This window comes from Martinezella dioscoreae, from assembly GCF_009176305.1.
In the GTDB taxonomy this organism is placed as follows: domain Bacteria; phylum Pseudomonadota; class Alphaproteobacteria; order Rhizobiales; family Rhizobiaceae; genus Rhizobium; species Rhizobium dioscoreae.
Window position 1 is genome coordinate 171,200 of the sequence record NZ_BLAJ01000002.1, and the last position, 453,080, is coordinate 624,279.

At 59.7% G+C, this 453,080-nt stretch carries 434 protein-coding genes and 3 pseudogenes (2 of these 437 running past the window's edge); 181 read left to right on the top strand and 256 right to left on the bottom strand.

The features are described 5' to 3' along the window. Nucleotides 1-229: the beginning of a glutathione S-transferase family protein gene (locus tag GDN47_RS07335; RefSeq protein WP_233788655.1), read on the bottom strand. It extends 395 nt beyond the left edge of the window; the window shows 229 of its 624 coding nt (coding positions 1-229); it begins with the start codon at nt 227-229; its stop codon lies off the left edge, out of view. A 113-nt stretch (nt 230-342) separates the two neighbouring features. Between GDN47_RS07335 and ftrA the strand changes: the two genes are divergently transcribed. Further along, nucleotides 343-1,335, top strand: coding sequence for a transcriptional regulator FtrA (gene ftrA / locus GDN47_RS07340; protein ID WP_152092934.1), 993 nt, complete (start codon nt 343-345; stop codon nt 1,333-1,335). 550 nt (nt 1,336-1,885) lie between these two features. Here the strand turns inward: ftrA and GDN47_RS07350 are convergent. Further along, nucleotides 1,886-2,710, bottom strand: coding sequence for a hypothetical protein (locus GDN47_RS07350; RefSeq protein WP_152092935.1), 825 nt, complete (start codon nt 2,708-2,710; stop codon nt 1,886-1,888). A 231-nt stretch (nt 2,711-2,941) separates the two neighbouring features. After that, nucleotides 2,942-3,964, bottom strand: coding sequence for a LacI family DNA-binding transcriptional regulator (locus GDN47_RS07355; RefSeq protein ID WP_113350972.1), 1,023 nt, complete (start codon nt 3,962-3,964; stop codon nt 2,942-2,944). Between the two features lie 167 nt (nt 3,965-4,131). Between GDN47_RS07355 and ltnD the strand changes: the two genes are divergently transcribed. The 6 genes from ltnD to GDN47_RS07385 all read left to right on the top strand — a co-directional run bounded on the left by ltnD (nt 4,132) and on the right by GDN47_RS07385 (nt 9,688). Next, nucleotides 4,132-5,040 (top strand): L-threonate dehydrogenase, encoded by a 909-nt coding sequence (gene ltnD, locus GDN47_RS07360; protein WP_152092936.1) that lies wholly within the window; start codon nt 4,132-4,134, stop codon nt 5,038-5,040. A 3-nt stretch (nt 5,041-5,043) separates the two neighbouring features. Continuing rightward, on the top strand, nt 5,044-6,318 hold the full coding sequence (gene otnK, locus GDN47_RS07365) for a 3-oxo-tetronate kinase (RefSeq protein ID WP_152092937.1): 1,275 nt from the start codon (nt 5,044-5,046) through the stop codon (nt 6,316-6,318). Then, nucleotides 6,315-6,965, top strand: coding sequence for a 3-oxo-tetronate 4-phosphate decarboxylase (gene otnC, locus GDN47_RS07370; RefSeq protein WP_152092938.1), 651 nt, complete (start codon nt 6,315-6,317; stop codon nt 6,963-6,965). Before otnK ends, otnC begins: the two co-directional genes overlap by 4 nt. Nucleotides 6,966-6,967: 2 nt before the next feature. Further along, complete coding sequence (locus GDN47_RS07375; RefSeq protein ID WP_173002463.1) at nt 6,968-7,732, top strand: hydroxypyruvate isomerase family protein; 765 nt, start codon at nt 6,968-6,970, stop codon at nt 7,730-7,732. Nucleotides 7,733-7,928: 196 nt separating this feature from the next. After that, nucleotides 7,929-8,915, top strand: a complete 987-nt coding sequence (gene denD, locus GDN47_RS07380; protein WP_152092940.1) for a D-erythronate dehydrogenase — start codon at nt 7,929-7,931, stop codon at nt 8,913-8,915. After that, nucleotides 8,912-9,688 carry an SDR family oxidoreductase gene (locus tag GDN47_RS07385; RefSeq protein WP_145319847.1) on the top strand — a complete coding sequence of 259 codons (777 nt, stop codon included), beginning with the start codon at nt 8,912-8,914 and terminating at the stop codon, nt 9,686-9,688. Before denD ends, GDN47_RS07385 begins: the two co-directional genes overlap by 4 nt. A 55-nt stretch (nt 9,689-9,743) precedes the next feature. Here GDN47_RS07385 and GDN47_RS07390 read toward each other — a convergent pair whose 3' ends face one another. Continuing rightward, nucleotides 9,744-10,706 (bottom strand): S1C family serine protease, encoded by a 963-nt coding sequence (locus GDN47_RS07390; protein WP_113329214.1) that lies wholly within the window; start codon nt 10,704-10,706, stop codon nt 9,744-9,746. Between the two features lie 172 nt (nt 10,707-10,878). Continuing rightward, complete coding sequence (locus GDN47_RS07395; RefSeq protein ID WP_233789797.1) at nt 10,879-11,361, bottom strand: MarR family winged helix-turn-helix transcriptional regulator; 483 nt, start codon at nt 11,359-11,361, stop codon at nt 10,879-10,881. 39 nt (nt 11,362-11,400) lie between these two features. Between GDN47_RS07395 and GDN47_RS07400 the strand changes: the two genes are divergently transcribed. Continuing rightward, nucleotides 11,401-12,669, top strand: a complete 1,269-nt coding sequence (locus GDN47_RS07400; protein WP_113350965.1) for an FAD-dependent monooxygenase — start codon at nt 11,401-11,403, stop codon at nt 12,667-12,669. Nucleotides 12,670-12,748: 79 nt separating this feature from the next. On the opposite strand, the gene GDN47_RS07405 is transcribed toward GDN47_RS07400, so the two are convergent. After that, a complete protein-coding gene (locus tag GDN47_RS07405) occupies nt 12,749-13,255 on the bottom strand; it encodes a hypothetical protein (RefSeq protein ID WP_152092941.1) in 507 nt (168 codons plus the stop codon). A gap of 165 nt (nt 13,256-13,420) precedes the next feature. On the opposite strand from GDN47_RS07405, the gene GDN47_RS07410 reads away from it, so the two are divergent. Further along, nucleotides 13,421-14,053, top strand: coding sequence for a lysozyme inhibitor LprI family protein (locus GDN47_RS07410; RefSeq protein WP_152092942.1), 633 nt, complete (start codon nt 13,421-13,423; stop codon nt 14,051-14,053). Nucleotides 14,054-14,203: 150 nt separating this feature from the next. Here the strand turns inward: GDN47_RS07410 and GDN47_RS07415 are convergent, their stop codons facing one another. Beyond that, nucleotides 14,204-14,452 (bottom strand): hypothetical protein, encoded by a 249-nt coding sequence (locus GDN47_RS07415; protein WP_145319839.1) that lies wholly within the window; start codon nt 14,450-14,452, stop codon nt 14,204-14,206. Nucleotides 14,453-14,730: 278 nt separating this feature from the next. On the opposite strand from GDN47_RS07415, the gene GDN47_RS07420 reads away from it, so the two are divergent. Next, nucleotides 14,731-15,954 (top strand): ROK family transcriptional regulator, encoded by a 1,224-nt coding sequence (locus tag GDN47_RS07420; protein WP_152092943.1) that lies wholly within the window; start codon nt 14,731-14,733, stop codon nt 15,952-15,954. A gap of 87 nt (nt 15,955-16,041) precedes the next feature. Here GDN47_RS07420 and GDN47_RS07425 read toward each other — a convergent pair whose 3' ends face one another. The 8 genes from GDN47_RS07425 to GDN47_RS07460 form a co-directional block, all read right to left on the bottom strand. Further along, the gene (locus tag GDN47_RS07425) at nt 16,042-18,069 is read right to left on the bottom strand and encodes a beta-N-acetylhexosaminidase (RefSeq protein WP_173002464.1); all 2,028 of its coding nucleotides are present in this window, start codon (nt 18,067-18,069) and stop codon (nt 16,042-16,044) included. Nucleotides 18,070-18,090: 21 nt separating this feature from the next. Then, on the bottom strand, nt 18,091-18,561 hold the full coding sequence (locus GDN47_RS07430) for a GNAT family N-acetyltransferase (protein WP_152092944.1): 471 nt from the start codon (nt 18,559-18,561) through the stop codon (nt 18,091-18,093). Nucleotides 18,562-18,572: 11 nt separating this feature from the next. Next, nucleotides 18,573-19,499 carry an ABC transporter ATP-binding protein gene (locus tag GDN47_RS07435; protein ID WP_152092945.1) on the bottom strand — a complete coding sequence of 309 codons (927 nt, stop codon included), beginning with the start codon at nt 19,497-19,499 and terminating at the stop codon, nt 18,573-18,575. Beyond that, nucleotides 19,496-20,311, bottom strand: coding sequence for an ABC transporter ATP-binding protein (locus tag GDN47_RS07440; RefSeq protein ID WP_152092946.1), 816 nt, complete (start codon nt 20,309-20,311; stop codon nt 19,496-19,498). The genes GDN47_RS07435 and GDN47_RS07440 overlap by 4 nt, the downstream gene beginning before the upstream one ends. Then, nucleotides 20,308-21,210: an ABC transporter permease gene (locus tag GDN47_RS07445; protein ID WP_152092947.1), complete on the bottom strand. Its 903-nt coding sequence runs from the start codon at nt 21,208-21,210 to the stop codon at nt 20,308-20,310. Before GDN47_RS07445 ends, GDN47_RS07440 begins: the two co-directional genes overlap by 4 nt. Beyond that, a complete protein-coding gene (locus GDN47_RS07450) occupies nt 21,207-22,190 on the bottom strand; it encodes an ABC transporter permease (protein ID WP_152092948.1) in 984 nt (327 codons plus the stop codon). The genes GDN47_RS07445 and GDN47_RS07450 overlap by 4 nt, the downstream gene beginning before the upstream one ends. Nucleotides 22,191-22,212: 22 nt before the next feature. After that, the gene (locus GDN47_RS07455; RefSeq protein ID WP_152092949.1) at nt 22,213-23,904 is read right to left on the bottom strand and encodes an ABC transporter substrate-binding protein; all 1,692 of its coding nucleotides are present in this window, start codon (nt 23,902-23,904) and stop codon (nt 22,213-22,215) included. A 396-nt stretch (nt 23,905-24,300) separates the two neighbouring features. Beyond that, nucleotides 24,301-24,696, bottom strand: a complete 396-nt coding sequence (locus tag GDN47_RS07460) for a RidA family protein (protein ID WP_113329227.1) — start codon at nt 24,694-24,696, stop codon at nt 24,301-24,303. A gap of 354 nt (nt 24,697-25,050) precedes the next feature. Between GDN47_RS07460 and GDN47_RS07465 the strand changes: the two genes are divergently transcribed. Both GDN47_RS07465 and ligD read left to right on the top strand, forming a co-directional pair. After that, nucleotides 25,051-25,845 carry an SDR family NAD(P)-dependent oxidoreductase gene (locus GDN47_RS07465; protein ID WP_113350954.1) on the top strand — a complete coding sequence of 265 codons (795 nt, stop codon included), beginning with the start codon at nt 25,051-25,053 and terminating at the stop codon, nt 25,843-25,845. 89 nt (nt 25,846-25,934) lie between these two features. Then, nucleotides 25,935-26,822: a non-homologous end-joining DNA ligase gene (gene ligD / locus GDN47_RS07470; protein WP_113329783.1), complete on the top strand. Its 888-nt coding sequence runs from the start codon at nt 25,935-25,937 to the stop codon at nt 26,820-26,822. 2 nt (nt 26,823-26,824) lie between these two features. Here the strand turns inward: ligD and GDN47_RS07475 are convergent, their stop codons facing one another. From GDN47_RS07475 to GDN47_RS07495, 5 genes are all read right to left on the bottom strand, one after another. Next, on the bottom strand, nt 26,825-27,391 hold the full coding sequence (locus GDN47_RS07475; protein ID WP_152092950.1) for a methyltransferase family protein: 567 nt from the start codon (nt 27,389-27,391) through the stop codon (nt 26,825-26,827). 3 nt (nt 27,392-27,394) lie between these two features. After that, nucleotides 27,395-28,132 carry a glutathione S-transferase gene (locus GDN47_RS07480; protein WP_113329230.1) on the bottom strand — a complete coding sequence of 246 codons (738 nt, stop codon included), beginning with the start codon at nt 28,130-28,132 and terminating at the stop codon, nt 27,395-27,397. A 193-nt stretch (nt 28,133-28,325) separates the two neighbouring features. Further along, nucleotides 28,326-28,640, bottom strand: a complete 315-nt coding sequence (locus tag GDN47_RS07485; protein WP_113329231.1) for a plasmid stabilization protein — start codon at nt 28,638-28,640, stop codon at nt 28,326-28,328. A gap of 38 nt (nt 28,641-28,678) precedes the next feature. Beyond that, nucleotides 28,679-28,888 (bottom strand): hypothetical protein, encoded by a 210-nt coding sequence (locus GDN47_RS07490; RefSeq protein WP_113329232.1) that lies wholly within the window; start codon nt 28,886-28,888, stop codon nt 28,679-28,681. A gap of 274 nt (nt 28,889-29,162) precedes the next feature. After that, nucleotides 29,163-29,432 carry a DUF2934 domain-containing protein gene (locus tag GDN47_RS07495; protein WP_112721911.1) on the bottom strand — a complete coding sequence of 90 codons (270 nt, stop codon included), beginning with the start codon at nt 29,430-29,432 and terminating at the stop codon, nt 29,163-29,165. Nucleotides 29,433-29,766: 334 nt separating this feature from the next. On the opposite strand from GDN47_RS07495, the gene GDN47_RS07500 reads away from it, so the two are divergent. The 3 genes from GDN47_RS07500 to GDN47_RS07510 all read left to right on the top strand — a co-directional run bounded on the left by GDN47_RS07500 (nt 29,767) and on the right by GDN47_RS07510 (nt 33,097). Then, a complete protein-coding gene (locus GDN47_RS07500; RefSeq protein WP_069609963.1) occupies nt 29,767-31,230 on the top strand; it encodes a phospholipase D-like domain-containing protein in 1,464 nt (487 codons plus the stop codon). A 123-nt stretch (nt 31,231-31,353) separates the two neighbouring features. After that, nucleotides 31,354-32,196 (top strand): endonuclease/exonuclease/phosphatase family protein, encoded by an 843-nt coding sequence (locus tag GDN47_RS07505; protein WP_113329234.1) that lies wholly within the window; start codon nt 31,354-31,356, stop codon nt 32,194-32,196. 103 nt (nt 32,197-32,299) lie between these two features. Continuing rightward, the gene (locus GDN47_RS07510) at nt 32,300-33,097 is read left to right on the top strand and encodes an NAD-dependent epimerase/dehydratase family protein (RefSeq protein ID WP_113329235.1); all 798 of its coding nucleotides are present in this window, start codon (nt 32,300-32,302) and stop codon (nt 33,095-33,097) included. Between the two features lie 3 nt (nt 33,098-33,100). On the opposite strand, the gene GDN47_RS07515 is transcribed toward GDN47_RS07510, so the two are convergent. The 12 genes from GDN47_RS07515 to kdpF form a co-directional block, all read right to left on the bottom strand. Further along, the gene (locus tag GDN47_RS07515) at nt 33,101-34,147 is read right to left on the bottom strand and encodes a sulfate/molybdate ABC transporter ATP-binding protein (protein WP_112721908.1); all 1,047 of its coding nucleotides are present in this window, start codon (nt 34,145-34,147) and stop codon (nt 33,101-33,103) included. An 11-nt stretch (nt 34,148-34,158) separates the two neighbouring features. Next, a complete protein-coding gene (cysW, locus tag GDN47_RS07520; protein WP_113350944.1) occupies nt 34,159-35,031 on the bottom strand; it encodes a sulfate ABC transporter permease subunit CysW in 873 nt (290 codons plus the stop codon). Then, the gene (gene cysT, locus GDN47_RS07525; protein WP_069609968.1) at nt 35,021-35,878 is read right to left on the bottom strand and encodes a sulfate ABC transporter permease subunit CysT; all 858 of its coding nucleotides are present in this window, start codon (nt 35,876-35,878) and stop codon (nt 35,021-35,023) included. Before cysT ends, cysW begins: the two co-directional genes overlap by 11 nt. Nucleotides 35,879-35,884: 6 nt before the next feature. Then, entirely contained in the window at nt 35,885-36,913 is a 1,029-nt protein-coding gene (locus GDN47_RS07530; RefSeq protein ID WP_095437459.1) for a sulfate ABC transporter substrate-binding protein, read from the bottom strand. Nucleotides 36,914-37,074: 161 nt separating this feature from the next. Then, the gene (locus GDN47_RS07535; protein WP_113350942.1) at nt 37,075-37,530 is read right to left on the bottom strand and encodes a PTS sugar transporter subunit IIA; all 456 of its coding nucleotides are present in this window, start codon (nt 37,528-37,530) and stop codon (nt 37,075-37,077) included. 99 nt (nt 37,531-37,629) lie between these two features. After that, nucleotides 37,630-38,322 (bottom strand): response regulator, encoded by a 693-nt coding sequence (locus GDN47_RS07540; protein ID WP_069609971.1) that lies wholly within the window; start codon nt 38,320-38,322, stop codon nt 37,630-37,632. Then, entirely contained in the window at nt 38,319-41,030 is a 2,712-nt protein-coding gene (locus GDN47_RS07545) for a DUF4118 domain-containing protein (RefSeq protein ID WP_152092951.1), read from the bottom strand. Before GDN47_RS07545 ends, GDN47_RS07540 begins: the two co-directional genes overlap by 4 nt. A gap of 59 nt (nt 41,031-41,089) precedes the next feature. Then, nucleotides 41,090-41,695, bottom strand: coding sequence for a K(+)-transporting ATPase subunit C (locus tag GDN47_RS07550; RefSeq protein WP_152092952.1), 606 nt, complete (start codon nt 41,693-41,695; stop codon nt 41,090-41,092). A gap of 12 nt (nt 41,696-41,707) precedes the next feature. Continuing rightward, nucleotides 41,708-43,771 carry a potassium-transporting ATPase subunit KdpB gene (kdpB, locus tag GDN47_RS07555; protein ID WP_152092953.1) on the bottom strand — a complete coding sequence of 688 codons (2,064 nt, stop codon included), beginning with the start codon at nt 43,769-43,771 and terminating at the stop codon, nt 41,708-41,710. Nucleotides 43,772-43,819: 48 nt separating this feature from the next. After that, nucleotides 43,820-43,981 carry a hypothetical protein gene (locus GDN47_RS31920; RefSeq protein WP_156090756.1) on the bottom strand — a complete coding sequence of 54 codons (162 nt, stop codon included), beginning with the start codon at nt 43,979-43,981 and terminating at the stop codon, nt 43,820-43,822. A gap of 12 nt (nt 43,982-43,993) precedes the next feature. Then, nucleotides 43,994-45,697, bottom strand: a complete 1,704-nt coding sequence (kdpA, locus tag GDN47_RS07560; protein ID WP_152092954.1) for a potassium-transporting ATPase subunit KdpA — start codon at nt 45,695-45,697, stop codon at nt 43,994-43,996. A 27-nt stretch (nt 45,698-45,724) separates the two neighbouring features. After that, the gene (gene kdpF, locus GDN47_RS07565) at nt 45,725-45,814 is read right to left on the bottom strand and encodes a K(+)-transporting ATPase subunit F (RefSeq protein WP_041678183.1); all 90 of its coding nucleotides are present in this window, start codon (nt 45,812-45,814) and stop codon (nt 45,725-45,727) included. A gap of 649 nt (nt 45,815-46,463) precedes the next feature. Here kdpF and GDN47_RS07575 point away from each other — a divergent pair. After that, on the top strand, nt 46,464-47,483 hold the full coding sequence (locus GDN47_RS07575; protein ID WP_113329244.1) for a LacI family DNA-binding transcriptional regulator: 1,020 nt from the start codon (nt 46,464-46,466) through the stop codon (nt 47,481-47,483). Nucleotides 47,484-47,496: 13 nt separating this feature from the next. Here the strand turns inward: GDN47_RS07575 and GDN47_RS07580 are convergent, their stop codons facing one another. The 7 genes from GDN47_RS07580 to GDN47_RS07610 form a co-directional block, all read right to left on the bottom strand. Further along, entirely contained in the window at nt 47,497-48,507 is a 1,011-nt protein-coding gene (locus tag GDN47_RS07580) for a zinc-dependent alcohol dehydrogenase family protein (RefSeq protein WP_152092956.1), read from the bottom strand. A gap of 101 nt (nt 48,508-48,608) precedes the next feature. Continuing rightward, on the bottom strand, nt 48,609-49,667 hold the full coding sequence (locus tag GDN47_RS07585; RefSeq protein ID WP_152092957.1) for a carbohydrate kinase family protein: 1,059 nt from the start codon (nt 49,665-49,667) through the stop codon (nt 48,609-48,611). Beyond that, on the bottom strand, nt 49,667-50,338 hold the full coding sequence (locus GDN47_RS07590) for a D-lyxose/D-mannose family sugar isomerase (RefSeq protein ID WP_152092958.1): 672 nt from the start codon (nt 50,336-50,338) through the stop codon (nt 49,667-49,669). The genes GDN47_RS07585 and GDN47_RS07590 overlap by 1 nt, the downstream gene beginning before the upstream one ends. Then, nucleotides 50,335-51,492 (bottom strand): Gfo/Idh/MocA family protein, encoded by a 1,158-nt coding sequence (locus GDN47_RS07595; protein WP_152092959.1) that lies wholly within the window; start codon nt 51,490-51,492, stop codon nt 50,335-50,337. Before GDN47_RS07595 ends, GDN47_RS07590 begins: the two co-directional genes overlap by 4 nt. A gap of 21 nt (nt 51,493-51,513) precedes the next feature. Then, on the bottom strand, nt 51,514-52,338 hold the full coding sequence (locus GDN47_RS07600; RefSeq protein ID WP_069609982.1) for a class I fructose-bisphosphate aldolase: 825 nt from the start codon (nt 52,336-52,338) through the stop codon (nt 51,514-51,516). A 194-nt stretch (nt 52,339-52,532) separates the two neighbouring features. After that, nucleotides 52,533-53,531, bottom strand: coding sequence for a Tim44 domain-containing protein (locus GDN47_RS07605; protein WP_152092960.1), 999 nt, complete (start codon nt 53,529-53,531; stop codon nt 52,533-52,535). A gap of 166 nt (nt 53,532-53,697) precedes the next feature. After that, nucleotides 53,698-53,919 carry a hypothetical protein gene (locus GDN47_RS07610; RefSeq protein WP_095437446.1) on the bottom strand — a complete coding sequence of 74 codons (222 nt, stop codon included), beginning with the start codon at nt 53,917-53,919 and terminating at the stop codon, nt 53,698-53,700. Between the two features lie 352 nt (nt 53,920-54,271). Between GDN47_RS07610 and GDN47_RS07615 the strand changes: the two genes are divergently transcribed. Continuing rightward, nucleotides 54,272-54,550, top strand: a complete 279-nt coding sequence (locus GDN47_RS07615) for an HU family DNA-binding protein (protein ID WP_069609985.1) — start codon at nt 54,272-54,274, stop codon at nt 54,548-54,550. A 110-nt stretch (nt 54,551-54,660) separates the two neighbouring features. Here GDN47_RS07615 and GDN47_RS07620 read toward each other — a convergent pair whose 3' ends face one another. Next, nucleotides 54,661-55,485 carry a glycerophosphodiester phosphodiesterase family protein gene (locus GDN47_RS07620; protein ID WP_152092961.1) on the bottom strand — a complete coding sequence of 275 codons (825 nt, stop codon included), beginning with the start codon at nt 55,483-55,485 and terminating at the stop codon, nt 54,661-54,663. A gap of 568 nt (nt 55,486-56,053) precedes the next feature. After that, complete coding sequence (locus GDN47_RS07625) at nt 56,054-57,199, bottom strand: acyltransferase family protein (RefSeq protein ID WP_152092962.1); 1,146 nt, start codon at nt 57,197-57,199, stop codon at nt 56,054-56,056. Between the two features lie 262 nt (nt 57,200-57,461). On the opposite strand from GDN47_RS07625, the gene GDN47_RS07630 reads away from it, so the two are divergent. The 6 genes from GDN47_RS07630 to GDN47_RS07655 are packed head-to-tail and all read left to right on the top strand — an operon-like array spanning nt 57,462 to nt 64,784. Continuing rightward, entirely contained in the window at nt 57,462-58,475 is a 1,014-nt protein-coding gene (locus GDN47_RS07630) for a LacI family DNA-binding transcriptional regulator (RefSeq protein WP_113350926.1), read from the top strand. A 24-nt stretch (nt 58,476-58,499) separates the two neighbouring features. Next, a complete protein-coding gene (locus GDN47_RS07635) occupies nt 58,500-59,819 on the top strand; it encodes an ABC transporter substrate-binding protein (protein WP_152092963.1) in 1,320 nt (439 codons plus the stop codon). Between the two features lie 51 nt (nt 59,820-59,870). Continuing rightward, entirely contained in the window at nt 59,871-60,716 is an 846-nt protein-coding gene (locus tag GDN47_RS07640; protein WP_112342902.1) for a carbohydrate ABC transporter permease, read from the top strand. After that, complete coding sequence (locus tag GDN47_RS07645) at nt 60,713-61,546, top strand: carbohydrate ABC transporter permease (RefSeq protein WP_152092964.1); 834 nt, start codon at nt 60,713-60,715, stop codon at nt 61,544-61,546. Before GDN47_RS07640 ends, GDN47_RS07645 begins: the two co-directional genes overlap by 4 nt. A gap of 26 nt (nt 61,547-61,572) precedes the next feature. Continuing rightward, complete coding sequence (locus tag GDN47_RS07650; RefSeq protein WP_152092965.1) at nt 61,573-63,681, top strand: ADP-ribosylglycohydrolase family protein; 2,109 nt, start codon at nt 61,573-61,575, stop codon at nt 63,679-63,681. Further along, nucleotides 63,681-64,784, top strand: a complete 1,104-nt coding sequence (locus GDN47_RS07655; protein WP_152092966.1) for an ABC transporter ATP-binding protein — start codon at nt 63,681-63,683, stop codon at nt 64,782-64,784. The genes GDN47_RS07650 and GDN47_RS07655 overlap by 1 nt, the downstream gene beginning before the upstream one ends. Nucleotides 64,785-64,852: 68 nt before the next feature. On the opposite strand, the gene GDN47_RS07660 is transcribed toward GDN47_RS07655, so the two are convergent. Further along, nucleotides 64,853-65,617: a GntR family transcriptional regulator gene (locus GDN47_RS07660; RefSeq protein ID WP_152092967.1), complete on the bottom strand. Its 765-nt coding sequence runs from the start codon at nt 65,615-65,617 to the stop codon at nt 64,853-64,855. Between the two features lie 125 nt (nt 65,618-65,742). On the opposite strand from GDN47_RS07660, the gene GDN47_RS07665 reads away from it, so the two are divergent. Together GDN47_RS07665 and manD are read left to right on the top strand one after the other, a co-directional pair. Then, the gene (locus GDN47_RS07665) at nt 65,743-67,056 is read left to right on the top strand and encodes an MFS transporter (RefSeq protein WP_152092968.1); all 1,314 of its coding nucleotides are present in this window, start codon (nt 65,743-65,745) and stop codon (nt 67,054-67,056) included. A gap of 30 nt (nt 67,057-67,086) precedes the next feature. Then, nucleotides 67,087-68,289 carry a D-mannonate dehydratase ManD gene (gene manD / locus GDN47_RS07670; RefSeq protein WP_113389521.1) on the top strand — a complete coding sequence of 401 codons (1,203 nt, stop codon included), beginning with the start codon at nt 67,087-67,089 and terminating at the stop codon, nt 68,287-68,289. A 20-nt stretch (nt 68,290-68,309) separates the two neighbouring features. On the opposite strand, the gene GDN47_RS07675 is transcribed toward manD, so the two are convergent. The 3 genes from GDN47_RS07675 to GDN47_RS07685 form a co-directional block, all read right to left on the bottom strand. Next, nucleotides 68,310-69,428 carry an FUSC family protein gene (locus GDN47_RS07675; RefSeq protein ID WP_173002465.1) on the bottom strand — a complete coding sequence of 373 codons (1,119 nt, stop codon included), beginning with the start codon at nt 69,426-69,428 and terminating at the stop codon, nt 68,310-68,312. A 217-nt stretch (nt 69,429-69,645) separates the two neighbouring features. Further along, nucleotides 69,646-70,188: a DUF1269 domain-containing protein gene (locus tag GDN47_RS07680; RefSeq protein ID WP_113350918.1), complete on the bottom strand. Its 543-nt coding sequence runs from the start codon at nt 70,186-70,188 to the stop codon at nt 69,646-69,648. 51 nt (nt 70,189-70,239) lie between these two features. After that, the gene (locus GDN47_RS07685; RefSeq protein WP_113329264.1) at nt 70,240-70,530 is read right to left on the bottom strand and encodes a hypothetical protein; all 291 of its coding nucleotides are present in this window, start codon (nt 70,528-70,530) and stop codon (nt 70,240-70,242) included. Nucleotides 70,531-70,804: 274 nt separating this feature from the next. Here GDN47_RS07685 and GDN47_RS07690 point away from each other — a divergent pair, with 274 nt between their 5' ends. Next, nucleotides 70,805-71,071: a hypothetical protein gene (locus GDN47_RS07690; protein WP_145319755.1), complete on the top strand. Its 267-nt coding sequence runs from the start codon at nt 70,805-70,807 to the stop codon at nt 71,069-71,071. Nucleotides 71,072-71,130: 59 nt separating this feature from the next. Then, nucleotides 71,131-71,610, top strand: a complete 480-nt coding sequence (locus GDN47_RS07695) for a pyridoxamine 5'-phosphate oxidase family protein (RefSeq protein ID WP_113350915.1) — start codon at nt 71,131-71,133, stop codon at nt 71,608-71,610. A gap of 72 nt (nt 71,611-71,682) precedes the next feature. Here GDN47_RS07695 and GDN47_RS07700 read toward each other — a convergent pair whose 3' ends face one another. The 3 genes from GDN47_RS07700 to GDN47_RS31925 form a co-directional block, all read right to left on the bottom strand. After that, nucleotides 71,683-71,907, bottom strand: coding sequence for a hypothetical protein (locus tag GDN47_RS07700; protein ID WP_152092971.1), 225 nt, complete (start codon nt 71,905-71,907; stop codon nt 71,683-71,685). A gap of 268 nt (nt 71,908-72,175) precedes the next feature. Next, the gene (gene sfnG / locus GDN47_RS07705) at nt 72,176-73,279 is read right to left on the bottom strand and encodes a dimethylsulfone monooxygenase SfnG (RefSeq protein WP_145319752.1); all 1,104 of its coding nucleotides are present in this window, start codon (nt 73,277-73,279) and stop codon (nt 72,176-72,178) included. 304 nt (nt 73,280-73,583) lie between these two features. Continuing rightward, complete coding sequence (locus tag GDN47_RS31925) at nt 73,584-73,751, bottom strand: hypothetical protein (RefSeq protein WP_173002466.1); 168 nt, start codon at nt 73,749-73,751, stop codon at nt 73,584-73,586. Between the two features lie 28 nt (nt 73,752-73,779). Between GDN47_RS31925 and GDN47_RS07710 the strand changes: the two genes are divergently transcribed. After that, nucleotides 73,780-74,691, top strand: coding sequence for a putative nucleotide-diphospho-sugar transferase (locus GDN47_RS07710; protein ID WP_233789801.1), 912 nt, complete (start codon nt 73,780-73,782; stop codon nt 74,689-74,691). A gap of 40 nt (nt 74,692-74,731) precedes the next feature. Here GDN47_RS07710 and GDN47_RS07715 read toward each other — a convergent pair whose 3' ends face one another. Further along, entirely contained in the window at nt 74,732-75,661 is a 930-nt protein-coding gene (locus tag GDN47_RS07715) for a phytanoyl-CoA dioxygenase family protein (RefSeq protein ID WP_152092972.1), read from the bottom strand. Nucleotides 75,662-75,758: 97 nt separating this feature from the next. Between GDN47_RS07715 and GDN47_RS07720 the strand changes: the two genes are divergently transcribed. After that, a complete protein-coding gene (locus tag GDN47_RS07720) occupies nt 75,759-76,586 on the top strand; it encodes a helix-turn-helix domain-containing protein (RefSeq protein WP_113389520.1) in 828 nt (275 codons plus the stop codon). Nucleotides 76,587-76,624: 38 nt separating this feature from the next. On the opposite strand, the gene GDN47_RS07725 is transcribed toward GDN47_RS07720, so the two are convergent. Continuing rightward, nucleotides 76,625-77,518: a helix-turn-helix domain-containing protein gene (locus GDN47_RS07725; protein WP_152092973.1), complete on the bottom strand. Its 894-nt coding sequence runs from the start codon at nt 77,516-77,518 to the stop codon at nt 76,625-76,627. Nucleotides 77,519-77,613: 95 nt separating this feature from the next. On the opposite strand from GDN47_RS07725, the gene GDN47_RS07730 reads away from it, so the two are divergent. Together GDN47_RS07730 and GDN47_RS07735 are read left to right on the top strand one after the other, a co-directional pair. Next, nucleotides 77,614-79,176, top strand: a complete 1,563-nt coding sequence (locus tag GDN47_RS07730; protein ID WP_113329273.1) for a 4-hydroxyphenylacetate 3-hydroxylase N-terminal domain-containing protein — start codon at nt 77,614-77,616, stop codon at nt 79,174-79,176. Between the two features lie 10 nt (nt 79,177-79,186). Continuing rightward, entirely contained in the window at nt 79,187-79,699 is a 513-nt protein-coding gene (locus tag GDN47_RS07735; RefSeq protein WP_015342805.1) for a flavin reductase, read from the top strand. Between the two features lie 88 nt (nt 79,700-79,787). On the opposite strand, the gene GDN47_RS07740 is transcribed toward GDN47_RS07735, so the two are convergent. Beyond that, the gene (locus tag GDN47_RS07740; RefSeq protein WP_113389518.1) at nt 79,788-81,266 is read right to left on the bottom strand and encodes an aldehyde dehydrogenase; all 1,479 of its coding nucleotides are present in this window, start codon (nt 81,264-81,266) and stop codon (nt 79,788-79,790) included. A gap of 52 nt (nt 81,267-81,318) precedes the next feature. Next, nucleotides 81,319-82,773 (bottom strand): APC family permease, encoded by a 1,455-nt coding sequence (locus tag GDN47_RS07745; protein WP_113329275.1) that lies wholly within the window; start codon nt 82,771-82,773, stop codon nt 81,319-81,321. A gap of 317 nt (nt 82,774-83,090) precedes the next feature. Here GDN47_RS07745 and GDN47_RS07750 point away from each other — a divergent pair, with 317 nt between their 5' ends. From GDN47_RS07750 to GDN47_RS07825, 16 genes are all read left to right on the top strand, one after another. Further along, the gene (locus GDN47_RS07750) at nt 83,091-83,876 is read left to right on the top strand and encodes an IclR family transcriptional regulator (RefSeq protein ID WP_113329276.1); all 786 of its coding nucleotides are present in this window, start codon (nt 83,091-83,093) and stop codon (nt 83,874-83,876) included. Beyond that, nucleotides 83,876-85,129, top strand: a complete 1,254-nt coding sequence (locus GDN47_RS07755; RefSeq protein ID WP_113329277.1) for a Tm-1-like ATP-binding domain-containing protein — start codon at nt 83,876-83,878, stop codon at nt 85,127-85,129. The genes GDN47_RS07750 and GDN47_RS07755 overlap by 1 nt, the downstream gene beginning before the upstream one ends. Beyond that, nucleotides 85,126-85,776 (top strand): HAD-IA family hydrolase, encoded by a 651-nt coding sequence (locus GDN47_RS07760; RefSeq protein ID WP_113329278.1) that lies wholly within the window; start codon nt 85,126-85,128, stop codon nt 85,774-85,776. Before GDN47_RS07755 ends, GDN47_RS07760 begins: the two co-directional genes overlap by 4 nt. 17 nt (nt 85,777-85,793) lie before the next feature. Then, a complete protein-coding gene (locus tag GDN47_RS07765) occupies nt 85,794-87,149 on the top strand; it encodes an aspartate aminotransferase family protein (RefSeq protein ID WP_113329279.1) in 1,356 nt (451 codons plus the stop codon). 2 nt (nt 87,150-87,151) lie between these two features. Further along, nucleotides 87,152-88,435, top strand: a complete 1,284-nt coding sequence (locus GDN47_RS07770; protein ID WP_152092974.1) for an aspartate aminotransferase family protein — start codon at nt 87,152-87,154, stop codon at nt 88,433-88,435. A gap of 6 nt (nt 88,436-88,441) precedes the next feature. Beyond that, nucleotides 88,442-89,461, top strand: a complete 1,020-nt coding sequence (locus tag GDN47_RS07775) for a homoserine kinase (protein WP_152092975.1) — start codon at nt 88,442-88,444, stop codon at nt 89,459-89,461. A gap of 54 nt (nt 89,462-89,515) precedes the next feature. Next, complete coding sequence (locus GDN47_RS07780) at nt 89,516-89,902, top strand: 5-carboxymethyl-2-hydroxymuconate Delta-isomerase (protein WP_152092976.1); 387 nt, start codon at nt 89,516-89,518, stop codon at nt 89,900-89,902. 41 nt (nt 89,903-89,943) lie between these two features. Further along, entirely contained in the window at nt 89,944-91,461 is a 1,518-nt protein-coding gene (gene hpaE / locus GDN47_RS07785; RefSeq protein WP_152092977.1) for a 5-carboxymethyl-2-hydroxymuconate semialdehyde dehydrogenase, read from the top strand. A gap of 39 nt (nt 91,462-91,500) precedes the next feature. Continuing rightward, entirely contained in the window at nt 91,501-92,481 is a 981-nt protein-coding gene (gene hpaD, locus GDN47_RS07790; RefSeq protein WP_152092978.1) for a 3,4-dihydroxyphenylacetate 2,3-dioxygenase, read from the top strand. Nucleotides 92,482-92,550: 69 nt separating this feature from the next. Next, nucleotides 92,551-94,005 (top strand): NADP-dependent succinate-semialdehyde dehydrogenase, encoded by a 1,455-nt coding sequence (gene gabD / locus GDN47_RS07795; protein ID WP_152092979.1) that lies wholly within the window; start codon nt 92,551-92,553, stop codon nt 94,003-94,005. Nucleotides 94,006-94,028: 23 nt separating this feature from the next. Next, nucleotides 94,029-94,901: a fumarylacetoacetate hydrolase family protein gene (locus GDN47_RS07800; RefSeq protein WP_152092980.1), complete on the top strand. Its 873-nt coding sequence runs from the start codon at nt 94,029-94,031 to the stop codon at nt 94,899-94,901. Then, on the top strand, nt 94,901-95,704 hold the full coding sequence (gene hpaH, locus GDN47_RS07805) for a 2-oxo-hept-4-ene-1,7-dioate hydratase (protein WP_152092981.1): 804 nt from the start codon (nt 94,901-94,903) through the stop codon (nt 95,702-95,704). The genes GDN47_RS07800 and hpaH overlap by 1 nt, the downstream gene beginning before the upstream one ends. An 11-nt stretch (nt 95,705-95,715) precedes the next feature. Then, nucleotides 95,716-96,522: a 4-hydroxy-2-oxoheptanedioate aldolase gene (gene hpaI, locus GDN47_RS07810; RefSeq protein WP_152092982.1), complete on the top strand. Its 807-nt coding sequence runs from the start codon at nt 95,716-95,718 to the stop codon at nt 96,520-96,522. 163 nt (nt 96,523-96,685) lie between these two features. Further along, nucleotides 96,686-97,474 (top strand): SDR family NAD(P)-dependent oxidoreductase, encoded by a 789-nt coding sequence (locus GDN47_RS07815; protein ID WP_152092983.1) that lies wholly within the window; start codon nt 96,686-96,688, stop codon nt 97,472-97,474. A gap of 16 nt (nt 97,475-97,490) precedes the next feature. Beyond that, entirely contained in the window at nt 97,491-98,270 is a 780-nt protein-coding gene (locus tag GDN47_RS07820; protein ID WP_152092984.1) for a MoaF C-terminal domain-containing protein, read from the top strand. Between the two features lie 7 nt (nt 98,271-98,277). Then, nucleotides 98,278-98,667: a nuclear transport factor 2 family protein gene (locus tag GDN47_RS07825; protein WP_113329290.1), complete on the top strand. Its 390-nt coding sequence runs from the start codon at nt 98,278-98,280 to the stop codon at nt 98,665-98,667. Nucleotides 98,668-98,707: 40 nt separating this feature from the next. Here the strand turns inward: GDN47_RS07825 and GDN47_RS07830 are convergent, their stop codons facing one another. The 14 genes from GDN47_RS07830 to GDN47_RS07895 all read right to left on the bottom strand — a co-directional run bounded on the left by GDN47_RS07830 (nt 98,708) and on the right by GDN47_RS07895 (nt 111,577). Further along, a complete protein-coding gene (locus tag GDN47_RS07830) occupies nt 98,708-99,652 on the bottom strand; it encodes an AraC-like ligand-binding domain-containing protein (RefSeq protein ID WP_152092985.1) in 945 nt (314 codons plus the stop codon). 11 nt (nt 99,653-99,663) lie between these two features. Continuing rightward, a complete protein-coding gene (locus tag GDN47_RS07835; protein WP_152092986.1) occupies nt 99,664-100,380 on the bottom strand; it encodes an SDR family NAD(P)-dependent oxidoreductase in 717 nt (238 codons plus the stop codon). A 15-nt stretch (nt 100,381-100,395) separates the two neighbouring features. Further along, nucleotides 100,396-101,112 (bottom strand): ABC transporter ATP-binding protein, encoded by a 717-nt coding sequence (locus GDN47_RS07840; protein ID WP_152092987.1) that lies wholly within the window; start codon nt 101,110-101,112, stop codon nt 100,396-100,398. Between the two features lies 1 nt (nt 101,113). Then, nucleotides 101,114-101,818: an ABC transporter ATP-binding protein gene (locus GDN47_RS07845; RefSeq protein WP_152092988.1), complete on the bottom strand. Its 705-nt coding sequence runs from the start codon at nt 101,816-101,818 to the stop codon at nt 101,114-101,116. Beyond that, nucleotides 101,815-102,852 carry a branched-chain amino acid ABC transporter permease gene (locus tag GDN47_RS07850; RefSeq protein ID WP_152092989.1) on the bottom strand — a complete coding sequence of 346 codons (1,038 nt, stop codon included), beginning with the start codon at nt 102,850-102,852 and terminating at the stop codon, nt 101,815-101,817. Before GDN47_RS07850 ends, GDN47_RS07845 begins: the two co-directional genes overlap by 4 nt. Continuing rightward, complete coding sequence (locus GDN47_RS07855) at nt 102,849-103,715, bottom strand: branched-chain amino acid ABC transporter permease (RefSeq protein WP_113329296.1); 867 nt, start codon at nt 103,713-103,715, stop codon at nt 102,849-102,851. The genes GDN47_RS07850 and GDN47_RS07855 overlap by 4 nt, the downstream gene beginning before the upstream one ends. Nucleotides 103,716-103,780: 65 nt before the next feature. Then, entirely contained in the window at nt 103,781-105,034 is a 1,254-nt protein-coding gene (locus tag GDN47_RS07860; RefSeq protein ID WP_152092990.1) for an ABC transporter substrate-binding protein, read from the bottom strand. Between the two features lie 59 nt (nt 105,035-105,093). Continuing rightward, on the bottom strand, nt 105,094-106,689 hold the full coding sequence (locus GDN47_RS07865) for a GMC family oxidoreductase (RefSeq protein WP_152092991.1): 1,596 nt from the start codon (nt 106,687-106,689) through the stop codon (nt 105,094-105,096). 3 nt (nt 106,690-106,692) lie between these two features. Then, entirely contained in the window at nt 106,693-108,099 is a 1,407-nt protein-coding gene (locus tag GDN47_RS07870; protein WP_152092992.1) for an aldehyde dehydrogenase family protein, read from the bottom strand. Between the two features lie 103 nt (nt 108,100-108,202). Beyond that, a complete protein-coding gene (locus GDN47_RS07875; RefSeq protein ID WP_152092993.1) occupies nt 108,203-109,189 on the bottom strand; it encodes a helix-turn-helix domain-containing protein in 987 nt (328 codons plus the stop codon). A 96-nt stretch (nt 109,190-109,285) separates the two neighbouring features. Beyond that, nucleotides 109,286-109,807 carry a homoprotocatechuate degradation operon regulator HpaR gene (hpaR, locus tag GDN47_RS07880; protein WP_113329785.1) on the bottom strand — a complete coding sequence of 174 codons (522 nt, stop codon included), beginning with the start codon at nt 109,805-109,807 and terminating at the stop codon, nt 109,286-109,288. Nucleotides 109,808-109,939: 132 nt separating this feature from the next. Then, nucleotides 109,940-110,647: a GIN domain-containing protein gene (locus tag GDN47_RS07885; protein WP_113329301.1), complete on the bottom strand. Its 708-nt coding sequence runs from the start codon at nt 110,645-110,647 to the stop codon at nt 109,940-109,942. Nucleotides 110,648-110,681: 34 nt separating this feature from the next. Then, nucleotides 110,682-111,254: a DUF1700 domain-containing protein gene (locus tag GDN47_RS07890; protein ID WP_152092994.1), complete on the bottom strand. Its 573-nt coding sequence runs from the start codon at nt 111,252-111,254 to the stop codon at nt 110,682-110,684. Continuing rightward, entirely contained in the window at nt 111,251-111,577 is a 327-nt protein-coding gene (locus GDN47_RS07895) for a PadR family transcriptional regulator (protein ID WP_092707768.1), read from the bottom strand. The genes GDN47_RS07890 and GDN47_RS07895 overlap by 4 nt, the downstream gene beginning before the upstream one ends. Before the next feature lie 180 nt (nt 111,578-111,757). On the opposite strand from GDN47_RS07895, the gene GDN47_RS07900 reads away from it, so the two are divergent. From GDN47_RS07900 to GDN47_RS07910, 3 genes are all read left to right on the top strand, one after another. Continuing rightward, the gene (locus GDN47_RS07900) at nt 111,758-112,741 is read left to right on the top strand and encodes an alpha/beta hydrolase family protein (RefSeq protein ID WP_152092995.1); all 984 of its coding nucleotides are present in this window, start codon (nt 111,758-111,760) and stop codon (nt 112,739-112,741) included. A gap of 91 nt (nt 112,742-112,832) precedes the next feature. Continuing rightward, nucleotides 112,833-113,252, top strand: coding sequence for an NUDIX hydrolase (locus GDN47_RS07905; RefSeq protein ID WP_152092996.1), 420 nt, complete (start codon nt 112,833-112,835; stop codon nt 113,250-113,252). A gap of 265 nt (nt 113,253-113,517) precedes the next feature. Continuing rightward, nucleotides 113,518-113,991, top strand: a complete 474-nt coding sequence (locus GDN47_RS07910) for a Ros/MucR family transcriptional regulator (protein ID WP_113389508.1) — start codon at nt 113,518-113,520, stop codon at nt 113,989-113,991. A gap of 177 nt (nt 113,992-114,168) precedes the next feature. Here the strand turns inward: GDN47_RS07910 and GDN47_RS07915 are convergent, their stop codons facing one another. The 4 genes from GDN47_RS07915 to GDN47_RS07930 form a co-directional block, all read right to left on the bottom strand. Further along, on the bottom strand, nt 114,169-115,440 hold the full coding sequence (locus GDN47_RS07915) for a CynX/NimT family MFS transporter (RefSeq protein WP_113329307.1): 1,272 nt from the start codon (nt 115,438-115,440) through the stop codon (nt 114,169-114,171). Then, complete coding sequence (locus tag GDN47_RS07920; protein WP_112721871.1) at nt 115,437-116,114, bottom strand: FadR/GntR family transcriptional regulator; 678 nt, start codon at nt 116,112-116,114, stop codon at nt 115,437-115,439. The genes GDN47_RS07915 and GDN47_RS07920 overlap by 4 nt, the downstream gene beginning before the upstream one ends. 262 nt (nt 116,115-116,376) lie before the next feature. Beyond that, on the bottom strand, nt 116,377-117,600 hold the full coding sequence (locus GDN47_RS07925) for an MFS transporter (RefSeq protein ID WP_152092997.1): 1,224 nt from the start codon (nt 117,598-117,600) through the stop codon (nt 116,377-116,379). A gap of 232 nt (nt 117,601-117,832) precedes the next feature. After that, entirely contained in the window at nt 117,833-118,525 is a 693-nt protein-coding gene (locus GDN47_RS07930; protein ID WP_113329310.1) for a GntR family transcriptional regulator, read from the bottom strand. Nucleotides 118,526-118,842: 317 nt separating this feature from the next. Here GDN47_RS07930 and GDN47_RS32575 point away from each other — a divergent pair, with 317 nt between their 5' ends. The 6 genes from GDN47_RS32575 to GDN47_RS07955 all read left to right on the top strand — a co-directional run bounded on the left by GDN47_RS32575 (nt 118,843) and on the right by GDN47_RS07955 (nt 125,951). After that, nucleotides 118,843-118,971 (top strand): hypothetical protein, encoded by a 129-nt coding sequence (locus GDN47_RS32575; RefSeq protein ID WP_267904814.1) that lies wholly within the window; start codon nt 118,843-118,845, stop codon nt 118,969-118,971. After that, nucleotides 118,968-120,794: an ABC transporter ATP-binding protein gene (locus GDN47_RS07935; RefSeq protein WP_152092998.1), complete on the top strand. Its 1,827-nt coding sequence runs from the start codon at nt 118,968-118,970 to the stop codon at nt 120,792-120,794. The genes GDN47_RS32575 and GDN47_RS07935 overlap by 4 nt, the downstream gene beginning before the upstream one ends. Nucleotides 120,795-120,838: 44 nt before the next feature. Next, complete coding sequence (locus GDN47_RS07940; protein ID WP_152092999.1) at nt 120,839-122,374, top strand: ABC transporter substrate-binding protein; 1,536 nt, start codon at nt 120,839-120,841, stop codon at nt 122,372-122,374. A gap of 63 nt (nt 122,375-122,437) precedes the next feature. Beyond that, a complete protein-coding gene (locus GDN47_RS07945; RefSeq protein ID WP_152093000.1) occupies nt 122,438-123,361 on the top strand; it encodes an ABC transporter permease in 924 nt (307 codons plus the stop codon). Between the two features lie 5 nt (nt 123,362-123,366). Continuing rightward, nucleotides 123,367-124,215, top strand: a complete 849-nt coding sequence (locus GDN47_RS07950; RefSeq protein WP_113329314.1) for an ABC transporter permease — start codon at nt 123,367-123,369, stop codon at nt 124,213-124,215. 5 nt (nt 124,216-124,220) lie between these two features. Continuing rightward, the gene (locus GDN47_RS07955; protein WP_152093001.1) at nt 124,221-125,951 is read left to right on the top strand and encodes a M14 family metallopeptidase; all 1,731 of its coding nucleotides are present in this window, start codon (nt 124,221-124,223) and stop codon (nt 125,949-125,951) included. On the opposite strand, the gene GDN47_RS07960 is transcribed toward GDN47_RS07955, so the two are convergent. Next, the gene (locus GDN47_RS07960; RefSeq protein ID WP_152093002.1) at nt 125,935-126,819 is read right to left on the bottom strand and encodes a LysR family transcriptional regulator; all 885 of its coding nucleotides are present in this window, start codon (nt 126,817-126,819) and stop codon (nt 125,935-125,937) included. The two genes, GDN47_RS07955 and GDN47_RS07960, sit on opposite strands and share 17 nt — an antisense overlap. A 104-nt stretch (nt 126,820-126,923) precedes the next feature. On the opposite strand from GDN47_RS07960, the gene GDN47_RS07965 reads away from it, so the two are divergent. The 3 genes from GDN47_RS07965 (at nt 126,924) to GDN47_RS07975 (ending at nt 130,004) form a co-directional block, all read left to right on the top strand. Beyond that, a complete protein-coding gene (locus tag GDN47_RS07965; protein WP_145319615.1) occupies nt 126,924-128,162 on the top strand; it encodes a YbfB/YjiJ family MFS transporter in 1,239 nt (412 codons plus the stop codon). Between the two features lie 17 nt (nt 128,163-128,179). Then, a complete protein-coding gene (locus GDN47_RS07970) occupies nt 128,180-128,662 on the top strand; it encodes a YybH family protein (RefSeq protein ID WP_145319612.1) in 483 nt (160 codons plus the stop codon). A 76-nt stretch (nt 128,663-128,738) separates the two neighbouring features. Beyond that, entirely contained in the window at nt 128,739-130,004 is a 1,266-nt protein-coding gene (locus GDN47_RS07975) for a glycoside hydrolase family 5 protein (RefSeq protein WP_152093003.1), read from the top strand. Nucleotides 130,005-130,054: 50 nt separating this feature from the next. On the opposite strand, the gene GDN47_RS07980 is transcribed toward GDN47_RS07975, so the two are convergent. Beyond that, nucleotides 130,055-131,119, bottom strand: a complete 1,065-nt coding sequence (locus GDN47_RS07980; protein ID WP_152093004.1) for a glycosyltransferase — start codon at nt 131,117-131,119, stop codon at nt 130,055-130,057. Nucleotides 131,120-131,362: 243 nt separating this feature from the next. Next, nucleotides 131,363-132,157: an SDR family NAD(P)-dependent oxidoreductase gene (locus GDN47_RS07985; RefSeq protein WP_152093005.1), complete on the bottom strand. Its 795-nt coding sequence runs from the start codon at nt 132,155-132,157 to the stop codon at nt 131,363-131,365. Nucleotides 132,158-132,351: 194 nt separating this feature from the next. Between GDN47_RS07985 and GDN47_RS07990 the strand changes: the two genes are divergently transcribed. Next, nucleotides 132,352-133,290 (top strand): GlxA family transcriptional regulator, encoded by a 939-nt coding sequence (locus tag GDN47_RS07990; protein ID WP_113329321.1) that lies wholly within the window; start codon nt 132,352-132,354, stop codon nt 133,288-133,290. A 507-nt stretch (nt 133,291-133,797) separates the two neighbouring features. Here GDN47_RS07990 and GDN47_RS07995 read toward each other — a convergent pair. The 3 genes and pseudogenes from GDN47_RS07995 to aptA all read right to left on the bottom strand — a co-directional run bounded on the left by GDN47_RS07995 (nt 133,798) and on the right by aptA (nt 136,776). Continuing rightward, nucleotides 133,798-134,403 (bottom strand): hypothetical protein, encoded by a 606-nt coding sequence (locus GDN47_RS07995; protein ID WP_113329322.1) that lies wholly within the window; start codon nt 134,401-134,403, stop codon nt 133,798-133,800. Between the two features lie 467 nt (nt 134,404-134,870). Further along, nucleotides 134,871-135,375, bottom strand: a pseudogene (locus GDN47_RS08000) (MDR/zinc-dependent alcohol dehydrogenase-like family protein); the annotation flags it as partial. 66 nt (nt 135,376-135,441) lie between these two features. After that, on the bottom strand, nt 135,442-136,776 hold the full coding sequence (gene aptA / locus GDN47_RS08005) for an omega-aminotransferase AptA (protein ID WP_113329787.1): 1,335 nt from the start codon (nt 136,774-136,776) through the stop codon (nt 135,442-135,444). Between the two features lie 143 nt (nt 136,777-136,919). Here aptA and GDN47_RS08010 point away from each other — a divergent pair, with 143 nt between their 5' ends. Further along, nucleotides 136,920-137,468: a cupin domain-containing protein gene (locus GDN47_RS08010; protein ID WP_069610031.1), complete on the top strand. Its 549-nt coding sequence runs from the start codon at nt 136,920-136,922 to the stop codon at nt 137,466-137,468. Here GDN47_RS08010 and GDN47_RS08015 read toward each other — a convergent pair. The 3 genes from GDN47_RS08015 to GDN47_RS08025 all read right to left on the bottom strand — a co-directional run bounded on the left by GDN47_RS08015 (nt 137,440) and on the right by GDN47_RS08025 (nt 141,159). After that, nucleotides 137,440-138,096 carry an LLM class flavin-dependent oxidoreductase gene (locus GDN47_RS08015; RefSeq protein WP_233789806.1) on the bottom strand — a complete coding sequence of 219 codons (657 nt, stop codon included), beginning with the start codon at nt 138,094-138,096 and terminating at the stop codon, nt 137,440-137,442. The genes GDN47_RS08010 and GDN47_RS08015 overlap by 29 nt on opposite strands. 269 nt (nt 138,097-138,365) lie before the next feature. Continuing rightward, a complete protein-coding gene (locus GDN47_RS08020) occupies nt 138,366-138,992 on the bottom strand; it encodes a GNAT family N-acetyltransferase (protein ID WP_113350869.1) in 627 nt (208 codons plus the stop codon). A gap of 445 nt (nt 138,993-139,437) precedes the next feature. After that, nucleotides 139,438-141,159, bottom strand: a complete 1,722-nt coding sequence (locus tag GDN47_RS08025) for an IlvD/Edd family dehydratase (RefSeq protein ID WP_152093006.1) — start codon at nt 141,157-141,159, stop codon at nt 139,438-139,440. A gap of 125 nt (nt 141,160-141,284) precedes the next feature. Here GDN47_RS08025 and GDN47_RS08030 point away from each other — a divergent pair, with 125 nt between their 5' ends. Further along, nucleotides 141,285-142,031 carry a FadR/GntR family transcriptional regulator gene (locus GDN47_RS08030; protein WP_113329324.1) on the top strand — a complete coding sequence of 249 codons (747 nt, stop codon included), beginning with the start codon at nt 141,285-141,287 and terminating at the stop codon, nt 142,029-142,031. A 13-nt stretch (nt 142,032-142,044) separates the two neighbouring features. Here GDN47_RS08030 and GDN47_RS08035 read toward each other — a convergent pair whose 3' ends face one another. Together GDN47_RS08035 and GDN47_RS08040 are read right to left on the bottom strand one after the other, a co-directional pair. Next, nucleotides 142,045-142,941, bottom strand: coding sequence for a dihydrodipicolinate synthase family protein (locus GDN47_RS08035; RefSeq protein ID WP_113329325.1), 897 nt, complete (start codon nt 142,939-142,941; stop codon nt 142,045-142,047). Between the two features lie 11 nt (nt 142,942-142,952). Beyond that, nucleotides 142,953-144,248 (bottom strand): MFS transporter, encoded by a 1,296-nt coding sequence (locus tag GDN47_RS08040; protein WP_152093007.1) that lies wholly within the window; start codon nt 144,246-144,248, stop codon nt 142,953-142,955. Between the two features lie 137 nt (nt 144,249-144,385). On the opposite strand from GDN47_RS08040, the gene GDN47_RS08045 reads away from it, so the two are divergent. Together GDN47_RS08045 and GDN47_RS08050 are read left to right on the top strand one after the other, a co-directional pair. Continuing rightward, nucleotides 144,386-145,087: a FadR/GntR family transcriptional regulator gene (locus GDN47_RS08045; RefSeq protein ID WP_113329327.1), complete on the top strand. Its 702-nt coding sequence runs from the start codon at nt 144,386-144,388 to the stop codon at nt 145,085-145,087. A gap of 303 nt (nt 145,088-145,390) precedes the next feature. Next, the gene (locus tag GDN47_RS08050) at nt 145,391-145,936 is read left to right on the top strand and encodes a GNAT family N-acetyltransferase (RefSeq protein ID WP_152093008.1); all 546 of its coding nucleotides are present in this window, start codon (nt 145,391-145,393) and stop codon (nt 145,934-145,936) included. Nucleotides 145,937-145,967: 31 nt separating this feature from the next. Here GDN47_RS08050 and GDN47_RS08055 read toward each other — a convergent pair whose 3' ends face one another. The 9 genes from GDN47_RS08055 to GDN47_RS08095 form a co-directional block, all read right to left on the bottom strand. Continuing rightward, the gene (locus GDN47_RS08055; RefSeq protein ID WP_113389498.1) at nt 145,968-146,912 is read right to left on the bottom strand and encodes an isoaspartyl peptidase/L-asparaginase family protein; all 945 of its coding nucleotides are present in this window, start codon (nt 146,910-146,912) and stop codon (nt 145,968-145,970) included. An 88-nt stretch (nt 146,913-147,000) separates the two neighbouring features. Next, a complete protein-coding gene (locus GDN47_RS08060) occupies nt 147,001-148,539 on the bottom strand; it encodes a hydantoinase/oxoprolinase N-terminal domain-containing protein (protein WP_113350864.1) in 1,539 nt (512 codons plus the stop codon). Continuing rightward, a complete protein-coding gene (locus GDN47_RS08065) occupies nt 148,536-149,612 on the bottom strand; it encodes an S-methyl thiohydantoin desulfurase family protein (protein ID WP_113329331.1) in 1,077 nt (358 codons plus the stop codon). The genes GDN47_RS08060 and GDN47_RS08065 overlap by 4 nt, the downstream gene beginning before the upstream one ends. Nucleotides 149,613-149,680: 68 nt before the next feature. Beyond that, on the bottom strand, nt 149,681-151,276 hold the full coding sequence (locus GDN47_RS08070; RefSeq protein WP_152093009.1) for an ABC transporter substrate-binding protein: 1,596 nt from the start codon (nt 151,274-151,276) through the stop codon (nt 149,681-149,683). 41 nt (nt 151,277-151,317) lie between these two features. Next, nucleotides 151,318-152,451, bottom strand: coding sequence for an S-methyl thiohydantoin desulfurase family protein (locus GDN47_RS08075; protein ID WP_113329333.1), 1,134 nt, complete (start codon nt 152,449-152,451; stop codon nt 151,318-151,320). Continuing rightward, nucleotides 152,444-154,000, bottom strand: a complete 1,557-nt coding sequence (locus tag GDN47_RS08080) for a hydantoinase/oxoprolinase N-terminal domain-containing protein (RefSeq protein ID WP_113329334.1) — start codon at nt 153,998-154,000, stop codon at nt 152,444-152,446. The genes GDN47_RS08075 and GDN47_RS08080 overlap by 8 nt, the downstream gene beginning before the upstream one ends. A gap of 17 nt (nt 154,001-154,017) precedes the next feature. After that, nucleotides 154,018-155,664: an ATP-binding cassette domain-containing protein gene (locus GDN47_RS08085; RefSeq protein WP_113350862.1), complete on the bottom strand. Its 1,647-nt coding sequence runs from the start codon at nt 155,662-155,664 to the stop codon at nt 154,018-154,020. Nucleotides 155,665-155,667: 3 nt separating this feature from the next. Then, nucleotides 155,668-156,549 carry an ABC transporter permease gene (locus GDN47_RS08090; RefSeq protein ID WP_113350861.1) on the bottom strand — a complete coding sequence of 294 codons (882 nt, stop codon included), beginning with the start codon at nt 156,547-156,549 and terminating at the stop codon, nt 155,668-155,670. Further along, nucleotides 156,549-157,577, bottom strand: a complete 1,029-nt coding sequence (locus GDN47_RS08095) for an ABC transporter permease (RefSeq protein WP_152093010.1) — start codon at nt 157,575-157,577, stop codon at nt 156,549-156,551. Before GDN47_RS08095 ends, GDN47_RS08090 begins: the two co-directional genes overlap by 1 nt. A gap of 137 nt (nt 157,578-157,714) precedes the next feature. Between GDN47_RS08095 and GDN47_RS08100 the strand changes: the two genes are divergently transcribed. After that, the gene (locus GDN47_RS08100; RefSeq protein ID WP_152093011.1) at nt 157,715-160,069 is read left to right on the top strand and encodes a helix-turn-helix transcriptional regulator; all 2,355 of its coding nucleotides are present in this window, start codon (nt 157,715-157,717) and stop codon (nt 160,067-160,069) included. 23 nt (nt 160,070-160,092) lie between these two features. On the opposite strand, the gene mnhG is transcribed toward GDN47_RS08100, so the two are convergent. From mnhG to GDN47_RS08130, 6 genes are read right to left on the bottom strand one after another with little or no spacing between them, the layout of a single operon-like run. Beyond that, nucleotides 160,093-160,476 (bottom strand): monovalent cation/H(+) antiporter subunit G, encoded by a 384-nt coding sequence (gene mnhG, locus GDN47_RS08105; RefSeq protein ID WP_113350858.1) that lies wholly within the window; start codon nt 160,474-160,476, stop codon nt 160,093-160,095. Beyond that, nucleotides 160,473-160,754: a K+/H+ antiporter subunit F gene (locus GDN47_RS08110; protein WP_068393522.1), complete on the bottom strand. Its 282-nt coding sequence runs from the start codon at nt 160,752-160,754 to the stop codon at nt 160,473-160,475. The genes mnhG and GDN47_RS08110 overlap by 4 nt, the downstream gene beginning before the upstream one ends. Next, nucleotides 160,751-161,227 (bottom strand): Na+/H+ antiporter subunit E, encoded by a 477-nt coding sequence (locus tag GDN47_RS08115; protein WP_152093012.1) that lies wholly within the window; start codon nt 161,225-161,227, stop codon nt 160,751-160,753. Before GDN47_RS08115 ends, GDN47_RS08110 begins: the two co-directional genes overlap by 4 nt. Further along, nucleotides 161,227-162,837, bottom strand: a complete 1,611-nt coding sequence (locus GDN47_RS08120; protein WP_152093013.1) for a monovalent cation/H+ antiporter subunit D — start codon at nt 162,835-162,837, stop codon at nt 161,227-161,229. The genes GDN47_RS08115 and GDN47_RS08120 overlap by 1 nt, the downstream gene beginning before the upstream one ends. Then, nucleotides 162,834-163,172 (bottom strand): Na+/H+ antiporter subunit C, encoded by a 339-nt coding sequence (locus tag GDN47_RS08125; protein WP_152093014.1) that lies wholly within the window; start codon nt 163,170-163,172, stop codon nt 162,834-162,836. Before GDN47_RS08125 ends, GDN47_RS08120 begins: the two co-directional genes overlap by 4 nt. Beyond that, nucleotides 163,172-166,093: a monovalent cation/H+ antiporter subunit A gene (locus GDN47_RS08130; protein WP_352231154.1), complete on the bottom strand. Its 2,922-nt coding sequence runs from the start codon at nt 166,091-166,093 to the stop codon at nt 163,172-163,174. The genes GDN47_RS08125 and GDN47_RS08130 overlap by 1 nt, the downstream gene beginning before the upstream one ends. 78 nt (nt 166,094-166,171) lie before the next feature. Between GDN47_RS08130 and GDN47_RS08135 the strand changes: the two are divergent. The 5 genes and pseudogenes from GDN47_RS08135 to GDN47_RS08155 all read left to right on the top strand — a co-directional run. Continuing rightward, nucleotides 166,172-166,456, top strand: a pseudogene (locus GDN47_RS08135) (helix-turn-helix transcriptional regulator); the annotation flags it as partial. Nucleotides 166,457-166,765: 309 nt separating this feature from the next. After that, nucleotides 166,766-167,326 (top strand): cytochrome b, encoded by a 561-nt coding sequence (locus GDN47_RS08140; RefSeq protein WP_152093016.1) that lies wholly within the window; start codon nt 166,766-166,768, stop codon nt 167,324-167,326. 403 nt (nt 167,327-167,729) lie between these two features. Beyond that, nucleotides 167,730-168,461: a response regulator gene (locus tag GDN47_RS08145; protein WP_233788651.1), complete on the top strand. Its 732-nt coding sequence runs from the start codon at nt 167,730-167,732 to the stop codon at nt 168,459-168,461. Next, nucleotides 168,458-169,795 carry an ATP-binding protein gene (locus GDN47_RS08150; RefSeq protein WP_113389489.1) on the top strand — a complete coding sequence of 446 codons (1,338 nt, stop codon included), beginning with the start codon at nt 168,458-168,460 and terminating at the stop codon, nt 169,793-169,795. The genes GDN47_RS08145 and GDN47_RS08150 overlap by 4 nt, the downstream gene beginning before the upstream one ends. Before the next feature lie 68 nt (nt 169,796-169,863). After that, complete coding sequence (locus GDN47_RS08155; protein WP_113329348.1) at nt 169,864-170,520, top strand: DUF3313 domain-containing protein; 657 nt, start codon at nt 169,864-169,866, stop codon at nt 170,518-170,520. Nucleotides 170,521-170,611: 91 nt separating this feature from the next. Here GDN47_RS08155 and GDN47_RS08160 read toward each other — a convergent pair whose 3' ends face one another. The 3 genes from GDN47_RS08160 to GDN47_RS08170 all read right to left on the bottom strand — a co-directional run bounded on the left by GDN47_RS08160 (nt 170,612) and on the right by GDN47_RS08170 (nt 172,506). Beyond that, nucleotides 170,612-171,127, bottom strand: a complete 516-nt coding sequence (locus tag GDN47_RS08160) for a hypothetical protein (RefSeq protein WP_233789809.1) — start codon at nt 171,125-171,127, stop codon at nt 170,612-170,614. Between the two features lie 101 nt (nt 171,128-171,228). Continuing rightward, entirely contained in the window at nt 171,229-171,960 is a 732-nt protein-coding gene (locus GDN47_RS08165) for a phosphodiesterase (RefSeq protein WP_113329349.1), read from the bottom strand. Nucleotides 171,961-172,119: 159 nt separating this feature from the next. After that, on the bottom strand, nt 172,120-172,506 hold the full coding sequence (locus GDN47_RS08170) for a VOC family protein (protein ID WP_113329350.1): 387 nt from the start codon (nt 172,504-172,506) through the stop codon (nt 172,120-172,122). Between the two features lie 132 nt (nt 172,507-172,638). On the opposite strand from GDN47_RS08170, the gene GDN47_RS08175 reads away from it, so the two are divergent. From GDN47_RS08175 to GDN47_RS08185, 3 genes are all read left to right on the top strand, one after another. After that, on the top strand, nt 172,639-173,142 hold the full coding sequence (locus GDN47_RS08175) for an NUDIX hydrolase (protein ID WP_113329351.1): 504 nt from the start codon (nt 172,639-172,641) through the stop codon (nt 173,140-173,142). A gap of 106 nt (nt 173,143-173,248) precedes the next feature. Then, nucleotides 173,249-173,764, top strand: coding sequence for a P-loop NTPase family protein (locus tag GDN47_RS08180; protein WP_152093017.1), 516 nt, complete (start codon nt 173,249-173,251; stop codon nt 173,762-173,764). Between the two features lie 227 nt (nt 173,765-173,991). After that, nucleotides 173,992-175,038: an isopenicillin N synthase family dioxygenase gene (locus GDN47_RS08185; protein ID WP_152093018.1), complete on the top strand. Its 1,047-nt coding sequence runs from the start codon at nt 173,992-173,994 to the stop codon at nt 175,036-175,038. A 166-nt stretch (nt 175,039-175,204) separates the two neighbouring features. Here the strand turns inward: GDN47_RS08185 and GDN47_RS08190 are convergent, their stop codons facing one another. Both GDN47_RS08190 and GDN47_RS08195 read right to left on the bottom strand, forming a co-directional pair. Then, a complete protein-coding gene (locus GDN47_RS08190) occupies nt 175,205-175,525 on the bottom strand; it encodes a 2Fe-2S iron-sulfur cluster-binding protein (RefSeq protein ID WP_152093019.1) in 321 nt (106 codons plus the stop codon). 30 nt (nt 175,526-175,555) lie between these two features. Then, nucleotides 175,556-176,788, bottom strand: coding sequence for a cytochrome P450 (locus GDN47_RS08195; RefSeq protein WP_113329790.1), 1,233 nt, complete (start codon nt 176,786-176,788; stop codon nt 175,556-175,558). 123 nt (nt 176,789-176,911) lie between these two features. Here GDN47_RS08195 and GDN47_RS08200 point away from each other — a divergent pair, with 123 nt between their 5' ends. Then, a complete protein-coding gene (locus GDN47_RS08200; RefSeq protein ID WP_233788649.1) occupies nt 176,912-177,793 on the top strand; it encodes a helix-turn-helix transcriptional regulator in 882 nt (293 codons plus the stop codon). Nucleotides 177,794-177,941: 148 nt separating this feature from the next. Continuing rightward, nucleotides 177,942-178,868, top strand: coding sequence for a cation diffusion facilitator family transporter (locus GDN47_RS08205; protein ID WP_113329354.1), 927 nt, complete (start codon nt 177,942-177,944; stop codon nt 178,866-178,868). Nucleotides 178,869-178,875: 7 nt separating this feature from the next. Here GDN47_RS08205 and GDN47_RS08210 read toward each other — a convergent pair whose 3' ends face one another. Further along, complete coding sequence (locus GDN47_RS08210) at nt 178,876-179,778, bottom strand: LysR family transcriptional regulator (RefSeq protein ID WP_113329355.1); 903 nt, start codon at nt 179,776-179,778, stop codon at nt 178,876-178,878. 165 nt (nt 179,779-179,943) lie between these two features. Here GDN47_RS08210 and GDN47_RS08215 point away from each other — a divergent pair, with 165 nt between their 5' ends. After that, nucleotides 179,944-181,893: an FUSC family protein gene (locus GDN47_RS08215; protein ID WP_162746288.1), complete on the top strand. Its 1,950-nt coding sequence runs from the start codon at nt 179,944-179,946 to the stop codon at nt 181,891-181,893. A 5-nt stretch (nt 181,894-181,898) separates the two neighbouring features. Here the strand turns inward: GDN47_RS08215 and GDN47_RS08220 are convergent, their stop codons facing one another. The 3 genes from GDN47_RS08220 to phnF all read right to left on the bottom strand — a co-directional run bounded on the left by GDN47_RS08220 (nt 181,899) and on the right by phnF (nt 184,877). Continuing rightward, complete coding sequence (locus GDN47_RS08220; RefSeq protein ID WP_233789811.1) at nt 181,899-183,065, bottom strand: acyltransferase family protein; 1,167 nt, start codon at nt 183,063-183,065, stop codon at nt 181,899-181,901. 130 nt (nt 183,066-183,195) lie between these two features. After that, on the bottom strand, nt 183,196-184,017 hold the full coding sequence (locus GDN47_RS08225) for a class I SAM-dependent methyltransferase (protein ID WP_152093021.1): 822 nt from the start codon (nt 184,015-184,017) through the stop codon (nt 183,196-183,198). A gap of 101 nt (nt 184,018-184,118) precedes the next feature. Further along, entirely contained in the window at nt 184,119-184,877 is a 759-nt protein-coding gene (phnF, locus tag GDN47_RS08230; RefSeq protein ID WP_152093022.1) for a phosphonate metabolism transcriptional regulator PhnF, read from the bottom strand. A gap of 222 nt (nt 184,878-185,099) precedes the next feature. On the opposite strand from phnF, the gene GDN47_RS08235 reads away from it, so the two are divergent. The 11 genes from GDN47_RS08235 (at nt 185,100) to GDN47_RS08285 (ending at nt 194,759) form a co-directional block, all read left to right on the top strand. After that, entirely contained in the window at nt 185,100-186,347 is a 1,248-nt protein-coding gene (locus GDN47_RS08235) for an extracellular solute-binding protein (protein ID WP_152093023.1), read from the top strand. A 9-nt stretch (nt 186,348-186,356) separates the two neighbouring features. After that, entirely contained in the window at nt 186,357-187,241 is an 885-nt protein-coding gene (locus GDN47_RS32290; RefSeq protein ID WP_113329359.1) for a carbohydrate ABC transporter permease, read from the top strand. Next, nucleotides 187,238-188,077 (top strand): carbohydrate ABC transporter permease, encoded by an 840-nt coding sequence (locus tag GDN47_RS08245; RefSeq protein WP_233788647.1) that lies wholly within the window; start codon nt 187,238-187,240, stop codon nt 188,075-188,077. Before GDN47_RS32290 ends, GDN47_RS08245 begins: the two co-directional genes overlap by 4 nt. Nucleotides 188,078-188,085: 8 nt before the next feature. Beyond that, nucleotides 188,086-188,886: a PfkB family carbohydrate kinase gene (locus GDN47_RS08250; protein WP_173002467.1), complete on the top strand. Its 801-nt coding sequence runs from the start codon at nt 188,086-188,088 to the stop codon at nt 188,884-188,886. 136 nt (nt 188,887-189,022) lie between these two features. After that, nucleotides 189,023-189,481 carry a phosphonate C-P lyase system protein PhnG gene (locus GDN47_RS08255; protein WP_152093025.1) on the top strand — a complete coding sequence of 153 codons (459 nt, stop codon included), beginning with the start codon at nt 189,023-189,025 and terminating at the stop codon, nt 189,479-189,481. Between the two features lie 2 nt (nt 189,482-189,483). Then, nucleotides 189,484-190,029: a phosphonate C-P lyase system protein PhnH gene (gene phnH, locus GDN47_RS08260; RefSeq protein WP_152093026.1), complete on the top strand. Its 546-nt coding sequence runs from the start codon at nt 189,484-189,486 to the stop codon at nt 190,027-190,029. After that, nucleotides 190,029-191,123, top strand: coding sequence for a carbon-phosphorus lyase complex subunit PhnI (locus GDN47_RS08265; RefSeq protein WP_113329362.1), 1,095 nt, complete (start codon nt 190,029-190,031; stop codon nt 191,121-191,123). Before phnH ends, GDN47_RS08265 begins: the two co-directional genes overlap by 1 nt. Continuing rightward, complete coding sequence (locus GDN47_RS08270) at nt 191,120-192,031, top strand: alpha-D-ribose 1-methylphosphonate 5-phosphate C-P-lyase PhnJ (RefSeq protein WP_113329363.1); 912 nt, start codon at nt 191,120-191,122, stop codon at nt 192,029-192,031. The genes GDN47_RS08265 and GDN47_RS08270 overlap by 4 nt, the downstream gene beginning before the upstream one ends. Further along, complete coding sequence (locus GDN47_RS08275; protein ID WP_113350838.1) at nt 192,031-192,858, top strand: ATP-binding cassette domain-containing protein; 828 nt, start codon at nt 192,031-192,033, stop codon at nt 192,856-192,858. Before GDN47_RS08270 ends, GDN47_RS08275 begins: the two co-directional genes overlap by 1 nt. A gap of 13 nt (nt 192,859-192,871) precedes the next feature. Then, nucleotides 192,872-193,618 carry a phosphonate C-P lyase system protein PhnL gene (locus tag GDN47_RS08280; RefSeq protein ID WP_113350837.1) on the top strand — a complete coding sequence of 249 codons (747 nt, stop codon included), beginning with the start codon at nt 192,872-192,874 and terminating at the stop codon, nt 193,616-193,618. Further along, entirely contained in the window at nt 193,605-194,759 is a 1,155-nt protein-coding gene (locus GDN47_RS08285; RefSeq protein ID WP_152093027.1) for an alpha-D-ribose 1-methylphosphonate 5-triphosphate diphosphatase, read from the top strand. The genes GDN47_RS08280 and GDN47_RS08285 overlap by 14 nt, the downstream gene beginning before the upstream one ends. An 88-nt stretch (nt 194,760-194,847) precedes the next feature. On the opposite strand, the gene GDN47_RS08290 is transcribed toward GDN47_RS08285, so the two are convergent. Together GDN47_RS08290 and GDN47_RS08295 are read right to left on the bottom strand one after the other, a co-directional pair. Beyond that, on the bottom strand, nt 194,848-195,657 hold the full coding sequence (locus GDN47_RS08290) for an SDR family oxidoreductase (protein WP_152093028.1): 810 nt from the start codon (nt 195,655-195,657) through the stop codon (nt 194,848-194,850). 6 nt (nt 195,658-195,663) lie between these two features. After that, entirely contained in the window at nt 195,664-196,857 is a 1,194-nt protein-coding gene (locus GDN47_RS08295; protein WP_152093029.1) for a phytanoyl-CoA dioxygenase family protein, read from the bottom strand. A 107-nt stretch (nt 196,858-196,964) separates the two neighbouring features. Here GDN47_RS08295 and GDN47_RS08300 point away from each other — a divergent pair, with 107 nt between their 5' ends. Further along, nucleotides 196,965-197,984, top strand: a complete 1,020-nt coding sequence (locus GDN47_RS08300) for a LacI family DNA-binding transcriptional regulator (RefSeq protein WP_152093030.1) — start codon at nt 196,965-196,967, stop codon at nt 197,982-197,984. A gap of 46 nt (nt 197,985-198,030) precedes the next feature. On the opposite strand, the gene greA is transcribed toward GDN47_RS08300, so the two are convergent. Beyond that, nucleotides 198,031-198,513 carry a transcription elongation factor GreA gene (gene greA / locus GDN47_RS08305; protein ID WP_113329369.1) on the bottom strand — a complete coding sequence of 161 codons (483 nt, stop codon included), beginning with the start codon at nt 198,511-198,513 and terminating at the stop codon, nt 198,031-198,033. 316 nt (nt 198,514-198,829) lie between these two features. On the opposite strand from greA, the gene GDN47_RS08310 reads away from it, so the two are divergent. Then, nucleotides 198,830-199,456 carry a LysE family translocator gene (locus tag GDN47_RS08310; RefSeq protein ID WP_069610069.1) on the top strand — a complete coding sequence of 209 codons (627 nt, stop codon included), beginning with the start codon at nt 198,830-198,832 and terminating at the stop codon, nt 199,454-199,456. Nucleotides 199,457-199,481: 25 nt separating this feature from the next. Here the strand turns inward: GDN47_RS08310 and GDN47_RS08315 are convergent, their stop codons facing one another. Continuing rightward, nucleotides 199,482-200,165: a GNAT family N-acetyltransferase gene (locus tag GDN47_RS08315; protein ID WP_113329797.1), complete on the bottom strand. Its 684-nt coding sequence runs from the start codon at nt 200,163-200,165 to the stop codon at nt 199,482-199,484. Next, nucleotides 200,165-200,656 (bottom strand): MarR family winged helix-turn-helix transcriptional regulator, encoded by a 492-nt coding sequence (locus GDN47_RS08320; RefSeq protein WP_152093031.1) that lies wholly within the window; start codon nt 200,654-200,656, stop codon nt 200,165-200,167. Before GDN47_RS08320 ends, GDN47_RS08315 begins: the two co-directional genes overlap by 1 nt. A gap of 634 nt (nt 200,657-201,290) precedes the next feature. On the opposite strand from GDN47_RS08320, the gene GDN47_RS08325 reads away from it, so the two are divergent. The 3 genes from GDN47_RS08325 (at nt 201,291) to GDN47_RS08335 (ending at nt 204,354) form a co-directional block, all read left to right on the top strand. After that, nucleotides 201,291-202,100 (top strand): WecB/TagA/CpsF family glycosyltransferase, encoded by an 810-nt coding sequence (locus tag GDN47_RS08325; protein ID WP_113329370.1) that lies wholly within the window; start codon nt 201,291-201,293, stop codon nt 202,098-202,100. Continuing rightward, on the top strand, nt 202,097-203,356 hold the full coding sequence (locus GDN47_RS08330) for an FAD-dependent oxidoreductase (protein WP_152093032.1): 1,260 nt from the start codon (nt 202,097-202,099) through the stop codon (nt 203,354-203,356). Before GDN47_RS08325 ends, GDN47_RS08330 begins: the two co-directional genes overlap by 4 nt. Nucleotides 203,357-203,607: 251 nt before the next feature. Next, entirely contained in the window at nt 203,608-204,354 is a 747-nt protein-coding gene (locus GDN47_RS08335) for a GNAT family N-acetyltransferase (RefSeq protein WP_152093033.1), read from the top strand. 70 nt (nt 204,355-204,424) lie between these two features. Here the strand turns inward: GDN47_RS08335 and GDN47_RS08340 are convergent, their stop codons facing one another. Genes GDN47_RS08340 through GDN47_RS08350 form a run of 3 tightly spaced genes read right to left on the bottom strand, consistent with a single transcriptional unit; the run spans nt 204,425 to nt 209,330 of the window. Beyond that, nucleotides 204,425-205,978, bottom strand: a complete 1,554-nt coding sequence (locus GDN47_RS08340; protein ID WP_152093034.1) for a hypothetical protein — start codon at nt 205,976-205,978, stop codon at nt 204,425-204,427. Between the two features lie 59 nt (nt 205,979-206,037). After that, nucleotides 206,038-207,141: a glycoside hydrolase family 5 protein gene (locus GDN47_RS08345; protein WP_233789813.1), complete on the bottom strand. Its 1,104-nt coding sequence runs from the start codon at nt 207,139-207,141 to the stop codon at nt 206,038-206,040. Nucleotides 207,142-207,167: 26 nt separating this feature from the next. Then, nucleotides 207,168-209,330 (bottom strand): GumC family protein, encoded by a 2,163-nt coding sequence (locus GDN47_RS08350; RefSeq protein ID WP_152093036.1) that lies wholly within the window; start codon nt 209,328-209,330, stop codon nt 207,168-207,170. Nucleotides 209,331-209,573: 243 nt separating this feature from the next. On the opposite strand from GDN47_RS08350, the gene GDN47_RS08355 reads away from it, so the two are divergent. Together GDN47_RS08355 and GDN47_RS08360 are read left to right on the top strand one after the other, a co-directional pair. Beyond that, entirely contained in the window at nt 209,574-210,986 is a 1,413-nt protein-coding gene (locus tag GDN47_RS08355) for a lipopolysaccharide biosynthesis protein (RefSeq protein WP_152093037.1), read from the top strand. Next, nucleotides 210,983-212,125: a glycosyltransferase family 4 protein gene (locus GDN47_RS08360; protein WP_152093038.1), complete on the top strand. Its 1,143-nt coding sequence runs from the start codon at nt 210,983-210,985 to the stop codon at nt 212,123-212,125. Before GDN47_RS08355 ends, GDN47_RS08360 begins: the two co-directional genes overlap by 4 nt. Here GDN47_RS08360 and GDN47_RS08365 read toward each other — a convergent pair. The 3 genes from GDN47_RS08365 to GDN47_RS08375 form a co-directional block, all read right to left on the bottom strand. Continuing rightward, on the bottom strand, nt 212,078-213,544 hold the full coding sequence (locus GDN47_RS08365) for a glucosamine inositolphosphorylceramide transferase family protein (protein ID WP_152093039.1): 1,467 nt from the start codon (nt 213,542-213,544) through the stop codon (nt 212,078-212,080). The genes GDN47_RS08360 and GDN47_RS08365 overlap by 48 nt on opposite strands. Before the next feature lie 275 nt (nt 213,545-213,819). Next, nucleotides 213,820-213,963, bottom strand: coding sequence for a hypothetical protein (locus GDN47_RS08370; RefSeq protein WP_371865492.1), 144 nt, complete (start codon nt 213,961-213,963; stop codon nt 213,820-213,822). A 123-nt stretch (nt 213,964-214,086) separates the two neighbouring features. Then, nucleotides 214,087-215,040, bottom strand: coding sequence for a hypothetical protein (locus GDN47_RS08375; protein ID WP_210386760.1), 954 nt, complete (start codon nt 215,038-215,040; stop codon nt 214,087-214,089). Nucleotides 215,041-215,490: 450 nt separating this feature from the next. Between GDN47_RS08375 and GDN47_RS08380 the strand changes: the two genes are divergently transcribed. Beyond that, nucleotides 215,491-217,224 (top strand): winged helix-turn-helix domain-containing protein, encoded by a 1,734-nt coding sequence (locus GDN47_RS08380; protein ID WP_152093040.1) that lies wholly within the window; start codon nt 215,491-215,493, stop codon nt 217,222-217,224. A gap of 228 nt (nt 217,225-217,452) precedes the next feature. Then, the gene (locus tag GDN47_RS08385; RefSeq protein ID WP_113329380.1) at nt 217,453-218,409 is read left to right on the top strand and encodes a pilus assembly protein TadG-related protein; all 957 of its coding nucleotides are present in this window, start codon (nt 217,453-217,455) and stop codon (nt 218,407-218,409) included. Nucleotides 218,410-218,492: 83 nt separating this feature from the next. Here GDN47_RS08385 and GDN47_RS08390 read toward each other — a convergent pair whose 3' ends face one another. The 13 genes from GDN47_RS08390 to GDN47_RS08450 all read right to left on the bottom strand — a co-directional run bounded on the left by GDN47_RS08390 (nt 218,493) and on the right by GDN47_RS08450 (nt 231,087). After that, the gene (locus tag GDN47_RS08390; RefSeq protein ID WP_113329381.1) at nt 218,493-219,329 is read right to left on the bottom strand and encodes a bifunctional allantoicase/(S)-ureidoglycine aminohydrolase; all 837 of its coding nucleotides are present in this window, start codon (nt 219,327-219,329) and stop codon (nt 218,493-218,495) included. A gap of 89 nt (nt 219,330-219,418) precedes the next feature. Then, nucleotides 219,419-220,084 (bottom strand): ankyrin repeat domain-containing protein, encoded by a 666-nt coding sequence (locus GDN47_RS08395; RefSeq protein WP_162746289.1) that lies wholly within the window; start codon nt 220,082-220,084, stop codon nt 219,419-219,421. 148 nt (nt 220,085-220,232) lie between these two features. Beyond that, nucleotides 220,233-221,684 carry a sensor histidine kinase gene (locus GDN47_RS08400; protein ID WP_152093041.1) on the bottom strand — a complete coding sequence of 484 codons (1,452 nt, stop codon included), beginning with the start codon at nt 221,682-221,684 and terminating at the stop codon, nt 220,233-220,235. Continuing rightward, the gene (locus GDN47_RS08405) at nt 221,681-222,355 is read right to left on the bottom strand and encodes a response regulator transcription factor (RefSeq protein WP_152093042.1); all 675 of its coding nucleotides are present in this window, start codon (nt 222,353-222,355) and stop codon (nt 221,681-221,683) included. The genes GDN47_RS08400 and GDN47_RS08405 overlap by 4 nt, the downstream gene beginning before the upstream one ends. A gap of 177 nt (nt 222,356-222,532) precedes the next feature. Beyond that, nucleotides 222,533-222,877, bottom strand: coding sequence for a type II toxin-antitoxin system RelE/ParE family toxin (locus tag GDN47_RS08410; RefSeq protein ID WP_152093043.1), 345 nt, complete (start codon nt 222,875-222,877; stop codon nt 222,533-222,535). Next, on the bottom strand, nt 222,864-223,139 hold the full coding sequence (locus tag GDN47_RS08415; protein ID WP_095437326.1) for a ribbon-helix-helix domain-containing protein: 276 nt from the start codon (nt 223,137-223,139) through the stop codon (nt 222,864-222,866). The genes GDN47_RS08410 and GDN47_RS08415 overlap by 14 nt, the downstream gene beginning before the upstream one ends. A gap of 87 nt (nt 223,140-223,226) precedes the next feature. Continuing rightward, on the bottom strand, nt 223,227-223,883 hold the full coding sequence (locus GDN47_RS08420; RefSeq protein WP_152093426.1) for a class II aldolase/adducin family protein: 657 nt from the start codon (nt 223,881-223,883) through the stop codon (nt 223,227-223,229). Nucleotides 223,884-223,923: 40 nt separating this feature from the next. Beyond that, nucleotides 223,924-225,303 carry an FGGY-family carbohydrate kinase gene (locus GDN47_RS08425; protein ID WP_152093044.1) on the bottom strand — a complete coding sequence of 460 codons (1,380 nt, stop codon included), beginning with the start codon at nt 225,301-225,303 and terminating at the stop codon, nt 223,924-223,926. Beyond that, entirely contained in the window at nt 225,300-226,358 is a 1,059-nt protein-coding gene (locus GDN47_RS08430; RefSeq protein WP_152093045.1) for an ABC transporter permease, read from the bottom strand. Before GDN47_RS08430 ends, GDN47_RS08425 begins: the two co-directional genes overlap by 4 nt. Beyond that, on the bottom strand, nt 226,351-227,385 hold the full coding sequence (locus GDN47_RS08435; protein WP_152093046.1) for an ABC transporter permease: 1,035 nt from the start codon (nt 227,383-227,385) through the stop codon (nt 226,351-226,353). The genes GDN47_RS08430 and GDN47_RS08435 overlap by 8 nt, the downstream gene beginning before the upstream one ends. Beyond that, on the bottom strand, nt 227,378-228,871 hold the full coding sequence (locus GDN47_RS08440; protein ID WP_152093047.1) for a sugar ABC transporter ATP-binding protein: 1,494 nt from the start codon (nt 228,869-228,871) through the stop codon (nt 227,378-227,380). The genes GDN47_RS08435 and GDN47_RS08440 overlap by 8 nt, the downstream gene beginning before the upstream one ends. A 174-nt stretch (nt 228,872-229,045) precedes the next feature. Next, entirely contained in the window at nt 229,046-230,053 is a 1,008-nt protein-coding gene (locus GDN47_RS08445; RefSeq protein WP_145634761.1) for a substrate-binding domain-containing protein, read from the bottom strand. After that, nucleotides 230,017-231,087, bottom strand: a complete 1,071-nt coding sequence (locus tag GDN47_RS08450; RefSeq protein ID WP_145634765.1) for a LacI family DNA-binding transcriptional regulator — start codon at nt 231,085-231,087, stop codon at nt 230,017-230,019. Before GDN47_RS08450 ends, GDN47_RS08445 begins: the two co-directional genes overlap by 37 nt. Before the next feature lie 177 nt (nt 231,088-231,264). Between GDN47_RS08450 and GDN47_RS08455 the strand changes: the two genes are divergently transcribed. Next, on the top strand, nt 231,265-232,161 hold the full coding sequence (locus tag GDN47_RS08455) for a sugar phosphate isomerase/epimerase family protein (RefSeq protein WP_152093048.1): 897 nt from the start codon (nt 231,265-231,267) through the stop codon (nt 232,159-232,161). 58 nt (nt 232,162-232,219) lie between these two features. Here GDN47_RS08455 and GDN47_RS08460 read toward each other — a convergent pair whose 3' ends face one another. The 6 genes from GDN47_RS08460 to GDN47_RS08485 form a co-directional block, all read right to left on the bottom strand. Further along, entirely contained in the window at nt 232,220-232,942 is a 723-nt protein-coding gene (locus GDN47_RS08460; RefSeq protein WP_371864848.1) for a L,D-transpeptidase, read from the bottom strand. A gap of 411 nt (nt 232,943-233,353) precedes the next feature. Continuing rightward, a complete protein-coding gene (locus GDN47_RS08465) occupies nt 233,354-234,694 on the bottom strand; it encodes an SAM-dependent methyltransferase (protein ID WP_152093050.1) in 1,341 nt (446 codons plus the stop codon). A 330-nt stretch (nt 234,695-235,024) separates the two neighbouring features. After that, a complete protein-coding gene (locus GDN47_RS08470; protein ID WP_113350811.1) occupies nt 235,025-235,798 on the bottom strand; it encodes an SDR family NAD(P)-dependent oxidoreductase in 774 nt (257 codons plus the stop codon). An 11-nt stretch (nt 235,799-235,809) separates the two neighbouring features. Further along, the gene (locus GDN47_RS08475) at nt 235,810-236,535 is read right to left on the bottom strand and encodes an SDR family oxidoreductase (protein ID WP_152093051.1); all 726 of its coding nucleotides are present in this window, start codon (nt 236,533-236,535) and stop codon (nt 235,810-235,812) included. A 183-nt stretch (nt 236,536-236,718) separates the two neighbouring features. Next, nucleotides 236,719-237,696, bottom strand: coding sequence for a tagatose kinase (locus tag GDN47_RS08480; protein ID WP_152093052.1), 978 nt, complete (start codon nt 237,694-237,696; stop codon nt 236,719-236,721). Nucleotides 237,697-237,759: 63 nt separating this feature from the next. Beyond that, a complete protein-coding gene (locus GDN47_RS08485) occupies nt 237,760-238,035 on the bottom strand; it encodes a hypothetical protein (RefSeq protein WP_145319391.1) in 276 nt (91 codons plus the stop codon). Nucleotides 238,036-238,100: 65 nt separating this feature from the next. Between GDN47_RS08485 and GDN47_RS08490 the strand changes: the two genes are divergently transcribed. After that, the gene (locus GDN47_RS08490; RefSeq protein ID WP_113329397.1) at nt 238,101-238,826 is read left to right on the top strand and encodes an SDR family oxidoreductase; all 726 of its coding nucleotides are present in this window, start codon (nt 238,101-238,103) and stop codon (nt 238,824-238,826) included. Between the two features lie 108 nt (nt 238,827-238,934). Here the strand turns inward: GDN47_RS08490 and GDN47_RS08495 are convergent, their stop codons facing one another. After that, a complete protein-coding gene (locus GDN47_RS08495) occupies nt 238,935-239,174 on the bottom strand; it encodes a hypothetical protein (RefSeq protein ID WP_113329398.1) in 240 nt (79 codons plus the stop codon). A gap of 186 nt (nt 239,175-239,360) precedes the next feature. Then, nucleotides 239,361-240,131 (bottom strand): hydratase, encoded by a 771-nt coding sequence (locus GDN47_RS08500; RefSeq protein WP_152093053.1) that lies wholly within the window; start codon nt 240,129-240,131, stop codon nt 239,361-239,363. An 801-nt stretch (nt 240,132-240,932) separates the two neighbouring features. Here GDN47_RS08500 and GDN47_RS08505 point away from each other — a divergent pair. The 3 genes from GDN47_RS08505 (at nt 240,933) to GDN47_RS08515 (ending at nt 243,566) form a co-directional block, all read left to right on the top strand. After that, nucleotides 240,933-241,976, top strand: coding sequence for a helix-turn-helix domain-containing protein (locus GDN47_RS08505; protein ID WP_152093054.1), 1,044 nt, complete (start codon nt 240,933-240,935; stop codon nt 241,974-241,976). A 156-nt stretch (nt 241,977-242,132) separates the two neighbouring features. Continuing rightward, the gene (locus GDN47_RS08510) at nt 242,133-242,954 is read left to right on the top strand and encodes a sterol desaturase family protein (protein ID WP_113329400.1); all 822 of its coding nucleotides are present in this window, start codon (nt 242,133-242,135) and stop codon (nt 242,952-242,954) included. 246 nt (nt 242,955-243,200) lie between these two features. Beyond that, nucleotides 243,201-243,566 carry a chemotaxis protein CheW gene (locus GDN47_RS08515; RefSeq protein WP_113329401.1) on the top strand — a complete coding sequence of 122 codons (366 nt, stop codon included), beginning with the start codon at nt 243,201-243,203 and terminating at the stop codon, nt 243,564-243,566. Between the two features lie 285 nt (nt 243,567-243,851). Here the strand turns inward: GDN47_RS08515 and GDN47_RS32295 are convergent, their stop codons facing one another. Then, nucleotides 243,852-244,433, bottom strand: coding sequence for a hypothetical protein (locus GDN47_RS32295; RefSeq protein ID WP_233789815.1), 582 nt, complete (start codon nt 244,431-244,433; stop codon nt 243,852-243,854). Between the two features lie 83 nt (nt 244,434-244,516). On the opposite strand from GDN47_RS32295, the gene GDN47_RS08525 reads away from it, so the two are divergent. Continuing rightward, a complete protein-coding gene (locus tag GDN47_RS08525; protein WP_113329403.1) occupies nt 244,517-244,915 on the top strand; it encodes a DUF1236 domain-containing protein in 399 nt (132 codons plus the stop codon). 395 nt (nt 244,916-245,310) lie between these two features. Here GDN47_RS08525 and GDN47_RS08535 read toward each other — a convergent pair whose 3' ends face one another. Further along, nucleotides 245,311-245,964 carry a hypothetical protein gene (locus GDN47_RS08535; RefSeq protein WP_113329802.1) on the bottom strand — a complete coding sequence of 218 codons (654 nt, stop codon included), beginning with the start codon at nt 245,962-245,964 and terminating at the stop codon, nt 245,311-245,313. A 284-nt stretch (nt 245,965-246,248) separates the two neighbouring features. On the opposite strand from GDN47_RS08535, the gene GDN47_RS08540 reads away from it, so the two are divergent. Then, a complete protein-coding gene (locus GDN47_RS08540; protein WP_152093055.1) occupies nt 246,249-247,682 on the top strand; it encodes a sensor histidine kinase in 1,434 nt (477 codons plus the stop codon). Beyond that, entirely contained in the window at nt 247,679-248,323 is a 645-nt protein-coding gene (locus GDN47_RS08545) for a response regulator (protein ID WP_113350803.1), read from the top strand. The genes GDN47_RS08540 and GDN47_RS08545 overlap by 4 nt, the downstream gene beginning before the upstream one ends. Here the strand turns inward: GDN47_RS08545 and GDN47_RS31930 are convergent. The 10 genes from GDN47_RS31930 to GDN47_RS08595 form a co-directional block, all read right to left on the bottom strand. Continuing rightward, nucleotides 248,317-248,826: a hypothetical protein gene (locus GDN47_RS31930; protein WP_173002455.1), complete on the bottom strand. Its 510-nt coding sequence runs from the start codon at nt 248,824-248,826 to the stop codon at nt 248,317-248,319. The two genes, GDN47_RS08545 and GDN47_RS31930, sit on opposite strands and share 7 nt — an antisense overlap. Before the next feature lie 843 nt (nt 248,827-249,669). Next, entirely contained in the window at nt 249,670-249,816 is a 147-nt protein-coding gene (locus GDN47_RS08560) for a DUF1127 domain-containing protein (RefSeq protein ID WP_083258017.1), read from the bottom strand. A 260-nt stretch (nt 249,817-250,076) separates the two neighbouring features. Further along, nucleotides 250,077-250,547: an MEKHLA domain-containing protein gene (locus GDN47_RS08565; protein WP_069610109.1), complete on the bottom strand. Its 471-nt coding sequence runs from the start codon at nt 250,545-250,547 to the stop codon at nt 250,077-250,079. Nucleotides 250,548-250,762: 215 nt separating this feature from the next. Beyond that, nucleotides 250,763-251,566: a phosphonoacetaldehyde hydrolase gene (gene phnX / locus GDN47_RS08570; protein ID WP_113350800.1), complete on the bottom strand. Its 804-nt coding sequence runs from the start codon at nt 251,564-251,566 to the stop codon at nt 250,763-250,765. A gap of 5 nt (nt 251,567-251,571) precedes the next feature. After that, nucleotides 251,572-252,717, bottom strand: coding sequence for a TIGR03364 family FAD-dependent oxidoreductase (locus GDN47_RS08575; RefSeq protein ID WP_152093057.1), 1,146 nt, complete (start codon nt 252,715-252,717; stop codon nt 251,572-251,574). Nucleotides 252,718-252,845: 128 nt separating this feature from the next. Beyond that, nucleotides 252,846-253,742 (bottom strand): LysR family transcriptional regulator, encoded by an 897-nt coding sequence (locus GDN47_RS08580; protein WP_173002468.1) that lies wholly within the window; start codon nt 253,740-253,742, stop codon nt 252,846-252,848. Nucleotides 253,743-254,036: 294 nt separating this feature from the next. After that, nucleotides 254,037-254,210 (bottom strand): hypothetical protein, encoded by a 174-nt coding sequence (locus GDN47_RS31935; protein ID WP_173002469.1) that lies wholly within the window; start codon nt 254,208-254,210, stop codon nt 254,037-254,039. A gap of 289 nt (nt 254,211-254,499) precedes the next feature. Continuing rightward, complete coding sequence (locus GDN47_RS08585) at nt 254,500-255,099, bottom strand: TetR/AcrR family transcriptional regulator (RefSeq protein WP_233789818.1); 600 nt, start codon at nt 255,097-255,099, stop codon at nt 254,500-254,502. 16 nt (nt 255,100-255,115) lie between these two features. Further along, on the bottom strand, nt 255,116-255,544 hold the full coding sequence (locus tag GDN47_RS08590) for a hypothetical protein (RefSeq protein ID WP_145319344.1): 429 nt from the start codon (nt 255,542-255,544) through the stop codon (nt 255,116-255,118). Continuing rightward, nucleotides 255,541-255,984 (bottom strand): hypothetical protein, encoded by a 444-nt coding sequence (locus GDN47_RS08595; RefSeq protein ID WP_152093059.1) that lies wholly within the window; start codon nt 255,982-255,984, stop codon nt 255,541-255,543. The genes GDN47_RS08590 and GDN47_RS08595 overlap by 4 nt, the downstream gene beginning before the upstream one ends. Nucleotides 255,985-256,608: 624 nt before the next feature. Between GDN47_RS08595 and GDN47_RS08600 the strand changes: the two genes are divergently transcribed. Further along, on the top strand, nt 256,609-257,340 hold the full coding sequence (locus GDN47_RS08600; protein WP_152093060.1) for a helix-turn-helix transcriptional regulator: 732 nt from the start codon (nt 256,609-256,611) through the stop codon (nt 257,338-257,340). Here GDN47_RS08600 and GDN47_RS08605 read toward each other — a convergent pair. Both GDN47_RS08605 and GDN47_RS08610 read right to left on the bottom strand, forming a co-directional pair. Next, a complete protein-coding gene (locus tag GDN47_RS08605; RefSeq protein ID WP_113329415.1) occupies nt 257,330-257,989 on the bottom strand; it encodes an acyl-homoserine-lactone synthase in 660 nt (219 codons plus the stop codon). The two genes, GDN47_RS08600 and GDN47_RS08605, sit on opposite strands and share 11 nt — an antisense overlap. 190 nt (nt 257,990-258,179) lie before the next feature. Then, a complete protein-coding gene (locus GDN47_RS08610; protein WP_113329416.1) occupies nt 258,180-258,419 on the bottom strand; it encodes a 3-hydroxyacyl-CoA dehydrogenase NAD-binding domain-containing protein in 240 nt (79 codons plus the stop codon). A gap of 114 nt (nt 258,420-258,533) precedes the next feature. Here GDN47_RS08610 and paaG point away from each other — a divergent pair, with 114 nt between their 5' ends. From paaG to GDN47_RS08630, 4 genes are all read left to right on the top strand, one after another. Next, nucleotides 258,534-259,322, top strand: coding sequence for a 2-(1,2-epoxy-1,2-dihydrophenyl)acetyl-CoA isomerase PaaG (gene paaG / locus GDN47_RS08615; RefSeq protein WP_113329417.1), 789 nt, complete (start codon nt 258,534-258,536; stop codon nt 259,320-259,322). After that, nucleotides 259,319-259,759: a hydroxyphenylacetyl-CoA thioesterase PaaI gene (gene paaI, locus GDN47_RS08620; RefSeq protein ID WP_113329418.1), complete on the top strand. Its 441-nt coding sequence runs from the start codon at nt 259,319-259,321 to the stop codon at nt 259,757-259,759. The genes paaG and paaI overlap by 4 nt, the downstream gene beginning before the upstream one ends. 104 nt (nt 259,760-259,863) lie before the next feature. Then, nucleotides 259,864-261,174 (top strand): phenylacetate--CoA ligase PaaK, encoded by a 1,311-nt coding sequence (gene paaK, locus GDN47_RS08625; RefSeq protein ID WP_152093061.1) that lies wholly within the window; start codon nt 259,864-259,866, stop codon nt 261,172-261,174. Nucleotides 261,175-261,277: 103 nt separating this feature from the next. Then, a complete protein-coding gene (locus GDN47_RS08630; protein ID WP_113329420.1) occupies nt 261,278-261,874 on the top strand; it encodes a TetR/AcrR family transcriptional regulator in 597 nt (198 codons plus the stop codon). Nucleotides 261,875-261,883: 9 nt separating this feature from the next. Here GDN47_RS08630 and GDN47_RS08635 read toward each other — a convergent pair whose 3' ends face one another. The 11 genes from GDN47_RS08635 to GDN47_RS08685 all read right to left on the bottom strand — a co-directional run bounded on the left by GDN47_RS08635 (nt 261,884) and on the right by GDN47_RS08685 (nt 271,421). Next, the gene (locus tag GDN47_RS08635) at nt 261,884-262,498 is read right to left on the bottom strand and encodes a transferase hexapeptide repeat family protein (protein WP_113329421.1); all 615 of its coding nucleotides are present in this window, start codon (nt 262,496-262,498) and stop codon (nt 261,884-261,886) included. Continuing rightward, nucleotides 262,499-263,017 (bottom strand): acyl-CoA thioesterase, encoded by a 519-nt coding sequence (locus GDN47_RS08640; RefSeq protein ID WP_113329422.1) that lies wholly within the window; start codon nt 263,015-263,017, stop codon nt 262,499-262,501. It lies immediately after the preceding gene. A gap of 4 nt (nt 263,018-263,021) precedes the next feature. Further along, a complete protein-coding gene (paaZ, locus tag GDN47_RS08645) occupies nt 263,022-265,079 on the bottom strand; it encodes a phenylacetic acid degradation bifunctional protein PaaZ (RefSeq protein WP_152093062.1) in 2,058 nt (685 codons plus the stop codon). Continuing rightward, nucleotides 265,076-265,903, bottom strand: a complete 828-nt coding sequence (locus GDN47_RS08650) for a Phenylacetic acid catabolic protein (RefSeq protein ID WP_233789820.1) — start codon at nt 265,901-265,903, stop codon at nt 265,076-265,078. Before GDN47_RS08650 ends, paaZ begins: the two co-directional genes overlap by 4 nt. A gap of 28 nt (nt 265,904-265,931) precedes the next feature. Further along, nucleotides 265,932-267,008: a 1,2-phenylacetyl-CoA epoxidase subunit PaaE gene (gene paaE / locus GDN47_RS08655; protein ID WP_152093063.1), complete on the bottom strand. Its 1,077-nt coding sequence runs from the start codon at nt 267,006-267,008 to the stop codon at nt 265,932-265,934. A 25-nt stretch (nt 267,009-267,033) separates the two neighbouring features. Beyond that, a complete protein-coding gene (gene paaD, locus GDN47_RS08660; RefSeq protein WP_173002470.1) occupies nt 267,034-267,558 on the bottom strand; it encodes a 1,2-phenylacetyl-CoA epoxidase subunit PaaD in 525 nt (174 codons plus the stop codon). Nucleotides 267,559-267,567: 9 nt separating this feature from the next. Then, nucleotides 267,568-268,350, bottom strand: coding sequence for a 1,2-phenylacetyl-CoA epoxidase subunit PaaC (gene paaC, locus GDN47_RS08665; RefSeq protein WP_152093064.1), 783 nt, complete (start codon nt 268,348-268,350; stop codon nt 267,568-267,570). Continuing rightward, complete coding sequence (gene paaB, locus GDN47_RS08670; RefSeq protein ID WP_069061017.1) at nt 268,350-268,634, bottom strand: 1,2-phenylacetyl-CoA epoxidase subunit PaaB; 285 nt, start codon at nt 268,632-268,634, stop codon at nt 268,350-268,352. The genes paaC and paaB overlap by 1 nt, the downstream gene beginning before the upstream one ends. A 30-nt stretch (nt 268,635-268,664) precedes the next feature. Then, nucleotides 268,665-269,669, bottom strand: coding sequence for a 1,2-phenylacetyl-CoA epoxidase subunit PaaA (gene paaA, locus GDN47_RS08675; RefSeq protein ID WP_152093065.1), 1,005 nt, complete (start codon nt 269,667-269,669; stop codon nt 268,665-268,667). A gap of 298 nt (nt 269,670-269,967) precedes the next feature. Beyond that, the gene (gene paaX / locus GDN47_RS08680) at nt 269,968-270,858 is read right to left on the bottom strand and encodes a phenylacetic acid degradation operon negative regulatory protein PaaX (RefSeq protein ID WP_152093066.1); all 891 of its coding nucleotides are present in this window, start codon (nt 270,856-270,858) and stop codon (nt 269,968-269,970) included. Between the two features lie 83 nt (nt 270,859-270,941). Beyond that, nucleotides 270,942-271,421 (bottom strand): Lrp/AsnC family transcriptional regulator, encoded by a 480-nt coding sequence (locus GDN47_RS08685; protein WP_069610127.1) that lies wholly within the window; start codon nt 271,419-271,421, stop codon nt 270,942-270,944. Nucleotides 271,422-271,539: 118 nt separating this feature from the next. Between GDN47_RS08685 and GDN47_RS08690 the strand changes: the two genes are divergently transcribed. The 4 genes from GDN47_RS08690 to GDN47_RS08705 all read left to right on the top strand — a co-directional run bounded on the left by GDN47_RS08690 (nt 271,540) and on the right by GDN47_RS08705 (nt 277,709). After that, nucleotides 271,540-273,618 (top strand): alpha-ketoacid dehydrogenase subunit alpha/beta, encoded by a 2,079-nt coding sequence (locus GDN47_RS08690; protein WP_152093067.1) that lies wholly within the window; start codon nt 271,540-271,542, stop codon nt 273,616-273,618. A gap of 2 nt (nt 273,619-273,620) precedes the next feature. Then, nucleotides 273,621-274,838 (top strand): dihydrolipoamide acetyltransferase family protein, encoded by a 1,218-nt coding sequence (locus tag GDN47_RS08695; protein ID WP_152093068.1) that lies wholly within the window; start codon nt 273,621-273,623, stop codon nt 274,836-274,838. Between the two features lie 17 nt (nt 274,839-274,855). Beyond that, on the top strand, nt 274,856-276,046 hold the full coding sequence (locus GDN47_RS08700; RefSeq protein ID WP_152093069.1) for an aromatic amino acid transaminase: 1,191 nt from the start codon (nt 274,856-274,858) through the stop codon (nt 276,044-276,046). A gap of 337 nt (nt 276,047-276,383) precedes the next feature. Beyond that, entirely contained in the window at nt 276,384-277,709 is a 1,326-nt protein-coding gene (locus tag GDN47_RS08705) for an MFS transporter (protein ID WP_152093070.1), read from the top strand. A gap of 72 nt (nt 277,710-277,781) precedes the next feature. Here GDN47_RS08705 and GDN47_RS08710 read toward each other — a convergent pair whose 3' ends face one another. From GDN47_RS08710 to GDN47_RS08765, 12 genes are all read right to left on the bottom strand, one after another. Beyond that, nucleotides 277,782-279,146 (bottom strand): amidase, encoded by a 1,365-nt coding sequence (locus tag GDN47_RS08710; RefSeq protein WP_152093071.1) that lies wholly within the window; start codon nt 279,144-279,146, stop codon nt 277,782-277,784. A 17-nt stretch (nt 279,147-279,163) separates the two neighbouring features. Then, on the bottom strand, nt 279,164-280,381 hold the full coding sequence (locus GDN47_RS08715) for an ABC transporter substrate-binding protein (protein WP_152093072.1): 1,218 nt from the start codon (nt 280,379-280,381) through the stop codon (nt 279,164-279,166). Between the two features lie 16 nt (nt 280,382-280,397). Then, the gene (locus tag GDN47_RS08720) at nt 280,398-281,447 is read right to left on the bottom strand and encodes a CobW family GTP-binding protein (protein ID WP_152093073.1); all 1,050 of its coding nucleotides are present in this window, start codon (nt 281,445-281,447) and stop codon (nt 280,398-280,400) included. After that, the gene (locus tag GDN47_RS08725) at nt 281,437-281,769 is read right to left on the bottom strand and encodes a hypothetical protein (protein WP_113350773.1); all 333 of its coding nucleotides are present in this window, start codon (nt 281,767-281,769) and stop codon (nt 281,437-281,439) included. Before GDN47_RS08725 ends, GDN47_RS08720 begins: the two co-directional genes overlap by 11 nt. A 45-nt stretch (nt 281,770-281,814) precedes the next feature. After that, entirely contained in the window at nt 281,815-282,696 is an 882-nt protein-coding gene (locus GDN47_RS08730) for a polysaccharide deacetylase family protein (RefSeq protein ID WP_113329438.1), read from the bottom strand. A gap of 32 nt (nt 282,697-282,728) precedes the next feature. Further along, nucleotides 282,729-283,832, bottom strand: coding sequence for an ABC transporter ATP-binding protein (locus tag GDN47_RS08735; protein ID WP_152093074.1), 1,104 nt, complete (start codon nt 283,830-283,832; stop codon nt 282,729-282,731). 77 nt (nt 283,833-283,909) lie between these two features. Then, nucleotides 283,910-285,142 (bottom strand): ABC transporter substrate-binding protein, encoded by a 1,233-nt coding sequence (locus tag GDN47_RS08740; protein WP_113329440.1) that lies wholly within the window; start codon nt 285,140-285,142, stop codon nt 283,910-283,912. Nucleotides 285,143-285,241: 99 nt separating this feature from the next. Next, a complete protein-coding gene (locus GDN47_RS08745; RefSeq protein ID WP_113350770.1) occupies nt 285,242-286,009 on the bottom strand; it encodes an SDR family NAD(P)-dependent oxidoreductase in 768 nt (255 codons plus the stop codon). A gap of 13 nt (nt 286,010-286,022) precedes the next feature. After that, complete coding sequence (locus tag GDN47_RS08750) at nt 286,023-286,775, bottom strand: SDR family NAD(P)-dependent oxidoreductase (RefSeq protein ID WP_113350769.1); 753 nt, start codon at nt 286,773-286,775, stop codon at nt 286,023-286,025. After that, on the bottom strand, nt 286,775-287,620 hold the full coding sequence (locus GDN47_RS08755) for an ABC transporter permease (protein WP_113350768.1): 846 nt from the start codon (nt 287,618-287,620) through the stop codon (nt 286,775-286,777). Before GDN47_RS08755 ends, GDN47_RS08750 begins: the two co-directional genes overlap by 1 nt. Before the next feature lie 2 nt (nt 287,621-287,622). Further along, nucleotides 287,623-288,522 (bottom strand): ABC transporter permease, encoded by a 900-nt coding sequence (locus GDN47_RS08760; protein WP_152093075.1) that lies wholly within the window; start codon nt 288,520-288,522, stop codon nt 287,623-287,625. Between the two features lie 48 nt (nt 288,523-288,570). Continuing rightward, complete coding sequence (locus tag GDN47_RS08765) at nt 288,571-289,644, bottom strand: ABC transporter ATP-binding protein (protein WP_152093076.1); 1,074 nt, start codon at nt 289,642-289,644, stop codon at nt 288,571-288,573. 552 nt (nt 289,645-290,196) lie between these two features. Between GDN47_RS08765 and GDN47_RS08770 the strand changes: the two genes are divergently transcribed. Next, nucleotides 290,197-291,207 carry a GntR family transcriptional regulator gene (locus GDN47_RS08770; RefSeq protein WP_112721749.1) on the top strand — a complete coding sequence of 337 codons (1,011 nt, stop codon included), beginning with the start codon at nt 290,197-290,199 and terminating at the stop codon, nt 291,205-291,207. Nucleotides 291,208-291,282: 75 nt separating this feature from the next. On the opposite strand, the gene GDN47_RS08775 is transcribed toward GDN47_RS08770, so the two are convergent. From GDN47_RS08775 to GDN47_RS08795, 5 genes are read right to left on the bottom strand one after another with little or no spacing between them, the layout of a single operon-like run. Then, nucleotides 291,283-292,254 (bottom strand): 5-oxoprolinase subunit C family protein, encoded by a 972-nt coding sequence (locus tag GDN47_RS08775; RefSeq protein ID WP_152093077.1) that lies wholly within the window; start codon nt 292,252-292,254, stop codon nt 291,283-291,285. Beyond that, the gene (locus GDN47_RS08780; protein ID WP_152093078.1) at nt 292,244-293,119 is read right to left on the bottom strand and encodes a 5-oxoprolinase subunit B family protein; all 876 of its coding nucleotides are present in this window, start codon (nt 293,117-293,119) and stop codon (nt 292,244-292,246) included. The genes GDN47_RS08775 and GDN47_RS08780 overlap by 11 nt, the downstream gene beginning before the upstream one ends. Beyond that, nucleotides 293,119-294,504, bottom strand: coding sequence for an acetyl-CoA carboxylase biotin carboxylase subunit (locus GDN47_RS08785; RefSeq protein ID WP_152093079.1), 1,386 nt, complete (start codon nt 294,502-294,504; stop codon nt 293,119-293,121). The genes GDN47_RS08780 and GDN47_RS08785 overlap by 1 nt, the downstream gene beginning before the upstream one ends. Then, a complete protein-coding gene (locus GDN47_RS08790; protein WP_152093080.1) occupies nt 294,501-294,743 on the bottom strand; it encodes an acetyl-CoA carboxylase in 243 nt (80 codons plus the stop codon). Before GDN47_RS08790 ends, GDN47_RS08785 begins: the two co-directional genes overlap by 4 nt. Next, complete coding sequence (locus tag GDN47_RS08795) at nt 294,730-295,536, bottom strand: 5-oxoprolinase subunit PxpA (RefSeq protein WP_152093081.1); 807 nt, start codon at nt 295,534-295,536, stop codon at nt 294,730-294,732. The genes GDN47_RS08790 and GDN47_RS08795 overlap by 14 nt, the downstream gene beginning before the upstream one ends. Before the next feature lie 259 nt (nt 295,537-295,795). Here GDN47_RS08795 and GDN47_RS08800 point away from each other — a divergent pair, with 259 nt between their 5' ends. After that, the gene (locus GDN47_RS08800) at nt 295,796-296,704 is read left to right on the top strand and encodes a LysR family transcriptional regulator (RefSeq protein WP_113329450.1); all 909 of its coding nucleotides are present in this window, start codon (nt 295,796-295,798) and stop codon (nt 296,702-296,704) included. An 84-nt stretch (nt 296,705-296,788) separates the two neighbouring features. Here GDN47_RS08800 and GDN47_RS08805 read toward each other — a convergent pair whose 3' ends face one another. The 11 genes from GDN47_RS08805 to GDN47_RS08850 all read right to left on the bottom strand — a co-directional run bounded on the left by GDN47_RS08805 (nt 296,789) and on the right by GDN47_RS08850 (nt 310,047). Continuing rightward, nucleotides 296,789-298,525 carry a pilus assembly protein TadG-related protein gene (locus tag GDN47_RS08805; protein WP_152093082.1) on the bottom strand — a complete coding sequence of 579 codons (1,737 nt, stop codon included), beginning with the start codon at nt 298,523-298,525 and terminating at the stop codon, nt 296,789-296,791. Continuing rightward, the gene (locus GDN47_RS08810; RefSeq protein WP_113329452.1) at nt 298,525-298,947 is read right to left on the bottom strand and encodes a TadE/TadG family type IV pilus assembly protein; all 423 of its coding nucleotides are present in this window, start codon (nt 298,945-298,947) and stop codon (nt 298,525-298,527) included. The genes GDN47_RS08805 and GDN47_RS08810 overlap by 1 nt, the downstream gene beginning before the upstream one ends. 161 nt (nt 298,948-299,108) lie before the next feature. After that, a complete protein-coding gene (locus GDN47_RS31940) occupies nt 299,109-299,276 on the bottom strand; it encodes a hypothetical protein (RefSeq protein ID WP_173002471.1) in 168 nt (55 codons plus the stop codon). Beyond that, on the bottom strand, nt 299,277-299,486 hold the full coding sequence (locus GDN47_RS08815; protein WP_095437258.1) for a hypothetical protein: 210 nt from the start codon (nt 299,484-299,486) through the stop codon (nt 299,277-299,279). Between the two features lie 73 nt (nt 299,487-299,559). Beyond that, entirely contained in the window at nt 299,560-300,360 is an 801-nt protein-coding gene (locus tag GDN47_RS08820; protein ID WP_152093083.1) for an ABC transporter permease, read from the bottom strand. Continuing rightward, entirely contained in the window at nt 300,357-301,211 is an 855-nt protein-coding gene (locus tag GDN47_RS08825; RefSeq protein WP_113409443.1) for an ABC transporter permease, read from the bottom strand. The genes GDN47_RS08820 and GDN47_RS08825 overlap by 4 nt, the downstream gene beginning before the upstream one ends. A 95-nt stretch (nt 301,212-301,306) precedes the next feature. Further along, complete coding sequence (locus GDN47_RS08830; RefSeq protein WP_095437255.1) at nt 301,307-302,479, bottom strand: ABC transporter substrate-binding protein; 1,173 nt, start codon at nt 302,477-302,479, stop codon at nt 301,307-301,309. Between the two features lie 48 nt (nt 302,480-302,527). Next, a complete protein-coding gene (locus tag GDN47_RS08835) occupies nt 302,528-303,625 on the bottom strand; it encodes an ABC transporter ATP-binding protein (protein ID WP_095437254.1) in 1,098 nt (365 codons plus the stop codon). 1 nt (nt 303,626) lies between these two features. After that, complete coding sequence (locus tag GDN47_RS08840; protein ID WP_152093084.1) at nt 303,627-305,690, bottom strand: hydantoinase/oxoprolinase family protein; 2,064 nt, start codon at nt 305,688-305,690, stop codon at nt 303,627-303,629. Next, a complete protein-coding gene (locus GDN47_RS08845) occupies nt 305,687-307,381 on the bottom strand; it encodes a hydantoinase B/oxoprolinase family protein (protein ID WP_152093085.1) in 1,695 nt (564 codons plus the stop codon). The genes GDN47_RS08840 and GDN47_RS08845 overlap by 4 nt, the downstream gene beginning before the upstream one ends. A gap of 98 nt (nt 307,382-307,479) precedes the next feature. Next, the gene (locus GDN47_RS08850; protein ID WP_233789822.1) at nt 307,480-310,047 is read right to left on the bottom strand and encodes a winged helix-turn-helix domain-containing protein; all 2,568 of its coding nucleotides are present in this window, start codon (nt 310,045-310,047) and stop codon (nt 307,480-307,482) included. Between the two features lie 439 nt (nt 310,048-310,486). Here GDN47_RS08850 and GDN47_RS08855 point away from each other — a divergent pair, with 439 nt between their 5' ends. After that, a complete protein-coding gene (locus GDN47_RS08855; RefSeq protein WP_173002472.1) occupies nt 310,487-311,815 on the top strand; it encodes a peptidoglycan L,D-endopeptidase MepK in 1,329 nt (442 codons plus the stop codon). Between the two features lie 30 nt (nt 311,816-311,845). On the opposite strand, the gene GDN47_RS08860 is transcribed toward GDN47_RS08855, so the two are convergent. Further along, nucleotides 311,846-312,547, bottom strand: coding sequence for a TetR/AcrR family transcriptional regulator (locus tag GDN47_RS08860; protein ID WP_152093086.1), 702 nt, complete (start codon nt 312,545-312,547; stop codon nt 311,846-311,848). Nucleotides 312,548-312,680: 133 nt separating this feature from the next. On the opposite strand from GDN47_RS08860, the gene GDN47_RS08865 reads away from it, so the two are divergent. The 4 genes from GDN47_RS08865 to GDN47_RS08880 are packed head-to-tail and all read left to right on the top strand — an operon-like array spanning nt 312,681 to nt 317,736. Further along, a complete protein-coding gene (locus GDN47_RS08865) occupies nt 312,681-313,691 on the top strand; it encodes an HlyD family secretion protein (RefSeq protein WP_152093087.1) in 1,011 nt (336 codons plus the stop codon). A 12-nt stretch (nt 313,692-313,703) separates the two neighbouring features. Beyond that, a complete protein-coding gene (locus tag GDN47_RS08870; protein WP_152093088.1) occupies nt 313,704-315,464 on the top strand; it encodes an ATP-binding cassette domain-containing protein in 1,761 nt (586 codons plus the stop codon). Further along, entirely contained in the window at nt 315,461-316,612 is a 1,152-nt protein-coding gene (locus GDN47_RS08875; RefSeq protein ID WP_152093089.1) for an ABC transporter permease, read from the top strand. The genes GDN47_RS08870 and GDN47_RS08875 overlap by 4 nt, the downstream gene beginning before the upstream one ends. A gap of 2 nt (nt 316,613-316,614) precedes the next feature. Next, on the top strand, nt 316,615-317,736 hold the full coding sequence (locus GDN47_RS08880) for an ABC transporter permease (protein WP_152093090.1): 1,122 nt from the start codon (nt 316,615-316,617) through the stop codon (nt 317,734-317,736). A gap of 159 nt (nt 317,737-317,895) precedes the next feature. Here GDN47_RS08880 and GDN47_RS08885 read toward each other — a convergent pair whose 3' ends face one another. Beyond that, entirely contained in the window at nt 317,896-318,990 is a 1,095-nt protein-coding gene (locus tag GDN47_RS08885) for a GGDEF domain-containing protein (protein ID WP_113329465.1), read from the bottom strand. A 215-nt stretch (nt 318,991-319,205) separates the two neighbouring features. On the opposite strand from GDN47_RS08885, the gene GDN47_RS08890 reads away from it, so the two are divergent. From GDN47_RS08890 to copC, 5 genes are all read left to right on the top strand, one after another. Continuing rightward, nucleotides 319,206-319,610, top strand: coding sequence for a hypothetical protein (locus GDN47_RS08890; protein ID WP_173002473.1), 405 nt, complete (start codon nt 319,206-319,208; stop codon nt 319,608-319,610). A gap of 221 nt (nt 319,611-319,831) precedes the next feature. Then, complete coding sequence (locus GDN47_RS08895) at nt 319,832-321,205, top strand: PepSY-associated TM helix domain-containing protein (protein WP_152093092.1); 1,374 nt, start codon at nt 319,832-319,834, stop codon at nt 321,203-321,205. Between the two features lie 64 nt (nt 321,206-321,269). Next, entirely contained in the window at nt 321,270-321,749 is a 480-nt protein-coding gene (locus tag GDN47_RS08900; protein WP_113350747.1) for a copper chaperone PCu(A)C, read from the top strand. Continuing rightward, nucleotides 321,739-322,335, top strand: coding sequence for an SCO family protein (locus GDN47_RS08905; RefSeq protein WP_145319207.1), 597 nt, complete (start codon nt 321,739-321,741; stop codon nt 322,333-322,335). The genes GDN47_RS08900 and GDN47_RS08905 overlap by 11 nt, the downstream gene beginning before the upstream one ends. A gap of 135 nt (nt 322,336-322,470) precedes the next feature. After that, a complete protein-coding gene (copC, locus tag GDN47_RS08910; protein ID WP_152093093.1) occupies nt 322,471-322,839 on the top strand; it encodes a copper homeostasis periplasmic binding protein CopC in 369 nt (122 codons plus the stop codon). A 56-nt stretch (nt 322,840-322,895) separates the two neighbouring features. Here copC and GDN47_RS08915 read toward each other — a convergent pair whose 3' ends face one another. Continuing rightward, nucleotides 322,896-323,552 (bottom strand): TetR/AcrR family transcriptional regulator, encoded by a 657-nt coding sequence (locus GDN47_RS08915; RefSeq protein WP_113329471.1) that lies wholly within the window; start codon nt 323,550-323,552, stop codon nt 322,896-322,898. Between the two features lie 122 nt (nt 323,553-323,674). Between GDN47_RS08915 and GDN47_RS08920 the strand changes: the two genes are divergently transcribed. Further along, nucleotides 323,675-324,874, top strand: a complete 1,200-nt coding sequence (locus GDN47_RS08920) for an HlyD family secretion protein (protein ID WP_152093094.1) — start codon at nt 323,675-323,677, stop codon at nt 324,872-324,874. 17 nt (nt 324,875-324,891) lie between these two features. After that, the gene (locus GDN47_RS08925) at nt 324,892-326,487 is read left to right on the top strand and encodes a DHA2 family efflux MFS transporter permease subunit (protein ID WP_113329473.1); all 1,596 of its coding nucleotides are present in this window, start codon (nt 324,892-324,894) and stop codon (nt 326,485-326,487) included. A 553-nt stretch (nt 326,488-327,040) separates the two neighbouring features. On the opposite strand, the gene GDN47_RS08930 is transcribed toward GDN47_RS08925, so the two are convergent. Together GDN47_RS08930 and GDN47_RS08935 are read right to left on the bottom strand one after the other, a co-directional pair. Next, the gene (locus GDN47_RS08930) at nt 327,041-328,345 is read right to left on the bottom strand and encodes a sigma-54-dependent transcriptional regulator (protein WP_152093095.1); all 1,305 of its coding nucleotides are present in this window, start codon (nt 328,343-328,345) and stop codon (nt 327,041-327,043) included. After that, nucleotides 328,342-330,057, bottom strand: coding sequence for a sensor histidine kinase (locus GDN47_RS08935; RefSeq protein ID WP_233788589.1), 1,716 nt, complete (start codon nt 330,055-330,057; stop codon nt 328,342-328,344). Before GDN47_RS08935 ends, GDN47_RS08930 begins: the two co-directional genes overlap by 4 nt. Nucleotides 330,058-330,448: 391 nt before the next feature. Here GDN47_RS08935 and GDN47_RS08940 point away from each other — a divergent pair, with 391 nt between their 5' ends. Further along, complete coding sequence (locus GDN47_RS08940) at nt 330,449-331,774, top strand: MFS transporter (protein WP_113350739.1); 1,326 nt, start codon at nt 330,449-330,451, stop codon at nt 331,772-331,774. Between the two features lie 131 nt (nt 331,775-331,905). Here the strand turns inward: GDN47_RS08940 and GDN47_RS08945 are convergent, their stop codons facing one another. The 3 genes from GDN47_RS08945 to GDN47_RS08955 form a co-directional block, all read right to left on the bottom strand. Beyond that, nucleotides 331,906-332,187 carry a hypothetical protein gene (locus GDN47_RS08945; protein WP_145319188.1) on the bottom strand — a complete coding sequence of 94 codons (282 nt, stop codon included), beginning with the start codon at nt 332,185-332,187 and terminating at the stop codon, nt 331,906-331,908. A 359-nt stretch (nt 332,188-332,546) separates the two neighbouring features. Further along, on the bottom strand, nt 332,547-333,179 hold the full coding sequence (locus GDN47_RS08950; RefSeq protein WP_113329477.1) for a Vgb family protein: 633 nt from the start codon (nt 333,177-333,179) through the stop codon (nt 332,547-332,549). A 48-nt stretch (nt 333,180-333,227) separates the two neighbouring features. Next, entirely contained in the window at nt 333,228-334,448 is a 1,221-nt protein-coding gene (locus GDN47_RS08955; protein WP_152093097.1) for a helix-turn-helix domain-containing protein, read from the bottom strand. Nucleotides 334,449-334,567: 119 nt separating this feature from the next. Here GDN47_RS08955 and GDN47_RS08960 point away from each other — a divergent pair, with 119 nt between their 5' ends. Both GDN47_RS08960 and GDN47_RS08965 read left to right on the top strand, forming a co-directional pair. Next, nucleotides 334,568-335,365, top strand: coding sequence for a DUF899 domain-containing protein (locus GDN47_RS08960; protein WP_113389447.1), 798 nt, complete (start codon nt 334,568-334,570; stop codon nt 335,363-335,365). After that, the gene (locus tag GDN47_RS08965; RefSeq protein ID WP_152093098.1) at nt 335,365-335,643 is read left to right on the top strand and encodes a hypothetical protein; all 279 of its coding nucleotides are present in this window, start codon (nt 335,365-335,367) and stop codon (nt 335,641-335,643) included. Before GDN47_RS08960 ends, GDN47_RS08965 begins: the two co-directional genes overlap by 1 nt. Before the next feature lie 13 nt (nt 335,644-335,656). Here the strand turns inward: GDN47_RS08965 and GDN47_RS08970 are convergent, their stop codons facing one another. After that, entirely contained in the window at nt 335,657-336,469 is an 813-nt protein-coding gene (locus GDN47_RS08970) for a helix-turn-helix transcriptional regulator (RefSeq protein WP_152093099.1), read from the bottom strand. Between the two features lie 186 nt (nt 336,470-336,655). On the opposite strand from GDN47_RS08970, the gene GDN47_RS08975 reads away from it, so the two are divergent. The 5 genes from GDN47_RS08975 to GDN47_RS08995 all read left to right on the top strand — a co-directional run bounded on the left by GDN47_RS08975 (nt 336,656) and on the right by GDN47_RS08995 (nt 341,473). Then, entirely contained in the window at nt 336,656-337,747 is a 1,092-nt protein-coding gene (locus GDN47_RS08975; protein ID WP_113350733.1) for an ABC transporter ATP-binding protein, read from the top strand. A 22-nt stretch (nt 337,748-337,769) separates the two neighbouring features. Beyond that, nucleotides 337,770-338,933, top strand: a complete 1,164-nt coding sequence (locus GDN47_RS08980; protein WP_152093100.1) for a polyamine ABC transporter substrate-binding protein — start codon at nt 337,770-337,772, stop codon at nt 338,931-338,933. Nucleotides 338,934-339,019: 86 nt separating this feature from the next. Further along, nucleotides 339,020-339,886 (top strand): ABC transporter permease, encoded by an 867-nt coding sequence (locus GDN47_RS08985; protein WP_113350731.1) that lies wholly within the window; start codon nt 339,020-339,022, stop codon nt 339,884-339,886. Further along, nucleotides 339,886-340,698 (top strand): ABC transporter permease, encoded by an 813-nt coding sequence (locus GDN47_RS08990; RefSeq protein WP_152093101.1) that lies wholly within the window; start codon nt 339,886-339,888, stop codon nt 340,696-340,698. The genes GDN47_RS08985 and GDN47_RS08990 overlap by 1 nt, the downstream gene beginning before the upstream one ends. Nucleotides 340,699-340,711: 13 nt before the next feature. Continuing rightward, nucleotides 340,712-341,473, top strand: coding sequence for an SDR family NAD(P)-dependent oxidoreductase (locus GDN47_RS08995; RefSeq protein WP_152093102.1), 762 nt, complete (start codon nt 340,712-340,714; stop codon nt 341,471-341,473). Between the two features lie 46 nt (nt 341,474-341,519). Here GDN47_RS08995 and lhpI read toward each other — a convergent pair whose 3' ends face one another. The 3 genes from lhpI to GDN47_RS31945 form a co-directional block, all read right to left on the bottom strand. Further along, nucleotides 341,520-343,217, bottom strand: coding sequence for a cis-3-hydroxy-L-proline dehydratase (gene lhpI, locus GDN47_RS09000; RefSeq protein ID WP_152093103.1), 1,698 nt, complete (start codon nt 343,215-343,217; stop codon nt 341,520-341,522). Between the two features lie 72 nt (nt 343,218-343,289). Continuing rightward, nucleotides 343,290-344,534, bottom strand: a complete 1,245-nt coding sequence (locus GDN47_RS09005; RefSeq protein ID WP_152093104.1) for an NAD(P)/FAD-dependent oxidoreductase — start codon at nt 344,532-344,534, stop codon at nt 343,290-343,292. Further along, the gene (locus GDN47_RS31945; protein ID WP_156090750.1) at nt 344,534-344,692 is read right to left on the bottom strand and encodes a hypothetical protein; all 159 of its coding nucleotides are present in this window, start codon (nt 344,690-344,692) and stop codon (nt 344,534-344,536) included. The genes GDN47_RS09005 and GDN47_RS31945 overlap by 1 nt, the downstream gene beginning before the upstream one ends. A gap of 301 nt (nt 344,693-344,993) precedes the next feature. On the opposite strand from GDN47_RS31945, the gene GDN47_RS09010 reads away from it, so the two are divergent. Next, nucleotides 344,994-346,031, top strand: a complete 1,038-nt coding sequence (locus GDN47_RS09010; protein ID WP_152093105.1) for an Ldh family oxidoreductase — start codon at nt 344,994-344,996, stop codon at nt 346,029-346,031. 91 nt (nt 346,032-346,122) lie between these two features. On the opposite strand, the gene GDN47_RS09015 is transcribed toward GDN47_RS09010, so the two are convergent. The 3 genes from GDN47_RS09015 to GDN47_RS09025 form a co-directional block, all read right to left on the bottom strand. Then, entirely contained in the window at nt 346,123-347,085 is a 963-nt protein-coding gene (locus tag GDN47_RS09015; protein ID WP_113329489.1) for a dihydrodipicolinate synthase family protein, read from the bottom strand. Between the two features lie 124 nt (nt 347,086-347,209). Continuing rightward, nucleotides 347,210-347,911 carry a GntR family transcriptional regulator gene (locus GDN47_RS09020; RefSeq protein WP_113329490.1) on the bottom strand — a complete coding sequence of 234 codons (702 nt, stop codon included), beginning with the start codon at nt 347,909-347,911 and terminating at the stop codon, nt 347,210-347,212. A 99-nt stretch (nt 347,912-348,010) separates the two neighbouring features. After that, nucleotides 348,011-349,177 carry a GGDEF domain-containing protein gene (locus GDN47_RS09025; RefSeq protein WP_113329491.1) on the bottom strand — a complete coding sequence of 389 codons (1,167 nt, stop codon included), beginning with the start codon at nt 349,175-349,177 and terminating at the stop codon, nt 348,011-348,013. A gap of 268 nt (nt 349,178-349,445) precedes the next feature. Here GDN47_RS09025 and GDN47_RS09030 point away from each other — a divergent pair. From GDN47_RS09030 to GDN47_RS09040, 3 genes and pseudogenes are all read left to right on the top strand, one after another. Further along, a pseudogene (locus GDN47_RS09030) lies at nt 349,446-350,321 on the top strand (ornithine carbamoyltransferase). A gap of 141 nt (nt 350,322-350,462) precedes the next feature. Next, complete coding sequence (locus GDN47_RS09035) at nt 350,463-350,903, top strand: hypothetical protein (RefSeq protein WP_113329492.1); 441 nt, start codon at nt 350,463-350,465, stop codon at nt 350,901-350,903. Between the two features lie 76 nt (nt 350,904-350,979). Beyond that, the gene (locus tag GDN47_RS09040) at nt 350,980-351,405 is read left to right on the top strand and encodes a DoxX family protein (protein WP_113329493.1); all 426 of its coding nucleotides are present in this window, start codon (nt 350,980-350,982) and stop codon (nt 351,403-351,405) included. Nucleotides 351,406-352,304: 899 nt separating this feature from the next. Here GDN47_RS09040 and GDN47_RS09045 read toward each other — a convergent pair. After that, entirely contained in the window at nt 352,305-352,841 is a 537-nt protein-coding gene (locus GDN47_RS09045) for a hypothetical protein (protein WP_152093106.1), read from the bottom strand. 922 nt (nt 352,842-353,763) lie between these two features. On the opposite strand from GDN47_RS09045, the gene GDN47_RS09050 reads away from it, so the two are divergent. From GDN47_RS09050 to repC, 4 genes are all read left to right on the top strand, one after another. Continuing rightward, complete coding sequence (locus GDN47_RS09050; protein ID WP_152093107.1) at nt 353,764-354,240, top strand: ProQ/FINO family protein; 477 nt, start codon at nt 353,764-353,766, stop codon at nt 354,238-354,240. Between the two features lie 467 nt (nt 354,241-354,707). Next, a complete protein-coding gene (gene repA / locus GDN47_RS09055) occupies nt 354,708-355,901 on the top strand; it encodes a plasmid partitioning protein RepA (RefSeq protein ID WP_069610191.1) in 1,194 nt (397 codons plus the stop codon). Nucleotides 355,902-355,905: 4 nt separating this feature from the next. Beyond that, entirely contained in the window at nt 355,906-356,907 is a 1,002-nt protein-coding gene (gene repB / locus GDN47_RS09060) for a plasmid partitioning protein RepB (RefSeq protein ID WP_113329496.1), read from the top strand. 155 nt (nt 356,908-357,062) lie between these two features. Then, complete coding sequence (gene repC / locus GDN47_RS09065) at nt 357,063-358,370, top strand: plasmid replication protein RepC (RefSeq protein WP_152093108.1); 1,308 nt, start codon at nt 357,063-357,065, stop codon at nt 358,368-358,370. A gap of 490 nt (nt 358,371-358,860) precedes the next feature. Here repC and GDN47_RS09070 read toward each other — a convergent pair whose 3' ends face one another. From GDN47_RS09070 to GDN47_RS09105, 8 genes are all read right to left on the bottom strand, one after another. Next, the gene (locus GDN47_RS09070) at nt 358,861-359,868 is read right to left on the bottom strand and encodes a hypothetical protein (protein ID WP_113350719.1); all 1,008 of its coding nucleotides are present in this window, start codon (nt 359,866-359,868) and stop codon (nt 358,861-358,863) included. Nucleotides 359,869-360,215: 347 nt separating this feature from the next. Further along, the gene (locus GDN47_RS09075) at nt 360,216-360,767 is read right to left on the bottom strand and encodes a hypothetical protein (protein WP_152093109.1); all 552 of its coding nucleotides are present in this window, start codon (nt 360,765-360,767) and stop codon (nt 360,216-360,218) included. Nucleotides 360,768-360,927: 160 nt separating this feature from the next. Continuing rightward, on the bottom strand, nt 360,928-361,644 hold the full coding sequence (locus GDN47_RS09080) for a hypothetical protein (RefSeq protein WP_152093110.1): 717 nt from the start codon (nt 361,642-361,644) through the stop codon (nt 360,928-360,930). Nucleotides 361,645-361,819: 175 nt separating this feature from the next. Continuing rightward, nucleotides 361,820-362,449 carry an exopolysaccharide biosynthesis protein gene (locus GDN47_RS09085; RefSeq protein WP_113329501.1) on the bottom strand — a complete coding sequence of 210 codons (630 nt, stop codon included), beginning with the start codon at nt 362,447-362,449 and terminating at the stop codon, nt 361,820-361,822. 48 nt (nt 362,450-362,497) lie between these two features. Next, a complete protein-coding gene (locus GDN47_RS09090) occupies nt 362,498-362,809 on the bottom strand; it encodes a hypothetical protein (protein WP_113350716.1) in 312 nt (103 codons plus the stop codon). A 68-nt stretch (nt 362,810-362,877) separates the two neighbouring features. Further along, a complete protein-coding gene (locus tag GDN47_RS09095; RefSeq protein WP_152093111.1) occupies nt 362,878-363,861 on the bottom strand; it encodes a TerC family protein in 984 nt (327 codons plus the stop codon). Nucleotides 363,862-364,030: 169 nt separating this feature from the next. Next, the gene (locus GDN47_RS09100; protein WP_152093112.1) at nt 364,031-364,747 is read right to left on the bottom strand and encodes an SAM-dependent methyltransferase; all 717 of its coding nucleotides are present in this window, start codon (nt 364,745-364,747) and stop codon (nt 364,031-364,033) included. 132 nt (nt 364,748-364,879) lie between these two features. After that, nucleotides 364,880-365,359 (bottom strand): Lrp/AsnC family transcriptional regulator, encoded by a 480-nt coding sequence (locus GDN47_RS09105; RefSeq protein WP_113329505.1) that lies wholly within the window; start codon nt 365,357-365,359, stop codon nt 364,880-364,882. Between the two features lie 300 nt (nt 365,360-365,659). On the opposite strand from GDN47_RS09105, the gene GDN47_RS09110 reads away from it, so the two are divergent. The 4 genes from GDN47_RS09110 (at nt 365,660) to GDN47_RS09125 (ending at nt 369,933) form a co-directional block, all read left to right on the top strand. Continuing rightward, the gene (locus tag GDN47_RS09110; RefSeq protein ID WP_113329506.1) at nt 365,660-367,414 is read left to right on the top strand and encodes an alkaline phosphatase; all 1,755 of its coding nucleotides are present in this window, start codon (nt 365,660-365,662) and stop codon (nt 367,412-367,414) included. 74 nt (nt 367,415-367,488) lie between these two features. Next, complete coding sequence (locus GDN47_RS09115) at nt 367,489-367,953, top strand: hypothetical protein (RefSeq protein ID WP_152093113.1); 465 nt, start codon at nt 367,489-367,491, stop codon at nt 367,951-367,953. Nucleotides 367,954-367,957: 4 nt separating this feature from the next. After that, nucleotides 367,958-368,644: an ABC transporter ATP-binding protein gene (locus GDN47_RS09120; RefSeq protein WP_152093114.1), complete on the top strand. Its 687-nt coding sequence runs from the start codon at nt 367,958-367,960 to the stop codon at nt 368,642-368,644. Further along, nucleotides 368,641-369,933, top strand: coding sequence for an ABC transporter permease (locus tag GDN47_RS09125; RefSeq protein WP_113329509.1), 1,293 nt, complete (start codon nt 368,641-368,643; stop codon nt 369,931-369,933). Before GDN47_RS09120 ends, GDN47_RS09125 begins: the two co-directional genes overlap by 4 nt. 6 nt (nt 369,934-369,939) lie before the next feature. On the opposite strand, the gene GDN47_RS09130 is transcribed toward GDN47_RS09125, so the two are convergent. After that, entirely contained in the window at nt 369,940-370,497 is a 558-nt protein-coding gene (locus GDN47_RS09130; protein WP_113329510.1) for a winged helix DNA-binding protein, read from the bottom strand. A gap of 111 nt (nt 370,498-370,608) precedes the next feature. Here GDN47_RS09130 and GDN47_RS09135 point away from each other — a divergent pair, with 111 nt between their 5' ends. Next, a complete protein-coding gene (locus GDN47_RS09135; RefSeq protein ID WP_152093115.1) occupies nt 370,609-371,727 on the top strand; it encodes an LLM class flavin-dependent oxidoreductase in 1,119 nt (372 codons plus the stop codon). Nucleotides 371,728-371,792: 65 nt separating this feature from the next. On the opposite strand, the gene GDN47_RS09140 is transcribed toward GDN47_RS09135, so the two are convergent. The 6 genes from GDN47_RS09140 to GDN47_RS09165 form a co-directional block, all read right to left on the bottom strand. Beyond that, nucleotides 371,793-372,860 carry an ABC transporter ATP-binding protein gene (locus GDN47_RS09140; protein WP_152093116.1) on the bottom strand — a complete coding sequence of 356 codons (1,068 nt, stop codon included), beginning with the start codon at nt 372,858-372,860 and terminating at the stop codon, nt 371,793-371,795. Nucleotides 372,861-372,890: 30 nt separating this feature from the next. Next, on the bottom strand, nt 372,891-373,745 hold the full coding sequence (locus GDN47_RS09145; RefSeq protein ID WP_113329513.1) for a carbohydrate ABC transporter permease: 855 nt from the start codon (nt 373,743-373,745) through the stop codon (nt 372,891-372,893). After that, nucleotides 373,735-374,640 (bottom strand): carbohydrate ABC transporter permease, encoded by a 906-nt coding sequence (locus GDN47_RS09150; RefSeq protein ID WP_233789869.1) that lies wholly within the window; start codon nt 374,638-374,640, stop codon nt 373,735-373,737. Before GDN47_RS09150 ends, GDN47_RS09145 begins: the two co-directional genes overlap by 11 nt. 97 nt (nt 374,641-374,737) lie before the next feature. Then, on the bottom strand, nt 374,738-375,952 hold the full coding sequence (locus tag GDN47_RS09155) for an ABC transporter substrate-binding protein (protein ID WP_113329514.1): 1,215 nt from the start codon (nt 375,950-375,952) through the stop codon (nt 374,738-374,740). Between the two features lie 86 nt (nt 375,953-376,038). Next, nucleotides 376,039-376,824, bottom strand: coding sequence for a DUF4037 domain-containing protein (locus GDN47_RS09160; protein WP_113329515.1), 786 nt, complete (start codon nt 376,822-376,824; stop codon nt 376,039-376,041). 35 nt (nt 376,825-376,859) lie between these two features. After that, on the bottom strand, nt 376,860-378,179 hold the full coding sequence (locus tag GDN47_RS09165; protein ID WP_152093117.1) for an alpha-L-fucosidase: 1,320 nt from the start codon (nt 378,177-378,179) through the stop codon (nt 376,860-376,862). 201 nt (nt 378,180-378,380) lie between these two features. Here GDN47_RS09165 and GDN47_RS09170 point away from each other — a divergent pair, with 201 nt between their 5' ends. Further along, nucleotides 378,381-379,388 (top strand): LacI family DNA-binding transcriptional regulator, encoded by a 1,008-nt coding sequence (locus GDN47_RS09170; protein ID WP_069610208.1) that lies wholly within the window; start codon nt 378,381-378,383, stop codon nt 379,386-379,388. Between the two features lie 262 nt (nt 379,389-379,650). Then, on the top strand, nt 379,651-381,855 hold the full coding sequence (locus tag GDN47_RS09175) for a DUF1217 domain-containing protein (protein WP_152093118.1): 2,205 nt from the start codon (nt 379,651-379,653) through the stop codon (nt 381,853-381,855). 17 nt (nt 381,856-381,872) lie between these two features. On the opposite strand, the gene GDN47_RS09180 is transcribed toward GDN47_RS09175, so the two are convergent. Continuing rightward, a complete protein-coding gene (locus GDN47_RS09180; RefSeq protein WP_152093119.1) occupies nt 381,873-382,649 on the bottom strand; it encodes an SDR family oxidoreductase in 777 nt (258 codons plus the stop codon). A 55-nt stretch (nt 382,650-382,704) separates the two neighbouring features. Further along, on the bottom strand, nt 382,705-383,598 hold the full coding sequence (locus GDN47_RS09185; protein ID WP_152093120.1) for an aldose 1-epimerase: 894 nt from the start codon (nt 383,596-383,598) through the stop codon (nt 382,705-382,707). Between the two features lie 379 nt (nt 383,599-383,977). Here GDN47_RS09185 and GDN47_RS09190 point away from each other — a divergent pair, with 379 nt between their 5' ends. From GDN47_RS09190 to GDN47_RS09205, 4 genes are all read left to right on the top strand, one after another. After that, nucleotides 383,978-384,961: an arabinose ABC transporter substrate-binding protein gene (locus GDN47_RS09190; protein ID WP_069610212.1), complete on the top strand. Its 984-nt coding sequence runs from the start codon at nt 383,978-383,980 to the stop codon at nt 384,959-384,961. A gap of 71 nt (nt 384,962-385,032) precedes the next feature. After that, complete coding sequence (gene araG, locus GDN47_RS09195; protein WP_152093121.1) at nt 385,033-386,538, top strand: L-arabinose ABC transporter ATP-binding protein AraG; 1,506 nt, start codon at nt 385,033-385,035, stop codon at nt 386,536-386,538. Between the two features lie 16 nt (nt 386,539-386,554). Continuing rightward, nucleotides 386,555-387,511: an L-arabinose ABC transporter permease AraH gene (gene araH, locus GDN47_RS09200; protein WP_162748756.1), complete on the top strand. Its 957-nt coding sequence runs from the start codon at nt 386,555-386,557 to the stop codon at nt 387,509-387,511. 119 nt (nt 387,512-387,630) lie between these two features. Continuing rightward, on the top strand, nt 387,631-388,407 hold the full coding sequence (locus tag GDN47_RS09205) for a FadR/GntR family transcriptional regulator (protein WP_113329523.1): 777 nt from the start codon (nt 387,631-387,633) through the stop codon (nt 388,405-388,407). 38 nt (nt 388,408-388,445) lie between these two features. Here the strand turns inward: GDN47_RS09205 and GDN47_RS09210 are convergent, their stop codons facing one another. Then, nucleotides 388,446-389,219 (bottom strand): SDR family oxidoreductase, encoded by a 774-nt coding sequence (locus tag GDN47_RS09210; RefSeq protein ID WP_113329524.1) that lies wholly within the window; start codon nt 389,217-389,219, stop codon nt 388,446-388,448. A 134-nt stretch (nt 389,220-389,353) separates the two neighbouring features. Between GDN47_RS09210 and GDN47_RS09215 the strand changes: the two genes are divergently transcribed. Together GDN47_RS09215 and GDN47_RS09220 are read left to right on the top strand one after the other, a co-directional pair. Further along, a complete protein-coding gene (locus GDN47_RS09215; protein WP_152093122.1) occupies nt 389,354-390,274 on the top strand; it encodes a LysR family transcriptional regulator in 921 nt (306 codons plus the stop codon). Between the two features lie 222 nt (nt 390,275-390,496). Then, nucleotides 390,497-390,880 (top strand): YybH family protein, encoded by a 384-nt coding sequence (locus tag GDN47_RS09220; RefSeq protein WP_113350696.1) that lies wholly within the window; start codon nt 390,497-390,499, stop codon nt 390,878-390,880. 38 nt (nt 390,881-390,918) lie between these two features. On the opposite strand, the gene GDN47_RS09225 is transcribed toward GDN47_RS09220, so the two are convergent. Further along, complete coding sequence (locus GDN47_RS09225; RefSeq protein WP_113350695.1) at nt 390,919-392,202, bottom strand: cystathionine gamma-synthase family protein; 1,284 nt, start codon at nt 392,200-392,202, stop codon at nt 390,919-390,921. Nucleotides 392,203-392,538: 336 nt separating this feature from the next. Between GDN47_RS09225 and GDN47_RS09230 the strand changes: the two genes are divergently transcribed. Next, on the top strand, nt 392,539-393,318 hold the full coding sequence (locus GDN47_RS09230; protein WP_152093123.1) for a class I SAM-dependent methyltransferase: 780 nt from the start codon (nt 392,539-392,541) through the stop codon (nt 393,316-393,318). Between the two features lie 103 nt (nt 393,319-393,421). On the opposite strand, the gene ppk2 is transcribed toward GDN47_RS09230, so the two are convergent. Both ppk2 and GDN47_RS09240 read right to left on the bottom strand, forming a co-directional pair. Next, nucleotides 393,422-394,336 carry a polyphosphate kinase 2 gene (gene ppk2, locus GDN47_RS09235; protein WP_113329530.1) on the bottom strand — a complete coding sequence of 305 codons (915 nt, stop codon included), beginning with the start codon at nt 394,334-394,336 and terminating at the stop codon, nt 393,422-393,424. 96 nt (nt 394,337-394,432) lie between these two features. Next, nucleotides 394,433-395,221 (bottom strand): 3-hydroxybutyrate dehydrogenase, encoded by a 789-nt coding sequence (locus GDN47_RS09240; protein ID WP_113329531.1) that lies wholly within the window; start codon nt 395,219-395,221, stop codon nt 394,433-394,435. A 206-nt stretch (nt 395,222-395,427) separates the two neighbouring features. Here GDN47_RS09240 and GDN47_RS09245 point away from each other — a divergent pair, with 206 nt between their 5' ends. Both GDN47_RS09245 and GDN47_RS09250 read left to right on the top strand, forming a co-directional pair. Continuing rightward, a complete protein-coding gene (locus GDN47_RS09245; protein ID WP_113329532.1) occupies nt 395,428-396,174 on the top strand; it encodes an acetoacetate decarboxylase in 747 nt (248 codons plus the stop codon). A gap of 37 nt (nt 396,175-396,211) precedes the next feature. Next, a complete protein-coding gene (locus tag GDN47_RS09250; protein WP_113329533.1) occupies nt 396,212-397,369 on the top strand; it encodes a patatin-like phospholipase family protein in 1,158 nt (385 codons plus the stop codon). Between the two features lie 114 nt (nt 397,370-397,483). On the opposite strand, the gene GDN47_RS09255 is transcribed toward GDN47_RS09250, so the two are convergent. After that, nucleotides 397,484-398,104 (bottom strand): CGNR zinc finger domain-containing protein, encoded by a 621-nt coding sequence (locus GDN47_RS09255; protein WP_152093124.1) that lies wholly within the window; start codon nt 398,102-398,104, stop codon nt 397,484-397,486. Nucleotides 398,105-398,411: 307 nt separating this feature from the next. On the opposite strand from GDN47_RS09255, the gene GDN47_RS09260 reads away from it, so the two are divergent. Both GDN47_RS09260 and GDN47_RS09265 read left to right on the top strand, forming a co-directional pair. After that, nucleotides 398,412-399,254: an alpha/beta fold hydrolase gene (locus GDN47_RS09260; RefSeq protein ID WP_152093125.1), complete on the top strand. Its 843-nt coding sequence runs from the start codon at nt 398,412-398,414 to the stop codon at nt 399,252-399,254. A 356-nt stretch (nt 399,255-399,610) separates the two neighbouring features. Then, nucleotides 399,611-400,435 (top strand): DUF535 family protein, encoded by an 825-nt coding sequence (locus GDN47_RS09265; protein ID WP_233789825.1) that lies wholly within the window; start codon nt 399,611-399,613, stop codon nt 400,433-400,435. A 23-nt stretch (nt 400,436-400,458) separates the two neighbouring features. On the opposite strand, the gene GDN47_RS09270 is transcribed toward GDN47_RS09265, so the two are convergent. Continuing rightward, on the bottom strand, nt 400,459-401,688 hold the full coding sequence (locus GDN47_RS09270; RefSeq protein ID WP_113350689.1) for an ATP-binding protein: 1,230 nt from the start codon (nt 401,686-401,688) through the stop codon (nt 400,459-400,461). Then, nucleotides 401,685-402,377: a response regulator gene (locus tag GDN47_RS09275; protein WP_113329538.1), complete on the bottom strand. Its 693-nt coding sequence runs from the start codon at nt 402,375-402,377 to the stop codon at nt 401,685-401,687. The genes GDN47_RS09270 and GDN47_RS09275 overlap by 4 nt, the downstream gene beginning before the upstream one ends. A 203-nt stretch (nt 402,378-402,580) precedes the next feature. Between GDN47_RS09275 and GDN47_RS09280 the strand changes: the two genes are divergently transcribed. Together GDN47_RS09280 and GDN47_RS31950 are read left to right on the top strand one after the other, a co-directional pair. Then, nucleotides 402,581-403,342, top strand: a complete 762-nt coding sequence (locus GDN47_RS09280; protein WP_113329539.1) for a phosphatase PAP2 family protein — start codon at nt 402,581-402,583, stop codon at nt 403,340-403,342. Nucleotides 403,343-403,596: 254 nt separating this feature from the next. Next, nucleotides 403,597-403,773, top strand: a complete 177-nt coding sequence (locus tag GDN47_RS31950; RefSeq protein ID WP_162748755.1) for a hypothetical protein — start codon at nt 403,597-403,599, stop codon at nt 403,771-403,773. A 109-nt stretch (nt 403,774-403,882) separates the two neighbouring features. Here the strand turns inward: GDN47_RS31950 and GDN47_RS09285 are convergent, their stop codons facing one another. Next, nucleotides 403,883-404,560 (bottom strand): O-methyltransferase, encoded by a 678-nt coding sequence (locus GDN47_RS09285; RefSeq protein ID WP_113350685.1) that lies wholly within the window; start codon nt 404,558-404,560, stop codon nt 403,883-403,885. A 176-nt stretch (nt 404,561-404,736) separates the two neighbouring features. Next, entirely contained in the window at nt 404,737-405,960 is a 1,224-nt protein-coding gene (locus GDN47_RS09290; protein WP_152093127.1) for an adenylate/guanylate cyclase domain-containing protein, read from the bottom strand. Nucleotides 405,961-406,017: 57 nt separating this feature from the next. Between GDN47_RS09290 and GDN47_RS09295 the strand changes: the two genes are divergently transcribed. Both GDN47_RS09295 and GDN47_RS09300 read left to right on the top strand, forming a co-directional pair. After that, the gene (locus GDN47_RS09295; protein ID WP_113351047.1) at nt 406,018-406,650 is read left to right on the top strand and encodes a TetR/AcrR family transcriptional regulator; all 633 of its coding nucleotides are present in this window, start codon (nt 406,018-406,020) and stop codon (nt 406,648-406,650) included. Between the two features lie 188 nt (nt 406,651-406,838). Next, a complete protein-coding gene (locus GDN47_RS09300) occupies nt 406,839-408,026 on the top strand; it encodes an arabinose transporter (protein WP_173002474.1) in 1,188 nt (395 codons plus the stop codon). Nucleotides 408,027-408,102: 76 nt separating this feature from the next. Here the strand turns inward: GDN47_RS09300 and GDN47_RS09305 are convergent, their stop codons facing one another. The 3 genes from GDN47_RS09305 to GDN47_RS09315 all read right to left on the bottom strand — a co-directional run bounded on the left by GDN47_RS09305 (nt 408,103) and on the right by GDN47_RS09315 (nt 409,748). Further along, nucleotides 408,103-408,696 carry a class I SAM-dependent methyltransferase gene (locus tag GDN47_RS09305; RefSeq protein ID WP_152093128.1) on the bottom strand — a complete coding sequence of 198 codons (594 nt, stop codon included), beginning with the start codon at nt 408,694-408,696 and terminating at the stop codon, nt 408,103-408,105. Nucleotides 408,697-408,847: 151 nt separating this feature from the next. Beyond that, nucleotides 408,848-409,426, bottom strand: coding sequence for a flavodoxin (locus tag GDN47_RS09310; RefSeq protein WP_113329543.1), 579 nt, complete (start codon nt 409,424-409,426; stop codon nt 408,848-408,850). A gap of 70 nt (nt 409,427-409,496) precedes the next feature. Then, on the bottom strand, nt 409,497-409,748 hold the full coding sequence (locus GDN47_RS09315; protein ID WP_152093129.1) for a hypothetical protein: 252 nt from the start codon (nt 409,746-409,748) through the stop codon (nt 409,497-409,499). A 584-nt stretch (nt 409,749-410,332) separates the two neighbouring features. On the opposite strand from GDN47_RS09315, the gene GDN47_RS09320 reads away from it, so the two are divergent. Beyond that, nucleotides 410,333-411,058 carry a response regulator gene (locus GDN47_RS09320; protein ID WP_113329545.1) on the top strand — a complete coding sequence of 242 codons (726 nt, stop codon included), beginning with the start codon at nt 410,333-410,335 and terminating at the stop codon, nt 411,056-411,058. Further along, complete coding sequence (locus tag GDN47_RS09325; protein WP_152093130.1) at nt 411,055-412,554, top strand: sensor histidine kinase; 1,500 nt, start codon at nt 411,055-411,057, stop codon at nt 412,552-412,554. Before GDN47_RS09320 ends, GDN47_RS09325 begins: the two co-directional genes overlap by 4 nt. Before the next feature lie 291 nt (nt 412,555-412,845). Here the strand turns inward: GDN47_RS09325 and GDN47_RS09330 are convergent, their stop codons facing one another. The 4 genes from GDN47_RS09330 to GDN47_RS09345 all read right to left on the bottom strand — a co-directional run bounded on the left by GDN47_RS09330 (nt 412,846) and on the right by GDN47_RS09345 (nt 418,124). Further along, entirely contained in the window at nt 412,846-414,195 is a 1,350-nt protein-coding gene (locus GDN47_RS09330; RefSeq protein ID WP_152093131.1) for a c-type cytochrome, read from the bottom strand. 211 nt (nt 414,196-414,406) lie between these two features. Further along, nucleotides 414,407-416,671, bottom strand: a complete 2,265-nt coding sequence (locus GDN47_RS09335) for a xanthine dehydrogenase family protein molybdopterin-binding subunit (protein ID WP_152093132.1) — start codon at nt 416,669-416,671, stop codon at nt 414,407-414,409. Further along, nucleotides 416,668-417,129, bottom strand: a complete 462-nt coding sequence (locus tag GDN47_RS09340; RefSeq protein ID WP_113350675.1) for a (2Fe-2S)-binding protein — start codon at nt 417,127-417,129, stop codon at nt 416,668-416,670. Before GDN47_RS09340 ends, GDN47_RS09335 begins: the two co-directional genes overlap by 4 nt. A gap of 275 nt (nt 417,130-417,404) precedes the next feature. Then, a complete protein-coding gene (locus GDN47_RS09345; RefSeq protein WP_113329550.1) occupies nt 417,405-418,124 on the bottom strand; it encodes a CDP-diacylglycerol diphosphatase in 720 nt (239 codons plus the stop codon). Nucleotides 418,125-418,460: 336 nt separating this feature from the next. Between GDN47_RS09345 and GDN47_RS09350 the strand changes: the two genes are divergently transcribed. Then, a complete protein-coding gene (locus tag GDN47_RS09350; RefSeq protein ID WP_092707204.1) occupies nt 418,461-418,664 on the top strand; it encodes a hypothetical protein in 204 nt (67 codons plus the stop codon). 90 nt (nt 418,665-418,754) lie between these two features. Here the strand turns inward: GDN47_RS09350 and GDN47_RS09355 are convergent, their stop codons facing one another. After that, complete coding sequence (locus tag GDN47_RS09355; RefSeq protein WP_152093133.1) at nt 418,755-419,102, bottom strand: NIPSNAP family protein; 348 nt, start codon at nt 419,100-419,102, stop codon at nt 418,755-418,757. 548 nt (nt 419,103-419,650) lie between these two features. On the opposite strand from GDN47_RS09355, the gene GDN47_RS09360 reads away from it, so the two are divergent. The 4 genes from GDN47_RS09360 (at nt 419,651) to fdxA (ending at nt 423,947) form a co-directional block, all read left to right on the top strand. Then, the gene (locus GDN47_RS09360; protein ID WP_113329552.1) at nt 419,651-420,124 is read left to right on the top strand and encodes a (2Fe-2S)-binding protein; all 474 of its coding nucleotides are present in this window, start codon (nt 419,651-419,653) and stop codon (nt 420,122-420,124) included. Then, nucleotides 420,124-421,107 carry an FAD binding domain-containing protein gene (locus GDN47_RS09365; RefSeq protein ID WP_113329809.1) on the top strand — a complete coding sequence of 328 codons (984 nt, stop codon included), beginning with the start codon at nt 420,124-420,126 and terminating at the stop codon, nt 421,105-421,107. The genes GDN47_RS09360 and GDN47_RS09365 overlap by 1 nt, the downstream gene beginning before the upstream one ends. Beyond that, on the top strand, nt 421,104-423,392 hold the full coding sequence (locus tag GDN47_RS09370) for a xanthine dehydrogenase family protein molybdopterin-binding subunit (RefSeq protein ID WP_152093134.1): 2,289 nt from the start codon (nt 421,104-421,106) through the stop codon (nt 423,390-423,392). The genes GDN47_RS09365 and GDN47_RS09370 overlap by 4 nt, the downstream gene beginning before the upstream one ends. Before the next feature lie 213 nt (nt 423,393-423,605). After that, nucleotides 423,606-423,947, top strand: a complete 342-nt coding sequence (gene fdxA / locus GDN47_RS09375) for a ferredoxin (RefSeq protein ID WP_152093135.1) — start codon at nt 423,606-423,608, stop codon at nt 423,945-423,947. Nucleotides 423,948-424,012: 65 nt separating this feature from the next. Here fdxA and GDN47_RS09380 read toward each other — a convergent pair whose 3' ends face one another. From GDN47_RS09380 to GDN47_RS09420, 9 genes are all read right to left on the bottom strand, one after another. Next, nucleotides 424,013-425,410 (bottom strand): amidohydrolase family protein, encoded by a 1,398-nt coding sequence (locus tag GDN47_RS09380; RefSeq protein ID WP_152093136.1) that lies wholly within the window; start codon nt 425,408-425,410, stop codon nt 424,013-424,015. 7 nt (nt 425,411-425,417) lie between these two features. After that, nucleotides 425,418-426,341, bottom strand: coding sequence for a LysR family transcriptional regulator (locus tag GDN47_RS09385; protein WP_069610244.1), 924 nt, complete (start codon nt 426,339-426,341; stop codon nt 425,418-425,420). Between the two features lie 35 nt (nt 426,342-426,376). Next, entirely contained in the window at nt 426,377-427,153 is a 777-nt protein-coding gene (locus GDN47_RS09390) for an enoyl-CoA hydratase-related protein (protein WP_113389429.1), read from the bottom strand. Further along, complete coding sequence (locus tag GDN47_RS09395) at nt 427,150-428,307, bottom strand: CaiB/BaiF CoA transferase family protein (protein WP_152093137.1); 1,158 nt, start codon at nt 428,305-428,307, stop codon at nt 427,150-427,152. The genes GDN47_RS09390 and GDN47_RS09395 overlap by 4 nt, the downstream gene beginning before the upstream one ends. Then, nucleotides 428,304-429,662: an FAD-dependent oxidoreductase gene (locus GDN47_RS09400; protein ID WP_112723316.1), complete on the bottom strand. Its 1,359-nt coding sequence runs from the start codon at nt 429,660-429,662 to the stop codon at nt 428,304-428,306. The genes GDN47_RS09395 and GDN47_RS09400 overlap by 4 nt, the downstream gene beginning before the upstream one ends. 27 nt (nt 429,663-429,689) lie before the next feature. After that, nucleotides 429,690-430,523 (bottom strand): ABC transporter permease, encoded by an 834-nt coding sequence (locus GDN47_RS09405; protein ID WP_113350666.1) that lies wholly within the window; start codon nt 430,521-430,523, stop codon nt 429,690-429,692. Continuing rightward, entirely contained in the window at nt 430,520-431,335 is an 816-nt protein-coding gene (locus GDN47_RS09410; protein ID WP_113329810.1) for an ABC transporter ATP-binding protein, read from the bottom strand. Before GDN47_RS09410 ends, GDN47_RS09405 begins: the two co-directional genes overlap by 4 nt. Nucleotides 431,336-431,340: 5 nt before the next feature. After that, nucleotides 431,341-432,375, bottom strand: a complete 1,035-nt coding sequence (locus GDN47_RS09415; protein ID WP_113329559.1) for an ABC transporter substrate-binding protein — start codon at nt 432,373-432,375, stop codon at nt 431,341-431,343. Between the two features lie 234 nt (nt 432,376-432,609). Then, a complete protein-coding gene (locus GDN47_RS09420) occupies nt 432,610-433,698 on the bottom strand; it encodes a DJ-1/PfpI family protein (RefSeq protein ID WP_152093138.1) in 1,089 nt (362 codons plus the stop codon). A 62-nt stretch (nt 433,699-433,760) separates the two neighbouring features. Here GDN47_RS09420 and GDN47_RS09425 point away from each other — a divergent pair, with 62 nt between their 5' ends. Next, nucleotides 433,761-434,786, top strand: coding sequence for a GlxA family transcriptional regulator (locus GDN47_RS09425; RefSeq protein ID WP_233789828.1), 1,026 nt, complete (start codon nt 433,761-433,763; stop codon nt 434,784-434,786). A gap of 101 nt (nt 434,787-434,887) precedes the next feature. On the opposite strand, the gene GDN47_RS09430 is transcribed toward GDN47_RS09425, so the two are convergent. The 4 genes from GDN47_RS09430 to GDN47_RS09445 form a co-directional block, all read right to left on the bottom strand. Then, the gene (locus tag GDN47_RS09430; RefSeq protein ID WP_113329561.1) at nt 434,888-436,141 is read right to left on the bottom strand and encodes an LVIVD repeat-containing protein; all 1,254 of its coding nucleotides are present in this window, start codon (nt 436,139-436,141) and stop codon (nt 434,888-434,890) included. 73 nt (nt 436,142-436,214) lie between these two features. Next, nucleotides 436,215-437,258 carry a substrate-binding domain-containing protein gene (locus GDN47_RS09435; RefSeq protein ID WP_113329562.1) on the bottom strand — a complete coding sequence of 348 codons (1,044 nt, stop codon included), beginning with the start codon at nt 437,256-437,258 and terminating at the stop codon, nt 436,215-436,217. A gap of 40 nt (nt 437,259-437,298) precedes the next feature. Further along, a complete protein-coding gene (locus tag GDN47_RS09440; RefSeq protein ID WP_152093139.1) occupies nt 437,299-438,333 on the bottom strand; it encodes an ABC transporter permease in 1,035 nt (344 codons plus the stop codon). Continuing rightward, the gene (locus tag GDN47_RS09445) at nt 438,333-439,814 is read right to left on the bottom strand and encodes a sugar ABC transporter ATP-binding protein (protein WP_152093140.1); all 1,482 of its coding nucleotides are present in this window, start codon (nt 439,812-439,814) and stop codon (nt 438,333-438,335) included. Before GDN47_RS09445 ends, GDN47_RS09440 begins: the two co-directional genes overlap by 1 nt. A 334-nt stretch (nt 439,815-440,148) precedes the next feature. Here GDN47_RS09445 and GDN47_RS31955 point away from each other — a divergent pair, with 334 nt between their 5' ends. After that, nucleotides 440,149-440,298: a hypothetical protein gene (locus GDN47_RS31955; protein ID WP_156090748.1), complete on the top strand. Its 150-nt coding sequence runs from the start codon at nt 440,149-440,151 to the stop codon at nt 440,296-440,298. 82 nt (nt 440,299-440,380) lie between these two features. On the opposite strand, the gene GDN47_RS09450 is transcribed toward GDN47_RS31955, so the two are convergent. Continuing rightward, nucleotides 440,381-442,264, bottom strand: coding sequence for an MFS transporter (locus GDN47_RS09450; protein ID WP_145318994.1), 1,884 nt, complete (start codon nt 442,262-442,264; stop codon nt 440,381-440,383). A gap of 370 nt (nt 442,265-442,634) precedes the next feature. Continuing rightward, entirely contained in the window at nt 442,635-443,834 is a 1,200-nt protein-coding gene (locus GDN47_RS09455) for an MFS transporter (protein WP_113329566.1), read from the bottom strand. A gap of 463 nt (nt 443,835-444,297) precedes the next feature. Here GDN47_RS09455 and GDN47_RS09460 point away from each other — a divergent pair, with 463 nt between their 5' ends. The 6 genes from GDN47_RS09460 to GDN47_RS09485 all read left to right on the top strand — a co-directional run bounded on the left by GDN47_RS09460 (nt 444,298) and on the right by GDN47_RS09485 (nt 450,241). Beyond that, a complete protein-coding gene (locus GDN47_RS09460) occupies nt 444,298-445,857 on the top strand; it encodes a B12-binding domain-containing radical SAM protein (protein ID WP_113350659.1) in 1,560 nt (519 codons plus the stop codon). Nucleotides 445,858-446,310: 453 nt separating this feature from the next. Then, nucleotides 446,311-446,553 carry a DUF1127 domain-containing protein gene (locus GDN47_RS09465; RefSeq protein ID WP_113329568.1) on the top strand — a complete coding sequence of 81 codons (243 nt, stop codon included), beginning with the start codon at nt 446,311-446,313 and terminating at the stop codon, nt 446,551-446,553. A gap of 357 nt (nt 446,554-446,910) precedes the next feature. Beyond that, nucleotides 446,911-447,585: a response regulator transcription factor gene (locus tag GDN47_RS09470; RefSeq protein WP_162749411.1), complete on the top strand. Its 675-nt coding sequence runs from the start codon at nt 446,911-446,913 to the stop codon at nt 447,583-447,585. Continuing rightward, nucleotides 447,582-448,937: a sensor histidine kinase gene (locus GDN47_RS09475; RefSeq protein ID WP_113329570.1), complete on the top strand. Its 1,356-nt coding sequence runs from the start codon at nt 447,582-447,584 to the stop codon at nt 448,935-448,937. The genes GDN47_RS09470 and GDN47_RS09475 overlap by 4 nt, the downstream gene beginning before the upstream one ends. A gap of 96 nt (nt 448,938-449,033) precedes the next feature. Further along, nucleotides 449,034-449,624 carry a class I SAM-dependent methyltransferase gene (locus GDN47_RS09480; RefSeq protein WP_112723326.1) on the top strand — a complete coding sequence of 197 codons (591 nt, stop codon included), beginning with the start codon at nt 449,034-449,036 and terminating at the stop codon, nt 449,622-449,624. Continuing rightward, nucleotides 449,621-450,241, top strand: coding sequence for a DedA family protein (locus GDN47_RS09485; protein ID WP_113329571.1), 621 nt, complete (start codon nt 449,621-449,623; stop codon nt 450,239-450,241). The genes GDN47_RS09480 and GDN47_RS09485 overlap by 4 nt, the downstream gene beginning before the upstream one ends. A 23-nt stretch (nt 450,242-450,264) precedes the next feature. Here the strand turns inward: GDN47_RS09485 and GDN47_RS09490 are convergent, their stop codons facing one another. Beyond that, the gene (locus GDN47_RS09490) at nt 450,265-451,296 is read right to left on the bottom strand and encodes a class I SAM-dependent methyltransferase (protein WP_113329572.1); all 1,032 of its coding nucleotides are present in this window, start codon (nt 451,294-451,296) and stop codon (nt 450,265-450,267) included. A 253-nt stretch (nt 451,297-451,549) separates the two neighbouring features. Between GDN47_RS09490 and GDN47_RS09495 the strand changes: the two genes are divergently transcribed. Next, nucleotides 451,550-453,080, top strand: partial view of a putative bifunctional diguanylate cyclase/phosphodiesterase gene (locus GDN47_RS09495; protein WP_233789830.1) — the 5' portion only. The gene runs 413 nt beyond the window's last position; 1,531 of the gene's 1,944 nt are visible here — the first part of the coding sequence; the start codon lies at nt 451,550-451,552; its stop codon lies off the right edge, out of view.

Consider the following 453,080-nt stretch of genomic DNA (forward strand, 5'->3'; position numbering starts at 1 on the left):
CGATGCGTTCGGCATGCGCAAGTATTAGGCTCGAATCCATCAAGACGGTTCCGTCATCCGTGACAAGCGACGGCGCCTTCACGACGGGATTGATATCGGCAAAAGCCTCGAAAGCGCTGAAAACAGAAAGCGGCTCATGCACGAATGCTATATCGAGTGCGCGCAGCGAGATCGCCACACGCCTGACAAAAGGCGAATCCAGCATTCCGATCAGTCTCATATCCACCATCACCATCTCTTTGCTTGGACAAGCGCAAGGACCGCGCCGCGATCCGATGAGGAATAGTAGCCGGGGGCGGACGGCGATTGCCAGTGGCCGAAAAAGCCATTAGCGCAAGGATCATGCCAAAGAATGCCAACCCGCTTGTCGTCATCGCCGCCTATGACCAGCTCTGCACCTTCGAATTCGGATGCGCCTTCGAAGTGTTCGGATTATCGCGACCGGAAATGGAGCTGGGCTGGTATCGCTGCATGACCGCTGCAGTAGAGCCCGGACCCATTCGAGGTGCCGGCGGCCTGACCGTCAATTCGGACGGTGGCCTCGAGCTGTTCGATCAGGCGGATACGATCGTCATACCGGGTTGGCGAGGGCCGGGCGCCGCGGCTCCCGAGCCGCTTCTCGAAGCGCTACGGAAAGCCCACGCCAAAGGTGTCCGGCTGGTGTCGATCTGCGGAGGCGCCTTCGTGCTGGCTCAGACCGGCCTGTTGTCCGGCAGACGCGCGACGACCCATTGGCATCATGCCGCAAGGCTTGCTTCCGCCTATCCGGAAATCGATATCGAGCCGCACTCCCTCTATGTCGACGAAGGCGACATATTGACATCGGCCGGCAGTGCGGCCGGGCTCGATCTTTGCATTCATGTCGTGCGCAAGGATTTCGGCGCCAAGGCGGCCAATAGCGTAGCCCGGCGGCTTGTCGTCGCCGCCCATCGCGAAGGCGGCCAAATGCAGTTTATCGAGCGCCCGGTCGCGGGGCGCGGTGCCACGCGGCTATCCGCTCTGCTAGATGCGATCCGGAGAGACCTCGCACAACAATGGAGCGTCCAGCGCATGGCGGAAGAAGCATGCGTAAGCGTGCGAAGCCTGCATCGTCACATTCGCGAGGCGATGGGGGTCGCACCGGGGGAATGGCTTCAAAACGAGCGTCTCGCGCGATCACGCGAGCTTCTGGAAGAAACAAGCCTTCCTGTTTCGGTCATCGCAATGCATGTCGGTCTGGGAAGCGCTGCAAACTTCCGTCATCATTTTCGCACAAGCGTCGGATTGTCACCGACAGCCTATCGATCGCGATTCCGCAGCGCCGACGGCGAACAACAATCTCGTGCGTCTAACTGAACAATATCTATCGCGATTTGGAGCCTTTGGAGATGTAGGATCTACCCCCGGCTGTACGGCGAGGACGCGGCGTCGCCCGCGAGAGCCGATCTCCGCGGTGCCAGTCTGTGATTGCCGAATGGACCGATTGGGATAGAAGCATCGCCCCGGCCAGGCAATAGAGCAGGACGATGATGGCTGCCTCGACGATCAGAGGCAGAAATGCAAAGCGAGCGCCCGGGCTTTCCTCCTCTTCCGGGAGCAGATCAGGCAACCCGAGGATCATCGCCGTTAACGGCGAGGCAAGGATAGCAACGAAAGCGACACCATGAATCCAGAGGCGAAATCGAGGCAATTTTCCCGCCACCCAAAAGGCCAGAAGCGGAGCGCCTATATTGCATATCAAGCCAAGTAAAACAGCGATCTCTGTCGGCAGGATCGAATCGTCGTGCATGAATTCCCAATCCCTCAATGCTACCCAGATTAGTGCCATGCACCCTAAAAAACAACTTGATCGTCTGCGCCCACACCCAGCAGAAATGAGGCTTTCACCGCTACAAATGATCGGAAATCATTGCCACCATGGTTCGCGGCGATGCCATTTAAGATCACGCCGGCGGCTCCTTCCCTCAGCCTTCCTGTCACCCTTCAAATGATCCAGATAACCGCCCAGGACACTATTGATGAAAACATGGGTTTTCGTCAGACTTGAGCCGAGCCGCCTGAATCTGGCTTCCTTGTCCTGTTCCATCTGCTGGAGCACCTTCCAGAAGACGAAGCTGTCATGGCTTTCCTTCAGTGTCAGGAAATAGCCGGAGGAATAAGCCCCTTCGAAACGGTCGATGAAGGTCAATATCGCCGGATGACGCAGGTTGTATCCCACCCATCCGCATTCGGGATAGATTCTCCTGTTCAGATAGGCGGCAAGCTGATTTCCACGCGGGGCGATTCCATCGAGAAAACTCTTCGGAATGGGCCTATGGGTCACGGTATCGGCATCAAGCCATATCAGCTGATCGACCGTGTTATGATGGCGCCTGACGGCATCGGCGACCGCAAAGACCTTGTTGGAAAAGCGCACGGCGTCCCACCGGAAATCCCGCACCAGCCCATTGCGTGACGAGATATATCCGTTTGCCTGCGGTTCGCTGCCATAGGCATCGCGAAAGCCGCACAGCCGGGGCAATGTCTCGCAATGATCGAAAACCAGAAGACGGCGGTCCTTCTCCTCGATTTCGACATTCTCGGCATAGATGACCAAAGAGACTTCCTTCGGCCAGCAGGCAAGGAAGGTCTCGATACATTTCTTGCCGTAGTCACGATAACCCTTTTCATGAAAGGTGGTGACAACGATATGGCTCAGCTCTTCCCGTTGCCACGGATTGGTCAGAAACATCGGCAGTCGGACTCCGCAATAAGATAACTCCCCATGCGTCTATCCGATCGTCTTGGCCTGCCGGTTTCCAAATATTTCCGAACTGTGGATTTTCAGGGAAATCTTGTTGCAAAGCTTAGGCTTAAAAGGGCTGGAACCCACATGCAGGCATCGCGGCTCACCTGGTTCAAACGGACCTGTCGCCGACATCAATCTAGGCATGCGTCGGAAGGGAGGAATTATGAAGAGATATCAGGACGCGCCGTCAGCCGCTCCATAACCATCGATTCCCACGATTGTCGGCTTGAAGGCTACGGTTTTCCGCATTGCATCCCCGCCGGTCACGACCGCATGGCGCACCAATTGCGCCGCAACCTCACCAATAGCGCGCCGAGGCGAGCGGGAGGTTGCGATCGGCGCGGGTAGCGAAGCGACCAGATCCAGCCCGTTGAAGCCGGCAATCAGGATCTTCTCAGGAACCGCGACACCCAGCTCCATGCAGGCAAACAAGCCGCCGCTCGCCATGTCGTCGTTGGAATAATAGATGCAATCGAGATCCGGCACCGCTGCAAGCAGCGATGTCGTGAGCCGCTTTCCAAGCGCGATCGAGGAAAAGGCATCTTCTATCCGCTGCTCGGCAAACCCCAGACCATGGGCATGCAGGACGCGTTCGAAGCCGGCCTTGCGCTTGGCCGCGCGCAGATCCTTTACCAGAGCACTGCCGACATAACCGAACCGTCTTCGTCCCGCCGCAATCAGCGCCTCGGCCATATCCTCCCCCGCCGCACTATGAGACAGTCCGACATTGAAATCGATCGGCGTGCCATCGAGATCCATGAGCTGGATAACCGGAATATTGGAGTGGCGGAGCAGCTCCACGGTCTCCTCCGGCTGATCGAGCCCGGTGACGATGATGGCGCAGGGCTGCCAGGAAAGCATGTCGCGGATGATCTCGCGCTCCTTGGCTATATCATAGTCAGATATGCCGAACACGGCCTGCATGCCGGAACCGTCGAGCCCGGCGGAAATACCGGCGAGGACCTCCGGAAAGACGATGTTCGACATGCTGGGAACGACGACGGCGACCAGATTGGTGCGCTGCGAAGACAAGGAGAGCGCCAGCCTGTTGCCGACGTAGTTCATCCGCGTCGCTGCTTCGATCACCCTGTCACGCGTCTCGCTGGAAACGTCGGCGACGCCGCGAAGCGCACGCGATGCCGTCATCTTGCTGACGCCCGCTTCGATCGCGACTTCTTCCAGAGTGGGTTTGCGCATCCCCAAGCAACCCTCGATGAACCATGGCGGCTGGCACGATGCCGCCCCTCTTCATAGAATGTTTCCCGAAAAAGGCAAACATCCTCCTATTGACAAATACCGGGAAATTGAGGCTTGTTATCGATACCGGTACCGGTAACATAGCCGAAAATTGCAGAGGTAGCACGGTGCAGAACACGAAGAAGGCCGCCGTCATCGGCCTGGGGTCCATGGGTTGGGGCGCCGCCCTGTCCCTTCTCAAGGCAGGTTTTGCCGTCAGTGGCTGCGATGTTCGCAGCGAGGTTCTTGCCCGCTTTGCCGAGAACGGCGGCTCGCCCTGCACGACGCCGGCATCAGCGGCCGACGATGTAGACGTGATCCTTGTCTACGTCGTCAACAGCAAGCAGGTCGAAGACGTGCTTTTCGGCCGAGACGGTGCGCTGAAGACCGCACGGCCCTCAACCGTGTTCCTGCTCTGTACGACCATGGCCCCGAGCGCTACGATCGCCATTGCGGAACGACTGGAGGAAGCAGGCATGCTCGTTATCGACGCTCCCGTCTCCGGCGGCCATGTCCGTGCGCTTTCGGGTGAGATTACCGTCATGGCATCTGGCACTCCCGAAGCTTTCGAACGAACCTCCGCGGTGCTCGACGCCATCTCGGCCAAAGTGTTTCGGCTGGGAGATCGTCCTGGCGCCGGCTCGCAGGTCAAGATGATCAACCAGCTGCTGGCCGGCGTGCACATCGCCGCGACAGCCGAGGCCATGACGCTTGCCGCCAAGGCCGGCATCGATCTGAAAACGCTCTATGACGTGATCTGCGTATCTGCCGGCTCGTCCTGGATGTTCGAGAATCGCGGCGAGCACATCGTATGCGGCGATTATACGCCGCGTTCGGCGGTCAACATTTTTGTCAAGGATCTCGGGATCGTCACCTCGGAAGCTGACAAAGCCGGTGCTGTTACTCCACTTGCAGCAACGGCGCTCAACCTCTTTGTAGAAGCATCGGAGGCGGGCCTGGGCCTGGAGGATGACGCAGCCGTTGCCAAGATCCTGGCCGCTAGGAGCGGTGCCAGCCTGCCGGGCGTAAAGGATTAGGCCATGACGCTCCTGCTTGGCTGCATCGCGGATGACTTTACGGGGGCGACCGATCTGGCCGCGCTGCTGGCGCGCAGCGGATTGCCCGTTTCGTTGCGGATCGGCATTCCGCAAGACAAACGCGACCCAAACGAGACGGCGGCCTTCGAGGTCATCGCCCTCAAATGCCGGACATCACCTATCGATACCGCCGTTGATCAGGCACGTCAGGCGCTGGCATGGCTGAAGGACGCCGGTGCTAGCCGCTTCTTCTGGAAATATTGCTCGACATTCGACAGCACCGCCGAAGGCAATATAGGTCCAGTCGCGGATATGCTGATCGCCGAGACCGGCGCGACCCAGACGATCTATTGCCCCGCCTTTCCGGAGAACGGACGCAGCGTCTTCATGGGTTATCTCTTCGTCGGCGAACAGCTTCTGTCGGAAAGCCCGATGAAGGACCATCCGCTGACCCCGATGCGCGATTCAAGCCTCGTGCGACTTTTGACACCCCAGGTGAATGGAGCCGTTGGCCTCGCTAATCGCAATATCGTCTCAAAGGGAGCGGCAGCACTGAAAGCGAGGCTGGAGCAGTTGAGCAACGACGGCATCCGGCATGTGATTGTCGATGCCGTGTCCGACGATGATCTTCGAACGATCGCGGCGGCATCCTTCGACATGCCGCTGCTGACCGGCGGCAGTGCGATTGCAGGCCAGCTTCCGCGATTTTATGTGGAACAGGGCCTCGTCAGCTCCCCCGAACATCGACAGACATTGCCAAAGGTCACCGGCGGCTCGATCGTCCTATCCGGCAGCTGCTCTGCCATGACGCGCCGGCAGGTTGCCGACTATGCCGACAAAGTTGCCAGCCTGCGGCTCGATCCGATCGCGCTTGCGCAAAACGGCGCAAGTGCTGCGCTGGAGTGGTTGCATCAACAATCTCCCGATGCGCCGAAGCTCATCTATGCCACCGCCGAACCCGACGAGGTGCGGCAAGCTCAGGAGCAGCTGGGTAGGGACAAAGCGGGGCGGGTCGTCGAAGATGCTCTTTCGAAGATAGCTCGCGCTGCTTTCGATTACGGCACGCGCCGCTTCGTCGTTGCAGGCGGCGAGACATCCGGCGCGATCACGCAGGCGCTCGGCGCGGCGCATCTGACTATCGGACCAGAAATCGCACCCGGCGTGCCTTGGACTTTCACGACCCTTGGGAATGAAACAGTCGCCCTGGCTCTAAAATCTGGCAATTTCGGCGAGGAAACCTTCTTTACGGACGCTTTCGATAGATTGGGAGCGGCATGAGCGAAGAAGCCGCACTGCGCGAACAGATCTGCACGATGGCCAAATCGCTTTACGATCGTGGCCTGACCGCCGGCTCCTCCGGCAATATTTCGGCGCGGCTCAGCGACGGACGACTGCTGGTGACGCCGACGGGCAGCTCCTTCGGTCGCCTCGACCCCGCCCGCCTCTCGTTTTTCAACAGCGAAGGGCGCCTGATCGGCGGTGACAAGCCGACGAAGGAAATGCCGCTACATGCCGCCTTCTATGAGACCCGGCCGAAAAAGACAGGCGCCGTCGTCCATCTCCACTCCAGCCATTCGGTGGCACTCTCGATCCTGCCCGGCGTCGACGCCGACAACATGCTGCCGCCGCTGACAGCCTATTCGATCATGAAGCTCGGCAAAGTGAAACTCCTGCCCTATTTCATGCCTGGCGATCCGGCCATGGGCGATGCCATCCGCGGCTTGGCCGGCAAGCGCAGCGCCGTGATGCTGGCGGCACATGGTCCTGTCGTTTCGGCGAAGGATCTGGAAGCGGCTGTCTATGCGATGGAAGAACTGGAAGAGACGGCAAAGCTTGCCATTCTGACCCGCGGGGCCAATCCTTCGCTGCTGACGGACGCGCAGATCTCCGATCTCGTCCGCACCTATGATGTGGAATGGGACTGAACATGACGCGCTTTTCGGCCAATCTGGGATTCCTGTGGCAGGAGCTTTCCCTTCCCGACGCCATCCGCGCCGCCAAGGCCGCCGGCTTCGATGCCGTGGAATGCCATTACCCTTACGACACTCCCGCTGAGGCCGTGCGTCAGGCATTGGAGGAAACCGGCCTTCCCATGCTCGGCCTCAACACCGCCCGCGGCAATGTCGCAGCCGGCGACAACGGACTTGCCGCCATTCCGGGCCGCGAGGACGAAGCCCGCCTGCTCATCGATCAGGCGATCGACTATGCAGCCGCCATCGGGGCGCGAAACGTGCATGTGATGGCAGGCAAGGCCGCCGGCGATGACGCACGAACCGCCTTCATTGGCAATCTGCGCTATGCCTGCGAAAACGCCGATAAGGTGGGGGCGACCGTGCTGATCGAGCCGCTCAACTATCGCGATGCGCCAGGCTACTTCCTTCAAACGGCGGATCAGGCACGCGACATCATAGCCGCGGCCGGTGCCGAGAACCTCAAACTGATGTTCGACTGCTATCACATCCAGATCATGCAGGGCGATCTGACCCGCAGGCTGCAGGATCATATGACGGCAATCGGCCATATTCAGATCGCTGCCGTGCCGGATCGGCGCGAACCGGACCATGGGGAGATCGATTATCGTCACATTCTGCAGGTCCTGGAAAAGCTTGGCTATGACAAACTGATCGGCGCGGAATATCGGCCGGCAACCACGACGGATGCAGGACTTGCCTGGCTGCAGGCATTCAAATGAGAGACCGGCTTCGAGAACGACTAACGGCCTTCAAAGAGATTCACTCGGGAAGTGTCCCGAATACTGATGTCAGCTTGGAGCAGTTCGGCTTTTCCTTGAATCCGTGAGCCGCTCCGTCTGTTTGTTTCTCGCAATTCCGGACGGAAAACCGCTACGCACTTTTCCTGGAATTGCTCTATTGGGAGGAAAATCCGATATGCATGTTTTGATCCTGGGTGCCGCAGGCATGGTCGGCCGCAAGCTCGTCAACCGCATCGCCGCCGAGCCGAAAATTCTCGGGCAAGCCATCGATCGCCTGACACTGGTCGACGCCTTCAAGCCGCCAGTGCCGGAAGCGCTTCAATCCGTATCAAAAGCCCTGACGATCGATCTTGCGACGGCTGGTGTTGCGGAAAAGCTCATCGAAGACCGTCCGGATATGATCTTCCATCTGGCCGCCATCGTCTCCGGCGAAGCCGAGGCCGATTTCGACAAAGGATACTCGGTCAATCTCGATGGCACGCGGGCACTCTTCGAAGCCATCCGCCAGCAGGGACTGAAATCCGCCTATGTGCCGCGCGTCATCTTCGCCTCCTCCATTGCCGTATTCGGAACCCCCTTCCCCGACGTCATCGGTGACGAATTCCTGACCGCGCCACTGACGAGTTACGGCACGCAGAAGGCGATCGCGGAGCTCCTGCTTGCCGATTATTCACGCCGTGGCATTTTCGATGGCATCGGCATCCGACTGCCAACCATCTGCGTTCGGCCCGGCGCTCCGAACAAGGCGGCCTCCGGGTTTTTTTCCAACATCCTGCGTGAGCCGCTGGTCGGCAAAGAGGCTGTCCTGCCCGTCAGCGATACGGTGCGCCACTGGTTTGCAAGCCCGCGAGCGGCGGTCGGTTTCTTCGTTCATGCGGCAACGCTCGATACGGCAAAGATCGGGCCGCGGCGCAATCTCACCATGCCGGGGCTTTCGGCGCTCGTTTCCGATGAGATCGATGCGCTGCGCCGTGTCGGCGGCGACAAGGCGGTTGCGCTGATCCGCCGCGAATCCGATCCGGTGATCGAGCGCATCGTTTCCGGCTGGGCGACGCAGTTCGATGCCAAGCGGGCGAGTGATCTCGGCTTCGAGGCAGAACAGAGCTTCGACGAGATCCTGCGGGCGCATATCGAAGACGAACTGGACGGGAGGGTCGCATGACGGAGGCGTCATCGAACGCACAAAGTGCAATCGCGCTGGTGACCGGCGGCGGCACCGGCATCGGCCGAGCTATCGCCAAGGCGCTTGGCTCGGCAGGCTTCAGGGTCGTCATCTCAGGGCGCCGGGCTGATGTTCTCGAAAAAGCTGCTCGTGAGCTTTCGGAGGAGACCAGGGCGGAGTTTCTTGCGGTTGCAGCCGATGTCAGCGACCCCACATCGGTCCGCAGCCTCTTTGATGTGATCGCCGACCGCTATGGCCGCCTCGACCTTCTGGTCAACAATGCCGGCATGGGCCTGCCGGCCGTGCCGATGGAGGAACTGAGCTTCGAGCAATGGAATGCGATTGTCGGAGCCAATCTGACCGGCGCGTTCCTGTGCACGCAGCAGGCCTTCCGCCTGATGAAAGCCCAGGTGCCGCAAGGCGGCCGCATCATCAACAACGGTTCGATCTCGGCAACGACGCCGCGGCCGCATTCCGCACCCTATACGGCCACGAAACACGCAATCACCGGTCTCACGAAATCGACGGCGCTCGATGGCCGTCCCTTCGATATCGCCTGCGGGCAGATCGATATCGGCAATGCCGCCACCGACATGACGGCGAGGATGAGCGCCGGCGTACTGCAGGCAAATGGCGAGACCGCAGCAGAACCGACGATTTCGGCAGAGCATGTCGCCCGCGCCGTCGTCTACATGGCCACGCTGCCGCTCGACGCCAATGTTCTTTCCATGACCGTCATGGCAACGAAGATGCCGCTTGTCGGCAGAGGATAAAAGAGAACGGCAGCACCGAGTGCAATGCTGCCGTTTTTGTGGTTTGCGCTATTCGTTAGATTGCGGGTCGTGCGGAAGGCTTGACCTGCCTTCGCTCAATCAGGCCGGCAACGCTGAAGATCAGGACCTCGATCTCCATGCCGATCTTGTCGCCATCGAGCAACCGGACGACATCGTCTATGCCGGATACAGCCTGGCCATCGATGGCGAGTAGGTAGTCACCCTCCTGCAGTCCGCCCTTTTCGGCCGGGCTATCCTTCTCGACACGACGCAGCCGCACAGCGGTCGAATGCGTGACGCCAGCCTCCAGCGCGATGCGCCGATGCAGCTCGACCGTGTCGGCGGCAATGCCAATATAGGCGCGCCGGACGTGGCCGAAACGCAGGATCTCGGACACAACATGCTTGGCCGTGTTGGAGGCGACCGAGAAAGCGATGCTCTGCGCGCCCTGGATAACGGCAGTATTGACGCCGATGACTTCACCCGCCGAGGAGACCAGCGGACCGCCGGAATTACCTGGGTTGAGGGCGGCATCGGTCTGGATGATGTCTTCCATCAGCCTTCCGCTCGCCGCGCGCATGGAGCGGCCAAGCGCCGAGACGATGCCGGCCGTGACAGTCCATTCGAAACCAAGGGGATTGCCGATGGCGATAGCGATATGACCACGCTTCAGCGATTTGGAATCGCCAAGTCGCGCCCAATTGCCCGGCCAGTCATTGGCGCGAATGAGAGCGAGGTCGGTATCCGGATCGCGCCCCAGCACCCTGCCCTCGACAGTCGCGCCTTCCGGAGTCTTGATGCGCACGGCTTTGGCGTCGTCGACGACATGATTGTTGGTGACGACCAAGCCGTCCGGCGAAATGGCGAAGCCGGAGCCATGTCCGGCGCGGCCGCCCAAACGCTCGATCCGGCTGACGGCCGGCCCGACGAGATCGACGGCACTCGATACCGATTGCGAATAGGCATCCAGCAGCCCGGCATCGGATGACGGCTGGATGTCACGATCAATGAAGCCCATGAAAACTCCTCCGACGCGGACGCGTCGCTACGAGGACCGGCAGCAACTGTTGGGAGGCAGGAGGCTGTCAGTTCGACAGATTGAAGTGGTGACTATTCAAATGAGATGTCACCCTATCGAGTTCAAGAGCCGACCGAACGCACTCTTCCAACCGACCTCACGGCGGCCGAAATCAGCTCTTGTCGTGCTGCAACAGCCGCTCCAGTTCCCGCTCCTGCATCTCGATAGCTTGCGTGACGAAGCGCAAGATCACCTGCTTTTCCGCCTTTGAAAACTGTTTGAGCATCTGCGAGCCGGCCTGCGCGATCGGGCCATAGGCTTCGCGTCCTAGCCTGATCGCCTTCTCGGATGGTGCTACCAGCACGCGACGCCGGTCGTTGGGATCGGGAACGCGGTGAAGAAGACCGCGTGCCGAAAGGCGGTCAATCAAAGCAGTAACGGAAGGAGGCGCAAGGCCGATAGCTTTGGCGACGGCGTTTGCCGGCTGCGGCGTGCGCATGATCACGCTGAGACAGCGGCGCTCGGCGCTATTGAGCCCATGCAGCTTGCCGAAGGTTTCATCGAAGCTCTCCGTCGCCTCTTGCCAGCGCATGCAGGCAAGGCTGATGGCTTCCACGAGGTGATGCTCATCTTCATTTGACTTTTGTTCGATCATCGAATAATTCATTTATCAAACTATTAGAAGGAAGAACCAATGTGCCCCATTGACGATCCTGCTGCAACCATGAATCGAGCAACAAACCCCGAGGTCACGGTCGGCATATGCGGCGCCGGTATCGGCGGGCTTGTGCTCGCGCTCCGGCTGGCAAAGCTCGGCTTTCGTCCGGTGTTGTTCGAAGCCCGCTCAAAGGAAGCCGCCTTGTCCGAAGGGGAGTTTCTGACGCTCGCTTCCAACGGCATGAACGGGCTGCGCACGGTGGACTGCTACGAAGAAGTATTGCGCCAGGGATTGGAGACCCGCGCCATCGAACTCTGCAACGCGCGCGGTAAAAGGCTCGCACTCATCGACCAGAGCGACCATTTGGCGACATTCGGCACGCCCGCCGTCACTATTAAGCGCGGCGTTCTCACAGGCATCCTGATCGAAAAGTGCCAAGCCGAAGGCATCAGCGTGCAATTTGGCTGGCGCGCGACCAAGGTCGACAACCTCCCGCATGCCGTAACGCTCAACTTCTCCGAAGGCGCAGGCCTTGCCGTCGACCTGCTCGTCGCCGCCGACGGACTGCGATCCTTCGTCCGTACGCAAATATTTCCGGATTATCCCCTGCCGCAATTTACCGGCCTGATCGGCACAGGCGGCCTCGTCGATGCCGACATACCAGATATGGATGGCGTGATGCGCATGACCTTCGGAGAGAAGGCCTTCTTCGGCTACATCAAGACGGCATCCCACCCCGTCTACTGGTTCGAGTCCTTCCCCGCCGACACACCCGACGCTGTACGCACACTGGAACCGACGGCACTGGCCGCTCATGTTCGCCAGATGCATGTCGACGATCCCGAACCGAACAGATCGATCCTCCAGGCGGTCGGTCAGATCGAACGCAGCTATCCCATCTTCGACATGCCGCAGCTTCCGGTCTGGTCGAGCGGGCGTGTCGTCTTGCTCGGCGACGCCGCGCATGCCATTGGCCCGCATGCCGGCCAAGGCGCCTCGATGGCTATAGAAGATGCGGTGGTCTTGTCATCTTGCCTGGCGGATACGCTCGATTACGGTGCCGCCTTTGCCCGCTATGAGGCCCTGCGGCGCCCTCGCATTGCCCGCGTGGTGAAGCTCACCCGGCAAAATGCTTCCAGGAAGCGGAAAAACAGTAGGCTCAGCCTGTTTCTGCGCGATTTGCTTCTGCCCTTGCTTATTCCGTTAAGTGTCAGAGCCGGCCGCAGATTGTTTGCATATCGAGTCGATCTCGATCCGCTCAAGGCAAATCCCTCAACCGAAAGCGCTCACAAGGATGCCGCCTGACATTCGGTCGGTCTGCTGAGGCCAATCTAGGAAATCGGAATAGCCGGCGCAATTCCCTATGCCTGCCGGCACGGAGGAGCTATTCGCGCGGCCAAGCCAGCCTGCTCCAATTTGCAATATAGATCACGAATGCGATGAACATTCCCGATCCAATAAGGTCCAGCCGATGGCGGCCGAAAAGGAAGAGGCCGAGAAGCGCCAAGCCGATCGAGGAGGCGATCAGGAAGAGCGAGGGGATTATGCTTGTGATGGGCACCCCCGCCTCGCCTTCGGCTTCGACGCCATCGCCGGTCACGTGACCATTGGAGCCTGGTGATCGGTTACCGAGCCTGACCGTCACCTTGCCGCGCCTGGTGCGGACCCTGCCCCGCACCTTCTTTTTCGAGGTCAGAAGCACGAGCGCCATCGATATCAGCATGCTGCCGAAGCCCCAGGAGAAAACCGTGCATGCTGCCATGGCGGTCGCGTTTGCATAAATCCGATAAAGGTGAAGCGCCAAGGCTCCCATCGCTATGGTGATGGCAAGAAACAGGGAACCGACAATCAGGAATGTGGCCCTGCCGGATAATTGCGTTTCGCCTACCACGTGACCTCCCCATCGACGTCCATCTGCTCAATGCAAATTAGGAGGATGCCGACGATCTTCAAATGCCGGCGCGATATTCGGCCCAGTTCAGCTGCACGCCGGCATGATCTTTACGAAGCAGCGAGCGGCCATAATTAGCTGACGTATCGGGCGATGGAGGTACTCATGAAGATACGAAGATCCCTTTCGGCGATGATCATCATCGGCCTTTCTGCCATTCCTGTCGAAGCTGCGGGGATCGATTGCTCAAAGCCGGGCTCGCCAAGCGATGATATGATCTGTCAGGACAAATCGCTGCTTGCCCGCGATGCGATGGTGAGGGATCTCTATGCCGCCGCTCTGAAACGCGATGATGCGGACAAGATCCGGGAACGGCAGCGCCGCTGGATCACCAAAGTGCAATCCTGCGGCGATGCAGCATGCGCCCGGCAGGCCTATGACGACCAGATTGCGTCTCTCTTGAGGACCAAGGGCGGACAAAGCGCTTCGACGGATTTCCAGTCGAACAGCGCCGATGGCAATGAGGGCCACCTTGCCATCTTCGGACCGGTCGATGGTCTCCTCGCAGTTTCGCTCTCCTCGACCTTCGTCGGCCCGGGCGGAGCAGATGCCGGCGACGTCAACGCCGACGGTCTCGATAGCGTCGTACCGCTGACGAAGGGACACGCTGAACTCTCCAGAGACGCCTGCAAGATCGATCTCGATCGCCTTAACGCAAAGACCTGGCGTGTGTCGCAGGCGGGCGTGTGCGATTTCGCCGCCGGGGTGACCTTGCAGGGTACCTATCGCAAACAGTGACATGGCCTAAACCCGGTTGACTGCCAGGCGAGGAATATCTCGCAATATGCCAACGTCACCGTGCACCAGACCGTCATCGATAACCAGGAATTTTTGTGATCCAGCCGCCACCGGCGGCCGGGTGATTTGAGAAAGACTGAAATCCGGCGCTCAACTGCCAACTGCGTCGGCGGTGCACTTCTTGACGAAACTCGTCTTGGCGGCACCGGCAAGCTTCTTCGATGCGGCCTGAGTATCGCAGGCGCTTGCGGCATCCTTCTCGCATTTCTTTGTAAAGCTCGTCAAAGCGGCGCCCGCCAGCTTCTTGTCGGCGGCCTGGGCCTTGCATGTCGCATCCGCTGCCATCGCACCGCCGGCGATGCAGGTCGAGACAATCGCTATTGCAAGCAGTCTGATCATCGAATTCCTCCGGGCTATCCCGGCAAAAGACCGGGTTAGCGGAGTCTAACGGAATGCCTGCCGGAGTAAAGATATGCGCCAATCATCCACGCAAAAGAAAAAGCCTTCTGTATTATCCCTCAAACGGCACGGCCCTGGCCGACCCCGTCTTGAATCGATCGACAAAAGAATAGAAACTGCCCACATAGGGGCAAGCAATGTCATGCGGCCACCCTCACCTCACGCACTGGCGAAGCGCGACAAGCAGCAACACGAACTGAGTGCTCCACTATCCTCTCATGAAGACTATTTCAGGCACGAATCTCGAACAGGCCAAATCTCACAACCGGCGCGTCGTGATCGAAGCCATTCGCACCAATGGCCCGATGTCGCGGGCCGCCATTGCCCGCATGACGGCGCTGACCACACAGACCGTTTCGAATATCGTGGAGGAACTCGCGCGTTCGCATCTCCTGATCGCGATGGAGGCGCAGAAGATCGCCCGCGGTCAACCGATTACGCCCTATATGATCAATCCGGCTGGCGCCTACTCCATCGGTTTGGAACTCGGGCGCCAGCGTGCGGCCGGCGTGCTCACCGATCTGTCCGGCGCGGTCTGCGCCCGCGTCGAGTGCCATGTCGACAGACCGGGACCGACCGAGGCAATGCCGGTCCTTGCAGAGATCGTCAGGGATCTGCAGGAAGCCTTCTCCTTTGACCGCGACCGGCTGCTCGGCGTCGGTATCGCCTTACCCGGACGCTACGCTGATGGCGGCGTAACCTCGCTCAGTCCGCTCAACCTGCCGGGTTGGCAGGATTTTCCCGTTGCCAGTGAGCTGGAACGCCTGATCGGCCTGCCCGTACTTGTCGAAAACGACGCTACGGCAGCGGCGATCGGCGAGCGGCTCTATGGCGTTGCCCGCGGCCTTGGCAGCTTCGTCTATCTCTTTCTTGCCGGTGATGGCGGCATTGGCGCCGGAATGTTCCTCGACGGCCATCTCTACAAGGGTAGCCGCGCCAATGCCGGCGAAATCGGCCACATCATCGTTGAGCCGCATGGCAGGCTCTGCACTTGCGGCAAGCGCGGCTGCCTCGACCGCTATGTCTCGCCATCCGTCGCTTACGAATGCCTGGGCATCGAGAATGCGCAGGAGCTGGACCCCGACGATCTGGATGCGCTGATCGCGGCAAACGGCCATGGCCTAAAGGCATGGCTGGAACAGGCGGTACAGCCGCTGCGCCAGACGATCGACTTTCTCGAGCTGGCCTTCGATCCGCAGACGATCGTGCTTGGCGGCAGTGCGCCAACATCCTTGATGACGGGGCTGGCCGAAAGCGTCGAACCTCTCCACACCCCAGTCAACCCAACCGAAGAGCGCAGCATTCCGCGGTTAATGATCGGCGCCAGCGGCAAGGATACCGCTATTTTAGGTGCGGCCGCTCTGCCTATCTTTTCCGAAACGAACCCGCAGTTCGATGTCCTGCAGAAGCCGTTGACGCATCGTGCCGTTACTCAGTCTTGAAGGGCCAGCATAGCGCCAGCCTTGCATTATTGATTTAACTCAGGCGCGACCAATGCGGGTCGCGCCTGAAGGCCACGCATCAGGCTGTCACAATTGATGCAGGCCGTATAGCAGCGGCATGGTGCCGGCCAATGCCTTGAAACGTTCCCAGGATTTAGCCGACGGCTTCGTCCAACCCGTCTCGGCAAGTGCCGAGAGGCGCGGAAAGACCAGCCGGTCGAAGATGGCCCGATCGGTCATCGATTCCGACCAGATGCAGGCCTGAATGCCACGAAGCTTTTCCTTCTGGGCGTCCGTCCAACCGCCGATGGGATCGAAGGTGTAGAGTTTCTCCGGATCCGAATGGCCTGCCCAGCTTGCGCCCGGCTCGTCCCAATCCGGGCGCATCGCCATGTCGAGATAATAGACCTGCCCCGGGCAAACGACGATCTCGTATCCGCGACCGGCAAGCTCCGCCGCCACCTCGACGCTACGCCAGCTGCAGAGATAGCTCTTGTCCTTGTCGATCCTGTCGCCATGGGCCGCCTCTTCCCATCCGCCGGTCACGCAACCCTTTGAGGCGAGAAATGCTTGGATGCGCTCCAGGAATTCCGCCTGCAGGAAGGCCGCGCCCGAGCCATGAATATCGTCGGCTCCATGCGTATTGGTGATGACGTTCAATCGCTTGGCATGCGCTTGCGCAACGTCATCACCGGCGATCTCACGCAAGCGTGCCAGCGCCTCCGGCGAGCCGGACCAGGCGCCGAGGGGAACCTCGTCGGCACCGATATGGATCGTCTTGAACGGGAAAAGCTCGATCAGCTCCGAGAGGATTGTCTCGATCACTTCATAGGTCTTTTCACGCGCCGGGTTGATGCAATTATCCGGGAAACCCTGAACAGAATAATAGCTGCCGGCTTCGTTTGGATCGCGCAGCTCCGGAATCGCCTGAAGCATGGCATAGCAATGGCCGGGTATATCGACCTCCGGCAGAACCTCGATGCCAAGACCCTTGGCGTAGGAGACGATGTCGCGCACAACGGCCTTGGTGTAGTAACCACCGGTGCGGGCCGGGCTGGAGCCGAGAAGCGGCGGCACCGGCAGGCCATGGCCGCGCCACGCGCCGATCTCGGTCAGAGCCGGATAGGCATCGATCTCGACACGCCACGCTTCATCATCCGACAAATGCCAATGGAAGCGGTTCAGCTTATTCCAGGCAAGCACTGCCATCAGCTTCTTGATTTCAGCCGAACCGTAGAATTGCCGTGCGACATCGAGGTGTAGGCCGCGCCAGCTCATCGCGGGTTCGTCGACGATCTCGCCGGCCGCAGGGAAATGGAAAGCCTGCGGGTGCAGGCGCGCGGCGCGCCAGATCTGGCCGATGGTGACGAGACCATAGACGAAGCCGGTCTGCGCGCTCGCTTCGACGGTTATGGTTTCGGGCGAAAAGACGATTTTATAGGCCTCGGCGCCTAAACCCTCGACCTCTCGCAATTCCACGGGTACGGCACCCTCCGCTTCGGAGCGGATTAGTCCTTCGGCGGAAAAGAGGTGCTCGACGAGAGCCGTAAAGCTTTCGGCGGCAGCCTGCGCCTCCGGCGCCGTGGCCTTCAAGGCAAAGCCTGCGGGAAGCGGGCGACGGGAGGAGACAGCGACGCGATTCGGCCAGGGAATGATCGCCAGCGGCACCGGCGGATTGGCCGGCACCGGGTAGACCTCCGCGCCGCGCTTCAACGGCGCATTGCTTGACGACGTACGCGTCGGCTCCGTGCCAAGTGAAACCGTAGTGCCATCGGCAAATGCGAGATAAGCGCTGTTGGCACCATCGTTCCAATGTCGGAACTGCCAGCTCAGCGCGCGAACGGTGATCGTCCACGTCCCGCCACCGGCCAGCACGAAGCCCTCGGGCGGCTGGAATTCGGTAAAATTGGACAGCCGCCTGGTAACCGTCGCACCTTCGACAATGCCGGCTGGATCGACACGACCGGGGCCGCTGACACAGAGCGTAAAGCCGGAAAGCGGCTCCGATGACAGGTTCTTCAGCCGCAGCACATAGGAAAATTCCTTTTCGTCGGTTGGCGGGTTCCAGGTGGTTTCAAGCCGCAGAGCCGGGGATCGCGGTGTGGACATGAGCATTCTTTCTTCCTGAAGGATTGTTCAAAGCTTGAGCATGCCGGCATAGATACCGGGTGCGGAATTGGGGATTTGGATCGCGCCGACCGTCTTCTCGTAGAATTCCGAAGGCCCGACATCGCCGATGACGATGTAGGCATAGCCCATGGCTTTTGCGTCATTGAGGCAGGCAAAGAGAAGCGCGCGACCGATGCCAAGACCGCGCACGCTCTCGTCGACGCCGGTCGGGCCGAAGAAGCCGCGCGCCGTCGCTTCGTGGCAGGCAAAGCCGACAAGCTCGCGATTACGGGTAGCGATGAAGCAAGTCGGCGGCTGGCGGGTCATCGCGACCGTCGTCTCGCTCGCCCAGCCCTCACTGAAATGTTTAGCGACCCAGCCGGTGATAACACGCAGTTCCGGCGGCAGAGCGCGCCGGATGGTGACATCAGCCTTCACCATGCGCTCGGGCGATTGCGTGTCGACCGGCAAGGTCGATAGATTGACCAGGTAATCCAAGGGAATTCCTCCTAATTCGATGCGACCAGCGCACGCATGAAATGATTGGGGCCGACCTCCTCGACCACCGTCGAGATCGGACGGCTGAGCGCGCGGATCCTCTCCGCCTGCTCCAAGAAGCGGGCACTGCCACCGGTCACGAACCTGCGGCCGCCGTCCGGCACAGCCGAAAGCAGAAGCTGCGTATAGGGATGCTTCGGATCGGCAAGCACGGCATTGGTCTCGCCCCACTCGACCATCTGGCCGGCAAACATCACGACGATCTCTTCCGCAACATGAGCCGCCGTCGCGATATCATGGGTGATGTAGAGCATGGCGAGATCGTTTTCCCGCTTTACCCGCGCCAGCAGATCGAGAATGTCCTTGCGGATCGAGACATCAAGCATTGAGGTCGGCTCATCCGCCACCAGCACGCTCGGAGAGACCGCTAGCGCACGGGCGATATTGACGCGCTGACGCTGGCCGCCGGAGAGTTCGTGCGGGAATTTCTGACGCGTCACCGAAGGATCGAGCCCGACGCTTTCGAGTAGCTTCGCTATATCCTCGTCCCGCTCGGCCTTCGGCTTGTCCTGACCGTGCAATTGCAGCGGCCTTGCGATGTGATGATTGATGGTAAAGGCCGGGTTGAGCGATGAGAACGGATCCTGGAAGACCATCTGGACGTCCTTACGGTACATCCGCTCTTCCCTGCCCGACCCTCGCGCCGTGCGATCCTGCCCACGAAACTGCAGCCTGCCGGCCGTCGGCTTGTCGAGCCGGGCGATAATGCGGGCGCAGGTGGTCTTGCCGCAGCCGGATTCGCCGACCAATGCCAGCGCCCGTCCCGCAAACAGCGAGAAAGAGACGCTCTTCAATGCGTGTACCGCGCCGAAATGGCGCTGGATATCATCGAGCCGGATGACGGGTTCTGCAGTTACGGCCTGTATCTGCGGTTTCATGCGAAAACTCCGGAGGGGTGGGCGCTGGCCGGAAGCTGCGGGATGGCATTCCAGAGCTTGCGCGTGTACTCATGGATGGGCGACTGACTGACCTGGGCGACATCGCCGACCTCAACCAGTTCGCCTTTCAGCATCACGCCGATGCGATGGCAAAGCTGAGCCATCAGATGCAGGTCATGGGTAATGAAGAGCACCGAGAAACCATAGGTCTGCTGCAGGTCGAGAACCTGTTCCAGAATCTCACGCTGCACGACGACATCGAGCGCCGTCGTCGGTTCATCCATGATGATGAGTTCAGGACGCAGCGCCAGGCAGATGGCGATGACGATGCGCTGACGCATGCCGCCGGAAAACTGGTGCGGATAATCGCCGACGCGATGCGCGGGGATGCCGACCAGTTTGCACATCTCCTCGGCCCGCGCACGCGATTCCTGGCGCGAGCAGCCGGTATGGCGATGCAGCACATCGTGGAACTGCGCCTCTACCCGCATTAGCGGATTGAGCGAATTCATGGCGCTCTGAAACACCATGCCGATGCGCTTCCAGCGGATCTTCTGCAGTTCGCCTTCCGGCATCCTCAGCAGATCCTGCCCGTCAAGCTGGATGCTTCCGCCGCTGATCCAGGCCGGCGCCTTCGATAGCCGCGTGATCGCATAGGCGATCGTGCTCTTGCCGCAGCCGGATTCGCCGGCTAGGCCGAAAATCTCGCCGCGGCCGATATTGAAGGAGACATCCTTCACCGCCCGGAAATCGCTCTTGTCGAGCAGATAGTCGATATTGAGATGTTCGATCTCAAGCAGGTTTTCGCTCATTGCTCGGCCCTCATCATGCGGTTGCGGGCACGCGTCAGGCGGAACCAGCGGGTCAAGGCCGGGCCGGAACGCAATTGCGGATTGGCGATTTCGTCGAAGGTGAAATTGATCAGCGCGAGACCAAGCCCCGTCAGTGCGATACCGATGGCCGGCACGCCGATATCCCACCAGGCGCCGACCATGATGGCCGAGGCATTCTGGGCGTTATAAAGCATGGTGCCCCACGTGACTTTTAGCGGATCGCCGAAGCCGAGATATTCGAGCGTGGTCTGGGCGACGATCGCGTAGATGATACTGCCGACGAGGTTGATGCCGATGAGCGGCGTCAGATTCGGCAGGATTTCGACAAAGATGATGCGCCAGGCCGGTTCGCCAATCATCTTGGCGGCGGTAACGAAATCGCGGTTGCGTAAGGCCATCGTCTGCGAGCGTGTCATGCGTGCGCCCCATGGCCAGGACGTCAGCGCAATGATGGTCATGATTGTCATCGGCCCGACCGTGCCCGCGAAGGAGGCAAGCAGGATCAGGAGCGGCATGTTCGGGATGACTAGCACGGCATTGGTGGCAAGGTCGAGCGCCGCGTCCGTCTTGCCGCCGGTATAGCCGGCGATGAGGCCGATGGCGGTGCCGAGCACGGTAATCGCGATACCTGTGGCGAAGCCGACGGAAAGCGAGCTTCTGGCGCCCCAGACAAATTGTTTGTAGACATCGCGACCCATCTTTGTCGTGCCGAAGACATGTTCGACGGATGGCGGCTGATGCGATCGGCCGACGCGAGCGCCGGGTTCGCCTGGAGCGATGACCGGCGCGAAGATCGCCATCAGGCATAGCGCCGTGACGATGATGAAGCCGACAAGCGCCTTCTTCTGGCTGAAGATGGATCGGAACGAGAAGCTCATCGGCCGCCCTCCCTCAATCGCGGATCGACAAGGCCGTAGATGATGTCGACGAGGAAGTTTGCGCCGAGGGTTGCGAGCGTCATCAGCAGCAATTGCCCCTGGATGACGGGGTAGTCGCGCGCCACGCTGGCGGTAAACAGCGTCAGGCCGAGGCCTGGATAGTTGAAGACGATCTCGGTGACGATCGAGCCGCCGAAAACGGCGCCGAGCATTAGCGCGAGGTTGGTGAGCACAGGCAGAAGCGCATTGCGCGCGCCATAGCCGAACATGACGGCGAGATTGCTCAGCCCCTTGGCCCGCCCCATCGTCACGTAATCCTCGCCGAGCACGACGATCATGGATGAGCGCATTGTCGTCTGAAACTCGCCGATCAGGAAAGGCGATAGCGTCAGAACCGGCAGGATCGCGTGCATGAACACGCTGCCCACAAAGGTGAAATTAAAGCCCGGATCGAGATTGGGATCATAGGCATACCCCACAGGAAACCAGCGCAACGATACGGCAAAGACGAACAAGGTCGTCAGCGCAACGATGACGGGCGGTATCGAGAACAAGATGACGGCAAAGGGCGATACGATCGTATCGAACCGCCCGCCGCGTCTCCAGGCCGCGATGGCGCCGAGCACGACGCCGACGCACAGCGAAAAGATGATCGCCGTGACCACCAGGAAGATGGTCCACAGCGTTGCCCGGCTCAGCACCTGGACCACCGTCTGCGGGTAATATTTGACCGAAACGCCAAGATCGAAGGTGGCAAGGCCTTTGAGATAGTCGAGGAACTGCATCATGATCGGCTGATCGATCTCGCCGAAACGCGCCTTGATCGCCTCCACCGCCGCGGGTGTGGCCCGCGGCCCGAGTTGCGCGACCATGGCATCGACGGGGCTCCCCGGCATAAGCCGGGGAAGAATGAAATTCACGACGATCGCGAAGGCCAAGGCCACCGCATAGACGCCAAGGCGCCGGCTTGAAACACGCATCTCTGCTTCCTTCGCTGTGGTCTTATTGGACCGGCTTCAGACGCAGCAGATGCATGAGACGCATGCGGTTATTGTCGTGGTTTTCCGGGTTCATCACGGGATCCTTGTCCGTGACCCAACCGGTGAAACGCTTGCTGGAATATTGGTACCAGGTCGGGCCGTTGAAGACGGGAACGACCGGGAAGTCATCGGCGATCAGAACCTGAATGTCGTTGAAGATCTTCTTGTGATCCTCATCGGAAGAAGACTTCAGATATTGATCGAAGAGCGCATCAAGCTTCGGGTTGGAATAGCGCGCCGCGGCGACGGTAAGCTTGCCGGCATAGGCCGTCGACAGGCTTTGATAATAGCCCTGGAACGGCGTTGCACTGTCGGCACGCGAGTTCATGACGACATCGAAGCTGCCATCGAGAAGCTGCTTGCGCCACTGCTCGTATTCCGGCGTTGCGACCGAGGCGTTGATGCCGGCGGCGCGCAGCCCTTCGACGGCGATCTGCACTGCGTCGATCCAGTCAGTCCAGCCGTTCGGTACGATGACCGCGAAGGTGATCGGCTTGCCGCTCGGCGTGGTGCGGAAACCATCGGCACCCTTCTTGTAGCCGGCATCGTCGAGGATCTTGTTTGCCTTTTCGGTGTCGAAGCCCATGAAGGCGTCCTTATCGCCCTCGGCAGCCTTGTTGCGCCAGCTCTCGAAGCGCGGCGGCAGGCCGCTGGCATGCAGGTTGACGACCGGATAGCCGAAGCCGGCAATATCGACCATCGACGTGCGGTCCATCGCCAGGCTGAAGGCATGACGGAAGTTGAGGTCCTTGAAAGCTTCGAGATTGCCGGCATTCGTGGATTTGAAGTTCATCTCGAAGGCAACGGTTTCCGCCGGCGGCTGCCAGTAACCATTATGCTGCGGGTCGAGCGCGACGAAGGTCTTGTCGATCTGCGGCAGGAACGAGCCGATCCAATCCACGGTGCCTTCCGGCAGAAGCGCCAGCATTTGGTCGTTGCCCGAGATCTGCGGCAGACGCAGGCAGTCGACATGCAGCGACGCAGCGTCCCAGTAATTCGTGTTGCGGCACTGCTCGTAGACTTGCGGCGTAAAGCGGCGGACCTCGGTCATCGGGCCGGAACCGACGGGCTTCTCGTTCTTGAAGGCGACCGGATCGGCAACGTCTTTCCAGATATGCTCGGGTACGACGGCGAGATCGGCGAGCGATTCCGGGAATTCGGAATTCACAGCCTTGAGATTGATCTTCACCTGCGTCGGCGACGGCGCTTCGACGGAGGCGACCGTCTGACCGACACCGACGGTATCGACGGCCGGGTTCTTCAGCATGAGGTCGATCGTGTATTTCACGTCGGCCGAGGTCAGCGGCTGACCATCCGACCACTTCACGCCCGGGCGCAGCTCATAGGTGATCGACTTGAGATCGTCGGAGAACTTGTAGCTTGTCGCCAGGCGCCAGACGGGCTTGCCGCCATCATTGGCGTTGAAGATGACCAACGGCTCGTAGATGAAATCCATCGTGCTCTGGCGACGACCGGCCAGATCGAACGGATTGAAGTTGCTGACCCAGCTGGTCTGCTCCTCGATATGCATCGTCAGTACGGATTCAGCCGCGGAGGCGATACCCGCACTAAGTGCCAGCGAAGCGCCGAGCGCCGCCGCTGCCAGTGATGTCCGCTGAAATAGATTGCGCAATGACTTTTTCCTCATTCTCATTTCCAGCCCCTCTTGCTGTTTTGGAGTAGTCAATCAAATTGATTTAATCGTGAGTTTTGAAACTCGTCAATCGCTGATTGGAAATCAACAGGCATTGATTTTGAGGTCTGGAGGGTTGCCGCAGATGTCGGCACCCACACCGCCGCTACCGGAAATTGCATGGAGATATCGGGAGCTACGGCGCAGTGGCACGTTTGCAGTTGCGATCATACGGAGCCGCAAGCGCGAAAAAGCGTACGCTTATCCACAATACCGAAACAGGCACCCTGCCGGCTTGTGCATTTAAGAGCAAATATTCGGGAGATTGATCATCTGGACGCGCCATCGCACATGGACGCAGGATTGATTGCGATGCAGTTCTGGCCGCACCGCAATCGAAGCGAAATCAGCGTTTGCTCAGTCGAGCGGCTTGTAGGCGACGACATCCATTTCGACTTTGACATCCACCATCATGGGCGACTGAACGGTCGAGCGGGCTGGCGGATGATCGATAAAATGCTTTTCGAAGACAGCGTTGAAGCTCGAGAAATCGCGAGCGTCATCCAGCCACACATTCACTTTCACCACATGCTCGAGCGTGCAATCGGCAAGGGCAAGGACATCCTTGATATTGGCGATGACCTGCTCGGTCTGAGCGACGATATTGCCGGCAACGATTTCACCGTTGATGGTCGGAACCTGGCCCGAGACGTAGACGAAATCACCTGCCCTGACGGCCTTGGCGAAGGGGCGGCGCTGGCCGCCAGCCTGATTGTCGGCGACGTCGAAACGGATCAGCTTGTTCTTGCTCATGATATCCTCAGTCTTTCCCTGTTGCTGAAAGCCGCGGTCGCCATCGTTTCATCGGAACAGGCGCACGCGTTCGACTCTCCTGGTAGCTTCCTTATCTGTCGCAGCGGCGCCACGCCAGATCGTTTTGTCCGTTTGCGAGATGGGTGTGGAGCAATGCTTCTGCGACTTCGATCGAAACCTTAACTTCAAATGCAAGAAAAACTCTTTTATTTTCCGCAGATTACGGACGCTTCCTCCACGAAATCTCATCTCGTCCTTTTGTCGCGCCTGGCATGATTGCCTTTCTGCCCCGGAGGCTGATAAGACAAAGACATATTTCGTCGTATGATTGGTTGACGTTCAGGAGGAGTCGTCATGACAGAACTCGCGCAATCGCTTGCGTCCATCCGCATTCCCGATCTTGCCGGCAAAAGAGTGCTGATAACGGGCGCCTCAACCGGTATTGGCGCTGCCGTCGCGCGCGCCCTTGCCGCCCAGGGCATGAAGATCGGCCTCCACTTCAATGCAAGCCGCGAACCGGCGGAAAAACTGGCCGATGAAATCAAGGCTGGCGGCGGAACTGTGCATCTCATCCAGGGCGATGTCTCCCGAGATGGCGAGACCGAACGTGTGGTCAAGGACGCAGCCGAAGCTTTGGGAGGCCTCGATGGCCTGATCAATAATGCCGGCGGCATGCTCGGGCGTCTTCCGACCGCCGAAATGACGGATGAGCATTATGAGCGGGTGATGAACCTCAATGCACGCTCCGTGCTTGCGGCGACCCGCGCTGCTCATCCTCACCTGAAAAAACAGGGCGGTTTCGTCATCAACACGACCTCCATTGCCGCACGCAATGGCGGCGGCAACGGCGCGATCCTCTATGCGGCCTCCAAAGGGTTCGTCTCGACCATTACCCATGGCCACGCCAAGGAATTCGTCAACGACAAGATCCGCGTCAACGCCGTCGCACCCGGCGTCATCGCAACGCCTTTCCACGAGCGCTATACCAACGACGAGCAGATGGAGTTGCAGCGCAAGACGATCCCCATGGGATTCGTGGGCACGCCGGAAGATTGCGTTGGCGCCTACCTCTTTCTCGCCTCTCCCACTCTTTCTGGCTACATCACCGGCCAGATCATCGAAGTCAATGGCGGCCAGCTCATGCCGTGAGAAGTGGCCAGCGGTCGCTTTGTGTGGCGGGCAATGCTAGTCTTGCCCGGCACGGCGCCTTCGCGTCGAGGAAGATGGAGCGCATGCAGATGGCAAAGACGCCCATTCATGACGGCACTGAAACGTCGGTGGAATTGACCCATCCGGATCGAGTTTATTGGCCCGGCGATGAGGTCAGCAAGCAAGACCTTCTTGATTACTACGCTTTGGCCTGGCGTAGAATGGCGTCTTTCGTCGTCAACCGTCCCCTCGCCCTCCTGCGGTGTCCGGATGGCATCGATGGACCACGCTTCTTCCAGAAACATGCCTGGAAGGGCATCAATCCGCATATCCAGGAAATTGCCGATCCAGAAGATAAGGACGCTGCGAAGCTTCTGAAGATTGGGGATTTCGATGGCCTAGCAGCCCTTGTCCAATCCGCTGCGCTGGAAATTCACCCCTGGGGCACGACGACTGATCATTGGGAAAAGCCCGACATGATCATCATGGATCTCGACCCCGGGGAGGATGTCGCATGGAGTGAGGTCGTGACTGCAGCGAAGGAGATCAGGGAGCGGTTCGCCACCCTGGGACTAACATCCTTCGTCAAAACGTCAGGCGGCAAGGGATTGCATGTGGTTGCATCCGTCAAGCCGCAGGCGACCTGGCCGCACGTCAAGGATGCCGCCGAGGCAATCGCCCACGCCATGAGTGCCGATAGCCCGGAGACGTATTTGTCGGTCGCCAGCAAGGCGAAGCGGGCGGGCCATATCTTCATCGATTATCTGCGCAACGGCCGCGGCAACACAGCCGTGGCACCCTATTCGACACGCGCCAGAAGGGGCGCTGCCGTTTCGATGCCGGTCAGCTGGGAGGATTTGGACGGCAGGATCGGGCCAGCTTCCTTTACCGTCAAGAATGCAGCATCGCGTCTCGGCCAATCGAGCACGGATCCCTGGGCCGATTTCTTCAAGGCGGCATCGCCTCTCAAGCTCTGACGTTACACCAGAAACGGGACCAGCGCCGGCGTGCTGGCCTTATAATCGGCATAGGCCGAGCCGAACACCTCGTTCATCCAGCTCTCCTCGATTTGCACGCGGCGCAATACGGCATAGAGCACCGCGATGATCGCAAGGACGGCCGCGATGTCACCGCGCGCTATTGCCGAGCCGATAATGGCCAGCATCAGACCGGAATAGATCGGGTGCCGCACAAGCGCATAAGGACCGGAGCGAATGAGCGCGTGATCCTCCTTGAGAGTGATCACCCCGCTCCAGTTGCGCCCAATATGATAGCGAGCCCAGACAGCGAAAACGAGACCGATGAAGGTCAGAACCGCGCCAATCGCATAGGATGTGAGATCCTGTGGGATGAGGCGTAACCGCAAAGGACCTAGCCAGGATGGATTGACGACAAGAAGGAAAGCGCCGATCCAGATCGGCACGGTATTGCCGAGCCGCGACAGAGGGTCCTCCTGTCGCACGCTCCTCTTGACGCTGAATGAAGCGAAAAGCCAGATCAATAGCCAGGCGATCCAGCATGCGGGAATGAATTGATAGATGAGCATCGCTCACGCCATATCTCTGTCCAGTTCCGGATAGTGCCGGAAAATGCCGCTCTCATTGAAGGGAATGCGGCGATCGGACTGAAGATAGCGAGCAATGTTGGGCCGTTTCATGACAGCTCCGTGCAGCGCGGTCAGATGCGGATATCGGCGATCCAGATGCGCCGTCGCGCGGGGGAAGGCATAGCGCAGCCCCTCATAGACCTGAAACAGCGAAAGATCGACATAGGTCAATTCTCCTCCGAAGATATGGCTCGATCCTTCGGGGTTTTGCTGAAGCACTTTCTCGAAATAACCGAGGAACTTGGGAATGCGGTTTTCGATGAATTCTGCAGCCCGCGCCTTGGCCTCTTGCTTCTGATCCTCGTAATATTTCGACGTCGCGATCGGGTGGTGCGTGTCGTGTACCTCGGCGACGAGATCGGTGATCGTCAGCTGCAGGCCGTTCAACGCGTGGCGCCTTCCTTCGTCCCTCGGCGCCAGACCCAGCTTCGGCCCGAGATACATCAGGATATTCGCCACATGCGGAATAATGAGATCACCGTCCTTCAGAAACGGTGGGGCAAATGGGAGACCGAGTTCAGATTTACCCTCCATGATGGCGAACATGGCGGGCATACCCTGCCCCCTGCCTGCAGGAGCACGACAAACATCGACATAGTCTGCACCGGCTTCCTCCAGCGCCAGCCGAACGAATTCGCCGCGCCCCTGAATGCCATCCCAATAGTAGAGTTCATAGGCCATTCGGTTTCATCTCCCCGATATTGAGAGCAATCCGCTGCAATGATCGCCGCAAGACGGCAATTTAGCGTCGACATCGCGAAAGGTAAGAGGCAATCGACGATTACAGGCGCAGGCATATGCACCGGAAACCTTATGAACTTCATAGCGACGGCCGAATGGATCTCGACGATCGCATCCAGTTCTCACCGATAGCCTAGGAATGTGTGTTGTGCTCGTGGCGTTTACGCGTCGCAGCCGCCTTTTTTGCAGAGGCGGAGCGCTCCGCAGCGGGTCGGCTTGCAGCGGCGCGTCCGCCGATCCTGCCGCCCTTTTCGGACGATTCGTGGTTTTCGGAATGGCCGCGACCGGAGCCGGACTTCTTACCGCCGCCGCTTTCCTTGTTTACAGTCGCCCAGGCACGCCGCTCCGCCTCTGCGTGCGAAACGCCGCGGTCTTCGTAGCCTTCCTCGATATGCTCGGCCTTGCGCTTCTGCTTGTTGGTATAGGCGGACTTATCTCCTCGGGGCATGATCTTTCTCCTTGCTGGGAAGGAAGAGCAACCCGTCGTCAGGGAAAAGGTTCCGAGATTTGGCCTGAAGAATTGCGATTGCCGGATAGCAGATTGCTCGGGAGTATCCAGAAGCGCCGACCATGCCGCACAGCGACACGCTGCTTGGCAGAGGCAGGGAAAAAGACGCCGACCGAGCGATCGATGATCAGAATGAGGACCAAGGCCGTCAGAAGATACAGCGCAGCGAGCACGAGGAGTGATGTCATCCCACCAGCTCCAATCTAGCGGCAAGCCACAAAGGCCACTGCGCTGCGACAATCGCCGCAACCGTCATTTCCACATCATCGATATAGCTGCCACACATTGCTGAGCTCCCTTCACAATCTGTAGCATCAATGTGTGACAACTATTTCGCGGATGAGAGCCAAATCACCGAAATTATTGCGAATATTCCGCCAGCTACCATCTCGAAAAGAGAGACGGCCCGATGTTGCCATCGAGCCGCCCTCATCTCCGCCACACTCCTAAAGCTGACGCGTCCTACACCTTCGCGGCTACACCCTTCTTCGATATCTTCTTTGCTGGCTTAGCCAATTTTTCCTCGGCAACAGCCGCCGCGGCGACCGCCGTCTTGCGCTTCGCCTTGGGCTTGATGTCGATCGCGCCGCCGTCTGCTGCCGTTTTCTCAAGCGCGATGCGCTCACTGCTCGCCTGCGCCCAGTGCTCGACGTCGCGACCGGAAGGATGGCCTTCCTCTTCCCATATGGCGTATGCGCGCTTCTTGATCCATTCGTCCCGAGATTCCAACATCTGCTGTTCTCCGTTCGCATCATTGAACAAGGTTTTGATGAACGATGCCCGTTCTTGAAACGCGGGCTTTGACGCCTCCCCCGAGCAGCCAAGACGCTATGGCTAGCGTTCTTCGATCTCGACTGTCGAACCGCAGTGGCGCTTCGAACGAGAAACAGAAGTTACCGTGGGGGACGGTAGCGAAGCAGCCGAAGCAACCTAAGTATGATGCTGGTCAGAACAGGGTTCAATTAAAATTATCTAATAAGATGAAGTTTCGCACCGCTATTGATGACATCTTGACGATCGCCGGCCCACTCATTGCAGCTTTTGCGGGCAAGGATATACTTGCATTATGATCGACCTCGTGGCTGCCCATTGGGGCCAAATTCTCGCCGTCCTGTCAATCGTGATGGGGGCGGCCGCTGCAATCCATGCAGCCATGACCAAAGAAGATGTCCGCGCCGCGATCGGCTGGGTCGGCGTCATCATCCTGTCGCCCATCATCGGTGCCGTCCTCTATGCTGTCGCCGGCATCAATCGCATCCGCCGGGCCTCCCTCAGCTCGCAGCGCGACGCGCTCTTTCGCAAGGATGCGAATGGCGAGCTCTCCAGCTTCGACGCCGATGGCGGCGAGGTGCGCCGGCGGTTCGGCGATCGTTTCGGTTCTATGAAGACGCTCGGCGACCGCGTCGTTCGCTATATGATGAGCACCGGCAACACCATCGAGATGCTGACGAACGGCGACGTTGCCTATGCCGCGATGAAGGCTGCAATCGACGGCGCCGAGCGCAGCATCCTGATGGAAACCTACATCTTCGATCGCGACCCGATCGGCCTCCGCATCGCCGATTCCCTGATTGCTGCGACCAAACGCGGCGTCAGCGTGCGTGTACTCATCGATGCTGTCGGCGCCCGCTACTCCGTGCCGAGCATCATGGGCTATCTGCGCGAAGGAGGCGTGCAGGTCGACGTCTTCAATGGCAACGTCATCATCGGTCTCCGGTTGCCTTATGCCAACCTGCGTACCCACCGAAAGATCCTCAGCATCGATGGGCGAATTGCCTTTACCGGCGGCATGAATATCCGTCAGGGCTTCACGCGTGAATTCGCGCACGAGCACAGCGCTCGCGACATGCATTTCTGCGTGACGGGACCTGCAGTCGCCGATCTCTTCAATACGGCAGCCGAGGATTGGCGCTTCACCACAGGCGAAGTCCTGAATGGCGAGGAATGGCGGATTGCCGCGCCCTCCAACGAGCCTGGAGCGCCCGTTTTCATGCGGGTGGTTGCCTCCGGCCCGGATCGCAGCGTCGAGACCAATCACAAGATGCTCATCGGCGCGCTGTCGGTGGCGCACAAATCCATCCGAATCATGTCGCCCTATTTCCTGCCGGATCGCGAGTTGATCAGTGCGCTGGTGACGGCGGCCCGGCGTGGCGTCGAAGTCGATATCGTCGTGCCGACAGCCAACAATCTGGTACTCGTCGACCGGGCCATGACGGCGCAATTCGACCAGATGCTGAAGAACTATTGCCGCATCTGGCGCGCCGAAGGCGCCTTCAACCATTCCAAGCTTTTGTCCATCGACGGTATCTGGGCCTATGTCGGCTCATCCAATCTCGATCCGCGCTCCCTGCGGCTCAATTTCGAAGTGGATCTCGAGGTACTCGATCGCGGCTTTGCGAGCACGATCGACGATCATATCGGCGCGATCCTGGAAACTGCACATCCGGTAGACCTCGAAAAGCTCAGGGCGCGGCCGTTTGTCGTACGGCTTATCGAAAAGGTGCTCTGGCTTGGCTCACCCTATCTCTGACGACTGCAACGAAAGACTATCTGCCTTTGTCGCAGCCTTTTTACATGACAACGCCAACAATCGCTTCTTATACTCTGTCCCACGTGCCCGACATGATCTGATCAAGGAACGGTCGACGGATAGATGCGAAAAAAGAAAGAAAGTCTCCGTGCGAGCATTCTAGAAAGCCTGAAGAACCGAAAGAAATCGCGCCCCACATCGGCCGGCAGCAAGCCGGACCGCCCGGACGGCACGTTGATCGCTTCCTACAATGTCCACAAATGCGTCGGCGCCGACCGCCGCTTCGATCCGGAAAGAACGAGCCGCGTCATTCATGAAATCGATGCCGATATCATCGGTCTGCAGGAAGCCGATACGCGTTTTGGAGAACGCACGGGCATTCTCGATCTGCGCCGGCTCGAACGCGAGACAGGCCTCATCCCGGTGCCGATTTCCGGCGTCACCAAGGCGCATGGCTGGCACGGCAATGTGGTTCTTTTCAAACAGGGCACGGTTCGCGACGTTCACCAGATCAATCTGCCAGGGCTTGAGCCGCGCGGCGCCTTGATCGCTGAACTGGAATTGGCTCGTGGCGGAAGCCTCAGGATCATCGCGGCGCATCTCGGCCTGCTGCATCGCTCGCGCGCGCAGCAGACGCGTCTGATCGTCGACCTCATGAACGACGGCAGCGAGACGCCGACCATCCTGCTGGGCGATCTCAACGAATGGCGCCTTGGCGACCGCTCATCTCTCAATACCATCCAGAACGCGTTCGGACCGCTACCGCCTGCCGTACCGAGCTTTCCCTCGACACTGCCGCTTCTGGCGCTCGACCGCATCATGGCAAACCGCCGCGGCATGATCTCCGCAGTCGAAGTGCATGACTCGCCGCTGGCACGCGTGGCTTCCGATCACCTGCCCATCAAGGCCGTGGTCAGCCTGGAAGTGCTCGACATCGACGCTCGGACGCATTCACAGACTGCCTAGACGTTATCGACATGCTTCATGTCGATCCCACCGATATATGTGATGACGGGCGGAGGACCATCTTATAGGCTCCCCGCCGAAATGACCGATCCGGGAGACAATCATGCTGAAAACTCTGTTGCTGACCGGCGCCGCCGGCGGTGTTGGCCAGGCAATCCGGCCGCTTCTGTCGCAGATCGCCGAGAACGTCCTTTTGTCAGACCTCGCGCCGATAAGCGACCTGCGCCCGAACGAGCGTTTCGTCGCCTGCGACCTCGCCGACCGCAGCGGCGTCGATGCGATAGTGAAAGGTGTTGATGGTATCATCCATCTCGGGGGGATATCGGTGGAAAAACCCTTCGATCTGATCCTGCAGGGCAATATCCTCGGCCTCTACAATCTCTATGAGGCCGCGCGCGCCGCCGGCAAGCCGCGTATCGTCTTTGCGAGCTCCAATCACACGATCGGCTTCTACCGGCGGGATGAGCGGATCGACAACAAGGTGCCGACCCGGCCGGATTCGCTCTATGGCGTCTCAAAGGTGTTCGGTGAGGCCGTCGCGAGCCTCTACTTCGACAAGTTCGGCCAGGAAACGCTTTCGGTACGCATCGGCTCGTGCTTTCCCGAGCCGCGCAACACGCGCATGCTCGCCACGTGGTTCAGCATCGGGGATTTCGTCTCGCTTTGCGATTGCGCCTTCAACGCCCCGCGCCTCGGCCATACGATCGTCTACGGCGTCTCGGACAATGACGAACAATGGTGGGACAACAGCAACGCTGCCTTTCTTGGCTGGAAGCCGCGCGATAGTGCGGCTCCTTGGCGCGCCGAAATTCTGTCGAAAACACCCGCCGAGGATCCGAATGATCCCGCAATCGTCTATCAGGGCGGCGGCTTTGCTTCTGCCGCTCACCCCGAGGACTGATCGTCAGACACCGTTACGAAAGAGCTTCCAGCGTGTCGGCCTGAAGGCGATGCGGTTGCGATCCAAGGCATCCGCCTTGTTCGGCGGCAGTTCGATCTCGATGGGATCGTGCTCGGCACCGATGTTGATTTCAAGGTGGCGAGTGCCTGCCACGCGCCTGCTGGCAACGAGCAGACCCGCGATCGCGCCGCCATCGCCGTCACGGATTTCGATATCGTGGGGTCGGAAATAGAGATAGGCTTCGCCATCGGGCTCATGCGGCGTGCTGAGTCCCAGCGGCTTGTCATCGAACCAGATCTCGCCGCTGGTGATGCGCACCTTGAGACGATTGGATTGGCCGATGAAGCCATAGACAAAGGGAGAATTCGGCGAGTCGTAGATCTCGTCCGGCGTTCCGACCTGTTCGATCGCGCCCTTGTTGAGTACGACCACGCGGTCGGCGAGCTCCAGCGCCTCTTCCTGGTCATGGGTCACGAAGACGGTGGTATGGCCGGTCCGGTCGTGGATTTCCCGCAGCCACTTGCGCAGGTCCTTGCGGACCTGAGCATCGAGAGCGCCGAAGGGCTCGTCCAGAAGCAGCACGTTCGGCTCGACCGCCATGGCGCGCGCCAGTGCCACGCGCTGGCGCTGGCCGCCGGAAAGCTGGGCCGGATAGCGCTTCTCCAGGCCGTTCAACTGCACCAGTTCCAACAGCTCCAGGGCACGCCGGCGAATTTCATCACGTGGCGGACGACGCGATGCCGAGCGGACTTTCAGGCCGAAAGAGATATTGTCGAGCACCGTCATGTGCCGAAACAGCGCGTAGTGCTGAAACACGAAGCCGATATTGCGCTGCTGCACCGTCTTTCGCGACGCATCCTCTTCGCCGAAGAAGATCTGTCCCTCCGTCGGGGTTTCCAATCCGGCGATCAGGCGCAGCAGCGTGGTCTTGCCGGAGCCCGATGGACCGAGAAGCGCAATCAATTCGCTCGAGCGGATATCCAGCGACACGTCATGCAATGCGGGAAAGCGACCGAATTCCTTACGCAGGTTTTGAACGCGAACTTCCATCAAGAATTCCTTCAGTGACGCCGGCTGGCTGCGATCTCTTCGCTATAGCGCATTTCCAGCAGCGTCTTCAGTATCAATGTGACAAGGGCGAGCAGGGCCAGGAGCGTGGCGACCGCGAATGCCCCCGAAAAATTATATTCGTTATAAAGAATTTCGACCTGCAGGGGCATGGTGTTGGTTTCGCCGCGGATATGACCCGAAACGACCGAAACGGCTCCGAACTCACCCATGGCGCGGGCGTTGCAGAGCAGCACGCCGTAAAGCAGGCCCCATTTGATGTTCGGCAGCGTGACATGCCAGAAGGTCTGCCACCCATTAGCCCCGAGCGAGAGCGCCGCCTCTTCGTCTGCGCTGCCCTGTTCCTGCATTAGCGGGATCAATTCACGCGCGACGAAGGGAAAGGTGACGAACATCGTCGCCAGCACCAGCCCAGGAACCGCAAACAGGATCTGAATGCCATGGCTCTGCAGCCAAGGGCCGAGTGTGCTGTTCGAATTGAACAACAGCACGAAGACCAAGCCCGATATGACCGGCGACACCGAGAAGGGCAGATCGATCAGCGTCGTCAGCAAGGCCTTGCCCTTGAATTCGAATTTGGCGATCGCCCAGGCGGCTGCAATGCCGCAGACGAGGTTCAGCGGCACGCTGATGCCGGCAACGATCAATGTCAGCCGGATCGCCGCGAAGGTTTCCTCGTCAACCAAGGCTTCGAAGAAGGTCTCGATCCCCTTGCGGAAAGCTTCGACGAAAACGGCGGCGAGAGGCAGAAGCACCATCAGCGTCAGGAACGCGAGCGAGATCAGTATGAAGACGATGCGCGCAAGCCGGCTTTCGGTGATGACCGAATGACCGGTTTCGACTGATGCAGAAAGATCATGCGCCATAGCCATATCTCCTTCTGCTCCACGACTGGATGAGATTGATGATCAAAAGCATGGTGAAGGAAATGAACAGCATCACCGTCGCGATCGCCGTCGCTGCGGAATAATTATATTCCTCCAGGCGAATGACGATGAGCAGCGGCGCGATTTCCGAAACATAGGGCTTGTTGCCGGCGATGAAGATGACCGATCCGTATTCTCCCGCCGCACGTGCGAATGCCAGCGCAAAGCCCGTCAGAGCGGCAGGGGCGAGGCCCGGCAGCAGCACGCGGGTTATGGTCTGAAAACGCGAGGCACCAAGGGTCGCCGCCGCCTCCTCGACTTCGCGGTCGATCTCCTCCATGACCGGCTGTGCCGTGCGCACCACGAACGGCAGGCCGACGAAAATCAATGCGATGACGATGCCGACGGGAGTGAACGCGATCTTGATGCCGAGCGGCGTCAGGAACTGACCGATCCAGCCATTCGGCGCGTATAGCGTCGTCAAGGCAATGCCGGCAACCGCCGTCGGCAAGGCGAACGGCAGGTCGACCATCGCATCGAGAATGCGCTTGCCTGGAAAGCGATAGCGCACCAGCACCCAGGCAAGGATAAGCCCGAGCACAGCGTTGACGAGCGCGGCAATGAAGGCGCCGCCGAAGCTCATGCGCAGCGCATAGAGCGTGCGCACGTCAAGCGCGAGGGCCCAGAAATTCTGCCAGCCGAGGGCGCTGCTTTTCCAGAGAAGCCCCGACAGCGGAATGAGTACTATGAAGATGAGCCAAGCCAAGGTAACGCCGAGCGCCAATCCGAATCCCGGAATGACGCTCGGCTGCCGTAACCGCCACCGTTTGCGGGTTATAGAATGCATTCAGTCTTATTGTCCCGGCTTGTAGATCTGATCGAAGACGCCCCCGTCAGCGAAGAATTTCGGCTGAGCTTGAGACCATCCGCCGAAGTCGTCAATAGTGGCGAGCTTCAGGGACGGGAAACGAGCGACATCCTTCGGATCGGCCGCTTCCGGCTTAATCGGCCGGTAATAGTGCTTCGCAGCGATCTTCTGACCTTCATCCGAGTACAGGTAGTTCAGGTAGGCCTCCGCGACCTTGCGCGTACCTTTGGTATCGACATTGCCATCGACAACAGCAACCGGCGGATCGGCGCGGATCGAAACGGACGGCGTGACGATTTCGAATTTATCAGGGCCGAGCTCGTCGAGCGAGAGATAGGCCTCGTTTTCCCAGGCGAGCAGTACGTCACCAAGACCGCGCTGGACGAAAGTGGTCGTCGCGCCACGCGCGCCGGTGTCGAGGACCGGGACATGCTTCAGGAGCTGCGCGACATAGTCCTGCGCCTTGGCATCATCGCCGCCATTGGCCTGCTTCGCCCAGGCCCAGGCAGCGAGAATGTTCCAGCGAGCACCGCCCGACGTCTTCGGATTCGGCGTGATGACTTCGACACCGTCCTTGACCAAATCCGGCCAGTCCTTGATGCCTTTGGGATTGCCCTTGCGCACCAGAAAAACAATGGTCGAGGTGTAGGGAACCGAATTGTTCGGGAACTTGGTCTTCCAGTCGGCCGGGATCTTGTGCGTCGCCTTGGCGATCGCGTCGATATCGCCTTCGAGGGCGAGCGTCACGACGTCGGCATCGAGGCCGTCAATAACCGAGCGAGCCTGCGCGCCGGAACCGCCATGCGAAGCCTTGATATTGATGGTTTCGCCCGTATCCTTCTTCCACTTGGCAGCAAAGGCCGTGTTGAAGTCCTTGTAGAGTTCACGAGTCGGATCATAGGAAACATTGAGAAGCGTCTTGTCCGCCGCCCAGGTCGGCGCGACGGCCGCGATCGAGAAACTGCCGATCAGAATTGCGGTGGCGAGAAGCCGAGAAAGCTTAATCGTCTGCATGGATGCACCCCCTTCGTTTGTCCTTAAACCCTATCAACTTGGTCGTATAAAGTAACGAAGGCAGTTTCCGTTTTCGGTAACTGCGGAGAACAGCATCCCATAGAATCCGGAAAAGTGAAATCACATTCCCGAATGACGCCAGACGTGCAACGAATGCTTCGTCAGCGGATGGTGTCGGACATAAAGACGGAATAGAGTTCGTCGGCGCTCTTTGTCTGCCGCATCGCCGTCAGAACGCCTTCCGTGCGCAAACGCCTCGCGATCGCGGCAAGCACGTTCAGATAGTCGCCCCGGCCGCCCTCCCCGAACAACAGCACGAAGGCCCACTCCGTCGGTATGTCGTCGATGGCTTCGAAATCGACAGGATGTGCAAAATGCACCATCAGGCCCCGAGGCCTCGTCATGCCAGCGATGGCAGCATGCGGAACCGCAACGCCATTGCCGATCCCCGTCGTGCCCAATTTTTCGCGCGTCTCCAGCGCCCGCAGGACCACCGCCTCGTCCAGGCCAAAGCAATGGGCTGCCTTCGACGACAGCATCTGCAATGCCCGCCATTTCGTCGGAGCGGAGACACCGACAAAGACGTGTTCGGGAAGAATGATCGTGGAAAGGTCCATGGTCGCACTCAAGGTCCGGCAATAAATTCTGAAATGGCATTCATCGCCACAAGTCCGAGGCCAAATCACCTCGATCATGGGCTCGAAACTTCCGCCGCCTCAATCAGGCTCGCGCAGCCGGTAGCCGACACCTGTCTCGGTGGTGATATAGTGCGGCTGATCGGGAATCTCTTCGATCTTCTGCCGAAGCTGGCGCACATAGACGCGCAGATACTGCACATCGGCCGCCGGTCCCCAGATCTGCTTCAGCAGGAATTGGTGCGTCAGCACCTTGCCGGCGTGCTGGGCGAGCACGCGCAGGATGTCGTATTCCTTCGGCGACAGCTTGATCTCCTTGCCATCGACCTTGACGATACGCTTGACGAGATCAATGGAAAGACCGCCGGTCTGGAAAATCGCCTTCTCGCCCTGCTGCTGCAGGCGATGACGCAGCGCCACACGGATGCGGGCAGCAAGCTCGTTGACGCCGAAAGGCTTGGTCACATAATCGTCGGCGCCACTTTCGAGCGCCTTGACGATGCCGGCTTCATCGGTCCGGCTTGACAGGATGACCACCGGGATCTGCACCCCATCCTCGCGCCAACCGAGCAACAGATCCTGGCCTGATTTATCCGGCAGGCCGAGATCAAGCACGATCAGATCGGGCTGGTCTTCGTCGATCGACGCCTGGGCTGACGCGGCGCTCTGTGCCTCATTGACGACGTAGCCCTGGGCACCGAGGCCCACGCGCAGCAATTTGCGGATTGGCGGCTCGTCATCGACAACGAGAATCTTGACGGCAGTGGTGTTCATTTCAGTTCATCCAGCTTCGGGACATCGGTTGGTTTCGGCAGGCGGATGGTGAAAACTGCCCCCTGCCGATCCGTTCTGTTGCCGGCGGCGATCGTGCCGCCCATCGCCTCGATGAAGCCGCGGCAGATGGAAAGGCCAAGGCCGGTTCCGGCACGCACTTGGTCGCCCTTACGCACACGGTAGAAGGTATCGAAGACGCGTTCGAGGTCGGCGGGCGGGATGCCTGGTCCCTCGTCCATCACGCGGAAGACGATATTGTCTATATCGGCCCAGGCCTCCAGGCGGATGGCCGACCTTTCCGGCGCATATTTGGCGGCGTTGTCGAGCAGGTTGAACAGCACCTGTTCGAACAGGACCGGATCAACCTTCACCATCGGCAGATCAACGGGCATCCGCACGTCGACGCGATGATGTGCCAGGATTTTTTCCGCCCGCCGCAGCGCACTGCCGACGATATCGCCGCCATAATGCAGAGCATAATTCGGCTCCATTGCACCGGACTCGATCTTGGTCATGTCAAGCAGATTGGCGATGAAGCGGTTGAGGCGTTCGGATTCGTCGATGACGGTCGACAGGAGATCGACGCGATCTTCGTGTGGCAGGGTTTCCAGATAGTCGCGCAAGGTGCCTGACGCCCCAAGGATGGCAGCAAGCGGCGTCTTCAAATCATGCGAAATCGAGGTCAACAGAGCCGACCGCAGCCGGTCGGCCTCCACCGCCAGCTTCGCGCGGTCGACATCGGCTACCAGCTGCACGCGCTCGATGGCAAGAGCCGCCTGATCGGCGAGAGCATCGAGCAGCCGCTGTTGCTCCGGCGTCAGAAGCGGGCCGTCGCGGCGGTCGCTATCGAGGCCGATAACGCCGACGGCGGTTCGGCCGGTGCGGAGCGGAACGTAAAGGCGCTTGGCGCCTGGTAGTGTATCTGCGCCACGGCCGGCGGCATGATTATGCTCCCAGGCCCACCGCGCCGCCGCGATATCGGCGTCGTCGAGCGTGTCGTCAGGCGGATAGCCGGCCTTGACGGCGATCGTGCCATGTTCGGGCAAGAGCAGGACGACGCGCAGCTTGAGCATCGACGCCAGCTGGAAAGCGGTTGCCCATAGAACGTCGTCCAGCGTGCCTGTGCCGGCAAGCTTCTTGGAGAAGAGATAGAGATCTTCCGTCGTTCGCGCCCGTTGCCGCGCCGCCGCCGCCTGGCGCTGCACCGTCGCCGTCAGGTTACTCGCAATGACAGCGACGCCGAGGAAGAAGAAGAAGGCAAGCACGCTTTCGGGATCGCTGATCGTCAGCGTATAGCGCGGCGGCAGGAAGAAGAAGTTGAAGGCAAGAGCACCGAGAAAGCAGGAATAAAGTGCCGGACGCAGGCCCTGGGTCACGGCGCTTACCAGCACCGCCATCAGGAAGACGAGCGCCAGATTGCGGACATCCAGCACCTGATCGAGGATGACGCAGAAGCCCAGCGCGATGGCAACATAGAGCGTTGCCAGAACATAGCCGCGGAGTTGGAAAGGCGGCGATGAAGGCGCCACTTTGACGCCTCGCCTTGCAGCCTCGCCATCCGCTTCGCTGCCGGAAATGACATGGACGCTGATGTCCCCGGCCCTGCGGATGAGATCGTAGGACACCGAACGCCGCGACCAATCACGCCAGGAACCGATTTTCGGCGAACCGATGACGATGTGCGTCACGTTGTTGCTGGCAGAATGGCGCAGCAGCTCCTCCGCCACCTCCCGCCCCGGAAGTGTGATTGCTTCACCACCAAGCTGCTCAGCGAGCCGCAGCGTTGCGGCGATCGTGTCGCGCTGCGCCTCGCTCAAACTGATCGAGCGGTTGGTCTCGACATAGACGGCTGCCCAGGGGGCCCGCAAGCGCGCGGCCATGCGCGCGGCATAGCGGACAAGCGCCGCTGAGCGTGGATGATGATCGATGGAGACAAGTACGCGCTCGCCGGCCGCCCATGGTCCCTGGATCGCGTGCGCCTGCATATGGGTCAGCAGCTGGTCGTCGACGCGCTGGGCGGTGCGTCGCAGCGCGAGCTCCCGCAAGGCCGTCAGGTTGCCTGGCGTGAAATAGTTGGTCAGCGCGCGCTCGGCCGTCTTCGATACGTAGACTTTGCCGTCATGCAGCCGCTTGATGAGATCATCAGGGGTCAGATCGATGATCTCGACATCATCGGCCATGTCGATGATCGAATCCGGCACCGTCTCGCGCACGCGGATGCGGGTAATCTGCGAAACGACGTCATTCAGGCTTTCGACATGCTGGATATTCAACGTCGTGTAGACGTCGATGCCGCGTTCGAGCAACTCCTTGACATCGAGGTAGCGTTTGGGATGCCGGCTGCCATGCGCATTGGTATGAGCAAGTTCGTCGACCAGCACCAGGTCGGGACGGCGCTTTAGAATGGCATCGAGATCCATCTCCTCGAGCGCCCTACCCTTATAGTCGACATTGATGCGCGGTACGATCTCGAATCCTTCGAGCAGGGCCTGTGTCTCTCGGCGGCCATGGGTCTCGACGACACCGACCACGACATCGACGCCGTCGGCAATCTTCGCCCTGCCCGACATCAGCATCTCATAGGTCTTGCCGACGCCCGGTGCCGCTCCGAGGAATATCTTCAACCGACCGCGCGTCTCGGCCCGCGCCTTTTCGAGAAGCGCATCGGGAGAAGGCCTGCTCAACATATCGCGGCTGTCGTCTGCCATTCGCTGGTTGTCTTTCCTGATAAGGTTGAGACGGCACGAACCGTCTCAACCCCTTCAACTTATTGAGTCATAGAAGCATCGAGCGCCCGGTTCAATGCCAGCACATTGACCACAGGTTCCCCGAGAACGCCGAGCTCTCGCGGCTCTATGGCTGCCTCGACGAACGACTTGACCTTGGCCTCATCCATGCCGCGAGCCTTGGCGACACGCGGCACCTGGAAATAGGCGGCTTCGGGCGAGATGTCCGGGTCGAGACCGCTGCCCGAAGTGGTGGCCAGATCGATCGGAACCGGCGTATTCGGGTTCTGCGCCTGCAATGTCGCGGCATCCCCCTTGATACGCGTGATCAGGCTCGAATTGGTCGGGCCAAGATTGGAAGCGCCGGAATTGGCCGCGTTATAGGGTACGGAAACCGATTTGGTCGGATCGTTTGGGTCGGCGCCGGTCGTGGCTGACGGGCGGCCGTGGAAATACTTATCCGCCGTGAAATTCTGGCCGATAAGGCTGGAGCCGATCACCTTGCCGTCCTTCTCCACCAGGCTGCCATTGGCCTGGTGGGGAAAGAGCGCCTGGGCGACACCGGTCATGGCAAGCGGATAGGCAAGGCCGGTCAGGACGGTCGTGGCGACGATCATGACGATCGCTGGTCTGATTTGTTTCAGCATGAGAGAAACTCCTTAGGCGAGGCCGATGGCGGTGATCGCCATATCGATGGCCTTGATGCCGATGAAGGGAACGATGATGCCGCCGAGGCCGTAGATCAGCAGGTTGCGGCTGAGCAGCGCGCCGGCACCGATCGGGCGATAGCGGACACCCTTCAGCGACAGCGGGATCAGTGCGACGATGATGAGCGCGTTGAAGATGATGGCCGAGAGAATGGCGCTTTGCGGCGTTGCCAGTCCCATGACGTTCAGCATTTTCAGCTGCGGGTAGAAGGCGATGAACATGGCCGGGATGATGGCGAAATACTTGGCGATATCGTTGGCGATGGAGAAGGTCGTCAGCGCACCGCGCGTCATTAGCAGCTGCTTGCCGATCTCGACGATCTCGATCAGCTTCGTCGGGTCGCTGTCGAGGTCGACCATGTTGCCGGCTTCGCGAGCGGCCACCGTACCGGTGTTCATGGCAACGCCGACATCGGCCTGGGCGAGTGCCGGCGCATCGTTCGTGCCGTCGCCGCACATGGCGACCAGCTTGCCCTGTGCCTGCTCCTGACGCATCAGCGCCAGCTTCATCTCAGGCGTCGCCTGTGCGAGGAAGTCGTCGACGCCGGCTTCGGCGGCAATGGCGGCAGCCGTCAGCGGATTGTCGCCCGTGATCATCACGGTGCGGATGCCCATGCGGCGCAGCTCCGCAAAACGCTCACGGATGCCGCCCTTGACGATATCCTTGAGATGGATGACGCCGAGCAGACGGCCGTCACGAGCAACGGCAAGCGGCGTACCACCGGCTTTGGCGATCTCGTCGGCGATCACCTGCAGCTCACGCAGCGTTTCACTGGTCGTGCGGGACATAACGGCAGTACCTTCGACATAGGCGATGACAGCGTCAACGGCACCCTTGCGGATCGAGGAGCCATCGAGATCAACGCCGCTCATACGGGTCTGGGCGGTAAAGGGAACGAAGGTCGCCTTCAGGCTCGTCATGTCGCGGCCGCGGATCGCATATTTCTCCTTGGCAAGCACCACGATCGAGCGTCCCTCCGGCGTCTCGTCGGCAAGGGAGGCAAGCTGCGCGGCGTCGGCGAGATCCTGCTCGCTGACACCACGGACGGGGCGGAAGGCGGTCGCCTGACGGTTGCCAAGCGTGATCGTGCCAGTCTTGTCGAGAAGCAGCGTATCGACGTCGCCGGCGGCCTCGACGGCGCGGCCGGACATGGCAAGCACGTTGAAGCGCACCAGACGGTCCATGCCAGCAATGCCGATCGCCGAAAGCAGCGCACCAATCGTGGTCGGGATCAGCGTCACGAAGAGCGCAACGAGCACGACCGTCTGGATCGAACCGCCGGCATAGGCGGCGAAGCTCGGGATGGTGACGGTCGCGAGCACAAAGATCAGCGTCATGCCGGCCAGCAGGATGTTGAGCGCGATTTCGTTGGGCGTCTTCTGTCGTTCGGCACCTTCGACCAGCGCAATCATGCGATCGATGAAGGTCGAACCGGCCGCGGCGGTGATGCGCACGCGGATCTCGTCCGACAGAACCTGCGTACCGCCAGTCACAGCCGAGCGGTCGCCGCCCGATTCACGGATGACGGGCGCCGACTCACCGGTAATCGCGGCTTCATTGACGGAGGCGACGCCTTCGATGACCTCACCATCCGAGGGGATGATATCGCCGGCTTCGACCAGAACGACATCCCCAACCTTGAGGCTGGTGCCGGGCACCATCTTGTAATCGGTGCGGCTGTTGCCGATGAGCAGCTTCGCCTGAGTTTCGGTGCGCGACTTGCGCAGCGAATCCGCCTGCGCCTTGCCGCGGCCTTCGGCAACGGCTTCGGCGAAATTGGCGAACAGCACCGTGAACCAGAGCCAGATATTGATCTGCAGCGAGAAGGCGAGATTGCCACCGCCGGTAACGAGGTCGCGCAGGAAGAGGACGGTCGTCAGCATCGAAACGACGGCGACCACGAACATGACGGGGTTCTTGGCGAGGGTGCGCGGGTTCAGCTTCTTGAACGAAGCGCCGATCGCCGGAACGAGAATGCGAGAATCCAGAATACTCGCTGATTTTAACTGGCTCATAAGAGGCTCCAGCGTGAAGAGGAAAACGTCAGATCGGAACGCCGCCGATCAGCCGATCAAAAATCCGAAGACGACAAGGCCGAGGAACAGGGCAACCATCGCCAGCAAAATGGCGTCGGACGCGCAGGTTGTTCCGGCCGGGCCACGCCCCCTGTCGAAGGGGCGTGGATCGATGACTTTTTTAAGCTTGCCTAGAAGCGGTTGGCTCATGGCCGTCATTCCTTAAAAGGTCTGGCCTGCAATCATCGACAGATGTTCGACGATCGGTCCGAGCGCCAGCGCCGGGAAGAAGGTCAAACCGCCGACGATCAGGATCGTACCAACAAGCAGACCAACGAAGAGCGGACCATCCGTTGGGAAAGTGCCGGCCGAGGCAGGAACCGTCTTCTTGCTGATCAGGGAACCGGCAATCGCAAGGGCCGGAACGATGACCAGGAAACGGCCGATCAGCATGACGATACCGAGCGTGATATTGTACCAGGAGGTATTGCCCGTCAGGCCGCCGAAGGCCGAGCCGTTGTTTGCCGCTGCCGAGCTATAGGCATAAAGGATTTCCGAGAAGCCGTGCGGACCGGCATTGGCGATCGAGGTGACGGCGGAGGGCAATACAACGGAGATCGCGGTGAAGATCAGCATGCCGAAGGGCAGGCAAAGCACGGCAAGCATTGCCATCTTCACTTCCTTGGCCTCGATCTTCTTGCCGAGATATTCCGGCGTGCGCCCGACCATCAGGCCCGCAACGAAGATGGCGATGACGACGAACATCAGGATGCCGTAGAAGCCGGCGCCGACGCCGCCGACGATGACTTCGCCAAGCTGCAGGTTGATGAGCGGGATCAGGCCGCCGATCGCGGTGAAGCTGTCGAGCATGCCGTTGACCGCGCCGCAGGATGCGGCGGTGGTGATGACGGCGAAGAGCGAGGAGGCGGCAATACCGAAGCGGGCTTCCTTGCCTTCCATATTGCCGCCCTGGATACCGAGCGCATGAACAAGCGGATTGCCTGCCGCTTCAGCCCAATAGGTGACGATCACGCCGGCGATGAACAGTGTGCCCATCGCGGCCAGGATCGCCCAGCCCTGACGCTGGCTGCCGACCATACGACCGAAGACATTGGTCAGCGCCGCGCCGATGGCGAAGATCGCCAGCATCTGCAGGAGGTTGGAAATTGCGTCCGGATTTTCGAACGGATGCGCCGAGTTGGCATTGAAGAAGCCACCACCATTCGTGCCGAGCATCTTGATGGCAAGCTGCGAGGCAACGGGGCCAACGGCGATCGTCTGCTGCGCGCCTTCGAGCGTCGTGGCATTGACATAGGGGCCGAGCGTCTGCGGCATACCGAGATAGACGAAAGCAATCGTCAGCACGATGCAGATCGGCAAGAGGACGTAGAGCGTCGCACGGACCATATCGACCCAGAAGTTGCCGATCGCCTTGCCCGAGGCACGTGCGAAAGCACGGATCAGCGCAATGGCAATGGCAATGCCGGTTGCCGCAGACACGAAGTTCTGCACCGTCAGGCCGGCCATCTGCACGAGGTAAGACATCGTGCTCTCGCCGCCGTAATTCTGCCAATTGGTATTGGTGACGAAGCTCGTTGCCGTGTTGAAGGACAGTTCCGGGCCGACTGCGGTCATGCCGGCCGGATTATACGGCAGGCTGCCTTGCAGTCGCTGCAGGGCGTAAAGAACGAGGAAACCCGCGAGGCTGAACAGCAGCATGGAGACAGAATAGGTCGTCCAGTGCTGCTCTTCGCGTTCATCCGTGCCGGCCAAACGATAAAGCCCCCGTTCCACAGGACGGAGGACGAAAGAGAGGAAGGTGCGCTCGCCGGTAAAGACACGCGTCATGTAACCGCCGAGCGGTTTGACGAGCAGGAGAAGGATCCCGATATAAATGAGGATCTGAAGCCATCCGTTGAAGGTCATGGAGGTAACTTTCCCTATCCAGCGCTGTCAGAAGCGCTCGGGGCGAATGAGAGCATAGACCAGGTAGACGGTGAGAAAGATCGTCACGCCGCCACCGAGAATGTAATCGAGAAGCATTGCCGTCTCTCCGACTAGAGGCTGTCGCAGGCCTTGGTATAAGCGACACAGAGGAGGAAGAATAAAACGCCGATCCCGACAAGAATAATGTCCATCATTGATCGCGATTCCTTGATTGTTATTGTTGAATGCAGAAATGATGGAGAGCGCCCTTGCTCAGAGCGCCTCTTTTTCCTGCCGACCTGGAAGATCACTTGGGGAGCATCTTCCAGACGCAATATGCGACCGAACCGCATTAAGGTTCGAGACGGCGGAAAAGCGGAAGATATAAAAATCTTATAAATGCCGGGGCGGATGATGACGGTCTAAAACTATGTTCATACGCGAAGCGGATGCCCGCCCGCATTGCCAAACTCGCTCGAAGAACGAGGCATATTCCATGGGCATGGGGCCGCTATTTTATTGAATTTCCGGAATGATCCGCACAGGACATTTAAGATGCTTCATCGATCTCAGCCACCCTCCATGATTGCATAACATCATATGCGAAAAGACTAATATAGAAGGATTTGGCATAGCCAGATATTAAGACTGCATGGATGGCGCTTGATGCGGCATTCTGGCGGTGATTAAGTCCGAAGCGAGTTGGCCTGCACTCCGACAGTCTTGCTCCCGACCATTCGACCGCAAGCCAAAGAAACGCGCGCAAGTGACGACCAGCATCAGACATATCGCCAAACTTGCGGGAACGTCCGTCTCGTCGGTCTCGCGCGTGCTGAACAACAGTGGCTATGCCTCTCCGGAACTCCGAGAGCGCGTGGAAGCAGCCATTCGCACGCTCAATTACACGCCAAGCAAGGGCGCGAGGATGCTTCGCGGCGCGCCGAGCCGCATGATCGGCCTTATGCTGCCTTCCATCGACGTACCCTTCTTTGGCATCCTTGCCCACGCCATCGAGCAGGAATTGTTCCGGCGCGGCTATCAGACGTTGATCTGCAGCACCGCCGAAAACATGGATCACGAGGCGCGCTATATTTCCATGCTGCTGTCTCAGCGCGTCGACGGCGTCATCGTTGCAAGCGCCTTCGGCAGCACGGAGCATTTCGAGGCGTTGCGTGAGGCCCATATCCCGATCGTCGCCATCGACCGCGAGCTTCCCGGAATAGCCGGCGAGGCCGTCATGGCCGATCACGAGGAGGGCGGGCGATTGATGGCCCGTCACCTGATCGAACTCGGTCATCGCGCAATCGGCATTGTCGGCGCTCCGGCCCATAGCCAGCCTGTCCAGCTTCGCCTTCTCGGCATCACGGCTGAAATGGCTGGAAACGGCATGGCTCCCGCCGCAATAGCCATGGCCGAGGAGCACAGCTTCGCGGCGACCTATCCACTCGCAAGGGAGTTGCTGGCATCTCGGCCCGAACTGACTGCTATCATCGGCACGACGGATATTTCGGCGATTGCCGCAATCCACGCCGTTCAAGATCACGGCTTTTCCGTGCCTCGCGACTATTCGGTGATCGGTTTCGACGATTTGCCGGAGGCGGCCTATGTCTTTCCGCGGCTGACGACCATCGCCCAACCGATCCGCGGCGTCGGCGAGCAGGCGGTCCGGCGATTGGAGGCCCTGATCGATGAAGACCAGGTCGATGGCGAGCCGCGTATGGACAGCCTCATCAAAGTGCCTGTCACCTTGATCCGGCGCGACTCCACCGGCCTCGTTCGCACATGAATGCAAGCAGCGCTCAGGGCCGGACGATGACCTTGATTTCGCCAGCCAACGGAGCGCTGCCGACCACGCTTGCAACATCCTCAAGGCCAATCGTCTTCGTTACAAGCGAATCCAGCTCAAGAATCCCGCTTGCCACCATGGCAGCGGCGCGAGCGTGGGTGAATGGATTGAGATAGGCTGGCCTGATCTCGACTTCATTGACGAGCAGATCGAACGGCAGAACGGGCACTTGGAGGCCAGCAGGCGTCACGCCGAACAGCACGAAGGCACCGCCGCGCCGCACCATCCGGACGCCGGTCTGCAGCGTTTCGGGAACGCCGGCGCATTCTATGACGACATCGACGCCGCCGCCGGTCGCATCCCGCACGGCAGCAACAGCGTCGGTCGCCGTCGGATCGAGGGCCTGTGTTGCACCCAGGCGCAAAGCTGCTTCCCGCCGTGACAGCTGCCTCGTGATCAGGATGATCTGGTCAGCGCCTGCGAGGCGCGCCAGTTGGACCATGAGCAAGCCAATGACACTACCGCCCAATATGGCGACGCTGTCGCCCGGACGGATTTGTGCCTTGTCGATGGCATGGATGCAGCAGGCCAGCGGCTCGCAGAAGGCGCCGTGAACGGGATCGAGATCCGCAGGCAGTATGAACGCCTGTTCGCAGGGAACTACGACATATTCGGCAAAGCCGCCATCGCGCGTCACGCCGATAGCCGTGAGGTTGGCGCAGAGATTTGGCCGCCCGCGCCGACAGGCGGGGCATGTGCCACAAGCGATATTCGGGTCTATGGTTACGAGTTCACCGCCCACGAATGAGGTAACGCCCTCGCCCACCTCCTCGACGAGGCCGCAGAACTCGTGGCCCAAGGTCACGGGGATCGCCGTCGGATATTCGCCCTTGTACATGTGCCGGTCTGACCCGCAGATGCCGGCGGCCAGCACCCGCACGACAATCTCTCCCGGACCGGCGCTCGGCTTCTCGACCATATGCATGGCCATATCGCCGATTGCTTCCAAACGGACTGCCCTCATTCGCCTCCTCCAAGCGTAAAAATTTGATTCGCTCGCTATCGCGCCGCTCCCATCGGCACTATAGCACTCAATGATGCGCGTTGCCGCTCCTCAGCGGTGCGCTAGACATCGGCGAGCTGCATCTCCTTTATATCCTCCAGAAGTGCCGCCATGTGGGGAATGCCATCCGTCGCGGTTGCCCCTCTCAGGCAACGCGCAGCGGCAGCATGTGCAGCAGCGCAGATGCGCTCGACGGGCCAGTCCTCATGCAGACCGTAAAGTACAGCGGCGCAGAAAGCATCACCAGCGCCGACGGTACTGACGATTTCAGCCGGATCAACTGGCCGGGAACGTGAGACAATTGGCTTCACGCCCGGTGCAAACCAGAAACAGATTTCCGGAGCGTGAATGATTGCGCCCTTGGCGACACCTCGCGCCAACAGCTGCTCACCCGCCGTCAACAGTGCGGCCTCGTTCAACTCCCCTTTCGTGTCCCGCACGGTCACGCCGGTTGCCCGCCCTGCTTCGATTTCATTGATGACAAGATAATCGCAATAGGGCAGCGCCGCGCCAACCTTTGCCGCGAATTCCGGATCCTCACTGGAGACGAAATCGACGCAAGTGATCAGGCCGGCATTGCGTGCGGCCTCCAGCAGGCGCGATGCTCCGGATCGGCCATCCGCATCGAGCATGTCGAGACCAGGCAGGAGCATGAGATAGCCGAGATAGAACAGCCGGTAACCGGCGTTGGCAAAGGTCGCGGGCGAGAGGAGCGCGTCCGTCACCGCATCATTGGCACCGCCGTGATAGAAGAAAGTGCGGTTCTGCCCCGGCACGTTCATGACATGCGTATGGGCTGTTGCGCGGTCGGGAAGCTCCCGCAGACCGCTTGCATCGATACCGGCGCTCTGAAGCCGCGCCTTGACGATCCCGCCATCGATATCCGCGCCGATACAGCCGGCGGCGGCAAGCTTCCCGGGAAAGCCGAGGGAGGCGAGATCGGTGACGACATTGGCGGCCCCGCCGCCAACGCCCACATCCTGATGCTGAATATAAGCAAGATTACCCTGCTCGGGCCAGTAGGACAGCGTATGCACACGGTCGACGATGAAGTTTCCCGCGCAGACGATACCTCCCTTGTCCTTCTTTTCGCCGTCGCGAACCTCCTCCCCGGTCCGCATCAGCCACCTGCCTCATTCCATAGAGGCCTGAGCGGCGGCTCGTCCTCCTCGATCGCGGCGAAGCGCCCGATCGGTTTCAGAAAGTAATTGTCGCTATTGTCGTCATTGACCTGGCTGACTTCGCCGAGGAAGACCGGACCGCCGCCTTTGCGGCCGTAAAAGCGATGATAGAGCCCGGTGGGGATCGTCACGCTCCGGCCAGGAGAAAGAACCAACGGCTCCCATGCCGCAAGTTTTTTCGGCAAGCCGTCGACCGGGACGGTCACGTCATCCTGCAGCACATTGCCCTCGGCATCGGTCGCAGCGAATTCAATGACGAGATCGCCGCCGGCCCTGTTGATGATGTCTTCCATCTTCGCCTGGTGACGATGGGTCGGCGTGACCTGCCCTTCCTCAACGAAAAGCAGCTTTTCGGCATAGGTGCGTTCGCCTTCGACACCGACGATGCCGTTGCGCAGGCAGAAGAGCACGAGGCCGCATTCGGCAAAACGGCCCGAGCCGAAATCAGTGACATCCCACCCCAGCTGATGACTACGCAGATAGCGCGCCGCCTCCGGATTTGCAGCGAAGTCCGCCGCGGTCCAATAACCCCACTCTGGCAGCGACCAGCGCCAATGGTCTACGGTTTTGCTTGCGCGCCGCAGCGCTTCGTTGATTTCGGAGCGCTTCATCGTGTGGACACCCCTTCATAGTCGACCGGTACCACGATATTTTCACGGCCGGATTTCAACGCCGCCGTCAGCACCGCATGATGCGCCCGCGCTTCTTCCGGCGTCGCACAGGCAAAGCCATTGGCGTTTCCACCTGCCAATTCATCGACGAAGGCCGCCCACATCTGCTGGATGGCATCGGCGAAGCCGAATTCGAAGATCTTGCCGGTGATAGCCGGGAACAATGAGCCGTATCCGAGGTCCTCGGTACTCCAGGCCTGGGCACCGCCGGTATAATCCATCCATTGCCACTGCCGCGGCGCTTTGGTGGTGAAGAAGGCGCTCTTTTTCATGCCGAGGATGCGAATATACCAGGTATTGGCTTCGCCCGGCGCGATGCGCCAGGTCTTCAGCACCATCGGAAAATCCTGATCTTTTGTCTGCACACGGCTGCTGATCGTCGCATTGTCCCAGGTCGTACACGGCACCATGCCGCCCTTGCCGTCCGGGCGCTCGATGATCTTCTTGACCAGTTGCGCGTGCAGGGTCTGCGGACGCCAGCCGAGCCGCAGGGGCACATGCAGCACATGCATGCCGAGATCGCCCATGCAGCCATAGTCGCCGTTGATGTCGGCCATGCGCTTCCAGTTGATCGGCTTTTGCCTGTCGATGTCGGAAGAATGCAGGAAACCGGCTTCGACTTCGAGGATATCGCCCATCTCGCCGCTTTCGGCGAGCGCGATGACTTTCTGCGCTCCAGGGAAGAAAGGCATTTCCGACGAGCAGCGAACCAGAAGCTTCGGGTTCTCGGCAAGCACCGCCATGATCTCGCGGTTCTGTGCCGCATCCATACCGAACGGCTTTTCGCCCAGTAGATGCTTGCCGGCCTTCAGGATATCGACGTAAAACTGTTTATGCAGCACATGCGGCACGGCGCAATAGACCGCGTCAACATCAGGATTGGCGAGCAGCTCCTTATAGTCGCTAGTGAATTGCCGAACCGACGGCACATTGTCCTTGAACCAGTCGAGCAGCGCCGCATTGGTGTCGCAGACGGCAACGATTTCCGGCCGTGCCCTCGTGTCGGCAAGATGCAGCCAGCGTGCGGCGGCGCTTGCGAATTCACGCCCCATCAGGCCGCAGCCGATGACGCCGAAGCGGAATACCTTCTTCATGTTTCCTCCTCCCAGGATGCGTCAGGCGAGATGCCGCGAGGCATCTTCGACGGAAGCCTCCTCATGGACGATCGCCATCAGGGCGCGCGTCATGCCGGCGGGATTACTGTGCTGGATGACGTTGCGGCCATAGACGATGCCGCGGGCGCCCTGCTCCATCAGCTGTTTCGTACGTGAAAGGATTTCCTGATCCGAGACGCGGCCGCCGCCACGCACCAGTACGGGCAAGCCCTGAGCGATCTCGATGACGCGGTGATATTCCTGCACGTCGTCACAGGGATCGGCCTTGATGATGTCGGCGCCAAGTTCGGCAGCCTGACGTACCAGCGGCAGGATCTTGTCGATCGCCCCATCGACCATGTAGGCGCCCTTGGAATTATCCTGCATGACCAGCGGCTCGACCATCAGAGGCATGCCGTAAATCTCACATTCGCGCTTCAGGCTGTTCACGTTGCGCACGCAGGCGCGATAAACTTCCGGCTGGTCCGGCAGCATCAAAAGATTGACGACCACACAGGCGGCATCGAGTGCGACGGCCTGCTCCACGCCTCGGTCGATCATTTCGGAAAACAGCGCCGATGGCAGCGGATTGCCGTAGATATTGGCGATATCGGTCCGCAGCACCAAAGCCGGACGACTTTTGCCGGGAATAGCCTGCAGAATGGGTGCAGTGCCCGGCGGAAGCTGGATGGCATCGGGCGCGGCATCGGCAATGACCTTGATCGCCGTTCGCATATCCTCGATGCCGGCGAGAAAGGTCCGTTCATTGAACATGCCATGGTCTATGGCGACGTCGAAACAATTTCCGGACACGCCGAACAGGCGGTTGAACCGCGCGGATTTCATCTATTTCCTCCCGATGTGGTAACGTTTCCACACCGGCACATTAGAGGACAGATTTGGCGAGTCAAGGCGGATGCAGCGTCGTCTTCGACAACCGCTCGACGTCTTCAAGTTTAAAGGATGAGAACAATCAGTTTATGGACATGGCCAGCCGCCCGCGATCCCTCGCGAGGCGGCCTCTGCGGAAGCCACACAGATCAGTGCAGCTCCGTTCCCTGGATAGCTGAAAGCGTCCAGTCCGAACCCGGCTTGCGCACGAAGGTCCAGAGTTCCGTTGTTTCCGAAGGGTTGCGATCGTCGCCGTCGACGAGTTTCCCGGTCGCACGATCGACCATCGCGTCGATGCTCGAATAGCGCATGGCAAGCGTCGCATATTCGGCATTGCCCTCGCGCCACGCTTCGGCGATATCGCCTTGCTGCAGCCGGACGTCGGAAACGCTGTTGCGCACGCCGCTGGTCGCATTTTCCCCCAGTTCTTCGGCGAGGTAGGACATCGCCTCCGGCGTGGTCAGCCGGCGCAGCGTGGCATAGTCTTCCTTGCCATAGGCCGACTGGATTTCTGTCAGAAGGTGCTCGAAGCGATCAAGATCGGCCTGCTGCAACCCGATCTCGTCATTGGCTTGGCGCGCCTTCGGCGCGGCCGCCGCTCCACCGCCGATAGACGGAATGGAGAAGGAAGGGCGCGAGGAAACACCTGCGTTGTTCATCGGATTCATATTGTAGGACGTGCCCGATCCCGGTGCTGCATATTCTGTCCGCTGGCGGCTTGCGAAGAAACGCATGGCAAAACTGATCAGCAACACGATCAGACCGATCTGCAGCAGCATGCCGAGGAAGCCGATGCCGCCGCCGAAACCGTGACCGAGCATCATGCCCAGAAGACCACCGGCGATCAGGCCACCGATCATCGACCCACCGAAGCCGCCGAAAAGACCTGGACGCTGCGGCGCGCCGAGCGGCGGCTGCGTCGTCGTTTGCTGCTGCGGCCGCTGCGTCATCGACCGGTCGATCGGGGCCGCCTGCGTAGGCGCCGTCCGCGTTATGGCCGGGGTATCAAAGGTGCGCGTTCCGCGGCTTCCGAAGCCGCTGGATCCAGCTCGGCGTGCATCGGCAGCGTCAAAGGTCGCTAAAGACGACGCGGCGGCAAGGACGACGATGGCTGCGATCTTGGCGAAACGCGGTACTGCACTGAACATTGGCTCTCCTGTCATAGGGCAGAAAGACTAATCCGCCCCTATATGGGGATGCCTGTTCGTGATTGTAAGGCTGCGATTTTAAGTTGGTGCAAGTTTCAGATTTCAATCCAGAGCAAGCCAGCCGCGCGAGCATGCGGATGACTGGCCACACCCTTCGAAGACGATCCTAATCTTCATCCGCTCCTTCGATCAAACCGTCATAGACTTCCATCATCGCATTGGTGATGGCCTGGCCAAGTGCGTTACCGGCCGCGCGGACATCATCCTCCGTGCCGTCCCGTGCGGCTCTTGCCAATTCAAAGCCCTCATCGCTGATGATCTGCTTTGCGACCTCGATGGCCCAAAGCCCGAAATCACCGCGGTTGTCTATCTTGATCTCGTGTTCCATTGTCCGTTCCATCTATTGATCACAGCCAAGCCTCTATAGACCTGCCGGGCAAAAGGCCAGTTTCAATGACTCCATTACCGCTCGCATCCGTATGGTGAAGGGGCCGGAGCTCTGATTCCGGTTCTTTCCGCAGATTCGCAGGCGTCTGCGGATAGCGCTGACCGCTCTCCTATCGACCGGCCTAACAGAGGCCTTGATTGGAAAATCGCTTGCGGAAAGCGTTCGAAATGGCCTCGATGCGTCGGAACCTGTGGAAATACGGGCATTCTAGGCCTTTCCGGCCCGGACTCCAGGTGACAATGGACATCGGCAATGGAAATGATTCCACCGTCATCAATGCGGGGGAAGCCTCATGACCACCACCAATGAAATTGCAGACAAGATTGCTGCAGACCACAAGCTTACCAAAGTCCAGAGCAAGGCGATCGTCGAAGCCGTCTTTGCAGCCATTACCGGAGCCGCAACATCCGGCGCCGAAACCTCGATCCCGGGCTTTGGCAAGTTCAAAGTCAAGGATACGCCGGCGCGCGAAGCACGCAATCCGGGAACGGGCGCAACCATCAAGGTTGCAGCATCGAAGAAGCTCGCCTTCACGCCGGCCAAGGCGCTGAAGGATGCGCTCAACAAGTAATCCGGATCGTTAGGATCCCACAGTTCAACGGCCGGCTCTATTTGTTAGAGCCGGCCGTTTGCGTTTTCAAACGAAGGCGACCGCGCTTGCTGATCGCATCGAAGGGCTGGTCAACGCGAATCGAGATAGATCCTCAGCGCCTCAGCCTCATCCGTCTGGATGGCAGAGACGCCGGCATCGACAAGTCTGCCCCAAATCGCAGCAGGATCCTGCAGGGCGGCAGTATCCGTGAAGCCCGCGCAGGAAACAGAATCGAGGGTATTGACCCACAGGCGCATACCCGCATCCACAAAAAGCGCCTTGCGCGCCGCGAGCTGGTCAAGACTGTCGAAGTAGATTTCACAGAGCAGCGGCTTGAGCTGACGGAGAAGATCAAGCTGGCTCTCGGCATGCACAGAACCGAGGCGTGTTTTCGCCATGAGAAGTACCATCTCCGGCGACACGTTGCTCTGGATCCAGGCGAGATCGTCCGAGGTTTTCAGATCGCTCCAGAAGTCGACCTGCCGATCGACGCCCATCGCTCGGGCGCAGGCGATTACGCCGGGGATCATGTCTCTGCGCTTGACATCGAGATGCAGGAAAATGCGACCGCGCGTGAGATCGAAGACGTCCTTCAGGCTCGGCAGCTTTTCATCGGTCATCCGGTTCGTCTCGCCGCCATCACGATCGCGCAGGTTCAGGTTCGACAATTGCTGCAGCGTCAACCCCTCCGCCTTTCGGGCGAGGCCAGCCGTTCGCTCGAGCGTATCATCATGCAGAAGAAAGAACTCGCCATCGCTGCTGCATCGCACATCGATCTCGACCACATCGTAGCCGGCTGAAATCGCCTGCTCGATCGCAAGCAGGCTGTTTTCCGGCGCGGCGCGCCAGATCCCGCGATGAACGACGATCGCACAATCGCGCGAGGGATCGGCGATATAGTCGGCATAGTCCATGATAGGTCCTCATCTCGCGCGAATCGCCCGGAACCACACGTCTTCAGCGGGCGTATCATGGGATTTTGACAGATCTGCAAAACGCGATGCCGATGGCTGCCACCGACATCTTAGAACGGCAATCGCAGCCTAATAGCTGCGATCGGAAATGATGGATAAATTATCCAGGCGGCGGAAGATGCAATCTTAGAAATTCCAGTCCTCGTCTTCGGCCGGCAACCTCGTCGCCATTACCGATCCGCGCCACAGCCTCGTGCGTATCGTCGATAACCAATCACTGAAGGAAGTCCGCACCATTCCCGTTGAGGGGCAACCCTTTGCAATCGTTGCGGCCGGCGGATCGGGAGCGGTGCATTGAGAGCCTGAGATGTAGAGATTGCGATCCGTCTCAGATCATTGATTGTTGGCAGCCAGTCTCTGACTGCCGCCGCCTATTTGGAGCGCCATGTTTTAAGCGCGATGCCATCGATCGCGACCTGTAGATCATCGCAACGGGAGCCGGTTGCGCGGCCAGCGCCCGACAATTGACGATCGATAAGAATCCGATTTGCCAAGCCCGCCCGTGATATCAGGCAGCGTGCGGGCGAAACATTGCGTTCGCGGCACTCTCCAAACGAAGCTTCAGTTCGTAAGCCACAGCGCAGATTGCCAAAGTCGCAACGGAAATCGGGATAAACGACACGGCGGACAAGAGCCCAATACGATCCAACCCATAGGCGATCAGCAGCATAACGGTCTGGTGGAGAACGTAGTAGGTGAGAACTGCCCTGTTGAGATAGCGGATCACGGCGTTTTCCGATCGGCACCAAATCCTCGCATAGCCGAGAACGGCGACGATCGCGCACCACTGGAACGTACCACCAAGCACCCTCCCTACAGACAGCCGCCACATTTCTGGATTACCGGATGGCAGACTGGGAAACAGGCATACCAAAGCCACCGCGCAAGCGACCGTCAGAATCAATGCCGGCCTCCGCATGTTGACAATAGCATCCCAGCAATCGTCACGCGTTGCCATCACAGCTCCCATAAGGAACGCGGCCATATAAACGGCATGACTGTACCAATCGGTCAAAAACTCCAGTGATGGGGGAAAAATTGGTCTCAAGACAAGCCGCAGTAAGATAAATAGCAAGGCGGGCGCTATCAGTACCCATTTGCCCGTAAGCCAAGGGGCAAGCCGATCTCCCATATAGGGCAACAACGATGGCCACACCGCTACCGTGAGCGTAATGATCACGGTATAACTCCACAGATATAGGAGATACCAAAGATGCTGCATGCCGGCGAGCAGCGTCTGCTCACCGCTCGGCAAGGAAACCGGAGTCAAGGTCAGATAATTCCAGAAGACCTCCAAAAGGCTGATATGCACACCCATCTCAGCGTTCAAAAACACATATATCTGTGGTGGAATCAGAAATACCATGCCCGCCAGAAAAGGCAGCAATAGTTGTCTTGTCCGCGCACTCCTCAATGCGCCTGGAGGACGCTTCACAAGCAGCATGCCCGTCACGGCGCCGGAGATGAAAAACAGCAGCGTCATTCGCCACGGATGCGTCAACAAATGGATTATATCGAAGGCGGGAGAACTGTCCGGCGCCTTCAGCATGAAATTTCTCGAATTATAAATCAGGCTAACGTGGTAGACGATCAGCAGCAAAAATGCTGCCACCCTGATAAAATCCAAATCATGCCGACGTGATGGTCTCTCCATATTTTCGCATTTTAGATTTCAACCATTAATTGATTATGTAGTGAGCTACTCAAAATTTCGCGTTGGAAGGGCAAGCTTCCATGAAGCTCGGCCGAGCAGGCCAGAGCGCCCTGAGGCGAACGCCCATATCGATAAACGGCACCTCTCCAAAGCACGGCAGCCTCTCCGCCAAAAGCATGGGCAGAGGCGATGACGACGCTTGACACTCAGCCTGCGAACTTTTATTGATACGTATAACTAATACGTATAAGCAAAGTGAGTGATGAAAAACGGACGAGCAACGCAAAAGGATGTCGCAAGGGCTGCGGGGGTTTCGCAGGCTACCGTTTCCATGGTGCTGAGCGGCGGCGGAGCATCCATCCCGGCGGAGACATGGGAGCGTATCACCAAGGCGGCAAAGGACCTTGGCTACGTGCCAAACCGTTTTGCACAAGCGCTCAAGACGAGCCGCACGATGACCATCGCCTGCATCGTGCCTGACATCACCAATCCGTTCTATCCGTCTTTGATCCGCGGCATTCAGTCGGTCGCTGACGGCCAGAACTACGATGTGATCACGGTCAACACCGACGGGACGCCCGAGCGGGAACGTCATTTTCTCGATTGGGCCCGACAGGGCCGTGTCGATGGTGTGGTCGGCGTCTTCTTCACGCTGAAGGCCAAGGATTTCAATCCATTGGTCGAAGCCGGCGTTCCCATAGTAAGAATTGAATCATCCAAGAAACGCGGCGGCGAAATCCCGATCGACGACATCTATGTCGACAGCAGGGCGGCGGCGCAGACGGTGACGGAATATCTGCTGGGCCTCGGTCATAAGCGCATCGCGCTCGTCGCCGGGCGCGGCGGTCCGCAGGCACACCGTATCGAGGGTTATCGTAAGGCGCTCGCAGAGTTCGGCCATCCCGACCATGTTGTCATCGATGACGAATTTTCCGAGATGGGCGGCGTCCGCGCGGCCGAGAGCATCCTCAACGGCGATTTCAGACCGACCGCTATCTTCGCCGCAAACGACCTGATGGCGATCGGGGTGATGCAGTCGCTGCGCGAGCGCGGCATCCGCATCCCCGAGGATATCGCTGTCGTCGGTTTCGACGATATTTCCGCCGCCAAGCTCGTCACCCCAACGCTGACGACGGTCGCGCAGTTTCAATGGAAAATGGGAGAACGTGCCGCGCAGACACTGATGGATCGCCTGCGCGGAGAGAAGACCGGTGCTGGAACCGCCGTTGAAATGCCCTTCGATCTCATCGTCAGGGGTTCGACGAGCAACGAATAAAACCAAATCGGGAGGAGAAAACCGATGCACAGACGTACAGTTTTAAAAGCCGGCTTCGGCCTGGCTGCCCTGCCGCTTTTGTCCCGCTTCACCTTCGCGGCGGATCAGAAGCCGGTATCCTTCTGGTACGAATCCGCTTCGCCGGAGAACCAGGATAACCTCAAGAACATTCTGATCGACCCGTTCAATGCGGCACATCCCGAAGACCTCCTGAGTATCGATTTCCGCGGCTCGGATCTCGACAAGCAGCTGCGCGTCGCGATGCTGGCCGGCACAGGCCCCGATGTCGTCTTCACGGCCGGCCCGAGCTATGTCGCGGCAATGGCACAGGCCGGTCAGCTTATGCCGCTTGACGACTACGCCAAGAAATACGGATGGGACGAGCGTCTGCTGCCGCTCTTCCTCGATCTCGGCCGCTACAACGGCAAGCTCTATGCGCTCGCGAAGACATACGAAACGCTCGGCCTCTTTTACAACAAGACCTTGTTCGACCAGAACAAATGGAAGGTGCCAACGACCATATCAGATTTCGAGGCGCTTGCCGACGAGATGAAGGCCAAGGGCCTCACCCCATTCGGTGCCGGCAATGCCGACTGGCGCCCGGCCAACGAGCATTATGTCTCGATCGCCATCAATTCGATTGCCGGACCCGAGAATGTCTACAAGGCACTGACAGGCGCCATTCCGTGGACCGATCCCGCCTTTGTCCACTCGATCGACAAGCTCGCGGAGTGGTGGGACAAGGGATATTTCGGTGACAACTACTTCTCGCTGACGCTGGAACAGGCCTTCGCGCAGATCGCCAGCGGCCAGGCCGGAATGGCACCGACGGGCACGTGGAATTTCACCAACGTCCAGACCTATTTTCCGCAGAACAACGCGGAGCCCGGCTTCGTCGGCTTCCCGAGCGAGAAGGGCGATCCGATCTTCGCACTTGGCATCGGCTCGACGCTGTCAATCAACGCCAAGTCAGGCAATGCCGATGGCGCCGCTGCCGTTCTCGATTACATGTTCACCGACGACTACTACAGCAAGATGAACTCGGTCTGGCAGGGCGAATGGAACCTACCGCTGGCCGATCTCTCCAAGGTCAAGCTCTCCGATAAAGTCCTGCCTCTTTACGAGGACGCCATGAAGCAGCTGGCAGGCGCAGTCGCCGCCGGCAAATACGGTTACACGACCTGGACCTTCCTGCCGCCGGCCACAGACACATACCTGGTCAGCGGCATGGAAGAGGTCTGGCTCAAGAAAACGAAGTCGGCCGACTTCCTGAAGAAGCTTGACGAGACCTTCAAGCAGGAACGCGACGCCGGCAAGGCGCCGGCGGTCCCACCCCGCACCTGACAAGCCGCCGCAGGACGGCGTTGAAAGCGCCGTCCTCGTCCGGAGGATATTATGCACCGACTTTATCTCGTTCCGACGATGATCATTAATATCATCATCGTCCTCGTCCCTGCTTTGCTGACGGTGGCACTCGCCTTCTGCAATTGGGACGGCATTTCCCCGCCCACCTTTGCGGGCCTCGACAATTTCCGCGCGCTTGCCGGTGACCGCGTCTTCTGGCTGGCGCTGGGCAACAACATCATCTGGACCATCGTCTTCCTGACGGTGCCAATCCTCATGGGGCTGCTTGCCGCCTCGATGCTGCTGATCGTGCGCCGCGGCAGCAATTTCTTTCAGGTCGTCTATTTCCTGCCCGTCGTCATCGCGACCGCGATCACGGCCCGCATCTGGCAGGGTATGATCTATAGCCCCGTGACCGGTGTCTTCGGCCTCCTCAAAAAATACGGGCTGCCGATCCCTAATCCGCTGACCCAACCGCCGATCGCGCTGTTCGGCGTCGCGACCGTCGACCTCTGGCACTGGTGGGGCTTTCTCTGCGTCATTTTCTTCGCCGCACTCCGCCAGGTGCCACAGGAACAGATCGAGGCGGCCCGCATCGAGGGCGCGACCTATGTCCAGATGATGCGCTATGTGCTGCTTCCCGGCATCCGGCCGACGATCACGCTGATGATGATCATGACCGTCATCTGGTCGTTCCTCGCCTTCGATTTCGTCTACATCCTCACCCAGGGCGGCCCAGCCTTCTCCAGCGAACTGCTTTCGACACTCGCCTATCGCAAGGCCTTTTATGATCTGAACGTCGGACAAGCGGCCGCCGCAGCCCTCGTCATCAGCCTGTTCGGGCTGATCGGCACCTTCTTCTACGTGCGCATCCAGACCAGGGAGGGCGAACAATGAGGCTCGTGGAAAGCCGCCTGACCCTCTGGATCTGTTATATCCTTCTCGGCATATTCGCCTTCATCGCCCTCTTCCCGATCGCGCTTCTGGTGCTGAACTCACTGAAGCCGGCGGCTCAGATCGTGCAGAATCCGCTCGGCCTGCCGCAGCCGATCCGTTGGCAGAATTTTGCCAATGCCTGGAACCACGCGAAATTCTCGAAGACTTTCGTCAATTCGCTGATCGTCTCCGGCACGACGATCGCGCTCGTCTGCACCACAGCGTCGCTGACGGCCTATGTCATCGCGCGCCGCAAGATCAAAAGCTGGAAGATCTTCACCTTCTATCTGCTGGCGACCACGACCGCACCGATCCAGCTCTATATCTTCCCGCTCTATTTCGGCTTCGCCAAGCTCGGGCTCATCAACAACATCTTCGGCGTGGCGCTGATCTACACCGCGCTCTACAGCCCCTTTGCCGTGATGCTGCTCAGAACCTATTTCCTGGCGGTTCCAAAGGAGCTTGAGGAAGCAGCGATCGTCGACGGCGCTACGCATTGGCAGGTCTTCTGGCGGGTGATGCTGCCGATCGTCTCGCCGGGCATCCTTACCGTGGCGCTGATCATCGGTCTGAACTCCTGGAACGAGTTCCTGATCGCCACGACCTTCCTGCAAAAACAGGAGAACATGACAGCCGTCATCGCCTTCTTCCTGCTGTCCGGCCAGTACAGCTCCGATTGGGGTGAGATCATGGCCGCAGCGCTCATCATCGTCGTGCCTGTCGTCGCGCTTTTCGTCTTCATGCAAAAGCGCTTCATCGAGGGCATGGCTGGCGGCTCCGTCAAAGGCTGAACGAATTTATCGAAATGGAGTAAGCAATGCAGCTTCCGAACGACTATCTCGAACGTGTCTATGCCGGCGTCCTGGGCAAGCTCATCGGCGTCTATCTTGGCCGCCCCTTCGAGGGATGGACCTACCAGAAGATCATGGAGGAACTCGGTCCTATCGAATATTACGTGCATGAACGCCTGAACCAGCCGCTCGTCGTCACCGACGACGATGTGGCCGGCACCTTCACCTTCATCCGCGCGCTGGAAGATTACGGCATCAAGCCGAACCTCTCCGCCGAAGAAATCGGCAAGGCCTGGCTCAATTACATCGTCGAGGAACGCGCGATCCTCTGGTGGGGCGGCAACGGCAACTCCACCGAACACACCGCCTGGCTTAATCTCAAGAAGGGCGTGCCGGCCCCGCAGTCCGGTTCGATCACCACCAATGGCCAGGGCGTTGCCGAGCAGATCGGCGCCCAGATCTTCATCGATGGATGGGCGATGGTTGCCCCCGGTCAGCCGGAACTCGCGGCCAAGCTTGCAGAACAGGCCGGCAAGGTCAGCCATGATGGCGAATCCGTTTATGCCGCCATGCTCTGGGCAGCGATGGAAGCCGAGGCTTTCGTCACCTCCGACATCGACCATCTGATCGATACCGGGCTCAAGCAGATCCCAAGCGATAGCCAGATCGCCCGGCTGATTGCCGACATCAGGGCCTGGCACAAGGCGCATCCCGATTGGCGCGACACACGCCAGAAGATCCAGGACAATTGCGGCTACGACAAATATCCCGGCAACTGCCATATCATGCCCAATCACGCGTTGATGATCATGACGGTGCTCTATGCGCCGCACGATTTCCAGAAGGCGCAGATGATCGTCAATACATCGGGCTGGGATACCGATTGTAACGCCGGCAATGTCGGCTGCCTGCTCGGCATAATGAATGGCCTTGATGGACTTGCCGAAGGCCCCGACTTCCGCGGCCCCATCGCCGACCGCATGCTGATCTCCTCAGCTGACGGCGGCAACTCCATCAACGATGCCGTGCGCCAGGCCTATTTCCTGACAAATCTCGGTCTACAGCTTGCCGGCCATCAATCGCTCGAGGCTCCGAAGAACGGCGCGCAGTTTCATTTCTCGCTTCCCGGCAGCCAGCAAGGCTTCCTCCCACTGACAGGTCTCGGCGCGGCAAGCGGCGTGCGTGTCGGCAATACCGAATTCGAAAGCGGGCGCGCGCTGACGATCGATTACGAAGCCCTCGGGCCGGCGCAAAGCGCCGTGGTGACGACGCCGACCTTCTCGCCGCGCGAAATGCTCGACATGCGCACCTACGACCTGATGGCGACGCCGCTCGTCTATCCCGGCCAGACGGTAAAGGCCCGCGCCAAGGCCGACGCGCAGAACCGCGGCACAATCGAAGCGCGTTTGCGCATCCGGATCTATGATGAACGCGACCAATTGAGCGACATCGACTCGGCGCCGGTTGTCATAGAGCCCGGCTCGGAAGCCATTCTCGAATGGACCCTTCCTGAGACCGACGGCCAGCCGATCGCGGAGATCGGCATCACAGTAACCGGCAGCGGGAGGCGCGCCGATGGCCGCGTGTTCCTGGATTATCTCCGCTGGGACGGCGCGCCCCAACTGACATTGAAGCGCCCGGCTGGCGACGGCGATTTCTGGCGCATGGCCTGGGTGAACGGCGCAAGCTTCTTCTCCAAGCGCTTCCCGGCCGCCTTCCGCATCGCGCAGAACCGAGGCGAAGGCATCATCATTCATGGCACGCGCCAATGGACCGATTACCAGGCCTCAGGCCAGGTTATGATCCATCTCGGCAATTACGGCGGCCTTGCCATCCGCGCTCAGGGCCTGCGCCGATACTACGGCGCGCGCGTGACGCGCGACGGCAAGATGCAGATCGTCAAGGTGCGCGACGAGGAAACCAAGGTTCTTGCCGAAACCGCCTTCAAGACCGAGTTCGACAAACATATCGCCATGAAGGTCTCGGCGCAGGGGGCGCGCATCACCTTCGAGGCCGACGGTGTTTCGGTGACGGCGGAAGATACCGCCGCCGATGCCTTCCGTGACGGCGGTGTCGGCCTTCTCATCCATGAAGGCGCCTTGTCGTCGAACGAGATCCGGATAGGAGGAGTATGATGGCAACGGTCACCATCGATAAGGCACGCAAGGCTTATGGCGCCGTGGAGGTTCTCCACGGCGTCTCGGCCGACATTGCCGACGGCGAATTCGTCGTCCTTGTAGGCCCCTCGGGCTGCGGCAAGTCAACCCTGCTCAGGATGATCGCCGGCCTTGAAGATATTACCGGCGGCACGATCGGCATCGGCGGGCGCGTCGTCAACAACCTGCCGCCCAAGGAACGCGACATATCCATGGTCTTCCAGAATTATGCGCTCTACCCGCATATGACGGTCGCTGAAAACATGGCCTTCTCGCTGACACTTGCCGGAGCCGCGAAGGAAGAAAAGCAAAAGCGCGTGGCACATGCCGCGCAGATTCTCGGCCTCACCGATCTCCTCGGGCGCTATCCCCGCCAGCTCTCCGGCGGCCAGCGCCAGCGCGTCGCCATGGGCCGTTCGATCGTCCGCAATCCGCAAGTCTTTCTGTTCGACGAACCTCTGTCCAATCTGGACGCGAAGCTTCGCGTCGCCATGCGTGCCGAGATCAAGAGCCTGCACCGGCGCCTGGCAACGACGACCGTTTACGTCACCCACGACCAAGTTGAAGCCATGACCATGGCCGACCGCATCGTCGTCATGAACGGCGGCCATATCGAGCAGATCGGTAAGCCGCTAGAGCTTTACGACAACCCGCAAAGCACCTTCGTTGCCGCATTCATCGGCTCGCCAGCCATGAACCTCCTGAATGGACGCTTCGACACTGATGGCGGAAAGCCTGTCTTCAAGACCAATGAGAGCGTCCTGCTGCCCCTGCCCGACAATGCACCCAGGGTTTCCGGCGTGGAAGGCGTCTACGGCATCCGGCCGGAATATTTCACCCTCTCGCCCGCAAATGTCGGCATTCCCGCGCGCGTGGTGGTCGTCGAGCCGCTTGGTTCCGAGACGCATATAACGGCGACGGTGGGCGGGCAGACAATCGTCACCGTCTTCCATGACCGGCTCGATATCGAACCGGAAGAGACGATCTGGCTGCAACCGCGGACGGAACGGATCTGCCTGTTCGATGCTGGCGGGCGCCGGCTGACCGATAAGGCCGTCGAGCGGGACCTGCAACATTCGTGACGCCAAAGCGCCGTCGTAAGGCGGCATTTCAACCCGCGCCATGTCGAATTTGCGGGATACCTGCTCGATCAGTTGATCGGCCCGGCGACACCGGTCCTGACAGCCATATCGGCAAGGCTGACATCGAGTGTTGCCGGATCGATCGACTGGCGCACCTTCAGCAACATATTGCCGAGGTCCTCCATCATCTCGCGTACGAACTTTTCCGTGCGGGCGCGATCTCCCGAAACGATGAAGCGCAGCAGCGATATATGGCTTTCGACAGTCGTCTCCATCGGCGCGCCAGGGCCGAGATAGGTGTGATAGATCCACCCGGTACGGCGATAGAGCGTCTGGAGTGGAATGAGCGTGTTCGCCAGGAGCGGCTCTCCGGATGCCGTCAGGATCGCCCTGTTCAATAGCCGGTCGGTGACATTGAATCGCTCAAGGCTGAGTTCCGCCTTGGAAGCCTCCAGATCGGTAATGAAGGTTCTGAGGATCTTGTGATCCTGAGGCGTCGCCCGCTCGGTCGCAAGCCCGCAGGCAATCGCCTCCATTTCCGTACGCAAGGGAAGCAAGGTCCGCTCCTGCGCCAGATTGACAGGCGCGATCCGTAGGCCCGAGCGCGGGCTGACATGGATAAGCTGATTTGCGGAAAGGCGCTTGACCGCATCATGAACGGGCGTGCGGCCAAGCCCCGCCTGCTGCTGCAACTGCTGGATCGTGTAGCGTGCGCCGGGCATCAGTTCTGTGGAAACGATCATGCTTTCAAGGCGATCATAGGCCTCCTCCGACAGGCTTCGAGACTGCTTTTCCTTCTTAACCATCGCGCTGTCGATCTTTTCCCGTTCCAACTCACCACCGTCCCTCCCGCCCGATTCACGAGGGTCGGCATTGACTTTTGGCTGCTTATATCAAAATCATTGCCTTATGTGAAATTTCAGATTACTAGCGTGATATTTCTTAGAGGGAGGAGTTTATGACAATCGAACACGCATCAGCTGTTGGCGCCATGCGCCGGCCATCCACCAATCGACGCTGGTGGATCGGCGCGCTTCTCGCGCTCGGCGTTCTCGTCAATTATTTCGACCGCGTGAACCTGACGGTCGCTTCGCCGCTCATTCAGGACGATTTTCACATCGGCCCTGCAGAAATGGGCATCCTGTTCAGCGCCTTCGGCTGGACCTACGGTTTCCTGCAAATTCCCGTCGGAATGCTGCTTGACCGTTTCGGCGTAATGCGGGTCATGCGTTGGAGCACATTCTCCTGGGGTGTCGCCTCCGTCATCACGGCCTTTTCGACGGGCATGCAGACGCTTTTTCTTTCCCGCATGCTTCTGGGCGTAGCGGAAACTCCGGGCTTCCCGGCCAATTCGAAGGCGACCGGCTATTGGTTCCCGCGCCATGAACGCGGTCTCGCAACCGCACTCTTCGATGCTGCCGCGAAATTCTCCAATGTCATCGCCATCCCGCTGGTCGCCTTCCTGATGCTGCATTTCGGCTGGCGCGGCGGCTTCCTGGCGACGGCTATCATCAGCTTCGTCTTCTTTGCCATGTTCTGGCTGTTCTACCGCGACCCCAGTGTCGACAGGAACCTTTCCGATGAGGAGCGGGCCTATCTGAAGGCCGGCGGCGCTGCCCAGGAAGGCGAAGCCTCGGCCAATGCCGTCTGCATGCTCGGCTACCTCCTGCGCAATCGCAAGGTCTGGGGCCTTTCGATCGGCTTTGCCGCCTATGGCTATGCTTTCGCCCTCTTCATCTTCTGGCTGCCGGATTATCTGGTCAAGGAGATGCACATGGACATCCTGAAATCGGCAAGCTTCACGACGATCCCATGGATCTTCGCGACGATCTCGGATCTCCTGATCGGCGGCTGGCTGATCGACCATCTCATCCGCAAGGGCCACGACGAATCCAAGGTTCGCAAGTCGATCATCGTTTTCGGCATGCTGATGGGTCTTGCCGTCGTCGGCGCCGGCCTCACGGCCGATCCCTATTGGGCCATCCTCTGGATCACGATTTCGCTGAGCGGCCTTGCCGCTGCCGCACCGGCCGGATGGTCGATCCCCGCGCTGATCGCTCCCAAAGGTGGCGCGGCCACGGTTGGCGGCATCATGAACTTCCTCAACAGCGTCACCGGTATCGCCGCGCCGATCATCACCGGCTTCATCGTCGGCGCCACGCAGTCCTTCAGCCGCGCCTTCCTTCTGGCCGGCGCGATGCTGGCGATCGGCATCGTCTCCTATGTCTTCGTCCTCGGCCGCATCGAACCGATCGCCGATCCGAAGGCATGATTTAGATCCTTAGACCATGAAAGGGTTCCCATGAAAATCACCAATGCGAAGGTCATCGTCTGCTCGCCCGGACGCAACTTTGTCACGCTCAAGATCGAGACGGACGAAGGGATTTACGGCATCGGCGACGCCACGGTGAACGGCCGCGAACTGGCCGTCGCCTCCTATTTGCAGGATCACCTCGTTCCCTGCCTCATCGGCCGCGATGCATCGCAGATCGAGGATATCTGGCAGTATTTCTACAAGGGTGCCTATTGGCGCCGCGGCCCGATCACTATGGCGGCAATCGCCGCCGTCGACGTGGCGCTGTGGGACATCAAGGCCAAGGCGGCCAACATGCCGCTCTATCAACTGCTCGGTGGCGCCAGCCGCACGCATATGCTGGCCTATACCCATGCCAACGGCGAGACGATCGAAGAGACAGGTGACAAGGTCGCCGCCTTCAAGGAACAGGGGTGGAAGGCAATCCGCGTGCAGAGCGCCGTTCCCGGCCTGCCCATCACCTATGGCGTCGAAAAGGTCGGTTCGCTGGCCCAGGCGGAAGACAAGCCACGGGAAACGCTATGGGATACGCCGACCTATCTGCGGTTCCTGCCGAAGCTCCTCGACCATCTGCGCGATCGCTTCGGTTATGATCTCCACCTGCTGCACGACGTCCACCATCGCCTGACGCCGCAGGAAGCGGCAGGGCTTGCGAAGGACGTGGAGCGCCACAGGCTCTTCTGGCTCGAAGACGCAGTTCCAGCCGAAAACCAAGAATCCTTCCGCCTCATCCGCCAGCACTCGACCACGCCGCTCGCACTCGGCGAGGTCTTCAACTCGATCCATGATTGCCGCCAGCTGATCCAGGAACAGCTGATCGACTATATCCGCACGACGCCGCTGCATGCCGGCGGCATCACCCATGTGCGGCGCATCGCCGATCTCGCCGGCCTCTATCACATCCGCACGGCCTGCCATGGCGCGGCCGACATGTCGCCGATCACGATGGGCGCGGCTCTGCACTTCGATCGCTGGGTGCCGAATTTCGGCATTCAGGAATATGCCTTCCATCCGGACGAAGCCAAAAACGTCTTCCCTCACGAATGGCATCTGAAGGACGGCCATCTCTACAGCGGCGAAAAGCCGGGCCACGGCGTCGACTTCGACGAGAAAGCGGCCGAGAAATATCCGTATCGGCAGGCCTATCTCGACGTCGCGCGGCTTTCCGATGGGACCATGTGGAGTTGGTGATTGTTTCAGGGCCGGCCGGCTTACCCGAGCCCGCCGGCCTTTTCATTGACATCGCTTTCGCGGATGCGGTCGGCAAGATCCAAAAAATTCTGCCGCATCCGGCGCAAGGTGAAATCAAGGCCGAATAGACGGCCGGTTTCGCTGAAGCCCATCGATTGGGCCTCTGTCGAATTCTGCAGAGCGCTGAAAGCGGCTTCGAAGGCCTCATCACCGGCGGAGAGCACCTTGGGATCGATCTCGCCGCCTGAACGAAGCGCCCGGCCACATGCTTCCGCGAAGCGGGCCTGTGCCTCGAGCACTTGCCCTGCTTGCGGCCCGATCGCTTCGACGATCGCCGGTGGGAAGGGCGTTTCCACGATATGGCTGACATAGGTCATGTCGTTGCGAATGCGCCAGAGAGAGCGAGGGATGGCCTCAGAAATCCCATGCCTCGTCAACCAGAAGGCGCGCTCGCGCTGGGCGTCGGTCAAAAGCGTTTCCGTTGCCATCAGCGATTGACGCAGCGCGATATTGGCTTCGGAAGCCGAGACCGGCTCTCCTTTTTCGACTGCGGTTGCCAGAGTGCGCAATATCTGCGCCATGACATCGAGGGCCGATCCGAAACGATCGAGCACCATGGTCCGCGAACGCGTCGGCAGGATGAAGAGGCTGGCGAGCACGCCCACGACACCGCCCAACGTGATCTCGGCGATGCGGTCGATGACGAAAATCTCGACGGGAACGGCGGCGGAATGCGTCAGCATGACGATCGCCGCCGTCAACCCTGCATTGCGCAGGCGAGGCACGCGCGCCGACACAAAGCTAGAAAAGCCGACGACACAGATAAGTGCGATCCCGATAGCGAGCGGCTCGTGCGGTGTGACGAACACCGCTGCTCCTCCGAGCATAGCTCCGGCGACGGTCGCCACCAGACGGTCGACAGCCATGCCGGCGGTGGCGCCGACAGATGCCTGCATGACGATCAGCACCGTGAAGACGGCCCAATAGCCTTGCTGAAGTTGCAGAAGCTGGGAGACGGCATAGGTGATCGTGCAGGCGATCATAACACGCAACGCCTGCACCGCCGCGCGCTTGGTCTGGATCAGCGATATCCCGGGCTTTGGCGGGGGCTGGCTTTGAGGCGATACGGGTTCCGTCATCGCGCTACTTTTGGTCTGAAAACGTATGCTGACAATGGCCGTTGGGTCTTGCCCCCTCCCCTGCTGCAACGCCGATCGCGGGATGAACCCGCGAATTACAATGGCAGTGTTCGGCCTGATATGGAAGGAGAGCGAATAATGGCAAATCATCCGATGGCTCGCCGTGTCCTCTGCGGAAGCACGGCTTTGACTGACCGCTACGGATCGGATTTTACGCTCAAACGGTGGCGGACGCCGCAGACGTTGGCGAGGTCTCCTCAACGAGAACTTGTCGCAGCCGTGCTTCCTGTTCCGGTGAAAGCGAGGTGCGCAACAGCCGCGCATGCTCGCCCTTGAATTCGGCGAGGACCTTCTCGGGCTGAACCTTGCGGATCAGCAGGAAGAGCGCGGAACTATGCACCGGAATGGTTTCGGCGAGCTTTTCGATGAGGCCGTCATCGATGCCGTAATCGGCCATCGACCCGGCGAGAGCACCGGAGCCGGCACCGATCGCACCGCCGACCACCAGGCCCGCAAGAGGATTGAGGAAGATCAGGCCAACGAGCGAACCCCACAACGCACCCGAAAGACCGCCGCTTGCGGCACCGGCAGCGGTCAGATTGACGCTCTGCTTGAGACGGACCTTACCGGATTCGTCGCGAATGGCGATAACGGCATCTTCCAGATCGATCAGATATTCCTTCTCGAGCTGAACGAGACGATTAAGGATAGCATCCGCCTTATCGGCATCATCGAAACCAAGCACTATGAGTTCTGACATCGAAATCCTCCGGGTCGTGTTGTCGAGACAAGAAGTAGGGCATCGAGCCGACTAGTGAACGGCCGTGCTGATCAACCGGTAAGGATGAGTAGCATTGAACTGCGAGATCATTGCGACAGCCTGCTGCAGCAATTCTTCCGCTTGTTCGGGATCGTCGCGCGCCAGTTCGTCGGCATGGATGCGGATCGCTTGCGCCATATTGGTGGAAAGCGCCGCAAATTGCTGATTGCCTTCAACGAGAGCCTCGCGTGCGTTGCCCTCGAGCGTCCGGGCAGCATCGATGAGGATTTCCTCGCGCTCTTCGACGCTTAGGTCTTCGATGGTTCTGGTTCTATCTTCCATTTTGGTCACTCCTAACAGACGTGATTGCAGCCGAGCTCATAAAGCCTCGACTGCTACTCACGTAGGAAGACGCAAATTCGGGTTCAAGGTTCCCATCTACCCATCTCGCCGGCCGCAAAACCTTGTCGTCACGTCGCAGCCGATACGGAACAATGCGGCTGCCGTACTGTTTGATTGATATGGCCCGGCCGCCTTTTCACGCGGAAAAGCTCCCGGCCGTGTCGCATTCGACATGACGCGAGATCTTGCGGATCAGACGAACAGGAAAATCGACATGACGGACACGCAACAAGACAAAGGCAATGCAAGGACCGAGCATGACGCTGCGCATCATGGGATTGGATCCGTTCCGGCCGACCAGACCAAAGGCGAGATCGACGCGACGTCGGAGCACGTCAAGGAGCGCACTCCCGACGACCTGCCCAATATCGAAGCGGAGAAGGAGGCCGTGCGCCAGCACGACGATGCCTTCGTCGTAAAGAGCGATCTCGAAGATGCGGATGAGCGTGAGGCTGCACCAGGAACCCGCGAGCAGCCGTAGGCTTCATCGGGATGATTTCACCCGCTCCATCCTTTTGCAATCAAGAACAGGAGACAGCCATGACCGAGACCGACGAAAACGCCCGCGTTTGGGAGCTGGTCGACAAGATCGGCTTTTGCATGTTGACCACGCAAATCTCCGGCAGCCTGCGCGCCCGGCCGATGGCGGCGCATCCGGAGCCAATTGAAAATGCAATCTATTTCCTGACGGATGTTGCGGGCCACAAGGATGAGGAGATCGCCCGCTGGCCGAATGTCTGCCTCGCCTTTGCCGACACCAGGGGTCAGAAATACGTTTCGATATCCGGAACGGCTGAAGTCAGCAACGACCGCGAACGCGTCAGGGATCTCTGGTCCACGGGCGCCAGGGCCTGGTGGGATAGTGCCGATGATCCCTCGATCCGTGTTTTGAAGGTAACGCCCGTCTTCGCCGAATATTGGGATAGCCCCGGCAGCATCATCAGCTACATCAAGATGGCGGCCGCCGCAGTCTCGAATAGAAGGCCCGACATGGGCGACAATGTAAAGGTCGAGCTTTAGCCTTTAGCTGGAGCCATGCCGCGCATAGGTGGCGGCATGGCTTGCCTCAAGCCCTGAGAAGGGCGCGAATTGCTATTCTTCCCATTCCTCGTCATCGGCGGAAAGCAGATCCACCAGCGCGGCCACTTTGCCGGCAGGCAGATGCCGGCCTTCGCCGATCAAAGCCTCATCGCTGTTGACCCAAGCCCATGCCTCGGACAGTTCCGTCGGCGTTGCACCTGTCGCAACGATATCAGCGATAAGGGTCTCGTCTACAGGGCCGAGTACGGAGGTGACGTCTTGTGAAGTCAATATCATGTCCTGCTCCTCTTCCTGTTTGTCAGACCATGAGCATCCCTCGAATATAGAAACTTAGGGATGAACTTCCACCCGTGACCAGGCCGCGCCGGTATGAAATATCTCCATCAATCGATTGAAATATCAGGGAAAAGATCTCACTCACCGGCAAAGGAAAATCTTGCCGGTGAGTGAGGTTGTTTGCATCTCGCTGCCGCGGTTCGCCGAAATATGGGCGCCAGCTTTGAAAAGTGCGAGAGATCAAAGCGATGTTGTGTGGGGGAAGCGCTTACTCAGCAGCCACAGCAACAGCATCCCGAATTTCCTCGAGCGCACGCACTAGCGGAATGACGTGCTTGCCGAAATATTCGACCTCTTCCTGGAAATGCAGGAAGCCGAGAAGGATCAGATCGGCACCCGCCTGCTTCAGAGCGATAATGCGCTCGGCAACCTGCTGCGGCGTGCCGATCAGGTTAGAGCGGAAACCGTCATTATACTGCACCAGATCTTCGAAGCTGGATTTCGCCCAATTGCCCTCACCTTCCGGTGAAGCCTTGCCGGCATTCTTCACCTCGTGCCCGAAGGCCTTGACGGCATCGGGATTGGCTTTCTCGACAATCTCGGCAAGAACCGCCTTGGCTTCCTCTTCCGTCTCGCGCACGATCGCGAAGGCGTTGACGCCGATGCGCACATGATGGCCGTTCGCTTTTGCCTTGGATTGGATATCGTCCACCTGCTTGGCAATCTCCTCGGGCGTGTTGCCATTGGTGAAATACCAGTCGGATACGCGCGAGGCCATGTCGCGGGCCGCACGCGACGAGCCACCCTGGAAAATTTCCGGCTGCGGATCGATCGGCTTCGGCTTCAGCGAATAATCGGTAAACCGATAGAAATCGCCACGGAAAGTGAAGCTGTCTTCGGTCCAGATGCCGCGCAGCGCCCGGATGAACTCCTCCGAGCGGCGGTAGCGCTCGTCATGATCGAGCCAGTGCTCGCCGATGGCCGCGAACTCGCCGCGAAACCAGCCGCTGACGATATTGACGGCGACGCGGCCGTTGGTCAGGTGGTTGATGGTGGCGATCTGCTTCGCTGCCAGCGCCGGCGTCCATGGCCCGGGCAGGATTGCCGCAATGACTTTCAATTTCGTCGTCGATTCCAGCAGGGCATGGCTGAAGGAAACGGATTCATGCTGAAACTCCGCGCCGTAGCCCGCCGTGAAGCGTATCTGGCTCAGCGCATAGTCGAAACCACTCGCCTCGGCGATCTGCGCAAGCTTTCTGTTGTAGTCGATCGTCCAGCTCGTGCGCTGCTCGATGTTCGAGATGACCAACCCGCCCGACACATTCGGCACCCAGTAGGCGAATTTCAAAGCGTCTCTGTTCGCATCGCTCATTGATATCTCCCGGTTTGAATTGTCCTCTGCCGAGTACAAGGATGAAGATTCCAACCCATTGCGATTACATTCTATAGATTCTCTAGATTATCGAACAAACCTATCCCAAGTTTCAGCTGTTTTGCGAAAAAGCTGCGTTGCGAACCTCGCCCGATGGGGACGATGACGTGACAAGGAAGCTTGGGGCCCAAAGGTGAAACGGCCGTCGAAGGCCATAATGCAGCCGCAAAGCGCGCAAATCAAAGCGCCGCCGTCCCCATACCTGATCGGACAATCGACCCGAGATCGCATAGGTCTCGAGCTGTCAGAATGTTGGGCCGGCTCCGCCGTTCTTCAGCGTGAAATAAGCAAAGGCTGCTACGAAAAATGCAATGATGGCCAAAATCGCCAGCAAACGCTTGAGCCAGGGAGGCGTTTGTCTCGGCGGTTTCGGCTTCGGACGGCGTTCAAACTTGATGACATTATCGGACATGACAATCGATTAGCGAAGATCAAATGGTTTGCCAATCCTGTACGAGCGCCAACGATGTGACGTTTCCGCCATCGGCCAGATTAAATGCTCCATTCATCCAAACTCTCAATCTTGTCCGCTACGCTTCGGGGTGGCGGATAGTCGATTGAAGCTCACACATCCCGAAGGTGCCTTCTTGAATATCCTCAATAAAATTCGCCCCTGGAGCCCGCAGCAGCGTGCATTGATCGTCCCCTTCCCGGCAAAACAGGATCTGGCCGAACGTAAATCCGCGGCAACCAGCGCCGACGGCCCGATTGTGGCGTTTTTTACTGAAGGCAGTTTTTACGAGCAGGAAAAGGAGCGCATGGCCCATTCGGCGGAGCGGATCGGGCTGAAGGTACATGCAACGGCAGTGCCCAGCGCCGGCAGCTGGGTACTGAATGCCGGGCTGAAACCCGGCTTCCTGCTTAAGGAAAGGGCGAGGCTGCGCGGGCCTATTCTTTATGTCGACGTCGATGCAGTCTTCCACCGCAATCCCTGGCCGGAGCTTCGTAAACGCGAATGCGATATTGCAGTCTATTATGAGTTCGATGCACGTCTTATCAGCGCGACGATTCTCATCAACGATACGCCCGGCGCGGCGGAGCTCATCGAGCGCTGGCGGGAAGGATGTCTTGCCAAGCCTGACGTGTGGGATCAGGTGGTTCTGGAGGAAATCATCGCCGAGGACGCAGCGAGCGCGAAGCCCCAATTCCGTGTAGCCAGACTGCCTGCGTCATTCTGCTGGATATTCGATCGGGTCGAGAATGGTGCTGTCGGCGAGGTCTTCATCGAACAGCTACAGGCAAGCCGCGAGGCGACCAAGCGCAAACGCTGGTTTGGCCGCATCGGCAAACGGCTGAAGCGCCGTCGTGATCGTGTCGAGGAAATCGAGCGCATCCTAAACGGTGACAATTGAGGCGGGCTTCGAACGAGCCTGCCACACGATCAAATCTGAATCACAGCATGTCGCCGAGCGTCCAATGATTGTTCCATCGCGCATCGATCTCATCCTCGACATTCTGATAGCGAATATCGGTGGAAAGGCGCAGTCTGCGCTGGCTGTCCTGATTGGTGGTGGAAGCGTGGATCATGAATGGTGAATGGAGCATGATGTCGCCCGCCTCATAATCGGCGACCAGCCAGCGCGTGTCGAAGCGCTCAGCCATGCCAGGCAGATCTTTCGAAACCCAGCCACCCTCCGTCATATTGCGGTTGAACGCGCTGACACGCTCTTCGGGGCTGAGATCCCTGTTCTTTTCGCCAAACTCCCGCTCCATCTCTCGGCCGATCGCGTGCGATCCCTCCAGATAGGTCAGCCCGCCCATTTCGATCGGGATATCGCCGATCGGTATCCATGCCGTGACGATCCGGCTGGTGCCGCCCCGAAGATAGACCAGATCATAATGCGCCGGCGTCGCCGTCGCCGTTCCCGGCCGCACATGGCGCATGATCTTGCGCTTATGCAGATAGGAGATGCCTGACAGGAAGTCATCCATGAAGCGCGAAAGACGCGGCTGCGCGCAAAAGCCCTCATAGGCGACCGAGCGCACGAGCGACATCAGGCAACGATCGACCTCCCGGCCTTCCGGCGCCGAAGCGGACGATATTCCATCCCTCGGATCCGTTCCCTCCTCGATCAGCCCCGTCTTCGCCATGTGACCGAAGACCCAGCCGCGAAAATCGATCACGTCCTTGCGCGGCAGAAATCCCTTGAGCCACACATAGCCGTTCTCCTCGTAGAGCGTGCGGATTGCCTCAACACCGATGCACGGATCGGTCGGGGTGAGATAACCGAGCCGATGGGGCGCGGTGGAGAGAACCTTTCCATTGGCAACAAGGTTAAGTGCACTTTTGTCGGAAAGGACGCTCTGCATGGGAATCGACATTTCACTCGCCTACGGTTTGATTTGATTGCCCATTGAATCTAGCAGCCAGCGATGCTTCACTACATGGACGAAAGTGATACTGGACTTTTCGCTCACCATGACATCGACAACACATGCCATCTACCGCTCGCCACTTGCCTCCACCGGAGGACTGGCCGTCACCGGCAGCGGCAGGCAGCATGCCATGCATGCCGTTAAAGCACGGAAGCTGCCGAGCTATGCGGTGGTGCTCGTCGAAAGCGGCCAAGGCTTTCTCGAAACGGATGCCGGCGGCCGCAGAAGCGTGAAAGGCCCGGCGCTCTTTTGGCTCTTCCCGAACCGCCAGCACTCTTATGGTCCCGATGCGCAAGGCTGGAGTGAGCGATGGGCGCTTTTCGAAGGCTCTCTCGTGCGCGACTTCCTGCGACTGCGCCTCATCAGCGAGCAGAATCCGCTTACCACCCTTCGTAATCTCGATAATGTGCAGCGTCTCTTCGGCTCCATCCACGACGACCTTATCGAAGACACCAACCTATCAAGAGCAGCTGCTTCATCCGCTCTTCATCAGATCGTCATTCTGGCTGCACGGCAGGCGAGCCAGATCGCTCCCTCTCCTCGGCAAGGCTCGGATATCGGCGAGATCATCGAGGCTCTTCGCCAAAGAGCAACAGAAGCTCTCGACATGGCGGCTTTTGCAGCTGAATGCGGCATGTCGCCCGCCACGCTGCGCCGAAAAATTTCGGCGGAAGTCGGGTTGCCGCCGAAGGGGTTTCAGCTTCGCGTGCGCATGGACCGTGCAAAGGAGTTGCTGACGATGACGGATGACAAGATCGAGATCATCGCCTCAAAAGTCGGATTCGATGATCCGTTCTACTTCTCCCGGCTGTTCCATGAGCGCGAAAACTGCACGCCGCGCGATTTTCGCGCCCGCTACCGGAGAAGCTGATCGATCAAGATAGGCCGAACACGTCGCAACGGCCCTTGTCAAGCCGCATCATTCCCCGACGGCGCTCGCTCCAAATTCCGGCGCCGCCAGGCCGCCGGTGCCTCCCCCACCCGCTTGCGGAAAAAGCGTGAGAAATAGGCGGGATCTTCAAAGCCTACTTCACGACCAATATCCTCGACGGAGCGGATGGTGAACATCAGCAGACGCTTGGCTTCCAGCAGCCGCCGGTCCAAAAGCATCTCCTTGACACTGTGCCCGAACACCTCGCGCGCCGCCTTATCGAGCAGATGCGGCGTCGTGGCGAGCAGGTCGACATAGGTGCCGACCGGCCAATCGCTCTTGTAATGGCGGTCTATGGCGCTGCGTAGCGCCAAGGCAAGCGTCACGGTCGGTAAAGCTGAAGGCAGCGCCGCGCTGCCGCCAAGCCGGTTCATCAGCGACAGCACGACGCCGATCAGCCCCAGCATGACTTTTTCGCTTTGGCCGCCGCGCTCGCGATATTCGGCGCTGACCATTTGCAGCAGCGTGTCGATCTTTTGCCAGGAAGGATCGCCCGGCCGTGCCGTCAGAAAGGTCGGCACGTCAAGGCTTAGATCCACCTGAGGTACCAAAGCCTTTAAAGTATCGTCCGATATCGAGACGACGATGGCATCGGACTGATCGTCGACATCGAATCCATGAATGATGTTACTCGGCACGAAGCTGATCGTCGGAGCGGAAAAATTCCAAGTCCGATCCTCGATCCGGTAGCGACCGTCGCCCTTGTACCAATAGGTGATCTGCCCCATCAACGGGTGTTTATGAGACGCGACATGCCCAAAATGCAGCGTTTTGCGGTCCATGACCGTTTCCACGTGCAGAAATCCGACGTCAAGCGCCCGGCTCGGCACGCCATAGACAAAGAAATTCGGGATTTCGTTCTTCTGCGACATGCCGGAAAAAGTACCAGCGAATTGCCCCCTTTGTCCATGGTCGCGCCGAGGGTTCGGACGTAGCATTGATCATGATCTCAAGGGAGGAATACGAGATGCGAGCTGAAGATCACCGCAGCGACAAGACCCGTCCGTTTACCGGCGCCGAATATCTGGAAAGCCTGCGCGATGGCCGCGAAGTCTATATCAATGGCGAGCGCATCGCTGATGTGACTGCGCATCCCGCCATGCGCAACTCCGTCCGCTCACTCGCCCGCATGTACGACGCGCTGCATGACGAAAAGACTAAGGAACGTCTGACCTCGCCGACGGATACGGGATCGGGCGGCTATACCCACAAATACTTCCGAGTGGCGAAATCTTCCGCCGAGCTTGTGGCACAGCAGGGCGCCATCGCCGATTGGGCGCGCATGTCCTATGGCTGGATGGGCCGCACCGCAGATTACAAGGCGGCCCTTATGAATACACTCGGCGCTAATGCCGACTGGTACGGCCCGTTCAAGGACAATGCGCTTTCCTGGCATAAGCGCGCGCAGGAATCCGTGCTCTTCATGAACCATGCGATCGTCAATCCGCCGATCGACCGCCACAAGCCCGCCGATGCCGTCAAGGATGTCTTCGTCCACATTACCAAGGAGACCGATGCTGGCATCTATGTCTCCGGTGCCAAGGTGGTGGCGACATCCTCCGCACTGACCCACTATAATTTCCTCGCCCAGAGTTCGGCGACGGTCACGGAAGACCCGTCGCTCTCTGTCATGTTCATCGTTCCGATGAATGCGCCTGGCATTAAGATGTTCTGCCGCGTCTCCTATGAGCAGACCGCCAATACTGTGGGACATCCCTTCGACTATCCGCTGTCGTCACGCTTCGATGAGAACGACGCCATTCTGGTGCTCGACAATGTCTTCGTGCCCTGGGAGGATGTGCTTGTGCTGCGCGACGCGGCAAAGATCCTCTCCTTCCACCCCGCTTCGGGCTTCATGCATGGCTATTGCTTCCAGGGCTGCACGCGTTTCGCCGTGAAGCTCGATTTCATCGCCGGATTGCTGGCTAAGGCGCTGCGCGCGACCGGCGGCGATGCCTTCCGCGGCAATCAGGCGGCACTTGGCGAGGTCATCGCACTTCGCCACATGTTCTGGTCCTTCTCTAATGCCATGGCCTACAATCCGCAGCCCTGGGCGAATGGCGCGGTGCTGCCAAACATGGAAGCGGCCCTCTCCTACCGCACCTTCATGTCAGAGGCCTATCCCCGCGTCATCGAAACGGTCCGCAAAGTCATCGCGTCCGGGCTGATCTATCTGCCTTCCTCGGCCAAGGATTTCGGTAATCCGGAGATCGACCGCTACCTCGCGCAATATGTACGCGGTTCCAACGACATGGGTCATATCGAGCGCATCAAGATCATGAAGCTGCTGTGGGACGCCACCGGCACCGAGTTCGGCGGACGCCACGCGCTTTACGAGCTCAACTATGCCGGCGCGCCGGAGGAAGTCCGCCTGCAGGTGCTGAAGGGTGCCGAGCGCGGCGGTCGGTTGAAGGAAATGGAAGCGCTCGTCGATCAGTGCATGAGCGATTACGACGAGAATGGCTGGACCGGAGATACGTGGTTGCCGCCTTTGGGTGACACCTCCCCCGTCCGCAACGCCGCCGAGTGAGGACGTTGCCATGGAGGAGCAACTCTCGAAAACAGAATTTCGCAACGCCATGGCCAGGGTTTGCGCACCGGTGAATGTCATCACCACCAACGGCCCCGCCGGCCGCGGCGGCTTTACCGCCACCGCCATGTGCAGCGTCACCGACGAACCGCCGACGCTGCTGGTCTGCATGAACAGCCGCTCGGCGCAAACTAGCCTCTTCCTCGATAATCGCCGCTTCTGCGTCAATGTTCTGACGCAGGAGCACAAGGAACTGGCCGGTTATTTCGCCGGCCAACGCGCCGACATGGAAGAGCGCTACGCCGCCGCGGAATGGATCAACTTCCGCTCTGGCAGCCAGGCGCTTTCCGATGCCATCGTCTCCTTCGATTGCCGGCTGACGGAAGCGCGCTTGGTCGGCACGCACCATATCTTTATCGGCGAAGTGATGGATATCCGCAGCCGCAAGGATGGGCACGCGCTGCTCTATTTCGACCGCAACTATGTGCATGTGCCGACCCAGACGGGGAGCTTCGGCGGCTAGGTGCCGCAGGAACAGCTATCGATCTTGGGAGCAAAAAAGGGGTGCCGGCGATAACGCGGCGCCCCTTTTCGCGTAATGAAACAATCCGTCAGAGCTGAATCCAGGCCGTCTTCAGATCGACATATTTGTCGAGCGCATGCAGCGACTTGTCATGACCATTGCCGGATTGTTTGACGCCACCAAGTGGTACGCTGTTATCGGCGCCGCCATAGGTATTGACATGCACCACGCCAGCGCGGATGCCCCGAACCATTCGATGAGCCCGCGACAAGTTCGATGTCCAGACGGCCGAGGCAAGGCCATATTCCGTGGCATTGGCGATCCGCAGGGCCTCTGCTTCACCTTCAAAGGGAATGATCGACAGAATGGGGCCGAAGACCTCCTCTCGCGCCAAGGTCATCGACGGTGTCACGTCGAATACGGTCGGCCGCATGTAATAACCGCCCGTCTCCTCAAGAATACGCGAGCCGCCGGTGCGTAAAGACGCGCCCTCCGACAGCGCCTGCGAGACGTAGCCAAGATCCTTCTTCAGCTGGATCTCGCTGGAAATCGCCCCTGCCTCCGTCGTCAGCTGCAGGGGATCGCCGGCTTTCATGCTTTCGGCGATGCGAGCCACCTTCTCGGAGAAGGCTTCATGAATCGACTTCTCCACAAGCAACCGGGAGCCGGCGACACAGACCTGGCCGGAATTGCGGAAGATGCCATAGGCGGAAACCTTGGCCGCATGATCGATATCGGGCGCATCGGCAAAGACGATGTTCGGCGACTTGCCGCCAAGCTCCAGATAGACGCGCTTCAGGTTAGAACGCGCCGAATATTCCAGGAGCCGCCGTCCAATAGGGCCGGAACCGGTGAAGGCGAGTACATCGACCTCCATGTGCAGCCCCAGCGCCTCGCCGCAGACCGCACCGCGGCCAGTCACGACATTGAGCACGCCTTCGGGCAATCCCGCTTCGGCGCAAATTTCGGCGAGCCTGAGCAGCGTCAGCGACGCGCCCTCGGCCGGCTTCAGCACGACGGAATTGCCTGCGGCAAGTGCAGGCGCGATCTTCCAGGCGCCGATCATCATCGGGAAATTCCACGGTACGATAGCGGCAACGACACCGATGGCTTCGCGGTGGACGAGGCCGAGAATATTCTCCGCCGTCGGCGCAATCTCGCCATAGACCTTGTCGATCGCCTCGGCATAGTAGCGGAACGTGCCGGCGGCGCTGCCAGGCTCGGCCTTCAGCGCCATCGAGATTTCCGTGCCGTTGTCGCGGACACCCAGCACGGCCAGTTCGAGCGCGTTCTTCTCGATCAGTTCGGCAATCTTCAGCAGCACCTTCTTGCGTTCGGCCGGTGCCGCCTTCGACCAGCTGCCCTTTTCGAACGCCTGCCGCGCGGCCTTGATCGCGAGATCGACATCCTCCGTTCCGGCATCGGCAATCGTGGTCAGCTTTGTTCCATCGATCGGCGAAATGACGTCCATGGCGGCTCCGCTGACCGGCTGGCGCCAGGCACCTGCTATGAACAATGCCTGTGGCGAAACGGATAATGTCCGGAGCTGGTCGATCTTGTCCTGCATCTCATTCTCTCGCAAAGAGGGTGGCGGGTCTTCCCGCCACCGCGATTGGAACTCAGGCTTCCTGGCCGGCGCCGAGGCGGGCATAGCCTGCCGCATCCGACGACTTCAGGCGAGCCGCTGCGATGAAGCCGATGATGCCGGCGATCAGCACCAGGCCCGGCAAGACCACCGCAAGTACGCCATTGGCACCGGCAATCGCGCCGAAATTCGCCGAGATATAATAGACGAGCGCCAGAAGGATCAGACCCGTCACGATTGGCAACACCTTGATAGCAAGCACATTGCGCTCAAGCCCCGGATTGCGGCTGAAGAACACCACGATCGAGAAGGCTGTAAACGCCATCAGCAGGATGATCGCCAGCGTCGCAACATTGGTGAGCCAGGAGAAGAGCGCCAGCACCGGATCCTGACCCGTCACCGCAAAGAGCGCGACGACGAGCACGGCAATGACGGTCTGGATGATCGAGCCGACATGCGGGCTCTGGAAGACCGGATGCGTGACGCCGATCGATTTTGGCAGCAAGCCTTCGCGACCGGCAACATACATGTAGCGTGCCACGCCATTGTGAAAGGCGAGGATACCGGCAAACAGGCTGGTGATGAACAGCACGCTCATGACAACGGTTATCCAGTGGCCGACATAGCGTTCAGCGAGGCCGAAGAGAAAGGTCGTGGGATCGGCAAGACCCTGCAGGGTCGGAACGAGCTTGTCGACGCCGGCGCCGGTCACCATCAGCCACGACGTCAGCATATAGAAGAGGCCGATGATGAGAACGGAAATATAGGTCGCGCGCGGCACGGTCTTTTCCGGTTCGCGAGCTTCTTCGCTGTAAATAGTGGTCGCTTCGAAACCGATGAAGGCGGCAAAGCAGAACAGCAAGCCGATTGCCGGCGTTCCGCTCCAGAAGGCAGTCGGTGTGAACGGCGCGGCCGTCAAACCGGCATCGCCACCCTTGATGAAGATCGCAGCATCGATGACGAGCACGACGAGATATTCGAGAATAACGAGCACCGTCAGCACTTTCGCCGACAGATCCACACGGCGGTAGCCGAAGACGGCAACGAACGCGATGCCGATGAAGCTCCAGACCCACCAGGGAAGATCGAGGCCGAGCTGCTCGGCAAAGAAACCTTTGGTCGCCGCACCGAAAAGCCCGAGAACGCCGACCTGCATGGCATTATAGGCGAGGATCGCGATCAGTGCCGCGGCACCGCCCATCAAGCCGCCAAGGCCCTGGGCCGTATAGGCATAGAAGGCGCCGGCATTGCGAATGTGACGCGCCATGGCGACATAGCCGACCGCAAACAGCAGCAGAATACCCGTCACCAGCAGGAAGGTTAGCGGGATGCCCGGCCCGTTGCCGAGCATCATGGATAGCGGCACGCCACCGGCAACAGCCGTCAGCGGTGCGGCAGCCGACACCACGAGGAAGGTCACGGCACCGACGCCGAGACTGTTCTTGCGCAGCTGGTTGTCAGCCGCACCTTGCGAATTTTGCGTGTTCATCTGCGTTCGTTCCCCTTGTTTAAGAACATCCGATCATCGCCGCGATTGCACGCGTGCGACCTCCACCAAAAACCGGACTGACGATCGGGGCCTATGTTTTGTTGATCTTACCGCCGTCAGCGCTTATGGTTCATTATTTGAACCATAGCTTCAAATATAGACTTGCAAACATTGCCGGCCTCTGTCAAGTTATTTCGCATGTTAAGTATCTTGGGTCGCTGCTATCGTGCCGCGGCGCAGGGTCAGCAGGCTGATTTGACGGGAAGCCACGGCTGGACGCGTAGAATCAGACCCTGACCAACCCAAGAGGAGGAATAATGAGCACGATCGGAAAGGCGCTGGCATTGCTGGATACCCTGTCACGGCTGGACAAGGAGGCGGGTCTGACCGACATCGCCCGCCTGTGCGCGCTGGACAAGGCGACGGCACGACGCTTTCTCGTAGAGCTGGAAAAACACGGCTTCGTCGAGCAGGATCCAGAGACACGCCGCTACCGCATCGGCTCGGCGCCAGTTCGCCTCGCCCGTATCCGGGAGGCGCGCTTTCCCCTCCTGCGGGTCGCAATCCCCTTCATCAGGACGCTTGCCGAATCGTCGACCGAGACCGTGCATCTGTCCGAATTTTCGGGCGGGCAGCTTTCTACCATTCATGTTGAAGACTCACCGCGCGCCCACCGCATCATCGTCGATGTCGGAAGCCTCCTTCCCTTTCATGCGACGGCATCAGGCCTCGCCTTTCTGGCCTTCTGCCCACCCGTGGAAATCGACGAAGCGCTTAAAAAGCCGCTGGAAAAGTTTACGGATCACACCGTCACCGATCCCCAATTGCTGCATAAGATGCTCGATGAAACCGCAGCACGGGGCTTTTCCGTCATTGACCAAGGTCTCGAGGCCGGTGTCATCAGCACGGCCGCACCGGTGCGCACGCCGAGCGGCCGCCCGATCGGCTGCGTGGCAATTGCCGCCCCGCTCTCTCGCACCACGAAGGCTGCCATCCAGGAATTCGGCGCGCAGGCCGTCGCCACGGCCAACGCGATCTCAGAAAAATACTACGGGTCGGAAAGACCTACGGGAACCATTGCGAAACTCAGGAGGACGGATTGATGAGCCCGGAGGCTCCCTCACCGCGGATACTCGTCATCGGAACCGGTGACACCAAATGCGACGAACTGCAATTCATGGCGTCCGTCATCAAGCAAGCCGGCGGCCAGCCGGTCATGATGGATGTGAGCATTCTCGGCGACCCACCTTACAGCCCCGATTATTCCAAACATGACATTGCGAAGGCTGCCGCAACGACAATCGAAGCCATTACCGAAAGCGGCGACGAAAACAGCGCCATGGCGGCTATGGCGAAGGGCGCATCGGCCCTGACCCTCCGCCTCTATGATGATGGACTAGTCGACGGCATTATCGTGCTCGGCGGCTCCATGGGCACGGATCTGGCGCTCGATGTCGCCGCCGTCCTGCCGCTCGGCGTGCCGAAATTCGTGGTTTCGACCATCGCCTACTCCCACCTCATACCGCCCGAACGCATCGCGCCCGATCTTATGATGATCCTGTGGGCTGGCGGTCTCTACGGTCTCAACAGCATCTGCCAGTCGGTTCTCTCCCAGGCCTGCGGCGCGGTCGTCGGCGCTGCAAAGCATGGCACCAAGCCCGATCGCGAACGTCCTCTCGTCGGCATGACCTCCCTTGGCTCCTCCTGCCTGAAATATATGAAATATCTGCGGCCCGAGCTGGAAAAGCGCGGCTACGACGTCGCCGTATTCCATTCGACTGGCATGGGCGGACGGGCCTATGAAGCGATCGCCTCGAAGGGTGGCTTTGCCGCCGTCTTCGACTTCTGCATCCAGGAAGTCAGCAATCATCATTATAGCAGCGTCGTCACCTCTGGGCCCGACCGTCTCGAAAACGCCAGTCGCGCCGGCATTCCGCAGATCGTCGCACCCGGCGCGATCGACATGGTCGATCTTCAGGCATGGCAAGCCCTGCCAGAGATCTTTGTGGATCGCCCGTATCACGCCCATAACCGGCTGATCGGGTCGGTAACGACATCGCCGGAAGGGCGGCGTGCGGTAGCCCGTGTGATCGGAGAAAAACTGCGGCGCGCCGAAGCGAATGTCGCCTTCCTCCTGCCGACTGAAGGCTTGCAGGAATGGGACAAGCCGGATGAACCCTTGCATGATCCAGAGGGCCTCGACGCCTTCCTCAACGAAATGCGCCGAGCCGTTCCGCCCAGCGTTACGCTGCAGGAGGTCGATGCGCATATCAACGCGCCGGCCTTCTCGACCGCTGCCCTTGCCATCTTCGATCGATGGGTTGCCGAAGGCGTCATTCCGGAGGGGCGGCCATGAGCCAAGACCGCGCGCTTATCCTCGACTTTGGCGGCGTCGTTACCCGCACCCTGTTCGAAACCCATGACATCACCGAGCGCACGCTCGGCCTTCCCAAGGGATCGCTAACCTGGCTCGGCCCGTTCGACACGACGACGGACCCGCTTTGGGTCGAAATGCAGAACCGCGAGATCACCGAACGCGACTATTGGCTGAAGCGCACGAAGGAAGTCGGCAAGCTGGTCGGCGAAAACTGGACGGACATGCAGACCTTCGTGCGCCGGGCGCGCGGCGCCGAGCCGGAGCTGGTCCTGCGGCCAGAAGCCCGCGACGCCATCCTGCGCACCAAGGAGGCCGGCCTCAAGCTGGCAATCCTGTCGAACGAACTCGACCTTTTCTATGGCGTCGAATTCCGTCAGCGCTTTCCGCTGATCGAGCTTTTCGACGTCATCGTCGATGCCACCTACACGAAGATCCTGAAACCCGATCCCCGCGCCTACGAGCTCGTCCTTGCCGAGCTCAAGCTGCCGCGCGAGGCCTGCGTCTTCGTCGACGACCAGAAGAAGAACATCGAGGGCGCCGAAGCCGTGAACCTCCCTCACGTGCATTTCGACGTGACCCGCCCTGCCGAAAGCTATGCTCGCGCACTTGCGATGCTGGGACTCTGAACCAAGAGGAATTTGACATGCGTGAGACCAATTTCATCATCGAAAACAACGCCCGTCACCTGTGGCATCCGATGGCTCATCCTGCTGAGATGCAGGCCAATCCGCCGCGCATCATCAACTCAGGCGAAGGCGTCGAAATCGTCGATATCCAGGGCAAGAAAGTGCTCGACGCGGTCGGGGGCCTCTGGAATGTCAATCTCGGCTACTCCTGCGAGCCGGTGAAAAAGGCGATCCGCGACCAGCTCGACGAACTGCCTTATTATTCGACCTTCCGCGGCACGACGAACTCACCCCTGATCGAACTGTCCTACGAGCTTGCCGAATGGTTCAAGCCGGACGGCCTCAGCCGTTCCTTCTTCACCTCCGGCGGCTCGGATTCGGTCGAGACCTGTCTGCGGCTGGCGCGCCAGTACCACAAGGTCAATGGTCAGCCCGAACGCACCAAGTTCGTCGCGCTGAAGAAAGGCTATCACGGCACGCATTTTGGCGGCGCCTCCGTCAACGGCAACCAGAACTTCCGCCGCAACTACGAGCCGCTGCTTCCAGGCGTCTTCCACCTGCCGGCACCCTTCACCTACCGCAATCCCTTCAACACCACCGATGGCGCGGAGATCGCGGCTGCTATTGGCAGGCTCTTCGAAGACGAAATCGCTTTCCAGGGTGCCGACACCATTGCGGCCCTGATCGTCGAACCGGTGCTCGGCGCCGGCGGCGTCATCGTTCCGCACGAGACCTTCCTGCCGCTGATGCGCGAGATCTGCGATCGGCACGGCATCCTGCTGATCGCCGACGAAGTGATCACCGCCTTCGGCCGCACCGGCGCCTGGACCGGATCGCGTCTCTGGGGCGTGCAGCCGGACATGATGTCGACGGCCAAAGCGATCACCAACGGCTACTTCCCCTTCGGCGCGGTGATGATCTCCGACAAGGTGGCGCAGGTCTTCGAAGGCAACAAGGGCGCTGTCGGCAGCATCGGCCATGGTTACACCTATTCCGGCCATCCGGTCGGTGCCGCCGCAGCCCTTGCCACCTTGAAGGAAACCAAGCGACTCAATGTCGTCGATAATGCGGCTGCTCGTGGCGAAGAACTGCTCGCCGGCCTGAAAAAGCTGCAGGACAAGCACGAACTGGTGGGCGATGTGCGCGGCAAGGGCCTGATGTGCGCCCTCGAACTCGTCAGCGATCGTGCAAAGAAAAGTGGCGCAGCTAAGGACGTCATTCAGAAGGTGCAGGACGCGACCTATGATGCCGGCGTTCTGGTCCGCACCTCCGGCGCCAATGTCATCATGTCGCCGCCGCTCATCGTGACGGCGGAGAATGTCCAGACCATCCTGACCGCGCTCGACGCAGGTCTCACCGCGGCAAGGGGCTGATCATGTCCGACAATGCAGCCCTCATCGCGCGTCGCGAACGGCTTCTCGGCCGGAACATGTCGCTCTTTTATGACGACCCCGTGCATCTGGTGCGCGGCGAAGGCGTCTGGCTCTGGGATGCCGATGGGAAAAAGTACCTCGATTGCTACAACAATGTGCCGCATGTCGGCCATTGCCACCCGCGCGTGGTGGAAGCGATCGCGCGGCAGGCCTCGACGCTGAACACGCATACGCGCTACCTGCACGAAGGCATACTTGATTATGTCGAGCGGCTGACGGCAACCTTCGATAAGAGCCTCAACGCGGCGATCCTGACCTGCACGGGCAGCGAAGCCAATGACGTGGCGCTGCGCGTGGCACAGGCCATGACCGGCAAAACCGGCGTTATCGCCACCAACCACACCTATCACGGCAACACGGCCGCCGTGTCGCAGCTGTCGACCCGCATGCCGCCGGTTGGCGGCTTCGGCGGCCATGTGCGCCACGTGCCGGCGCCGGACAGCTATCGCCCGCTCGGCGGCGAAGGCGGAGAGGCCTTTGCTATGACCTTTGCGGCCGAAGTGGAGAAAGCGATTGCCTCGCTTCAGGAGAGCCCGCACGGCTTTTCGGCCATCATCATCGATCCGTTCTTCGCCAATGAAGGCTTTCCCGATCTGCCGCCGGGTTTTCTCGACAAAACGGTTGCCGCCGTGCGCAAGGCGGGCGGCCTCGTGATTACCGACGAGGTACAGCCCGGTTTCGGCCGGACCGGCACGCATATGTGGGGTCACCAGCACGCTGGCATCGTTCCCGATATCGTCACGCTCGGCAAGCCGATGGCCAACGGCCATCCGGTCGGCGGCGTCATTGCCAATGTCGATACGATCAACACTTTTCGCAAAGCGTTCCGCTATTTCAACACCTTCGGCGGCAATCCGGTCTCCTGCGCGGCAGCCATGGCGGTTCTCGATGTCATCGAGGATGAGAACCTTATCGAGAATGCCCGCAATGTCGGCGAATATACGCGCGACGCGTTCAAGCGGCTGGCCGAGAAGCACTCGATCATCGGCGACGTGCGCGGCAGTGGCCTCTTCATGGGCACTGAGTTTGTGCTGGACAGGCAGACGAAGGAGCCGGCTACCGCTGAGGCAACCCGGATCATCAACGCCATGCGCGAACGCGGCGTGCTGATGGGCAAGATCGGCATTCACCAATGCGCCACGAAGATCCGACCGCCCATGCCGTTTACCCGGAGCAATGCCGACTACATGTTGTCGATCTTCGACGATGTCCTATCCGGCCTGTGAGGCAATATGGCTGATCAATTGCCTCAGGCCATCCGCGATGCCCTGCAGAGACGTGCGCTGGAGGCCCTCGACCATTGGCCAGTGCAGGCCCATGAACCTCTCCTGATGAAATATCGAGAGAATGCCGTCTTCCGCATCACGCTGGAGGATGGTCAGTTCGCCGCACTGCGGCTCCATCGGCCGGGCTACCATGACGAGACGAGCCTGCGCTCGGAACTGCACTTTATGGCGGCGCTCAAGCTCGGCGGCCTTGATGTGCCGAGTCCCGTTGCGACAAGCAGAAAGCAGAGCCTCGTCCGACTGCCAGCCAACAGGCATTTTGCCGAACAGCATGCCGACGTGGTGAGCTGGATCGACGGCGTGCCACTTGGCCAAAGTGGCGTGCCGCTGTCGCATTCGGCCGAGATGCAGGCCGACATCTTCTTTCGCGTCGGACAGAGCATGGCGACCATGCACGAACTTGCCGATGCTTGGGAGCCTCCGGAGCGTTTTCGCCGCCCAGCATGGAACGTCGAGGGTTTGGTCGGCGAAAAGCCGTTATGGGGTCGCTTCTGGGATTGCCGGGGCCTTTCGTCCGAGAGCACCACTGCGCTCTCGGCATTACGCGACGAACTACGCCGCACCCTTGGAGATGCAGAAGCTCAAGACTTCGATTACGGGCTGATCCATGCCGATCTGGTGCGGGAAAACATCTTTCTGACGGGAGCCGACGGCGATGTCGCCTTCATCGATTTCGACGATGCGGGACATGGTTTCCGCCTGTTCGATCTTGCCACCACCCTACTCAAGAACCGCAGAGAGCCCGCCTATCCTGCAATCGAGCAAGCGCTGATAGCAGGTTATCGCAGCCGGCGATCCCTCTCCGACGCGGCGCTGGCGGCCCTGCCCCTATTCATGGTGCTGAGGAGCCTTACATATATTGGATGGCTCGCGGGACGTCCGGAAATTCCGGGCAGTGTCGAGCGTCTGTCGCGTTACGTCAATGAAAGCCTGAAGATGGCAAGAGAGCTCGACTTTGCCGCTTGACATCTGCGAGATATTTATTAACGTGTTAAGTAATTACGGTCTCGGGAGGACTCAATGCCACATCTCGCCATCGAATATTCGGCCAATCTGGAGGGTCGCGCCGATATCGGTGCGCTCTGCGAGCGGCTGCTGGAAACGGTCCTGGAGACCGGACTTTTCGAGGTCGGGGCTGTGCGCGTGCGCGCCTTTCGCGCCGATCACTATGCCATCGCCGACAGACTGCCCGAAAACGCCTTCGTCGATCTGAACTTCCGCATCGGCAAGGGCCGCACGGAAGGCGAAAAGAAACGCACCGGCGAGGCAATCTTCGCCGTGGCGATCGATGTTCTCGGCCCGCTTTTCGAGACGCCGCATTTCGCCCTTTCGCTTGAGATCCGCGAGATCGATGCGGAGCTCAGCTGGAAGAAGAACGCCATTCATCCGCGGCTTCGCGGCAAGTGACATTCCCTTCGTGGGACGACATAACACCAAAGGAATAGACGATGTCCAAACTGCAGGAAAACATCGCAAAGGCGGAAGACTTTCTCGCCCGTTTCAAGGATCGCGGCATTCTCAACCGCATCAATGGCGAGGATGTCTCGGCCGATGACGGTTCCACTTTCGAAACGATTTCGCCTGTCGATCTGAAGCCGCTCGCTACCGTGGCCCGCGGCAAGGCAGCCGATATCGATCGCGCTGCAAAGGCCGCAAAGGCTGCCTTCGCAGAGTGGGCCGCGATGCCTGGTGAAGCCCGCAAGAAGCTCCTGCATAAGATCGCCGATGCGATCGTCGCGCGCGCCGAAGAAATCGCCTTCGTCGAGTGCATGGATACCGGACAATCCCTGAAATTCATGGCGAAGGCCGCTCTACGCGGTGCGGAAAACTTCCGCTTCTTCGCCGATCGCGCCCCGGAAGCTCGCGACGGCAAGACGTTGCGTGCGGAAGGTCAGGTGAACCTGACAACGCGCGTGCCGATCGGCCCGGTCGGCATCATCACGCCCTGGAACACGCCCTTCATGCTGTCGACCTGGAAGATCGCGCCGGCTCTCGCTGCGGGCTGCACCATCGTCCACAAGCCGGCAGAATTCTCGCCACTCACTGCGCGCCTTCTAGTGGAGATCGCCGAGGAGGCCGGCCTGCCGAAAGGTGTATGGAACCTTGTCAACGGTCTCGGCGAGGATGCCGGTCGCGCATTGACCGAACACCCGCTGATCAAGGCGATCGGCTTCGTCGGCGAAAGCCGCACCGGCTCGATGATCATGAAGCAGGGCGCCGACACGCTGAAGCGCGTGCATTTCGAGCTCGGCGGCAAGAACCCGGTCATCGTCTTTGCCGATGCCGATCTGGAGCGTGCAGCCGACGCTGCCGTCTTCATGATCTATTCTTTGAATGGCGAGCGCTGCACCTCGTCCTCGCGCCTGCTGGTCGAGGAAAGCGTCTACGACAAATTCACCGCGATCGTCGCCGAGAAGGCCAAGCGCATCAAGGTCGGACATCCCCTTGATCCGGAAACGGTTGTCGGCCCGCTCGTCCATCCCGTGCATGAAAAGAAGGTGTTGGAATATATTCAGATCGGCCGTTCGGAAGGTGCGACGCTCGCCGCCGGCGGCGAGAAAGTCAACGGCCCTGGCGGCGGTTGCTATGTCTCGCCCACGCTCTTCACTGGCGCCAACAACCAGATGCGCATCGCTCAGGAAGAAATCTTCGGGCCGGTTCTGACCGCCATCCCCTTCAAGGACGAAGCCGATGCGCTGGCGCTGGCCAATGACGTCCAGTACGGCCTGACCGGTTATCTCTGGACCTCGGACGTCACCCGCGCCTTCCGTTTCACCGATCACCTCGAAGCCGGCATGATCTGGGTGAACTCGGAAAATGTGCGTCACCTGCCCACACCCTTCGGCGGGGTTAAAAGCTCCGGCATTGGCCGCGACGGCGGCGACTGGTCCTTCGATTTCTACATGGAAACCAAGAACATCGCCTTCGCCACCAAGCAGCACGCCATCCAGAAACTCGGCGGCTGAGCCGCTAATATCTATAAGTACGCATAAGAGGAGGAACAAATGCCCCTGCCGAAACCCAATCTCTATCCGCCTTTCAACATCGTGCGTCTCAGCCATGTCGAATTCGGCGTCACCGATCTTGCCAAATCCCGCGCCTTCTATGTCGACACGCTCGGCCTGCAGGTGACGGATGAAACGGCCGATACGATCTATCTCAGGGCAATGGAGGAACGCGGCCACCACTGCATCGTGCTGAAGAAATCCGACAAGGCCGAAGCCCGCGATCTCGGCTTCAAAGTCTTCAGCGACGAGGATCTCGACAAGGCGGCGCACTTCTTCAAGGGCAAGAATCTGCCGGTCGAATGGATCGAGCGCCCCTATCAGGCGCGCACCTTCCGTACCCGCGACCCGCATGGCATACCCCTCGAATTCTATTCTAGGATGGACCGTCTGCCGCCGATCCACCAGAAATACGCCCTCTACAAGGGCGTGAAGCCGCTGCGCATCGACCATTTCAACTGCTTCTCTACCAATGTCGATGAAAGCGTCGCCTTCTATAACGAGCTCGGCTTCCGCGTGACCGAATATACCGAGGATGCGGAAACAGGCCGCCTCTGGGCCGCCTGGACGCATCGCAAGGGCGGCGTCCACGACATCGCCTTCACCAACGGCCGCGGTCCACGCCTGCACCACACCGCCTTCTGGGTGCCGACGCCGCTCAACATCATCGACCTGCTAGACCTGATGGCGACGACCGGCTGGGTCGCCAATATCGAGCGCGGCCCGGGCCGCCACGGCATCTCCAACGCCTTCTTCCTCTATATTCTCGATCCCGATGGCCACCGCATCGAAATCTATTGCTCGGACTATCAGACGGTCGATCCCGATCTGGAACCGATCAAGTGGGACCTCAAGGATCCGCAGCGCCAGACATTGTGGGGCGCACCCGCTCCCAAATCCTGGTTCGAACATGGTAGCCTGTTTGCCGGTGCGGAAGTCGCCGAGCCCGATCTGAAGGCACAGCCGATTATCGCGCCTTAAGCGTTACCCTTGAGAGCGGGTGAAAGACGCCCGCTCCTCATCAACGTTCGAAAGCGCGAGGAGTCCGTCATGAATTTGAAAGACGCAACATTGTTCCGGCAAGCCGCATTGGTCGGCGGCGAGTGGATCGAGGCCGATCCCTCCAACGCGATCAAGGTCGACAACCCCGCAACGGGCGAGATCATCGGCCTCGTTCCCAATCTGGGCGCGGCCGAGACCAAAAAGGCGATTGCCGCAGCCGAAGCCGCGCAGAAGGAATGGGCCGCCCGCACCGCCAAGGAGCGCTCCGGCATCCTCAGGCGCTGGTTCGAGCTGATGATGGAAAACCAGGATGACCTCGGACGCATCCTGACGGCCGAACAGGGCAAGCCGCTGCCTGAAGCCAAGGGCGAAATCGCCTATGGCGCCAGCTTTATCGAATGGTTTGCCGAGGAAGCCCGCCGCGTCTATGGCGACATCATTCCCGGCCACCAGAAGGACAAGCGTATTCTGGTCATGAAGCAGCCGATCGGCGTGGTCGCGGCGATCACCCCCTGGAATTTCCCGAATGCGATGATCACCCGCAAGGCCGGACCGGCCTTTGCCGCCGGCTGCGCCATGGTGCTGAAACCTGCCTCGCAGACGCCGTTCTCGGCCATTGCAATCGCCATTCTTGCCGAGCGCGCCGGCCTGCCCAAGGGCCTCTTCAGCGTCCTGACCGGCTCGGCCCGCGCCATCGGCGGCGAGATGACCGCAAGTCCCGTCGTGCGCAAGCTCACCTTCACCGGCTCGACGGAAGTCGGCGCCGAGCTCTACAAGCAGAGCGCGCCGACCATCAAAAAACTCGGGCTGGAGCTCGGCGGCAATGCACCCTTCATCGTATTTGACGATGCCGATCTCGATGCCGCCGTCGAAGGCGCGATGATCGCCAAATTCCGCAACAATGGCCAGACTTGCGTCTGCGCCAACCGTCTCTACGTGCAGGACGGCGTTTATGATGCCTTTGCCGAAAAACTCTCGAAGGCGGTCAGCTCGCTGAAGACTGGTAACGGCTTCGATGAAGGCATCAATCTCGGCCCGCTGATCGACGAGGCGGCCCTTGCCAAAGTCGAAGAGCATGTCGCCGATGCGCTTTCCAAGGGCGGCCGCGTCGTTGCCGGCGGCCATCGCCACCAGCTCGGTGGACGCTTTTATGAGGCGACGGTACTTGCCGACGTCACGCCTGCCATGGCCGTAGCCAGGGAAGAAACCTTCGGTCCCGTGGCTCCCCTCTTCCGCTTCAAGGATGAGGCCGATGTCATTGCACAGGCCAACGACACCGAGTTCGGCCTTGCCTCCTATTTCTATGCCAAGGATCTCGCTCGCGTCTTCCGCGTCGCCGAAGCCCTGGAGTATGGCATGGTTGGCGTCAATACCGGCTTGATCTCGACAGCCGAAGCGCCGTTCGGCGGCATCAAGCTTTCCGGCCTCGGCCGTGAGGGTTCACGCTACGGAATCGAGGAATTCACCGAAATCAAATATGTCTGCCTCGGCGGCGTCATCTGAGGTCAAGAGAAGGCCATGAAAGCATGACCCATCCCAGATTCCTGTCTTTTTCGAGAAACGGCCGTCATCGCTACGGGCTCGCGGTCGACGGCGGTGTCGTCGACCTCTCGGCCCGCCATGGCGCGACATGGCCGACGCTGCGCGAAGTGATCGAGGCCGGTCGCCTCGTTCAACTCGCCGAGGAAGCCAAGACGTTAAAGCCGGATTTCGCGCTCGACGACATTCGCTTCGAAATTCCCATTCCGTCACCGGAAAAGATCATTTGCGTCGGGGTCAATTTCCCCGATCGCAACGAGGAGTACAAGGATGGGCAGGCCGCTCCCCCCAATCCCTCGCTTTTCATTCGCTTTCCGCGGTCGTTCACCGGGCACGATCAGCCCCTGATCCGCCCGCCGGAAAGCCCGCAGCTCGATTATGAAGGCGAGGTCGTCATCGTCATCGGCAAAGGCGGTCGCCGCATTGCCGAGGCCGATGCCTTCTCGCATATTGCAGCTCTTTCGCTCTGCAATGAGGGCACGATCCGCGACTGGGTGCGGCATGCGAAGTTCAACGTCACCCAGGGCAAGAACTTCGACAATACCGGCTCGATCGGCCCGTGGCTGATCCCCTTCACGGATGCGGCCCAGCTTGAAGACATAGCGCTCGCGACCCGCGTCAATGGCGAGGTGCGCCAGAGCGACCGCACCAGCCGAATGATCTTCTCCTTCCGCAAGATCATCAACTACATCTCCACTTTCACTACGCTCGTTCCCGGCGACGTCATCGTCACGGGCACGCCGACGGGCGCCGGCGCCCGCTTCGATCCGCCGATCTGGCTAAAGCCGGGCGATGTCGTCGAAGTCGAAGCCGATGGCCTCGGCATCCTGAAAAATACCATTGCCGACGAGGTGCGCTGATGCTGTCTCATGACGAAATCCAGGCTGCGGCCGAAAGCCTCGATCAGGCGGAGCGGACGCGCGTCCAGACCGGGCTCCTCTCGCTCAAGCATCCCCAGATGACGATGGACGATTCCTATGCCGTTCAGGGCGCCTGGGTCAAAAAGAAGATTGCGAGCGGCCGCAAGCCGATCGGCTGGAAGATCGGGCTGACGTCGAAGGCAATGCAATATGCCCTGAACATCAACATCCCGGATTCCGGCGTACTCTTCGACGACATGGTGTTCGAAGATGGCGCCACCGTGCCGGCCGACCGCTTTATCCAGCCGCGCATCGAGGCCGAGATCGCCTTTGTCATGAAGGCGCCGCTCAAAGGCCCGAACGTTTCGATCTTCGATGTGCTGAATGCCACCGACTATGTGACGCCGGCTCTTGAGATCCTCGACACGCGCATCCTTCGCGTCGATCCCGATACGAAAAGGGCGCGCACAATCGTCGACACCATCTCCGACAATGCCGCCAATGCCGGCATCGTCACAGGCGGCCGCGCCGTGCGGCCTGATGAGATCGACATGCGCTGGATGGGTGCGATCGTCAGCCGCAATGCCGAAGTGGAAGAAACAGGGCTTGGCGCCGGCGTGCTCAACCAGCCCGCACGTGGCATCGCCTGGCTTGCCAATCGACTGTCGCAATATGGCGATGGCATCGAAGCCGGCCAGATCGTGCTTGCCGGCTCATTCATCCGCCCGATCGAGGCGCGGCATGGCGATACGATCAATGCCGATTTCGGTCCCTACGGATCGGTTAGCCTGTTTTTTGCATGAAGGAGGGAGCCATGCCTGCGCCGAAAAACCTCTTCAAACAGGCCCTGAAGGAAGGGCGGGCGCAGATTGGCCTCTGGCAGGCGCTCGCCAATGCCTACACGGTCGAAATCTGCGCCGGCGCCGGCTACGACTGGCTGCTGCTGGATGCAGAGCATGCCCCGAACGATGTGCCGCTTCTCGTCTCGCAACTCCAGGCGATGAAGGGCACGGCGAGCCATGCTGTGATCCGTCCGCCGGTCGGCGAGACCTGGATCATCAAGCAGATGCTGGATATCGGCGCACAGACCCTGCTGATCCCGATGGTCGACAGCAAGGAAATGGCCGAGGCCATGGTCAAGGCTGTTAGATACCCGCCGCATGGCGTGCGCGGCGTCGGCGCAGCCCTTGCCCGCGCCTCCGCATTCAACCGCATCCCCGACTATCTGCCGACGGCCAATGACGAGATCTGCCTGCTGCTGCAAGTGGAAAGTCGCGCCGGGCTTGCGGCGCTCGACGACATCGCCTCGACGGTAGGCGTCGATGGCGTCTTCATCGGACCGTCCGATCTCGCAGCCGACATGGGCTATCTCGGCAAGCCGGGCGCCCCTGAAGTTCAGGCAGAAGTCGAAAAAGCGCTCACAAAAATCCAGTCGCATGGCAAGGCCGCCGGCATCCTGATCGGCGATCTCTCGCTGGCCAAACGCTATCTCGAACTTGGTGCCACTTTCGTCGCGATCGGCAACGACGTTACCCTGCTTGCCAATGCCACAATCAAGCTCCTTGACGATTTCAAGAAGACGGACGCCGCCAAGCCGCCTCACGACGTCAAGGTCTATTGAGCGCCGACGCGCCTTCCCTGCGTCGCGTGACCTTGCGCCTCATCGCGCAAATTTCGGCATGGGGAAAGCCTTGTGCACGCTCAGTCAAAACGGACTGCACAGCTGGACGCGACGCCTCCGCGAGCATCGGTCATGATGAACCCGAAAGCCAAGAGGAGGAAACATGCGTTTCAAGAACAAGACTGCCCTGATCACCGGCGGCGGCACGGGCATTGGCGCGGCCGTCGCCCGCCGTATTAGGCAGGAAGGCGGCAATGTCGCACTCGTGGGGCGCCGTCCCGAGCCGCTGAGAAGTGTTGCCGATGAAATCGGCGCTACCATCGTCGCGGCCGATGCCGCCGACGGCGCCGCGATGAAGGCTGCCGTCGAGAAGGTCGTCGCAACCCACGGCGGCCTCGATATCCTGATTGCCAATGCCGGCGGCCATGGCGTCGGGCCGACGATCAGCATGTCGGACGAGACCTGGGATCTCGCCGTTCGTCTCAACCTCAACACCGCTTTCGTCAGCGCCCGCGAATCCCTGCCGCATCTCATCAGGAACCAAGGCAACATCGTCGTCCTCGCCTCGATTGCCGGACTCTTTGCCGGGCCGGATGCGGCGGGCTACGTCACCATGAAACATGGCTGCATCGGCCTCGCGAAATCGCTGGCGCGTGACTATGGCCGCAGGGGCGTGCGCACCAATACCGTCTGCCCCGGCTGGGTCACGACCGCCATGGCCGATGAGCAGATGGAATTCATTGTCGAGAAATACAAGCTGAACGGCATCGAGGAGGCCTACGCGCTCGTCACCAAAGACGTGCCGCTCGGCCGGCCGGCAACCGCAGAGGATGTCGCCAATGCTGTCTGCTTCCTGGCTTCAGGCGAGGCATCAATGATCAACGGCGCGGTGCTTACCGTCGACGGCGGCGCCGGCACCGTCGACCTGCCGACGCTGGCTTTTGTAGAATAACGGGGAGGAAATAGAGATGAACCAGAATCCCAAGGACTGGAAAACCTACGACGAATTCGCCTATGGCATCGACACGAACCGTCTGCCCGCCACGGAGGCCCTGACCGGCTCGACGCACAAGATCGCGTTCGACGATGGCCGTAGGTTGGAACTCTCCTTCGCCAAGGGTGAGGTGAAATGGTCGGATGGCAAGGACAGCGGGAACGACTTGTCCGAGGTGATCGAAGTCGCGCCGAAGACTTATTTCGTCGAGATCATCTTTGCCGGCCGCCCCAGGGAAGCCGAGACGCTGATCCTCAACACCGAGACGCGCCGCGTGCTTTCCATTTACTCGGTCGTTCGCGAGCTCAAGGATTCCGTCGGCGAGCCGCAGGTCGCGCAGATCTTCCGGCCAGGTGTTATTGAAGGTGGCGCCGCAAGCGGGTCGGTGCCGCACGAGAGCCGCGACCTGATCGGGCTCAGGGCTCATTTCACCTACAGCCCCAATCATGTCTACGAGCACACCTATCTCTCGTCGCAGCGCTATGCCTGGCAATGCCTTGTCGGTGTGCAGCGCGGCCACGGCGATGTTGATCTCGCGACGACGTATAAGTTTGATGAAAATCTCTACATCTTCACCTTCCGTGAATTCAAAATCGCGGTCGCATCCACATTCTTCTACAATTTCAAGGATATGCGCTCGACAGGCAAGTTCCTCGGCATCACTGGCGACGGGCGCATCCAGAACAGCCCGGCCGGCGCCTTCATCCGCAAGGCCTCGATGACCTATTACCTGCCCGGCCAGGAACCCGTGTGAGGACGCCATGCGCACAGCATTCGATATCGTAAAGGCGCACTACGACGCCAATGACCGCCGCGACATGGATGGCATGCTTGCCGACATCGCCCCCGATTGCCGCTGGACCGAGATGGATGGCTTCCCCTGCGCCGGCACCTATGTCGGCCCGCAGGAGATCTTCAGAAACGTCTTCCAGGCACTCGGAGAGGCCTTCGAAGGCTACACCTTCAATCTCGAACGCCTGCTCGACGCCGGCGACGAGGTCGTTGGCGTAGGAGACTATAGCGGCACCAACAAGCAGACGGGAAAGACCTTCAAAGCCCGGGTCGTGCATGTCTGGGGCGTGGCGGGCGGCAAGATCCGGCGTTTCGAACAGTTCACGGACACGCTGAGAGTGGCTGAATCCATGAAATGAGAAACGAGGCGACCCGGCTCCGGCAGGGCCGCTTCATCAACTAAGACATATTGGCCTTGCGCCATTGCGACGGCGACACACCATATCGAAGGCGGAAGGCGCGCGAGAAATGCGCGCTGGAGGAAAAGCCGAGCGCGAATGCGATCTCGGATATTTCTCCCGCGTAGCCGCCGGCATCTCGCAGCTTTTCCGCAGCCTTTTGGACCCGCAAATCCCAGATGTAATCGGAAGGCGTCAGGCACTCCACTTCGAATGCGCGATAGACGTAACGCACCGAACAGCCCATGCGGCGCGCGATCATGGTTATCGTCAAGTCCGGCCGTTCGAGATTGAGATCGATGAAATCCCTGATCCGCTGCAGCAGTGTGTGAAGGGGGTTTGCGACCGGTATTGCCTGTTGCAGGTCGGCGCCAATCATGGTGCGCACGAGCTCGAGCATGGTCTGGCCGACACTTGCGCGCCTGGCCTCGTCAAGATGATCGATCTCATGAATGGTCGAATCCATCAGCGACAAAAGGATCCGGCACATGCCATCCTTATCAGCATGCGCCGTGAAAGGTTGCGACAACCGTTCTAGGGCCGTCGCTGGCAGGCTATGGCGCGGCAATTGCAGCAACAATTGGCGGACCGGCGTGCTGTTCGTCAGCATATAGGGGCGGCTGGGATCATAGACGACAAGCGCATTCCGCGAGACGGGCGCATGCAATCCGCCCTGCGTCAGCGAAGCGTAGCCCTCAGTCTGCACGATCAGTTTGATCGCATCGGGATCATTCGGCGCTGCCGTCACATGATCGCCGAAGACGACATGCCGGTCCGCCTCCAGCCGCGTCAGTCGGCAAGTACCCAGCATGGCAGAGGTCATGCGGCTCTTTTCCTCATCCGCCGTGCTGAAATCAAGCCGGACATTACCGAAGAGATTGCGCGCCAGCCCTGCGAACGATCGACCGCTGGCGCTATCGACATGCCGGTGAAGTGCTGCGGTCATGATTGCTGCCCTCAGGAGGTGAGATAACCGCCATCGACCGGCAGGCAGGCGCCGGTGATATAGCGCGCGGCATCAGATGATAGAAAGACGATCGCATCGGCGACTTCTTCGGACGCGCCCCAGCGGCCGGCGGGAATACGCCGCAGGATCGGCGTCGATGATCGTTCGTCGGCAAACAGCGCGCGGCTCAATGGCGTGACGATCCAGCCGGGTGCCACCGCATTCACGCGGATATCCGCCTGGGCGTATTCCTGGGCGAGCGATTTCGTCAGCTGCACGATCGCGCCCTTACTGGCCGCATAGGCCGGACGATCGGCGGCGCCGAAGGTCGAATACATCGAGGCTATATTGACGATCGCCGACCCCGCCCGCATGCGCGGACGGGCCAGCCGGCAGCAATCCATGATCGACGTGAGATTGATCGCCATCACCTCGTCGAATGCGCTCTTCTGCCATTCGCCCCGATCCCGGCTAACACCGGTGCAGTTGACGAGAATATCGATTGCCTCGACCGAGGAGAAGAACGCTTCCAGCGCGCCAGGCTTCAGTACATCGAGTTCGCGATACTCGATCTGCCGACTTGTTGGCGCGATCGAGGCACCGAGCCCGAAACTCACCACACGGGCGCCGAGATCGGCAAAGCTCCGCGCGGTCGCTGCCCCTATGCCAGATGTACCACCGGCTATGACGACCGTTCGCCTCGCAAAAAGATCGGCAGAGAATGTCATGAAGGCTCCCTCGCGTCAGCTTGCCAGATAGGCGCCGTGCAGAATGTGCGGCTGGGCCTTGAGCGTCGCCGCGGCGCCGGAAAAGACCAGGCGTCCGCGCTCCAGCACAAGAGCCTGATCGGCAAGATCGAGGGCGAGATTGGCGAACTGCTCGATCAGCAAAACGCCTATGCCGCGCGTGGCGGCGATTTTTAGCGCCTCGGCCAACCGCTTGACGACGGCCGGTGCAAGGCCGAGCGACAGCTCGTCAACGATCATGAAGCGTGGCTTGGCGACGAAGGCCTGCGCCATCGCCACCATCTGCTTCTGGCCGCCGGAAAGATCCGATGCCGATTGACGCCGCCGTTCCGATAGTTCGGGAAAGATCTCATAGGCATGAGCCAGTCCCTCTCGTCGGGCAGCCGCCGATGTCTCCAGCGCTGCCACGAGAATATTATCCTCGACGGAAAGCTGCCCGAGCACGCGATGCCCCTCCGGCACGAGCGCAAGACCAGCGCGGCGAATGCGGTCAGGCGAGAACCCTTCGAGCGCCGCGCCGGCGAGGCATACGGAACCGCCACGCGGCAGGACGCCCGCCATGGCCATAACCGTGCTCGACTTTCCGGCGCCATTGGCCCCAAGCAGTGTCGTGATCTTCCCAGCCGTGACGGAAAACGAAATGTCATGGATGACGCGCTTGCCGCCGCGCTCGACGACGAGATTTTCAACGCTGATTTCCGACGTGGCGTCCATATCAGAACTCCCCTAGATAGGCGCGCCGCACATTGGGATCGGCAAGCACAGTCTGTGTCGGGCCAAGCGCCAGAAGCTTGCCGTAGTCGAGCACCATCGTTTCGCTGCACATGGAGCGGATGAGATCGACATCATGGTCGATAATCAGCACTTGTGCTCTGAATTCCGCTGGGATGCGCAGCACCAGCTCGCGAAAAGCCTTGCCCTCTTCTTCCGTCAGACCCGCTGCCGGTTCATCAAGCAGGATAAGCTTCGGCTCGCCGACAACGCATTTTGCCAGCTCGACGAGACGGCGCTGGAAGAGATTGAGGGATTGGCCGGGCCTCTCGGCGGCATCGGTCAGCCCGACAAAGGCAAGGGCCTGCTCGACCGCACGGGCATGGTGGCCGGTGCCAACGACATGATCGGCGATCGCGGCAATATTGCCGGCAACGGTCAGATCCTCCACCACCTGCTCTGTCTGGAACGAGCGTCGCAGGCCGGCGCGCACGCGCTGCAGGGGCGTCATCGCCAGCAGCGGCCGCTCGCCGAGCGAGACCGATCCCTGGATCGGCCTCACGAAACCGGAGAGCACATTGAGCAACGTGGTTTTGCCTGCGCCGTTCGGGCCGATGAGACCGGCGACGGGCGCTGTCAGCGCCGCGCTCAGCTCATTAATCGGTCGGACACCACCGAACTGGACGATGAGATTGTCGATCTTGATCATCGTGCCCTCCCCGTGGAGAGAACGGCATTCAACCGGGCAATAAGAGCCGATATCTGGCCGGCAATGCCCGTCGGCGCGGTCGCCAGCGCATGGAACAGGGCGACGCCGAAGATCCCGATCGTAACATAGCCATCAATGCCGAGATCCGTGAGCAGGGCCGGCACGGCACGCAGCAACAAACCGGCGATGACGGCGCCGTACCAGTTGAAGACGCCACCGACGATGGCAAGTGCGAAGAGATTGAGGCTCTCGAAGGCGCCGAAGGCACGCCCGTCGAGCTGACCGACATTGCCTGCGAGCAACCCACCCGCAAGACCGGCAAGAAAGCCGCTCAACGCGAAGGCCCAGGCCTTGTAAATGAGCACATTGACGCCGCTTGCAACCGCAACCGTCTCGCCTTTGCGGATCAGCGCCCATGCGCGGCCGGGTCGGGCAAGTTTGTGCCATTGCGCGATCAGCAGGCCGATCGCTGCCACGACACAGACATAGAGGAAATAGGAGACCTCACCATCGGCGACTATTGGTCTTGCGAGCATTGCACGGCCGGAGCCATCGGCGCGCCCCAGGAAGCCGGGACCGCCATCCGGAAAGCCCCAGGCGCTGATGACGATCTGAAAAGCGCCCGCCAGCATCAGCGTTACCAGCGCAAGATAAAGACCGCGCAGGCGCAAGGCGGGCAAGCCGAATACCAGCCCTACGATCGAAGCGACCATACCGCCCGCAAGCAGGCTCAATTCAAAAGGCGGATGAAAGGCATGGCCGACACGAAGCGTCACCCAGCCGCCGACGCCGACAAGCGCGAACTGGCAAAGCGAGACGAGACCAAGCTGACCATAGAGGATGGCAAGCCCCGCAACGGACAGCGACAGAGCAACCGCGGATGTGGCGGCAGAAAGCCAGAAAGAATTGGCGAGCAAAGCGACGACGAGCGAGAAGATCAGCATCGTCACAGGCACGTGAAGAAGCTGCTTCGGCAGGCGCATCATCGATATGCTTCCGGCTGTTGGGGTGATTGTTTGCTCCTGAACGGTCATCGGTCCTTCAACGCGGCCCTGGCCGTGCCTCCGAGAATGGTGACCGCGACAAGCGCGATGATGAAGGGTGCTGCTGCGCGATAGGGCGATATCCAGGCGACAGGCGTCAGCACGGCCTCGGCAATACCGATCAGAATGCCGGCGACGGCCGTTTGCCACAGCGACTGCAACTGACCGAGGATCGCTGCGGCGATCGCCGGGATCACCAGCAAGGTCAGGAAGGTGCCCTGTAGCCGGACGAGATCGGCAAGCAGCAGGCCGGCAAGACCGGCGAAGATGCCAGTCATGATCCAGGCGGCGGTTTCCGTGTAAAGGATGCGCACGCCAAGCATGGCGCTGAGATCGCGATCATTGGCAAGCGCCCTCATATCGAGACCAAGGCGCGTGCGAGTCAGAAGCAGAGTGATGGCAATGACCATGACGACGGCAAGAATGATGGCGATGATACGCGTAAAGGTCAGGCGCACGGCGAAAAGAGAGATGAACATCTGGTCGGTCGGGAATTGCAGGCGGCGCGGCAGCTCGCCCCAGATGACACCCATGATCGCGATCAGGATCAGCGCCGGTGCCAGGGTCCCGACGGCGCGCACGACGATATCGCGATGCGACAGCATGGGCGCGAGGACCCGACCATAAAGAAAACTGATCGTCGTCGAGACGGCAACGGCGGCGAGGATGGCGACGGGGAGCGGCATCTTCCACTCCAACAGTTGCCAGGCGCAATGCGCACCGATCGCGCCGAAGGCACCGAATGCGAAGTTGAGAACGCCAGTCGCCCGAAACAGGACGACCAGGCCGACGCCGGACAGCGCGTAAACGGCGCCGATCCCAAGCCCGGATATGATGAAAGGCAGGATGTTCATAAATCGATCCTTTCGGGTCGTTCGGTTCCGCGGATTTGCCGCGGAACCGAGACAAGCGTCTGGGCTCAGTTGATACCGGCGGACTTTTCAAAAGCACGCACGTCCTTCAGCTCCGGATCGGGCGATGGGGCGCAATCGGAAACGACTTTCCACTTTCCACCCTCGGCGACCGCCATGCGTGTCGTCGAATTGGCATTGTGGCGCGGCTGGCCATCGCCGAAATACCAGGGAGCGCAGAAGATATCGCTCCTGAAGTCCTTGATCTCGCGCACGGCGGCAGAAGCCGTCTCGCGGTCGATCTTGGCAGGGTCAAGCGTCATCAGTGCCTTTTCGGCGATGCGAGCTGCGAGGTAGCCAGCCTGAGCAAAGGTATCGCGCGGATCGGACTTCTGGCCGTACTGATCCATGACGGCGAGCCAGTTCTGATTATCCGGCGTCTGCGCGTTCAGATCGTTGAATTCCATGTTGACATAGAACTTGTCGTCCCAACCCGAACCAATGGTAGCTGGAACCGAGAGATCATAGGCCGAGGCCGCGCTGAGGAAGGTGATCGTCTGGTTGAGCCCCTGTTCTTCGGCAGCCGTCAGCAGTGGCACGGCCACGCCCTTCGACAGGCCAAGCACGATGACATCCGGCTTGCTTGCGGCCGCCTGCAGGATGATCGATGTGGCGTCTGCAGAGCCCGGATCCATAAGGATCGCCTGGGCCGCAAAGCCTTTTTCCTTGGCAAGCAGCATCACGCCGTCACAGGACCAGGTGCCGACATTCGGGATGTTCGGGCCGATACAGACGACGGACTTCGCATTCAGCTTGTCGAGCGCGTAGCCCATGGCGCCGAGCATCGAGACGCGCGGCCCGGCATTGGTCGGCGCATAATTCTCAGCAAAATAGCATTCGCGCGGCACGCCGACGCCGGCGACGACAAGGATGCCGGACTTCTTGTAGAAATCGGCATTGGCGCCGCACTCGACATAACTGGAATTGCCGACCATCAGCACGGCCTTCTCGTCGTTGACGAGCTTGGCGGCGAGCTGCGCGGCGATTTCCGGATTCCACTGATCGTCCTCGACCAGATATTTGACCGGCCGCCCCTTGATGCCGCCATTGGCATTCAGGCAATCAAAATAGGCCTTTGCCGCCTTGGTGGAGTTGGAAAAGTCATCCGGCCCGGTCTTGCCGGTAATGGCACCGATGATGATCGGCTCGCCGGTTGCCGGCTTGCCAGTGTTGTCGCCGCAGGATGCGGCCGCATGCACGCTGAATGCCGATGCGAGCGTCAGAAAAAGGCCGATTGCCAGCCCTCTTAGATTGATAGGCATTGTCTCCTCCAGTTTGTTGTCCCGCTCCCCACGGGCTCTTTTCTTCCCCGACGTCCGGCTCAGCCGGAAATCGCCTTTCCAGTCATGAAAGCCGCAGCCTTGGCCGCGATCATCATCGTCGGTGCATTGGTGTTGCCGGATACCAGTGTCGGCATGATGGAGGCGTCGCAAACGCGCAGACCCTCGATCCCACGGACCTTCAGATCCGGCCCAACGACGGCCATGCGATCGTCCGCCCGGCCCATACGGGCCGTTCCCGCCGGATGGAACACGGTCTTGCAGGACTGGCGAATGTAATCGCGGAGCGCTTCGGGATCTTTCTCGACGCCCGGCTTCGGCAGCACGCGGCGCTTGACCAGCCTGGCAAGCGCCGGCGCGTCGAGGATGCGGATCGCCGTTTCCACACCGCGCACCAGGGTTTCAAGGTCGGCCGGATCGGAAAGCAGGTTGGCATTGAAATCCGTCTGCTCGGTCGGATCGGCGCTCTTCAATCGTATCCAGCCGCGCGAGCGCGGCCGCAGATAGCATGGGCCGATACTCAAGCCGTGGCCTGGTTCCGGTTCACGATCGACGAAACCGATCAGAACAGGCAGGACGTGGAACTGCACATCCGGCTGGCCGGTGCCTGACGTATCGATGAAACCGCCGCATTCGACGACATTGGACGACAGCAGGCCGCGATGCGAAGTCAGATAGCGCAGCATATGGCCGGCGGCCCGCAGCCCCTTGTCATGGCCGAGGATCGAGATCGGTTCACGCGTCTCGCCCTGCACCGGCACCTCGAGATGATCCTGATAATTGGCACCGACACCCGGCAGATCGGCAACGATCTTGATGCCCAGCGAAGAAAGATGCGCGCCGTCGCCGACGCCGGACAGCTGGAGGATCTTCGGTGTTGCGATAGCACCTGCGGTCAGCGCGATCTCCCGGGACGCCCTGAAGACTGTGCCATCGAGCAGCTCGACACCGGCGGCCTTCTGCCCTTCGAACAGGATACGGCCGACCTTGCGCTCCGTCAGCACGGTCAGGTTCGGCCGCTTCTCCGCCTCGCGCAAAAAGGCCTGGGCCGAGCTCCAGCGACGACCGCCATAGGTGGTGCTCTGATAGAAGCCGACACCGGCCTGATCCGCACCGTTGAAATCATCATTATGCGGAATGCCGATTTCGGTCGCCGCCTTGATGAAAGCCTCGCTCAATGGATGGCGATGGCGCGGGTCCGAGACACGCAGACCGCCCTTTTTCCCATGGTACTGGCCGTTCAGCCGCTCATTGTTTTCCAGAGAACGGAAGGCCGGCAGCACATCCTCGTAGGACCAGCCCTGGCAGCCCATCTGCGACCAGGTATCGTAGTCGTTGCGATGACCGCGAATATAGATCATCGCATTCACGGAGCTGCCGCCGCCGAGCACATTACCCTGTGGCACGATGCTCGGACGCCCATTCAGGCCCTTGTCAGGGTTCGAGGCATAGGGATGGATGTCAATGCCCTTGCCCAGCACCTTGAAGAAGGTCGCAGGAATGTGGATCCATGGGTCGGAATCCCGGCGGCCGGACTCGATCAGCAGCACCTTATGCGCCGGATTTTCTGAAAGCCGATTTGCCAGCACGCAACCCGAAGAACCGCCACCGACAATGATATAGTCGTAAGTCGTCATGGCTCAGCTCAATACGGTCTGGATCGTGGTGAATTCCTTCAGCCCTTCCGCGCCGAATTCGACGCCGATGCCGGACTGCTTGACGCCGCCGAAAGGTGCGTTCGGCTGGATCGTGCCATGCTTGTTGATCCAGACCGAGCCGCATTCGAGCTGCATCGCGTAGCGCTTCGCCTTCTCGACATCGGAGGACCAGACGGAGCCGCCAAGCCCAGCAGGATTCTGGTTGGCGCGAGCAACCACTTCGTCGATGTCGCTGTAGCGGATGATCGGCAGGGCCGGACCGAACTGCTCCTCATCGACCAGGCGCACGCCATGATCTACATCTGCGACGAGCGTGATCGGATAGAAATAGCCCGGGCGATCCATCGGTGCGCCGCCGGTCAGGATGCGCCCGCCATTGGCGCGCGCATCCTCGACCAGTTCGCGCACCTTGTTGAACTGCATCTCGTTCTGCACGGGGCCGAGAATGCTTGCCTCGTCCAGCCCGTCGCCGACGGCGATCTTGGAAGCATAGTCCGCAAGACCACGGCACACTTCCTCATAGATGCTGTCATGCACGTAGAGACGCTTCAGCGCCGCGCAGGTCTGGCCATTGTTGATGAAGGCGCCCCAGAAGAGGCCCTCGATAACGGCCTTCGGATCGGCATCAGGTAAAACGACGCCGGCATCGTTGCCGCCAAGTTCCAGCGTGAGGCGTTTGAGGGTCGCAACCGCAGATGCCATGACCTTCTTGCCCGTTTCCGTCGAGCCGGTGAAGGTCATCTTGGCGATGCCGGGATGGGCGGAAAGGGCGGCACCAATCCTGTTTTCGCCGGTGACGACGTTGACGACGCCGGGTGGGAGAACCTCGTTCATGATTTCGACGAGACGGATGGTCGACAGCGGCGTCAAGGGCGACGGCTTGATGACGACGGTATTGCCAGCACGAATAGCCGGAACGATATGCCAGCACGCGATCATCACGGGCCAGTTCCAGGGCGTGATCGAACCGACGACCCCGATCGGCTTGCGATGCAGCTCGACGCGGCCTTCATTATCGTCCTGCAGGATCTCGATTGGCAGATCCAGCTCGGCGGTATGGCGCGTCCATGCCAGCGCGCCACCGATCTCGAAGCGAGAGCCGAGACCGTTGAGCGGCTTGCCCTGTTCGCGCGTGAGCAGCTGGGCCAGCTCCTCGGCGTGCTCGCTGATCTTTTCCGCAACGGCATGGCAGGCCGCCGCACGTTCCCCGCTCGATACCTGCGACCAGCCCTTGAAGGCTTGCGCGGCCGCGGCAACGGCGCGATCGAGATCCGCTTCGCCGGCAAGCGGCATAAAGCCAACCACGTCGCCATTCGACGGGTTTTTAACCGGTGCATGATGGGACGTGGCAACAGGCTCGCCACCGATAAGCAGGGTATACTGCTTCACGACATTTTCCTCCCGTGACTTTCGGGAGGACTATGGCCTTTGCCCCAAAACCCGTCTTGGGGAGAAACGCGCCTCGTCTTGGACTGAAGCGCAGTCTCGCGCTTCAGTCCAATCTATGCGCCGGCTCGGCGGCGCGCAGCAGCTCGCTCGGCGCGCAATCGAACAGCTCCTTGAAGCTGCGATTGAAATAGGAAATGTCATTGAACCCGGCCGAATAGGCGACTTCGGCTATCGTCGTCGGATTGCGCTGCTCCTTGAGCTGCTCGATCTTTTCCCGCGCAAAGCGCAGCCGCTTGTCCCGAATGACCGTCGTGCAGGTCATGCCCATGCCCTGAAAATCCTGCTGCAGAGTACGGATCGAAATGCCGAGCCGTGTCGCCAGCCATTTGGCGCTGAGGTCGCTATCGGTCAGATGCTTGTCGATGAGGATATCGACCATCTGCATGCGCTTGCTGGCACTTTCGTGCAGGGAATTCAGGCTTGCCGTCTGGGCGCCTGTGGAGAGGAATGCCTGGCGGGTCGTGTCGAACATCAGCTGGCGAAGATAGGGCGAAGCTGCTTCATTATCCGGCGTGGTCATCATCTTGGCGATCAATGCACGCAGCATCATTGCCATCGGATCGCTCGCCTCGAGCTTGCGCGCAATATCAAAATCGATCTTGCTCTCGGAATACATCAGCTGCCGGGGCAGATGCAGCGACAGGTGATTGGAAAAGTGCCCGCGGAAATAGAAAGTTGTCGGTCGCGTGGAGTCGACAAGAATGCATTCGCCGACATCGAGGATGTTCTGCTGGCCGGAATGCTCGACGCCGCAGACGCCTTCCAGCTGCAGGATCAGGAACAGGTGCTCATTGGCGTCGCGGCGAATGTCATCCCAATCGCGATGAACATAGTCGAGATCATTGGAAACATGGGCGAATTCCATGCCGCAGACGTCGATGCGGCTGGCCATGCCTATGACGCTATCACCGCGCTGCACCGTGTGCGGATTGAAGTTGCCGCAAATGCTCTGAAGATCGTCAACCCACTGGTCGTAGGGCGTCGGCGACCAGGTCCGGTCGACCAGGCTGCGATTTTGTAGCAGGTCCAACTCCGCCTCCCAACAGTGTCAGCACCGCGGAAGACTGCTACAGATCTCCTGACGCGTCAATCAAATACTTAACACATTAACAAAATCGAAGGGGCCTCATTCCTCGCCGGCCGGGCCGTTCTCCAATTTCAGCGAGGCAAGCTCCTCCAGCATATCGAGCAGCTTCTCCACCCGCTCTTCGCCGAAACGGGCATCGATATCGGCATAGACTTTCTGGCTTTCCGGCATGACGTCCTCGACGATCGCCTGCCCTGCCGGGGTGATCTGCAGCAATACTCTGCGTCCGTCGGCATCATCCTTGTGCTTGGTGATGAAGCCGCGCTCCTCAAGCGAGCGGATCATGCGCGTGAGGCTTGGCGCTAGAATGGATGCCTTGTCGGCCAATTCGGTCGCGTCAAGCTGGCCGCCTTCATAGAGAATGCGAATGACACGCCACTGCTGCTCGGTTACGTCATGCGCCGCCAGGATTGGCCGGAAATGGCTCATGACCGCTTCACGGGCACGCAGAAGTCCGATCGCCAGCGAGCGGCGGCGATCGCGCAGCGGCCGCTTAGCTTGTTTTGCTGCGGTTTCAGGTTCGGGGCGCGGCCTCACGCCACTGTCTGTTCTGTTTTGCATCTTTTGCATGTTCGCTTCGATTACGGCCCTCACTGATTAACATGAGAATCATTCAAAGCAAGGCGATCGCATGATATCGATCAAAGCCGACGGCAAGGATCGTCGCCGCGCGGCGCGCTTTCTCGCAATGGACTACGGCACCTGTACCAGGCGGCCGCTGCCTCTGATTTCGGAACGCCGCAGCACCGGATGTCCGTAGAGTTCGATATTGCCGCTTCCGCTGATCGAGATGTCTGCATCCGCCGCAGCGGCGACTTCCGCATCGCCGCTGCCATGAATTCTGATCTTCACGGATTGAGCGGCCAGGTCCTTGAGACGTGCAGTGCCCGAACCCGATACATCCAGATCGACCGAGCGTGCGCTTCCCGTGGCCGTGACGCTGCCGCTTCCGGAGATCCTCAGGCGCAGATCTGCCTGATCGAGCTGCGACAGAGCGAGATCGCCGCTGCCCCGCACCCTCCAATCAGTGACGAGCGGCCCCGACAGGCTGACATCGAATTTGGAGTTGGACCAACCCGGATTGCAATCCATGCTCAGCCTCCCGCCCTCGAGCCGCACATGATCGAGAAGTGCGGGATCGCCGGTGATGACGGCCTCCGCCTTTCCGCCCGGCTGATAATGAACGGAGGCCGGGATATCGATCGTCAGGCTGCCACTGGAGCTGAAAGGCAGGATAACCTGCTGCCGGCCGGAAGCCGCAGATCCGCAGCTGGATTGCATGCCACCCCACCAATGCGCTGCGTTTGCCCAATCCGGCCCGGAAAGTCCGATGCCGAGCGCAAGAAAGACGAATGCACAAATCAGTCCGGTCGTCGCGACAGTCGCCAGCTTCCCGTTCATTGTCCTTTTCCTCCAACGATGTGCAGTCCGGCGCTCAAGCTCGACCTTCGTCCACTTGCGCCAGGCGGAAATGCAGGCGGGCATATTGCCCGATCATGCGGATACCCAAACTCAAACCCATCAGCAGCAAAGCGCCGCCACCCACGAAGCAGCTCACCAGCCCGGCACCGACAAGCAGGCGGGCCAGCATGCCGACGGAAGGCAGGCCGATATGGAACAACACGGTCGTGACGATGATCTTCAGGCCAACGGCGCCGACGGCCACCAATGCGATCGCAAGGCCGAGCGTGACGAATATTGCCGCAAACAGCAAAGGCAGCAGGAAGAAGATATCGACGATGGCAAGGCCGGCCAGCGCCATCATGGCAGCCAACAGGTTCGGCACGCTCCAATGCGCCTCGAAGCGGCGCAGTCCGACATCCGCACGCAGCTCTCGCGCAATCCTGGCCGGATCGCCGAGAGCGGCGGAAACCTCCTCCTCGCTTCGGCCAGAGGCCTCGGATTCGGAAAAATGGGCGGCATAGTCGGCCACGATATCATCGACCTCGTGAGGAGGCAGGCCTGCAAGTCCCAATCTCAGCGTGCGCAAAAATGCTTCCCTGGTCACGGCAAATCCTCGAGTAGCTTGTCGACGGAGCCTGCTAGCGAGCGCCAGTCGCGGCGATGCGCTTCGAAAATCGAGCGCCCCAGCGGCGTGAGCCGATAATATTTACGCGGCGGCCCGTTGCTCGACTCGACGATGCGGGTCGCAACCAGTCCGTCATTCTGCATCCTGCGCATCAGCGGATAGATCGTTCCTTCGCCCATGCCGACCGCAGCAACCAGCGTACTCGCAATTTCATAGCCGTAGCTTTCGCCCCGCGAGAGCACGGCCAGGACGCAAAGATCGAGCACGCCCTTCCGCAATTGAACTTGGATCGAGTCAGTCATGAACGCCTCAGCTTTACAGAACGAATATAACAAGCTATCTGTTTATGCAAGGTAGCTGGATGGTTTTTCGCAGCCGGCATGCGGCGTCCTCGCGTGGTCGTCTGGCCTACTACGGACCGGCACACCTTGCCGTCTCAGCCATTGCGCAGCGTATATTTCTGTTTAAATGGAGCAGTTGTCATGATCCGCTTTAGCCTTGCCCTCGCGGCCGCGCTCTTTCTTGTCGCGTCATCGGGATATGCGGCAGGTTTGAAATTCATTCGCATCTCAGGTGATGGGGATAATCCGGCGATCGACGCCGCCATATGGTCTCCTTGCACAACCCCTCCCACCGAAGTGAAGATCGGAGCTCTGGCAATACCGGCAACGCCGGATTGTCCAATTGCAGGCAAGGAGCTGCCACTCATCATCGTCTCGCATGGCTATGGCGGCTGGTATCTCGGCCATCACGATACCGCAGAAGCGCTTGCCGACGCTGGCTTCATTGTCGTCGCCATCAATCATCCGCACGCCAATCATGCCGACATGAGCCGGGCAAACGGTCTTGGCGTATTGATCGAGCGACCTGCCGATATCAAGCGGATCGTCGATTTCGTGCTTGGTGCCTCCCCCGATGCTGCGAGGATCGATCCGCAGCGGATCGGCTTCTACGGATTTTCCCAGGGCGGATATACCGGTCTCGTCGTTGCGGGAGCCAATCCGGATTTTACCAAGCTGCCTCCACGCCGTTCAGATCCAAAAGCAGCCGGCTGCCCGCCAGCGGACCATGCTCAGCCTCCGCGGCGACAACCGCTACCACAATCATTGACCCACGACCCCCGTATCAAGGCAGTCGTTGTAGCTGACCCGCTGAGCATCGTCTTCCAGACTGTGGACAGCGTGAAAGATGTCAGAGTTCCGCTTCAGCTTTGGGGCTCGGAACTTGGAGGGGGTGGTGGAGCATCTCCCGAAAATGTCGCGACGCTTGCGCGCCTATTGCCGGAAAAGCCTGATTTTCGGATCGTCCCCAATGCCGTGCATTTGTCGTTTCTGACGCCCTGCCCGGAAATACACCCATCGTCCGATGCCTGCATCGACGCGCCGGGGTTCGATCGCATCGCGTTTCATAGGCAGTTCAACGCCGCGGTCGTCGCATTTTTCCGCCAGCACCTGATGAAACCGTAACAGCGAAGGTGTCCGCGTGTCGAACGCCGTCGAATTATGCGCAGACATTATCAGTGTTGAAACTCGTCCGCGAATCCGATCAGATCAAGACATGACGAAAACGATACGCATTGCGGCGGCTCTGGTGTTGCGCCCGGACGGGAAGACATTGCTCGTGCGCAAGCGCGGTACCGCTGCCTTCATGCAACCCGGCGGCAAGATGGAGCCGCAGGAGACGCCGGAGACGGCGCTGATCAGGGAACTCTTCGAAGAGCTGGGGCTTACCGCAGAGGCTAAGGATCTGATTTTTCTTGGCGGTTTCCAGGCGCCAGCTGCCAACGAGCCAGACCATACCGTCGTTGCAGATATATTCCGGTTGCATGTGGGCGATACGGCAATCACGGCAGCGGCAGAGATCGAAGAGATCCGCTGGGTATCACCCCAAGATCCGGGAGATATCACCATGGCGCCGCTGACCGAACATCATGTCCTGCCATTCCACCCGCAACGGTCACATCCACGATGTGACTGACATCCAACCCAGGCAAGGCGAAAGCCGGCAGGTCCCGCACCGTTCTTGGCAAACAGATATTTGAACGCCGGCGCCTCGCATCTCCTGAAGGCGTGCAATTTGAATATTGTGGTAAAATGAGAATATAACAGTTCTAAACTTCTATCGCCTGATATTTACTATGAAAATAAACCAAGGACAAAGAATATCCAAAGTCACGTCAATTTTTATTGAAAGCAAAAACAACATTGGATACATAAATAAAAAACATTGCGTGAGGCCGAAAATGAAAAGGGAAAATACTGCCAGCCATGAAAGGTATATTGAGCTCACGAGCAAGATTGTCTCTGCCTACGTACTTCGCAATGCGACAACGCCGGAAGACTTACCCAGGCTCATCACGGAGACTTATTCTGCGCTGACAGGCTCTCAGCAGGCGGCCTCATCAACGACGGCGGTGGAAAAGCTGCTGAAGCCGGCCGTGCCGATCAAAAAATCCATAACAGACGACTATCTGATCTGCCTCGAAGACGGCGGAAAATACAAGTCGCTCAAGCGGCACCTGAACAGCAAATACGGTCTGACGCCCGAAGAATATCGAAGGAAATGGGGCTTGCCCGCGGATTATCCGATGGTCTCGGCCTCCTATGCAGCCACAAGATCGACGTTGGCAAAGCAGGCTCTCTTGGGCCATACGAAAAACCTGACCGACATTCCTCCGGCGGTCGAACCACCACGGCGCCAGCGGAAGGCCGGCTAATCCGGATCGTTTCGTCACGCACCATAACCATGCCGCCCGTTTTTCGAACGGGCGGTTTGCTTTTTGCATGAACAAAACTGATCACGGGCTGGGGTATAAATTCAGGACCGCCCCTTGGCAGTGGGCTGGCACCTCATGATTTCGCTCGCCAGCCTGGATGCGATCCGCTCGCAGCTGTTAAGACGTTTCGATCGTCCTGGCATTGACCGTGATGGCGCGGCCGGCGAACCAACCGTTGATCGCGGCACCGAGGCCAAGCAGCAGGAATAGGACGGAGCTCCATGCGAAGCTTCCAGTCCAACCATGGATCATGCCGACCACCAGCGGACCGATCGCAGCAAGCAGGTAACCCACGAATTGCGCCATGCCGGAGAGATGCGCGGCAACATGCGCATCGGGCGATCGCAATACGATGACAGTCAGCGCCACCGCGATCAATCCGCCCTGCCCGATGCCCTGAAGCACGGCCCAGAACCAGACCGTCCAGAGCGGAGCAAAGAGCAGCCCCAGCAAGGCGACGACGGCAATTGTGCAGAGGATGACATTGATCGCGCGCTGATCTCTACCCTTGACGGCGATATGAGGCGCCACCAAGCAGGCGGCCGCCTGCACCATGACCGAGGCAGATACGATGACGCCAGCCGTCACGCCGTCGAGACCACGTTCACGCAGAATGGGCACCAGCCAACCAAAGACGCAATAGGCGAGCGCCGATTGCAGTCCCATGAAAAGCGTTACCTGCCAGGCGATGCGGTCGCTCCACAAACCGGTAACACGAAAGCCGGCGCGCCGCGCCTGGCTGCGCGCACCGATTACCTGCGGCAGCCAGAGAAGTCCGACGGCAAAGGCAGGCAAGGCCCAGACGGCCAGCGCGCCGCCAAGCGAACCGCCGAGAGCATGCTCGACGGGAAGCGTGAAGCCGGCCGCACTTGCAGCTCCCGCGCATAGCGCCATCGTATAGCAACCCGTCATAAGCGCCGCCTTATCGGGAAAATCGCGCTTGACCACGCCCGGCAACAGGACATTGCCGATAGCAATGCAGGCGCCGGCCAATGCGGTGCCCAAGAACAGCAGCGAAATCGAAGAAAAGCCTCGCAGCGCCGTGCCCAGCGCGAGCAGGAGAATGACACCGAGCAGGACGCGCTCGGTCCCCACGCGCTGCGCCAGCCTTGGCGCAAGCGGTGAAAACAGCCCCATGCAAATGACGGGCAAGGTCGTAAGGATACTGGTGCCGAAGGCGGAGAGGCCAAGACCGGTCCGTATCTCCGGCAAGAGCGCCGATGCGCTGGAAAAAACCGGCCGCAGATTGAAAGCGATGAGCACAAGGCTCGCACCCAGCAAAAACCTGCCGATCGGCGACTTGCCTCCATGCGGCAGCGGTGCGGGAACTTCATCAGCCTCGGCATCGATCAATTCGACGGAGGCGAGATTTTGCGAGGACATGGTCATGACATAAGCAACCGATCAAGTGTAGCGACGATGGGGGCCATGAAGCGGCGCACAGCTCTATCGGCCGCTTCGGGGCTGCCGGTTTCGATGGCGTCGACGATAGCGATATGCGCCTGCATATCCGGCTCGGGGATATCCTCGCCGAGCGTCGCCTCGATGGTCTCGGCAATCGATAGAGAGAAGAACTCGTAGATTTCGATCATCGCCCTGTTCTGCGAGGCCGCGACGACAGCCTTGTGGAAGGCAAGGTCACGCTCGATGAACGCCGCCTTGTCGCCGCCGGCATAGTTGCCGCGAGCAACCAGCAAGGCGCGCAATTGCGAAACGGCTTCAGGGGAATGACGTAAGGCTGCAAGCCTTGCTGCCTCGACCTCCAGCGCAAGCCGGGCCTCGAACTGGTCTCTCAATCCGGCGCGGCGGGCCATGTCCAGTGGCCGACCAACATCTGTGTTCGACCGGACATAGGTCCCGGACCCCTGCCGTGTCTCGAGATAGCCCTGAGATACCAGGACCCTCACCGCCTCACGAACCGTGCCGCGGCTGACGGACAGCATGGACGAGAGGGAGGCCTCGTTGGGCAGCTTTTCGCCAACGAGCCAGCGGCGGCTGGTAATCTCGCTGCGAATTGCCTCCACGGCCGTATCCGCAAGCGTCGTTTTGGTCAGAGCGCGCATGGTTGGATTTCATTAAGTCATCGGATGACTTTATCACTTAGTCAATCGATCGTCTTCAGTCAATCGTATTTTCAGCAAGGCGAACAATCGGTTGGCTACGGCGATGTGGCGGCGATGGCGAAACCGAAGGCGGGGATGCAAGTCATAGGCGGATCCGGGATCTGGCAGAGCACCCGAAATCATGGCGAAGGGCTTGCAGCAGATTTGACGCTGGCTGGAGCTTCTCGGAATGAAATAATGCCTGTCCTATGGCATGAAATCCCTATTTGATGGCGCCCGAACGAGCCATGGCCGCCAGGCCGATCGCCGCTACCAGAGAGAATGCCGCCGGGAGGTAGAAAACGTTCGGAAGCCCGAGATAGGCAACGCCGACACCTCCCACACCGCCGCCAAGGGCGCTGGCGAGCGCCGAGGAGCTCATGAAGATCGCCGAAGCCGTCGCGACTGCATTCGGGAGCAATCTTTGAGCAACGATCAGTCCGAGGACCATGTAGAGGCCCCAGACTCCGCCCATCAGAATCTGGCCGGCAAACATGCCCATGGCCGTTGGCCAGGCAGCAAAACAGAGGTTGGCCATGACGCCGCAAATCGCGGCGACACACATCATCCATAAGATGCCGATCCGTCGCGCCAGCACGACACTGAAGGGCATAAGGATGAGTTCGATGAATGGCTGCGTTCCTATCACCGAGCCTTGAATGGAGGGATCAAGCTTGAGCTGGTCCTGCATATAGAGCAGCAGGAATCCGTATTTGATCGGCTCGCCGGCATAGACGAGGACGTAGAGACCTGTAAAGGCCAGCAGCGGCAGCATCTCGGACCAGTCGACGTGACCAATGGCATCGGTCTTCTTGTCGGCTCGCTGCCCCGGACCAACAAGCGCATGTAGTGTTCCGAGCGGCAGGATCTGCGCGAAGAAACAGATCGCCGTTCCCCACAACATGGCGCGAAGCCCGATTTCGACAGCAAACCAGGCGCCAAGAAACGGCCCGATGACCCAGCCCGCGGTCAAAGCCATGCGGATGATGGCCACGACGCTGTCATTCGCACCGGCACCCTTAACTTTGAGATCGTCATGGATGGCGGTGAAGAGCTGCGAGGTGGCAGATCCGGAAAAACCCAGAATGACGGTGCCGATCACGAACGGCATCCATGGTTGCATCGAAAGGGCGATCCCCGCCCAACCAACAGCGCCGGCAACGGCACAAAGCCGAAAAAGACCAAGACGCCTTCCAGTTCTGTCGGAATAGCTGCCAACAAGATAGCCGGCAATCGGTGCGGTGAGACCGGTCAGATAATAGAGCCCCGCCACTGGCAAAGACGTCCCAAGTTCCTTGACGAGGAAAAGAACGATCTGCGGCAGCGAGGCGGATGTTGCAAGCCCGGAGAGAAACAGCGCAAGCGTCGCGCCGCGATACAGCGGCGAAACCCATACCTGCTGGATCGCCGTGGCCCTGCTGGAGGTCGTCGGGGATTGCGCGTCCATAGCCCCATCCGTCTTAACGGTTGTCGAAACGAGTTTGCCGGTTGATCGGCGGGACGCCCTGATCGATTGCAGCAAAAGCGAATTCTGCTGTCCGATGAACCTCACGCCTACGTCCGGGGTGTTGCATATCCTTCGATCAAAGCGGATCGGGAGGCAAATGGTTACATGGAGCTTGGACCCATCTCGCAGAGATTGTCCACACCATTCATCATATCAATTATAGTAACCGGACTCAGCCCGGCATTGCTCTCGAATAGGCTGCCAGAATGAAGCGCTCGGCCTGGAACAGATATTTCTCCAGCGCGTCGGCAGCACTCGCCGGCGCCCCCTCCTCCAGATGCGCAAGAATAGTCGCGTTTTGGCCGACATAGGGAGCATGCAGATATTCGGGATCGCGGATCAGCCCGAAGACAAGGCGCAGTTCAAGCGAGATCTGCGCATAGAAGGCTGAAAGCCGAGGACTATCAGCAAGCTCGACGATCGCGGCATGAAAGGCGATATCAGCGCTGCCGACCTCCAGCCATTCGCCACGATCACGATGCTGCACGGCAGCCTCGATGGCAGCACGCATCTTGTCGACGCTTGGATGGCGGTGATGCGCATTGGCAAGCGCCGAACACTCAATCAGGCGGCGAATATGGAAGATATCCATGATCGTGGAGATGCTCGGAGTGGACACGAAGACGCCGCGATTGGCTTCATGACGCAGCACGCCCTCTTTCGTCAGCAGCCGGAAGACTTCGCGCAGCGTGTTGCGCGAGACCTGTAGCTCCTCGCAAAGAGCTGCTTCGGACAGGTGGCTACCCGGCGATAGCATACCGCTGATCACGCGCTCACGAATGCGGGCAGCTGTCAATTCCGCCAGCGTCTGCCCCGCCTCAGCGACCGATGTCGGCTCGATGCTCGCAAGATTTGTCTGCTTCATTTGCTCTCCCGGCGCCTGCACTCAATCGTCTTCGATGTCCGGCCATATCAGGCGTTTGCTGAGAAGCGTACAGCGTTCTCATGCTTGTCTGCAGCAGTCGCACCACCCCAACGGCAAGTCCGCTGGACGATTTTATGCAGATTTGTCCCCATTTTTGATTGGCAACACGAAAATTGTTGAACAATATAGACCAGATTGTTGTTTGATGCTATCTCATGCCTAACAAATATAATGGGAACGCGGATACAGATGTTCATAAGACGCCTGTTTTGTAGAAAAACATCGCCAGCCTTTGCCAGGCCGCAACGGGTGTCCGCATGAGCATGCTACTATCCGGCTGTGGCGGCGATCCCGGTGAGCGCACCTGCATCATCGACGCAAAGTGTGACACGGCAATCGTCTCCGATGTCATGAACGACCTGCCCAATATCGAGGTAAGCGCATGACGGCTGCTACAGGCGACAACAAACCGCTTCTGTCTGTAGCGGATCTGACTGTGCGGTTCGGCGAAAACCGCGTCGTCGAAGGACTTTCCTTTTCGGTCGAGCCGGGGCGAACGCTCGCCGTCGTCGGCGAATCCGGCTCCGGCAAATCAGTGACCTCGCTTTCGGTCATGCGGCTTGCCGATATGATGGGCGCGCGCTTCGAGACTGGCAGCATCCTCTTCAACGGCAAGGATCTGCTGAAGCTTTCGCAGAAGGAGATGCGCGCAGTTCGCGGCAAGGAGATCGCCATGATCTTCCAGGAGCCCATGACCTCGCTCAACCCTGTCTTCACCGTCGGCGACCAGATCTGCGAGGTCCTTCTCCTTCACGAGAAGATCGGCAAGTCCGCCGCAATGGCGGAAGCGCAGCGCCTGCTGGAGATGGTGCGTCTGCCGGATGCGCAGGCACTGTTGAACCGCTATCCGCATCAGCTTTCCGGCGGCATGCGCCAGCGCGTGATGATCGCCATGGCGCTTGCCTGCCGCCCGAAGCTGCTGATCGCCGACGAGCCGACGACTGCCCTTGACGTGACGATCCAGGCGCAGATCCTCAACATCATGCGGGACCTGCAGAAGGATCTCGGCATGGGCATGATCTTCATCACCCATGACATGGGCGTGGTGGCCGAAATGGCCGACGATGTCGTAGTCATGTGGAAGGGCAAGAAGGTCGAGGAAGGCCCGGTTCGCGAGATATTCGCCAATCCCAGGCACCCTTATACGAAGGCGCTTCTCGCCGCAGTGCCGAAGCTTGGCAGCATGACCGGTCAGGATTTTCCAAAGCGCATGCCGCTGACTGTCCTCGACGGCGGCGAGCCGAAGATTGTCGGTGAGGAACGGGTCCAGAATACTGCCCGCTACGACCAGCAGCCGCTCCTGTCCGTGCGCGACCTCTTCGTGCGCTTCGATATCAAGAAGAATATATTCGGCCAGGTCACGCATCGCTGCAGTGCCGTCCAGAAGGTCGCTTTCGATATTCATCCCGGTGAAACCCTGGCCCTCGTCGGCGAGTCCGGCTCCGGCAAGTCGACGATCGGCCGCACCATCCAGCAATTGCAGAAAGCGCGTTCGGGCGAAATCACCTTCAACGGCAAGAGTTTTGCCGCCATGTCGGCGCTGGAGCGATTCCGCCTGCGGCGCGACGTGCAATATATTTTCCAGGATCCGTTCGCCTCGCTCGACCCGCGCAAGACGGTGGGTTTCTCGATTGCGGAGCCGATCAACACCCATGGCATCATATCCGGATCGAAGGAGGTTCGCCGCCGAGTGGACGAACTTCTTGAGCGCGTCGGACTGACGCCGGCTCATGCCGATCGCTATCCGCACGAGTTTTCCGGCGGGCAGCGCCAGCGCGTCTGTATTGCCCGTGCCCTGGCCTCCGATCCCAAGCTCATCATCGCCGACGAGGCGCTTTCCGCGCTCGACGTGTCGATCCAGGCGCAGATCATCAATCTCTTGATGGATCTCCAGGCGGAACGCGGGCTCGCCTATCTGTTCATCAGCCACGACATGGCCGTCGTGGAAAAGATCAGCCATCGCGTTGCCGTCCTCTATCTCGGCCAGATCATGGAGATCGGCAGCCGCCGCCAGGTCTTCGAAACACCGATGCATGCCTATACGCAACGCCTTCTCTCGGCCGTGCCGATCGCCGATCCAACGCAGGAGCGCAGAACCACCTTGCTGGAGGGCGAGATCCCCAATCCCGTCCGCCGCGTCGGCGACGAGCCGCCGATCCTGGTTCACGAGGAAATCACCTCAGGCCACTTCATCGCCAAGTGCGCCTGAACGACCACCAACCACTGCATCGATCTGAAGAGGAAACAGGTTCAATGAAAACAATAAAATGGGGATTGAAGACCGCTCTGACGGCACTTGTCATGTCAGGCGTCGCGATCAGCGCCGCTCCGGCCTTCGCGGCCGGCAAGCTGACGGTTTCGTCGTCGCAGGATCCCGGCAGCTGGGACCCGATCGACACGTTCCTCGTGGCATGGGCTGCCGTTTCGACCAACATTTTCGACGGCCTTACCTATCGTGGCCCCGATCTCAAGCTGGTACCGGGTCTTGCCGAATCCTGGGAAGAGCTGGATCAGGGCAAGCGTATCCGCTTCAAGCTCCGCCATAACGTGAAATTCCATGACGGCGAGCCCTTCAATGCCGAAGCGGTGAAGTTCACCTTCGACCGCCTGCTCGGCGAACAGGGCGCCAAGGGACCGCAGCGCTCGAACTACACGGCTATCGAAAGCGTTGATATCATCGACGACTACACGGTCGATATGAAGCTGAAAACGCCCGATCCGGTGCTTTTGACGAAGCTTGCCGGCTATGGCGCGATGATCGTGCCGCCGAAATATATCAAGGAAAAGGGGGAGGATTACTTCAACCTCAATCCGGTCGGCACCGGCGCCTTCAAATTCGTTTCCTATACGCCGAAGGTGAACATCAAGCTCGAAGCCAACCCGGATTATTGGGGCGGCGCACCGAAGCTCTCCGAACTGGAATATCGCTTCATCAGCGAGCCGGCGACCGCCGTTGCCGAGCTTCAGGCCGGCCGCGTCGATATCGTCATCCCGCCGACCATCCCGATCGGCATGCTGCCGGTCATTCAGGGTGACTCCAAGCTGGAAATCGCCAGCGTTCCCGGCCCGACGGTCGATGCACTGCGCTTCAACACCCGCGACGGCATCACGGCCGATCCGCGCGTGCGCAAGGCGATCATCATGGCAGTCGACCGCGACACGATTGTCAAGTCGATCCTTGCAGGCCAAGGCACCGAGATCGTCAGCTTCCAGAATTCGCTTTCCTTCGGCTACGATGCCGATCTGAAGCCGCTTCCCTATGATCCGGCAGGCGCCAAGAAGCTGCTCGCCGAAGCCGGTGTGAAGCCGGGCGCGGCATTGCAGATCGACATTCGCGGCAACGACGCGACCATGAACGAGGTGGCGCAGGTCGTGGCAAGCTATCTGCAGATGGTCGGCCTCACCGCCACCATCAAGCCGTATGAAACCAACGTTCTGCTGAACGACATCATCCCGCAGGGCAAGACCGGCGCGATGTTCCAGCAGAAGTGGGGTGGCTGGACCTTCGACTACGACAACACTGCCTATTCCATGTATCACTCCGGCGAAAAGTGGAACCCTTACGAAAAAGATGCCGCTCTGGACAAGCTCTTGGAATCGCAGCGCCCGCTCACCGATCGCGCCGAGCGCGAAAAGGTGCTGAAGGACATCGGCAAATACGTCGCTGATAAGGCGCTCGAACTGCCGCTCTACAACAGCAATGCGATCTACGGCGTCAGCAAGCGCGTCAAGGGCTTCGTGCCCGCTCCGGATACCCGCATCAAGCTGAACGAAGTCACCGTCGACTAATCATCAAGCATGACGCCGCCGGCACGGCCGGCGGCGTCATCCGAAAGCTCTCGGGGTAAGAACGTGGCCGGTTTTCTCATCAAGCGATTGCTGCAGGCGATTTTCGTCGTAATCGCCATCACCCTTCTCGTCTCATTCGCCATCCGCCTCACCGGCGACCCGGCCGTGATGATGTTTCAGGGCGGCGGCAGCATGACCGAAGACGACCTGGCCCGTATCCGCACAGCCCTTGGCACGGATCAACCTTTCCTCGTGCAGTATTTCACCTTCCTGAAGGGGCTGCTGACGCTCAATTTCGGCCGCAGCTTCACCGGCGGTACACCGGTCTCGCAACTGATCGCCAATGCTCTGCCCGCCACGCTGCTGCTCGCCTTCATCTCGATGGTGGTATCGATCGCGCTCTCCATCCCACTCGGCATCAAGGCGGCGACGGCACGCGGCAAGACGGCGGACCAGGTGATCCGCGTTCTCTCGCTCCTCGGCCTCTCCTTCCCGAACTTCTGGCTGGCGCTGATGATGGTGCTATTGTTTTCCATCACGCTCGGCTGGCTGCCGCCGAGTGGCATGGTCGGCATTTCGAGCTACGTCATGCCGGCCGTGACGATGGGCGTCATCCTGACGGCGACCAATGTGCGCCTGGTGCGGACCGCCATGCTGGAGACGCTGCAATCGCAATATATCATGGTCGCGCGCGCCAAGGGCCTTAGCGAAAGCAAGGTGCTCTACAAGCATGCGCTGCGCAATTGCGCGATACCGCTCATCACCTATTTCGGCATTCAGTTCGGCGGGCTGCTCGGCGGCATCGTCGTCATCGAGCGCGTCTTCAACTGGCCCGGCCTCGGCACGCTGGCATTCGACGCCGTCGGCGCCCGTGACTACCCGGTCTTGCAGGGCGTAATCACCGTGCTGGCGCTCTTCATCATCGGCGTCAATCTCCTCGTCGACATCGCCTATGGCCTCGTCGATCCCCGTATCCGCACGGAGTAACGCTGATGGCCGCCACAGTTTCTCACCGTTCGCGCTTCTACAGCTTCGAATTCATATTCGGTGTATTGCTCACGGCTGTCATTTGCCTTGCCGTGCTGCTCTCTGACGTGCTTTTTCCAGGCGGCGCGGAAAAGATCGATCTGATGGCAAGGCTTGCAAGGCCCTTCGCCAGCCTCGCCCATCCTTTTGGCACTGATCCCCTCGGCCGCGATGTGCTAGCCCGCGTTGTCGCAGGCGGCAAGATATCGCTGACCGTCGGCCTGACTTCGGTCCTTGGCGGCGTTGTGCTTGGCGTGCTTGTGGGGCTTGCCGCAGGCTACTATCGTGGCATCTGGGATATGCTGCTGATGCGCTTTGCCGACGTCCAGCTTGCCATGCCCTTCATCCTGCTGGCGATCACCTTCATCGCCATTGTCGGCGGCAGTCTCACCAACACGATCATCCTGCTGATCGTATCGCAATGGGTGCAATATGCGCGCCTCGTGCGCGGTTCCGTGCTCAGCCTACGCGAGCGGGAATTCATCCTCTCGGCACGCGCGATCGGCGTCAAAGACTGGCGCATCATCTTCCAGCACCTGCTGCCGAACCTCATCGGACCGGTGATCGTATTGATGACGCTGAACATCGCCACCAACATTCTCCTGGAAAGCAGCCTGACCTTCCTCGGACTGGGCGTCGACCCGACAATTCCGAGCTGGGGCGGCATGCTGGCCGATGGCCGCACCTATCTGCAGACGGCGTGGTGGGTGAGCCTTTTCCCGGGCGTCGCAATCCTTTTGACCGTGCTCGGTCTCAATCTCCTCGGCGATTGGCTGCGCGACAGCCTCGACCCAACAGGCAGAACGACAAGGTAGATATCATGACCGTGATTTTCGAGAGACGTTTTGAGCGCACGCTATCGCGCCTTGTTGCCGATGCGAAGCCTGGCCAGAACTTCGAGGCATGGACTTTCGATGATCGTCAGAGCCGCCAGCAGGCTGAGCGTACGCTCGCGGAAAAAGGCATAAAGGCTCGCATTCGCAGCGCCTACAAGCCGCTGGTCAATGCCTTCATCGAGGAAATCGACCTGCATGATGTGAATGCGATCGAGATCCGCTATCCAGTTCACCCTAACGCACCGGAAAACCGCTTCCGCCTGGAAGCCTATCCGCTGGCGGCGATGGTCGGAAATCGCAAGATCACCTTCGGTGCGCGAACCGACAGCGATTTTCACTATAACGTCCTGCTGAAGAGCAATGCCGGCCAGGAACGCCAATTGAAGGTGCTGGCGCCGAATCGCGTCCATATCGATGCCGCCGGCGAAACGAGCGTTTCTCCAACCGGCTGGCTCGTGCCGGACGGCAATGCGACGGGCAACCGGCTCGCCACCGATTATGAACAACTCTTCGAGGAGACCGTTGCCGCGGTCACACGCTTCGACTGGGGCGCAAGCGAACCCTATTTCGAGGAACTGAACATTCGCGTTGCCCTGCCGGCGCTGGACGAGGCCTTGCCTGTCGGCGACGAAGTCATGAGCCTTCGCGAGGCGCTGCATGAAGACTTCTATTTCTCGCTGCTCGAATTCTTCCAGAAGAAATCCGGCCGCCCCCTCGGCGACCGTGGCTTGAAGCCGGGGCAGATCGTTCCGCAAATCCTGCAGTCCTCTGGCCAGATTTCCGTCCAAGTGGAAACGCAACCACTGACGTCTCGCTATTCGGATGGCCCGGAACAGCAGATCGAGATGGCAACGGAACCACTTGCTGTGCAGCAGATCGAGGCCGAGCTTGACAAGATCGGAGGCGAAGCATTCGAGGCCGTCACACGCTCTGGCCGCACAGTTCGAGCGCGCTACATCAAGGGCAGCGACGCGGCCGTGATGATCAGCGGCGGGCAGCACGCCAACGAGACGACTGGCGGCGCGGGCGCGCTGCGGGCAGCGCGGCGGCTGGCAGGGGTCGAAGGCGCGCATTTCACCATCTCGCCGCTGGAAAATCCGGATGGCTACGCCCTTCATCAGCGTCTGCGCCAAGACAGCCCGCGCCACATGTATCATGCCGCCCGCTACACCGCGCTTGGCGACGATCTCGAATATCGGACCGAAGAGACTGCCGGCCCCTATCTCTTCGAAAAGAAAATCCGCTTCCAGGCGGAAAGGCTGAGCGGCGCGCGGCTGCACGTCAACCTGCATGGCTATCCGGCGCATGAATGGACGCGGCCGCTCTCCGGTTATGTCCCACGCAACTTCGCCATGTGGACGCTGCCGAAGGGCTTTTTCCTGATTGCCCGTTATCATTCCGGCTGGGCGGCTCAGGCAGAGCACCTTCTGGACAAGGTCACCAGGCACCTCGGCGCCATCCCGGGGCTGCTGGATTATAACGACCGCCAGATCGCACTCTATGAAATCCATGCCGGCGAAACCGGCTTCCGCATCATAAACGGCTTCCCGTGCCTCGCCAGTATCGACGACCGCCACACGGTGCCCATGACCTTGATCACCGAATATCCGGACGAGACCATTTACGGCGACGCATTCATCGCCGGCCATACCGCGCAGATGGAAACCGTGCTTTCGGCCTATCGCGCCTGGCAGGAGATCATGGCTTCAAGTTAGTCGGACGGGTTGATCGGATCATATCGAGAAGCGCGGTCATCGCACTGGACGTATAGGCGTCCTTCCGGCGCATGAAGAGCGTATCCACCAGCGACCGCTCCGGCGGGAGCTCGTGGATTGCAACCCTGCCCTCCCGGACAGCGGCAGCGACGACGCCTTTCGGAAGGAGAGTGATGCCGACGCCGGCCGACACACAGCTGACGATCGTATCGAGAGAGCCGAACTCCAGCGGCTTCGAGGTCACGATACCCATATCGGCAAGAAGCGACTCCAGCCGCTGCCGATAGGAACATCCGATCTGGAAGACGATGGTCTTGAGATCGACAATGCCGGCCAAATCTTCCATGCCGCGAATGGCGGGCGATGTCACGAGAACAAGCTCTTCCTGAAAGATCACCTCCTGATCGAGATCGGGATGGCTGACGGGACCTGCCACGAAGGCACCCTCGACCCGACATGAAACGACATCGTCGATCAGTCGGCGGGTCGTACCGGTCGCGACGACGAGGCGCACCTGTGGATAGGTCTTGGCGAATTGGCCGAGGAGCGGCGACAATCGCAGCGCCGTGGTCGTCTCCAGGCTGCCGAGGGAAAGCGTCCCGGCCGGCTCGCCATCATCCCTGGCGGCGGTGCGGGCATCGGCCAGAAGCTTGGTGATGCGGCCGACAAATGGCAGAATTCGCTGTCCGGCCGGCGTGGTCGACACGCCCCTGGCATGCCGCTGGAACAGGCTGACGCCCAGCTCTTCTTCCAATGCCCGGATCCGCGCTGTCACATTCGATTGAACGGTATGCAGCTCCTGTGCTGCCCGGTTCATGCTGCCGTGCCGCGATACTGCTTCGAATACCCTAAGATCGGATAGGTCCATCTTCCTCTTATCTCCAATAGAGATAACTGCTCTCATAATAATTCATTTTTTATGATATAATGCACGGCGTATTCTCTCAAGTACAGATAGTTGAGAGAGTTCCCATGACCGAAACCGCCACGCACGAAACCGACAGGAACCATCATGATGCTCATATGGCATGGCGTGCCATCCTGTCGGCATTCTGCGCTTGCCTGATCGGTATCGGCCTTGCCCGTTTCGCCTATACGCCACTCCTGCCCGCCATCGTCGATAACAATTGGTTCGAAGCCCCGGCGGCTGCCTATCTCGGTGCCGCAAATCTTTCCGGTTATCTGCTCGGCGCGTTGCTCGGGCGGACGATCGCAGCGCGTACTTCCACGGTCCTGACGCTCAGGATCATGATGCTTGCCGCAACGGCAGCCTTCTTCGCCTGCGCCTTTCCTATCAGCTTTCCATGGTTCTTTGCGTGGCGTTTTGCAGCCGGCCTTGCCGGCGGCGCCCTGATGGTTCTGGCAGCGCCGACCGTCCTGCCGCTGATCGCACCGTCTCGCCGAGGGCTTGCCAGCGGTATAATCTTCATGGGCATCGGCGCTGGCGTCGCACTATCGGGCACATTGGTGCCCCTGCTGCTGCGACAGGGCTTGCGTGAGACATGGCTCAGCCTCGGCGCCTTATCGCTGCTGCTTACGATTATCGCGTGGGTCGGATGGCCGCGCGAAATCGCTGCCCACACCGCCACAAGCCATCATGCCACGCATATCCCGAAACAGTGGACGCTGCGCGCGCTCTACATCGAATATGCTTTGAATGCCGCCGGCTGGGTTCCGCATATGATCTTCCTCGTGGATTTTGTTGCCCGCGGCTTGGGAGAGGGCTTGCAGATCGGCGCGGAATACTGGGTGCTGTTTGGCCTCGGCGCGACCATCGGCCCCATCCTCGCCGGCCATTTGGCCGATCGCACGGGTTTTGCCGCAGCGCTGCGGTTCGCCTTCCTTCTCGAGGCCATCGCAGTCGCCATTCCCACCTTTGGTCTCGGGCAGGCTTGGCTCATCGCCTCAAGCCTGATCGTCGGCGCCTTCGTAACCGGTACGGTTCCCCTGATACTCGGGAGGATCGCGGAATTGCTGCCGCACCATCCGGCGCAGCAGAAGGTCGCATGGAGCCTGGCAACCGTATTCTTTGCCCTGTTTCAGGCGGCCGCGGCTTATGGACTTTCCTTCATCTTCGCCCGAACCGGCGGAAACTACAGGGTCCTCTTCTTGATCGGAGCCGGCGCAATGGTTCTCGCTTTGGCGATCGACCTCACCATTGCGGTGTTGGTCCGCGCTCCTCAGGAGAATGCCCAAGGTCCCGACGCCTAACAATAGGAGAACATGACATGATAAAGCTTTTGACTGAAATTACCGGCAGCGAAAACATGATGGGGAATGGTGGTGCGCTCGATGCGCTCATCGGCTTCTATCGCGCCTTCAATGCCGGCGACCTGGACGCACTCGCCGCCAACTGGGCCGATGGCGACAAGCCAAGCATGGACAATCCGATCGGAGGCATCCGGCGTGGATGGCCGTCGATCCGTGAAGGCTATGCGAAGCTGTTTGGTGGAAAGGCGAGAGTCCAAGTCGCATTCCATGATTTTACCAGCCAGGGCGGCGATGACTGGCATCTATTCGTTGGCCGGGAGCGGGGAAGTTGCGTCACCGCCGACAGGAATATCGAGCTTCGCATCCGCACGACACGCTGGTTCACCCGGATCGACGGCGTCTGGCATCAGCTCCACCATCATGGCTCCATTGAGGAACCTGCCTTGCTTGCTGCCTATCAGGAAATCATCTTCGGCGCGCCATTGGAGCGACCGGCCTAGATGCTGTCACGAGATTTTGGCCCTCTGCGCGCTACCTTGCCCACATGGCGCCAAAGTTTCACGCGAGTTGGGATTCATGAGGCATTTTCTGCTGCTGTTCGCCAGCCTGTCCATTCTCTGCCTGGGGTCTTTTGCACCGCCGGCACAGGCCGAGGGTTTCGTTCGCGCCGATCATCAGCGGATCGTCGACGGCAAGGGCAATCCCCTCATCCTGCGCGGTCTCGGCCTCGGCGGCTGGATGGTGCAAGAGGGCTATATGATGGGGCTTTCCAATCTGAAGGCGCAGCACATCATTCGCCGCCGCATTTCCGAAGTCATCGGCGAGAAAAGGACCGAGCAATTCTATCGATCCTGGCGCGAGAATGCGGTAACGAAAGCCGATATCGACGCGATGGGCAAATGGGGCTTCAACAGCGTACGCCTGCCGATGCACTGGAAGCTGTTCATCAAGGACAAGCACGGCAAGAACACGTCCAAGAACATTGTCTGGAACGAGGAGGGCTTTCGGCGGATCGACCTTTTGATCCGCTGGCTGAAAGCCAATGACATGTACCTGATCCTCGATCTGCATGCGGCACCCGGCGGCCAGGGTCACGACATCGCCATTTCCGATCGCAATCCGAATAAGCCGTCGCTCTGGCACAGCGATGAGAACCAGGCAATGATGATCGCGCTGTGGAGCGAAATCGCGCGCCGCTACAAGGACGAGCCGACGATCGCGGGCTATGATCTGCTCAACGAGCCGAACTGGGGTTTTCAGGACAAGAAAGACAAGGGCGGCTGCCGCGAGACCGAAAACCGGCCGCTACGTGACATCTATCAGCGCACCATCCACGCCATCCGCGCGATCGATACCAACCATATGCTTATTATCGAGGGCAATTGCTGGGGCAACAATTATGCAGGCGTGCTGCCAATCGACGATCGCAATATGGCTCTTAGCTTCCACAAATACTGGACACCGACGACACAGGAATCGATAGAGCCTTTCCTGAAGCTTCGCGAGCAATATGACATGCCGCTCTGGAACGGCGAGTCCGGTGAGAACAATAATGATTGGTATGCCCGCGCCGTCGCATTGCAGGAAAGAAACGGCATTGGCTGGTCGTGGTGGCCATTGAAGAAGATAGGCGCCGGCAATCCGCTGGAGATCAAGACGAATGCAAATTATCGCCGGCTGATTGCCTATCTCCGCGGCGAGGGCAAGAAACCTTCCGCCAAAAGCGCCTTTGCCGGCTTGATGCAGCTTGCAACCGACAGCCGCTATGACAGGAATATCCATCATCAAGCCGTGGTCGACGCCTTGATGGAACCTTCGCGCAAATCAGGCAAGGCCGAATAGATCACGGTCGATCCATTGGCGCGAGATGCTCCATGCCTCCAGGAATCCACCTATCCCATTGCATGCCTGATGGTCTTCGAGAGGCGCAGCAGAAATGGAGGCCGGGACGAGGCCACGAGCTTCCACGAGAGGATGGTCTTTGCCATATCCCGAGGCAGGACACCGATCGAAAGAAACCATCCGGCCAGCATCAGGCGACGCTTTCGTGATGCATTCATCTTGAAACTAGCAACCGCGCCGGCCATAGCAAGAAAGAGCCTGGAATCATTCGCAACAGGATGTTGGTCCCTGTCGATACAAAGTGATGCCAGACGCTCCTCCAGATGGACGGGATCGCGCAGGCCGGCATCATCGGGGATGTCCAATCCGATTTCCGTTGCCTGATCCGACAGGGCCTCCAACCGGCGGAAATCATGCGCTATGCGCCAGCGCGCGCGCTGACCGAGCTTTTCGGCAAAGACGGAATGATTGGCGCCATGTATGCGATAGGCGCCGAGGCAATCTTCGATGGAGGTCACTTCGCCATGGAGCGGCGCAACCGTGGCAAGATATCCATCGGCGCCCTGGCGAAACTCCGGTTCCGGGACCGGCATGACCTTGTCCAGCACCGAACGCTTGAATGCCAGACCGCTGGTGACCGTCGTCTGATAGCGGCCTTTCCGCAGCAATTCCGGAGTGACATCGCCGGAATCGAAGGGCAATTCGACAGGCGGAAATACATCCTTTACATGCATCTGTTCATCAACGATATGCAGCCTGAACTGCACCTGGGCTGTCTTCTCTTCGAAGGCTTCAACAACCTCTGATACAGCATTCGGATAGAGATAATCATCCGCATCGAGAAACAGCACGATCTCGCCGTGGCTGGATGCGAAGCCGGTGTTGAATGCTGCAGCATGTCCACCGTTCACCTCACGCAGACATGTCTTTATTCGAGAGCCATAGGAGGCGATGACGTCAACCGTCGCATCTGTCGATGCATCATCGACTACAATGACCTCGGCATCGTCGTAATCCTGATCCAACGCGCTGTCGATACTGCGCCTCAGAAAATGCGCGTAGTTGTAGTTCGCAATGACGATGGAGACGGGAGTGCGGTCTTGGATGGAATACATCGCATTGAACCTCGCAGATCTGCTTTGGTCGCGGCGAACCTTCTCATTCAGGTCCTAATGAATGACGTCGATACTGGCTGGGATAGATCCTGACGCATAAGTGGTATTACGTGATATCCTATGCAGCCGATGCTTGGATCCTGTTGATCCGTCTTGCCTTTCCGAGCCTCACCAGTTTTATGGCTTTTGAATGACCGGCCGGCATGATGTGAATGCCGGCCACGCTATTCATTCGATAGATTCTTACTTCACTTGATAACGTCGAGCTGCGGTAGAGCGCGAAAGATTGGGCTTCAAGGCCTGCCGTGCATCTTCATAAGCCTTCTGCAAATCGACGTCTTCGAGAGCAGGGATCGTCGCAAGCTCGCCCCGATCAAAGCCAACCAGCGCTGCATCGACCATATCCTCGGTCGACATGACGATCTCCGATGGCAGGTGTTCAACGGGGACGCCGGCGACCGCCCAGAATTCCGTTGCAGTCGCGCCGGGCAGAACTGCCTGTACGCGAATATTCTTGTCCGCCAGCTCGTGCTTCAGGGACTGGCTGAAGGCAAGGACGAAGGCTTTCGTGCCGCCATAAACGCCATTCAGCAATTCCGGCGCGATTGCGACGATCGACGCGATATTGATAAGGGAGCCGCCACCACGCTGAACAAAGCCTGGCACCGCTGCATAGGTCAGCCGCATGAGCGCCGTGACATTCAGATCGATCATCTGCTGCATCTTGTCGACATCGGCCTCCAGCAAGGGTGCCGCCCCGCCAAAGCCGGCATTATTGACGAGAAGCGTGATCGCTTCATCCGTCTTCAGCACATGCTCGATACGCCGCAGCCCATTCGGCGAGCCGAGATCTGCGGCGATCACTTCGACCTTGCGCCCCGTCTCTGTACGCAGCCGATCCGCAATCGCCGAAAGCCGGTCTTCATTGCGCGCCACTAGAATAAGGTCGTAGCCCCGGTGGGCGAGCCGGTGCGCGTAGACGGCGCCAATGCCCGAAGAAGCGCCCGTTACCAATGCCTTGCCCGATGAATTTGTCATTGTTTCCATTCCTTGTCCTGCGGCGTCACTATCCCGCTGCGATAACAATACGCGCGAATGCCGATGACCCAAATGTCATATTCACCACGTTTTCAGACATTCAGAACGGTAAATAATGGCTCGAATCGTGGAAAATTGATGCCGTTTGCGACCGATAAATGCTATAAGCACCTTTTCCAGCCGTGAGCTTTGCCATGCATTCCATCGGATTTCTCGTCTTCCCCGGCTTTCAGGTCATGGGATTTACCGCAGTGACCGCCTTCGAGGTTGCAAATCTGGCGAGTGAGAGGGAGCTCTATCGTGTAACGCTGCTATCGGAAACAGGAGGGCCTGTACGCTCATCGGCGGGGTTCTGTGTCGAAACGGAGGCATTTGGCGACGCTGCCTTTGATTCTCTTTTCATAGGCGCGGCGACGGAAGTTTCATCGACATCTCCGGCGATCCTCGACTATATCCGTCGGGCAGCAAAATCCGCCCGGCGCGTCGCGGCTCCATGCACCGGCGCCTTTGCTCTGGCTGAAGCCGGCCTGCTCGATGGTCGCCGCGCAACGACACATTGGGTCTTTGCGCGAGAGCTGCGGGATCGCTTCCCCGCGCTGAAGGTCGATGAAGACAAAATCTTCATCATCGATGGGTCCATCTGGACATCGGCGGGCATGACCGCCACCATCGACCTCGCCCTTGCGATGATCGAGAAGGATCACGGCGAGGAGCTGGCACGAGCAGTGGCCCGAAAGCTCGTCGTCTATCACCGCCGCGCCGGCGGGCAATCGCAATTTTCCACGCTTCTCGAGCTGGAGCCGAAGTCCGACCGTGTTCAACGCGCGCTCGACTTTGCCGGACGAAATCTGCGCAAAATCGTATCGGTCGAGGAGCTGGCAGAGGCGGCAAGCCTCAGCCCGCGCCAGTTCAACCGCGTCTTCCGCAGCGAGACCGGCCAATCCCCCGCCAAGGCGATCGAGAACATGCGGGTGGAGGCTGCGAGACTGATGATCGAAGACGGTCGCCATTCGATGGACGAAATCGCCACCGAAGTCGGCTTTGCCGATCGCGAGCGCATGCGTCGCGCATTCCTGCGCGTGCTGGGCCAGCCGCCGCAGACGATCCGCCGCAACGTACGCGCTTTCGGGTAGATGTAGCCGGCGAAGGACGAAGTCGCGACCGCCATCAAGGCCCAAGCGAGAAGAGGTGAGATCGACCGAAAGAGGCGGCTTGTACCCGCTCCTTTCGGATTGCTGCATGGAATGGAATGAACCTTCTCCGAGCGGAGCGTCATTGCCCACTCGCCACGATCGCTCAGCTCAAGGAGAAGTCCTGCTCAACACATTTGCCCGTAGCGATCTTATGCCGCTGCCTCGAAGCATTCACTACAACGATTGCTGCATGGTCTGTCGGCCACATCACCGACCATCGGCAGGTTGATCCGATGCGCTAGGAGCTCCAATCAATATGTCAGCACCAATAGCCGCATAGTCCCTCATTGAGCGCGCGTCTCTCTTCCGGTTCAGTTTAACTCCTGGGGCCGGCAATGTCGAAGATACATCCGCCATGATGCTTGTTCGATGGCGCAACTACACACCCTCGATGACATCAGCATATCTCAGGCAAGAAAAAGCCCGCATGAAGCGGGCTTCTTAGTCTTATTCTGCCGCGCCTGCAGCTTTCGTCTTGCGCGTGCGCTTCGGCTTTGCTGCCTCGGCAGCAGCCGGTGCGGGAGCAGCAACCGAAGCAGCCTTTGTCCGGGTAGCTTTAGGTGCCGCAGCTTTTGGTGCTGCCTTGGTAGCAGCAGGCTTGGCGGCGGCCGACTTTACCGTTGCCGCGGGCTTGGCAGCCTTCGCCTTCGTCTTCGAAGCCGTTGCCTTGCCTCCAGTCTTTGCCGCGTTCAGGAGTGCGACGCGACGTTGGCGGTTCTGCTCGAGAGCCTGCTGGAAGCCGACATCATTCTCCGCATGAAAGGCCAGATCATCGAGAAACTCAGCCACGTCCTTGACCGTGTCGACAACGACGTAGCTCAATCCACGACCGGCATTGATGGAATCGCGGCCGACCGTCACGCCAAAGCCACCGGGAACACGCTGGAACCAAGTGGAGCGCCACTTCTTGAAGCCTGCAGCGTCTCGCTCGTATTCCTCCAGATATGCCTTCTGTTCCGCTACTCGAGCACGAAATGTATCGACAACATTGCGTGCGCCAGCCTTCGGCTTATCAGCCTTTTTTGAAGTCCATTTCTCAAGAAAGTTTGCCATTGATCCGATCTCTTCAGTTAGCGTTCTTTGTCAAGCCGCCGTTGCTTAGGAAGCGATGACGAAGCTCCTCCGCATGGATGCCCGCATATATGTAAAGGATAGATGTATAATGGCAACATAATACGTCATTATTGTCGACAATCTGGCCTTTGCAGCCGCCTTTGGAGAGCAAAGGCGCTTAATTTTCGCAAATTTTCCGACCCGATTGGCCATTTCCGGACATGATCTGAAAACTTCGGCAAGGCGTGCTGCCGTGCATCCTTGCTTGGAAATGCTCTATGGCGGCGCATAAACCTTGCGGGCGTGTCGACGGGTAGTTGATGCCGTCTCTGGCTCTTGCCGCCACTTTGTTGTCCGGCAAACTCCTATGCGTTCGCCTCTACGAGACCGAGGCCCGAGATAGCAACCTCTGCGCTCGATCCGTATCCACCTCGAGATCACTCCATGATCCTGTGAGTTCTTCCTCTCTACACCGCCTTCGTCAGCTCGCCATACGGATCCAGCACGAACTTCGTTGCAGCACCTTGATTGAAACTCTCATATCCTTGTGCAGCATCTTCGAGCGAAATGATCCTGGAGTTGACAATATCTGCAATCGGCAGCCTGTCCTGCAGGATCGCCCGCTTGAGCTGGCGATTGTATTTCAACACCGGCGTCTGTCCCGTATGAAAGGATAGTACCTTTGCCCTGCCGAGACCGAAGCGCAGAGACAGACCGCCCTGTTTCGCGGCACTGTCTACGGCACCGGGACCTTCCGTTACATACAGCCGGGGAATACCGATCGAACCGGCGGCTCGTATCGTCTCCATCATTTGATTGAGCATGATCACCGGCCGCTCGCGGCTGAATGACCAGGCGCCTCGAAGCCGACTGCATCGATCGCACTATCCACCTTATGGGTGCCGATGACTTCAGCGATCATATCGCCCAGACGATCGCTCCTGGAAAGATCGATGGTTCGAAGCCAACCTTGCATGTGCAGGGCGATCCTTGTCGAGCCTGACCGACGCTGTCCGCGCCGGTCAGGTCCAGAAATTATCAGGCCGCCCGCTTCAACGCATCGCCAAGCATGGAGACGATCGTTTCGATCTCTGCGCGCTCGATGATGAGCGGCGGAGAAAGAGCGATAATATCGCCGGTTACGCGGATCAACAGGCCCTTCTGGAAGCAATCGACGAAGACGTCGTAGGCCCGCGTGCCCGGGGCGCCATCACGCGGCGCGAGTTCTACGGCGCCGACTAGGCCGAGATTGCGGATATCGACTACATGCGGCAGGCCCCTCAGTGAATGCAGCGCATTCTGCCAGTCCTCGGCCAGTTCGGCTGCACGCGTCAGCAGGCCTTCCTCCTCGTAGATTTCCATGGTCGCAAGCCCGGCGGCGCAGGCGACCGGATGGCCGGAATAGGTATAGCCGTGGAAGAGCTCGATCTGGTTTTCCGGGCCGGTCATCAGGCCATCATAGATCTTGCGGCTGGCAAAAACGGCGCCCATCGGTATCGTGCCGTTGGTGATGCCTTTTGCCGTCGTGACAAGATCGGGAACAACGCCGAAATATTCGGTTGCAAACGGGGTGCCCAAGCGGCCGAAGCCGGTGATCACTTCATCGAAAATCAGCAGGATGCCATATTTGTCGGCGATGGCGCGCAGCCGCTCCAGATAGCCCTTCGGCGGCAGAACGACGCCGGCAGAACCGGACATCGGCTCGACAATGACAGCGGCGATCATTTCAGCCCCGTGCAACGCGACCAGCCGTTCGAGGTCTTCCGCAAGCTCGATGCCATGGGCCGGCAGGCCCTTGCTGAAGGCATTGCGCTCGATATCGAGAGTGTGACGCATATGATCGGCAGGGATCTGCGGGAAGACGCGGCGGTTGTTGACGAGGCCGCCGACGGAAATTCCACCGAAGCCGACGCCGTGATAGCCCTTTTCGCGGCCGATGATGCGGGTGCGCGTGCCCTGGCCGATAGCGCGCTGATAAGCGATGGCGATCTTCAGCGCGGTGTCGACCGACTCGGATCCGGAGCCTGTGAAGAAGACGCGGTCGAGCCCGGCCTCCGGACCGCCCGGCGCATGCGCAGCGAGCTTTGCCGCGAAGTCGAAGGCGATCGGGTGGCCCATCTGGAAGGTCGGCGCATAGTCCATGGTGGAGAGCTGGCGCTCGACCGCCTGTGCGATCTTCCTGCGGCCATGGCCGGCATTGACGCACCAGAGGCCTGCCGTCCCATCAAGCACCTTCTTGCCGTCGACATCGGTGTAATACATGCCGTCGGCGGCTGCGAGCAGGCGCGGAGCCGCCTTGAACTGCCGGTTTGCCGTGAACGGCATCCAGAAATTTTCGAGAACAGGGGTGTTGGAATGCGTGATCTTGTCCATGGTCGCCTCCATTGCGTTATCCCTGACATCAGCGATTTTCCTGTTTCGAACAAGACCTTTTCTTGCTGAATTTAACCCATTGATTTTGCTTATATCACATGAGATGTTTTCGATATTTCGAACATCTGAAACCCGAGACCGTCATGTCCGTCGATATCGGCAATCGCCTGCGTCATCTGCGCCTTGCGCACAATCTTTCTCAACGCGAACTCGCCAAGCGCGCGGGCGTTACCAATTCGACGGTCTCGCTGATCGAATCCAATTCGGCTAATCCATCCGTCGGTGCGCTGAAACGCATCCTCGACGGCATCCCGATCGGCCTTGCCGAATTCTTCGCCTTCGAACCGGAAGCACCGAAAAAGGCTTTCTACGCGGCTGAGGAGTTGGTCGAAATCGGCAAAGGCCCGATTTCCTATCGGCAGATCGGCGAAAACCTCTTCGGCCGCAGCCTTCAGATCTTGAAGGAGTGCTATCAGCCGGGCGCCGATACCGGCAAGGTACCACTGGTGCACGAGGGAGAGGAAGGCGGCATCGTGCTCACCGGCCGCCTGGAGGTGACAGTGGATGACGAACGCCGCATTCTCGGCCCGGGCGATGCCTACTATTTCGAAAGTCGCCGCCCGCATCGCTTCCGCTGTGTCGGGCCATATCCCTGTGAAGTCATCAGCGCCTGCACGCCGCCAAGCTTCTAGTGGACGGGTAGGCCGGATGGCCTGGCTTACGATCGGCATCGATCACGACGTCGGCTACGAACGCCCGCACCCTGTTCTTGTCCGCAGTACCGATCGTCCTGATGAGATTGGCGATATCCAGGCGATCTGGATGGAGGAAGACAACATCGGCAGCCGAGGCCACGGATGGGTTCTCACCATGACGATACGCTGTCGCGACCACGGGCGGTCCCTGCGGCGGGCGCGGCGTGATCGACGGACCGAGAACTTGAAAGCCACTGCCCTTGAAATTGATGTAATGCAGCTTCGAGCCATCCAGAAAGCGCTGACTTTCCTTATCTCGAATGACCGCTCCATCTTCCCAGCTGTCCCATAACCCCCGCACGACATCGACGACATCAAGCGCGTCCTGACGCAAGGCGGCGCTTTCCGCTGCAGGAAAGCCATTGAGGGCGCCAATAGCTTGCCGGGCATGCACGGCTCTCGATCCATCATAATGCTGAACCAGAAAACCCGCCCTGCCCTCGCTTACGAAATCCAGCGTCGCGATGGCGGTCGAGACATGAAACGGCTCGAGGAAATTGACCGCTGCGCCGGGGATGATTCCGATATTGCTGCTGCTCGCGGCAAGCCAGTTTGCAAGCAGCACGGCATCCAGCCGTCGCCGTCAGGACGGGCAAAGCCGTCTTCCAGCGTCACAAAATCGACCACCGTGTCGAAACGCGCAACAAGCGCCCGCCAGAATTTCTTCTGAGCGTCGCGCGAATTGCGGTTTGCGCGGCAATATCTAATCCGATGCCGACCCTGAGACCATTTGGATGCGTCATGTGAAGTCCCGTTTCGCGATATTGTGGAACTCGAAGGCAGATCCGATTTCTTGTCAGGATCTGCCGATAGCCATCGGAGACGTCATGCCCGTCACGCAGCGGAGGTTTCGTGAGCCGCCAGGCGGGCGATAATCTGCTGCTCCTGCCCGGCCTTCAGCGCAGTCACGCGCGCCGTAGCCTCCTCAAAGGAGGCGGCAGGCGGATAGATCGGTGTCAGACCGGGTGCTCCCGCCTTTTTACCGATATGCTTTTCGAACGGCAGAGAGCGATAGAGGCTCGGGTCGACGGTCGGGTCGAAAAGAGGGCGATAGCCGAGCGACAGATAGAAGGCCACGGCCTCCGGTTGGCGAAAGCCGGTGCTAAGGTAGGCCCTGTTATAGCCGAGTTGCCCGGCACTCTCCTCGAGCGCGATCATGATGCGGCGTGCCAGTCCCTGACGCCGGAGATCCGGATGCGCCCATATCCGCTTGAACTCAGCGGTTTCGTCGTCGTGGCTCATGAAGGCGCCGCCGGCAATGGTCTGACCGTCGCGCTGCAGCAGGAGAAAATCGCCAAGCGGCGGGGCGAACAGCGCACTCGGATAACGCATGATTTCCGCGCGCGCGCCGCCCGGGCGGCTGACGGCGCCATATCTGCTATCATACTCGCTGGCAAGACCATCGATCAGCGGTTCCGCCGCCGGGTCCAGCAATGACGACCGGACTATGATATCGTTCATGCATATGCCTCCAAACAATGTTCTGAAGGCTGCCCGGGAACGGTCGTGAGGATCGCCGATCTTGCCGACCACTCTGCAAACTCCGCTCAGCGCTTCGTAGGCAAAGCATGCATGATCGATGGTGCGCTTCGCACGGCACGATCTTTTATTGTGCGGTCGATGATTGAAACATCGTTGCCCAATTCTTTTGTCTATTAAAATTATAGATTATATCATCAAATTTACGCAACCAAAGGGCCGCACAAGCGCACCAGCTCACCGCCCTGTTTCGCGGCATACAAGAGAACATCGGGAGATCGAGCCACAGACGCCTGGATATTCGCGACCCGTTTATTCGCACCAAACCTAGTCAGCAGAAGATTGCTCCGCACCTCGAAAATGAAGTAACCGATGAAGAATAGCGATGCCCAGGAACGTAGGCATATTCGCTCTGGATGAAATGGAGTTAGTGGCTCTCGCGCGGAACCTTGGCGCCGCGTCCGCCGACCAGGAAATCGAGATCGGCGCCGGTATTGGCCTGCATGACCGTTCGAATGTAAAGGCCTTGGTATCCTGAGGTCATTTCCGGCACCGGTTCCTTCCAGGCCGCGCGCCGCCGGGCAAGCTCATGGTCCGGAACGTCGAGAACCAATGTGCGGGCCTCGACGTCGAGTGCGATGAAATCCCCTTGCTCGACGAGTGCCAGCGGACCGCCGGCGGCGGCTTCCGGCGATACATGCAGCACCACGGTTCCGTAGGCCGTGCCGCTCATGCGGCCATCGGAAACGCGCACCATGTCGCGTACGCCTTTCTCCAGCAGTTTGCTTGGCAAAGCCATGTTGCCGACCTCGGCCATGCCGGGATAGCCGCGCGGACCGGCCCCCTTCAGCACGAGAACGGAATTCTCATCGACATCGAGGTTCGGATCGTCGATCCTGGCATGGAAATCCTCGATAGTCTCGAAGACGACGGCGCGGCCGCGATGACGCATCAGATGCGGCGATGCGGCCGATGGTTTGAGCACCGCCCCATCAGGCGCAAGATTGCCCTTGAGGACGGCAATTCCCCCGCTGTCGACGAGCGGATTTGACCGGCTGCGGATGACGTCCGGATTGTGGTTGACGACATCGGCAATATTATCTCCGACGCTCCCCCCCGATACGGTGAGTGCATCGAGATGGAGGAGGTCGGAAATTTCCTTCATCACGGCGGGAATGCCGCCGGCATAACAGAAATCCTCCATGAGGTATTTGCCCGACGGCATGAGGTCGACGATCGTCGGCACGTCGCGCCCGAGCCTGTCCCAATCCTCCAGCGACAGGTCGACGCCGATGCGCCCGGCGATGGCGAGCAGATGAACGACGGCATTGGTCGATCCGCCGATCGCGCCATTGATCTTGATGGCATTCTCGAACGCCTGCCTCGTGAGAACCTTCGAAAGCCGTATGTCTTCCTTGACCATCGCGACGGCGCGGCGCCCGGTCATCCGGGCAAGCCGCGCCCGTCGAGCATCGACGGCAGGCCATGCAGCATTGGTCGGCAGGGCAACGCCGAGGGATTCGACCATCGACGCCATGGTCGAGGCCGTTCCCATTGTCATGCAGTGGCCGGGCGAGCGTGACATGGCACTTTCCGCATGCATGAACTCCTGCCGGCTCATGGTGCCTGCCCTTACTTCCTCGGAGAATTTCCAGACATCCGTGCCTGAGCCGATCGACTTGCCGCGAAAATTACCGTTCAACATCGGCCCGCCTGAAATGACGATCGTCGGCAGATCGCAGCTTGCCGCACCCATCAGCAGCGATGGCGTGGTCTTGTCGCAGCCGGCCATCAGGATGACGCCGTCCATGGGATTGCCGCGGATCGCCTCTTCGACATCCATGGAAGCGAGATTCCTGAAGAGCATCGCAGTCGGCCGCAGATTGGACTCGCCGCAGGAGAAGACCGGAAATTCAAGCGGCAATCCGCCGGCTTCCAGGACGCCAGCCTTGATATGCGTGACCAGTTCGCGGAAATGCGCGTTGCACGGCGTAAATTCCGAAAACGTATTGCAGATGCCGATGACGGGGCGGCCGTCGAACACATCATCGGGCAGGCCACCATTCTTCATCCACGAGCGATGGATGAAGCCATCCTTGTCCACTCCGCCGAACCACGCCTGCGACCGCCGCTTTGGATCCTTGGTCATGATGGCCTCTTTTGTATTATAATTTATTTTTTTGTTATATAAATAAGCCATGGCGGTCAAGCGCGGTAGCGCTTGTGACCACAGGCTGAAGACGCTAGACATGTCTCGATTTTTGGGAAAGGCAGATGGCCGGGATGACTTCGGACGCCGATGATGCAAGCCTCGGCACCAACAAGAGATACCACGACGCGATCGTGCATGCGCTGGGTGAGCGGATCGTCGGTGGCGCGCTTGCGGCCGGAGCCTCCATCGGAACGGAACAGGAGCTCTGCGATCATTTCGGGACATCGCGTACCGTCATCCGGGAAGCCATCAAGATCCTGTCGGCCAAGGGCCTTCTCGAAAGCCGCCCGAGAAGCGGCACCAGAGTGACCGATCACTCGGAATGGCTGCTGCTTGACCCGCAGGTCCTCGCATGGAGGCTCGGCGCGGAAAACGGCAGCGAGAGGGCACGTATCGATCTCTATGAACTCAGGCAATCCTTCGAGCCGGCCGCGGCGGAGCTTGCCGCCGCGCGCGCGACGCCGCAGACGCTGCAGAAAATGAAACATGCCTTGCTCGGCATGACCCTCGCGTCGACCGCGGACGAAAAGATCGAGCACGATCTCGCATTTCACACCGCCATTTTGGCAGCGACCGGCAATGCCTTCTATCTGGCATTGGGGTCGCTGATCTCAGTGGGGCTGAAGCATGTGTTCAAGGCGGGGCTGCAACGGACTGCAAAGGAGGACGAACGCTGGATACGCCGTCACCAGAATGTCTATGAAGCCATTGCCGGCGCCGATGGTCCGGGCGCTGCCGAGCAGATGAAGAACCTCCTGCGCGAGGCGCTGGAGGTCCAGAAGCTGGAATTGCCGCAATCCGAAAATTAGAAGCAGATCGGTTTCAGAAAGATCCGAGCCTCTTAGCATGCAAGGCGACAAGTTCCTCGCCGAACGGTGTCGGACGCATGGCAGGCGCGCGATCGCGAACCGTGAGCCCCGCCCGCTCGGCAAACAGCCGCTTGCCGTAGCACATCAGGTGCTCGATCCCCTGCATGACGGCAACGGCGGATGGGAGCATGGCACGATAGATTTCCTCGGCACGGACCTCATTCCCAGCGCGAAAGGCGGTGTATGCGTCGACCGCATAGTCGATGAGATCGGGAGCGAGAATGTAGCCGGCACAGCCTGCCCGCAGCCCGTCAAGCAATTCCAGGCCACCTCGACCGTTGAAAACAGGCACGTCCTCGCCGATCGCCTTCATCAACGCCTTGATCTCGATGGCCGAGCCCTCCGCCTTCAACACCTTTACATTGGGATGGGCAGCGCGCAATGCCGCGAGATCCGGTCCCGTCAGGCCGCGTCCGAGAAAGGCAGGGGCATTCTGGATCGCCACCGGCAGGTTCGTCGCATCCGCGACGCGGCCGAAGAAGCCAATATATTCGCCCGCGCCGAAAGTGCCGACCGGTGGCGGCTGGAGGATCACCCAGTCAGCGCCAACGGCTTCGGCGTGCCGCACCTGCTCGACCTGCTCGGCAACCGAAGTGCCGAAGATGGTGAAGGCGAGCGGCAGGCGGCCGGCATTGTCCTCGGCAAGCCATTCCATCACGGTCCGGCGCTCGGCGGCCGTCAATTTGAAGACCTCCGTAGCAAGGCCGAGCGCGGCAAGCCCATGCACGCCTGCCGCCACGCAAATCTCGGTCTGCCGCTTCATCGCCGACCTGTCGAGCTTTTCCTCCTTATCGAAGAGCGCGTAGAGGATCGCATGAATACCGTGCAGTTTCTCAGGTTCGAACGCCATCTCGTTTCGCCTTATTGTTTAGAAAGCCGAAGGGCCGGCGCACCTTTGCGGACGATTGCGATGCCGAGGAGGCCACCCGCGATCAACGCGGCAGCCACCAGCGTCAGCGCCACATCATAGCTTCCTGTCGAATCCTTGATCCAGCCGGTCACCGGCGGCAGGGCGAGGCCTGCGACATTCGCCAGCGCATTGATGAGCGCGATCGATACGGCCGCCGCAATCCCCGAGACGAACTCGGTGGTGACAGCCCAGAAGATCGGAATAACCGCCCAGTTGAGTGCCACCGAAAGGACGAGCAGCAAGTAGGACAGCCGTGGATCGCCGGCATGGGTCGCACCGAGAAGGCAGACACCGGCCAGGGCGAGCGGAAGCCCGAGATGAAACGCGCGCTCGCCGGTTCGATCGGAATGCCTGCCATTGAAGAACATGAAGGTACAGGCAGCCAGAAACGGCACCGCCGAAAGCAGGCTTACCGCCAGATTGCCGCCGCCGGACAGGCTCTTGACGATCAGCGGCATGAAAAGCGTGATGCCGATCGTCCCGAAGGCCTGAAGCAGCCAAAAGACGGCAAGCATCCAGACGCGAGTGTTGGAAAAGGCGGCACTCCAGGATGCATGATGCGGGACAGGCGCCTTCTCCTCCTCGGCGGCGATGGTTCGCTCGAGGCCATCCTGCTGCTTGGTCGTGAGCCAGGCCGCGTCTCGCGGGCGATCGGGCAGGAACTTCAACACGACGAAGCCCAACAGGATGGCGGGAATGCCTTCGATCAGAAACACCCAGCGCCATCCCGATAGGCCGAGAATACCGTGCGCATTGAGCAGCAGGCCGGAGAGCGGCAAGCCGATGACCGATGCGAGCGCTGCGCCGATATAGAAGAAGGACATGGCGTTCGCCCTGTCGCGCGACGGATACCATTTCGCGAGATAGTAGATGATGCCCGGCGTGAAGCCGGCCTCGGCCGCCCCGAGAAGGAGGCGCATTCCATAGAGCTGATAGGCGCTGGAAATGAATGCCATGCCGGCAGCAATGATGCCCCAGCTGATCATGATGCGGGCAATCCAGCGGCGTGCGCCGAACCGGGCCAGCAGCATATTGCTCGGTATTTCGAAGACGATATAGGTCGCGAAGAATATGCCGGCCGCCAGCCCGTACATCTGGCTCGTCAGGCCCAGCTCCTCGTTCATTCCGAGCGCGGCGACGGAGATATTCGACCGGTCGATGTAAGCGACGAGATAAAGCAGCATCAGGAACGGCAAGATGCGCAGATTGATGCGCCGGACCGCCTCTGCATTGGTATCGAAATTCATTTCCCCCTCCACGACACTCATCGGCACCTTACAAACATCATACCTTTAACATATGATGTTTGTGGTGCAACAAGCTATTTGCTTTTGTCACCGCATTCTGGTTGGTCTCGTTGGCGATGGAGGCGAAGGACCGACGCATGACGAAGACAAAGCCGAACAGGACGACAGCCCTCGTGGAGGCACTCGGCATCCGCATCGCGTCCGGACAGATCCTCCCCGGCGCCTATCTTCCCTCGGAAGGCGAACTGGAGCAGGAATTCGGCGTCAGTCGCACGGTCGTACGTGAAGCGGCGAAGATATTGTCGGCCAAGGGTCTCGTGACCGTCAGGCAGCGCACGGGCACGCGAGTAGAACCGCGAGAGCGATGGCAATGGCTCGATGGGGAATTGATCGCATGGCTGTCGCGCGGACGGATCTCGCACGATGAGCTTATGGCTTTTGCCGAAGCCCGCCAGATCATCGAGCCCGGAGCCGCCGCACTGGCGGCATTGCGGGCAACCGACCTGGAACGTCAGGCGATCCTCGACATCCATCGCCGCATGGAACGGGACCAGAAGGACCCGATCGCAGCCGTCGCCGCCGACAAGGCCTTTCACATGTCGATCCTTGCAGCAACGCATAATCCGGTGCTGCAAAGCCTGCGCCAGGCGATCGAATCCATTCTCGATGCCGTTTTCCCGCATACGGTCGGTGCATTTGCGGCCAATCTCGAAAACCACGCCGCAGTTGCCGAGGCAATCGCCGCAGGCGACAGTATCGCCGCCAGACACGCGATGGAGGCTGTTCTCGACCAGACGTCAAGCTTCCTTGGGCACGCGCGGGAGCGGGCGGCATCATAGCCATCAAGATTTGCTCGCCAAAGCGAGGACTGTGAGGACATGGATGACGGGGGAAGGACCGGACCGCGAAAGGGGGTTCGCCCCTCGTAAACGGAACGCTCTCACGGCCGGCCCCATATTTCCTGCAGGCTAGGCCCGCAAGAGGCGGCGCTTTTGCGCGCCCATTGCGGCAATATATTGTCTAACGCTAAAAAATGGAGACCAGACAAAATCGGGCGATATCGGTTCCCATTATCACCTCGTGCGTAGATAGTGGCCTCGGGCGCCGCCCCTCGATATCCCTCACTCGGCAAGAGCCCTCATATGATGACCGCAAGATCGATCCATCGCTCCTCCATCGAGACAGCACGCCTCCGCCTGCGTCCGACATCGGCCGCCGATACCAAACGCGCATCCGAAATTCAGAGCGATTGGGCTGTGACGCGCATGCTGAGCAACGCCTCATACCCGCCGAACGAAAACGATATCAGAGATTGGTTTTCCAGTCATGAGCGCGAATGGGCCGAAGGCTCCGCCTATCGCTTCGCCATCGAACAAGCCGAAAGAATGATCGGTGTCGCCGATGTCGATGGCATTGCTGACAGCAAGGGCAGCCTTGGCTATTGGCTGGAAAGGCAAGCCTGGGGAAAGGGCTATGCCTTCGAGGCGGCGCAGGCACTGATCGGCTTCATCTTCCACGAAGTCGGTCTCTTCAGCCTCGAATCCGGTCACGCATCCGACAACCCGGCCTCTGGACGGGTGCTGACCAAACTTGGCTTCCGCCAAGTCGGCAGCAGGGAGCTTTTCTCGCGGGCGCGCAGCGAAACCATCGTTCAATGTTGCTATGTGCTCGAGCGACAAATGCCGTGAACCCACAGCGCGGTGCTAAGCCGCAGCGTCCTTAGAGCTCGATTTCGTAGACCCGCTCATGCGTCGCGACGAAACCCTTGCCTTCCGGCGTCACCCAGCCACGAAACATTCCCGGCGTATTGTAGGGCGCGACGGCAATACCCTGAGCATCTATAGCCACCAGCCCGGCGCCGATCTGATGCGGCGCCAGATCGTGGTTGATCAACCCCTCGGTCGCGGTCGCGATATCCTGCTTCAGATAGGCCATGCGGGAGGCAATCTCGTGTCCAACCACATAGCGGATGAAGAACTCGCCCTTACCCGTTCCAGACACCGCGCAGACGCCGTCGCGTGCATAGGTGCCCGCACCGATGACTGGGCTGTCGCCCACGCGCCCGTCAGGCTTGTTGTTGTAGCCGCCCGTCGAGGTGGCGGCGGCAAGATGGCCGGCGGCATCGAGCGCCACCGCCCCGACCGTACCATGCTTTTCGTTCTCGGTTCCTTCGGTGCCGTCAGCGGCATGGCGCTTCATCGCCTCCAGCGCCTCGACCCGCTTCAGTGTGGTAAAATAGGATTGCGGCTCGATCTGCAGCCCCTTGGCTTCGGCAAAACGATCGGCAGCCGGGCCGGTCAGATAGACGGCACGGCCGTCTTCCATCAATGTGCGGGCAGCCTTGATCGGGTTGCGGATCGCGCGAGAGGCACTGATGGCGCCCGCCTCCAGCGTCGTCCCATCCATGATCGAGGCATCGAGCTCGTGCACGCCGTTTTCGTTGAGCGCTGCGCCATGGCCAGCGTTGAAATGCTGGCTGTCTTCCATGACCACGACGGCGGCCTCGACGGCATCGACCGCACTGTCACCGGCCTGCAGCCGTGTATAGCCTGCACGCAAAGCGGCAGCCAGGTCGCGGCGCGCGCCCTCCCATTCCTCTGGCGTCATGCTGCCTTCGGGCATGACACCGCAGCCACCATGAATTGCCAGCGCAATCTTCGTCATTTTCCACTCCGATCCGGCGCCGGTGCAATCTCTATGCCCAACACCGCTCTCCTCACCAACGCCCGATCAGCCTGATCGGGACGTCATTTCAGTTGAAGGCGATATCGCCGATGACCCTTACTCTTACGCGGCGCGCTCCGCCGGGAAGATAGGCGATCGGAATATCCTCGACTTCGAGCGTCTTCACGCTTTCCTGGCTCGCACCGGAAGCAACGGCTGCATCCTGCGCCTCCGCTTCTGCCTTGGCGATGGCTTCGTCGCGGCTCAACCCCGAAAACACCTGGTCGACTTCGCCCGACACCTGCGCCATCGCGGCGCCGAGCGCATTGGCAACGCCTGCATTTTCGACACGAAGAACTTCGGAAGCTCCCGCGATCTTTTCCGGGATCAGGAAGGCGCCGCCGCCGACGGCGATCAGCGGTACGTCCTCTGCCGACGTCTTCATCTGGTCGAAGCTGTCCGTCACCATATCGCGGATTCGTTCAAGGCTTGCCTTAACGAAGGCCGGATCGAGATCGCGAACGCGATCCCTGTCTCCCATCTCGATCAGACCGGCGGCGACGGCGACGTCCGAGGTGGTCAGGGTGTTCCCGCCAAAGACGCGTGCCTCCGTCAGGATGCGATAGCCGACCGAACGCGGGCCGATCTTGCCAGTTTCCGGATCGATGATCGTTCCGCCGCCAAGGGCGATCGGCAGAAGATCGGGCATGCGGAATAGGGTGCGCACGCCGCCGATGTGGACGATATTGTTGGCCTCGCGCGGAAAGCCGCCGACGAGGCAGCCGATATCCGAAGTGGTACCGCCGACATCGACCACCATGGCGTCGCTCAAGCCGGTCAGGAAGGCGGCACCCCGCATCGAATTCGTCGGACCGGAGGCAAAGCTGTGAACCGGATTGGCGGCCGCGACATCTGCCAGCGCCACCGTACCGTCGTTCTGCGTCAGGTAAAAGGGTGCGGCAACACCTGCTTCGCGCAGCGCGTCCGAAAACGCCTGCACCGTGGTCCTGCCGAGCGACTGCAGCGCCGCATTGAGAAGTGCAACATTCTCGCGCTCGAGCAGACCGATCCGACCGAGAGTATGAGACAGCGTGATCCTCGCATCCGGGATCACCGACCGAACGATCTCAGCCGCCTTGACCTCGCATTCGGTGGTCAGCGGCGAGAAGGTCGCGGATATCGCGATCGACGTGATGCCGGCATCGCGGATCTGCATCGCGGCTTCGCGGATCTCGTCGGGGATCATCGGCACGAGCGGGCTGCCGTCATATTCATGACCGCCATGAACCATGAAGATGAGCGGATCGACTGCCGCGCGCAGGTCGTTTGGCCAATCGCACATCGGCGGCAGGGAAGCGCCGGTCGGGAGTGCAATGCGGATCGCAGCCACCCTTTCCAGTCGCGCCCGTTCGACAACCGCGTTGGTAAAGTGCGTGGTGCCGATCATGACGGCATCGATCGGCCGGCTGGACGCGCCGGCATGGCCGGCGACATGGCTCAAGGCCGACTTCACGCCTGACATGACGTCCTGCGTGGTGGGAACCTTGATGGAAGCGATGATCGTCTCACCGTCGATCAGAACGGCATCCGTATTAGTGCCGCCAACGTCAATACCGATGCGTTTCATGCGAATACCGATCTGAATTCAATGTCGTAACCGAAGGCACGAGGACCGACCGCAGCGATCCCGGCAGGCGAGGTCAGGAGTTCGGGTGCCGGAAGAGCCACCACGGTCACGCGCTGGCCGTAACGCACGGATTCCGTGCCGATGGCACTGCCGGAAATCGTGTCGAGCAGGCAAAGGAGATCCGGCGTCATTGCCACCGGCTCGCCATCGCGGAAAGCGACCGCCCATTCATTCTGGAAAGCGAGCTCCATTCGGGAGCCCTTGTCGGTGTCAATGCCCTCGATCACGGTTCGCCCACGAAGGAAGCCGCCTGTGGTTTCGCGCGCCACGTCGATCACCTTGCCGCGAAACAATTGCTTGCCGCCCTCATGATCGAGAACTGCCTTTACCGGATCGTCATGACGGGCACGCGCCTCGATGACGGCGCGGCCAAGCTCTGTAGCCTTCGTTATGGTGTAATGAATGCCCCATTCCTTCACCTCGCGGCCGGTGCGCGGCGCCTTGCAGGTGGCGGCAGTCGAGCCAACCTCCGTGCAGACCTTGCGCGAAATTCGCTCCATCCATTTCCAGGATGCGGCCTTCGTGACGATAACCTCATTCTCGCGTACGTCGACGAGGGAAAGCGGATACATTGGCAGATTGCCAATGGCGAAGGAGGTCATCTGCGCCTCGGGATAGGCGCGTCCCATCGCATCGGCATTGACGACCGGCCGGCCCAGCATCGCGGCGGCGAGAAAAGAGGAGAGCGCATTCGAACCACCGATCTCCACGCTCATGATCGCGCGAAAGGGCTTGCCGAGATAATCCTCCATGACCTCGACGGCGCGCGCCAGATGCACGGGATCGCTGAGACGCTCCTGCCCGACCAGCGGCGCGCCCATCTTCGAGACGACCGCAACCATATCGTCGTCATCGAGCGCCATCGGATCCATCACCTGCACGCGACGCCCCTCGGCATAGAGTCTTCGAAGGTTAAGAGTCGAGATATAGGGATTGCCACCGCCGCCGGTTCCCAGAATCCAGGCTCCCGTTGCGAGCGGCTCGATATTGTCTTCGGAAAATTCCTGAAGCATGTTTCACCTTCGGCAGTAGCTCCCCCGACCCCGAATGGGGCCGGGTCTATGTCATGTGCAGGCGAAGGTCAGTTCGCCTTGCAGTCCCAATGAAAGTTCGAGAAGTTCAGATCCCAGCTCTGCATGGGAATGAACTCATAGCCCTGAAGGCACTTGTTCGCCGCATAGCGCCGGTTTGGCGACACCGCCCATACGTCGGGTTGCAGCTCGGCGAGCTTGACCTGCAGCTCCTTGTAGGTCGCGTTCTGCTCCTTGATATCGGTGGTCGACCTCGCCTTGTCGATCAGCGCATCGACCTCGGGATTCTGCAGCCATTCCATCGACATCCACGTGCCGGAAGCCTTGGAATGATACTGATTATAAAAAATCGCATCCGGCGACGGGTAGTTGGGCGAGATGTTGACCTGTGTCGAGGCCGGCGTGGTCTCGGGTTTGGAGGAGAGCTCGACGATGCGGTTCCAAGGCTCGGGCTTGATGTCGAGCGTGATGCCGATCTGTTCGAGATTGGCCTGCATCAGCAGCGCCACTTCGGATTCGAAAGCGAGCGAGGCGACATAGCTGTTAACCAGCGTGATCTTCTGACCGGCATATTTGGATTTGGCGAGCTCTTCCTTCGCCTTTTCGAGGTCGAAGACGCCGGGCTGGATATCGTCGTTGTGCGCATCCTTGAACACGGTCGAGAGCGGGCCGGTCATGTCGAAGCCCGGATAGATCGCTTCCTGAATGGTCTTGTAGTCGGTGGCATAGGCGATTGCCCGGCGCACATGCACGTCGTCGGTCGGATAGACCTTGCTGTTCAGCTTGATGACGAAGCCGCCGGCCGTCGTCGACTGGAGCAGCTTGTAGCTCGGCATCTTGCCGATGGTTTCATAGGTGTCGTTGCCGAGACCATGCGAAGAAAGTCCGAGCTCACCCTTTTCGGCAAGCGCCTTGACGGTGGCGTCATCGCTCGTCTGGACGAAGCGCACCTCGTCGATCGGCGTTCCCTTGGTCCAGCCTAGGAAGTAATCGGGATTGCGCGCGATCACCATATCGGCGGAGCGATTGTAGCTAACAAGCTTGTAGGGACCCGAGCCCGCAGAATGCTCGCCCACATAGGCTTCGCCCCATTTGTCATCCGGCTTGGAATTGGTTTCGATCAGCTTCTCGTTCAGCGCCATCATCAGCGGCGTCACAGCCATGAACGGCGAGAACTGGCGATCGAGCTTGACGACGACGGTCTTGTCATCAGGCGCGGTGACATTGTCGGGCTGCACGAGGCCGACGATGAGGTTCGAGGGACCCTTGTTGATGCCGATCAGGCGCCGGATCGACCAGACGAAATCGGAAGCCTTGACGGGCGTGCCATCCTGGAACTTGGCGTCATCGCGAATATGGAAGGTGTAGGTCAGCCCATCCTCGGAGATATCCCAGGATTTTGCCAGATGGGGCACGATCTCGCCCGAAGGGCCGACAGTCGTCAGCGCGTCATACATGTTCACGATCGCCATATAGCCCGTGTAGTCTGTGACCTTGGCCGGATCGAGCGAGCTGAAAATCTGCATCGTGTTGACGGCAATCGACACCTTGTCGGCCGCCGATGCGGCAACCGAAGTTAGCGGCAACGCCAAGGCGCTCGCAAGCAGAAGCGCTGAAAGACGCAGATTTCTGGAACCCATCTTCATTCTAGTTCTCCTCTTTGATGCGGGAACTGCCCCGCTTATGGTTAGGCTGCCTTCCGGCCCGGAGCCGGCAGCGGCGAATAGGTGATGTCCGGATAGCCGAAGGCGGCAGGACCGACGACCTCAAGCGCGCGAGCGCTGCGCAGCAGCTCGTGGCAGGGAATGGCGACGACGGCGACGCGCTGGCCGTAGCGCAGCATTTCGGTTGTGATCGGATAGCCGGTATCGACATCGAGCAGCACGATCAGATCCGGCACGCAGACCTCGATCACACCATCGCGGCGGAAGACCAGAAATTCGTTCTGGATCGCCACGTTCGCCGTCTGGCCGTTGCAATCATCGAAGCCGGCGAGCTCCATGTCGCCGACGACGAAGCCGCCGCGCAGATGGCGTTTGAGATCAGTGATCTTGCCGTTGAACACCCGCCGTCCGCCTTCCAGCGCGCAGACGGCGGCAATGGGATCTTCCTGCGCCTTGCGGGCACGGATCACGGCTTCGCCCAGCGCGATCGCCTTGGTGAAGCTTTTTGGAATACCATACTGATGGACATAGTGAGCCTGCATCGGCGCAGTTGCCAGCATGGCGGCGCCACCCTGCGCGACCACGCAGGCGCGCGCCATGCGCTCATGCCAGACTTCCGATACGGCATGGCTGAAAATCACCGCATTGCCATGCAGGTCGCACATGACGGAAGGCGTCGAGCTGTGACCATAGATCGAAAAGGTCGTCATCTGCATTTCGGGGAATGCCCGACCCATGCCGTCGCAATCGAGGATGGGAAGACCGCCGAGCGCCGCCGTCACAAGCGGGTTCATCGCATTTGCACCGCCAATCTCCTCGCAGACGATCGCGTCGATCGGCGTGCGGATGAGTTCTTCCATGGCACGCAGGCAGCGCAGCCCTTCGCGTCCCTCACGGATGCGCTCGACGCCGACGACCGGTGCGCCGATACCGCCGATCGACATGCAGAGCGCGTCCGTTTCGATGGCGTCGGTCGCCAGAACCTTCATCTCGTAACCGGCCTTCATCGCCTCCAGAGCCAGAAGCTTGCCCTGATAGGGATTGCCGCCGCCGCCGGTGCCTAGGATGCCCGCTCCGATTTCCAAAGCATCGAGATCCTCTGATGTCAGCCGGCGCAGAGCGGCATCATCATATTTCTGCTTGCGCGTCTCAGGCATGATGGCCTCCCATTTCACCGACGACTTTGACGTGGATGCGCGTGGCGTTGCCTGGCAGATAGGCAAGAGGCGTATCCTCACGCTCGATAACTTCCAGGGTTTCCGCGAGAGCGCCGGCTGCGATCGCCTTTTCGCGCGCCTCCGCTTCGGCTTCCGCAAGCGCGCTCTCGCGCGTGCGGCCATTGACGAGCGAGAAGACGCGATCCGTTTCACCGCTGATCTGGGCGATGGCGGCGCCGACCGCGTTTGCGACGGCAAAATTCTGGGGAAGGATCACCTCCAGATCGCCGATACGGTCGGGCATGAGAATTGAACCGCCACCAACAGCGATGACCGGCACCGGCGTCGAGGAAATTCGACTGCGTTCGACGCAGGCTTCGAGCATGGCGTTGATCTTTGCCACAGCCGCATCGACCAGACCCTTGTCGAGATTGGCAACCAAGGCGCAGTCACCGACGTCGGCCTTGCCGGAGGCAACCGCGATGTCGGTTGCGGTCAATGTCGATCCGCCGAAGCAGAGCGCCTCCTTGCGCACGCGATAGCCGACCGACTTCGGCCCGATTGTAATGCCCGCTTCACCCCTGACGACGAGGGAACCGCCGCCGAGGCCGATCGAAAAGACATCGGGCATGCGGAAATTGGTGCGAACTCCGCCGATATCGACGGTCGTGGAAGCCTGGCGTGGAAAGCCGTGCGAGAGAGCCCCGACATCCGAAGTCGTGCCGCCGACATCGACGACGACGGCGTCCTTGAGCCCGGTCAGAAACGCGGCGCCGCGCATGGAATTGGTCGGGCCAGAGGCAAAGGTCAGCACCGGAAAGGCACGCACGACATCGGCGGCCATCAGCGTGCCGTCGTTCTGGGTGATGTAGAACGGGCATGGTATACCAGCCGCCGTTAGCGCCTTGCCGAAGGCTGCGACGGTGCGATCCGCCAGCGACAGCAGGCTCGCATTCATGATCGCCGCACTTTCCCGCGCCAGCAGGCCGTGACGGCCGATGTCCTTCGACATCACCACAGGCAGGCCGGGGCAATGCTGCTGCAGGATTTCCTTGGCCCGCACCTCCATGGCATCGTTGATGCCGCTGAAGACGCAGGTCACGGCGGCGGCCTTTAAACCCTTTGCACGGATTTCGCCTGCGATACGCACGATGGCGTCTTCATCGAGCGGCGAAAGCTCGCGCCCATCGAACTCGTAGCCGCCTTTGATCTGATAGCCGTGATTGCCGACGATCTCGCGCAGATCGTCGGGCCAATCGACCATCGGCGGCAGACCGGCGCCAGAGGGCAGGCTCAAGCGGATGGCCGCGACCTCATCCATGTGGCGGCGCTCGATGACCGCATTGGTGAAATGCGTCGTGCCGATCATGACAGCGGCAATACGGGCCCGATCGATGCCCGAGGCATCGATAACCTTCTCCAGCGCCTCGATCACGCCCGAAGTCACATCTTCGGTCGTCGAGGCCTTGACCCCAGCAAGAACGGTCTTTCCCTCCAGGACGACGGCATCCGTATTGGTGCCGCCGACGTCAATTCCAACGCGATACACGTCAGGCTCCTCTTCGATCAGTCTGTGGTTTTGACGAGGAAGCGCATGCGCTCCTCCTCGGTCACGACGGGCTTCAGGCGTTCCTCCTCGTCGGTAACGACGGGGATCGCCGCGATCAGCGCGCGCGTGTATGGATGATTGGGGGCGGCGAAGACCTCTGGCGTCGGCCCTTCCTCGACGATCTCGCCGCGCAGCATGATGGCGATGCGCGAGCAGAAATTGCGTATCAGCGAAAGGTCATGCGAGATCATCAGATAGGTGAGACCCAGTTCCTCGCGCAACTGCAGCAACAGCTCGATCACGGTTTTCTGCACCGACACGTCGAGCGCCGCAGTCGGTTCGTCGAGGATCAGGATCTTCGGCTCGGCCGCGAGCGCGCGCGCAATCGCCACACGCTGCTTCTGACCGCCGGAAAGCTCGTGCGGATACTTTGCCAGATAGGATTGCGGCAGCCGCACGAGATCCATCAGTTGCTTCATCCGTGCCTCGCGGGCTGGCCCATCCATACCTATGGATCTCAGGGGCAAGGCAAGAGTCTGCTGGACATTGCGCTTCGGATTGAGCGATGTGCCGGGGTTCTGGTAGACGATCTGCGTCAGCCGTCTGCCACGCCCTGGTGCCGGCGCGTCGATGGTGACGCTGCCTGAGGTCGGACGTGACAGGTCCATGATGATGCGTGCAACCGAGGTCTTGCCTGAGCCGGACTCGCCGGCCAATCCGAAGATTTCGCCCTGACGCAACGTGAGGTTCACGTCGCGAACGGCATGAAAGCCTGGCTTCCGGCCATAGATCTTGTTCAGGCCCTCGACCCTGACGATAGGCGCGCGGTCGCTCTGCGACAGATCGATCACGCGTTCGCCGTAAAGCGGCGGCACGGCGTCGAGGAGCGCCTTCGTATAGGGTTGATGCGGGGCAGTGAGTATCTCGCGGCAAGGTCCCGCCTCGACGATATCGCCGTGATGCATGACCACCACCCGGTCGGCAACTTTGCGCACGACACCGAGATTGTGGGTGATCATCAGAAGAGCCATGTTCTCCTCGATCACCAACTGATTGATCAGATTGAGAATCTCATCCTGGGTCGTCACGTCGAGCGCAGTGCCCGGCTCATCGGCGATCAGAAGCTTCGGCTGGTGCAACAGCGCAAGCCCGATCAGAACGCGCTGACGCATGCCGCCCGAAAGCTCGGACGGATAGGCGTTCATCACTCTCTCAGCGTCAGCAAGCTGCACCCTCCGCAAGACCGCGGCAATTCGCGTCCGCCGCTCGGCCTTCGACGAGCGAATGCCATCACGCTTGTCCGCAAAACGCATGATATCATCGAGATGCGTGCCGATCTTGAAGACCGGGTTGAAGGACGAGAGCGGGTCCTGCATGATCAGGGAAAAGGCGGTGCCTTTCAGCGCCTCGCGTTCCCTTCGCTGCATTTTCAGAACGTCACGTCCTGCGACGGAAATGACGCCGGAGTTGATGGCGGCATTCTTCGGCAAGGTGCCGATGATTGCCTTTGCTGTCACGGACTTGCCCGACCCCGTCTCGCCAATCAGTGCGACGCGCTCCCCAGCAGCGACGGTGAGGGAAATGTCACGGAGCACCTGCCGGGTGCGGCCGTAGGTCGTGAACGAGACGTTCAGAGCCTCGATCTTGAGAAGCGGCTCGCTCATCGCTTAGCTCTCCACATCAAACATGTCACGCAAGCCGTCGCCCAGGAGATTGAAGCCGAGCGTCACGTAGAAGACCGCAGCACCAGGGCATACGACCTCCCACCAGTAATCGGGCATGAACTGGCGACCGTCGGCGACCATGGAGCCAAGATCCGGAATGGGTGGCTTCACACCGAAGCCGAGGAAGCTGAGCGTGGCGCCGAACAGGATGACGAAGGCCGCATCCAGCGTTGTCTTGACGGAGATGACCGCCACGCAATTCGGCAGGATTTCGCGAAACAGGATGTGCATCGGCCCGGCGCCGGCAAGGCGGGCGGCCTCGATATAGTCTTCCGACGCGATAGACTTGGAAACGGAGTAGATCAGCCGCGCATGCCAGGTCCACCAAAGCAGCGTGATGGCGATCATCGCGTTTATCAGGTTCGGCTCGAGCAGGTTCGACACGGCAAGCGCCATGACCAGCGGCGGCATTGCCAGCATCACATTTGTCAGGCCGGTTATGATTTTTTCGACCCAACCGCCGAAGTAGCCGGCGATAAGGCCGAGCACGGTACCGATCGGCACCGAAATGCCAAGCACGCCGATGACCAGAAGCAGTGAAACGCGCATGCCGAAGACCGTGCGGGAAAAGATATCCCGACCGACTTTGTCGGTTCCGAACCAATGAGCGGCATCCGGCGACACGTGCCGAGCGCGGAAATCGACCACGGCGCCGACATGTTTCGGATAGGGAGTAAGCCACGGTGCGAACACAGCCAGCACAAAGACCGAAATCAGGATCAGCGTGCCGATTACCGCGGCCGGATTGCGGCTGAAGCGATACCACATCATGTAACCGGTGCTCAGCGCGCGATCGGATGCATCCAGCATCTTCATATCGGCCATCAGCGTGCCTCCTTGCGGCGTTGGCGCGGGTCGATCATCGAGATCAGGACATCCACCACCAGGTTCGCAACGATGAAAAACAGGCCGGCGACCAGCACCACGGCGGTCACGGCATTGAGGTCCTTTTGCAGGATGGCGTTCAGCCCGTAGGAGGCGAAGCCGCCCCATGCGAACACCATCTCGATGACGAAGGCATTGCCGATCAGCGACGCGAATTCGAGGCCCATGATCGTCAACGGCGCGATCGACGACAGCTTGAGAAGGTAGCGGAAAATGATGACCCGCTCCGGCACACCGAAACTCTGCAGGGTCAGAACGTGATCCTTGCGCTGGTTCTCCAGCATGGAGGAACGAGTGATGCGGGTAATCTGGCCGATGCCGGCCATGGCAAGCGCGAAAGCCGGCAGCACAAGATGCTGAAGCGCATCGACAAACACATCCAGACGTCCCGCCAGCAGGCCGTCGATCAACAGAAATCCGGTCGGTCCGGGCTGAAAGCTCAGAGAATGATCAAGCCGGCCGATGATCGGCCAATTCGGCAGACAGCGCGCGGCAAGCAATTGCAGGCTTATCGCAAACAGGAAACTCGGAATGGTCACACCGGTCAAGGACAGGATGCGGCCGATATGATCCAGCGCACGATCCCTAAAATGTGCGGTGACGACACCGAGCGGAATGGCCACCACGAACATGAAGACCACGGAGACGAGAACCAGTTCCACGGTGGCGGGCACCGTCTGTTCCAGATCGGTCGTGACGGGACGTTGCGAGACCAGCGACATGCCCAGATCGCCTTGCAGCGCCTTGCCGACATAGTCGACGTATTGAACCAGAAGCGGCTTGTCCAACCCCATCTGCACACGCAGCGCATCGACCTGCTCCTGCATTGCCGCCGGGCCGAGAGCCATGCGCGCGGGGTCTCCTGGCACGACGCGCGCCAGAGCGAAAATCATGATGGAAAGCGCGATCATGACCAGAACGAAGATGCCAAGCCGCGTCAGGATCGCGACCAACGGATGTTGCTGCATCGACGGGAGTTTCCTTGTTCGTCAGCTAACTGACAAACAACAGTCCTCATCTGCGGACGATGGACAACCGGCTGGAGGTATAGTTTTTCAGCCTTATGGTATAGGTTATTTTTCAATACTCGCTTACAAACCCCCGCATGCACAGACTGATTGCCCGACCTCATCTTTGCCATCGCATCGCGACGGAACACGCCGGCGTCATCTTCCTGCGTGCCCCCGCGGGCGCCGGAAAGAGCACAGTTCTGTCCATGGCTGCAAAGGCGATAGGCAAGGAGGTTTGCAACCTGCAGCAACCGCGCATGAGCGACGTGAGGGATGGATGGCTCTTATGGGATATACCGGTTTCCGCTCGATCGGCTCGTCTTTCCGCTCAGCTCATAGAGACCGTCGAGGTTCTGGTCATCGCCTGCCGTCCCGATCAGCGCATCAGCGGGCTGGCGCGGCTCATCCTGCATCGAGGTGCGGTGACGCTCGACGCCGGCGATCTAACATTTTCCGTTGAGGAATTGGGGGAACTGCCAGTCGAAGAAGCCAGCCGGTTAGTCAGGGATTATGCCGGCTGGCCGGTTTTCCTGCCGCTGACACGCCAAAAGGATCCTCGCCTATCCATCGACTATCTGCGCGAGAATTTCCTCGGCCACCTTTCGCCGGGACAGACCGCGCTGCTTTCCATCTGGCTCGAAACGCGATCTCCTGTCACCGTCGAGGAGTGGACGGGCCTTTTGCCACCACGCCTGATCGAGGCACCGGACGAACATCAGGAACTGCTGACACTCTTGACGGGCGCCGTCAGCGAACGCCTGGCAACCTTCGAAACCACCGTCGCCGTGATCGAGGTAGCCTCCGCTTACGAGCAGGCGGGACGTGCGCTTGCCGCCATGTCGCTGCTCCTCGACCATGGGCACGAGGCCCATGCGGCGCAGATTCTGGAGCGTGCCCGGGGTCTGGAGCTGATCTATCGAAACAGCCTCGGGACCTTTCGCGATATCATCATGCGCTTTTCCCACGAGATGATCGCGACCAATGAAGTCGTGCTTTTTGCCATGGCTCGCACGCTCCTGAAGCTCGGAGAATTGCAGCGCGTGCGGCACCTCGTCGGCAAACATCTGGGTTCGGACTATCTCGATCCGCTGAAGGTCCTGCTGCGCGGATCGCGCTTTTCCTTCGCGGCGCGAACGTTCCGGCTCAACCTGATGATTTCCGAGGACCTGATGCCGACGGACGCAATGATTACCCGCCTCGGCGAGTTCATGGCGGATTATCCGATGGGCGATTACGGCAAGTGGGCCGCCTACTACAACGCGCTGCTGGAATTCGAGATTCGCCGCAGGAATTTCCGCGAAGCGGAAGCCGCCGCAGCCCGCGCCTTGATCTATCTCGGCCATATGGGCGGCCAGCCGCTGCTGGAATTCTTCATCCATCTGCATCAGACAGTGCTTCGACTGATGAGCGGCGATGCCCTTTTCGCGCGTCGTGCCGCCCAGGAAGCACGGCAGAAACTGGAACAGGTGCCGCACGCAGCAGAGGCTGAATTCCGTATGCTGCGGCTCGCCGAAGCCTGTATCTCCTACGAAGCCGGCCAGCCGCGCGATCTTCTCCAATTCGTTCAAAACGAATTCGATGATTTTGCCGCCGCAGAAATCTGGCCGAGCCTGATGCAATTCGCTCTCCACTACGCATCACAGGTGCTGGCCGACCATTTTCCGATGGTGATCAGGCCCGGCTTTCTCGACGGACTCTGGATTCATCTGTCCGAGGGCCTGCAGTTTCACGCGATGATGGAGATCCGCACCGCCATCGCCTACCAGAATGCCAATCGCTGGAGCGACGCGGCGGCAACGCTGTCCGCCGTCCGAATGCGTATCGGCCGTAACTGGGTGGAAAGCGCCAACGAGGAGCTGACGCGCCTGACCCGCCGGGACGAAATTTCCTATGCCATGGCATGGCTACGCGACAGCGTGCGCCTCTCGACGCCGCGGCCCTATCTGTCACGCCAGATCGACGCGCTGATCGCAAACCCGAAAGTCACCAACCGCGAGAAAGTCGCCCTGCAGCTATGGCAAAGCTATACCGCTTACCAGCGTCGCGACAATGCTGCGACGCGCGCGCATCTTCTATCCGCGCTTGAAGGCGCAACGCGCCTTGGCTGCAACGGCGTGCTCTCCGAGGAGCGGATCTTTCTCTCGCCGCTTCTCAAGAACCAGCGCATTCGCAGCTTCATCGAAACCTCATCCGAGGTCCGCACCGCACTTTCGCTCTTTGCAAGCTCCGTGAACTCGCCACAGGCGAAAGCCCTCCAGGGCGGTCTCTCGCAGCGCGAGGTCCAGATGATTCAGCTGATCGCGAGCGGCATGTCGAACAAGCGCATTGCTCATACCCTTAATGTCTCCGAGGTGACGGTGAAGTTTCACCTCGGAAATCTGTTCCGCAAGCTGGGCTGTCATCGCCGCGCCGAAGCAATCCGGGCGGCAACCGCACTCGGCTGGCTGTGAGCATCGAGCGGATGGGTTGAACGTTACGACGGGCGCCTTTCGACCGATGTCTCCTCGGGCGGCTGCTTGGGCGGAACGTTGCCGTTCTGCTCGGCGCGATCGCGATGCAGCGCGGCGCGGGCGAGGAGCATGAAGGTGATCGGCGTCGTCACCGTGATGAAAATACCGATCAGCAATTCATGAATGACGAGCGTCCGTGTCGCGGTCGAAAAGAAGATCATCGACGCGATCATGATTGCCCCGATGCCGCCGCTCGTTCCCAATGTCGGCGCATGAATGCGCTCGTAGAATGTTCCAAGCCTTAGAAAACCGATGGCGCCGATGAGCGTCAGGAAAGCGCCGATCATGAGAAGCGCACCGACGGGGATAGCGGCCCACAGAGGTATGTTTTCAAACGGCGTGCTCATTCGATCACCTCTCCGCGCATCAGGAATTTCGCCAATGCAACGGTTGCAACGAAGCCAAGCATGCCGATGACGAGCGCCGCCTCGAAATAGACGACGCGACCTGTGCCTATGCCGAAGGTCAACAACAACAGCATCGCATTCACATAAAGCGTGTCGAGCGCGATGATGCGATCCTGCGCGCGCGGGCCGCGAAACATGCGGATGGAAGCGATCGCCATGGCCGCCACGATCATCAGCTGCGCGGCCGCCACGGATATCTGGATGATCATGGCGCTCATGCGAATATCTCCATCAGCAGGCTCTCGTAGCGATTGGCGACCGTATCGCGCCATTGCGCCTCGTTTTCGAGATCGAGGACATGAAGCAGCACGGTGTTGTCGTTGGAATCATATTCCAGCCACGCGGACCCCGGCGTGCTGGTCAGGATAACCGCAAGCAGCGCCAGCGGGATCTGATCCCGCACCCTGAGCTCAAGGACAACGAAGCCCGGCGTCGTCTTGCGCGAGCGTCCCCTCAGGATGATCCAGGCCACCTGGGCATTCGATTTCAAGACGTCGAAAACGACTCGGAAGAAGAGCTTGGGCAGCAAATACCATTTCCGCAGCCTCGGTTTTTCGGGCCGCAGCGATGCCATGCCCCAGGAGGCGAAAACCGCGACGATGATGCCGAGGATAAGCTGACCAAGCGTGAAGCCGTTCAGCAGCAGCCACATCAGGATCAGGCTCAACGCCAGGAGCGGATAAGGCAGCATCACAGGCCTCCCGCTTGTACGGGCGCAACGACCGCATTGCGAACCGCACCGACATAGATATTGGGGTCGCTGAGCGTGCGAATGGTCGCGTCCATATATTGCATGACGGGGCCTGCCCAAATGGTCAATGCGAGCGTCAAGGCGAGCAGGCCCATGACCGGGACTATCTCGATGACGAGCACACGGGGAACCGTGCCCTCCAGCGAACTCCAGAATGTGCGTATGCCGGCCCTTGTCATGGCAATCAGCGCGGCTATGCCGGAGAGAATGACGAGCAGGATCAACGTCCAGACGGCGGCACTTGGCGGAATGCCGATCGCGCCGGTTCCCATCATGGCCGAGAGCATGGCGAACTTGGAGACGAAGCCGGAAAGAGGCGGCAGGCCGGCGAGCAGAATGCCGCAGGCGGCAAAGCAGATGCCGAGCATTGCCATGGTGCCGGGCATGGTCACGCCATCGCCTTCGGCCGGTTCCTTCTCCTCGGCATCGCCATAGGCCTCCATCGTGACGGCGAGTACGCTGGCGCCGGCATCCTGCCCGCGCTCGACGAGCTCGATCAGCATGAAGAAGGCGCTGATCGTCAGCGTCGAGCTGACGAGATACATCAGCGCGCCGGACGAAATGGAGCCGTCATTGATGCCGATCACCATCAGCAGCGTGCCGGATGAGACCAGCACCGAGAAGCCGGCAAGCCGGCCAAGCGCCTGCGACGCCAGGACACCGACCGTTCCGAAGATCAGAGTTGCCATCCCGCCATAGAGAAGCACGGTCGCGCCGAAGCCCGCGGAGGGGCCGGCGCTGAACAGCAGCATGGTCAACCGCAGGATGACGTAGATGCCAAGCTTGCTGAGGATCGCGAATATGCCCGCAACTGGCGCAGATGCCGCGCTATAGGCTGTCGGCAGCCAGAAGCAGAGCGGCCACATGCCGGCCTTGATGAGGAATGCGATGCCGAGCACGCCGGCGCCCGCCTGCATCAGCATGCGGCGGTCGGCCGACATTTCCGGAATGCGCACGGCAAGATCCGCCATGTTCAGCGTTCCCGCCGTGCCATAGATCAGGCTGACGCCGATGAGGAAGAGCAGCGCCGCCGCGAGGTTGACGGCTATGTAGTGCATGCCGGCCTTGACGCGCAGCGGCCCGGAGCCATGCAGCAGAAGGCCGTAGGACGCGGCCAGCATGACCTCGAAGAAGACGAAGAGGTTGAAGAGATCGCCGGTCAGGAACGCGCCGTTGACACCCATCAGCAGCAACTGGAACATGGTGTGGAAATGCGCACCGACTGCATGCCACCGCGCCAGCGAGAATATCAGCGCGGCGACGGCAACGATGGATGTCAGCAGCAGCATGAGCGCCGACAAGCCGTCGAGCACGAGCACGATGCCGAAAGGCGCGCTCCAGTTTCCCAGCAGATAGGCGCGCTCCAGCCCCGGCGATCCGCCCTCCGCGCGGAAGAGCGCAAGTGCAATGCCTGCCAGCAGGAGCGTAGCCGCCAGACTAATGAATGCCTTCAGCGTGCGCGAACGCTCGTCGATGAACACGAGCAGCGCGCCCGCAATCAGCGGAACGAGGATCGGCGCGATGATGAGATGATGCAACCAGCCCGTCATTTCCGATCGCTCCTTCCATCGACATGGTCCGTGCCGGTCAAGCCGCGCGAGGCAAGCAGCACGACGAGGAACAGGGCCGTCGTCGCAAAACCGATAACAATCGCCGTCAGCACCAGGGCCTGGGGAACCGGATCGGCCAAGGTGCGCGTTGCCGTGCCATCACCAAGCAGCGGCGGCACGTTCGTCTTCACGCCGCCGACGCCAAAGATGAAGAGATTGACGGCATAGGAGAGCAGCGACAGCCCGATGATGATCTGATAGGTGCGTGGACGCAGGATCAGCCAGACGCCGCAGGCTGTCATCACACCGATCGCAATGGACAAGATGAGTTCCATCAATCCCCCTTTGCCTTGTCGGCATCAAGCGCACGCAAGCGGTTGATACGGATCGACTGGTGCGCAAGCGCGACGAGGATCAGAACCGTGGATCCCACGACAAGCAGGAAAACGCCGAGATCGAAGAGCAGTGCGCTTGCCGCCGGAACCTTGCCGATCAACGGCACGTCGAGATACTGGAAATGCGAGGTGAGGAACGGATAGCCGAAGAACCAGGCGCCGATACCCGTCGCCGTTGCGATCAGAAGCCCGGCGCCCATCCACCGCAGCGGCAGGATGCGAATGCGATCCTCCGCCCAGCGCGTACCGCCGGCCAGATATTGCAGCAGGAAGGCGATCGAGAGCGTCAAGCCGGCCGAGAAGCCGCCCCCTGGCGCATCATGCCCCCGCATGAAGATATAGACCGACAGGGCGATCACGAAAGGGAACATCCACTGCATGATGACGGAGGGCACCAGCAAATAGTCGCGCACGGTATCGCCGGCTGAACGCTCTGGCCGTTCCTCGTCGAAACGGTTCTGGATTCGCTGCTGCTCCGGCATTTCCATGCTGTCGGGCGCCGGTCGGAAACGACGCATCAGCGCATAGACCGTCAAGGCGACGACGCCGAGAACGGCGATTTCGCCCAACGTATCAAAGCCTCGGAAATCCACGAGGATGACGTTGACGACGTTGCGCCCGCCACCCTTCGAATAGGCGTTTTCGAGGAAATAATTCGCGATGGCATCGGGCACGGGCATGGTCATGACGGCGTAGGAAATGAACATCATGCCGACGCCGCAGATGACGGCAAGTGCCAGATCGCGGAAGCGGCGGAAACGGGCGCGCAAATCGACCGTATCGTCGATCCCTTCCGTCCGCTTCGGCAGCCAGCGCAAACCCAGCAGGATGAGAACCGTCGTGACGATCTCAACGAGAAGCTGGGTAATCGCAAGGTCCGGTGCCGACAGCCATATGAACGTCATGCAGACGATCAACCCGACACCGCCCAGCATCACCAAAGCGGCAAGCCGATGATATTTGGCAAAGAAGGCGGTGCCGATCGCCAGACAAATACCGATCGCCCAGACCGCGGCGAAGACCGGATCAGCACCCAGAAAGGAAAAATGCTTCGCTTCGAAACCGGACAGGTAAAGCGGCAGCAGGCCGGCAGCAAACCCTGTCACGACGACCCAGCGAAGCTGCGGCTGGAGCTTGCGCGTGCCGATCCGCTTTTCGGCCGTTCTCGCCCAATGCCAGGAGACTTCGACCAGCACCCGCTCGAAAATTCGCTGCCCTTTCAGGCGGCGGAAGATGGGTGGGCCGTCATCACATCGCGACAGATAATCCTTGAAGGCGAAATAGAACACCGTGCCGCCAACCAATGCGACAATGCTCATGATAACGGGCAGATTGAAGCCGTGCCAGAGCGAGAGGCTGTATTGCGGCGTATCGGCGTTGAGGACGCTGACAACGGCCGCATGCAGGAAGGGTGCCACCGAAAGCGCCGGAACGATGCCGACGACCAAGCATACCACGACCAGAAGCTCGATCGGGAAGCGCATCCAGCGCGGCGGCTCGTGCGGCTTGGCGATCGGCAGATCGGTCGGCGCGGGGCCAAAGAACACCGTCTGAATGAAGCGCAGCGAATAGGCAACGCTGAAGGCGCTCGCCAGCGTCGCCACATAGGGAAGCATGCGATCGAGGATGGAATCGGCATGGGTCTCGATCGCTTCGGCGAAGAACATTTCCTTCGACAGGAAGCCATTGAGCAGCGGAACACCGGCCATGGCGGCACTCGCAACGATCGCAAGCGCGCCGGTGAACGGCATATAGCGGAACAGGCCGCTCAAGCGGCGCATGTCGCGTGTGCCGGTCTCGTGATCGATGATGCCGGCCGCCATGAACAGGGAGGCCTTGAAAGTCGCGTGATTCAGCATGTGGAAGATGGCGGCGACCGTCGCAAGCGGGCTGCCGAGGCTGAGCAAGGTGGTGATGAGACCGAGATGACTGATCGTCGAATAAGCGAGCAGCCCTTTGAGATCCTGCTGGAACATTGCGAAATAGGCGCCGAGCAGCAGCGTGATGATACCGGCGGCCCCGACGATGTAGAACCACTCGTTAGTGCCGGCGAGAACGGGCCAGAAGCGTGCCAGCAGGAAGACGCCGGCCTTCACCAGCGTCGCCGAATGCAGATAGGCGGAGACGGGAGTCGGCGCCGCCATTGCGTTCGGAAGCCAGAAATGGAAGGGAAACTGCGCGCTCTTCGTCAGCGCGCCGAGCAGGATCAGTATCAGCGCAGGCAGATAGAGCGGATGGTTACGGATGATATCGCCCGATGCCAGGATCTTGTCCAGATCGTAGCTGCCGACGATATGGCCGAGCAGGATCAGCCCGATCAGCAGGCAGAACCCACCGATCCCCGTGATCGTCAGCGCCATGCGGGCGCCGTCGCGGGCGGCGGCGGTGTTGTGCCAATAGCTGATCAGCAGGAAGGAGAAGATGCTGGTCAGCTCCCAGAAGATCGAGAGCAGAATGACATTGCCCGAAAGCACGATGCCAAGCATCGCCCCCATGAAGGCGAGCAGGAAAGAGAAGAAGCGAGGAACCGGGTCCTCTTCCGACATGTAGTAGCGGGCATAGACGATGACGAGAAAGCCGATGGCGGTGATGACAAGCGAAAACAGCCAGGCAAAACCATCCAGCCTGAGGCTGAAATCAAGCCCGAGCTGCGGCAGCCATTCTATGCTATAGCGGACGACGCCGCCGTCCTTGACGGCAGGATAGAAGCTTACGGAAATCAAGAGCGCCAGAAATGTGACAGTCCCGGCGATCCAGGCCGGGCCACGCCGCGACTGTGTGCGCAAGAGGCATACGGAAAGAAGACTTCCGATAAACGGCAGAGCTAAAAGTGCTAGAATAAAAACAGGCTCGCCAGTTATCCCAAAACGCCATTCCTTCGCTTGGCCGGATCACGCCAGACTGCCACGACGGCAAAACCCCTAGAAATCCGGTGTATTATGTCCTATATGATAGATATCGCCCAATATGGGCAGCTTCGAACCCTGCGTCAAGGTAAGATGGCGATGATTTTGACACCAGCGCTCTGCCGGGCAGCCCGCGGCTTCCTCGATTGGACGCAGACGGATCTTGCCGACCGCTCCGGCGTATCGCGCAGCACGATCCGTGACTATGAAGGCAATCGCCATAGCTTGCATCGGGCGACGGAGGCGCAGTTGCGCCTGGCGCTCGAGACCGGAGGAATCGCCTTCTTCCGGATCGAAGGACATGAGATCGGCATTTGTACGAAGGCCCTGGTCGCCGAAGCGCCAGCGCCGACGCATACGGAAAGCTGCGAGATCCTTTCCAGCGCCGGCGAAAGAAACCGGACGCCGCCTAAGCCGGAACAATAGTGCCGGATAGCGCTGGACGCGGCCGGCACAACTTCCGACCATAAAGTCGCTTATGCAAGCCGAAGCCTTTCGCCGGCGTTACCTCGCGCGTAGCCGATAGAAGTCCGCTCGCGAGAAGGTGAACAGAAAGGTCCTCAATTCAGCCATATTCCAACCGATTACCGCATCCGCGCCGTACCCCCAAGACGACCGGAGAAACCCATGCCCAATACGACAGCGACCACAGCAGAAACATCCACCGCCCGCTACCGATCGTCGCAACGGCTCCTGCATTGGCTCATGGCCATCGTCATCATTTCAGCACTCGTCATCGGCCTTTATTGTTCCTACCTCACCCCGGGCATACCCCTGCGTCGCGCCCTCCTCGACATACACAAGTCCCTCGGCATGACGGCGCTTTTTCTCATCGCCATCCGCCTGCCGCTCAGACTTTCGCTGGGTGAACCTGCCTATCAACGGCCGCTTGGCGTCTTCAATCGCTATGCTGCCCGCGGCGCGCATATCTTGCTCTACATCTTGATGATCCTGATGCCGCTTGCAGGCTACGCCACATCTGCTGCCGGCGGTCATGATCTGCCATGGTTCGGCCTCTTCCAATGGCCCAACCTGCTGCCACACGACAAGGGCCTAGAGCGAGCCGCCGCCGAGATCCACGAATATGGTGCCTATTGCCTGTATGCTATCGTCAGTCTGCATATCCTTGCAGCGCTCTGGCACCATTTCGTCCGCAAGGATGAGGTCCTGAAGAGAATGTTGTTCTGAATCGATCTTTGTAACGCAAGCAGCGCGCCGGCTTTGCAGTAGATGGCTCAGATCTTCGCCGTCCCCACCATATGCGGTTTTTATGCAGTTTCCGCAGCCTTCGGTTTGTCAGTGATGGCATTCCGACTGCTGATGCTCGCAAGACCCGCCAATCGCCTTAAAAGGCAGTTCTGCGCAGCAGCGACGGGGAACCGCCTGCAACATATTGTAATATTTTCTAACACGCCGCTATAATTCCTTCTGCTATGGACGGCCGAGGATATGATCTGCGAGATTTTCCTTCGAAAGTCATCGATCGCTGGTTGCTCTCGGCCCATCTTTCAGCCCTTTCAGGCAGCGTAAGGTTTACTCCGGCACGCGGATAACGGGCGAAGGATCAGGATCTACAAACATGGTTGCGCGCATGAGGACGGTTGAGCCTTCACATCATATTCTCGTCGTCGAAGACGATAACGAGATTGCAACCATGTTAGTCGAGCTGATCAAGGATCATGGCTTGCGCGCTTCGCCCGTGCGAAGCGGCGCGGAGATGGACAGGATATTGCAAAGGCACCCGTTCGATCTCATCATTCTCGACGCCATGCTGCCCGGAGAAGATGGGTTCAGCATCTGCCGGCGCCTGAGATCGGCTGGAACGATCCCGATCCTGATGCTGACCGCGCTCACGGAGGATATCGACCGCATCATCGGCCTTGAGCTTGGGGCAGACGACTATGTCACCAAGCCGTTCAACCCGCGGGAACTCGTCGCCAGGATCAAAGCGCTTCTTCGCAGAGCTTCGTATGGTGCGGAGACATCGGAGCGGAAGCCGCTTACGAAGATGACCTTTTCAGGCTGGATGATCGACCCAAGAAGCAGGCGGATCGTGGACCCCGAGGGGGCCGAGGTGCTGATGACAACATCCGAATTCGATCTGCTGCTTGCCTTCTGTCACAATCCGAACCAGATCCTGACCCGTGAACAGCTGCTGTCGATGACACATGCGGGAACGGCCGGGCCGGTCGAGCGCAGCGTTGACGCGCAAATCAGCCGTCTTCGGCAGAAGATAGAACCAAATCTGAAGGAGCCGATCTTCATCAAGACCGTGCGGCTTGGGGGCTATCTTTTCGCCGCGAATGTCGAGTATCTGCCGTGAAGTGGCTATCCCGATCATCAGTCCGCACCCAGATCGCCATTCTCACCATTTTGCTCGCTACCATCGTCACGACCATAACGGCCGGCACCGAACCATTCGTTCGCGGCCGGTTCGACAAAGGTGTCGAAGTCGGACTTTTTGCAGGCCGCATCGAAACCATCGCGAAGGAGTTCGCGCTTTCGGCAGATGAAGCGCAAGGAGACGCCATCCTTTCAAGGTTCAGGGCGCAAGGCGTCAATGTCTGGAGGGCGACCGGTGAACAGACCGAAGGTTTGCCAATCACGACACAGGATATCGCCGCCGCCGTGCGCCGGCTGCTCGATTACAATCTCTTTCTCGATCCTTATGGCTTCATGGGCTGGAACAATCCGAAGACTTTGACGGTCAAAGCCGGAGATGGCAGCCTGGTATTTGCCTTGCCAGAATTTTCCACGACACGATGGGTCCTCCCCGCCGTGGTTGGCAATCTTGTGCTGATCGTTGCCCCCGCAGCCATTCTGGCAATCCTGACCGCATGGCTGATCGGAAGACCAATCGTCAATCTGGCAAAGGCAGCCGAAGGTGTGCGCTCCGATGACGAGCTTGACGAAGCTTTCGACGTTCGTGGCTCGGCCGAGCTGCGGAGTCTCGCAACCTCGCTCAACCTCATGCGCAAACGCATCCGCGAACTGGTGGCTGGGCGCACCCGCATGCTGACATCCATTAGCCACGACCTGCGCACACCGTTGACGCGGCTGAGAATGCGCACCGAGCGTTGCGAGCAAGCGGATTTGCGGCAACAAATGTTGAGAGACATCGATGTGCTTTCCGGCATGATCAACGAAAGCCTCGCTTATCTCGGCGGCGAGCTTGAGGCTTTGAAGAAAGTCGAGCTGTCCAGCCTTCTGCAAACCGTGACCGATGACTTTGCCGATACCGGCATCGAGGTCACTTTCGCCGGACCGCGGCGCTTGCCCTATATCTGCCGGCCGCGGGCGCTATCGAGAGCCATATCGAACCTGATCGACAACGCTTCCCGCCATGCCGGCCGCATCAATCTCACGCTTGCCGAGGACGAAGACGGTTCGGTCGTCATCACGGTTGCCGATGATGGCCCCGGCATCGCCGACGACTTGAAGCCGAAGGTCCTGGAGCCCTTCTTCAAGGCCGACAAGGCGCGTTCGCCGAGCGGGAATGGCGGTGGTTTCGGCCTCGGGCTTTCCATTGCACATGGAATCATCACCATCGGCCATCGAGGCAGTTTCGAATTGCGCGACAGCAAGCCGAGCGGCTTGGCCGTCGTGATACGCCTGCCTGCCAATTCCGGCATCGGCAATGCCGCAACATTTTCATAAAAATCCGAACACAACCCAACAAGGGCAAACTTTACAAGGAGATCGCAAAAACACTCCAGGAGCTCTCCATGAAGTCCCTTCCCGCATGCCTTGCATTGGCGGCCATTTCCCTTGCTGCAGCAGGCTGCGCCACTTCCGAACCCATGGTCTATCAAGGCCTCGCATCAGCGGCGCAATTGAGACCTGATCCGAGCGACAGTTCCGGCCGGGCACCGTTCAGCTACAAGGTGGTCGTGAACTGGAACCATTATGACAAGATCATCGTCGAGCCTGTCTCCATCTATAGAGGCAAGGACAGCCAGTTCGCAAACATGCCCGAAGAGGACAAGCAGAACCTCGCGCGCTATATGCATGACAAGTTCAGCAGTGTACTTGCCCAACGCTATTCGATGACCGCCATTCCTGGCCCTAGCACGCTGCGTCTGCGCTTGACGCTTGCCGGTGCGGAGGCGACCAATACCGTGCTCGGCCCAGCCTCTCATCTCGATATCGCCGGCGGCGTCTACAATACCGTCCAGGCGGCGCGCGGAAAACAGGGATCGATGACCGGCTCGGCGACCTATGCGGTCGAGATCTTTGATTCGACATCCAACCGCCTGTTGCTTGCCTATGTCTCCAAGCAATATCCGGGCGCGCTCAATCTTGGAGCGTCGTTCGGAAGTCTGAAGGCCTCCTATGTTGCAATAGACAAGGGCGCTGCAGATCTTCTGACCCGAACGAGGTAGATGGATGCAGGGTCGCAGGATGCGTATGATCCAATGAGATAGGAGCGAAAGGCAATGCATCTGCACTGCCTTTCGCCCGTCATAGACGTCCTCAGCCGCGGTCGTGAACCACGCCGACGATCTCGCCGGAACGCGAAACGCTCACCAGCAAGTCGTCTCCGTCTCTCCATGCTCGAACCAGATAGCGTGGTCCGACGTCTTGCACATCCTTGACCCGATATCCCCGACGCACCAGGAGACGAATGACATCAGACGGGCCGAAATCGTCGGAGTTCTGCCCCCATTCGCGACGTTCTTCGTGGCGGCGGTTCCATCGCTGCAGAAAATCGGCTTCCGGCTGACCTTCTCCCCGAGAATAGGTTGGCGATTGGTCCTCATAGAATACGACCTGGGCATAACAGGAGCTGACAGTTCCAATGGCAGCCGCCGATGCGGCCATCATTGTCAGTGCCGCGTAGTAGATCTTCATTGCTTGATCCTCTTGCTTCGCCGCCGCAAGCACAACGCCATGCAAGCCTCCTGCGAACGACCTCGCCAGTATGGCCAGTTCCAGTTTCGGCGGTGCATTTTTTTGTTGAGAAATATTGCGGCCGGCCAAACGGGCCATCGCATCGCTTGGCCGGCCGACCGCCGCGCCATTGCAGATGCCACCACGGCGCCACAGGCGCCTGGGAACTGGTCTATATCGGCCTCAAGGATGAATTTGCCTCAGACCGAAACATGACTGCTGACGAGATGACCATGTCTCAGATCATGAATCATCAAGGCGGGAGGGTCCGCTGCTTGCGGCACGCGAGATGCGTCGAGCATCAGCGGATTGGCGGGGCATATGGAACCGCATGTATAGGCCGGAATGCCCGCAAACAGGCTCGACATGCTCCGATGAACATGGCCGCTACAAATGGCGGCCGGCGGTCTAATGCCGCTCTTCAGCAGACCCGCCAAGGCTTGCGTACCCTTGCACATGACTGCATCCAACGGGGGAATACCGCAAGGGAACACGTGATGATGGGTGAAAAGCAACGCAGTGCCATTCGGGCTACCCGCCAATGCCCGCCGCAACCAGGAAAGATGTTGCGTGACGTCGCCATAGGCTTCGCCATCCACGCAGGTATCGACCCCGATTATGACAGACCCGCCGCAGGGTTCGATAAAATGCATTGCCGGCCGGTCGTGCCAATAATCCGGTTGCGGCATGATCGTCCGCATGACGGCCCGATCGTCCGAATTGCCCGGAAGGATCAATGAGCGACAGGCAAGGCGATGGAGCGATGTCGATATAAGGCCGTAGCCTTCGAGCCATTTCCCATCAACCAGGTCGCCGGAGACCACCAGCAAATCTGGCTGGAGGACCGCTAACCAGGATACGGCACGGTCAAGCCGCGCCATGCTATCATTCGTCGGGCTGGCGTGAATGTCGCTAATCTGGGCGATAAGCATGAGATCCGTTTCATGATGATGTGATATGTCAAACAACGATCGGTGCGACGCAGACCATACATTCCCTTGACTTCGCGTGCAGCCAAACCGGCTCGCATTGAAGAACATGCTGCGATCGCATTTCCATTCTCCGTCGCTTCAGGTTAACGGCAGCAAGAATCAACCGGCCTTCAGGTCCGGCTGCGGTTCGCCGATCTCCACCGCATGACCGTCAGGATCATAGAAGCGGAATACGCGCTGCCCCCATTCCTGCCTTTCGATGGGATGAATGAGATTGACATGCGGCGCTATCGCCTCGAAGGCAGCATCCACGTCCTCATGTTCGAAATAGAGAAGGATGTTTCGCCGCCCATAGGGTTCGGATGTTTCGCTGCTTTCCCTCCAGACCGTTTGCTCCAGCGATTTTCCATCATGAATCGCAAAGCCGGTTTCAAACAGCACGAAGCTGCCAAAGTCATTCAAAGCCCTGAGGCCCAACAGCTCACAGTAGAACGCCTTCGAACGCTCGATATCGCTGACGAAGGGGATTGGATTTACGAAACGCATCGCCAGGACCTGCTCGATTAGGGGAAACGAAGCAAACGAAAAACAACCTTCAAACTGCTTCACTATATCTGAGAACCGGATGCTGGTATCTGGCAAATGATTTCCACCTCGTCTCGCAATCGGAGGCCGCCCATGGCAGAAACCGCACGAACCATGATCGTCATGGATTCGGGAGAATCCCGCTTTCAATTGCGCGCCGGAGCAATGATCCGCCAGGGCGATCATATCCTTATTCACCGCGCACTCACGGACAACTTCTGGTCTTTGCCCGGCGGCCGGGTGGAGTTTCATGAGGCAGGCGCCGAGACACTTGCCCGCGAGATCGAAGAGGAAATCGGCTGCAAGGCGACCATCGGACCTTTACGCTTCATCATCGAAAATTTCTTCGAATTTGCCGGACGACGTGTTCACGAAGTTAGCGTCTATTACGAGGCGGAGCTGCTGCAGCCATTTCCGTTTCACGAAACGGAAATCGTCCATCGGGTGAAGGATGGCAATGCCGACCTCGAATTTCGCTGGGCACCTTCCACGCTGGTCGGGCTCGACCGGTTCGACCTGGTGCCAACTCCCATACGCAACCTCATCGTCACCAATCCCGCTGGCATTCAGCATTTCGTGCGGCGCGACGCAGCCTGAGTCTCCTGCCGTCTGCATCAATTGCAACAACAAGGAAATAACTTCATAAAAGCTCCGGCATGTTTGCCGAGTTTCCGATAGGCTCGAATCGTCAGGTCGTCATCCAATGTCGCGCATCGCCATTTTGGGAAATGCAGGCGGTGGGAAATCCACCCTCGCCCGCAAATTGAGCGAGCGCCACGCGATTCCCCATTTCGAGATCGACAGGCTGCTTTGGCAGGAAGGCTGGATTCCCACACCGATCGAGACTTATACCGAGCAGCATGAAAGGATCCTATCGGGTGAGAATTGGGTCATCGATGGCCTGGGGCACAAGAATTCGATCCCGGCACGGATAAATCGCGTGACCGAGATCATCCTCATCGATATGCCGCTCTGGATGCATTTCTGGCTCGCGGCCGAGCGGCAGATCGCCTGGCAGTCGGGCACGATCGAAAACGCGCCCGGCGGACTTTCGGCCATGCCACCGACGCGAGATCTGTTCCGGACCATATGGGAAATCGAGCAAGACTGGATGCCCGGCATTCGCCGCCTGTGCACGGAAGCGCAAAATGCCGGCAAGGCGCTGACACGGATAGGCAGTGTCGATGAGCTGGATGCGCTTACGAAGGAATTGGGGTGAACTGCGGCCTTGATGACTATTCAGATAAGCGGCAGTCGCGAGAACGACGACCGTAAAACCATTCCAAAAGATCCGCGATCTTTGAGATTATCTTCTTTGCTTTGATAACAAAGGGCTTTTAGCCTTGCCTAAACCCATAAGAACCATTTGCATCACCAAGGCTCGGACACGGCAGGCGATGGCATTGCGGTCCGAAAACAAAGACGAGCTTCGAAGAGGAAACCTCATTGCCCCGCCATACCACGCCGACTGGCTCCGATGCATCGCTTCCAACGCTTGATCTGTCGCGCCTCTATGCTTCGCCGGCAGAACATCAGGCCTTCATCGCAGAGCTTCGCACGGTGCTCTACGATCACGGCTTCTTCTATCTGACGGGGCACGGCGTCGATCCCCAGCTGATTGCCGATGTGGTCGCAACGGCCAAGCGTTTCTTCGCGCTGCCCATGGAAGAAAAGCTCAAGATCGAGATGGTCAAGTCACCGCACTTCCGCGGCTACAATCGCGCCGGCCAGGAGCGTACCCGCGGCGAACAGGATTGGCGCGAGCAGCTCGACATCAACACCGAAAGTACACCCTTCGAGATCGGTCCGGACACGCCGGCTTGGCGGCGCCTCCAGGGACCGAACCAGTGGCCGGAGGCGTTGCCGGAACTCAAGCCTCTGCTGCTTACCTATCAGGCCGAGGTGACGCGCATCGGCATCGACGTGCTGAAGGCGATCGCCGCAGCTCTCGGCCAGCAGGAAAACGTCTTCGCCGATATTTATGAGCCGCAGGCCTCGCAGCTTCTGAAGATCATCCGCTATCCCGGCCGGGACGTCGCCGAAACGGATCAGGGCGTCGGCGCTCACAAGGATGGCGGCTTCGTCACCGTGCTGCTCCAGGACACCACGCCCGGCCTGCGCGTGCGCACGGAAGACGGCGTCTGGATCGACGCACCGCCGGTGCCGGGCACCTTCGTCATCAATACCGGCGAGTTGCTTGAGCTTGCGACGAACGGCTTCGTGCGCGCCGACGTGCATGACGTCATCGCACCGCCTGCCGGCGTCGAACGTTTCTCCGTCGCCTTCTTCCTCGGTTCCCGACCGGATGCGACGATCCCCGTCATCGAGTTGCCGGAAGAGCTGAAACGATCGGAGCGCGGCATCTCGGTCGACCCCTTGAACCCGATCTTCCGCGAAGTTGGTCAGAACCAGCTGAAGAGCCGCTTGCGTTCCCACCCGGATGTCGCTCGCGCCCATTATGCCGATCTCCTGGCATCGGAACAGTCGGTTTAGGCCGGATACTCTGAAAATTCGAACGAGGTCGCTAGCTCAGACATCTCGTCTGAAGGCCAGCTCCGAGAGCAATTCCAGGAAAAGTGCGCAGCGGTTTTCCGTCCGGAATTGCGCGAAACCAAAGAGATAGAGCGGTTCAGAGATTCCGTGAAAAACTGAACCGTCCCTAGTGCTGACTATCCGGCACGACGACACGCATGCCGTCGATGACGCTGCTTGCGAGAATCTGACAGCTCAAGCGGCTGTTCGGCGCCGGCTCCATCACGAATTCGATCATCGTCGCCTCTTCTTCGGAAGGCGGCGGCAGAAGATCGAGATGAGGTTGCTCGATGTAGCAATGACAGGTACCGCAGGCCAAGGCGCCGCCGCATTGTGCCACGATGCCATCGATGCCGCTCCTGACGGCCACAGCCATCAGCGTTTCACCCTCCTGCGCCTTAACACGCGTCTCACGACCAGCGGAATCGATGAACACGATTTCACACATTGCATTCTCCATATTTTTCGGTAAGCCCGTTCACGCGGCAATAAGACGAACATCCAGACGTTGCGGACCGCGCACCGAGAGCCCGCGCTTGTAGGCGGGACTGTCATCCAGCAGTTCTATCGCGCGGGTGCGTCGCAGGAGCGTCGAGAAAATGATCTCCATGTCCAGCCGCGCGAGATGATTGCCGAGACAGAAATGCGCGCCGCCGCCGAAGGCCAAATGGCGGTTGGGGGTGCGCTCGACATTGAACACATCGGGTGAGTCAAATTGCTCCGGATCACGATTGGCAGCGCCATAGAGCAGGCCGATCTTCGTGCCCTTAGGCAGTGGCGTGCCGGCAATCGTCTTTTCTTCCGTCAGGTAGCGATGAAAGAATGGCAGCGGTGACTCGAAGCGGAACATTTCCTGGATGGCAGTCGGCATCACGGCCTGGGTTTCCCGCAGCTTGCTCAGAGCATCGGGATATTGCATCAAAGCATGCATGCCGCTACCCAACACATCGATGGTCGAGCCATGTCCGGCCATGAGGATCAGCATGCAGGTGGACACGAGTTCGTCTTCGGTCAGCTCGCCGGCAACATGCGCCTCGGTCAGCCGACAGAGAAGATCGTCGCGCGGATTGCGTACACGCTCGGCGATGAGTTCCTTGAGGAGTTCGTAGAATTCCGTCGTCGCGCGTTCGGCGATCGCCTTGCGCTCGGCGCTGCGATCGACATCGAAATACTGCACGACCTCTTCCGACCACTTGCGCAGCTGCCCGGCATATTCCTCGGGCACGCCCAACACGGAGCCGATGATGTGCCCGGGAACCTGCGAGGCGAGATCTTCCACGAAATCGATCGTACCTGCCTGCAGGAGACGGTCGAGCAGGCGGTCGACGAAATCCTGTATCATGCCGCGCTGGCGCGCAACGAGTGCCGGGGTAAATTCACGGAACACCTTGCGGCGCAGCCGGTCATGGGTTTCACCATCGGAATCCAGAAGGCTGAATTGCACGAAGCGCGAATGGTTCGGCATGTCGTGCCAATTCTGCCGAACCTTCTGCTCCTGTATCTCCTCCGGGGAAAGAAAGAATTCGAGCGAGCGCACGAGCGTCTTGTCAGCGGCGGCAACGGCCACATCCTGATAGCGCGACAGCAGCCATATGTCGAAATGCTCGTAATAGACGGGACCGGGAGTGGCGCGCAGCTCACGGTAGGCGGCATAGGGATCGTCAGTGAACGCTTGGCTGAGCGGATCGAATGCTGGGGTTGCCGTCGGCATAATCAGGACCTTTGTCCATTCTGGTTTATCACCGTAGAATACAGCGGCACGGCATGAAAAGACATGGATGCCAACCGCAGCCATATGGATAAAACTCTCATTCCCCAATAGGGTTAGGTCGCCATGACCGATAAAGCGACTTCACCAGCAACCCTCCCCCTTGACGACGTCTTCTTTCAGACTCCGGGCAAGTTGTCCCGCGCCTTTCCCTACACGCTTCTCGCCGCCGGACGCCGGATCTGTACGCCAGCGGAAATGCCGATAGCCCACCGCTTCAACCATCACACCTTGATCCTTACTCTCGGCGGAAAAGGCCTGTTGCAGGTCAACGGAGTCTCCAGCCAGCTGCATGAAGGGACGATCGCTTGGCTGGACTCCTCAATGTTGTATTCGCATCGCTGCGAGCCACGCCATGCGCACTGGTCCTATCTATGGGTGGGCTTCGTCGGATACGGGCTCGATACCCTGTTTGACAGCCTTGGCGTGGTCGCCAATCCGGTTTTCGACATGAAGGCTGTGCACAATCTACAAGGCATCTTTGAGGGAATCCTCGGTGAAGTGGAAGGAAGAGGCTTCTTTGCAGAGAGCCAGTGCTTCGCCTTGCTCGCCCAGTTGATCTCTTCATTGGTATCGGAGCGGGCCTACAATAGTGACGTTGGCGGCGCCGTTCAGCGCCTGCAGCGGGTCATGGAGACGGTTCGAGCCGATCTGTCACGCGCCTGGACGGTGGCAGAGCTCGCGCCCGCCGCCAATCTGAGCCAAGCCCAACTGTTCCGACGCTTCCGTCAGAGAACGGGAACGACGCCTATCGACTGGCTACGGCACGAGCGCGTAAACGCCGCCAAGCGGTTGCTGGTGATAACGGATGAGCAGATCGGCAAGATCGCCGCCAGATGCGGCTACCCCGATCCATTCCACTTTGCCCGTGACTTCAAGAAGCTGGTGGGCGTCACGCCGAGCGAGTTTAGACGGCAGGGCGAAAACGACAGACCACGCCGATCCTGAGGCGATTGAGTGCCTCTCAGCTTACGCTTGAAGAGGTATTTCATGACTGAACCATCTCGATTGGCTTGGGACATATGACGCGATAGAAGTCTGTCGTGCATGCCAGATTATTCGAAATGCATGCCGCGCTTTAGCTGGGGATTAAGAAGTGACGACCGAACAAAGCGTCCTGCGCATTTCCATCATCGTGACATTCGTTCTGGCCATCGCCGGTATCGTCTTCGGCATTCTCTCCGGCTCCTATGCGATCGTCTTTGACGGCGTCTACGCGCTAACCGATGCGAGTATGACGATCGTGGCGCTGATCGTTTCCAATCTGATCATATCCTCCGCGACGAACACGACACCCGCCGGCAAATTCGCCAAGCATTTCACCATGGGCTTCTGGCACCTCGAGCCGATGGTGCTTGGCCTCAATGGCGTCCTCCTGACGGGAGCCGCCGTCTATGCCCTGATCAACGCCATCGGCAGCATCATGGCCGGCGGCCGTCATCTCTCTTTCGATCAAGCCATCATCTACGCGGTGCTGACCATGATCATCGCCTTCCTGATGGCGGCCTATGGCAACCGCGCGAACAAGACGCTCAGATCCAATTTCATCGCACTGGACGCCAAGGCCTGGATCATGACCGGCAGCCTCAGCGGCGCATTGCTCCTCGCCTTCATCTTCGGCTTTTTCATTCAGGGAACGAAGCTGCAGTGGATGTCGCCCTATGTCGATCCGGTCGCTCTGGCTCTCGTCTGCCTCATCGTCATTCCCATGCCGATCGGAACGATCAAGCAGGCATTCGCCGACATCCTGCTCGTGACACCTGCGGATCTTCGGGAGCATGTCGATCGCGTCGCGACCGACATAGTTCGACGCTACAATTTCTTATCCTACCGCTCCTATGTCGCGCGGGTCGGCCGCGGCAAGCAGATCGAACTCTACTTCATCGTTCCACCGGATGGACCGGCGAAGAAGCTGGAGGAATGGGACCATATCCGCGACGAAATCGGTGAAGCGATCGGCGACGAAGGGCCGGACCGCTGGCTGACGATCGCTTTTACGACGGATCCGGAATGGGCGGATTGAGCAGCCGCTACCCCCGCCAATCCTTGAACACTTCGGCGAGAAAATCGACGAAACTGCGCACCTTTCGATCCGACGTAGCGCGTCTTGGAAAGAGTGCGTTGAGCTCGATATCATCGGCTCGCTGCCATTGCGGGAGAACCGCTTCGAGTTCGCCGCGCGCAAAGTGCTGCGCGGCCAGTTGAGGCGATACCAGCGCTATGCCTGCACCGGCAACGGCCTGGCGGATGATGGTGGTTACCTCGTTCGACATCAGTATCGGCTTGACGATGACCTCGGCCACATTGCTGGCTTCGTCGAGCAAGCGCACCGTCGCCAAAGATGTGCCGGCGCCCATCATCATCACGGCATGCTCTCTGAGATCCTGTGGACGTTCCGGTCGGCCGAACCTGTCGAGATAGGCGGGGCTTGCGGCTAGGTGGGCGCGAGACCGACCGAGCGTGCGCACAGAATAGCCGGAATCGGAGAGCGGTCCCGTTCGCAATGCCACGTCGAAGCCGTGCTCGATGAGGTCGAGGGGATAGTTATCGTAAGTCAGGGCCAGCTGCACCTTTTGATAGTTCTGCCGAAACTCGCCCAGTCTTGGCTCCACGACACTCAGGCCGAGCGTATAGGGCATGAGGACGCGCAACATACCCTGCGGCTCGATGCGCACAGCGCGTGCTGTCTGGTCCGCCTCCTCCAGGATCTCCTCTGCCCTGATGCAGCGCTCGTAATAGTCGCGCCCGGCATCCGTGACCGATACACGCCGGGTCGTGCGATACAACAATTGAACGCCGAGATCGTCCTCGAGCTGTTTTACGCGGCGGCTAACGCTCGTCAAAGGCAGCCGCAGTTGTGTCGCGGCGGCGGTGAAACTGCCGCGTTCCGCAACGCGCAGAAAAATCCGAATGCTCTCGAGGTCCCTGGCCATATTCTACCGTTTTCAGCAATAATATATCCTGAATTTACGCCATTATCCTTATTCGTCCATACCGTTATGGCTACGCGCATGACCGTGGCACCTCTCAACTCAGCACGACTATTCAGCTCCTTGGCACATGGGCTTGCGTTGCCACCGTGGTTGACGCGACCGGCAGTGGGTTTCGCGCTACGAACGACCGCAGCCTCGCTCGTAGCGCTCTACATCGCCTTCCTGCTCAATCTCGACGATCCGAAATGGGCGCCGATGACGGTCTGGATCGTTGCTCAATCCAACCGCGGCATGAGCCTTTCAAAAGGCCAATACAGAATTTTGGGCACGATCATCGGGGCCGTCGCCGCGGTGACCATGGTCGCGCTTTTCATGCAGGCGCCGGAGCTGTTCATTCTGTCGCTCGCCCTATGGCTGGGACTGTGCACGGCGCTCGCCACCGGCTTGCGCAATTTTCGCGCCTACGGTGCCGTGTTGGCAGGATACACCGCGGCTATCGTCGCATTCGATTCCATCGGTTCGCCGCTGGAGGTCTTCGACATTGCGGTGGCACGGGTGATCTACATCGCCCTGGGGATCATGACGGAAGCGGTTTTCACCACCGTCTTCGCGCCTGGCACGCCGCTGCAGGAGACCCAGAACCGACTGACAACATATCTCCGCCAGGTCTCCGATCTCTGCGCGCGCGCATTGCGCGGCCGGAGCAACACTTCGGGTTTCCAAGGGCTAATGACGGGCGCGTTGGAGCTGGATGCCGCTGCAGAATATGCCGCCGCAAGCTCCCGTTCCGTACGCAGCCGTTTGGGCCATCTACGCGGCGCCGCAGTCGCAATGCTGACCCAGATGGCGATCGCCCAGTCTCTGCGCGAGCATCTCGCGGAGCGACCGGATCTCGATGAACCTCTCGTCGAGAAAGCAGCTATGGCACTCGACGCTATCGGCTCCGCATCACCGGTCGCTCCCAATATCATTGCCGCATTGCGGGCAGATGTTCGGATTGCACTCTCCGAAACTGCTGTTGACTCCGATCATGCGATCCCGCCTCGGCTTCTGATCCTGGATCACCTCGATAGGCTGCTTGAAGCCGCCCATGGCGCACTCACGCGCCAGGCCCTGTTCTCGGACGAGAAAGCCCCCTCCTCAAGGCTAAGGCTCTCCTTCCACGTCGATCATCGCGACGCAGTTCAAAACGGTATTCGCACCTTCGTCGCCATCGTCATCGGATCCTGGTTCTGGATCGCAACCGCCTGGCCATCCGGCCCGAGCTTCATTGTCATTCTCGGTGTCATCTGCGCCCTGTTTGCCACCCGGCCCAATCCGGTGGTCGGCGGAATGGGTTTCCTCAAGGGCGGGCTCGTCGCGGTGATTGCGGCAGCGATCTGCAATTTCGCCATCCTGCCGATGCTGTCGGACTTTACCGAACTGGCCATGGTCATCGGCATCATCATGTTTGCAACCGGGCTTGCCATGCGCAACGTCCGCACTGCCGCCCTGGCAACGAGCTTTGCCTTTCTGTTTCTGGATCTGGTCGGCCCAGATAATACCAGCCGTGCCGATGCGGCTTCTTTCATGAACGGTGCCCTAGCGCTGATCCTTGGTGTGGGATCGGGCGTACTCGTCTTCACGCTGCTCTTTCCATCCAACCTGCCGGCAAAGCGGCAGCGCCTGCAACGCGCCACGCTGCGCGATCTGGCGGATATCGGCCGGTCTCCGGGCCATTGGACGAGAGAGCATTGGCTGAGCAGGACGGCCGACCGCCTGGCGGGCGAGGCCGCGGCGAATGCCGGCGTTCCCGAGAAACAGGCGGAAGACGACCTAAGGGGAATGCTTGCCGCGCTTGCGATCGGCGAGGCTGCGATCACGCTCGCCGAACTGGCAAGAGAGCACCCTCATCTTGCCAAACCACTGAACGTCGTGCTGCGTCAGCTCGGTCGCGGCGATCCGGCTCGTCTTGCAAAAGTCTCGCGCGCGACCGCCCAACATCTTTCCTACTGGATCAGCAAGCCCGACATCTCGACCCGCCACACGCTGATCCGTGCTGCGACCCAGCTCGACACGATCGCCTCGGCGGCATTGAACCACGTCGATTATCTTCGCCAAAAGCGAACCGCCTGAAAGCGTCAGGCACTCTCGGTATCCGCTGCCGGGAGCACCCCAGCCGATATCCGCTTGCGCCGTGCCGAGCCGAGCACGACGCTCTGCACGCGGCGCGTAAGCGGCTTCTCGATACCTCTGAAGAGCGCCAGGGCAAGCAGGGCAGCAGCGAGCGTCGAGAAGCCAGCGAACAGACCAAGCGGCAGAGCCCCTCCGATCACTTTCGCCCAAATGGCTCGCATGGGTCGCAGGATAAAGGGATGGGCGAGGTAGAGGCTATAGGAGGCATCTCCCAAAGCGACACTCCAGAGTACAGGTCTCTTATGAGGCAAAACAGGACCGATTGCGGCCGCAAGAACGAACAGAGCCGCAGGCAAACCGCTTCGCAGGAATTGCGGCAAGGCCGCATCGTTCCAAAGCGTGGAGACATGAACGAAGCCAAGAAGCCCTATGGCCACGAGCCCGAACGCAATACCCTTGCCGATCCTCACGCCGCTGCGGAAAATCAGAGCGACATAGACGCCAAACAGGAACTCCAGAATGATCGGGCTCGTCCAGAATGCTATCTGGACATGGCTGGGGTCAACGAGATTTCCGACGAGCGCCATGCCGACCATGAGCACCGACAGCCAGACGACCCCCAGCCTTATCGGCAAAAGGAGCGCCAGTGCGAAGAACACATAGAACAGCATCTCGTAATTCAGGGTCCAGCCAAGCGCGAGTACAGGCCTGATCTCCCCCACGCCACGCCCGGACGGAATGAAGAAATAGGAGGCGAGAACATGGGATATGGAGCCGACGGGAACGACGAGAAGCGAGGGTGCCGCGAGCGCGCCAAGCAGCATGATACTCGTCAAAAGCCAATAGAGGGGGACGACGCGAGCGCAACGCCGCAGAAAAAAATGCAGCGGAGCGCCGCTCTTGCCGAACTCCGATGCCGCAGTGTGGGTCATGATGAAGCCGGAAAGAACGAAGAAGATGTCGACGCCGAAACCGAGATTCCAGGCAGAGCCATCGACCGCTGCACGTCCTGTCGCTGCTGCAAGGATCTCTGTTTCGTGCAGAGCATGGGCGATGACCACGGAAGAGGCTGCGAGCGCGCGCAGCACCTGAAGGTTCAAGAGCATATGAGCGGATTTGCCGGCGTCGCCGCCCGCATCTCGTCCCTCAGGTATTTCCTTATGAAACCTCACCGGAAAGCTCAGCGAATATTGCCCTGGATCTCCATTTGGTATCCGCGACAATATAACAACTCGTCGCCGCATGCATAAATCGGCAACCCTGCTTTAGATTATAGTTATTCTTCAGTTAATATTTCAGACATTAGGCAGGATAAGCCGTCGCTAGGATGATATGTGCCTGAATTTTAGCAGCAACCTCGCCGCTACCGTGTCGGGCTTCGATTGCGGCGGCGACATAGTCGGTCGCAGCCTGCAGCTTCTCCGCTTCTCTGGCTTCGATTTCGTTACGAAGCAGAGTTCCCTGACAATAAGCGACGGCCGGAAGACGCGGCGAAGATGCCCGGCTTTGCTCGGCCCTCGTTTCAATCGCAATTTCGGAGAAACCAGCGTTCTCGAGATCGCCGCGAATCCGATCCACATCGTGATAGCCATGCGGAGTGCGCGCCAGAAAGCGTGGCGGATCGTTGGGAAAAATCCGGGCAAGCGCGTTCGTGACATCATCCGCGAACATGTTCTCTTCGATGCGGTCCCAGACGTTGAAGAGGAAATGCCCACCGGGCTTCAGAACGCGCTTTGCCTGGCGGTAGGCCGAGATACGGTCCGGAAAAAACATGGCGCCGAACTGGCAAAAGACGAGATCGAAGGATGCATTTTCGAAGGGCAACGACTGGGCATCCGCCTGCTGCCATGTGATGCGGCTGTCGGGAGCCTGCCGCGAAGCGGCGTAATCGAGCATCGGCTGGTTGAGGTCGGTGACGACGTAGTTTGCACCGGGGGATAATTTCGGCGCCAATGCGCGGGTGACAACGCCGGTGCCTGCAGCGATTTCCAACACTGCGTCGGGCCGCAAGGACGCTGCTCGCTGGGCTATATCTGCCGCGTAAGGCTCGAAAATCAACGGCACCATATGGCGGTCGTAATTTTCCGGAATCGAGCCAGCGAATAGCTTGTCTGCCTCCAACATCGCATCACCCGCTGCGCGCCTGAGAAAGCCCGATACTAGCATATCGTAGCAGACGCGTCATTCAGGCTCTGAAGAGACCCAATCGCGCAGAACCGGTCTATTCAGCCCGCGTCACCGCGCGCAAGCACGTCCAGAAGCTGGCTGGTGTTGTCGATGGAGAATTGCACGCGCTCGCCCGGCCAGACGGATTCCGAATAGGAAATCGGCGTGCCCTTGAGATCGACGTCCACCTTTCTCGACACAGCCACCGGCTGAGACATGGACTGGCAGAGCTGTTTCGCCTCTTCGCTTGTCGGCAGACGGACGACGATATCCGTGCGCAGGCGGATATAGTCGGGGATACCGTATTCGGCCAGAATGACGGTGACGCTTCGCCCGCTGCGCCGCGCCTCGTCGAAACCTGGAAAACGGCGCACCGGATAGTAAGCATGCGAATAGTTGATCGGCTCCTCGTCGGCAAAGCCGCGGCGGACAATATGATAAACCGGCTCATCAAGTGGAAGCCGCAAAGCCTCTGCGATCAATTCCGAAGCCGGGACAACCTCCTCATGAATGGCCTGACCGAGCGGTTCTCTGCCTTGATCGAGCAGGTTCTGGGAAAAGCGCGTGCGTTCGGACAGGCGATAATCGAGGCGACTATCCCTGACGAAGGTTCCGCGCCCCTGCTCGACCAGCACGAGCCCCCGGCTTTCGAGACGGGAAATGGCGCGCCGTATGGTGTGCCGTCCGACGCCGAAACGTTCCATCAGGTCGGATTCCGTCGGAAGCTGCGCCTTTGGTGACAGGCGACCGGTCAGGATATCCTCCGCAATATCGCTCTCGACCTGTTGCCATTGCCCGTGCAGCAATTTCTTCTCCATGCCTGCCTTCCGAATTCAACCATGTCATTCGAATGTCATATATCGGCTACAGCATCGATTTTCAATCTGTGCCCGATATCGGAAATCCAACAAATAGCAGCCAAAGTCAATTTTACCCTCGAGCTTTAGCTCTTAGCCACGCTTTCCTTCATATGGGTGTCACTCGCCATCGTTAGGTAAATATCCGAATGTTTTATTAATCATTCGGATATTGAGGATAAGATGGTAAGACTTGATCGTCGTCAATTTATCGCGGGCACGACCGCAGTCATCGGCACATCGATCGCTTTGACCGGCAAGGCCCGGTCCGCCGACGCGGCTATCGAGATTTCGAGCACCTGGGGCTCCGACAAGCCGTTCCAGAAGATTGTCGACGCTTTCAATGCCAAGCAGCTCGGCATAACCGTTACCAACCGTTTCGACGGCGACTATGAGGCCGTGACCGCCAAGGCGGTCGCGAGCGTCGCCGCTGGCCGTCCGCCGGCCATGATGATCACCGGCTGGAAGTTCGGCTATTTCGCCAAGCGCACGCTCGGCGCCCGCGACCTTCGCGAGATCAATTCCGCAAAGGCAGAGGCAATCCTCGCCAATTTCCGCCCGTCGGTCCTACCACTGGTCACCATCGACGGCGCCGTCATCGGTCTTCCCTGGGCGATGTCGACGCCGATAACCTATATCAACAGCGACATGTGGAAGGCTGCCGGCCTCGATCCCAATCTACCGGAAACGCCTGATACCAAGTGGCTCTACGAAAGCGCCCGCAAGCTTGATGCGGCCCTGAAAGGCAAGCATCCGACCTATCGCTCGCCGATCTCCCTCTCCAACAACGAATGGACGAGCCAGTCCTTCATCCAGAATGCCGGCGGCTTCATCATCGATCCCGACGGCAAGTTGGCCCTAAACAGCGCGGAAGCCATCGCCGGCATGACCGAATATTGCGCCCCGGCCCATGAAGGGCTTTGGCTGCCCGTCAGCGACAAGGAGCAGACGGCCGCGTTCCAGTCCGGCGCACTTGCGATTTGCACGACCAGCTCGACCGCCGCCGTCACCTTCCCCTTCGGTGCGGCAAAGGCTGTCACGGCCAAATTCCCGGGGCTTCCGGGACATCAGCGCAAGATGAACAGCGGCGGCAATTTCCTTGCCATTTACACGCGCAACAAGGAACAGGCGGAGGCGGCTCTAGCCTTCCTCGAATTCTGTGCATCGAAGGAAGGCCAGACGCTTTGGTCTCAGACCGGCTACCTCAACACGTCGACGCACGACATTCCGCTCATCAACGAGTTCATGAAGCCGGCGGCGGCTCAGCTCGGCGATGGCCTGACCGCAGAGACGATCTGGCCCGGCAAGCGCGGCCTCGAAGGACAGGCCGTGTGGCGCAAGTGGGTCTCGCGTATGCTGCTCAAGGAAACGACGGTTGCCGACGGTATCAAGGGCGCTCATGACGAGCTTGCTGGGCTGATTTCGGCATAGGTTCGCATCATGCCATTTCGTCTTCGATCGCTGGCCCCCTACCTCTTCGTGGGGCCAGCCGTTTTTTCCGTGGCGATATTCCTCTATGGCCCGCTGATAGCGTCGATGTTGTTATCGGTGGTCGACTGGAATCTGCTGTCGGCAGACATCCGCTTTGTCGGCGTCGATAACTACGCGTCCATCTTCGACAATTCAGATTTCCGCATGGCGGCCTGGAATACGCTGCTTTACTGCGTCGTTCTCATCCCGGCCGAGATCGTCATCCCACTAATCTTTGCGGTCATGCTGCATTCGGTGCGCAAGAATCCGCTGCAAGGGCTTTATCGCGGCAGCCTGTTCCTGCCGACGATCGTCGCCTATTCAGTGGCAGGCGTTGCCTGGTCCTGGCTTTTCAATCCGGTCAACGGTCTCTTCAACGAGGTGCTCGGCCATTTCGGCTTTCCGCCATCGCGCTGGCATACGGATCCGAACCTTGCGCTCCTCTGTGTCAGCCTCGTCACCTTCTGGAAGACCTTCGGCCTCAACATGCTTTTGTGGCTGGCAGCGCTCGCGAACCTGCCGCATCAGCTGCGTGAGGCGTCTGAGCTCGACGGTGCAGGTTTGACGCGGCATTTCTTCGACATAAGCCTGCCGCTGATGACGCCGACGGCCTTTTTCATCAGTGTCACGACCTTCTTCCATGTGCTTGACGACATTGTCGGCGTCATCGATGTGCTGACCCATGGCGGACCGGCGGGCAGAAGCTCGAGCCTTCTCTATTTCCTGTGGCAGCAGGGTCTGTTGTTCTTCCAGTTCGGGCCGGCAAGCGCCGTTGCCGTCATCATCATCATTCTCGTGCTCGCCATCACCTGGCTGCAGTTCCGCGTCAGCGAGAAGCGGGTGCACTACAGATGAGCGATATCGGTCACAAGCTTCACAGGTTGCTGCTCCATGTCGTGCTCATGGCAATCTGCATCGTCACCGTGTTTCCGCTCGTCTGGATGGTGACGGCGGCCTTCACGCCAAACGACATGATCATGGCGAGAGCCGTGCGTTTCTGGCCGGAAAATCCGACGCTTTCGAATTTCGCCATCGCCGCAAGCCGTCATCCGATCTGGATGTGGCTTTGGAATTCCATGCTGACCGCCACCCTGATCACCGCCGGAAAGCTCGCTCTCTCCGTGCCGGCCGGCTTTGCCTTCGGGCGACTCGAATTCAAGGGGAGGCAGCCGCTGTTCTGGTTCGTTATCGCCACCATGTCCTTTCCAAACGTGCTGGCGATCATTCCGACCTATATCGCCGTGGTGAAACTCCAGGCCTTCAACACCTATGGCGCGATGATCATCCCATCGATCCCCTATATCGGCTTCTATGTCTTCTACATGCGGCAGGCTTTCCGGTCGCTTCCCGCTTCGATATTCGAGGCGGCACGCATGGATGGAAGCGGATTGTGGCGGCAATTCATCGAGATCGGCATCCCCAATGTCATTCCGGCAATATCCGCCCTTTCGGTGATTTCCTTCATGGGGGCCTGGAACATCTATCTCTGGGGTCAGCTTGTACTCGATGATGCCTTCAAGAAGACGCTGACGACGGGCATTGCCGCATTCGCCGATTTGGAGGGCGCCGAGCGGGCCTGGGGACCACTGATGGCAACAAGCCTGTTGTCGATCGTCCCCGTTCTCTTGATCTTCCTGCTGGCGCAGCGTTTCATCGTCGATGCGCTGGCACCAGGCATTGATGACAGATAGGCGGATGCATGCCCCGAGTAATCGTAATCGGATCGGTAAACCACGATCGCATATGGCAGCTGGATGCACCGCTGGTTCCTGGCGGACGCATACAATTTTCGTCCCGGACGACCCGCCTCGGCGGCGGCGCCTTTTATACCGGCCTGCAATTGCTGGAATTGGGAGCGGACGTCGCGATCGTTTCGAGGCTGATGCAGGACGAACAAGGGCAAACCGCATTGCGATCCCTTTCCTCGGCCGGCTTCCATACCGACTACATCATGATGGCGCCCGGAGAGACGGCACCGCTGGAAATCTTCCTCGAACCGAATGGAGAGCGGACGATCCTCGCACCGACCGGGCGATCTCAGCCGCTAACGGCAGCCGGCAAACTGTCGGGTGCAGGCGTCTATATCAACGCACTCGCGCTCGACGAAAGCCTCGTCGAACAGATCAGTGCGCAGCCGCTCGTCCTCTCGCAATTTCCGTTGCGCCCGGCAACGCCGCGACCGGCAGACTATGTCATCTCCTCGCGCGACGATATTCCGGATGATCTCAATCTCGCCTGGCAGAGGGCCGGCCAAATCGCCGGTTCGCGCCTGAAGATGCTCGTGCTCACCGACGGCACGCGCCCGATTACGCTGTTTGACGGCTTGCAGGCGGTAGAAGTCGAACCGGCTACAAAGGTCGACACGACCGATACCATTGGTGCCGGCGACCGTTTCGCCGGTTCTTTCCTGTTCGCCTTGCTGCAGGGGCAGGCACCGGCGGCCGCTGCACGGGAAGCAAGCCGCATCACGGCGGAATGGCTGCGCCGGCGCAGCGCCTAGGGAATTCGCGGCACCCCGAAAATCTCTTCGAGCAAGACAAAATGCCATAGACAATTCATTCGAATGACTATAGTAATCATTCGAATATTTTAGAGCCCCATTCCCCGAACAAATCCTGATGCCCGAGGAAAAGATGATGACTGAGGAGAAGACTGGTAACCCGGTCAACGCATCCTATACGCATGCGCAGGCACTGGACATTCTCGCCGCAAGCCGCCCGGCGCACATCAAGGCTGCGGCCGAAAAGGTGCTCGACACCCTCGGCGAGGTCGATGTCGTCGTGAATCGTACCGGTCTTGCCATGCTGCCGCTGATCGATACCGTTCGCAGCACCGCCTTCCATCTCGGCGAAGTTCTGGTGTCCGAAGCGTATATCCGCGTGCCGGATCGCGCCGTGGAAGGCTATGGCGCCGTGGTCGGCCGGGATCTCGAACACGCCATGGGAATGGCTGTGATCGATGCCGCGATCGCTGCCAATCATCAGGCCGCTCTCATCCTTGAGCTCCTGAATGCCGAACGACGCCATCAGGAAGAGGAAGACCGGCAGCTCCTGCAAAAAGTCGAGGCGACCCGCGTGCAGATGGAGACATTCTGACCATGGCCAACAATCTCCTGCCCACCCTCGACGATACCCGCACCAACGCCACCTTCGAAGAACTCATGTGGGCGCTGAGCCGACCCGGTCAGCCGCGTGAACTACCCACTGAAGGCTTCTGGCCGCTTGCCGAAAGCCTGCTCGATCGCGAATGCAGCTTCCATGTGACAAGCGATCCGTTGCTGGACTTAAAGATGACCGCAACCGGTGCGAGACGAATGCCGCTTGCCGATGCGGATTATGTCTTTACTGCTATCGGCTCCTCCGAAGCTGTCGAAGCCTTGTCGACATTGCGCATCGGCAGCCTACTGTATCCCGATGACGCCGCAACGCTGTTTGCCCCCGCGCAATTTGGCTCCGGACAGCGACTGCGTCTCACCGGCCCCGGCATCAAGGACAGCGTGACGATCGAGATCGACGGTATCGATCCCGCCTTCTGGCACATGCGTGCCAAAGCAATCCGTTACCCGCTCGGCTGGGATCTCTATCTCGTCGACGGCAAACGCATGCTTGGTGTTCCGCGTTCCACGACAATCGAGGTGCTCTGATGGCCTATGTAGCAACCCGCGGCGGCGAATACGCCATCGAACAGGCGGAACGGCTTTTCCGCGCCGATCTCGGCCCGATCACGCGCGAGCGCGTCGAGGCGGTTCGAAACGGCCTTCCCTATCTCATCGACCGGCTGATGGGCGAAGCCTCGCTTTATGAGCCAGACCTTGCGGCGCTGGCGCTCGCCCAGGCCGGCGGCGATCTCTACGAAGCGATCCTGCTGCTACGCGCCTACCGCACGACGCAGCCGCGCATCGCCGTCGCCGAACCCGTCAATCAGCCGGATCTTCTGACGGTACGCCGCATCTCAGCCGCCTTCAAGGATATTCCAGGCGGCCAGATATTGGGGCCGACGCTGGACTACTCCCACCGCCTGCTTCAGGTCGACGTGTTGCAGGGCAATGATTATGTCCCGGAACCGGTGATCCCGGCTGCCAAGCCGGCGCCGGCGACGCAACCGTCGCTCACCAGCTGGCAGAAAGCGCAAGGGCTTATTCCGGACCATCCGGTCGAAACCGTCGCGCCTGAGGAAATCCCCGATCTGACGCGCGAGCCGCTGCTGTTCCCGGCAGCGCGCGCCCACAAACTCCAGAGCTTGGCCCGCGCCGACACCGGCGGCACGCTGGCGCTCGGCTATGCCACCATGCGCGGCTACAGCGCTGTGCATCCGACCGTCAACGAGCTGCGTCTGACCTATGCGCCAGTTCGCCTGCGCCATCCCTCGGGTACAATCTTCAGCGCCGGCCGCGTTCGTGTGAGCCAGACCGAAGTCATTTCCAAGGCGAAGGAATTGCAGCTGGGCTTTTCGGCGACCTTTGGCTGGAACGAGGTAAAGGTGATCGCGGCGGCAACGCTCGACCTTGCCTCCAACCAGCCCGACCCGCACCCGGCTGCCAACGAGGAATTCGTACTCTATCACACCGAGCCGGTCGAAAGCTCCGGCTTCTGCATTCACTTCAAGCTTCCGCATTACGTTACGTTCCAATCGACCCTCGACGCGCTGCGCCGCGTCAAGACGGACAAAGACGCTGCCGCCGCAAAGCCAGCCGTGACAGAAAAGCTCGCCCCGCAACAGGAGGAGGCTGCGCTATGAAACTTCAGGAATTGACCAAGCCCTGGATGGCCTTCAACTACGGTTTCCTCGATGAATCCGCCAAGCGCGAAATGCGCCGCCGCATCCTGAAGGCGATTGCCGTTCCCGGCTACCAGGTGCCCTATGCGAGCCGCGAAGTGCCGATCGCCCGCGGCTGGGGAACCGGCGGACTGCAGGTGACGCTGACGCTGCTCAAGCCCACATCCGTCGTTAAAGTCATCGACCAGGGATCAGACGATTCAGTGAATGCGAGCAGCATCCGCAAGTTCGTGGCGCGGGTCGGTGGTGCCGTCGAGACGGAAGACACGATGGCCGCAACCATCATCCAGTCCCGCCACCGCATTCCGGAGGAAAAGCTGCGCGAGGATCAGGTCCTGGTGCTGCAGGTTCCGAACCCGGAACCACTGCGCCCCGTTCAGCCGGATATGTCCGTCGCCCGCGAAATGCATGGCGATGCCGATTATGGGCAGCTGTGGCTGGTGCTCTACGAACAGCTCGTCAAATCGGGACGGATCATGCAAGGGTCCAGCTATCCAAGCATGGTCAACGGCCGGCATGTGATGACGCCATCGCCGATCCCGCGCTGGGACGTGCCCAAGCTCAATCAGGCCGACCACCTGACAATCCTGTCCGCCGGCCGGGAGAAGCGCATTTTCGCCGTGCCGCCCTATACGCGCGTCGAGCCGCTCGTTTTCGATGACGTGCCGTACCGCGTCGAAGATCACCAGGACAAGACTTGCTACCGCAGCAATGTCACCGGCTTCTTCATGAACGAGCTTCCGCAGGAAGACGGTTCCTCGCAATACGAACTGTCCGACAGCCATTTCGGCGTGAAGCATATCCGCAAATCCGAAGCGGAAGCGGTCGAGATCGGCGAGACCTGGTACAAGAATGGAAGGATGGACTGATGGCCGCGCTTGACCCCACTCAAACGGCAGAGCTGACGCGCCAGCCACCGCGGCTGATGCTGGCCGAGCCTATCCTGACCATGCGCGGCATTGCGCGCAACTATGGTGACGTCACCGCGCTCGGCGGTGTCGATGTGACTGTTTATCCGGGCGAAGTGCTCGGCATTGTCGGCGAATCCGGCTCCGGCAAGTCGACGCTTCTGAGGATGATGAACCTTGAGGATACGCCCGACACAGGCACCTATAATCTTGCTCTTCCCGGGCACGAGAGCCGCGACCTCTTTACGCTCGACCGCTTCGAGCGGCGAATGCTGCGGGCGCATCACATCGGCATCGTCTATCAGAACCCGCATCTCGGCTTGCTGATGAACCACACGAGCAGCGGCAACGTCGCCGAACGCCTGCTGATTTCAGGCAATCGCAATTTTGCCGAGCTGCGCGAACGGGCGCGCCAATCGCTCGACGCGTCGGAATTTCCGATCGAGCGCATGGATGCCCGACCGAACGAGCTTTCCGGCGGCATGCAGCAGCGCGTACAGCTCGCCAAGGCAATCGCGCTCGAGCCGGCCGTCCTGCTGCTCGACGAGCCGACGACCGGCCTCGACGTCAGCGTTCAGGCGCTGGTCCTCGATACGCTGAAGCGGTTGCAGCGCGAGCGTTCGATCACCATGGTTCTGGTCTCGCACGATCTCGGCGTCATACGCACGATGGCAGACCGGGTTATGGTCATGCGACGCGGCAAGGTTGTGGAACAGGGTCTGGCCGACCAGATCTTTCAGGATCCGCAGCACGCCTATACGCAGCAGCTCGTTCACGCCAAGCTTTGAGGAAACGCGAGAGATGAACATTCAGGTTTCCGCCCGGCAAACCACCCCCCCGGTGCTGCGCGTCCAGGGCCTTTCGAAGCAATTCGAAATGCACCATCTCAAGCGCACGCTGTTTGCCTTCGAGAATATCGATTTCGACCTTCACACAGGCGAATTCATTCTGCTGAAGGGCGAGAACGGCGCTGGCAAATCGACGTTGCTGCGCACGCTCTATCGCTCCTACCTGCCGCGGGCCGGCCACGTCTATTATCACACGCAGGAAGGGATCATAGATCTCGCGACAGCCGCCGATGTCGACATTGCCGTGCTGCGCCGCCGGGAAATCGGCTTCGTCACGCAGTTCCTCAATGCTCGCCCGCGCGTTGCCGCCGAAGAGATCGTGGCCGAGCCGCTGAGGCTTGCCGGCACGTCGCATTCCGAAGCCTTGGCCGAGGCGCGGCGTTGGCTCGATGCTTTCGGCGTCAAGAAGCAGCTCTGGTCGGCTTATCCTTCGACCTTCTCCGGTGGCGAGCAGCAGAAGGTCAATCTGGCTCGCGCGCTCATCCTGCCGCAGCGTCTGCTGCTGCTCGACGAGCCAACCGCATCGCTCGATCATGCCGCCCGCAAGGCGCTGGTCGAAAGATTGGCGCAGCTCAAAACGTCCGGCGTTGCAATGATCGGTGTCTTTCATCATCCCGAGGATGTAAGGGCATTGATCGACCGGGAACTTCATCTGGAAGCCATCAAGATCGAGGACGAGCAAGACGATGTGGCTGAGTAATTTCGAAATTATATTGCAGGATCGCGTGATCGAGCGCGGTGCCATCAGGATCGAAGATGGGCTGATCGCTGAAATCAGCGAGCGGCCTGTCGACGGGGCTGAAATAGACGGCCACGGCCGGTTTCTATTGCCCGGTTTTGTTGACATGCATGGCGATATGATCGAAAAATGTGTGGAGCCGCGCGTCAATGTCCGCATGCCGCTCGAACTCGGCGTTTACGACCTCGACAAGATGCTCGCCGCCAACGGCGTGACGACAGCCTATGCGGCCGTCGCCTTCACACCGGCAACTTACGGCCATGTCCGCTCCATCGAGCATACCCACGCCATGATCGAAAAGCTTGCATCGATGCGCGAAGAGCTTTTGATCGACCACCGCGTCCATGGCCGCTTCGAGGTGACCTTCCTGCCTGCGCTGAGAGAGGCAAAGACCCTGATCGACGCCGGCGCATTGCACCTGATTTCGCTGATGGATCACACGCCGGGCCAGGGACAATATCGCGATATCGAGCTGCATATCGCCAACACGGCAAAGGCCAAGAAGATCAGCGAAGCACAGGCGGCAGAACTCGTGAAACAGCGCATGGCGGCCCGCTCCGAGCATGGCGACAGCATGGACATCATCAACGGCTTGGCGGAACTAGCGCGCGAACATGGCGTCGTCCTTGCATCTCATGATGACGACACCATCGAGAAGGCAGTGCTGCTACACAGCCTCGGCGCGGCAATCAGCGAGTTTCCGATCAATATTGCGACGGCCACCGAAGCAAGGCGGCTGGGATTGGCGACGGCCATGGGCGCGCCGAATGCGCTGCGCGGCCTTTCCTATTCCGGCAATCTTTCCGCGCGGGAAGCCTATGAAGCCGGCGTGCTCGATATCCTTGCGAGCGACTATCACCCATCGGCCATTCTGCCGGCCGTGATCGCGCTCGCGGAAGTCGGCAAGGGCGGCCTTCCTGCCTCCGCTGCGCTGGCAAGCGCCAATCCGGCAAGGGCGCTGGGCCTGAATGATCGCGGCCGCATCGCCGAAGGATTGCGCGCCGATCTGGTCATCGCAGAACGCGGCCGGATACCGCGGGTGCGCGGCACGATCCGCGGCGGCAAGATGGTCTGGTCGGACGGAACCATTAAGAGCTTTTGAGGCACTGAGGATGCCTGTTGGCATTTCGCGCCAGCACGCAACCTGCCCATTGGCGGAAGGGTATTTCCCTCCCGCCAATCCGCGTGGCTTACATCGCTTTCTCCGGATGCGGCGAGCCCTCGTAGGCGCCCCAGATCGATTGATCGAAATTGATCGTGGCGCCGGTCATCAGACCGGATTCGTCCGATGATAGGAAGGCGACGGCGCGTGCGACCTCGGCCGGATCGACCAGCCGGCCGAACGGCTGTTCGGCGGCGGCCTTTTCCAGCCAGTCTTCGGCGGCACCGTGATATTCGCGCTGGATGCGATCCTCGCCATCGCTCGACATCCAGCCGATATTGAGCGCGTTGACCCTGATGCGGTTCCTGAGCAACCCGAAGGCCGTATTTCGGGTCAGCGTATCGAGCGCGCCTTTGGAAGAGCAATAGGCGCTGATGAAAGGCTGCCCGGCCATCGCCGACATCGAGGAGATGTTGACGATCGTGCCTTCGATGCCGTTGGCGATCATGTTCTTGATCGCGTCCTGCATCAGGAAGAACGGGGCACGCACGTTGACGGCGAACATCCGATCGAACAGATCCGGATCGGTATCGAGAATGGTGCCGCGATCGGTGATGGCGGCGACATTGACGAGCGCATCGATGCGGCCGAATTTTTCCACGGCGGTCGCGATGACCTTGCGGCAATCGTCCACCTTACCGAGATCGGCTGAAACGAAAGCGACCGGTATTTTATAGCGGTCACTTATCTCACGCGCCTTGGCCTCGCCCTTGGCGGTGCTGCGGCCACAGATCGTCAGGCCGGCGGCGCCGCGTTCGGCAAACAGCCGGGCAACTTCCGCGCCTAAGCCTTGCGTGCCGCCGGTCACGACGGCGAATTTTCCATCCAGTCGGCTCATACGATCTCAAGCCTCCCTGCGTGCGGCATGGGCGGCGATGAGTTCGGCAAATCGCTTCGCATCCGTCCCGGCATCGATCGCCTCGGCCATGATCTGCGCCGGGGTTTTCGGCGCGAGGCCCCCGACCGGCGGATCGCTGTCGAGATTGGTCGGGAAGGCATAGCCCTCTGCCGTCGATGCGATCACGTTCGCAGCTTCTGCGCGGCTCAGCGCACCGGCATCGAGAGCGGCGACCAGCGCCGGATAGACTGCGACAGACATGCGGCTGCGGTTGACGCTCTCCATCGCCCGCCCGAAGGCCGAGGACACCTGCAGGAGGTTGGCCATGCGGTAGATGTCTTTTGAGACATTGTCGCCGGCCCCATGCATGACTGCCGGATTGAAGAAGACGGCATCGCCCTTCTTCAGCGGTAATTGCACGTAATGTTCGGCGAAATAGACCTGAAATTCCGGCCGGCCGAAGGCGATATAGCCTTCGAAGAAGGTCTGCGAATAGGGTAGGAACAGCGTCGGCCCGCTTTCGAGCGGCATATCGCAATGCGCGACCGCGCCCTGCAGCGTCAACAGCGGCGAAACGGCATGGATGTGGCCCGGATAGGCCTGCATCTGCTGCGGCGACATGAAGCCGAGGTGATAGTCGCGGTGCGGCTTCTGCGCAGTGCCGCCCGGATTGACCCGGTTCATCTGTGCGGTCATCTGATAGCCGACGCCGAGCCAGGCCTCCGACACCATGGCGACCGCCGTCGAGGCGTAATAGCGAGCAAAATTCTCCGGGTCCGCCAGGCAATGCTTTTCCAGTGCGTTCCAGATGCGGTCGTTGGCGCCGGGTTTGGCAAAATGATCGCCGGCGCCCTTGCCCTTCTCTTTCTCCTCGCGGACAATGGCTTCGAATACGGTGGTTGCGCGATCGACAACCGCCGTATCCGGCATGGCGTTCTTGATGACGACGACGCCTGGGCCTGACGTAAAGGCTTCCACCCACTCGGCCATCAGGGCGCGACGTTCGTCTTCATCCTCGGCGGCGCTGCGAACCTTGTCGCCATCATAGATGAGGATGTTTTTCTCGATCCCCGCCGCCAATGGCCAGTCGGCCGGATCGGCGGTCTTTTCCATCAGGCCTTTGAAAGTATCGAAATTGCCGCAATCGGCCGAAAGCCAGACCTTCCGGCTGCGCCGGCTGGCGAGCGTCTGAGCGTCCATGGTGTTCTCCTCCCAAAATGACGTTGGACTATGAGGTTGATCGTAGTCCCGCACCGGCCTATGAGAAAGACGGAAAACACCTCAAAAACACCTCAGAAAGAGTGACCGTGAAATCGCGCTTTCCCTTGAAAGATATTGCGCTACAGGCTGGGCTCAGCCTCGCGACCGTCGATCGTGTCATGCATGAACGCGAGGGCGTCCGTGCTGTGACCCGCACGCGGGTTGCAGCCGCGATTGCCGAGCTGGAGCGGCAATATGTGCAATCGGGCTTGGCAGGGCGGCGGCTCGTCATCGATGTCGTCATGGATACGCCGCAGCGCTTCTCGTCGGCCGTCCGCGAGGCCTTTGAGGCGGAATTGCCCGGCATGCGGCCCGCATCATTTTTCGCGCGCTTTCATGTGGCCGAGACGATGAGCGAGGCCGAGCTTTTATCCATCCTGCGTGCCATACGCCGGCGCGGCAGCCACGGCGTGGTGCTCAAGGCCGCGTCGACGCCGGCCATTGCCGATTTCGCTGCCCAACTCATGGCAGCAAGGATCCCGGTTGTTACGCTGGTGACCGACCTGCCTGAAAATTCCCGTATCGGCTACGTCGGCATGGACAATCGTATGGCAGGGGCGACCGCCGCCTATCTGCTCGGCCGCATGGCCGGCGAACGAGCGGGCAAAGTGTTGGTGACGCTCTCGAGCAGCCTTTTTGCCGGCGAGGACGAGCGTGAGCGCGGATTTCGCGATACTCTTGCAGAGCGTTTCCCCCATCTTTCGGTCGTCCGAATTTCCGAAGGGTTCGGCGTCGACCGCACGACGGAACTGCTCGTCCGCGATGCGCTGGAACGCGAGCCGGACATCCGCGCGGTCTACTCCGCTGGCGGTGGCAATCGTGCCATTCTGAAAGCCTTTACCGAGGCCCGGCGCGAATGCACGGTCTTTGCCGCCCACGATCTCGATCAAGACAATATCGGGCTGCTTGCCGCCGGCGAGATCACTTTCGTCATTCACCACGATCTGCGCCATGACGCCCGTAGCGCCTGTCAGCTCATGCTCGCCTATCACCGGATGCTGCCGGCAGATTTTCAGGTAGCACCGTCGAGGGTCGCGATCGCAACACCGTTCGAACCGGCGCATTGATCGAAAACCGCAGGCATGCGCAGAAAGAGGGCGCGCGGAAAAACCGCTATTCGATCGCCGTGATCTCCAGCTCCTCCTTGCCAAGTGTCAGGACATCGCCAACCGTCTTTCCCATCAGCAATCTTGCGACGGGCGAGACGTAGGAAATCGATCCCGCTTTGGGATCGGCCTCGTCCTCCCCGACGATGCGATATTTTTGCACGCGGCCATCCTCACGGCTGTAGGTGACCGTGCTTCCGAAAACGACGACCTCGGACGAGGCCGGCGCCGGCATGATTTCGGCGGTTCGGACCCTTTCCGCGAAATAGCGCGCATCGCGCAATGGAATAGCTGCCTGCCGCCGGCGTTCGTTTATATCCTCGATCGCGCTTGCTGCTTCATAGGCTTTGCGCGCGTCCTGAAGCTGCAATTCCAGAGCCTTCAGTCCCGCCTCGGTGACGTGGTTCGGATGCGGAGAAATCGGCCGGTCGGGCAACACGGTTTCGGCGGCCGTTTCAGCGCTTTCTTCCTTCATGAACGCAGTGCTCAATTTCAAACTCCATTGCGAAGCGCTAAACCTTGAAATCCCGTCGGGATCTTTTTCCATGAACAATTTCGACGACCTGTCTTTAACCACAGGAAGCAAATCGACCCCGTACTATAGACCAGATGGCAATGCTGGAGGAATAGAACAGCCGATAGAAAGCCGAGATCACCGAAGAGGCCGGGTTCCCGCCAGCGGACATCGCCAACATGTTCGTTGCAACGATCTCTAAAACGACTAGTCTTCAAGCCAGCTAACAACAGCGGATACAAAGCTCCATGTCGCGGGGACTTTGAAACGGCACTCAACTTTAGAGAGATCGATGATCAGCCTCGGTGTTTTGACGACTTATATATTGGTGGTGCTTGGTCTGATGGTCATTCCAGGGCCTGCCACGTTACTCACGCTCGCCAGGGCCGTCAGTGGCGGCAAGCGCGTGGGATTGGCAACCGGTGTTGGAATAGCCGCCGGCGATCTCTTCCATACGATGATGGCGACCTTTGGATTGTCGGCATTGCTGGCCACATCCGCGCTGGCCTTCGAGATCGTCAAATATGCCGGCGTCATCTATCTGATCTATCTGGGATTCAAGGCTTTTGTCGAGAAAAGCGGTAGCATCGATCTGCCGACTGCGCAGGCTATCACCCCCATGCGCGCGTTCCGGCAGGGTTTCTTCACGGAGATACTCAACCCGAAGACTGCGCTTTTCTTCCTGGCCTTCCTGCCGCAGTTCATCCATCCGGAAAGCGGATCCGTCATTGCCCAATTCGCGCTTCTGGGAGCCATCTTCGTGACCCTCAGCATCGGCGTGACCTCGCTTCTGGCGGTCGGTGCCGGCTCGATTGGTGGCTGGCTGCGGCGCAACCGCACCATCGGCCGATGGCAGGGAAAGGTCATCGGCACAATCTATATGGCATTGGGCCTGAGGCTCGCGCTGCAACAGCAGTGACCGCCTTTACGGCAACAAAGGAAAATCAAACCTGCTGCCGTTTGACGACGCTGAAATTCATCTCCGAACGGATGCGGAAGCCCATCGCTTCGTATAGAGCGATGGCCGGCGTGTTTGTGGTATAAGCATGCAGATAGGCAGTCTCGCCGCGGGCCGCGATTTCACCAGCCACGAAACGGAAGAGCAAGGTGCCGAGGCCGCGCCCCTGAAAATCGGGATGAGTGCAGAGGCCGCTAAGTTCGGCAAATCCTGTCTGGCGCATGCGCTGACCTGCCATGGCGACAAGGCGCCCATCGATCTTCACGCCCCAGAAGGAGCCGAGGCTTTGGGCCTGCAAGGTGAAGGGGCCTGGCTTCGTCAGCGTAGCAAGCGCTAGCATATCCGCAGCATCGGCCTCCGTCAGCGGCACGACCCGACTGTCCGAGACTCGCTCGGAAGGGCGCTCCGCCATCATCTGCACGAGCCTGGCACTGGAAAGGGTCACTAACCCTTCAGGAACGATGATGGGCTCCGCCTCGACGATCGCCATGACCTCTTCTCCCAAAGGCAGCTTTGCCAAGGCTTCGAGACTTTCGGGCGAATTGTCCGCGGACGCCGCAAAGGGCACGATGGAAGGTGGATAGCGGCGGGCAAGCGCATTGCCCTCCGCCAGTGATGCATGGGCAGTTTCAAGAGCACTCCAAATCGGACGATCGAGAATATGGCTCATCATTGCTGCTCCTTGCCGAGGGTGCCGCGTCGCCTGAGCGGAGCTTCCGCAAGTCCGTCCTCGATCGCAACGAGTTGTTGCAATAGCGGCCCTGAAAGGTCACCGCACAGCTCTCGGACCGCCTGTTCTATGCGCGGCCAGACGAATTTTTTCGAATAGTCGACGAGCTCCTGCCCCCTGGAAGTCAGCGAGATCAGACGGCGGCGCTGGTCTTCGGTCGAGGCCTGCATGTCGACATAGCCCAATTCCAGAAGCTGCGAGACGGTGCGTGTCGCGCCCGGCTGAGTGATGCCGACGGCCTGGGCAAGTTCGCCGATCGTCAGCGGCCCGGCGCGATCGATGGCGGCGAGAAATGGATACTGGGCGGACTGTAAAGAGACGCCCAGCTCCTCCATGATCTGCTGCGTATCGGCCTGCAGACGCTCGCCGATCCGGCGAAACCGGCTGCCAAGACAGAGGAACCCCATCGCCCTCACAATATCTTCAGTCAAATCGACCTCCATTCCTCAATTTGCATAACTAGTTATATAATATCTTATGTAATTACGATCAAGCCACTAGCGGTCACGTTGGAGGATACGGACATACAATCTCAGTGATTGCACTCATCGAGCAGTCCCGGCCTTTACATATCGCTGCCATCCGAAGGCAGACTAACGCTAAGGTCGTATACTGTTTGAATCTGGAACGCGCGACATAACCCTTCAAGGGAGAGGAATAGCTGACGTGCTCCTCCGTCTATGAGCTAGCCGCTGCGATACTTCCGATGTCCCACGCGAACGGGATTATTCAGCAACTAATTAACATATTGAAATACTTCTGAAATACTCGTTGTGTGACGAGAGATTTAACTTCACATTAAGTTCAGTTTATGCGCATATTATTTATTTAGAAATTTACATATTAACTGAATACTAATAAACGCCTTAACTTTCCAACTCATATTAGCTAACCATTACGCAAGCGGAGGTAATGGTTGTGCAAGATATTGGTACAGACTCTCAAAGATATTCAGGAAGAGCTTACTCAATCACGAATGGCGTTCAAAAACCCAGCCACAACGGGTCGGACGCTACTGGTGCGCATCTTGTTTCCGAAGAGCAGATCTTAAATCAGGAGAGCCAAATGCAGCCGGCAGACGCGCCCGAACATGGAGCCGCCATTCCTGCGCAAGACTATCCGCCCGCGCTTCCAAGCGTGTTGATCGGCGGGTTGCCCATCACTGTCGTCAATCGACGCAATGCTGCTTCCTTCATGATCGATGTCGCGCGCAGACGCCGCCGCGACAGCCGGCCCTATTATTTTACGTCAGCCAATGGCGAGGTCGTCGCACGCGTTCATGCCGATGCCAATATCGCCAAACTCTTCCAGCAGGCGGATCAGATCCTGGCCGACGGTCAACCCCTCGTGATGGCTTCACGCTTACTCTGCAGGGTGCAGCTTCCCGAGCGCGTGGCAACAACGGATCTCTTTCACGATGTCGCCAAACTGGCCGAAAGGGAAGGCATAAGCTTCTATCTCCTGGGAGCGACCGAGACGGCAAACCGTGAAGCCGTCGCCGCCGTGCAAACCCGCTATCCCGGCTTGCGCATCGTGGGCCATTGCCACGGCTACCTTGCCGGAGAAGCCCTGGAACGGAAGCTTGACGAAATCAACACACTCGCCCCCGACATATTGTGGATCGGCCTTGGCGTGCCGCGCGAGCAGATTTTCGTGCACGATTTTGCTGCGCGACTTGCCAATGTCGGCATCATCAAGACATCAGGCGGCCTCTTCGACCATCTGGCGGAGAGAACGAAGAGGGCGCCCATCTGGATCCAGAGAGCCGGTTTCGAATGGTTCTGGCGGATGCTGATGGAACCTCGCCGCCTGTTCTGGCGCTACCTGACGACCAACCCCTACGCCATCTATGCGATCCTGAGGTATTCGAAATGATGAATAGGCGATATTCCGAACTGCCGACGAGCGAAACGGACACAGACATAGCCATTGTCGGCGGCGGGCTTTCCGGCACGCTAGCAGCCTGCCTGCTCGGCCGAGCGGGATATCGGGTGACACTCATCGATCGTCATCGCGTCTTTCCCCAGGAATTCCGCGTTGAAAGAATAGGCGGCGAGGCGATCGAAAAACTTCAGCGGCTTCAGCTATTTGCACCTCTGTCGACTGCCGCCGTACCCTTCGATGAAATCGTCAACATGCACAAAGGGCACGTGGTGGACCGGACATACGGCCAGCACTATGGATTTTTCTACAACAGGCTCGTCATGGCGATGCGGAGCGCGCTGCCTGAAACGGTGAATTTCGTCGTCGGCCAGGTCCGTGCTTTGCGGATCGGAGCAGCACGCCAACGGATATCGATCCTTGGTCAGGACGAAATCACCGCGCGATTGCTGGTGATCGCGACGGGCATGGGCGATACCCTGCGCCGGGATCTCGGGATTCTGCACCGACAGATTAGCGATAGACGCCCGCTGGCACTCGGCTTCAGCATTCGCCCGCGGCGATCCAATAGATTCCGCCATACCGCCCTGACCTATCACGGCGACGGCGACGGAATCGACCATCTCAATCTATTTCCGGTCCCTGGAACGACACGAGCCAATCTCTTTCTGTTCCGAGACCCGCGAGATCCATGGGTCAAGTCGCTGCATGACGATCCGAAAGGAATGCTCACGGCCGCCTTGCCGTCACTTGTCGACACCTTTGGCGATTTTGAAATCAGCAGCCGAGTCGATAGCTGGCTGACCGATATAACAGCTGCCGACAATTGCCGGCAGGATGGCGTCGTGCTGATCGGAGATGCCTATCTGACCTCCTGTCCGGCAAGCGGACTCGGCGTCAGCCGGCTTCTGACCGATGTAGAGCGCCTATGCTGCACATATATCCCGCAATGGATGACAGAAACCGCCATCGATCATACCAAGATCGCCGCTTATTATGACGACCCAGAAAAGCTTGATATGGACATCAGTTCGGTGCAAATGGCCGATCACCACTTCAATCTAACGGCGAAGACCGATGTCGGGTGGCATCTGCGCCGCCAGTTCCATTTCACACGGCGGCACATCCTATACGGCATCGAAAACATAAGCCCCGCTCTTGCGACAAAGCTTCATCAGCTGAAGGCGAAGGCGATACGCGCCAAGCCTGCACTGCGATCCGCTGCGCTGAACTCGGAACCGATGGCATAGCCGGGCTCGCAAGTGCGAAATGCCGTCTCAGGAAATATTCACTCATGGAAATAGTGCATGTTTCCAACATGTGAAAAATGCAATCCTATATCGATAATATTACGGAGTTGATCATGGCAGTTTTAGGCGCATTTCCTCCTGGACTTACTTGCCGACCAATCGAAGAGAGCGATTGGGATGGCATCATCGATTGTCTTCGCAGAAATTTTCCAACACGCGATCGGAGCTATTGGGAGCGCGCCGTCGCGCGCATGGAAAAACGGCCTTTCGTACCCGATCTGCCGAAATATGGCTTCGTTCTGGATATGTCCGGACGCATTGTCGGTGTCCTGCTGGCGCTTTATTTTCGGCACGAAGGATTGGAAGGAGAAGAGCTCCGCTGCAATTTGTCGAGCTGGTCCGTCGATCCTGAATATCGCGCTTTCGCTGGCAAGATGGTTATCGCGGCGCTCAGACGAAAGAACGTCACCTTCATCAACGTTTCTCCGGCGCCAGGGACGATAAAGGTCAACGAAGCGCTCGGCTTTCGCCGTTATGCGGACGGGCAGCTCGCCTTTCTGCCGATGCTGAGTACTGCGAGACGGACTTATCGTGTGCTTGAAGCCCGCTCCGATCTTCCAGAAATGTCGATGCTCTCGGAAGGCGATAGGGAGATCCTTCTCCAGCATGCAGCACTCGGATGCCTGTCGTTCATTTGTGTCGCCGGTGACGAAGCTTTTCCCTTCGTGTTCAAGACACGCCGTATCTTCCACGGCATAGTTCCAAGTGCCCAGGTGATTTACAGCCGCACCCCTGAGGAGCTTAGCCGGTGCGCCGGCGCGCTAGGGCGCCATCTTCTGCGAAAAGGCATATTTCTCTGCGTCGTCGATGCGAACGGGCCGGTGCCCGGTCTCATCGGGCGTTATTTCACCGGAAGCGGCACGAAATATTTCAAAGGTCCGAAACCGCCCTCGCTTGGTGACCTGACATTCACGGAACTCGTCATCTTCGGCTCCTGATCTCTGATAATGAGCCATCGGTGGCTTTTTGGAGTTTACGCTGGCTCAGGCCGATTGAAGATTAACCGCATTACGGCGAGGGCGATGGCATGTGTTCGCCCGACTGGCTGACCATTGCTCGCGAAATGCCGAGCGAGCGCCAGCGCGTTCCAAAAGAAACACCGACAAGCAGGAGGCAGAAGCCGAGCGCAAGCGGAGAGAAGAATGCCTCCTCCTGCAATACGGCATTGGACGCGATCGTGACGACCGCGACGAAAGCGAAGAGAAAATCCGGATCGCCGGTAGCAATCAGCTGCTTGCGCGCCGATAGGGCCAGCGCGGCAAGAAAGCCGAAGAAGACAAAGCTGCCCACACCCATCTGATAGAGCATGACGCCGACCGCGCTTTCGACGGGCACGGATGCAACGCCTTCATCCTGTGCCCGGTCCCAATCCAGATTGAGGCTCGTACTCGAAAGATTACCGCCGATGCCGAGGCCCTGTCCGAACGGATTGTGCAGGAATTCGCGAACGCCCGCGATCAGGCCGAGAACATGGTAATCGCCATGGGTGGCGCCGAAGAGGATGGCGGCGGCCGTCCAGACGACGGCAAGCGCGATGACGGCAAGAAGCGTCAGTTCCGCGCGCGATGGACGATAGATCAGCCGGGCGCCAATCGCCACAAGCAGCATGAAGGTCGCACCTTTCGAGCCTATGACAAGCAATAGCGGTAGGGCAGCAATCGGCAGCAGCCAGCGCCCTTTGAAGAGGAGCCAGGCAGACATGATGCTCAAGCCGTAAGCGTAGCTGATGGGGTGAAAGTTCGGGCCGCCGTTGCGGAAGATCGGCGGAAACAGGTCACTGAACAGCTTGATGTTGAAGAAGGTCGTCATCATCGTGTCTTCGATGCCGCGAAGCACGAAGCCAGTCTCTCGCAGCTTCTTTTCCCATACACCGGCCTCGATCTGAGCCTTCAGGCCACGATGAATATAGAGATCGCCGTGAAACAGGCTCAGGAAATCCATCCGAAAGATCTGTTCCAGATAGCCGTATATGATGGCAATGGCGCAGAGCCAAAAGATGCCCTTGCGCAGATCAATTGGATAGAGACTGGCTGCCAGAATTGCGATGTGGAAGCATGCAAGCGGCGTGATCGTATTGCGGAAGTAGATAACGGCATCCTTCGGTCCGCCGTGAACAGCCCCAAGCGCTAGATAGAAACAAACAATGCCGCACAGCATAAAGCTGAACATCAGCCAGGGCCGCAATTCCGTCAGAGCCCGCACGCGGTATTGGAAAGAGGCCATAACGAAGGCGCCAAACGCTGTCATGAGAATGACGAAATTGGCGCCGCGCAGCGCATCGAACGTGTTGTGATCCGGCACAAAGGGGGTGAACCAGGCGACCACGAGGTTCTGGTAGAGAAAGGAACAGGCGATGACGATCGGGATGCAGCCGGGCTGAGCGACGGACAGGACGAGCGTCAAGGCAAATGTCGCGGCAACCCCAAAAGGCGTCCAGACGGCGAAGGCTGAAACGGTAGCAATGACCGCGAGAATAGCGATGCAGAGGTGGAAGACCGCATCCGAGCGCAGCGAACTAACGCCTCCCGCCGCGAAGCCGGCGCGATGTCCCGTAATGCTCATCGCCAAACTCCATTCGTCCGCATCAGTTGTCGTTCCTCACTGCCATATTCCTCAGCATTTCAGCCTCCGCCACGGCCATCCAGAAGTGCCGCGATCATGCCGACGTCAAAACCTTCGGCGCTGCGCCGGCTCTCGATGATGCCAAAACCCTGATCGAGCTCCCAATAGGCCCAGCCGACCTGATTGGCCTCTGCCGCTTGCCGCACGGCCCGAACCCAGAACCTGCGGCTTTTGGCATCGACACAGAAGTTGAGCACGCCGAACTCATTCATCATGACGGGGCAGTCATGCGTCTCGGACCAGCGCCTCAGCCTCACGAATTCGGAAGCGATCGCCGCTTCTGTCCAGGGCGTCGCCAATTGCTCCTCGATGAGGTTTGCGGCCTGCTCATCCCCGTTGGCGCGCAGCTTGCCGATGCTCTCCTGCACGAGAGGCGTTTCGATGGTAGCCGGAAAAGGCAAATTCGAAATCCGCGCAAGCGGAGACGCATCCCATGTCTCGCATTGATGGGTGAAGGCCGTGGGCGCATAGAAATGAATGGCGGCGATCTGGTTATCGTCGGCGAGCGGCGGCGTCTCGCCTATTTCCCAGATGCCCTGAGAGGGTGATGGCCCCCAGATCAGCGTATGGCTCGGGCATTTGGATCGCACGACCTCGGCAAGCCTATCCCGCAGTTGCAGCCACGCGTCACTTCGCATGGGCGGCTCATTCAAGAGCTCCGGATAGACCTTATCATCCGGGAGGTTCGCGACAACGCTGCTTAACGCCATCCAGGCTGCGGCCGCCCTTTGCGAGCCGGCCTCGAAATCTTGACGAAGAGCCTTGTGCAGACTTTCAGAGGGATGCATGTCCACAAGGATGGAAAAACCCAGCCGATTAAGGTCGGTCACGCCGGCCTCGATGCGACGGAGCGCGGCCGCATCAGTTGCCGTCAAGAGATCGCCATTGATCGGCAAGCGGATCGTCTCGAATCCCGCTTGGCGAAGCTTTTCGAGGACCGGCTCGCTGGGCGCTACTCCATCGCTGTTATCGAACCATCCGGGCAGATTGATGCCACGCGAGGGTACGATGGGCCTGGCCGCCGCACGCGCCGCGCCGGCAGCCGGGAGAGCAGCCAGAATGGAGCCGCCTGCCAGCTTGAGAGCGCTTCGGCGTGATATCATCGTCGATCGCGAGCCGCGTCCCTCGTTCATCCCCTTGCAGAGACTCGATCACCCTGCCCTCCATCGTCAGTCGAGCGGATGGGTCGCACCATCTGGCTACGGCGCGTATCGATGTTCTCCGGCGCAATTGTCAGGGTGGCGCTGCGCCCAATCTGATCGGCGTCGAGCCGTTGACGAAGCATATTGGCGATTTCCGCCGCTTCCTCGGCAGGGTTGAGCGCAAAAAGCATGAGATCCGCTTCAGCGAAAAGCGCTGGATCCCAATTGTCATCGACGATGGAAGGCCCCATCAGAAGCACGAAGTCGAACGAGCCGGCGGTGGTCAATATATCATCGAGGCCAAGGCGCACCCACGGTTCCGAATTCTCGGCCACGGGCCTGTTGTACACGACGGTCCGCAGGCCGCTCGCCCCGCTGATGAAGACGCCGTTACCGCTGCGCGCCGGCGCTCCCAAGCCAGGCAGGTCTCCGAACTCGACCACGAGCACATTCTGTTCGGCCTGTTGGAGGCCAAGGCCGACCATGGCGCCCGCAAGTCTCGCTGCCAGCGGCGTGTGCAGCGAGGAGACCAGCAGCACATAGGGCTTCGGATGCTCTCTCAGATGCAGAATGATGCGCCGCATGAGCTGCAGCACATCCCGCGAAAAAGCTTCGTTTCCGGCCTGGAAAAAGCGTCTTCGCATCGCGCGGATGCTAAGATAGGCACCGACGCCGGCAACGCCCGGAAGCCGATATTCACCAAGATGGACCGGCGCCGGCTCCGTCTTTGCGATTTCCGGCGAAAGGCCTTTGTGGGGCTCGGCGTCAAGGAGGCTACGCCTTATGGGGCTCGTCGGATCCTGTTCCGGCTGATGTTTGGGTCCGCGCACCAGGGCAAGACCGCAGCCGATGATGAGACCGAGCGCGGCGCTGACCGGCAACAGGAGCAGCGGCTTCGGCCAGGTCGGCTGTACCGGCGGAGCGGCGGCGCTGATCACCCGCGCCTCCTGCAGCTGCAGGCCCTGCATCTGCGATGTTTCCTCGGCGCGTTTCAGGAAATCGTCGAGGACCGTGCGTGCCGCTTTCGTCTTCGCCTCCAGCTGCCGCAACTGCACCTGCGCAGCATTCGAACTGTCCAGCTTCTGGCGGAGATCATCGAGCTTTGCCTGGAGTGCTGCGACGTTCTGTCCAGCGAGGTCGGATTTTGCCTTCAATTCCCGAGTAATCCGCTGCGCCTCGACGGCCATAAGACCCTGCATCCTGTCCAACTCGGATCGCAATCTTTTAACGATCGGATGACGCGGCTGATACATGGCCTCGTAATTGGCGAGATCGGCGGCCCGTTGATTGTAGTTCTCGCGAAGTTTGACCGTGGCTTCGGAGGAAAGGATTTCCGAAAGCTTGGCAAGTCCAGCCGGCGAGGTGCCTGCGGCGGCTGCCTGAGCATATTTATCCTTGGCCTGATCGGCCTCACTTCGTGCTCCGATCAGCTGATCCGTAAGCTTGTCGATCTGAGATTGCAGCGTGCCTCCGGCGGAAACATCGAGGATCTGATGCGAGACCTTGAAATCTCCGACCTCCTGTTCGGCATCGCTGACGTTCTTCTGAAGATTGCCGATCCGGCTCGCAAGCAGGGAGTTCACGTCGCTGTTTGCAGTCTCCCGCTCGCCCGACAGACCGGCCCTATAACGATTGACGATGGCGTTGGCGATCCGCGCCGCCTTGTCGGAATAGCGGGATGCGAAACTGACATCGATGACATAGGTAAGCCCGGCACGCTCTACGGTGACGGCACGTTGGAAATTCTTGAAGATCGAATCCTTCGTGGGATGTGAAGCCAGACCAATACGCGACAGGAGGCCGCCTGCCGAAAATTCAGGGTCGTTCTCGATGTTCTCGCTCTCAAAGACCTTCATCAGAAGGTCACGCGATTCAATGACGAACACCTGGCTTGCGATGGCCGCGCTATCGCTGCCGATGCCGGGCAGGACATTGTTGAGATTCGTCGCGCGCGGATCACGCGGATCGATCATGACGGAAGCTGTCGCGGTATAGCTCGGCTTTGCCACGGCAAGGTAAGCCAGCGTCAGTAGAAGCACGGCAACGGTGCACGTCAACACGATCAGCCAGCGCTGCCAAAGGATGGTCCACACGGCACCGACATCGAACAGCGGCGGAAGCGAGCGCTCGTCAATGTTAAACGGCTTCATCCTGTTCCTCTCCGCGGGCCGCGGGTCTCCGGCTCATCGCACATCACTAAATTCAGTATTAGTGAATAATGTTAATCATCCGTTGAATTTACACCAAAGCGTGTGATCGACTTGAGACATCGCAAGTAACCATGTTGCGACTTCATTCTGGCGTAAGCATCAGTACTTACGATATTAGAGATACATTCTATTTCAGGCATTGCAGACCATTCGGTCGACAGCAATCAACACAGGATCAGGGCGTTGGGTGAGAAAGCTGGCAGCAGCGATACGATATCGGCCGAAACGCCGCCGCCTGCGAGCAACCTGCGCTTGTCGATCGGCGCGCTTGCCAGGAGCGGCGCCGTTGCCGGTGCCATCAAGCTCGCCAGTGCCGGCCTTTCGTTCCTGATGTTCGTCGCCGTCGCCATGACGACCGATGAGCGGCAGTTCGGTCTTTATAGCGCCGCCTATGCCGGAGCGAGCCTGGTCTCCTTCTTCGCCATCGTCGGCCAGCAAAGCGCAGTGCTCAGGTTCTGGCCGCAATATGCCGGCAATAACGATCTGAATTCGGCAAACGGCATGATGGCCCGTTCCATCCTTGTCGCACTGATGGGGCTCGCGAGCTTCAGCCTGCTCATTCTCGTCATTGGCTTTTTGCCATTCGCCGGCAGACAGACGCCCGAATGGCTGGCGATCTGCGTGGCGACCATGGTGTTGGCCTTCGCGCTCGGCTGGTCGGAATTCGTCGCCTGCGCCCTTCGCGCCAAGAATGCGCTCATCTTCGCCCTGCTGCCACGCGATGTCATTTGGCGGGCAGTAGCAATCCCCGTCTTCGTGCTTGCCCATTTCATGCAGATGAGGATGAGCGCGGTTACCGCAACCTACCTGACAGCCGGGTTGCTGCTCCTCATGATCGCGCCGCAAACATTCGTGCTTTTTCGCGATACGATGCGCGCGCAGCGCGGCCCGCTTACGAAAGAACAGAAGGATGAATTCAAGACGGTGACGTTCGGGCTATGGGGCGTCACGGCGCTGCCGCCTGCGCTCAGCCAGGCGAGCACCTTGCTTGTCGCGGCCATTCTAGGCCCAGAGGCCGCTGGCGCGATTTTCGTCGCGGATCGAACGATGCGGCTGGTCGTCCTCGCACTCAACGGCATCAACCAGGCGCTGGCGCCGCAGATCTCCGCCGCCTTCTACACTGGGGACAGGGCACATGTGCAGCGTATCACCAGCCTCGCAGCTTTGGGTGGCTTCATCATCGCCTTGTGCGTACTGGTATCCTTCCTGGTCTTCGGCAACCTGATCCTGTCGATCTTCAATCACGCCTATGCCACGCCGACGATGCAGGTGACGCTGATCATCTTCGGCATCGGCGCGACCATCGGCACCGCCTGCGGGCCGACCGAAATCCTCATGCAGTTGACGGGCCTCCAGCACGCGCTTTTCAAGCTGCTTGTTATCGTCAACACCTTCGGGCTCTGTGCAACGGCGGTGCTGACCTATTGGCTCGGCCCGATCGGCGCGGCGCTCGCCATCGCCGGTACGATCATCGTTTGGTGCGTGACCGCCGTGTTCATCGCGCGCCGCACCATCGGCATCAACCCGTCAATCCTCGGCTTTCTTGCCGGCGAAGACGCGCTTGCCGCCCGCTCCTTCCTGAAAGGCCGCTCATGAAAATCATCCAGGTCCAGACACAAGCGGAAGCCGGTGGCGCACAGCGGATTTCCGATATGGTCGGCGAGGGACTGCGCGCGCGTGGCCATGATGTGCGGACAGTCTTCATGTATAGGAAAACCGAAGTCTACGATGGCGATCCATACGCCGATTTCATCCTCACCAAGCCGCCACATGGTCTTCCAGGCCAGATGCGGGCGGCGATTGGACTTGCCGTCTATTTGCGCAAAGCTCGGCCGGAGGGGGTCATCACCTTCCAGCACTACGGCAATATTTTCGGCACCATCGGCGCGCGGTTCGCCGGTGCAGACCTCATCATTGCAAACCAGAGCGGCGCCCCGCAGACCCGAGGCGTCAGGGGGATCCTGACGCAGGTTGACAAGTTGATGGGCACGCTCGGCGCCTATCATGCCAACGTCGTCAATTCGCGCTGGACGGAGGCACAGTTCGACACCTTCCCGAAAGCCTATCGGCGGCGGACATCACGCATCGACCATGGCGTTTCCGCACCCTCGGCCGCCTTCGACAAGGGAGCGGCGCGCGCCGCCTTTGACCTTCCCCGAGAGGCATGGCTCGCCGTCTCTTCTGGCCGCATGGCGCAATCGAAAAACCAGATCGCGCTCGTCGGTGCCCTCGCCCATCTGCCCGACATTCATATCGCTATCGCCGGCACCGGCCCCGAGCAGGATGCGATCGTCGCTTTTGCTAAGGACAATGGCGTCGCCGACAGGCTGCATCTCGTCGGCGAGGTGCCTCCCTCGCGTATCTTCGAATTCCTCGCAACGGGAGACGCCTATGCTTTTTCGTCCTTGACGGAAACCTTTGGCCTTGCCGCCGTCGAGGCAGCCATTTCCGGACTGCCGGTGGTCACCAGCAAGCTCGATGTCCTGCGGGAAGTGCTGACCACGGATGATGGCGAAGCCGCCGCGCTCTTCGTCGAAGCCGATGCCAAGGGCATGGCTGATGGACTTGCTGAACTTATCGCCAGGCCCGACCTTGCAGCTCGGCTTGCCGCTGCCGGACGGCAGCTGAAGGAACAATATTCGCCGGCGCGCATGTGCGCCGGCTACGAAGCGCTGCTTCTTTCCCGCTCACTTCCGCACGGCTGCAATCCCGTCGATAACCTCCAGTCGGCCTGAGCGATTGAGCGTATGGATTTTAGGATATGGCCAGTCGCCATCTGCCGCAATCGGCCGGGGCGGCGACAGCTGAACCGTCTTTTCATCCAGCTCCAGCAATTGCGAGATACCGAGCCCGCCACCGTAACCGAGCGTTCCGTCCTGGACCGGTAGATAGGTACCATCCCCCTCGCGGACGAAAGCACCGCCCGGGCGCGCCATGCGACGATCGATAAGAACCGGGTTCAACATATGCGGTATCCAGGGGCCGGCAAGCCGGGGCGCGTGGAAGACCGCGAGCGTATCGGAGGTGCTGCCATAACCATCGCGGTCAGTCGCAAACAGCCAGAGTCGTCCACCATGTTCGAGGAGTGTCGCATCGGAAATCTCGCCTTCGATGAGCACGCCTTCGGGAGCCCAGCGATCCGGAAATTGGATGGAACGATAGAGGACGAGCTTTCTGCCCGAACTTGCTTCAGGCAGCATCCAGATTGCACCATCGCGCTCGAAGACCTGCGGATAAGAGAGATGGTAAGGTTCTTCCAGCACGCATCGCGGCTCTCCGGGCTTCCCGGCGGCATCGAACGGTACGACGGAGATGACCGCCTTGCCTGTCGCATGCGGATAATCCTCCACGAACAGGAAGGAACGATCCTGCCATTGAAATGGAAAGGGATCGGCATAGAAACGGTCTCCCGCATCCGGCAGCACCGACCAGCCTTCGCCGAGGCCACAGGTGCTTGCCACACCCGGCCCGTCGGTAAAGCGATAGCCGACGCGCCAATGCGCATGACGAAAACGTGCGCGCCGTATCACCTCCCGACTCAGGCGTGGCAGGGCGCTGGCCGCATATGAAGATGCAAACTCCAACATTCCAGCAGCAGGGTTTTCAGGCGCTGTGGATACGGGTTCGTTCATAGCGAGCCGGTTTTCGGCAAGGGCACGAACGGTGGAAACGGCAAGCGTGATAGCACGCGCCAAGACATCTTCGACACCGAGCGAGACGGATTCCCGCTTGTCGATCATCGGCCGCGCTCGGCCTATCACCCTCTTTCCATCCAGGACGGCTTCGATGGCGGGCAAGGCGCCGGCGGCGACGGATATCGGGACCGAGAGGTCCGACCGCGATCCGTCGAACTGCAACGTGATGGTCGCAATATCCGATGGCGCAGCATTGCCGGCAAGATCCAGCCGAAATGCAGCAGGGCGGATGCGAATACTCGTGGGAATTTCCGATAGAGGAGCGGCAAGCGCCGGATCGCGCCGGCGGAAGATTGTTCGCTCAAGAGCCAAAGCGGCATTGACCGCTGCCGGCCACACTTCCGGCCCGGCTGCGTGCGAGACGGCAATGTCGTGGCCGTCTGCCTGCAGGCGCCGGATCACGATCTCCTGCCAGCGACGAGGCGCGGACTTCGGCACGATGATATCAATCGATGGCATGACGCTCCCATCCGCCGCAGCATCGGCGAAGCTTCTGAGGCCTGGGAACTACATTTATTCGGGAAAGCTTACTTTCCCGTTATTCTAAGGTTGTATTGGAGAATTGCACGTCAGTACCGGTCAAGAAGAATTTCCGTAAGTAAATTCGGACGACCGCAGCACCCATGGTGGAACGTCGCGATCTTTCAGAGTCGTTTCCCGCGCTTTAGGCCTTTGATTTTGTGCATGTCGTTGTCGCAAAACCGCTGCACACTTTTGCGCGACATGCTTCAGTTTCACTTCCGCTCCGGCGCCAGCACGAAATCGTGCTCGACCTGCCAGAACGCGCCCCGGAAACCCAGGTCTTTGGCGCGGGTGGGATCTTCGGTGAGCTTGAACTCGGCAAGCAGGCTGTCCTGTGTCGGCTCCAGCTCCTTCACCGCCGATGCCGGTCAACACCGTGAAGACACCGTGGCCTGTCAGATCTGGGGACTGTGACGACGGCAGCCAACATGCCGAAGACAAAGCTGCCTTGGAATTGTCTTTGGATGGCAAGGACCTTTTCAGGCCCACTCTTCCGTCAATTCTCCATCCGCGATCACCACCGATTTTTCGGAGGGAGGCACCAGAGCCGACAAGGCATTGGTAAACGCGTCATCGAGAATGAGCAGCTTGCGGGCGTGCGCGTGCGCATACTCCTCATAAAAGCCGCGCGAGATCCACAGCCGAGAGCGACCACGCCGGCCACTCCAGCCGACGCCTCCGATCGATTCCGCCGCGGCAAGCTTGCGGCTGGTATGGGCTCGCGACAAACCGAATGATTGAGCCAGATAGGAAATCGAGCTCACATCCGTCAGGAGCTTGTCTTGTCCCGCCAGCATCTCAGGCTCTATTCCGGCGATCAGCCGGTCCATCAGCAGCCCGCCGGCATCCGCCCAGGTGAAGATCGTATAGAGCGGACCGGGGCTGCGTATTGCGGGACTCGTCAGAAGTGCGTGCGCCGCAATCGGCTGCACCAATGCCAGCAGGCTTTCCGGCTCGGCGTGGAATCTGGCCGTCCTGCCGCCACCGCCGATGAGATCGAGAGCTTGAAAATGTACGCTATACCAGTGGGCCAGCATCTGCAGTATGAACGGCGCCGGCGCTACCTGCTCCGATGGCAGACCATTGGCAGCGACGATCGGGCGAACGACATCATATTGCAAGGCTTCGTCAAAGAAAGCATAGGCCGTATTGCGGCTGGCAATCGCATATTGCAGAGCGAGATTTCCTAGACCCCGCCGGGTTAGTCCTGCTCCGGACTCGCGAATTGTTCGAAAGTAATTTCCCAGTGCTGCATGGCAGAGGAGCCAGCGTTGCTGTGTTGCGAAAAGTGCTGCAGTTCGCGGCGAAGCCTCGTGAACCGCAACGAAACTACGGGCCAACAGTAAGACTGCTTGGGAAAATACCACCGGATCGAACAGACCGTCCGCCTCACCTGCCGGCCGCTGCACCAGAAAATCAAGCACCTTTCCCATGGAAAGCTCTCTCAAGATTGCCGACTGGCTGGCGTCCAGGCCATTGCTATGCCGTTCCGGGACAATCATGCTTGTGAGGAATGCGCAATCGGAAGAAGCGCGGGTTGCAACAAAGAATATCCCCACAGTTCTTGCCGATATTGAGCACTTCCTCTCACATCATGAATAACCGCCGTAATTTTTCATTATCTATTCAAATAATAGTCGGAGCAGGCGGCGAGGTCCTGATAAGGCCATGCTAAGGTTCTGATATTTTCTGATATTTTTCTGATATTGATGATTTTGTTGCAAAAACTGGCACTTAGCCAATTCCGTTTGAACTTGCCGCGCGACGAAGCAAGCGGCGTCATCCCTCTCTCGATAGCGGCATCGGCACGTTGACTGTCGAGCAAAGCTCTCTTTATATTGCGTCATATTTTAAGTGGTACAATTGAGGATCATTGGGAGCAGGTGTTTTATTTTGCTGGATTCGGTCTCGATCCAGATCGTGCCGAGCTTCACGGGCCTGACGGCTCCGCGATCCGGCTGCGCCCAAAGACCTTTGAACTGCTGAAGCTCCTCGTCGCGAATAACGGGCGCGTTGTCGGTAAACAGGAACTGATGGAAGCTGTCTGGCCCGGGATCTATGTAGGGGAAGACAGCCTGTTTCAATGCATTCGTGAAATCCGCACGGCGCTCGGTGATACTGAGCGGCATATGATCAAGCTTGTATCTGGTCGTGGTTATCTATTCACCGCTCAGGTAACCACAAGGCAGGAGAGTTCGGCACCGCAGCCTGCGGAACCGGATATGCCGGTCTCCGATACAAGTGTCATGGCAAATGGTGCTGGGACACCCGGTCGACGCGGGTCGCGCAAGGTTTTGGCGCTCGGCGCGTTGGCAATGCTTTGCATGATCGCCGTCGTCATTGGCCTCGCTTTGTTTTCCTCTCGCCTTGGCAAGGTCTTGGGAGCGGGGCCATCGGTCATCGAAGTTCTGCCTGTTATCGATACTGTTGGCGATGCGCAGAGCGCCGTTTTGGCGCAGGGCATCGCTGCGGAGATGATCAACGGCCTCGCCGCCATCGACAATATCCGTCTGATAGCGCCGAAGGAACAGAGCCCGGCGGCAGCCGCCAAACCCACATCCGGAGTTGGCGGCGAAACCGATTTTCTCTTGCAGAGTGAGCTGCAAAGAAGCCCGCAATCCTGGATCCTTCAAACACGGCTCATCAAGGTGAGCAGCCGCGAGATCGAATCGGTCGCCGAAGTGACGCTGGATGCCACCGAAGCCGACGGGCAGCGCCTTGCCTCACGGCTCGCTGCGGGAGCCGGCTACGATGTTGCCAACCGTCTCAACAAACTCGAAGAAGCAGGTAGCCCTGCAGCCCAAGCCGGCGCCGCCAATGTAGCGATCCAACAGGCAACCGCGTCAATCAATCAGACGACGAAGGAACGCTTCGCGACGGCACGATCGATTCTTGAAAAATATCTGCGCGATCAGCCTGATAATGCCGATCTGCAGATCGCGCTTGCCACGCTGCATCTGCGCGGCATTCAACTCGACTGGTATGATCCGGCCGAGAGCAGGTCAGCAGAGAACGAGGCAAGATCCCTGATCGAGCATGCGCTACGAACAAGACCGAACTCTCTGCCGGTGCTCGACATCTATTGCCGTTTCCTGACCGCAACCAACCAGTTTTCCGAAAGCCTTGTGGCTTGTGGAAGAGCGCTGAGCCTCAACCCGTGGGATGGCGCGGCGCTGTTCCAGCTAGGCCTGACGCAGATCCAGCTCGGGCGTTTCGAAGATGCGCTTGCGACATTCGAGCTGGCGGACCGCTTCGACACGCCGGCAGTGTCTCGCTGGACCTGGCTGCTGGGCGCGGGATGGGCGGATATTCTTCTCAATCGCAATGAAGATGCCATTGGATGGCTGCAACGCTCCATCGCGATCACCTCCGGGACGGGACGGGCGCATATGCTTTTGGCGACCGCTTATCAACGATTGGGCCGAACGGACGAAGCCAGACTAGCTCTGGCGAAGGGGTTGGAACTAAGGCCAGGCTCGACAGCCGCGAATATCGCCCTGCCCGCTCGCAATACCAGCCCGATCTACCTCGCAGCGCGCCGGGACATCAGCCAAACGCTGATCGATCTCGGCCTGCCGGCTGACGACGAAGCGCAAAAACGAGACGACCCGAATTGACAAGAATGTATGGCGAATACTTACCGCAGATTGCTGAGATTCTCAATATCTACCACAGATAAATCCCCGTAGACACAAAGCATCATCAAAGTATCAGAAAGTCTTTTCCACCTGAATATCAGCATAAAAATGCTGCCTATGGCTACAACTTGAGTCTCCTTCTAAACCACGTCTTTATATATTTTGCCCATTCTCCGACCAAAGTTCAGGCTTTTTCTGGTAGGAATAATGAGCACTCGCTTTTTGCGGCAATTTGACCGCCTGACAAAGGATCGTGCTGGCAATTTCGCGACATTGACGGCGTTGATCGCAGTCCCGCTGGCTGCAGCTGCAGGCTTGGCAGTGGATTACGCATCTGCGGTACATCAGCGAACGAATTTGCAGGAAATCGCCGATGGTGCCGCTCTGGCCGGCGGCAAGATCTTCGATGGTACCAACCTTGCCGCGGCGCAGGCAGAAGCCACACGCTTCATCACCGCCTATGCTGACACGACACCTGCCAACCTTAGCTATACTATCACGGCAAACGGACGCATCCTTTCGGTCAATTTGACCGGAGCGGTGCCGACAAATCTGATGCGCATCGTCAATATCAACAGCGTCGACATCGGCGTGAACTCCCAAGCCACGGCGCCGGCAAAGCCTGACATCGTGACCATCACTCCGACACAGGCGCAGGGGTGGTACTATAAAGTCATCACGATCCGTGTCGTCAGACCCAATGCAACAGCCGAAACCGTAGTCGGCACCGTAACCTATCAGCCGACAACCCATAACAACGGTGGCCAGGGCACCATGACGGCCGTCCCGTCCGGCCCGATTACGCTGGGCCAATATACCAAGCTCGTACTGCAGATGGACGTCAAGGATGATGGCTGTCCGCCTGGCCAGGCCGCGTCTATCTCGAACAACAACGCCGTGAACTGCAACAGCAAGAACTCGGCCGGCACAAAATACGATCTGACCCTGCGGACAGATGATCCGAATACGTCGAATTATCTCTTCGTCGACGGTAGCCAACTTCCCAAAGGCGTCACCTTGCCGATCGAGAATTATTTCGGCTGCCAGGCCGCACAAAAGCACGCCTGGGAAGATGGCGGCGGTTGGGATCGACAGGACTTTTTCTATACGATCTCGTCGCAATGTTCCTCGGCCGACGGCGATGCCGTGCGCCTCACGAACTGATGCGACGGCAAGCTGACGACCGGCCGTATCGATGACCCTAAGCCGGCGCCATGGGCGCCGAGCTTGTCGCAAAACCGCATGGCTTAACGACGCGCGCCGAAGGGACGAAGCGTCATGTGGCGATTGACGTCCTTGTAGAGCAGATAGCGGAACGGACCTGGACCGCCGGCATAGCACGCCTGCGGGCAAAAGGCGCGCAACCACATGAAGTCACCGGCCTCGACTTCGACCCAATCCTGGTTCAAGCGATAGACGGCCTTGCCTTCCAGCACATAGAGGCCGTGCTCCATGACATGGGTCTCCGCGAAGGGAATGACAGCACCGGGTTGGAGAGTGACGATCGTCACGTGCATGTCATGCCGCAGATCGGACGGATCGACGAAGCGGGTCGTTGCCCAGCGCCCCTCCGTGCCCGGCATGGCGGACGGCGTAATATCCTTCTCGTTCAAGATGAGCGGTTCAGGATGAGCCAGCCCCTCGACGGCCTCATATGCCTTGCGCACCCAGTGGAAACGGGCATGAGCGCCGGAGCGGTTGTGCAGCGACCATTTCAGGCCCGGTGGCAGGAAGGCATAGCCGCCCGGCTGGAGAACATGCTTGCCGGAGGGCAAGGTGAGTTCGATCTCGCCGTCGACAACGAATAACACGCCTTCGGCCTCGGCATCCTGCTCCGGCCGGTCGCTGCCGCCGCCCGGCGCCACTTCCATGACATACTGCGAAAAGGTCTCGGCAAAACCCGAAAGCGGCCTTGCGATCACCCAGCAGCGCGTATCGTTCCAGAAGGGCAAATAGCTGGTGACGATATCCTGCATCACTCCCTTGGGGATGACCGCATAGGCCTCCGTGAATACGGCCCGCCCCGTCAGCAGATCGCTCTGCGGCGGATGGCCGCCAAGAGAGGAATAGTATTTTCTTTCCATTGTCCAAGCCCTTCATTCTCATCGTTTCGGAAGACCGAGGCATGTGCCTCCCCGTGGTATTGCATAGTACCGGAAGTCGGAGCGTCTCGTTACGTCGCCCCCGCCACCTCCAATAATTTCACGATCCCATCATAACCGCGACTGCGGGCATGACGCAGCGGCGTCACGCCATCATTGTCGGCCAGATTGACGTTTGCGCCTGCATCTATCAACAGCCTGACGATCTCAACATGACGCGAACCGCCATTGCCGAGAATGATAGCCTCGATCAGGGCAGTCCACCCCAGCCGGTTGACGTGATCGACGTTGACACCCGCCTTGATCAACGTGTCGACGGCTTCGACGTGACCTCGTTCGGAGGCGGGAATAAGCGCGGTGCCGCCATAGCGGTTGATGCTCTCGAGATCCGCCCCATGCGCGAGCGTCAGCTTGAGAATATCCAGATGGCCGCGAGCGCCGGCATAGAGATAGGGACTGTCTTGAATATCGTCCTTGGCATTGACGTCGGCACCCGCCTCGATCAATGCTCGCGCGGCGTCCACCCTGTTGGCGTGCGTCGCGACCAACAGCGGCGTTGCGCCCTTTGCATTCCGAGCCTCGATGGCGGCACCGCTATCAAGCAATTGTTGGATGGCCGCGACGTCACCGGTTGCGGCAGCCATATGCAGTCGAAGATCCATCGTGTCGCCGAAGGCAAGAAAAGAAGTGCAGACAGCCGTCAGGAAGAACAAAGCCGACAATAAAAGTTTCAACATGCCTTATCCCAGTGGTGCCTCTCCCCGAAACCTAGCAGGGAACCCGGCGTCGGAAAATCAAATATCCGAGCCCTGACCGCTGAGAAAATAAAAACAGTTTCAGGATTCTGCGCTGCAATAGCCGGCATCCGCGATTTAGGATCGACATTTAGCGCTGTTGTCGCCAGCCCATGTCCGCCACCACGACCGACGGCGGTATGGAGCCGATCTGCAGCCGCACGCAAAAACCATGGCCGGTGTCTAGAAACGAAACCCGTCCACCATGCAGTTCGGCGGCCTTCTTGACCAGATTCAACCCCAGCCCCGCGCCGGATGAACTGGCGTTGATGCGGCGAAACGGCTCGAAGACGCGACCGCGCTCCGCCAGCGGTATGCCGGGACCTTCGTCGCAGACATCTATGGTGCCGCCGGCGCCGACGCGAACGACGATCGAGCCCTTCCCTCCGGCATGGTCGATCGCATTCCGGATCAGATTGACCACAGCCATTTCTATCGTCGAGGTCTGGATCACGAAGACCGCTTCCTCGGGGCTCGGCTCGAAGTCGAAATCATAGCCGGCGTCCATCGCAATCGGCGCAAGATCGGCGGCGATGGTTTCGACCAGCACATTCAGATCCTTCTTCTCTGCACGCAATTCGACCACGCCGATCGCCTGCATCTCCAGGAGTTGATGGGCGACGCGGGACAGCCGGTCGATATCGTCCCGAAGCTGGTGACTGATTTCGGCATCGGGCAGAAGGTCCGCCCGTGTCCGTGCAATCGCGATCGGCGTCCGCAGCTCATGGGCGGCATCGGCAAGAAAGCGATTGTGCCTGTTATACCCTTCATCCAGCTTCGAGAGGGCATGGTTGAACGCGTCGACCAAAGGGATGATCTCGGTCGGCACCTTCGAGCGCTCGAGGCGGGCCGAACGGCTGTCGAAGTCGATCGCCTGCGCCTGCGTTGCCGTCTCCACCAGCCCGCTCAACGACCGGCCGACGGCACGTGGCGTGACGAGCAGCGTCGCGACGCCCGTCAATGCCAGTATGGGAACGACGCCGATCAAGGTGACGAATGCAAGCGCCGGCAATATTTTGAGCCATGCGATTTCGCCATGGGGTCCCCTGGCCATCTCGACGCGCATGTTGATCCACACATTCAAGCCATCATTGTCAAAGCCGCGTTCGGTAGCCGCCATGATCTGCAGCTGGCCGATGGACGTCTCTCGGTTTTCGACCGTGGCATGCACCCCGTTGGCTGCCTCTACCCTCACCCGCTCGATCGTCCACGGAAAGCTCTCGTTGAGAGCCGCAGCCGGCATCTCTCCATATTGGAAGAGTACTCCCTTATGGTCGCGGATCATGAACCAGAGGTCCGGATAGCGCTGCTTCAGCTCTATCACCTCCTGCGTCTCGGCCACCTGCAACTGCCCGTCATCATCCCTTGTAATCTGCTGAGCGACAACGCGAACGGCCTCTTCATTGGCATCTTCCAGCTCCGGATTGATGATCCAGAGCCAGGCAACGAGAAGGACGAAGAAAAGAACAAGAAGAAAGGCCTGCAGGACGATCAGGCGTTTTATCAGTCCCCAGCGTAGCGATCGGCTGCGTTCCGGGTTCATGCCTTCGCCCGGATCAGATAGCCGATGTTCCGCACCGCTCTTATCTCGACCGTGGCTTCGGCCAGAAGCAGCTTCTTTCGAATGCGCGAGATGTGCGCATCCAGAGCGTTCGATCCGATTTCGTCCTCAAGGGCGTAAACCGCTTCGATCAGGTTCGGTCTCGTCACGATGCGATTCGGACGGCGCATCAGCGTCTCCAGCACCAGATATTCGCGTCGCGGGAACTCGACGAGCGCGCTGCCGACGAAGATCTCATTGGTGCTCGGATCGACGCTCAGATTGCCGAAAGTCAGATATCTGTCGGAAACCGTCGGCCCTCGTCTCTGGAGAGCTCTCAAGCGCGCCAGCAATTCCTCGATCGCGAAAGGCTTTGCAAGATAGTCGTCGGCACCGCTGTCGAGCCCGTCGACGCGGTGATCGACGCTGCCAAGCGCCGTCAGCACGAGGATCGGGACGGGATGCTTGCGCTGACGCAGCGCCGCCACGAGATCCAGTCCTTCGCCGTCAGGCAGGCGACGATCCAGCACGAGGACGTCATAGGTTCCAACGCGGGCCATGGCATCGGCATCCGCAATCGTTCGGACATGGTCGGCGAGCACATCGCGACGCCGCAACGCTTCAAGCAGCGCGCGGGCCATTTCGGGCTCATCCTCAAGCAGCAGAATTCGCAATGACTTTTCCCCAAAGGACGGCGATTGCCGTCCTTCGCCCCCACTGACAGCCAAAGATTGCGGCTACATTACACGCAGATTGCGGAAGTGGCATCAGGATGGAGCCAATGGGTCGCAACCAATAAGAAATGACCCTACTCGAAGCCGGAAACCCCATTCGAGCAGACAATTGAAGCATTATCGCTGCAGCATGCGCGCCAGCATCCGCCTGATATGATCCTGACCGCCAAAGAAAATCGCCGCAACGACGATCGTTTTGCGTTCCTCGATCGGCAGAAACCAGACGGCTGCCTTGTCGCGCGGCAGGAAGCGGATGCCAGGATAGATATCCGACCGCAATGTTCCGATATATGAGGTCTCGACCAACCGATCGCTTTCCCGACGGAGTTCGCGAATACGGCTGGCCGCGCGCTCTAGAGCTTCCCCAGACGAGTCTCCAAGATCGAGATAGGCCGCAAACAGATGATCGAAGGTCAGTTCGAAATCGAGATCGGCATCCCTGGAATATTCAAGGCTCCACACGAAGAGCTCGCCGTTTGCGTTCGATCATGCTCTCGATCCGCTCTTCCATGTCCTGAGCCGGAATCTTCGGTCCGTCGACGCGGCGCTGAATGAGCCTGCGCAGCCCTTCCGTCTCGGCCGCTTCCGCTTCCGTTTTCTGTCGCAGCAGTTCCAGGCCCTGCTGGAGAACCGAACTCAGGCTGGAATAGCGGCCCGTCTCGACAAGCGAGCGAGCAAATGCATCCTGCTGATCGGTTAACGATATCGACGACTTGACGCTCACGGGATAATCTCCTTCAGGAGCCTAAGGTGCTACTCAGTCGCACACATGTCAAGACTTCGCGGCGAGACGATTGAAGGCGGCGAGGGATTATTGCCGCCGCTTTGCCACATCGTTGACCCCATCCAAATCCGGCGCCTGTCCATAGCTCATGTTCTTCATCTGCTGGATGACGCGCGCCATTTCCTCGTCGTCAAGAATGGGCGGCTCGCCAAGTGTCAGCGCCTGCACATAAAGGCGGGAGAGGGTTTCGACCTCGACGGCAAGCGCAAGGGCGGCGGCCGGCGTTTTCCCGAGTGAGATCTGTCCGTGCTGACCGAGCAGGCAGGCTAGCCTATCCTGCAGCGCTTCGATCGCAGCATCCGAAAGCGCCTGGGTGCCGAAGGTGGCGTAGCGGGCGCAGCGGATCGTCGTGCCGCCCGCGACACCGGTCATATAGTGAAAGCTCGGAATGGTCTTATGGTGTACGGCGAGCGTGGTCGCATAGACCGAGTGGCAATGGAGCACGCAATCGATATCCTCGCGGGATGCGAGAATATCGCGATGGAATCGCCACTCGGACGATGGCCGGCGCTCGCCCTCGTAGCTGCCATCGAAATACATCTGCACCAGGTCTTTTGGCTGCATCATGTCATAGGGCAGAGAGGTTGGCGTGACCAGAAATCCCTTGGGATTCCGCACCGACACATTGCCGGCCGTTCCCTGGTTGATGCCGGATGCGTTCATCCGGCGGCAGATCGCCACCATGTCTTCGCGCAGGGCATTGTCGTCATAAGTCGTCACGATCTCACTCCATTGTCTTGATCAGGGTTTGCCAGCGTTGCCGGTAGGATGAAAGTTCGGGAAGGCTGGAGATATCGGGTGCTTCGGCCGCCAGCGCTGCAGGTGAGGCACGCTTTTCATGGGATGCCAGCATGGCGGCGCCAGTCGCCGTTCCGGTCGTGCTGCGGCTGACGAGCACGCGTCGATTATGCAGGAAGGCCGCGACGATGGCGCCATAAAGGGGATCGACGACGAAATTGCCGTCCAGCACGACCGTCTCCGTGGGCGGAAGGTCCTGAATGCAGGCGGCTGTCAGCAGCGCCGAATAGAGCACTGCGAGCGTGAACCGGACGCCTTCCTCCTCCGCAAGCGGGCCTTCGAGACGGCCGCGGTGGGCCGTGCCGGGAAAGAGCCCGTCGTCCGAGCCGAATGTCGGAAGTGCAAAGGTACCTGACGCCACGATCCTCCGAAGGGCCTGCAACGAGGCGGGACCCGAAGCCTTTGCGGCGACGGTCGAAAATTCCCGACCGCCCATGGTCAGCATACCGGGCGTCGGGTTTCCGAAGACATCGGCATTGCAGGAATGGCCGGGTCGCTCGACGCTGAAATCGATATCGCCGCGATCGCTCAATGCAACGATCCAGGTACCTGTGGAGATAACGGTAAAATCAGACAGATCAGCCGCCTGATAACGGTATAGATTGGCCGAGGAATCATGCACGCCGCATAGGATACGCGTCGTCGCTTTCAGGCCGCATCGCTCAGCAAGCTCAGGCTTCAACGGGCCGAGCGTTTCCCATGCCCGCCGCATCGGCGGCATGAGACGCTGCCATCCGCGGCTTGCAACGAGCGATGCCAGCCGGCCGTCGGCCGATGCCCACAGATGAGATTGCGCTGCCAGGCTCGTCACCTCGCTTGCCAGCACGCCGGACAGGCGAAACGCCCAATATTGCGGCGTGGCGAGGTAGGCGCTGGCCGCGCCAAAGGTCTCCGGCCAATACATTTCCTGCCACAGCATCTGCCGCGCGAGATGCGCCGCGCCCAGCATGATGGCACTTGCCCTCTCGCGATACGAGCCGGCAATTGCCCTGTACCGCGCCTCGACATCCGCGGGGATCGGCTGCTCATAGTCGATCATCGGCATTGCAGCACCTTGTCGGTCGACCAGCACGCCGCCGGACCCATGCGCGCAGGTAATGATCGCGCCTATATCGTGCCTGCGTCCCAGCTCCGTCAGGCTATCGATGAGCCAGTCTTCCAGACTGTCGAGATCGTGATGGCGGTAGGGCGGACCATCCTTCACGATATTCGGCGTCGACAGCGTTTCTAATACGCGGCCGTCATCCGTTGCCGCCGACAGCTTCACATTCGTCTTGCCGATGTCGAAAACCGCAACGATGCTCATTTTGGACCGAAGAAACGTGTCGGCAGCAGCCACATCAGGTAGGGCCGAGCCGTCTGAACCGCAGCGACGAAGATGAGAATGCCGCCCCATATCGCGACGGTCAGGTAATTGCTGAGGCCGAACTGGTTGAAGCCCGACGAGATGACCTGCAGGATCGCCAGCGCCAGCATCAACCCGCCGGCCGTGCCGAAGCCGCCGAAGGGATCGACGCCGCCAAGCACAGCCGCAAGGATCGTTACCAGCAGATAGGATTGCGCATAATCCGCGCTTGCCGAATTGAAGGTTGCCAGCATGACCAGGGCGGCGAAGAAGCAGATCAGGCTCGACATGGCATAGACGCCAACTAGAACCCGGCGCGTATCGATCGCCGAATAGCGCGCCGCCTCAATATTGGAACCTATCATGGCGCAGGCGATGCCGAAGGCGGTACGTCGCAATATGAGGCTGACGATGACAGCAACCACGATTAGCAGCAGGAAGATCAGCGGCACTCCTACTATCGTCGTCGTCCCGATGCGGCTGAAGCCGTCCGGTATGCCTGACAGTGCCATGCCGCGGGTCAGATAGATGCTGATGCCGTCGATCAGCGATTTCGTGCCGAGGGTGATGAGGATGGGGTGAACGCCGGTATAGGCAATGAGCGTGCCGGTGATAAGGCCGATGAGCAGGCAAAGCACAAGGCCGGCCAGAAGCGCCAGTATGATCACGGCGAGCGCCGCTCCCGTGCCGCTATCGGGCGTGATCAGGCTCTGCATGATGAAGGCCATCAGCAGCGCGCATTGGTTGGTCGTCGCGATGATCGCAAGATTGAGGCCGCCCGTGATCAACGGCGCCATCATCGCCAGCGACAGAAGGCCCAGCAGCGGCAGCTGGTACATGAAGGATTGCAGCGTGCCGAGTGAGGCGAAATTCGGAATGAACAGGGAGAAGCCGGCAACCAGAAAGACCAGAAGGACGACAAGCCCGGTGTGGGCACCGGGAATGCCTGTCCGCATACGCGCCATCAGGTCTGCCAGGCTGTTGTTGATGTTATAGAGAAGCGGAGGTTCAGCCATTGGACGACGCTCCCGCGATGATGCGATGGCGGCGGCCCGGCCGCGAGCTGATGACGGTGATCGAGGTCGAGACCAGAATGGTGATGCCGATGACGATCTGGAAGAAATAGGAGGAGACGCCGAGCAGATTGAGCCCATTCTGCAGCACGACCAGAAGCACGATGCCGAGCAGCACGCCGGGCACGGTGCCGATGCCGCCGGTTAGACTGGCACCTCCAAGGACAGCGGCGGACAGTACCGCAAGTTCCGTATTGTACATGGCGTTGGGCACGCTTTCGCCGACCCGATGGGCCTGCAGCAGGCCGGCAACCGCCGCCATCAGCCCGAGATAGCCATAGGCGACGAATTGCAGCCGGCCGATGTTCATGCCGATGCGCCGTGCAGCCTCCGCATTACCGCCCATTGCGTAGAGCTGCCGCCCGACCGATGAGCGCGTCATCCATGCCCAGGTGAACAGGGTCACCACCACCATGGCGACGATCGGCAACGTCACGCGGACGATATCGCCCGATGCCGTTTCCATGCGCCAGAAGACGATGCGGTTCGTCCACCAATCCGGCAACGTATAAATCGACTTGCCACCGGAAAAATACATCAGCAGCGAGAAACTGACACTCATCATGGCGATCGTGGCGATGATCGATGTGATGCGTACATAATGAACCAGAAGTGCATTCAGGCAGCCCAGGCCAACGCCGATCGCCAGGCCAAAACCAATAACGATGGGCGCGGAGAAGCCGAACTGCGTTGCCAGCAGTGCCGCACAATATTGCGCTACGGAGGCGGTCGCCGCGAAGGATATGTCGATACCGCCCGAAACCAGCACGACGAAGAGGCCCATCGCCATGATCGCCTGCACGGAATAGGTTTCGAGCAGATCGATAATATTGGCGAGCGTCAGGAAATCGCGCGCCGTCAGGGAAAAGACGATCACGACCCCGGCAATGACGGCCAGAAGCCACGCTTCGGGACGCCGCTTCAATTGCACGATAAAGGATGGTCCAGCCGTTTGACTGTGCTCACGCATAGATGCGCTCCTTCATGTTGGCCTCGCTGACGTCACCCGGCACCGCTTCGCCGACGATGCGGCCGGCGCGCATGTGCAGGATGCGATCGCAGGTCGCAAAGAGCTCGGAGACCTCGTCGGAAATGAGGATGATGGCGACGCCCTGGCGCGCCAGTTCGGCCACCACATCATAGATGCCCTGCTTGTTCTTGATGTCGACGCCGACTGTCGGAGAATCGAGGATCAGCACCTTCGGCCGCGTCGCAAGCCACTTCGCCAGCACGACACGTTGCTGATTGCCGCCCGAAAGGGTCTGCACGGCACGATCGGCCGAGGGAACCTTGATGGCGAGCCGCTTGATCCAATCCTCAGCGAGTTGCCTGCGGGATTTATCGGGAATGAGCCCCAGCCGGTTTGCCATGCCCCGCATGATCGCGAGCATGATGTTGTCGCCGATCGACTGCTGCAGGATGACGCCGAGGCTCAGACGATCCTCGGAGACATAGGCGATACCCGCGCGTACGGCATCACGATTGGAGCGAAGCACAAGCTCCCTGCCCTCAAGACGAATGCTGCCGCTTTCGGCCCGATGCATGCCGAACAGCGTCAGTGCAAGCTCGGTGCGGCCCGATCCCAGCAATCCAGAGATGCCGAGCACCTCGCCGCGGCGCAGAGTGAAATCGATATCGGCAAACTCACCACGGCGCGACAGACCATGGACTTCCAGAATAGGCGCCGCCTCACCCATATTGCGGGCAACGATCGCGTGATCGATATCGAGCCCCGTCATCAGATGAGCGATCTTCTTTTCATTCATTTGATCGGCGGGCCAGGTGCCGACCTTGCGGCCGTCGCGCATGACAGTGACCCGCTCGGCGATCTCGACGACTTCGTCGAGCCGGTGGGAAACGAAGACGACGGCGATACCGTCCGCCTTGAGCCGTCCGACGATCCCCAAGAGGCGGTCGACCTCGGCCCGCGTCAGCGACGCTGTCGGTTCGTCCATGAAAATCAATCGCGCCTCGGCTGCCAGGCCGCGTGCGATCGCGACGATCTGACGCTCGGCCACCGAAAGATCGGAAACCACGAGATCGAGGTTGAGCGCAAAACCAAGCCTGGTAAGGACAGCGCTTGCCTTCTCCCGCATTCGCTTCCAGTTGACCGGTTTTACCAGCCGGTCGAGATGACTTTCGATGGCGATATTTTCAACAACGGACAGGTTGGGAAACAGAGACAGGTCCTGGAAAATCACCTGAATTCCCAGAGCCTTGGCGCGTGCTGGATCAAGCGGAAGAACCGGCCTTCCCTCGATCTCGATCATACCCGCCGAAAGCGGATGCACGCCGGCTACGGCCTTGATGAGGGTCGACTTGCCGCAGCCGTTTTCGCCGACCAGGCAATGAATCTCGCCGGACCGCACGTCCCAGTCGATCTCTTCCAATGCCCGCACGCCGCCGAACCGTTTGGACAGTCCGGTCAAACGCAGAAACGGAATTTCATCGCTCATCGATCCACTCCGATTGCCATGAATCGGCCGGCGGCGGCTTGAAGCCTGCCGCCGGCCCTCGGGAGGAACTGTCAGAACTTTTCCGCTTCTCTTCTCATCGCGGAAAAGCTCTATCCTCTTGGTTCCTTACGCATTCCGGACGGAAAACCGCTGCGCACTTTTCCTGGAAATGCTTTAGAGACCAAGCGCTACGAGCCGGTCGATATTTTCCTTATCGAGCGACTCGAGCTTCTGGGCCTGGATGAGTTTCTTGTCTGGATAGACACGCACCTTCCCGACGCCGGTCAGCTCCATATTGTCGGTGGGCTCCTTGCCAGCCGCCAGCAGGGAGGCGAGCTGAACGAAGATTTCGCCCGCCGTCATCGGATTCCAGATGAAGCCACCGCGGATGGTGCCGGACTTGACGTATTTGACGCCCTGCCCCGGAGAGAAGCCACCGACGAGCGCGATCGACTTCGCCTTTTCGCGATCGTCGAGAACGCGCGCCGCACCGATCGGACCTTGCGAGCCGAATGTCAGGATGCCCTTAAGATCCGGATGAGCGCGAAGCTGGTCCTGCGTGGTCTTGATGCTGTCATCCAGGCTCTCGGCCACGCCGAAGCGGTCGCCGAGCATTTCCATCTTCGGGTACTTCTGCTTCTGATAGGCGATCGCGGCATCGGCCCAGGCATTATGCAGGGGAACCGTCAGCGATCCGACATAGACGATATATTTGCCTTCTTCGCCCATCTGCTTGGCAAGCAGGTCCATATGGGCCTGGCCATAGCCTTCGATGGTTGTCAGCTCGAAGTCCCAATCGGCTTCCTTCTGGTTCGGCCCTTCATGGGCCAGCACCTTGATGCCTGCGGCCCGCGCGCGGCCGAGAACGGGATCGAGGGCAGCGGAGTCGTTCGGCACGATGCCGATGACAGCGACCTTGCGGGCGATCAGATCTTCGATCGCACGCACCTGCTGGGCGGCATCGGCCTGCGTCGGCCCGACCATCCAGGCATTGGCCTTGTATTCCGGTGCCGCCTTCTTGATGCCGACTTCCATGGCATTGAACCATGGAATGCCGCCAATCTTGACCACGACGCCGACTTGCGGCTCGGCCGCCTGTGCGACGCCGATCGTGCCGCCCAGAGTGCCGGCGACGACAGCTCCACCTATTCCGACGAGTAGGGTTCGTCTTGTAACTTCCATTTTTCTCCTCCCAGTTTCGTGTTACCCGCCTCCTCAAGCGGGCTCCGCGGCGTCGAACCGCGGATCTCGACGGCGCAGCGCAGGCGCCGCGTAACCGGCTTTCCTCCGGAGCCGGTCATACGTCGCAACAACAGCGCCCAGGCCTGCTCGGCCATTTCCTCAACGGGCTGGCGCACCGCCGTAATGCCGGGTGCGACCAGCCTCATCCATTCCATCTCGTCGAAGCTCGCAAAGGCGAGATCGCCAGGCACCGAAAGCCCGATCTCCGCCATGGTGCGGTACGTCAGAAGCGTCGTGCCGTGGTCGAGCGAAAACAGCGCGCCAGGCAAAGGGCGCTGACGCAGACGCCCCTCAAGGCGCTGCGCGCCATTGGCATCGTCTATGCCGATTTCCAGCATTTCGACATGCATACGGCCGGCCGCAGCGCGCACGCCCTCCCAGCGTTCGCGAACATTGGTGATCGAAAGGCTGCTGCCCAGAACCAGGCAATCACCATAACCCTGCCTGTCGAGATGGGCGGCGATCGCGCCGGCAGCCGGGCCATTGTCGACTGCGATCAAATCGAAGCCGGCCGCGTCGGGTATACGGTCGGCCAATACGACCGGCGCAAAGAAGCCGTTCGGCAAGCGTTCCGCAAAGGCGCCATCACAGGGGATGACAATCAGGCCGGCCGGACGCCATGAGCGGATCTTGCGCAGCCGGTCGGCCTCTTCCTCGGCATTGTTGCGCGCGGAGACGACCACCAGATCGTAATCGTCGAGGCGCGCCAGATGCTCCAGCGTGGAAACGAAGGAGGCAAACATCGGATTGGTGAGATCCGGCACCACGACACCGGCAAGCTGTGCCTTGCGCGAGCGCAGCCGCGATGCGCCGAGATCGACGACATAGCCAAGCTCACGCACCGCGTCGTTCACGCGCCTGGCGAAATCCGGAGAGACCGTGGGTTTGCCATTGAGGACGTTCGAAACGGTCGCTACCGAGACGCCTGCTTTGTCGGCCACCATCTTGATGGAAGGGGTTCGCGATTTCGACATTCTGCCCTCCCTTCAACAATCTCAGATTGATAATACGAAAATCCTGGTGAAACGTTTTATTGTAAGCTATACCAGCATAGATGCGGTGTCAACGTGAGCGTTTCTAAGTATAAAACGATTCATGTCTTTCGCATTGCAGCAAATGTTTTTTGCATCCACGAAATCGGGAGGACGAGCATGAACAAACTGGGAGTTCACGCGCTGGTATGGGAGGCCGGCTGGAGCCGCGACGAATGCGCCCGCGCAATCGCAAACAGCGCCGAGGTGGGTTACGATTTCATCGAGGCACCAGCGCTCGACCCAAGCCTGATCGATCCGGAATTCACCCGCCGGCAGCTGGAGAAGAACGGCATCGGCATTAACTTCTCGCTTGGTCTCGATTTTGAAACCGATATCTCAAGCAGCGACAAGGAGAAGGGTCGGCGCGGCAAGGAAAGGTTGGAACAGGCGATCGCCGTCTGCCGCGATTGCGGCGGCGAATATATCGGCGGCATTCTGCATTCCGCTTTCGGCAAATATAGCGAGCCGACGACAGCTGCCGGCGTCGCGCAATCGGTCGATATCCTGCGAGAGGTGGCCGAGACGGCGGCGAAAAGCAACATCACGCTGGTTCTGGAGGTGGTAAACCGCTACGAATCCAACGTGCTGAACACGGCCGCCCAGGCCGTGGAGATGTGCAAGCGCATCGGCATGCCGAACGTGAAGGTGCATCTCGATGTCTATCACATGAATATCGAGGAATCCGATATTCAGGCCGCCATTCTCGAAACCGGCGATTATCTCGGCTATTTCCATACCGGCGATTCCCATCGCGGCTATATGGGCTCGGGCACGATCGATCTTACCGGCGTCTTCAGGGCCCTCGTCCGTTCCGGCTACCAGGGGCCGATCACTTTCGAATCCTTCTCCTCCCGCGTTGTCGGCCAGCCGCTCGAAGGCATCCTCGGCATCTGGCGCAACCTCTGGGATGATGGCCGCGACCTTGCCGAACATGCGCTGATGTATACGAAGGCGCAGCTCAAGGCCGCGCAGGAGGCCCAGCGTCAAAGCCAGCAGCGCAGCCGTCTCCCGTGATACGGCACTCCATCGTGCCGAAGCATCGGCTCCCGCCTATCGAGGGAGCCGATTTCGCTCAGGCAGAAATCGCCTTGCTTTGAAGCGGCGCCTGATGAACGACGATGCGCGCGTGGTATGGAATGCGTTCGTAGAGGTCGATGACGTCCTGATTGATCAGGCGAACGCAGCCGGACGATGCTGCCTTGCCGATCGAGCGCCATTCCGGTGAACCATGCAGACGATAGAGCGTGTCCTTGCCATTCTGGAAGATATAGAGCGCGCGGGCACCCAGCGGATTCTTGATTCCCGGATCCATGCCGCCATTGGCGACGGAATATTTCGCGAGTTCCGGCTTGCGGGCAATCATGTCGCCCGGCGGCTTCCAGCGCGGCCAATGCTGGCGCCAATGGATGATCCCTTCGCCCTGCCATGCAAAGCCGTCGCGACCGATGCCGACACCGTAGCGCATGGCCGTGCCGCCGCGCTCCACGACATAGAGAAATCTCGACGCCGTATCCACGACGACTGTACCGGGCGCCTCGCCGGTCGGATCGGGAACGCGCTGCCGATAAAACTTCGGGTCCAGCTTTCGGTAGGGAACCGCCGGAATGACATGACCGCCATCGACCACGGAGGCATAGCGTGCTTCGAGTTCGGGATCGGGTGTGACGACGCTCTGAGGTTCCGACGCCACGGGAACGACAGGTGGCGTACGAACCGGAGCTGCAATGGGAGTTGGAACCGGGGCGGTGGTGGCACAGCCCGCAAGCGCTGCCGTCGCAGAGATAGACCCCAGCATGAAGGCCCGCCGGGAAAGAGTCTTTTCATTCTTGGTTGAGCGCATTCCTGTCCTAACAAACCCCGCATATTGATATCGCCTTCTTCGACGGATGAGGCCGAAAGAGGCGACATGTCTCATCATTAAGTGGTGGTGACCTCATAGCCACTCGGGACCTGTAATGACAAGTTCGCCAATACCATGACCTTGCAAACTCAATCGACGAGTGTGGGCCAGAAGCCACAGCGATCTTGTGTTTCCGCGAGTTTATTGGGCGCTTGCCGCCTTACCGATGCGCAAACGTGCTGTTTGCACGGAGGCACTTGCTCGCCGCGACATTGCGATATGTATCGGCTAGATATTGAAGGAATGGCTGGACAGGACATTGTATCCCATGTCCTGCCAATCCTCATGCCGGGCTGCAAGTGGTTTCTAAAGGTTCCGCGAGGACTCGCCTCCGGATTGATTTTGCTGGCGGGATTTGCGCTCGTCATGCAAGGTCAGATCTCGCCTTGCCCGCGCGCTCGCAGCTTCGATCGGCCCTGCCCTCCCTTGCTCGGCAATAACAGCCCGCGCCCGCTCGATATCGACCATATAGTCACGGGACAGCGGCAGAGCGGAAACGTTCTTCGTCAGTTGCAGTTGCCAGTTCATGTGACCCATGCGACGGAAGGCAAGTTCGGACCCGACGAGGTAGAACTCGAACATCCGACAGAACCGCTCGTCATAGAGTTTTGCCAAAGTGCTTCTGTTCTTCATGAAGCGGTCGCGCCACTGCTCGAGTGTCTTGGCGTAATGGAGGCGCAGGATCTCGATATCGGTCGTCCAGAGACCAGATTTTTCGACCACGGACAGGACCTCGGAGACCGCCGGCGAATAGCCGCCAGGGAAGATATATTTCGCGATCCACGGATTCGTGCTGCCGGGACCATCAGCCCGACCGATTGCATGGATCAGCGCGACACCGTCCTCCTTGAGCACGGAGCGGATCTTGTCGAAGAAAGTCTTGTAATGGTTGATGCCCACATGCTCGAACATGCCGACCGAGACGACGCGGTCGACCGGACGCGTCCAGGAGCGATAATCCAGCAGTTCGAACGTGACCATATGCTCCAGCCCGGCATCCTTCGCGCGGGCTCGTGCGGCCAGCAATTGCTCTTCCGAAAGCGTAAGACCCGTCACCCGAGCACCGAACTCCCTGGCGAGATAGAGCGCCATGCCGCCCCATCCGCAGCCAATGTCCAGAACCTCGAGGCCCGGGCGGTCGAGCATGAGTTTCGATGCGATATGCCGCTTCTTCTTGAGCTGAGCCTCCTCCAGGGTCTCGTCGCCGACCGGGAAATAGGCGCAGGAATATTGCCGGTCTTCATCCAGCATCAAGGAGTAGAGCCGGGCATCGAGATCGTAATGATGCGCGACATTGCGCTTCGAGCGACCGGCGAAATTCAATTGATCGAGATTTCGGCGCAGCCAGCGGACCTTTTCCATCAGCTTCTCGAAGGGATGGCTCCCGCCTTCCATCATGTTGAGAGCGAGCAAGTCCACCATCTCGTAAAGATCGCCGGAAGCCGGTTCGACTTCACCGTCCATATAGGCCTCGCCCAGCGCCAGAGCCGGATTGAGGAGCAGACGGCGTTTTGCACGGGCGGTGTTGATTTTCATCGCTGCACGCGGTTCCGATCCCGTACCGAAACTGCGCGTGGAACCGTCCGGAAAAGTGACCGTGAGCGTTCCGATTTTGATCAAGCGGGAAAGAGCTGCTTCTAGGAACATGACAACTACCTGTTTATCGTTTCCTTGACGGTGATCTCCTGGCCTGAGGGGTGGCGAAGAATCCCGTACCGGTATCGAAAGCGTACTACTTAATCTGGTAAAATATCCAGATCATTTGCGACATCAAGGTTGAGTAAGCTCAAACGCGCCTACAAGGATGCTCGCCCCCTCCGCAGGATCACTGCTTCGGCTATATATAGCCAGCCGGCTGCCGGAATGTGAGACCTCTCCCGGCGGCAAAGGGTGCGCGACAGCCGAATGCAAGCCGTATAGCATCGCCTCCGCCGAGCAGCGTTACGCGGAAGGAATGCACTCCGACGCGGGACACGCCTACCAGCAGGTGAAGCCGGCATCCACGTTGACGATCGCGCCCGTCATCAGGCTGGCAGCGCCCGATGCAAGGAAGAGAACCGCGCTGGCGACTTCCTCTGGCGTTCCCATCCGCCCCATCGGCGTATCGGCAAGCCAGACCGGAATGCGTTCATGATTGGCCTCGACCGCCATCACCATAGGCGTTTCGATATAGGTAGGAGCCACGGCATTCACCCGGACGCCATGCTCTGCCCATTCCGCCGCCATCGACCGTGTGAGATGATGGACCGCCGCTTTGGAGACGTTGTATGGCGTCTGTGGTTGCGGCCTATTGCAGATGATTCCAGACATCGAACCGAGATTGACGATGGCGCCGCGTTTTTGAGCAATCATGTGGCGGCCGAAGGCGCGCGAGCACCAGAACACGCCATTGACATTGACATCCATCATTCGCAGCCAATCGGCGTCGCTGACATCCTGCGAGGGTATGCCGCTCTGACCGATCCCAGCATTGTTCACCAGAATCGTCGCGGCACTGCCGCCATCGACGAGTTCCGTGGCGATCGCCTCCATTCGCGCGGAGTCCGTGACATCGCCGATCCGTACATCGATGTCGTAACCCTTCTCCCGTAAAGCGAGAGCTCCCCGTGCGTCGGCCTCGTCACGCTCGATGACGACGACTGCAGCGCCAGCTTCAGCCAGTGCCTCTACGCAGCAAAGGCCGATGGCGCGGCCACCGCCCGTAACCACAGCCCGCTCGCCATCGAGCCGGAATTTCTCCTGATAACCCATGGCTTTGCTCCTCAAATATCGAAGGCGCTCGGCAGGACCACGACGTCGCGGATCGTCACGTTGCGCGGACGTGTCAGCATGAACATGATGGCATCTGCGACTTCCTTGGGTTCGATCAAGGCCCCGGCCTCCTTGGCCTTGCGCAGGTTTTCTTCGGGCCAGTCGGCGAGCAAGGCACTGATGACCGGGCCTGGAGAGACAGAACCGACTCGAACACCGCTCTTCAGAAGCTGGCGCCGCATGGCCTGGACGAAGCTGGTCATTGCCCATTTCGAGGGCGAATAGACGGGCTCCCAAGGGATGGCCGAATGGCCTGCGACCGAACTCGTGACGATGATATCGCCCGTACCGCGCCCGATCATATGCGGCGCGACGGTGCGGACATTCTTGATGACGACATTGACGTTGAGGTTAAGCATCCTGTCTATGGCGTCGAGATTGGCTTCCACCAGGTCACCGCCAATATAGGTGCCGGCATTCGCATGAAAGATGTCGAGATGATCGACCTTGGCAAGGATGCCCTCCAGCAATCCGGCGCACTGCTCCGCGTCGAGCAGATCGACGACAAGCGGAATGGCAAGTTCGCCCAGGCGCTCGCACACCGATGCCAATGCTCTCTCATCGCGATCGATCAAGACGACCTTCGCCCCCGCCGCAACCATGGCTTCCGTCGAGGCCAGCCCGATCCCCGATGCCGCACCGGTCACCGCGGCGATTTTCCCCTTCAATTCGTCCATGGTCTCCTCCTCCTTGGATTAAAACAGCTATCATTTACCGGCACTGCAGACCGGGTAATCATTGGCAAAGCTCGAGACAGTCTGCGACATCCACAGTGCGATCAGGTCAATCGCGCCTATGGAGCGGCCGTCGTCGAGCCGCCTGTACCTCCAAACCCGCCCCTTCGACGGAACGGATCCGCATCAGGAACGTCTTTCCGTGGTTGCGATGAACGCGTCGAGTTGCTCTCGGGTGCCGGCCCCCTCCATCGGACCGACGACTGTGACATTGCGGGCACCCGCCGCAGCCGCATAGGTCAGGGCGTCTGCCGCCGGCATGCCGAGCCGTCGGCAAGTGAGGTAGGCGCCACCGAAGCAATCGCCAGCACCCGTCGGATCGATTTCCGCGACGATGAAGGCCGGCGCATCGATGCGCTCGCCTTCCCTGCTGTAATAAGTCGCGCCATCAGCCCCGCGCTTCAGCACGATTTCCTTGACGCCGATTTCAAACAGGCGGCGGATCGCATTGGTTTCGCCCTCGACGCCGGCCGCGCGCTCGAGCTCCTCCCCGGAGGGCAGCAGCAGATCGGCCACAGCCACGAGCCGGGCAAACCGCCGTTCGGTCGCCTCGTCGAGCTTGAGTTCCTTGCGAATGTTCGGATCGACGGAAAGCGTGCCGCCGCGGGTCTTGACGATATCGACGGCCTTGTCGATCACCTCACACGCGCTCGAAACGGATAGCGCCGAACCCATCACATGCAGGTGTCCGGCACGGTCAATGAGATTGCTGACGCCTTCGCTCCAGCCAAAGCGAGCAGCCGCTGACGTCGCGATATTATAGACGAAGTCGCGGGAACCGTCCTCGCGGTAGCGAACGAAGGCGCTGCCTGTCGGATAATCCGGATCGATGGATATTGCCGAGATATCGACGCCATCGCCCTTGAGCCTTTCGAGGTTCACGCGGCCGAAATCATCGGTGCCGACAGCGCCGATCATTGCCGCGCTGCCTCCAAGCCGACCGCACTGGGAAATGAAGATCGCCGGCGCGCCGCTCGCAAACGGTCCGACGAGCGGTTGTGCCTCCATGAAACCATTGCCGACCGTCGTGGCGACGATTTCCACGAGGATTTCCCCAACGCAGACCGTTGGGCCAAGCTGGTCGGGTGCCAGTACTGAACTCATTGCAATCCTGCTTTCGATACCTGTTGTTCTCAATCCGCGGCGGCGTGTCGTTGCGCTCCATCCTCATCGCAAGACTGATTGTTTTCCAGTAAAGAAATACTGGCGAAACATATATGCCGCGTTGAACGCCCGACCAGAAGCATTCTTCTCTTTCATGGCGATTTCAGCATTCGCAATGAATTCAATCATGATTCCAGCGGCTTGCGAGCGCGACCCTTCGACGCGGCAATTATGGATCGCCGGAACAGACGCCGTAGAATTCAGCGACTTGCGCTGTTTGCGGATGCCTCCGCCCGGCGAGAAATTCGGTTCGCTTCGGATAGAACGCTGCATTTTCATGTTGACCCCCGCCGCATTCGCATCTTCGATCGGGAAACAGGCAGGAGATCGAAGAGGAAGTTCCGATGAGTTTCGAAGGCAAAAGAGTGATCGTCACCGGCGCAGGCAAGGGCATCGGCCGAGTGACGACGGAAATGCTGATAAAACGCGGTGCACATGTCGTGGCACTGACCAGAAGCGCAGCGGACGTCGCTTCCTTGCGCAATGAGCTGGGTTGCGAAGCCATTCAGGTCGATCTTGCCGACGCCGACAGAACACGTGAGGCAGCAATCGCTGCGCTTCCGGCAGATTATCTTGTCAACTGCGCAGGCACGACCGAGCTGCAGCCGTTCCTTGAGACCACGGTCGAAGCCTTCGACCATCTGCATGCGGTCAACACCCGCGCGCCGATGATCGTGGCCCAGGAATTCGCTCGCTCATTGATCGGCAGAGGCCTTCCCGGCGCAATCGTCAATGTCTCCTCCATTGCCGCCTTTATCGGCATACCGGATCATGCGTCCTATTGCGCATCGAAGGGCGGTCTGGACGGCCTGACGCGCGTGATGGCCAGGGAACTGGCGCCCAAGGGTATTCGCGTCAACGGCGTGCACCCGACGGTGACGCTGACACCGATGGCGGTCAAGGCATGGAGCGATCCCGAAAAGGCAGCACCCATGCGCGATCGCATTCCGGCCGGCCGCTTTGTCGAACCGGCAGAGGTTGCGGAGGTAATCCTTTTCTTGCTTTCCGACGCAGCGGCCATGGTGAACGGCATCTCCATGCCGATCGATGGCGGCTATATGATCGCCTGAGATCATATCCACGGCATCCTGATAGAGATCAAACACCGGATGGAAGTCGCCGAAGAGGCTGAGATTCGACCGGGAGCTGATGCTACGGAACGCCTGGAAGGCTCGGCATTAGGCTGCCGCCTCATAGATCAGATCTGGCGCGACGATCCATTCTCCCTGCCTGAGCGTCAGAACATCGAGCCTGCCTTCGCGATCCCGAACGGCAATGCCGACGAACCGGTAGCGGCTGCCGTTTCTATCCACGACGGCAGCCGAAATAGGTTTGCCGTTGACATAGCCGACAACAGGGCCTTCCTCCCTTGTTGCGGAAAGCAGGAAATATTCGTGAGGAATGTTCCGACTGACCATCAGCTCCGATCCCCACGCTGAAGGGTCAGGCCCACACTCGCCCCAGCGCCTTTCTGCGCGCGCGTGCGCTCACGCGTCGCTTGCTCGAGAGAGGATTTCGAGCGCGGACGCCTGTTCTTCTTGATCTCGACCACGAATGGCTTTCGCTGCGGCCGCATTATCCGTCCTTTCGACTTTTGATTCATTTTAATTGAAGACACATTCGACCTGGCCGAGCGGCCCGAAGTCGACGACCAAATGTTGGCCGGCGCAGACCTGGAGGACCGCAGTGCAGGAGCCGGTCGCCACGATATCGCTCGGCTCGAGCCGCCTGCCATTTGCCGCAAGCGCCGCGGCAAGCCACGCAACCGCGTTCAGCGGATTGCCCATGACCGCCGACGAGCTGCCGGACACCATGGTCTGCCGAAACAGAAACGCCGTGACCTCGATTCTCGAAAGCGCGCCGATGTCCATATTTGCGGCATGGTCGCCGCAGAGCGTCGCGACATGCAGGCCAAAATCCGCAATCGCAGCGTTTGCGCCGGCAAACGCTCGCCGCGTCCGGCGGCCGACGACCCCGATTGCAGGGCGGCAGCTCATGACCGCCTCGGCCACGCTATCGAGGGAGATTTGCTCGCCTTCGTCCGGAAATGACCTCAGCATCGTGAAAACGAACTCGCTTTGTATTCCAATGGTTCCCGGCGGCAGACGGAAGCTTTGCGCCCTCTTTTGCAGGGCGGAAGACGGAATTTCTGAATAAATCGGCCCCTTAAGGCCGAGCGTCCGGCAAGACAGATCGCTCGTTCCCACAATCGCATAGCCCTTGCGCTCAAAGCCGAGTGCATCCTGCGCCGCGGCTTGGATGTCGTAAGCCTCATCTTCAGAGACGATCAGATCGAGCGGAAGATCGCAAAGTTCTTCGTGACGGCGACACTTCGCCAGAAGATCGGCTGTGGTATCCTTCAATTCGAAATACATCTTCGCGCTCCAATCTCGACAACTGGCTTTCACGCAAAAATGGCTCGACACGCATAGCCGTTCCATTCGGCGCAATGCGCGAAAAAATTAAAATCTCATAGTGATTGCTTTTTCTCGTTGAATGATAGTGGCATCCCGTCGTTCCGTGCCTTACCGCTGCCGCTTTGGCTGAGACCGCCAGGCGGCGAAGCGACGCTCGAAGTGGAAGCCGTATCGGTCAGGAGACTGCGGCAAGGACGCGGACGTCATGGCATCGAACAGCATAATGGGTGCGCGGTCCGAGAGCATCGAGCCGCAGCCGCTATGGCTTCAAAGCCGACATAGCCATATTGGATGCCATCGGCCGCAGCGTTTCAGATCGTCCTGCTGGCTATGACGCCAGGGTCCGCTCAGGATTTCTTGCGCGCGGCCTGAAGGCAATCCATCTGCGCCGCGACCGGGCAAGCACAGGCGGATTCTGCCGGATCGTACAACGGGACCAACCAGTACCGGCAGAGCACCGAATGCACGATCGAGGCCGACGCTATGGAGAATCGGCCCGCCTGTCTGCGTCCATTTTTGAACGCACCTATGTTGTTTCGCTCCTCTGCTCACGGCATCCGGGAAAGGAGGTCACAGAGTTTTGGCGCGAATAGGAGAAGCGGATAAGGTAGCGGGATCCAGCGAAATTGACCGTCCTCGTTCCGGGCGGCGCCCCTCCCCAGGATTTTGTTGGCCTCAAACATGATTGAGGTCGCCGCGCGGGGTATCTTTCGGCATGATCGGCTGGAAAATCGCTGCCAATCCTTCACGAACCGATCAATGCTCTTCATTCCATTTCCATTTGTCGTCGCCATTTTGCTCGTCGTTCTCTTTGCAGCCGTAAAGGCTCGAGACGATGAAGCACCACCCAATTTGCCTTTCCAGGCACTGATCCTTCTCAGTGCGTTTCAATCCACGCTTTCCGGTCTGCGATGGGGCTATGCCGTTCAGCCCGCCATGTATATCATGCCGGTGGCGGCCGCGATGGTGGCGCCACTTGCCTATCTCGGCGTCTCGAGACTGGTGCGCAAAAGCTCGCTCTCCCCACTTCAGCAGATCTGCCTGCATGCGCTGCCGGCCGGGCTCATTATCGTGCTGATCGCGGTGTGGCGCGACGCGATTGATATCGCCATCGTACTGATCGACATCGGCTATGCCGCGGCGATCCTGCTTCTCATGCGCTCGGGCACGGACGCGCTTCGCCTCGCGCCATTCGAAAATGCCGGTCCGACCTATCGGGCCGTCCTCTTTGCTGCCGGCGCTCTTCTTTTGTCGGCGATGGTCGATATCTTCATCTGGCTGGACTTCGCCTGGGCCGGTGGTGAATATGCGTTGCAGGTCATCAGCCTCGGAAATCTCGTGGGACTGGCCATCCTGGCCACAGCCGCCGCTGCAGCCAGCCGCAGCCACGCGCCCATCGACAAGGGAGGGGCTGTCCTGCCGCCTGAAATCCTGCAGGACACCCAGACGCTTGATGCCGTACAGACGCTGATGAAGGAAAGACACTCCTATCGCGATGTCGATCTCAATCTCGACCGGCTGGCGCGCAAGCTTGCGATTCCCGCCCGGCAGATTTCCACAGCCATCAACCGCGCGACCGGCAAAAACGTCTCGCAATATGTCAACGAGTACCGGATCGCGGAAGCTTGCACGCTGCTGGCCGAAACCGGGAAGCCGGTGACGGAAATCATGTTCGATGTCGGCTTTCAGACCAAGTCGAACTTCAATCGCGAGTTCCGGCGCGTCACTGATACCACACCGCTCGAATGGCGCGACAAGTCGCGCAAATCCTCCCAGTCCACAGCCGCGCCAACAGCTGACTGAATCGCGATCGGGCACGATCCAGAACGTGTTTAACCTCTCTCCAATCCGGCCGGCATGGCTTTAACCAATTTTTAATCATCAAGTTGAAGCAACCGCCATTCCCGGATAAAGGGAGGATATCGCCTCCTCCATCGTTCCGTGGATAGCAAATTGACAATGGAAAATTTGCTTCAATTGCTTGATTTCATGGAGGAGTACACCGATCGCATTCTTCCGGTCGCGTTCCTGTTGCTCGCCGCAGAGATCATCTTTCCGAAGTCTCGCTATACCTATGTATCGAGGCTTCGCGGCGCCATCTTCTGCGTGACGAACATCCTCATAACCAAGGCAAGCCTGACACTCTTCTACTGGTTTTGGGCGGGCATCGGCATAAAGCCGCTGTTTGCGATCGACCTAACATTCCTCTCGAAGTTTTCGAACGCATGGCCACTCCATCTGCTGGGCGCCATAGCTGCTTCTTTTCTCGTTCTGCAGGTCAGCGAGTTCTTCTACTATTGGTTCCACAGGCTACAGCATAGCAATAGCTTCTTCTGGCGCTTCCATGCCGAGCATCATTCGCTCGAGGAAATGAGCGCCTTCAACAGCAACCACCATTTCAGCGAGGAGATCTTCAGGATTCCGTTTCTGATCATTCCCGTCTCGCTGCTCTTCGATTTCAAACAGGACTATGTTCCCTGGATCTGGGTGTTCTTCGTGCGCTGGCAAGGCTATTTCGAGCATAGCTCGACGCGACTGAATCTGGGCTGGGTTCGTTACGTCTTTCCCGACAATCGCTTTCACCGTATTCACCATTCGGTCGAGCGACAGCACTTCAACAAGAATTTCGGCAGCGGCTCGGCGATCTGGGACATTCTGTTCGGGACCGCCTATTATCCGAAGGCCGCGGAATGGCCCGATGTCGGCTTGCCCAATATCCGGGAGCCGCAAAACTTGACCGAATTTCTCGTCCGACCGTTTCGACGCGGCAGGCATAGCTAGAACGCAGGCTGTTTCAATTTCAGGATTTTCCTCACGCTTTCAGCCCAATGCTCGGTCTAAAAACACGCCTTCGTTAGAATTTTAGATAAACCTAAAAGCGGTCATCAAGACCACGGCTCTACCATCGATGTGTCTGGCCGAACAAGGTTCGGCGGCACCATGACAGTGCCAAGGCATCCTGGAATGGGTTTCGCCTCAGACGATTGCACTTTTGAATGGGGAGTCCCGAAGGGGACAAAGTGCTCAATGCCTCTATCAGCATTTCTTCGTCGCCGTGCAGCGATGGCGGTCCGCGTGCATGACACCTTATGTACATTCATCGACGGCACGATTGTCGCCCGGGCGGATAATTGGCGCCCAGTTCGCGATAGCGACGATACGCGCCGCGCGCTCGGTCATACCTCATATCGTGGCGAATTGGTGCCGGTCTACGATCTGGCGACGAAGATGGGCAACAAGCCCTCAAGGAGCTGTGAAATCGCCATCATCAAGACGACTGGCGGCTATGTCGCATTTCTGATCGACGAATTCATCGGCAGCACGTCGGCGGCGAGCGAAGCCATCCGCCTTTCGGAACTCGACATTTTTGGCCGCGAGCGTGTAGCCGTATAGCGTCGCTTTCCCGATGCCAAAGAAGGCGGCTGGGAACGCGCTTCCGCAAGCCATGAAGAAAGTCATCTCTTCGCAGGAGCCACCTGCCGCACTTCCTGTACACTATGACCAGCCGCGGCCAAATTCCGGAACAGATTTTCAACATGGCGCACGACTGAAGCCATGCACGCCTTTATGTCTCAGCAATAACGGCCAATCTCGGAAATATTTTCTCCATACTTCACTTAAATTGGCAGATCCAGCAATCGCAAGGGGCTTCGTTACCAGATATTGTCGATCAAGGTACTAGACATTCGGAATTCGACGGACATAAACTTGATAGATGAACGCGTGCCAGAAAAAGAGAGCGATCATAGCCTTGATCTCAACCGGAACGGCCACGTCGGTGCTGACGGCTCTCCCTTGGATATGGAGCTGATGAATGCTGTATGATCCAAACATATCCCGATCGCGCTGGCCGCTGCCGTTTCGCCGGCAGTCATGGGAGACATTGGTTGGTTTGGTCTCCGTAATCCTGCTGGTCGGGATCATATGTGCAAACCTGGCGAGCACCTGGACCACGGAGCGAAATGTATCGGTGGCTTCTTCGAGCCGCGCCGCACATTGACGGATTGAGATCGCTCCGCCGTGAATGCGCGGCGATCGCAAGCCTTTGTCGGATTGGCTTCCTGTATCCGTCGACATCCAGTAGCCGGTTCCGGTATTTGCGAACAGAGGGCTGCAGGCAGTCAATCCCTGTATTCCATCACCGAAATCAGCTTTGAGCGTGATGAATTTCCACATATTCCCGATGAAGACCGTCCGCGTGAGGCTTTGGTCCAGTGCATCGCGCGACCCTCGCCCCAATGTCACTCGACTGAAGCCCATGGAAAGGAACCGACTGCGCCGAAGCTCTGTTTTACCGACAGCTCCGTCAATGACGGACGAAGAGAAGGTGAAAGGAGATTCTGATGAAAACGAAAGTACTTAGTATTGCGGCACTCGCGCTAGGCCTGACCGCCGGATGTGCCTTTGCCCAATCGTCGACCGTCACCGGCGCCGCAGGTGGCGCGGTTACCGGAGCCGTTGTCGGTGGTCCGGTCGGGGCCGCCGTGGGCGGCGTGGCTGGCGCCATTGTCGGCACCGCCATCGATCCGCCGCCTCAGAAGGTGGTCACCTATGTCCGCGAACAGCCCTTGCCTGAAGAGGGCACGGTTGTCCACGAGAGAGTGGTCGTCGGCAGGTCTCTGCCGGATACGGTCGTTGTTCGCACAGTTCCGCAGAATCCGCGATATGCCTATGCAGTCGTCAACCACGAACGCGTGATCGTCGAGCCTTCCTCACGCAAGGTTATCCAGATTCTGAACTAATCGTCGTGGGGAGCGGGAAGCCGCTCTCCACCCTTCCCCCTGTTCCCCATGGGCGTATCCATGCCGACCGAAACGAGAAAGCGACCGGTCTGCAGCGCTACCCGAAGCTCCGAGTTTTCCACAGTGGCTTCCACAGGCTGCACCCCCTTGCGCACCATATTCTAAACTTAGCCGCCTGCATCACGCAGCAAATTGCCTATCGCCGGATCGAGCAGCGTCTGGGGCGGAAGGCCCGACCCGGCGATAGAGCCGGTGGGCGGACCGGCTAGGGAAAGGCGTGCATCGACGCCAAACTCATGAACCCAAACTTGTGAGCGATGATCGCAGAAACCTCGTGTCGCAAAGTGCCCGGCGACCGGCATGCTCACCTCAAGACGCTGCTGGTACAGCGCCATTCAATTGACAGTCGCCGCACTGCTCTCGGAGGGCGCCGCGGCTTCGGATTTCCTTTCCAGGGCATCACGGACTTCGGCGATTTTGCCGCTGTTTGTTCCGATGCCGAGAATGCTCTTTGCTTCAGCGAGTGTCTGGTCCGTTACCGGCTTGTTCGACAGCTGCGCGAGCGCCGAACGCAGGGCGTTGTCGCTGAGGGCTGGATCCGTCGGCACTGCCGTCGTTCCATATTGCATTTCGAATTCCGCATATGCCTTCACATAGGCCGAGAGCGCCGCCATCTTGGGGTCTTTCGAGTTCAAGTAGGCGTGATAGTCTCTCCTGAGCGAGCTAAGCCTGCCCTCGTCGGGCTTCGAAACATGCGTCTTCGAGCTTGCACTATGAGCTCCGGAATGTTTGTCCGGGTGATGTGCCTGCAATGACGATGAGGCAGCCTGCGCAGTCGCCGCGCTCGTCGACGTGCTGCTTGAATCGTCGCTCCCGGACTTTTCATGACCGGAATTTCCTTCGCCATGGCCGCCGCCATCACCATTACCGCCGCCGTTTCCGCCCTTGGCGAATGCCGTCTGCATGAAACCGACCGTAGCTCCTCCCATGGGAGCGACTGCAAGCACCAGGCCGAGACTTGTTGCACCGATTATGGACCGGATTTTCATGCGCATTTCCTTCATAAAGCGTCCACCACTCGCAGCAGCGGCCGTATCCAGCAAATCACTGCGCACTAGAATATTGCCGAAATCCCAGGTTTCTACATGGGTCCGACCTATGCTTTGAGCATTAGGACCATTGTCTGATTGATCCTGCCCGATGGTCCCTTAGATTGTGCGCGCCGGATAGCAATACCCTCTTCACGGGACGAGGCGACCGGTGCCAACGTTGCAACAGTTGACACTCCATCCCACTGGGATAGCTATACAGGGTTGGGAGATCAGTGCTGATTATGCCAGTTCTGCGAGCAAACCATAAATACAAACTATCTCTGGCAAGTCTTATCGAACGCTGGAACTCCCAATCTTTGGCCAGACAGTTCCTGCTCGCCGGCGGCCTCGTCGCGCTCTGTGCGATGCTCGTGGTCGGCGCTTTCGTTGCCGGCCTCATCGAGAATGCGGTGACGCGCAATTCCGCGGCGACGACGGCGCTCTATGTCGACAGCGTCATCGCCCCGCTTCTGCCGGATATGCAAACCACCCAGGCTCTCGACGATACCGTCACCCGCGCTCTTGACGAAACGCTCGGCCAGGGCGCGCTTGGCACACGGCTGTTTTCGTTCCGATTATGGCGGAATGACGGGACGATCCTCTACTCCAACAACAAGGATCTTTCCGGAAAGCGATTTCCACTTTCCGATAGCCTGAAGGCGGCTTTTTCCGGCCGGATGGTCGCCAAATTCAACCGGATCGACGATGTGGAAAGCGTCGCCGAACGCAATAGCGGCAAACCGCTCCTGGAAATCTACAATCCCGTACTGCAGCCCTGGTCGGGCAAGGTCGTCGCCGTCTCCGAATTTTACGAGATTGCCAACGATTTCGAAGGGAGCCTCACTCAGGCCCGCCTGCTGAGCTGGCTTGTCGTTGCCTTGTTCACTCTGACATTCTTCGCTCTTCTGTCGATCATCGTCCTGCGTGGCAGCCGCACCATCGACAATCAGCGCAAGGCGCTCAACGGCCGCATCGGCGAACTGTCGACGCTTCTTCAACAGAATGAGGCGTTGCGAGCCCGGGTTCAACGTGCGACCCAGCGTGCGGCCGCACTTAACGAGAGCTATTTGCGCCGTATCGGCGCCGACCTGCATGACGGCCCAGCCCAATTGGTCGCCTATGCCTCATTGCGGCTGGACAGCCAGACCCTCATCAGCTCCACCACCTCGCCAGAGGAGCGCGAGGCGTCGCTGCAGACCATCAAATCCAGTCTTGACGACGCCATGACCGAAATCAGGAGCGTCTGCAGCGGCCTGATGCTACCGCACATCGAGACGGACAATCTGACCGATCTTTTGAAACGGGCAATCCGTGCCCACGAACAGCGCACAGGCGTCGCCGTCCCGCTGATGGTCGCGACAACGCCGACAGATCTTTCGACCTCCGCAAAAATATGCGTCTATCGCTTTGTGCAGGAAGCCTTGAACAACGGTTATCGCCACGCCGGCGGAATCGGGCAAAAGGTCGTGCAGACCTTCAAAGACGGCCAGATCGTGATCGAGGTTGCCGATGAAGGGCCGGGATTTGACCCGAAGGAGGTCGGCCCGCAAAAGCTTGGCCTTGCCGGCCTCAGGGACCGGGTCGAAAGTCTCGGCGGTATTTTTCAACTTTTGTCGTCGAACCGGGGAACCATCGTTCGCATGTCCCTGAACATCGAGGAAATGGAGCAGGCATGACAGCTGCAATCAGTTTGGCGGTCGTAGACGACCACCCTCTCTTCAGGGAGGGCGTTATTCGGAGCCTGACCGAAATGGATGGGTTCAGTATTGTGGGTGAGGGCAGCAGCAGGGAGGATGCGCTGCGCATAGCAGCGGAACACCGCCCGGATATCCTGCTGCTCGACATTTCCATGCCGGGAGGAGGGCTGGATGCCATCTCTCTCATCCTCGAGCAGATACCCGATCAGAAGATCGTGATGCTGACAGTCTCCGAGGCAAGCGACGATGTCATGGCGGCGCTCAAGAGCGGCGCGAAAGGCTATGTTCTCAAAGGCGTCGGATCACGGACCCTCGCCGATATCCTTCGCAGCATTGCTGCGGGTGACAGCTATGTCGCACCGACGCTATCGGCGCGTCTGATCTCGGATAACGGATCTGGTGCCCAGATCAATCCCTTCAGCGCATTGACGGAGCGCGAGCGGGAGGTCCTTGAACTGGCTTCTGCCGGATTGAGCAACAAACATATCGGGCTAAAGCTCGATCTGCATGAAAAGACCATCAAGCATCACATGACCCAGATCTTCGCCAAGCTGGAAGTGAGCAACAGAACGGAAGCTGCGATGGCATTCAGGGATGAACTCGAAAGGCGCCGTCAGTGAAGGAACGCTTTAAGCCGCTGCTCGTCGGCGATCGTCGCATTGCGGTTGACGATGGTGCGGCCCTTTGAATCCTTCATCACATACCGCCCGCTCTTTATATTTTCGCTCATGCCATCCTTGTGTTGAACGGTAATCGATCCGTCGCCATCATCGGAGGATTGGTCGGAATCGACCTGAGTTTGGGTAGCGCTCTTGGTTGCGGATGAACGGCCATTGGCATTACCGTTTCCGTTTCCGTTTCCATTTCCATTCCCGTTGCCGTTGTTGCCGTTCCCACCCCCATTGCCGCTGTTGCCACCGCCGTTCCCGTTGCCTCCCCCATTGCCGTTTCCGCCGCCGTTACCATTGCCACCGCCATTGCCGTTACCCCCTTTTGCCTCCACTATTTGTTGTGCAAATATCGCGGAAGCGCCGTGAATTTTAATGGTGTAGGGGAGTGCTGTGCTGACCATAGTCAACAACAGGCATGGCAAAGCAGCAATGAGCTTTCGACGCAATGACACCTACGGCCTCCTGAGGCTCCGGTTGGCTTCGGCGACGAATGTTCGTCGCTCCCTGGCCCGAAAGCGCCGCCATTTATCGCCGACTGGCAAATATCTCTGATCCCATATCAAATCGCCGCAACACCGCGAGGGGTCAAGTCTTATCAAACGGAGAGACCTCTGCTTGGACTTCAGCAATCGAAGCCAAGACCTTTCGCCGGGATATCATCAGACTAACGTCCAGGAAGGAGCTGGACCGAAGCCCAATTGCATGATTGCATTATTGAAAACGACTTCCTCTGGTCGATATGACTGCGGATACGCCGACGCCCTGCCAATGCAAAATGCCATGGTTGGGAACCAATAGTGCCCCTGCAAAAATTGGCACTCCATATATCGATGCCCGCGCGATCGATCCGAAAAGAGGGGTACTGCGATGACCCAACACTGGAGGATATTTCTAGCCCGCTCCGCGCCGCCAGGCGCGATATTGGATTTCTCGGCAGCCGAGTTCGCTCTCGAGGTCGCGATCAATTTGCGATATTGCCTGAACCTTGTCCGACCAACGCCGGAATGCATCGCTTTGGCTGACCTCGTTTTGCTGCGAGCCAGAAACTACGGCGAAGCGAGAATGGGGCATAAGCCACAGCTATTCGCAGAGGCCGAGGATGCACTTGCCAAGGCAACAAGGCTGCTCGAGATCGAACTCGAATATTGCGCAAAACAGAACATGAAAGGCAGCTGTGAACAAGCCGCCTGAAATCTTCGCCATAGTATCCGCGACGATAATAGCGAAAAAAATGGTGCTCGCCGGAGGCCTCTTGCGGCGGCGCATACCTCGGGGTATGCGCTCGAAAAGATGATTTAGTTGCCGCGGGCGCCGCTGACGGCGTAGGGGATATGCGAGCGGGCAATGCCGAGATCACGAAGGACATGATCGTCGAGGGCGGAAAGCTCGCGTATGGCTCTGCGCTGTTCGCTAAAGCGCTTGATCTTCTCAAATACTCTCATTTTTACGGTCTCCTTTGCTGATGCGCAGGAGATAGGCATTTATCCGCCTAAATAAAATGCACATGCCTGCACGATAGCCATGCCGCTTTTGCACGGCTCATGACCATAAGATTGGCGGGATGGACACGTGCTAGTTCTTATCACCATATTCGAGAGTGCGATCGGCTCTGGATTTTACTGACGGATCGCTACCTTCCGCGACTGTTGCGGCCCCGATGAAGCGAACTTAGCTTTTGAACCGTCCGTCTCTATCCTGCGGCCTATGCATCCTGCCATTTGGAAAAGGTTGCAGCCTGCCCGCGCAAATTGCCATCTCGGTCCACGAGCTGCCAGACGATACCGGCATCGATCCAGAAACGTCGTCCGGATTTCGCAATCCTCAGACCGCGATAGTCGGAGATGAAGCCGTTACGGGTCACCGCGTCCAGCAACTGCTGACGCTCCGCCCGATTGGGAAGCTCGGCCGAAAGGCGCGAGGGCAGCGTTATAAACTCGTCCCATGAGTATTCGAAGCAATTCTGCGCAGCCTTGTTGGCGTAGACGAAACGCGGATCGGCATCCGTATTATGGGCGAGGACCACAAACGGCGCGTCGCGATAGAGCCAATCCGGCCCCGCGCCCTCGCCAATTAAGGAAGAGCCGACAATGCGTTGAAAACTGCCGGTCAGAAGTTCAAAAAAGGCTTCGTCAACCGATAAATCGACAGCGTTGCTTTCAGGCCTATCAGTCATCTCTTCCCTTCCTAGCATTCTGGGCATCGACGGGAGCGATACCTATCAAATTGCGTGGGAGATCAAAAGCAGGGCAAGCGGGAAGACGCGAATATCCATCATCAACCACACCGCGAAGCCAGGGTCTCCAGAGTAAGCGCGAACAAGTTACCGATAGCGTGCTCAAGGACGAGATTGCCGCAACGGAGCCCTGCCAGCTCTGAACACCAACCAAATTACGGTCGTTCGCCGGCGCCCAGCCGACGTTCGATATCATCGATGACAGGCAGCAGATCGGCAACTGTATCGATGACATAATGCGCGCCCCGTGCGTTCAGAACGCCGGTTGCACGTTCACGAACCTTGGCGAGCGCATCCGGCGCCATAGCGGCGATCTCTTGCGGAGTGAGACCCGCCTCATTGCCGCTCAATGCGACGCCGACCGTCCAGCAGCCGGCCGCAACGCCTTCATCGATGCCGACACCAGTATCGTCGACCTTGACTACCGCATGCGCCGGCCAGACATCGAGATCGAGGAAGCACTTGTACATGTTCATCGGCGTCGGCCGGCCATGCGGCAGGTCGCCGGCGCAGACGAGATTGTCGACCTCATAGCCCTGCTCTTTCGCGAGCGGCAGGACGCGCTCCATGATCGAGCGTGTGTAACCCGTCGTGGAACCGATCTTCATCCCGCGCTGGCGCAGCGTCCCGACAACTTCGGTCGTGCCCGGCACGAGATCGGCGAACTTATGCACCACCTCCTCGTTCATCGGCACGAAGACCTCGTAGACCGCGTCGACATCGGCTGCCGTCGGTGTCTTGCCATGACGCGTGGCCCACAGCTCGCGGATGCGAGGCTGCTTCAGCATGGCGTCGATATGATCCCATTTCGGCCGCCCCATCGGCTCACGCGCTTCCGCGATGGTGACCTCGATGCCGAAGCGGCTGAAGGCTTCGACGAAGACGCCCATGGGGGCGAAGGATCCGAAGTCGATGACCGTTCCAGCCCAGTCGAATACAACGGCTTTCAATTGGCTCACTGATTTCACTCCCAAGACCGAGATGTCGAAGCGTAGAGGTCGTCGATGACCTGCTCACCGAGGGCGAAGCCGGTCGAGGCGCCGGTTCCGCCCGTCACCATCACGAGGCGGATATGATCGGCGGGGCGCTCGACCAGCACCGTCCGCTCCTTCGACGAGGCATAAGTGCCGATCCAGCGGTTGACGACGGTGCGGCCCGGCAGATCGAATACGCGATCGAACTCATCGAGGATCAGCCGGTCGAAGCGCTCGCTGGCGAATGGCTGTTGTGCATTGCCGTAGACATGGCTGTCCCCGACGACGAGAGAACCGTCGGCCGACTGGACCGCGATCAGGTGGATGCCGGCGGCGCGGCTTTCGGCCTCTTCGCGATCGAGCCGCTTTCCAAGCGCTTCCGCTTCCGGCAACTGAGCAAAGCCTTCGTAACGGGCAAGGCTCATATCCGACATGACGGCCGCGCCGAACCTGCTCGGCTGAGCGGGTGCCACCCGCAGCATCTGCAATGTGCAGATCATGAGATTATGCTTGGCGATGACATCCGGGAAAAGCGTCGAGAAATCGTCGCCGGGGCAGACGACGACGGCTTCCGCCTCGATCGCGCCGTGGCTGGTCTCGATCCGCGTTCCCTCGATGGCGCGGACGGCCGTGTTCCAGCGAAAATCGACTTTGTGCCGAGCCTCGAGCCAGGCTGCGAGCTTCGGCAGCGCCTCGGAGGATTCGACACGCAGCTCGTGCGGGCTATAAAGAATGGTCTCGAGGCCATCCAAACGCAGGCTCAGCACGAGATCGCCAGCCTCGGCCTTCGTCATCAGGCGGCACTTCTCGCCCATCGGTGTCTTCAAAAAGGCGTCGACAACCACGGCGGCTTCCGAGCGACGCGCCGGCATGACCAGGCCGCGATGGATGACCGCGATGCCCGCCTCGTCGACAATCTCGGCCCAGATGTCACGCGCCCGCATGGCGCGCTCCCAATGGGCGCCCGCCTTCTGCCCGCTGATGGTCACGAAGCCGAAATTGCGAATGGAGGCACCGACCGCCTTGGCATTGCGCTCGATGACGACGACCTTCTTGCCCTGGCGCACAGCCGCCAATGCCACGCCGATGCCGACAATACCCGCACCGACAACCGCAAGATCGTATCCATTCGCCATATCGTTACCCTTTCCTCGGCCGGCATCGAGCCTAACCGTCAGCCTATAGGGCAAACACTAGCAAAATGATATGACAGAATTATAAATTATAAAAAATTATATGATTTTCCTATAGTTTAAAATCAACTTCAAGGCACCCGGCCATCGACTTCGCGCGTGTGCTCCTTGGCGACATCAAAAAAAGCCTGGATGGCCGCGTGATCGCGGCATTCCGGCAGGGTGACGAGGTAATGGCCGATGGCCAGCTCCGGCTCGACCAGCGGCACGACCTCGATATGGTCATCGGGCGGAACCTCGCCTTCGATAGAGATCGCCAACCCAATTCCGGCCGCCGCCGCAGCATAGGCAACGTCAAGTGTCGCGACTTCAAGCACCGGCTTCAGGCGTATGCCCCGCTTGTTCGCCGCATCCTCCAGCAGCGTGCGAGTGCCGGACGCCTTGTTCCAGAGCACCATGTCGCGGCCATCGAGATCGCCGAGCGTCAGCCGGCCCTTGGCCAGCATCGGATCGCCTCTGCGGCCATAAATCGCCACGCGCGATTCATGCAGGCGCAGGGAGGAAAAGCGGCTGTCGGGCGCCACCTGCGAGATAGTGGCGACATCGATCTCGCCGCGCAGCACGGCGTCGGCGAGATCGAGCGAAGGCCCGCCCCGTGTCGTCAGGCGCAGCGAAGGATATTCGCGGACGAACGCCGTCAGGACCGGCATGATGAGGCGATGCGCACTGAAGCCGATCGAGATCGTGCCCGAGTTCAAAGACGTGGTGTCGGTGATCGCGCGATCGACCTCGTTCAGGCATTTCAGCGTGATCCGGATCTTGGCGATCAGATCGACTGCCGATGGCGCGACGCTGACATTATGCCCATCCCGAATGAAGACGCGCGTGCGGCACAGCTCCTCGAATGACTGGATCTGCGTCGAAACCGAGGGCTGGCTGATGCCCAGATCCTCGGCTGCACGGGAAAACTTTCCCGTGCGCGCCAAAGCTTCGACGGCCTTCATTTGCGCAAGCGTGACAGACGGCATTCTACAAAGCCTCACCTGGAGAAATCGCACGGCTGTCCGTTTCAATAAGTCGCGTATCCCGAGGAGGCAACCGGCTTTGGGCGGGATGTCCATGCGAAATAGCTTCAGCGCAGCACCGACCTGTTGGAAAGCCGCGACGGTCCCCATAGCGCGATCAATGTCGCCGCCCCTAGGATCATTGTCGCCAAAAGCCCGGAGCGCATCAATTTCTAGCAGGGATCATATCCGCATGCAGCGAGGCAATTTCGCGCATTCGCTTGGCTGAAAGGCTGTGATGGAAGCCTGAGCAATATCCTAGTCGTCCTTGTTTCGGGTTTGCCGCACCTCTTCCACAATCGCGTCGGTGTTATCCTTACTCTCCCGTGTCTCCTTTCTGCGGCGGCCGGAATCCGCCAATTGCCACAGGACAATACCGGCAGCACCGAGGCTGCCGGTGATGGCCACAATGACTTCGAAATTCCAAATCATTGCCTCCCCATTATTCAGGCCCATCCGCGCGTCGTGCTTGGCTGTGCAGCACAGGCGTCAAGCGATCCCGGCTTCAGTTCGCCTTCGTCATCAGCCCACACTTCTCTCTGCAAAAGTGCGGTAGCGGTCATTCCAAAACGCCACCATGTGGGCGGCAGCGAGAAGACCCACCATACCGACCATCTGCGCAATTGGCCCTGCCGAGACAGACATCATACGCACTGTTTTTCCTCCGCGAAGGGGCGTGCTTCCATTCGTCCAACGTCCCCTCGCCGCCATTTCTTTCGGCTTAGGGGCTGACGGCGCGCCGGCAGAAGTCGGTAACGGCTGCCACCAGCCTCCGCCGGTCGACATCCGATCCATCGGCCAGACAGTCATCCACCGCACTGTGCATGGAATTGAACAGCATGACGGCCGTGAGCCGGGCATCGACGAAGGCGAACGCGCCGGCAGCATGACCTTCGACAAGGAAGGACGTGAGGCGACTGACAAGAGGATTGGCACGTTTCATGTCCCGCTTCGTCGGCTGAAACTGTTGAAATACCAGATCGTGAAGCGCGACCTCGTCGAGATAGCCGAGAACGCAGGCCTCCATCAAAACGTCGAGCCGCCGCACCCAACTGTCAGAGGCGGACGCTCTGGCGACGGCATCGATCCTCTCGCGAAAGAGCTCGACGAACCGCACTTGTAGGGCTTTAAGGACATCGTCCTTGGTCTGAAAATAAAGGTAGAAAGTACCCTTGGCGACGTCTGCGGCATCGACGATCTCCGCAACACTGGTCGCGGCAAACCCCTTCTCCAGAAACAGTCTCTGCGCGGCATCCATCAATTCCTCACGGCGAATTTCCGGCGGCTTGGTGCGCGGACGCGGACGATCTGTAACGGTCACGGGTTCTCCTCGCTGTTCATAGGCTGTCGATGATGATACCCGCTGGCGAGAGAGCGGATGCGCACAACCACCTTACCGCAAGCGAGCCCTTTTCAAAGACTTCTAACGGCATATCGAGCGGAAGACGAGCAAGACTGCGCCGAGCGTCATCGAGCGCGGATGCGGGGGCGACAACTGCGACCCCGAGAAGGGAGCGGCAAAGCGCCTCGCGAACAAGATCCAGCCGCTGCGCCAGCATGGGCAGCACAGCCACATCTCTTTGAAACGCGCATCCGCAAGCCGCGACCAGGAGGAGAGCAAAAGGTTGTTCGCGTCTCAGCCAGCTCTCGATCATATCGAGGCCGGCGCGCATGCCGTCGACATCAAGCGGCGTTTCCGCGACCAGTATAGCGAGCGGCCAATGAGTCTCATCACCCTCGGGCAACATCGATATTTGCCCGCTCATGACAGCCCGCGCAAAGCTGCCAGACCTCGCAGTGCCCCACCGACGTCCAGTGGCCTTCCTTGCGCTGCCGAAAGGGAAGCAAGCCACATCGCCGCCTCATTGACGTCATCGAACATCTGCGCGGGAATTCCGAATAGCTTTTCGGCATCCATGCGGCTCATCTCTTCGAGAGCCTCCGACGGTACGACGGTCGCCATGCCGATGACGAACTGCCTGATCCGCTCGCCATTGGCCTGAAGCCAGACCTTTGCATCCTTTGCGCCGCCCTCAGGCCGCTTGAGCGCCTCGGCATCGGTAAAGACACGCAATGTCGAAAAGGATTCGCCGCGATCGAGCCAGGCGTCCCAGTCCGAAAAGAAAGCGAGCTGCTCGTCGAGCGACATCGTACCGCGAGCGGTGGAAAGCACGAGCGGCCAATGGCTGAGATCGTGACGGATCATGACTGGATACCCCTCGATGCGGCAAATCGGAAGCAGGCGTCGCTCTGTGTTGAGCCTCCCACATTCTCAATACGAACGACCACTCGCATGCCCCTTAAAACCTGACAGTGATAGCCCACATATATGACTGACCGTCGGTCATTTGTAAAGGGAGGACATTCTTCGAGCCTGATATTATGGAGCTTGCACCCTGCCCGGCCTTAAAGCCGGCATGATCGCGCTCCATGTGGGTTCGTCAGACGTCGTGAAGGTTTCGATTACCCGGCCTAATCAACCATCTTTCTGAATGCGGATTTCGCGTGCGACAGCCGGCGTCGGCACGGTCTCGAAGGAAGCAGCGGGCGCTTAGCGAAACGTTATATGGCGCGTATGGACATATGGCGAGGGGTTTGGACCTGTACCCTCCGCGTGTATCCAAAGGTGCAGCAACACAACCCTCATATGATTGGCAGCGACTATGTTTTCGACAATTTTAAGAGCCCAATCATGCCCGCGAAAAGCTGGCTTATGAAGAGCTGAGACTGCGGCCGGAGCGCCAGGATGACCTTCAAACTTTGAAAGACATCTCAGTCGCGCTGCGCATGGCCCAAGCACCGCTTTCACTTCGGCTTCTATGGTGAGACTATGTTGACAGGATCACGCCAATCTCATTGCTTGTCTGAGATAGCTCAGGCAAATGACATCGATGAATTGCGACAGTTCTTATTCAAGTTCTGTTCTTTATACGGCCTGGCAAACGCAGCCTTTCATGTGACGCAAATCGCCGCCCTGTCGCAGCAAAACCCGCTTCTCCTGCTGACCTACCCGCCGGAATGGGTAGACACATATATAGCGCACGATTACTTCTCGATCGATCCCGTTGTTCAAGCCGGACGCAACGGATTTCTGCCCTTCGACTGGTCGACCCTCGATCTGAAGTCGCCGCAAAGCATCTCCTTTTTCCGCGAAGCCGAAGCCTTTGATGTCGGGCGCTACGGCTTGACGCTGGTCGTTCGAGGGCCTCACGGCGAGCGATCGCTTTTTACAGTTACCTCAAATCTGAAGAGCGGCGACTGGGAGCAATTGCGAAGCAGCATAATAGGCGATCTGCAGGTGATCGCCTATTATCTGCATGAGCAGTCATTGATCGTGTCCGGTCTGCGAGAGCAAAGCATTGGACGCAAGCTTTCGAAGCGGGAAACCGAGTGCCTGGAACTGCTGGCGCACGGCCTGCTTCCGAAGCAGATCACATCCATTCTTGGAATTTCCGAAAGCGCCGTGCGCCTGTATCTCAGCTCCGGCCGCCGCAAACTTCATGTCAGCACCACAAATCAGGCCATTGCGAAAGCAATTTCGCTTGAGCTCATCAAAAGCTGAACTGAATGTTGCCCGGCGACGAAGATGCGAATTGCAAGGTGGGGGTCCTGTCATCCTTGCCGCGCATCGTCCTCAGCCGCTGCTCAAGCCGCTGATCGGACTCCTCGTTCACCTCCCAGAGGCCGACATAGAGGTTGCCGATCTCCGGCCGCGAACGCGCAAGCGGCGTCGGCGACCATCCGATCTTTCGGTAAACCCCGATCATCGATGCATCATAGACGCCCATGATGTGCTCGATGCCCGATTTCAAGCTCAGGCGGCAAAGACCGGACAGCAGTTCGACGGCGGCTGTCTGCGACGACGGATGTCCGGCCTGGAGCGGAGGATGCACGCAAAACCGGGTGCACTCCCAGATCGAAGGGCTGCAGATATCGAGATCCTCGTTGAAAAAATGCTGGAACTCGCTCGAAAGCATCGTCTCGCTCGTTGTCGGCAACAGCCGCAGCGAACCCGTAAGCTCGTCATCCTCTTCCTTCACGGCCAAGTAGATGGGGTCGTGCTCGTCGTCGAAGCGGTCAATCTCCAAACCACCTTCAACATTGACATCCCACCCCATTCGATCACGGAAGACGAGCGCGCGGGCGCGGAACATCTGAGTGAAATACGAGGACGCCGCATTGCGGTCTCGTCGGGTCAGTATCTGTAGCATCAGCGTCTCCAAATTTTGCCTTAACAAAGCACCTTGGAGCCAGGCTTCAATATATCGATTCCGCCAGATTGCGTGACCGCGAGTACCCTTTAGAATCGAGGGGTACGGAGCAAGGCAGAGGCTCAACCGCTCCCGCGGCCTCTCCCGTCGGCAGGCAGGGGCTTGCGGACAATCGGCGCGCTAACGACTTTCAAGCGCAACGATTTCGGCAAGGCCGCGGGTTTGCCCATAATACATCGGGCCGCCGCGCCAGTGTTAAGCCGATCGCCAGGACTTCCGTGACCGTTTTCCCGGCCGGCACAATCTTCAGAAGCTTCGTGACATAGGCGGGACCGAAGAAATGCAGCCTCAAGAAGCGCTCCGGCTGCACAAGTCCTTCGCTAATTTCATCCGGATCAAGATAGGACGATGAGGGCCATCGCACCTTCATGCGTGACCGTTGACGGTCATGGTCCTCATGTCAATCATTGCATTTATAATTGACTGACCGGTCGGTTTATGCAAGAGTTTTGCGTCGCCATCGAAAGGGCGGCAGGGAGGAAACATGTCCGAATCCGACACCATTCTGTCGGCGCTTGCCGATGGCGTCTTGAGCCTCACGCTCAATCGACCCGACAAACTCAACTCCTTCAACGAAGAAATGCATCTTGCGCTGCGCGCCGGCTTCGAGCGTGCACATCAGGATGCGGACGTTCGCGCGGTTCTCCTGACGGGAGCCGGTCGTGGCTTTTCGGCCGGCCAGGATCTCGGCGATCGCGATCCGCGCAAAGGCACTCCGGATCTCGGCCATACGATCGAGACTTTTTACAATCCCCTGCTGCGCCTCATTCGCAGTCTGGAAAAGCCAGTAATCTGCGCGGTCAATGGCGTTGCCGCCGGCGCCGGCGCCAATATCGCATTCGCCTGCGATATCACGATCGCCGCCCGTTCCGCCCGCTTCATCCAGGCCTTCGCGAAAATCGGCCTCGTGCCGGATTCCGGCGGCACCTGGAACCTGCCGCGGCTGATCGGCGAAGCCCGCGCCAAGGCGCTGGCGCTGACGGCTGAGCCTCTGGATGCGGAAACGGCGGCCAGTTGGGGCCTGATCTGGCGCGTCGTCGACGATGACACGCTGATGGAAGAGGCAAACACCCTCGCCACCCGCCTCGCCGCCGGCCCGACCCGCGGCCTCGGCATGACGAAGCGCGCCATCCAGACCGCCGCCACCAATTCGCTGGACCAGCAGCTTGATCTCGAACGTGACCTGCAGCGCGAAGCAGGCCGCAGCGCCGACTATGCCGAGGGCGTCTCCGCCTTCCTCGAAAAGCGTAAGCCGGAGTTCAAGGGCAAATGAGCGCCTCGAACCTTTCTCCGCAAGCGCTTGCCGAAGCCTGCGCCAGGGCCATGTGGGACGAAGACAAGGCCAGCCGCCATCTCGGAATGGAGCTGCTTGCAGTAGCACCGGGTGAGGCTACGCTCTCGATGGCGATCACCGAAGCGATGACGAATGGTCACGGCACCTGTCATGGCGGTTACATATTCACGCTTGCCGACTCGGCATTCGCCTTCGCTTGCAACAGCTACAACCAGCGCACCGTCGCCCAGCACTGTTCGGTGACCTATATCGCGCCGGCCTTCAGGGGCGACCTGCTGACGGCGACGGCGCGGGAGGTGTCGCGCCGCGGCCGCGGCGGAATTTACGACATTGCGATCACCAATCAGCAGGGCGAGCAGATTGCGGAATTCCGCGGCCACTCGCGAACGGTCAAGGGCACGCTGCTGCCGGAATAGGGTTCATGCCAGCAGCGCCCAGCATTACCCGGAAAAATGCGCAGCGGTGTTCCGGCCGGAATGGGGAAGAGACAAGAGGATAAGCATTTCTGGAGGAGACATTCATGGAAAACCTTTCTCCGCGAGCCAGCGAGCTGGAAGCGATCGAGATAGCCTCGCGCGACGAGATTTCCGCGCTGCAGCTCGAACGCATGAAGTGGTCGCTCACCCATGCCTATGAGAATTCGCCCTTCTATAACAAACGCTTCGATGAAGCCGGCGTGCATCCCTCCGATCTGAAGACCCTGTCCGATCTCGCCAAATTCCCCTTCACCACCAAGAAGGATCTTCGCGACACCTATCCTTTCGGCATGTTTGCGGTGCCGCGCGAAAAGCTTGCCCGGCTCCATGCTTCCTCCGGCACGACAGGTAAACCGACCGTCGTCGGCTATACCGCCAAGGACGTCGATACCTGGGCGAACGTCGTTGCACGTTCGATCCGGGCCGCTGGCGGCCGGGCCGGCGATCTGGTGCATGTCGCCTACGGCTACGGCCTGTTCACCGGTGGCCTTGGTGCACATTACGGCGCGGAAAAGCTCGGCTGCACGGTAGTCCCTGTCTCCGGCGGCATGACGGAACGGCAGGTGACGCTGATCCAGGATCTCAAGCCGCGCATCATCATGGTTACCCCGTCCTACATGCTGTCCATCCTCGATGAATTCCGCCGCCAGGGCCTCGACCCCCGAGAAAGTTCGCTTGTCGTCGGCATCTTCGGCGCAGAGCCATGGACCAACGCCATGCGCGAGGAAATCGAACACGCCTTCGACATGCATGCCGTAGACATCTATGGCCTGTCTGAGGTCATAGGTCCGGGCGTTGCCAGCGAATGCGTCGAGAGCAAGGACGGGCTGCATATCTGGGAAGACCATTTCTATCCGGAGATCATCGATCCCGTCACCGGCGCGATCTTGCCAGATGGCGAACTCGGCGAGCTGGTGTTTACGACGCTGACCAAAGAAGGGCTGCCAATCATCCGCTACCGCACGCGCGACCTGACGCGGCTGCTGCCCGGCACGGCACGCTCGATGCGCCGCATGGAAAAGGTGACGGGGCGCTCCGACGACATGATGATCCTGCGTGGGGTCAATGTCTTCCCGACACAGATCGAGGAGCAGATCCTCAAATGCCGCGGGCTTTCGCCGCACTTCCAGATCGAGCTGACGCGCTCCGGCCGGATGGACAACATGACCGTTCATGTCGAATGCACGCTGGAGGCGGCGGACGAAATCGCGCGCGGCGTTTCGGCAAAGGAACTCACCCATCACATCAAGAGCGTGGTCGGTGTCTCGACGAAGATCGCCGTGCATCCGCCGGGCGGCGTTGTCCGCTCGGAGGGCAAGGCAAAGCGTGTGGTCGACAACCGCCCGAAAGAATGATTGGTGTCGTAGCGGATAGCCCGACAAGGATTTGATCGTGTATAGGAAGCATCGACCATTAGGCATGGATAAGGTCAACCGGCAATGAGCAGAGCAGGATCACATGGCACGCACGCGCGCAGTTGATTTCGAGGAAAAGCAGCGCGGCATCCTGGCAAGCGCTGCGGCGGTCTTTGCCGAGGTCGGCATGGAGAAGGCCTCCATGTCGATGATCGCCTCGCACAGCAACGTCTCGAAGGCCCTGCTCTATCATTACTATCCCGGCAGAGATGCGCTGATCTTCGATATCGTGCAGACGCATCTGACAGAGCTGGAAAGCGCGATCGAAGCAGCCGATCGCACCGATGCAACGCCGCAGGAACGGCTGCGCCTGCTCGTGAAAGCCGTATTGAAAAATTACGAAGGCGCGGACAACGAACATCAGGTTCAGCTTAACGGCACGCATGCGCTCTCGCCGGAACAGCTGTCGGAGATCAGGACGATCGAGCGACGCATCGTCAAGCGCTTCTCCAGTGTGATCCAGGACCTCAACCCTGATCTCAACAAGAACAAGCCATTGCTGATGCCGGTCACCATGTCGCTCTTCGGCATGATGAACTGGGTCTATATGTGGTTCCGTCCCAACGGCCCGATCACCCGCGACGAATATGCCGATATCGCCACCACCCTCATCCTTGAAGGGGTCAAGGCCGTCCGTTGATATCGCGCCTCAATCGCCGAGCTTCATCCGTTCGAGAATAAGAGGATCATATTCCGGCGCGCGGATGCGACGGCGATCAGGCTCGGGCGCGGTGAGCGGCTCGACGGCCGCCAGCTTCTCCTTTGCCTCCAGTGCGAGGCGCTGATAGATGGCGGTACCCTGGCGCTTCCACGCAATCTCATCTGCCGTAAGCTCACGCACCACTCGGGCCGGCGATCCCAGAGCAAGGCTGTTAGCCGGAATTTCGGCACCGGCCTTGACGAAGGCCATGGCAGCGACGATCGCATTCTCGCCGATAACGGCTTCATCCATGATGACGGCATTCATGCCGACCATGACATTGGCGCCGATGCGGCAGCCATGCAGCACAGCGCCATGGCCGATGTGCCCCGCCTCGCCGATCACAACTTCCAGATTCGGGAAGCTATGGACGACGCAGGTCTCCTGCACGTTCGAGCCGCGCTCGAGCACGATGCGCCCGAAATCGCCGCGCAGCACGGCGCCCGGCCCGACATAACAGGCCGGGCCGATGATAACGTCGCCGATGACGGTTGCGGCCGGATGCACGAAGGCTAAGGGATCGATGACCGGGATCAATCCATCATAGGAATAGATCTGCGCCATTCAGTCGGCTCCCAAACCTTCCACGTCGCGACCGGTTTCGGCTACGGCTTCCAGCCGCTGCGCGAATTCGCGACGCAAGGTGCGGCGAAGCTGGGCTGCCTTGTGACGGCGGATATCTGTCGGCGTGACCGGAACAAGCTCGGGCACGCGGACCGGTCGACCGGCCTCGTCAACGGCAACCATGGTGAAATAACAGGAGTTGGTGTGGCGGCGCTGGCCGGAACGGATATTCTCCGCTTCCACCCTTATGCCGACTTCCATGGAGGTACGGCCGGTATCATTGATAGAGGCCCGGAAGGTGACGAGTTCGCCAACATTGATCGGCTCCTTGAACAGCACCTGATCGACCGACAGCGTTACGGCATATTGCTTGGAATAGCGCGACGCACAGGAGAAGGCAACGCGATCGAGCAGGTTCAGAAGGGCGCCGCCATGCACCTTGCCGCTGAAATTCGCCATATCGGGCGTCATCAGCACGGTCATTTCCAGGCGATGCGGGTCTTGCTCAATCGTCGTCATGCATTCACTCTCTTGTTTTCGCTACCATCGTCAGAACGTCATATTGCGCGACGACGGCATCCAGCTGGTTGGTCACCTTGCAATCCCAGCGCACCTCGCCGTGCTCGGCATTGATGCGGGGATTGATCTCCTTGCAGGTCAACTGCACCTGGAGCGTATCACCCGGATTGACCGGTGTCAGGAAGCGGAGATTGTCGACCCCATAATTTGCGAGAACCGGGCCTGGAGCCGGATCGACGAAAAGGCCTGCCGCGAACGAGACGATGAGATAACCATGCGCCACCCGGCCCTCGAAGAACGGATTGGCCTTGGCCGCCTCCTCGTCCATATGAGCATAGAACGTGTCGCCGGTGAAATGGGCGAAGTGCTCTATATCGTCGAGCGTGACGGTGCGCGTGGCGGTGACGAGCTGATCGCCGACCTTTAGCTCAGCAAGCGATTTGCGGAACGGATGCTCGCTGCCGACGCGCGCATCCGCCCCATCCATCCAGCGTCCCGTCACGGCCGAGAGCAGACGCGGCGTGCCCTGAACTGCAGTGCGCTGCATGTAATGCTTCACGCCACGGATACCGCCGAGCTCCTCGCCACCGCCGGCACGCCCGGGACCGCCGTGAACGAGGCCCGGCAGCGGTGAACCATGACCGGTGGAGCTCTTGGCGCTCAAGCGGTTGCCGATCATGACGCGACCGTGGAACGGTGCTAGACCGAGAACCACTTCCTCGGCGAAATGCGGATCGTTGGTGAAGACGGAGGCGACAAGGCTGCCCTTGCCGCGCCGTGCCAGATCGACCGCCTCTTCCGCCGTATCATAGGGCATAACGGTACTGACCGGGCCGAAGGCCTCGACATCGTGAACGGCACGCGCCGAGCCCGGCTTGTCACAATAAAGCAAAACCGGATTGAGGAAGGCGCCGGCGCTGGCATCGCCGGACGTGACGCGCGGATTGTCGGGATCGCCGCCGACGATCTCGGCCTCGGTGGCGAGATCCCGAATGCGAGCGCGGACTTCCTCGCGCTGGCCGAGGCTTGCAAGCGGCCCCATACGAACAGTCTCATCGGCCGGATTGCCGATTGCCATCTTGCCGAGGCGGTCGTTCAACGCGGCAATCAGCGCTTCACTATAGGAACGGGGCGCAATGACGCGGCGGATGGCTGTGCACTTCTGTCCGGCCTTGACCGTCATCTCACGGGTGACTTCCTTGACGAAGAGATCGAACTCCTCCGTGCCAGGAGCAGCATCGAGGCCGAGAACGGCCGCATTGAGGCTATCGGCCTCCATGGTGAAACGCACGGAGTTCTGGATAATCGCCCTGTACATCTTCAGGCGCTGGCCGGTTGCGGCAGAGCCGGTAAAGGTCACCACATCCTGGCCTTCGACATGATCGAGGAGATCGCCAACCGAGCCGCAAACAAGCTGCAGCGCACCTTCCGGCAGCAGGCCTGTTTCAATGATACGGCGAACCATCAGCTCGGAGAGATAGGCTGTCTGGCTCGCCGGTTTCACGATGGCGGGAACGCCGGCAAGCAATGTCGGCGCGACTTTTTCCAGCATACCCCAGCAGGGGAAATTGAAGGCATTGATGTGAACGGCGACACCCTGCAGCGGGCTTAGGATATGCTGCGCGGAAAAGCTTTGATCCTTGGAGAGCTGCTCCGCATCGCCATCGAGCAGCACGCGCGCATTCGGCAGCTCGCGACGGCCTTTGGAGGCATAGGACAGCAGGGTTCCGATGCCGCCTTCGATATCGATCCAGCTATCGGCGCGCGTGGCACCCGTCGCCGTCGAGAGCGCGTAGAACTCTTCTTTCCTCTCGAGCAGCGCCGGCCCAAGCGCCTTCAGCATTGCGGCGCGCTCATGGAAAGACATGCGCCGCAGTGCCGGTCCGCCTTTGTCGCGGCCATAGGCCAAGATCTGCTTGAAATCGATACCGGAGGAATCGATGAACGCGACAGGCACGCCGGTCGACGCATCAAGCAGTGGCACGCCTTCCTTGGCGCCGGCAACCCAGTTGCCCCCGACATAGCTTTCAAGCCGGCGCGGCTGTTTTGCCATGATGTTCATCCGTTTTTCCTTCCTTCATCTTTTCCGGCAATCCTGAAAGGCAAATCGCCGTTTGCTTTCCGGGCGTGGCTAAGCCAATCCGACGCAGAGAGCTGCGCATCGACATCGGCTCGCCATTCGGCCAGCAGGGTCTCGTTGGGCTGATGACGCAGGCCGAAGCGCGACAATGTCTCGAAGCGGGTCGAGCCGGCATGACCAAAGCTCGCGGCAACACGAGGGTACCAGTAGGCCATCGAAGGTCGCGCCTTGGCCCGCCCCTCATCATCGGCGACGATGCGGGCAAGACCGGCGGCGCCGAGTTCGGCGTGCCGCTTTTCGCGCGGCAGAATGGCACGGAAAGTTTCTGCCAGCGGCTGGTAGGAGACGCGCGCCAGCTCCTTCAACTGCACGACACTGGCAGCACCCATGAGCACATTCATGACGACAGCATCCACCCAGCCTTCGAGCGGGTAGTGGAATACGGCAAGCCGCATGTCGCCGCCGTGCCTCACAGCGCCTATATCGGCATCGCGGGCGAGCCGTGCCGCCCATGGATGCTGGACGGCATAGCGCTCGCCATCAACGCCGAAAGTCTCCATGATCTTCAGGACCTGACCGGCATGGTCGGTCTTTTCCAACACGATGCGTGCCGCAGAAATGCGCTCCTGAATACCTGGGGCGTCGTTGATGATATCGGCAAAGCCGGCGGAACCGGCCAGTTCGCTATCGACGAAGCTCGCCATCAAACGCAAGAGTTCGCCGCGATAGCGAGGAGGCGCATTGTCCGGCGAGGAGAGCATCCCACCCTCTTGCAGATATTGCTCGATCGGCATCGTCTCGGACATCTTGTTCCTCCCTTCGACCCACACGCGCCTACTGGTCGTAGCTGACGACGATGCGGTCGGTGAGCGGGTAGCACTGGCAGGTCAGCACATAGCCCTGGCGCACCTCGTAATCCTCGAGCGCGTGGTTGACCTCCATCTCCACCTCGCCTTCGAGAATCTTGGCTCGGCAGGTGGAGCAAACGCCGGCCTTGCAGGCGTAGGGCACATCCATCGCGTTTTCGAGCGCGGCATCGAGCAGGCACTGGCCATGCTTGGGAAACTTGAAGATGCGCGTCGCGCCGTCGAGCGTGACCGTCGCCTCGCACGCCGCGTCCTGGTCCGCGCCGGCGACCTGTTCCACTTTGTGCCGCGCGCGGCCGGGCTGCGCGGAGGCGAAAAGTTCGAATTTAATCTGGTCGTCGCGCATGCCGTGCTCGCGCAGCGCCGCGGCAATTGCCAGCATCATCGGCTCGGGACCGCAGATGAAGGCTGTCGCAACCGACTTGATATCGATCCAGCTCTTGAAGAGCGCCTTGCATTTTTCCGCATCGATCCTCCCCGTAAAAAGATCGATTTCCTGCGCTTCGCTTTCAAGAATGTGCAGCACCGATAGGCGGCCGAGATAGAGGTTCTTCAGATCATCGAGCTCTTCGCGGAACATGATCGAGCTGATCTGCCTGTTGGCATAGACCAGCGTGAAGACCGAGCGGGGCTCGCGCGCCAGCATGGTCTTGATGATGGAGAGCACCGGCGTGATGCCGCTGCCGCCGGCAAAGCCGAGATAGTGCCTTGCGACATCGGGCTCGATGGCTGTGAAGAAAGCGCCCATCGGCGGCATAGCCTCCAGTGTATCGCCGGCCTTCAGGTTCTCGTTGATCCATGTGGAGAAGCAGCCGCCGTCCACGCGCTTGATGCCGACTTTCAATACGCCTTCATCCTTGCCGGCGCAGATGGAATAGGAGCGGCGCAGCTCCTCGTCCTCGAACTTGCGGCGGAAGGTCAGATACTGGCCCTGCGTGAAATCGAAGATGGCCCGGTCCTCCTCGGAAGGCGCAAGCGTGACGACGACCGCATCGCGCGTCTCGCGGCGCACATCGGTGACGGTCAGCGGATGGAAACGTGCCATGGATGCGGGCCTCGTCCTGTTGGGGTCAAATGCACTTGAAGTAATCAAAAGGTTCCTGACACTCGGTGCAGCGATAGCTTGCCTTGCAGGGCGTCGAGCCGAACTGACTGATCTTTTCCGTGTTCGTCGATCCGCAGTGTGGGCAAGCGACAACGAGGTTGGAGCGGCCCGCAAGCCGGTCAATGCGTTTCATCAGCACGCCATCGGCAGCGGTGCCATCGATCGGCGGGGCGATGCCGTAGGCACGCAGCTTCTCGCGGCCTTCCGCGCTGATCCAATCCGTCGTCCAGGCAGGCGACAGCCGGTGCTCGAGACGCACACGGTCGAGGCCTTTTTCGGCAAGCGCCCGCTCGATATCGAGATTGATCACCGTCGTGGCGGGACAGCCCGAATACGTCGGCGTCACCGTAACGACAAGCGTATCTTTCCTCCACTCGACATTACGGATGATACCGAGATCGGTCAGCGAGATCACCGGGATTTCCGGATCCGGCACTTCAGACAGCCAATGCCAGACCTCGTCGACCGAAGGATGCAGCGCGGTCACCATGTCCGCCTCCTACCAAGTCGCGCCCGGATAGGCGCGCTGCAGGAACTGCATCTCGGCCAGGAGATAGCCGAGATGCTCGGTGTGAACGCCGCGCCGGCCGCCCTTGTGCATGTAGCCATCTGCCGGGCGTTTCAGCGTCGCTTCGGTAAGTGTATCGGAGACGATCTCGTCCCAGCCCGCCTTGAGGCTTTGCGGTTCCGGGATCACGCCGGCCTGTGCCAGTGCCGCATCGGCGGCATCGCCAACGAACATTTCGCCGGTGAAGGCCCAGAGTTCGTCCAAGGCTTCCTGCATGCGGCGATGACTTTCCGCCATGCCGTCGCCAAGGCGGATAATCAGGTCGCGGCTGCGATCGAGGTGATAGGAGACTTCCTTGAAAGCCTTCTCGGCGATCTCAGCAACGCGTCGGTCGGCCGAGCCTTTCAACGCTTTCAGCAGCAGATAGTGCCAGGCGTCGAACAGAAATTGCCGCATCAGCGTCTTGCCGAAATCGCCATTGGGGCGTTCGACCAGCAGGATATTGTGAAACTCGTAGCCGTCGCGCAGATAGGCGAGTTCGTCGGCCGAACGGCCCTTGCCTTCCACCTCACCCGCCAGAGTGAGCCAGAGCTGCGTCTGGCCGATGAGATCGAGCGCCGTGTTGGCGAGCGCGATATCCTCTTCCAGCGCCGGTCCGCGGCCGCACCATTCGGAAACGCGGTGGCCTAAGATCAGCGTGTTGTCGCCGAGGCGCAGGAGGAATTCGACGAGAGCGGCCTGAGCGGCCGCCGGCTCAAGGGTAGCGGTCGCCATCACATGTGCCCCACTTCATCGGGAATGTCGAAGAAGGTCGGGTGACGATAGACCTTCGAGTTGGAGGGATCGAAGAGTGGCCCTTTTTCAGAAGGGGCGCTTGCAGTGATCTCGGAAGACCGCACCACCCAGATGCTGACCCCTTCGTTGCGGCGGGTATAGACATCGCGGGCATTGTTGATGGCCATCTCGGCATCGGGCGCATGCAGGCTGCCGACATGGCGATGGTTGAGGCCATGCTGACCACGGATGAAGACTTCCCAAAGCGGCCATTCGCTGGACATGTTTCTCACTCCCTGAATTTTCGAGCCGCCTTATTCGGCGGCAATCTTTGCGGCAGCGCGGCGCTCGGCCACCTTTTCGGCATGCGCCGTCAGACCGTCGCGGAACCAAGCGCCATCCTCCCAAGCCTGCTTGCGGGCATTCAGCCGCTCCGCGTTGCAGGGGCCGTTGCCGGCGATCACGTTAAAGAATTCCTCCCAGTCCGGCTCGCCGAAATCGTAACCACCCTTTTCCTCGTTCCACTTCAGATCGGGATCGGGGACGGTCAGGCCGAGATATTCCGCCTGCGGCACGGTCTGGTCGACGAATTTTTGCCGCAGCTCGTCATTGGAATTCTGCTTGATCTTCCAGGCCATCGACTGGGCCGAATGTACGGAGGCATCGTCCGAAGGGCCGAACATCATCAGCGACGGCCACCACCAGCGGTTCAGCGCATCCTGCACCATGGCCTTTTGCGCCGGTGTGCCCTTCACCATTTTCATCAGGATGTCGAAGCCCTGGCGCTGATGAAAGCTTTCCTCCTTGCAGATGCGGATCATGGCCCGCGAATAGGGGCCGTAGGAACAGCGTTGCAGCGGAACCTGGTTCATGATGGCGGCGCCATCGACCAGCCAGCCGATCGCCCCGATATCAGCCCAAGTCAGCGTCGGATAGTTGAAGATCGAGGAATATTTGGCCTTGCCGGAATGCAGCTGCTCATACATCTCGTCGCGGCTGATGCCGAGCGTCTCGGCGGCGCAATAGAGATACAGGCCGTGGCCGGCTTCGTCCTGCACCTTGGCAAGCAGGATCGCCTTGCGTTCCAGCGTCGGAGCACGGGTAATCCAGTTGCCTTCCGGCAGCTGACCGACGATTTCGGAATGAGCATGCTGGCTGATCTGGCGGATCAGCGTCTTGCGGTACCCTTCCGGCATCCACTCCTTCGGCTCGATCTTCTGGCCGGCATCGACGCGCTCCTGAAAGGCGCGCTCCTGGGGATCCATCTCGTCGAGGGAGCGGATGCGGGCGTCGTCGGTTTTCACCATCTGTGCATACATTGATCTTTCCTCCGTCTTCGCGCGTCCGACGCGCTCGAGAATGATCGCAGGCCCGGGGTTGTCTCGAAGCGCATCAGCAAGGCCGCCGCGTTACGGCACCGCCAGTATAAGCCTGTTTCTCGTTCTCCTCCACGAAACAGCGATCCCGCGGCAAATGCATTAACCGACCGATCGGTCACTGTATTAACATGAGATATGTCACAGTACAAATGAATTTTCCAAATTTTTTGTGACATTTTAGACTATCAAGAGTGCAGCGAGGCAACTGCTTCGCTATGTTACTGAGAGGATTGACCCTTCAGAGGGACTTGAGACGTTCGTGCCGATTCTGGCTCGCCGGCGTGGTCTCTTGAAGCTTGCCTGCCTCATTGATGAAATGGCGGCCAGCATAAGCATCGGCTTTTTTCGACAAAAGCAGATAGAGATCGGCGAACAGCCGCCGCGCCTCCTCGCCCGGCCAATTATCCGGCAGCGCAGACTTGGGAAGATGCGGCTCACGCAGCATGATCAGGCGATATTGATGCACGAGCAGCAGCCGCGCAATCAGGCAATCGAACGGCGATAGCGCGGCACAATTTCCGACGCGTTTGAAAAATGAACCGAACCGGGCAATGAATTCGCGATAGGCCTCTGCGAAACGCGGCAGGTTCCAGGCCTCTTCGGCAAATTCCCGCAATGCGCCGTTCTCGGTCGCCAACTGCGCGTCGAAGACGACGACGTTGCTCGGCAGGGGCGGTGCGGGATGCGTTCCCACTGCCAGGCGCGGGTTCAACCTCGCAAACCCCTCCCGCTCAAGGCCCTGCATAATCTCTTCCGGCGCAGGTCCGTTGATGAGGACGAACTGCCATCGAACCGCGGGCTGCGGCCCATAGAACAGGCTGGCAGCCTCGACGAATTCAGCTTGAGCGGCGTCGGTCAGCCGATAGAAGCTGCGGCGCCCTTCGCGCTCGCCCACAAGCTGACCCGCCGCAACCAATCGCGACACTGCGGTCCGCACCAGTGTCTCGTTAATCCCGACGCTCTTGCACGTCTCGATGAGGTTGCCGATCCAGACGACGCCCCCGCGCGGCTCGATAACATCGCCGTAGATTGTCACGATGAAGCTCGCCGCTTTTATCGGCAAGTTGATAAGGAGCGCCGCAACCGCTTCGCTCAAATCATGGCCGAGTTTGACGTTATCAGCCGACACTCCAACCCTGCTCCGCATCTGAATTATTAGGGTTTATTAGCGTGAGACGCTCGCACTATTCAAGGCGAGTACGGACAGAGGCTTTATCGTGACACATTCGTCGGCAACGCCGTGGTGTATTTGACGCATTTCAGCGAGAAGTGCGACGACGAGCTCAGCACGGCTTCATGGGTCAGGATACCCCGCATCAAAAGCCCCTCATATTCCCTGACATCGGCAACAACCGCGCGGATCAGGTAATCCCACTCTCCCGACATGGAGTAGCATTCCAGCACCTCGCGATAGCTGGCGATGAACTGTTCGAAATCGCGGCGGGTCGGTGGATCATGGGTCTTCATTTTGACCTGGCAGAAGACATTCAGCCCCTTGCCGATTTTGTCGGGATCGACAAGGCGAACCGTCCGGCCGAGCACGCCCGCGCTTTCCAGTGCCTTGATCCTTCGCCAGCAGGACGCGGGCGATGCGCCGACCTTTTCTGACAGCGCCGCCTGACTGATATCGCCCTCCTCCTGCAGGACGCGCAGAATCGCTCTGTCGACGTGATCAAGATCGAAATCTTCCATTCAGAAATCCGCCACTCATGAAACATACCTTTCAAAAACTACGGCAAAAACTGTCAAATTGAAAGGAATAGAGCTGACGCTTGAATTAAAATAGTTGAGCCATCTGTAGGAGGATCACATGGCCCAGCTTGCCTTCAAAAGCCACGAGCGGAACTCGCCCGACGATCACATCGACTGGCGCAAGGTTGCCTATCTCGTTCATCTCTCCCGGGCTCTCGACGAGATGGAGGAGAAGCGCCTCGTTCCGGAAAAGAAGGTTCTCTACCAGTTTTCCGCACGCGGCCATGACATGGCGCAAATCCTTCTTGGAATGCAGCTGACCGGCCTGCACGACGCGACCTGCGGCTATTATCGCTCGCGGCCACTTCTGCTTTCTCTTGGCGTCGATCCGGCCGATGCGCTGGGCTCAGCCATGGGCCGCGCCGGCGGCTATTCCGACGGCCGCGACATCGGTGTCGTCTTCAACTATCCAAACCGTTCCGGCGCCTCGGCCTTGCCCATGTGCGGCGGCGTCGGTGCGCAATACACGCCGACGGCCGGCTGGGCACAGGCGATGAAATACTATGCCACCACGCTCGGGCGCACGGAATACGCACGCGACATCGGCGTCGTGCTTGGCGGCGACGGCTCGGTTGCCTCGAACGGCTTTTGGTCGGCGCTGACCGCTGCAACCACGCAAGCACTGCCGATGCTGTTCTATATTGAGGATAATGGATTTGGCATCTCGGTGCCTTCGACGGTGCAGACGCCGGGAGGGAATATCGCTGCCAATCTCGCGAGCTGGAAAGACCTCGCAATCTTCGATGGCGACGGCTGCAACCCCGCCGAAGCTGCGCATCTGGTGCAGGATGCCGTCTCCTTCGTTCGTGACGAACGCAAGCCGGCGCTTCTCAGGCTCACGGTTCCGCGCCTTGAGGGCCACAGTTTTCAAGACACGCAGGCCTACAAGAGCGAGGAAACCGTGAGGCGCGAATGGGAGCGCGATCCCCTGCCGCGCCTGAAAGATTTCCTCGTTCCCGCCGTGATGACAGCACAGGAATGGGATGTCTGCGAAAGCGACGCGCGCGAGACAGCCGAAAACGCCCGTGCGCAAGCCGAAAAGAGGCCGATTGCCGACCCCTCCTCCGTGACCCGCCATGTGTTCTTCGACGGCGACATGCAGACGATGGGCGGCCAGCATCCCATGGGTTATTCCGCACCGGCGACGACAAGCGAACCGGAGACATCCGGGCCGCGCATCAACATGGTCACGGCCATTCGTAGAACACTCGAACACGAGATGTCGATCAACGAGCGCGTCGTAATCTTTGGCGAAGATGTCGGCCCCAAGGGCGGCGTACATGCCGTCACCCTCGGCATGCAGGAAAAATTCGGCAACGAGCGCGTCTTCGATACGTCGCTATCCGAAGAGGGCATCATCGGCCGTGCGGTTGGCATGGCGCTCGCCGGGCTCGTCCCCGTTCCCGAAATCCAGTTCCGGAAATATGCCGAACCGGCGACCGAACAGCTGAACGATTGCGGCACCATTCGCTGGCGCACCAACAACCGTTTTGGCGCCCCCGTCGTGGTGCGCATGCCCGGCGGCTTCTTCAAATGCGGCGACCCCTGGCACAGCCAGACCAACGAAGTGGCCTTCGTACACCAACCAGGCTGGAAGGTCGCCGTTCCCTCGAACGCCGAAGATGCGGTCGGCCTGCTGCGTACCTCGATCCGCGGCAACGACCCGGTCATCTTCTTCGAGCATCGGGCGATGCTCGATCACGCTTGGGCGCGGCGCCCCTATCCCGGCGACGATTTCGCGCTGCCCTTCGGCAAGGCGAAGCTGACGCGAACGGGCAACGACATCACCATCGTCACCTGGGGCGCGATGGTGCAGCGCTGCGAGGAGGCGGCGGAAGGCCTGTCTGCGGATATTATCGATCTTCGTACTCTGATGCCCTGGGATAACGAAGCCGTGCTTGCATCGGTCGCCAAGACCCATCGCTGCCTTATCGTCCATGAGGACCTCGAAGCTGCGGGCTTCGGTGCTGAGATTGCAGCCGTCATTGCGGACAAAGCCTTCACGGATCTCGATGCGCCGGTCTCCCGGCTCACCATGCCGGATATCCCCAGCCCGCATAACCCCGTGCTTCTCGACTGGGCCGTCCCGTCCAGCGAGCGGATCGCCAAGCGCATTGCCAAAATCCTGGAGTTTTAAGGATGACTGGTATCATCGAGATCACGGCGCCGATCGAGCAGGAGGGCACGAAAGCGGTTGTCCGAAACTGGCTGAAGCGGATCGGCGACCATGTCAAGGAAGGCGATGCGCTTGTCGAACTGGAAACCGACAAGGTCACCCAGGAGATACCGGCGCCATGCGACGGCATCCTGAGCGAAATCGCGATGGAGGATGGCGATGATGCCGCGCCCGGCGCGATCCTCGGACGGATGAGCATCGAAAATGCAAACGGTGTTGCAGCGCAATTGGCCGAGGTTCCGTCGCAGATACAGCCGGCTTCACCTGCCACGGCCTCCGCAGCCGCTTATTATTCACCCGCCGTTCGCAAGGCCGCCGAGGAATACGGGATCGACCCGGCCAGTCTGAAGGGCAGCGGCAGGGACGGACGGGTCACACGAGCCGATATGGATCATGCGCTGGAAACCGCCAGGCCGCATCCATCTGCGTCAGTGTCACAGCAGGCTGAGGCTGGACAGAACCCGCTGGCAGTCGCGGCTGACGGCAAATCTCGCATCGTTCCCCATTCCGCCATACGGCTTTCGATCGCCAGGCATATGGCCCAATCCCTGGCGACGGCACCGCAGGTCACCGCAATCTTCGAGGCCGATTTCACGGCGATCATGCGTCATCGCGAAAACAACAAGGATCGCCTGAAGGCCGAGGGCGTAAACCTCTCCTACACCACCTATTTCGTGGCAGCATCCGTTGCGGCCATGAAACTCGTACCCGAAGTCAACAGCCAGTGGCATGATGACGGCCTGGAGATCTTCGCCGATGTCAATATCGGCGTCGGCATCGCATTGGGCGACAAGGGCCTGGTCGCGCCGATCATCCGGCAGGCGCAGAATCTCCAGCTGGAGGCGATTGCCGCAAGGCTCCAGGATCTGACGAACCGGGCACGCTCCAACGCTCTCAAGGGCGAAGAGTTGAAAGGCGGAACCTTCACCATCTCCAATCATGGCGTTTCCGGCTCGCTGGTCGCATCCCCGATCATCATCAATCAGCCACAATCCGCCATCCTCGGCATCGGCAAGCTGGAAAAGCGCGTCGTGGTACGGGAGGTCGACGGGGTCGATACGATACAGATCCGCCCGATGGCTTACGTGTCCCTGACGATTGACCATCGCTCCCTGGATGGGCATCAAACGAATGCGTGGCTGACGGAATTCGTGCGGGTTCTGCAGGATTGGCCGCAATGAGCACGAGGGAGGAGCAAATGAACAAGACAGCGTTTTTCGATAGCCTTACGGAACAGAAGCCCGACCCGCTGCTTGAACTGATTGCCAAGTTCGCGGCGGATCCGCGATCCGGAAAGATCGACCTCGGGGTTGGCGTCTATCGGGATGCAACGGGCCGCACACCGGTCATGAGAGCCGTCAAGGCAGCCGAGCACTATCTTTGGGAAACCCAAGAGTCCAAAGCCTATATCGGCCCTGAGGGCGATCATGCTTTTCTGCGCGCGCTGGCCCGCGAAATCTTCGGTGAACGCCACGGCGGCAAGCCGGTCGCGGGAATTCAGACCCCTGGGGGCACCGGCGCTCTGCGTCTGGCTGCGGAACTGCTTGCCCTCGACAAGCGGCGCAAGATCTGGATGGGCACGCCGACATGGGTCAACCATCATGCGATCTTTGCCGCGGTCGGCCTTCAGGTCGAAACCTATCGCTTCTTTGACATCGGCAAGCAGGCTATTCTCGTTGACGAGATGCTGACGACCCTGCGCAACGCAGCATCCGGCGATGCCGTGCTGCTGCAAACAAGCTGCCATAATCCGACAGGCGCAGGATTGTCATCGCAGAATTGGCGAGACATCGCCGAGATCGTCGCCGACAAAGGATTGCTGCCGCTCTTCGACAATGCCTATCAAGGCCTCGGTCACGGCCGGGTCGAAGATGCAGCCGGCATGATCAACGTCATCGAAGCGGTCGGCGAGTCTATGGTAGCCGTCTCCTGCTCCAAATCCTTCTCGCTCTATCGGGAGCGCACCGGCGCGGTCTATCTCTTCGGCGATCAGCAGGCGCCGTTGAACAAGGGCATCGGCAATCTGGCGAGCTATGCCCGAGCCAGCTATTCCATGCCGCCGGCGCATGGGGCTGCTATTGTTGCCGCGATCCTGCAGGACCCGTCGCGGCGCCAAGCCTGGGTCGATGAACTCAGCGAAATGCGCAACCGCATAGCCGAAATCCGCTGCGCCGCCGCCGAAGCCTTTGCGCAATTCCGTCCCGATCTCGCCAATATCGCGTCGCAGGAAGGCATGTTCTCCCTTCTGCCGATCCCTCCGGAAAATGTCCGGCAGCTTCGGGCCGAACACGGCATCTACATGCCGGATTCCGGCAGGATCAACGTGGCAGGGATGCGTGTTACGGATGTCGCATCCGTCGCGGAGCGCATCGGTCCCTATCTTGCCTGAACATACGCCCAAATAGCCCGGCGTTTCGCGTAGAGACGTGATTGCGACGCGCCAATCGGCTCGCCGGCCCGTAGCTTTTGCCGCGCATCCAACTCGGCACAAGCATCCGGATTCCACTGCTGCCCGAACGCTATGCTCTGCCCTTAAGCGGACCGAGCGCGTGTGGGCTCGCGCCTATTGACCTTTTCATACATAAATATAATCTGCGTATATGCAAGATTGCGATCAGGCTTGGCTGTCACGTCAATAGCCAGATCGAGATCCGGTTTAAGCATGAAGGCATGCCTTGTCCGCGAGCGTCTCGCTACGAGGCATTCTGCCTTTGGGAGGAGTAACTATGACAAACGACAATCCGGCGCTGCAAAGCGCCGTGCGCAAGGCGACGATTCGTCTCCTGCCCTTTCTGGGCTTGATGCTGATCCTGAATTTTCTCGACCGATCCAATGTCGGCTTCGCCAAGGTGGCTTACCAGGCCGATACCGGTATTTCGGATGCAGCCTATGCCTTCGGCGCCGGCATTCTCTATCTCGGCTACGCCACCTTCGAAGTGCCGAGCAACTTGATCATGCAGCGCGTCGGCGCTCGCCTTTGGCTCAGCCGCATCATGATTACCTGGGGTATCGTCTCCGCCTGCATGGTCTTTGCCCACACGCCAACGAGCTACTACATCGTGCGCTTTCTGCTCGGCGTTTGCGAAGCCGGTTTCTATCCGGGCGTCCTCCTCTATCTGACCTACTGGTTCCCCGCCAAGCAGCGAGCGCGCGCCACTGGCCTGTTCTATCTCGGCATTCCCCTGTCGTTGGTGATCGGCGCACCACTTTCCGGCTGGCTGCTCACCCATCACGACGTCCTTGGCCTCACCAACTGGCAATGGATGTTTGCGGTCGAAGGCCTGGCGGCAACCGTCGTCGGCATCGCAGCCCTCTTCTTCCTGACGAGCCGCCCAAACGAAGCGAAATGGCTGACGGCGGAGGAGAAAAACGCGCTGAATGCCGTTATCGAGGCAGAAGAGCGCAGTAAGCTTTCCGAAGTGAAGCACTCGGTCTTCAGCGTGCTGAAAGACTGGCGCGTCCTCGCCTTCATCGGCATCTACCTGTTCATCCAGATCGGTGTCGGCCCGATCACCTTTTACCTGCCGGCGCGGCTGGCGCAGGCGCTCGGCGGCGGCGTCAATACCTGGGTCGGCGTGCTGCTCGGCCTACCCTGGCTTTGCGCGCTTTTCGCAACCCGCTTCTTCACCGTCTATGCCGACAAGCATGACAACCATCGCATCGTCTGCATCGCTATGCTGACGGCAGGCACCATCGCGCTAGGAACGATCGGCCTAACGATGAATCCGTGGGTGATGGTGATTGCGGCCTGCATCGCGGTTCCGGGCCTTGCCTCTTCGCAGCCGGTCTTCTGGAGCCTGCCGACCCGCTATCTCGGGGGCGTCGGTGCCGCTAGCGGCATAGCCTTCATTGTCTCGCTCGGCAATCTCGGCAGCTTCGCCTCGCCGCAGATCAAGGCCTATGTTGACGCAGCCACAAGCAATGGCGATATCGGCTTCTACATCCTCGCCGGCTGCTGCTTCCTGTCTGTCGTGCTGCTGATCGCGCTCGGCCCGCACCGCCGCTGGATCGTCGACGCCGAGCCGACTGCCGGTGGCAGCCGTTCGCATTGAAGGAAGAGAGCTTTCGATCCTCGACCGCGATAGTGGTCGAGGATCGATAGGCGGCAAATCCGCCGCGCAACGTTAGCCCGCGACGATCTCTTCCAACGCCAGCGCCGCGCCCAACAGCCGCTCGTCATGGTTTCTCGGCGCCGAGAGCAGGAAGCCAACCGGCATGCCTGCTTCACCCGTGCCGCAAGGCAGGGAGACGCCGCACCAATCGAGGAAATTGCCGATTGCCGTATTGCGCAGTGTTCTGCCATTGATCTTTACGAACAGCTCGTCATCCGCCTCCAAGGGGCCAAGCGCCGGCGCAACATGGGCAACCGTCGGATAGGCGATGAACTCGTTTGGCCCAAGCGTGTCAGTCACTTCCTTGACCAGTTGCTTGCGCACTTTGAGTGTTTCCAGATAGCCGACCAGTGTCGTCTTCTCTCCAAGGCGTGTCCGCGCGACAACACGCCGATCCATGAAAGCGGCTTCCGGTCCTGCCAGACGGCGGTGATGCAGCACGAAGGCCTCGGCAGTAACCAGTGGCCCATACTCGGCCATCAGCTCAAAGAGCCTTTCGAAAGCCGGAAAGGCAGCTCGCCGGATCTTAACGCCGGCGGCGCTCAATCTCGCCAGCGTCGCTTCGAAAGCTCCAAGAACACCATCCTGCGCATCATCCATGACGATATTTGTCGGTACCACGATGGAAAGCCCGGTGGCTTCGACGCGCTCCACCTCGGGGACAAAGCGCCCACGCATTGCGGCATCGATCCAGATCGCATCCTGAACGCTGTGGCACAGCGGACCGAGCGAGTCGAGGCTAGTCGACAGCGGAAAGACGCCGTCCATGCTGTAGCGGCCATGGCTTGCCTTATAGCCGACAAGGCCGTTGAAGGAAGACGGTATGCGCACTGAGCCGCCCGTATCCGTACCGATCGCGACCGGCACGAGACCTACCGCAACCGCGACGGCAGATCCCGAAGACGAACCGCCAGGAATGCGCGCGACATCGATCGCCAGCGGGTTTAGCGGGGTACCGTAATGCGGATTGAGGCCGAGGCCGGAAAAGGCGAACTCGCTCATATTGACCCGACCGACAGCCACCATGCCCGCAGCCTTCAATGCCTTGACGACCTCGGCATCGTCCTGCGCGGGCTCTGCATCCGCAAGTACGATCGACCCGGCTGTGGTCGGCAGGCCGGCGATTGCAAACAAATCCTTCCATGCGACCGGAATACCATCCAGCAGCCCGCGCGAACGCCCCTCGCGCAGCCGTCGGGACGAAGCCGCCGCCTCTTCCTTCGCGCGCGTTTCCAACAGCCGCGTGAAGATCGCCTGATCCTTGTAGGTCCGGATCGCATCGAGGGTCTCCTCGGCCAGCGCGATCGGATCGAGACTTCCGGACTGGATCAGGACCGAGAGTTGGGCGATCGATTTGCCGAGATGTGTCTGTGTCATAGTCCCTGCTCTCCTTCTCAGCCGACCAGCTGCATCCAGCGGCGGACGAGATAATTGTGCTCATCCATTGTCGTATTCCAGACGGCAATGCAATTGGCGCGCTGCCAATAGGATCCGCCGCTGCGCACCGATCCTTTCCTGATCCGCATCTGCCCATCCGGGCCAGGCAAGTCTTCGGTAGCCGCCGCACCTTCATACCAGTAATCCCATTCCGCCTGAGTCATGAACTGCCGTGAGCGCTGCGGCGTCGAAATGTAATAGCCCTGCCGCGCGACCACAGCACCCGGCCATCCCGAGATCCACCAGTTCAGATATTCATAGGCGACATCGAGCAGGCGGCCGTTCAAGTGTTTCGAAAGGCAGAGGCCGCCATGCCAGGCGCGATAGCCTTCGGCGGGCACGGCCTGCTCGACCGGCACACCCTTCGAATTCAGGATGCCGATGCCAGGCGACCACATGCTCTGCACGCTGGTCTCACCAGCGATCATCAGCCGCGCCGCATCCTCCGCGGTCTTCCAGAAATCCCGGAAGAAGCCGGCTTTCTTGCGCTCCTCCAAGAGATCAATCAGCTGGTCGATCTCCTGAATGGACATATTACCGATATCGTCGAAGGACATGAGGCCGGCGGCCTGTGCTGCGAGCGCAGCATCAAATATTCCGATGGCGGGCTCATCCACCAGCGCCACTCTGCCTGCCCAGTGCTCGTCGAAGAGCGCGCCCCAAGAATGCATGCCAACACCATTCGGCGCCAGATCCGTCCGATAGGCGAAGCTGTCGAAATTATGCGTCGTCGGCAGCATCGAGATGAAGCGCGACGGCGTATCGCCGAGAGCGAGGTTCGGCTGCACGAAGAGCTTTTTCGCCGGCACATCGCCAAGCCCCATTCGCGGGTTGGGGCCGATATGGCCGGTCTTCGTCAGATCGTTGACCTCATCCCAGAGCACGATGCGCTGGGTGTCCACAGGCTGGATTGCGCGCCAATGCCAGACAATATCGAGATTGTGGAAGCACTGGTCGTAGATATCGTAGGTTTCCGGCTCGCGGGCCGCCTTGTACTGCGTTGTCAGGAAATCGTTGTTGTCGAAGGTGACATCAATGCCGAGATCGTCCTGTGCGCGCAGGCGCAGTTCCTCCAGCAGTGAAATCGCTGTGCCGAGTACACGCAGGCGCGGCCGGCCCTTCAGATGCAGGGCGGGAGCGGACATGCTTTTGGCGACGGATTCATGCTTGTTCATGGAGATCCCAATTGTCTCATCGCGCCGCAGCGATCGGGTAAGACGCGGCGGGCACGCGCGCCAATGTGAAGGCTTCGAAGGAGCGTTTCAATAGTGCGCCGTCGAGCCCATCCAGGATGAAGACCAGCCGCGAGTTACGATCTTCCGAAGGCCAGCCATCCATATGCACCGGTGTATGAACCAGATGCTGAACCCCATGAACAGCAACGGGGCGCTCCTCACCGTTGAGATTGAGAATACCCTTCACGCGCAGCACCCGTTCGCCATGCCGATTGAGCAGCATGGTCAGCCAGAGCCCGAAAGCGGTCCAATCGACAGGCCTGTCTATGACGAGCGAAATCGAAGAAATGGCGACCTGATGCGGCGCGCCATCCGATGAGACGAGCTGCACTGGCTCCTCGCAGTAAAAGCCGCTTAGGGACAGGCCGCTTGTTGAGATGTTGCTCTGGACCGCGACAAGTGAGGAAAGATCGAGATGCGGATCAGCCGCGATGAGGATCGGGGCATCGGGATTGAGCGTTCGAAGGCGAGCTTGGAGGTCGTATTCGCTACGATCCGCCTCAAGATCCGTCTTGGTCACGATCAACCGGTCCGCGACCGCCGCCTGCCTGTTGGATTCGATATAGGTGTCGAGCTGACGCAGCCCGTTCACCGCATCGACCGTCGTAATCACGTTGCCGGCGCAGAAATGGTGCCTGAGCACCGGATCGGCCTTGATGGTCGAAAGCACGGGGAAAGGATCGGCAAGGCCGGTGCTTTCGATGATGACGCGCCGGAATGGTGGCACCAGCCCGCGCTCGCGGCGGGAGTAGAGTTCCTTGAGTGCTGTGGCAAGGTCGTCACGCACCGTGCAGCAGACGCAGCCGTAGCGCAGCAGCACCATCTCGCCCTCGACGCTTTCGACGAGATCATGGTCCAGCCCAATCTCGCCGAATTCGTTGATGAGCACGGCGGTATCGGCAAAGGCCGGATCCGCCAGGATGCGCTTGAGCAGTGTCGTCTTGCCGGAACCGAGAAAGCCTGTCAGCAGATTGATCGGCAGGAAGCCGCCCGCCTCAATCGACATGCCGAGCCTCCATCCTTGCGACGAAAGCAGGGTCGAGCGGGTCACAGGGCCGGCCGACGAGCCTTTCGGCCGCCGGCCAGAGATGACCGAGATCCTCGATGATCTCACTCCTGCCTGTTCGCGTCGACAGGACGAAGGAGGCGCCCTGCCAATCGGAGAGGACAAGACCGAAACCCGAAAGCATTTCGTTGGCGGCACGCACGCGCTCGACTCGCTCACGCCGCCGGTCGAAGCTTGCGTGATTGCGGGTGAAGACGCCTGGCCGTGCCGCGGCATCCGTCCAGTGCTCATTGCCGCCGAGCACGCCGCACAGTGAACACATGGCAATCGCCTCCAACCTGATGCTTCGATACTTCAGCCTAGCCGGCTATTTCTTGCGCGGAAAGCGGGCTGCGAAATCGTCGGCGATCTCGTTCATCGTGACAAATTTGACGCCGGGATGCTTGACCATATGCGCATAGAGCCGCTCCAGCATCATCAGCACCTGCGGCCGGCCGGCGACGTCGGGATGGATGGTGATCGGGAAGACGGCATAATCCATCTCGCGATAGACCCAGTCGAACTGATCGCGCCACATCTGCTCGATGTGATGCGGATTGACGAAGCCATGGCTGTTTGGCGATTTCTTGATGAACATCATCGGCGGCAGGTCATCGAGATACCAGGATGCCGGGATTTCGATCAGATCGGTCTCCTGGCCGCGTTTCAGCGGTACCATCCAGTCCGACGGCTTGCGGGAATAGTCGATCTTCGTCCAGCTATCACCGACACGCACATAATAGGGCGTGAAGTCATTATGCATCAGCGAGTGATCATACTTGATGCCGCGCTCCAGAAGCAGCTCGTTCGTCACGTTGGAGAATTCCCACCAGGGGGCGACATAACCGGTCGGGCGCTTGCCGGAAAGTTTTGTCACCAGCTCGATGCACTTATCGAGGATTTCTGTCTCCTGCTCGCGCGTCATAGCGATCGGATTTTCATGGCTGTAGCCATGGATGCCGATTTCATGGCCGGCATCGGCCACCGCCTGCATCTGCTCGGGGAATGTCTCGATCGAGTGGCCGGGAATGAACCATGTGGTCTTGATGCCGAAGCGTTCGAACAGCTTCACCAGCCGCGGGCTGCCGACTTCGCCGGCAAAAAGGCCGCGCGAGATGTCGTCAGGCGAATCCTCGCCACCATAAGAGCCGAGCCAGCCGGCGACGGCATCGACGTCGACGCCAAAACTGCACAAGATTTCCTTTGCCATGGGATGACCTCCTTCGATTTAAGTTTCTGTAATCAATGAGCCGGGATGACGGTCGCGTCGGCCGGATCCCAGGTAAGCATGACCTCGGTGCCTGGGAGAAAGGCGCCGGGCCGGTATTTGTCGACATGCGCTTCCAGTGCCAAGCCTCGGCCATCAGGCAGGCTGATGCCGATCTGCGAGATATGGCCGACCACGTCGAAGCGCTCGACGCGTGCGCCAACCACATTGCCGCCGAAAGCCCGGGCGAGATTTTCGCGTACCGAGCCGCCCGCCGCATGAACCTCGATCGCCTCCGAGGGAATGACGATGTTGACCTTGCTGGAGAGGCCGCCATTGGCACAGCCCGACAGCATGCCAAACGCGGTGGAGACAAAAGTGTTGTCGGCCTCGGTGCCAGCAACTTCACCTTCGAAGATGGTGTTGCGACCGATAAACTGTGCCACGAAAGGCGTGTTCGGGCGTGTGTAGAGCTGAGCGGGCGGACTGATCTGCTCCACCCTGCCCTGGTTCATGACGACGATGCGGTCGGACAGCGCCAATGCTTCCGACTGGGCATGCGTGACGAAGACGAAGGTCACGCCGAGCTTCTTCTGCAGCAGCTTCAGCTCATTCTGGATCGCCTTGCGCAGATTGGCATCCAAAGCACCCAGCGGCTCGTCGAGAAGCAGCACATCCGGCTCGACCACGAGGCCGCGGGCAAGCGCGATGCGCTGGCGCTGGCCGCCGGAAAGCTTGTCGGGCTTTCGCTCGGCAATATCCTCCAGCCCAAGTGTCGCGAGAATACGATCGACCCGCGCATCCCGTTCGGCCTTCGCCATGCCCTTGACCTCGAGACCATATCCGACATTCCGCCGGACGGTCATATGCGGGAACAAAGCGTAGTTCTGGAAGATCATCGACGTCGGCCGCTTCTGCGGTCTGACATCGTTCATACGCTCGCCCTTGATCATCATGTCGCCGGAGGAAATACTCTCAAAACCGGCGATCATACGGAGCGTCGTCGTCTTGCCGCAGCCCGACGGGCCGAGGAAGGCGATGAACTCGCCCTTTTTGATCGATAGGTTGAAGTCGATGACGGCGGGCGTGCCATTGTCATAGACCTTGCCGACATCGATGAGTTCCAAATCATATATCACGAGAGATCTCCGGGCGTAGGCGAGGAGGCGACATCGCCTCCCCGCGCGGCATAGGATGGCTGGCAGCAGCCATCGGATCAGGCATTGAGGAATTCATCCCATTTCTGGACGAGATGGTCGTATTCGTCCGGCCACTGGTGCCAGTAGGCAACGTTCTTGGCACGCTCAGCCAGCGAGCCACCGTCGCGCAGGTCGCCTTCCTTGATGCCGCGCTCGGCAGCACCAACCCAAGGCTTGCCCTCGTACCAGAAGGCATACTTATCCGGCGCCATGACCTTCTGGATATTGGTCGACGGCGAATAATAGCCCTGTTCCGAAACGGTGATGCCGGGCTCGCCCGAGAGCCAGTAATCGGCATAGGCGATCACGGCTTCCTTGTTCGGCGTGCCTGCGATCATCGACGGGCCGATCGCCCAGCCGCGATAGCCTTCCTTCGGCACGGCATATTTGCACGCCTTGCCCTGGGCTTTGACCGCCATGACAGCCGGCTGCCAGGCGTCGCAGACGACCATCTCGCCCGATGCCATCAGGTTGACCAGCTCGCCGAAGTCACCCCACAGAGCGCGGAACTGCCCGTCCTTCTTCTTCGAAACGAGGAACTTCGCCGCTTCGTCGATCTCGGCCGTGCTCGGATTGCCGGGATTCTTGACGTTCAGAAGGCCAAGCGTGTTCATGGCCATGATCGCCTGACCGAAGGCGATCAGCGGATCGGTATTGAGACCTGATTTGCCCTTCCACTTCGGATCGAAGATCGCCGACCATGTATTGGCTTCCTCGGCGGAGAGAACGTCCGGATTGTAGCCGATGGAATCGTAGTTGTAGACCGCAGGCACCATGTTCAGCGTGGTCTTGGCATCATCGGCCCAGATCTGGCCGACGATCTGTTGCTTCGGCTCCCACTTGTCGGAAGGCGTGGTGAAGGTATCGCGGATATTGGCCCAGTTCTTCAAGGAAGCGGCCGGAACCGGCTCGACATTGTTGGTCATGACGATCGAGGGCAAGCGCTCACCGATGATCTCCCAGCAATCGTAATCCTTGGAGCCGGACAGGATCTTGGTCTGCGCGTCCGGAAAGGTCGCCGCTGTACCCGAGGTCTGGCCGACGCCGCTCACCTTGCGGAATTCATCAAGGATACGCTCCTGGACCGTGACCGAGAGACCGATGGTGCGCAACTGTTCCTTGGCAAGGTTCGCAGCCTGGGCGTAGGCCGCTCGCGACGACAGGAAGGGCGTGCCGCCTCCAATCGCGAGCGCCATGACGCCGGCGGAGTGCTTCAACAGAGAGCGTCTGTTCATTTCCATCTTGGACATATCTGTTCTCCAGTGCTGATTGCTGTTCCCTTGTGCCCTTCGCGGGCCTGCTTCATTGCCGTATCGCCCTTGACCCAGTCGTTGCCGGGACGATGGCGATCAGTACCGCCCCACAAGGAGGCCGCCATCCACGACCAGAACCTGGCCGGTCATGTATCTCGCGCCCTTCGAGGCGAGGAATGCGATCACGTCGGCGATGTCTTCCGCTTCACCTAACCGGCCCATCGGAATGAACTCGGCTGCCTTCTCCGCGCCTGCTGGGCCGAGCGAATTTTCTTCCGAAAGAAGCTGGGCTGTGCGGATATAGCCCGGCGCAATGCCGTTGACCCTGATGCCGTCCTTCGCCAGCTCGACGGCGAGCCCGCGCACCAATCCCACGACCCCGGATTTCGCCGCCGAATAATGGACATGCTCGTCCCAGCCATAGGCGACGCCCATGATCGAGGAGAGCGCGACGATACTGCCCGATCCGCGGGCACGCATGCCGGGTACCGCGGCACGCACCAGCTTGAAGATGCCCTTCAGGTCGACATCCATGGTCAGGTCCCATTTGTCGTCGGTGAGCTTCTCAAGAGGTGTGCGATGGGCGATGCCGGCATTGGCGACGATGACATCGATCTTGCCGAAGCGTGCCTCGACATTGGCGACAAGCCGGTTGGCGGCCTCCGTCGAGCGGACGTCGTAGAGATGGAATTCGGCAGAGCCGCCGCTGGTGAGGATGTCGCGGACGGTCTCCTCACCTTCCTTTTCGAGGATATCGGTGACGACGACATGGTCACCGAGCGCTGCAAACGCCTTTGCTGTCGCTTGGCCGATACCGATGCCCGCGCCTGTGACGATGACGATCCGCTTTTCCAAACTATCCATCTGCTTGTCTCCTTCAGAGCATCACATCGCCGGAATTCGGCCCAAGGGTCTGGCCGACGAAAAGGCTCGCTGCCGGCGACGCCAGAAACGCCACGGTCGCCGCCACCTCTTCCGGTTCGCCGAAGCGGCCGAGCGGCAGTTCGCGCTTCTTACGTTCGCGCCATTCTTCGGAAAGACCCCGCACCAGCGGCGTGTTGATCGGCCCCGGCGCTACGGCGTTGACGCGCACTCCGCAGCTCGAAACCTCGCGGGCGAGTGCCTTGGTCATGCCGATGATCGCCGCCTTGGCGCCGGAATAGTGGACCAGCTCGACACCGCCGATCTGCCCGAGCTGGGAGGCGACGTTGACGATGACGCCCTCGCCTCGCGCCAGCATCGACGGCATGACGGCCTTGGTCATCAGGAAGGTGCCGCGCACATGCACCGCAAACATCCGGTCGAAATCCTCAAGCTCGAGGTTTTCGAATGCTGCCTGATGCGCAATACCGGCATTGTTGACGAGAAGGGCGACGTCGCCGTGCGAGGCCTTGGCAGCCGCATGGATAGTCGCCACATCCTCGGGCCGTGCTACGTCGCCGGCGATCGCGGTTGCCACACCGCCCGCCTTGGTGATTTCCGAGGCAACAGTCTCGGCCCGGTCGCCCGAGAGGTCGTTGACCAGAACAGCATAGCCGTCGGTGGCCAGGCGAAGGGCGATAGCTCGACCAATACCCGAGCCGGCGCCGGTGACGATGGCAGAGATCGGAACGGAAACCTTCTCAGCCATCACGCGTCCTCCTGGATGCGGACGCGCTTGGCGCGCCTAACCGACAGACCCATCAGGATCGCGTAGGTGCCGAGAAGCGCGAAGGAAAACAGCGTGGTCAGCACCCCGAAAGCGAAAACGTTCGGATGCACCTCGACGGAGAAGGTGCCGTAGATGGCAAGCGGCAGCGTCAGCTCGCGGCCGGAAGCAAACAGGGTGCGCGAGAACTCATCATAGGAGAGCGTGAAGGCAAAGAGCATGGCCGAAAGCACGCCCGGGAAGATCAGCGGAAAAGTGACCTTGCGGAAGGTGCGTGCCGGCGTGACGCCGAGCGACCATGAGGCCTCCTCCATGCTCGGATCGAACCTGTTGAAGATGGCGAGCATGACGAGGAAAGCAAAGGGGAAGGTGTAGACGACGTGCAGGACGAAGGCCGTGCTCCACCAGTGACGATCGATGCCGAAGGCATTGGCGACAAGCGCCATGCCGAGGCCGACAAGCACGCCCGGCACCATCATGCCGAGAACGATCAGATAGAAGGCGACGCCCGAGCCGCGGAACTTGCGGCGAAAGGCCTGGGCGGACATGACGCCGAGCACCGTCGAGACGATCATGGTCATCAGCGCCAGAAAAAGCGAGCGGATCAGCGCCTGATCGATCGGCAACGGTGCGATGCGCGACGGCGGCGTGAGACCGAAGAGATGCCGATACCAGTAGGTCGACCATTCGATGATCGGAAATTGCGGACCGCCCTCTGGACCGGTCTGGAACGACAGGATCGCCAGGACCGCGAGCGGTCCGTAGAGGAAGATCAAAAAGAGGGTCGTATAGACACCCAGGCCAAGCTTGATGCCGCCGGCATTCATGATCAGAGCTCCTTTCTGAGGTCGACGACCTTGAGCAGGGCTGCGACAACAGCCCCCATGATGATCGTCAGGACAACGCCGGCAACCGCGGCAAAGGCCCATTTCAACGATCCTACCTGGGTGACGATGATATTGCCGAGCAGATTGACCTTGCGGCCGGACAGGGCAGCGGACGTTGCGAATTCACCGAGAACCATGACGGAGACGAAGATCGCGCCGACCACCACGCCCGGCATGGACAACGGCAGGATGATGGTGCGGAAGATGCGCCAGAAGCCGGCACCGAGATCCTGCGCCGCCTCGATGACGGAGGCGTCGATGCGACCCATCATGAAGGCGATCGGCCCGACCATGAAGACGCAGTAGATCTGTGTCATGCCGATGATGACGGACAGCTCCGAAAACAGCAGCACCTCTATCGGCTGCTGCACGATGCCGAGCTTCATCAGGATCATGTTGATGGCGCCCTCGGTGCCGAGCATCGGCCGCCAGGCAAGCACGCGGATCAGGAAGGACGTCCAGAACGGGATGACGCAGAGCACGAGCAACACGGTCTGCAGCGTCTTGTTCTTGATGAGAAGCCCGACGAAGAGCGCCGCCGGATAGCCGACAATAAGCGTCGATACCAGCACCAGCAACCAGATGCGGATCGTCGTCCAGAGCGCGCCGAGATAGGTGGGGCTCGTCAGGAAGGCGACCCAGCTCTGCAATGTTAGCGTCGGCTCGATCTTGAAGGTTGTCTGTGTCCAGAAGGAAACATAGACCATCATCAGCATCGGCAGGACGAGGAAGGCCACCATCCAGATCATGCCCGGCGCCAGAAGCAAGAGTGTCTTATTCGATTTCCGGCGCACGGTTGCGCCTTCCTGCACGGCTTCCTCTGATGTCGCGACCATGGTCATCTCTCGCTCTCCTTGGAGGGTCCGGCGGAAGGGTTGGAAAAAGTCACATCAGCCGAAGACAAGGGCATCCTCCTTCTTCCAGACGAGCGCATAGCGATCCTTTTCGACAAAGGCGGGCGGGCGGGCATGGCTCAGATGAGATTCGACCTCGAAGACGTGGCCGCCATCGAGCGCAAAGAAGGAGTTGACCGCCGCACCGGAATATTCGCTGGCGATGAAATCCGCCTCGATGCGCACTTCGTCATCCGAGAGCACCGCATCGCGGGAGCGGATCGAAACGCGGTCGTAGCGGATCGCATAAGCCGGCTGCGGCGCTTTTCGGCGCGACCCATTCAGAGGGAAGCAGCCGGCCGGTCCGACGAAAGCATCCTCGACGACATTGCCGGCAAAGAGATTGTAGCAATTGAGAAAGCGGGCGACCGAGGCCGTTGCCGGGCTGTTGTAGACCACATCCGAGGCGGCGGCCTGCGCGATGCGGCCGCGATCGAGCACGAGCACGAGATCTCCCATCGCCAAAGCTTCGCTCTCGCTGCCCGTAACATGCAGGAAGGTTACGCCGCAGCGCTCGCGGATGATCTTGAGCTCGCTGCGCATACGGCCGCGCAGATTGGCGTCAAGCGCACCGAGCGGTTCGTCCAGCAGCACCATCTTCGGCTCCGTCACCAGTGTACGTGCCAGGGCGACGCGCTGGCGCTGACCACCTGAAATCTGCGTCACGGCGCGGTCGTCAAATCCCTTGAGACCGACCAGCGACAGCATGTCCTGAACGCGCTTTGCCAGGATGCGCGCATCCGTCACCGGATCGACCCTGCGATTGCGCAGGCCGAAGGCAACGTTCTCGGCAACGGAAAGATGCGGAAACAGAGCGAAGTTCTGAAAGACGAAGCCGATGCCGCGATCATGCGGCTCGACGCCATCGAGCCGTTTGCCATGGAAGAGGATCGAGCCGGCATCCGGCTCCTCGAAGCCGGCAATGACGCGCAGCAGTGTCGTCTTGCCGGAGCCGCTGGGGCCTAGCAGCGAGATATACGCATTGTCGGGCAAAGAGAAATCTATCCTGTCCAGCGCGGGCGCCGCGCCATAGGACTTGGTGACTTGACTAAGCTGAAGAACGGTCGACACCGAATTCCCACCAGTTTCAAGGCAAGGACCATCCTTCGGGCAGAGCTCCGCCTTCGCCCGGATCACAAGTATCCGGACCTTCAGACGTCTGCCTGCGTTCGCGCATGATCACATGCGCGTCAAAGAGATGTTCCTTGGCGTTTCAAAGAGTTCCACCTGCGGCGCTTCTGACGAGCGCCTTGATGTTGAGAGCATTACATAAATGATTTTTGTATTCAATAGACTTTTTCGTGAAAATGCCGAACCCAGAAACACAAGTTAAACGAGGACGACCGGCGGAAGGCGGCGACGCTGGCGAACACCCTCGCCTCCGCGTAAAGTTGGCAATAAAGCAGCCATTACGGGCGCCAAAGCGTGACGTGCCGCATCCGGATAACATTCAGAAAATAGCGCCGATCGCGGCGCTATGGGTCAACAACCAGCAAAAAGAGATTCACCGCGCTCGCGCGAAAAACATATTTTGTATTCAATAGTCATTTATTTTTGCGCTATGTTAGAATTACAAAACGCGTAAGAGTGAGGCATCAGAACGACGTGAGTCCATTGCATCAGATGACCGAAAACCGTGCGCGCCCCAATGCGCAAAAGCGCTACGAGATCGCCGAGGATGTTCTGCGTGGCAATATCGAGGACAACACGCTGCCGCAGGGCGTGGTGCTGCTCGAAGGGCCGATCGCCGATATCCTGCAGATTTCGCGCGCGCCCGTGCAAAGGGCGCTGCAGACGCTGGAGAGCGAAGGGCTGGTACATCGCTTTAACGGACGCGGCTATCTCGTCGGTCCCGCCGGCCAGGGCATCGAGCCGAAGCGCACCGATATCAAGACCCTCGGCCTGACCATCCCGCGCCACGCAGACGAAGCCTTGCAGAGCCGCGCCTCCTGGGAACGCATCTACAATACTGTCGAGGCCGATGTCGCCGGCTGCGTCGTCTTCGGCCAGTACCGCATCATCGAGATCGAGCTCGCCGACCATTTCAACGTCAGCCGCACCGTCGTCCGCGATGTGCTGACGCGCCTGCGCGAGCGTGGCCTCGTGCGCAAGAACCAGTCGTCCCATTGGATCGCCGGCCCGCTGACGGCGCAGATGATCAAGGATCATTACGGCCTGCGCGGCATGCTGGAGCCGCAGGCGCTGGTCGCGGGAGCCAGCCGCGTCGACCGGGAGCGGTTGAACGATTTGTTTCTGCGCCTTTCCGATCTCGAACGGCACGAACCGGCGGATCATCTTGCGGCGCTGGAAGCTATCCATGCCGACTTCATCGACATCTGCATCCTTGCGACGCCGAACGAGCGGCTGAAGGAATCCATCCGCAATAACCTGCTGCCCGTCACGGCGACGGAGCGATTGCTGCGGCGCCTCGGCCTGCCCGGCGATCCCGCCATCATTACGGAGCTCCGCCTGATCGCGGAATTGCTGCTGCGAGGTGCTGTCAAGGCGGCGGCGGCGATGATGGAAAACCATCTCGAAGCCTCCGTCGACCGCACGATCGCGCAAATGAAGATCGTCGCGATCATCCCCGGTCCCGGCGTGACGGCCGCTTATCTTACCCGCGTTCTCGAGTGAGATGCAGGGGGGCTTTGACCTATTCCATCTGTGCCGGAAACGCGGGATCGAAGGGGCAGCCATCCGCTTGATCCCTTACGCCAGAGCAGCACGAAGGCGCGCAAGCAATGCTTGCCGGCCCGCCCGGGCCGCCAGCGCCTGATCCATGGTGACCTCCACGAATTGCGTCGGCATATGCGGCTGCAGTTGCGCGATCAGATCCATGTCGGCGGAGATCACCGTTCCCAGCATGAAATAGCCGCCGCCGGAGACGGCATCGCGATGCAGGATGATCGGCTCCGTTCCGCCCGGCACCTGGATCGAGCCATATGGATAGCAGCTGTCAACGATATTCGACGGATCCGAGCCTGCACCGAAAGGCTGCTTGCGCTCGACGAATTCGAGCTTGCGGCCGCCGCGGAAGCGATACCCCATGCGATCGGCCTCCGGCGCAACCTTCCATTGGTCGGCAAAGAAGTTGCTCTTCGTCTGCTCTGTCAACCGATCCCAATAGAGCCCCGGCAGAACCCGGAGCTCCGCCGGTGTACCGGGCTTGCGGCGCAGCTCCTCGGCAATGGATAGCCCCTCGTTCTTCATGGAACCGGAGCCAACGGGAAGCTCATCTCCGGCAGCGATAGCCTTACCATTCAGGCCGCCGAGAGCGCCGATCACATAGGTCGACCGGCTGCCTAGCGCTTCGGGAACATCGATGCCGCCCGACACCGCAATGCAGATCCGCGCCCCGGACCTCAGAAAGTCGAAGCTTACGGTCTGCCCTGCCCTGACCCTGAGTGCCGTCCATCCCGGTTGGAGCTCGCCGTCGATCCTGACGGGCATGTCGGCGCCGGTAACCGCAATCAGCGCATCGTCGAGAAATTCGAGCTTAGGCCCCATGAAGACGGCTTCAAGCCCGGCCGCACCCTCATCATTGCCGACGAGAAGATTTGCCGCCCGCATGGCGTAACGATCCATAGCGCCGCCGATGGGAATGCCGAGATGGAAATAGCCGGGCCGTCCGAGATCCTGAATCGTGGTGGAAAGGCCGTGATGAAGAACCTTAATGGCCATGCAGCGCGCCCTCCAGCTTGGCATTGTAGCCGTCTATATCGGCCTGGTATTGCCTGAGATCGAAACTGACGTCGCGGATCGGCGGCGCGAAGCGGCCTCTGTCGACATCCTCGACCGCCTGGTCGTATCCGTCGCGCTCGATCGGCCGGAACTTCACGATGTCGCCCGGACGGAAGAACACCATGAAATCGCGGAGATAGCTCGTCGTTTGCTTGGGGTCGAAGATCGGCATCGGCGTGATGCCGAACATCTGATAGCCGCCGGCCCCGCGCACCGAATAGATGCAGCCGAAGCAGCCGCCGTGTCCCACCGTCAACCGTGGCGTGTCGGTTCGCGGGCGCAGATATTTCGGCACCTCGATCTGCCGCTGCCGCTCCACCATCTGATACATGAACGGCAGGCCGGCAACGAAGCCGACCATCGAAACGAACCAGGGCGAGCCGGCATGAGCCGAAATGAAGTCCTCGACCGCATCATAGCCATTGATCCTGGCAGCGTAGTCGAGATCGGTCCCCGTCGGCTCCTGATGCCGCTCGCGGAAGCGCATCAGCGTCTCATGCGTCCAGGGATCATTGTAGAAAACAGGGATTTCGACGATGCGGGTGGTAATGACGGGGTCGGCCTTTTCGGCAGTACCCTCGATCGCCTTGACCTCGCGCAGGAGATCGTCCGGCTTGATTATGTCGGGATCGAACTTGATCTGAAAGGAGGCGTTGGCAGGGCAAATTTCGGTGACACCTTTGATGGCGCTCTCGCGCACCCCCTTGGCCATAGACAGGCTCTTGAAGAAGGCTTCGAGGGACATCTCGTCGCTGCATTCGACGAAGAGATGCTCGTCACCTCCGAACGTAAAGCGAGCAGGCATCAGGCAACCTCCGCCGATACGCCGTCAACCGCGGCAAAATCGGTCTCCAGCCAGGTTTCGAGAAAACGCGTATAGAATGCGCCCTTGCGCACGGAAGGATCACGCGCGAGCGCGAGATGCAGAGGGATCGTCGTCGGCAAGCCTTCGATCGTCAGATTGGAAAGAGCGCCGGCCAACCTGTCGAGGCAGGCATCGCGATCCTCGGCCCAGACGATGAGCTTGCCAAGCAGGGAATCGTAGAAGGGCGGCACGGTATAGCCGGCGTAGAGCATTGTATCGAAGCGGATGCCTTCGCCTTCCGGAATCGAGAGCCGCGTCACAGTGCCGGGCGCCGGCAGAAAGCCTCTGGCCGAGTCTTCGGCATTGATCCGGCACTCTATGGCGTGACCGCGCGTCCGGATATCGGATTGCGTCAGTGACAAGGAAGCACCGCCGGCCACCTTGAACATCTCCTGCACCAGATCGATGCCGGTAATCATTTCGGTCACCGGATGTTCGACCTGGATGCGGGTATTCACTTCGATGAAATAGAACTGCCTGGTATCCTCGTCGTAGAGATATTCGACCGTGCCTGCGCCGCGATAACCGACTTCCGCCGCAAGGGCGACGGCGCTGGCGCAAAGGCGCTGCCTGATGTCATCGGGCAGCGTGGAGGCCTGCGCTTCCTCCCACACCTTCTGACGGCGACGTTGCAGCGAGCACTCACGTTCGAAACAATGGACGAAATTCCGTCCATCGCCGAAAATCTGCACCTCGATGTGGCGGGCGCGGGTGATGACCTTCTCCATGTAGAGGCCGCCATCGCCGAAAGCGGCCGCCGCCTCCGCCGAGGCGAGCGGAAACTGTTCCCTGAGTTCGGTAAGCGACTGGACGATGCGGATACCACGTCCACCTCCGCCGGCGGCCGCCTTGATCATGACGGGAAAGCCGATGCGTTCGGCAATCGCTTCTGCAGCCGCGATATCCGCCACGCGACCATCACTTCCCGGCACCGTCGGAACACCCGCCCGCTTCGCAATCGCCCGTGCTGCCACCTTGTCGCCGAGCAGCCGGATGGCTTCGCCGCTCGGTCCAATGAAGATCATGCCCGCCGCCTCGACGGCATCGGCGAAATCTCCGTTTTCGGACAGAAACCCATAGCCCGGATGAATGGCATCCACGCCCGCCGACCGCGCCGCCGAAACGATGGCTTCGATGTTCAGGTAGGATCTCTTCGGGGCCGGCGAGCCGATATCGATTGCCTCGTCCGCAAGCTTGACCGCCAGCATGTCGGCATCAGCGGCACTATGAACCTGCACGGTGCGTATGCCGAGCGCTTTGGCGGCCTTTATGATCCTGACGGCGATCTCGCCGCGATTGGCAATGAGGACCGAGCGGATGGTCATGGATCCACCTCCGCTATGATCTGGCCGGCCATGATGGGCTCTTCATTATCGACGAGAAAGGTGATGTTCTTGCCATCGAGCCCAGCAGGGATCTGCTGGAAGGTTTTCATGACCTCGATGAGACCGATCGTATCGCTGGCCACAACGGCGTCGCCATCGACCTTGAAGGGAGGCGTGTCCGGGGAGGAAGCCCGATAGAAGGTTCCCGGAAGGGGTGATCTGATCTCAAGCTTGCTCATGGGACCTCCGCGCTGCGTCGCTGTTCAAAATCTGTGAAACGGGTGCAATCCTGATACCCTCGGCAATGAGCGCTTCTCGCATGTGGCGCACGATATCGAGCGCACCCAAAGTATCGGAATGAAAACAGATGGAATCGAAAGTGATCGGAATATCCGCACCGTTGACGGTCCGCACGACGCCTTCGGTGCAGGCTCTCACGACCTTGCGGGCAATTGCCCTGGGATCTGGGCGACCGACATCCCTGGTAAAGACGATCCAGCCCGTATCGCCATAATCGCGATCGGCGTAGAACTCACGCACGACAGGCTGGCCCGCCTCCTCAGCAGCAAGGCAAGTGGCCGACCCGTCCATGCAGAAGACGAACATGTTCGGCGCCACGGTGCGCATATATTGTATGAATATCTGCGAGAGATCGGCGTTCGCCGCCAATTCCATATAGAGAGCGCCATGCGGCTTCACATGCTGCACGGGCACGCCATAGCGTCTGGCAAACTCGCGCAGCGCACCGACCTGATAGATCAGATCGTTGACGATCTCGCGGCTGGTACCGTTGATCTTGCGCCGCCCGAAGCCCTGGAGGTCATTGTAGCCGGGATGAGCACCGACGCCGACGCCGTGGGCGGCTGCCAGCCGCACGGTCTCGTCCATGAGATTGGGATCGCCGGCGTGAAACCCGGTGGCAATATTGGCCGAACTGATGAGTGAGATAAGCTCCTCGTCATGCGCATCGCCGATCCGCCATCGGCCGAAGGCCTCCCCCATGTCGCAATTGATATCGACAACTTCTTTCAAATGCCTTCCCTCGCACCTGCGCCCCAACCGGGACCGATATTTGAACGCTAGAGGCAAAGGCCGCCTTTGAAAAATACAATTTTCAAAGGCATGATATCTGATAAACTGATATCTATGCTTAAAATTGCGTCATGAAATATCTTGCAATATCAATTACATATTAAAATTGCGCACGCTTTTGTCGAAAATCAGCTCGTTTTAGATCCATGAAATCTGAATCGCAGTAGATGTTTTCAGATAAATAGATAGGAAGAACATCATGAGCTTGAGCCTGCGGCAGCTTCGCTACTTCGTCGCGACGGCGGAATATGGACAAATCTCGCACGCGGCCGTCAGCCTGTCGATCTCCCAATCTGCCGTCACTGCGGCGATCAAGGATCTCGAACTTACCGTCGGCGTCTCTCTGTTCAACCGCACGCCACAGGGTATGGATCTAACCACGGCAGGCCGGCAATTCCTGTCCCATGCCTATGAAATTCTGGCCAAAGTCGACGAGGCGACCCATCTCAACCTCGTCAGCAGCGACATCGAAGGCGAGCTCGTCGTTGCCGCGACCTATACCGTTATCGGCTATTTCCTGCCGATGCATATCGAGCGTATCCGCCGTCTCTATCCGAAGCTGAAAATCCAGCTCTACGAGGTCAATCGCGAGTCAATCGAGGAAGGCTTGCTGACCAACCGCTACGACATTTCGGTCTTGCTGACCTCGAACATCCTCAATCCGATGCTGATGACCGAGACGCTTCTGAGTTCGGTCAGGCGTCTCTGGCTGCCGGCCGGCCACGAGCTGCAACGTCGCGACGGCATCGGTCTGCGTGAAATCGCCGAGGAACCCTACATCATGCTGACGGTCGATGAGGCGGCACATTCTTCGCTGCGCTACTGGAGCCGAAGCCCCTATCAACCAAAGGTGCTCCTGCGGACCAGTTCGATCGAAGCCGTCAGATCGATGGTGGCGAACGGCCTCGGCGTCGCTATTTTGTCGGACATGGTGCACCGCCCCTGGTCGCTTGAGGGAAGGCGCATCGAGACCGTGAACATCCAAGATCCGGTTCCGCCTATGGATGTGGGGCTCGCGTGGCGAGCCAATGTCGAGTTCAGCCAGCCCATGCTTGCCTTCAGGCGTTATTTCCAGCAGGCCTACAGCCTGCCGGGTACGAATTCCTGATCCGATCGGTTGGCAATCCAACTCCTCGTTCGAGGCACAACTGTATTTAGAGCGTGCGGCTCGACCATAGGCGCTGCGAAGCCGTTACTGTACCAGCACAGGCTGCGTGCATCTTGCGTCGGTAACGCTCACATCGGCTTGCCCGATACCAAGACCGAGGAGGCCGAGTAGGCCGTACAGAACCTGATCGAGGGGCGCGGTCACGACTGACAGCGTATCGGCAACGGCTGAAAGCACCCCCGACGGCGTTCCAATGGTCAAGATGAGCAATTGGATGGTGATCGTCGCGTTTTTCAGAAGCGACGAGACCGTGGACGTCAGGACAGTACTGGTGGAAACCGTCTTGATCGTACCTGCCGAAATCTCCGAAGGCTGAAAGTTCAATCGTGTCGGGCTCATATTAGCGATATCGACCTGCGCACTCGCAATCACTTTGAGAAGAAGGGAATCGATGATCGCAGCCGGCGTTACCCGCGGCTCAGAGCCGAAGTTTACGAAAGCAGACGTATTGACGTCACCAAGATCTACCTCGGCAACACCGGGCACGGCGTCTATCCCGACGACCGCGTTTGGCATGGAACCGCCGACACAGGTGATCGAGGCAAGCTTGGCTTCCGCGGGAGCAAGCTCGATATAGAGGGGAACCCTGAGCTTCAACCCGGCGATCAGCGACAGGCCGGTGACGGCGACTTCGAGCGCGGCACGGACTTGCGGCGTACGAACGATCGTGCCCGGAGCGCCCACGGCAAGGGCCGGCGTCTGCTGGGACATTTCCCCGATCGCCAGCGTCAGCTTCGCGGTCGCGACGCCTGGCAGAGCGGCCCCGAGATCGATCGCGATCTGTCTTTGCTGGTTGGCAGCCATTGCGGTCGCCGAGATCAAATCCAGCACGTTCATGGTGGCCGTCAGATTGGGGGAGGTGCCGACGACATTGCTCCCCAACGGACCGAGATTCACGATATCCTGCAGCTTGACGGTCAGCTTCGTTGTGCCGAGCGTCTTGCCGAGATTGTTGATGAGGGTCACGACTCCGGTCGAAAGATTGGTCGACTTGCCAAGAGCGCCGAGAATCTTGTCATAGGTGACGTCAGTTGCCAGAAGCTCGTTATAGCTCACGCCAGTAAGCTTGAGATCCGTAGCCAGCAGATTGAGAAAGCTCAGAAGATTGACATTCGCGCTGACAAGCGACTGATAATCGGCGACTTTCAGAGAGATTTGCGTTCCTAGCAACGTGCCAAGGAGCTGGTTCAGAATACCGCCATTGAGGCTCGCAAGCCGCGATCCCACCGAAAAGGCAGCCAGACGCTCGCTGGACGCGGTGCCCGTCGCGCTCAAGGTCGGCGGCGTGGCAAAGGCGGAAGCGAAAGGCATCACCGCCTTTTGGGTCAATGTCACCTTGACGGAATCATACGGCGAGGTTCCCGTGGAAGAGAAGCGGTTTGCAAGGGGGATCGATGTATCTGCCGTGTAGGTGCCGAGGACCAGATTGGCCATGGTCTCATATTGACCGGAGTTGGCCGCAGCTGCGGTGACGAGCCCGTTGCTCGTCATATAGTTGCTGCCGGAGGCAACTGCCGCGGTCGTGCCATTGCTCTGGAGATTGTTCAGAAGCGCAGTCCGCGCATTTGCGATATCGGAAGCAGCCGATATCGCGCCGATGTCGCTCAATTGCTGCAGGCGCCGTTGCTGCAGCGTCATCATGCCGTAATCGATGCCGAGGCCAAGGCAATAGAGGATGAGGGGCGAGACGAGCGCAGTCGTGATGGCGACGTTTCCTCGCCTGTCCCGCAGAGAAGCGAGCCGACCGAGAAGCCGCTGCATCAGAGACCTCCGAGCCGGATGGTCGAATAGCGGCGGATGGTTTGATCCGGCATCGCAAAGGTATAGAGGTTCCAGATCGGAAGAGCCGACGCGTCATAGCTGGCGCTGACCGTGAATTGATTGACATTGGTCGGGTCGGTGGCGACGGTTATCGTCAACTTGCTCTTGTCGATGAAAGCGTCGTTGATCGTCGAATTGGTGACGAAGCTTTGAACCAGCTGGCTTCGCTCGTCCGCCGACAACCCGGCGATTGCCGTGCGAGCAGCGTCGGCCGTCAATTGCTGCAGCGAATGAGCGGCGGTAAGATAGATGGCAAAGGCAACCAGCGTGAGAAGCAGAAGGAAAAAAAGCGGCGCGATGAGAGCGAATTCGACTGCTGCGGCGCCCTCTTTCTCCCTGTTGAAATGAGAAACACGATACATGGTCCTGTCTCCTTCAATCGACCTTCATCTGCGCGATGACAGTCGAGGAGACCTTAGGCTTCGGACGTTAATTTTATATTTCTAAATAAGATATTTTCTAATATTATTTATATCTTAAAGATATCGAATACTTAACCAAATCATTATTTCACTGAGAATAATCAGCCTTGGCAAAATCCTGAGCATGAAAAACTTGCCAGATAGAATATTAGCACCATGACCTTCCGTTTGCAGTCGATGGAAATCTTTCCTTTCCAGCCGCTGCTTCTCGCCCGCGCCGCACCTTCGACAGCGCCAGCCTTTTCGATGCCCAGATCAATAGCAGACATCTACTTTTTCTTCGGCACCAGATCCCAGCCGCCCTGGATGTTTCTCACGAAACGGCAGTTTCCTTTGTAATAGGTGACGGCACCCGTCCGATCCACCTTGATAGACGTGGGCGGCAATTGCGTCGCTGCCTTCAGCCGCTCGACCATGTCAAGCGCCTCCTGCCTCTTTCCCGCGCGGATCAGCGCCATCAGTTTCGACTCTTGTTTCATCCTCTGTACTCCCGTTGATGGAGGTCTAAGGGCGGGCGGAACTTGCGATTTGTCAGTCCTATTTGCATATCGATCACCCCACTCGGCGTTGCATGAGCAGCGAACGCAGTGCCACGGCCACCACGCAGACGCTGGAAACAAGGAAGATTGCGCCCGACATCGCATAGATCGTCGGCGACGCGCCGGCATTCATCTTGCCGAACAGCACGACCGGCAAGGTGTTCTGGCGGCCTGCCAGATAGAAGGCGCGCGTGAATTCGTTAAGGGACAGCAGGAACGAAAAGATGAAGGCGCTGACGAGGCCGGGCCGGATCAATGGCAGGGTAATATCCCAGAACTGCCGGAAGCGTCCGGCACCGAGATCGTCCGCCGCCATCAGGTAGGTCCGCTTGACCGCGGCAAAGCTCGTCAGGATGACGATAAAGGCGAAGGGCATTGCCCATAAAAGATGGCCGGCAATGACAGTCAAAGCCGATGCCTTCACGCCGGCGCGGCTGATCACGGTCGAAAGCGCCAGCCCCTGGATGACGCCTGGGACGAACATCGGCAGCAGCACTGTCAGGAACCAGAGGCTGCGCCCGCGATGAAGCTCGCGATGCGCCAGCACCGCGCCGAGCGACAGCAGCGTCGCAATGACGGCCGTCGCAAACGCAATAACGATCGACTGGCCGAGCGCGGCGATGGGCGCGCTTTCCGAGCCGAGTGCGAGGTACCATTTCGGGGTAATGTCCGAGAAATGCGGCAGCCCCGGCTGCAGCGCCGGGCTGAACGAGACACCGAGCAAATAAAGCGGCGGCGCATAGATCACGATGAGACCGAAGATGGTCAGCGTCCAGATGACGATGCGCGGGGTTGCTCCTTCCCTGACGATCATTGGCCTCGCTCCTCGAATAGCGAGGAGAGGCCGAACAGGGCATCCCCGATCAGCACCAGCCCAAAGACGATGACGAGCATCAGAGTCGAAATCGCAAAGGCGAGCGGAAAATTGGCGACGCGCATGACGTCGTTGATCATCACCGAGACGATTGAAGCGCCGGCACCGCCGAGCATCTGCACCTCCGTCGAGGAGCCGGCAACCATGACGAAGACGAACAGGAAGCCAGCGAAGACGCCGGAATAGGTCAGCGGCAGCAGGACGGTGCGGACCATCGTCCAGAACCCAGCGCCGAGATCGCGCGAGGCCGCAAGCGCGATCGTATCGACGCGGCGCATGGAAAGCAGGATGGGGAAGGTCGCGAACGGCAGATAGGAGGCGACCAGCCCGACGATGACAGCGAAATTGCTGAACAGCAGCCAGTCGAGCGGCGCATCGGTGATGCCAGCCTGCTGAAGGAGCGTGTTGATGACACCGGTACGGCCGAGCAGCAGCCGCCAGGAGAAGGAACGAATGAGATAGGACGTGAAAAACGGGATGGTAAGCAGGGCCGCAAGCACGACAGACAGGGTGCGGCCAGCCAGGAAATACATCGCATAGGCGGTGGGATAGGCGATGATGAGGCAGATAGCTGATGCCAGGAACGCCTTGCCAAGGGTGGACAGGAACACGCTCCACCGCCCGGCCTCCAGAATGGCGCCGTAAGCGGCGAGGCTGAATTCCGGCTTGATCCAATAGGTGGCGGAATCCCAGGCGCAGAAGCTCCACACGATAACGAGAACGAGCGGCGCAAGGCCGAGCACGAGGATCGCCGCAAGCGGAGCAGCAAGCAATAGAACTGGTGTCTTCATGGTCTAACCCTCTCCTTTCTCTCGGCGTGGATACCGTTGGCTCGGGGCCGACCTGTCCTTCGACAGATGTGCCAGCCCCGATCCATCGTGTTAAATCAGGCGTTGCGCAGCTTCTGCCACCACTCCTCGTAGAGTTGGAAATTGTCCGGGCGGCAATTCTGCCAGTAGACCTTTCCGGAGAACTTGGCCTTCACATGATCGGCGAGCTTGGCGACGTCATCGGCCTTATATTCATCCGGATGGGCCTTGGCGTAGGCGAGGTTGTTGTCGGTCGGCACGAGATAGCCACGCGCCTTGCCGAGCTCGCAACCGTAGAGGCCGGCAAGCAGGCCATCGACGAACTTATGGGCGACGTCGGCCTTGCCGCGCTCCGTGGCGCCCTTCAGCAATACCGTATTGTTGCCCCAGCCTTCGTAGCCTTCGACGGGAGCTGCATACTCCACCTGAAGCCCGCGCTTGCGGCCCTCATAGACGATCGGCTCCCAGCCGGTCATGGCGTCGACCTCCTCGTTCGCCACCAGCTGCACGCCCTGTTCCCAGCCATTCCAGAAGGTGCGGAACTGGCCATCCTTCTTGTGCTTGATCAGGAACTCCATGACGAGACCGAGCTCGGATTCCGTCAGGTTGCCCGGCTCCTTGATCGGCTTGTTCTCGGCTTCCTTCAGATAGATGGCGGTGAAGATGGCACTGTTGATCCACGCATCTTCCATCGCGACACGACCCTTCAACTTAGGATCGAAGATGACACCATAGCTGTCGACCTTGCCGAGCTTGTCGGGGCGGTAGATGATGGAGTCGGCGTTGACGACGGTGGGAATGCCGTACTGCTTGCCCTCATAGGTCAAGGTCGGGATATCCTTGGCCCATTGCCAGATGCCGGCGAAATTCGAGATCTTGGAGACGTCCCAGGGGGCAATCAGACCCTGCTTGGCAAGCTCGCGCTCGGCGCCGCCCTGAAAGCCGCCGACATCGAAGAGATCGTTGGCATTGCCGGCAGCAAGGCGCGCGACCACCGGCCCGACATCGTTGCCGTTATCGGTAAACTCGGGCGAAACGCCACTTTGGCGAGTAAACTCCTGCCATTTGTCGCCGATATCGAGCGTGGCGGTGCCCCAGAATGCAACCGCAGCATCATCGGCCATGGCACTCGTTGCAGAAAGCCCGCCAACGGTGAGTGCGGCTGCACCCGCGCCCATCAGCTTGAGCATGTCACGGCGCTGCATGTTACTCCTCAAGGCGGAGGAGACGAGATTATTGCTCTTGTTCATCGTGTCATTCCCTTCCCTCATTTTTCGCTTGTGTCAGCTATTCGGGTTCTACTCATCGCCTCCAGCCAGAGCCGGTATTCCGGAACGGTCGATCAGGAGCGCAGCACCCGGCTTTAGACACACGCGCACGCTTTCGCCCGGCAAGGGCGGAGTCGCGTCCGCGCTAGTCGTTAACACCACGCGCTGGCTGTCGGCGAAAGCGAGCGTAACGTCATGGCTGAGTCCGCGATAGATGCTTTCGACAACCTTAAGTTCAATTATTTCGCCCGGCTCTTCGGCAGCCGGGATCAGCTCAATTCGGTCCGGGCGGATTGCGACAAGCGCATCGGACGGAGGCGCCGCTCCGGAAAAGCTCGCACCGATGCGCTGTCCCGCAACCGTAACGAGAGCCCTGCCGCCTGAAACCGAAATGCTTTCGGGCCTGAGGAGCGTATCGATGCCGACAAAACGGGCAACGAAGGCATTGGCCGGTGCCTCGAAGAAGCGCGACGGCACATCGGTCTGCTCGATCCGCCCCTTGTGCATGACAGCCATCCGATCGGAAAGGCTGAGCGCCTCGTCCTGATTGTGGGTAACCAGGATAAAGGTCGCACCGGTACGCTTGTGAAGGCGGCCGAATTCGTCGCGCATCTGCTGGCGCAACCGCTCGTCAAGCCCGGTCAGAGGTTCGTCGAGCAGAAGAATGCCCGGTTCCATGACGAGCGCGCGAGCCAGCGCAACGCGCTGGCGCTGGCCGCCTGAGAGGAGATTGACGTCGCGATCCGCAAAACCCGAAAGTTCGACGAGGTCCAGTGCGCCATCGACCTTGCTTTTCAGGGCGGCTCCGGCCAACCCGCGCAACTTCAGCCCATAGCCGACATTCTGGGCGACATTCATATGCGGAAAGAGCCCGAGCGACTGGAAAACGGTATTCACCGGCCGGCGGTTGGCCGGAACATCTGCCACGTCCCTTCCATCGAAAAGCACACGGCCCGAGGTGGGCTTGTCGAAGCCGCCGATCAGCTTCAGCAGAGAACTCTTGCCGCAACCGGACGAGCCGAGCAGCGTAAAGAACTCCCCTGCCCTGATGTCGAGCGTCACGTCGTCGACGGCACGCGTCGGCCCGTAATTTCTGACGATATGGTCGAGACCGATCGCTATCGCCATGCTAGACGCTTCCCCCATCGCGTTCGCGGATGAGCAGCAAGCCCTCCTCGCTCACTTCCAGTTCCTGTCCGGCAACAACCAGCGATGTCGCGGTTGCCTCCTCGATGATGAGAGGGCCGGCAATTCTCTCGGAAGACGGCAGTCGCATGCGCTCGTAGACCGGGCAGGACACCCAACCGGTCGTCCCGCCGAAATAGACCTCGCGACGACCCTTGAGGGCTGCATCCAGCGACCGCCCGGTGCGATCGAGTTTCGGAATGGCAATGACCGGGCCGTGGAGCACAGCCTCCAGATGGATCATGGTAATCTCCACCGGCGAAGCGGGCAGGCAGAAGGTATAGGCGCGCTCATGCGCGGCATGGAAGCGTTCCGCAAAGCTTTCAGCATCGTCTTCCATTTCGAAGGGGGCGAAGACGCCGTGCTCCTGTCCGCGATACCGAGCTTCGACGCGGCAGGCGTAGCGTATCTCAGCCGCATCGCCTTTGGAGAAATATCTGACTGCCTCACGCTTCAGCTCGTCGAAACGACGCTTCAGATTGCTGACGGCTTCAGGACCAAGGGGCGAGAACCACGTGCTGCGGAAATCGGCCCGTGGCTCCGCCGCCAGCATTCCCCAGGCCGAAAAGATGCCGGGATGCGGCGGCACGACTGTCATCTTCACACCGAGATCACGCCCGAGGCGGGCGGCAAGCGCCGGCCCCGCGCCCCCGGAAATGACAAAAGCGGCATCGCGCGGATCGTGTCCGCGCTGGACGGTTACCAGCTTCAACGCATTGATCATCGACGCATGCGCAATCTCGACGATCGCGAGCGCCGCATCCTCGACCGATAGCTCCATCGGCTTGGCAACCGTCGCGATTGCCGCCGTAGCCTTGGACTTATCGAGCTGCATCTGGCCGCCCGCGAAGCTTGCCGGATCGAAGATGCCAAGCGTCAGCAAAGCATCGGATAGCGTCGGCTTGTCGCCGCCACGGCCATAGCAGGCAGGCCCGGGTGTCGAGCCAGCACTTTCCGGGCCGACGCAGAGCGCTCCGCGCTCATCGATGCGGGCAATCGAGCCGCCGCCGGCACCGATTTCGACGATATCGACCACCGGCACCTGCACCGGATAGCCGGGTGCGATGCGGGTGTGCTCGAGCTTGTATTCGCTGTCAAGCGTCGGGCGGCTATCGTGGATCAGCGAGCATTTCGCCGTCGTGCCACCGACGTCGAGCGACAGCACTTCGGATTCGCCAAGCACGGTGCCGATACGCGCGGCACCCGCCACACCGCCGGCCGGCCCGGATTCGACCAATGTCAGCGGGCTCGTCTGTGCTTGATCGAAGGTGGAGATGCCGCCGTTCGACTGCATGGCATAATAGGGGCAGGTGAGATCACGCTCGGTCAGCGCGCTTTCAAGCCGCGCAAAATAGCGCTTGATGATCGGCTGCACATAAGCGTTAAGCACGGCCGTATTGGAACGCTCATATTCCCGCCATTGACGGGAAACCTCGTGGCTGGCGCAAACCGTGACATCCGGCAGCGCTTCGGCGATCGCCTTGGCACAGACGATCTCATGCTCGGGATTGGCATAGCTGTGGAGGAAGACGACGGCGACCGCCTCGACCTTGCGAGCGCGGCATTCACGGACGATCGGCTCGATATCGCCAAGCTCGATGGGCGTCAGCACCCGGCCTTTGGCATCCATGCGTTCGCGCACCTCGAAGCGCAGGCTGCGCGGCACAAAGGCTTCCGGGCTCTTGAACTGGAGATTGTAGAGATCGGGGCGATTGCCGCGGCCGATTTCCAAGACGTCGCGAAAGCCGGCGGTCGTCACGAGCGCCGTGCGGACGCCCTTTCGCTCCGTAATCGCGTTGATGACGGTTGTCCCGCCATGCGCAAAGAAAATCACGTCGCGCGCCGAAAGCCCGTCCTTCTTCTCGGCAAGCTCGATTGCCGCAAGCACACCTTCGGATTGGTCGTGAACGGTCGTCAGGCTCTTGGCGGTAAAGATCTCGCCCGTGCGCTCATCATAACCGACGAGGTCCGTAAAGGTACCGCCTACATCCGTCGCCAGTCTGATCATGACGCCATACCCTCTTCATATCCATAGAGGCTGCGCGCCATCTCGCTGGTGATATAGCCATCTTCGACATCGCGGCGGACCTGTTCCCGTTCGCGAGCACCCGGGTCACCCCAGCCACCGCCGCCGCCTGTAATGATCCGCACGAGATCGCCGCGCTTCAGCTCGATATGCGGTTCGCGGCCGAAATTACGGACCTTTCCGCCGCTCTCTTTCAGCTGCAGAAGATTGATGCTGCCGGATTTACCACCTTCTATTCCCCAGGGAGGCGTATCCGTTCGCCCAAAGCTGCAATAGGCGGAAGCACCGTCCCCGAGGATTTCATAATCGCGAATGACACCGAAACCTCCGCGACGGCGGCCCGCACCCGATCCCCCTTCCACGTTCAGCCCATAACGGCGCACGAGCAAGGGAAAGCGCGCTTCGATGACCTCGACGGAGTAATTGTAGGTATCGCCATCGGTAAGCGCGATCAGCGCATTGGCGCCATCGCCGTCCCTGCTCGCGCCCCAGCCGCCGTGTTGCGGCTCGATATGGATGAATGGCTGCCCCGCCTCGTCCTTGCCGGAAACATAGAGGACGCAGAGGCTTGTATAGGAACCGGCGGAAAAGCGCTCCGGCATAAGCTTTGCAAGGGCCTTCCAGACGAGTTCGGAAGCATGCACCGAACCCTCATAATACCAGCCCGTCGGAGAAGGCTTCTCGGCGGTAAAAACCGAACCTTTCGGCGCAATGACGGAGAGCGGCCGGAACCAGCCCTCATTGGAGGGTGCCTGTGGTGCGACCAGCGCCTTGAAGATGGTGCGCACCGCCGACTGCAGCGCGCCCGCCGCACAATTGATCGGGCCTGCGACGGCTGGCGGGCAACCGGTGAAATCCGCCGTCAGGCGATCTCCGGAAATCGTGACGGCAACCTTGACCGAAATAGGATCGGTAGTGACGCCATCGCCGTCAATGATATCTTCCGCCTCATAGATCCCGTCCGGCAATGCGGCTATGGCGGCGCGCGCCTGCTTCTCGCTGACCGACAGGAGGTGATTAAACGCGGTTTCGACGACATCGGTGCCATATTTGTGCGCAAGCTCGCCCATCCGGCGCGCAGCAACACGGACGGTCGCCACCTGAGCCGTGAGGTCGCCGATCGCGACTTCGGGCAGACGAACATTCTCGCGGATGATGCGCAGGACTTCGCCCGAGAAGCGATCGCTGCGCACCACTTTGACGCCCGGCAACCTCAGTCCCTCTTGGAAGACAGAGGTGGCGTTCGGCGCAAGAGAACCTGGAACCGAGCCACCGACATCGAGATAATGGGCGACATTGATGGCATAGGCCAATATCCGGCCACCGAAGAAGATCGGCTTGACGATGGCGAAATCGCAGGCATGCGTGCCGCCGGAATAGGGATCGTTCGTAAGCAGGATGTCGCCATCTTCCAGATCATCGCCGTAGAGCGCGATCAGCGATTTGACCTGCGTGCCGAAGGTGCCGGTGAACAGGGTGATGCCGTTCATCTGCGCCACGAGTTCACCGTCACGGGTGAGGAGACCGCAGGCGAAATCAAGCACTTCATAGATCACCGGGCTCATCGAGGTCCTGGCCATGACCACGCCCATCTCGTCGACGGTGGCTGCCAGCTTGCCCTCGATAATCTCTTGCGTCACCGGATCGACGACGATCACGAATCTTCCCCTCATTATTATATTCGCACGCGTGCAGATTAGGTGTTTTTTCGTCCGTCGATAGCCTTCCCGATGGGTGGGCGGGCGCCTCAAAACCTACCCGAACGGGTAGGTCAGCGATCGAGCATGCCCTTTTGACGCGCTGCCGTCACGGCCGCAGTCCGCGTCGAGACATTGAGCTTGGCAAAGATATTGCGCAGGTGAAACTTGATCGTATTGTCGGACAAGGCCAGATTCCGGCCGATTTCCTTATTGGAAAGCCCAGAACTCAACAGCTCCAACACCATGCGTTCCCGGCCGGTGAAGGCATAGCCGCCATCATCGGCGGCAGGTTCGTGCACCGTCTCACCACTCATGAGCAGAGACTGGAGACGCTTTCGAGGAACGTTTGCGACAGTTGGATGATTGGCGAGTGCGCGAAGCTCGCCCAGTCCCGCGGAGTGATCGAGATGAAGCAGCGCCCGGTAGTCGTCGAGGGGGGTCGTCAACACGAGATCGGAAAGGCTGGCGGCGGCGAGATCCGCGCGGCCTTCCGCAAGAAGGATCCCTATTTCGATGAGAGCAAGCTCGATCGCGCGCGGGACATGCGGACGTTGCGACTGACCCATCCTGAACTGATCAAAGACCTCGCGCGCCTTAACCTTCTCACCAAGAGCCAGATAGGCGCGTGTCCAGAAGATCGCCGGCGTGGCTCCGCGCAGATGGATGGCCAGCGCATTGGCGCGATCTGAAACGATTGCCTGCATGCCGAAGCCGTTGGCCTCGGCATGCCGGATTGCCTGATCGAGATCGCCCGATGCCATGAGCAGCATGGCACGTTCACCGTCAATCAATCGCGTCAGCCGATCGAAGCCGCGCCGCCGTGCCACGGCGCGAATGCGATCCATCGCTGCATGGGCGGAAAGCAAATCCTCGCGCATGCGCAGGATCCGTTGCTCGGCCATGAAGCCCGCAGCCAGAAGGTCAAACCAGGTATCATGAAGCTCAAGGTGAGGCAGCGCCCATCCGAGCATCTCCGCTGCTGGCTCCACCTCGCCGCGCATCGACAGAACCTCGGCCTTCAACACCTGGCCGACGGCATCGAGATCGCTGCCCGGACCGATATTGGTCTGCGCTTCGCAGATCAGCTCTTCGTAGGCCGACAGAGCGCTCGCACAATCACCGGAGAGAAAGAAGGCCTGGCCGATATGGGTATAAAGGTGCATGGCGCCGAAATCGGCGCCACCGTCGCGAAAGGCGCGAATGGCCAGATGCCCGTAGTGCAATGCCCGGTCAAGCTCGCTGCGGATCAGGAAATTGTAGGAAAGCATGTTGAGGGCCAGCGCCCGATGAATGAGCTCCATTCCATCCGGCTGCCGCAAATCATCTTCAAGTGCGGAAAGATCGGCCGCCGTCGCCCAGTGATCCGTATAAAGCGCCAGAAGGATACGCACGACGCGCAGGTCCTTTGCCAAGGTCGGGTCTGCAGCAGCGGCCCGTTCGGCGATGACAAGATAATGATTGGCCGCAGCAAGCTGCGCCGCCTTGGCGTTGAAGATCGAGAGCCCAAGTGTTGCAAGCGGAAAGCGGACGAGATCGATTTCCGAGGCGCGTCCGCTCAAGGCCTGAAAGAGCGTCGCGCCGCCGCGGGTGGTGGCATAGACACGCCGCCAGCCGCCGGCTGTTTCGACGATGCGCGCGGCAAGATTGGCGTCGCCCGCCGCAAGCGCATGATGCACGGCCCGATCTATGTCGCCCTGCGCCTCAAACCAGTGGGCGGCACGATTGAGCGCAAGATTGGCATCGATACCCCTGCGGCTGGCGGTCTTCTTCAGGAACTCGTTGAAGACCGGATGAAACCGCATCCAGTTGCCGGGGCCTGCCAGCAGTGTGACCGGGAGTGCGTAGTCAGCCAGCCTCTCGCTGAGATCCGCCTGCTCTCTGCTTTCCAGCACGGCTTCAAGCAACGAATGATTGAAGGCCGGAAGGGCGGCCGTGCCGATGAGAAACTCACGTATGTCTTCAGGCAGATGTGCGAACACCTGCTCCGACAGGTAAGAGCCCATGTCAGCACCGCCGCCATCGAACGAAGCCAGAATGCTGTCGCTCTCCTCCGATTCCGATACGAGCAGACTCACCATCTGCAGCGCGACCGCCCAGCCTTCGGTCCGGCGATTGAAGGAACCCACCTGTTCCTCTGTCAGATGAGTGCCCTTACCGGCGAAAAGCTCTCCCGCTTCGGCATCGGTAAAGCCAAGCTCGGCAACACCGAACTGTTTGAACTCACCACGCAACCGCAATGCGGAGAGCGGAAAGCGCGGCGGGCTGCGGCTGACCAGCACCAGCTTGACGTGTTCGAGCGAGAGGTCGGCGAGGATCTTCGCCATCAGCGCCTCGGTCGCATCCGTCTGAGCGAAATGATAGTCGTCGAGAAAGGCGACGAGCGGCCCCTCGATCTTGCGCAGGCGCGTCGCCAGCACGGAAAGCAATGCCGCCGCAGGCAGGTTGCCGGCATCCGCGCCATCCTCATGAAGCAGCGTCTGCAGGGCATCGATCAACGCGAGCAGAAAGGCTTCCTGATTGGTATGTTCGGCATCGAGCGACACCCAGCAGAGCTTGACACCATCCTCCTTCAACAGCTCGTACCATTGAACGGCAAGAGAGGTCTTGCCATATCCGGCAGGTGCGACAATGGTCGTCAAACGGCGCAGTCCGGCCCGCCGGAGCTGCCGCAACAGGTCGCTACGTCTGATTGTTTGCTGCCCACTTGATGGGGGAGCAAATCGATTCTGTCCACTCATGGGGCGGGATGATGCTGTCTTGGCCGGCAGTTTGCAACCCACGCGAAAACGTTTGCAAAGCCGGGTTTTCCCCAGCTTTCGAAAGACAGCGCCTTACAGGCACTGGTTGATGCCCACACAAAATTGCAACGGCACAACTGAGGCTTTCCGGAATAAGGGTCGCCAGGGCTGGAGGTGACTTCCGCCGCCCTATGAATGCGCTCGAACGGACAAAATTTTGCCGTTTCCACCTATAAACGGTCCGTTAGGGATTTATTGACCATAATTGGAGGGTATAGCGATGCCGCGGACGCGGCGCCTCTGATTTCTGTTTCTCTTAGCAAGGGCGAAAGTCGTATCCGTGCATCACGTGATCTTTTCCATTCCGGCGACGGTTTTCGCCACGACTTTCTCATTCGTCGCTTGCCGGGTGGCGCTGATCGCAATGCTGGTGCTCGGTGCTTTTGCCGGCACCGCGGCGGCCGAGGATCGGGCACTCAAGCTCTTCTTCACCCATACGGGGGAAAGAGCGACCATCGTCTTCAAACGCGGCGGCAAATATGACCCGCGGGGCCTTGCTCAAATCAATCGTTTCTTACGCGATTGGCGAAAGAACGAGCCGACCAGGATCGATCCGGAATTGCTCGATCTCGTCTGGGAGGTCTATCGCCGCAGCGGCGCCAACGAGGCCATTCACGTCGTCTCGGCCTACCGCTCTCCCTCGACCAACAGCATGCTGCGCAACCGCTCGCGCAGCTCCGGCGTTGCCAAACACAGCCAGCATACGCTCGGCAAGGCGATGGATTTTTACATTCCCGGCGTGAAGCTTGCGAGCCTGCGCGCGATTGCCATGCAGATGCAGATCGGCGGCGTGGGCTTCTATCCCAATTCGGGCTCGCCCTTCGTGCATCTCGATGTCGGCAGGGTGCGAGCCTGGCCGAGAATGTCGCGCCAGGAACTCGCGCGGCTTTTCCCGAATGGGCAGACGCTGCATGTGCCGGCAGATGGCAGACCGCTGCCGGGCTATGATGTGGCGGTCGCCCAATCCAAAAAGCGGCCATCTCAAATGAGCAGCAGGATCGCAGCCGTCGTGGATGACGATGACGACGCCGGGTCATCGATAGCGTCGCGCAATGACACGCCCGACCGTAGCCTTCTCACCAGCATGCTGCCGACGCCCAGGAGCCGGGCCCTGACTGGACTGGAGCTTCAGCTCAGCAAGCGAGTGACCGAAGAAAACAAGAGCCAGCCCTTTGCCGATCTTGCGGCCTATGCCGTTCCGCTGCCGGCTTGGCGGCCGACCAGCAGCATCGTCGTTGTCCCGACGGCCGCACCGGAGAGACCCGCCCCTCCCGCTGTGTTCGCCAGCCTGATCGTGGGACGCAGCGACGCCGGAAAGCTCGTAGTTTCGGACAATGCGAAGAATACAGCCGATAGCGCCATGGCAAAGATGCAGCCAATGGAGCGCCTGCCAAGCTCTGCCGTGCAGGACGTATCCGGCGGCGTCGGAGCCATGTCGACCGGAGCCATCGTCGCCTGGGCCTTGCAACCGCCGGGCATGGCAGTCGACATGACGCTCCCGAGCCTCGTCAGCGCGCCCATTCCGATGCATGACGACATGGCGGAGGCCCAGGCCGAAGCGTACGATGGCGACGACTTCGATGTCGAACGTTTCGGTTTCGAAGGCTGAAGCATTTCCCGAGGCGCGATTTGCCAGGAGTCAGCTCGGCTGTTCCGGTGATCCCGCCGCCGCCTGTACTGGCAGGGAGAGCTGGGTAAGGCCGCCAAGCGTGAAGCGAAAGAGCCGGTCTGCCAGCTCCTCATCCGTGGTCGCTTCCCGTCCAAGCGCCGGAATGATCTCGGACACGCGCTTTTCGGCTACCAGCAGCATGAAGCATGGCGCCATCGTCGAAAGCGCCGCCTGAGCAACGAGCGGATGGTCCGGCGCCACGCCGATGATCTGGGCGATGACGCCGAACAGCAAGGCTTTCTTGGGCTCGATTTCCTCGCGCCGCAGTTTGTCGATGTGCGGCGTCGGCGCGATCAGTTCGCGGACAATCACCTTGGCCGGCCATGAGTGCTCATTGCCGGTTCGCACCACTTTGACCAGCAACCCGATAAATCGGCGCAGCTTCTCCTTCGACTCGATGTCCGCGCCCACCGTGCGGGCAAGCACATCGTAACTCATCAGGCGATGATGCGCCTCGGCAAGAACGTCTTCGTACAAGGCCTCGATGCCGCCGAAATGGTAGTTGACCGCCGCCGCATTCGTTCCCGCATGCAAGGCGATTTCCTTTGCAGTCGCGCGATCGAAGCCGAATTCGGCGAAGACGGCGCCGCCCGCCTCAAGCAGGCTTATCCGCGTGGCAGCCCCGTCCTGCCGATCTCGAGATCGCGCCGTTCGTCTTATGCCTCTGGCCATTGCTTTCGCCTTCTAGTAATTCAAATATTAATTTGAAATTTGAATTTGACAAGTGTTATAATCGTCCCGCGGATCGATCTCTGTCACCGTTCGTTTCATCAAAGCTGGCATCTCTTTGGAGTTCAAATACAGCATGCAGCGCATCGTCGTCATCTTGCTCCTGTTGATCGCCGCCGCGGGCGGAGCCTGGTGGTATTTCCATCGGGACAACGGCTCGAACGAGCTTGTTCTTTATGGAAATATCGACTTCCGGCAACTTACCCTCGCCTTCAACGGCAGCGAACGCGTCGCCGAAGTCCTTGTCGAAGAGGGCGCGCAAGTCAAGAAAGGCCAGGTCGTCGCCAGGCTGGATACGAGCCGTCTTCAGCCCCAGGTCGCCCAGGCCGAGGCGCAGGCAGCAAGTCAGCGGGCCAATCTTGAGCGCCTCAAGAACGGTAATCGTCCGGAAGAGATTGCGCAGTCCCGCGCCAATCTCGAATCCGCCAAGGCGGAAGCGGTCAATGCCCGCGCCCAGTTCGAGCGCCAGAACGCGCTTGCTCCCAAGGCCGCCGTCAGCCAACAGGCTTTGGATGAGGCGCGCTCTGCCGCCGCCGTTGCCGACGCCAAGGTCGTCGCCAATCAGAAGGCGCTCGATCTGCTTGTCGTCGGTTCCCGAGTCGAGGACATTCAGGAGGCGGAAGCGCAGCTTCATGCATCGGAAGCCAATGTCGCGCTTCTGCACCAGCAGCTTGCCGATGCCGAACTGAAAGCACCGGTCGACGCCATCGTGCAGTCCAGACTGATCGAGCCCGGCGAGATGGCCTCACCCACGCGAGCGGCATTCTCGCTTGCGACGATCAGCCCGAAATGGGTGCGCGCCTATGTCTCGGAAACACAGCTTGGAATGCTTCGTCCCGGTATGAAGGCTAACGTCAGCGTGGATTCGCTGCCCGGACGGGCGATCCCCGGGTGGATCGGCTTCATCTCCTCGGTTGCGGAGTTCACGCCGAAATCGGTGCAGACGGAAGAGCTGCGCACAAGTCTCGTCTATGAAGTCAGGGTCTTCGTGGACGATCCCGATAACGCGCTGCGGCTGGGCATGCCGGCAACCGTCCGGCCGCTTCCCGGCGAGCAGGCGAATGTCGCAACCGCGCAGCAGCAATAGAGTGGGAATGCCATGAGCGCCGGCGATCTCTCGGTCACAGCAAGGAATGTCCGCAAGACCTTTCGCCGCGACACCGGCGAGATGGTGGAGGCGCTTGCCGATGTCTCGCTGGAGGTCCGCAAGGGAGCGCTGACCGCCCTCGTCGGCCCGGACGGTGCCGGCAAGACAACATTGCTGCGCCTGGCATGCGGCCTCATCGCGCCGAATGAAGGCAGTTTGCAGGTGATCGGCGTCGATATTGCTAGGGAACCGCAGCGCGTTCAGGACCGGATCGGCTATATGCCGCAGAAGTTCGGTCTCTACGAGGATCTGAGCGTTCAGGAGAACCTCGATCTTTACGCCGATCTGCATGGCGTGACGCAATCCCAGCGTGACGAGACCTATCCGCGCCTCTTCGAAATGACGCAGCTCGGTCGCTTCAAGGAGCGGCCGGCGGGAAAACTGTCAGGCGGCATGAAACAGAAGCTTGGCCTTGCCTGCACGCTGGTGCGGGCGCCGGAACTGCTGCTTCTCGACGAACCCACGGTCGGCGTCGATCCGCTGTCGCGGCGCGAGCTGTGGGAGATCGTCTTCAAGCTCGTCAGGGAGGACGGGCTCTCGGTGATCGTGGCAACTTCCTATCTCGACGAGGCCGAACGCTGCGAACATGCCGTGCTCATGCACGCGGGCAAAATCCTCGATCAGGGGCCGCCGGAAGAGATTACGGCAAAGGCCGATGGCTGCTGCTTCATGGTACAAGGTCCGGAGGACATGCCGGCTAGATCGCTGCAAGCGCGCTTGTTCGCGCTGCCCGGCATTGTGGATGCCGTGCCGGAAGCCGGCCGCGTCCGGATCGTGCGCAAACCGGAGCAGACGCGCGAGCCGCTGCGGCTGGATGAGACTGAGCTCGATACCGAGAGCGTCGCGCCCCGGTTCGAAGACGCCTTCATGATGCTGTTTTCCGCCGTCGTCGGCGACGCCGAGCGCCAGACGCACAGCGGCCAGCCATCCGACCGTCGCAACGGCGATGAAACGGTCGTGCAGGTGCGTGACCTCCTCCGCAAATTCGGGGACTTCACGGCCGTCGACCATGTGAGCTTCAGCGTCCGCAAAGGTGAGGTCTACGGCCTCCTCGGTCCGAATGGCGCAGGAAAGAGCACGACGTTCCGGATGCTCTGCGGCCTGCTTCCGGCCACTGGCGGCACCTTGATGGTCGCCGGCTCCGACCTCCTGACGGCAGGTGCGAAGGCACGAGAAAAGCTGGGTTATGTCGCGCAGAAATTCTCGCTCTACGGCCAGCTCAGCGTCGACGAAAATCTGGAATTCTTCGCGAGCGCCTATGGCTTACGTGGCCGGCGCAGAAAGGACAGGATCGTCGCCCTGAAGAGCCAGTTCGAACTCGACCAGTTCTCAAAGCTGCCGAGCGGACAGTTGCCAGGCGGATTCAAGCAACGACTGGCGTTGGCCGCCGCGCTGCTGCACGAGCCCGATATTCTCTTCCTGGACGAAGCGACCAGCGGCGCCGATCCGCTGGCACGCCGGCAATTCTGGGGACGGATCACTGCCCTCTCCGAACAGGGCGTCACCATCATCGTGACGACCCATTTCATGGAAGAGGCCGAATATTGCGACCGGATCATCATTCTCGATGCCGGCAAAAACCTGGCCGAGGGAACACCGGTCGAAATCCGGGCCCGCGCGGGAGCGCACGGCGAGGCGGCAGCGACGATGGAGGAGGCCTTTATTGCGATCGTCGAGAAGGAGCGCCATAGGAAAATGGAGAAGGCGGCATGAACCAGTCCAAAGACAGCTCCGGCCAAGGATTGCGCGCAGCCTTGCGCCGCATTCGCGCCCTCATCCGCAAGGAAACCTGGCAGCTCCTGCGCGATCCGAGCAGCATTGCGATCGGTATCGTCATGCCCGTGGCCCTGCTGATCTTGTTCGGATACGGCATCAATCTCGACGTCAAGAACGTTCCCGTCGCGATCGTCATGGAAGAAAATTCAGCCGAGGCGCGCGGCCTCGCCTCCTCCTTCGAACTCTCCAGCTATTTCTCCCCGAAGCGCGTCAAGACGATGGCCGAGGCGGAAAAGATGCTTCTGTCCTCCGAAGTTCAGGCGATCCTGCGCATTCCCTCGGATTTCTCGCGGAAGGTTGCTCAAGGCAGTGGCGAGGTTCAGGCCGTCGTCAACGGCAGCGATGCCAATACGGCGCGCATCTCGCTGAGCTATGCCGAAGCGGCCGTTGGCGTCTGGGCCGCCAAGGAAACCTCGCGCAAAGGGACGGCCGGCGGCAGCGGCGTCACGATCGAATCCCGCCTGTGGTTCAACGAGGCCAACGACAGCAGCTATTTCCTCGTCCCTGGTCTCGTCGTCCTCGTTATGACGCTGATCGGCGCGCTGCTGACCGCCCTCGTCATGGCGCGGGAATGGGAGCGCGGCACCTTTGAAGCGCTGTTCGTAACGCCGGTGCGCTCGACGGAGATCCTGCTCGGCAAGACCGTCCCCTATTTTCTTCTGGGGCTTGCGGGCCTTGCGCTCTGCGTCGTCGGCAGCCGGCTTCTCTTTGGCGTGCCGCTTCGCGGATCGTTGCTGGTCCTGACCGTCGTATCCATGCTCTATCTTCTCGTCGCGCTGGGACTCGGCCTTGCCATATCCTCGATCACGAAGAGCCAGTTCATTGCCAGCCAGGTCACCGTTCTCGTGACCTTCCTGCCAGCCATGATGCTTTCCGGCTTCATGTTCGATCCGAGGAGCATGCCTTGGGCCGTACAGATCATCACCTACATCTTCCCCGGCCGATATTTCGTTACCCTGCTGCAAACCCTGTTTCTCGCCGGCAATATCTGGAGCGTCATCCTGCCCAATGCCGCAGTGCTTGCCGGCATGGCGACAGCGCTTTTGGCCCTTGCCGTGCGCATGACCCGCAAGAGGATCGCATAGCCATGTTGATCGCATCGCTTCTGCGCATCCTGACCCTGATCCGCAAAGAGCTTCTCGTTATCCTGAAGGACCCGAGAAGCCGGGCAAGCCTTGTCGTGCCGCCGATCCTGCAATGCCTGATCTTCGGTTACGCCGCCACCTACGATCTCAATCATGTTCCCTATGCGCTCGTCGACCAGGACAGGACGACGACATCGAGAAACCTCGTCGCAAAGCTCGAGGGATCAGGCATTTTCGAAAGGGTAGCGACACTGACGCAGACCGGCCAGGCCATCCGCTTGCTCGATACCAAGCAAGCCGTACTCATCATCGTCATCGAGCGCGATTTCGAACGGCAATTGGAAGCCGGCACCTCAGGCACGGTGCAGGTCGTCGCGGATGGCAGGAATTCCAACACCAGCGGCATTGCGCAAGGCTATGCCAACACGATCGTCAGCGACTTCACCTCCGACTGGCTGGCACAAAAGGGGAATTCCAACGGCAGCATGAGGGTCACGACGCGGGCATGGTATAACCCGCAACTGGAAACGCGATGGAGCATGGTCCCCTCGCTCATCGGGACCATCACCATGCTGATGACGATGATGCTGACGGCCATGTCCGTTGCGCGCGAACGCGAGGAAGGCACCTTCGATCAATTGCTTGTCGCACCGTTCACGCCGACCGAAATCATGATCGGCAAGGCCGTTCCCTCGATGATCGTCGGCATTACCCAGGCATCGACGATCCTGCTGGTGGCCTTGTTCTGGTTCCGTATCCCGTTTGCCGGTTCGTTCCTGACGCTTTATCTCGGGCTCAGCCTCTTCCTTGCCGCGGCCATCGGCTTCGGGCTATTCCTATCGTCGATTGCCGCCAACATGCAGCAGGCGATGATCCTCTGCTTCGTCTTCCTGATGCCGTTCATGCTGCTCTCCGGTCTGATGTCGCCGACCGACAACATGCCGGAAGTCCTGCAATATGCGACGATGATCAATCCGCTGAAATACGCGATCAGCATCACGCGCGGCGTCTATCTCGAAGGTGCCGGCATCGACGCGCTGTTTCCGGATATGCTGGCACTCGTCGCCATCGCCGCCGCGACGATGCCGGTTGCCGCCTGGATGTTCCGCCACCGCTTGAACTGAACCACATCGCGTTTTTCCCGCGATCGCTCCGAGGGATCGAGCGCGGCGAAATCATGCATTGCCTGCCGGGATGCTTCCTGCAGCAGATCCTCGCGCATGCGAGTTGCCGGGAAATGCGGGAAAGCACGACGTGCTCATCGCCGAAGAATGACAGCCGACCTATGCGGCCTCTGCCAGTTCAACCCGATTTCTTCCACTCGCCTTCGCTCGATAGAGTGCCTTATCGGCAGCCTCGAGCACATGCTTGAAATCCGTCGTCGGCTCAAGGGAACAAGCAATACCGATGCTAACGGTGACATGGACGGCTTCCTGCTCAAACATCAGGCTTGTGCCCTCGATGTCCTTGCGAATTTTCTCCGCGACGGCAGCCGCAGCCCTCATATCCGTGTTCGGCAGCAACACGACGATCTCCTCGCCGCCATAGCGGGCCGCAATATCGGTCTTGCGCACGGTTTGCCTGATAACATCGGCCAGCCGAGCCAGAACGGTGTCGCCGAAGGAATGGCCCCAGCTGTCGTTGATCTTCTTGAAATGATCGATATCGAGCATGATAATCGAGAAAGGGATGCGCCGCGTACCCGCTTCTTTGCTGCATCGATCGCCTTCGCGCTGCAGCACGCGGCGGTTGGGCAGCCTTGTGAGTGGGTCGAGGCTCGCTTCATTCTCCAACGCACGCTGTATGCCGATGCGATATTGCTCCCGCTGCAGCAGGTCTGACAGCAGCATGACGCCGAGGATATTGACGATCGTCACCGGAAGTGTCGCCGAGAGGAGCAGGGCGTGCGCAACCGCCCACGGCAAAAGGAAGACAACCACAATGGATGAGCAGGTCGCCAGACCGAACAGGGCCGATCGCCTCCATCCCGTGCCAGTCCATTGTCGCGGCAGCAGACTGAGCGCATAGCCCACGGCCGCAACAATCACGATGCCGGCAACGCCGACCACGGCGCCCATGCCGCCCACCATGAACCGAAACAGGGCCATCATCACCGCAGCGACAATGGTTCCTAGAAGGCCACCATAGATCGGCGTAAGAACAAGGAGGATCGACCGGCCATCCTGGATCACACCTGGCATCCATTGGATGGGATCGCCCATGGACAGGATGCCGACCAGCCCGAACAGCAGCCCGACGGCCACGGATTTCAAAGCGCCGCGCTCGACGATACGGATGACCCAGGAATAGGCATAGACAATGATCGCCACCTGGCCGAGGACACGTATTAGCGAGATCAAATGTGTTTCGATTTCCATGGCTATTCCCAGTCTTCGCTACGCGCCGCAATGGATGAGCTGTGGCGGCATGGTCGAAGTCCTTACGAGATACCATGCGATCTCTAAAAATAGTTTATATGCTTCTCATCGATCGGCAGTGCGGCAGGATCACGGCACGAATTGACGCATTGCGCTTGTGATAGGCCTGCCCTATGAGTGAAACCTTATCCGCGAATGCGGTGGTGGGGACAAGAATGCGGAAGACAATTTCGCGTATAGGACAGTGGAGCACGCGCATTCTTTGCGCCGTTGCATTGTTGCTTGTCGGCTTCGCCCATCAGCCGATCGTGGCAATAGCGGACGAAGTATCCCCAATCGAGCTTGCCCAGTACAGGCTTCCGGACGGATCGCTGCCCATCCTCTGCGTCACCTACAAGGATGCCGACGGCAAGGTGCATGGGAAAGCCTATGCGCCTGGATGCGAGGCATGCCGGATCGCGTCCGCTGCGATGCTGCCCACGCCTCCGACCGACATTTGCGAGTGCCTTGCCTCACCGCGCGGAGAAACCGTCATCGCAAGATCGGAGGCTTTCCACCGCCAGCTTTATCCGCCGAACACAGGACCGAGAGCGCCTCCCCTCCTCGACATCGTTGGCTGAACCGGCGCTGCGGCCTCGCCGTGACGCCCGCCGTCAACGCTGCCGCATCGCGACCCCTTGGTCGTAAAATCTGAGGATTGGTGTTCCTGACTGTACTTTGCCGAAGAAGGCGGGGCCGATTGGTCCGGCTGCTTAAGTGAAGCAAGCTCACCTCAAATGGCGAACCATCGCCGCCCCTCCCCAGATCGATCATGGCAGCCTACCGATCTTCGGAGGATTTCATGTCTGCCCTTACCGCTGCAGAGCCTGCAGCCGCAGCACACCATAATATGTCGCTCTATCGTGCGATCTGGCGCTGGCATTTTTTTGCTGGCCTTCTCGTCATTCCCTTCATGCTCAATCTGGCGATCACCGGTTCGCTCTATCTGTTCAAGGATCAGATTGCCGACACTTTCTATTCGCATCGCTACCTTGTTGCCGAGACCGGCACGATGCTACAGCCACAGCAAATCGCCGATGCGGCGCTCGCAGCCTTTCCCGGCACCCGCGCAACCTCCTATCACGAAGCGTCGGCACCGAACCGCTCGGCCTGGGTAACGGTATCCAAGGACGGCCAATCAGCCATCGTCTACGTCAACCCTTATGACGGCAGCATTCTGGGAGCGGTCGGCTCGAAACAGGAATTCGGCTGGGTCGTTAAGCGTATCCACAGCCTCGAATATTTCGGGACATGGACCAATCGCCTCATCGAGATCGTCGCGGGCTTTGCCCTCATCCTCGTGGTGACCGGCATCTATCTTTGGTGGCCGCGACAGCAGAGCGGCGGCGTGCTCACGGTTCGCGGCAATCCGTCCCGGCGCGTCTTCTGGCGCGACCTGCATGCCGTGACGGGGGCCTTTGCCGGCATCCTGATCTTCTTCCTGGCCTTCAGTGGCATGCCGTGGTCCGGTTACTGGGGCGCCAACGTCAACGCCTGGCTGACTGCAAACAATCTCGGCACGCCGGCAGCCGTGTGGGACGAGGTGCCGAAATCGACGAAAGTCACACAGGATATTGTCAGCCGCGCCGGCTGGGTGGTTGAGAATGCGCCCGTTCCGCTCTCTGATATCGCCGCAGCGCAATCTGCAAGGCCGATCGGCCTGAACAAAGCGGTCCACATCATGCATGGCCTAGGCATGGTTGCAGGCTCCGATCTTGCGATCCCATCAGATCCGACCGGCGTCTATACCGCAAGTCACTATTTCGGCGACCTCGGCGAGGAGCGAACGGTCCACATCGATCAATATTCCGGCAAGCCGCTCGTCGACATTTCCTATGACCAGTATCCGGCGCTCGGCAAGGCGATCGAATGGGGCATCAACCTCCATCAGGGACAGGAATGGGGGCTTTTCAACCAGCTCCTGATGCTGGCCACTTGTCTCGCCATCATTCTTTGCTGCGTGACGGCTGCCACCATGTGGTGGAAGCGAAGGCCATCGGGCCGTCTCGGCGTGCCGCCGATGCCGCCGCAGAAATCGGTCTATATCGGCCTGTGGCTCATCGCCATCATCTTCGGGGTGGCCTTCCCGCTGACGGGAGCCGCCATCGTCGCGATGCTGCTCCTCGACCGGTTCGTGGTTCGTTTCGTGCCGCCGCTCCGGCGTTTCTTTTCCTGACGAGACCGGGCGGAGCCCAAAGGCTTCGCCTGTCCGCTCCTTTTCCGGATCAAGGATATCGATCATGCTGAGACAGATTTTTGCCCTTGCCGCTTTCGGGCTGGCGTTCCTTTCTTCCTCCCTCGCTTGTGCCGACGATGTCAAAATCGGCGATCTCACCATTTCCGCGCCCTATGTTCGCGCCATGGTGCCGGGAGCTCCCGTCGGTGGCGGTTATATGACCATCACGAATACGGGCGGCGCCGACGACCGGCTGGTGGCTGCAAGTTCACCGCGCGCCGCAACAGTCCAGATTCACGAGATGAAGATGGACAAGGAGGTCATGATCATGCGCGAGCTTGCCGGCGGCCTGCCGATACCGGCCGGCCAGACCGTCGAACTCAAACCCGGCGGCTATCATCTCATGTTCATGAAGGTTGCCGAGCCCTTCCTTCAGGGCCAGACGGTGAAAGCAACGCTCAAATTCGAAAAAGCCGGCTCTGTCGACGTCGATTTCCCGGTCGGATCGATAGCGGCGAACAAGGAGACGTCCCATGTCAAATAGACGACGTTTCGTTGCAGCCACCGTCGCCCTTATGCTTGTCGCCGGTGCGGGCGCGATCGGCTACGCAACGTTCCTCGTGCTGCCTGAGGTGCAGGCCACGGGCGGTCCCGGCGCAGCCTTCACGCTCACGGACGATCGCGGTGAGCCCATCACCGAAAAGGCCCTGTCGGGCCATCCCTCGCTCGTCTATTTCGGCTACACGCATTGCCCCGACGTTTGCCCGACAACGCTTTACGATATGGCGGGCTGGTTCAAGACGCTCGGACCGCAGGCCGATGGGTTGAAAGCTTATTTCTTTACCGTCGACCCGGAGCGCGACACGCCGGAGATCATGCATAGCTACACGGGCAATTTTACCGACCGCATCACCGGGATCACGGGTGATCCCACCGAAATGCAGAAGGCCATCAAGGGCTGGCGCATCTATGCCAAGAAGGTGCCGAGCCCAGACGGTGGATATACCATGGATCATACCGCCTCCGTGCTGCTCATCGATGCCGGCGGCAATCTCAGAGGCACCATCGCCTATCAGGAAAACAACGATGTCGCGCTGCAGAAGATCCGAAATCTGCTGCGGCAGGATTAATTCCGTGGCGCGTAAGCACCACTGGGAAATGGAAATTCCGTCCGGCTCTGCCCGTAACGGATATCGGCGATCGAGCGATCGCCATCATACGATCCGCAGACCTTCTTCGGATCATCAACAGGATGAGGAAACCAAATGCCCCCGATCAAGAAATTGCTCCTCGCTGCCGGCGTCATCGGCATCGCCTTTGCCGGCCAGGCCATGGCACACGCCCATCTGAAGTCGGCCGTTCCGGCAGCCGACGGCACGGTCAAGACCGCGCCATCGGAGCTCGACCTGACTTTCTCGGAAGGCCTCAATCTGAAATTCAGCGGCGTCAAGGTCACCGGCCCCGACAAGGCGAGCGTAAAGACCGGAGAAGGCATGCTGATGAACAGCGGCACCACGCTGATGGTGCCCTTGACCGACAAATTGCCGGCCGGCAAGTACACGGTCGAATGGCATGTGCTCTCCACGGACGGCCACAAAACCAACGGGAGCTACAGTTTCACCATTGCGCCTTGACCGGTCCGAAGGCTGCCCGCAATTGCGCGGACACCATTCGCCCTTCCATTTCCGGCTCAAGCCGAGCCGGAAATGCAGCCCTGCAGGAAGATCGCCGCACATTCGGTCGCGCGGGTTCTTATTTCCTCATCGTCAGGAGCCTCGCGCTGGCCCAGCATGACAGCCCGCTGCGGCTCCATGGTCATCATGCCCCTGAGGAAGCCGGCCGCGAGGGGGATATTGGCAATTCTAATCGCTCCCTTATCGTGCTGGCTGCGCAGCCATACCTCGAAAACCACGGTCGAGGCCCTGATCGCCCGTTCGTAGAAGGAGGCCGCGATTTCGGGAAAGCGATCAGCCTCCGCTACGGCCAGACGATTGATCGCGATGGTTTCCGGGTCCAGTGCCAGACGGCCGTAGGCAATCAGGATCTGTTCCAGCCCATGATGAAGATCCGTGTGCCTGAGCAAGCCCTGATCCACCTCGACGTTGAAGCGCGCGATGCGATCCGTAATCACGGCATTGAAGATCTCGCCCTTGCTTTCGAACAGCCGATAGACTGTTTTGGTCGATACTCCCGCATCCTGCGCGATGTCGTTGACGCATGCAGCGGCATAGCCCGCCTCCAGAAAACGCTTGCGCGCAGACGAAAGCACGATCGCCTTGGTGTCGTCATCACAGCGGACTTGCGGCCGTCCTCGTGGTCGTTTCGTGGCTTTTTGATTTAGGACCATAGATATTTTCCAAAATCCAGTTGACTTGGATTTTATAGCGCTTATTTTGGAAAATAGCAAGTTTCTAAAATGAACTTGGCCGCTACCCCTGCCCGGCAGCGACCGTTGTCAGGAGCAAGTACATGGCTAACAATCTGCATATCGTAACGTCCGAAGGCGCTTCCAGCGAGGCGCAGGGGACTGTTGAGGCGAAAGCCAAGGAAGGCATAACAGCCGAGCCCCGTCCGGAGGCACGACAAGACCAGGCGGACGGCAATACTGCAGCAAAGCGTAGCAAGACGCCGCGCCGGCTGCTGTATGGCGGGGGCGCGATCGCCATTATCGCCGCCGTGGGCTATTACGGGCACGACTATTGGCAGAACGGCCGTTTCGAGGTGTCGACCGACGACGCCTATGTCCAGGCCGACAACAGCTCGATCGCCCCGAAGATCTCAGGCTATCTGGCGGAAGTGCTGGTCAAGGACAATGAGACAGTAAAGGCCGGCCAGCCGCTCGCCCGCATTGACGACCGTGACTTCCGGGCTGCACTTGACCAGGCAAGGGCCGATGTCGCCGCGGCTTTGGCGACCATAGAGGCCGAGCAGGCCTCGCTGGATATTCAGCAGTCGACGATCGCCGCAGCCCGGGCAACGCTGGATGTGGACAAGGCCAACGAAACCTTCGCAGAGCAGAACAACAAGCGCTACGCCAGCCTCGCCTCCAACGGTTATGCGGCCGTGCAGACCGCGCAGCAGGCCGCATCGCAGATCGCCGCGGCGCAGGCTTCCATCGTCAGGGATACCGCAACGCTGGAAGGTGCCGTCAAACAGGTTGCACTTCTGAAAGCCCAGATCGCACAGGCAACCGCCGCCCTGCAGAAAAGTCAGGCCGTCCAGCACCAGGCCGAGCTGAACCTTTCCTATACGACCATCACGGCTCCCGTCGACGGCACCGTCGGCAACCGTACGCTGCGCATCGGCCAATATGTCCAGGCGGGAACGCAGCTGATGTCGCTCGTGCCGACCGACCAGGCCTATGTCGTCGCCAATTACAAGGAGACGCAGCTGACGAACGTCCATGCCGGCCAACCTGTCGATATCGAAGTCGACATGTTCCCCGGCAAGGTCTTCCATGGTCATGTCGACAGCCTTGCGCCGGCAAGCGGACAGGAATTCGCCCTGCTGCCGCCGGACAATGCGACCGGCAACTTCACCAAGGTCGTTCAGCGAATTCCGGTCAGGATTGCGCTTGACCCGCAGACCATGAATAGCGGTGAACTTCGCCCGGGAATGTCCGTCGAGCCGAGTATCAACACCAAAGCAGACGTCGCACAGCGGAACTGACGGCGGGAGCCCTCACAATGTCCACCATCACAATGGATGGCCGCGCGATGCCGGCCGCAGCGGCGGAGCCGCGCGCATCGACAAGAGAGTGGATCGCAGTGCTGGCCGGCATGATCGGCGCGTTCATGGCGATCCTGAACATCCAGATCACCAATGCCTCCCTCCTCGATATCGAGGGGGGCATCGGCACCGGAGTTGATAATGGCGCCTGGATCTCGACCTCCTATCTGATCGGCGAGATCGTCGTCATTCCGCTCACCGCCTATCTCAGCAGCGTCTTTTCATTTCGCCGTTATATCCTGGTGAACTCGGTTCTGTTTCCGCTGTTATCTCTCTCCTGCGCCTTTGCCCACGATCTCGGAACGATGATCGTGCTTCGCGGCCTGCAGGGATTTGCCGGCGGCGTCCTGATCCCGATGGCTTTCACCATGGTGCTGACGAAGCTTCCGAAGCCGCAGCAGCCCTTGGGGCTGGCGATCTTCGCGCTGTCCGTCACCTTCGCTCCGGCTATCGGCCCTACGATCGGCGGCTATCTGACCGAGAATTACGGCTGGCAGACGATTTTCTTCATCAATGCCGGCCCGAGCGCCATCATGGTCGTGGCACTTGCCCTGACGCTGGACAAACAGCCCATGCAGCTGAAGCTGCTGCGCGAAGGCGACTGGGCCGGTATCGTGACGATGGCGATCGGCCTCTCTGCCCTGCAAACCGTGCTTGAAGAAGGCAACAAGGACGACTGGTTCTCCTCGCCCTTCATCGTCAGGCTCAGCATCGTCGCGGCCGTGTTCCTGACGCTCTTCATTATCATCGAATTGAAGGTTTCGAAGCCGCTGGTGAAATTGCGGCTGCTGAAGCAAAGGAATTTCGGGCTGGGCGTGCTTGCCAATATTCTCGTCGGTGTCGCGCTGTTCGGGACGGTCTACATCTTGCCGCAATATCTCGGCCAGGTGCAGAAGTACAATGCCGAGCAGATCGGCAACGTCCTTGCCTGGACGGGCTTGCCGCAGCTGCTGTTGATCCCCCTTGTTCCGCTGATGATGAAGCGGGTGGATGTGCGCTGGCTTGCCTTCTTCGGCATTGCGGTCTTTGCGCTTAGCTGCTTCATGAACGTCACGCTTTCCGCCGATAATGCCGGAGACCAGTTCTTCATTCCGAACATCGTTCGCGCCATCGGCCAGGCCTTCGTCATCACGCCCGTCACCGCGATCACGACAGCAGGAATTGCTCCGGCGGACGCTGCCGCGGCCTCGGGCCTGACGAACATGCTGCGCAACCTCGGCGGCGCCGTGGGCACTGCCTCGCTTGGGACTATCCTGACCAAACGCGAGCAGTTCCACTCCAACATCATCGGCCAATCCGTAACCCTTGCCCGTGACGAGGTTCGCGAGCGGATCGACCAGATGACCGGCTACTTCCTGTCGCATGGAGTTTCGGACCATCAGGCAGCCCAGCAGAAGGCGATCATCGCCCTCGGCCAGATCATCAAGAGACAGGCGCTGATCATGGGCTTCAGCGACACCTTCGCCGTCATCGGCGTGGTGCTTGCCATCGCAGCGATCACCATGCTGTTCACCAAGCGTCCGCAAGCCGGCGGCGGCGCAGGTGCCCACTGAACCATGCGGGTTTATGCACGCGATACCGTATGGCCTGAAGCTGGTAAGAGCGATCTGCGTCTGTACCATGACAATCATACGATGCGCCTCAATGGCGTCCGGAAACCCCAGGCGCTATTGTTCAGTCCCCGTCAGTTTGCCGAATAGAGACGCAAGCGGTCTTGCCGGGACGACAGGGAAACCGTGAACTGAAGAAGCAAATCGCGCGGCGCTGGTTCTTCAGGCGCCGAAAGCGGCTACCTGTTCATGTCCTCGACGACCCAGCGGAAAAATAACAATATAACGGCTGCAAATAGTAATAGCTGCATCAATTTAGGCAAATCAAGCATATCATAGCTCTCTAATTTAACTGCTGCATCATGCAGGCGAGCCACAATATCTCAACATGTATTAATTATTCTCTATTTTACGCAGAATAATTATGATTAATACATCGTTAATCTATTTTATACATCGCACATCTATACAGATATGGAGAAAACTACATTCAATACGCATCACGCCATCAAGTTGAGGCAGTAAACTATACTCGCCCTCTCACTCTCGACTGATCTCACTTACGGTAGGCCGATGGATTGATGCCGTGGCGTTGCAGACGGGCATAGAGACTTCGGCGCGGCAGTTTGAGCGCCTGCGCAACCTCGGAAATATCCCCCTCATATCTCTCCAGCGTGGCCCGCAGAATGTTTGCCTCGAAGTGATCCATCTGATCGGAGAGGCCGAGCTCCACGGAAGGTTGGCTGCGAGCGGAGGCAAGGCCAAGCGCCACTTGGGTCGCATAATTGCGCAGCTCCCGGACATTGCCCAGCCAGTCGTCGGTTAGAAATCGCGCCTCCATCGCGGCATCGATGGGCGGACGCGGCACGCCGTGCAGGCGGGCGGCCTCGTCGAGGAAGGCGCTGAACAACAGTCCGATATCAGCCCGGCGCTCCCGCAGGGGCGGAATACGGATCCGCACGGTTTCCAACCGATAGAGCAGATCGGCGCGAACGCGGTTTTCAGCCACCGAGCCATGCGGAGCGTGCTTCGTCGCAGCGACAATGCGAAGATCGACAGGGGTCGACTCGCCACTCACCGAAGGCAGCTCGCGTTCCTCGGCAACGCGCAGAAGCCGTCCCTGCAGCATGGGGGACATGCTATCGATCTCGTCGAGAAACAGCGTGCCGCGATCTGCCTCGGCAATACGTCCGCGCCGGGCGCGGTTTCCGAACAGGACCTCGTCGGCGATCGCGTCCGGCAGGGAGGCACAATCGACCGAGACGAAGCTGCGGGCGCGCCGCCTGCTCCAGCGGTGGATGAGCCGAGCCACGAGTTCCTTGCCGGTCCCCGTTTCGCCTTCGATCAGGACATCCACGTCGGCATTTGCAACCTGGCGGATCGTCTCGCGCAACCGTGCCATGACCGCCGTCTGGCCGAGAAGCGGCGCTGCGTCCTCCGCCTCTGCGGCTGCTTGTCGCAAACGCCGGTTTTCCAGCACCAGGCGGCGCGTTTCCAGCGCCCGGCGCACGGATGCGATCAGGTGATCGGTGGCAAAGGGCTTGGCAATGAAATCGTAGGCGCCCTGTTTCAGCGCGCCGACCGCCATGGCGATATCGCCGTGGCCGGTCATCAGGATAACGGGCAAATCCGGATCGCGCGCCAGCACGGCTTCCAGCAAATCGTGCCCATCGATGCGCGGCAGGCGGATATCGCTGACGATCACACCGGGCAATGCGGTTGCAAGACTTGCCAACGCAGATTGCCCATCACCATGCGTCTCCACGTCGAAGCCCGCTATGACGAAGGAATCGGTAAGCGCTGCATTGAAGGGACCATCGTCCTCGACCAGAAGGATTTTCTGCGACGCTTCCAGGGTCATGCCCGCCTCATAGTCATTACGAATGCCGCGCCGCCGAGCGGCGACGAACCGATAGTCAACGATCCGCCGAGATCGTTCATAATGTCCTGTGCGATCCCGAGCCCAAGACCGAGCCCATCGGGCTTGCCGGTAATGAATGGGCGGAATATCTCCTTGGCCAATGCCGGATCGATGCCGGGGCCATTATCGGCGACGGTCAGTTTCACCATATCCTTTCCGGCGGCGTCCACGAGCAGCGCAACATGCGGATCCTCGATACCGGCAACCGCATCGATAGCGTTCTGCAGCAGATTGACGATGACCTGCTCCAGCCGCACCCGCTCGGCAAGCACATGCGGCAGCCCTTTCGCCGGCAGATCCAGCCGCACGCCGGCTTTGCGAAATCGATTCCCCACCAGCAGCAAGGCGCCCGCAATGATGGCATCGAGCGGTTCCGCTGCTGCTGCGCGTCGCCCCCTGCGCGAAAACCGTCGCATCTCCTGCGTAATCGTCCCGATACGCGCCGTCACCTCGACCGCGGCATCGAGATTGGCGCCAACGCGATCGAGACGATTGGCCGCGAGATGGTGGCGCGCATTCTCGGCAAGGGTGCGGATGGTCGCGACAGGCTGGTTTATTTCATGCATCAACCCCGCCGTGATCGAACCGACAGAAGCAAGCCGGTTCGCCTGGGCAAGTTCCTCCCGAGCATCGCGATATCGGTCCTCGGCGCGCGCACGTTCAGCCATCTCCTCGTGCAGCTCGGCCGTGCGTGCGGCGACGGCCTCCTCAAGCGCTCGCCGATCAGCCGCTGCCCTGGCCGCCCGGGTCATCCGCCACCAGATCGCAGCAACAACGACGGCCAAACCGACGATGACGGGTAAAGCCAGCAGCCAGGCGCGCGCCTGTGCCTCCTGCAGCGCCGCGCGGGTGTCGAGAAGATGCAGGAGACGCAAATGTGTCCCGCCCACCGGCTGCTCGGCAGCGATCATGATCCGACCTCGTGGACCGCGTATGCGACCGGCATCCTCGGCGAGATAATTTCCCTGCCCAAGGGCGGCGTCGCGATATTGGCCGCTTGCGGCGATGCCAACCCGGACTTCGGACGATAGAGGTGCAAGCGTCGTCAGCACCTGTGACGGCTCGGATGCGGCAAGGATGATCTGATGTTCGTCAACGACAAACGTTTTTCCGGGATCGTTCGCCCAGATTCGCGATACCGCATCGAACTCGAATTTGACTACGACGACTCCGACCGGAGCGGCAGCATCGCCGACCCTGCGGGCCAGAAACAGACCTGGCCGGCCGCTGATCGCTCCAGCGCCGTAATATTCCGCCGTGCCGTCTTTCAGCGCCTCGGAAAAATAGGGGCGGAAGCTGAAGTTCTTGCCAACGAAACTATCTTCGGTCCCCGCATTCGATGCGGAAATGACAAGCCCCTTCTGATCGACGAGATAGATGATATAGGCGCCGGTTTCCCGCGCCAGGAAACCAAGCTTTTCATCAAGCCGCCGGGCAGCGTCCGTCGTGGGGCTAGCGAGCGCCTCGCCAAGATCACGATATTCGCCAAGCACGATTGGAAGAAGCCGAAACCGCGCGAGCTCACTGTCAAGCAGGCGAATGTGCTGGACCGCGAGCCCGTTCGCCTCCGCATCCAGCCGCCTCAGCGCATCCTGACGCGCAAGCAAAAGGGCCGAACACCAAATGGCCGCGGCAGCGGCCAAACTGGCCACCACCAACAGCACAATTCGCTTCAGACTTGATCCCCTCATATGTGCAGAATATTGCACAAACCCCGAAATAGTCATGCAAAATCTTGCGCATCATATCCCCGCAATCGGCAGTACGTCCGAGGAAAAGTGAATTATATCAATAGAATATCCTGACCTCTCCTAAAATCTCGCACCTCGCGTTTTCCCCACTTATCAATAGGATCACTGGGAGAGTGGACCTTCAATACGCAGAACAGTTGGCTACTGGGGTCGAGCTACGGTATTGCCGATGGCGCCTTAAATGGCCGACCGCCAGCCGCCCAAATGCATAGGGCTCTCCTGACAAACCTGTCGTTTGCTGCGCCATCGCCGCGTAACGACGATCCGAAGTGAGAACGGGAGGAGAGGAACAATGCTGAATACATTAGAAGATACCATCACGACGACGGCGGCGACCGAAGGAGCCGCGCGGCGTCAACGTCTGAAATCGATCATCGGCGGTTCCACCGGCAATCTGGTCGAATGGTTCGACTGGTATGTCTATGCTGCATTCGCGCTCTATTTCGCACCGCATTTCTTCCCCGCCGGCGACCAGACGGCGCAGCTGTTGAATTCGGCAGCTGTCTTTGCCGTCGGCTTCGTCATGCGGCCGATCGGCGCCTGGATCATGGGGCTCTATGCCGACCGCAAGGGCCGCAAAGCCGGCCTCGCCCTTTCGGTGACGCTGATGTGTGCGGGGTCGCTAATTATCGCGCTGACGCCGGGATATGAGACCATCGGCGTGCTGGCACCGGCACTTCTGGTTCTCGCCCGCCTAATGCAAGGCCTGTCGGTCGGCGGCGAATATGGCGCCTCCGCGACGTACCTCTCCGAGATGGCCGGTCGCCAGCGTCGCGGTTTCTTCTCGTCCTTTCAGTATGTCACGCTGATCTCAGGTCAGCTTCTTGCCATTGCACTGTTGATCCTGTTGCAGGCCGCGATGACGACGGAAGCGCTGAATGCCTGGGGATGGCGCATTCCCTTTTTCATGGGAGCAGCGCTTGCAGTCGTGGTCTTCTGGCTGCGCCGCGGCCTGGCAGAAACCGAAAGCTTCAAGAATGCACGCGCAAGCGATACACAGAAATCCGGCTTCTGGATGCTCATCACCCGGCACCCCAAGGAAACCGCGCTCGTCATGCTGCTCACGGCTGGCGGCACGCTCGCCTTCTACGCCTATTCGATCTACATGCAGAAATTCCTGGTCAACACCTCGGGGTTCAGCCGGGAAACGTCGAGCGAGATAAACGCAATCACGCTGTTCATTTTCATGCTGCTGCAGCCGATTGCAGGTGGCCTCTCCGACAAGATCGGCCGCAAGCCGCTGATGATCGGTTTCGGTCTCTGCGGTATGCTGTTTACCTATCCGATCTTCTCGGCGCTCGAAACCACGAGGGATCCATTCCTCGCCGGGCTGCTCGTCATGGGCGCACTGGTCATCGTCACCGGCTACACATCGATCAATGCCGTCGTGAAGGCGGAACTGTTTCCTGCTCATATCCGGGCTCTCGGCGTCGCATTGCCCTATGCGCTGGCCAACACACTCTTCGGCGGCACAGCCGAATTCGTGGCGTTGAAATTCAAGAGCAGCGGCTGGGAACAGGGTTTCTATTGGTACGTGACCGCGATGATCGGCATTTCGCTCATCGTCTATCTCTTCATGCGGGATACGGCCAAAGACAGCGCCATTCAGGAAGATTGAGGCGATCGCGCCAACCGTCGTCATGTCGGCCGGAGAAGGCCGGCCCGATGGTACGGGAAACCAAACCGCGCAAAGCATCCATCCGTACGTCCTGAATCGGATGGATGCAGCCGGGCCGGCCATTTATTGCGTCAATGCAGCAGCCCACGACCTTTCTTACGCCCATTCAGCAGATGGATGAAGGTGATCCCCTGCTCCAATAGCAGTTCCGCGGCTTTGAGATCATTCAGCCCGAGATCGGACGAACAGCCGCGCAGATTACATGCCAGGAACAGCGAATTGGTGACGGCAAGCGTATCGCCATCCTCCTCGGCCTCTTCGGCGGTGGCTTGCAGTACATCCGCGACGGCCGCCATAAGATCGGCGCGCTCCTGCAAGTTCATTTCGCCAAGACTTTTCGTGATCTCACTCATGACTTCTCCTTGGCGTGCCCGACCATTCACGACATCCGTCAGGATCGGCGCGGCTCGCAACTTGGAATGATTGAAATGCGGTTGGTAAGTGAAATATGGCAATGAAAGCGGAAGCCGGCAAGGCATGGCTTCCATGTTGAAAACGCATGGCATTGCGGTTGGTTCAAAATGCGTGAGATGGCGATCGCAGGACCTAGCCCGGAGCTCCGTTTATGGCTCGTCGAACTTCAAAGTCGCGCTATCCGGTCGTGATCGGGATGCGATCTTTTAAGCCGGAGACGTAAGTCAACTCTTTCCAAAACCGAGCGCCTGGGATCGATCGACCGATTCCAGGCGCAGGACGTCTTCGTTGCCGCCACTCAGCGCGGACGGCGGATTGCTCGCAGTTTGCCGCTGCCGCCGCCACCGGCATAGAAACGGTCCTTGCCATCGGATTCCAGCCCCGAAACGCCGGTACCCTCCGGCATTTCGAGCCGCTCCAAAACTTCGCCGGTCACCGGATCGACGCGGCGGACATCGCTTTCGTCGCCCTCCCAGGTGCCGTGCCATAGCTCGCCATCCACCCATGTCACGCCGGTGACGATACGGTTGGATTCGATGGTTCGGCGGATGGCGCCGGTCTCCGGGTCTATCTCGTAGATCTTGCGGCCGCGATGCTGCCCCACCCACAGACTGCCGTCGCTCCAGGCAAGACCTGAATCACCGCCATTGCCCGGTGCGGGAATGGTGGAGAGTATATTGCCCGTTCCAGGATCGACCTTATGAATCTTGTCCTCGGCGATCTGATAGAGATGGTGACCGTCGAAAGCGGTGCCAGCGTGCGAGGCGACGTCGATCGTGCGCACCTGCTCCCCGCTTTCCGGGTTCAGGGCATGCAGCTTTTCGCCAGAGGCGAACCAGACGTGCTGCCCGTCGAAAGTGACGCCGTTTACACGCGGCGCATTGTCGAAGGGGCCGTATTCGCGAATGATTTCCGCTCGGGATTTTTTCATGGATGCATCCTCCAGTCGGGATTGGTTGAGTGTCGATGATGCAAAAGCTTAGTCGCTCGGCAGTGGTCCCGGGAGTAACAATGTTGACGGGAAGTCAAGAACCGGCGGCATCATCCAGCGGCGAGCCCGGCCGTTGCCGACGCCCTGCACCATCCCATCCGCGGCAAGTGCGTCGAGCGCGCGCTGCACCGTGCGCGGACTTATCGCGAGCGCGATAGATAGCGCCGAACTCGACCAGGATTCTCCATCCGACAGCAGGGCAAGCAGCGAGGCATTCTCGACTTCCACAGGCGGCACCAGCACCACGACATCTCGCTTTCCTCGCGGCGTCAGCGCAAAACCGTGCTGTGTCGCATTGATATCGGCAAGCAGCTCTAGGGCGGCGCGAAGCCTGCCAATCTCAACCCTCAGTCTGGCCCGATGGGATTCATCGGCGTGACGGGCGCGAAATGCCCGGGAAAGCAGCAGCTCCCGCGGCGCATCGTCGGGTGCCGCCTCGGCCAGCGCGCGTGCCAGGGCAAAGAGCACCGGCCGGCTCGCAAGCGAGATGATGTCTCCACCGCTGCGCACGACATTGCGGCAGGCATCGACAACCAAGGTATCGGACGCCAGAAGCGTCTCGACTTCGTCAAGCGACAACAGCTTTTCCCGCCCCTGCGCAAACAGGCGTGCCGCCGGCTCATCGAGCGCGCGCGCCGCATCGCGGACCTCGACCATAAGCGCGGGGATTCCCGCTTTGCCGGCCGCTTCCTCGGCGCGCGCCAGAGCGGCGCGTGCCGGCTGAATACGCAGGCGGCGGATGGCGATGCCGGCAGCCGCCAGTTCATGGCTTGCCTTTGCAGCGGGCGGCAGCGGCGACGCATCGAGTTTTGCCAGCAGCCGTTCGGCCTCGTCCAGATGACCGACCAGCAGCAGACGCCGTATCTGCAGATTGCGGGCATGGGCGGCGTTGATTTGATCGCCATGTTTTTCGAGAACGGCCCGTGCCGTCTCCAGCGCTTTCTCGGGCCAGCCGAGGTCGCGCGAGACAAGGGCGATCTCGGCTTCGGCCACGATGCAGCGAGCACGGGCAACCGCCTCGCGCGGGCCGAAGGCGCGCGCGGCATTCTTCAGCAACACCTTCGCGCGGGCTAGGTCGCCCAGCTGCGCCATTGCGATGCCGCGCAGTGCCAGCGCCGGGGCGTCGTCGCGCAGCGCGACGCGCTTCAGCGCGCCCAGCACGTCGCCTGATGCAAGCGCCTGGGCAGCCGCGACGATCAACGAATCCATCGAAATCCCGTCACACTTGTAACTCCCACCCCTTACGCCCCTAGCGGTAAGTTATCGCATATCGGCTGGCAAGATGCAGCGCCGACAAGGACAGACCTGACACAAAGAGGAGATGAACCATGACGACGCATAGGACCGGAACGCGCAAGGAATGGCTTTCGGCACGGCTTTCCCTGCTGGAGCAAGAAAAAGAGCTGACGCGGCGCAGCGACGAGATCGCCGCCCGTCGTCAGGAATTGCCATGGGTGAAGGTGGAAAAGGACTATCGGCTCGAGACCGACCAGGGTGTCGTTCCGCTCTCGGGCCTCTTCAAGGGGCGCTCGCAGCTTCTCGTTTATCACTTCATGTTCGGACCGGACTACACGGCCGGCTGCCCATCCTGCTCATCGATCGCAGACGGCTTCAACGGCATCGCCGTACATCTTGAAAATCACGATGTCGCCTTCTCGGCCATCTCCCGCGCCCCGTTCGCGAAGCTGCAGGAGTTCAAGCGGCGCATGGGCTGGACTTTCGATTGGGCTTCTTCCGCCAACAGCGATTTCAACCATGATTTCAATGTCTGGTTCACGCCGGAGGAACAGCGCGACGGCGGCATCGAATATAATTATCGCCGCGAGCCTCCAATACCCGACGCTCAGGTGGGCAAGACGATGCAGCAATGGGAGCTGCGCGGCAGCGAAGGCCCAGTCGAACTGATGGCGTCAATGACGGGGACGGATGTCCCGACCTACACGCGCGACCGGCCTGGCGTCAGCGCCTTCGCCATGCAGGACGGCGACATCTATCATACCTACTCCTCCTATGCCCGCGGGCTTGACGGGCTCTGGGGCATGTATCAGTGGCTGGACCGCGCCCCGCTCGGACGCAACGAGACCGGCGTATGGTGGAAGCACCACGATCGGTACGGAGCAAACTGATGTCCGTCTCGTCCGAAATCGGTGAGAGGGGCGGCCGCACCGCCCCTACCCTGCCCGTCATCGCCGGCCGGCTGCTGGCGTTGGCCGCCGCGCCGAGCTTCGCCCTGATGACCGTGTTATCCGCTTATGGTTCAAACGGCGACATGATCTGTTCTACACAGGGCAGCTCGGTGCTCGGCGGGATGGTGCCGATGTATCTGCTCATGACCTTCTTCCATTGCGGTCCCTGGCTGAAGCTGCTTGCGAGAGATGGAAATGGTGCGCCTATCTCGGGCTAGAGTCTCGACCGAACTATGCGAGATTCTTGAGATAGAGCGAAAGCAGCTGGGTCTGGGATGAAATGCCGAGCTTGCGATAGACGTTGCGGCGGTGAACCTTCACCGTCCCCGTCGAGATATTGAGCTTCAGGCCGATCGATTCCGACGAATGCCCCTGTAAAACGAGCTCGACGATGGCAGTCTCCCGGCTCGTCAGATTGAGATCCCGCCAGACGGCTTCCGCTGGCGGGAGGGTCTCGTTCTCACCCTTCCTGCGCCGGCCCCTGCTGCCGGCCGCCAATTGCGCATCGAAGCGCGAGGCGAGGCCGGACCAATAGTATCTCACCATGTTTGCGACCAGCGGCTCGACCTTCTTCAGCATCGCAAACTCCGCAGGCGGAAAAACCCCGGTTTTCTCGCGTCGCATCAACGAAAGGACGATGGTGACGTCCTCGTCGGCATTAATGAAGAAGCCGATCTCCTCGGCAAGTCCGGTCTGCACATAATAGGTGCGGTAGTACTCGCTGGAAAAGAAGCGATCCGGCGCCAGCTCCCGCATCCTGAGCACGCCTTCGCGGCGGCTGCGCGCCGTGTGGTAGAAGGGATCCAGCAGATAGGGACCGGCCTGGTAGAGCGTGACGAAGACGACATGCTCTTGCGGATCGAAAGTGCTGTAGAGATCGATCGGCCGCTCCTTGCCGCGATAGGCGAAAACGACCACATAGTCGAACCGCACCAGCGCCGCCATCATCTGACGGAACGTCTCTCCGAATTCGGCATCCGTCATCGACGATCGGCCGATCGTGGCGTTGAAGGCGGCAAACAGCCCTTCAAGGTCGGTGCTCATGTGACGGATCCCCTCTGCCGCCCTGCGCATTTGAGCGCAATCCCCATATACACCTCCCACGAAGCATTTGGCACGAAAATACCTCTTTCGGGGTATATACCTCGCGAGAAGCTCGGGCTTACTCTTTCCTCAACGACGGTGGCAATAAGGCAGATCAAGACTGCCGACCAACCGCAGGGAACAGACGTGGCATCCGCTTCAACGAACGATATCGAATTCCGTTCGGTCACAAAGAGCTATGGCGCCGTGACCGCCGTAACGGACATCAATCTCAATGTGCCCAAAGGCGCATTCCTGGCGCTTCTCGGCCCTTCCGGCTGCGGCAAGACGACGTGCCTGCGCATGATCGGCGGCTTTGAACAGCCGAGCGAAGGCACGGTGCTGATCGACGGACGCGAGATGAACGGCGTGCCCGCCTACCGGCGCCCGGTCAACATGGTGTTCCAGCACTACGCGCTGTTTCCGCATTTCAACGTCGCCCAGAATGTCGCCTATGGGCTGAAGCAGATGCGCCCGAAGATCGGCGGTGCCGAAATCGACCGGCGCGTCGCCGAAGCGCTCGAGATGGTTCGCCTCGGCGGTTTCGCCAAGCGGCGCATCCATGAAATGTCCGGCGGCCAGCAACAGCGCGTGGCGCTCGCGCGCGCCATCGTCAACCGTCCCTCCGTGCTCCTGCTCGACGAGCCGCTGGCGGCCCTCGACAAGAAACTGCGCTCGGCCATGCAGATCGAGCTTCAGACGCTGCAGCGCGAGCTCGGCATTACCTTCGTTCTCGTCACTCACGATCAGGAGGAAGCACTGTCGATGGCCGATATCGTCTGCGTCATGAGCGCAGGGCGCATTCGCCAGCTTGGCACGCCGCAGGAAGTCTATGATCGCCCGGCCGATCTTTTCGTCGCCGATTTCGTCGGCAAGACCAATCGCATCGAGGCGACGATGGAAGCCGATGGCGAAACGCTTCGCCTCGCGGATGGTTCGGCGCTTTCGTCCGGCAAGCGCCTCGCACCGGGCGCGGCAATTGCGGCTCTGCGCCCGGAGGCAATCCATCTCAGCCGCGACATGGCTACATCCGGCACGTCCTTTAAGGGCACGGTGACGCATCGCATCTTCCTGGGCTCGTCAGCCGAATACGCAGTCACCGTCCCCGGTCTCGGCGATTTCCTGATCACGTCGGATCGCCGCAGCATGAACGACAGCGATCTCGTGGGTCCGGGCGAAGAGGTCTTCCTCGGCTTCGACCCCACGGCCCTCCATGTCTTTCCAGCATCGAATGCATAAGCCAAAACAAGGGAACAGCATCATGAGCAAGGATTACAAAGACAACCTTCCGATTTCAGCCGAAGGCTTCATGGACAAATTCATGCGCCTGAAGCGCGGCTCTATCAGCCGTCGTCACTTTCTGAATATCACCGGCCTCAGCCTTGCAACGGCGGTCCTGTCGCGCGTCCCTGGCGCGCTGTCGACACCCGCCTATGCCGCCGGCGAACTCGGCACGCAGATGTCGATCGCGACCTGGCCGAACTATCACGACCCTGCAACCTTCGAGAATTTCAAGGCCGCAACCGGCGTTGCCGTCGAGGTCAACGTATTCGGCTCGAACGAGGAAATGCTCGCCAAGTTGCAGGCAGGCGCCTCCGGCTGGTCTCTTTACGTACCGACGAACTACACGATTTCGACCTATCACAAGCTCGGCCTCATCGAGGAACTCGATCTGTCGAAGATCTCGAACTTCAGCCAGGCAACGGAAAGCCCGCGCTTTACCAAGGAAGGACAGATCGACGGCAAGACCTATGCCGTGCCGAAGAACTGGGGCACGACAGGCTTCTCGGTCAACACCAAGAAGATAAAGACCAAGCTTTCGAGCTGGAAGGATTTCTTCGAGATCGCCCAGACCGAGGCCGACGGCCGCGCCATAGTCCACGACTATCAGCTGACCACCATCGGCAGCGCACTCGTTTCCCTCGGCTACGATTTCAACTCGATCAAGCCGGAAGAACTTGCCAAGGCCGAGGAGCTGCTGATCAAGGTCAAGCCGCATCTCTTTGCCATCAACTCCGACTATCAGCCGTCGATGCGTTCGACCGATGCCTGGCTGACCATGTGCTGGACCAATGACGGCGCGCAGCTCAACCGCGACATGCCCGAGCTTGAATATGTGCTCGGCAAGGATGGCGGCGAGATCTGGACCGACTATTACGCGATCCCGAAGGATGCACCCAACAAGGCGGCAGGCTATGCCCTGCTCAACTATCTGATGGACCCGAAGAATGCGGTGAAAGAGCACATCGCCAACGGCGCGCCGACCACCGACAGCCGTGTGATCGAGCTCCTGCCGAAGGAAATCACCTCGAACAAGATCGTCTATCCGGATGAAGCCTCGCTGACGCCGCTCGAATTCGGTGCCGCCGTCACGCTTACCGATCCGAGCCGCGCCGAACTGATGGCACGCTTCAAGTCGGCCTGATCGTTTTTCTTCGACCCGATCCCTGCGCCATGACGGCGGTAAGGGATCGGCTTGCTTCCCAGCACCGGCGGACAAAGAACCTCTCGATGCCCCTTAACCCAGCCACCAAACGGCGCCTCGTCACCGCTGCCCTCGTCGGGCCGGCAAGCATCTGGCTGTTCGTCTTCCTGGTGCTGCCCTTCATCGCCATCATCGTCTTTGCCTTTGGTGAGCGTGCACCTGAAGGTGGCTATCAGGCAGCTTTCACCTTCGCGCAATTCGCCAGTCTTGGCTCGCGGTCTGCTGCTTTCATCAATACGTTGATCCTTGCGCCGATTGGTGCGGCTGCCTGCCTGCTCGTTGCCTATCCGGTCGCCTATTATCTGGCCGTCAAGGCGAGCCCGCAACGCCGCCTGCTGCTCGTTTCACTGGTCGTCGTTCCCTTTTGGACGAGCTTGCTCGTGCGCACATACGCCTGGATGTATCTGCTCGGCGCACGCGGCATACCGCATCTGCTGGAATTCCTGGGCATAGAGAATGTCCGGCTCATCAACACACCCGGAGCCGTGCTGCTCGGCATCGTCTATGGCTATCTGCCGCTGATGATCATGCCGATCTATGTCAGCCTGGAAAAGCTCGACCGCCGATTGCTCGAGGCATCCGCCGATCTCGGCGCCAAGCCTATATCGACCTTCTTCGGCATCACGCTGCCGCTATCCTTGCCTGGCGTCATGACGGGCGTCGCCCTGGTGACGATCCTGTTGCTCGGCGAATATCTGATCCCGCAGCTGCTTGGCGGCGGCAAGGTGTTCTTCATCGGCAATGCGCTTGTCGACCTCTTCCTGCAATCGCGCAACTGGCCGTTCGGATCGGCGATCGCCGTGACGCTCGTCGCCGTCGTCGTCATCGTACTACTTGTCGCGATGCGCATTGCCTGGCGCGTTGCCGGCACCCGTCAGGTGGATCTCGTCTGATGCGCGCGCTCGTTACTTTCGTCTATCTGTTCCTCTATACGCCGATCGCGCTCGTCGTCCTGTTCTCTTTCAATGCCGGCCGCAATGCCAGCGAATTCACCGGCTTTTCGACGCAATGGTACGGACGGGCGCTGTCCAATACCTTCCTGATGGAAGCGCTGCGCAATAGCCTCATCATCGCCTTCACCAGCGCAGCACTTGCGGCGGTCTTCGGCACGATGGCAGCAATCGGCCTAGAGCGGCTCGGTCCTCGCGCCCGCGCCGTCTTCGACGGGCTCTTTGCCGCCGCGATCGTCGTGCCTGGTGTCGTCATCGGCATTGCGACGCTGGTGGCACTCGTCGAGGTCTTCGGTATCATCAACCCATTGATCGCGGCCATCTGGCCTGGCGATCAGCCGCCGAGATTCGCGCTCGGCTATGGCTCGATTATCGCGGCACACGGCCTCTTCACCATGGCGCTGGTGACGATGATCGTGAAGGCGCGCATTGCAAGCGTTGGCCGTGACATCGTTGAAGCCTCCAGCGACCTCTACGCCACGCCGCTGACCACGTTCCGGCAGATCGTGTTGCCGCAGATCATGCCGTCGGTCCTCGCCGGCTTCCTGCTCGCCTTCACCTTCTCCTTCGACGATTTCATCATCGCCTTCTTCGTCGCAGGATCGAACACGACGCTGCCGATCTATGTCTTCGCCTCGATCCGCCGCGGCGTCACGCCGGAGATCAACGCGATCGCGACCATGGTGCTGATCGTATCGCTCTTCCTCATTCTCATCGCGCGTTTCCTGATGCGCGAAAAGACAACGACAAACTGACCAGGGAAACATCATGATACTCAAGGATCGGGTCGCAATCGTCACCGGAGCCGGCTCCGGCATCGGCCGCGCCGGCGCGCTGATCATGGCGCGCGAAGGCGCGCATGTGGTCGTCGCCGATATCGACTTGGCAAATGCCGAGGAGACCGTGCGCCAGATTACCGGGGCGGGTGGCAGCGCCGAAAGCCTGGTCGTCGACGTCATGGACGATCAGGCGCTTGAGGCCGGCGTCGCAAAGATCGCCGCGCGACATGGTCGCATCGACATCCTGCACAATCACGCAGGCGCTCAGGTTGCAGGCAATCTGGAAGAGGTCGCTGTTTCCGGCTTCGATACGTCCTGGAACCTGAATGTGCGGGCGCACTTCATGGCTTCACGCTTCGTCATGCCGGTCATGAAGAAGGCCGGAAAGGGTGTCATTCTCAACACCTCGTCATCATCGGGCGTGCTCTATGACCGCGAGATGATCGCCTATACCACCTCCAAGCACGCGGTCATCGCCATGACCCGCCAGATGGCCGGCGACTATGCCCGGTTCGGCATCCGCGTCAACGCGCTCTGCCCCGGCTGGGTCGACACGCCGTTCAACGCGCCGTTCATCACGCAGATGGGTGGACGCAGCGCCATTGAAGATTACATCGCCGAGAAAGTGCCGCTTGGACGATGGGCCGATGTGTCGGAAATCGCCGAACCGATTCTGTTCCTCGTTTCCGACCGCTCCTCCTACATGACAGGACAAATCCTCGTCGTCGATGGCGGCGAAACGGTCGTCTAGGCTTACGGACGAAAACGTCGCACCGATGCGTGGAAACAGTGCACCGTCATTCCTCCCAAAGCCAGTCCGGCAACCCCGCTGCAACGCGCCCGACGACAGCCGCCTCAACACAATCGGCAAGGCTGCCAAAGCGCACGGCGCGTCCGCTGAGCCCCGGCCCGTAATGCGCATACTTGCCCGAATTGGTCATGACCGCACGCGTGCCGGGCGGAAAGACCGGCTCGGAGATCGAGCACCAGCAAAGGTCGGGCAAAACCTGCACGCCGCTGCCGCGCAACCGCGCCAGTGTCCCGTCCATCTCCGCAGCCGCGATGACATCGCGTCCTGCCGTGACGATGACCATTACCTCAGGCAAGCGGCGTCGGCCGGCAAAGGCGTCGGCGAGCATATGACATTCGGCAAGCGAGGCATGCGGGCTGCCGATGGCGACAAGCTCGACGGCTTCCGGCCCCTCGTTCAGTATTTTCCAGGCGGCTGCCATGTCGGCGCGTGTGATAGTCAGGCGATCGGCATTCGGATCGTGAGCATCGACAGCCTCCGGCGTCACGCCATCGACATGCAGCATGGGAGCAGCAGACGTCGTGCCAAAGGCAGCGCAGAGCGCCTTCAGGTCGTCGCGTGACGGATGTCCTGCGGCAAGACCACGCAGCAACGGAATGCGATCGGGAGACGCTTTTCCGGCAAGATAGCCGATGAGCGGCCAGAAAGCATCGTCGCGACCTTCTGAAAGTTCAACGTCGAGGATACGCGTCGCCTTGCGATTTTCATCCAGATATACGCCCGAAAGCGGCGCGCGACCTGTCAATGCAATACAAAGATCGAGGAAATCGGGATGCTTGGCGGTGCGCGCGCCCAGCACGCTGTTGGCGAAGATGACGGCATTGGACTCCGCCCAGCCGATGGCCTCCCCGGCGCCCGGTGCGCCGTCGAGCAAATAAGGAGAGCAGGTGAAGGTCGGGCGGCAGCCCATGCGCACATAGGCATCCGCGAGCCGCGCGGCGGGATCGCCAAAATCCTCCGGCACGCCCTGCGATCTCCAATTGGTGCGATCGACCGAAATGGCGTTCATGGTGGTAGGTATCCGCACACGCCCGCCGAGCTCAGCCATTTTTTCGGCGAAGGTCAGGTTGGCCGGGCTTGCATAGATACATCCATCGATATGGCCCTGCGTCACGTCGATAAGGGAAGTGGCACCCTGCTGAGCCGCCATGGCGGTCAATATGCGCATGGCCTGAGCAGCCGCAACGCCTTCGCCGCCCTCCAGCATGGACCGGTCGGCCTGCGTCAAGGAAAGCCCGGAGATAGCAGGTGGCAAAAGGGGCATGGTCTCGCCATCTGCGACGACGGCAGCGGTTTCGACCTTGACCGTTTTTGCCTGCGCCAGGCGCACAAAGACATCCGGATGGAGCCGCACGACAGGCAGCTGCCGGCCGAACATTTCGGCGGCGACAAGTGCGCCGAGCGTCAGCACATCCTCGGCTTCGCAAAAGATCAGGGCAGCCGGCGCGCGGCCCGTCAGCGCGAGATCGAGCAGCACGCCGGAGCCGCTGCAGGAGCCACGGCTCGAAGGCATCATCAGAATTGCGCCGGTGAGACATTCGCCATGCAGCGGATGATGGATATCGATGACCTTTCCGGTGGCCGGATCGACCCCACCCCAGAAGCTGAGGGCCTCTTGCGTGGCGATGACGCGGCCCTCCGCCGTGCCACCCATGATGCTGCGAGCCGATGCCGTGTCGTTCATTTCATCGTGGGTCCATATGCGAGAGGATTGTAAGCACCGATGTGGCAATGCACATCGGCATGTCTGTTTGCATTAGAAGCGTTGCGGCGAGAATGGCGTCAGATCGATCGCCGGTGCCTTCCGTGTCAAAAGGTCGGCGACAATACGCGCCGTGCCGGCCGATTGGGTCAAACCGAGATGACCATGGCCGAAGGCATAGATCACGTCCGGCGTCGCCTTGGCGCTGCCGATCGCAGGCAGGCTGTCGGGCATCGATGGGCGGAAGCCCATCCATTGCACGCCATCTTCCGGCTTGAGACCGGTCAGGAAAGTGCGCGCCTTCTGCAGCATGGCTTCGGAACGGCGAAAATTCGGCGGCAAGGCCAATCCGCCCAGCTCCACCGCACCGCCGACACGAATGCCGGTCGAAAGTTTGCTGACGACGAAGCCATGGCCGCCGAAGGTGATCTGCGTGCGCAGGTCGAAGGCATCGGCCGGAAGCGTCGTGTTGTAGCCGCGCTCGGTTTCGAGCGGTATGTGCTCGCCGAGCGTCTTGGCGATCCGATGCGAGAAGGCGCCGGCGGCCAGGACGACCTTGCCGGCCTGGCGCAGCTTTCCATCCGCAGCCACCACCTCGACCCCAACCGGAAGCGCCCGAAGCGACGAAATCTCCGATGTCTCGATGACGCCGCCGCGGCTGCGGAAATGCTTAGCCAGCGCCAGCGTATAAAGCTTGGGATCGGCAATAGAATACCATCCAGGCGTAAACGTGCCGAGGATGAAGCGCGACGCCAACCCGGGCTGGATCGCCGCCATCTCGTCGGCTTTCTTCAGATGCTGGAATTCGATGCCGTGATTGCGGCGAACCTCCCAGCCTTGCAGCGAAGCGCGAAATTCCGCCTCGCTTTCATAGACCTGGAGATTACCCTCCTTGCGCAGCATGGAGAGCGTCTCCGTCGCGGCGAGAAAAGGCTCAAGTTCGGCCTTGGAAAGATCCATCAGGCTTGTCTGCGCCGCCGTGGAGTGGGCCACGCGTGAGGGCTGGCAGGCACGCCAGAACCGAAACATCCAGGGCGCGATCCTGAGTGCATAGGCAGGCGGCACCGAGAGCGGCCCCAGCGGATCGAGGAGCCATTTCGGCGCCTTTTTCAAGATGCCGGGGGACGCCAGCGGCAGGATATCCGTGAAGGCGAAGGCACCGGCATTGCCGGCCGAAGCGCCGGCGGCCGGCCCCTCGCGGTCGACGACAACGACGCTCAAACCGCGCGACTGAGCCGCAATCGCGGCGGATAGGCCTATGACGCCGGCCCCGATGACGATAACGTCCGGTTTTGCCATCAACGCACGCTCGCGAGAGATTTCTGCTGATACTGCGGCGCGCCGAAAATCTGTTCGGACTTGCCGATCTCGGTCATGACGCTCCGGTGGAAAGAGGCAACGCGATCGGAGACATCGCGAGCAGGCGCTGGTCCAAGCGTTAGGCAGATCATGGTCATCCCTCCTCCGATGCGGGATCAAGCGCGGATATTACGTCATCAGACAACATATGTTCCGGCGCCATGGCAAGCGTTCTTGTCGGAAGGATCAAGAACGTCTCGGCAACGCCGGTGCGGATCCGTTTTACCGTCATTTCTTCGGCTGCAGCGACCAGATATTTGCGGGTGACGGCAATTCACTGGCCTTCCTTAGCTGAAGCCGAAAAGCGCGACGGCATAGCATGTCGATTTTTTGTATTCTTTTTGTATTTATAATTTTCAAGTCTATGATGCAAGCGAGCATAATATGGGAGAACCGAAATTGACTGACGTGATCACCCTGACGCCTGATGCGCTGCGAGGCCGTGTCGAAGCGATCCTTTTAATAGCCGGCATCAATGCGCAGCAGGCCGGTGCAATCGCGCGGGTGATCGTCGCCGGTGAACGTGACGCCTGCAAGTCGCACGGCATCTACCGCATCGAAGGCGTGTTGCGTGCGGTCAAGGCTGGCAAGGCGCGGCCGGATGCGGTGCCGCTGCTGGAAAAGCGTGAGGATTCCGCCATCGTGCGGGTGGACGCCAAGAGCGGCTTTTCCAATGCTGCTTTCGAGCTCGGCATGCCTGTGCTTGCCGAACGGGCTCGCCGCTTCGGCATTGCCGCACTCGCCATCAACGACTGCACGCATTTCGCAGCGCTCTGGCCGGAGGTGGAAGCCCTGACGGATCGAGGCCTTGCCGCCTTTGCCATGTGTCCGAGCTATTCCACGGTGGCACCCGCCGGAGGCACAGCGCCGCTCCTCGGAACCAATCCCTTCGCCTTCGGCTGGCCGCGCCTCGATAATCCGCCTTACGTCTTCGACTTCGCGACTTCGGTTGCCGCCCGCGGCGAGATCGAACTGCATCGGCGCGCCGGCAAGCCCCTCCCCGAGGGCTGGGCGATCGATGCCGAGGGCCAGCCGACCACGGATCCGGAAGCGGCACTGGCCGGCGCAATGCTGCCGTTCGGGGGGCATAAGGGGTCGGCGATCGGCACGATGATCGAGCTTCTGGCCGGCATCATGATCGGCGACTTCACCAGCCGCGAAGCGCTCGATTATCTCGGCTCCACGGCCTTCGCACCGCGGCACGGCGAACTCATCGTCGCCTTCTCGCCGGAGGCCTTCGCTGCTGGTCGACCTGGAAATCCGCTCGCCCGTGCGGAAGTGCTGTTCGAAGCGATTGTCGGCCAAGGCGCGCGCCTGCCGTCGCAACGCCGCTTTGCCGCCCGCGCTCGCGCGGAAAAGGACGGTATCCCGCTGACAGCAGAGGAAATCCGGCAACTCGATCGCCTTGAGAAACTCGGCCTAGACGCCGTAGCTTGAGCAATATCGAAATGTAAGTGAAAGCCAACGTAAGGTAACAAAAAGAGGCCCATTCGGGCCTCTCATGTTTGGGTTTAAGCTTGCGACCGCCTCAGGCCTTGTACTTTTCCACGGCACCCGGAAGCTTGCTCCATTCCGCATACCAGCTGTTGAACAGCTTGAACTGCGCTTCGACATAGCCGCGCTGGCTATCGTTCAAGATGTCGCTTTCGTTGAAATGCAGCTCATATTCCTTGTCTCCCTTCAGCACCATCATATGCTTGAAGAAGAGAACCAGATCCGGACCTTCATCGAAAGAAGACAGAACGGCAAGCGCCTGCTCCAGCTCGAGCGCGCGCTGGCGCGCATCGACGTCGCCCTTGGCGGCCGCCTGGGCAAGGTTGCAGAGATGAACGACTTCCCTCGGCAACACGTTGCCGATGCCGGTAATGGCGCCGGTTGCACCGCAATTGACGAAGCCGTGGAAGACCGCCGTGTCAACACCGATCATCAGCGATACGTCATCGTCGCGGCTGGTGATGTTTTCGGCGGCATAGCGCATATCGGCCGGGCCGCCGAACTCCTTGAAGCCGACGAGATTGGCATGTTCAGCGCGTAGCGCGAAGAAGAGATCGGCGCGCGTTGCAAAACCATAGTAGGGGCTGTTGTAGATGACGGCCGGAAGATCGGGGGCGGCCGACAGGATCGCTTTGAAATGCGCCTTCTGGGCGGCGATCACTGAGCCGCGCGACAGCACGCGGGGGATGACCATCAGCCCCTTGGCACCGACCTTCTGGGCATGGGTAGCGTGGGCTACGGCCGATGCCGTATTGACGGCGCCGGTGCCGACGATGACGGGTACGCCCGCTTTGGTCAGCCGATCGACGCCCTCCATGCGTTGCGCATCGGTCAGAAGCGGCCAATCGCCCATCGAGCCGCAATAGACCACAGCCGACATGCCCTCGGCGATCAACTGCTTGCCCTTGCGCACCAACGCATCGAAATCGGGACTGCGATCGGCTTTGCACGGAGTCATCAAGGCCGGGATCACCCCGGAGAAAATGCTGGACTTCATCTTTCTATCCTCTTGGGCCGGGGGTGGATCGGCTATCAGCCCAGCTGCATCCGCCACCGCGCCTCACCGTTTTCGCAGCATTGATATACCTTTGTATTTATTTTGTCGACAAGAAATATGCAAATCAAAGGCTGACGTCGAGACGGTCCCCGCGCATCAGCAATTTCTGGATTTGGGCGACGATCTGCTCAGCATGTTCGCGCGCAAGGCGCTCGGCAAGTTCCGTATCCCGCGCCTCGACAGCGGCAATGATTTCATCGTGCTCCTCGACGAAACGACGCGGCAGACGATCGTCGTAGGATTGGTAATAGAGGCGCAGGAGGCGCCGTCCCTCATCTAGCAATCGCGAGAAGAGGCTGGTGAAATAGGGGTTGCGGCCAGCCTCGGCGATCGCGAGATGAAGCGCGGCATTGGTGGAGATCATGGCGAGCGCATCCTGCGCTTCGACGGCATCGGCGAACTCAGCCTGAAGCGCGCGCACACCTTGAAGATCTTCCGGACGATGATATTTGGCGGCAAGCTGCGTTGTCACCCGATACATCAGCACCAGCGCATCGAAATAGCTATGCATGTTGAGAAAATCGATCTGCGAGACCATGGTCGAGCGGTTGGGCAGCGTATCGATCAACCCCTCGCCTGCCAGCCGCACGAGCGCCTCGCGGATCGGCGTGCGCGACATGCCGAAGCGTTCGGAAAGCTGCACCTCGTCGATGGGGCTGCCAGGCGGCAATTCGAGATCCAGAATTTCGTCCCTCAGGATATCATAGACCACCTTCACGCCGGAGCCGCGCTTGCGCTCGTTTCGGAGGCTTGTTTCATTATCCATGGCTAACTGACCTCTTCTTTCAGCGTGAGAAATAAAGGGGCATGCCAGCTAAATCAACGCCGCTTCCCGGCATTCGGGGCCTTTACCAAAAATCGAGGATTACGCCGAGCGAACGTAAACTTCGGCGACAAAGTCGCTGCTCGCATCACAGACCCGGTTTCGTCCGCCTGCCTTCGCCAGATAGAGGGCACGATCCGCTTCGCGACAAAGCTCGGCTAGCGACCTGCATTCCCGGCTCACCTTCGAAATGCCAATGCTCGTCGTCACCACCACATCGACACCGAGATCCGGAAATCGGGTTCGCTGAACAGCTTCTCGAATGCGCTCGGCCTGGATAAGCGGCTCTCCTGCTTTCAAGGGAAGAAAGATTATGAACTCCTCTCCTCCCTGCCGCGCGAAAATGGCGGACGACGGCAGAATCGCCTCTATTGTTCGCGATACTGCAACGAGAACTTCATCTCCCGCCGCATGACCCCAACGATCATTGAAATGCTTGAAGTGATCGATATCGAGATAAAGAATGGCATCTCCATCCCGAAGCCGTGCGGAAGCGTTCTCGTTGAAGAAGCGGCGATTATAAAGACCGGTCAGGCCATCTCGCTCGGCTGTTTGTCTGAGTTTTATCTGTTGGCGCTCGCTTATGAAAATGACGATCGACAGCGCCAGCACGAACTTGGAAAGGATCATCAGCAGGAAGCCGCTCGCCACATCGAGAAGGACAAAGGAATGGAACGAGAACTCGAAGGCCATTATCAGCGATAGCAGGCTGCAGGCCAATAATATTGCGGCAACGAATTTTCTGATCGGCAGCGGTTCGCGAAAGGAATCCTTGAATATGACGCTCGCCGCGCCGGCAAGCATCACGCTGCCGAGGGAATTGAATGTCACCGCCCGATATGTATTGTTCAAATGAAATGCCGTGAAAGCTCCGACAAGCAAAGTCAGCAGCGCAGGCAGCAATGCAAGAGCCGGTATCACCTTTCTGTCGGGATCGCTGATCACTACGAAAGATGAGCCGAGCAGTGAATATCCAAGCACGGCGCAAACGAGATTGATAAGGCTGAGAGGCGCATAGAATGCCGTATAGGTTTCGGCATATCCGGCCAATGTTGATGCCGCAGCGAGAATTACGAAACTTGAGGCAAGCAGACCAACGCCGCGGCTTTCATTCGAGCTATATTTCAGATAACCCAAAGTCACCGCACCAGCGATATAGGATGTCTTTTGGAGAAAGAGCACCGTCGGCATATCTAATTCATTGATCATCGAAAACTACCAAAGCAGCCGGAAAGCATCGCGGCCTCGATACTCCGAACGATCTAAAGATTTTGCCAATGGGGTTGCTAAAGATCTTGAAAAAGCAGCATCTGCGATAAGTCTTCGCCGAAAGCAGATCACCGCTATGGGCGGGACTGGCATCAAGGCAACACCGGTCGGCTGACGCTTCTCCGCCATTGCGCCGGATCGAAAACTGCCTAGGGTAAACGCCTCGCCTCCGTTGCAGAAAGCTGCCGAATTCAACCTTGAACACGCTATGAATTTTATGTCGAACAGAGATTTTCTCGAGTTTCACTCGTTGCCCCCGAGCGTTATCCTAGGGATTATTGACCGGGCAGACCAACTTGCAAAGCATTGGCATGAACGCACGATGCCACAAGCCCTGTTCGGCAAGCGCGTGGGCATCATTGTCGACGACACGGGATGGAGAAACACGACCGCTTTCGATCTCGGCGTGAAGGCGATGGGCGGCATATCTGCTCAACCTCTCATCAGCTTCAGTACTCGCGAACCCACAGCCGATCTAGCGGGCTACCTCGATAATTGGCTTGATCTTCTTGTCGTCAGGACAAAAGAGCTTGCTACTCTGCATGAGCTTGCTGCCGCCGCGGAAGCACCCGTTATCAATGCCCGAACAAGAACCAATCACCCTTGCGAAACGCTTGGCGATCTTGCCTATATCAAGAGCGTAAGAGGAACGCTTGATGGCCTCAAGGTTGTCGGAATTGCGCCAGACGCCAATATATTGAGATCATGGGTCGAGGCATCACGATCGATGCCGATGCACGTCGTCCAGGTCTATCCGGAGCGCTGGCACGTCACCGACCCGGACCTTCTGAACTCGAATTTTGAAAGCAGCAGGGACATTCGCCATCTGCTCGATGCGGACGTCATCATTACCGATTCATGGCCAACGGACGCAGAAGAAGATGCGTTGGCTGAGTATCGGGTGTCGGCTTCGCTTCTCAACGAAGGAAAGTAAGGCGCTATCTTTTTGCCATGCCCGCTAGTCACGAGAGGTCAGGAACTGACGGCGGATGCAAAGCTGCATACAGCCTGCCAAAGCCGATTGGCCAAGGCATTTTTGCTTCATGCCCAGAATGCCTTGATTGAGTGGATGATGACGTCGTAATCGTCGATGACGACATGTCTTGCGATGCGACGCAAATAGCGACCACGACTCTGATTGGTTTTCGAACTTTGAAGCGACGGAAGAGCTTTGGCTATAAAGGCGCCTGCGTGACATAAATCCTGAAAATCGGAACCGCGGACAATGATCTGGTTTGATGCCGCTCTTGAAAAGCATGCTGACGATGATCTTCTGCGGCGTTCCATCGCGACTGTACTCAGTGTCGATACCGACAGCGTGGACGTAATCCACGACATAGCGCAAATCGCGGATATGCCGGCAACATGCCTCGTGACGTCGGAAGCTTTCGATGACTATTCGCAGACCATCAGCATCTATCACTCCAGTGATCTGCACCCGCCGCTTCTTCTGGACGCTGCCAGCCAACTGGCACGACTGCTCCAGAGATCGCTCCTGGTTGCCAACGACGAGACAACGAATCCCTATTCTTTCATTCTGATATCCGGCGCCGGAGAGCCTTCCGTCGTTCTGGTGGATCCGGACGCACTCGACGAGAACGATCGCTACGTCATTACGAGCCATACTTCCGGCATAAGCGGACAATCACGGGAGTCCGGCAAATAATTCTCATCCTCCCTGTCGGAATCACCTTCGGTTGGCCGTCCTTGGAATATCAACCGCGTCAACCTGGAGGGATATCGTGGAAAACGCTCAATCAATTTGGCAGACAGCCGCCGTTCTCATCGCGCGCCTCATCTTCACCGCCGTCTTTGTGATGGCCGTCTCGTTCAAGTTTATGGATATGGGCGCGACTGCGAGCTACATCGCTGCCGCCGGCTTTCCATTTCCATTATTCTTGGCTTGGTGTGCCGCAATCCTTGAAGTGCTGCTTGCCGTTGCTTTCTTGACCGGTGCTTTGTTCGTCCCGGCTACGCTCGTTGCAGCCGTGTATGTCATCTTCCTCGGATTCTCATTCCATGGTCCGGGCCGTTGGGCCGGCAACCAAGCTGAATTCGGCTTCTTCGTGGATCACTTCGTTTTCGTAGCGGGACTGCTCTTCGCCGCCGTGCATGGGCCGGGAAACGTATTTGCCCTCGGGTGGACGCCTTGGTCGGAAAGGATATGAAGCAGTTTCAGCATGATCTGAAGCTGGCCGCACCATTCCGTTTTGAGGTGAGATGGGTAATCCGCTGGCGCAAACTTGCAGCGCTGAGGTCGCATAACGAGGCACTAGCAGCTTGGAATCTGCTCGACGAACCGATGCTGCGATAGGTGGAGCAGATTTGGAGGCATAAACGCGCTTTCCAGACCATCCCACATAATTCGTGAGATGGCGCCCCCGCATTTAGGCACCGTCCCCGTTTAGCAAGCCTATCTCTTAAGCGAAGCGAATTATCCATACGATGAGGAGCATGTCGATTAGCAATGCAATCACCAGAAGGAGGCCTATGAGCTTTCGTCGCTCTACCGTCTCCCTGGATTCAATTTTGAAAGCCGCTTTGTAAGCGTTTTCGGTGTCTCGGTCACTCACTGGTCTAATAGAATTTCGAGGGCGCGTCATATTGACGAGGCCGCATGTGACGAAGATGAAAAATAATAGTAGATAAGGGGCCATCTCAAACGCAGCCTTTGCTGTCCAGCCACTTGCAATTTCTCATCAGATAAACAGGTTTCACCATCCATCGCAATTGAAAGCCGCCTGCGCAAAGCGAGGCGGTTTTGCATTGCCAGAAATTTGCCCCACGTACGTTGCTGCTGCCTGGAAGCGTCAAGCCGCAGGTTTCACAATAGCTTGAGATTATAGTTAATACTTCGCTTAGCCGAAGCTATTTAAGATTTTACTTCCGCCACACGCCAGCATCTCTGCAATCGGGTTTGGCAATCCGAGAGACCCGATACCGAACTCTCGAACCGAGAGCCACTTCGGAGAAACAGATTGCGCCCCAAGGTTCCTCTTCCGCGGAGGACCATTGCCGTTGCCTTCCAACCGTAGGAAAAAGCAGCGGCCCCATACCCTGGCGCGCACTACTTCGGCGGTGATTGCATGCTCTTCATGGCTTCGAGGTCTTCATGCGAGACGAACTCGCAAGCCAGCAGGGTCTTGCCCGGGAAGGCCGCGGATTCGCGGGCGACCACGGAGACTACTCCCATCTCGGCCGCGGGCTGCTCAGCCTTACGCAAAGCGCGCCCATATGACTTCGTTGCGGTGCCGAAGAGATTGCCAAGCCCATCCGGTGTCAGGTGATAGGTCTTAGCCAGATCGTCCGCTCGCAAGCCCTCGACCAGAATGCCGAAGCTCGTTCCGGCGAAGACGATTTCACTCGTCTTGAAGCCTTGGCGGCCAAAGTCCGTAGACATTTTGTATACGGCAGCCGTCATGAGCGACGTATCCGCCTTCGCGAGCTTTTCAGCCTCATCATACATCTTTGTCGCGCTGGCAGTCGAATAAGGCGGCTTGCAAAGGGCGGCGTCGAAGAAGGAAGCTTTGTCGAAAGCAAACGCACTCGAACCGAGCGTGAGTGAAACAACGACGCCCAGTGAAAGGGATGCTGCTATGCTCAAGAAGACTTCCCCCAATGACTGACGAGCCGTTCGAACTTGGATCGTGTCGACCGTGCTGCTGTATCTACCGCTACGATCGCCGCCAGCCAAGCCGCCCATAGCAACTATCTCCAGATTTTTTACCGGGCTCACAGATTAGATGACGACGGTTGCGGAATGTGCTTCAACCTGCGAGAAAACGCACCCTGATATAGAGCAGCCCTCTTCAATGGACCGAAGGGCATCGGTTTGGCTTGACGACGCAAGACGCGATTTGCGCGTTCCCGCGCGATACCCGCCCCTGCCCTCGATGGCTTCATTCTTGCAACCGCTTCTCCGTCTGCAGCATCCCTCAAATACGAATGCTCCCTCGCTGCCTTGCCGATGAAAGATGCTACTCGGCGCCGGAGAATTGCAATGAAGAGCCTCGGACATTTGAAGCCAACCGCTGGCGTGGAGCAGCGAAGGCCAAACCCATGCAATACTCTGTTACACCACGCCGCGCGGACCATTCGAAGGACGCAGCTTCACCAGGCAACCTGAACAACCGCAAATATAAGGAGTACCGTCGACCCATCGCCTATTGACCGTGACTTGCTCCGCTAGCATTTGGTTTGCAGCCGCCCGAATAAAAGGCCCCTCCCCTTTTGAACACACCAACCCGCGCAAACCAGAACCCTGCGACATTTTCGCAGGCAGCTTGTTACAAATTCGGGATTGAGGGAAGATGCGCCGCGTACGCGCTACCTATCGCGGCTTCGCGAAAGCTAGCCGTCCAACTATAAAAATCTCGTTAACCAAAAACTTGCTGCAGGCTGCACCATCTCATATATGAACGTCGGCTTGGCGTGAGGGCGAACAAGCGGGACAGATTTCTTTGCCATCCCGTCAAAATCACTTCACAATCAGTCCGTAATGGAATTGCACGCAGAGGAACGATTTGATGGAAGAACCTTGGACAACCAATCGCGAGCCGATCGTGGCGACCGAACTCGATGTCAAGAAGGCAGCCGCGATCAACACGCTCTTGCTTCGCCCCATCGCTATCCTACCCGCCAAAGCCGGCGATCCTATCCGTCCTTTTGCGCTTGGCCTCTGGAATGAAATCCGTCCGCTTTTGAAACCTGGCGTGCCAGTCATGTCTCTGCGTCGCTCCACCAGCGCGTTTCTGCATTCCAAACGATATTATCATGCCTGCGCCCAGCCGGATTCCATGCGGCACGACCTCGCCGGCAATCCCGTCGAGCCGCTTTCGGCCGAAGACAGGCTTGCCGCACAGCAGCGCCTGATCACGCTGCGCCAAACGCAGGCTAAGGCTGCGGCCCAACGCGAAGAGCCGCCACCACCGCCAGCTTTGAGCAAAGCAGAACTCATTCGAGCCTCCCTCCTCGGCCGACGCTCCGATCGCGCCGCCCGCTGATGCGCCTGGGCGCATCGCCTCATATCCTCCTCGCCTTCATTGTAACGACCGTAATGGAAACGCTGCGCCCTTGGCGTGGTGGTGCGGCGATGCAATTGACAGCAGCTCCGGCTGCGTCCCGGTAGTCCGCGGACTACCGGCCCATCAAGCTCATTCATGAAGTGACACGCTTGGGCGCGATCAATCCAGAATCCTGTTGGCCTTCAGTGAAAGTGGTCCGCGGACCACTCGCCGTTCGTCCATGAAAATCGGGATGCGAATCGCTATCCAGATCGGCCGTACCTAAATCGCCGAAATAGTAAAGCGGCATCGGATCGAACGTCGCTGTACGCTGTTGATGCGTAAAAACGCATCAAAAACTGCCTTTTATCTAAGCATTTGTAAAACGGACACGAATCGGAGCATATTGTAACTGCGTAGTTCAGTAGCATTCTGTCACAATTGCGCAGTTAATTGGGAAAACAACCATGCAGCCGAGTCTCGTGCTACAAGAAGATCAAGAGCACCTTCCAACGCTTCTGGCGACAGATGCGCAGGAATTGTCTTATCAGCTCCAGCAACATCAGGCAAAGATCTTCCCGCCTCAGTCACAGAAAACTATGCGGATGTTTTCGCCGGCCGAAGCTGCAGCCTTCATCGGCATCGGTGAGGGCTATCTTCGCCAGATCGCAGCCGAAGGCCATGGACCCGACCCGCTTTCCAATGGGCGCCGGCTTTATGCCGCCGAGGATATGGACCGCATCCGCAAGGTACTGGATGAGCGCAACGGGACACCTAAATATGTTCCCTGGCGCAGAGGGTCGGAAAAGCTCCAGATCATCTCGGTCATGAATTTCAAGGGCGGTTCGGGCAAGACCACCACCGCCGCTCACCTCGCCCAATATCTGGCGCTGAGGGGCTATCGCGTGCTGGCCATCGATCTCGATCCGCAGGCCTCCTTGTCTGCCCTCTTCGGTCATCAGCCGGAACTCGATGTCGGTGAAAATGAAACTCTCTATGGCGCCATCCGCTATGAAGAGCCGCGTCCAATCGCCGATATCGTCCGCTCGACCTATACGCCGAACCTGCATCTGATCCCCGGCAATCTCGAGCTCATGGAGTTCGAGCACGAAACGCCGCGCGCAATGGCGGCAGGTCGTGCGGAGACCATGTTCTTTGCTCGCATTGGTGAGGTTCTGACCGAGATCGAGAGTTTCTACGATGTCGTTGTCATCGATTGCCCGCCGCAGCTGGGTTTCCTGACGATGTCTGCGCTCTGCGCCGCGACGTCGATCCTCATCACCGTTCATCCGCAGATGCTCGACGTCATGTCGATGTCGCAGTTCCTGACGATGACGAGCGAGCTTATGTCCGTGGTCGAGAATGCCGGCGGGCGCACCAGCTACGACTGGATGCGCTATCTCGTCACTCGCTTCGAGCCGAACGACGGGCCGCAAAGCCAGATGACAGGCTTCATGCGAGCCATCTTCGGCAATCGCATGCTGCAGAATGCCATGGTCAAATCGACGGCCGTTGCCGATGCCGGTGTCACCAAACAAACGCTTTATGAGGTCGATCGTGCCCAATTCACCAGGGGTACCTACGACCGGGCTCTGGATTCGCTCAATCTCGTCAACAGCGAGATCGAGATGCATCTCCGCCTGACCTGGGGAAGGAAATAAATAGATGGCGCGCAAAAACCTTCTTGAAATCTCGGCGCCGAACACGGCGCGCACGGATGCGCCAGCGGCAAAGGACAATCGCCCGATTGCAGGCTTCCTGCCGCAGGCGAGGGGTGGTGGTCCGGTGGGCGGCATTACGAGGACACTCGGAAACATCACGGAGAAGATGGAACGCGCCAGCGACCTCGAACGGCAGCTGGCGGAAGGGCAGACGGTCGTCGACATCGATCCCGATGTCATCGACGGATCCTTCGTTACCGACCGCCTCGAAATAGATCCCATTGAGCTCGGCCAACTGGTTGAGCAAATACGCGAGCACGGCCAGCAGGTTCCGATCCTTGTGCGACCGCATCCGGAGTCCAAGGGGCGCTTTCAGGTTGCCTACGGTCATCGTCGTCTGGCAGCCGCGAAGGAACTCGGCATCAAAGTGCGCGCTGTCGTCCGTCAGCTCACGGATGACCAGCTGGTGGTTAGTCAGGGCCAGGAAAATAGCGCACGCACCAATCTTTCCTATGTCGAGCGAGCGTTGTTTGCGTTGCGCCTCGAGCAGCGTGGTTTCGGCCGCGATATCATCATGGCCGCACTCGGTGTGGACAAGGCAGCGCTTTCCAAGATGCTGATCGTCACGAGACAGGTGCCTCTGCCGCTTATCAGCGTGATCGGGCCTGCTCCTGAAATCGGCCGCAGACGTTGGCTGGAACTGGGAGAACGTCTTGAGAGCATCGCTTCCGAGCCGATCATTGCCGAGTTGTCCGCGGACAACTATCGGAAGATGTCTAGCGATGAGCGCTTCCAGCAGGCACTCGCTCTGGCAACAGGTAAGCCCGCTTCTGGCAAGAGCACTGCAGCTCCCTCATCCATAGCCGGAGTTCCGGTAACCTTTAAGCGAACGCCGGCGCGCGCCACTTTTGTTTTCGACAGCAAGGCTGCGCCCGGTTTTGACGAGTTCGTGCAGGAGAGACTGCAATCTCTCTTCAACGAGTTTCAGCAAGGAAAGGAAACGTAACCCGCAAAAGAAAAAGGCCCCCAAACGACGTCGTCGTGGAAGCCCTTCTCTGATCTTAAGCAAATCGAGAATCGCATTTCCCCGAATCACAGTCAAGAGTCTTTGACGCCGTTTTGGTGAGCTGTCTTCTTTTGCCACAACGTAGGTGAAAGAAAATGGAAGCCGAATATGTGACGACGCCTTTTGGGCGGCGGCCGATGACGCTTGCCATGTTGATGGCTCAAAGACGAGCCGAGCATGGGAAGCGCATCAAGTCCGTCGACAAATGGAAGATTTATCGCGCGCTCTGTGAAGCTAAGCCTCTTCTCGGGGTGACGGATCGTGCGCTTGCAGTTCTCAATGCGCTCTTAAGCTTCTATCCGAAAAACGAGCTATCGGATGACGCCAACCTGATCGTGTTTCCCTCGAACGCGCAGCTCTCGTTGCGCGCCCATGGGATGGCCGAGCAGACCATTCGCCGCCACTTGGCTGCGCTTATCGCTGCCGGGCTTCTGGTACGCAGGGATAGCCCCAACGGCAAGCGTTATGCTCGTCGGAGCAGGGTAGGGGACCTCAATGAGGCCTATGGCTTCTCATTGGCGCCTCTTCTCGCACGCGCCGAAGAGATCGAGCATCTCGCCACTCGGGTTGCGGCCGAACGGCTCCATATGCAGAGCTTGCGCGAGCGTATTAGCCTCCACAGACGCGATATCGCCAAACTGATCGAAACTGCCATTGCCGAAGCTGTGGAAGGCCCTTGGGAAGCCGTCTACGTGGCTTTCCGTGCGTTGATTGACGGTGTTTCGCGATCTCCCACCGCAATGGAGCTGGACGTTCTCCTGGATAAACTCTGCCGCCTGCACGACCAAATCATCAACCAATTGGAAACACATGTAAAAGCCACGAAACTAAGCGGCAATCCCTATCAAAATGAGCGGCACATACAGAATTCAGACTCCGAATCCCTAATTGAATCTGAAACCGAGGCCGGACAGCAAGAAATGCCACTGGACGAGACCGTATTTCCACGGACAACACCACAGACGCCCGAAGCGGCAACATCTCCGGGCGTTATCGGACCAACATCCTCAACAATGCGCAGCTTTCGCGTTGAAGCTCGTAACAAGACTGCGATGGAGCTAAAGTCCTTCCCACTGGATCTCATTCTCCGCGCTTGTCCAGACATCATGTCCTATGGACCAGCAGGGACTATCAACAACTGGCGTGATCTGCTTGCAGCCTCGATCATCGTCAAATCAACACTCGATATCAGCCCTGGAGCCTATCAGGAGGCCTGCAGGATCATGGGGACAGAAAATGCTGCCACCGTCATCGCCTGCATCCTCCAACGCGCCCCATACATCAATTCAGCCGGCGGCTATCTTCGCGATCTGACCCGGCGAACGGAGAAAGGAGAGTTTGCGATCGGTCCCATGCTTATGAGCCTTCTGCGGGCAAATACGACCGCGCCAAAGGTGGCCTAGCCGGTTCTAATTTCAATGTGGAAAGATTGATATCCGGTTCCACCTAGGCCTCGATACGGAGCGCTGGTTTAACGCAGACCTGATCAAGTCTGCTGAGACGCATCGACCACGGTTTTGGTTGATGCGAAAGACGGCGCAGCCCTCCTATAGGGCTAACGGCAGGAAAGAGAGGGATAGCTTCTGATTGAGGCTTTATCTCAATGAAATCAATCGGCTAGAGGCTGTGTAAAATTCAGCCAGGTCAGCCGAAGTAAGTCATAGGAGGCGTTCTTATCGTCCGCCGATCTCAAGTTTTTATGCCGTTTTTACCGGCAAATGTCCATATATTTTCGCGTCGATCCGGCGCTATGGTATCCACAGGCAAGCTTACCGCGCAGGCATTTGGACGCGACAGGAGAAATTGCATCCCGGCTCCCTTAAACAGGCGCGGCAATGATCAATGATCCCGGCCGTCACCTGTCAAATTTCCTGATTTAGCTCTCGGCCACCGTCACGGCTGGTCGCAGATCGGGATCGGCTTGGCAGGCGGTGCCGGATGGTCCTTCTTGTATTGCACGATGATCGGTTCGAGGGTTTCCTTCGGCCAGAACTTAGGCGTGCCGATCTCCTTCAAGCAGGAGTCGTTCCAATATAATCCGGATTGGGCCGGAGAGCGCCCCGCCGCAACGGCTTTGGCGATCGCTTTGATGTCCGAGGACTCCGGATAGATGTAGAGCGTCGTCGGATTGTCCTTCACCATGGAAATGATCTGATTGGCATCCGATGCCGCCCAACTGGTGCAGCCGTCGCTACGGCCGCCAGCATATTCCACCAGCTTTCCGAGCGGAACATATCCGTCCCGGTTGGCGTAGGGGCTCTGCGGATCTTTCTTCATGCAGATGCCCGCAACCTTGGCGGCCGCATGTCCGCCGATCGCCCTTTCGCGAGCATTCGCGGTCTCGCCTTCGCCATCGAACTGGAGGAACGTGCGAAGATAGGCAGCTTCCTTGGTTTGTGAGAGCTTGTAGTAGCCCTTGAAGGTCGTCTTCGTCTCCTCCGTCACATAGGAACCGCCCGTCGTCAGGTTCGAGTCCATCGCATTGCCGAAGTTCTTGGCGCACATGCGGCCGTTGCCGAAATCAGCTACGCCCTTGAGATCGCGGCCGCTGCCGTGGCCGGATGAAACGACACGGAACGTCTGTGTCGCCTCGCAAACGATGTAGAAGCGGCCCGCGGACTTGCCGTCATTTGGAGTGTTCGGACGAGTTGCGTCCATGGCGAAATAGCAGGGATTTTTGACCGTGCCTTCGCTCACCTTTCGCATGTAGAGCGCGCGGGCTCTTTGCAGGACTGGTTGAGCGATCTGCCCGTCGCCGGTACCGACATAGGCTCCGAGCCAGGCCGGAATGTCCGGCTGCCGGGTGGCTGCCAGGGATTGCGATGTTGCGGGAATGACGAGGGCGAGGGAGCAAAGGCTGAGCATCTGGGGGACGCTTCGAAGGGCATATCTCAACCGCACGGAATTAGTTCTCCTATCAAATATTCTGGGTCGGCATTCGCTGCTGCCGTCAAAAGCAATGTTGACAGCCTGCCTGCCCCACAAGCTCGCCTGCCAAACGCTTAGATCCAGAACTCATACTTGTGCGCTGCTTTGCTGAACGAGATCCTAACAGATGCCGGAAATCGCGGCAGCCACAGAGAATTGTTGCCTGCCGTTGATATACTCCACCTGTTCGCGCCAGCCTTCTTCAGCGATCGCGGCGCAAATATGGCGGAGTTCGGGCAGGGTTGTGCATATGAAAGGCCCTGGGCTTGCCGGAGGGACGGTTGTTCAAGCCTGCGATATTACGCTAAAGGTAAAGAATCCTAACGAGCTCCATGGCTCAGTCGATAGCGGGCATAGTCGGCCATTGCCTCTGGTGCCAGCTCGATAAGTTCCTTCGCGCCAGGACGACCGTTCAAATGAATGAATATCGGCCGCGGCATCTCGCTTTGCGTGATCGCTAGATAGCCTGTTTCCAGCGGACGTTTGACGAGCCAGTCCGGATCGTGGCCAAAAATGACGTTCAGCTTGGTGCGATCGAGCCTATATTCGCTCTGGAAAGGCCCGATGCAACTCGTTTCGATGATCGATGTTGAATCCAGCAAAACCGCAGTAACCGTTCGCAGAAGGGCGGACGTTCCCGAAACCAGAGTGAAGATCATTGCCCACACGCTCCAGACTATAATCCGCCGGCGGGTGAAGAGCGGGCCTTCGTCGAGTATTTCTACTGGAGGTCCATAGCGGTTCGGCCTGCGTACATGTGCGGTGAAGCTTGCAACAACCGCCGCTTGCATCAGAAAGGTGCTCAGAAATATCGCGCCCATCCGATGACTGCAGTCGAAGCTTGAGAAAAAACCATTGTCCAAAACTACCATCACGCCACCCTATATTGCCGATGAAGCTACTACATCGTGGCCGAAGGAAACCTTACTTCAATGTTTCAAACTGCTCGGAAGGAGCTTCTTTCAATGGAAGGCCGAGAAAGGTTTGCGCATTAGTGAGCGGCGACTAGTTTGCTTTTGCGCGGGATCGAACCTATCGCGATGGCAGATGGGGAGCGGGAAAGTCCAGCACCCGGCTGGTATAGCTTTCGATCAGTGCGCTGAACGGTGTTCCATCCGGCAGCTTCAGCACGGCATGGTGTTCGAGAAGAAAGGAAGGCAAGGCGAGAGACCCGCTCCCGGATGGCGGCAGATCGGCGCCGGTTTCCCATCCTTGCGGGAGCGGCGACCAAAGGAGCTTTGCCGACAGGTTCGTGCGGGTGAAATTGAGAGCCTGAACGGCACGGCCGAACGCGATGTCGCTCGTATCGAGCGACTTGTTCATTTCGGCTGTGAGCTTTGCCGGCACGTACCAATTGTCCGCCTCGGACAGAATACGATCCCCGCAAGCCAGACGAACGCGACGATAGGCGACAGGTTCGTCAGGTCCGACCGCCAGCAGCTTCCGGATTGAATCGTCGGCCGGCTTGTCCTGACCGCGCACGCGCTGCGCAACGATTTTCGAGCCATCCGGTGCAAGCTTATGCGCAGCACACCAGCGATCGAGCGTCAGCGTGGCACTGGCATTGCTGAGGAGATCGGCATTCAGGGTCTGCAGGATTGCCAGTGCTTCCAGACGCGAGGTCGGCGTGTCGGGCCACTGAGAGGCAGCCGGCATTTCCTGCGCCGTCGCCGTCTGCGCGCCAAGCGCGATGGCGACGGAGCTGCCGAGGGCAATCATGCGGACGAATGACGGGGGCTTTGATGGCATGCGATGAAATCCTCTGCACAGATGATTTTACAGGCCGGAGCCTAATGGCTGGGAAATGCGCCGCTGGCATAGATGGCAAGCTTGCCGCTATTGGCAAGACGCGAAAAGGCTGTTGCGGACAAGCGCGGCAACTGGCCGCAAAATCATCCGCTGTCTTCCTTACTGAATAAGGTGCTTACGATCCGATTGCATTCAGGCTGGTGAAAGCCAACTGAATGAGACCGGCCGTGGCGATGAAGGCCAGTGCTGAGACGAACAGCGCCGCCAGGATCAGCAATCCGTCCCGTGCCATCAGGGCGACTGAGATCGCCACGAGGGCAACGACCGGCATATAGTTGCCGAGCGGGATCGGAAGGACAATGGCGACGGCCAGCAGGAAGATCGGAAAGGACAGCAGCCATTGCATGGTGTCGCCCGTGAAAGCGGCCAGACGGCCCCGACGAACGACGGTTTCGACCCTGGCGAGGATCGGCGCGCTGTAGCGTACGATGAGTTCCACGACTGCCGGCGAAAGCCGGCGTCGGTTGAGAAAGGCCGGTAACCATATCGTCCGGCGGCCCAGTGCGATTTGCACCGCCACCAGAGCGAGAGCGCTTCCGAAGACGACGCCGAACGGTCCTGGGATCGGGATCAGTGCCGGCAGCGAGAGAAAGAGGATGGTAAAGGCCATGCTCGTGTGCCCGAGGCCGCTGAGCACCTCGCCGATGAAGATGCCGCCCTGCTCATGGGTGAGCCTGGCGAGATGGTGCAGGCGAGTGGATGCCCTGTCATCATGCCCAGTCGTACCGGCAGCCTGTTCTGTCATCGGACATCACCAGATAAGGTCACCGGAATTTCTTGTTTGCACAAAGCGTCAGGCTTCATCGACACCTTCGCCCTTTCCCTGGATAAGCCTGATGACGGGCGCGCAGTCCGGATTGCTTTTATCGAGCAGATCGGCAGGGCTGCTCCAGCCGGTCGACAGGCCGATGACGGTTGAAATCGTCCAAAAAGTATCTTCGGAGGCGCGTTGCGCCAGTGCCGGGACCTCGGACGAGAGACATGCCTGCGATTGCCTGATGATCCCGACAGGCTGGCCGGCGGCAGCGGCATGCCGCTCGATTTCGGCTTGAAGCGGGCCAAGGGCGAAAGTTGCAAAAAGGGCTGCGAGGAGATTGGAGATCATGTCTGTACCTTGTCGGAAATCTGTTTGAAGCGGGGAGGGAAGTGCCCCGAGCGGGGCACCTCATGGCGTCAAGCGCTTTCAGCCTTGTCGCGCGTCTTCAGCAGGCTCCAGCCGACACCGCTTGCAATGATCGCGAAGGTGATGCCGAGCGAGAGGGCGGCCGGGAATTTTTCGAGACCCAGCATATCGGCGACGAAGATCTTCGAGCCGATGAAGACGAGCACGACGGCGAGCGCGGGCTTCAGGTACCGGAAGCGGTGGATCATGGCGGCAAGCGCGAAATAGAGGGCACGCAGGCCAAGGATCGCGAAAATATTCGACGTATAGACGATGAACGGATCGGTGGTGATCGCGAAGATCGCAGGAACCGAATCCACGGCAAAGATGACGTCGGCGACTTCGATCAGCACGAGCGCCATGAAAAGCGGCGTGATGAACCAGACCATTTTTCCGTTCTGCGGATGCGGCTGCTTGACGAAGAAGCGCTCGCCATGATGGTGGTCGGTGACGTTGAAGCGGCTGCGCATGAAGCGTACCAGCGGGTTCTTTGACACATCCGGTTCGGTATCCTTCACGACCAGCATCTTGATGCCGGTGATGATGAGGAAGGCGGCGAAAACATAGAGCAGCCAGGAGAACTCGGCCACCAGTGTCGCGCCGACGCCGATCATGATCGCGCGCAGCACGATGACGCCGAGAATACCCCAGAAGAGCACGCGGTGCTGATAGAGGCGAGGCACGGCGAAGAAAGCGAAGATGAGGGCAATGACGAAGACGTTGTCGAGAGCCAGCGTCTTTTCCACGACGAAGCCCGTCATGTAGGCCAGGCCGGAATCGGCACCGAGATACCACCATACCCAGCCGCCGAAGGCGAGGCCGAGCGTGATATAGAGAACGGAGAGTTTGATGCTCCCGCCGACGCCGATCTCCTTGTTTTCCTTATGCAGCACACCGAGATCGAAGGAGAGAATGGCGATAACGAGCGCAAGGAAGCTCACCCACATCCAGAGCGGCTTTCCCAGCCACTCCACGAAGAGCAAAGACGTTTCCATGTCGGAAGACCCCTGTCGGCGCGGTGTCGGAAAGGTCCGACATCGCAAGAGCGCCGACGGCTCTCACCAGAGGGGCCCGGACCAGCGGGTTGGCCAATAGCTGGGAAGCCGACGTTGGCGTTTCAAGGGTTCGCGTGCATTTTGCAAAGACGGCAATGTCACCTAGCGTCTAAATGTTGGTCCGACCGATATGGATGCCGTAAACGCTTGCTCTTTCCTGCGCGACGAAATCAGACAGGGCGGGAGGAATTTCGACCTGGGCGCTATGCTGTGCGAGAATATGGAATCCCTTCGGAAGACAGGTTGCGATACGGCCGATGATCGTTTCATAATCGACGATCAATATCTCCTGTCCGGCCACAAGGTCGAACAGCAGCGGATCATCGATCACATGCTCATTTTCACAAAACCAGTAAGAGGAGATCGTCAGGTCGGGAAGATACCCGATCTGCGCCGGCAGGCTTCGTTGCTCGAACTGGAAATGTCCCGGCAGGCCAGCCGCTGACATCAGCTCCCTGGCGAGAGCGAGCTGATGTTCGGAAATGTCCAGCCCGTAAACCTCGAGCTCGGGATTTCCGGCAAGATAGGCAAAGGCAAGGCTGAAGGCGCCCGAGCCGCAGCCGAGATCGCATACCCTTCTATATTTGTGGACCGTTGCTTCGAGGCTGGTAAGTACCTGCAGGCACTTCAGTGAATTTCGCATTCCGAACGCACGCGTGAAGGCATCGGCGGAACGACTATAGTCGAATATCTCGATCTGGCGCCTGCTTTCGACAGCATTGCGCAAGGCAATGGAATCGTTGCTGGGATGGTATAGATGATTACATCTGAGCAGAACTTCGGCAAATTCTTCGAAATGCCGCGTCTGTACGTCCATGCCGGTCATGCAAGCCTGTCCTCGCCAAGGATATTGCCTTTGGCGTGATTGGAAAGGCTGCACGCGCCGAAAGCAAGCCCTCAAAACTTGCCCTTGATGCTCGGTAGGGCAGGGGCTGCGCAATCGAACGCCGGCGCCATGTCAGCCTTGTGGCAGGGCGATCGGAAATCCTTCGAAGGTCTTGAGAGTATCGAGGACGATTGCCGTCTTCACATGCTGGACCGATTCATGCGGAAGCAGCACGTCGTTGACGAAACGGGAGAGATCGGTAAGCCCGCGGGTGGCGACCTTCAGGTGATAGTCCATTTCTCCTGTCAGCGCATAGGCTTCCAGCACCTCCGGCAGACCGTTGATGAGCTGCGAAAAGCGGCGGGCATTATCTCTGTTGTGGGTGGCGAGCGTCACCGAGATGACGACGAGCATGTCCAGCCCCAGCTTCTGCCGGTCGAGATTGGCCTGGTAGCTGCGAATATAGCCTTCTGCCTCCAGCCTCGTGCGTCGCCTCGAGCATTGCGACGGCGAAAGCGCAATGCGCTCGCCGAGCTCGTTGTTCGTCAGTCTGCCGTCTTTCTGAAGCTCCTTCAGCAGACGCAGATCCAATTTGTCGAGTTGTTCATCCATTGCGCAAAACTCTGAGAATCCTCACGAAGCGTGTGTAGTATTCGCTTATCTTATGAGGATGGCAAGTTTGACATCATGAATGTCGGCTTAGCTTGCATGACGAAGGTTGCGCGGATTGTGTCGAATTGGAAAGAAGGTCCGTAGGTTCGGCTGGCATTTTAGATGCGGCACACACAATCAATCTTACTTACCGATCGTCGTTTTGGAATTAGCGGTTGAGAAAGTTGACTCCATTTTACGTGATTGTCATCTGGCTTTTATAAGTGGGGAGCGGGAAGCAACCAAACGCAGGGGGTATAAATGCGTAAACTTCTTCTCGCCATGATGTCTGCGGCCTTGATGTCCGGCGCAGCCCATGCAGCGACAGTCTATCCGTTGGACCGGGCAACGGTACTTGCCGGCTCTCCGTTCGATTTCAAGGTGGAATTCAACAAGGTCGTCAAGCCGGAAGACGTGAAGGTCACGGTCAACGGCGAAAGCTACGACGCGGTTTTCGGCAAGGCGGCTGATTTCGTCGCAGAAGAGAAGGGCGCTGAAGACAAGGTACTCGGATCGGCCCTGATCCTGCGCGGCATCAAGCTCGCAAAGCCCGGCCAGTACAAGGTCGAGGTTTCGGCCGGCGACGAGAAGAAGTCCGTCAACTGGGATGTCTATGGCACGTCGGCCACGCCGAAGGCCAAGAACATCATCTTCCTGCTCGGCGACGGCCTCTCTGTTGCACACCGAACCGGCGCCCGCATCATGTCCAAGGGCATGACCGAAGGAAAGGCCAATGGCCGTCTTGCCATGGACGATATCCCGCCGGTCGCCTTCATCGGCACCTCCTCGACCTCTGCGATTGCCACCGACAGCGCCAATACCATGTCGGCCTACATGACCGGCCACAAGTCGGCCGTCAACGCCCTCGGCGTCTACGCCGACCGTACGCCGGCAAGCCTGGACGACCCGAAGGTCGAAACGATCGGCGAGGCGTTGCGCCGCACCGGCAAGAAGTCGCTCGGCATCGTCACCACGGCCGAAGTCGAAGATGCGACGCCGGCAGCGCTCGTTTCCCATACCCGCAAGCGCGGCGACAAGGCGGAGATCGTCGGCATGATGTACGACGTCAAGCCGGATGTCCTGCTCGGCGGCGGCTCGGCCTATTTCCTGGCGAAGAGCGTTCCTGGCTCCAAACGCAAGGACGACAAGGACTATATCGCGCTCTTCAAGGATGCCGGCTATGCCGTTGCGACCGACAAGAACGAACTGGCGGCGGCTGCCGGCTCCAACCAGGACAAGCTGCTTGGTCTCTTCCACACCGGCAACCTTGACGTCACGCTCGATCGTGAATTCCTGAAGAAGGGCACCGTCGACAAGTTTCCGAACCAGCCGGGCTTGGTCGACATGACCAAGGTCGCGCTCGATAAGCTTGCCAAGAACCCGGACGGCTTCTTCCTGGTGGTGGAAGGTGCCTCCATCGACAAGATGAGCCATCCGCTCGACTGGGATCGCGCTCTGGTCGAAACCATCGAGTTCGACAAGGCCGTTGCCGTCGCCCGCGAGTTTCAGGCCAAGAATCCGGATACGCTTGTTGTCGTCACCGGCGACCACACGCATGGCGTTTCGATCATCGGCACCGTCGATGACGAAAAGAAGGGCACCGAGATGCGCGAGAAGGTCGGCACCTATGCGGCTGCCGGCTTCCCGAACTATGAGGACAAGGATGGCGACGGCTATCCGGATCGCGTCGACGTTTCGCGTCGCCTGTTCATGGCCGCCAACAATGGTCCGGACCACTACGAGACCTTCCGCCCGAAGCTCGATGGTCCTTTCGTGCCGGCTGTTCAGAACGAGAAGAAGGAATACGTCGCCAATGAAGCCTATAAGGACGTGCCCGGTGCCGTCTTCGTGCAGGGCAACATTCCGCGGGACGAGGACAGCGGTGTCCACGCCGTCGATGATGTCGTGCTGCAGGCGGCTGGTCCCGGCGCCGAAGGCTTCCGTGGCTACATGGAACAGAGCGATGTCTACCGTGTGCTGGCCGATACTTTCGCGTTCGGCTCCGAAAAGATGTAAGTTGTTACAGATCGTATGACCATGACAGGCGGCTTCGAGGCCGCCTGTCTGTTCACCTTTCATGAGGATATGCGATGTCCGGGGACAGGATCGCCACCATCAATCGTCGGGGCTTCTTGGCCGCTGCCGCGATTTTGCCGGTCATGGGCATTGCGGCACGTGCGAATGCCGCCGAGACATTGGGCTTCGGCGAACTCTATAAGAGCTTCGGCCCACTCGGGCTCGAATTTTCCGACAAGGTGAAGCAGCTGAGCGGCAAGGAAGTCGCCATCAACGGCTTCATGGCGCCGCCATTGAAGGCCGAGGCCGCTTTCTTCGTGCTCACGGAAATCCCGATGTCGCTCTGCCCGTTCTGCTCTTCCGATGCCGATTGGCCCGATAACATCATGGTCGTCTATCTCTCCTCCAAGCAGACATTCGTGCAGTACAATGCCCCAATCACGGCGCGGGGCGTGCTGGAATTCGGCTCGTGGACCGATCCGGAAACCGGATTCATCAGCCAGCTGCGTCTCCGCGACGCATCGTTCAGGACCGTCTGAACACATGCTTGCGCTCGATATCTCCGGTCTTGAAATGCAGTTTCCCGGCCTGGCGGCGCCAGTTCTCGCCATCGACCGCTTCCATCTGCCGGCGGGCGGCAGGCTTGCGATCACCGGTGCTTCAGGCTCCGGCAAAAGCACGTTCGTCAACGCCATTACCGGCTTGGAAGATGTCGGTAATGGCAGCATATCCTGGAGCGGCACGGAGATCACACGCCTGTCGTCCGGCCGGCGCGATGCGTTCCGCGCCCGCAACATCGGCCTTGTCATGCAGGATTTTCATCTCTTTCCCGGCCTGTCCGCCTTCGAGAATGTCGTGCTGCCGATCAAGCTGACGCGGCGCCTTGCGGCCAAGGAACGGGAACGCGCACTTTATCTGCTGTCTGTCACCGGTATCGCCCGACCGCAGCAGAAGATCGAAACCTTGTCGCGCGGCGAGATGCAGCGTGTTGCCGTTGCCCGCGCACTGCTGTCGCGTCCCGGGGTCATCGTAGCGGACGAGCCGACCGCCAGCCTCGATCGTCAGGCGGGCCATGAGGTTGCGGAGCTTCTGCTGCAACTTTCGGCCGAGGAGGGGACGACGCTCATCGTGGTCACGCATGACGTCGCACTCGCCGAGCGCCTCGGTCATCGCATCAATCTAGCAAACGGTCGCATCGAAGAAGACAGCCAAGAGGTGGCCGCGCGATGATCACCTTCATTCTTGCTGACCTCAGACGTTTCTGGAGCGGCGCGCTGGCCGTTGTGGTGCTGATTGCCCTTTCGGTCGCGCTGAGCGTGACGGTGACGCTGCAGGAGCGGGCTGTCCGGCTCGGCAGCGCCCGCGCCGCGGAAAAATTCGATCTGCTTGTCGGTGCTGCCGGCAGTGAAACGCAGCTGGCGCTTTCCGCCGTTTTCCTACAGCCGGCGCCATTGCCGCTGATGGAGGGTGCCGTTCTGTCTCGCCTTGCCAGTGATCCGCGTGTTGAACTGGCGGCACCGGTCGGCTTCGGCGATTCCGCCTACGGACATCCGATTGTCGGCACGACCACGGGCCTCATTTCGTCCCTCTCGCCGTCGCTCTCGCAGGGGGTGATGTTCGCGCGTCTCGGCGAAGCGGTTGTTGGCTCGGATGTCGCCTTGTCGACTGGCGCGGAAGTCAAACCAATGCATGGCACGGCCGAGACCGGCGGCGAAACCCATACGGCCATCGCCTATAAGATCACCGGCCGCATGGCGCCGACGGGAACAGCCTGGGATCGCGCCATCCTGGTGCCGATCCGTGCCGTCTGGCAGTTGCACGGAATGCATGGCGCGGACCATCACGACGATGATGGCGACGAAGCCAATGTGCATGGCGCAGCCGAGCCGCATCAGCATGACGACGGGCGCGAAGAAGGCCACGACCATGAGCACGGTCATGTTGATGCCAATGCGCCGCTCGACGAGCATTTCGACGTGCAGACGTCCGGCGTTCCGGCCGTTCTGGTCAAGCCGAAGACGATTGCCGATGCTTATCGCCTGCGGCAGGAATACCGCACGGGTACGACGCTCGGCATTTTCCCGGCTGAGGTGCTGACCAGGCTCTATGCAACGCTCGGCGATGCCCGCAGCCTGCTGCTGGCGATCGCATTTGGGACCCAGGCGATCGTGATTGCCGCGATCGTGCTGGTCACCATCATGCATGTCGGCTCGCGGCGCCGGCAGATCGGCGCCTTGCGGGCGCTTGGAACACCGGTCCGCTCGATCATCACGCTCGTCTGGGGCGAGCTCTTCGTCCTGTTCGCCGCCGGCATCCTGCTCGGTATCGCCCTCGGCTACGCGGCAGCGCTGGTTATCTCCGTCAGGCTGGCGGCAGCGACCGCCGTGCGCCTGCCCGTCGGTTTCTCTTTCGATGATCTCTGGCTTGTCGGAGGCTTTGCAGCCGTTGCCGCGATCATCTCCATCGTGCCGGCGTTCAGCGCGCTACGCTCCAGCCCGGCTGCCGCGCTGCGCGCCTAAGAAAGTCTAGTCGTCCGTAAAACGGCGATGCGTCGCTGCGCTTCTGGCCACGTGCTCATAAATCCCGGTCATCAAGTCCAATGTGCTGGACGCTTCCTCCAAACGGCGGCCCATGTTCGGGACGCCTTGCACAGCTTTTACCAGAAGGGCCGAGCGCACTGCGGCGTATTCATCTGTGACGTCTCGACCTTTTTCTGTCACCGAATATGTCACCCCCGAACGGCCGCTGCCCTTTCGTTCTACCAGTCCTGCACCGACCAGCTTTCTCAAGCTGTACTGCATGTTCGGGATGTCTTCTCGATTGGACAGGCGCGCGAGATCCTTGATGGATTTAGGCCTATCATGCATGCGAATTATATGGAGCATGGCATTCTCAGGGCCGCTTGCTGCCAGTCCAATGACCGAAGCCAGACACTCGGTTTGCCAGCGTCCGAACGCTTCGAACGCGCGCATGAGGGCAAATTCCAATTCGGTCAGGTCCACTTGCAGCGGTGTTTGCGCCAGATGCCAGCTTCGATCCAAGCCGCGTGGATGGCCCTTCTGGTCTTCGGTTTCGGTGCTCATATGCTTCCTTTGCGGGATATTGGGGTGACGCCAAGACGGCGAGAGTTGACAAGCTTCAAGTTTCAAATAAAATTTCTATCGTAAATTATATCAAAAAATAAAGGGAACGAAATGTCGGAGAACTCGATGTTCGCCGCAGGGCAATTTTTGCTCGGCACCTTCGCCAGCAATTGCTCCAGCGGCATGAGCGTTACCAAAGTGCCGGAACGCTGGGTCAATTCCTGGGACAACAATCTGAAATTGGCCCAGCAGCTGGATGAAGCAGGTATCGATTTCATGTTGCCGATCGCCCGATGGATCGGATATGGCGGCGACACCAATTTTCACGGCAATGTGCTGGAAACGATGACGTGGGCGGCGAGCTTGCTCGCCAGCACGAACAACATCAACGTCTTTGCCACCATTCACACGGCCGCGAACCATCCAGTCGTCGTTGCCAAGCAAATCGCGACGATCGATCAAATCAGCAGAGGACGGATCGGCCTCAACATAGTTGCCGGTTGGAACCAGCCGGAATACGAAGCGTTGGGACTTGACCTGCCCGCCGACCATGAAAGCCGCTATGCCTATGCGGAGGAATGGTTCGATGTCGTCAAAAGCCTATGGGAGCGAGATCGGGCCTTTGACTATGATGGACAATTCTTTCATCTCAGAAATGTTCTTGGCGATCCTCGCCCCGGGCATCAGGCACCTATCCTCAACGCTGCAGGTTCCGGCCAAGGCCGCTCCTTTGCCGTGCGGAATGCAGACTTTCTGTTTACTCCGGCCATAGATCTGAGCCGTTCGACGACTGAAATCGCGGAGTTGAAACAGCAGGGCAAAGCCGCCGGTCGCAATCTGGGTGTCCTCACCTTTGCCCATGTCGTCTGCCGGCCGACGGAGGGAGAAGCGCGAGACTATCTGCAGCATTTCGGAAAGGACAATGCGGATTGGGAGGCAGTCGACAATCTGGTGCGCCTGCAATTCGCGCATGCGCAATCCTTTCCGCATGACCTTCTGGCATTGATCCGGGACCGGATGGCTGCCGGACATGGTGGTTTCCCGCTCATCGGGACGCCCGAGCAGGTGGCGGAGGGTATTCTTGCCCTTCACAAGGCGGGCTTCAGCGGAACGACCATTTCATTTGTCGATTACAATGCCGAATTCCCATATTTCCGTGATCGGGTTCTTCCGCTGCTCGAACAGGCCGGTATTCGCAAGCCGGTTTCAGTGCCCCATGTGACGGTCTAAATCCATCGTGGATATCAGGAGAGAAGGTTGCTGCGGGGGCTTCCGCCACAAGCTGAGAAGCATTCTCAATGCAAGCGCTGGCCATTCGACGGATCGAACAGATGTGTCTTTGCCGGGTCGATCTTCAGTTGGATTGGCTGGCCGGGTGACACGGTGGGACGGTCCCTAATGGCGGCCACGATCGATTGCGCGCCGGCCTGCAATTGCAGATGCGTGTCCGAACCCGTCGGCTCGATGATGATGACCTTGGCCTGTACGCCATCCGTATCGACGGCAATATGTTCCGGGCGGATGCCGAGCTGGACGGATCGGCCGAGATGGCGGCGGGCGTTTTCCGGCAGCGGCCAATGCAGATCTTGCGCGTCCTGCAGCCCCAAGGTCCCGTTTCGGTCAGTGACGAGGCCGTCGATGAAATTCATCGATGGCGATCCGATGAAGCCGGCGACAAAGCTGTTGGCCGGCGCATCGTAGATTTCGAGGGGAGAGCCGATCTGTTCGATATAGCCGCCGCGCATGACGACGATGCGGTCGGCCATGGTCATGGCTTCCATCTGGTCGTGCGTCACGTAGACCATGGTGGTGCCAAGCCGCTGGTGCAGCGTCTTGATCTCGGTGCGCATCTGCACGCGCAGCTTAGCATCGAGATTGGACAGCGGTTCGTCGAAGAGGAAGACGGCGGGGTTGCGGACGATGGCGCGCCCCATCGCCACGCGCTGGCGCTGGCCACCGGACAATTGTCGGGGATAGCGATCGAGGAGCGCGGCAAGGTCGAGGATCGCTGCGGCATCGTTCACCTTTTGCTCGATCTCCTGGCGGCTGCGGCGCGCGAGCTTCAGAGAAAAGGCCATGTTGTCGCGCACGGTCATGTGCGGATAGAGCGCATAGGACTGGAACACCATGGCGATATCGCGCTCATTGGGTTCGAGATCATTGACGATACGATCGCCGATTTCGATCTCGCCGTCGCTGATGCCTTCCAGCCCGGCGATCATCCGCAGCAGGGTGGATTTGCCGCAGCCCGAGGGTCCGACAAGCACCACGAATTCTCCATCCTGTGCGGCGACGGAGACGCCGTGCAGCACTTCAAGCGCGCCGTAGCGTTTGATGGCATTGCGAATGGTCAGTTTCGCCATGGATATCTCTCCCAAAATTCGGCGGGCGCTTCAGCGACCGCCCATGCCCGCATTGAGGGCGATGCTGTTGTAGATGAGCTTCTGCAGGATGATCGCGAGGAAGATGCCCGGAAGCATGGAAAGCGTCGCACCCGCCATGAGATAGTTCCACTGCGTGCCTTGCTGCGTCTGGAACAGGGTGAGGCCGACCGGCAGGGTAGCATTGTCGGCACCCGTCATGACGATCAGCGGCCAGAGGAAGTTGTTCCATTGCCCGATGAAGGTGAAGAGTGACAGAAGCCCGATCGCTGGCATCGATAGCGGCACGATGATGCTGACGAGGATCCGTAGGCGGGACGCGCCGTCGATCCTGGCGGCTTCCTCGAGTTCCATGGGAATGGAGAGGAAGAACTGCCGCATCAGGAATGCGCCGAAGGTGCCGAAGGAGATCGGCAGGATCACGCCGGGGAAGGTGTTGACCAGACCCAGCTTGTTGACGATCAGAAACAGCGGAATGATGAGCATCAGCGGCGGCACCATCAGCGTGCCGATATAACCGAGCAACAGCGTTTCGCGCGCCCTGAATTTCAGCCGCGCGAAGGCATAGCCGGAAAGGCAGGAGACGACGACAGTGATCGCTGTCACGCAGATCGCGATGATGGCGCTGTTGAAAAAGAAGCGGCCAAAGGGCAGCTGAGTCCAGGCGGCGGCAAAATTACCCCATTCGAAGATATCGGGCAGGATACGTGGGGGTATCGCCGTCACCTCGGCATTTGAGCGCACTGCATTCGATACCATCCAGAAGAAGGGAAAGAGAAAGGCGATGGCGACAAGCGTGATTGCCAGGTGATTGACGACATCGAGCACCAGCTTCCGGCGTGTTCTGGCTTCGGATTTAAGCGTCATAATGCACCCATTTGCGCTGGAACCAGAATTGCAGGGCCGTCAGCGCCATGATCAGCGCGAACATCACCCAGGCGATGGCAGAGGCGTAGCCCATTTGGAAGTTCTGAAAGCCGCGTTGGTAGATGGCATAGCCGAGCGTCGCGGTCGACGATCCCGGCCCGCCCTTGGTCATGACGAAAATCTGGTCGAAGACCTGCAGCGAGGTGATCGCCGTCATGACGGTGCCGAAGAACAGCGTCGGCGAAATCAGCGGCAGCCGGATTTTCCAGAAGCGGTCCCAGGCCGTCGCGCCATCGATGCGGGCTGCTTCGAGGTAACTTGCCGGCACCATGTCGAGCGCGGCGTTGAAGAGAACGGTATTGTAGCCAACGCCGGCCCAGATCGAGGTGAGGACGACCGCCTGCATGGCAAGTGTGCGATCGTTCAGCACGCCCGACAATGGCAGCGATAGTGAGGCCATCAGACTGTCGAAAAGCCCGCCGCTGGTGAAGATCAACATCCAGACCATGGCGACCGCAATCAGTGGGGTGAAGGTCGGGAGAAAGAAGATCACCCGGAACCAACGCTGCCCGATCTTCAGGCTCGAAATCCACGTCGCCAGCCCGAGCGAGATGATGATGTTCAGTACAAGATATTCGACGGTGAAGAAGAGGGTGTTGCGCAAGACCGTCCAGAATTGCGGGTCGGTCGTAAACAGGCGCACATAGTTGGAAATGCCGACGAAACGCGGCGTACCGAGCAGCTGCCAATTGGTGAAGCTGAGCGCGATCGAGGCAAGGATCGGCAGGACGAGAAACAGGACGATGCCGATCAGGCCCGGCAGCAGGAAGAACAGGGCCGTCCATCCCTCGCCTCCGAACCATTTGCGCGAGCGTGGCCTTGGTCTTGCGATCATGTCGGTATGCTTGCCCAGCATCATGGGCCTCTCCTTTCCGGCGATGGCGCTGCGGTCGAGCCGATGAGCCCGGCCGCAGGCCGACGAGACGTCCGGTCTATGGCAGCTGGCTCTGAATGTCGCTCAATACGCCTTCGGGTTTCGAGTCTCCCGTCAGCGCGAGCGGCACATATTGCATCACCAGATTCTCGAACTGGTTCCATTTCTCGTTGATGCGGAACGGTGTGGTGTGGGCAAATATATATTGAAGCGTATCGCGTGTGCCGCTGACATTCTTGGCAGCGCCGTCATACCAGGCGGTCTGCTGTGCAAGCCGGGCCGGCAGTGCGCGTCCGGCCGCGCCAAGGATTTCAGCGGCCTTGGGGCCTGTCAGCACCTGCAGCGCCTTGAATGCGGCATCCTTGTGCTGACTGGTGGCGGAGATACCCCAGCCCGAGCCGGCCGTAATGAAGCGCGAAGAGCCGCTGCCGCGCGGCAGCGGTGCGATGCCGATCTTGAAATCGACATTGGCCTGCCCGGTAATCAATGACCAAGGACCGTCGATATACATAGCGACATTGCCCGAAGCGAAGCGGCCGCTTGCGGCCGAAGCATCGGCCGCGGAGGCAAAGACCGGCGAGAGTTTGTCTTTGGCGGTGAGATCGGCGTATTTGCTGAACGCATCGACAAAGCCGGCATTGGTAAGGTCGAATTCATTGTCGGCGTTGAAATAATCAGCACCGAGCGCGACGGGGCCGGCGATGAAATCAAAAGCCTGGGTGCCATAGCCGTAGACTCCATCCTTGGTTAGTGCCTTGGCGTCGGCCTTGAAGTCGTCGAACGTCCAGTCTTTGGCCGGCTCCTTCAAGCCGGCGGCTGCGAACTTGTCGCGATTGTAGAAGACCATCCACGGGCCGACATCGTAGGGCAGCGCATAGAGTTTGCCGTCCTGCGAAAGACCGGACATGATCGATGTCTCGAAATCAGCCACCTTCACGTCGCTGCCTTTCACGTAATCATCGAGCGGTGTCAGGATCGAAGAGAAATTCGGCAGGCGCATCGATTGCATCGAGACGATATCGGCGACCTGACCCGATGCTGCCAGAACCGGCAGGCGTGTCCAGTAGTCCGTCCAGCCCGAAAGCTGCAGCTTGACCTTGATATCGGGATATTGCTTGTTGACGAGATCGGCCAGCTGCTGCCAGAGCTCCGCATCGTTCGGCGCGCCCCACATCTGCCAGGTAAGGGTCACGGCGGTATCCTGCGCTTGCGCGCAGATGCCGGGTAGTGAACCCGCCGCAAGGGCGGCGGCAAAGATCAATGAATGCTTCATGATTGTTCCTCCTCCTCAATGACTTTCGTTGCAGTGACGTTCATCACTATCCGGACGCTCCCCTCCGGCTTGGTCTTGCGGCTCGTTCACGCCGCGATCATCGCCTCCAGGTCGGCGATCAGGCCGATCAGTTCGCTTCGCTGACGCTGCCACGTGTCCGGACCTTGCTCCGGCTCCAGAATGGCCGTCATCCGCTGGAGAAAGTCGGGCGGCAGCCGTTCGAGTTCGGCTGCCATGGGCAGATTCCAGCCGTCGCCCGGAAAATAGACCCGGTTGAAGGCAAAGACGGTCTGTAGAATGGCATTGGCAAGCTTGCCTGTGAGACCGACGAGAAAGACGAGGTCGCGGCGAACGACCTTGCTCTCATAGTGATAATCTCGGGCCCAATAGCGCAGGACATCCATATATTGGCTGAGCACGGAAGCCCTGAGCGCTTCCGGATATTGCGCCAGCTGCTGCCTCCAGCCGGCCAGCAAACCCCTGGGATCGGCGATGATCTGCTGGTTGGCAAGATCGGTCGGCAGATGATAGCCCCAGATCGTCCATTCGAAGCTCTTGGGCACGACCACTCCGGCAAGCCAGGAATCCAGGTCGCGCTGGACGCCGGCATACCGCCGCATCCAGACGCCATCCATGCGGATGCCTTCGGCCTGCCAGTCTCGCAGCGCGGCATCGAAACGCCGCCACGCCGCGGTTTGCCGGACCTCCGGTCCGCGATAGGCGTCGGCATAGACCCTGAAGTCGAAATCTGATTGCGCATCCGACCTCCCCTTGCCGCGCGATCCGGCGAGTGCAACGGCACCATTGCCGTCTTCTGCCAGATCGGCGATCAAGGGGGTCATCGCGGCTATGAGTTCGGTTTCGCGGCTCACGACGGCACAGGGACGGCTGGGCTTCGCTATCTCCCTCAATCCTTGAGGATCAGTTCGATGACCGGGGTGACGACGTCAGGCTTGAGCACCGGCAGTTCCAGGGTCAGAATGCCCTCTCCGACGGCGACGCCGACATTGGAGTCGACTTCGGCATCCGGGTCGAGCCAATGAAGCTCGCTGGCATCGTGCAGGAACTGTGCATATTTGACCTTGCGCCCCAGCCCTTCGATATGGATGTGGCGGAAGGGCCAGGTCTGTATATGCAGGTAGAGCCAATTGCCCTTCTGGGTAAAGCGGCATCCGTTTGGCGCCTTGTAGGTCGAAGGTCCCGCGCCATAGATCGAGCGGCCGTTCAGACGCAGCCATTCGCCATAGGTGTCGAGCGCCTTGATGGCGCGGGCGTCGAAGGTGCCGCGGCCGGTCGGGCCGACATTCATCAGCAGATTGCCGCCGAGCGAGACCGTGTCGACCAGGATGTTGATGAGCTGGCCAGCATCCTTCCAGCTGCTCTCGTCGCGATAATAGCCCCAGGAGCCGCTGAAGGTGTGGCAAGCCTCCCATCGTACCGGCAGGCCGGCAACGGTCGGTGCGACGCGCGGCGTATATTGCTCCGGCGTGACGAGTTCGGGCATGTGATCCGCATCGCGCGGCAAGTCGAGGCGGTCGCCGACGATGATATCGGGCTGTAGCTGGCGCACCAGTTTCATCAGGTCGTCGCTCTCCCAATCGGCACGTCCCTTGCCGGGCAGGCCCTTGTAGACGCGCTGCGGATAGCTGAAATCGAACCAGATCACGTCGATCTTGCCGAAGTTCGTCAGAAGCTCGGTCACCTGATCGCGCATGTATTTCGCATAACGCTTGACGTCGCGGCCCTCGTTGAGCTTGGCGGCGTCGGGATGGTTTCGCTGGGGGTGATGTCCGTCGATCGGGAAATCGGGGTGGTGCCAGTCGAGCAGCGAATAATAGAAGCCGACCTTGAGCCCTTCGGCACGAAGCGCTTCGACATAGGGGCCGATCAGGTCCTTGCCATAGGGTGTGTTGGTGACCTTGTAGTCGGTGACCTTGCTGTCCCACAGGCAGAAGCCTTCATGGTGCTTCGCAGTCAGAACGACATATTTCATGCCGGCTTCGCGAGCGCGGCGTGCCCATTCGCGGGCGTCGTAGAGGTCGGGGTCGAAATTGTCGAAATATTTCTGATAGGCCTCGGTGGTGAACTCCTCCCGGTTCTTCAGCCATTCGTGACGTGCGCCGAGGGCGTAAAGTCCGAAGTGGATGAACATGCCGAAGCGGTCGTGTCCAAACCATGCCTTGCCGTCGGCCACATCCTGGCCGCCACTGATCGCTGCGTCGCTCACACTATCCTCCCAAGTGTTAAGGCTTCATCGAACCGGTTCGATTTGATAATTGATCCTCATGCCCGGTATGTCAAGCGCACTGTTGAAATCTCTTTCCGCATATTGCTTCACGGCCGGCAAATGGTAGATTTATGGCAGAGATTCACGGAAGGGAGCCTTTGATCGGAAGGCTCGAGGCGATAGAAACGGTTCGAAAAATTCATGGCCACCATTCGTGACGTCGCCAAACTTGCTGACGTATCCGTCTCGACGGTGTCGCTGGCCTTGAGCAATCCGGCGCGCGTCAGCCAGAAAACACTGGAGAAAATTCATCAGGCGATCGCTGCGGTCGGCTTCGTTGCCGATCCGCTTGCCCAGAGCCTGGCGCGTGGGCGCAGCCGCATGATTGGCTTCATCGTCGGCAATGTCGGCAACCCGTTTTTCGGGGATATCCGGCGCGAGCTGGAAAATTATGCGCTTGACCATCAGCACTTCGTCGTCGTCACCGATTCCTCAGGCAAAACGGATCGCGAGAGGGCGATGATCGAGCACCTGATCGGCCTCAAAACTGCGGGCCTTGCGCTTGCGCCGTCAGGCCATGATCGGGATTATATCGACTTCATTGCCGGCCTGAACCTGCCGATCGTCTGTTTCGACCAGAAGGTTGCCGGCATCGAGCGCGATTTCGTCGGCTCCGACAATTATCTGGCCGGGGCGATGCTGACGGAACATCTCCTGCAGCTCGGCCACAGGCGCATCGCCGTCATCACCGGCCCGAGCCATATGCATACCGCGACGGAGAGATATCGCGGCTTTGCCGATACGATGGCCAATGCCGGCGTAGACATCAATCCGAATTTCGTCGTCGACGGTCAGTTCACGCGCACAGCCGGCTACGAGGCGGCCATGCGTTTGCTGATCCAGCCCGAACGCCCCACTGCGATCCTCGGCACCAATAACGCAGTTGCGCTCTCGGCGCTGCAAGCCATGCAGGAGCTGGGCTTCCGCTGTCCCGAAGACATCTCGCTCGCCATGATCGACAATGTGCAGTGGAGTTCGGTCATCACGCCGCGCATTACCATGGTGGTCCAGGATACGCTGGCGCTCGGCGGCATCATTGCAAGACGCCTGATGCACCGCATCACCAATCCGCAAGGTGCGGTCGAGCCGCCGCAGGATTTCGTGCTGACGCCGAAATTCGTTCCGGGCAATTCCTGTCGGAGAATTTAGAACTCTTTGCACCTTGCATTGGGGCGCCGAAGACATCTTGTGCTTTGGCGGCGAACGTTCTCAGGATTGCCTCAGAACTGGTTGCCGAAGCCGAGCCGGAAGTTTCCCCTTGTCGTAGTCTTGCTTCAGGAACGCCATGGCGGAGCTGAGATTGATCACACCGAATGGTAAAGCACAGATTGCCGATCTAGTCTCGCACAAGGTCTGATTGCGATAGTTCAGGCGGGGCGAATATCGATGAACTGCGCTGTGGGGGCGATCTATGATTTCGACGTATCTCGGCTACGTGTCCGCGACAAAGGACATGGCATCGACGCTTGCGCGCATCGCCAAGCAGGCGACGGTCAAAAGCGACCAGCAATATTACGATGCGCATATCGGCAAGATTAAGAATGTCGATGAGTTTCTGAGCGACTACAAGCTGTATAGCTATGCGATGAAGGCCTATGGCCTCGAGGACATGACCTACGCCAAGGCCTTCATGAAAAAGGTCCTGACCAGCGATCTTAGCAACACGAGCAGCTTTGCAAACAAACTGACGGACAGCCGTTACCGGCAATTCGCTGCCGCTTTCAATTTCAGCGGCACGTCAAAAAATCAATCGGCTCAGAGCGATTCACAGAAGAGCGATACGATCGGGCTCTATGAGCAATCCTTCGCCAATGAAACGGCTTTGGCCAAGAAGGAAAGCAAGTTCTACGATAGCTGGATCGATAAGGTGTCGAACGTCGACGACATCGTCAACAGCAGCAGAATGACGGACTATATCCTGCGGGCGCACGGTTTAAACCCGGACAATATCTCGAAGGCGTTCCTCAAGTCGGTTCTGACCAGCGATGTCAACGACCCGAACAGCTTCGTTAACACGGCGAGCAATTTCTCGACGGCATCGCTGCAGCCGACATACAAGCTGATCGCATCACAGTTCAGCTTCAATGCCGACGGAACGCTTTCCGGCGCGACCGCGCAGACGGCGGAGCAGAAGGAGGCCATGATCTCGCGGTATGACAGCATGGTCCCGAGCCTGTTGAGCCCGGCTGCGGCCGCCAGCAACGACGATTACTATCGTCAGACGATCACGAAAGTTCAGTCGCTCAACGACATAACTGGCGATAACAGGCTGTTTTCCTACATAAAGACCGCATTCAACCTGAATCCCAAGCTCACTCCGGTCCAATTCAACCTCGCTTTTACGAACTCCGATTATGCCGCCGTGACTGGAATGGCGGATATGGTTTCGCACTTTCAGTTTGCATCCGATGGTACGCTGCCCGCCGGTCAGCCGGCGCAGACGCCGCAAGCCATCGACGACATCTCGACCAAATATTTGAACCAGGCGAAAGATGCGAAACAGAACCAGTTCGGCGATGCGGAGAAACACTACAAGAGCGCGGTCGGCGAGATAAAGACGATTGCGGACTTCTTTGCCGCCAACGATACCAAGAACAAGAATCTTCCAACCGTGGAGGACATGGCGCTTCGTGCCTTTGGGATCGGCAAGAACGAGGTCTCCAGGGACCAGCTGCGCAAGATACTGGAGAGCGATCCCTATGACAGCAAGAGCTATGTCAATTCGCTGAAAGACGACAGATTCGTCGGGCTTGCCAAGGCTTTCAATTTCGACAGTGAGGGCAATCTGCGGGCGCCGGTCGCGCCCTTGTCCCAGACTTCGATCAACAGCCTGATCTCAGCCTATTCAAAGTCGAAGACCTTCGGATTGACCGGCGAGATGCGAGATAAGGCGGTCAAGGATGCGAAGGACGCAGCGACCGAATTCAGCAAGTCGATCTCCAAGATCAAGACGGTCGACGAACTCCTCGCAGACAAGAAGCTGACGGAGTTTATTCTCGTTGCGAACAATATCGATCCCAAGTCGGTCGACAAGAATAGCTTGAAGAAGGCCTTCACCGCGGACCCCGAGGATGCCAAGGGCTTTCTGAACACGCAGGCAGGCCAGCAGTTCAAGGCGATGGTGAACGCCTTCAATTTCGACGCCAAGGGAAATCTGACCACGGCCAAGATCGAGCCGGGACAGAACAAGGGCGCGCGTCTCGCCACCAACGATCTCTATCTTCATCAGACCCTGGAGACGCAGCAGGGAAGCTCCAACGAAGGTGTTCGTCTCGCTCTCTATTTTCAGCGCAAGGCACCCCAGGTCAATTCCGTCTACGATATCATGTCGGATCCGGCGCTCTACAATGTGATCAAGACGACTTATTCGCTACCCGCATCCATGTCGAACATGGATGTGACCCGTCAGGCGGCGATGCTTGAAAAGCTATTCCCGATCAAGGATTTGCATGATGCCGGCAAGGTGAACAATCTGCTCAAGCGCTTCTCGGCCGTCTATGATGCGGCAAATGGCGGGAATACGACCTCTGCCGCATCCGCCATCCTGACGCGCGGATCGGGGATTGGCATGAGCGCCGATCTGATGCTCTCGATTGCCCAGCTCAGATCGCGATAGCGCCTTCGTTTGCGATACTATTGATGCTGCAACACGCTCAGGCCCCCGTCCACGGTCAGGCAGGCGGCATTCATGAAGGGACACTCGTCCGAGACCATGAAGACCGCTGCCATGGCGATCTCGTGAGGGGTAGCGATGCGGCCGCCCGGATGCAGTTTCATCGTTTCGGCCTTCGCCTTTTCCGGGTCGGGGAAACTGTTCCAGTAATCGATGGCCTTCTGCGTTGCGACATAGCCGGGCGCGAGTGCGTTCACGCGCACGTTCTTCGAGGCATATTCGATCCCCAGAGATTTGGTCATGCCGAGAAGAGCATGCTTGGCAAGCGGGTAGGGGAAGGTATGCGGGATGATCGTGAAGGCGTGGGTTGAAGCGATGTTGAGTATGACGCCGCCGCCACGGGCGATCATCTCGGGCAGCACGGACCGGCAGCAATTCCAGGCGCCCTTGAGATTGATGTCAAAGCAGCGCTCCCAGTCCTCGTCCGTCGTCTTCAACGGCTCGGCAAAGACGTTGACCCCGGCATTGTTGACAAGCGCATTGATGCCGCCGATTTTGCCGGATGCTCTGGCCACGGCTGCGCGCACGGCTTCGGCATCGGTGATGTCGGCCGCCTGATAGCCAAGATTGGCACCGTCTTCCTTCAGCCTATCCGCAGCTTGTTCCAGCAGAGCTTCGTCGCGATCGATCAGGAAGATGCTTGCATCTTCAGCCATGCATGCCTCGGCTATGGCCAGCCCGATTCCCTGCGCGGCTCCGGTAATGAAGATCCGTTTTCCCGAAAGGCGATTTGACATCCAGTGTTCCTCTTTGTGCTGGGGCGGAAATCTCGCGGTCAGCCGACCGCGCAGGCTACCGCGAATATTCCTGTGGCCGCAGGCGGATCGATCCTGCAAATGTCTCTCCCGGCTGCAGGATTTTCAAATCTCCGAGGTCGGGGAGATTGTGACCGTTGGCGATGTGGGACATCGGCTCGAAGCAGAAATAATCATGGCGAAAGGCGGGATTGAAGTTCGTATCTGGAATGAAGATGAATGCGTGTCTGACTGAAGCGTCGGCGGTCAGCCGCAGGCCTGCATGTCTCTCCGGCCAGACGATCTCCGCTTCGCCGCTCCATCCCTCGAAGCCGTTGTTGACCCAGCGGCGAGGCAGGGGTGAAGGCGCGGAAAAGTCGAGATCGTCCGGAATCTCGGTACGTTCTCCCGGAAGCCAGCCTTCCGTTTCCGTCCAAAATCGCTGCGCTGGCGCAAAAAGTGTCGTCTCAGGGGTCATCGGGAAGTATGGATGCCAGCCAAGCCCGAAGGGCAGCGCCTCCTTGCCGGTGTTCTCAACGCTCATGTGAAGCATCAGCCCTTCGGATGTCAGCGCGATGATCTGCCTCGCTGCGTAACTGTAGGGCGTATCGCCCTCCCGATGATGAAAGCCGATCTGCAATTCGTTGCCGATGCGGGAGAGGACGGACCATTCGGCTTGCCAACCGTCGCCATGAAGGTAGTGAGGATCCGAAGCCGTGTTCGGCCTCAGCCGATAGTTGCGCCCCGCGAACGCGAAATGATTGTTTCGCACGCGGTTGCCGAAGGGAACGAGGGGATAGCAGGCGGAGGCGGACGCATGCGCATCGTCCGGTGCGGATCTCAATAGCGCAATCCTGCGCCCCTCCACCGTCCAGGCATAATCGAGCAATGTGCCGCCGAAGGTTGAAACGCGAGCAGAAAGCGAACCGTCCCGCAAATCGATGATGGTCATTAAGCGGTTGCCTTCTCCCTACAACCAAGGCCGGTGCCGAACGCACGACACCCTATATCTGCCTCGGCCCATGTCAACGGATATATATGATTTATTTTCGGATCATCTCTGAGGTTCTTGCCGATATATCCCGCAATCTATCCCTGTTCGGCATTTTAAGCGAGCCTTTGGCGATCAGCTAATGCCGCAACGGCATAAATAATCATACATAAATATTGACTGGTATGATGTTTTTTCATATTCAAGGTCTCGGGTCCATTGGGCTGCAAATGCAGTTTAATTGTTATACAAATAATTGACTCATATTACAATATAACTTACGGAAATCGAGCGGTTCCCGGGAGATGGATGGGGACGCGCAAACAAAGGGAGAGAGATCATGCGCTTTTTCAAAGCGGCTATCCTTGCCGGCACCTTTGCCGTTCTGGCGGCCGGCTCTGCTTTCGCGGAGGACGTCAAGATCGGCTTCATCGTGAAGCAGCCCGAAGAACCATGGTTCCAGGACGAATGGAAATTCGCCGACCAGGCGGCCAAGGAGAAGGGCTTCACGCTCGTCAAGATCGGCGCTGAGGACGGCGAGAAGGTTCAGTCGGCGATCGACAATCTCGGCGCGCAAGGAGCGCAGGGCTTCATTATCTGCACCCCGGACGTGAAGCTCGGCCCTGGAATCGTTGCCAAGGCTGCCGCCAATCAGCTGAAGCTGATGACGGTCGACGACCGCCTGGTGAATGCCGAGGGCAAGCCGCTCGAAGATGTGCCGCATATGGGCATTTCCGCAACGAAGATCGGCGAGACCGTGGGCCAAGCGATCGTCGACGAAATCAAGAAGCGCGGCTGGGACATGAAGAATGTCGGCGCGATCCGCGTGTCCTACGATCAGCTGCCGACCGCCGTCGACCGCGTCGAAGGCGCGATCTCGGTTCTGAAGGCCGCAGGCTTTCCGGCTGCGAATATCTACGACGCGCCGCAGGCCAAGACCGATACGGAAGCAGCGCTCAACGCTGCGACCACCGTTCTCAACAAGCATGCCGATATCAAATACTGGGTTGCCTTCGGCCTTAACGACGAAGCTGTGCTCGGCGCCGTCCGCGCCTCGGAATCGGTCGGCATTCCCGCAACGAACATGATCGGCGTTGGTATCGGCGGCGCGGATTCGGCGATCAACGAATTCAAGAAGCCCGCCGCGACCGGCTTCTTCGGCACGGTCATCATCTCACCGAAGCGCCATGGCTATGAGACGGCGCTCAACATGTATGACTGGATCGCCAACAGCAAGGAGCCGCCGAAGCTCACGCTCACTTCCGGTTCCCTCGCACTGCGCGGCGACTATGAGAAGGTTCGCAAGGATCTCGGCATCGAATGATCATCCAGGCAGGATGATGTCCGTTCGGCGGCCTCACAAATGCCGCCGGACCTTCTCTCGATGGAGCAAGCATGGCTTTCCTTGAATTCAAGGGCATTTCCAAGGGTTATCCCGGTGTCCAGGCGCTGTCGAACGTCTCTTTCGATGTCGAAAGGGGTGCCGTGCACGGGCTGATGGGCGAAAACGGCGCCGGCAAGTCGACGCTGATCCGGGTTCTCTCCGGCGATCAGGCTGCCGATAGCGGCAGCATCGTCATCGATGGCGTGGAGCAACACTATAGCTCCGTCCGCGATGCCTTTCATGCCGGCGTCATTGTCATCCATCAGGAACTGCAGCTGGTGCCGGAACTGACGGTTGCCGAAAACCTCTGGCTCGGCCGTTTTCCCGGCAAGGCCGGCGTGATCGACGGCAAGATGCTGATCGAGACCGTTCGCACGAAGCTCAAGGAAATCGGCATCGATGTTGATCCTGCGGCAAAGGTATCCTCGCTGTCGATCGGCGCGCGCCAGATGGTGGAGATCGCCAAGGCCGTCATGGTCGATGCGCGGGTGATCGCGCTCGATGAGCCGACCTCCTCGCTCTCGTCACGTGAAAGCGAAATCCTGTTTTCCCTGATAGACCGGTTGAGAGCCAACGGCACCGTCATTCTTTATGTCTCGCATCGCCTGGATGAGATCTTCCGGCTCTGCGACAGCCTCACCGTGCTGCGCGACGGCAAGCTTGCGGCCCATCATCCTGACATTGCCGATACGACGCGCGAACAGATCATCTCGCAAATGGTCGGCCGCGAGATCAGCAATATCTGGGGCTGGCGCGAGCGGCCGCTTGGCGAGGTGCGTCTGGAAGTCAAGGGTCTCTCCGGTTTTAAGTTGCGCAATCCCGTCAGCTTCTCGGTTCGCAAGGGCGAAATCCTTGGCTTTTTCGGCCTCATCGGTGCCGGCCGAAGCGAAATGGCCCGCCTTCTCTATGGTGCCGATCATCGTCATCAGGGCAGCGTCTCTATAGACGGCGTTGCCGTCGCGCCGAACAATCCGAAGGCGGCCATCAGTGCCGGCATGGTTCTCTGCCCTGAAGATCGAAAGTTCGACGGCATCATTCAGGGGCGATCGATCGAGGAAAACATTGCGATTTCTTCGCGGCGGCATTTCTCGCCCTTCGGCATCCTCAATCCGAAGAAGGAAGCCTCGGTCGCCGATCAGTTCATCGCCAAGCTCAGGGTCCGTACGCCCTCCCGCAAGCAGGATATCGTCAATCTCTCGGGCGGCAACCAGCAGAAGGTCATCCTTGGCCGCTGGCTTTCGGAACAGGGTGTCAAGGTCCTCGTCATCGACGAGCCGACGCGCGGCATCGATGTCGGCGCCAAATCGGAAATCTATGAAATTCTCTACGAGCTGGCGGCTGGCGGCATGGCGATCGTCGTCATCTCCAGCGAGCTTCCCGAGGTCATGGGCATTTCCGATCGCATCATCGTCATGTGCCAGGGGCGCGTCGCCGCCAATGTCGCTCGCGCCGATTTCGACGAACGGGCCATTCTGACCGCAGCTTTGCCCGATAAGAATGCCGCCGGCACGATCTAATTCAGGAATGGTAGTGATGAATTCGTTGAAAAAAATTCTCCTCGGCGAACAGGGCCTCGTGGTGATCTTCGCGATCGCCTTCGTGATCGTCTCGCTCTTTGTGCCGAGCTTCCTGACGGAGCGCAACATGCTCGGTCTGCTGCAGTCGGTGGTGACGATCGGCATCGTCGCCTGCACGATGATGTTCTGCCTGGCCTCGCGCGACTTCGATCTTTCGGTTGGTTCGACGGTCGCCTTCTCGGGCATGATCGCCGTCATGGTGTCGAACTCCACCGGCTCCATTCCGCTCGGCCTGCTCGCCGCGCTGATTTGCGGCAGCGTCGTCGGCGTCGTCAATGGCGTCGTCATCGCCAAGTTCCGCATCAATGCGCTGATCACCACGCTCGCGACGATGCAGATCGTGCGCGGCCTCGCCTTGATCGCGTCTGATGGCCGTGCCGTCGGCATCAACGATCCGGCCTTCTATCAGCTCGCGCTGTCGCGCTTTCTGACGGTGCCGACGCCGATCTGGATCATGGTGCTGCTCTTCATCATCTTCGGCTTTACGCTCAACCGCACTGTTTTCGGCAAGAACACGCTTGCGATCGGCGGCAATCCCGAGGCGTCGCGTCTGGCCGGCGTCAATGTCGTCAACATGCGGATCTGGATCTTTGCCTTGCAGGGTCTCGTCTGCGCCATTGCCGGTATTCTGCTTGCCTCGCGCATCACCTCGGGCCAGCCGAACGCGGCAACCGGGCTCGAGCTTTCCGTCATCTCGGCCTGCGTGCTCGGCGGCGTGTCTCTCGCGGGCGGCCGCGCAGCGATGACCGGCGTGATCGTCGGCGTCCTCATCATGGGCATTGCCGAGAACGTCATGAACCTGCTCAATATCCAGGCCTTCTATCAATATCTCGTGCGCGGCTGCATTCTGCTGCTTGCCGTTCTGTTGGACAATCTGCGCTCGTCCGCGGTAGGGCGTGGCAGTCGTTTGTAACGGTCGGATTTCCTTGGAGAAGTTTGGGGAGAAGTTTATCGAGCTTGCAGTTGCGCATTGATGCCGGGGCGTGGTGCCGCTCATGATCGCTGATGGGTCAGCGGAAGGGAGTGCTAGGGATGAGTACGCGTTTGGGGTCTTTACGGACGACGCCGGCCGGGGCCGCGCCTGAGCAGGGAAGGCGTACCGTGCGCGAGGAGCTGTTGAAGAAGCTCATCGGCCAGATCGTCTCGGGCTCTCTCGCCGAGGGCTCGGTTCTTCCCAATGAGGCTGAACTCTCGGAAGTTTACGGCGTTAGCCGCACCAGCCTGCGCGAAGCCATGCAATATTTGTCGGCGCTGGGGATGGTCCGTTCGCGCACCCGCGCCGGTACCACTGTTCTGCCACGAGAGAACTGGAACTATCTGGACCCGCTGGTTCTCGATGCGACCCTGGCACTCAGCAATGACCGCAGCTTCTACGATTCCCTGCTCGATGCGCGGCAAGTGCTGGAACCCGCCGCCGCCGCACAGGCGGCTGCTAATGCCACGGCCAAGCAGCTCGCACAGATTGCCGAGGCCTTCGAGGATATGGTCGCTGCCAATGCCCGCGACAACGAGGCATGGAGCCAAGCAGATCTGGAGTTTCATACCGCGATCATCAATGCTAGCGGCAACTGGGTTTTCCGGCAGTTCGCCACTGCGATCCGCGCCGCTTTGCTCGCGAGTTTTCGCCTGACCAACCGGGCCAGCCAGTCGCATGATTACGCGATCGCGCGCCATCAGGATGTCCTGGATGCGATCCGCATGCGCCGGCCCGATGCTGCACGTTTTGCCATGGAGCAGCTCATCGGAACGGCCAGAATGGAGCTTAGCGACGCCCTGCGTGCCGCTAAGCTGAAGGACGGATCGGAATAGGCTGCTTTTTGGACAGGCCGGAAGCAGATACGACCCGTTTACTTTGTCGTATAGCCACCGTTGACGAGAATGGTCTGTCCGGTCATCCACCAACCGTCGGAGACCAGGAACCGGATATAGGGCACGATATCCTCGATATCGGTAAGGCCGGTCTTCGAAAACTTCGAGAGAGCGGCGGCGCCCTTGTGATAGGCCTGGGCATCGGCGCTTTCCGCTGGGTAGAAGAAAGGCGTGTCCATCGGACCGGGACCGATCGCGGTCACCGAGATGCCGCGATCGCCGAATTCCTTGGCCGCAGCGCGGGTAAAATGCTCGACTGGCGCCTTGGTCCCGGCATAGCTTGAATAGAACGGCGTGAAGGCACCGAGCAGCGACGTGACGAGCGTGCAGATCTTGCCGTTGTCGTTGAGCGATTTGCCGGCCTCCTTGAGGAAGAAGAAGGCCGATTTCGAATTGACGGCACTCATCTCGTCATATTCTGCCTCGGAGATATCGACGATCGGCTTCTTCAGCACCTTACCGACCGTATTGATCGCAATATCGGGGCGGCCGAAGGCGGCAATGGCCTCGGCAAAGAGTTTCTCCACCGCGCCTGCTGTCGTGAGATTGGCCTGGAATGCGGCAGCTTCGGCACCGGCTGCCTTGATGGCCGCAACCGTCGCATCGGCATCAGCCTTGGTAGCGGCGCTGTTGTAGTGGACGGCGATCGCTTTTGCGCCGTGCGCTGCGAAGTCGCGGGCGATCAGGCCGCCGAGATTTTTGGCGCCGCCGGCAATGATGACGGTTTTCCCTTTGATCGAATGATCGGTCATGAAAGAGCCCTCCTTGGGAAGTGGGACGGCACCGTGCCGCCCTTCCTGAAGCAAATCTATCGTCTGGAATTTGCCGATAAAGCGGTCTAATTTGACATCATCTGTCAGAATTAACGGACAATAGCGGTATAGCTTTGGATCGCATCGACCTCTTCAGGATTTTCACGCGTGTCGTGGAATGCAGCAGCTTCACCCGCGCAGCGGATACGTTGGGCTTGCCGCGCTCCTCGGTCTCCGCTGCCGTCATGGAGCTGGAGGGCCGCGTCGGCGCGCGTCTGCTTCACCGCAGTACGCGCAAGGTGTCGCCCACCCAGGATGGCACGGCCTTCTACGACCGGTGCCTGAGGGTAATTGCCGATGTCGAGGAGACGGAAAGCCTGTTTCGACAGAGTGACGCCAAACCATCCGGTAAATTGCGGACGGATGTGCCGGGCCGCATCGGTCGCCTGATCATAGCGCCGGCGCTGCCATCGTTTCTCGATCAGTTTCCCGATATCGAAGTGGATCTCGGCGTTACCGACCGTGCCGTCAATCTGGTGGAGGACAGCGTCGATTGCGTGTTGCGCGTCGGCCCGCTTGTTGATTCAGGGCTGATTGCCCGGCCGATCGGAAAATTGCCGCTCATCAATGTCGCAAGTCCTGCCTATCTGTCGAGGCATGGTACGCCGCAAACACTCGAAGATCTCGGCCGCCATTGGGCCGTGAATTATGCCTCGCCCTCGACCGGGCGAACCGAGCCCTGGGAATGGTTGGAAGACGGGGTATTGCGCAGCCTGCCGATGCGAGGCCGCGTGACCGTCAATAGCGCCGAGGCCTATATCGCCTGCTGCGTCGCGGGCCTGGGTTTGATCCAGAATCCGGCCTATGACCTACGCCAGCATCTGGAGGCGGGCGAACTTGTCGAGGTCATGCCAGATCATCGGGCGGAACCGCTGCAGATGACGTTGCTCTATCCGCATCGCAGGCATCTCTCCCGCCGCGTTCATGTTTTCGCCGACTGGCTACAGGCGCTCCTCGAGGAGACCGTGATCCCTCGCTCGAGCTCGTTCGAATGAAAAGCCGGATGGACGTGAGAAACGCCCACGATGCGGACGGCTTGTTTGTTCAGTTTACGGTCGCTTGCCGTTATGATGTCGATCTGGAAATCAAGATCTGGCCAGGCGATTGATCACGCGGGATAGGTCGCAATGGTGAACCTGTTCAACCGACAGGCTGCCGCTGACAGGGGGCAGATCGCAGCCGCCCGGTAGCGCGGCGCCTATCGAGGAGAATTCGGAATGACCGACGATGAAAAGGCAATCCGGAAAGTCGTGGAAACCTGGATTGCCGCGAGCAAGGCGGGCGATACGGCAACCGTCTTAGGACTGATGACGGACGATGTCATCTTCATGGTTCCCGGCCAGGAACCCTTCGGCAAGGCGGCATTTGCTGCGGTTTCCAAAGGCATGGAGGGCATGAAGATGGAGGGTGCGAGCGAGATCGTCGAACTGCAGGTGCTCGGCGACTGGGCCTATATCCGCAATCACATCGACATGACGGTGACACCGCCGGGTGGCGACGCCGTTCATCGATCGGGTTATACGCTCACGCTTCTGCGCAAGGAGGCTGATGGGGAGTGGCGCCTCGCACGCGATGCCAACCTTCTGGCCGTGCGGCCCTGATCTATCTCACTCCCAGTCTTTCGGCCGCATAGGCTTTATCAGGCGGCGTCGAGGGAAGCAGCAAGATCGGCAATCAGGTCATCGGGGTGTTCTATTCCGATCGACAGGCGGATCGTCGATTCCAGCACGCCGATGCGATGGCGTACATCCACAGGCACACCGGAATGCGTCGTCGTTGCCGGATGGGAGGCTAGCGATTCCGTGCCGCCGAGGCTGACGGCCAGCTTGAAGATCTGCAGGGCGTTCAGGAATTTGAACGATGCCGGCTGGCCACCCTTGATGTCGAAGGAGAAGGTGGAGCCCGCACCGCTGCACTGGGCGGCGAAGGTACGGCCCGTTGCCGAGGATGGATCCGTGTAGGGGAGATAGTGGATTTGCTCGACCTTCGGATGATCCCGCAGGAAATCGGCGACCGCCCGTGCGTTGCTGTTTGCCCGTTCCATGCGGATCTGCAGCGTTTCCAGCGACCTGCCGAGCATCCAGCAGGAATGCGGATCGAGCTGAGTGCCGATCGCTCCGCGCAGTGCTTTCACCTGTTTGATGACGGCTTTTGAGCCGAGGGCCGCGCCGGCGATCAGATCGGAATGGCCGCCAACATATTTGGTCAGCGAATAGAGGGAGATATCGGCCCCGTGCTCGATCGGCCGCTGAAAGACCGGGCCGAGCAGCGTATTGTCGCAGGCGATGATCGGCGTGTGTCCCTGCCTCTTGCCGATCGCATCGGCAATGCGGCGGATCATGGCGATATCGACGAGACTGTTCGTGGGGTTGGCCGGTGTTTCCACCAGAATGACCGAGACACGGCCTTTGGTCATCGCTTCCTCGGCAGCTGCCGTCACCGAGCCTTCGTTGACGCCATCGGCGAAGCCGACGGCGGCTACTCCGAGATTGAGGAATGTCTTGGCGACTAACGTTTCCGTACCGCCATAAAGCGGCTGCGAATGCAGGATCGCATCGCCCGGTCGCGCGAAGGTGAGAAGGGTTGTTGCGATGGCCGACATGCCGGAGGAAAACAGCGCGCCGCTTTCTGCCTTTTCATAGACGGCGAGGCGATCCTCGACGATTTCGCTGTTCGGGTGGTTGAAGCGTGAGTAGACGAGCCCGACGCCAGTGCCCGCCGGCGGCTCGGTGCGGCCGGAGATATAATTGAAGAAATCGCGTCCGTCCTCGGCCGATTTGAAGACGAAGGTGGAGGTCAGGAAAACAGGCGGCTTGACCGCGCCCTCGGACAATTCCGGGTCATAGCCGTAATTCAGCATCTGAGTTTCGGGATGCAGCGCATGGTTGCCGATATGCGTTTTGGACGGATGCGGCGCAGTCATGACGGTCTCCTCGGCCGATGATATGAATTTTAGACTCACATTATACATCACTTAGGATGCCGGCTCGCTATTCGTCATCATCTGCGATGTGGTTTCGGCATTGATCCTAATATGGGCCGGACTATCCAACTCGCGCATGGCTATCCGGAATACGACAGAAAGGCCGCAATATTCGTGAGCGGTGCTCGCCTTGAGGCCGTGCCGTCCCAATTTTCGAGAGCTTCCGGCTTCGCTGCCGCAGTCGTGGCAGAAACGGGGCGTTTCTTGATCGACCGGTTCCAATCGATGAGCAAGTTCGGAGGCGAAATACATGAAGAAAACCAGTGAGGTTTACATTTGAAATCGGGCGTTCGAAAATTTGTGTTTAGCGATCTTCAGAAAATCGATGGTTACATCGATCCGCCGGATGCGCTTGTCTTCCTGTCTTTGATCGAAAAGCAAAGGCAGGAGAAACTTTATGGCGGCCTCGCCGAAATCGGGGTTTACTACGGGCGGTCCTATTTTTTGCTGCGCAAGATCAGCGCACCCGATGACAACGTGCTTGCGATCGACCTTTTCGACATAGAAGCGGATGGTGCGCAATATCAACGCTTCCTCGACAACGGAAAATCACTGGGCATTCCCGTTGATGAGGATCTCGTCATAACGGGTGACAGCACCGAGCTCGATCCACAGGCCATCATCGACAAGGTTGGGCAGGTTCGTTTTTTCAGTATCGATGGAGGGCATTTGCTTCGCCACATCGTTGCCGATAGCCGGTTGGCGAAGAGCGTACTGGCCGATCATGGCATCATCGCCTTTGACGATACGTTCAATCCGGCCTGGCCGGAGGTGACGATCGGTGTCTCGGATTTTCTGCGCAGAAACAGCGATAGCTTTGTCGCCTTTTGTGTGACGAAGTACAAGACCTATGTCTGCCGCCGGGATTTTCATGGGCTCTATCGAGCCGCACTTGGCAGAGCACGACATCTCCTGCCGTTTGAACATGTGGAGATGGATTTTCTTGGCTCGAAAGTTCTCAGGCTGCACAATCCCATCAACCGGAGAGTCGCCTATGAGCTCTTGCGGCGGCTGGGTTTGGGCGCCATGTCCGAATGGGCCTATCGTTCAGCCTGACCTTGAGCCGGCCTCGCCTGCTGGTGGCGGAGTGACAGGGATTTCGTTTTTCAAGTAATCCTTCAGAGGGGCCTGCCAGAAGCGGACCCCTCATCGATTCTTATCAGTAGATTTCCGGCACATACATTTCCGGCGGCACCGGCGTACGGTGATAGTCGGCATTGCGCATACGTTCCGGCAGTACGATTTCCGGCTTCGGTACGCTTTCGTAAGGGATCTGGCTCAGAAGGTGGGCGATGCAGTTGAGGCGCGCCTTCTTCTTGTCGACGGCGTGGACGACCCACCACGGCGCTTCCGGAATATGGGTGCGCTCCAGCATCTCTTCCTTGGCCTTGGTATATTCCTCCCAATGCACGCGGCTCTGCAGGTCCATCGGCGAAAGCTTCCACTGCTTCAGCGGATCCTGGATGCGCATGTTGAAGCGGAATTCCTGCTCTTCATCGGTGATCGAGAACCAGTATTTGATGAGGATGATGCCGGAGCGAACCAGCATGCGCTCGAAATCCGGCACGGAGCGGAAGAACTCCTCCAATTCCTCCGGCGAGCAGAAGCCCATGACGCGTTCGACGCCGGCGCGGTTATACCAGCTGCGGTCGAACAGCACCATTTCGCCCGCGGTCGGCAGGTGCGCTGTATAGCGCTGGAAGTACCATTGATGCCGTTCGCGCTCGGTCGGTGCCGGCAATGCGACGACGCGGCAGACGCGCGGATTGAGGCGCTGCGTGACGCGCTTGATGGCGCCGCCCTTGCCCGCGGAATCGCGCCCTTCAAACAGCACGACGACCTTCAGCTTCTTGTATTGGACCCAGTCCTGCAGGCGCACGAGCTCGTGCTGAAGCCGGAAAAGTTCGCGGAAATAGACGCGGCGATCGAGCGTCGCCTCACCTTCGCTGATAAGGCCTTCTGCGACCAGTTCGTCCAGCCGGTCCTCTTCGAGCTGCATCTCCAGCTCTTCGTCGAAGCTGTCGACGATCTCATCCTTGATACGGCTGAGCGGGTCCTGGGTTTCGTCGGTCATTGTGCGCCTCCTGCTCTGTTTTCATGTTGATGCTGCAGCCCTGGGCTGCTGAGAGCCGGCACGGTGCTCAAGCATGTGCCGGCTATGGCTTCCGTGTTATTCGGCGGTCCAGCCGCCATCGACGGAAAGCGTCGTGCCGGTAATCTGCTTTGCGGCGTCACTGCACAGGAACACCGCGATAGCGGCGACTTCGTCGACGGTTACGAACTCCTTCGTCGGCTGGGCGGCCAGCAGCACGTCATGCTTGACCTGCTCTTCCGTCATGTTGCGCGCCTTCATGGTCTCGGGGATCTGCTTTTCGACGAGCGGCGTCCAGACATAGCCGGGCGCGATGGAGTTGACGGTCACGCCGTTCTGAGCGGCTTCGAGGGCGATGGTCTTGGTGAGACCGGTAATGCCGTGCTTGGCCGAAACATAGGCCGATTTGAAAGGCGAGGCGACCAGCGCATGTGCCGAGGACGTATTGATGATGCGGCCCCATTTGCGCGCCTTCATGCCGGGAATGGCGGCCTTGATGGCGTAGAAGGCAGCAAGCAGATTGATGCGGATAATCGCCTCCCACTTGTCGTCGGGAAACTCCTCGATCGGGGCGACGAACTGGATGCCGGCATTGTTGACGAGGACATCGAGGCTGCCGAAGGCTTCCTCGGCTTCACGCACCATCGATGTCACTTCCTCGCCATTCATCATGTTGGCGCCGGAATAGCGGCACTTCACGCCGAAATCGGCTTCGATCGCCGCGCGCTCCTTTTCGATCGCATCGGCGTCCCCAAGGCCGTTGATCGTGATGTTCGCGCCCTCGGCGGCAAAGGCGCGGGCGATCGCAAGCCCGATACCGCTCGTCGAACCGGTGACCAGCGCATTCTTCGAAGTCAACGAACCCATGATGCAACTCCTGCAATCTCTATGACATGGTTGGGTAGAGGGAAATGCTCAAGATGAGCGCACACTGCCAGCCTGATATGTCGCTTTGATAACAGCGCGGTTTTGCCTCGCGGCGCTGCCAATCATTGGCTGACACTTCACTGTCATGCAACCGTGCAAGTTTTCGCTCTGGCGCCCGGCGATTTCCTCCAACGACGGACAATACGATGAAGGTCGAAGACATTCTGAAGCATGCCTATGCGATGCCGCTGACCAATCCTTCCTATCCTCCAGGGCCTTATCGGTTCTTCGATCGCGAATATATCATCATCACCTATCGCACCACGCGCGAGGCGCTTGAAGCGGTCGTGCCGGCGCCGCTCGAAATCGACGAGCCGCTGGTGAAATACGAATTCATCCGCATGCCCGATTCCACCGGCTTTGGTGATTACACCGAGACCGGACAAGTCATCCCTGTTACCTATCGCGGGCAAAAGGGCGGCTATGTTCACTCCATGTATCTCGATGACGATGCGCCGATCACCGGCGGCCGCGAGATCTGGGGCTTTCCGAAGAAGCTTGCCAATCCGAAGATCGTCAACGAAGGCGAAGTCATCGTCGGCACGCTGCATTACGGCAGCGTTCTCTGCGCCACGGGCACGATGGGTTACAAACACAAGCCGATCGACCAGGGACCGCTTCTAGCAGCTCTCTCGGAACCGAATTTCCTGATCAAGATCGTGCCGCATGTCGATGCCACGCCGCGTATCTGCGAGCTCGTGCGCTACTATCTGACCGATATCACCATCAAGGAAGCCTGGACTTCGCCGGCTGCCCTCGATCTTCGGCCGCATGTCATGGCCGACGTCGCGCGACTGCCCGTGCTGGAAGTGGTTTCGGCGGTTCATTTTACCGCCGATCTGACGCTCGGGCTAGGCGAAGTCGTTCACGACTATCTCGCCGAGCGCAGGTAGCCGAAGCCTTATTGTTAGACCATACTGGAGACGGATCGTGCTCGAACGAAATATCAAGGCGGTAGCGCCGACCATCCCGGAAATAGCTGCGCAATATGATCGCGTTGCCCTGGTCTTCCAGGGTGGCGGTGCGCTCGGCGCCTATCAGGCCGGCGTCTATCAGGCGCTTGCCGAAGCGGGATGCGAGCCGACCTGGCTCTCGGGCGTCTCCATCGGCGCAGTCAATGCCGCGATCATCGCCGGCAACGAGCCGGGCCGGCGATTGCAGCGTCTGGAGCAGTTCTGGCAGATCATTTCCGGCCGCAAGATCTGGGCCTATACGCCGGAAGGCGATTTCTTCCGCGATATCCGTAATCGCACCAGTTCCTGGATGACGATGACCATGGGCCAGCCCGGCTTCTTCAAGCCGCGCTTTCCCAACCCATGGTTCGAGCTGCCAGGAGCCGAGGGGGCAACCAGCTTCTACGATTCCGCGGAGTTGAAGAAGACGCTGGAAATGCTGATCGACTTCGACGTGCTGAACGATGGCAAGAAGCGCTTCAGCGTCGGCGCGGTGAATGTCCGCACCGGTAATTTCGTCTATTTCGACACCGACAAAGTACGCATCGGCCCCGAGCATATCATGGCGAGCGGCGCCCTGCCGCCGGCCTTGCCGTCCATCCGGATCGAAGGCGAATATTACTGGGACGGCGGCATCGTTTCGAATACGCCGCTGCAATATCTGCTCGATCAGGAAGAGGACCGCAGCTCGCTCGTCTTCCAGGTGGATCTCTTCAGTGCCCGCGGCGTCCTGCCGCGCAGCATGCCGGACGTGCTGTCGCGCCACAAGGACATCATGTATTCGAGCCGCACGCGGCAGAATACCGACAATTTCAAGCGTATTCACGGACTGAAGATGAAGCTCCTGAGCGCCCTAAAGCGTGTTCCGAAAGAGCAGTTGACTGCGGAAGAGGAAGAGCTGATTGCGGATTATTCCGATGCCGGCGTCGTCAATATCGTGCATCTGATCTATCAGCACAAGAACTACGAAGGTCACGCCAAGGACTATGAGTTCTCCGGCACGTCGATGCGCGAGCATTGGGACATGGGCCTCGAAGATACCAAGCGCACGCTGCGCCATACCGACTGGCTGCTGCCACCTTTCAGCGACGATGCCGTCGCCATTCACGATCTTCACAGGGAAGACCCGGCCTGAGCCAATGGTGTTCTCGGCTCGACTCTGGTGATATCGGGCAGGAGCGAGCTGGGCTTAGCTTCAAGCTGTAATTCATGTTTCCAGCAAAACGCCTGTCTTTTTGCGGGACTGGCGTCAGCTCTGCTTGAGCCGATGTCGATGGGCTGCCTGCTTGGAGCGATTACCGCACATCGCCATGCTGCACCAGCGTCTGCGGCGCCCGCGCGTATGATCAACGAACATCAAGGTGCATGCGTGGCCTTCGCAGGCCTTCACATCGGAAAAATCTTCCGTGCAGACGAAACGTCCCAGCGCTTCGCCGATCGGTAATAGCAGCGATTCCGGTGAGCGCCATTTCCGCATCGGCTGAAGGCAGAGTTCGCGATCTTCGCCCGGCTTTCTTGTGACAATCCGGCTAAAACCTTCATCGCGTTCCAGCAGACGGTTCAGCGGTTCCAGATCGTTCAAGGCCTCTGATGCCAGCGGCTTTCCCCTGTGGGAGTTTACGAAAGTTCTGAACCACTCACGCAGGCTTCTTGCCTGGTGGGCGACTTTGTCGAGTCCGCCCGGCAGCGCCTGCTTGCGCATGGCGGCAAGCGTTTCCCGCGGCACTAGGCCTGCCTGTTCCAGCCAGCGCAGCAGACCCTCTCCATCGTCAATCCAGTCGATCGGCACATCCACCGGCGTTGCGACCGAATTGAGGAAATCCAGTCCGAGCGTGTCGCCAACGAAGATGGCGGGTGAACGGCTGTCCATCGACTGCTCCTTATTCCGGCCGACAGGGGGCTGAAAGGCCGCTCGAAAACATAGCGACTATATAACCCTTCCAAAGCCTCTTGACAAGTTACGCAAGTGAAAAGTAACCATATCAGTGTCATTAAAGAGGTTATTTATTCCAACTGGCGGGAGAAGGCCAATGCTACTACAGAGGGCCGAGTTGTCCGCACTGATGATGGCGTCTGTCGCTGATATCGGTGTCAACGCAGGCGCGTCCGCGGCATCATTTGAATTCTGAGATGTAACCTAAAAAATAGATGTTCATAGGTTACGAAAGGAGCTTAAGATGACTGATATCACCTATCGCAGCGTCAATATCGAAGATGTCAAGGTTTTCTACCGTGAAGCGGGCTTGGCCGGCGCGGACAAGCTTCTGCTGCTGCATGGCTTCCCGACTTCCAGCCACATGTTCCGCGATCTCATCCCGCTTCTGGCGGATCGCTACCACATCATCGCCCCAGATCTACCCGGCTTCGGGCAATCCGACGCGCCGAAGGGCAGCAACACATTCGACAGCATCGCCGAGACGATCGACCGTTTCACGGAAGTCGTTGGCTTCGACCGTTTTGCCGTCTATGTCTTCGATTATGGTGCGCCGACCGGCTTCCGACTGGCGTTGAAGCATCCGGAACGGATCACGGCGATCATCTCCCAGAACGGCAATGCCTATGAAGAGGGCTTGAGCGAAGGTTGGAATCCGATCCAAGCCTATTGGCGCGAAGCCTCCGATGAAAATCGTAATGCCCTGAAGGCATTCCTTCAGCCGGACGCGACGGCGTGGCAATACACGCACGGTGTCCCGGACCTCTCGAAGGTCTCTCCCGACGGCTATTCGCTCGATAGTCTCTATCTGGCCCGACCTGGTTCGGAGAAGGTGCAGCTCGATCTTTTCGGCGACTACAAAAGCAACGTCGCGCTCTATTCGACCTTCCAGAATTATTTCAGAACCTACAAGCCGCGTCTGCTTGCGGTCTGGGGCAGGCACGATCCCTTTTTCTTGCCGCCAGGTGCTGAGGCCTATCGCCGGGACATTCCAGACGCGGTGGTCAAATTCTTTGATACCGGCCATTTTGCTCTAGAAACCCACGCTGCCGAGATCGCAGTCGAAATCCGCGCTTTCTTGGGTTGATATCAAGCTGGACCGCGCCGGCGCTCGATCGGCGCGGTCGGATCATTCGCAATGCAAATGGGAGGAGACCGCAAAGCTGATGCCTTTCGTGGTTTCCCCGGGAGCGCACCAGATCGCTTAGGCTCGGAGCCCTTCGTGGCATGTCTCATGAAAGGCTGATCTTGTCTTGACGCTACCTTGACAATCCCAACGCAGATGGTTCGGCGAAATCAAATCCGCCGGACTTTCGCATGAATCAAAAGACATTAGCTGCTGCGGCGCCGGAGCGCCTCCTATCCAAGATTTCCCCTTGTCCTGCGTTGCCGCCAACGGCTTCCCGACCGCCTATATCGCGATACATCGTCATCTGGAGAATATTGACCTTCGGCCTGCGCGTGCGCTGGAAGCGTGCTTTTCTCTTCTGGTGCCGCTTTGCTGCAAACCCGCTTCTGACTATTCGTTGGTGGCGCTTTATCGCGGCGTTCGCGGCTACGCGTGAATTACCGCCTCCGCATGACGAACTGCTGCAGAAACCGCTTTCGAAGTTTCTCGTCCACGGAATGCCCAATTCCCGTCGGCTCTTCCTTCTCATCGAGCATTTTTCGATTGCTGAAACCATCCTCTCCAGAGACAGCATGATACGGCTCTGGCGCGGTGATTGGCTGGAAATGGGCATAGTGCAAGGCAAATGCGAGGCATATGCATGCCACATTGCGCTCGCCGACCGCAGCGGCGGCCGCCATGAGGGTGCTTTCGCCATCAAACTCCTGCGCGTGAGCGATCAGGCTGTTCTTTGCACGGTCAGATTCATCTTCGTCAATCAAGGGGTAGAGGGGCGCTATACATTCGTTGTCGGGAGCATGCAGGGGCCGCGCAACGCGAAGCACCGTATCATCGAGGTAACTCGCGATCTCGCCGGCCTCAGGCCCAAAGAGGCGATCCTGATCGTGCTGCAGGGCCTGGCGGCGGAGGGAGGCATGCAGCACTTCCTTGCCATTTCGCAGGCAAGGCACCCGATTCAATATCGCCGGCGTTCTCGGCAATCGATGCTGCTATCGAACATCGATGCTTTCTGGCTTGAGCGTTCCGGCGAACCGGAGTGCGTCTACGGCTTCCAGATCCCCCATTCGAAAATTCAGAAAGAGGACAGGCGCAGCCAGAAAAAGTCGTGGTTCCTCAATATCGGCGAACTCTTCCACTGACGGCCCGACCGCGGTGGCCTTGTTCAACAAAGCCGGCATTGTCCAGAGGCTGTATCCTGCTCACCGAAACCGCGCGTTTCTCCAGGCATACCGTCTGGCAAATGGATTGCGACCATGGCGCCGCCCTCGGGCCGATTTGCGAATTCAAGATGTCCGCCGTGGGCAGCCGCGATTGCCTGCACCACGGATAGTCCCAGCCCGGTGCCGCCGGTCGCCCGCGAACGCGAGGGGTCGCCGCGCCAGAAAGGGTTGACGGCGACGGCATCCATATCCTGCGGAAATCCGCGACCGTGATCGAGAACGCGAATGACGATCCTATCGTCCGCCAGCTGCTCGGTTTCGCATCGCAGCCATCCACCTTCGGCAGCGTAGCGGCACGCATTTTCGAGCAGCGCCAGCACGGCTTGGCGAATGCGGGGGGAGTCGGCTGAGATCCAGGCGGGTTTCAGCTCAGTTTCGACCTGCAGCTTGCTGGCTTCCAGCATGGGTTTTGCCGAGGCGATGACAGTCTCGACCAGCAGGGATGCGTCGATGCGCTGACGTTCCATCACGAGTTTCTGGCCGATGGCGAGCGACAGGGTGCGCAGATCCTCGACAACCCGTCCCAGGCCTTCGACCTGCAAGAGGAGGTCGGAAATGATTTTCCGATCCATCGGAAACACGCCATCGAGCATGCTCTGCAGCGATCCCTGCAGGATGGTCAACGGTGTGCGCAGCTCATGTGCAACCGCCATGTTGTTGAAGCGCAATCTTTCCTCCATCGTCTCCAGGCTGGTCGCAAGGGCGTTGAAGGTTTCAACGAGGCTCGCGACTTCGCGCGTGCTGCGATAGGAGGCTGCGACGCGGACGGAGAAGTCGCCGGACTTCAGGCCCTCGGCGGCGAAAGTGAGATCTTCGAGCGGGCGCGCAAGCCGCCGCGCCAGGAAGACGCCGATTACGGCGCAGAGTAGAGCCGACAAGAGGCCGAAAACGAGGACGGAGAGCTGCACCTTGAGATCCGTAGGTTCCGTCAGCGAAATGAGGTGTTCGACCAGGAGCTTAAGGGAATCTCCGTCGGGAACCTTGTTTTCGCTCAGCATCTTGTAGGTCGCCGCGGCCTTGGGCGGCAGGGCCTCGCTGATGCCTTGCTCCAGATAGGTCGCATACCAGTTGACCCCCAGATAGGTTAGGCCAACGCTGAGCAGCAGCATGATCGTGGTGACTATGGCCGTGAGCGTTGCAAGCGGCGCGCTGGGAATTCTCTGTCTTTTCATCGCGGATCCGAAAAGCGATAGCCGATGCCGCGCACGGCGGGAAAGAAGCCGATCTGCCCCATTTCTTCCAGTTTGCGCCTGAGATTAGAGATGTGGGTATCGACTGTACGCACCAGAGCATCGCTTTCCGGCAGGCAGGCATCGAGAATATCTGCTCGCGCGAAAGCCTGGGTCGGATGGCGGATCATGTAGGCGAGTATGCGGAATTCGCTGAGTGTCAGCGGCAATGCGATACGACGCTCGTCCTTGTTGACGAAGACGGTATAGCTGCCAAAATCAACCTCCAGCGCACCGAAGCGCTTGATGGCATCAGCCCGATCGCCATGCGTGCGGCGCAGGACCGCTCTCACACGGGCAACGACCTCCTGCGGGTTGAATGGCTTGACGATATAGTCGTCGGCGCCGAGGCGCAACCCGCTCAGGCGGTCTATGTCATCAGCGACGGCGGTGACCATGATGACCGGTGTTGAGCCCGCCTGGCGCAGCCGGCCGAGCACACCGAAGCCATCCAGTTTCGGCAGGCGAACATCCAGCAACACCAGGTCCGGCTTCAAAAGCGCATGGTGCTGCAAAGCGGTTTCACCATCGCCGGCGCGAACCGTGCGAAAGCCGTCCCGCGTCAGATAGCCATCGAGTATCTGTGCGATTGCCGGTTCATCCTCGACGATGAGAACGAGACTGTTATCCAAACCCTAGCGCCCTGTGTTTCTTCCGTTTTTCGTTGGGCTTTATCGCCCTAACCTTACTATTGCGGACAAAGCAGGCTTCCGCAATTTCCAAACAGCTTTCCGATCGTTCGACGGTCGATTCTGAACACGGCCTTGATGCGATCTTCGCCATTTCTTGACAATCGGGCTTCAGCTTGGCGCCGTTCCGCCTCTGGAGACATGGCATGTGGAAATTTGCATCGAATTCTTGGAGCTCCGGTTCCGGTCAAGTGCGGCCGCGTCAGTTGCGAGCAGCCCCGGATAGCGACTTGGCTGTTATCGGCATGATGATCGTCTGGACCAGCTTTGTCTTTGTGGTCTTTCCGAAGCTCGATCTGGCGGTCGCGCGCTTGTTTACACGTGGGCATGCTTTCTGGCTGGCGGAGAATCCCTGGCTGAAAGCGGTGAGGGACATTGCTCGTCAAAGCCAGCCTTATATTCTCGGCACCATGGCTGTCATCATCGTCCTGCATGTTTTCCTGCCACGGCGATTGCGGTTCTGCCCTCCTCACAAACCGCTTTTCGTGCTCCTGAGCTTTGCCGCCGGGCCGCTATTGGTGGTGCAGACGCTAAAAGTAGCGATTGGACGCGTGCGCCCTCGTCAGCTGATCGAGTTCGGGGGCACAGCTGATTTTACCCCGGTGTGGCAGTTTTCGGCAGCGTGCACCCGCAATTGTTCCTTCCCTTCCGGCGAAGCAGCCGCGGCTGCTGCGGCGCTGTCCCTATTGATATTTGTGCCTGTGGGGCGCAGATGGATTGCTGCGGTGATCCTGGTACCATGCTCGCTGTTCGTGGCGTTCAACCGCGTGATCTTTGGTGCTCATTTCCTGTCGGATGTCATGCTCGGGTGGCTTCTGACCATGTTTGCCATGGCCATGGTCTGGCGCTGGATCGAAGCGAATTCGCGGATGATCGATCGGCACGTCACGCGCCTGATGTTCAGATGATCCCATCGTTATGGAAGCAGGCGCCGACATCCTTGTTCAGCCCTGTTTGCGATCGCCGCGGAGCGGGATTGGCTGCCGGGTGTCGCCGCAATGCGACAGTCCCAGGCAAACCCCATGTTACAAACCTTAATACAACGTTTCTTCACCTTTCTTTCGATCAGGGGTTACCTATTTAGCGTTGGCCATGCCGTCGGACGCGATTGAGGCCGGTAAGGCGGATGGTGAAGGGACCTTGGCGGGGTGAGAGTGACGGGATGGGGTTGGTAGATTGGGCGTTGCGCGGAATGCTCGACCCGGATGGCCGACGCAGGATGCGCTCCCGCAGAGACCATTACGAGCCGTGGGTCGTGCTGGCCGTGGAAAGTTTCGAGCGGGAAATGCTGGCCTTCTACAGGCGTTCGCAGTTCAAGCTTGTTCATACCGCGGCGTGACGGCCGCGACGCCAACGCAATAGAGCATGTGAAAGCCGTCGCCGCAGTCGGCAGTGAATGTAGGGGATGTTGCAAGCACTCCAGGGACGCGCTTGCGCCGTGAATGGCGTCATCCGATCCGCATCGACAGTTCGATATCTTCGGCGAACGGTACGGACATATATCCGCTTGCCGGCGACCGCACCCATGCCAAGTAATCGGGGCAGAAATCCGCATTGTCGGCCAGCACGAGAGCTCCCGGCCTTAGGCGGCTTTCCACCAGCCTCAGAATGTCCGGATAGAGCGCCTTGGCGCCATCGAGAAGCAACAGGTCGATAGCATCGGGCAGATCGGCGCTCAGCGTCTGCAGGGCATCGCCTTCCCGGATCTCTACGAGATCGATGAGGCCAGCGGCTTTTAGATGTTCCCGCGCCCGTGCCACTTTGGAGGGTTCGAATTCGGTGGTGATCAGACGCCCGCCGCCATTGTCCCGCAGCGCGGCCGCAAGGTGAAGGGTGGAGATGCCGAAGGAAGTTCCGAATTCGACGATGGTGCGGGCTCCCGTGCTTCGCGCCAGCATATAGAGCAAGGTTCCAGCCTCGCGCGAGACCGCGAGCGGTATGTCCTTCAGCCGGGCATAGAAATCGAGGTAGTCGGTTTTGCTGCGCACCAGACGCGCGCGTTCCTCGCTGGAAAGGCCGCCCCAGTAGGCGGCGACCGATGGAGTTGTCGCGGGCGACGTCGCATCGGCTTCCTCGAACAGGCGATCGAGCAAGGGTGCGAGCGGGGCGTTCGTCAGGGACGTCATGTTTTTCTCCGTTCAGGACTGAAGTTTTCGTTGGCGACAAATACGAATAATTCGTCGCTTTTCATAATCGCGTCGGCCGATGTTGGCGTGGAATGCATTTATGTTTTTGAAAATATTCAGTAAATCCGAGAGCTGATCACATCCGGTGCAATCTCGTGAGAGCTGTCATTCGCATTTCAGTGGTCGCCGGAGATATCGAAACCGACGATGTCGACCGGATGGTCGAAGCCCCTCAGAGCGTGGCGGCCGAAAGACTTGCATTGAATGCCGGCGGCCTCCGCGAGAGCCGAAGTCATCAGCATAACTGCGTCCAGATCCTTGGCGAGGGCCTGCAATCGGGCCGAGCGGTTTACCGGCGTGCCGATGATCGTAAACGAAAATCTGCCTGCGGAACCGATATTGCCGTGAACGACGTCGCCGATGTCGATGCCGATCCGCGCCCGCAGCGGCGGCGCCGTCTTTCGTGACAGCATGGCATTGACGCGCTCCAGTGCCTGCAGCCCCTCCAGCGCGGCCTTCACCGCGGCGGCGCAGAGCGGGCGTGCGCTTGCAGCGTCCGGAACGGGGAAGAACATGACGACGGCGTCACCGACATGACCGGAGACCTGGCCGCCGGCGCGGGACACAGGCCTGGTAATCGTCTCGAAGAACAGATTGAGGTGGTCGATGAGAGGCCGGGGGTCCAGTCGTTCGGTCAGCGAGGTGAACTGGAAGAGGTCGCAATAGATCACGATCGCCCGAATTTGCTCGACCTCGCCAAGGCCCACGCGGCCGTCGAGCAAGGCGGTTGCAGCATTGCGGCCGAGATAGGTCTGCAGCAGAACGCGCGCGGCGGCGGCATTCAATCGGGCTCCGAGGGCAAGTGCGAAGACCGGCGTCAAGAGATGCAGCAGCTCTATTTCCATCGCTGAAAACCCACCGGGACGCTCGGTGATGAACAGGCTCATGACGTCGTCGAAGAAACCGAGCGTGACGTCGGGGGCAAGATGGTTCGCAAAGGCGATGGCGTCCGTTGCTCTATCCTGCGGAACGGATGCAAGGCGACCGCTGCGAGCATCAAGGCGGAGAACCGTTGCGTCCTCCTCCAGCATGGCAGTGAAGATCTTACCGCCGAGAATATTGTCTTCGGTGCCTTCGCCGTCTCGCCGCCAACGAATGAAATGCTGCACCCTCTCCGGATCGACGGCATCACAGCCGATCTCGATCGTCGAAATGTCGAGACCCACCGCATACAGCGCACGGCCGAGAAGAATGACGAGCTCGGAGTCGCTCGCGCCGGCAAGTGCGGCTTTCACCAGGCTTTGGCTCACATGCGAGACAGTCTTTGCCAGGGCGTCGGTTTCGACTGCTCCGCGTGCCGGCCCGCTGCTTTCATCGCCATGTTGTTCTTCGGTTTGCATGGCGCGCAAAATACGATTAATTCGTCATCTTTCCTATTCGCATTGTCAGGCCTCGATATGACGGATCGTCCAAGAGCCCGGATTTCCTCGCGAAAGCAGCCGAAGCAGGCTCGCTCGACCGAGCTCGTTTCCGCGATCCTGAGTGCTGCGGCTCAGGTTTTGGCAACGGAGGGCGCTCAGCGCTTCACCACCGCACGCGTTGCCGAAAAGGCCGGTGTCAGTGTCGGCTCCCTCTATCAATACTTCCCCAACAAGGCAGCGATCCTCTTTCGCCTGCAAAGTGACGAATGGCGGCGGACTTCGGATATGCTGCGACGCATCCTCGAGGATACGGCAACGCCACCGCTGGGCCGATTACGCTCCCTGGTCCACGCGTTCATCCGCTCCGAATGCGAGGAGGCCGCGATGCGTGTTGCGCTCAACGACGCGGCGCCGCTTTATCGTGATGCGCCGGAGGCGCATGAGGCGCGGTCATCCGGGGACCGCATCCTGCAGCTCTTCATGCGCGAAGCCTTGCCGGAGGTCGATGACGCGGCCCGTGTCCTGGCGGCGGACTTGATCGCCACGACGCTGAGCGCGACGGGAAAGCAGCTTTCGGAAAGCACGCAAACTGCGCAGGAGATCGAAGCCTATGGCGATGCCATGGCGGATATGTTCTGCGCCTATCTTAAAAGCCTCAGGCTTCGGTGAGGGGCGGGCCAGCATGCCTCCGGCGCGGTCAACGCGATGTTGACACGCTTGCGGCAAGCGCCTATTGGAATGGCAGCCGGCGGTGCCGGCCGTAAGCGTTTGACGTCAAGCAACGCACTCAACGATCCTCGTCGGTCGGAGTGCGTTTTTTTATGCCTTCGCCGATTGAGGAAAGCCTGGAGATTATCATGGCTTTTCAATCGACACCCGATCCGGCGCGCGGCCGGCTGCTGCTGCTGAGCGCCATTCTTTTCATTTCCTATCTTTGCATCGGCATCTCGTTTCCGATCGTGCCGCTTTATGTGAGCGGTCAGTTGCGGCTCGGCAATGTCTGGGCCGGGCTCGGCGTCGGCATCGCCTTTCTGGCAACCATCCTCACGCGCGGCTATGCCGGCGAGCTCTCGGACCATCGCGGCGCCAAGGTGGCTGTGACGCGGGGGCTTGCATTCTATGTCGTGGGGGCTTTGATGGCTTTGGGTGCCGGCGTTCTCACCGACACGCCGTTGCCGTCCTTTCTACTCCTCCTTCTGGGACGCTTGGCTTTGGGGCTGGGCGAAAGTCTGGTTGCCGTCGGCATCATCGCCTGGGGCATTGGCGTCGTCGGCCCGGCTCGTTCGGGCAGGGTTCTGGCGCTGGTCGGCGCCGCCATCTATGGAGCGCTCGCCGTAGGCGGGCCGATCGGTCTGGCTTTGTTCAGCCGGTTTGGCTTTGCCGGGACAATGGCGATCAGCGCTGTTCTGCCATTCCTAGGGCTGATGGCGATCTGGCGGGTTCCCGCCGTTGCGCCTCATCCCGGTGCGCCACTCCCGCCATTCTGGACCGTCGTCGGCAAGGTCTGGCTGCATGGGGCGGTCGTGTGTTTTCAGGGCATAGGCTTCGCCGCGATCGGTGCCTTTTTCACGCTGTATTTCCTTGATCGGGGCTGGAGTTATGCCGGGCTGGGCCTGACGGCCTTCGGCGTCGGCTTCGTTCTGGTACGCGTGCTCTTCGGCCATCTGCCTGATCGTATCGGTGGCTTGCCGGTCGCGCTCGGGTCACTGGTGGTCGAAGCGGTAGGCCAATTGCTGATCTGGAGTGCCGCCGATCCCATGCTCGCCCTGGCGGGTGCCTTTCTGACCGGGCTCGGATGCTCACTGATCTATCCTTCCATGGGCCGCGAGGTCGTCCGGCGAGTGGAACCGCATCTGCGCGGCACCGCGCTTGGAGGCTTCTCGGCCTTTCAGGACCTCGCCTACGGGCTGACCGGGCCATTTGCCGGCCTTCTGGCCGACCGGACCGGCTATGGCAGCGTCTTTCTGGCAGGCACCGTCGCCTCGATCGCCGGCCTGTTGATCGCATTCTCGCTCCGCAGGATACGCACTGTTGCGTTCAGCTGATTGATATGGCGGTCCCTGCGTTCGGCCGGGACCGCCAGTAGGCTTGGCAATATGCCCAGCGACATCCTTGGCACAGCTATAGGGCAGCGAAAACCGCGCCGTAGTGATAGGGCGGCAGCTTGATCACGGCCTGGGACTTGAAGCCGAAGGTCTCGACAATCGCCGCGACCTTGGCCGGCGCCATGCGCATCTCGGTCTTGGGGCCGCGCGGCAGCCCGAGCACCGTGGTCTCCTCGCGCGATCGTGTCTCCCAGTTGACGATACCGAAAAGCCCCTTGGGAGCGAGCACCGAATGGACGGCGCGGACGAGGCCAGGCTGATCGGGAACACCGTGAAACGTGTTCGCCATCAGGACATAATTGATATTTTCGGGAAGATGTTTTGCGACGTCGCGCGCATCGGCATGGATCCATTTTTGCACGGAGACGCCTTGTCGATCGGCTTCCGTCCCCGCCATTTCGAGCATGGTTTCGTCCAAATCGAGCGCATAGACCTTTCCGGCAACGAGTTTTGCCAGCGGTGCGGTGAAGTAGCCATCGCCGCAGCAAAGATCGAGGACGGTCATGCCGGGCTTGATGCCGAGTGCTTGGAGTGTTGCCAGCGGATCGGGCCAAAGTGCCGTCCACCAATCGCGGTCCGGCATCGATGTCGCTGGAAATGCTTCGCCCATTGGGATCTCCGCAGATGGAGGACTTGCGGCACCATAGAATACCATTGATACCGCGGCGTCAGAATATCACGGCGAATGCGGCGTCATCGCGACAAGAGGCTGCAACATGCGTGGATGGTGGAGCGAGAGCAATCCGCGTGTGTTGGCGACCTTAGAGAGCTTGCGGCGCATCCTTCGGCAGGCTTTTGAGAGCCCAGGATGCGATGGCCTTGTCCGCCAGCCTCTCCGTGACCTCGAATTCGCTGATCATCAGGCTGGGTAGAAGCGAAGCGCTGCGTGCCTGTGCGGCAAAATTCCTTTCATAATGCGCCGGCTCCAGCACATATGTGGAGAAGGCGGCAACCTTCCGCCCCCCAAAATCCATCCGTTCGAGGAAACTCATGACAGGCGGCGTGATGGTATTCCACCACACCGGGCCGCCGACGAGGATCAGGTCGTATTTCGAAAGATTGGGAAGGCCATCGAGCAAGGGAGGAAGCTCTCCCGTTTCCAGCTCGTATTTGGACTGCTCGGCTGCACGCTGCATGTCGAGAGGATAAGGGTTGCGCATCTGGATTTCGAAGAGCTCGGCCCCCAGGAGTGCACGAAGCTTTTCGGCAACCGCCCTGGTATGGCCGGTATAGGAATAATAGACGACCAGAGCCCGTCGTTCGTCTGCGGCAAAGCTCCATCTGGGTGCGGCGGCCGCGGCCACCATCGATGTCAACACGGTGCGGCGGGAAAGGTGCATGGGTTTGCCTTCCGATTTAAACGAGGCTTTTGGGTGCGGAAGATGACCGGACAATTTCGACGGCGGACAATCATTGCTGCCGCGCCGATGAAGCGCCCATCGATGCCGCGGCCCTTTGGGCCGGCAGCATAGGTCCGCCGGAAGTCTGCATTGCTTCGTCGAGGCGCTGCTCGAGAACCAGGGGATCGGTTTCGCCCTCGTCGGCGAATTTCATGAGCTCGCGGGCGGCGATGATCGCCGTTCGATCGGCGAACTCCAGTTCGTGCCGGGCGCAGAAGATTTCGAGAACGCGGCGAAGCGTTGCGATCTGTGATAATTCCATGGCCAATTCCATATCCTCCTGTCAGCGTCGATAGTCTCGACCGGGCAAGTGATCTTCGGGCAGGAGGTTAAGACGCTCATGTCGCAGCTTTGTGCCGGAGATGTAAAAGCCTGTCGCCGGCGATGGCGGCGCCGGCCATCGGCTCTGGCACAGGCCGGCGCGGCAGTGATTGTTGGACGGCTGCCGCAAACGGCCTATTTTGCAGAGCAAATGGCAGGATTTGCCCTTGATCGAAGCCGGGCGATGTCGTCGTCGCATTCCGTCAAGACAGGGCATATCGGCGGTGCGGGAGCTGCGACAGCTTGTTACAAATTTGCCCGTCCGCGGCACATCCATGTGACAACAACCTTATAGTTTGTCAGCTGCAGGGGACCTCTTCGCGCAACATATCGATTGGATTTCGAGGACAGGTTCGATGAAATCCGTATCCTCTCGATACGGCTTGCACCGGCTGTCGCAAGGTTTTCAAGTGGGGCGTGCCGCTTGCGGCGCAACCCTCCGGTCTATGTGAAACTTTGATACACTTTTTTCGATGCGGCTCGGAGCGGCCTTCTGTAGAATGACTTGAGATCGTGGAAACCGTCATGCAAAAAGCTGCGCACATCGCCGTCGTCGATGATCATTCGGACATAAGGGACCTTGTCGGCCAATATCTCGAGCAGCAAGGCTATAAGGTCAGCGTCGCCGATAGCGGGCTCGCCCTGAGACGGATCCTCGAGCGCGGTGCGGTGGATCTGATCGTTCTGGACGTCATGATGCCGGGCGAAGATGGTCTCTCCGTCTGCCGTCATCTCAGGGCGACGACGGATACCCCCATCATCTTTCTGACCGCCATGAGTGAGGATACCGACCGCATCATCGGCCTTGAACTGGGGGCTGACGATTATCTGGTGAAGCCATTCAATCCGCGCGAATTGCTGGCACGCATCCGGGCTGTCCTGCGTCGGGCCAATGGTGTGCCGCAGCAGCAGCGGGAAACGCTGAAAAAGGCCAGGGTTATCCGCGTCGCTCAATGGCGCGTCAATATGGGGCGGCAGGAGCTTTCGGGCGACGACGGTGTCGGCATCCCGCTCAGCACCGCCGAATTCCGGCTTCTGAAGGTCTTCCTCGAACGTCCGGGCATGGTGCTCAGCCGCGAGCAGCTTCTCGATCTGACGGTTGGCAGGACGGCCGACATCTTCGACAGAAGCATCGACAACCAGGTGAGCCGCTTGCGCAAGAAGATCGAGCCGGATCCGAAGAATCCTTCGGTCATCAAGACGCATTGGGGCGGCGGCTACAGCCTCTCGGCGGATGTGGGGTTCGAATGATCTACTGGTGGAGGAGGAGCCTTGCTGCCCAGTTCATCGGCTTTACCCTGCTTGCCCTTGTCGTCTCGCAGTGCCTGACGTTTTCGATTTCCTGGGACGAGCGCACCAAGGCGCTGCATGCCGCCATGAAAAGCGAATTCTTCAGCCGGTGCGCCTCCGTCACGCGCTTGATGGAATCCATGCCCAAGCCGTTGCGTGAACAGGCGCTGCTCGCAAGCGAGACCAGCTATTCCCGTTTCTGGCTTTCGCAGATTGAGCCGACGGATGCCGGCGCATGGCGCTCGCGTGCGGCAAATGAACTTGCACGGCCGATCGAGAATTTTATCGACCTTGGAGCGAAGTGGGGCATGCGCTCGAGCCCGGATGTCGATCATCTGATGTCGAAGGGGGTAATGACGGCGAACGCCGGCGAGGACTGGGCTACCCCACCGCCCGTTCTCTGGAGCCTGCCGCAGCCGGCAAAGTTCGTTTATTTCGGGGATCGCAATGGATATGGCCTTGCCGTCAAGCTCAATGATGGCATGTGGCTGAATACGGCGTTCTATAAGAATGTCGGCGACCGCTGGTGGGATATGAAATCGCTCACCTCACTTGCGACCACCGCGCTCATCCTGTCGCTCATCGGAGTATTCATCGCCAGCCGCATCGCACGCCCGCTGAGACGGCTTGCCGTTTCGGCGGAAGCCTTGGGGCGCGGCGAAAATCTGCCGCCGTTGCCGGAGCAAGGACCTGACGACATCAAGCGTACCGCCGAAGCATTCAACCGCATGCAGGAGCGTCTGCATCGCTTTGTCGATGATCGAACGAGGATGCTGGCCGCGATCGGCCACGATCTCAGGACGCCGCTGACATCGCTGCGGTTGAGGGCCGAGTTCGTCAAGGATCCGGACGTACAGCAGAAGATGCTGGCGACCATCGATGAGCTTCAAAGCATGACGGAAGCCGCCATTTCCTTCGCACGCGGCGAATCCACGGCCGAGGAAACGCGGGCCATCGAACTGGAGGCGCTGGTTGGCAGCATTTGCGACGATCTTGCCGATCTTGGCCTGCCGGTGGAATATATCGAGGGGCCAAAGACGACTTATCGCTGCCGGCCCGATGGCTTGCGCCGCGCCGTCCGCAATCTTGCGGAAAATGCGGCGCGCTACGGCGGCCATGCCAGGGTCCATATTCACCATTCCGCCAGCACCATCGATATCGTTGTCGAAGACAATGGCCCGGGCATACCTGAGGATATGAAGGAAAAGGTATTCGCGCCCTTCTTCCGTCTGGAAGCTTCGAGAAACCGGGGCACGGGCGGCGTCGGACTCGGCCTGTCGATTGCAAGGGCAGTGGCACGGCAGCATGGCGGCGATATCCTGCTTCAGCCCAACAATCCCGGTCTGAAGGCCATCATTTCCCTGCCCCAGGAAGGGCAGGTCAAGACGCCCTCGTCGCGGGTAAGCCGGAGAAGAAAGCGGGCGCAAGCTCTCAAGCTTGCCGGGCAGGAACACTAAAGCACGTCGCGATCTTTCAGATTCGCTTTCTGTGCTTTAGTTCCTTGATTTTGCGCATGTCGTTCTCGCAAAACCGCTACACACTTTTGCGCGACATGCTTTAGATGCTCGACCCGGCTTATGGTAGGGCAACCGCATGAACTGAAGTCGTTGCGGCGTCCCTTCTCCCCGCCGGGGAGAGGGAATTTTCAGTGCTCATCCGCCCCATGTGCAATAGCCCTGCGGCTTATGGGGAGACAATGCCGGAAGTCACGAGTAGCGGCACGGCAACGGTCAACGGGCAACCAGGCGCTACCGCATCTGCAATATGATCGGGCTGCTGCTTGCCGGATCCGTATGCTCGCGTAGGGCCTTCACATCGTTTGCTGCAACCGCTCCGCCGTGATTTCCCCACGAAGAGCGCACGAATGTCAGGACATCGGCAATCTGCTGGTCCGAAAGCTGCTGGCGGAACGGCGGCATGCGATAGGCATCCGGAATTCCGTTCGCCACGACGCGGCTGGAACCGTTCAGCGTCACATTGATCTGCGATGCGTTTTCCTTCGCAAGCGAAGCGGCAGAGCCGGCGAGCGGTGGGATCCATTGCTGCTTTCCGCGTCCGTCGACGCCGTGACAGAAGCTGCATTTTGCAACGAAAGTCTGGGCGCCCGGTATCTGCTCACGGTTGGAAAGCGATACGTTCTGGGCGGTGCCTTCGTCGTATTGCCAGGGCGTGCCGTCGCGGGCGGGATCGCCGGGCAGGGATTTCAGGTAATGGCTTATTGCCTTCAGGTCGTCATCACTCATGAACTGTGTCGAATTGTTGAAGGCATCCGCCATGGAGCCGAAGACGACGGCGTGACCGTTCCTGCCGCTCTTGAGGAAGGCATAGATATCCTCCTCGCTCCAGCGGCCAAGGCCGGTATTGGGATCGCCGCGCAGGCTTGGCGCATACCAGCCGTCGAGAAGAGCGCCGGAAAGATAGAGCGGACTGCTCTCATCCAGCGCCTTTTCTGCCATCGTAATGGCGCGCGGTGTATGGCAGCTGCCGCAGTGTCCCGGCCCCTGAACGAGATAGGCGCCACGGTTCCACTGGTCGTCGCCGGCCGTTTTCGGCTGATAGGTGCCGCCTTCGGTGAAAACGGCGTTCCAGAGTGCCAGAGGCCAGCGCATGTTCATCGGCCATTTGATGTCGGAGGGTCTGTCCGCCTGCTGGACCGGCGCGACCCTATTCATGAAATAGGCATAGAGCGCTCGAATGTCGTCGTCGCTCATCTTCACATAGGAAGGGTAGGGCATGGCCGGATAGAGGCGATGCCCGTCCCGCGCAACACCCTGGCGGACGGCGCGGTCGAAATCTGCGAGCGTATAGTTGCCGATCCCGGTTTCCTTATCCGGGGTGATGTTGGTCGTGAAGATGGAGCCGAGCGGCGTCCCCATTTCCAGCCCGCCGGCGAAGGGAGCGCTCTTCGGCGTGCTGTGGCAGGCGACGCAATCGCCGAGGCGCGCAACATATTCGCCGTGCTGCAGCAGGTCCTCCGAGGGCGCCTGTGTCGCGGCGACACTATCGAAGGGCGAAGCCGGCGTGCGCGTGACGAACCACGCAATACCGCCGGCCACAAGCACGATAATCAGGAGAAGAACCAGAAGAAGTTTCTTCAAGAGTGTGCCCTCATGTCTTTGCTTCGGGATTTCGTATGCGGCTGGAGCATGATGTCGAAAAGTGTGATCGGTTTTCGGACGACATCATGCTCCACTTTAGTTCTAGAGCCGGACAAGATCGTCCGGCTCTAAGGGGAGCCAACCAAGCCGGCTCTCGGACCGAAAATGTGCCGAGAGCCGGAACTTTGCCTGGCGCAGCGAGTGCTGCGTCTCAGCTTTCAAAGGTGTAGTTGGAGAGGGGCATACTGCGTATCCGCTTGCCCGTCAGCGTGGAAACCGCATTGGCGACCGCCGGAGGGACGGCTGGCAGGCCCGGCTCGCCGATGCCGCCCATCTCTGCCCCGCTTTCGACGATGCGGACGTGAACGCGCGCCATGCGATCCGGCGGCAGGATCGGATAGAGGTCGTAGTTGCGCGCCACCGGCTCGCCGTTCTTGTAAACGGCCTCCTCCATCAGAACCTGTGACATTCCGAGCGCAGTCGCCGAATTGATCTGTGCTTCGATGATCGCCGGATTGACGATGCTGCCGGGATCGATCGCTTCCCAGACATCATGGACGACGACCTGGCCGTTGCGGATGGAGACCTCGGCGATTGTCGCCGTATGGCTGCCGAAGGGAGAGGCCATGGCAACGCCACGCGCCCGCTTCGAGCCATCCTCCGCCGTGAAGGGACCCCGCTTCCAGCCGCCTGAGAGATCGCCGGCCGCTTTCAGGAGATTGCTCAGCCGCTCGTTCTTTTGCAGCAGCTTGAGGCGCAGCTCGTAGGGGTCCTGCCCACCCTTGTCGGCCAGTTCGTCGAGGAAGGTCTCGTAGAAGAAGTCGTTCATGGAATTCCCGACAGAGCGCCAATAGGCGAGTGTCGTGGGGTTTTTGACGTAGATCTGTGCGATGCGGTAGTTCGGGATTGCATAGGATTTGCCGGCCAGGCCCTCCAGGGCCGTCGGATCCAGCGAATCCTCCTTGTGACCGTAAACGCCCTCCGTCGGTCCCTCGCAAGCGCTGATGGCCTCGAGCGCCACTGGCATACCGTTGGCATCGAGTGCGCCGCGGAAGCGCACTGCCGCCATCGGGCGCATCGGATCGCGCAGAAATTCCTCCTCGCGGCTCCAGATCAGTTTGACTGGCCGCCCTACCTCTTTTGCAAGCTGGATGGCCTGCGGATAGGGATTGGCGGACGGATACAGGAAGTGCCGTCCGAAGAAGCCGCCCAGAATGGGGCTGTGGAGCGTCACTTTCGATGGGTCGAGGCCGGTCAGCTTGGCGATATCCGCCTGGAATTGCTCGGGCGCCTGGTTGGGCATCCAGATTTCGAGACTGCCATCCGGGTTGAAGCGGGCTAGGGTCGATGGCGGCTCCAGCTGCGCATGATGCAGATACTGGCTCCTGTAGGTGGCGGAAATGACGGTCTTGGCGCCGTCGAACGCTTTGGCGATATCGCCGACATTCTCCGCCTCCTTGCCATTGCCCGGTTCGTTGGCGAGCTTGTCGTTGAAAGCTGTTGTCGAAAAATCGGCGGGCATATAGCGGAGCGCAGGATCGGCGTCCGAGCCGGGTTCGCGCCAATCGACTTGAGCGGCTTCTGCTGCCCGCTTGGCATTCCACCAGCGTTCAGCGACGACAGCAACAGCGCCGGACAGACTATGGACGGAATGAACACCCGGCATCGCCTTCACCTGGTCTTCGTTGCGGATCTTGCCGACCGTCAGGCCGAGGCGGGGAGCGTGCTGGACGGCGGCATGCAACATGCCGTCAACCTTGCAATCGATCGCGTAGATTGCCTTGCCCGTTGACTTGTCATGCATATCGAGCCGTTCGACCGGTTTGCCGATCCATCGGAATTTGCTTGGGTCCCGAAGCGCGACGTTCTCAGGGGCAGGAACCGGCAGATCCAGTGCTTCGCTCGCAACGTCGCCATAGGCGAGGCTGCGGCCCGATGCGGCATGGATCACGCGGCCGGGTTCCGTCGTCAGTTCGGTAATCGGCGCATCCAGGCGCTTGGCGGCTGCTTGCAGGAGCATGTTGCGGGCGAGCGCGCCGAGCCTGCGCATGGTCTCATAGCTGGTGCGCACCGACATGCTGCCGCCGGTGATGCGCATCTTGCCGTGCACGACAAGATAGTCGCTGCCTGTCGGCGCATTTTCGACAATGAAGGTCTTCGGATCGGCATCGAGTTCTTCGCCGACGATCTGTGCCATCGCAGTGAAGACGCCTTGCCCGCCCTCGACGAAGGGGCTCATGAAGCGGATGGTGCTATCCGGGCGGATTTCGAGGAATGCCGGAACGCGAGTGCCTGGAGGCATAGCGCTTGCCGCCTGCTGTGCCCGTGCCCGGCCGACAGGAACGCCGAAGCCAAGCACGAATGCCCCGGCTGCCGCACCGGCAGAAGTGAGGAGAAAGTGCCGGCGTGAGATGTTGACCGGAGATCCGGTAGGGAATTCATCCTCCGGAACGAGATTGCGGCTGGTTTCGGTCATAGCGTCTCTCCTTCCTTGGAGGAGAGGTCTTTGACCGCCGCCTTGATCGCATTGTAAGTCCCGCATCGACAGAGATTGATCATCGCCGCGGCGATTTCGTCATCGGAAGGGTTTGGCGTTTGTTTGAGGAGCGCGGTCGCGGCGACGACCTGCCCCGATTGACAGTAACCACATTGCGGAACCTGATGCTTGACCCAGGCGGCGACAACACGCTTTCCAACCGGGTCGGCTTCGATCGCCTCGATCGTCGTGACCTGTCGACCGGCGACGCTGTCGAGCGGCGTCACGCACGAGCGCACCACTTCGCCGTCGACAAGGACCGAACAGGCGCCGCATTGTGCCAGCCCGCAACCATATTTGGTGCCGGTCATGCCCAACTCATCACGGATGATCCAGAGGAGCGGTGTATCTCCCTCCGAATCGACTTGGTAGGATTGGCTATTGATTTGAAGATTCATGAGGCGCCTCCTGAGGCTTTCGATCGCGAACCTTCAATGCCGGTGCTGTTCGATGATCTGGATGCTCAACGAACGGATGACGTATAGCTCAGGCTCACAACCCGGACTATAACACTGAACCGGCCGCATCAAAAAGATTAGTATGTGAAACGTGATAGACGTTAGAAACCAGATTCATAAATCCGGTTTCCAGGCCTTTTTCGTTCGCGCAAAGGGGCGGCTGCATCGAAGAAGTGATCGATGCAGCTTTCGCGCCAAGCGATAATATGCTGATTCTAATGCGTAATCGCGCAGCTATGGTCCTGCACGTCCTCGCCGCCCATGCCCGGTGCGGCGACATCCGTCAGGACGATGAAGCCGGGGCCGTCGGCGAAGTTGGCGCCGACCACCACGAGATTGTGATCGCCCATTTCCTTTGCCGGGTCCTTCAATGTCTTGGCAAGCGCCAGGAATGGATTGAAGTCGCCCAAAGTCTCGCCCTTGACCCGGACCGCCGTGAACCTGTGGCCGGCGATGGTATCGGGAAGAGGTGCCCAGTCGGCACCAATTTTGTCGGCATCGGCCTTGAGGACTGCCCGTGCATCAGCGCTCAGGCAATCGATGTGGATATGCAGCTGGTTCTGTGAGCGCGCTTGCTGTGCGTTAATAGCCAGGCTGAGGCCGTCACGCGGGAGCGCATGCGGCAATCGAACATCGACATCGGCCCGCTCGGCCCAGGCATCGGCAAAGAAGTTATGCGTTGCAGGATCGAGGAGCGCCGCGCTCTCCATGCCGGTAATCTTGTCGGTCGGAATCAGCAGAACTTGCGCAACGCCCCGCAGATCCTTCAGCATCGCGTAGTGTTCGGCCGTATTCACCGAAAGGCAGGGTGCAGTTTGTACGACGCACTTGTCATGAACGATCTTCCAGAGCACGTCGGAGTCGGCGAAGGCCGGCGCGAAAAGGAGGGGGAGGAAGGATGCGGCAAGAGCCGTGACGCGATACGAGAATGTCATGGCGGGAAATTTCCTAGGTTCAAACGGTTTGGTATTGTCCGAAATTCTGGAAGCTTAGCACAGGCCTATTAGGCTGATGTGACGGCTTGACGGCGGCAAGTGACAAATGTGGGCAGGCGCGTGCCGCAGAGATTGCGCAGCATCAGCTTCGCTTCATCTTGGGCTAAGGCCGCTTTCAGTTTAGTTGCCTAAATGGCAGGAGCCGGGGAAAACCATGTCTCGCCCCAGGGAGGAAAAGGTCGCTTGCGGTGACTTTCCAAACATCGGCTGCGAGGCGTTCGCAACGCTCGATTGCCGCAACTTTGCGGCAGACAAAAAAACGATCAGGAGCTTGAAATGGGTATCGGAAAGCTGATTGAAGAAGTTGCAGGTGCCGTGGCTGCCGACGAGGCCGTCGAGGCTGTCGACCCGAATGCCGGTTTCCTGACGAAGGCCGCCGCCGCCGTCGCCGGTTTCGAAGGCGTCAACAAGCTGACGGACGTGCTGAAGGAGAAAGAACAGGAGCCGGCTGCCGACAATAGCGGCGACCAGAACGGCTGACAGGAAGCGGCAAGCACGCCTGCCGAAAAGATTTTGAAAGCCGGGCATGTCCCGGCTTTTATGCCTGGCGCATCAATCTGCTGTCCGTCTTCAGCCATCGGCCTCGACGGAGATAAAAGGGCGAAAGAATGCAGTCGGCTGCAGGATCGAACTGGCGATATTGGCGATGATCGGGCCTGAAGCCTCGCTCTTTGCCAAAGCTTCCTTCCAGACCGGATCGGTTACGAACTCCGCCCATTTCCGCTGGCGTTCCTCTAGTGATTGCCATTCAAGTAAATAGATGAGGTCATTGCTGGACGGTCCGATCATCGTCGTCCAGAAACCGATGGGGCGGATTCCGATCCGATCCCAGATCGCCAGTGTCGCCGTTTCAAAACGCTCCTGGAGCGCTGGCAGCTTGCCGGGTAGGCAGGTATAGATGCGCATTTCATGGATCATGAAAATCCTCCTTAAGTGAATTCACAAGAGGTCGAGCCTGTCACTGACGGTCAGATTTAAAAATAGTTGAGCGATGACAGGAGGTTGTGATCATTTTGGTGCTGAATCAAAATGAGGGTCCGATGGCCTCGGCTACTATTGCTCGATTTGAGCATAACTTAGGTACGCTTCATTTTTCAAGTGATTTGATGGATGGGGAGCGGGCATTGATCGATCCCTTCACCCCGCCGGCTCGCAAGAAGGGACCGAGGACAAATAGCAGAGGCTCTTTCGATCCGCCTCCTGCCCATCCTCTATCTCGATCGTTTCAAAGCTAGATTCGCCCGAATGTCGGGGCTTGACGAAAACAAGCCAGGCATTAATTTAAACGGAGGCGCCTCCGTTTATTTGTTGCGTCCTCCGCTTCCCAATTCAGATGAGAGCCGATCATGACGTCAGAATTCCATCGGCCCATCTTTCCAACAGAAACCATAGCAACCGGTAGACCGACGGATAGATTCCACTAGATTCCGCAGGTCTCTTCTTCGTGACGATGGCAGGAGCTTATCATGACACGAACCATCCATATCGCGCTCGACATTAACGGGCAGCGCCACGAGCTCGATATCGAGCCGCGTGTGACGCTTCTCGATGCGCTGCGCGAGCAGCTTTCCCTCACCGGCACCAAGAAGGGCTGCGATCAGGGACAGTGCGGCGCCTGTACCTGCCATGTCGACGGTAAGCGCGTGCTATCCTGTCTGACGCTGGCCGCGCAGGCCGAAGGCCGCGAGATCACGACGATCGAGGGACTGAGCGGCGAGAGCGGCGATCTGCATCCGGTGCAGGCCGCATTTATCGAGCAGGACGCTTTCCAGTGCGGCTATTGCACGCCGGGCCAGATCATGTCGGCGGTTGCCTGCATCCGCGAGGGACATGCCGGCTCGGATGCGGAAATCCGCGAATATATGTCCGGCAATCTCTGTCGGTGCGGGGCCTATAACAGCATCGTCGCGGCGGTGCGTCAGGCCGCGGAGGTGGCATGATGCGAAACTTCTCCTATCTGCGGGCCACATCGACAGCAGAAGCCGCCCAGGCGGCGCAGCAGGCCGGCGCCATGCTGCTTGCCGGCGGAACGACGCTGCTCGATCTTGCCAAATGCGGTGTCGGCGAGCCCGATACCGTCATAGACATTACCCATCTTTCCGGTATGAGCGGCATCACCGTAACCGCCGATGGTGCAACGATCGGCGCGCTTGCCAGAATGAGCGAAGTCGCTGACCACAAGGATATCCTCGCGGCCTTCCCGGCTGTTTCCGAATCCTTGTCTCTGGCCGCCTCCGCCCAGCTTCGTAACATGGCGACAGTCGGCGGCAACCTCCTGCAGCGGACGCGCTGTTCCTATTTCCGCGATCCCGGCGCCTTTCCCGCCTGCAACAAGCGCAATCCCGGCTCCGGCTGTTCGGCGATCGGCGGCGTCACGCGCAATCACGCCGTGCTCGGAACCAGCGAGGCCTGCATCGCCTCCTATCCCGGTGATCTGGCGGTTGCTCTGGTCGCATTTGACGCCGTGGTCGAGACGGATAGCCGTAAAGTCGACATCGACGATTTCTTCCTCGTTCCCGGCGACACGCCGAACAAGGAAACCGTCCTGCAGCGCGGCGAGATCATCACCGCTATCACCATTCCTGCCTCCCCCGCTGCCCGGAACTCCACCTACCTCAAGGTCCGTGATCGGCAGTCCTATGAATTTGCTGCCGCGAGTGCCGCAGTCGGCCTGGAGCTTGAAGCCGACGGGAGAACGGTGCGTGATGTCCGCGTGGCAATCGGCGGGGTTGCCACCAAGCCCTGGCGGGCACGGGCAGTCGAGCAGGCACTCATCGGCAAGGCTCTCACTCCGGAGGCTTTGGAGAAGGCCAGCCGGCTCGCCATGGAGGGTGCCGCCGATCATGGCGGCAACCATTATAAGATCGAACTTGCGCCGCGCGTCATCGTCCGCGCCATTCAGAAGATGGGAGGTCTCGCATGACCATGATGGAACCCCGCAAGCACGGCGATGCGTCCGACGGCACCGTCGGCGGTCGTCAGTCGCGCTTCGAAGGCAGTATGAAGGTAACGGGTACGGCGACGTATGCGCTGGAATATCCGGTCGAAAACCTCGCTTATGCCGTGCTCATCCAGAGTACGATTCCGGCTGGCCGCGTTGTCGAGGTGGATGCTTCGGCAGCACTTGCGATGCCGGGCGTGCTGCTGGTGCTGACGCCGGAAGATGATCTCGGTCTCAAGCTTTCGGCTGATTGGGGCGGCAATAAGCCCGCCGACGGACCCTACTATCCGCTGCCGCGTGATGTGGGTTTCAACGGACAGTCGATTGCCGCTGTCGTTGCGGAGAGCCGCGAACTGGCGACGGAGGCCGCCAGGCTGGTGCGCGTCACTTACGAAGAGAGCCAGCACGTCGCCGATCTCAACGATCCGAATGCCGGCGAGGGCAAGCTCATGGAGCCCCTCTCGATTGCCTGGGGTGATGCCGAGGCAGCACTTGCTGCTTCCCCGGTTAGGATCGAAGCGGAATATTCGACACCGCGCGAATATCACGTGGCGATGGAGCCGCATGGTCTGACGGCGAAATGGGATGGCGACCAGCTGACGATCTGGGAGCCAAGCCAATGGTCCCATGGCATGGCGCGCATGTATTCTGAATGGTTCGACATGCCCTATGAGAATGTCCGGATCATTTCGCCCTTCATCGGCGGCGGTTTCGGATCGAAGGGGGTGCCGCTTGCCTATGGCGCGGTCGCCGTTGCGGCTGCCAGAAAGCTAGGCCGGCCGGTGAAACTAGCGGTCACCCGCCCGCAGAATTTCACGAGCTATGGCGGGCGCGCCGCGACCAGGCAGAAGATCGCGCTTGGCGCGACGGAAGACGGTATCCTGCAGGCGATCGTCCATCACGGTGCCAGCGAAACCTCGGTCGATGCCGACTGGCCGGAGCAGACGGGGGCGGCAACGTCGATCCTCTACAAGGTCGAGAATTTCTCCTCGCAGCATCGTGTCGTGCCGGTCAATAGCGTCACGCCGGGCGCCTTGCGTGGTCCGGGCAAGAACCCGAGTGCCTACGGCATCGAATGTGCGATCGAGGAGTTGGCCTACAAGCTCGGCATGGATCCGCTCGAGATAAGGCTGAAGAACTATGCCGATCACGACTATCAATCCGGCAAGCCCTGGTCGACGCGCAGGCTACGCGAGGCGCTGACGGAAGGCGCGGAAGCCTTCGGCTGGTCGCGGCGCAGCCACGCGCCGCGCTCTATGCGCGACGGCAAGACTCTGATCGGCTGGGGCATTGGCTGCGGCACCTTCCCGGTCATCCGCGCACCGAGTGAAGCGATGATCCGCATTCTCGCAAACGGTCGGGTCGAGGTCGTCAGCGGCGCCATCGATATGGGGCAGGGCACCTACACGATCCTTGCCCAAAGCGCTGCGGAGGTCTTCGGCATTCCGGTCGATCAGGTCGAGGTCTATCTCGGCGATTCACGCCTACCGGGTTCGGCGATCGCCGGCGGTTCCATGCTGGCAGGCTCGATCATGGGGGCCGTCCATAAGGCGGCGGTCGCGGCCCGCGACGAACTCATCGGCCTTGCCCTCAGCGATGCCAATTCGCCCTTCCGCGATACGGGTGCAAATACGCTGAATTTTGCCGAAGGGCGCATCGCAGCCCCGCGTGGCGAGGCACCATCGCTGACGCTCGCCGAACTGATGTCCGCGCTGAAGCGCGAGGAGATCGAAGTCCGGCGCAACACCCTGCCTGACGGTGCGAACGCACAGGAGCAGCTTCAGGCGTGGACCACCATGGCCAGGGTTCAGGGACCGACCATGGGCGATTATTCCATGCATAGCTGGTGCGCCCATTTTGCCGAAGTGCGAGTCGACGAGGACTTCGGCACGGTGCGCGTCTCGCGCATAGTTTCCGCCTTTGATTGCGGCCGGCTCTATAATCCGAGGCTGGTGGAAAGCCAGTGGCGGGGCGGCATCATCATGGGCATCGGCCAGGCGCTTCTGGAAGAGGGGTTGGTCGATCAGCGTAACGGACGCACCATCAACAACAATGTCGGCGATTACCTCGTGCCGACGAATTCCGACATTCCGGATATCCAGGTGATCTCCGTCGGCGTTCCGGACCATAATGCTTCGGCGCTCGGAGGCAAGGGCGTCGGGGAAGTCGGCATCGTTGGTGTCGCGCCTGCCATCGCCAATGCCGTGTTCCATGCCACCGGCAAGCGTGTTCGCGACCTGCCGATCACGCTGGAAAAGCTGCTCTAACGACAGTTCGGCTTGAGCCGCATTGTGTAAATGCGTGCGGCTCAAATGCCTCAAGCCTATCTCATTTCCGGTGGGTGTATTCCAACAGATTTTCTCCCTCGTGAGCGTTGCCATTTCGGCAATCAGAAGGCCGAAAATCGGCGCTTCTTCAGAACGCTCCCATTTGTCATAGTTCGTCGAAAGCGCCCTTGAGAGCGCTGCGAGGCGAGCGTTATGGCTTACGTAATCACCGAGCCCTGCATCGATACGAAGGATGGCGCCTGCACTGTCGCCTGTCCGGTCGATTGCATCTATGAGGGTGGACGTATGTTTTACATCCATCCGGACGAGTGCATCAATTGTGGCCTCTGTCTCTCGGTCTGTCCCGTCGACGCCATCCTGTGGGACGAGGAAATGCCGGCGGAGCGGCTGTTCCTGCGCGACGTCAACCGCGATTTCTTTGCCGACGGCGTGACCGGCTGGGGTGCCCCCGGCGGCTGGGACAAGAGCCACACGACCAGTCTCGATCATCCCTTCGTGGCGGCTTACGATGGTGCGCCCGAAAATCGATTGTGATACAAAGATGTCCTGATTAGGTGTCTCCGCTGCCTTTTGGGCAGTGGTTGTTGCCTCTCGCGATATCAGGAAATGCCGGGCCAGCTCGCATAATAGGCGCGCGTCGCTTCTGACAATGCGTTGACGAGAGGCCGTTGCCTCTCAAGTCTCGGCAGATCGGCTCTTGCCTGCGCCAGGAGCTCGGCAAGGGCAGCATCGAAGTCGACGCCTGTCAGTTCGCCTCCGCGCATCACCTCGCGGCCAGCCACGACAAGTCCGCGGGCGTATTGCGCGCTCATGCGCGTCAACAGGACCTCCGCCTTGTCGACATCATCGAACAGCGCATCGGCGATTAGGGCTTTATAATCGATGATCGTAAAGTCTTCCGCATTCTTGGCATTGATGACCTGCCTCCCAACCCGGATTGCTGCGTGGAAGACATTCTCGGCCGTCAACTGTCGCGTCAGGTTACGTCCGCCATGCAGCAGATAAAGGAGACGCATTTCCCGCCATAGATCCTGGTCGTCATCCAGCCCTGTGCCGTCGAGGCCGATGGCGAATGCGGGCCTGCCGAGTTCGGTCATGGATGCGATCGGAGCGATGCCGGAGCGAAGACGCAGATTGGCTGAGGGATTGCTGACAAGCTGCACGCCGCGCTCGGCAAGCAGTTCAAGTTCATCGGGGCGCAATTGGACGCCATGGGCGATGGCGAGCCGCGGCGACAGGAAGCCTATTTTGTCGAGATAGTTGACGACGCCCTCGCGAAAGCGGCGGTCCAGCCATAGGCGCTGGCGGGGACTTTCGAGCAGATGCATGTGTATGCGTCGATTATGATGCGCAGAAGCCTCGGCAATCGCCTCCAGAAGTGCGTTCGAGCACCATTGCGGCCCGATCGGCCCATACTGCACATCGACCAGCGGGCTGGTGTTGACCGCAGCGATCGCCTCGACGGCTGCAAGTTGGGTGGGGATCGGAGCGTAGGCTGGGATGGTCGGCTCCAACGCCTGCCAATCACCTGTGGACAGAAACGGCTTCAGGCGCTGCGGCCCACCATCATAGGCCCAGGCATCATGGTCGAGCAGCGGACAGGAAAGCGCAATTCGAATGCCGATATCGTTGGCGGCCCGTATGACGGCGCTTGCCTCATCGACCAGACGATCGACATTGAGCGAGTTGTGGCAGTGCATCGTCGCGCCGACGCCGGTTTTGGCCAGCCGGCCGAAGGCGACAAGCGCCTCGAGATAGGGATCGGTGCGCGGCCGCAGCCTCAAGCCCGGTATCCACACCTCAAGTCCGTCGTCGACCGCGCCAAAATCAAGTGTGCGGATGCCATAGCCATGATCGTGGGCGTTGACGGGTGAGGGGAGGATGAGGTCGCCGGGCAGCGCAGTCGCAGCGTTGAACTGCAATGGCAGGTCTGTCAATCTGTCGAAGCGCATGGCCGGGTCGTAGCCAGGACATTTTAGCAGGCGGATCGTTTTCATACTTTTCTCATCTGCTGACGATGGCTCTCAAATCCTCGCCGAACCTACGCAACTCGGTATTAAGCAGCTCGATGACTGCTTGGCTAGCATGAGTTAGATGCCGATCGCGGGGGACGAAAACAGCGATATCGACGGTGCTGAGCTTGAAGTCCCGAATCGGAATGGCAACGATTTCGCCCGTCTGGATTTCCGGCCAGAGTCCAACCGGGGTAAAGAAACCAATGCCGTCTCCCGACATGATTAATGGTTTGAGGAGGATTGGATTGTTGGATGCGACCAACGTTCGCCCCACACGATTAAGCCCCGCAAGCTCGACCGCTATCGCCGAACTGACGACTTCGCTGTCGAGCGCCAGAAGCAGCTTATATTGGGCGCATTCTGGCAGCGTCACCGATTTCGCCCTAGCCAATGGATGCGATGAAGCGACCATGGCCATGAAGGCTGTGCGGATCGACCCCACAAGCTTCAGGTCATGTGGGGTCGCAAGATCAAAGCTGATGCCGATATCAATGTCGCCCGCAGCCATGAAATGGAAAATATTGTTGTAGGCTCCCGCTCGGACGCGAAAGTCGACTGCAGGATGCAGCTTATGAAACCTCTTAATGAAATCAGGAAGAAACGTGACGAGCAGGCTGTCGAGGGCGGCGATATGGACGCGGCCCGTATTCTTTCCCTGAAGGTCACCGAGATTGGACTTCATTACCTCGAAGTCCTGCAGCGTCTCCTTGGCGTGGCGCAGCACGATTTCGCCGGCGGACGTCAGCCGCAGCCCGTCGGAAAAGCGTTCGAAGAGCGGTGTTCCAAGCTCGTCTTCGAGCTTCTTGATCTGGCGGCTGACGGCGGAGGTTGCCACATGCAGCTCTTCGGACGCCTTGCGGATGGATCCAGAGCGTGCGACCTCGGTGAAATATTTCAGGATGCTGGCATGCATAGAAAGCCCTCGGCAATCTTGAAGCTATAGCATGCCTATCTGCCGCGCCAAACGGGCGCACGCTTCTCGCGGAAGGCCGCTACACCCTCCATCGCATCCTCGCTTTTCAGCGCCTTGATGAGCGCCGGCGTCCGCAGCGCCTGTGCCTCGGCCGGGCTCAAATGGGCGGTGCGATTGACCGTCTGCTTGATCGCCCGCAGCGACAGCGGCGCGCAGGCGACAATGTCGGCAACCCAGCGATCGACAGCCGCATCGAGTTCGCCAGCCGATACGACTTCGTTGACGACACCATAGCTTGCCATTTCCTGGGCGCCGAACTGACGTCCCGTCAGCATCACGGCCATGGCGCGGTTGAACGGGATTTTGCGCTGGAGCAGCACCATGCCGCCATCGAGCGGCATGCGGCCGACGCGCGCTTCCGGCAGGCCGAAGCGTGCTGTCTCCACCGCAATGACGATATCGCAGCCGAGCACCATCTCGAAGCCGCCGCCCAGCGCGTAGCCATTGACGCGGGCGATGACGGGCACGTCGAGCGAGCGGCGGAACGCGAGGCCGCCAAAGCCGTTTTCCCGGCCGGCGGTCCAATAATCGACGCCGGAACTGCCGCTGCCGCCCTTGAGGTCGGCGCCTGCACAAAAAGCCTTTTCGCCTGAGCCTGTCAGGACGACGCAGCTGATATCGTCGCGCTTCTCGATCTCCACCCAGATCGACTCAAGTTCGGCTTCCGTCTCGGCATCGACGGCGTTCATCCGGTCGGGTCGGTCCAGCGTGACGCGGGCGACGCGATCTCCTACGGTGAAGGAGACGCTCATGCTGCGTCTCCCCTCACCTCGGAAAGCAAAGCCAGAATTTCGTCATTGTGCTGACCGAGCTGCGGCGGAGAAATTCGCACGGTCACCTGCGCGGCTGACATGTCGATCGGCGAGCCGATCAGACGGATCGGACCGGCTGCGGTCTCGCCTGCCTCGAGGATCATCTTGTTGATGATCGTCTGCTCGTCCTTCAGCGCCTCGGGGAGTGAACGCACCGGGGCGCAGAGGATGTCGACGCCTTCCAGCCGTTCAATCCAGTGCGCGGTGCTGTTCTTGGCGAAGTTGTCGCGGAAGATCGCCTGCAGTTCCGGCCGCCGCGCCATCTGGGCATCGAAATCCTTGTAGTGCGGATATTGCGAGAGGTCCTCGATCGCCAACGCCTCGCAGATGTCGCGCAAGGGGTTCGGCTTGAAGGCACCGACCATGACGATCGCGCTGTCCGTTGTCTCGAAAACACCCGTCAGCGGAAAGGCGCCCCAGTTCAGATCCTTCTGGCGCATCAGATGTGTCGTGCCCTCCTGCATCTGCATGGCGATCATGGAGTTGTAGAGGCTGACGGCGACCTGTTGGCCTTCGCCGGTCTTGTCGCGTTGCAGCAGGGCAAGCAGGATGCCCTGGACGAGATGCATGCCGGCCGAGTAATCGGCAAGCGGCGTGGCATAGATCGAGGTCGGGTGGCTATTGTCCGACTTGCGGCGCATGACGCCGGAGACGGCCTGCGCCAGCACATCCTGGCCGCCTTTATGCTGATAGGGGCCGGTCAGCCCGAAACCCGTGCCGACGGCATAGATCAGGCGCGGATTGATCTTCTTGAGATCCTCATAGCCAAAACCCATGCGTTCCATGACGCCGGGCCGGAAGTTGTTGACGACCACGTCGGCAGTCTCAAGCAGTGCCTGGACGGTTTTGCGGGCGCCGGCATCCTTCAGATCGAGCGCCAGGCTCTTTTTGTTGCGGTTCAAGGAGCAAAAGACCGGATTGTTGAGCCCGTCCGGATCGGAGCCCAGCGACCAACGCGAGAGATCGCCGATCTTGACCTTCTCGATCTTGATGACTTCGGCGCCATAGTCGGCCAAAACCTGCGTGCAGGAAGGGCCGAGCATGACCTGCGTGAAATCGATCACGCGGATTCCGTCGAGTGGCAAAGTCGTCATTCTGCAGCCTCCAAATATGTCGCGTTCTCCGAGGGAATGTCGCCTGGATCGGCTCCCTGAGCCCGCATCTGCTTCTGAATTGCCCGGATATCGGCCTTGCGAACGGTCGTTCCGGCATTGAGGGCAACCGTTGCTGCGACACCCGCCGCTTCGCCCATCGCCATGCAGGGCGGGATCTCGCGGCTGGATTTCTGTGCCTGCGGCGTTGCCGAATAATGCCGGCCGGCAACGATCAGCTGATCGACCTCCCTGGGCAGCATGGCGCGGTACGGCGTGTAGTAATCGCGGCCGCGGCAGACCGTGTCCGCAAAATGGCGGCGGGTCATGACGTCGTCCTTCGTTACGACATAATCTCCCTGCAACAACCGCGTCTGGCGCACGCCGGTCTGCGGCGCAAAATCGACGACATAGGCGTTCTCGAAGCCGGGCATTTTTTCCCGCGCGAAATCGAGCAGCTTTGCGATCCGCGAGCGGCCTTCCATCTCCGCCTTGGTCAGGTCGTCGACCTTCAAACCACTCAGCGTCGGCATATGCGGGCAGTTCAGCCAGACGACGCCTGGCAGCGGCGTCTTCAGCCACCAGAAGGACCAGCAACCGCCGATCAGCCGCTTGGCTTCGTGATCGAGCGCCTTGAAGGCTTCCGGCTCCTGCCGTTCGAAACGCTCCGCCGCTTCCGTATCGACGCCACCCCAACGCGAGACCGTCGTCAGGATGAAGTTGGATTCGACATGGGAAGCCCCCGCGCTTGCAGCGACATCGAGATCGCCCGTCGTGTCGATGACGACATCGCCGAGGATCGCCTGCATACCTTCCTTGGTCTGGCAGATGACGCCCTTGATTGCGCCACCTTCGACGATCGCCGAGGAGAACCAGCTATGGGTTCTGAGCTTGATCTTCGCTTCGGCGATCATGTCATAGGCCGCGCGCTTGAAGGCGTCGGGATCGAAGGCGGCCGAAAAACAGATCGGATGCGGCATCGACTGGGTGTGGAAGTCGAAAAGGCCCCAGCGCGCCCAGCGCTGCCAGGCCTCCGGCGTATCGCGGAATTCGATCAGGCGATCGCGATCGGTCGGGGTCACGCAGAGTCCCCAGCGCTTCATACGCTCGATCATCTCCATGCAAATGCCGCGCACGGTGATTTCGAGCTCGTTGATCATGTCGTCGAGCACGAGCACCATGCCGCCGGCGGCAAGTCCGCCGACATAGGGATAACGTTCGAGAAGCGTGACGCTGGCGCCGTTGCGTGCGGCCGAGACGGCAGCGGCAATCCCTGCCGGGCCACCGCCGACCACAACCACATCAGAGCGATCGACGACACGGATATCCCGTGCAGGCTGGTGAATAACCTGTTCCATTGGTGTTCCCTCGATGTTTTCTAAGCTTTAGTGCTGTCCCGCCGGCTTCCAGCGGATCATCTTCGCCTCGGCGACTGAGACGATGAAGAAGAGGATCACGGCCAGCAGCGCGGCAATGACAACCGTTGCGTAAAGCAGCGGCGAGCGGAAATTGTAGGTCGCCTCGATGATGAGTGCGCCAAGCCCGAAGCTGGAACCGATCCATTCCGCGACGATCGCGCCCATGACACTGCTCGTTGCGGCGATCTTCAGCGCGGCGAAGAGAAATGGCAGCGAGCTTGGCAGACGGACCTTCCAGAGAATCTCCGAATTGCTGGCCGAAAGCACCCGCATCAGGTCGAGCATTGCGGGGCTGGCGGAGCGAAGTCCCTGCACCATGTTGACCAGCGTCGGGAAGAAGCAGATGAGGCCGGCGATGATGATCTTCGGGGCGACGCCGTTGCCGAAGATCAGGACCAGGATCGGCGCAAGCGCGATGATCGGGATCGCCTTGACGAAGACGGCGATCGGATAGAAGGCCTTCTCGGCCGTCGCGCTGTGGACGAACCAGATCGCCAGCAGTATGGCGACGAGATTGCCGAAGACGAAACCGAGAACGGCCTCGAGCACGGTCGGCAGGAAGTTTCGCGTCAGCGTCGCGGCATTGTCGCGAAAGGCAGAGAGCACATCGAGCGGGCTTGGCGCCATGAAAGTCGGGATCTTGAAGATCCAGATGACCGCCTGCCAGAGCACGATGCAGCCGAGTGCCGCAAGAATCGCGGGCATGTGCGAGGAGAGAACGCCGATGGTTGCGTCGAGGATGGCGACCTTGCGCGGCGCCTTGGCGATGTGGCCGATGTCAGAGTGCACGGCGTTGCTCATATGCATTCCTCCAGGAGCGCGCGCAGATGCGCGGTCACTTTTATGAAGTCGACCGTGTCACGCATCGCAAGGGCGCGGGGATAGGGAAGATCGACCTTCATGAATTCTTTCACCCGGCCGGGGTGGGCCTGCAACATCAGCACGTGCTGACCGAGGAAGACCGCCTCCGGAATGGAATGGGTGACGAAAACGATGGTCGTGCCCGTTTCGCGCCAGATGCGAAGCAGTTCCTCGTTGAGCTTGTCGCGGGTGATTTCATCCAGAGCGCCGAAGGGCTCGTCCATCAGCAGGATACGTGGCTTTGTTATCAGGGCGCGGGCGATGGCGACGCGCTGGCGCATGCCGCCGGACAATTCGTGCGGCAGGGCATTTTCGCGACCCTTGAGGCCGACGAGAGCGAGCAGCTCCATGGGATCGGCGTAGGAGCTTTTGTCGTGCCTGCCGACTTCCAGCGGCAGGCGGACATTGTCGATGACGCTCCGCCACGGCAAAAGCGTTGCCTCCTGGAAGACGAAGGCAAAATCGCGACCTTGGCGCGCCTCTCGTGGCGGTCGGCCGAAAACCGAAACCGAACCGTCGCTGATGTCAACGAGATCGGCGATGCAGCGCAGCAAGGTCGACTTACCGCATCCGGACGGCCCGAGCATGGTGACGAACGATCCTTCCGGAATATCGACGGAGACCTTGGACAGAGCGGTGAACTCGTTGCCCTTGTCGCCGAAGCGAATATCGAGATCGCGAATGGAAACGGCAAGCCTTGACGTTTCGACGACCGGTAGCGGCGGCTGCTTGATGGTGGCGGCGCTCATCATGGCATTCATCCGATCTGCTTGCGGATATCGGTCGTCGCGTCGAGGATCGCCATGGTGGCGACGTCATCGACGGTCGGTATTGCTCCCGTAAACTGCTTGAGATCGGCGTAAGCCTTGATCTGTGCTGCCCAATTGTCCTTGTTCATCGCGCCCCAGCCGGTCTGCTTGGTGCTATCGCCGAAGGAGAAATCGATAACCGGGTGGACGGCTTCAAGCTCGCTGGCCTTGTCGAGATTGGGATAGGCATCGACCAGCATGTCGACGGCTTCTTCCGGATGGTCGCGGACGTAACCCCAACCTTTGGCGGCAGCCTTGGTGAAGCGCACCAGCACGTCGGAATGTTTGTCGAGCTGTTCGTCGGTCGTATAATAGACGTTGGCGTAGAGCTGCAGGCCGGCATCCCAGAGCATCATGTCGACACGATCGTCGCCGAGCACCTTCAGCGCGTTGGTGTTCGTGACCCAGCCGGTGACGGCATCGGCCTGGCCGGTCATCAGCTGGTTCATGTCGGAACCCATGTTGACCATCTTCACCTTGTCTTCCGGAATGCCGTTTTTGGCGAGGAGCGCGCGCAGCAGGATGAAGGCGGTCGGCTGGGTGGCGATCGTCTTGCCGATCATGTCCTTCGGCTCGCGGATCGGCGCCTTTTTCAGCGAGAAATATGTAAATGGATGCTTACGGTATCCTGCCAGAAACGCCTTGACCGGCATGCCGGCCGAGCGCGCGAGCATGACGGACGGGCTGGAGGAAATCTGCCCGATGGTGGATTGGCCTGCCGCAACGCCGGCAACGCCATCGACATTCGGGCCGCCGGGGACGATGGTGAGATTGATGCCCTGCTCGGTGAAAAAGCCCTTCTTCTGTGCCGCGACTTCGCCGATGAGTCCGTTGGAAGCAAGCCAGCCGAGCTGCATGCGCACTTCGGCAACATCGGCGGCCTTGCCGGCACGGATGCCGACGAAGGTCTGGGTCGCAGCAAGACCCCCGACCAAGGCAGCATTGGATAGGAAACGGCGACGATTCATCATGAATTGAGACATGCTGATAGTTCCCCTGTTGATTGGGCGATCGGACTTTTCGTCTCGTTATCCACCAATGCCAGGGATGATGGGGGAATTCAGCGTTCTAATAAAGAACAATTATGCGCACTATCGATTGCCGAAAAGGCAACGGTCAAGGTGGCGTAAGTCATGCCTTAGTTGCCGTGTTCATCACGAGAGTGCAGCCGTCGACCACCGCCGAACTTTGCGAGATCGGTGGCGGATAATGATGGATCAATGCTGTATGGGATATTCGAGCTGCAGCGCGACGATATCAGATGTTCGCGCACCATACCGCGCGGCAATCTCGAACAGCGTCTGATCCAGCGCCTGCGCGGGTGGGCGCGCGGGAACCGTCACGACCGAGGCATCGGTATGGGCTGAAAGGTCCGGCACAAGCAGGAGGCCGCTGCGCGAACGGATGGATTGGGCCGGCTCCGCGATGACAGCCTTCGAACGATAGGTTCTCGACCACGCATCCGCCGTCAGCGCCAAAGCGATTTCATCGAAACCTTCCTCCGCGGGCAGGCGGATGATCTCGTGGTTCCAGAAGGCAAGGGTGTTGCCGGCAAAGCGCCAGAAGCGGCTCGTTGTCATGTGAAACGGTGCGGAATCATGCGCGCTGCTCCAATCGATGACACCCAGCCGGGTGGCCGCCGAGCGCGCCTTCTGCGCGCCAGCAATGGCCTCCACCAGAGTCAGGGAAGCGGGGATCGATGCCGTGACGCCCGTGGTGCTCATGACATTACCATCGACGATGTAACGCCGGTTATGAACCCACTCTGTCCGCGGAAAGGTACGGCGGATTGCGTCGAAGGCGTACCAATGGGTGGTGGCGTGCTTGCCGTCGAATACGCCGGCCCTTGCCGCAAGCCAGGCGCCCTCACAGATCGAAACGACCATCGCGCCCTTCGATGATTGCTCGCGAATCCAGGCAATGACGTTGCGGCTGCTGTTGTCATGCATGGCGGGGACGATGACGATATCGGCGCCTTCCGGATGCTCACGGTCAAAGTCCCGCATTGTTGCGTCCGGCTTGATTTTCAGCGCCGGCATGAGGTTCACGATGCCAGCCTGGGTCGAGACGATCACGACGTCGGCGACACCGGCACTGCGCAGGACGCCGTAGGGGATGACGAGATCGGTTGTCTCCGTGCCGCGGTTGTCGGCGGCGATCGCGATGAGGGGCCGTGTCCGGCCGGCTTTGAACGTCGGGAGCCGGATGGCATTTTCCGCAGCTATCGCAGGTCTTTCGAAAGGGAAAATCGCAATGCAAAATACGAGCAGGGCGAGAAGCAAGATTTTGGGGAAATGGCGATCCATGGCACGTGTCCAGATTTTTGATGTCATACCCTCGGAAATATTTGGTTCGCAGGCTGGCGAAAATGACAAAGATATCGCATTTTCCGCCAATGCAGGATTCTGGACATTCCCCGCGGCGTATCGTCGTTATCGGCTATGACGGTGTTCAGGCGCTCGATATCGTCGGACCCATGGAGGTCTTCGCGATGGCGAACCTTCATTTGCCCGAGGGTGCGCCGCCTTACGAAGTCGTGCTCGCGTCCCCGGCCGGTGGATCGGTGAAAAGCAGCTCCGCCGGCGGCCTTGTCTTCGGCGAGACCATGAGCCTCGAACAACTGCCCGCCGATCTCGATACGATCATCCTCTCCGGCGGCAGCGAGGATGGGCTTCGGCAGGTCATATTTCAGACGGACCTGCTTGCCTGGCTGCATTCGCGGGCGAGGCCTACCCGGCGCATGGCCAGCGTCTGCACCGGAGCCTTCATCCTCGCGGCCGGCGGCTTCCTCGATGGCAGACGAGCGACCACGCATTGGAATTCCTGTTCCCTTTTGAAGGAATTGCGGCCTCAGATCGAGGTCGAGCCAGACGCCATCTTTGTGGCGGAGCCGCCCGTCTTCACCTCAGCCGGCATTACGGCTGGTATCGATCTATGTCTGGCGCTGGTCGAGGCCGATTGTGGTCCGAAGACCGCTCTTGCCGTTGCGCGACAGATGGTATTGTTCATGCGCCGGCCGGGCGGTCAGTCGCAGTTCAGCGCGGGCCTCGCCCTTCAGGCGAATGCGACACCGCGCCTGCGGCAGCTCTTGAGCGAGATCATCGACGATCCCACAGGGGATCTATCGGGACCTGCTCTTGCCAGCCGGGTCGGCATGACGGAGCGCACCTTTTCGCGCAGTTTCCGAAAGGAAACCGGAACAACGCCGGCGCAATTCGTGGAAGCCGCACGGTTGGAGCGGGCAAAGGCGCTTCTCGAAAGTTCTGACTGGCCGCTGGCCCGCATCGCCGAGCGTTCGGGCTTTTCAAGCCTCGACACGCTGCATAGGGCCTTTCTCAAGAATCTTGCCATAACACCCGGCTTTTATCGGGCGCGTTTTGGCACGGGCGCCTGACGACAAGGTCAGCCTCGTCACTCACATGTCGACTCATGCCGTGCTGGTAAAAACTTCTCTTCTTTCGTCGATAAATATGGATTTGGAGCCAAGCTCGCGCATCAGCCGCCATATTCGATGATTTCGAGCCCGGCATTGTAATCCGTGGCATAGACCAGACCATTGGCGTCAACAAAGACGTCGGCTGATTGGATCACTTTCGGGCGGCCTGGACGGCGGTCGGTAATGGCAGTCGGCCCCGCCGGCACGAGAGCGCCGGTTTCGACAGGATGATAGGGGTCGGAAATGTCGAAGGCGCGGATGCCGGCATTCTGCCACGTCGCAAAGATCAGCGTCTCGGAGACGAAAGAGCCGGGCCGGTTTTCGTGCAGATTGTGCGGTCCGAAATGACCGCCCTTCTTCGCGTAGTCGATTTCGGCGGGGATCGGGAAAGTCGAGATGCTGATCGGATTTTCGGGCACGCGGATGTCGAAGACCCAGGTATGTTTCCGGCCGTCTTCCTCATTGTCCAGCACAGCCTCATCCGCCACGACAAGAAGATCGCGGCCGGGAAGTGGCAGCGGCGAATGTGTGCCGCCGCCGTAGGGCGGGCACCAGTTATGGTGTTTGATGAGCCGGGGGGCGGAACGATCCTTGATATCGAGGAGCGTCAATCCGCCATCGCGCCAGCAAGCGTAGGCGGTGTCGCCATGGACGAGCGCGTGGTGCAGGGCATAGCGCTTGCCGTCGCCCCAATTTGGGGTTTCGCCCGCCGCGCGGTTCATGCCGGGAAGCCACCATTGGCCGACAAGTTCGGGCCTGGTTGGATCGGCCATGTCGATGGTCACGAAGATATAGTCGGTAAAGCCGTCGAGCAGCGCCGAGGCATAGGCATAGCGGCCGCCGACATACCAAAGCCTGTGAAAGCCGACGCCTTCGACATCCAGTTGGCCGATCTTGCGCGGCTTGTCGGGAACGGAAATATCAAACACGCTCATGCCCGCGGTCCAGGCGCGCTCACGCTTTCTGGAGGCGACCGTCTCGCCGACGGATTGCGTGTAGTAGGCCTTCTCGTTCGTGAAGGTTTCCACGTCGGCAAAGAGGTCGAGCGCGTTGATGACCAGCAGCAGGTCGTCATGCGTCTGCAGATGGATGTTCCAGGTGTTGGCTGGCGCTGGCACGTAATTGACCGTCTTGGGATGTTTCGGGTCGCGTACGTCAACGATCGAGAAGCCCTGCGACCAGGGATGGGCGACATAGGCGTAGCCTCGATGAACCATCAATTGCAACCCATCGCCACGGCCGCCGATATCGTTATGGCCGATCAATGTCATGTTGCGGGCAAAGTCAGGTTTCGGCAGGTCGGTCGATGCCATGGGACGTCTCACGCTCAGGGGAATGAAAAGGGCCGCCCTTGCGGGCGGCGCCTGCGAAAGCAGCTGATAAGTCTCAGTTCTTGGCCGCCGGAATCCAGGCTGCCGTGGCGGCATCGCTCTTCAGGAAGGCCGGGAATTTCTGCTGCAGTTCTTCGATGGTGCCGATCTTGTTGTTGACGAGATCGTCGCGCGTGATGAGTGTCGGCTGCAGAAGAACGGAGTGGCCCGGAGGCTGACCGGCAATGGCAAGCGAAACGGCGCGGACGGAAACTTCACCGACGACGGCAGCGTTGGTGGCAGCCGTCGCTACCCAGGCGCTGTCCGGTTCGACCATCAGCTGGATATCGGCGGTCGACGTGTCTACGCCGTAGATCTTCACCTTGGCGGAAAGGCCGAGCTCGTCGATAGCGAGCTTTGCACCCTTGGCGAACTCATCCCATGGCGTGAAGATCACCGAAATATCCGGATTGGCGCGCAGGACGGCCTTGGTCTGGTCGGCGACGGAGGCGGGAACGGTGTCATTGACCACGCCCCAGACGGCCTTTTCCTTCAGATTGTGCTTGGCAATAAAATCCTTCCACACCGCATATCGGCGGTCGAGCGGCGCGAAACCGGCAACGTAGACCGCACCGCCGGTGAAGCCATCACCCTTATCCTTCACGGCCTGGTCAAGCACGAGCTTGGCCATATCCTTGTCGCTCTGTTCGATCTGCGGAATTTGCGGATTGTCGAGGTTGACGTCATAGGCGAGCACCTTGATGCCCTTGTCGAGTGCCTTCTGCGCGACATCCTTCAGGACCTCTGGGCGGCCATTGTTGATGATGATGCCGTCGACGCCGAGATTGATCGCCTGCTCGACAAGATTGCGCTGCGTGTCGTTGTCATTGCGGGCCTGCGAAACAGTGAGGTTGACGCCAAGCGCATCCGCCTGCCGCTTGACGCCAGCCTCGAAGGCTTGCAGCCAGTCGCCGCTGCCAAGGAAGCTGATGACGGCGATATTGACTGTTCTTTTATCGAAGGGAGCGGGCGCGCCGCTGAGGCCTGCCGCCGATGCTGTGGTCATGAAAAGCGAGCCGGCGACGACGGCCGAAGCTATGATTTTGAATAATTTGATCATTGAAAATCCATTGAGCGTTGAGTTGGGATGGATGGCGGGATCACGCCTTGCTGCGGCCGATCCCGTAGGTCAGCGCAAGCGCGCCGACGAGAACGGCACCCTTGATGAAATCCTGGGTATAATAGGGCGCATTCAGCATCGTCAGGCCGTTCAGAAGCACACCGACGAAGACCGCTCCGATCGTCGTGCCAAGAACGTTGGGGCGGCGCAGGCCAAGGACGGCAAAGCCGATGAGCGAGGCTGCGACGGAGTCCATCAGCAGCGATGCGCCGGAAGAGACGTCGCCGCGACCGACGCGGGCAGCAACGATAATGCCGCCGAGCGAAGCGAGAACGCCTGACAGCACATAGGCAAAGGTTTTCAGCTGGGCGATATTGGCGCCGGCGAGCCGCGTCGCGGCTTCATTGCCGCCGGTTGCGTAAAGAAGGCGACCGAGGCGCGTACGCTCGGTCAGCACGAAAAGCACAAGCGCCACGACGAGCATCAGAATGACGGGAAAGGGAATGGTGCCGAACAGGCTTGAACGTCCTATCGTCAAAAAGGTGGGATCGACTTTGCCGATCGCCTTCGTCCCATCGGGAAGGATCAATCCCACCGAGATCGAGCGTCCGGCTGTCGGGATCAGCTGTAATCCCGTGAGCAGGAACATGGTAGAGAGGGTCGCGAGGAGATCCGGCACCTTCAGCCGAACGATCAGCAGAGAATTGACGAGCCCGACGATCGCGCCGAAGGCAAGCACCAGCGGCACGGTCTCATAGACATCGAGGTTCCATACGATCATGGCGTAGCTGGCGGCCATGACACTGGAGGCAGCCACCGCGCCAACGGATAGATCGAAACCGCCGATGGCAAGCGTCACCGTCACGCCGGCACCGATGATGGCGACCACCGAAACCGCCTGCAGGATGCTCATCAGATTGTTGATGTTGATGAAGGCCGGCTGGGCGAAGCTGAAAATGATGATAAGGGCAAGGAGGAGGAGAAATACAGCGCCCCGCCGCACGAATTCCTGCGGCGATATCGCATGGTTCGTCCGCCTGATCTGTTCGGGGATTTCCACGGTACCTTCACTCATCAGGCATATTCCTCGTTCTGTCGGCCGCCCGAGGCCGCATCAACGGCTTCTTTGAGACCATGATGTTCCATCACCAGCACCCGGTCGGCGACTTCGAGTGCTTCTTCCGGATCGGATGTGGCGATCAGCGTAGCGCGGTCGGTATGGGCGCGTATGGCCGCGATAATGTCCTGGCGGGCGCCGACATCGACCCCCTGAAAGGGCTCGTCGAGAAGCAGCAGGCGGCTTGGCTCGGCTTCCCAGCGCGCGAGCACGACCTTTTGCTGATTGCCGCCGGAAAGAGACCAGACGGACGCCTCGGGACCGGGGGCCTTTATGCCGAGGCGCCGGATGGCCTTTTCTCCCTCACGGCTCTCGTGCCCGGAAAACAGGAAACCCGACGGATACCAGCGTTTTAGGTGCGGTAGGCTGATCGTTGCCGCAATACTCTCTCCGGGCCAGTCTGATGGCATCAGAGAAGAGCGATGCCGGTCGGCGGCAGCCATGACGACGCCACGCGCGATTGCATCCGCGGGCGAGCCGGGCTGAAATGCAATGCCATCCAGAAGTGCCGTGCCGGAGGCAAAGCGCTCGAGGCCGAAAAGCGTAGACAGAAGACGGCTCTTGCCGGCGCCGAGGACGCCGGTAATGGCGACGACCTCGCCGGCATGAAGCCTGAGATCGATCGGCGGGCTGTCGGCAAACAGCTGTATGCCCTGAAGCTCCAGTATGGTTCGGTCAAATTGTTCACGGCGATGCGGGCGAGCCGCCTTCATGGAACGGCCGATCATGGTTTCGATGGCGGCATCGAAGTCAATCGGGCGCGAGAAGGCACCGACGTTGCGGCCGCCGCGCAGGACGACCACGCGATCGGCGAGCGCATCGAGATCGGCCGTACGGTGCGAGATATAGAGAATGCCCAAGCCGCGGGCCTTCAGCCGACGGACGATATCATAAAGCCGGCTCGCCTCGCGCGCAGACAGGCTTGCGGTCGGCTCATCCAGGATCAGCAATTGCGCCTGATTGGAAAGGGCGCGCGCAATGGCGACCATCTGTCGGTCAGCGGTTGCAAGATCGCCGAAATCCCCGTCGAGCGGCAAGTCGAAGCCGGCTTCAGACAGGATCGCTTCTGCCTTCCGCCGCACTGAACGCTTCGACAGAAAGAAGGGCTGGCGTCCGTCAACATATTGGTTGAGCAGCAGCGCATCCGCGACCGAAAGGCCGGCGACCCCGACGACATCGGTCGATTGATGCACGGTAACGATGCCCCGCGCTGTTGCCTCGGCCGGACTTTCGGGGCGATAATCCGCGCCGTTCCATAGGATCGTGCCTGAATCGGCGCGGTGAATGCCCGACAGGATTTTGACCAGCGTCGACTTGCCGGCGCCATTCGCTCCCATCAGTGCGACGACCTCGCCGCGATCAACGGTTAGAGACGCTGCCGACAAAGCCTGTGTCGAGCCGAAAGCAAGCGAAAGATTTTGGGCATCCAGCAAGGTCATGGGCATGGGTTCGATGATTGTCAGCGGTACTCGTAAGCCACTGGCGATCAATTAAAAGGACGAGCCTTGCTTTGTTTATTTAATCTATAGAATAAATTTTTTCCGGGCTCCGGTTCGCCTCCATCTGGAGCTCGTGGATGTGCGGCGAGATCGAGCAAGTGTTGCCGACGCCTGTCGTCAGGGAGTTTAATTTGTCTGAAATTCCGAGGGAGCCGGAAAACCCTTCCTTTAATCTACTAATTTTATAGACAATATAAAGCCGTTAAATATCAGCAATGTCCGCGATAGCGAGGTGATCACGTCGCGCCTGCGGAAACATGCGCCAGGGGTTGTCATGGATACAGTGCTCTATCTCGCTTCTCTTGCAACGCGGCCAAGCCTTGCGGCAACCAAACGCGTCTGGTCGATCCTGCAGCATTTTCTGGCGGGCCTGATGGTCCTCTTTTCGCTTCTGGTGCTGCTCCACGCTCTTTGCGGAAGCTGAGATCTGCGCTTCGATTAAGGGTTGGCAAAACGAAGCAAAGAAAGGCCCGGCGTGCCGCATCTGAACGCCGGGCCTTATGCGGTTACTTGATGCTGTTCAGATCGACGCCCTTGGTTTCCCGAACGAAGATAAGGCCGATGATCAGAGTCATCGCAGCAATCGCGATCGGATACCAGAGGCCGTAGTAGATATCGCCCTTGGCGGCGCTCATGGCGAAGACCGTTGCGGGCAGCAGGCCGCCGAACCAGCCGTTGCCGATATGATAGGGCAGCGACATACCTGTATAGCGGATGCGGGTCGGGAACATCTCAACCAGGATTGCGGCGATCGGGCCGTAGACCATCGTCACATAGATGACGAGGATGGTCAGGATGAGGATGGTCAGCGGCCAGTTGATGGCCGAGGGATTAGCAATCATCTTGAAGGCGCCGCCATTGGCGATGGTATAGACCGGCATCTCGGTTGCGCCGCCAGCTTGATCCGCCGTCAGAAGCTTCGCCTTGACGAGATCCGCGACCGGAGTGACCGTCTTGTCGCCCGCCCGCACGGTTGCCGCGTTGAGCCCCAGTTCGGGATTTGCGGCGATGAAGGCATCCAGCTTGGCGTCCGGTACCTTGGCAGGATCGCGAGCCAGTGGGAAACCGGCCTTCTGCAGGGCAAGGTTCATGTCATGCGTGAATGCCGCGCTCTTGGCCGCTGCACCGGCACCTGCCGCCGTCGCATCGTAAGAAGTGATGGTCGCGTCGCCGACCTTGACCGTCGCCGGCTGCCCGGCTGCGCCTTCGACAATGGTATAGGGCACGGACGACTTCGCCAGGAAGGACGTGGCGATATCGCACGAATTGTTGAACTTGGCGGTGCCGACCGGATTGAACTGGAAGGTGCAATCGCCAGGAGCAGCCGTCACCGTCGCCCGGATGGTTTGCTCCGCTTGGGCAAGCGCCGGATTTGCGGCATTGGTCAAAGCCTTGAACAGCGGGGAATAGGTGAGGATCGCCAGTGCAAGGCCCGCCATGATGATCGGCTTGCGGCCGATCTTGTCGGAAAGCCAGCCGAAGAACACGAAGAAACCGCTGCCGATCAGAAGCGCGATCGCAATCATGATGTTGACTGATTGGCCGTCGACCTTCAGCACGTTCTGCAGGAAGAACAGGGAGTAGAATTGGCCGGCATACCAGACGACCGCCTGGCCGGCGGTAAGGCCGAGCAGGGCGATCAAGGCGATCTTGGCATTCTTCCACTGGCCGAAGGCCTCGGAAAGCGGAGCTTTGGAGCCCTTGCCCTCTTCCTTCATCTTCTTAAATGCCGGCGATTCGCTGAGCGACAGCCGTATCCAGACGGAGATGGCGAGCAGAAGGCAGGAGAGCAGGAAGGGAATGCGCCAGCCCCAGGCGGCAAAGGCATCCTTCCCGAGGGCGTTCTGGACGATCAGGATAACGATCAGCGACAGGAACAGGCCGAGCGTCGCAGTCGTCTGGATCCAGGAGGTGTAATAGCCGCGTTTGTTGTCGGGTGCGTGTTCGGCGACATAAGTCGCAGCACCGCCATATTCTCCGCCGAGCGCCAGACCTTGCAGCAGGCGAAGGATGATCAGGACGACGGGCGCGGCGATGCCCCAGCTCGCTGATCCGGGAAGGACGCCGACCAAAAAGGTCGAAAGACCCATAATCAGGATCGTGACGAGGAAGGTGTATTTACGCCCGACAAGATCGCCGATGCGCCCGAAGACGAGGGCGCCGAACGGCCTGACGAGGAAGCCTGCGGCAAAGGCGAGCAGGGCGAAGATATTGCGGGTTGCTTCCGGATAGTCGCTGAAGAAGGCCGTGCCGATGAAGGCGGCCAGAGAACCGTAAAGATAGAAATCGTACCATTCGAACACGGTTCCAAGGGAGGAGGCGAAGATGACCTTCTTCTCCTCCCTGGTCATGCCTCGACTCGTCGTCTCGGCCACGGACGTGGATGCCATGAATCAATCCTCCCAATTGCACCAGGGACATGGTCAAAAGACCCGTGTCATGTCCCCCATAATGACATTACGCAGGACTTTCCTGCCGATGGGCGCGGAAAGTCGCGCCAGTGGGTGCTCTCCTGATTTCCTCCCCCAGAAGATCACGCACCTGATGCATATGTGAGTGTTGGCCAAAAATTGAAAATTGCAATGGCTGCAACCGCTGCCGCTTATGGAAATCTGTGTGTAAGCATCAAGAAATACGAATATGTCCTTCACCAGCATGACGCCAAGGGCTTTTTGCCGGGGAAAGCGCTGCCGGGCGCGGTAAAATATGAGGCACCCGGCAGGATTTGCAGAAGCGGACTCAGGCCGCTTCCGGCCTGTCTTATGCCGCCTGCAGTTGCAGGCGGCGCATGGGCGGAAAGGCAAGCGCGATGGCGGCAGCCCCCAATCCCACAAGGGACGAGCCGATGAAGAGCCAGGAATAATTGGCGAAGGTATCGAAGATCCAGCCGCCGATCAAAGGCCCGGCGGCCATGCCGATGCTCGAGAGCATCGATGCTGCGCCAAAGACGGTACCGATGACGCGCGGCCCAAAATATTCGCGCGCGAGCACGGCATAAAGCGGCATGACACCGCCATAGGCGCTGCCGAAGATGACCGCCAAAGCATAGAACTCGCCGAGTTCACTGACCATCAGATAGGTAGCAAGTGCCGCCGCCTGCACGAGAAGGCCCGCAACCAGCACCGGTTTCACGCCGAGCTTGTCCGCCAGCGTCCCGTAAAGAAGACGGCCGCCAAGACCCGCAAGGCCCTCGACGCTATAGATGCTGACGGCTGCCATTGGCCCCACACCACAGATGGTGGCGTAACTGACCATGTGGAAGATCGGCCCGGAGTGGGCTGCACAGCAGGCAAAGAAGGTCGCGCCGAGTACGAGGAATTGCGGCGAGCGGAAGATCCGGCCAAGGGGCAGGCTCTGCTCTTCCCTCTGCCCGCCCGAAGCGGTGGCTTCGGCAAGAACAGGTGCCCGCCGCACCAGCAGTGCCGCCGGTATCAGTAGAACCCAGGCCATGATGCCGATGATGAGCATGGCGAAACGCCAATCGTAAGCGGAAATCAGGTAACGGGCGAAGGGCGATACCGTCATAGGTGCAACGCCCATGCCGGCCGAGACCAGTGACACCGCAAGACCTCTGCCCTCGTCGAACCAGGCGGTCGTCGCCGCGATCATCGGCGCGAAGAAGGCGCTGGCGGCAAGGCCGACGAGAATACCGTAGGTCAGCTGGAATTGCAGAAGCGAGCCCGCCCGGCTTGCCAGAACAAGCGCCAGCCCAAGCAGCAACGCTCCGATCACCACCACGATGCGGATGCCGAAACGATCGCTTGCGGCACCCCAGGCAAAGGCGCCGAGGCCCATGGTCAGGAAATTCAGCGTCATGGCGGCAGCGATGCCGGCATGCGACCAGCCTGTATCGGCGGCAATTGGTACCTGAAAGATCGCCAAGGAAAACATCGCGCCGAGCGCAACACAGGTCATCAGCGCGCCGGCACCGACAATCACCCAACGATAGGACGAACTCATTTTGCAGCTCCCTTCATCCGGTTCGGCTCAGGCGCGAAAGATCCGATAATATCCTTTCGCGCCATGTCTGGAATAAAGACGATTGCGTCGGGACGATTTCGACATTGCCGCCGGAAAAATTTTTATCGGCGGTGCGGGAACACGTCGAATCGGCCTGGATGAGAGGTGTTCTCGGCAACCGAAGTGGTAGAAGCTTACCCTCCCTTGAGAGGCCTCGAAGGGAGGTGTTGTTTCGCACCCAGTGCGCCCGGTTAGAAAAACGTCCTCCTGCGGGGTGATGGCCTGGACGTCCAGCCGCCAGCATCCGGAATTTAATCTTGAGCTCATATAGGGCTGCTAAGACAGCCGCCTCGATGCTGGAAGACCCTGCTTCGCGGCTGTAAGGCCAGCGCATGCAGCTGCAAATGACATACAGGCTCAAAGCAATACCGAACCAGATTCATATCATGGAGCGGACCATTCAATGGCTCATATTGTCATCATCAATCCGCGTTTCGAAACCTCTTATTGGGGGATGGAGCACGCTCTGCCGCTGTTCGACGTGAAGGCCAACCTTCCGGTGGCCTGCCTGCCTTTGCTGGCGGCGCTGACGCCGGCCGAACATACCGTCACCCTGGTGGACGAGAATATCGAGCCGATAGACTACGGCCTTTGCGAGAAGGCCGATATCGTTGCGCTGACAGGCATGATCGTCCAGCGCTTCCGCATGACGGAAATCCTGACCGAGCTCAAACGGCGCAACTGTTTCACCGTCGTCGGCGGACCTTGGGTTACGGTCAAGGAGGATTATTTCGGCAATCTCGTCGATGTCTCCTTCATTGGCGAGGCGGAAGAGACATGGCCCAAATTCCTGGCCGAATGGCAGGAGGGTCATCATGCGCGGCGCTATGAACAGGCTGACAAGACGGATATGAGCAAGGTGCCCGTGCCGCGTTTTGATCTCCTGAAGATGGACGAATATGCTGTCGGCAGCATCCAGTTTTCGCGCGGCTGTCCCTTCACCTGCGATTTTTGCGATATCATCGTCGTTTTCGGCCGCAAGCCGCGCATCAAGACCAGTACGCAGATTATTGCCGAGATGGAGGCCCTGCTCGCCTCCGGGATGGATACGGCTTTCATCGTTGACGACAATCTGATCGGCAACAAGAAGGCAATCAAGGAGGTCCTGCGGGATGTCGTTGCCTGGCAGGAGCGCCATCATTACCCGATGACGTTCCTGACGGAGGCATCGATCGATCTGGCTGACGATGCTGAATTGATGCAGCTGATGGTCGATGCCAATATCCGCGTCGTCTTCATCGGCATCGAAACTCCGAACGAGGAGGCGCTGCGCGAAACCAAGAAGCTGCAGAACCTGCGCAAGGGCGGGACGATGCTGGACAAGATCCACACGATCCAGCAGACCGGGATGGAAGTCTGGTGCGGCATGATCCTGGGCTTCGATAGTGACGATGCGACCATTTTCGATGCGCAGCGGGTCTTCATCAGGGATGCGCGCATCGTCAACGCCATGATCGGCATGCTGGCGGCGATTCCGAAGACGCCGCTTTATACGCGCCTCGCCAAGGAAGGCCGCCTCGACCACGACGATCCGCCCGCCTATGGCACCAATGTCATACCGCTCAATCTCTCGCGCGAAACCCTGCGTGATGGATATCTTTCGGTTCTAAGCGATCTGCACGAGCCGGCCGCCTATTTCGATCGGCTGGATGCGCTTTACATCGACGCGCGTATCGAACCGGAAAGTACTCGCTTACGCCACCTGCGCCGCCATCCGCTGCGCCTGCTGGCACTCAACGCGACATGGGCATTCGAAGCTGTCGGGATTTTCCTCCGGTTGATGCGCCGAGTTAAGGAGGCTGATTTGCGCGCCACTTACCGCGCGCGGCTTTTCAATCTCCTGCGGCATCGGCGCTCTCCCGTCGTCCTGCAAATCTATGCCATCAAATGCGCCATGCATTATCACGCCCATATCATGGTGCAGCAGATGCGCACCGGCGGCGGTATCGTCAATTCATTCTAGCGAAGTGTTTTGAACACAGTAAGTTTGGAGACTATCGTGCTGCCTTGAGACAATCTCCCGGCAGGCGATTCGATACCGTCGTCACTGTTGCTTCGATGCAACATTTCATGCCTGATATCTGCAATTCGAAATTGTGGGGTTGCTGATTTCCAGATCTCGCGTATGATCACGTTCATCCGCAAATCGAACAAGGAGGCGTGACATGCATAATTCACATATGTTTACCTACGTCTCCGGCGGAATGATGTCGACGGCCTTGGTGTGCATTGCACCAACTGCGCGGCGACTTTATAATTAAAGCTAAAAAAGCTTTATCTGCCGCCGCTTAGGCGTTTTCCCAATAAACCTATATGACTTGCCGAGGGTGTGATTTGGTGTGTCGTTGACGCATCGACTCCTGAAGCCGGTCAAGCTTCAAGAGGACCTGGTCGCGTGACTGCGCCAGGAATAGCGATGACTCATTCACAATTTATAGTTGCCGAGAGTTTGACGGCGACGGTCGATGAACTGTACCAGAAATTCGGTGCGTGGAGGACTGCGCGCGCCCTGCTGTTTGTTGTCTGGAAACGGCGGCAGACTTATGAGCAGGTATACGGATTATCGAATTATCAGCTTCGGGATATCGGTCTTCCCGAGCGTGAGGAAGGGCTGGATTATCGCAGCTTGCTGGCGTTGCATGTGAGCCGCCTTAAATGAGGTGGGTTTGATGCAGATGGGCACTTTACGGCTCGTCCTTCTTGACCTCTGCTGGTTCGAGAATGGCGGTGCGGCTGCGAAATCACGACGGACGGGAAACCATTTGTATGGTGGGTTCACCGCTCCGTTCGCTGTAGCCTACCTATCAGCCGCCGCGCGGCGGATATCGCAGGGGGAGGCGATGCCTTCCCCTGTGACCTGACTGGCGTCGAAAGCCGAAACTGGCCGATATCTTTCCTACCGACAGCGTATCGGTCTGAATTCTCCAGTGAATGATGAAGTGTCGCCTGGAGAGGGTCGCAATCTTCCCGCAATCCGCTTATGCAATGCAATCCTTACATTTTTGGGGACGGTTCATTGCGGATATTGTTGCTTGAAGACGAGCCGGAAATGGCTGCGGCGCTGAGCGCTGCGTTGCAGGCTCGCGATGCCGTCGTCGATCACGTCTCGATCCTGGCCGATGCCGAAGAGGCTGCGATCAATCTCCCTTATGATGTCATTCTCCTCGATCGGCAGGTTCCGGATGGCGATGGCTTGTCGATCATTCCGAAGCTGCGCGCGGCCGGCATCGATACGCCCGTTATCGTGTTGACGGCACGCGGCGATCTCGACGACCGTATTGGCGGCCTTGATACCGGCGCCGACGATTATCTCGTCAAGCCTTTTGCCATGGAGGAGCTTCTGGCGCGACTGCGCGCCATCCTGAGGCGCCCCGGCGAACTGCGGAGCGAGGTGATGAATTTCGGCAGGCTATCTTATGACTTCGGCTGTCATGACATCCTGATCGAGGGTGAACGGCTCGAATTGCCCCGCCGGGAAGTTCTGGTCTTTGAGGCGCTTGCGCGTCGGCTTGGTCGCACGGTATCGCGCCACGCTCTGGAGGAGGCTGTCTATGGGTTCAGCGAAGATATCCAGTCAAACACCCTGGATGCGCATATCTCCCGTCTTCGCCGCAAGCTTGCCTCGGTGGAGTCCGGGCTGGAGATTCATCCTGTTCGCGGCATTGGCTATCTGATGAGAGTGAAATCATGAGCGGAGGCCAGCCTTCCTTGCGATGGCGTCTCGTATCGCGCCTATCATTCCTGCAAGCGATCTTCCTGTCGCTGCTTGCGGTGCTCATCGTGGCTGCTCTTTGGGCGACCGGCAGTTTCATCTCTCTTCAGCCGGAAGATGAGACCATCGATGCCATCTCCCGGTCCCTTGGGCGCGATCAGAATGGTGCCCTTATGCTGAAGGAGACGGCAGCGCTTTTGGCGCGGCGTGGAGATCTGCCGGGTCTCTGGTTCGTCGTTCGCGATCGCAGCGGCGCCACGATCAAGGACGGAAACGTACCCGCGGCCTATGCCGCGATCGGCGCTGCGCTCGACGGTGTCGGACAAGCCCGTTTCGGCGGCAATCTCGGCGGCAGCACCGTACCTGCCGCCCGGTTGCAATGGGTCTCGTCTCCGGCCGGTGAGGTCCAGGTTCTGACAGGTATGGACGGCAGCGTGTCGACGATCCGTGTCCTTGGTGCGGTGGGTATTGTCTTCTTCAGCGCTCTTCTGCCGTTGCTCATCGTAACGGCGATCGCAACGGTGATTGCCGCGCCACTCGTGATTCGCCGCGCTTTTTCTTCGCTTGATTCCGCCGTTGCCCGCGCCGGGCAGATCGATATCAATCGCCAGGGAATGCGGCTACCGATCGATGATGTTCCGCGCGAGATCCTGCCGCTTGTCGAAGCCGTCAATGACGCGCTGAGCCGGCTGGACGACGGCTATGAGCGGCAGAAGCGTCTGTTTTCCCATCTTGCGCATGAGTGGCGGACGCCGGTCGCGATCCTGCAGGCACGTCTCGATGGTCTGCCGGCAGGCCCTTTGAAGGAGCGGCTGTTTGAGGATACGGTGCGCCTTGCGACGCTTGCCGAGCAGTTCCTCGATCTTCAGCGCCTCAATCATCGCTTCGAGCCAACTTCAGTTGATCTCGTACAGGTCGCCGAACACGTCGTTTCGGAGCTGGCACCGCTTGCAATCGCTGCCAATTACGAACCTTGTTTCATCAAGGACGAGGAGGTTGTGGAGGTTCTCGGTGATCGCATGGCCATCGAGCGGGCCGTCACCAACCTCGTGCAGAATGCGATCCAGCATGGCGGCCGCCGCGGCAGGATCACCGTCCATGTCGGCCGTGCCACCGGCATTACCGTAAGCGACGAAGGAAACGGTGTCCCGCAGGAGGAGCGGGACCGCATCTTCGAACCGTTTCACCGCCTCCAGGGACGCAGCAAAGGTTTCGGCCTCGGGCTGAACCTCGTTCAGGAGATTGCGAGGCTCCATGGCGGAAAGGTTTGCGTCATCGACGGACCGACGGGTGGTGCGTCTTTCAGATTGAGCTTTCCGATGGCCGGATAGCCTATCGGCTCCCGATGCAATGTTCTCGCAATCGGCTCCTTCTAGGAAAAGCCTGCTGCACAGGCGAATCTCTTGAGCCCCTACTGGCGGGAACATATGTCAAACACATCACTATTCTTGCGAACTCTGCTGACCAATCCGCGCATGGTGGGAGCGATCGCCCCCTCCGGCCCGGTCCTAGCCAATCTGATTACAAGCGAAATTGGTCCTTCGGCGGGACCGATCCTCGAGCTCGGTCCGGGCACGGGAGTATTCACACGAGCCCTACTCGCACGCGGCATATGCGAAAGCGATATTACGCTGATTGAATCCGCTGATAGTTTTGCCAGTCTGCTGCGACAGCGGTTTCCTGATGCCCGCGTCATCTGCGCCGATGCTGCGCGGCTTGATGCCTATGACTTGCCTGAAGGAGAGCTGTTCGGCTGTGCGATCAGCGGGTTGCCGCTACTTAACATGTCGCCGAAGACGGTCATTGCCATTCTTGCTGCGGTATCAGCGAGGCTGCGTGAGGGCGGGGCACTCTATCAGTTCACCTATGGCCTGCGCTGTCCGATACCGCATCGCCTGCTCGACCGGTATGGCTTCAAGGCAACGCTGCAGGGCCAGGTGCTGCGCAACTTTCCGCCTGCTAGGGTCTATAAGATCGTCCGGCGCAGGCCGATAAAATCTCCGGCTGCCGCCACATGAGTGACTCCTCCTATATGTTGGATGTTCTGCCCGATCTGGCGGCGTGGGGACTGTTCGGCCTTGCATTGTGTTCCGCGATCGAGAAGCTTGTCCCCATCCTACCGTCGATCGCCCTATTCTTGATGCTGGGCATGCTGGGTGTCGCCAACCCGGTTGATCTGCCTGCAGTGATCGCCGTTACCGCCGCCGGTTCAACGGCAGGCTCGCTGTTCTGGTATGGAATAGGCCGTTGGCTGGGACCTGCGCGTGGCGACCTCTTCGTGCTGAGGATGACCCGGCGTCTGGATATCAAAGAAGAGTGGTATCTGCGCCTGAAACGCAATTATCATGGTCATGCCATACGGGCCACGCTCTTCGGTCAGCTTGTGCCTATCGTTCGCGCCTATATGGCATTGCCAGCAGGTGTGCTTGCCATCCCGGCGCCAGGCTTTGCCATCGCGACATTCTGCGGCGCGTTGATTTGGAATACGCCGTTTCTGGTATCGGGTTATTTGTTGCGTCAACAAATATTGGCGCCAGATGCAGCAGCACCTGCCGCCGTCGCAGCAATCATCTTGGTCAATCTTCTGCTGCTTGCGCTGCTGCGATTTTACCGGCCAAGCCGCAGCGCGGCTTAGCCGCTCATCACGCTTGCCGTCGGCTATACGGTCAGAACGGCGTATATGACGCCACCGTTTTCGCCGCGTGTAAGGGAAACATCAGCGATCGGGTGCTTGACCTTGTCGATGATCGACTGGACATCCTCGTCCGTTCGCCAGATCAGCGGCCAATTCATGAAGGTCTCCATATAACCTTCGACACCGATATCCTTGGCGAAGTTTGCGAGCAGGAACTTGCCGCCGGGCTTCAGCATCTGCAGGCAGCGTTCCGTCAGACGCACGGCTACGCTTTCGGCCAGATAATCGTAAAGGCCGGCTGCATAGATGAAGTCGAACGTACCAAGCTTCTGCGCGCGCCCCAGAATGGTGCGAACGGAGCCGTTGATCGCTTCGATGCAGGTGCCATGGAAGGTCGAGCTCACCGCCCCGACACTGACCGGGTCCTGATCAAGCGCGACCCAGCGCTTGAGCCTGCCGCTCTGCAGAGCCTTTGAGAGCTCCGCTTCGCGAAGATGGCCGGCCGCGATTGCCAGGACTTCGGCGCCATCCGTCGCCTCCGCCACTGCATCGACGTGGGCTGCCAGGATCTCCCGCCTTTCTCGCACGGCGACGGCGGATGGTGCGCGCCGGGTGAAATCGTAAACTTCTGCGCCCAGCGCCGAAGCTTCCGCCACCTGTGCGGCAACGGCCGGATGTTCATAGATGAAATCCAGCAGATAGGCATCGCCGCTGTAGCCGCGCGGTTTTTCGAAGGACCATCGCGTCAGAGGGTCCTGCAACAGGTAGGACGACACGGGATGTCCCTGCGCCACCGAGGCGAGATGTGCCCAGGTCAGGGGTGTCGTCTTGTTTTTCAGCGCCTGCAGACGCTCCGTCAAGGCTTGCATGGTGCCTGGAACGGGCGCGTTTGCTTCGAACGCCTGCTGCGTGAGGGAGAGAATGAGGGCGAGTTCAGCCTCGCCCTCCTTTATTTGGTCGGTTGCAATGTTGTTACCGGACGATCTCGTATGTTCCGAGATGGACTGGGAGGTAACGAGGCTGAAGCCATCAAGAGCGGTTTGAAATTGTTTCAATTTTAAATCATTCCGTGAACACTACGCAAACCATATCTCATATAAAAATTGAGCGCTATGGTTTTGTTAATGTCGCTGCGGCAACGCTGTCGTTATCAAACGGATCAAATTAGCCGCCGTGGTGAAGCGAGCGATTTGTTCATTCGAGCGACGCAAAGGTAACGCGGTGGACATGAGGTCTCGGCTAACTCGGGTGATGATGAGCATGCGTCGATTGTCGGGAAACAGCGATCTTGGTCAGAGCGAGGCTCGCATGACTAACCGCCCCGATGAGCTGCGCGGGCTCTACAAAGCCTATAGCAACGATGCGCGGCGCGTCTTGGCTCGCAGCGGTCTGTGGCTTGCCGTGCCCGTTTATATCCTCTTCCTGGTCACAGATCTGGTCTTCATTCCCGACGTCTCGCACGTGACGATCCCTGCGCGGTTTCTGATCGGGGGCTTTTCGCTTTTGATCCTGGAAATGCAGTTTTCGCGGCAACGTCGTGCCGGCGAGCTTGAGGCGACATGTGCTGCGGCCGTCGTTCTTGGATATGTCGTGTGGCTGCTGCCGGCATTGCAGACGGCCAATGCCGAGGCATTCTCCTATTATGCCGCCTTCGGCGCCATCTTCATGATGGGCGTTAACCTGTTCTTCAGCCTTGAGTTCGGCCTGGCACTGATGTCATCAGGGCTGATCTTCGCCTTTTTCCTGCTGTCGCTGATGGAATTTCATTATAGCGCCGCCTACTGTCTGGCCTTCACCACCTTCTATCTCTGCTGCTTCGTGTTCACCTCCTATGTGAACTGGAAACTGAACAAGGAGCGTTTCAACGTCTTTCTCAATGCCAGGGAAGCGGAGCTGCAGCAGCGCCAGGCGACGGAACGCGGCGAGGCGCTTCTGCGGCTTTCGATTACGGATTCCCTGACCGGGATGGAGAACAGAAGAGCCGCGGATATAAGGCTGAAACAATTTTGGGATCGCTGGCGCGAGAAGGGCGCAGCATTCGCCATCCTGCTGGTCGATGTCGATTTCTTTAAGAAGTATAATGATTATTACGGCCATCAGGAGGGGGATCACTGCCTTGTGACGGTTGCCAATGCGCTGTCGAACATCGTTGCTCCACTCGGGGCAACGGTCGGACGTTATGGCGGCGAGGAATTCATCGTTATCCTCGATCTGGAGAGCAGTTCGGATGCGCTGGCTCTGGCGGATGCCATTTGTCAGGGGATAGAGGCTCTCGATATCGTCCATGCACAACGTCTGGACGGCTTCCGGCATGTCACGGTGAGTGTTGGAGCGACCATTACGAGAGACGTCGCCGGCGCGAAGCTGGAGAACGTGATCAACGAGGCCGACCGTGCTCTGTATTCGGCAAAGGCGAGCGGCCGCAATTGCGCACGGATCTTCGATCCGAACGAGCTGCCGGGCGGCGATGCGAGCGAGAATATCGCGGCCATTTTGAAGATCGCCATCCAGCAGAACCTCGTCTCGCTGGTCTATCAGCCGATCCAATATCTCCAGACTGGAGAAATCGGTGCCTATGAAGCTCTGATGCGCCTGCAGTTGCTCGACGGATCGAATGCTTCTCCGGCCGTCTTTATCCCGATAGCGGAACGCACCGGCGCCATCATGGAACTCGGCTATTGGGCGATCAGAAGGGCCTGCTGTGATTTGCTTACTCGCGACATTGTCGACACGGTCAGCATAAACGTCTCCCCGATCCAGCTTCGGGCTCCGGGTTTCGCCGCACAGGTGGCCGCTATTCTGGCGGAAACGGGCGTTTCGGGTCACAGGGTGGCGTTCG

Excerpts from the sequence above, each read along its gene's own strand:
- ftrA (WP_152092934.1), top strand. The coding sequence starts at position 343 with ATGCCAAAGAATGCCAACCCGCTTGTCGTCATCGCCGCCTATGACCAG.
- GDN47_RS07350 (WP_152092935.1), bottom strand. The coding sequence starts at position 2,710 with ATGTTTCTGACCAATCCGTGGCAACGGGAAGAGCTGAGCCATATCGTT.
- GDN47_RS07355 (WP_113350972.1), bottom strand. The coding sequence starts at position 3,964 with ATGCGCAAACCCACTCTGGAAGAAGTCGCGATCGAAGCGGGCGTCAGC.
- otnK (WP_152092937.1), top strand. The coding sequence starts at position 5,044 with ATGACGCTCCTGCTTGGCTGCATCGCGGATGACTTTACGGGGGCGACC.
- otnC (WP_152092938.1), top strand. The coding sequence starts at position 6,315 with ATGAGCGAAGAAGCCGCACTGCGCGAACAGATCTGCACGATGGCCAAA.
- GDN47_RS07375 (WP_173002463.1), top strand. The coding sequence starts at position 6,968 with ATGACGCGCTTTTCGGCCAATCTGGGATTCCTGTGGCAGGAGCTTTCC.
- denD (WP_152092940.1), top strand. The coding sequence starts at position 7,929 with ATGCATGTTTTGATCCTGGGTGCCGCAGGCATGGTCGGCCGCAAGCTC.
- GDN47_RS07385 (WP_145319847.1), top strand. The coding sequence starts at position 8,912 with ATGACGGAGGCGTCATCGAACGCACAAAGTGCAATCGCGCTGGTGACC.
- GDN47_RS07390 (WP_113329214.1), bottom strand. The coding sequence starts at position 10,706 with ATGGGCTTCATTGATCGTGACATCCAGCCGTCATCCGATGCCGGGCTG.
- GDN47_RS07395 (WP_233789797.1), bottom strand. The coding sequence starts at position 11,361 with ATGATCGAACAAAAGTCAAATGAAGATGAGCATCACCTCGTGGAAGCC.
- GDN47_RS07400 (WP_113350965.1), top strand. The coding sequence starts at position 11,401 with ATGTGCCCCATTGACGATCCTGCTGCAACCATGAATCGAGCAACAAAC.
- GDN47_RS07410 (WP_152092942.1), top strand. The coding sequence starts at position 13,421 with ATGAAGATACGAAGATCCCTTTCGGCGATGATCATCATCGGCCTTTCT.
- GDN47_RS07415 (WP_145319839.1), bottom strand. The coding sequence starts at position 14,452 with ATGATCAGACTGCTTGCAATAGCGATTGTCTCGACCTGCATCGCCGGC.
- GDN47_RS07420 (WP_152092943.1), top strand. The coding sequence starts at position 14,731 with ATGAAGACTATTTCAGGCACGAATCTCGAACAGGCCAAATCTCACAAC.
- GDN47_RS07425 (WP_173002464.1), bottom strand. The coding sequence starts at position 18,069 with ATGCTCATGTCCACACCGCGATCCCCGGCTCTGCGGCTTGAAACCACC.
- GDN47_RS07435 (WP_152092945.1), bottom strand. The coding sequence starts at position 19,499 with ATGAAACCGCAGATACAGGCCGTAACTGCAGAACCCGTCATCCGGCTC.
- GDN47_RS07440 (WP_152092946.1), bottom strand. The coding sequence starts at position 20,311 with ATGAGCGAAAACCTGCTTGAGATCGAACATCTCAATATCGACTATCTG.
- GDN47_RS07445 (WP_152092947.1), bottom strand. The coding sequence starts at position 21,210 with ATGAGCTTCTCGTTCCGATCCATCTTCAGCCAGAAGAAGGCGCTTGTC.
- GDN47_RS07450 (WP_152092948.1), bottom strand. The coding sequence starts at position 22,190 with ATGCGTGTTTCAAGCCGGCGCCTTGGCGTCTATGCGGTGGCCTTGGCC.
- GDN47_RS07455 (WP_152092949.1), bottom strand. The coding sequence starts at position 23,904 with ATGAGAATGAGGAAAAAGTCATTGCGCAATCTATTTCAGCGGACATCA.
- GDN47_RS07460 (WP_113329227.1), bottom strand. The coding sequence starts at position 24,696 with ATGAGCAAGAACAAGCTGATCCGTTTCGACGTCGCCGACAATCAGGCT.
- GDN47_RS07465 (WP_113350954.1), top strand. The coding sequence starts at position 25,051 with ATGACAGAACTCGCGCAATCGCTTGCGTCCATCCGCATTCCCGATCTT.
- ligD (WP_113329783.1), top strand. The coding sequence starts at position 25,935 with ATGGCAAAGACGCCCATTCATGACGGCACTGAAACGTCGGTGGAATTG.
- GDN47_RS07475 (WP_152092950.1), bottom strand. The coding sequence starts at position 27,391 with ATGCTCATCTATCAATTCATTCCCGCATGCTGGATCGCCTGGCTATTG.
- GDN47_RS07480 (WP_113329230.1), bottom strand. The coding sequence starts at position 28,132 with ATGGCCTATGAACTCTACTATTGGGATGGCATTCAGGGGCGCGGCGAA.
- GDN47_RS07485 (WP_113329231.1), bottom strand. The coding sequence starts at position 28,640 with ATGCCCCGAGGAGATAAGTCCGCCTATACCAACAAGCAGAAGCGCAAG.
- GDN47_RS07490 (WP_113329232.1), bottom strand. The coding sequence starts at position 28,888 with ATGACATCACTCCTCGTGCTCGCTGCGCTGTATCTTCTGACGGCCTTG.
- GDN47_RS07495 (WP_112721911.1), bottom strand. The coding sequence starts at position 29,432 with ATGTTGGAATCTCGGGACGAATGGATCAAGAAGCGCGCATACGCCATA.
- GDN47_RS07500 (WP_069609963.1), top strand. The coding sequence starts at position 29,767 with ATGATCGACCTCGTGGCTGCCCATTGGGGCCAAATTCTCGCCGTCCTG.
- GDN47_RS07505 (WP_113329234.1), top strand. The coding sequence starts at position 31,354 with ATGCGAAAAAAGAAAGAAAGTCTCCGTGCGAGCATTCTAGAAAGCCTG.
- GDN47_RS07510 (WP_113329235.1), top strand. The coding sequence starts at position 32,300 with ATGCTGAAAACTCTGTTGCTGACCGGCGCCGCCGGCGGTGTTGGCCAG.
- GDN47_RS07515 (WP_112721908.1), bottom strand. The coding sequence starts at position 34,147 with ATGGAAGTTCGCGTTCAAAACCTGCGTAAGGAATTCGGTCGCTTTCCC.
- cysW (WP_113350944.1), bottom strand. The coding sequence starts at position 35,031 with ATGGCGCATGATCTTTCTGCATCAGTCGAAACCGGTCATTCGGTCATC.
- cysT (WP_069609968.1), bottom strand. The coding sequence starts at position 35,878 with ATGCATTCTATAACCCGCAAACGGTGGCGGTTACGGCAGCCGAGCGTC.
- GDN47_RS07530 (WP_095437459.1), bottom strand. The coding sequence starts at position 36,913 with ATGCAGACGATTAAGCTTTCTCGGCTTCTCGCCACCGCAATTCTGATC.
- GDN47_RS07535 (WP_113350942.1), bottom strand. The coding sequence starts at position 37,530 with ATGGACCTTTCCACGATCATTCTTCCCGAACACGTCTTTGTCGGTGTC.
- GDN47_RS07540 (WP_069609971.1), bottom strand. The coding sequence starts at position 38,322 with ATGAACACCACTGCCGTCAAGATTCTCGTTGTCGATGACGAGCCGCCA.
- GDN47_RS07545 (WP_152092951.1), bottom strand. The coding sequence starts at position 41,030 with ATGGCAGACGACAGCCGCGATATGTTGAGCAGGCCTTCTCCCGATGCG.
- GDN47_RS07550 (WP_152092952.1), bottom strand. The coding sequence starts at position 41,695 with ATGCTGAAACAAATCAGACCAGCGATCGTCATGATCGTCGCCACGACC.
- kdpB (WP_152092953.1), bottom strand. The coding sequence starts at position 43,771 with ATGAGCCAGTTAAAATCAGCGAGTATTCTGGATTCTCGCATTCTCGTT.
- GDN47_RS31920 (WP_156090756.1), bottom strand. The coding sequence starts at position 43,981 with ATGAGCCAACCGCTTCTAGGCAAGCTTAAAAAAGTCATCGATCCACGC.
- kdpA (WP_152092954.1), bottom strand. The coding sequence starts at position 45,697 with ATGACCTTCAACGGATGGCTTCAGATCCTCATTTATATCGGGATCCTT.
- kdpF (WP_041678183.1), bottom strand. The coding sequence starts at position 45,814 with ATGCTTCTCGATTACATTCTCGGTGGCGGCGTGACGATCTTTCTCACC.
- GDN47_RS07580 (WP_152092956.1), bottom strand. The coding sequence starts at position 48,507 with ATGAGGGCAGTCCGTTTGGAAGCAATCGGCGATATGGCCATGCATATG.
- GDN47_RS07585 (WP_152092957.1), bottom strand. The coding sequence starts at position 49,667 with ATGCGGACCGGGGAGGAGGTTCGCGACGGCGAAAAGAAGGACAAGGGA.
- GDN47_RS07590 (WP_152092958.1), bottom strand. The coding sequence starts at position 50,338 with ATGAAGCGCTCCGAAATCAACGAAGCGCTGCGGCGCGCAAGCAAAACC.
- GDN47_RS07595 (WP_152092959.1), bottom strand. The coding sequence starts at position 51,492 with ATGAAGAAGGTATTCCGCTTCGGCGTCATCGGCTGCGGCCTGATGGGG.
- GDN47_RS07600 (WP_069609982.1), bottom strand. The coding sequence starts at position 52,338 with ATGAAATCCGCGCGGTTCAACCGCCTGTTCGGCGTGTCCGGAAATTGT.
- GDN47_RS07605 (WP_152092960.1), bottom strand. The coding sequence starts at position 53,531 with ATGTTCAGTGCAGTACCGCGTTTCGCCAAGATCGCAGCCATCGTCGTC.
- GDN47_RS07610 (WP_095437446.1), bottom strand. The coding sequence starts at position 53,919 with ATGGAACACGAGATCAAGATAGACAACCGCGGTGATTTCGGGCTTTGG.
- GDN47_RS07615 (WP_069609985.1), top strand. The coding sequence starts at position 54,272 with ATGACCACCACCAATGAAATTGCAGACAAGATTGCTGCAGACCACAAG.
- GDN47_RS07620 (WP_152092961.1), bottom strand. The coding sequence starts at position 55,485 with ATGGACTATGCCGACTATATCGCCGATCCCTCGCGCGATTGTGCGATC.
- GDN47_RS07625 (WP_152092962.1), bottom strand. The coding sequence starts at position 57,199 with ATGGAGAGACCATCACGTCGGCATGATTTGGATTTTATCAGGGTGGCA.
- GDN47_RS07630 (WP_113350926.1), top strand. The coding sequence starts at position 57,462 with ATGAAAAACGGACGAGCAACGCAAAAGGATGTCGCAAGGGCTGCGGGG.
- GDN47_RS07635 (WP_152092963.1), top strand. The coding sequence starts at position 58,500 with ATGCACAGACGTACAGTTTTAAAAGCCGGCTTCGGCCTGGCTGCCCTG.
- GDN47_RS07640 (WP_112342902.1), top strand. The coding sequence starts at position 59,871 with ATGCACCGACTTTATCTCGTTCCGACGATGATCATTAATATCATCATC.
- GDN47_RS07645 (WP_152092964.1), top strand. The coding sequence starts at position 60,713 with ATGAGGCTCGTGGAAAGCCGCCTGACCCTCTGGATCTGTTATATCCTT.
- GDN47_RS07650 (WP_152092965.1), top strand. The coding sequence starts at position 61,573 with ATGCAGCTTCCGAACGACTATCTCGAACGTGTCTATGCCGGCGTCCTG.
- GDN47_RS07655 (WP_152092966.1), top strand. The coding sequence starts at position 63,681 with ATGGCAACGGTCACCATCGATAAGGCACGCAAGGCTTATGGCGCCGTG.
- GDN47_RS07665 (WP_152092968.1), top strand. The coding sequence starts at position 65,743 with ATGACAATCGAACACGCATCAGCTGTTGGCGCCATGCGCCGGCCATCC.
- manD (WP_113389521.1), top strand. The coding sequence starts at position 67,087 with ATGAAAATCACCAATGCGAAGGTCATCGTCTGCTCGCCCGGACGCAAC.
- GDN47_RS07675 (WP_173002465.1), bottom strand. The coding sequence starts at position 69,428 with ATGACGGAACCCGTATCGCCTCAAAGCCAGCCCCCGCCAAAGCCCGGG.
- GDN47_RS07680 (WP_113350918.1), bottom strand. The coding sequence starts at position 70,188 with ATGTCAGAACTCATAGTGCTTGGTTTCGATGATGCCGATAAGGCGGAT.
- GDN47_RS07685 (WP_113329264.1), bottom strand. The coding sequence starts at position 70,530 with ATGGAAGATAGAACCAGAACCATCGAAGACCTAAGCGTCGAAGAGCGC.
- GDN47_RS07690 (WP_145319755.1), top strand. The coding sequence starts at position 70,805 with ATGACGGACACGCAACAAGACAAAGGCAATGCAAGGACCGAGCATGAC.
- GDN47_RS07695 (WP_113350915.1), top strand. The coding sequence starts at position 71,131 with ATGACCGAGACCGACGAAAACGCCCGCGTTTGGGAGCTGGTCGACAAG.
- GDN47_RS07700 (WP_152092971.1), bottom strand. The coding sequence starts at position 71,907 with ATGATATTGACTTCACAAGACGTCACCTCCGTACTCGGCCCTGTAGAC.
- sfnG (WP_145319752.1), bottom strand. The coding sequence starts at position 73,279 with ATGAGCGATGCGAACAGAGACGCTTTGAAATTCGCCTACTGGGTGCCG.
- GDN47_RS31925 (WP_173002466.1), bottom strand. The coding sequence starts at position 73,751 with ATGTCCGATAATGTCATCAAGTTTGAACGCCGTCCGAAGCCGAAACCG.
- GDN47_RS07715 (WP_152092972.1), bottom strand. The coding sequence starts at position 75,661 with ATGTCGATTCCCATGCAGAGCGTCCTTTCCGACAAAAGTGCACTTAAC.
- GDN47_RS07720 (WP_113389520.1), top strand. The coding sequence starts at position 75,759 with ATGACATCGACAACACATGCCATCTACCGCTCGCCACTTGCCTCCACC.
- GDN47_RS07725 (WP_152092973.1), bottom strand. The coding sequence starts at position 77,518 with ATGTCGCAGAAGAACGAAATCCCGAATTTCTTTGTCTATGGCGTGCCG.
- GDN47_RS07730 (WP_113329273.1), top strand. The coding sequence starts at position 77,614 with ATGCGAGCTGAAGATCACCGCAGCGACAAGACCCGTCCGTTTACCGGC.
- GDN47_RS07735 (WP_015342805.1), top strand. The coding sequence starts at position 79,187 with ATGGAGGAGCAACTCTCGAAAACAGAATTTCGCAACGCCATGGCCAGG.
- GDN47_RS07740 (WP_113389518.1), bottom strand. The coding sequence starts at position 81,266 with ATGCAGGACAAGATCGACCAGCTCCGGACATTATCCGTTTCGCCACAG.
- GDN47_RS07745 (WP_113329275.1), bottom strand. The coding sequence starts at position 82,773 with ATGAACACGCAAAATTCGCAAGGTGCGGCTGACAACCAGCTGCGCAAG.
- GDN47_RS07750 (WP_113329276.1), top strand. The coding sequence starts at position 83,091 with ATGAGCACGATCGGAAAGGCGCTGGCATTGCTGGATACCCTGTCACGG.
- GDN47_RS07755 (WP_113329277.1), top strand. The coding sequence starts at position 83,876 with ATGAGCCCGGAGGCTCCCTCACCGCGGATACTCGTCATCGGAACCGGT.
- GDN47_RS07760 (WP_113329278.1), top strand. The coding sequence starts at position 85,126 with ATGAGCCAAGACCGCGCGCTTATCCTCGACTTTGGCGGCGTCGTTACC.
- GDN47_RS07765 (WP_113329279.1), top strand. The coding sequence starts at position 85,794 with ATGCGTGAGACCAATTTCATCATCGAAAACAACGCCCGTCACCTGTGG.
- GDN47_RS07770 (WP_152092974.1), top strand. The coding sequence starts at position 87,152 with ATGTCCGACAATGCAGCCCTCATCGCGCGTCGCGAACGGCTTCTCGGC.
- GDN47_RS07775 (WP_152092975.1), top strand. The coding sequence starts at position 88,442 with ATGGCTGATCAATTGCCTCAGGCCATCCGCGATGCCCTGCAGAGACGT.
- GDN47_RS07780 (WP_152092976.1), top strand. The coding sequence starts at position 89,516 with ATGCCACATCTCGCCATCGAATATTCGGCCAATCTGGAGGGTCGCGCC.
- hpaE (WP_152092977.1), top strand. The coding sequence starts at position 89,944 with ATGTCCAAACTGCAGGAAAACATCGCAAAGGCGGAAGACTTTCTCGCC.
- hpaD (WP_152092978.1), top strand. The coding sequence starts at position 91,501 with ATGCCCCTGCCGAAACCCAATCTCTATCCGCCTTTCAACATCGTGCGT.
- gabD (WP_152092979.1), top strand. The coding sequence starts at position 92,551 with ATGAATTTGAAAGACGCAACATTGTTCCGGCAAGCCGCATTGGTCGGC.
- GDN47_RS07800 (WP_152092980.1), top strand. The coding sequence starts at position 94,029 with ATGACCCATCCCAGATTCCTGTCTTTTTCGAGAAACGGCCGTCATCGC.
- hpaH (WP_152092981.1), top strand. The coding sequence starts at position 94,901 with ATGCTGTCTCATGACGAAATCCAGGCTGCGGCCGAAAGCCTCGATCAG.
- hpaI (WP_152092982.1), top strand. The coding sequence starts at position 95,716 with ATGCCTGCGCCGAAAAACCTCTTCAAACAGGCCCTGAAGGAAGGGCGG.
- GDN47_RS07815 (WP_152092983.1), top strand. The coding sequence starts at position 96,686 with ATGCGTTTCAAGAACAAGACTGCCCTGATCACCGGCGGCGGCACGGGC.
- GDN47_RS07820 (WP_152092984.1), top strand. The coding sequence starts at position 97,491 with ATGAACCAGAATCCCAAGGACTGGAAAACCTACGACGAATTCGCCTAT.
- GDN47_RS07825 (WP_113329290.1), top strand. The coding sequence starts at position 98,278 with ATGCGCACAGCATTCGATATCGTAAAGGCGCACTACGACGCCAATGAC.
- GDN47_RS07830 (WP_152092985.1), bottom strand. The coding sequence starts at position 99,652 with ATGACCGCAGCACTTCACCGGCATGTCGATAGCGCCAGCGGTCGATCG.
- GDN47_RS07835 (WP_152092986.1), bottom strand. The coding sequence starts at position 100,380 with ATGACATTCTCTGCCGATCTTTTTGCGAGGCGAACGGTCGTCATAGCC.
- GDN47_RS07840 (WP_152092987.1), bottom strand. The coding sequence starts at position 101,112 with ATGGACGCCACGTCGGAAATCAGCGTTGAAAATCTCGTCGTCGAGCGC.
- GDN47_RS07845 (WP_152092988.1), bottom strand. The coding sequence starts at position 101,818 with ATGATCAAGATCGACAATCTCATCGTCCAGTTCGGTGGTGTCCGACCG.
- GDN47_RS07850 (WP_152092989.1), bottom strand. The coding sequence starts at position 102,852 with ATGACCGTTCAGGAGCAAACAATCACCCCAACAGCCGGAAGCATATCG.
- GDN47_RS07855 (WP_113329296.1), bottom strand. The coding sequence starts at position 103,715 with ATGAACATCCTGCCTTTCATCATATCCGGGCTTGGGATCGGCGCCGTT.
- GDN47_RS07860 (WP_152092990.1), bottom strand. The coding sequence starts at position 105,034 with ATGCCTATCAATCTAAGAGGGCTGGCAATCGGCCTTTTTCTGACGCTC.
- GDN47_RS07865 (WP_152092991.1), bottom strand. The coding sequence starts at position 106,689 with ATGACGACTTACGACTATATCATTGTCGGTGGCGGTTCTTCGGGTTGC.
- hpaR (WP_113329785.1), bottom strand. The coding sequence starts at position 109,807 with ATGCAAAACAGAACAGACAGTGGCGTGAGGCCGCGCCCCGAACCTGAA.
- GDN47_RS07885 (WP_113329301.1), bottom strand. The coding sequence starts at position 110,647 with ATGAACGGGAAGCTGGCGACTGTCGCGACGACCGGACTGATTTGTGCA.
- GDN47_RS07895 (WP_092707768.1), bottom strand. The coding sequence starts at position 111,577 with ATGACTGACTCGATCCAAGTTCAATTGCGGAAGGGCGTGCTCGATCTT.
- GDN47_RS07900 (WP_152092995.1), top strand. The coding sequence starts at position 111,758 with ATGATCCGCTTTAGCCTTGCCCTCGCGGCCGCGCTCTTTCTTGTCGCG.
- GDN47_RS07905 (WP_152092996.1), top strand. The coding sequence starts at position 112,833 with ATGACGAAAACGATACGCATTGCGGCGGCTCTGGTGTTGCGCCCGGAC.
- GDN47_RS07910 (WP_113389508.1), top strand. The coding sequence starts at position 113,518 with ATGAAAAGGGAAAATACTGCCAGCCATGAAAGGTATATTGAGCTCACG.
- GDN47_RS07915 (WP_113329307.1), bottom strand. The coding sequence starts at position 115,440 with ATGACCATGTCCTCGCAAAATCTCGCCTCCGTCGAATTGATCGATGCC.
- GDN47_RS07920 (WP_112721871.1), bottom strand. The coding sequence starts at position 116,114 with ATGCGCGCTCTGACCAAAACGACGCTTGCGGATACGGCCGTGGAGGCA.
- GDN47_RS07925 (WP_152092997.1), bottom strand. The coding sequence starts at position 117,600 with ATGGACGCGCAATCCCCGACGACCTCCAGCAGGGCCACGGCGATCCAG.
- GDN47_RS07930 (WP_113329310.1), bottom strand. The coding sequence starts at position 118,525 with ATGAAGCAGACAAATCTTGCGAGCATCGAGCCGACATCGGTCGCTGAG.
- GDN47_RS32575 (WP_267904814.1), top strand. The coding sequence starts at position 118,843 with ATGAGCATGCTACTATCCGGCTGTGGCGGCGATCCCGGTGAGCGCACC.
- GDN47_RS07935 (WP_152092998.1), top strand. The coding sequence starts at position 118,968 with ATGACGGCTGCTACAGGCGACAACAAACCGCTTCTGTCTGTAGCGGAT.
- GDN47_RS07940 (WP_152092999.1), top strand. The coding sequence starts at position 120,839 with ATGAAAACAATAAAATGGGGATTGAAGACCGCTCTGACGGCACTTGTC.
- GDN47_RS07950 (WP_113329314.1), top strand. The coding sequence starts at position 123,367 with ATGGCCGCCACAGTTTCTCACCGTTCGCGCTTCTACAGCTTCGAATTC.
- GDN47_RS07955 (WP_152093001.1), top strand. The coding sequence starts at position 124,221 with ATGACCGTGATTTTCGAGAGACGTTTTGAGCGCACGCTATCGCGCCTT.
- GDN47_RS07960 (WP_152093002.1), bottom strand. The coding sequence starts at position 126,819 with ATGGACCTATCCGATCTTAGGGTATTCGAAGCAGTATCGCGGCACGGC.
- GDN47_RS07965 (WP_145319615.1), top strand. The coding sequence starts at position 126,924 with ATGACCGAAACCGCCACGCACGAAACCGACAGGAACCATCATGATGCT.
- GDN47_RS07970 (WP_145319612.1), top strand. The coding sequence starts at position 128,180 with ATGATAAAGCTTTTGACTGAAATTACCGGCAGCGAAAACATGATGGGG.
- GDN47_RS07975 (WP_152093003.1), top strand. The coding sequence starts at position 128,739 with ATGAGGCATTTTCTGCTGCTGTTCGCCAGCCTGTCCATTCTCTGCCTG.
- GDN47_RS07980 (WP_152093004.1), bottom strand. The coding sequence starts at position 131,119 with ATGTATTCCATCCAAGACCGCACTCCCGTCTCCATCGTCATTGCGAAC.
- GDN47_RS07985 (WP_152093005.1), bottom strand. The coding sequence starts at position 132,157 with ATGACAAATTCATCGGGCAAGGCATTGGTAACGGGCGCTTCTTCGGGC.
- GDN47_RS07990 (WP_113329321.1), top strand. The coding sequence starts at position 132,352 with ATGCATTCCATCGGATTTCTCGTCTTCCCCGGCTTTCAGGTCATGGGA.
- GDN47_RS07995 (WP_113329322.1), bottom strand. The coding sequence starts at position 134,403 with ATGGCAAACTTTCTTGAGAAATGGACTTCAAAAAAGGCTGATAAGCCG.
- aptA (WP_113329787.1), bottom strand. The coding sequence starts at position 136,776 with ATGGACAAGATCACGCATTCCAACACCCCTGTTCTCGAAAATTTCTGG.
- GDN47_RS08010 (WP_069610031.1), top strand. The coding sequence starts at position 136,920 with ATGTCCGTCGATATCGGCAATCGCCTGCGTCATCTGCGCCTTGCGCAC.
- GDN47_RS08020 (WP_113350869.1), bottom strand. The coding sequence starts at position 138,992 with ATGAACGATATCATAGTCCGGTCGTCATTGCTGGACCCGGCGGCGGAA.
- GDN47_RS08025 (WP_152093006.1), bottom strand. The coding sequence starts at position 141,159 with ATGACCAAGGATCCAAAGCGGCGGTCGCAGGCGTGGTTCGGCGGAGTG.
- GDN47_RS08030 (WP_113329324.1), top strand. The coding sequence starts at position 141,285 with ATGGCCGGGATGACTTCGGACGCCGATGATGCAAGCCTCGGCACCAAC.
- GDN47_RS08035 (WP_113329325.1), bottom strand. The coding sequence starts at position 142,941 with ATGGCGTTCGAACCTGAGAAACTGCACGGTATTCATGCGATCCTCTAC.
- GDN47_RS08040 (WP_152093007.1), bottom strand. The coding sequence starts at position 144,248 with ATGAATTTCGATACCAATGCAGAGGCGGTCCGGCGCATCAATCTGCGC.
- GDN47_RS08045 (WP_113329327.1), top strand. The coding sequence starts at position 144,386 with ATGACGAAGACAAAGCCGAACAGGACGACAGCCCTCGTGGAGGCACTC.
- GDN47_RS08050 (WP_152093008.1), top strand. The coding sequence starts at position 145,391 with ATGATGACCGCAAGATCGATCCATCGCTCCTCCATCGAGACAGCACGC.
- GDN47_RS08055 (WP_113389498.1), bottom strand. The coding sequence starts at position 146,912 with ATGACGAAGATTGCGCTGGCAATTCATGGTGGCTGCGGTGTCATGCCC.
- GDN47_RS08060 (WP_113350864.1), bottom strand. The coding sequence starts at position 148,539 with ATGAAACGCATCGGTATTGACGTTGGCGGCACTAATACGGATGCCGTT.
- GDN47_RS08065 (WP_113329331.1), bottom strand. The coding sequence starts at position 149,612 with ATGCTTCAGGAATTTTCCGAAGACAATATCGAGCCGCTCGCAACGGGA.
- GDN47_RS08070 (WP_152093009.1), bottom strand. The coding sequence starts at position 151,276 with ATGAAGATGGGTTCCAGAAATCTGCGTCTTTCAGCGCTTCTGCTTGCG.
- GDN47_RS08075 (WP_113329333.1), bottom strand. The coding sequence starts at position 152,451 with ATGCCTGAGACGCGCAAGCAGAAATATGATGATGCCGCTCTGCGCCGG.
- GDN47_RS08085 (WP_113350862.1), bottom strand. The coding sequence starts at position 155,664 with ATGAGCGAGCCGCTTCTCAAGATCGAGGCTCTGAACGTCTCGTTCACG.
- GDN47_RS08090 (WP_113350861.1), bottom strand. The coding sequence starts at position 156,549 with ATGGCCGATATGAAGATGCTGGATGCATCCGATCGCGCGCTGAGCACC.
- GDN47_RS08095 (WP_152093010.1), bottom strand. The coding sequence starts at position 157,577 with ATGCAGCAACATCCGTTGGTCGCGATCCTGACGCGGCTTGGCATCTTC.
- GDN47_RS08100 (WP_152093011.1), top strand. The coding sequence starts at position 157,715 with ATGCACAGACTGATTGCCCGACCTCATCTTTGCCATCGCATCGCGACG.
- mnhG (WP_113350858.1), bottom strand. The coding sequence starts at position 160,476 with ATGAGCACGCCGTTTGAAAACATACCTCTGTGGGCCGCTATCCCCGTC.
- GDN47_RS08110 (WP_068393522.1), bottom strand. The coding sequence starts at position 160,754 with ATGAGCGCCATGATCATCCAGATATCCGTGGCGGCCGCGCAGCTGATG.
- GDN47_RS08115 (WP_152093012.1), bottom strand. The coding sequence starts at position 161,227 with ATGCTGCCTTATCCGCTCCTGGCGTTGAGCCTGATCCTGATGTGGCTG.
- GDN47_RS08120 (WP_152093013.1), bottom strand. The coding sequence starts at position 162,837 with ATGACGGGCTGGTTGCATCATCTCATCATCGCGCCGATCCTCGTTCCG.
- GDN47_RS08125 (WP_152093014.1), bottom strand. The coding sequence starts at position 163,172 with ATGGAACTCATCTTGTCCATTGCGATCGGTGTGATGACAGCCTGCGGC.
- GDN47_RS08140 (WP_152093016.1), top strand. The coding sequence starts at position 166,766 with ATGCCCAATACGACAGCGACCACAGCAGAAACATCCACCGCCCGCTAC.
- GDN47_RS08145 (WP_233788651.1), top strand. The coding sequence starts at position 167,730 with ATGAGGACGGTTGAGCCTTCACATCATATTCTCGTCGTCGAAGACGAT.
- GDN47_RS08155 (WP_113329348.1), top strand. The coding sequence starts at position 169,864 with ATGAAGTCCCTTCCCGCATGCCTTGCATTGGCGGCCATTTCCCTTGCT.
- GDN47_RS08160 (WP_233789809.1), bottom strand. The coding sequence starts at position 171,127 with ATGGCCCGTTTGGCCGGCCGCAATATTTCTCAACAAAAAAATGCACCG.
- GDN47_RS08165 (WP_113329349.1), bottom strand. The coding sequence starts at position 171,960 with ATGCTTATCGCCCAGATTAGCGACATTCACGCCAGCCCGACGAATGAT.
- GDN47_RS08170 (WP_113329350.1), bottom strand. The coding sequence starts at position 172,506 with ATGCGTTTCGTAAATCCAATCCCCTTCGTCAGCGATATCGAGCGTTCG.
- GDN47_RS08175 (WP_113329351.1), top strand. The coding sequence starts at position 172,639 with ATGGCAGAAACCGCACGAACCATGATCGTCATGGATTCGGGAGAATCC.
- GDN47_RS08180 (WP_152093017.1), top strand. The coding sequence starts at position 173,249 with ATGTCGCGCATCGCCATTTTGGGAAATGCAGGCGGTGGGAAATCCACC.
- GDN47_RS08190 (WP_152093019.1), bottom strand. The coding sequence starts at position 175,525 with ATGTGTGAAATCGTGTTCATCGATTCCGCTGGTCGTGAGACGCGTGTT.
- GDN47_RS08195 (WP_113329790.1), bottom strand. The coding sequence starts at position 176,788 with ATGCCGACGGCAACCCCAGCATTCGATCCGCTCAGCCAAGCGTTCACT.
- GDN47_RS08200 (WP_233788649.1), top strand. The coding sequence starts at position 176,912 with ATGACCGATAAAGCGACTTCACCAGCAACCCTCCCCCTTGACGACGTC.
- GDN47_RS08210 (WP_113329355.1), bottom strand. The coding sequence starts at position 179,778 with ATGGCCAGGGACCTCGAGAGCATTCGGATTTTTCTGCGCGTTGCGGAA.
- GDN47_RS08225 (WP_152093021.1), bottom strand. The coding sequence starts at position 184,017 with ATGTTGGAGGCAGACAAGCTATTCGCTGGCTCGATTCCGGAAAATTAC.
- phnF (WP_152093022.1), bottom strand. The coding sequence starts at position 184,877 with ATGGAGAAGAAATTGCTGCACGGGCAATGGCAACAGGTCGAGAGCGAT.
- GDN47_RS08235 (WP_152093023.1), top strand. The coding sequence starts at position 185,100 with ATGGTAAGACTTGATCGTCGTCAATTTATCGCGGGCACGACCGCAGTC.
- GDN47_RS32290 (WP_113329359.1), top strand. The coding sequence starts at position 186,357 with ATGCCATTTCGTCTTCGATCGCTGGCCCCCTACCTCTTCGTGGGGCCA.
- GDN47_RS08245 (WP_233788647.1), top strand. The coding sequence starts at position 187,238 with ATGAGCGATATCGGTCACAAGCTTCACAGGTTGCTGCTCCATGTCGTG.
- GDN47_RS08250 (WP_173002467.1), top strand. The coding sequence starts at position 188,086 with ATGCCCCGAGTAATCGTAATCGGATCGGTAAACCACGATCGCATATGG.
- GDN47_RS08255 (WP_152093025.1), top strand. The coding sequence starts at position 189,023 with ATGACTGAGGAGAAGACTGGTAACCCGGTCAACGCATCCTATACGCAT.
- phnH (WP_152093026.1), top strand. The coding sequence starts at position 189,484 with ATGGCCAACAATCTCCTGCCCACCCTCGACGATACCCGCACCAACGCC.
- GDN47_RS08265 (WP_113329362.1), top strand. The coding sequence starts at position 190,029 with ATGGCCTATGTAGCAACCCGCGGCGGCGAATACGCCATCGAACAGGCG.
- GDN47_RS08270 (WP_113329363.1), top strand. The coding sequence starts at position 191,120 with ATGAAACTTCAGGAATTGACCAAGCCCTGGATGGCCTTCAACTACGGT.
- GDN47_RS08275 (WP_113350838.1), top strand. The coding sequence starts at position 192,031 with ATGGCCGCGCTTGACCCCACTCAAACGGCAGAGCTGACGCGCCAGCCA.
- GDN47_RS08280 (WP_113350837.1), top strand. The coding sequence starts at position 192,872 with ATGAACATTCAGGTTTCCGCCCGGCAAACCACCCCCCCGGTGCTGCGC.
- GDN47_RS08285 (WP_152093027.1), top strand. The coding sequence starts at position 193,605 with ATGTGGCTGAGTAATTTCGAAATTATATTGCAGGATCGCGTGATCGAG.
- GDN47_RS08290 (WP_152093028.1), bottom strand. The coding sequence starts at position 195,657 with ATGAGCCGACTGGATGGAAAATTCGCCGTCGTGACCGGCGGCACGCAA.
- GDN47_RS08295 (WP_152093029.1), bottom strand. The coding sequence starts at position 196,857 with ATGGACGCTCAGACGCTCGCCAGCCGGCGCAGCCGGAAGGTCTGGCTT.
- GDN47_RS08310 (WP_069610069.1), top strand. The coding sequence starts at position 198,830 with ATGATCAGCCTCGGTGTTTTGACGACTTATATATTGGTGGTGCTTGGT.
- GDN47_RS08315 (WP_113329797.1), bottom strand. The coding sequence starts at position 200,165 with ATGAGCCATATTCTCGATCGTCCGATTTGGAGTGCTCTTGAAACTGCC.
- GDN47_RS08325 (WP_113329370.1), top strand. The coding sequence starts at position 201,291 with ATGCAGCCGGCAGACGCGCCCGAACATGGAGCCGCCATTCCTGCGCAA.
- GDN47_RS08330 (WP_152093032.1), top strand. The coding sequence starts at position 202,097 with ATGATGAATAGGCGATATTCCGAACTGCCGACGAGCGAAACGGACACA.
- GDN47_RS08335 (WP_152093033.1), top strand. The coding sequence starts at position 203,608 with ATGGAAAAACGGCCTTTCGTACCCGATCTGCCGAAATATGGCTTCGTT.
- GDN47_RS08340 (WP_152093034.1), bottom strand. The coding sequence starts at position 205,978 with ATGAGCATTACGGGACATCGCGCCGGCTTCGCGGCGGGAGGCGTTAGT.
- GDN47_RS08345 (WP_233789813.1), bottom strand. The coding sequence starts at position 207,141 with ATGATATCACGCCGAAGCGCTCTCAAGCTGGCAGGCGGCTCCATTCTG.
- GDN47_RS08350 (WP_152093036.1), bottom strand. The coding sequence starts at position 209,330 with ATGAAGCCGTTTAACATTGACGAGCGCTCGCTTCCGCCGCTGTTCGAT.
- GDN47_RS08360 (WP_152093038.1), top strand. The coding sequence starts at position 210,983 with ATGAAAATCATCCAGGTCCAGACACAAGCGGAAGCCGGTGGCGCACAG.
- GDN47_RS08365 (WP_152093039.1), bottom strand. The coding sequence starts at position 213,544 with ATGCCATCGATTGATATCATCGTGCCGAAGTCCGCGCCTCGTCGCTGG.
- GDN47_RS08375 (WP_210386760.1), bottom strand. The coding sequence starts at position 215,040 with ATGGGAAAGGTGCTTGATTTTCTGGTGCAGCGGCCGGCAGGTGAGGCG.
- GDN47_RS08385 (WP_113329380.1), top strand. The coding sequence starts at position 217,453 with ATGAGCACTCGCTTTTTGCGGCAATTTGACCGCCTGACAAAGGATCGT.
- GDN47_RS08390 (WP_113329381.1), bottom strand. The coding sequence starts at position 219,329 with ATGGAAAGAAAATACTATTCCTCTCTTGGCGGCCATCCGCCGCAGAGC.
- GDN47_RS08395 (WP_162746289.1), bottom strand. The coding sequence starts at position 220,084 with ATGTTGAAACTTTTATTGTCGGCTTTGTTCTTCCTGACGGCTGTCTGC.
- GDN47_RS08400 (WP_152093041.1), bottom strand. The coding sequence starts at position 221,684 with ATGAACCCGGAACGCAGCCGATCGCTACGCTGGGGACTGATAAAACGC.
- GDN47_RS08420 (WP_152093426.1), bottom strand. The coding sequence starts at position 223,883 with ATGGTGGCGATCTGCCGCCGGATGAACGCATCCGGCATCAACCAGGGA.
- GDN47_RS08425 (WP_152093044.1), bottom strand. The coding sequence starts at position 225,303 with ATGAGCATCGTTGCGGTTTTCGACATCGGCAAGACGAATGTGAAGCTG.
- GDN47_RS08430 (WP_152093045.1), bottom strand. The coding sequence starts at position 226,358 with ATGGCTGAACCTCCGCTTCTCTATAACATCAACAACAGCCTGGCAGAC.
- GDN47_RS08435 (WP_152093046.1), bottom strand. The coding sequence starts at position 227,385 with ATGCGTGAGCACAGTCAAACGGCTGGACCATCCTTTATCGTGCAATTG.
- GDN47_RS08440 (WP_152093047.1), bottom strand. The coding sequence starts at position 228,871 with ATGAGCGATGAAATTCCGTTTCTGCGTTTGACCGGACTGTCCAAACGG.
- GDN47_RS08445 (WP_145634761.1), bottom strand. The coding sequence starts at position 230,053 with ATGGAAGTTACAAGACGAACCCTACTCGTCGGAATAGGTGGAGCTGTC.
- GDN47_RS08450 (WP_145634765.1), bottom strand. The coding sequence starts at position 231,087 with ATGTCGAAATCGCGAACCCCTTCCATCAAGATGGTGGCCGACAAAGCA.
- GDN47_RS08455 (WP_152093048.1), top strand. The coding sequence starts at position 231,265 with ATGAACAAACTGGGAGTTCACGCGCTGGTATGGGAGGCCGGCTGGAGC.
- GDN47_RS08460 (WP_371864848.1), bottom strand. The coding sequence starts at position 232,942 with ATGCTGGGGTCTATCTCTGCGACGGCAGCGCTTGCGGGCTGTGCCACC.
- GDN47_RS08465 (WP_152093050.1), bottom strand. The coding sequence starts at position 234,694 with ATGTTCCTAGAAGCAGCTCTTTCCCGCTTGATCAAAATCGGAACGCTC.
- GDN47_RS08470 (WP_113350811.1), bottom strand. The coding sequence starts at position 235,798 with ATGGGTTATCAGGAGAAATTCCGGCTCGATGGCGAGCGGGCTGTGGTT.
- GDN47_RS08475 (WP_152093051.1), bottom strand. The coding sequence starts at position 236,535 with ATGGACGAATTGAAGGGGAAAATCGCCGCGGTGACCGGTGCGGCATCG.
- GDN47_RS08480 (WP_152093052.1), bottom strand. The coding sequence starts at position 237,696 with ATGAGTTCAGTACTGGCACCCGACCAGCTTGGCCCAACGGTCTGCGTT.
- GDN47_RS08485 (WP_145319391.1), bottom strand. The coding sequence starts at position 238,035 with ATGAAAATGCAGCGTTCTATCCGAAGCGAACCGAATTTCTCGCCGGGC.
- GDN47_RS08490 (WP_113329397.1), top strand. The coding sequence starts at position 238,101 with ATGAGTTTCGAAGGCAAAAGAGTGATCGTCACCGGCGCAGGCAAGGGC.
- GDN47_RS08495 (WP_113329398.1), bottom strand. The coding sequence starts at position 239,174 with ATGGTCAGTCGGAACATTCCTCACGAATATTTCCTGCTTTCCGCAACA.
- GDN47_RS08500 (WP_152093053.1), bottom strand. The coding sequence starts at position 240,131 with ATGTATTTCGAATTGAAGGATACCACAGCCGATCTTCTGGCGAAGTGT.
- GDN47_RS08505 (WP_152093054.1), top strand. The coding sequence starts at position 240,933 with ATGCTCTTCATTCCATTTCCATTTGTCGTCGCCATTTTGCTCGTCGTT.
- GDN47_RS08510 (WP_113329400.1), top strand. The coding sequence starts at position 242,133 with ATGGAAAATTTGCTTCAATTGCTTGATTTCATGGAGGAGTACACCGAT.
- GDN47_RS08515 (WP_113329401.1), top strand. The coding sequence starts at position 243,201 with ATGCCTCTATCAGCATTTCTTCGTCGCCGTGCAGCGATGGCGGTCCGC.
- GDN47_RS32295 (WP_233789815.1), bottom strand. The coding sequence starts at position 244,433 with ATGGGCTTCAGTCGAGTGACATTGGGGCGAGGGTCGCGCGATGCACTG.
- GDN47_RS08525 (WP_113329403.1), top strand. The coding sequence starts at position 244,517 with ATGAAAACGAAAGTACTTAGTATTGCGGCACTCGCGCTAGGCCTGACC.
- GDN47_RS08535 (WP_113329802.1), bottom strand. The coding sequence starts at position 245,964 with ATGAAAATCCGGTCCATAATCGGTGCAACAAGTCTCGGCCTGGTGCTT.
- GDN47_RS08540 (WP_152093055.1), top strand. The coding sequence starts at position 246,249 with ATGCCAGTTCTGCGAGCAAACCATAAATACAAACTATCTCTGGCAAGT.
- GDN47_RS08545 (WP_113350803.1), top strand. The coding sequence starts at position 247,679 with ATGACAGCTGCAATCAGTTTGGCGGTCGTAGACGACCACCCTCTCTTC.
- GDN47_RS08560 (WP_083258017.1), bottom strand. The coding sequence starts at position 249,816 with ATGAGAGTATTTGAGAAGATCAAGCGCTTTAGCGAACAGCGCAGAGCC.
- GDN47_RS08565 (WP_069610109.1), bottom strand. The coding sequence starts at position 250,547 with ATGACTGATAGGCCTGAAAGCAACGCTGTCGATTTATCGGTTGACGAA.
- GDN47_RS08575 (WP_152093057.1), bottom strand. The coding sequence starts at position 252,717 with ATGGCGAATGGATACGATCTTGCGGTTGTCGGTGCGGGTATTGTCGGC.
- GDN47_RS08580 (WP_173002468.1), bottom strand. The coding sequence starts at position 253,742 with ATGCCGTCTGTCACGCTTGCGCAAATGAAGGCCGTCGAAGCTTTGGCG.
- GDN47_RS31935 (WP_173002469.1), bottom strand. The coding sequence starts at position 254,210 with ATGATTTGGAATTTCGAAGTCATTGTGGCCATCACCGGCAGCCTCGGT.
- GDN47_RS08590 (WP_145319344.1), bottom strand. The coding sequence starts at position 255,544 with ATGAGCGGGCAAATATCGATGTTGCCCGAGGGTGATGAGACTCATTGG.
- GDN47_RS08595 (WP_152093059.1), bottom strand. The coding sequence starts at position 255,984 with ATGATCCGTCACGATCTCAGCCATTGGCCGCTCGTGCTTTCCACCGCT.
- GDN47_RS08600 (WP_152093060.1), top strand. The coding sequence starts at position 256,609 with ATGTTGACAGGATCACGCCAATCTCATTGCTTGTCTGAGATAGCTCAG.
- GDN47_RS08605 (WP_113329415.1), bottom strand. The coding sequence starts at position 257,989 with ATGCTACAGATACTGACCCGACGAGACCGCAATGCGGCGTCCTCGTAT.
- GDN47_RS08610 (WP_113329416.1), bottom strand. The coding sequence starts at position 258,419 with ATGAAGGTGCGATGGCCCTCATCGTCCTATCTTGATCCGGATGAAATT.
- paaG (WP_113329417.1), top strand. The coding sequence starts at position 258,534 with ATGTCCGAATCCGACACCATTCTGTCGGCGCTTGCCGATGGCGTCTTG.
- paaI (WP_113329418.1), top strand. The coding sequence starts at position 259,319 with ATGAGCGCCTCGAACCTTTCTCCGCAAGCGCTTGCCGAAGCCTGCGCC.
- paaK (WP_152093061.1), top strand. The coding sequence starts at position 259,864 with ATGGAAAACCTTTCTCCGCGAGCCAGCGAGCTGGAAGCGATCGAGATA.
- GDN47_RS08630 (WP_113329420.1), top strand. The coding sequence starts at position 261,278 with ATGGCACGCACGCGCGCAGTTGATTTCGAGGAAAAGCAGCGCGGCATC.
- GDN47_RS08635 (WP_113329421.1), bottom strand. The coding sequence starts at position 262,498 with ATGGCGCAGATCTATTCCTATGATGGATTGATCCCGGTCATCGATCCC.
- GDN47_RS08640 (WP_113329422.1), bottom strand. The coding sequence starts at position 263,017 with ATGACGACGATTGAGCAAGACCCGCATCGCCTGGAAATGACCGTGCTG.
- paaZ (WP_152093062.1), bottom strand. The coding sequence starts at position 265,079 with ATGAACATCATGGCAAAACAGCCGCGCCGGCTTGAAAGCTATGTCGGG.
- GDN47_RS08650 (WP_233789820.1), bottom strand. The coding sequence starts at position 265,903 with ATGTCCGAGACGATGCCGATCGAGCAATATCTGCAAGAGGGTGGGATG.
- paaE (WP_152093063.1), bottom strand. The coding sequence starts at position 267,008 with ATGGCACGTTTCCATCCGCTGACCGTCACCGATGTGCGCCGCGAGACG.
- paaD (WP_173002470.1), bottom strand. The coding sequence starts at position 267,558 with ATGGTGACCGCGCTGCATCCTTCGGTCGACGAGGTCTGGCATTGGCTG.
- paaC (WP_152093064.1), bottom strand. The coding sequence starts at position 268,350 with ATGGCGACCGCTACCCTTGAGCCGGCGGCCGCTCAGGCCGCTCTCGTC.
- paaB (WP_069061017.1), bottom strand. The coding sequence starts at position 268,634 with ATGTCCAGCGAATGGCCGCTTTGGGAAGTCTTCATCCGTGGTCAGCAT.
- paaA (WP_152093065.1), bottom strand. The coding sequence starts at position 269,669 with ATGTATGCACAGATGGTGAAAACCGACGACGCCCGCATCCGCTCCCTC.
- GDN47_RS08685 (WP_069610127.1), bottom strand. The coding sequence starts at position 271,421 with ATGGAAGATTTCGATCTTGATCACGTCGACAGAGCGATTCTGCGCGTC.
- GDN47_RS08690 (WP_152093067.1), top strand. The coding sequence starts at position 271,540 with ATGGCCCAGCTTGCCTTCAAAAGCCACGAGCGGAACTCGCCCGACGAT.
- GDN47_RS08695 (WP_152093068.1), top strand. The coding sequence starts at position 273,621 with ATGACTGGTATCATCGAGATCACGGCGCCGATCGAGCAGGAGGGCACG.
- GDN47_RS08700 (WP_152093069.1), top strand. The coding sequence starts at position 274,856 with ATGAACAAGACAGCGTTTTTCGATAGCCTTACGGAACAGAAGCCCGAC.
- GDN47_RS08705 (WP_152093070.1), top strand. The coding sequence starts at position 276,384 with ATGACAAACGACAATCCGGCGCTGCAAAGCGCCGTGCGCAAGGCGACG.
- GDN47_RS08710 (WP_152093071.1), bottom strand. The coding sequence starts at position 279,146 with ATGACACAGACACATCTCGGCAAATCGATCGCCCAACTCTCGGTCCTG.
- GDN47_RS08715 (WP_152093072.1), bottom strand. The coding sequence starts at position 280,381 with ATGAACAAGCATGAATCCGTCGCCAAAAGCATGTCCGCTCCCGCCCTG.
- GDN47_RS08720 (WP_152093073.1), bottom strand. The coding sequence starts at position 281,447 with ATGTCGATTGAGGCGGGCGGCTTCCTGCCGATCAATCTGCTGACAGGC.
- GDN47_RS08725 (WP_113350773.1), bottom strand. The coding sequence starts at position 281,769 with ATGTGTTCACTGTGCGGCGTGCTCGGCGGCAATGAGCACTGGACGGAT.
- GDN47_RS08730 (WP_113329438.1), bottom strand. The coding sequence starts at position 282,696 with ATGGCAAAGGAAATCTTGTGCAGTTTTGGCGTCGACGTCGATGCCGTC.
- GDN47_RS08740 (WP_113329440.1), bottom strand. The coding sequence starts at position 285,142 with ATGTCCAAGATGGAAATGAACAGACGCTCTCTGTTGAAGCACTCCGCC.
- GDN47_RS08745 (WP_113350770.1), bottom strand. The coding sequence starts at position 286,009 with ATGGATAGTTTGGAAAAGCGGATCGTCATCGTCACAGGCGCGGGCATC.
- GDN47_RS08750 (WP_113350769.1), bottom strand. The coding sequence starts at position 286,775 with ATGGCTGAGAAGGTTTCCGTTCCGATCTCTGCCATCGTCACCGGCGCC.
- GDN47_RS08755 (WP_113350768.1), bottom strand. The coding sequence starts at position 287,620 with ATGAATGCCGGCGGCATCAAGCTTGGCCTGGGTGTCTATACGACCCTC.
- GDN47_RS08760 (WP_152093075.1), bottom strand. The coding sequence starts at position 288,522 with ATGACCATGGTCGCGACATCAGAGGAAGCCGTGCAGGAAGGCGCAACC.
- GDN47_RS08770 (WP_112721749.1), top strand. The coding sequence starts at position 290,197 with ATGACCGAAAACCGTGCGCGCCCCAATGCGCAAAAGCGCTACGAGATC.
- GDN47_RS08775 (WP_152093077.1), bottom strand. The coding sequence starts at position 292,254 with ATGGCCATTAAGGTTCTTCATCACGGCCTTTCCACCACGATTCAGGAT.
- GDN47_RS08780 (WP_152093078.1), bottom strand. The coding sequence starts at position 293,119 with ATGCCTGCTCGCTTTACGTTCGGAGGTGACGAGCATCTCTTCGTCGAA.
- GDN47_RS08785 (WP_152093079.1), bottom strand. The coding sequence starts at position 294,504 with ATGACCATCCGCTCGGTCCTCATTGCCAATCGCGGCGAGATCGCCGTC.
- GDN47_RS08790 (WP_152093080.1), bottom strand. The coding sequence starts at position 294,743 with ATGAGCAAGCTTGAGATCAGATCACCCCTTCCGGGAACCTTCTATCGG.
- GDN47_RS08800 (WP_113329450.1), top strand. The coding sequence starts at position 295,796 with ATGAGCTTGAGCCTGCGGCAGCTTCGCTACTTCGTCGCGACGGCGGAA.
- GDN47_RS08805 (WP_152093082.1), bottom strand. The coding sequence starts at position 298,525 with ATGCAGCGGCTTCTCGGTCGGCTCGCTTCTCTGCGGGACAGGCGAGGA.
- GDN47_RS08810 (WP_113329452.1), bottom strand. The coding sequence starts at position 298,947 with ATGTATCGTGTTTCTCATTTCAACAGGGAGAAAGAGGGCGCCGCAGCA.
- GDN47_RS31940 (WP_173002471.1), bottom strand. The coding sequence starts at position 299,276 with ATGTCTGCTATTGATCTGGGCATCGAAAAGGCTGGCGCTGTCGAAGGT.
- GDN47_RS08815 (WP_095437258.1), bottom strand. The coding sequence starts at position 299,486 with ATGAAACAAGAGTCGAAACTGATGGCGCTGATCCGCGCGGGAAAGAGG.
- GDN47_RS08820 (WP_152093083.1), bottom strand. The coding sequence starts at position 300,360 with ATGATCGTCAGGGAAGGAGCAACCCCGCGCATCGTCATCTGGACGCTG.
- GDN47_RS08825 (WP_113409443.1), bottom strand. The coding sequence starts at position 301,211 with ATGAAGACACCAGTTCTATTGCTTGCTGCTCCGCTTGCGGCGATCCTC.
- GDN47_RS08830 (WP_095437255.1), bottom strand. The coding sequence starts at position 302,479 with ATGAACAAGAGCAATAATCTCGTCTCCTCCGCCTTGAGGAGTAACATG.
- GDN47_RS08835 (WP_095437254.1), bottom strand. The coding sequence starts at position 303,625 with ATGGCGATAGCGATCGGTCTCGACCATATCGTCAGAAATTACGGGCCG.
- GDN47_RS08840 (WP_152093084.1), bottom strand. The coding sequence starts at position 305,690 with ATGATCAGACTGGCGACGGATGTAGGCGGTACCTTTACGGACCTCGTC.
- GDN47_RS08845 (WP_152093085.1), bottom strand. The coding sequence starts at position 307,381 with ATGAGGGGAAGATTCGTGATCGTCGTCGATCCGGTGACGCAAGAGATT.
- GDN47_RS08860 (WP_152093086.1), bottom strand. The coding sequence starts at position 312,547 with ATGGCCAGAGGCATAAGACGAACGGCGCGATCTCGAGATCGGCAGGAC.
- GDN47_RS08865 (WP_152093087.1), top strand. The coding sequence starts at position 312,681 with ATGCAGCGCATCGTCGTCATCTTGCTCCTGTTGATCGCCGCCGCGGGC.
- GDN47_RS08870 (WP_152093088.1), top strand. The coding sequence starts at position 313,704 with ATGAGCGCCGGCGATCTCTCGGTCACAGCAAGGAATGTCCGCAAGACC.
- GDN47_RS08875 (WP_152093089.1), top strand. The coding sequence starts at position 315,461 with ATGAACCAGTCCAAAGACAGCTCCGGCCAAGGATTGCGCGCAGCCTTG.
- GDN47_RS08880 (WP_152093090.1), top strand. The coding sequence starts at position 316,615 with ATGTTGATCGCATCGCTTCTGCGCATCCTGACCCTGATCCGCAAAGAG.
- GDN47_RS08885 (WP_113329465.1), bottom strand. The coding sequence starts at position 318,990 with ATGGAAATCGAAACACATTTGATCTCGCTAATACGTGTCCTCGGCCAG.
- GDN47_RS08890 (WP_173002473.1), top strand. The coding sequence starts at position 319,206 with ATGCGGAAGACAATTTCGCGTATAGGACAGTGGAGCACGCGCATTCTT.
- GDN47_RS08895 (WP_152093092.1), top strand. The coding sequence starts at position 319,832 with ATGTCTGCCCTTACCGCTGCAGAGCCTGCAGCCGCAGCACACCATAAT.
- GDN47_RS08900 (WP_113350747.1), top strand. The coding sequence starts at position 321,270 with ATGCTGAGACAGATTTTTGCCCTTGCCGCTTTCGGGCTGGCGTTCCTT.
- GDN47_RS08905 (WP_145319207.1), top strand. The coding sequence starts at position 321,739 with ATGTCAAATAGACGACGTTTCGTTGCAGCCACCGTCGCCCTTATGCTT.
- copC (WP_152093093.1), top strand. The coding sequence starts at position 322,471 with ATGCCCCCGATCAAGAAATTGCTCCTCGCTGCCGGCGTCATCGGCATC.
- GDN47_RS08915 (WP_113329471.1), bottom strand. The coding sequence starts at position 323,552 with ATGGTCCTAAATCAAAAAGCCACGAAACGACCACGAGGACGGCCGCAA.
- GDN47_RS08920 (WP_152093094.1), top strand. The coding sequence starts at position 323,675 with ATGGCTAACAATCTGCATATCGTAACGTCCGAAGGCGCTTCCAGCGAG.
- GDN47_RS08925 (WP_113329473.1), top strand. The coding sequence starts at position 324,892 with ATGTCCACCATCACAATGGATGGCCGCGCGATGCCGGCCGCAGCGGCG.
- GDN47_RS08930 (WP_152093095.1), bottom strand. The coding sequence starts at position 328,345 with ATGACCCTGGAAGCGTCGCAGAAAATCCTTCTGGTCGAGGACGATGGT.
- GDN47_RS08940 (WP_113350739.1), top strand. The coding sequence starts at position 330,449 with ATGCTGAATACATTAGAAGATACCATCACGACGACGGCGGCGACCGAA.
- GDN47_RS08945 (WP_145319188.1), bottom strand. The coding sequence starts at position 332,187 with ATGAGTGAGATCACGAAAAGTCTTGGCGAAATGAACTTGCAGGAGCGC.
- GDN47_RS08950 (WP_113329477.1), bottom strand. The coding sequence starts at position 333,179 with ATGAAAAAATCCCGAGCGGAAATCATTCGCGAATACGGCCCCTTCGAC.
- GDN47_RS08955 (WP_152093097.1), bottom strand. The coding sequence starts at position 334,448 with ATGGATTCGTTGATCGTCGCGGCTGCCCAGGCGCTTGCATCAGGCGAC.
- GDN47_RS08960 (WP_113389447.1), top strand. The coding sequence starts at position 334,568 with ATGACGACGCATAGGACCGGAACGCGCAAGGAATGGCTTTCGGCACGG.
- GDN47_RS08965 (WP_152093098.1), top strand. The coding sequence starts at position 335,365 with ATGTCCGTCTCGTCCGAAATCGGTGAGAGGGGCGGCCGCACCGCCCCT.
- GDN47_RS08970 (WP_152093099.1), bottom strand. The coding sequence starts at position 336,469 with ATGAGCACCGACCTTGAAGGGCTGTTTGCCGCCTTCAACGCCACGATC.
- GDN47_RS08980 (WP_152093100.1), top strand. The coding sequence starts at position 337,770 with ATGAGCAAGGATTACAAAGACAACCTTCCGATTTCAGCCGAAGGCTTC.
- GDN47_RS08985 (WP_113350731.1), top strand. The coding sequence starts at position 339,020 with ATGCCCCTTAACCCAGCCACCAAACGGCGCCTCGTCACCGCTGCCCTC.
- GDN47_RS08990 (WP_152093101.1), top strand. The coding sequence starts at position 339,886 with ATGCGCGCGCTCGTTACTTTCGTCTATCTGTTCCTCTATACGCCGATC.
- GDN47_RS08995 (WP_152093102.1), top strand. The coding sequence starts at position 340,712 with ATGATACTCAAGGATCGGGTCGCAATCGTCACCGGAGCCGGCTCCGGC.
- lhpI (WP_152093103.1), bottom strand. The coding sequence starts at position 343,217 with ATGAACGACACGGCATCGGCTCGCAGCATCATGGGTGGCACGGCGGAG.
- GDN47_RS09005 (WP_152093104.1), bottom strand. The coding sequence starts at position 344,534 with ATGGCAAAACCGGACGTTATCGTCATCGGGGCCGGCGTCATAGGCCTA.
- GDN47_RS31945 (WP_156090750.1), bottom strand. The coding sequence starts at position 344,692 with ATGACCATGATCTGCCTAACGCTTGGACCAGCGCCTGCTCGCGATGTC.
- GDN47_RS09015 (WP_113329489.1), bottom strand. The coding sequence starts at position 347,085 with ATGAAGTCCAGCATTTTCTCCGGGGTGATCCCGGCCTTGATGACTCCG.
- GDN47_RS09020 (WP_113329490.1), bottom strand. The coding sequence starts at position 347,911 with ATGGATAATGAAACAAGCCTCCGAAACGAGCGCAAGCGCGGCTCCGGC.
- GDN47_RS09025 (WP_113329491.1), bottom strand. The coding sequence starts at position 349,177 with ATGATCAATGAATTAGATATGCCGACGGTGCTCTTTCTCCAAAAGACA.
- GDN47_RS09035 (WP_113329492.1), top strand. The coding sequence starts at position 350,463 with ATGATCTGGTTTGATGCCGCTCTTGAAAAGCATGCTGACGATGATCTT.
- GDN47_RS09050 (WP_152093107.1), top strand. The coding sequence starts at position 353,764 with ATGGAAGAACCTTGGACAACCAATCGCGAGCCGATCGTGGCGACCGAA.
- repA (WP_069610191.1), top strand. The coding sequence starts at position 354,708 with ATGCAGCCGAGTCTCGTGCTACAAGAAGATCAAGAGCACCTTCCAACG.
- repB (WP_113329496.1), top strand. The coding sequence starts at position 355,906 with ATGGCGCGCAAAAACCTTCTTGAAATCTCGGCGCCGAACACGGCGCGC.
- repC (WP_152093108.1), top strand. The coding sequence starts at position 357,063 with ATGGAAGCCGAATATGTGACGACGCCTTTTGGGCGGCGGCCGATGACG.
- GDN47_RS09075 (WP_152093109.1), bottom strand. The coding sequence starts at position 360,767 with ATGGTAGTTTTGGACAATGGTTTTTTCTCAAGCTTCGACTGCAGTCAT.
- GDN47_RS09080 (WP_152093110.1), bottom strand. The coding sequence starts at position 361,644 with ATGCCATCAAAGCCCCCGTCATTCGTCCGCATGATTGCCCTCGGCAGC.
- GDN47_RS09085 (WP_113329501.1), bottom strand. The coding sequence starts at position 362,449 with ATGACAGAACAGGCTGCCGGTACGACTGGGCATGATGACAGGGCATCC.
- GDN47_RS09090 (WP_113350716.1), bottom strand. The coding sequence starts at position 362,809 with ATGATCTCCAATCTCCTCGCAGCCCTTTTTGCAACTTTCGCCCTTGGC.
- GDN47_RS09095 (WP_152093111.1), bottom strand. The coding sequence starts at position 363,861 with ATGGAAACGTCTTTGCTCTTCGTGGAGTGGCTGGGAAAGCCGCTCTGG.
- GDN47_RS09100 (WP_152093112.1), bottom strand. The coding sequence starts at position 364,747 with ATGACCGGCATGGACGTACAGACGCGGCATTTCGAAGAATTTGCCGAA.
- GDN47_RS09105 (WP_113329505.1), bottom strand. The coding sequence starts at position 365,359 with ATGGATGAACAACTCGACAAATTGGATCTGCGTCTGCTGAAGGAGCTT.
- GDN47_RS09110 (WP_113329506.1), top strand. The coding sequence starts at position 365,660 with ATGCGTAAACTTCTTCTCGCCATGATGTCTGCGGCCTTGATGTCCGGC.
- GDN47_RS09115 (WP_152093113.1), top strand. The coding sequence starts at position 367,489 with ATGTCCGGGGACAGGATCGCCACCATCAATCGTCGGGGCTTCTTGGCC.
- GDN47_RS09120 (WP_152093114.1), top strand. The coding sequence starts at position 367,958 with ATGCTTGCGCTCGATATCTCCGGTCTTGAAATGCAGTTTCCCGGCCTG.
- GDN47_RS09125 (WP_113329509.1), top strand. The coding sequence starts at position 368,641 with ATGATCACCTTCATTCTTGCTGACCTCAGACGTTTCTGGAGCGGCGCG.
- GDN47_RS09130 (WP_113329510.1), bottom strand. The coding sequence starts at position 370,497 with ATGAGCACCGAAACCGAAGACCAGAAGGGCCATCCACGCGGCTTGGAT.
- GDN47_RS09135 (WP_152093115.1), top strand. The coding sequence starts at position 370,609 with ATGTCGGAGAACTCGATGTTCGCCGCAGGGCAATTTTTGCTCGGCACC.
- GDN47_RS09140 (WP_152093116.1), bottom strand. The coding sequence starts at position 372,860 with ATGGCGAAACTGACCATTCGCAATGCCATCAAACGCTACGGCGCGCTT.
- GDN47_RS09145 (WP_113329513.1), bottom strand. The coding sequence starts at position 373,745 with ATGACGCTTAAATCCGAAGCCAGAACACGCCGGAAGCTGGTGCTCGAT.
- GDN47_RS09150 (WP_233789869.1), bottom strand. The coding sequence starts at position 374,640 with ATGATCGCAAGACCAAGGCCACGCTCGCGCAAATGGTTCGGAGGCGAG.
- GDN47_RS09155 (WP_113329514.1), bottom strand. The coding sequence starts at position 375,952 with ATGAAGCATTCATTGATCTTTGCCGCCGCCCTTGCGGCGGGTTCACTA.
- GDN47_RS09170 (WP_069610208.1), top strand. The coding sequence starts at position 378,381 with ATGGCCACCATTCGTGACGTCGCCAAACTTGCTGACGTATCCGTCTCG.
- GDN47_RS09175 (WP_152093118.1), top strand. The coding sequence starts at position 379,651 with ATGATTTCGACGTATCTCGGCTACGTGTCCGCGACAAAGGACATGGCA.
- GDN47_RS09180 (WP_152093119.1), bottom strand. The coding sequence starts at position 382,649 with ATGTCAAATCGCCTTTCGGGAAAACGGATCTTCATTACCGGAGCCGCG.
- GDN47_RS09185 (WP_152093120.1), bottom strand. The coding sequence starts at position 383,598 with ATGACCATCATCGATTTGCGGGACGGTTCGCTTTCTGCTCGCGTTTCA.
- GDN47_RS09190 (WP_069610212.1), top strand. The coding sequence starts at position 383,978 with ATGCGCTTTTTCAAAGCGGCTATCCTTGCCGGCACCTTTGCCGTTCTG.
- araG (WP_152093121.1), top strand. The coding sequence starts at position 385,033 with ATGGCTTTCCTTGAATTCAAGGGCATTTCCAAGGGTTATCCCGGTGTC.
- araH (WP_162748756.1), top strand. The coding sequence starts at position 386,555 with ATGAATTCGTTGAAAAAAATTCTCCTCGGCGAACAGGGCCTCGTGGTG.
- GDN47_RS09205 (WP_113329523.1), top strand. The coding sequence starts at position 387,631 with ATGAGTACGCGTTTGGGGTCTTTACGGACGACGCCGGCCGGGGCCGCG.
- GDN47_RS09210 (WP_113329524.1), bottom strand. The coding sequence starts at position 389,219 with ATGACCGATCATTCGATCAAAGGGAAAACCGTCATCATTGCCGGCGGC.
- GDN47_RS09220 (WP_113350696.1), top strand. The coding sequence starts at position 390,497 with ATGACCGACGATGAAAAGGCAATCCGGAAAGTCGTGGAAACCTGGATT.
- GDN47_RS09225 (WP_113350695.1), bottom strand. The coding sequence starts at position 392,202 with ATGACTGCGCCGCATCCGTCCAAAACGCATATCGGCAACCATGCGCTG.
- ppk2 (WP_113329530.1), bottom strand. The coding sequence starts at position 394,336 with ATGACCGACGAAACCCAGGACCCGCTCAGCCGTATCAAGGATGAGATC.
- GDN47_RS09240 (WP_113329531.1), bottom strand. The coding sequence starts at position 395,221 with ATGGGTTCGTTGACTTCGAAGAATGCGCTGGTCACCGGTTCGACGAGC.
- GDN47_RS09245 (WP_113329532.1), top strand. The coding sequence starts at position 395,428 with ATGAAGGTCGAAGACATTCTGAAGCATGCCTATGCGATGCCGCTGACC.
- GDN47_RS09255 (WP_152093124.1), bottom strand. The coding sequence starts at position 398,104 with ATGGACAGCCGTTCACCCGCCATCTTCGTTGGCGACACGCTCGGACTG.
- GDN47_RS09260 (WP_152093125.1), top strand. The coding sequence starts at position 398,412 with ATGACTGATATCACCTATCGCAGCGTCAATATCGAAGATGTCAAGGTT.
- GDN47_RS09270 (WP_113350689.1), bottom strand. The coding sequence starts at position 401,688 with ATGAAAAGACAGAGAATTCCCAGCGCGCCGCTTGCAACGCTCACGGCC.
- GDN47_RS09280 (WP_113329539.1), top strand. The coding sequence starts at position 402,581 with ATGTGGAAATTTGCATCGAATTCTTGGAGCTCCGGTTCCGGTCAAGTG.
- GDN47_RS31950 (WP_162748755.1), top strand. The coding sequence starts at position 403,597 with ATGGGGTTGGTAGATTGGGCGTTGCGCGGAATGCTCGACCCGGATGGC.
- GDN47_RS09285 (WP_113350685.1), bottom strand. The coding sequence starts at position 404,560 with ATGACGTCCCTGACGAACGCCCCGCTCGCACCCTTGCTCGATCGCCTG.
- GDN47_RS09290 (WP_152093127.1), bottom strand. The coding sequence starts at position 405,960 with ATGCAAACCGAAGAACAACATGGCGATGAAAGCAGCGGGCCGGCACGC.
- GDN47_RS09295 (WP_113351047.1), top strand. The coding sequence starts at position 406,018 with ATGACGGATCGTCCAAGAGCCCGGATTTCCTCGCGAAAGCAGCCGAAG.
- GDN47_RS09300 (WP_173002474.1), top strand. The coding sequence starts at position 406,839 with ATGGCTTTTCAATCGACACCCGATCCGGCGCGCGGCCGGCTGCTGCTG.
- GDN47_RS09305 (WP_152093128.1), bottom strand. The coding sequence starts at position 408,696 with ATGGGCGAAGCATTTCCAGCGACATCGATGCCGGACCGCGATTGGTGG.
- GDN47_RS09310 (WP_113329543.1), bottom strand. The coding sequence starts at position 409,426 with ATGCACCTTTCCCGCCGCACCGTGTTGACATCGATGGTGGCCGCGGCC.
- GDN47_RS09315 (WP_152093129.1), bottom strand. The coding sequence starts at position 409,748 with ATGGAATTATCACAGATCGCAACGCTTCGCCGCGTTCTCGAAATCTTC.
- GDN47_RS09320 (WP_113329545.1), top strand. The coding sequence starts at position 410,333 with ATGCAAAAAGCTGCGCACATCGCCGTCGTCGATGATCATTCGGACATA.
- GDN47_RS09325 (WP_152093130.1), top strand. The coding sequence starts at position 411,055 with ATGATCTACTGGTGGAGGAGGAGCCTTGCTGCCCAGTTCATCGGCTTT.
- GDN47_RS09335 (WP_152093132.1), bottom strand. The coding sequence starts at position 416,671 with ATGACCGAAACCAGCCGCAATCTCGTTCCGGAGGATGAATTCCCTACC.
- GDN47_RS09340 (WP_113350675.1), bottom strand. The coding sequence starts at position 417,129 with ATGAATCTTCAAATCAATAGCCAATCCTACCAAGTCGATTCGGAGGGA.
- GDN47_RS09345 (WP_113329550.1), bottom strand. The coding sequence starts at position 418,124 with ATGACATTCTCGTATCGCGTCACGGCTCTTGCCGCATCCTTCCTCCCC.
- GDN47_RS09350 (WP_092707204.1), top strand. The coding sequence starts at position 418,461 with ATGGGTATCGGAAAGCTGATTGAAGAAGTTGCAGGTGCCGTGGCTGCC.
- GDN47_RS09355 (WP_152093133.1), bottom strand. The coding sequence starts at position 419,102 with ATGATCCATGAAATGCGCATCTATACCTGCCTACCCGGCAAGCTGCCA.
- GDN47_RS09360 (WP_113329552.1), top strand. The coding sequence starts at position 419,651 with ATGACACGAACCATCCATATCGCGCTCGACATTAACGGGCAGCGCCAC.
- GDN47_RS09365 (WP_113329809.1), top strand. The coding sequence starts at position 420,124 with ATGCGAAACTTCTCCTATCTGCGGGCCACATCGACAGCAGAAGCCGCC.
- GDN47_RS09370 (WP_152093134.1), top strand. The coding sequence starts at position 421,104 with ATGACCATGATGGAACCCCGCAAGCACGGCGATGCGTCCGACGGCACC.
- fdxA (WP_152093135.1), top strand. The coding sequence starts at position 423,606 with ATGGCTTACGTAATCACCGAGCCCTGCATCGATACGAAGGATGGCGCC.
- GDN47_RS09380 (WP_152093136.1), bottom strand. The coding sequence starts at position 425,410 with ATGAAAACGATCCGCCTGCTAAAATGTCCTGGCTACGACCCGGCCATG.
- GDN47_RS09385 (WP_069610244.1), bottom strand. The coding sequence starts at position 426,341 with ATGCATGCCAGCATCCTGAAATATTTCACCGAGGTCGCACGCTCTGGA.
- GDN47_RS09390 (WP_113389429.1), bottom strand. The coding sequence starts at position 427,153 with ATGAGCGTCTCCTTCACCGTAGGAGATCGCGTCGCCCGCGTCACGCTG.
- GDN47_RS09395 (WP_152093137.1), bottom strand. The coding sequence starts at position 428,307 with ATGACGACTTTGCCACTCGACGGAATCCGCGTGATCGATTTCACGCAG.
- GDN47_RS09400 (WP_112723316.1), bottom strand. The coding sequence starts at position 429,662 with ATGGAACAGGTTATTCACCAGCCTGCACGGGATATCCGTGTCGTCGAT.
- GDN47_RS09405 (WP_113350666.1), bottom strand. The coding sequence starts at position 430,523 with ATGAGCAACGCCGTGCACTCTGACATCGGCCACATCGCCAAGGCGCCG.
- GDN47_RS09410 (WP_113329810.1), bottom strand. The coding sequence starts at position 431,335 with ATGATGAGCGCCGCCACCATCAAGCAGCCGCCGCTACCGGTCGTCGAA.
- GDN47_RS09415 (WP_113329559.1), bottom strand. The coding sequence starts at position 432,375 with ATGTCTCAATTCATGATGAATCGTCGCCGTTTCCTATCCAATGCTGCC.
- GDN47_RS09420 (WP_152093138.1), bottom strand. The coding sequence starts at position 433,698 with ATGGATCGCCATTTCCCCAAAATCTTGCTTCTCGCCCTGCTCGTATTT.
- GDN47_RS09425 (WP_233789828.1), top strand. The coding sequence starts at position 433,761 with ATGACAAAGATATCGCATTTTCCGCCAATGCAGGATTCTGGACATTCC.
- GDN47_RS09430 (WP_113329561.1), bottom strand. The coding sequence starts at position 436,141 with ATGGCATCGACCGACCTGCCGAAACCTGACTTTGCCCGCAACATGACA.
- GDN47_RS09435 (WP_113329562.1), bottom strand. The coding sequence starts at position 437,258 with ATGATCAAATTATTCAAAATCATAGCTTCGGCCGTCGTCGCCGGCTCG.
- GDN47_RS09440 (WP_152093139.1), bottom strand. The coding sequence starts at position 438,333 with ATGAGTGAAGGTACCGTGGAAATCCCCGAACAGATCAGGCGGACGAAC.
- GDN47_RS09445 (WP_152093140.1), bottom strand. The coding sequence starts at position 439,814 with ATGACCTTGCTGGATGCCCAAAATCTTTCGCTTGCTTTCGGCTCGACA.
- GDN47_RS31955 (WP_156090748.1), top strand. The coding sequence starts at position 440,149 with ATGGATACAGTGCTCTATCTCGCTTCTCTTGCAACGCGGCCAAGCCTT.
- GDN47_RS09450 (WP_145318994.1), bottom strand. The coding sequence starts at position 442,264 with ATGGCATCCACGTCCGTGGCCGAGACGACGAGTCGAGGCATGACCAGG.
- GDN47_RS09455 (WP_113329566.1), bottom strand. The coding sequence starts at position 443,834 with ATGAGTTCGTCCTATCGTTGGGTGATTGTCGGTGCCGGCGCGCTGATG.
- GDN47_RS09460 (WP_113350659.1), top strand. The coding sequence starts at position 444,298 with ATGGCTCATATTGTCATCATCAATCCGCGTTTCGAAACCTCTTATTGG.
- GDN47_RS09465 (WP_113329568.1), top strand. The coding sequence starts at position 446,311 with ATGACTCATTCACAATTTATAGTTGCCGAGAGTTTGACGGCGACGGTC.
- GDN47_RS09475 (WP_113329570.1), top strand. The coding sequence starts at position 447,582 with ATGAGCGGAGGCCAGCCTTCCTTGCGATGGCGTCTCGTATCGCGCCTA.
- GDN47_RS09480 (WP_112723326.1), top strand. The coding sequence starts at position 449,034 with ATGTCAAACACATCACTATTCTTGCGAACTCTGCTGACCAATCCGCGC.
- GDN47_RS09485 (WP_113329571.1), top strand. The coding sequence starts at position 449,621 with ATGAGTGACTCCTCCTATATGTTGGATGTTCTGCCCGATCTGGCGGCG.